The sequence below is a fragment of the Bradyrhizobium sp. 170 genome (assembly GCF_023101085.1).
In the GTDB taxonomy this organism is placed as follows: Bacteria; Pseudomonadota; Alphaproteobacteria; order Rhizobiales; family Xanthobacteraceae; genus Bradyrhizobium.
This window is the reverse complement of record NZ_CP064703.1, coordinates 1588619-2049991: the sequence shown is the minus strand read 5'-3', so window position 1 is coordinate 2049991 and position 461373 is coordinate 1588619. Positions and strand designations below refer to the sequence as shown.

Sequence of the window (461373 nt, the reverse complement as noted above, 5' to 3'; positions counted from 1 at the left end):
AGCGCTTGGCCTGGCCAGTGGCGACCGCCCACTGCCGCGCAAGCTTGATGCAGGATTCGGTTGCTTCCGAGCCGCCGGACACCAAGAAGATGCGGTCCATGCCCTCGGGAAGTTTGCGTGCCAATTTCCGCGCCAGTTCTTCCGCCGGCTCGTTCTCGAAATGCAGCCGGTAAGCGAAGGTGGTCTTGTCCATCTGCCGCTTCATGGCGTCGAGCACGTTGCTGTTGGAATGGCCGATATTGGCGACCATCGGTCCGCTTGACCCATCGATGAAGCGGCGGCCATCCCTGGTCCAAAAATAGATGCCTTTGGCACGGTCGACGAGTGGCCGGCGCTGGCTGGAGAGATAGAACAAATGCGATGGCGGCCGCGCTTCGGCGTCGGGTGAAGGCTGCACATCCAGTTGCGGCATGTCATGGCTTTCCGAGATAACGTGCCGTCCCAGGGATGTGGATAGTTCTCTTGGCGCCAATGCGCTCGGCGTCGGGTGGCATCGAGCCGATATCGCCGCGGGGCCGGCGCCAATTGTAGCTGTGACGCCATCTCGGCAGTTCAGCCGCCCTCTCATTTGCGGTGTTGTAAGTGCGAGCACAGGCCCATTCGCGTAGGCTGGTTTGGATGAAGCGCTCTGCCCTGCCATTCGTCTTCGGGTTATAGGACTTGGTGCAAATGTGCGTGAGACCGAGGCGCTTGGAGGCTTTGCGGAAACCAAAGGATTTGTAACAAGACCCGTTGTCGATCATCACGCGCCCGACCGTGACGCCGCGAGCGCGCAGCTGCTCTGCCCGTTCGATCACCCGTGATGCGATGGCCAATACGGTTGATTTTTCCAAGCTTCTTGATGTCGATGTGGACCCGGGATGTTCGCGCTCATAGCACCGCACCGGCTCGGCCATTTTCAGGTCGCGCAGCCGATTCAATCCCAGCCTTCGCAAGATACGGCTGACGGTCGCCGGCGAGATGCCAACCTCGGTTGCGATCTGCTTGCGCGTGTGGCGCTGCCGGCGCAACACCTCGACTTCGGCGCAAGTGGCAGACGGGGTTTGGCTCAGCAATGAAAGGGGTCGTGAGGAGCGATCAGGCAACCCACCGACAGCTTCCGCGCGAAAACGTTTGACCCACATGATAATGCCTTATGTTGTTGACTTGCAGTTCACTCTTGGTAACGACGAGCGTCCCTTGGATGATTTTCATGACTTGCCTCTAGGAATTGCTGCACCTCGCTCCTGTTCGATGATCTAACTTTTAACCGACACGGCGGGCTACTTACGAATGGTACAGCATCAACAATGGACGGAAACCTACCTACTCTCGGCGGTCCTCAATGTTTCAACGATCAACCCTGCTCCTTCGAGTCCTGTTATCCTGAGGGGCATTACGGCACCTTGACACTAAAGGACGCGGACCGATGTCGCTCCTGGCTGTGCGCCGGTGCATCGGCTCGAACTGGCGAGGCGTGCTCGAAAGGATCTGGATGATCTCGTCAGGACGCAGAGCGACGGCGGAGATCGCGGCGAACTCCGGGGTGTCGACATGGTTGGCAATATCAGCAGCAGGCAGATCCACATGAGCGGGCTCATCGACCCTGCCGGCCACGATCGCGGCGACGTTCCAACATGGGGAGACTGGTGGCAGCGGATCGACGCCATCGCTCAAGCTCGGTAAGCGGCATCGCGGCGGCGGCCCATCGACGACATCCTTTATGGCGACCAGGACTCATGCGGCAGCCTGTCCGGCGCACTCGCGGGCCGCCTCCCAGTTCCGGGCGAGCAGCTTGTGCAGCTGGTGCTCTCGGTTCGCGGACACGATACGTTCCAGTACGTTAGTATCCGCAGGTCACCATCAATCATGCAACGCGCCTGACCTACTTTGATTTGCGGACTGAATCACTGGACGCCCCATTCATTTCGGGCCGGCGTTGAGATGTCATTGCTGCGCTCCGAAGAGGTTGTGCCCGCCTGCAGCTCCAAGCTTAAAGAGGTGGTGGTGTCGAAGTCGCGCTGCTGCCGACCTTCCTCATGCAGCCAGAGCTGGCGAGCGGCAAACTCGTTCGGAGCCGTTACTCTGCCAATCGAAAGCCACGAGAGATACTATGTAGTGTGGCCGCCCGGGCATCGAGCCCCCTCCCCTTATCCAATTTCGACACTGGCTGCTCGCGGAAAGCGCCGCAGCCAATAAACAATCTAGTTCTATTTTAGAGACCCACGCCCTCGCCATTTCAATGCAATCTTATGAATGCGACCGTGCCGCGCTCGCGCAAAGCACGACTGGAACCTGCTATTGCTCGAAGTACAAATGCGTGCAATCACTGAGGAGCACCATCACTCTGCCGGCGCTCTCGATCACGAGCGGTCGTAAATCGAGCGATCCCCCGTCAACCAACTCTGTCGATCTCGGCGGAATGACGCGACGAAGCGGGCGCTCGAAGGCATCAAAGCACGGCACTGTGGCGGTCGGATTACGAGACATCGAAGCCGCGATACCTGCAGTGCAAAGGAGAGTCGTATCGCGCTCGCATTGCCGGTAACGATATAGTGCATGATCTGCGTGGGCGAGGGACTTCGCCAGCGAGGTACGCCGATCTCACGATGCGTGAACGCTCGCAGCGTGGCCAGAACTGCTGACAAATGTTTCGCAGAACGCCCCCCGACGGTCACGCCGGGGGTCGTAAGCAAGCGTGGATCGGGCGCGTGATCAGAAGTTGCGCTGAGCACGCAGCAGCAATGAGACGGTGCCCTGGTCCTTGATCTCGTAGACGGCGGGCGGCTTGGCTGCAGTCGTAGAGCCTGGGAAATTAACTGAGCCTGCGTAATTCTGGTTAAGCCGCGAATAGTTAACCTCGCCAGAGAAGGTAAGACCAGCAACCGGAGTCCAGCCTGTCCTGGTGCCGATGACCCAGAGGTCGAAGTCCGGGTTACAAGTTGAACCCGCGGTCAAGAGCGCCCCCATAGCGGCGTTGCCGCAGATATAACCCTTGGCTGTGCCGTTGTAGCGGACCGCGCCCCATGCACCGTAGAGCGACGTAGTCCAGTTCGGATCCCAATTATGGTTATAACCAGCGTTCATACCGTATGTCGTGGTCAGCTCCATGCCGGACCCGGCAATGAAGACAGCATCAGACAAACCAGCGAAGCCGATGCTTCCATAAGCGCCGGCCAAGCCAGTGCCACCGAACATCGAGTAGGTGCTATTGGTAAACTCCTGGAAGTTGTATCGGCTTGCGCCCTTGCTATACACGCCCTGGATGTTAATCGAGTCGCCAGCACCAGTCGGAAGGTTCTTGATCGACAACGCCAATAGGCCCGCCCAGCCCCACTTGTCGGCCGGATGGCCGGAGGTTTCGTATTGGCCGTAGTAGCCGGCATGATTGTTGTGTGCCGCCAGCGACGCCTGGAACATGCCCCAGGCCTGATCGGCGCGGAACATGCCGACGAAATCTGGAGCCCTTGTGCCACCGAAGTCGTTGGCACCGTAAAAACCACCAACGATGCCGGCACTTGTGATCGCGCTCACATTCCAGAGGTTGCTCTGGTAATTCTGAACCGGGCTCTGCACCGACAGAGCGAGCGACATGCCGTTGCCGAGGGGTGCCGTATAGGTGAACTGATTGACACCGACGACCGTGCCGCCGCCGCCAGGCAGACCATCGAAGTTGTTCGCCGGATAGTTGACCCAAGGTGTGGAGAATTGCGAAATCGCACGCCCGAACGTGAAGCCGGCCCATTGCATAAATACGGTGTAGACGCCAAGCCCGCCGGCCGCGACGTTGCCATCAGCCTGTGCTCCAGGCGCCCCCGCGGTTGCGTAGGTCGTGGCACCACCGGTGAGACCGGAACCGGCACCGTTGTAGCCGCGGTCCGTCCAGCTGAACACCGTTTCGGCAAAGGTACGCAGCACGCCATATTCGGTGACGGTCCGGGTGTCGACCCTGAGTGCCAATCGGGACCGGGTGTACCAATAGTCGCTCAAGCGATTGTTCGCCGCGTTTGTACCACTGTGATAGGCGGTAAAGTCGAAGGCGTGCCCCGTGAAGTCGGCGCGCAGATATCCACCCAGCTTGATGCAGGTGTCGGTGCCCGGAATGTAATAGAAGCCCGCTCCGTACAGTGAGCAAACTTTCACGTACTCAACCGCCTTCGCTTTGACGGGAAGATCGGCAGCCTGGGCCCCGGCGCCCGCAAACATTGCCGCAGAACAGAAAATAAGACTCTTTGTCAGTTTCATCGATGAACCTCCAAGTTGTGTCGTCCCGTCTTTCAAGGATCCGCCGCTACTGGCCCGCCTGAGGGCGAGTGCTTGACGGAACGACTTCGAGGCGCCCTCGCGCCGTCGATCAAAGCCTATAATTTCCAAAATCAATTTCTGCAATTAATTATTAGACAGAACTTTTCTTTGCCCTTAGAGCGTGGCGATTGAGCAACATACCGGCAAACGCAGGCAATCTCGGTCAGTAAGTCGGAAAAAAGCCTCCGGGGGGCATCCCGGAGGCTCTACTTGGAGATTTTAACATGACCGGTCACGTCAAAACGTTCAACGGTCAGCGCATCAGTATCATACGTCAATTGCATTCGTCAATTGTTTTTGCATGCCCGCTTTGTCAAGGAGCCCTTTCCCGGCTGGCCCAAAACGGATACGTGCTTGCTGCGAGAAGCCGTGTGCCCTAACGACGACAGCGAGATCGAGCGGAAGATCGACATGGCCGAGAAAGAACAACTTGATAGAGCCGTCAGTGACTTCATCTGGAATATTGTCGACATCCACTCCCAACTCGAGGAAATACATAAGAGTTGGGCCCAGATGCTGGGAATAACCGAACCACAGTGGTTAATTCTAATGGCCATCGAGGAGCTCAACCAAGGTCGGGGCGTTTCGGGCATAGCGGTTGCGAATAAACTCCGAATCCATCCCGCCTTCGTTACTAACCAAACTAAGAAACTCGAACAGTTAGAGCTCTTGGCCCGGGTAACATCGACCGATGACGCAAGATTCCTGCAGATGTCGCTAACCGAAAAGGCGCGGGTAGAAATCACGAAACTGTCGAACAGAAGAGAAGCTCTCAGCTCGACAATGTTTAGCGAGGTGGATAAGGAATCTCTTGACTACCTAAACAAGCGACTAGCCTCGATTGCCAAGAATAGCCGACTGGCATCTCAAAAACTGAGCATAGGCATACTGTAGGCCCGAATCCGACAGTGACCCGCCCTGCCCTGCGCCTTCCCTCAAACGGAGTTAGAGTTCGGCTTGAAGTTGAAGCGAGACCGAACTTTGGACCGGCCAGAACTAGAGTTTTACGCCTCTGAACAGTCGGCCGGCGGTTTTGCGGAAAATTGGCGAACTGTTGCCGATTGCGCAATGAGGACATTCTTCGTCGCAGTATCTGCGCCAATTTTCCACCTTTTCTTGGGCGTCCGCAAGGCTGAGGAACCAGTGGGCGTTGAGGCGGCGGCGATCAAAAGGTTCAATCGCCTTTGGAGAGCACGGTCAGCGGCTGCGGCAATCGAATCGGCGTATTCCAAGCGGGCGGCGATGAAGGCGGGACGCTATGCCCACGTCCAACATTCCAAACGTCATCGACAATTGATTCTGCGCGTACGCGGCTGGGCCGCCTTATCCGCGAGACCCGTCGCAAGATCTCAGTCCAGCCAGAGCTTGAGGCTATATTCAAACGGCCGCTTTGGCGCATCGCGCAGAGCCGCTCCCAAGAGCATCGCCTGCGCGAAACAAGCTCTATTCCTTTCACGCGTCCGAGGAGGGCATCGGCAAGGCAAGGCCTCGGCGCCTTATGAGTTTGGCCTCAAGGACTCGATCGTCACCACCAACACCCGCGCGCGGGCGGCCACTTCGTGCTGATGCCGGGGAATCCGTATACGGCGACACGGTTGGCGAAGTCATTTGATGCGACCGAGAAGTTCACCCGCTGCACAATCGAGCGCGCTTGTGTGGATAAGGGCTATCGCGGCCACACAACGGCCAACCCACGACGCGTCTTCATCTCCGGCCAGAAGCGCGGGGTCTTCGGGGTGATCAAACGCGAGCTCCTCCGCTGATCAGTCATCGAACCCGTGGTCGGTCACATGAATACCGATGGCCATCTCGGCATCGTCACTCAAAACGCCGCGGCGGGGATGCTCCCAACGTGGTCCTCTCCGCCTTCCACAACTTCCGCCTCGTCCCGCCCGGTTGAGATGCTGTTGCGCCTAATCCTGATCGCCCTTCGGCCCTGCCCATCGTCCAAACGGAAATCAGATTGGCTTCTTATCGGCGGACTATTCGCCGATTAGACCCCTTGACCGACGATCATAAATGGATTTGATCTAACCAGTCTCGATGTTTCGCTGAACTCCCTTGCCGTACCTGCCTCTGAAAAGCGCTTTCAGATAAAAGATTGATGAAATTGTACTTGGGTATGGGACAGAATCATCCGCTCCAATGTCGACGAGATGCACTGCTGCCTGGCCGATACGGTTACGGAGCTGAAGTGCGACCGAGCTTCTGCGCTAACCATCCGAAGATGCAATCATCGGAGGTCACGAAGTTTTCTATCTCGCCCCCGGGGGTCCGGACCATCCGCGGTATGGCCAATTCCACATCCATGTGCGCCGCCCTGCAATCAGCTTGTAGTTCGATCGCCTCCGAAGCGCTGACGATGCTGCGTCCACCGGCGACCACAAGAACTGGACATCTCAACTGTCGTATCAGGTGCGAGCGACGCGCCGACAATATGTCTTGGTCCACCACATCTGCGGCCTTCGTCATCCACGCCACGGACGCCAGAGTCCGCACCCAATTCCAAAGGCCACCATCGCAAACCGCCGCAGCAAGCCGGCGATCAGACGCTGCGAAATCAGTAGCTAGAATAGCCGACAATCCTTCTCCATAGATGCCGATCCTAGACGCATCAACTTCACGCCGAGCAGATAAAAAATCCAGACAACACGACAAGACTTCCCATCTGACAGGCGAGTGATTTGAGACGTCCTCGTACGAGACAACAAGAATCGACATGCCCCGAGCAAATACGGTGGGCAAGAGCCTTCCGAGCAGCATCGCTCCTGTCTCTTGTTCCCTGCTGATGCAAATGACTGCCGCGCAACGCGAATCGGGATGACCAGCGGGCAAGTAGTGGCCCGAAAATTGGGTCTGATCGCCGCATGCAATTTGTACCCGGGCTACCCTTTGGTCCGGAGCCAGAGCGAACCTCTGAACGGCGGCCTCGATCTTGGCCGAAATGTCTCCATTCTGTCGATCGTCTTCATCAACTAGCCGCCTGGCAACTTCAAAGGCCGTTAGCGCGCAAAGCCAAGCCTCGGCCGCCTCATTGCAAGCTCCTTTTTTTATAATCGAGTCACCAAGAAAGCAGTGAGCATCTCCGTTTTTTATCCACCTTGCCACCCAGTTCTGTGCACCTTTCGGTTCGTAAGTGTCCTTGACGGGTGGATATTCAAGAAACATCGCAGCGCTTCGCCGTGTAGACGCAAGATGCCCCTTCACGTGAGGCCAGGCGGCGCATTCCATCCGATTCCTCCATCGTGCAGATCCCCTGTGCGCTCAGGATGTGCCGGGGAACGCCGTCGCTCGCATGGAGATAACCAGGACTGGCCTCGTCTCCATCTTTTGTCTAAATGTTATGATCTCCCGAGAGCTGAAGTTCCCCAGTTTCCGCCTTGCAGTTCCGAAATCCTGCGCAAGATGGAGAGAATTTGCAGTTTTTCACAATGTTGCTCTCTGGTGCAAGCGCTGAAGCGTCGGCCAGGCGCATGTAAGGGACCGTCCTCGCGAAGAATCAGGTCTCGATCGCGCCGCCTCATTCATCTGCCGCCCAAGTTCCCGTGACTCTGAAGCAGAGCGTCGTCATCTTGGGCGATTGGACGGGCTGCAATCACGATTGTGAGCAGCTTCTACCTCATCGGACAGCCGCAGTTCGTCAGAGGAACCAGGACCAAAAGAGGGTGTATGAGCAGTTCAAGCCGCGTAGCTCCACGTTGCGATGGATTCCAGTCAAGAGCGGTTTCGCCTTGCCATCGGCGCAACATCTCCAATTGTGCCTTTTTGGCTGGCGGGGCGGCGATCGTCGGGTCCATAACGTTACGCAAAATTCCACTTTTCAGCGGGGCGTCTGGATAGTCCACCAAAAGCGACGTGATGACGACCTCGTCGAAGGAGTGGATGAAGGCGAAAACGGCGTCGGCGATAGCGCCGGGCCGGATCACTGGTAGCGTCACCCTATTGGTCCATGATCGTCAGTCAAAACGTGCGGCGCGGCAAATCGGTCAAGCGATCGGGACCGAATACCCCATCTCTTCCGAAGCGCCGGCGCTTCATGCGAACTTCAAACTGGATTAAGCCCCTGGGCCGAGGTCAAAATCCTCAGCTATGATCTCCTGCTTGCGCCCGGCGAAAAGACATCGTCAAACGCGAAGCAGCGAAAGTGAACTATGGACCGGTAAGTGACGGAATTGCCACCAGCGCTTATGTTCGCAATCTGATAAATCCCGCGCGCAGCCTGCCAAGAACATCGTTCCGTAAGGCCCGCGCCGAATTGTTCGATTGCAAAGGACACAATACCGGTCAGGACCTTTGACGATTTCCTATGTGTCTCGGACTGGCGTGAAGTTCCTCTTTGAGGGCCCCAAGCCGCGCGAATATCCGGTGCAATTCGCATCGGACGTCTGAGCAATATTCGGGCTCCTAATGCGACAATCCTGCTTGGGTGTCCGCCCCCCGTTCGAATGGTACGCTTTTTTGGCGCGGACCCAGCATTGCCGTGTTCAGCGGCGAGATTTCGGGGCGGCTACGATTGCCGCAAGCTGCTTTATCCTATTGATCGCAGCATCGGAACGGCTGCTGATCCCGCTCGCGGGTCTAGTAGTGGGGTTCGGGAGCGCACGCCGGCTCCCCCAGTTTCGACCGTAACGACGTGAGATACAGGGCGATCAGCCAGAACATAGGCAGAAGCGACAGCAGCGACGCCACTGCGGCGATCGTCGGGTCCATCTCGTTGCGCATGTTATCCCACATTTTCAGCGGCAACGTCCGGATCGCCCCCCCGACCAGCGACGAGATGACGACCTCGTCGAAGGAGTGGATGAACGCGAATACGGCGCCGGCGATGACGCCGGGCCGGATCAGCGGCAGCCTTACCCTCATGAAAGCTTGCAGCGGCCCAGCCCGCATGCTCTTCGCCGCTTTTTCCAGCCGCTGGTCGAAATTCGCCAAGGTCGTCACGACAATGACGACGACAAAGGTGATGGAGCCGATGCTATGCGCGAGGGCGAGACCGATCTTCGAGCCGAGCAGCCCCAAATTGACTAGGCCAAGATAGGTCGCGATGCCAACCACAATGACTGGAATGGTGATCGGCGTCAGGATCAGCATGGTCAGAAAGCTGCGCAGGCGCGGAAAGGTGCGGCTGAGGCCGTAGGCCGCAAGCGTCCCGACGATGGTCGACAGGATGGCGACTGCGACCCCGAGCTGAATGCTCGTCCAGGCGGCGTCAATCCACCAGGGATTGTCGAAGAAGGAACGGTACCACTGCAGCGAAAGACTCGAGGGCGGGAATTCCAGAACCGTCCCAGCGCCGAATGACATAATGATGATCACGAGGCTCGGAAACAGCAGGTAGAACATGACAAGCACCACGAACACCGTGCCGACGGTGTCCCAGCAGCGGCTCTCATCCCCCGCCTGGTACAGCTTGGACGTCCAGCGCTTCGATCGATAGGGAGTGGCAAGCTCATTGAGATGTCGGGTGAGTCTGCCGACCGAGGGCAGCCGGGTCGACCCGGACTTACTCGCTGTTTTCGCCGTGCCCTGCTTGCCGGAAATATCCAACCCCAACGTTGAAAGCATGACAGCGGCGACGCCCAGGAGGATGAAGGCCGAGGCAGCAATAGACCCCAAGTTGAAGGCGGTCGCGACTTGAGCCGCGATGAAGGTCGACAGCATGGCGTCGCGCAACCCGCCGAGCGCTTGTGGCGTGACGTAGAAGCCGAGGCAGACCACAAAGACCAGCAGCGCGCCGCTGCGGACGCCCGGCAGGGTGAGCGGGAGGAACACGCGCCAAAAAGCGGCAAGGGGCCGCGCACCCATGCTGCGAGCGGCAGCCATCAAAGACTTGTCGATGTCCTGCATGACGCTGATGAGCGGCAACATCATCATCGGCAGCATGATGTGTACCATGCCGATATAAACGGCCACGCGGTTATAGATTAGCTCCAGCGGCCTTGAGATCAGCCCAAGGTCGAGCAATACACTGTTGATCAGGCCGCGGTCGCCCAGAATCACGATCCAAGCGTAGGTGCGCGCCAATCCGCTGGTCAGATAGGGGATCAAAACAAACACGATCAGCGCAGTGCGCAATCGCTTCGAGGCTGCCACGATCAGATAGGCCGTCGGATAGCCGATGATCAGGCAGATCGCCGTGGCCACGACGCTCACCTCGACCGTCTGAAAGAGGACGCGGACATTCGACTGTTCGCCGAAAAACGCCTGATAGTTGGCGAACGAAAAGGCCGGCGCATTAAGACTGGTCAGGAAGAGCTGAATGATCGGCACGCCGAACACGACCAGCAAAACCGCGAAGGCCGGCATGGTCAACACGATGGGCAGTCGCCCGAGCTTCTGAAGCGGTCCCATTCGCCTCACCCCTTTCAGTACCCTAAGTCGCAACGAAGCGTACGTCAGAGCGCAGCCAGTCGAGCCGCACCTCTTCGCCAGGCTGGAAGATCTTCTGCCCCGCGGCAACATGCTCGCGCACGATGATTATGCTGCTCCCGACGCGCACATGGTATTTCCGCAACGGTCCAGCATAGATCATCTCGCCCACCGTTCCGGTGACCGATTGGCGCTGGTCCGCATCAGCGCGCTGCCGCGCCTCGGCAGCGGCAATATAGATGCGCTCCGGCCGGATCATGGCCACGGTGCCAGTAGGCTGCGCTGCAGCGGATTCGACCTTGAAATCGGAATTTTCAAGAAAGTTGGCCTCGCCCAGAAAATTCGCCACGAAGCGAGTCACCGGCCGGTCGTAGATGACCTCCGGCGTGTCGGTCTGCTGGATCCGCCCGGCGCTCATGACGACGATGCGATCCGACAGCGTGAGCGCCTCCTCCTGATTGTGCGTTACGCATATGGTGGTCTTACCGAACTCCTTGTGCAGGCTCTTGAGCTCGACTTGCATCTGCTCACGAAGGTTGCGGTCGAGCGCGCCGAGCGGCTCATCGAGCAGGAGGATTGGCGGATCGGCGATCAGCGCACGGGCAAGCGCCACTCGCTGCTGCTGGCCGCCACTCAGTTGTGACGGCATGCGTTCGCTAAAGTCCTTGAGGTGCACGCGCTCAAGCATGCGGTCGACCCGCGCTGCTCTCTCGGCAGCCTTCACGCCCCGCATTTCGAGCGGAAACTCTAAATTCCGGCGCACCGTAAGGTGCGGAAACAATGCATAGCTTTGGAAGACGATGCCTTGGTCGCGCCGGTAGGAAGGCACAGCGGTGACGGATCTTCCGGCGATCACGATGTCGCCCTTAGTGGGCGGTATGAACCCGGCCAGCAGCATCAGCGTAGTGGTCTTGCCTGAACCGCTTGGACCGAGGATAGTTAGAAACTCGCCGCGACGGACGGTGAGTGATAAATCTTTGACTGCTGGGTTCACATCATACATCTTGGTGACGCCACGAAATTCGACTTCCGCAGAACCTAACACCGTCTCACCCTGGTCAGATGCGGCAGGCGGAGTGGGACTCTCGACATAAACAGTCACCATTCATGCTCCAAAACACTTCTATGCACGACCGACCGAATGCGACGCGCCGGCCGCCCGCGGCGGGCGCTCCCACATGGCTGGTCTCATCAAGATGCCCCACAAAGCTTTCGCGGCCCGCGGTTTAGGACAGACTCCATCTGTTCCAGCGGTGAGCTAGCCGCTGACTGTTAGACAGGCCATCCGACCCAATCTGAGCGTACCGCTTCATATCGATCAGAATGCCGCTCGCCATGTAGTCAGGATGGCTGGCAAGCCTGCGGGCCACGGCGTCCGGGATCAGCTTGTATGCATTGCGGTTGGTGGCGCCGATGGGAAAGAGCCGGGCGAACGTCGCCTGGCGCTCGGCGCGGGTGGCGAATTCGATGAACTTCTGCGCGTTCCGCGCATTCGGGCTGCCCTTCGGGATCACCCAGTAGTCCGAAATCAGCTTGGCCTGGTTCCGATTGATTTCGATCGGCGCGCCCTGGTCCATCGACAGAATCGCACGACCATCATAGGAATTCAGGATGTCGGCTGCTTTCTCCTGCATGATTTGCTGGATTTCGGCTCCGTTATGCCACCATTTACGAACATGCGGCTTGATCTTGTCCAGGCTGCCGAAAATACGGTCGATGTCCATCGGGTAGAGCTTGTCCGCTGGTACACCGTCCGCCAGCAGCGCCTCCTCCCATGGACCTTGAATTCCCAATCGACCGTCCGTGAGTACGCGAACGCCCGGAAACTTCTTGACGTCCCAGAACTCGGCCCAAGTGTTCGGGCGCGGCTTGCCAGCTGGGAACCTGACGGTGTTATACACCATGACAATGGAATAGATATTGGAGCCGACGCCGAAGGGATGCTTCGCGAAATCGATGATGCCGTCCAGCTCATCCTTCTTGTAGATGGAGTAGTCGATCTGCTCGAGATGGCCTTTCTCGGCTGCGGCAAGCGCCGAGCCTTGAGTGATTTGAGCCACGTCGAAGGTAACGGTTTTCGTGGTCACCATCAGCTCAATCTGCGCCGGGTTAGTCTGGTCGGTGATCGGCGTCACCTTGATTCCGGTCTCCGCCTGGAACGGTTTCACTAAAACTTCAATGACGGCATTACCAAAAGCGCCGCCACTGCCCGTACGTATCGTTAACTCGCCTGGGGATTGCACCGAAGCCCGGCTCCCGACGGAAGGCAGCGTTCCGGCCACGATAGCGGCCGACGTTGTCTGCATGAATTGTCTGCGATCCATCCGAAAGCTCTTTACTTTTTCCCTAACGATCGATTTTGCGGGCTTGATCAGCGAACGTCATTTCGAGGAGGCAATCTGAGGTCGGCCGTCCAGACGCGACGTCTTGCTGGCAACGACGATAGCGCCCACTGAACTCGGTGTTTAGCCTGCCCCCGCCGGCGTTGAGATCATGGGCGAGACTCCTAACGACCTATCGGCAATCGCCAGCCGAGCGCCTGCAATCTCAAAACACCCGTTCAAGCGCTTGGGCATCTTTCACGAACGACTGCTTACACTTGCCTGCACGTGAACTGATTAAGGGGCCGCTCGAGACCAAGGTTCTCTCTTAATGTTTGCCCGGAGTATCGGGATCTGAATTTCCCGCGTCGCCGCAATTCGGGGACGACGAGCTCGATAAAATCCTTGAGCCCGTCTGGAAAGGTCGCCGGTAACACATTGAAACCGTCAGCCGCATGTTGATCAAATGCATCCACCATGACGTCAGCAATTTCGTCCGGTGTTCCAACAACCATGAGATGTCCAAGGCTGTCCGACGCCATGCGGATCAGTTGTCTCCAGGTCAATTTGTGGCTTGCCGCGAGGTCCAGGAGCAGGTTCTGACGACTCTTGGTGAAATTCGTCTCCGGCAATGTCTCGGGGACCAGTGAGTCGAGATTCACTGAACGCAGATCGGTGACAGACCCCAGCAACCGATTGGCCGTCCCAATTTGCACGTCGATGTGGGTATAGGACTGAAGCTTCTTAAGCTTCTCAGATGCTTCCTGCTTGGTCCTCCCAACGATCGGGACAATGCCCGGCATGACCAGCACCTGATCGTCCCGCCCAAGCGCGCGCGACTTCTCTTTGACAGTTGCGTAGTATCGTTTGCCGAGCTCCAAAGAAGGTGCGGCGGTGAACACGACTTCGGCCACTTCGGCAGCAAACCTTATTCCGGTATCAGATGCGCCAGCCTGAACCAACACGGGATACCCTTGCGGCGGCCTTGCGATGTTGAGTGGACCTCTAACTGATAAGCAGTCCCCTCGGTGATTGAGCACATGGAGCTTCGTTGTGTCAGCGAAAATGCCAGTTTGCTTGTCGCGAATGAAAGCATCGTCTTCCCACGTATCCCAAAGACCCTTGACAACTTCTACGAATTCTCTCGCCCGGGCATAGCGCGATCCATGATCTGGAAGTTCCTTGTCGCCGAAATTTGCAGCTTCGGACTTAAATCCCGAGGTGACGATGTTCCAGGCCGCACGTCCCCGCGATAGGTGATCAAGTGAGGCGAACATGCGTGCAAGATGATATGGCTGGTGATACGTTGTCGTCGCCGTTCCGACAAGGCCGATGTGTTGTGTCCTCGATGAAAGCGCCGACAATAGCGTGATTGGCTCCAACACTGCGCTACGGCTTACACGGGCAATAGTTGCGTAATCTTCATGTATGACGCTTGGACTATCGGGGACAAATACGAAGTGAAATGCCGCCGCTTCGGCTAGTGCTGCCAGATGAGCGTAATAATCGATATCAGCTCCGCCATTCGCTGGCACGCTCGGATCGAGCCATGCACCCTCGTGATATCCCAGCGACCAGAGCATCACTCCGAGCTTCATTTTACCATTGCGCCGCATGTCGTACCTTCCTTTGAATTATCCTCGCGCACCGCGGTCAGCCGGTGGGGTCGCGTCTTTTTGACCCTCACAGAACACTGTCCCTCAACGCTAGACTTTTCGTAGCCACCAGCGATTTTAACGAGTGCGCGTTCCGACAAAGTCGCTCCGATACACATTCTCTGAAACCAGTGTTAAAGGAGGACTGCGATCAAAGATTGTTAAACATTCACACCTCGCTTTTGGTCGAGGTCTGAGAGAGACTGACGCCGGAAGCCACCGTCTTGCTGCGCTCCAGAGAGCCCTCATGCGCTTAAAAGAGAAAGTACAGGCTGCGTTTGGCGCAGGCCGAAAGCGCGATTTCCGCCAGGTGACCGGCGAGCGCATCGATTGGAGCCATTCGCAGAACACAATGTAGTCGATACTGCATGCCGAACTCTTCCGTGTGAGGTTTGACCGGTCGGACGGTTGTCTCGTGTGTAGGTGACATGTTCTGTTATCTAGATCAATTACTAGTGTTGGTGGTTGACCGTCCTAGGATTGTTGCTCCTTCCGGTGGACCGGCAAAGTCCTCCAACGCCCGCATATCGGTGGCGGCGCCGAGCGCATCCGACACAAGCCTTGCGGTCCGCTCGTTGTCGATCTCAAAGCTCACACGGACATGACATCTGTTGAGGATCGCGTTGATACCCCGTAAACTGTCCGATCTGGTTCAGAGCAACTGCGCAAGCAGAAACGCCTTGATGCCAACACCTGGGCATGAAGGGAAGCTGGGATTGGAATGACGCCAATGTATGCGCCTTCCACAAGACGCGTGCACGTAATCATCGTACATGAACCACCGCCAAGAAAAGCGCGGGTGGAGAGAGACGGGTAAGTAGGAGAGTCTCAGGGCTGGCGCTACTCTGGTGATCAGCAAGTCGCGAGCTATCCATTCAGTCACCCTCCAGATTGCGACCAGGACAATCACTTGCTGCCGAAGCTTCACTCGATTTAGCAGCTAGCCTTGGCCAGCCGGTTACATGCTAGAGCGTTAGCCCATCTGACTGAATCGCTGCGGATTCACAAATCAGCGTTTTGGTGATTCAAGCTACCCGCCGGGACAGGAGGCCGGCGGGTATGGCGAAACCGCTGTCGATGTTCGTGAACGGGTGCTTGCCACCATTGCGGGCGGCGCATCCGGCCGGCAAGCGGCCGAGCGGTTTGGCGTCAGCGCCGCGAGCGTCAGCCGGTGGCGGATGCGCGAGCGAGAGCAAGGGGATGCCCAGCCAAGAGCTCAGGGCGGAGATCGCAAGTCCCACCGGATCGATGCCCATCAGGCGACGATCCTGCCTTGCTCAAGGCAAACCCCGATATCACCATCGAGGAATTGCGCCATAGCCTGAGCAAAGAAGGTCTTTCCTTCGGCTACGGGACGATCCGTCGCTTCTTCGAGCGCCACAACATCACGCGCAAAAAAAGACCGCCCATGCCACAGAGCAGGATCGCCCGGATGTCTTGAAGCGGCGGGAAGCCTGGCGTGAGAGCCAAGGCAAGCTCGATCGGGATCGGCTCGTCTTCATTGATGAGACCTGGGCATCGACCAACATGGCGCGAACTCATGGCCGCTGCCAGCGCGGCGAGCGTCTGCGAGCCGCCGTTCCGCACGGCCACTGGAAAACAACAACCTGCGTGGCCGCTCTAACCACCCGCGGCATCATCGCGCCCTGGGTGCTCGATGGCCCTATCAACCGCGATGCCTTCGAGACCTATGTGGAAAAGGTGCTCGTGCCCGAGCTTCCTAAAGACGCGTTCATCATGGACAACCTCTCCAGCCACAAAGGACCGCGCATACGCGAGATGATCGAAGCTGCCGGCGCAACGCTCCTCTATCTTCCGCCCTACAGCCCCGACTTCAATCCCATCGAGAACGCCTTCGCCAAACTCAAAGCAAATCTCCGGAAGGCCGCCGAACGCACCGTCAATGGTCTCTGGGATGCCATTGGCCGCATCGTCGACACTTACTCGCCCGCAGAATCCACAAACTACTTCGCCGCCGCAGGATATTTGCAACCTGATCGGCTAACGCTCTAGCGCAGTCTTTTAGCTCGCGCGACCACGGGACGAGCTGAAAACCGAAGCCATTTGTCCATCACGGCGAAGCAGTCAGACGCAATTTCAGGTCCACCAGAGAACAAGATGCGGCCGCGCAAACCCAAAGAAGCTATTCAGCAGAACGCGACGCTTTCCGTTGCTTGATTGTCGCGTGACCCCGTGAATGAAACCGCCATCGATCAGGGCAATATCCCCCGCCTTAAGTTGAAAATCGTGAGAAGGAAAGGGCTCGAGGTAAGCTGTCGAATAGGGATAGCCTGTTCTCTCCACACTTTGCGACTTTCGATCGCTAGCTGTAGGCTTATGGCTCCAGATTCGCAGATCGCCACCTTCCTCAGGCATGCTGGTATACACGTTAAGCGCTACAACGGTGTTGTTCGCCACTGCGCGAAGCTCGTAATCATTCCCGGCACATAGAACTTGAGCGACGTCGTCGTGAGGCTCCAAAGCATACATGCCCGTCCCAGACCAACAGAAAGCGCGACAAATATTGGCCTGACCGTGCTCCGACCGGGCCAGCCGCAATTCGATGCCTTGATTGTGAAGCTCGCGCTTCAATGCGTCGAACAACCCGCGGACCGGATCAACCAAATCGCCAAAAAGGCCGTCGACGAACGGTCGCGCATTTTCTGACGCTGCGAAATAAGTGGCTGCATCCTTGCTATAGTGAGATGCTCCGATATATTCTCCAGGAACGCCATCCTTCCGCTCCTTGCGACCGGCATTGCGAATAAAATTCGTGGTGATCTCCTCGGCTACTTCGGTACTGAAGGCTCGCCTGATGTGCAGGGCAGTGACGTCACCTTTCAAGACTGAGATGATCTCCGCAATTCTGATTGCGCCGGTTCGTTCTTCGATCACAAGAGGTGAGACAGCGGGCGCGTGCGATCCTTGATCAGTTACCATTGGCTTGCTCCTCTAGTGCGTGATTGAGAATGGCGGTGCCATGATCAAGTTCGTCATCGGTGATTGTTATCGGTGGAAGAACTTTGATTACATCGCGATTTGGCCCTGAAGATTCGATAAGCAGTCCGTTTTCGAACGCAGAATCATGCACACGGCCCACAAACGTCTGTGAACGGCACTTGAGGCCAGCCATTAGGCCGCGGCCGCGCTTCTGTTCGATGCACGTGGGAAACTTCGCAACGAGGCGATCAAGGTGTCCTTGCAGTTTGAGAGCCGTCCGCTCGACGCCTGCAATAAATTGCCTGTCGGACCACATTTTGCACACGGCCCCTGCAGTAACGAACGCGAGATTGTTGCCTCTGAACGTGCCGCTATGTTCTCCGGGTTTCCATATGTCTATGTCAGGGCGAATCAGAACAATTGAGAACGGATTACCTGAACCGCTTAGGGACTTCGAAAGGCATACGATATCGGGTTCGATTTTCGCGAACTCGAACGAGAAGAAGTCGCCCGTTCGCCCCGAACCTGCCTGAATGTCGTCGACAATAAAAACAACACCGTGCTTACGGCAAATACGCTGAATCTCTGTGAGCCAAGCCGCGGATGCGGTGTTCATGCCGCCTTCTGCCTGGATGGTCTCCAGAATGATTGCGGCTGGCTTTTCTATGCCGCTGCCTGGATCGCACAAAAGATAGTCGATGTAACTCGCAGAATCGAAAGCTCGGTTCTGATAGCCATCGTAGGGGACACGGATCACGTCGTGGCGAGCAACGCCGCCTAGCTCTCTTGTGGATGCCGCGCCCGACACCGCCAGGGAGCCAAGTGACATGCCGTGGAATGCATTTGTGAAGGCCATGACGCTCGAGCGGCCGGTATATTTTCGGGCAAGCGCCAGTGCCGCTTCGTTGGCGTTTGTGCCAGTCGGCCCAGGAAACTGTATCTTATAAGAAAGGCCCCTTGGTTTCAGGATTGAATGGACGAACGCTTCGATGAATTCACGCTTTGCCGCCGTATACATATCGAGCGACAAAAGAATATTCCCACCCTCGAGATATTCAATTGCCTGGGCAATAATATCAGGGTTGTTGTGTCCGTAGTTGAGCGCGCCAGACCCCACAAAGAAGTCAATATAAGCCTTGCCCGTCTCGTCTCGGATTGTTGCCCCGTGGGCCTTCGTAAAGATGGTGGGAAACGAACGCCCATAGCGACGAACGTTAGACTCATGAGCGGCAAAGGTATCAGTATTCATTTTAGGTTCCACGCACGTAAGCACCGCATTCAAAAAGCTCCGCTCACATATCTGAGAAACGCGATCAACGAACCTACCGATGCTGATAGTCCTGTGAGATGTGGCTCCGGAAATCTGGATGGGGCGATAAGTGAAGTTTCTGCCGAACGGCGGGCTAAATTGTTCGGCGAATCAGGACAGACGATGAGCAGAGGAGCCCGCCGGTACCACGCACCGGCATTCAACGCCAAGGTAGCGTTAGCCCCGTGACTCTGGCCCAACTGGCTGAGCATTTCGACGCGCAACCGAACCAGATCACGGAGTGGAATTCCCAGCTTCTGGAAGCAGCGGTCGAGGTACTTGATACTGGCGACGGCAACAGTACGAGCGATCCCATGGTGGACGTGAAAACGTTTCACGTCAAGATCGGGGAGCTGAAGAACGATTCTTCAGAAGGCGCGAGACAACGTATTCGTCGAGCCGCTGTGCCTGATACCTCGACTTTTGCAATGGGTAGCGTCCACACTGGAGCCTTGACCGCAGCCCCCGGATCAAGCTTACGTCAACCCTGCCGTTCCTGGCAGCAGCCTAACTCTGGCAGAAGCTCCACTTATCGACGCGGAATTGCTGTTTCAGACTTCGATGAAGCGGAAGCTCATGTCCGGGTTCCGGCAAAGTCGCGATCGGCTTCTTAACAGCCGGATTGATGTCTTCCGGAATGGCCTGCAACACCTGGCGATTTGGCCGTCCGTTGGAGGTTGGCAAGGACGCGGCTGACACGGGCATAACCGCTTCGATGAGCCGCCAAGGCCGATCTCTACGACATTGCACCAATGGAAAGCTTGTTCCACACCTTGAAGACCGCGCTCGTCCATCATCGCAACTACAAGACTCGCGCCGAGGCCCAGCGCGACATCTTCACCTTCATCGAGGGCTTCTACCACCGAACCCGGCTTCATTCCGCCATCGGATATATCTCCCCGATAGAGACGGAGCTAAAAGCCTGCTTAAACCCGTCCAGTTTTGCGGCAGAAGATCAGATGCGAACAAGAAACCTCCCAAGGATTGAAGTGTTTTGTCATACGTCTGCATCCTACCTTTGCAGGCGCGGCTACGCTGCGACAGCGGATGGAGCTCAATTCGCGCCCGGTCAACTATCAACGCTAGTGATTGATCTAGATAGCAGAAGCACACCCATCATTGATCAGGCAGGCCGCTCAATCGAACGATGAAGCAAGTAACTCTTCTGGCTTGCTTCGAATTCAACAAAACAGCTCGTGGAAAACTAACATGGCTACCATTGGCCAATTCCGCTTTGAGGACGTTTCTGAAAGACGTTCAGCCTCTGCCTTCAGCTCGCTGGACCTTGGGATTGCCACCTTCGATAACATTCGAAAGCGAGCTTTGACAACTTCGAACGCTTTGGTAGGAGCAACTCAACGCAGCTCTAGAGGATGTATGTCGGAGCGACATTATCGGGAGGCACACCCGCCAAGATCTCTGGCAACTGCGAAAAGTCAACTTATGGCGCCAGGGAACACACCACCAGCTGAGCGCGGTGCGTGAGGATGGTCGATCTTAAAACGGAGGCTCGGCGTGCGGCGTGATGATAAAATGAAGCTCGGAGTGTTCCTCCTACAGGCGGGATATCACTAAGGTGCATGGCGCGATCCGAGCGCGCCAGCGAATGGCGGAGCTGATATCGACTATTACGCTCATCTGGCAGCACTAGCCGAAGGGGCGGCATTTCGCTTCGTATTTGTCCCCGATAGCCCAAGCGTCATACATGAAGATTACGCAGCTATTGCTCGTGTAAGCCGCAGCGCAGTGTTGGAGCCAATCACGCTGTTGTCGGCGCTTTCATCGAGGACACAACGAGCTCGTCGTCCCCGAACTGCGGCGACGCGGTAAATTCGGATCACGATACTCCGGGCAAACATTAAGAGAGAACCTCGGTCTCGAGCGGCCACTGAACCGATTCACGTAGGCCGCTGTAAGCGGTCCTCCGTGAAAAACGCCGAATGCAGTCTTCTGCGACGGTGAGTTTTGAGATTGCAAGCTTTGAGGGAGCTGGGGGCTCGCAAGCTTGCAGTTTCATTTTCGAGGATTGATCGTTTTTCCGACATCGCCCCTCCCACACCACCGGACATACGGTTCCGTACCACGGCGGTTCGACCGAGTTATGCTTTGGCGGGCACGTAATGTGTATCCCTCCGGTGGCGGCCGTCTTGTTCGGTTCGACGAGCTGCCTGAGGGTGTGACCTTAAGTCTAGCCTTAAGGTCATGTGGCGAATGCAGGTGAAGGTATTGGGCGTCGAACGTCGGCGTCGCTGGAGTTACGACGAGAAGGTTCGCCTCGTCGAGGAGACCGTGCAGGCCGGGGAGACTGTTTGTGGGGTAGCGCGGCGGCACGGCGTGGCACCGAGCCTGTTGTTCACCTGGCGTCGGCAGGCGCGCCAAGGCCGCTTGGGCGGTGATGCCGTGCCAGCTCTTGTTCCTGTCGAGATCACACCGGCGTCGGCACCGGTATCGATCAGCACGCCGCAACCGGCGTCTTCACCCCCTGCGCAGCGCGCAAGGGCCGGAATCATCGAGATCGAGCTTGGCGGTGGCTGTCGTGTTCGCGTTGACCGGGACGTCGACGGCGAGGCGCTGCAGCGGGTTCTTGAGCTCCTGCGACGACGATGATCCCTATTCCGAGCGGCATCAGGGTCTGGATCGCCACTGGCCACACCGACATGCGTCGTGGCATGCAAAGCCTGGCTCTTACGGTTCAGGAGAGCTTGAAGCGCGATCCCCATGCCGGCGATCTCTACATCTTCCGAGGTCGCCGTGGTGACCTGGTCAAGATTCTTTGGCACGATGGGCTGGGCATGTCGCTCTACGCTAAGCGCCTTGACCGTGGGAAGTTCATCTGGCCCGCGGCGTCGGCCGGCGCGGTATCGATCTCAGCGGCGCAGATGGCCTATATGCTCGAGGGCATCGACTGGCGGAATCCGCAACTGAGTTGGCGACCGCAAAGCGCGGGCTGAGCTAAGAAATCTGCGGTTGCCGCCATTTTGGGGAGTCACATCGCGTCTAATCTGTGATTCACTGCGTCACATGGATGCCGACCGCGACGCTGTTCCGGATGACGTTGCCGCCCTGAAGAAGGCGCTGGCAGTCGAGCGCGCCAAGGGTTTGGAGATCGCGGCTGAACTCGCGGTCGCCCGCGCGAAAGCGTCGGAAGACGAGGCGCTGATTGCACAGCAGAAGCTGCAGATCGCCAAGCTGAAGCATCAGATTTACGGCCAACGGTCAGAGCGTTCGGCGCGGCTGATCGAGCAGTTGGCATTGGCACTCGAAGAGCTGGAAGCCGACGCCACCGAGGACGAGCTTGCGGCGGAACGGGCCGTGGCCAAGACGACGACGGTGCGGGGATTTACACGCAAGCGCGCCGATCGCCAGACTTTCCCCGAGCACCTTCCCCGGGAGCGGGTGGTGATCGATGGGCCTACGGCTTGCGAATGCTGCGGCAGCAGTCGCCTGCGCAAGCTCGGCGAGGACGTGACGCAGACGCTGGAAGTGGTGCCGCGCCAGTGGAAAGTGATCGAGACGGTCCGGGAGAAGTTCTCCTGTCGCGACTGCGAGAAGATCAGCCAAGCGCCGGCACCGTTCCATGCCATTCCCCGGGGATGGGCTGGCCCGAACCTCCTGGCCATGATCATGTTCGAGAAGTTCGGCCAGCATCAGCCGCTAAACCGCCAGGCCGAGCGCTACGCGCTGGAAGGCGTGCCGATCGCACTGTCGACCATGGCAGATGCCGTTGGGGCGGTCTGTGCCTCGCTGGATCCCCTGCTGCGCCTGGTGGAAGCCCATGTGATGGCGGCCGAGCGCCTTCATGCCGATGATACGACCGTGCCGGTACTGGCCAAGGGAAAGACCGATACGGGCCGGTGCTGGATCTACGTCCGGGATGACCGGCCGTTTGGGGGCCCGGACCCGCCAGCGGCGATGTTCTATTACTCACGCGACCGCAAGGGAGAGCATCCCCAGGGGCATCTGGCCCGATATGCCGGCATCCTGCAGGCCGACGCCTATGACGGGTACAACCAGCTCTATCTGCCCGGGCGCCAGCCCGGACCGATCCGGGAGGCTGCCTGCTGGTCGCATGGAAGGCGCCCGTTCTTTGCTATGGCCGACATCGAAGAGAATGCGCGGCGCAAGGGCGCCGGAAAAAAGGAAATCTCGCTCTCTCCGATCGCGATCGAGGTCGTGCGGCGGATCGATGCGCTGTTCGAGATCGAACGCTCCATCAATGGCAGGAGCCCCGAAGGGCGTCTGGAGGTGCGACAGACGCTGAGCCGGCCTCTGGTCGAGGACCTTCAGGTCTACATGCGCGAACAGCTCGCCAAACTGTCTCGCGGTCACGACCTGGCCAAGGCGTTCAACTACATCCTGAAGCGATGGGCGAGCTTCACGCTGTTCCTGGAAGATGGACGCGTGTGCCTCTCCAACAATGCTGCCGAACGGGGCTTGCGAGGCATCGCTCTTGGACGGAAGTCCTGGCTGTTCTGCGGATCTGATCGCGGAGGGCGGCGCGCCGCAGCTATGTACAGCCTCATCGTCACGGCGAAAATGAACGGTATCGACCCGCAGGCGTGGCTTACGGATATCCTCGCCCGGATCGCCGCCCATCCGGCTCATCGGCTGGACGAACTTCTGCCCTGGAATTGGACGCCAGCATCAGCGATCTCCGCTCGAGCGGCATGACCACCCACGTCAACAAGATCCATCACGTCACCACCATCACCAAGGTCGCGACGGACCTCGGCGAAGATGAAGATTGGCTGCGCGACGTCGCCAATGAAATGGAGATCGAGGACGGCGCCATATGGGTCTATGGCGTTGGCGAAGACGGTGTCCAGGCGTTCACCGACTTCGGCATCGAACGCCTCATCGAGCTCATCCAAATTTACAAAGAAAATCCCGAGTTGCTTAAGCGCTGGCCGTCAGAATAATCCAACCGAGCCCGCGGCCTACGCCGGATGCTTACCGTAATGTCGGTGCAGCCGGAGTTGATCGAACGCGTGGAACGGAGGGCGTTTGGATCACCGTGCGTCCCGACATGCGCAAGGAGCCTGTCCATGAACAGGTGGCAGTCGCTGCTTCGATCTTTGACACGCTACGACAGCGCAGTTCTTGCGTGATTGTGCCCGTTCGCCACTGCCGTCCATATCTACGCAATCTTCGGCGAATCCATGCTTCACGTTTGGGAGCGCTAGGGGCTGGCGGAAGCCGAATGATGCGCGCCCATCTGATGAGGTACGGCCGTAAAGACCAACCGCGAAAGACTCACCGCTCGTCCGGCGGCTAATGTCGCGAATCCGCGCCGAGTGCATCTGACGGCCTATGGTGCGTGCGCGTCTCGCCCCGCGTTCGAGACGCTGGATCCCAGGACCTGCGCGCCTCGGGGCGCGCCACCACACTTTTCGCCTCGTTGACTTCAGCCACAGCGTGCGGGTCGGAACCGGCCTGACGAGGTCATGCCCGTTCACCGGCGCGCTAGCTGCAACAAGATCCTGGAGCCATGAGAGTAACGGCAGAAACGGAGACCGCGTCTGGCCAGCACATTTGGTCACCACCACGTGGTTAATTCAACCGGGAGCGAGCAACCGAGCGAGGGTCTTCCTCCGGCCGGACCAAATCATCTCCATTCATTCGCGCCTTGAGGCCCGGACGAGTTTAAAACGCGTTTTGTCGGTAACCATTTTGGCGACGCGCCCCATCACGCCTTGTTTCCTTGCACACGTATACAGGCAATATAGAGATTCCTCGAGCGCACACCTCCTCCATCGCAGGTTCTGCAATGGCGGGGCTTTCTGGGTTTGTCTTCGCGGCGAGTCGTTGGATCGTTTCGCATCCACTGGCACGCACCCCTTGTCATCGGATGTCAAGGCCAGCTTTGAAAGCGCGAGGGGGATCGGAACACGTCGATTGGGGTTGCTGGAAGGTGACGCAGCATAACCTAGGCGTCGCGATAGGATTGTATAGCGAACCTCTACACCGTTCGAAAGGGCGGAGTAGAGCAACCGTCGGACGTTCGGCATGACGTGGCGCTCGGGACGATTGACGTAGTCCGGATATTTGCGCTGCCCACTCTCGGAGATCTCACAATTTTTCAAATCTACAATCAGTAGGGCAGTCCCTTTCGGATTGACGGTCGTCTTGCCTTTTTGTTGATCAGGGTCGTTTTATGATCTCAGATGTAAGCGCATCGATTGCTTGCCGGTGCACCAAGTGCGACCTCCAAACAACCATCCTCTGGACTTTGCGGGTAGAAGTACAGTTGGAGGGTCGAATTGGGGCCCAACTCGGAATCAGCGTCAGCTGGTCGATGCATGAACAATCAGGAATCGTTGCGCCCTATGTCCCAGGCGAATTCGAGCGCGACTTAGGCGTGCCGATCACCCAATGTACGCTCCCGGAACGCGTCTTGTGAGCCGGGAATTATCACGGAGGCGTTCCCTACCTCAGCCAATGTCGCGGAGAGCGCAAAGATCTTTACGGCCCCCTCCTAGCCGACTAATCTCGATGGCTGCTCGCATTGCAACTCCCCTAGCCGCAGGGGCCAAGCCCGGTTGGCAATCGATAATGATGACTTGATCGCGGGCCCTGACATCAAAGTCGGCCCCTGGCTCGCAAAAAAAGCCACCGGGCCTGGTGTGATGCCCAGACGACCGAGACTCCCGCAATTTCTGCTGCGATTGATATGCGGCGATTACAGCCTCAGCGCGCCCTGGCGGCGCGCTCGGATTCCACATCGACACGCTGCGCCGACGCGCTCAGCTCGACGAGCTCCGCTTCCGTGCGCTGACAGCGGATGTCGGCTCCCTTTGACAGGCGGCGCAGCGGCGTCCGCTCGACATCACAGCGCCCGGGGATGCGCACCGCGCAGCGCTCGAAGAAGCTGCAGGTCTCCCCCCGGCCCGGCCGGGCAACGCCAGCCGAGGCTTCTTTCAATACCGTCTCGCTGATGCCGTCGAGCCAGCCCTGGCGCAACTCTGGCACGGAGGAGATGAGGAGATCCGAATAAGGATGCAGGGGGCGCTGGTGCAGCGCGCCGCGGCTGCCGTGCTCCATCATCTGACCCGCGTAGAGGATCATCACCTCGTCGCACACAGCCTTGACCATCGACAGGTCGTGGCTGATGAAAAGGTAGGCAACGCCCAGCGCGCGCTGCAACTCGGCGAGAAGATCGAGGATCGCGGCGCCGACCACCGTGTCGAGCGCGGACGTGACCTCATCGCACAGGATGAGCGAAGGCTCGGCGGCGAGCGCCCGGGCGAGGTTGACGCGCTGCTTCTGGCCGCCAGAGAGCTCGCTCGGATAGCGTTCGGCCATGGTCGCCGGCAGGCGCACCATGTCGAGGAGTTCGGCGACGCGGCGCCGGCGCTGGTCGCCGCCAAGCCCGTGATAGAACTCGAGAGGGCGGCCGAGAATGCGGCCGATCGGACGCGCCGGATTAAGCGCGGTGTCCGCCATCTGGAACACGATCTGGATGCGGCGCAATTGGTCGCGCGTGCGCTCGGCTGCCTTGCGCGGCAAGGGAACGCCATCGAGCAGCACCTCGCCCCGGGCCGCCGGCAGAAGGCCCGCGATCACGCGGGCGAGCGTGCTCTTGCCGCAGCCGGATTCACCGATGACGCCGAGGGTCGTGCCCGGCTTGATGGTGAGGCCGACATCGCGCAGCACGGACAAAGCCGGAATTCCGTCGCGATCGACGGCGCCATAGCCGGCAACGACGCTCTTCACCTGGAGGACCGGAGGCGCGGCCGTCGCCTGCCCCGCTTCGGCAGCTGCCGCCCGCACCTGCGGCTCGGCGGCGGCAAGCAGGCTCTTGGTGTACTCGTTCTTCGGCTCCGAGAGGATGCGGCCGGTCGCGTCAACCTCGCGGATCACGCCGTCGCGCAGCACGACGATGCGATCAGCCATCTGTGCGACCACAGCCAGGTCGTGCGAGACGTAGATCGCCGTCGTGCCGCGCTGCTTGATCGCCTTCTTGAAGACGCGCAGCACCTCGATCTGCGTCGTCACGTCGAGCGCCGTGGTCGGCTCATCGAAGATGACGAGCTTCGGATCGGTGACGAGCGCCATCGCTGCGAGCAGGCGCTGCAGCTGGCCGCCGGAGACCTGATGCGGATAGCGCTCGCCGACCCGTTCGGGGTCGGGAAGGACGAGTTCCCGGAACAGTGCGACCGCTTTCGCCTCGGCCTCCGCCTGCGGCATGACGTGGTGGATCTGCGAGCTCTCGATCACTTGCTTGAGGAGCAAGCGCGCCGGGTTGAACGAGGCGGCGGCGCTCTGCGGCACATAGGCGATGTCGTGGCCGCGGAGCGAGGACAGCTCGCGCGAGCTCATGTCGAGCACGCTCCGCTCGTCGAAGGCGATGCTGCCGCCGGCGATGCGGGCGCCCGAGCGGGCATAACCCATCAGCGACAGGGCGATGGTGGTCTTGCCAGAACCAGATTCGCCAATGAGGGCGACAACCTCGCCCGGTTGCACCTCGAAGCTGACATCCTTGACGATGATGTTCTGCCGACCGCGCTCGTCGCGCGCGGTCACCCGCAGGTTTTCGACTTTGACGAGGGGCGCCATGTCAGTGCTCCCCAGTCGAGGACCAGCGGCCCGGCAGGTTGTCGATCAGCAGGTTGACGCCGATCGTCAGCGTCGCGATCGCGACCGCCGGCATCACCACGGCGAGCGCGCCGTCGGCAAGCCCATTGATGTTCTCGCGCACGAGCGAGCCCCAGTCGGCATTCGGCGGCTGCACGCCGAGACCGAGGAAGGAGAGGCCCGACAGGAGGAGGATGGCGAACACAAAGCGCAGGCCGAAATCGGTCAGCACCGGGCCGGCGATGTTCGGCAGGATCTCCTCGCGGATGAGATAGCCGGTCCCCTCCCCGCGGGCGCGCGCCACCTCGACAAAATCGAGCGCGTTCACGTTGACCGCGAGCGCGCGCCAGATGCGGAAGGTGCCGGGCGTGTAGATCACCGCAACCGTGCCGATCAGCACGGGGATCGAGGAGCCGAGCGCGGCGATCACGACGAGCGCCGACATCTTGCTCGGAATCGAGATAAGCGCGTCGACGAAGCGGCTGAGCGCCATGTCGACCGCGCCGCGCGAGACCGCGGCGAGCATGCCGAGGGTGCCGCCCATGAGGATGGCGAGGAAAGTCGCCGCCGCCGCAACCCCGATCGAATAGCGCGCACCGACAAGGATGCGGCTAAACACGTCGCGGCCGAGATAGTCGCTGCCGAGCGGCAGCGCCCAGCGCATCCGTCCGAACAGATCGTCGTCGACCAGCGCGCCCACGTCGTGCGGGGCGATGTACGGTCCGATGATCGCCATCAACACCCAGAAGGCGACGATGACGACACCGATCATGCCGGCGATGGGCAAGCGGAGGCCGCGGCGCGGCGGGGCCGGCGCTTCGACGGCGGCGATCGTTTGATCAGTGCTCATCGATGTCGAAGCCTCGGGTTGGACAGGATGCCGGCGATATCAGCGAGCATCACGAGGAAGAGATAGGCCGAGCAGAAGATCATCACGCAGGCTTGGAGGAGCGGCATGTCGCGCGTCGACACCGCGTCAACGAGTAGCCGCGCGAGGCCTGGGTAGTTGAAAACGATCTCGACGATGATGGCGCCGCCGAGAAGGTGCGAGAGGCTGAGTGCGACGGCATTGGCGATCGGGCCGATCGTGTTCGGCAAAGCATGCGTCAGAACGACTCGCATCGGCCGCGCGCCCTTCAGCACCGCCATCTCGACATAGGACGAGCGCAAGGTGTCGATCACCGCTGCGCGCGTCATGCGCATCATCCAGGCGATCATGACGCAGCTCAGCGTGAAGACCGGCAGCCCGAACAGACGGAAGAACTGGCCGAGCGACCCAATTTCCGTCGAGTAGGACAGCGCCGGGAACCAGCGCAGGTTCACCGCGAACACGATCACAGCGAGCGTCGCGATCAGGAACTCCGGCATCGCGACGATCGACATGGTAAGAAAACTCGTCACGCGGTCGTAGATGCTGCCGCGCCAGATCGCCGAGGTGATCCCCAGCATCAGCGCGATCGGCACGCACACGACTGCCGTGACTGCGGCGAGCATCAGCGAGTTCGGCAGCCGGCTCGCGATCAGCCCTGCGACCGGCAGGCCATTCACCAGCGAGCGGCCCGGATCGCCCGACAGCAGCCCCCCGAGCCACAGGAAGTAGCGGGTATAGGCAGGCAGATCGAGATGGAGGGCCTGGCGCAGGCCCGCGACCGCCTCAGGCGTCGCGCTTTGTCCGAGCAGAGCCTCGGCGACGTCGCCCGGCAGGATCTCCGTGCCGAGGAACACCACTACCGAGACGAAACCGAGCGTCAGAATCGCGATCGCGATCCTGACGAGCACGAGACGGGCCACGTTCATGACCGTCCTACCCGTGGCGACGCCCTGACGCGCGCCCGCTCCGAGGATGCCGCAACGACGCTCACTGCTCAAGCCAAATGTGTTCAGCGAAGTTGAAGCCCATCAGGTTGCCGGCCGGGATGGACCTTAGTCCCTTCAGCCGGTTGCTGTGCGCATCTAGAACGATCGCGAAGACCGGGAGGCAAACGCCGGACCCCTCATGGATCAGGCGCTGCATCTCCGCATACATCGGACGGCGCTTGGCATCGTCCGTCTCCGCGCGCGCCTCCAGCAGGAGCCGGTCGAAGCGTTCATTGCGCCAGGCGCTCGCGTTGTAGGGCGCGTCCGACTTGAAGAGGTAGCTGAACTGGATATCGGCAGTCGGTTGGGCGTTGGCGGCCCCAAAGCCGATCGGATGCTTCATATAATGGTTCGTCCAATATCCGTCAGCGGGCACGCGCTGCAGCTGGAAGTTCAGGCCGATCTGCTGGCCGGTCTGTTGCAGGAGTTGCGCCATCTCCTCGGAGTTCGAGGCCGCGGGCGAGACGACGATCGGGAAGGTCTGATTGACGAATCCCGAGCGCTGCAGGTAGAAGCGCGCCTTGTCGGGATCGTAGGAGCGCTGCGGCAGACTCGGATCGTAGAATCGGTTTGTGGGGTCGATCGGGTGGTCGTTGGCGATGACTGCGTAGTTGCGATAGACCGCACGGCGGATCTGCTCGCGGTTGAACATGTGCTTGACCGCCAGCACGAAGTCGGGGTTCGAACCGGGCGCTTGGTCGAGGCGGATGACGAGATCGACGTAGGCGCCGCTCTTCGTCTCAAAGAGGGCAAGGTTTGGGTCCGAGGTGATGCGCTGCGCCGAACGCGGGTTAACGGAGCCGACCAAGTGAACGTCGCCCGAGAGCAGAGCGTTTACGCGCGCCGGCTCGTCCGGGATGCCGAAAAGCTCGATCTCGTCAAGATAAGGCTTGCCCGGCTTGAAGTACTCCTCGTTGCGCACGGCAATCGAGCGCACGCCTGGCTTAAATTCAGCGCATTTATAGGGTCCGGTGCCATTCGCGATGCGGAAATCGGTGGCGCCGTCCTTGACGATCTGGAAGTGCGAGACGCCGAAGACGGCTGGCAAGTCGGCATTGGGTTCGGAAAGCCGGATGCGCACCTCGTGCGGCCCGGTCGCGGTGATCTCCTGCATCGGCTGGGCGAGCATGCGCGCGACCGAGCCAACTGCCGGATCCTTGTGGCGCCGCAGAGAGTAAACGACATCAGCAGAGGTCAGCGGGGAGCCGTCGTGGAAGCGCACGTCCCGACGCAGCTTGATGTTCCAAACCGTTGCGCGCTCGCTCGGCGCGATCTCATCGGCGAGAGCGAGCTGTGGCGTCAGGTTCTCATCGAGCACGGTCAACCCGTTATAGAACATGCTGCCGCGCGAATAGTCAGTCTGACCCAAGCCCCTCGGCGGGTCGAGCTTCTCGGCGTTGGAGCTCTGACTGGTCGCAACCTTAATCCTGCCGCCGCGGCGCGGGGTTTGTGCATGCGCGGTCTCAGCGAAGGTCGCAACGGCGCCGGCGGCGGCGACCGACATGCCGGCGGCGATCAGGAGGTTCATCACGTCGCGGCGCGTCGCCCCGCGTTGGAAGGCCTCGCTAAAACGCAAGCGCATAGGTGCCGGCCTTTCGATATTCATTATCTTCCTCCCCCTTTTTCGTCTGTTGCACAATGTTACTGCGTCTATAAGGTGGAATTTCCCTAATTTAGAGCGTCCTACGCCGAAATTCTGCGCCTGATCAGGAAAGCTCGGAATTCCATGCCACGAGGTGTCGAGCCTTGGGTCGACACGGGCGAACCCGTGTGGTCAACGTCCTCCGGGGTGGCATGTGGTTGAGAATTTCGATGACGAACACTTTCAGATGCGAACCAGAGCTATCGTCAGGACCAAAGGCAGCCTCCCACGCCGTTTGATAGATCACCGACAGCGCGATCCCCCGGTTTAGACCTAGCTCGAAGTCACGCAGCTAGCCTTTGGTTGCCGGCTATTGAAATGGACATCCTGTTCCTGCTTGGAGGTGAGGTCGCCCTTCTCGGTCACGCGCAGGACCAGGAACTCGCGGTGCAGGTTGAGCTTGATAGATTGGCAGAGCTGTGCGGGCCTCCACGGAGTAGAAAAACACCCATCGGAGCGTTGAGCCGTCAGTGCCCGTGCGGCTCATCGAGGCCTTGGGCCTTCATCAGAACCAGCTGCGGGACAAAGGCCTGCGCCGTATATTGGCTTCCGCCGACGCCCTTCTAATTTGATCTCTTTTAGCGGCTGGAGTGATCAAGGCGAACACTTGCGAGCGATATAGCGTTTGAGACATAGGACGGCCTCGAGCTTGGAATGGTCCCTAGCCATGCGCTTGGCTGGTAAGCCTTGCTTCGCAGGTCGATCCGAAGCCTCTTGATGGCGATGATATGCTGAGCGCTGTTGGTGGCCCGGTCGCCTGCTCAATTAAGGCGATGACGGCTTGGCTTTCCGGCGAACCTGGGACCGAGCTGACCGCAGAGCGCGGCAAAACAGCCCTGGAGTGCAAGCGTTCATGTCCCCGGCGGTCGGGAGCAGTTGTGCGGCGCCCCCATGAGAGATTGAGTTGCGAGCCATGAGATTAGAGCGAGCTCACGACGATCGCGCCAAATTTAGCATCCAGTGGGCACCCTCATCGTGCAGTTCAAGATAGCGGCACGACATTAGGCTGATCCTGATTCGATAGACGGATTGCACGCTGCGGTAGTCGGTCAGATCAGGCCCCCACGTTGCCCGGGGCCTGACGAGCTGCATATGAAACATCCAGCGCAGAGCCTCCCATAATCCGTCCGGTGCGCAGATGATGGTGTTTTGGAACATCTGCAATGCATCGCCTGCCACCGCTGTCTTGCGGCAGGCCTTGAGGACACGTGGGCTTCGATCATGCCTTCCCGCTTCTGCTGTGACGGTGCGTTTGCCGACAAAGGCAGCATGCGAAGCGTTCTGAGCGTTGAGATCGTCGTCCTTTCCACGCTGCGGCGATCATGCTGACCCGGGATTGTGACCTCAGAACTTCGGCACCAGCGTTCTGAGAGTCCAGGAGCCCAGTCCACAGGTTCCGGTAGACTCGATGCGGATGCGCAGCAAGGTGCAGAAGGGCATCCGCTACCGCTGTGCCAGTTATCGCACCGATGACACCTACGCCATTGCCGCAGCGGGTGACCGATCGGGCTCGCGCATTGGGCATCGCGATGTCGGCCTTGTGCGTACGTACCTTGCAGCGCGAGACTTGAAACGATGGACCAGCGCCTCGCGCGTATCGAGTTAAAGCAAGTCGCACAAGGTCAGCGTATTCGCGCCCGGCCCGCGAGCTTCAGCGCCGCCACGCGGCCGGTCCCGCAACTCGCGGCGGCACGACCAGCATCGTCTCCTCGGTTGCTCAAGAGGAAGGTGGCACGGTCCCGGGTTGAGGGTCGATGGGCAGAAGCTCATGCAGGCCCATCAGGCTTTCGTAGAGCGAAGCGGCTTGCAACAAGGCGGCTTCTCCGCGCGGCTTGCCGACCAGTTGCAGGCCAACCGGCCGGCCGTATCGATCGAACCCGCAGGGCACAGCGATGGCGGGACTGGCCGCCACGGTGATCGCCGACAGGGCCTTCGAGCCGGCCAAGTAGTTCTCAAGCGTCCTGCCCGCGATGGTGGGGGGCGTGCGCAGATTGATGTCGAACGCCCCCGTCGGCATACCTGGCGTCACAAGCAGGTCGTATTCCTGGAAGAACGCGACCATGCGTCGGAACAGCGCCGCGCGTTCGCGCTCGGCCCACGCAAGACGGCTCGCAGTCTGCTTAAGGCCAAGCTCGGTGTTCCAGAGGATCTCGGGCTTGATCTTTTCGCGGTGCTCCCGGATATGCAGCTCGCTGTCGACGACGAATTGTTGGCTGCGCCGCGCCATGAACACCTCGTCCACTGGTCCGAAATTCGGAGATGCTTCCACCACGGTCACGCCCAGCTCCTCGAAGCGTCGCACAGCCTTCGTGCAGATCTTTCGAATGTCGGCATCGAGTTGTTTGCCGCCCAAGTCGGCTGTGAAGGCGATCCGCTTCGGCGCGATGGGATGAGCAACGGCGGCACTGAACGACACGGCTGGCGCGTCGAGCGTCATAGGATCGTGCGGACACATTCCTGCCATCGTGTCGAGAAACAGCGCCAGATCGGCGACGGTCCGCGCCATCGGACCCTGGACCCACTGCGGCGAATAGAGACTGTTGGTGGCTCCACGCGTCACCCTTCCCGGCGAGGGTCTGAGGCCAACGACGGAACAATAGGTGCCGGGACCGCGCAGCGAGCCGCCATGATCAGAGCCGTGTGCCAGCCACACCTCGCCCGTTGCGACCGAGACCGCGCCGCCGCCGGTCGAGCCGCCGCAGGTGAGCGAGGTATTCCAGGGATTGCCGGTGCGGCCAAACACTTCGTTGAACGTGCTGCCGCCAGCACCGAATTCGGGCGTGTTGGATTTCGCGACCACGATGCCGCCCTTGCGCTCGATGCGCTCGACGAGTGGATGAGACCGGGTCGGCACATGATGAGCAAAAAGTGGCGAGCCGTAGGTGGTGCGCACGCCAGCCACATCCATGAGATCCTTGATCGAGACCGGGAGGCCGCCGAGCCAGCCCGGCTCGTCCCTCGCCCGGCAAGCGGCATCGGCCATTATGCGTTTGGCGTGATCGCGCGCACGATCGAAGCAGAGGGTGGGCAAAGCATTGACGGCCGGCTCGACCTCCGCGATGCGCTTCGCCGAGGCCTCGAGCAGATCGAGCGGCGTGATCTCGCGCTTTTTGAGCCGTGTAATTGCCTCGACGGCTGTCAGCCGCCAAAGATCGTCACCCATTTTCGGCCTCCGTCATCTGACTGTGCGCAACGGCGGCCCTTCATCTTGCCTACAAACTGTCACGTCAGCCGCAAGCGGCTTTGCCGCCGTGCAACGGCGGGGCCATACGATACATTCCATGACGGTCACCCGTAAAAGCAAATGCTCGCTCGATGTATCCTCCGATCCAAAGAGGCTTGGCTGTCCGGGGTCGCCGCCTTTGCCTGGTGCAACCTCAAACACGACATGCCATAGGTCCTCGATCGATCCGGCGTGGGCGGGTGTGCAAGCTTGGCTGGAGCTAGCTGTTCGCCACGATGGACCGCACCAAATTTCGGTTTGATCGCAACCTCACCGCAGGAGCCTGCCGCCTTGATGATTGAGCCAACAGTCTCAGACCCAATTACGTCGGGCAACGCGCCAGCTCCGATCGCGGCTGCCGAGCCGCTTGACGCACCTCGCGGCGTGCATTGCGGATTGATAGGATTGCGAGTCACGCTCGACGTGCCGCCACCCAGCTCGACGGCAACCAACTTGCCCAGCATCTCCGCACCGGTGTCACGCGAGGCCTATCCGCAGGCAGAAGCGCCATAGCCTTGTCCGTTTCACGCAATCTCTTCCTTCCTCGGAAGATCGCGCGTCATGACAGGGTCCTTAATGCCCACGGGCACGCCATCGATCGATGATCTTGGCTTATCTGCGCGGTAGCGTCCTGTAGATTCGGCGGTGGCTTGGCGGGCGCATTCGCTATCAACTGGCATGCCTTCGCTACCAGCTTGCGCTCGGCAAGAGCCTTGGGGCAGCCTTCGAGGTAACCTGAAGGAGAATTGCAACCTATCGAGAACTTTTTGCCGCTGATCGCAGAATATTGGCGCTGTAAACGTTCGCGGGTCGAATGAAACTGCGTTATCCGGCATAACGGCCTCACTTCATCGATCACTGCAGACGGCCGCACGTCTAGTTGCAGTCACTTCGCTGTGGCAAGCGGCGGTCGACCATCTGATGGGAGATACCAAGATAAGGTTTGGCGCGGAAAACCGTCGCCAAGCACTTCCACGAACGTTGAAGATAACACGTTCGCCAGCGTCTGCTTGTCGCCAGTAGCCGAGTTTCCCATACTGTTGCCCCACGGGCTGTGCCCTGAAGGATGATGCAACCGAAGGCTGCGCGACAGGAGAGTTCAGGAATCACCGAAAAGCGCCTCAAGCTGAGGCTTGCCCGGCCCGCTTCGGTCCAAGATAGCCACACGCCTTCATACAAAACTCAGATCGTGGTCCTTCATTTCGCGCACAAATTGAACGATCAGGTTGACCGTCGCGGCCGCGTCACGGAGGTCGATCATCTCGTGTGGTGAGAACGAATAGCGCCGCGGTATGCCCACGCTAATCGTGGGAATTCCGCCGTTGCTGACGTGGATAGCGGCGGCTTCTGAGCTGCCTCGATTATTCGAGACCGTGAATTGCAATGGCAGTTTCCTGCTGACCGCCGCGGCTAGCAAATGGCGTTTCATCGCGGGGTGCGCAATGTTACCCCGGACGATCACCTCTCCACTTGACATCGTCAGGTTCACCGAGGGGCCTTTACCCATAATGGGAGAGGCTTCTCTGGTCACGCCGAAATCGGGGTGTCGTTCGATGGAGATCCATCAATGGCGATCGCATAGTCCGGCTTGCTGCGATGAACCACCATAACGGCGCCGCGAAGGCCGACCTGCTCCTGCACGGTAGCAACGGCGTGAACTGTTCCGAAAGGAGTCTCACCTTTGAGTTCAGCCAACGCCTGGATCATGATCGCAAGCCCGGCGCGGTCGTCCATACCCTTGGCACAAACGCGATGTCCTCCGGTGAATTCCTCGAATTCACTGATGAAGCTGACAGGGTCGCCAACGTTAACACCCAGTTCGGCTACTTCGTGCGCGCTCGACGCGCCAACATCGATATAGAGCTCGGCAATGGGGATGATTTGCTTTAGCCCGGCCGCCACGCGGGAGCGCTCGGAAAGAGAGCCGATCAGGCCGAAATGGCCATTGACGTTGACCCTACGGCAACCGAGCAGTGCGTCACTGACGCCGCCTAGGCGCTCAAAGCGCAAAAAGCCGTTCGGCTCGATACCTTTTATGATAAAGCCAATCTCGTCGATGTGGGCGCTGAGCATGAGCAGCGGCGCCGCCTTGCGGCCGCGCTTCACGGCTGTGACGTTGCCGTAACTATCTGTCTCGACCTCGTCGACAAGTGGTTCGAAGCGCTGCTGAACATAACGAACTACCGCCTGTTCGAAACCGGATACGCTGTGCAAGCCCGAAGATCGCGCAGAGTCTGCTTCAGACCTTCCTTGAGGTGCTGGTCGTTAACATTCTCACTCATTTATGTCTCCTCGCTTCTCTCGAAAACCCGCGGTCGCCATGCGGCTCGTCGTCCTTAGAAGGCGCCATTGATCCAGGATTGCGTCCATAAGCCGGCAACTCGCGGACAAGCAGCCCGCCTGCTTCCGGTGCTCGCGCCACGGCGCTTAATAGCCGCGTCGCAGATCCACCAAATCCTTCAACGGCTGCCCTTTCAGTTAGCGCTCAATGTTTTCTGCAATGATTTCAAATGCTCGCTCCATACAGTTTGTGGGGATTCCGGAAGTATGGGGCGTTACAATCACGTTTGGCATATCCCACAGCGGGCTGTCCTGCGGAAGCGGTTCGCGCTCGAACACGTCTAACATCGCGCCCGCGATTGCACCCGTCTGCAAGGCGCTGATCAGTTCGGACTCCGCGACGACGCTGCCCCGGGCGATATTGATCAAAAATGCATCACGCCGCATGCATGCGATCTCGGCCGCGCCGATGAGACCGACCGTCTCCGGCGTGGCCGACACGGCCAGGACCACGAAATCGCAGAGCGGCAGCAAATCTTTCAGCTCAGCGGAGCCGAACAAGCGGTCTACACCTTCAACCGGAACCGAAATGTCCCGCTTCGAGCCCACAACCTTCATCCCCGCGCTCTTCGCGCGCCGAGCAATAGTCGCCCGATCGAGCCTAACCCGACCACGCCAAGCGCTTTGTCGGCCAATGGCGTCACGCCGCGGAAGTTCCATTGCCGCTCAGCCTGCTCGCGCAGAAACTTACGGAAATCCCAATTCAGCATCGTCACGCCGGCCATCACGTAATCCGCTATGAGGCCGCCATGCATGCCGCGAACATGTCGCGGATGGGGAACATGGAATCAACACCGGCGCCAATGGACTGAAACCAACGCAGCTTCTTCGCCCGATCGAACACTTCAACGGGAAATCGGAAGGCAAACAACGCGTCCGCCTCATCTATGTATCGCTCAAGCCGATCAGCGTCCGGAGCCACTATGGCGCGAACTTCCGGACAACGCCCCCCAAAAGTCTTGCAAGAAGTTCGGCCTTGGGGTGATTGATGACAATGGTGAAGGCTGGGCTTTCAGTGGACATGCTTACCTCTATGGTTGTGCTTAGGCCGGCCCTCGTCGATGACAACAAGGCTCGAGACCGAGATTTAGCCGAACATCATATCATACGGAGAAGGAAACGATGCACTTGCCGAACAGGCGCGCCGATAGAAGTATGGACTAGACACCCAATTGGGCACCGAACGCTTAGGTCCGAAATTCTTTAATGTGGCGCCGCTTATGCCGAAATTCCGCGCCTACGCGCTGATTCCGCTGGAATGCACTTAACGTTCGAACAATGAATCACCGAGCATTCCGAAATTGAAATCGCATGCGATTCCATCATGAAATCGCGAGCTCGGAATGCTGGATCGGACGGGTCCCTTGCTTTCGATTTTGGCAAGAAGTGGATCGAATGCCGATGGACGGCTTGCGACGCGCCATGGATACATGACCAGTTCCAACGCGCAGCACTTTCGTGTGCTGAGCATCGCCGACGACGTGACCTGCGAATGCCTGGTAGCGATCCGAGATATGCCAATCTCCGGCCGCCCCGACAGGCCCCCAGCTCCGCTTGTTTTCCATCATGCTGTCATCTAACGTCACACGTTGGCCATTAAGTCGCGGCTCACCTCGCCAACCTAGGGGCATCGAGCTCTTGGGATGGGCACCATCACCCATCAGATGCGTGCTGGTTTTTGTTGGCCACCGCAATTGCGACGACCATAGTCGGCGCCGGTCAAGCAGACCATCGATTTAGCCGCCGCCGAGAATATGCCCGTGCCACGGACACATTCTGCGAGTCCGATGATTGGCAAGGTGTCAGAGACAGGACTCTTTTGGCTCTGTTGTGGCATCTACGTACACCCGGTGGAGTTCTCACCAGACGTTACGGACCTACTCGCTCCTTGCCTTAGGTCGAGCCTCGTCGTGCCAAGCCAAGCGGCGAATTTTTTCATTCTTGACCCGTCTTCGCGCGCGAGTGCCCTGCAAACCGCCCCCCCATTGTCCAGTCCCAGAAACCCCGATATTGGATAGACCATCGCTGCCGCGAAAGGTGCCCATCGGCGCCGCGGTCGGATGATCATTACCGGCGGGCTTTGGCACATCCGCTCAACGAGATATCTTGCGGCCTGAAAATCAAGCATAGCGATCTGGGAATGCAGCAAACTCGCATGTACCCACTGGCCCCTCCCCGACCTCTCACGTTCGAAGAGGGATGTGAGAACACCGAGAGCGGCGTAAAGGCCAGTACTGGAATCGGCCACAGCAATGCCTGCCCTGCGGGGGCCCACTCTCGGGCGTTCCCGTCACGGACATTAGCCCGCCCATTCCTTGAATTATCCTGGACGTTTCGCGTACGGTCCATCCTGTCCGTAACCAGATGTGCTGGCAAGAATGACTCTTGGATTGAGACAGCTCAGCGCCCGATAATCTAAGCCAAGACGCACCTTAACATCCGGCCTCCAGTTCTCCACCACTATCTCGCTCGTCTTCATAAGTTCACACAGTATCTTAAGCCGTCCGCCGTCTTGAGATTAAGAGATAAGCCACGTTTGTTGCGGTTCAGATTCTGGAAGTCGCCGCCGCGCCGCTTCTCAGCAAACATCGTGTCGTTCGGATCAACACCGAGGGGCGGTTCAATACGGATTACGTCCGCCCCAAAATCCGCAAGCATCCGTACACAAGTTGGACCGGCTCGGACACGGGATAGATCGAGCACGCGAAAGCTGGAAAGCGCACCAGGCACATGATTCACAGTTTCTCTCCTCGCGGCCAACGAAAGCGGCTGCACGCTCCTCTCACACCGGGCAGCGATAAAGACGCGCGGGTCCCCCGATCGTGGCTCGCAGATGATACGAGGGTCTAAGAGCCGTTTTCCCTAAATTGCGCGCTCACTTCGCTCATTTGTCGCAGCGGGTCGCGTCCTTGCGAATATTTTACTATAGCGCGACAATCTGGGTGGGGCGCCGTATTGCCGCATGTAGCGATGTTCCCGATAGACCTATTGTTGCCTCATCTATTTTGCTCCCTAGCCAGGGAGCGAAGGAAGCCGGTCGTGCAACTGGTGGGTATTTCGAGCGCGCCGATGTCGCGCTCGGTCCTCGACCGAGCGCTTGCAAAGCCAACAGACCGGTGATCGGGCGTGGTCAAGGCCGCCAGCCGCCGAAGGCGGTGGCGCAACGCGCCAGCCTTGAGCACGGTCGATCACCGGTCTATTTCACACCGCCGTTCCTTCATCCAGCAGCGGCGGGCTTTCCGGTGATGTGACGATCACGTCGCTTTGTGCCGCGTTTTCCCAGAGCTAAACACCAGTGCGCTTGCTTGCTCGCTGCGCCACAATTTGAGACGACGTTGAAGAGTTCGGAGTACTTTGCGCGGGTAGACCCCGGGGTTTTCTGCCTGAAGCTTGGACAGGAGTTCACTGCTGGTCCGCCACGGCTCGGCCTCGAACCATTCGCGCAGCTGTGGCGTAGCCTTGACGAGCGGATCAGGGCGTCGCCGCTCTCGCTTCGGCTTCGCAATTGGCCTGTCCGTCGGGCGTCCCGCTCCGTCTTTCCACGCGATTCGCAAGCTCGACAAGAACTGTTCGATCGGCGGCATCGCAGTTGGATGGCTTGCTGGGGCGACGTCGGTGAGATTGGCCAACTGCTCCTGCACGGCTCGGATATCGCGCAGTAAGGCGACCGGATCCAGGCCGGCATAGATTTCATTGACGCGGGCGCGGACGGCATCAGGTGTTCTTGCTTCGGCAACCAGCCGCTGATGTGGGGTCGCGGGGGCGCTGTACGTTTTGTGGACACGCGCTCCGTCGCGTTCCTTTCGTATCAATTTGAACGATGGCTGGAAAAAGTTCACGAACAAGCGGGCCGAACGGTAAAGCTGAGCCAGCAAAGCGGCCGCTTCGAGTCCCTCGAATCGACGGTAGCCGACCATTCGGCGGACCACCGCGCCGTTCTTCTGCTCGACAAAGGCCTGATCGTTCTTGCGGTAAGGGCGACAGCGCGTGAAGACGATGTCAGCCTGTTCGCAATATTCTTTCAAGGTCTCATTCATGAACACAGAGTCGTTGTCGGTGTCCAGCCCCAGGAGCGCAAACGGTAGCTGTTTACGAAGTTCGGTCAGAACCGTGCTCAACAACCTCTGTTCGCGCACCAGAAGTGGCGCGCATTCAGTCCAACCGGTCGCGATGTCCGTGAGAACGAGCGTCTGGACGAAGCTACCCCGCGCCGAAGGACCGCTGTGAGCAACAAGATCGGCCTCGACGAAACCGGGCGCAGGATCTCCCCAATCCGCTGAAGTAGGAACAGGGATGCTGCGTCGCAGAGCACTTGCTACAGAGCGACGGCGCTGCCGGCCGCTTTGCTCACGAACGCTTCGAAGCGCCCGGTCGATTGTCGCCGCACTCATCGACAACAATTTGGCCCGAACCTCTGGCGTCAGGTCGATATGGCCGTGACGCTCCATCGATTCAATCAAGATCGGCAGCAGGGCCTTCAGACGCTTGCCGCACACCCGGTCTGCGGCCTCCCAAAGCAGTATCAACACATTTCTCTCGGCGTCTTGGTAGATCCGCGCACGATTGCGACGCCCCGCTGTCTGGCCGACAGGGTCGCAGCGCAGCAGCCGCATCGCATGCTTCCGATGCAGGCAGTAATCGCGACGAACTCGTCGAGAATACGGCCCTTTTCGACGCGGCTCGATACCCTGTAGCGCCGCGCCAAAGCAGACTTCAATTCCTTGCGCGTCGCCATACTCAATCGCCTCATCGTTGCCCCTGCGCTCCCTTGCCATTGGGGAGCAATTTACGTGAGGCAACAACTCAGCATTCAGGAACATTTCTGGCGACGCAATGCGCCGTCCCAAGGGATGGTGACGATGTCGCCACTTTGGATTCTTAAGTGCCCGTAGCAGAAGATCGTTGGTCATTACTCAACTAGCAGGTCTCTGCCATTCTATGAGCAAACTAGGGCCGCGTCGATACTACTCAGCCAGTTCGACAGCGGCGATCGGCATTGGCCCGGAAAGGTAGCGCGCACCAAACCCTGATCAAGTAATAGACGATGTCTGGCGCTGTGCGGGATCTTCTGTTGATTGGGCTGGGGACCTCGCGTGATCTCACGACGATCGCGAGCGCAGCTATTCTTCCACAAAGCACGAGACACCGCCGTCGCCGTCTATTGGATTGTGGTGCGGATAGCTTCACTGCGCCTTTGCCGCCACGGCGAGTTGCGACAAAGCTTCGTCCAGCGAGCTCTGCTCCGCCTGGGCATAGAGCGCGAACTCATCGGCAATTTTTGCGCCCAAGGCGTCTTCGAATGCTTCCTGGTTAGCGCGCTCGGCATAGTTCTGCTGCTCGTCCGTACCGAGATTCGATTGGAAAATGCCCGCAGCGCTGACTGGGAGGAAATCCTCATATACGATCGGATCAAACCGCAAATGGCCGCGCGCCAGGAGTTCGTCGATTCCAGGCGAGACCTTGTCCCGTCTGGCAGCGGCCAGACCTTCAACCGTCGGCGAACAGCGGAAATAGGCGAGCCGCTGGTCCCGCAGTTCCGCCCAGCTGTCAGGAAAGGCCCGGAATCCTTCCGCCAATTCGCGTTCGTACTCCCCGGCATGAGCGCCGGTTGCGTCAACGCGAACATCGCTGCGGACCGAAGCCAGCAGTTTGTCGTAGAGCTTGCGGCCCTTTGGGGTAAGCGCAACGCCGCGCTGCTCGATCTCACCGAAGCGGGCCGTGTGAGCGCCCTCGACCTTCCCGCCGTCTCCGCCTCTGAACTCGATGCGCTCCTGAAGCGCCTTGAAGCTGGTCTGTCGAAGCAGGATAGGACACTTACGACGAGGCGGCCCCTCGATGACTGCCTTGGGCGTAATGCCGCGTTGCGGCATCACAGCCTGGACGGCGTCGATGTCGAGGGTGCGCGGCGTCAGGTGATTGATGTGCGGACCGCGGAAACTGACCACGTCGGCGATTAGGCGGTGAGCATTGTGCATCTTGGTGTAAGTCTCAAGCGTCACTGTAGCGTCGCTGTGCCAGCGGAACGTCTCCAGTACTTCGCGCACGAACTCCTCGGCCTGCGTCTGGTCGAGACCGCCTTCGGCCTCGAACGCCCTGACCAGTTCTAGGACACGCGAGGTAAAGATCCGCCGTTCCGATAGGATCCGCGCCACCTCTTTGCGAAGCGTCTCGTCCTCGATGAGTTCGAGGCGAAGAAGTGAAGCGAAAACGCGAAACGGATTGCGGCGCAACGCCTCGTTGGCAACGGGCCGGAAAACCGTGGAATGCACCGGCACGCCAGCGACAGAAAGATCATAGTATCCGACAGGATGCATGCCGAGCACCGCGAAGACGCGGCGGATGTTGAACAGCTCTTCCCGCGTGCCGAGCCGGACGGCCCCGTGGCGTTCGACGCCGAGGCGAGCAATCTCGTCATTCCGACGCAAAGCCTGCTCCAGTTCCGGATCATTCGCAAGTGTCTGTGCATTCACGTGGGCGACGAGTTCGACGAGGCTGCCGTATTGCGGCACCTCGGCGCGATACATCTGTGACATCGCATGCGAAAACAGAGACCGAGTTTCGTCAGGGTGGACTTTCGACGACAAAATTCCGAGGGAGGTTACTTGAGCATGCATAGTCATCGGGAGTTCCTGACATATCGGCGGGACGAAGTGACAATTAACTGCGCAGCAAGAACATCTGAGAACCGCGCAAATGCTCGAGGCTGCACTCAATTTCGATGTTATACGTATCATAATCGCAGCTGCTGGCCAGCACGAGCCTAAGGTGCCGTCAGGCCCGGGCAACGACGCCGCGACAGTCGCCAGTCGGCAGCAAGGCGGTTGCGGCTGGCGAGAGTACCGCGCGTGAACCTCTTCACCGATGTCGCGAGCTACGTGAGCTGTCCGTCCTCGTGGGCATCTTTGAGGAACTTCGGGAAGTCACGGCCGCGGCGTGCAGAAAGGAAGGCGACGAGCTATGGGCTTTTACTGTGGTGCCGCCCTCCTCTTCACCCGCTTGATCGTGCCGGAGAAGGTGCACAGTGTCCGCTCTCCGGCCGTCAGTTGACCTCGTACGAAGATCAACGAGCCGCCGGCGCGGGTGATTTCGCCTGTGCCCACGATCAGATCGCCTTCGCGGCTGGCATCGATAAACTCACCGGCGAAATTGACGGTCACGCCGGGTCCTTGCAGCACTGGCGAGACGATCGCGAACAAGCAATAGTCGGCGAACGTCATCAGGCAGCCGCCATGGACGTCGCGGGAGCCATTGAGGTGCTTTTTCCTGACTCGGAAGGCGCATCGGATGCTGCCGTCTGGCTCCTGCCGATGCCAGAAGGGGCCGGCATGAGTTTCAAAACTATCATGGCTCGAGGTTCGCCAACCCGCGAACTCGCCCTCGGCGCCAACATGCTGGTCGGGGCGGTTAGAAGCCGCCGTTTTCGTGGTGTCGTGCAAGGAACCAAGACTTCAATTGTTAATGCTTCGCTTCAATTGCTAATGCTTCGCTTCGCTTTGCCCTTGCCGCCCAATCAGCCGCGCGGAGGAGGTACGCTCTCTTGTGGGGGGCTTTTGGCGCATTCTCAAGGACCTCCATCTCATTGACGATTGGCGCTCAGACCCAACATGCGCGCAGTGTTCAGGCACTCACCTCAAAGAAAATGGCGTCCGCATCGAAGACGATCTTTCCAGCGGCGCCAACTCGGACAGCTTCCGTGGAAGCATCTGAGCCAAATCAGCAGGGGGTTCGCGGGAAGATGATGTTACTCTCCCATAAACCCTATCCAAATATCGCGCAGCGTTTCGCTAGCTTTTCCGCTTCAGCGCAGAATTTCAGCGTGTATCCTTTCTATGAGCAGCTTCACCGTGCGATGATGGGCGCGGGCCATCTCACGCGTAGCATCGTCAGACTTAAGTGCGGTCCCGATACGCCACGTTGTACCAAATGAAGTACCTGATGCGAGATCGCCTTTGTCAGTTGAACATTGTCGACGCTTCGCAGGTGACGCTTGTCGTCACCTGATCTTTCTATTGAAGTTCAATTCTAGAAATTCAGTTGGCTCGCAAAGTCTGGAGAGCACTCGATCCGCCAACTCATTGTTGCGGATACCGCCGTCCTGCTGCAGCTCCGCTAGGATCCTCAGATCGATGCCATCCATCGGACCTGCCACACCAACACGATCTATACCATTCGGCGAAGAAGTCCTCGAGAAAAGGCCTCTAATGATGCCCTTTAGGCGGAAGGTACTCCCCGTTCGGCCCATTACCATTCAAGCGTGCGGCATCGCGCTGGCCTGTACTTTTGTCATTAGAGCCTTCGTCGCGACTTGCACCATCTCTATGAGCCCAAGCTGAACGATCAATCGATGCGAGCGGAATTTTATCGCGGAGACCAGCTCCTTCCGAAGGACGGGATGCCTAGAGATCCAAAGCGACGGAACCTAGGAACGATCCCGTTACCCAGAGAAAGATGCGGTTCAGTCTGGCGCATACTACCTGATAACCTCCCAATAGAGGTGCGATCGGGTGCCGCCTTGGTGCACGATGCCAGACTCTGTCCAAGCGGGGGGACGCATCACAGACCACTGAAGTTTGTGACACCGTAGCCGATGTGCAAGCTCGCAAACAATCAATACGTATTGAGCTGCCTCCTGCGCGCCTACACAGATTTTCCCAAGCCGTTCAGGAGAGCCGCTCCGGTGCGTATCCCCTTCAGGAAGCAGTCGATTTGAATGTTCTCGTTCGGAGCGTGATTGGCTTGGTCGAAATTCGCGTACGGGGTCACGAAGGAAGGCATCCCGAGAATCTGCGTGAAGACGTAGTCCGGCAGAGTGCCGCTGGCCTTAGGATAAATGAGCGGCTCGAGACCTTGTCCGGTGTGCACTGCCTGCTGAACGATAGCCGAAAACGGCGAATCGATTGGCGTCTTCGACGGCGGCGTGGACTCTAAGCGGACGAGCTCGACGTCCGGCGCGTACTTTTTGACATGAGCCTCTATCTTTGTGAGGACGTCATCAGAATCTTGTCCGTCAACGAGGCGAGCGTCGCACTTAACGAAAGCCTCATGCGGCAGCACCGTTTTCAACCCCGGACCGCCATATCCGCTGTGGAAACCGTTAATGGTCAGCGTTGGATGGAACATGAGCCTATCCGCCACCGTCCGATCTACTGGATTATCCAACCTTGCAAGCCCGAGGGATTGCTTAAGATCCGCAGCATCTAAAGGGAGCTCTGCTGCAATGGCACGCTCAAGATCGCTTGGCGCCAAAACACCATCATGAAAGCCATCTATTGTAATCTCCCCATTTGCATTCTTCATTGTCGCTAACAGGTGCACGAGCGTCCAAATGGGGTTTGGAACGACACCACCGAAAAGGCCAGAGTGAACATCGCGATTTGCAGCACGAGCCCGCAGCTCGAATCCAGCGATGCCACGGACCCCGTATTTAATAACCGGGCGGCCGGACTCGTGCAGGGAACCATCAGCTGTTACGACCAAATCTGCTTTGAGAAGGTCGCGGTTAGCCTGAATGAATCCTGCAAGGCTTGGACTTCCGATCTCCTCCTCCCCTTCGAGTAGAATCAGGACGTTGCATGGCAGGCGGCCGTGTACTGCCAAATACGATTCCACGGCGAGGATCTGAGCGAGGTGCTGGCTCTTGCTGTCTCCGGCTCCGCGCGCATAAATACGTCCCTCCCGAATCGTCGGTTCAAATGGCGGACTAATCCAGGCTTCGAGTGGGTCCGGCGGCATCACGTCATAATGACCGTAGAGCAGGACCGTCGGCACTCCACGTTCTCGCTCCCAACGCGCCGCTACCATCGGGTGCCCGGACGTGGCAATCGCCCGCGCTTCGAAGCCCAGGCGGCTCAGCATGCTCGCGAGAAGTTCAGCGACCTCGCCGATTCCACTCTTGTCGGAGCTGATACTTGGGTGGCGCAGGTAGTCGAGCAAACGGCTGACGAACTGATCTTTGTTCGCATCAATGTGCGCGAACACCTTCGATAATTCCGCACCGACGGCGATCTGGCTAACCTTCGGATTCATGCGAGATAATCCGCGTTTGTTGGAGATCAGATTTAGACCTTGCGTAATGCAATGATGCGCCAGCAGGAGGTTCTTGAGCTTAGCTGGGGCAATCACTTTCGTCTGGCCTGCCTCCACCTATTCGCCGAAGTTCCACTACCCGATCACCTGGGGTTTGTGCGCTTGATTTGCGTAGGAGACATAGCCTTCACTTGCAATTTCCCTTCTTGGACAAACTCTTCTAATCGGAAGAGCGCCACAAGATTGCGCAGCTAATCGCCAAGCGGCGCAGCAATTCAGCGACTTTCAGCCGATCACGCAGTATTCCCTACGATGTCGCGGAAAGCTCTTTGGAACGATCTCGTCACGTCGGACCAACCTGCGGATCGCCAGAGGTCCCTTTTGAGAGACTAGAGCGTTAGCCGATCAGGTTGCAAATATCCTGCGGCGGCGAAGTAGTTTGTGGATCTGCGGGCGAGTAAGTGTCGACGATGCGGCCAATGGCATCCCAGAGACCATTGACGGTGCGTTCGGCGGCCTTCCGGAGATTTGCTTTGAGTTTGGCGAAGGCGTTCTCGATGGGATTGAAGTCGGCACCCAGGGCGCGATGATGCCGCGGGTGGTTAGAGCGGCCACGCAGGTTGTTGTTTTCCAGTGGCCGTGCGGAACGGCGGCTCGCAGACGCTCGCCGCGCTGGCAGCGGCCATGAGTTCGCGCCATGTTGGTCGATGCCCAGGTCTCATCAATGAAGACGAGCCGATCCCGATCGAGCTTGCCTTGGCTCTCACGCCAGGCTTCCCGCCGCTTCAAGACATCCGGGCGATCCTGCTCTGTGGCATGGGCGGTCTTTTTTTGCGCGTGATGTTGTGGCGCTCGAAGAAGCGACGGATCGTCCCGTAGCCGAAGGAAAGACCTTCTTTGCTCAGGCTATGGCGCAATTCCTCGATGGTGATATCGGGGTTTGCCTTGAGCAAGGCAGGATCGTCGCCTGATGGACATCGATCCGGTGGGACTTGCGATCTCCGCCCTGAGCTCTTGGCTGGGCATCCCCTTGCTCTCGCTCGCGCATCCGCCACCGGCTGACGCTCGCGGCGCTGACGCCAAACCGCTCGGCCGCTTGCCGGCCGGATGCGCCGCCCGCAATGGTGGCAAGCACCCGTTCACGAACATCGACAGCGGTTTCGCCATACCCGCCGGCCTCCTGTCCCGGCGGGTAGCTTGAATCACCAAAACGCTGATTTGTGAATCCGCAGCGATTCAGTCAGATGGGCTAACGCTCTAGTGGTCGTCACATCGTGGACCGGCAGCCTGTCGTCCGTGCAACTGCGGGTGACGCCAACGGCAATCCCGTGCATTCGAAGAGGAATGCGCCGAGGTCGTCATGCACGGACTGGAGCCGCTCCAAGCAGGCCACACATCCGTCTCGATGTCAGATGCGTCGGTGCGGGCGGCGGACCAGCTTTTCGTGGCGCCACATGATACCGCTTGCCACGCGCCGACGACGACAGCGCGATCGACCGAATTTGTGATGCCCAGCATCGCATCGTCCACGCGCGTCGAGTCCGCTACAGGACCACGTGCTTCACGGAGCGTCGTAATGCAATAGTGACGGCAGAGGAGCAGGCTCAATGTCGCAGCCGGAGCATCGACTGCCGCTGCGCTGGCGTGCTGGTACTGACGACATATCCGCAGGACGAGTGAGTGCGACACCGCCGCGGTCGATGAGTCGCTTGGCGGCTTGGATGTGCATCGGCTGGACTGCCGGACCGCCGCGCCAGACCCTTTCCACCCAAGCCTCCGACAATCTGGTAGATGACACGAAATCAAGCGCGGAGGGGATCGAGCATCCACTCAGAAACAAGCTTCGCAGGTGGCGTCTCGCGAGGAAACCGCGCTCGGGTCCTCAGCACGGCGAGCGCGCCTGGCATTTTGATGTCTTATGCGATGGACCCCAGTGTTAACTTGCACAGCGCCGGAGGATCGTAGACCGGCAGGCCGGTGCGGTGGCGGATCTTGGAGGAGACCACAGGAAAGAGCCCGCATTCGAACAGGATCGCCGCGATCTCCGGATGCGCGCCACGCGCTCGGGCGACGCAGCCCGTGACATCGTCTTCGACGGCGGTGATATCGACCGGCGGCGGCGGAACCATCCGCTCGTCGTGCCAAACCTTGCCGCCCTCGATCCCGCCGACGACGAGCCGGGCGCGCTCGGCCGGGTCATCGACGCACAATAGGTCTTCGCCGAGGGCCGTTGAGTCGTAGGTGATGACGGCGACCTTTGCAGGAGCGGGAAATTGGCGCAGCAAGGCTGGCAACAGCAGCAAGCTGGAAGTCGCTACGGGCACCTTGACCGCCGCGGCGATCGCCTGCTGGTATCGAATGGCGAAGCCGCAGGTCGAGTGGATCGCGATGGCTCCGCGATCGACTAGGCGCCGGGCCGCTGCGACATATGCCTGCTCGAGAGCGGGATCGCCGCGAACCACGCGTTCCACCTGGGCGCCTTCGACGGTTTCCCAAATGACCGGGAAAGTGAAGACAGCCGGGTCCAGAACCGTTCCGGGAAGCACCGGCGGCGGGGCGCCAGTCGGCTGCCCGCGTTCAAGTGCAAGGAGTCCGAAGGACCGGGAGGTTTCTGATGTCATCTGCACTGATTCCTGTCAGATCTCGAAGGTTTTCGTGGCGCCCGGGTGAGAGCTTCCGCACCGGCATCTGTCACGCGAATCGCTTGGCTGATGACGTAGCTGAATCTTCGTCGATCCAGTTGCCCAGCATCAGATGGAAAGTCATGTTCGGCTTTAGCTCCGTTATATCGCCATCCGGAGGCCCGCACTCGGCTCCGCCCGATCGATGGCCATGAATTAGCTTCAGTGCGAATCCGTCTCAAAGTCCATACTTTTAACGTGCGACAGAAGGCGTTGGTAACGTCGCTGCATGTGCGTCCGGGCCGGACCGTGTACAGAGCGCCCTTGAGACTCGCAACCTCTAACTTCATGTAGGCGGCGCAGGCGGTCGGAGGGCGCCAATTGAGAACGTACGCATAATCCAGCAGCGTAGCCATGACGGTGGCCGCCGAATTCGAGGTTGATCGACGAACCATCGCGAAAGACGTCCTCGCTCCATTGAGGTGTACCCGTCCGCAGCGACGAACACATCAAGATCGTCGGAATTTGGCCGGCCTCATCTGCCTTAGGCGCTCCACGCTTGCCTGCTATTACGGCGTTTCGGTCGGGATCCTCCAGGCCAAGGGCGAGATGCAGTTGCTGCGCACGTTGGGCTTCTGCACGTCCCGCGATGCACTTAGACAGAGCGGCGATTCCCAAGTTGGCCGCCGAGTAGTTCGCCTCGGCCGAAGCTACCAACCAGCTGCTAAGTCGAAGTACTATGGATGTAGCAGCCGCTTTCCCTGAAGCGCGTCGCGGCGGCGCGGCTTACGTAGAAGCTGCCGTACAGTCGCACCTTACGTTCGCTACGGATTGCGCGGGCCGACGGAGGTGAACCGGGGGACTTGGCGGCGGCGCGGTATCACTTTCGAGCGAAGCTGCACCTTATGTGTGAACTTCGGCCGCTGCGCGCGAGACGCTGCCATGGCGTGCGGCCGACTCGAACGCCATGAGGTTGATATGATGGGCAGGAGAGAATGGTGCAACATTAGGTTGCGGCGGGCGCATGACTTGGCTTCACCAGGTAGTCCTTGTAAGGACCGCGATGCATGACGGCCACGGCGCACACCCGGAAGTTAGTTGCTCGTGGACGTCCGAGCTGCGAATCAAGCGGAAATCACGTGCCGTTGCGCCTGCGCCCAGGGCATAGGAAACGATCAGCTCGTCGATAAAGGCCGTGGTGAGGTCCTCGCCGCGCCCGTCCACGAGAACGATCTCACCGGCCTCGGCCAGATCCAGCACCTTGTCGATCGACAAGTCGCCGGTCACTCTTCACCTGATCATGAGCTGCGGATCCACGCGCCGTTATGCATCGTTCGCAGGCACGGACGGATGTCGGTAAATGCCGCGATATAGCGCTCCCCACTTCGCGCCGCCGCTTTCTTGACCTGAGAGATATGTTAATCAACGTTCAGTGAGGAAGTAGGAATTCGGAACTCAGCTGATCGAGCGCAGTGACGCCCAACATGGCCATGTTGCGCGACACCTCTAGCTCCAGCAGTTCGATGCACCTGAGCACGCCGGCCTCGCCCGCGATGGCCGCGGCGAAGCTGAATGGCCGCCCGACGAATACGAACTTCGCACCGAGGGCCAGCGCCTTCAGCACGTCGCTACCGCGGCGAATGCCGCTATCGAGCATCACCGGCACGCTCGGACAGGCTTCCACGACGCGCGGCAGCACGCGCATGGGCGTCGCCGCGCCGTCGAGCTGCCGGCCGCCGTGGTTGGAGACAATCACGCCATCGGCGCCCGCGCTCACTGCCGTCTTCGCGTCGCAGGCGTCGAGCACGCCCTTGATGACGAGGTGGCCTGGCCACAGGCGCCTGATCATATCGAAATGCTTCCAATTCAGGTGCGCGCGGTCGGAGAAGTCGCGCAGTACGTTGGGTGACAGGATGGGCGCACCGCGGGTCGCGTAGTTGTTCTCGAAATGCGGCATTCCGTGTCGCGTCAGGGTGCGCATGAAAGTGCCGAACAGCCAGCGGGGATGCGAGACGCCCTGCCACGCAAGCCTAGCGGATGGCCGCAACGGGGTCGAGAAGCCCGCGCGCACGTTGTTCTCGCGGTTGGCGGCGATCGCCGTGTCGACGGTCACCACCAAGGTTCGATAGCTGGCCGCCTCCACCCGCTCTAGCAGCGCCACGATCTGTTCCTCTTTGCCCGGCAGATAGGCTTGGAACCACGCGTCGGGATTGACCTTCGTGATTTCCTCCAAGGGGATCAGCGATGAGCCGCTCATCACGAAAGGCACGTTTTCACGCGCAGCGGCCTGCGCCAGCACAATGTCGCCACGAAACGCGGACAGCGCCTGCAGACCCATGGGCGCGATACCAAAAGGCACCTTGTAGCGGTGGCCGAACAGGCCGACTGATGTGCTGCGCTGGCTGACGTTCACCAGCACGCGCGGCACGAACGACCACTGCTGGAATACCGCGCGGTTCTCGCGGAACGATTGGTTAGTTTCCACGGCGCCGGAGACGTACGCGAAGACCTGCGCGGGCAGATGCTTGCACGCCGCCGTTTCGAAATCGTCCAGGCAAAGGATGTTTGCGTGCCGGGCGGCGAGCCGCGGCGCCTCGCACGCGGGCTTACAAATTGATGAAGGTGTGATTCCTAAGACGAGCTTGGCCTTCTCGAACGCACTGAGGGATTTTGTGCCTGTCACGCTCGTGATCTCCTTTTCAGGCCAACTGCGCGGACACTGTTTGTCAAAGCGCGACAGCGTTTTCAGCAAATCAGCATCCAATTCGTCCGTTTTTCTGCATTCAGCTCGGCTGGCGTGCTGGAGGGCAGCGAGCCGTCGCTGCCAGCATACAGTTATGCGGTCCCCGGCCTCGCTCCCGGCCCCACGCGCGGCCCTGCCCCTCAGTTATCTCACAGTCGCTCTCGACCAACCCGATGCAGTCCGGATAAACACAATCATCAGAAGACTTGTTGAATCGCGCGCAGGCAGTAGAAGACTCCGCATAGGAGAAGACGCGGAGCGACTCGTACCTAGCCCGAGGACATGGCAATCAATGGGTCGGGTCCGTCGCACTCGTCCTCGATCCCGATCGGGCACGAAGGGACCCCCACGCCGCGGCCGAGCTGCAGCAGGCGCTCGGCTTCGATCCGGCCGACTACCTTCAAAGCCACGCTGGAACGTATCTCGGCCACGCGCCCGAGATGCACGCATCGTGGTGCCCGCCGCCGCTTGTGGCAACGAACCGGCGGCACCGCTCGGTAAGAGAGTGCGTTGGGATGGGAGTCGTTGGTGCGCCCAGCGCAACGCCGTGCGCAGGTCGTTTGACTTCTCAGCCAGTGCGAGCCAAGTAGAAGCTCAGCAATCGTTTCGTGACTGGGTCACCGGCAGCGGCGGGGCTGCTGCCTTGCGGCGGAAACGCTCGGGTGCACTTGCATGAGTCGTTCACCGCCAGCCTATCCATTGCGAGACTAGGCTGGCGGTAAGCGAGGCGCGCCAGCTTACCGGCCCGTAAACTTGGGCTTGCGCTTTTCCATGAACGCACGCCGGCCCTCGCGATAGTCTTCGCTCGCGAAGCAGCGCTCCACTACGTCGCGGCACAATTGCTTGTCGCGCTCCGATTCATCCTTCAGCGCCTGCGCCACCAAGGTCTTGATCGATGCCACCGTCAGCGGAGCGTTGCTCGCGATCGTCGCTGCATAGGCGCGTACGTATGACTCGAGCCCTTCGACGGCCACGACGCAGTTCACCAATCCCATAGCGGCCGCTTCGTCGGCGCTGAACTGCCGCGCCGTGTAGAAGATTTCGCGCGCGAAGGAAGGGCCCACCACGTCAACCAACCTGCGTACGCCTTCGAAGGCGTAGCCCAGTCCCAGCTTCGCCGCAGGCACCGCAAAGCTTGATCCCTCCGCCGCAATGCGCAGGTCGCAGGACAGCGCCACTGACACGCCACCGCCCACACAATAGCCACGAATCATCGCGATCGTCGGCTTATTCACGTTCGCGAGCGCGTCGGTCGCGCGACGCGCCACCTCGTTATAGGCGGTCACCGTCTCCTGGCTCGAACGGTTCTCCTCGAATTCGGAGATGTCGGCGCCCGATATGAAGGCCTTCTCGCCCGCGCCCTTGAGAGCGATCAAGCGCACCTCGTCGTCCGCAGCGAACGCAATGATGGCGTCGTATAGACCCTTCCACATAGAGAGTGACACCGCGTTATAGCGCGCCGGATTGTTGAATGTGATCCAGCCGATCGCGCCTTCTTTGCGCGCTGTCATCTTGTCGGTTGCGAGCTTCATGCGGTCACCACGCTTTCTTTAACGACGCTCTCCTTCACCACGCCACGCTCGAATAGCGCGGCGATGTCGGAGCCGAGATAGCCCACCTGCTGCAGCACCTCGCGCGTGTGCTGGCCATGCAGCGGCGCTGGCTTGCGGATTTTTGTGAGCTCTCCGTTGGACTTGAGCGGCAGCCCGAGCGTCTTCATCGGACCGATTCTCGGGTGATCGATGTCGTAGACCATCTGTCGGTGCAGAACTTGCGGGTTGGCCAGTGCCTGGTCGTACGTGTACACGGGCCCGCCCGGCACTCCGGCGGCATCGAGCTTCGTTACCCAGTATGCTGTCGGCTGCGCGGTGAAGATCGATTCGACCAGCTTCTGTAAAGCCTCCACATTCTTCACGCGTAGCGGGTTGCGCGCGAAGCGCTCGTCCTCCAGCCATTGTGGCTGCTCGACCACCTGCTCGCAAAAGATTTTCCAGAGCTTGTCGCCGCTCGCGCCGACGGTCACGTAGCCGTCCTTTGAGCGGAACGCCTGGTACGGCGCAGAGCGGCGATGTCGAGTGCCGGTGGCGTTGGGCATCTCGCCGCCGCCGAAATACGCGCCGAATTCCCAGATGCTCCACGCCAAGCCCGCTTCGAGCAGCGAGGTTTCGAGGTATTGCCCGGTGCAGTAACGCAGCTTCGAGATGAACGCACCGAGGATGCCATAGAGAGCCGTCACACCGCAGGCTATGTCGTTCATCGCGATGCCCACCTTAGCCGGCCGCCCGCCAGGGAAGCCGGTCATCATCATGATTCCGGACATACCCTGCGCGATGATATCAAATCCGCCTTTTTTGCTCCACGGGCCGGTCTGCCCGAAGCCCGACATCGATGCATAGATGATGTCGGGCTTGACTTTACACAAGCTCTCGTAATCGATGCCGAGCCTCTTCACGACGCCAGGGCGAAAATTTTCGATCACGATATCGCTTTGCGCCGCGATACGCATGACGACGTCCCTGCCTTCGGGCGCCTTCATGTCGACGGCGATGCTCTTCTTGTTGCGATTGAGCACCGCGAAGCAGTACGATTCGTTGTTGATCTGCGGTTCAAACGTGCGCGTGCTGTCGCCTTCTGGACTTTCCACCTTGATGACCTCGGCGCCGAGATCACCCAAGACCATCGTGCAATAGGGGCCGGCCATCACATTGGTGAGGTCGAGGACGCGCACACCCTCCATTGGCAAAGGCATTCCGTTTTCCTTCTTCTGTCCACAAGTGTGATGTGCGAGCGTCCAGCGCCGCATAAATCCTAAGCCCGACTCGAAAGCCCTGACGGGCGGGCGCTAACCTACGATAGATCCATTCGCTCATAGCCTCGGGTCAAAGCTGGAAAAGCTTCCGTGGCGCTTGCGTCAAGACTTCTACACCGGTGTCCGTAACGCAAATCGATTCGCTAATGACGTAGCCGAAATCCTCGTCGAGCCAGTTACCCAGCATCAGATGGAAAGTCATGTTCGGCTTCAACTCTGTCATGTCTCCATCTGCGAGGCTCGCCGTTGGCTCCATCCAATCGATGCCAATGGCGTAGCCACAGCGCGACTCCTTCTTGAAGCCGTGCTTTTCAAGCGTACGATAGAACGCGTTGGCAACATCGCTGCAGGTACGTCCGGGCCGGACCGCGTTCAGCGCGGCATCCATAGCGGAAACTTCTGCTTCATGGAGACGATGCAGACGATCCGAAGGCACGCCAATTGAGAACGTGCGCATGATTGGGGCAACGTAGTTGTGGCGGTGACCGCTAAGTTCGATGTTGATCTGTGAACCTTCCCGGAAGACATCCTCGCTCCACAGAATGTGAGGCGTACCCGTGCGTGGGGACGAGCACATCAAGAATGGTTTCAGATTCGTTCCCGCCGGTCCGCCGTTGGGGCCGCGTATCTGCGCGGCCGTGATCTCGGCTACGGCATCAGCTTCGCGCACGCCAGGGCGGATGACTTCTGCCGCACGCGCGATTGCCGCATCCGCGATGGAGGCAGCCTCCCTCATTACTGCTATCTCGAGATCGGACTTGATCCCCCGGATCCAGTCTATAGTTTTGGTACAATCGATGATCTTAGCTTCCGGCAGTCGCCTTCTGAACTTCTCTGCCGCGGGCGCCGGCAAGTTGCCCAGCTCGAGTCCTAAGCCACGGCTGGCAACACCGAGATCATAGATGGCATCAATCACCGCGTCGAACCCGTTCTTGTCAGGTTTGCCGATGAGGCTTTCGGGGTATCCAATCACCTTGCCGCGATCAAGGAACGTCTGGTGAATGCAGCCCGGCGCGTCCATGCCACGGACGACCAATGTTGGCTCCTCTTCATGAAGTGAAACCACGAGCCCGTGCAAGGAATGCATTCGGGTCACATTACCCGTAAGATATGTGATATTTGCCCAACTCGTCACGACAAACGCATCGACTTCGCGGCGCGCCATCTCTGATTTAACTGTAGCGAGCCTGCGCAGGTATTCTGCCCTCGGGAAAGCCTGCGGACCTTTCATGATTGCCATGTCTTACCTCCTTAACAGTTCATTTCACTGCACCAGGCGAAAGTCCGATTCGCTTGGAAATTTGGTGACTCTCGCATGCCGGCCCGCATCTCCCAGTTCTGCCCACGCGAAGGAGAACATGCGAATCCTTGTGCTCTGGGCGTCGACGACAGGGGGCTCGGCGGCGGGGATTATTCGATCGCTGCTGGGAACGACGACACGCTCCGCCGAAGAAGGGAGCCCCCACTTTGTCTGCAAAGAGCAAATCGAACCCAATCGGCTGTGACCTCTCTGTGCGGTCGCAAGCAATAGTGGTGGACCACGGCTTTCGACCATCCAATTCAACTTCAAAACGGAATGCGACGGCGGCAAAGCTCATCGCTTCTTCCAAGCGGCCTTCCGTGACACCCACCGACGCCCTCAGGCGACGGAGGCCAATAGCACTCGGCAGACGCTCGTGATGTCGTAGATGGGAAGCCCTGTGATCCGGCGGATCGCCGGCGCGACAAACGGAAACGCACCGCACTCGAACACGATCGCGGCAATTTCCGGATGCGCGGCACGCAGTCGCGTGGCACAGGTGGCGAGATCTGCCTCGATCGCGGCAACATCGAACGACGCTGGCGGACGCTTCTGCTCGTCATGCCAGAACTTTCCGCCTTCGATGCCGCCAACCACGATTCGCGCTCGGTCGACCGGATCATTGATCCCGAGCAGGTCGTCGCTTAAGCAAGTCGAGTCATAGGTTAAAACGGCGATCTTAGCCAGCGGCGGCAGCTGGCGGAGCAATGTCGGGAGCAGTAGCAGGCTCGACATCGCCACGGGCACATTCACCGACGCGGCCACCGCTGCCTGATACCGGACAGAGAAGCCGCAAGTCGAGCTTATCGCGACGGCACCTCTATCAACCAGTCGCTGGGCAGCTGCGACGTAGGCCGGCTCGAGTGCCGGATCGCCTCGGATGATGTTCGACACCCAAGCCCCCGAGACGGTTTCCGAGAGTACAGGGAAGTCAAAGGTGGCCGGATTTCGAATGGAGCCTGGCATGGGCTGGGGCTGCGCGCCTGGCGCAAGTCCGCGTTCGAGGCACAGAATTCCGAGAGCCCGTGGGGTCTGCAGTGTCATTCGCGATTCCGGCTCACCAATAGGCTAAAAGTATTTGTAGCCAGGTGCGCCGACGAATTCCATTGATGTGGCCCCGCTCCGTACTGCAATTCTGCATTATGAGAACGATTACGCGCATTTCATGTCATTCGGCTCGCAATATTGCCCACCTAAGCAGGGGGGCTGTGTCCAAAATTGATCTCCATACATTGGGCTGTTGGGCTGCCTGCTTTGGAATGAAGCAGATGATTGGGGATGCCGATCGGGGAGACGATTGCCCGGATACGCCGCGAGCACTTCATCAGGTGGAAGCCGCCTGTGCCGAAGCGCTCGATCACGGCGTGCATTAAGCAGATGTTGTTCGCAACGTCCCGGCCCGCCAGCGAGATCCCGCGCCACCAGCCACCCCGGCTGCGCTGATCTTGCGCCATGCGCCGGTCGCATGGCGACCGCCGTCAAGCGTCAGCACGAACCCCAGCCCATTGTCGGCGACCTACTCAACGCCGAGATCAACGAGAAGCAGGCTCGTTCGATCGATTACCAGCTCCCAAAGCTGCCGCTTGCCAAGGAGGAGTTCCAGTTCTGACCGCACTCCGATCAACCAGACGCTCTTCTACGATCTCACCGGCGGCGGCTTCATCGCCCAGGAACACAACTCGTGCTGGTCGGCACCGGCACCGGCAAGGCCCATCCGGCCATAGCCACCGCGAGAATCTGCATTCGATCGGTGACCTTAGCCGCTTCTGCAACGTGGCCGAACCTCGTCAACGGCCTCGAGATCGAGACCCGCAACGGACGGCAGGGCTGGCTTGCAGAGCATCTGCCCCCCGGATGGACTTCATCGTCCTGGACGAACTCGGATGCCGCGCGACAATCAGGGTGACAAGGGAGCGTCAATCAGGATGAGAGAGCTTCGCCGGGCTCGTGACGCAGGGAGGGCGTAGCCCGACCGGAGTTACGAGCCGGGCGTCGGCGCGATCCACAGGGGACCGCGCCGACTGGTGATCGCGGCCGGCTGGTTGTGCAAGTGGTTCTTCCGCCAAGAGGAATCACTCGCTTGCCAGGCCGACACATAACCAATCACCAGATGAGGCTCTACATGAAGTACCGTCAGACAGATACCCCGCCAGTGGCCGCCGCCAAGGCGTCGTTCAGTACCTCGACCGCGTATCGCTTCGAGAAGGATCGAAGGCTCCCGTCGCAGAGGAAGGGAGCCCGCGACCGCCGCCGGCCGGATCCCTTGGCCGACGTGTTCGAGACTGAGGTCGTGCCGATGCTCAAGGCAGCCCCTGGCGTGCGGCCGATTGCGATCTTCGAGGAGTTGTTACGACGCCATCCTGAACTCGGAGCCGGCATCCGTCGCACCCTGGAGCGTCGCATCCGCTCCTGGCGGGCAATCCACGGCAAGGAGCAGGAAGTCATCTTCCGTCAGACCCACGAAGTGGGTCAGGTCGGCCTGTCCGACTTCACCGACATGGGCGAACTGGGCGTCACCATCGCGGGCGTGCCGCTTGGTCATCGTCTCTATCACTTCCGGCTGGCCTATTCCGGGTTTGAGCACGCCCATGTTGTGCTCCGCGGCGAGAGCTTCGTCGCCCTGGCGGAAGGACTGCAGAACGCTCTGTGGTCGCTCGGCGGCGCGCCGCGGGACCATCGCACCGACAGTCTGTCGGCCGCCTTCTGTAATCTCGACCGGAATGCTCAGGACGATCTGACGCGGCGATACGAGGAGCTGTGCGCCCATTACGGCATGCGGCCGACCCGCAACAATCGCGGCATCGCCCATGAGAACGGGTCGATCGAGAGCTCGCATGGCCATCTCAAGCGGACGATCGCCGACGCGCTGCTGCTGCGCGGCACCGCCGACTTCGACGATCTTGCCACCTATCGCGGCTTCATTGACGAGATCGTCAGCCGCCGCAATGCGCGCAACGCCAAGCGGATCGATCACGAGCGCACCGCCCTGCAGGCGTTGCCGGATTTGCGCACCTCGGACTACGAGGAAGTGATCGTCCGCGTGACGTCGACCGGCGGCTTCACCTTGCGCAAGGTGTTCTACACCGTGCCGTCGCGGTTGATCGGCCATCAGCTGCGGGTTCGCCTCTATGACGATCGCCTCGACGTGTTCGTCGGTAGTACGCATCTCCTCACCCTGTCGCGCGGCCGGCCGCATCCGAGCGGCAAGCATGATCAGATCGTCGATTACCGGCACGTGATCCATTCGCTGCGGCGCAAGCCGATGGCGCTGCTCAATCTGGTTTATCGTGATCAGCTGTTCCCGCGCGATGCGTACCGCCGAACCTTCGACTTCTTGCGCGAACGGTTGCCGGACAAGAAAGCTTGCCGGCTGATGGTCGATCTGCTGGCCCTTGCGCATGAGCGCGGCTGCGAGGCCGAACTCGCCGATCAGCTCACGGCCGATCTTGACGCCGGCCGACTGCCCGATCTCAACCGGCTGCGCGCTCGCTTCGCCCCTGATCTTGCTCACGTGCCGAACGTCGTCGTGCATCTGGCACCGCTCACCACCTATGAATGCCTCATCGGTGCCACCGCCGAGATCGGAGGTGCAGCATGAGCACGGCCAACACCGTCGATACAGCGCGCCTCAATCTGTTGCTCAACGAGCTGCGGCTACCCGCCATCAAGGTGCTGTGGCCGCAATTTGCCGAGCAGTCCGACAAGGAAGGATGGCCGGCCGCCCGCTTCCTCGCCAGCGTCGCCGAGCACGAGATAGCCGAACGCGGCCGCCGTCGCATCGAGCGCCACCTGGTCGAGGCGCGGCTGCCCGCCGGAAAGACCTTCGACAACTTCGACTTCGAGGCCGTACCGATGGTCTCCAAGGCGCAGGTGACCGCGCTCGCCGCCGGCGATGGATGGCTGGGCAAGGGCGCCAATCTGCTCCTGTTCGGCCCGCCCGGCGGCGGCAAGAGCCACTTGGCGGCAGCGATCGGCTTGGCCCTCATCGAGAACGGATGGCGCGTCCTCTTCACCCGGACCACCGATCTCGTGCAGAAGCTCCAGGTGGCGCGGCGCGAGCTCAACCTCGAGGCGGCCGTCAATCGTCTCGATCGCTTCGATCTCATGATCCTCGATGACCTCGCTTATGTCACCAAGGACCAGGCCGAGACCAGCGTCTTGTTCGAGCTCATCAGCGCACGCTACGAGCGGCGCTCGATGCTGATCACCGCCAATCAGCCATTCGGCGAATGGAACAAGGTCTTCCCCGACCCCGCGATGACCCTCGCCGCCATCGATCGCCTCGTTCACCACGCCACCATCGTCGAGATGAATGTCGAGAGCTATCGCAGGCGGACCGCCCTCGAACGAAAACGCGGTCCCGGTCGCCCGACATCGCACGCGACACCCAAAACCGTCGCTGATTGACGCTCCGCGACAGTCAGAGTTCAACAAAACTCTTGCGCGCGACAATCATCGCGGCGATCATCACCTCGCCGCGACACCGACTCGCCATCCTGATTGTCGCCAGCTTCCCACCCAGATTGTCGCGCTATACTCGGATATCCGCCCCCTGCCCCCTCCGGCGGCCAGCTCCTGTTCGATCTCGTCAGCCGGCCATACGAGCGCCCCGTCATCGTCGTCACCCAATCGCCTTCAGTAATGGCCCAGCGTGTTCAGCGGCGCCAAGATGACCACTGCGCTGCTCCACCGGTTGACCCCGAACTGCGACATCGTCGAGACCGGTGACAGCTGCCGGTTCAAAAACCGCGACGACGATCAAGCAACCCGCGCCCGTCTCGTCTGCGTAATCCCGGGCAGCTCCGACGAGCCGAGCGCAATAGCAAGCCGGGCGGCGCGAAGAGTCAAATAGACGCGATGTGGGTCACATTTGCAGGCCGATTGACACCACGTGAGTGCTTAGGTTCAGTTGGATGCAGCTTCGCTGAATAGGCGAAAGTAGGTGTTGTCGATGCTGGCGCCAAAGTTGTCGAGGGAGCAGAGCATCCTCAGGTTTCCTACGTGGACTCGCTGCCCCTCAAGGCGTGACCGAGAAGCTGGCGCGGCCACCGTGGCAAAGCGTTAGCCAGCTCCTTTATGTGGCGATGATCGTGGACGTCCTGATACTGAGCTCGAGTTCGGCCGCAGACATTCCGCCGCATTCTACAACGCACTTGAAGACCCTCATAAGACGCCAGTCCATGTGGCTCGGCTGACCGAGCACCGCTCTGTCACGCCAGTCTTCAGGTTCATAGAATTACAACCAAAGAGCGATTGATTGTCATTTTGCGGAGGCTTGCATCAACAATCGGCCATTTATCTCTGGGAGCGCGTTAGCGTATGCCTCGAAGCCGAGGCTTCTATGCAAAGCGCGCGCCTCCTTTCCAGCCCCGCCGACATAGGCCGCCGATCTGGCGCACGTGTGACGTTCAATTTGGTCAAATACTGAAGGAGCACCGCAACGAGCTCGCACAAGGCAATTAAGTTCAATCGGCCGTGCGCTGCCCGTAGGAACTCAAAAACTCCTTCCGCAACGCCTCAGAATGGGCTCCTCGAGCGGGAACAGGTTTAAATGCCAAATCATTTTCCTCATCAAAGATCGGGGCCGGCGCGATCACGTGAACATCGCCTGCGGGCGTGGATACCGGTACCCGGCGCAGATGAGGGTGCTGTGATAGATCCTCTATCTGGTTGAGCCTTCCATACGCAAGCCCGGCCGCCTCCAACTCACGCATTGCTTCATCGCTCGAGAGCTGCGCAAACCGATCAATGACGATTTCATCCAAATTGACCCTATTGCTTATTCGCGCCATGTTATCGCCGAAACCGGGACGGCGGATGAGTTCCGACCGCTTGAGGAATTTGGTGCAGAAGTTCACCCATTCCCGGTCATTTTGAACGGAGAAGATGATGTCTTTGCCGTCCGCACAACGGTATGCTCCATAAGGAGCCAGCGAGGGATGGTTCAGGCCCACTCGCGCGGTGTGGTAGCCGCTGTAATCGAACTGAAGCACCGGAACGTTCATCCAGTCCGCAACGGCATCAAAAAGCGATACTTGAATATACGTTCCTTCGCCGGTGCGCTCACGCAAGAGCAGCGCCTGCAAGATGGCGTTAAGGGCAGTCATACCAGCTGAGATGTCACACACAGACACGCCGACCCGCGCCGGGCCATGCGCCGTCCCGGTGATGGCGCAAAGACCGGTCTCGGCTTGCACGATCAAATCATACGCTTTCAAATGCGACAGGATACCGCCGTCGCCGAACCCGGAGATGTCACAGGTTATCAGGCGCGGGAAGCGCTTACGAAGATCTAAGCAACCGAAGCCGAGCTTGCCGATGCTGCCAGGTTTTAAATTTTGAATGAAGATATCCGCCTGGGCAATCATCGCGTCGAGAACGGCACGGTCTTGCTCGACCGTCAGGTCAAGGCAGATCGATTCTTTCCCGCGATTTAACCAGACGAAGTAAGCACTCTGGCCCCGAACGAACTTGTCGTAATTTCGCGCGAAGTCACCCTCGGGCCGTTCGACTTTGATGACACGTGCACCAGCATCCGCAAGGCGGGAAGAGGCATAGGGCGCAGCCACCGCCTGCTCGACCGCAACGACCGTAATACCTTCAAGGGCCTTTCTCATGCCGACGCTGCATCAACAGTTCGCATAGAGTTTTTGGAACGTCGGTACTTGAGAATGGAGAGCAATCTGCTCTGCTCATTCCCTACAATGGAAATGCCCTCGTCGACGCCCATCCCAGGTTTTGCTAGTATCATGTCGGCCTGCGTAGCGACGGCGATATTGACCGCGGCCCTCGCGGACAAGTCCGTTTCGGTGCAGCTTCCGCCAACATACGCACCGATCCCATTTTCCTTGCAGATCAACACAGCCCTGGCACTGTCGGCGATCGAACCTACATCAGGCATTTTGATCTGAATTAGATGAGCCGCTTTTGCCTTGGCGAAGAGCTGGATATCCTCCAAGGTATTGCATTGCTCGTCTGCTACAATCCGGGCTTCTGTGCCGCGTGCGTCGAGAAACTCGACGATCTTGGCGTACTTTTCTAGTTGAGCTTCCGTTGACCCAAAATCTGCCGGGCATTCAATATGAAGCCGGTAACCCGGGACCTCATCCGCAAGCCGCCCGATGAAATCGGCAATTTTTTCGGGTTGCATGCCGATCTCGAGACCAATCCAACCGTAGACGTCGAAATGCAGGATAGGATGATATCCGGGCTGTCCAATTTCTCTCGTGCGCTTGGCGACCCACCTGACGAAATTACGAAACGTCTCGCCCGAAGGGCCGAACTTTTCGCGAGAGTTGATCAATCCATGCGGAAGAACATCAACAGACTTGAGGACCATCTTGTCGACGTTGAGTTCTCGCGAATCTCCACTCTGAGCGTAGATTGGAATTGGCCGCTCCGGCAATGGCAACGAAAATTCAGAGCAGATCACCTCAGCTGGTGTAGTCCGCGCAACATGCGCAACAGCGCCAAGCAACGCTTGGCTCACGCCATATTCGATTGCCAAGGGTAGGCGCTTGTCCTCGTGGTAAGCGAAGACATGTTTACAAGCATTGAGGAAGTTAGACACGTCGGCAGCGAGCAGCCGCGGTATGACCACAGATCTGGTAAGGGCTTCGATTGCGTCGACCTGAAACACTGGATCGCGGCCGCCGGCGCCTGAATATTGGACGCTCATCATGTCGCCCCAGACGATAACATCGTCCGACAACACAAGGCCGATGCTCAGCGAGCGCGCCGGCATGCGGATGCTAGTAAACCCAGGTGTCAGAGGAGCGCCGACATAGAGGAAACCGTCATGAGCGGCGCCGGTCCTTATTGCAGCTTGATCGTCATAGAAGAAACTACCGTTCCCAGGAGCCAAGATTACATCTTTTACGTTTGGAGAGTTTCTCATTGCGCACTCAATCTACGTTCGTTGCCATCTGCCGCTCTGCATTCGCCTAATCGATAGCCAGAACATTGGCTGAGTTAACGAGCTTTAGGTTTTGGAAACTCCTCACCCCTTCCACTCCGCCTTCGTAGCCGTAACCGCTCTGTTTGATGCCACCGAGGGGGGCATCCGCGGACACGCCCTTGAGATAGTTCACGCTGACAGTACCCGTCGAAAGGCTACGGACCATTCTTTTCTGAATGTCAGGGGAGTCGCTGAAGATATAGGATGCTAGCCCGTATTCAGTCGAATTGGCTACCTCAATGGCATCTTCAACCGTACCGAAGGGCTCAACAGTGAGGACCGGTCCAAAAGGTTCTTCGTGAAGCACCTGTGATTCGGGATGAACGTTGCTGAGAATTGTAGGCGCCCAATAGAAGCCCGGTCGATCGAGACGTTTACCGCCTGTTTCGACCCTTGCTCCGCGATTGATCGCGTCCTTCGTCAGGCGTTCCATTGCCTCAATGCGTCTCGCGTTCGCCATCGGCCCCATGTCCGTCTCTGGGTCGTCAGGCAGACCGACCCTGATCCTTTCTGACGCGTGAACAAGTTTTGCCAGGAAGTCCTCATAAATCGATTGCGCGACTAGAATGCGGCTGGGAGCGTTGCAGCTCTGACCCGCGCACTCAAACTTGTATTCGGATATTGCGGAAACCGCCTTCGGAACGTCTGTATCTTCAAAGACTACGACAGGGCAGTGGCCGCCGAGCTCCAGAACACATCGCTGCAGATTGGTTGCTGCAATCTTCGCCAGCTGCTTGCCAACCGGCGTTGAGCCGGTGAAGGACAGAACTCGGACGACAGGCGAACCGAGCAGGTGTTCGGAAATCGTTGGCGGATGGCCGAAAACCAGACCCACTACGCCGGCTGGAATCCCTGCTTCCTCCAAGGCCTCCATTATGTAGACGCCAGCGCTTGCAGTCTCTTCCGCCGCTTTAAGGATTACCGGGCAGCCCGCTGCGATAGGAGCGGCAAGTTTCCGAGCGTTGAGAACGGCTGGGTAGTTCCAGGGTGTAAATGCAGCAACCACACCAATCGCTTCCGGTACGATCATCCTTTTCTGATCGATCGAAAATCGAGCCGACAATTCCTGCGCGTGAATACCATTCCATTCAAGGGTTTCGACCGCACGCGCATACTCGCCTTTCGCTTCGGCTACAGTCTTCCCTTGCTCTCTGGAAAGTGCTGATGCCGCAGGTTCGATCTTTCCTTTCAGTATTTGTGCGGCGCGCACGAGAAGCGCTCCGCGTTCATGGGCCGGTGTGTTGGACCAGCGCAGCAGACTGTCTTCTGCAGACTTCAAAGCATCATCTAGATCGGACGCGGAAGCAACGGCGACATGCCCAAATTTCTGCCCAGTGGCAGGATTGATGAGCGCTAGATCGGTGCCGTTACCGCCTGAGCGCCACGTTCCATTGATAAAAAGATTGTAGTTTCCGCTATCGGACATAGTCCGTCGCCGCCCTGCTGTTGACCACTGTTTACGAACGCCCACGATTATCCTGCCGCTTGTCCATGTCTGAGGGTCACTGTCCCGGTACTTGGCTCAACCATCAGCGTCAGCCTCGGCCGGATCGTGGTACCCGCGACACCGATGTCATCCCGCGATGTCAAACCAAAGAGACAGCGCCATCGCAACGAATGGAGATCGTTGGCAGTAGGCTCCGGGAGATCGCAGCCGAAGGCCTACGGCCGCCATTCGCTAGATCTTTTCACCGCTACGGACGAGCTCGTCCATGACGGAGCGAATGGCTTTTTCGGTGATAGAGATGATCTCATCGATTTCAGGCTTGGTGGTCACGAGCGGCGGAGCGAAACCGAGAATGTCGCCATGGGGCATGGGGCGCGCGATTAGGCCGCGGTCGCGGGCTGCCTTGGAAACGCGAGCACCAACTTTGAGGGATGGATCGAAACGCTTCTTGCTATCGCGGTCGCTGACGAACTCGATAGCGCCCATCAACCCGACCCCGCGCACTTCACCAACGATCGGCAGCTGCGCGAACTTCGTCTTGAGCTGAGCTTGGAAATAGGCACCCACTTCGCGGGCGTTGCCAGGAAGGTTCTCTTTCTCGACGATGTCGAGAACGGCATTTGCCGTAGCGGCGCCGATTGGGTGACCCGAATAAGTGTAGCCGTGCGAAAATGGGCCAACCCTGTCAGAACTGTCTTCCAAGACTTTGCAGACCTTTTCGCCGATGATCGCGGCGGAAAGGGGGAAATAACCGGAGGTCAGGCCCTTGGCGACCGTGATCAGGTCGGGTTCGATTCCGTAGTGCTGAGAACCGAACATTGACCCAGTGCGGCCGAAGCCGGTGATAACCTCGTCGGCGATCAGCAGAACGTCGTGCTTCTTGAGCACAGCCTGGATTGCCTTCCAGTATCCTTCCGGAGGCGGCGTGATACCGCCCGTGCCGAGCACCGGTTCGGCGATGAAGGCGCCCACATTGTCCGGTCCGATGCGCTCGATGAGTTGGTCGAGTTCAATCGCACGACGTGCAGAGAATTCGTGCTCGGTTTCTTCAGGGTTGGCGCCCCAATAGTGATGCGGAACACCGGTCCGCATAACGTGGTGCAGCGGAAGATCCATGTAGTCGTGGTAAAAGCTCATACCCGTCATCGAACCGGAAACGACGCTGCAGCCGTGATAGCCGCGTTCGCGCGAGATGATCTTCTTCTTGTTCGGCTCACCTCGAAGGTTGTTATAGTACCAGACGAGCTTTGCCTGCGTCTCGTTGGCATCCGAGCCGGACATGCCGTAGAAGACTTTGCTCATCTTTCCTGGCGCCATCCTGACGAGACGATCGGAGAGGGTCGCGAGCTCGTCCGTCGTGTGCGCTGCGTAGCAGTGATAGTAGGCGAGACGATAAGCCTGCCGCGAGATTGCTTCAGCCACTTCGGTACGCCCATAACCAACATTGACGCAGTACATACCGGCGAAACCGTCAATCAGCTGATTACCGTGAGCGTCCTGAATTCGGATACCCTTACCGGTTTCGATGATCGTTGGCTCCCCGAGCTTGCCGGTCGCAAAATCCTTGAGATGCGTGAAAGGATGCAGAACGGAGCTTCTGTCCTTTTTGCTAATTTCTTCGATATTTGTGGTCACGGCACTCCCTCTCAATCGCAACGTGGACATGTTTGGCTTCTGGATTCGGAGAAACCGCGCTTCGAGCCTTCATTCAGCGACGCTGTAATGTCTTCATTCGCTGAAAGCGATAGCGCCGGTAAACTGGGCATTGACCGCCACCACGCCGCATTCAAGCCGGCCCGCGAGTCGCATGGTGCGATTGGGCTTGCACGTATAGACATAGGCACCGCGCCTCCGTTCCAAATTGTTGCAGCGCGCTGGGACTTCCTTCTCATCGTCATGCGGCAAGAATCCTGCAACCCGCCAAAGGCCTCTTCCTTGGCGATCAGCAGGCCGTCGGCCTCATCTGCGAGCACCGCAGCTTTCATGAAGTTTCTTTCTAGCGTGCTTGCCGTTTGCTGTGATCCTGCCATCGGCTGCCGAATGGTTCGGAGATCATTTGCGAGTCCGAAGCGGCCATTTGTTGAAATGCCTATGCATTGAGGATAATGATGTTGCGAACATATTTGCGTCGTATGTGCTGCGGTTCGGAGGATTTCCTGCACCGGTCTGCCATTTGGCGCTGCGATTCACCTGAAAGCTGGAGCCGATTATGCCCTATGATCGAACAGACGCCCGCATCCTCGAGATCGTGCAAAAGAACAACCGCCTAACTTCCGAGGTGATCGGCGAAATGGCGGGGCTTTCCGCTACCGCATGTCAACGACGACTGAAGAGGCTCCGCACCGAGGGCATCATCGAGGCTGATGTCTCGATCGTTTCGCCAAAGGCGGTAGGAAGATCTATTCAAATGCTCGTGCTGGTGAGCCTAGAGCGGGAGCGTTCAGATATAATCGACAGGTTCAAGAAGGCCATCAAGTCGTCAGCTGACGTCGTCAATGGATTCTACGTCACTGGCGACGCTGACTTTGTCCTGTACATTACCGCGCATAGCATGGAGGATTATGAGCAGTTCACGCGACGGTTCTTCTATGAGAACCCAAACATTAAGGGCTTCAAGACGATGGTCATAGTAGATCGCGTGAAGGTGAGCTTTGCTATTCCGATTGAAGCTCCGCCGGAGGATTAAACAAACTCTGGCGTCGGCCTGATTCGATCCGTAGGTTCGTGACTGTGCACTTTTTCTTAGCCAACACTCATAGAAAAAGCCCCTCACCGTCCCTTCTCTATCCTATGCTGCACGCACTTGAGCTGAGGATTCTTTTCAGATCGATGTTCAGAAGAGATCAAGGCCACCAATATCGCGTCTCATTCGGTTGCATCATCCATCCACTGATGACTCTACTCAAAGCATAGGAACTCGGCAGTTTGAGAGCGATCATTTAGCGACCTCGCCTTGAACGGCCGTGACGTCATGCCATGTCCACGCGTTATGCCAGCGGCAGTAATTTCGAAGTCAATACCGCGTTGCGCGCGCGAAGAGGCGATTGCGGATCAACAGGGATGCGTCAGGCCGTCGGCGGGCCTCGTGAAGTCCTTGAATTCAAAATATGCAAGTTAGACGAGGGTGAAAAAGCGCTTAGTCAGGCGCTAGCGGCCAAGTTTTCCGGACCGTCCTCGATTTGGTCCAGAATCATGCCTTTGAAGGCGAGGCAGGAGCCGAGATGATCGACGATTTGGTCAAGCCACGGACATTCACCGCCGATGGGATCACCGCTCCACTGCGCCACACCACTTTCCGGCGCATCTGGCTGGCGAGCCTGCTCTCCAATCTTGGCGCCTTAATTCGGGGCGTTGGCGCGGCTTGGGCTATGATGCAGATGACACAGTCGGCTGACAAGGTCGCGATGGTTCAGACCGCGCTGATGCTGCCGGTTATGCTGGTCTCGATTCCGGCCGGTGCCATTGCCGACATGTATGACCGGCGCATCGTGGCGCTGGTCTCACTTGGTATCGTGCTCGCCGGCGCGACAGCACTGGCGATGTTCACCTGGCTTGGCATAGTCACGCCAAACTGGTTGTTGGCTTTGTGCTTCGTAGTCGGCATCGGCGCGGCGCTAATGGATCCGGCCTGGCAATCCTCGGTCGGTGAGCAGGTGCCATTGGAAACGCTTCCCGCGGCCGTGACGCTGAACAGCATCAGCTACAATATCGCGCGTAGCGCGGGCCCGGCGATCGGCGGCATTGTCGTTGCGACCGCCGGCGCAGTGGCTGCGTTCGCGCTCAACGCGCTGCTTTATCTGCCGCTATTGCTTGCGCTGTTTCTGTGGAAACGCATTTCCGAACCCTCGCGTTTGCCGCCTGAGAAGCTCAACCGTGCCATCGTTTCGGGCCTGCGCTATATCGCCCATTCACCCTCGATCAAGATTGTTCTAACTCGTTCCATGGTCACCGGTGTGATCGGCGGCGCGATCATTGCCCTAATGCCGCTAGTTGCGCGCGATCTCCTGCATGGCGATGCCCAGACCTATGGTATCCTGCTCAGCGCCTTTGGTCTCGGCGCGGTCATCGGTGCGCTGAATGTCACTGAAGTCCGCAAGCACATGAATGGTGAGGCCGCGATCCGCGCCTGCGCGCTTTCCATGGCCGGGGCGATTGCCGCAGTGGCATTGAGTGGCGAGCCAGTATTGACGGCCGCCGCGCTTGTTCTCGCGGGGGCCGTGTGGATGATGGCGTGGGCGCTGTTCAACATTGGCGTGCAGCTGTCTGCGCCGCGCTGGGTAGCGGGGCGCTCGCTGGCAGCCTATCAAGCGGCGAGCTCAGGCGGGATTGCAATCGGTAGCTGGGCCTGGGGCCATCTGACCGATGCCGCCGGGGTCGAAACTGCGCTCTTGGTCTCTGCCGCTCTGATGTTGGTCTCGCCGCTTTTGGGGCTCTGGCTGCCTATTCCGCGCATCGGTGCGCGGGGCGAAGAGGCCGAGGTGCTTGCGGATCCCGAGGTACGGCTGGCGCTGACCGGACGCAGCGGGCCGTTGGTGGTCGAGATCGAATACCGAGTTGCGCTGGAAAATGCGCGGGCCTTCCACAATGTGATGCAGGACGTACAGCTGTTCCGTCAACGCAACGGCGCCTATGGCTGGTCGATTGCGCGCGACATCGCCGATCCCGAATTGTGGACCGAGCGCTATCACTGCCCAACATGGCTCGATTACTTGCGCCAGCGCAACCGCTCGACGCGGTCGGAGCGCGCGATTGAACAGCAGGCGATTGCTTTCCACCTCGGCCCTGGGCCCGTGCGTGTCCGCCGGATGCTGGAGCGCCCATTCGGATCGGTGCGCTGGAAGGAAGACGTGCCCGACCACGCCGCGAATGAAGTTCTGCCCCACCATTACAAGCACGGCGGCAGCCAATAGTCGCGCTCTAGCAATCGAGAAATCCGCGTTCCTGATTGAAGCGAAGGGTGTGCATGCGGCTCGGCCAGTTGATGCCTTCCCCAGAGCCTGAAGACGACGCCCGCAGAAGCAAGTTACGAAAGGATTCGCTGCAACATGGAGCCTCCGCTGCCAATGAGTCGGCCAATGTACCCGCCACCGAACGCAGCACATCTCAGCCGGTGGTCTAGCTTTCATATCGCCAAGACGCAACTGTGCGTCGTCCGGACAACTGCTCGACTTCATCCTCGGGCTCCAAGTGCTTCAGATTGCAGTAACGTGTAAATTCCTCCAAAAAAAATGGCCACTCCGAAGGAGTGGCCAAGTCAGGGAGGAAAACGTCCCTGTGGGGGACCTCTGGGATCAGCCCGCAGCTTGTTAGATCGGTGAAATTGGCAGGCCGAGACTCTCGGCTACAGCCTTATAGGTTAGGCGGCCCCGATAGACATTGAGGCCTGCGCGCAGATGCGGATTTTCGAGCACCGCGGAAAAACCCTTGTTGGCGAGAGCCAGACCAAAGGGCAGCGTGGCGTTATTCAGTGCCTGACTTGAAGTCAGCGGGACAGCTCCGGCATATTAGCTACGCAGTAATGAATGACGCCGTCCACCTCGTAAGTTGGATCAGCATGAGTGGTTGGACGCGACGTCTCGAAGCAGCCCCCTGATCGATAGCAACATCCACGATCACGTAGCCTTTGCGCATCGAGCTAAACATTCTACGGCTGACTAGCTTCGGCGTGCTCGCTCCGGGCATAAGCACAGCACCGATTACGACGTCTGCCGCAGACACCTCCTCCTCGACGCTGTGAATCGTCGAGAATCGAGTAAATGTAGCGAATTCCACGACTTGAACTTGCGACGTTGAACGATCACGGACGCGTCTGACAAGGGCCCTTTGCAACGGCGTGCTTGATATCCTGATCGTCACTGGATTGCTGCCCCTATTGGACAGCAAAACCATATTGTTGTGGAGTGAGCGTGTTCTCGTTGTGTTACCCAATGAACATCCGCTCACTGCGCGCGCCCCCCGTTTACTGGACGTGCCTGCGCGGCGAGACGGTGCTGCTAAGCCTTACGATCCCGGGCGGGAGTTTGAAGACCTTCTGGTTTCGAAGCTCGTCTCACCTGAAGATCGTCCCAAGATCGTGTAGCGCGACACTCTGGATGCGAGAACCTTCCGCATTGCGTCGCCCGAAATATTCCCGGCGGAATTGTTGCCTCACGTAAATTGCTCCCCAATCGCAGATGAGCGCAGGGGCAATGATGAGGCGATTGAGCATGGCGACGCGCAAGGAACTGATCGGGAGCGGCTGGCCGCCCTCAACTCGACGCTTAAATCAACTTCGATTGATTCCGGGGGCACTTTGCTAGCCCCGGCACTGTTTTGCTGGAAATCACGGACACGACTAGGCATAAGCGTCTGAAATTAGTTTGTAACACCCACATGCCGTTTGCTCGAGGCCCTTGCGTCCATCGATCTGCAAGACGCCGCGCATCTTGCGAATCAAGCCTTGTTTTTCGAATCGGGTCAAGGTCTCGGTTACCCCAGCGCGGCGCAGCCCCAAGGCAGACGAAAGGCAGTCATGGGTGACTGGAAGCACCTGAGCGCCAAGAGCATCACTGGCCAAACAAAGCCAGCTCGCGAGCCGCTTTTCGCGATCGTGCCGAACCCCGCATAATCCGGTGTGAGCGCAATGCAAGGTCAGCGCTTGAACGTACTGAAAGAGCTGTTTTCGGATTTCAGGATACTCGGTCATCACCCGACACAAATCTTCGACACGGATCCTGTGCGCACTTCCAGGAAAGAGCACAACAGATTGATGCGTTGAAAGATGCGCTCCCACAAGGAGCGAAGCGCCGACCGCTCCCCGATGTCCTATCACCGCCGTTTCGAGGAAGCTGCCCGACGCGACAATTCTTAGCGAGACGAGGCCCGACTCGATAAAATAGACATGATCAGGATGCCTTTTCGGCTCTTGCAGCACCATGCGTTCTTTCAGGACGATCGGCTCAAGGAATTCCCCTATTGCCGCGAGGTCTTGACGAGAAATTCTCCTCAGGATTACGTTCTTGACAAAGGACCACGTATTAGGACGCACCGTGCTAGGCCGGTTGAAGCATCTGCTATGCGCCGGACGCTCGCTTGAGAGCTGTATCTCCGGAGCTATCAATCGGGCGCATGGTCGGTCGTGGTGTGCTCCGTCTCCTGGCATGCGGATTTTGTTCCGGGTCAACACCGCTGACGAAATATTGATTACCGACTGTAACGCCGTTTCAATCTTGATTAATGCAATGAACCTCGCACCGACGCTCAAATGCCGCTTTCGAGTGACCCCTTTTGACGGATTCCGACTGGCCGAGCCAGCGGTTGCATGTACCGACCCTTGCTTGGAGCATCAGCGCCACCAACTTGCCTTTGCCCAGTCAAAGCGCGACAATCTCATTTGCGCCTTCTGCTTGACATACATGGTCACTATGGGGCTGGGACTGGCTCGTCGCCTGCCTAGGCCAACCTGAGGTTCTTGGATTCCTCAGAAAACGGGCCAAGCTTGCCGACAGGTCGCCAGTCCCGAATCTCCAAACTCCATCGGCTTGCGGAGGCGACTTCCATAGGCATGGATATCTGAAGCAGCGCGTCGGTGAGCGCCGGTATAGCCGGAATCACGAGATCTCGGAACTCTTTGGAGCGAGAGCGCCGGGAGTTCACGCGTGCGAACGAAGGATACGAACAACCCGCAAGCTGTCAAATCTCGCCTGAGAGGCGTCCTCCGAATGTGCCTTATCTTGGATTCCGATCCACCGATTGACCCGCATCAGTGGAGAGCTTCCTAAGAAAGATGGCAGAAAAGGGGAAACACAAACCTACCCTTTCAGAAATCAGAGACAGACACATCGAGATGGTCCGATAGTTGCTCTTCATCAATTACGAACTTCCCAGCCGCAAACTCGTCATGAGGAGCGACTTTGGATCGGGTTGGCGTACTCCACATGAGAGTTACGCAACCGAAGCGTGCCTTCCAGTTAGCGCATCGGCAGCATCCCTGATGCCACCATAGATTTCATCAAGATCGGCCGCCGTGACACAATACGGCGGCATAACGTAGATCGTATTGCCGAGCGGCCGCAACAGTAGATTTCGGTCCTTGAAAAACGCCTGAAGCTTCGGACCGATGCTCGCGAGATAGCCCGCTCCCTTTGCTGTCAAATCGAGTGCCGTAATCGTGCCTGTCCGACGGACGTTTTCGAAACGTGGGTCGGCGCGGAATGGCTCAATTGTCTGTTCTTGCATTGTGGCAACCGACGCCACATGCTGGCGACATTCCTGATCTTGCCAGAGATCCAGGTTGGCCTTTGCGGCGGCGCAGGCCACTGGATTTGCAGTATATGAACTCGAATGAAAGAACGTACGCGTACGATCTTTGGAATAATGCGCGTCGAAAATATCCGCGCGGCAGAGTGTCACCGCAAGGGGAAGCGCCCCTCCCGTGAGACCTTTCGAGTAGCAGGCAATATCGGGCGTGACATTGGCCTGCTCGCAAGCGAATAGTGTTCCGGTGCGGCCCCAGCCCGTCATGACCTCGTCGGCAATGAACAGGACGTCCGAGGCCTCGCAGATCCGCTTCATCTCTCTTAGCACCCAGGCTGGGTACATCAGCATCCCGCCCGCCCCCAATATCAGAGGCTCCACAATAAAGGCGGCTGGCATTTCGTTTCGACATGCAGATTCGAGCGCATCGAGCGTTGCCTGTTCATGCCCTCTAGCGGGAAACGGGATTGAGGTAACGTCGAACAGCAGAGGCCCGTACGCCGCGTTGAACACACCTCTAGCACCGACCGACATCGCCCCGACCGTATCGCCGTGGTAGGAATGTTGCATCACGACAATTCGTATTCGCTGTTTGCCGATATTGTGCCAATAGCCGAGTGCCATTTTTAAGGCGACTTCCACACTGGCTGAGCCGCTGTCGGAGAAAAAGACATAGTCGAGGCCGCGGGGAGCGAGTTTCAAAAGTTGTGCAGCAAGCTCCTCAGCCGGTTCGTGGGTATGGCCGGCAAAGATAATCTGGTTAAGCTTTTCTGCCTGTTTCTGAATCGCGCTCACGATGTGTGGATGGCAATGTCCATGCGTCACGACCCACCAGGATGAGATTGCATCGATGATACGGCGACCATCGGCTGTGTGGAGATAAGCACCATCACCTCGCACAACCCTTGTTATCTCGTCTTGAAGCGCGTGTTGCGTGAACGGATGCCAGATCGGCGACTTTTTCTTTGGCATCATGGCTGGAAATCGTCAGCACGGAACGAGGCGTTGAACGCGGCCTGCAGCGCGTCTGCCGTGAGAGGAGAAAGCCAGGGCAATCGCCCCAACCAACGCACCCGCCCGATCTCGCAAATTGCGCTCTCATTCTCCGAGTTTCTTTCGCCAATGAAGGCAATCCCAAGAATGCCGATCTGGCGCTTTCGCAGAGCCTCTATCGACAGCAGCGAGTGATTGATCGTACCCAGCGCTGTGCTTGCGCAAAGCACGACTGGAAGCTGCCATCGCTCGAAGATGTCAGCATAAAGTGTGGCGCCCCTCAGCGGCACCATTACCCCGCCGGCGCCCTCGATCACTAGCGGTCGCTCCCCGGCGTCCGGAATATCGAGCGCATCTACGTCTATGCGAACTCCTTCAATTTCGGCGGAATGATGCGGCGAAGCGGGCGTTCGAAGGCGGTAGCGCTCCGGCACGATGCGATCGGGTGAGAGACTGCCCAGCCTTGCGGCGACCTGGGTGTCGGTCTCTCCGTCGAGACCCGCCTGAATCGGCTTCCAATAGTTCGCGCCGAGGAGATCGGCGAGCCCCGCGGAAAACACCGTTTTTCCGATTCCGGTATCCGTACCGGTCACCACGATCCGCTGGCTCATCGCGGCCAGCCCCCCGTCTCCTCAACGAGCGCATCGAGCATTGCACGCACGTCATCCTCCCCAACGTTGAGTGTCAGTGAAATCCGCAAACGGGCCGTGCCCGCCGGCACAGTTGGCGGCCGGATTCCGCGGATATCGAAGCCGCGAGCCTGCAGTGCAGAGGCGAGCCGCATCGCACGTGAATTGTCGCCGACGATATAAGGCACGATCTGCGAGTCCGAAGGACTTCGCCTAACGCGTTCACTGATCTGCTGATGCGTGAACGCGACCAGCTTGGCCAGACGCTGCTGGCGCTCAGGCTCCTCCTGCAGGATTAAGAGAGCCTCCCGCACGGCGACGGCCATCAACGGTGACGGCGCGGTGGCGAAGATAAACGGACGGCAGCGATTGACCATGAAGTCGCGCAGTGCACTGGAAGCAGTGACAAGTGCGCCGGCAGCACCCAGCGCCTTGCCGCAGGTATGAACGACTAAGAGATTTTCGCGCCCCTCATAGGGTGCGGTGAGCCCCCGTCCCTGCTCGCCGTAGACGCCTGTGGCATGGGCTTCGTCCACGATCAGGAACGCGTCGTACCGATCCGCAATCGCGACCAGGTCTTCAAGCGGTGCGAAGTCGCCATCCATGCTGTAGAGACTTTCGACCACGATCCAGACGCGGCCGGTTCGGCCTTTCGCGCGCCAGTCGCGAATTGTGCTTTCGACCGACTGGGGGTCGTTATGGGTGCTTATCCGAAAATCGGCCCTGCCAGCTCGTGCGCCTTCATGAATACTCGCGTGCACCAGGGAATCGAGAACAAGCAAATCGCCCCGCTGCGGCAGCGTTGTTAGGAGAGCAAAATTTGCGACATAACCGCCGCCAAAGAACAGCGCCGTCTCCGCTCCAAAGAACCTGGCAGCTTCTGCTTCGAGGCTCTCGTGCTCCTCACAATTGCCGCGCAGAAGCCGCGAGCCGCCGGCTCCGATCGGCGTGCCGGCCTCGAGCGCGGCGCAGACAGCCATTTTCATACGTGGAGCGCTCGCCAGCGCGAGATAATCGTTCGATGCGAAATCGACGCCTGCGCGCGGTTTGAGGCTGCGCAGCCGGTTGTCCTCTTTCAGAGCATCCAAATGTGCGACGTAATCGGCAACTTTGACCGAATGGATTGAGTTCATTCTTCACTTCCAGCGTAGGCATCGATCGCGCCAGAGTTCTGATGTCGTCAAGCACAAAGGCTCCAACATCACCTGATACTTTCAACTTGGTAGCATGCGGTTTTCTGGGTCAACCAGCACAACACGGGGTCTAAAGAGCTTGGCTTCCGCCTCATCAAAGGAGGCATATGCAACGATAGCAATTTTGTCTCCGGGCATGGCAAGTCGCGCAGCTGCACCATTCAAGTCTATGGTGCCCGACCGCGGGGGCGCTGCGGTGACATAGGTGGCGAAGCGCACTCCGGTTTCGGTGTTGTAGATTTCGACGCGTTCGTTGATCAGGAAACCTGCCGCGTCGAGCAGCGCGCGATCAATTGATATCGAGCCCTCAGAGTGCAGATCGGCTTCGGTCACCGAGGCACGATCGATCTTTCCTTTCATCAACGTAATCTGCATTTGTCCCCTACACTGGAGTTTGCGTACAGCGTGCTCGCTGCCTGTTTCACTTGAGGCAAGGTGCGGACGTGATGCCGAGCCGACCCAGCAAATTCGCGTCGCGGTCGGCTTTCGGGTTTTTGGTGGTCAACAGCACATCGCCGATGAAGATCGAATTCGCGCCGGCCAAGAAGCACAGAGCCTGCAGTGCATCGCTCATGTACTGCCGTCCGGCAGACAACCGCACGACGCTCTTCGGCATCATGATCCGGGCGGTCGCGACCAGTCGCGCCACCGCGATCGGATCGGGACGCTCCGCGGTGTCGTTGACTGGCACGCCCTTGACCTGGTTCCACAGGTTGATCGGCACGCTTTCGGGAGGCTTTCGAAGATTGGCGAGCAGCACCAGCATGGCGAGCCGGTCCTCGAGGCGCTCGTCCATGCCGATAATGCCGCCACTGCACACCTTGATGCCGGCCTCGCGCACATGTGCAAGTGTGTCGATGCGGTCCTGCAGGGTGCGCGTGGTGATGATCTTGCCGTAGAACTCGGGCGAGGATTCGACATTGTGATTGTAGAAGTCGAGCCCGGCTTCAAAGAGCCGTGTGGCCTGCTTGCGCGTCAACATGCCGAGCGTGACGCAAGTCTCCATCCCGAGGCCTTTGACAGCGCTGATCATGTCGCAGATCTGATCGAGATCACGGTCCTTTGGACTGCGCCAGGCCGCGGCCATGCAGAAGCGCCTCGCGCCTGCGTCCTTCGCGCGCTTTGCGGCGGCGACCACATCGGCGCAATCCATCAGGCGGGTGGCTTTCAGCCCGGTGTCGTAATGGGCGCTCTGCGAGCAGTAGGCGCAGTCTTCCGGACAGCCGCCGGTCTTGATGCTGAGCAGGCTCGCGGCCTCAAGGTGGTTTGGATCGAAGTTGTCCCGATGAACGTTCTGCGCCTGAAATATCAGGTCGGCAAACGGCCGGCCATAGAGCGCTTCGACCTCGGCGCGCTCCCAGCCACTGCGGAGCGGCGCTCTGTCGCCGCCGTCGTTCCGCTCCACTCCTATAGCAGCAGCCATTGCACTTGCCTTCTTACCCGCGTCAATCATAGATACCAGCGCCGATTATCGATAGTCGAGCGATCGATGCCAGTAAATTGCCTTAGGAACCGCTGGGAGATGATTATCGCCGCCCAAAGCCAGCCTTTCCGAAAAAGATGTAAAGCTAATCGATGCGCAAAGACCGCAAAAACTGCTCAAACCCGGCGAAATCCTGCAACATCGGGCGAATCAAGGTTCGATGTCGAATCATCTCGGGCCGGTCGCCGAACGGGGCACAATATATCCGCTCAGTTGTGATAGATAATCTATGATCACAGACGAGAACACCACAATTGCCCAGCACATTGCGGGCTCAATTGGTGAGCGCATCATTAGCGGCGCTCTGCCGCCTGACGCCCCGCTCCGGCAGGATCATGTCGCGCGAGAGTTCAATTCCAGCCATGTCCCCGTGCGCGAGGCGTTTCGCCAACTGGAGGCTCAACATCTCGTTGTCGCTGTGCCCCGTCGTGGCGTGAGGGTCGCTCCACTCGATACCAATTCCGTGAAGGAGATCGCCGAGATGCGTGGAGCTCTCGAGGTGGTCGCCCTGCGCAATGCGGCTCCAAAGCTCACCTCTAGCCATTTGGCACGGATCAAGCTCGCCCTGGTTGAAGGAGAGAATGCCCAGACCATTCAGGATTTTGAGATGGCCAACCGCGCCTTTCACCACGCGCTGGCGGCGCCGTGTGCGATGCCGCGCCTGCTCGCCAGTCTCGACGGACTACAGCTTGCAAACTCTCGATTGGTGTTCGCGATGGCGGTTGGCGACCGCGATCCAATCAGGATCACCGCCTGATTCTGCAGGCATTGCGAGCGCGCAACGTCGACCAAGCCTGTAACCTGCTCGCGCGCCACATTCAATCGATTGAGCGCCTTGCCCTTCCTGCGTCCTGACCGGCAATTCTGGCGAGTTCCGTTGCAGACCACGGTCCTGGCAAGACTGCGGCAGCAGCGACCATCTTGCCGGGCGAGCGCGGGATGTGGTGCTAGCGTTGCAGCCGGTTCAATCCCACGATAGTTATGCGACCTACTCATTACTCCTCAGGCTATCCATGATACGTCACATCGTCCTGTTCACAGCTAAGGATAAGGCCCACATCGATAAAATGATCGAAGGCCTCTCGGTTCTCACCAAAATCCCGCATGCCCGCCGGCTCGAGGTTGCCCGCAACCGCAAGACCGACCAGCTCGGCAACGACATTGACGTTGTGGTTTATGGTGAGTTCGACAACGAGGCGGATCTCGCAGCTTTCAAAGCGCATGATCTATACCAGGAATCGATCAGTCGGGTACGACCACTCCGGGAACTGCGGTTCGCGGCCGACTACAACGCATCAACAGATGTGCGTATTGCTTAAATAGCAGCGATAATCAATTTTGGTCCGCGCACCGTACCATCGACGGGGGTTAACCTGATAACCGATCTCAAGAGTTTGCTGATCATGGACGAGCGTCGCTCTCGTTTAGGTGAGAATCACAATCGGAGCACGCCTCACAGCACTCTAGCCCTCAGTGACTGACAACCCCATGCACGTCCGAGAATTGCAGTGGATTGAGCCTGTCACAGCGATGCGAATTCTCGCGCATCGAGCGCACCTTACGTTTCTCGATAGCGCGGCAAGACACGAGTTGGTTGGACGCTACTCATATCTGAGCTGCGACCCATTTAGCACCTATATGGTCGCGGACGGACAGGCGAGTTGCAATGGAGAGGCTCTCGAGGGCGATCCATGGGAAGTTCTTCGCACCCTGCTTGCCATGTATCCGCAAGAGCATCGCCTCGATCTCCCGCCGTTCCAGGGAGGCGTGGCCGGCTTTCTTGCTTACGATCTGAACAGGACACTGGAGCAATTGCCGGCGCCCGTAATTCCTGGTCTGGGTTTGCCCCAATCCGTTTTACACTTCTATGATGTGGTAATCAGCTACGATCACAGTGACCACAGGTGCCGGATCGTTTCTACCGGATGGCCGGAACAAGATGCCGTACGTCGGAGCGAGCGTGCACGCGGTCGAGCCGATGAGTTTGCAGCTCTCCTTGCTAACCCAAAGTCGCCGCGGAATGATTCCCTGGGCACACCCGGCGTACGGCATTCGAACTTCAGCCGTGACGGCTACATTACGGCGGTACAGCGCGTCATCGACTTGATTCTGGCCGGAGACGTCTTCCAGGCCAACATTGCGCAGCGCTTCTGTGCCCGGTTGTCACCCTCATTCGATCCGCTTGCCTTCTACTGCCAGCTGCGCTCATTGAACCCGGCGCCCTTTGCGGCCCTCTTGCGCTACGGCAAGCTCACCATCGCATCGAGTTCCCCCGAACGGTTCCTAAAGCTTGACGGACAAGAGGTCGAGACGCGCCCCATCAAGGGCACGATCGCGCGTTCCGCCGATTTCGAGGAAGACCGGCGTCGCGCTGAAGTCCTAGTTGCGTCCGAAAAGGACCGTGCCGAGAACATTATGATCGTCGACCTCCTGCGTAACGATTTGTCGCGCGTATGCACTCCGCATTCGGTCGAGGTTCCAGTGCTGTGCGACCTCCAATCCTATGCCTCAGTGCATCACCTCGTGTCGATCGTAAGGGGGGAGCTCGCAGGAGACCAAGACGCAGTCACCCTACTGCGAGCCTGCTTTCCCGGCGGCTCTGTTACGGGGGCGCCAAAGGTGCGATCAATGGAGATTATTGCCGAAATCGAGCGTGTGGCGCGAGATGTTTATTGCGGGGCGATCGGTTTCATCGGCTTCAACGGTCATATGGATACGAATATTGCGATCCGCACTGTAACGATCGACGATGGCTTGGCCGTGTTTCATGCAGGTGGCGGGATAACGGCGATGTCTGATCCAGAGGCCGAATACGAGGAGACGCTCGCCAAGGCGCAGCGAATCTTCCACGCATTGCGTGCTGAAACAGCTGGCGCATCTTGATACTTATCGTCGACAACTACGATTCATTCGTCTTCAACATTGCCCGTTATCTCCGGAAACTTGGCGCAGCAACGGTGGTGATCCGGAATGACGCGCTGACCGTCAGCAATCTTGTTGGCCTCAAGCCGCGCGCAGTGATTATCTCGCCTGGCCCCTGCACTCCACTCGAGGCCGGAATATCTACGGCCATCGTCCGCGAACTTTCAGGTCGCTTGCCCATTCTCGGCATCTGCCTCGGGCATCAGTGTATTGGGAGCGTGTTCGGCGGACGCGTAGTGCGTGCACGTCGGCCCATGCACGGGCGGTCTTCGCATATTGCCCATGACGGCCAGGGGCTATTCACTGGACTCTCATCGCCACTTTGCGTGGGCCGCTACCATTCTCTTGTTGTTGAGCTCGATGAGACATGCGCCCCGCATCTCAAGGTGACAGCGCGTTCCGAGGAGGGCGAGATCATGGCCCTCGCGCATCGGTATCAACCAACTTATGGCGTACAGTTTCATCCCGAATCCATACTTACCCCACAAGGGGACCTACTGCTTTCAAACTTCTTGCGAATAGCAGAACCTTCGTTAACCTGAGGATCGAACAGCATGGCCAACGTCCGACGTCGGAAGAGGCGTGCTGCGCAACGTGAGAGTGAGCTGGCTCCCTCCTGAGCAAACGAATTCCATCCAAGATGCCAGCAGAAGCTGCGGTAGCCGCACTCAATTAACAGAACTCCGCTGCGAAAGAGCATGACTTTATTCGATGAGGTTGATGCACTCTCATGGTTGGGATCATCTCATTTGCGTTATGCCGCTTCGGAATTGGATCTGAAGACCTTCGGACAGATCACGTTGCGCAAGACGAGGCCGAGAAAAACGAGGGGTAGGCTTAGGCTACCCTCACGCAGAGCTCCGCGCCAACTTTGATTGGCAACGTTAAACGCAGAAAGCCGTTTGCTGGATCCCTGACAAACTCGAGAAAATCGGGCTCAGCGTTCTCGTTCATCACATAGCCCCCAATCCGCACTTGCGGTGCGACAATCTCTATAACTTGTCGGGCCAAAGAGGGACCCTCATTCACAAACCAGCCATCCATCAGAACAAAATCTACGGGTCCACCGAGATCACGCAGAGTTCTCCGGGCGTCCCCTTCCCTAATCTCGGCGTAATCCGAAAGACCTACATGGCGCAGATTGCGACGCGCTGCTGCTGCCTTCGCGGAGACGAGTTCCGATCCAATCACGATCCCACCGCCATTGTCACGCATTGCGGCGGCGAGATAGAGCGTTGACATCCCGGTAGACGTCGCAAATTCCGCAACGCGCTTTGTGCCCAGCCACCGACAGAGCAGATATATCAGTTCGCCTTGCTCCGGCGCAATGCCGAGACCGTACTCCACGTAATCGAAGGGATTGCGGCTCGCTTTGGGATTGTTACGTGGTCCACCGTCAAGGGGATACTGCTCCGATAGCAGGCGTGCAGTTACCGCATGAAAATTCTCATCCTGAATGAAACTAGGGGCAACGGCATTCATGCTTGATTTCTCCGTTCGAGTGGATTGCATCTCAGTTCAAGGTACAAGACGACCACAGATCGCTACTCCTCGGTCATTTGGCGGTCCGCGCTGTCCGCTCTGGCACTCATGTGATACTTAGAGTTTCGTGGGAGCTCCCGTGCTACAGACCCTAAAAACCAATGATGCGAGTACCGCCCCCTTAGATCTCGACAGCTCACGGCCTGCTCGATCGCATCGGATCCAGTGGAGTGGCAAAGATATATGAGCATGTCGCATCTCATGTCGTGCGGCTCATCGGCAGGGCCTTCAACTGTTCATTCCACAGCTGAAGTGAACTATATTGCAGCCCAGCGGTTTCGAAGCTGTTTCATATTCAACCTTACGATGCTTCTTGCCAGAGGCCTTATAGCACAACTACCAGCAGCAATGGTTCATTTCAAATTTGTGTCGTGCAAGTGGAGTTCAAGCATCTGTGAAGTCGATCCAGCCCATGAGGACGAGAAGATAAACTCTTCGACTTGGCCCATTTTCAGAAGGATTTGTGCAGAAGAATACGAGGAACGATTTTCTCATCTTGAGAGACTCCGTGTCACATCACGTTGCGTCAAACTGGCGCGTATCTGGCCTCCTCTGCCGGCCGCCGCTCTTGCAATGATGGAGCTGCTAAGTCGCACACGAAGAGCTTGGTGAACTGGTAAGATGTCACTGAGGAAGGTAGCTTACGCAAATGGAACGCCTAAACGCCCCGCTTCAGACAGCAACGACAGTCCAAATTTCTGCTTGATCTTCCTCAATCCGGAACCAGCGGGGCGTGCTCCCGCGCAACGGCTTTTCCTCCCTGTGCGTCAAGACAGCGGCGCCAGGACCCCGAGAAGGAGTGGCTGCATAGAACAGCGGAAGCCATCAGCGATCCGCGCGCGAGTACAAGGACGGAGACTCCCGAGCCGATGTGTGTGAGGCGATACCAGTCGTGCGGACAATGGTGCTCGGGCTCTAAGACCAACGACCGACCCGCGTGATCGCAACAAGACGAACTTCGCTATAGCGATACCGAGGTCACGCTGTTCGATTGCAGAAGTGAACCGAGAAGATCAGGGAGCTCGCGTCGGGTGTCGCTCAATACCATTCCGTAGGCGCGTTGGAGAAGATGCCGCTGTCCCAGTAAACTCACCGTCGACACGAACCAGCTGAAACGCTGGTTAGGGCTCCCAAAGCGATGTTGCGCCTGATGTCGACCTTCGAAACAATGCGTCTGGCTGGAGCTCATGTGCGAGGGCCCACCGTGAGGTGAAGGCCTTCCATTATTGATCAGATCGAAGTTCGCGAGCGATGCAGCCCGGGTACTTCCGCCGGTACGCCGATAAGAAAGCTTCGTCGCGCAGAAGCACCGTCCGACGTATCTTTCGCCTTGTGCGGCAACTAGGGACCTCGCGCCATATCACGCTGCTCCGATGTCCATCTGCATCGGTTGCATCTTGGCTTCAATCTAGATCTTTTTGCGACTGCGCGGGATCAATATCATGAGGTGGTTGCTAGCCTTCTGTACATGGCAAATCCACGGCATCACCTCGAGCGAATCGCATTCCACCTTTCGAGCATTCTGGACAATCAGCGTCCTTTCGCGGTTCGACTAAGTGCAGCTTCCCGGTCAGGGCATTGATGTGCTGGTAATGCAAGGAGCGATCAGCGCGTAGACTGAGATAATCCATCAGAAAATCATTCACGGCGTGCCCCGCGGAGACCGCGTTGAGAGTGATAACGCTGGGGTTCGGCTCCTCAACGCCATAAGCCTGCGCCTTTCGCTCCGCATCAGTCTTGGCCTCTTTGGCCAAGAGATTAGGATCGATCAGCTGATTGCACCAAAGGCAACCCGCACCTGGACGAATGGGCCGAATGGCACTGAACGCATCGATCACCCGCCCCTGCTCATCAGCGCGGATTTTCGAGCCCAGCTGAACGGCTGGAATAAGATATTGATGAACCATCGCGTTCACTACTAAGCGTGCCCGCATTGAGTCCGCCGCAAGAAAGATGTAATCGCAGCCTTTGAGCCGGTCCGCCACTGAAGCTTTAGCCACATCCGCATTGAAGTGCTCGATGTGCGCGGATGGATTGGCCTGCTGGATGAGGCGCCGTGCCAACTGAACTTTGGGCGTGCGATTTTCAACGTCGGACTGCGATGCTCCGATAAGTCGTGCAAGATTGGACGCCTCAACCGCGTCGTCATCAACGAGCGTGAAGTGGCCGACACCCAATCGGGCCAGATACTCCACAACCAGACTACCGATCCCGCCTAGCCCGATCACCGCAACATGGGCGCGCGATAAGGTTTGCTGGCCCACTCGACCGAACATACGAATCTGGCGGTCATATTGGTCGTCCATCGAGCTCAGATTTCTCGATAGTTGAGGGGCAAGACGCTCAATCTTCATGCCAATTACGCTCGCCTGATCGAGTTCGCAACGGCTGCCATCTGGCATCCAGAGATCTGCCTGCATGGCCCGCCGCCCCAATACCAGAGCACCAACCGGCATGCCTTTGGCGATTTGCAACAGAGCGGGATAGCCGCGCTCATGAGACCGGATATCGATATCGCTGAATCCGACTTGCCGATCGCTACCGTGATTGTGAACGGCCAAATAGACGAGCCGCTCGTCGCGAGCGCGTGTAACCAGCCGATGAATGAATTGCGGCGTTAGGGCGCGGTGACCAATTTTGCCTGCTACATAGTCGATTCCGTCCTTAGCCAGATGCACTTCCCGAACAGTGAGGAGTGGAATCGTGCCTAGTTCGGACAGCCCCGCGAGTAAGATGGCTCCGTGCTCATCACAATCCTCCTGATAGAGATGATGCCAGAGTAACTCGTAGTCCGAACGGGCAATGCGGAGCCTGCACTTGGACATCACGACGATCTTTCCAAAAAATCCAGAACCTTGAGAACCTTGGCACAAACTTTTTGCTTACCGTTCTGGGCCGTGCTGTTGCGGCGGGAAATTTGCAGAGCCGGCCTTCCTTCAAACGCATGTCCTGCAGTGACCGGCGGCGTAAAGCCCTGACCGTCGGCGCGCCGGACCTCCCCACCGATGAACATGGGATAGATATCGGCATAGGGATATTGCGCGGTGATGTGGAAGCCCACCCAGGTCTTGTTCGGAACGAACCGGTCGCTAAGCGCGACCGGTTCGACCGTAAGATAGACGCCGCCCTGCCCATCGTCCCGCGTGTTGACGGAGGCAGAGGGGAATTGCTTCTTCAAATCTTCGATGGCGGCAGAAACTTCCACTTTCATGGCAATTTCTGCCTAGGAGTTGTCGTCTGGCGCGATCGCCGTGAACCGAAGATGTTCGCGCAGATGAACGACGTCATTGTCGCCGACGATACGGCTGGTGCCATTAGGCAGCTCTTCCTGCAGCACGAAATTGGGCTGGATCGCTACACCTTGAGCAATGGCGGCGGCTTTGATCTCTGTGCCGGTGGCGGAGTGGCCTTTGAGGTTCACCGGCTGTTCGTTGACAGTGATGATGACGATGTGTTCAGGCTTGTGCGCCACGAACACCATTTGATCGCGAAGCTCTACCGGCTCATGATCTTCGATGTGACGATGGGTACCATCGGGGAGGACTTCGTCCAGCAGGTAGTCCTTGCCGATCTCAACGTCCTGCTCGATCGCAGCGATCTTGATCTGCTCGCCAGTTTCACGCGGGCCCAGCAGCTTTAGCGGGCGCTCATTCACTTTCACAGTGACCAAGTGGTCGTGTCGGAGGCCTTCCGCCTCAAGGATATCCGTGCGTTCGGTAGTCATACGCTTTCCCCTTGCGATTCCGAAGTCAAATTGCTATCAAGCAATAGATAGAGGACCCGAAATAGAAAGTCAATTGCTAAATGGCAATTTCTGAGAACGCAAGAAACGCTAACGATACCAAAGGCTTTGACGGAGATGCCTTCTACCGGGCGCTGGAAACAACGGTTCAAACTCGCGACGTCACCTGGAAAGAGGTGTCAGAAGCAACCGGCGTTAGCGCTTCGACCCTGACGCGCATGGCGCAGGGCCGGCGTCCAGACGCGGCCAGTTTGGCCGCGCTTTCTGCCTGGGCCGGACTTAATCCGTCGGATTTTGTCAACGCGCCCTATCGCGCCAGCCAGCCAGAGCCCATGGTGCAAATTTCTAGCCTTTTGCGGGCTGATCCGGCCTTGGACGCTGAGGCCGCAGAAGCGGTGGAAGCAATCGTACGCGCGGCTTATGAGCGCCTGAAGAAGCCCCTCAAGTAAGCCGCTGCACCTCTCAGCATTTTAGCTGCCATTGACGGCTTTCAGCCGCCTGCAAACGCCTCTCCTCCACGGCTTTGACGATGTCGGGGATCACGTGCTCGTTCATCTCACTGAGGAACTCCTGCAAAAGCTTGGCATCGACCGGCGCAAGCCCTTGAAGCATTTCAGGTCTTTCATTTGTCTTGTCTTGTGCATCGTCAGCCATCGGTGATCTCCCTGAAGTCTTGAATGCGCTTCGGCGCGTGTCGATAGCGCTATTTCGTCTGAGTTGGTCGCAAATTGCAATCGATCCGCGAGAATCCTCCATGACCGGCATTGGCAAGTTTCAGGCCACCCATGCCGGAAGCGATTTGGCCCACCTGCTTCCGATCGAAAATCAAGGCATCGGTGCGGCTGTGGAACAGCCAGAGGGGCATCTGCTCGCGTAAGCTGGCCGTGGCGTCGATCACCGCACGCGCCTCAACCCTTCCGTTAGCCCACTGTTCCTCCGTCGAAAACTCGACCACCCAGATAAACTGGGCGTACGGCAGTGTCATGATGTACTGCAGGAGTTTCGGATCAAATTCGGATGCATGCTCTCGCGCAAAACGGCGATAAGACGAGCCGGTGGTGATGAAGTAGCGGATAATGGTCTCGTCCTTGGGCGGGAGCCCGATCGCGCGACCAAGCGTGAACAAGGCAGGAGCCAACCGATCAACGGCATCAGCTGGATAATAGACCTTTTCAGGAAGCGCTACGATAAAGGCGTCAATCGCCTCCGCCGCATAGGCACTTCCGCTCGACTTCGGAATGGACAAGTACGGCAGGTGATTGTCGTCGACAACAGCAAGCGTTTCGACTTCGTCCCAAGCATGCCGGAGACCGCAGTGACCTTTCACCGGTTGACGCCATTCATAGCCCACGAGCGCAACCGCATGGCGCCGCGAATGCATCGCGGCGAACAGAGGGAAGCCCGATTCTATATAGGCAATCAGTTGCCTATAGAACGGATGGTCCTGAGTACCTGTCGTGGTGTTGCGCGCGATATGGATAGGGAAAGTGTTCGCTTCTTGAAACACGCGTTCGGCATGAGCGATCTGCAAGCCCTTAGACGGCACCAAACCACCCGGATTGAACTCGTGCGCCATCATCGTGATCTCATGGACCAAATATTCTCGATGAACGTTGTAGCGCTCGCTATAGTGACGCAAGATGGACCAACAAGCAGCATGTGCGCAAACCGAAATATCGACATGCTGATCCATGGAAGGAAAGCCGCGTATTGCCAGCTTATAGCCGAGCAGATGCACTTTATGATCAGCAGTAATGATGAAACGTCCAGCGCCCTTGCGGATGTCCGGAGAGAGCACAGTCCTGCCGATGGTAGCAATGCCAGTCGGCCGCAATACCATGTAGCCGAAGTAATGATACTTGAGCTTCTCGCGATCGGGACAAATTAGCGCAGCATTGGCGTCATCTAACTTCACAGTCTGGTCAAAAAAATGCAGCCGGACGCAGTCGCTGCGATAATACTGCCCCTTCTTCGAATAGAAACTATAGTACGTGCTGCGATAGTCCTTATCGATGTAGTTGTACTCGATTAGGACGCCCTTCACCGCATCCGAGATCCCCTGGCTCAAAATCTTTGCGATCCGGTCCGGGTTGTACTCGGAGGTGATGTGATTGGACAGCTGCGCGAGATCCGCGCTCGTCGCCAAAGAAATCCACTTATACATTAAAATTTACCGTGGTCAGAAGCGATGCGCATATGCATCGTAAAAGTTGCCATTAGAAATCCTTGATCAAAAAATAGGCGATTCCCTCCTACCGCCGGCTAGACGGAGGTGTAAGCCACCGGCTGACCTTGGTCAAATCTGGAGGATGAGGCGTGCTAGACCGGCTGACTGGTGAAGGTCACTTGAAACCTAATAACCGCAGACCAACCGCGCTGCGCCGCACAACATGATGAAACGTGACACCCCTACCCGATGGGGAATTTTTCAGACAATCTGAACCAGCTCGGGCGAATACTGCAAGGGCGCTGATCGATGGTTATCTCACTGCGGGGCACCTAGGATCTTACCATCTGTCCGAGCGCACGTCGCTGGAAATGCCAGTGGACATAGCCGGACGTGCCATGGTCCGGGTGCGCCCACGCGACGCTGCCAACACAGACAAGCGGAAACGGACAACAGATTCCTTTTCCTAGGTTTTCGCTCATCAATGCTCGCGTTCAACATGAACCGAATGGATTGGCACATGCTCGTGGCTGGCGCCGAGTTCGTGAAGCCTGTGATGCAGGCGATGATGTGCAAGCTCCAGAGTAGCCCGCAGCCGCGCGTGCCGCGCTTCATCGGCCCGGGGGGCCAGCGTATCAACGTAGGCGATCGATCCCTCGATCTGCGCGAGGACCGACATCGCGTCTGCGATCGCAAAGATGGGTTTTTCCCCGACTCCGACATACACTGCACTGGTGTGGGCCGCGATGTCGGCCTCGCGCCCGGCGACACTGCCTCGAACACGGATCGCGACCCAGCAAGACTCGGTGACGCGTAGGGGGAAATGGCCGTTGCATGACAGGTGACTGCATCGCACTTCGTCGACTGCGGTGCCATTGCGAATCAACTCGACTCGCGTTGGCCGGACGCTGACCGATTCTATCCGCCAGTTGACGGCGACGGTTCCGCCTGAAACAGGAAGCGCGATCTTGCTCCCTGGACGGCGTCCTTCCACCGTCATATCCACGAGCGGCCCGACTGTGATGAACGTATCGCCGTTGCGCACGGCATCCATCCAGTTGCGGTACGTAAAATCGCGCGCGCCCAGCACGGGGTCGTTGAACTTCGGATCGTTGGACGCGAGTTGCACTCGCATGTCCTTCCAGTTCGCGCCGAGTTCTTCGGCGACGATCTGCGCCATCGTGGATGTAATATGCTGGCCCATGTCGGCCTTGCCGCAGGTGACGGTGACGAGGCCGTCGGGCGCGATCGAGTACCAGACCGAAGGTTCGAAGTTGAATGGCGCCGCGAGCGCCTGATCAATGCCGGGGACCGCCGCATAGCCGAGCACGACACCGGTGGCTGCCGAGCCGACCAGGAACGAGCGGCGGCTGAGATCGGCCGGCGCGCTATCGGTGACTTTGATGTGCTTATTCATGTGGCCCTCCGCTCGGTGCCGGCGTTGGAGGCGGTACGCATTCGGACGCGGCGCGCATGATCGCCTTCTGAATGCGCGAATAGGTCATGCAGCGACACAGATTGCCGTCCATATGCGCGACTACTTCATCCTTGGTCGGATTCGAATTCTTGGAAAGCAGCGCGGCCGCCTGCATGATCTGGCCGGACTGGCAGTAGCCGCATTGCGGCACCTGCTCGGCGATCCAGGCCTTCTGCAAGGGATGATCGCCCTTGGCGGAAAGCCCCTCGATGGTGGTGATCTTTTTCCGGACGGCGTCGCTGACCATGGTCTGGCAGGAACGGACGGCTTCGCCATTGACGTGAACCGTGCAGGCGCCGCAGAGACCTGCGCCGCAGCCGAACTTCGTACCGGTCATCTGTAATTGCTCGCGGATGACCCAGAGCAGCGGCGTATCGTGTGCCGCATCCACGGAGAGATCTCTGCCGTTGATGTTTAACTTTGCCATTTGCCAAAAACCTCCTTACGGGGCGAATTCGAGGCGATTGAACTTGACTAGATTCCGGTGAAAACGAGTGGCAGCATCGCAAAGCTGCTCCAACTCGCAAAGTTACGGCAGCCGCCCGCAGCTGACCTGCACCGGGCCGATCAGGCAACAGGCGAAATACCTCAAACGAAGCCTACACTCCGGGATACCGACTGCGGCTGGCACAGGCGTACATGTTGATTTCCATGCCGACCGGCAGTTCTACGATCTTCGGCGCGTTCCACCTCATCTCTTTTTTCCTGGAGAGGCTGAGCTTGGCCTGCGCATCGAGCACACGCCCTCTTGCATCCTCGGCAACTCTCCAAGCCGATGACGCAAGTTGAAGAAGTGGAAACCACAATGTACCGGCTCGGCAGAGGAGCCCTATTGCATCTCCCGGGTAATCCGAACATACGTCCGATCAACGAAGTCCCTCACGTCTCGGCCGGCTCGCCTGAACAAGTTGCGCTCGACGGTGAGCAACCGGTCGGGCAGTGACTTTCTGCATGTCTCGCGGATGAAAACATTCACGTTATCGCGGTTGATCTCCTTTAGAGTAGAGAACCGGTGAGCCGAATAGTTCTGATGATGATGAAGCCAATTGCGCGGCTCCTTGTCGACATTGAGCAGCCGTTCCTGAGTGACCTCATCCGCGGCACAGACCTGCGCTGCAGCCATCATGCCTCCCGCGGCGATTGCAACCGCAAGCAGCCGCGCTCGCGTCGATATTCTTACGCGATCTGACAATCGCTCCATGAGTAGTGCCCTCCTTTGGTATGGTTATGGTTGATCGAATGTCCGGCAAGCGTCCGTGCGTTCGGCTGAGAAGCCTTATCCAGCGGGCTCACCGGTCCACTGTCTGAGATCAGGGCGTTCGTGAAACCTGCACCTCCGTTTCTTTTGTTCCGGCTTTCTGGAAAACGACGGCGCATGTGAACGTCTCGCCGTCGATAAGTTTCTGCCGCGTCTGGAGCAGCATAACATGGTATCCATCCCGCCTGAGCTCGAGCGTCTCGTTCTCCGGAATCGGAATGGACCTGATCGCACGCATGGCGGGAGCGCCCTCGCCGCGATCGACAGTGTGCTTTTCCGAAAAATTTGCGAATGGACAGCGGACGCGCAAAATGGCGTCAGCTTCGGCTGCGTCGTTTTTGATTGTCATCAAAAGCGGCAGATCGATACCGATCTGATCGGATGCGGAAACCCGAGCATTCGTCACCTTCAGCCCGTCGCCTGCCGCGGCGAACCCGGGCGTCAGCGTCAGCCCAAGTCCGAAAATCAGAAGTCGGATCGCAAAGAGCCGCAATCCGCCACCACCGCAGACAATCCGCTTGCCGCGAGCGATGTCGGTGCGGCCGCTAAGTTCGTAGCGATCGGCGTCCATGAAAAACGGAATCGTCAGCAGGCCGACATTATACAAGTTGGCAAAGAGCTGCTGTGGAATGACCAGCAGCGGTGCGCCGGTCGGCGCGACGGCACGCGCTCTCGCAATTCCAATGCAGATCGCAACCGGCGCACGGAGCCCAAGAAGGACGCAGCCAACACGAAGACCCCACACGATCGCGCCCCCCAACTGTTAGATGTGGTTCGATATCCCGACGCGCCGACGGGTGTCTCCACCGTACCAGGCGAGAGGCGCGACACGACCATCCGCACCAGCGCATGCAAAGTGCACCGCCGACCGGAACGGCAAGATTCGGGTAGACCATCGAGATCGGCAGTGACCACGCAGTCTCCGTCCCAATTAGCGAGAGCATTTCGCCGCCGTAGAGGACGAAGACGATGCCCAGTCCGATCATCGCGAGGTCGGTAATGTCCCGCACCGCGCCATGTGTGATCATGGGCAGACGGTCCGCCGGTGCCTTGACCTCAGGATGGACCCGAAGTTCACGCCAAATGTTTCATGCTGCCGCTCCCCCTCCGTGCTTTTTTGATACACGACGATAGACTTCGATTGAGCGAAAGTATTGGCGAACAGAGCGCAACGCGTTAGGACGCATTTCCGAATTTCTTGTACTTTCTTACGTGACATCGGCATCTGGATAGCTGCGCCGATCCATTCGCCGCCTTCGGCGGTGACAAGTGCGGTGCCCTTCTGCGAGCCCCCAGCGCGCGGTTGCCGAAAAGTCCAAGCATTCGCACAAAGTGTCCTAACCCCGGCACGGGGTCGCTTCTACCATTTGGACGAGTAAGCCCACACGTCCACGGCAGCCGAAGCTTACTTCCAGGTTCGCAGAGGTCGAGACGATCAGAAGCGGCAGCTCGAAAGATCAATCCCAACATCATGGCTAAGCGACCTAACATGAACTGTTATGCCATCGGCGATATCGCCGACGTCGCGAAGACCGTGACCGAATATGACGTATATGCATGCGCAGACATTGTCGGCGACTTCTGCGGCCTGCACCTCGATGAGGAGTACGTCAAGAATACGCGCTTCAAAAAACGGATCGCGCAGGGAGCGCTCTCGGTCGGCCTTCTCTCCACCGTGATGGGATATATGGTAGCAAAGGCTCCGGAAGCGCAGTGCCCTACCGATATGGCGTCACCTTCGATGCCACGGTCTATTTCGGGGACACCATCACCGCAAAGCTGGTGGTGCGTGAGAAGGACGAGGAGCGCAACACCTGCATCTTTACTCCGAGGTCACGAACCAGAGAGCGGCACTATCGTGGCCTCGGGCAATAACTACCTAAAGGTCCTTTGATGCAAACAGCTGACGATGACAGCCTAGTGCTGATGGAGCAGCTTGGCGCAGTGCGCGTGCTCACCATCAATCGCGCCGACAAGATGAACGCGTTCACGCCGGCGTTGATGCACGAGCTGGACCACATGCTTGACGATGCTGCGCGGGATAACGCGACCCGCGTCGTCATAATCACGGGGGCCGGACAAAAGGCCTTTGTGGCTGGCAACGACATCGACGGCCTTATCGAGATGAATGGCGTGGAGGCCTATCGCGACATGCAAAGGGGTCAGCGCGTCCTGTTCAGGCTATATGAATTCGCAAAGCCGACTATCGCCATGGTGAATGGCTATGCATTGGGCGGCGGCTTCGAGCTCGCGCTGGCGTGCGACTTCATCGTCGCGTCCGATACGGCGCGATTTGGCTTTCCGGAGATTACACTCAATACCATCCCGGGTTGGGGCGGAACGCAGCTCGCGGTCAGAAAGATGGGGTTGGCGCGCGCCAAGCAAATGGTGTTGACCGGGCGCCACTATACGACCGCGGAATGCCGGGAGTTTGGTTTCATTCATGTTTTCGCTTCCGCGCCAGAGCTGAAGTCGGCGGCGCTGGCCTTTGCCGAACAGCTCGCAACACACGATTCGTTCGCCATGGAAATGGCCAAGCGCACTGTCAACCGCGCCGCCGAAATCCCGCTGAATGCGGGACTGGATCTGGAGGCCGCGAACTACGCCGTCAACTTCGACACCACTGCCGCCCGCGAGGGTTTGCGCGCCTTTGCCGCGCGCCGCAAGCCCAAAAAAGCGCTCACCGACAGTTCGACTTCCGAGAAATCCAAGTGATCCCATGAGCATGCCCCATTTTCTGAACGATCAGCACATGATGATCCCCAATTCCGTTCGGCGTTTCGCGAAACGCCAGGTCGCATCCTACTCCCAGCAGTTGTGGGAAGAAGAAGCATTTTTGTACGAAATAAGGCTTGCAGGCTCGGCCTTGCCGGCCTGCCCTACTGTGCGGCGCGGGCCATCGTCCATGAACGATAGGGAATCCTGATTTTATCTCCGCAACGATACGATTGTTCGCTTTGTAAGTTGCGCGATTTTGGCAGCGGGCGTCTTCGCCTGCGAGTGCGCTCGCAGTTCCTTACGTCTGCCTGCGTGTATTCACGACGGATCACCGGCGGACGTACGCAACCGTGACCCGTCATTACCCTGCTTCGAATGGACTCCTTTTTAGCGTCCGACAATTTTGAGGCCTTCATCGTCTCCCGCTTCTCCCAGCCGAGGGGATTCGGCAGCGCAACACTCACCAAAAACGCTCCAGTTTGCCGACCTCATCTCACGGAGGTGATGGCCCTACCGTTTCTTGGAGGAGAATGCGGGGCTCAGGACAGTTAGAAGCTACTCGAGGCTGGTATCCATGGAACGGGCCTCCTCTATGAGGCTAGCAAGAAGGAGCCTATGCTAAGCGATAGCCACTTTGCCAACGTAAGGACATTGTCAGCCTTGCTGGATCGGACAAGAAGCGAGCTATCGCATGGGCGGCCGTGGCGCTTGCCCGGAAATGCCGATTAGATCGTCATGCACATAGCGGGCGAGGTCTTGCCCAAAGTAAGCACATACAGGTTCTACCAGACCCAACAACACGGGTCCGTTCGTCGTCATTTCAAGCATCTTAGGGGATAACTAAGGAAATAAGGAGATCGGTTTCTCTGGCGTGCAGAACTTACCGACCGGTCGTCTGATCGATGAACTTTTGCCCGCCAGAACCTCGACACGACCGAAATGAGCTATGCGCAGGGGAGCGATATGATCGTCGAGGCCACCGAGCTCGAAGCGTTGACTACCCTCTACGTCTTCAGTCCAGAAGAAGGCTGGGGCAGATATCCTCGTGTGTCATATGGCCTGACTACGGGGCGCTGCGATGTGGTGCTCGCTCGGCCAAGTCCCTGGATCACTGCGACGATCTTATCAACTGGTGTATCGAGGCGGCGGCGAGAGACTCGCGACGATATCATCATCCCTTATCAGGCTGGTCCAAATGCCAACCCGGAAGATGCTCGCTTCATTCTCGGTGCCAGCCCCGGCGGCCATGGAATCTACGGAACAAGCAGCTTGGATCGGGTGCCTACCGAGGAAGCAATTGAGTCCCAAGCGGTCGCCTTGAAGACGATCTGCTGCCAAACAGCCTGACTGCAGAATGGAGAGGAACACTATGTCGGTTTTCAGAAGCGGAGAACGGTCGTCGGATTGGTGCGAACTCACGGGTTTCGAGTTTGTCGAACTCACTGGGCAGCTTCGCCCGATAGGGGTCAATGCCAAAAAACAGCGTCTACTCGTCACACGCGGATCTTGCCGGTTGACGAGCCGAGAGGGCGCGCAAGTGCTCTGTGAAGGTCAGTTCTGTGACGTCGATGAGGCCAACGGTCCTTTTGCTGCGGATGCCGGCGATCTCACGGCGCAAGTCCTCATCTTTTCCGGTAGATGGGGCACTGAGTTGGGCGGATGCGGCATTTTCAAGTTTAGTCCGAGCACTCCAGCTTGGGCAAAGGGAGACCCAGTTAGCTATCCCAAGTCGACCAATTTCGACTCTCACTATCACGACTGTGACGAATACTGGGTCATCATGGAGGGGGCTGGCACCGTCCTGGTCGGATCGCGCAGCTTCGAAGTCGAGGCGGGTGATTGCGTCGCCATTGGCATGGGCCACCATCACGATCTCCCTCAGGTTCGGGCCGACATAACGGCCGCCTATTTCGAGACAACACTCGAAGGCAAGAAGCGATTTGGGCACCTCTGGGAGCACAAGCACGGTCCGGCTGACATTCGCGCGGAGCGGGTGTGACTCGGTTCAAGTCCCACCCCATTTGAAGGAAAGATTCATGACCTATAAGGTCCTGCATATTGGAGCCGGCGGCTTTGGAGAGCGCTGGTGCGATACGTTCCTGCCGCCATACGTGACAGACGGGACGATCGAGGTGGTCGGCCTGGTGGACATCGACACCGAAGCCATGGAAAAGGGCCGGAGGCACCTCAGTTTGAAGACGGAGCAGTGCTTCACCTCGGCACAAGAAGGCTTCCGGGCGGTAAAAGCCGATTTCTGTACTATCGTGATCCCGCCCGCTCTGCACGAGTCCATCGTCGATCTAGCCCTTGCTCGAGGAATGCATATTCTGTCAGAGAAACCGATTGCCGACACAATGGAAGCTTCTGTCCGGATCGCTGACAAAGTGAAAGCTGCTGGTCGCAAGATGGGAGTAACCATGAGCCACCGGTTCGATCAGGATAAATCGACACTGAGAGAACTCATCAGTGCGGACGCTCTCGGCCGGGTCAATACGGTATCGTGTCGGTTCGCTGGCGACTACCGCGTTCATGATTCGTGGAGACGTTTTCGCCACGAAATGGCTCATCCCATGCTAATCGAGGGCGCAGTGCATCACCTCGATATCATGGCCGATCTGGCGGGGGCACCCTGCACGTCAATTTTTGCCCGTTGTTGGAAGCCGGAATGGGCGGAATACAACGGCGACACAGACGTCATAGTGTTGATGGACTTCGCCAACGGCGCGCATGGAGTATACGAAGGGTCCTCAGCACAATCGACGGGACTCAACGACTGGACGTGCGAATATTTTCGAGTCGAAACGGCATCCGGGACGGCTATCCTCGATCATCGCGAGGTTGAGGTGTTCCATCGAGACCCGAAGCGGATGTATCAAAAGAGCCAGCAAGGGAAAGGGCAGCATGTGTCGCCGCTCGCTGGGAAGAAGTGGCACAATTCACTGTTGATTGAGCAATTCTGCCATTGGCTTGACGGCGGCCCGGCGATGGCTACCAACGTCGAGGACAACCTACAGTCTGTGGCGATGGTGTTCTCCGCCATTGAAAGTGCACAGCTCGGCCAGCCTGTCAAAGTACAGGAATTTCTGCAATCCTTTCGAGAGGGGCTCCAATCGCACCACAGTGAGGTGTTGGGCTTATCTCACAATGGCTGATTTTTCATTCAGGGCAACGAGCCCTCCTGCAATGTTCGCTCCCATGCAAGGTGTCGCAACCTTAGCTAGCCACCACTACTTTCGTGATCGCTGTTATTCGGCACGAGGTTGGCCGTCCAAGCTGCTTTGCAGGGCGTTGCCGCTCGGGAGTAGGAATGGCAACTCTCGCCTATGTTCGAACAGCGGGTGCCTTGAGTGCGATCAGCGTCATCTACCGAATTAGAAAAGCTGACGCCGTACTTATCGTCACCCCCCATACCGCGAGACCTGAGGGACCTTTGCCAATGTGATCCAATCCGTTCGCACCGAAAGCAGCTGTGAGTATCTCGGCCTTCCGTAAAAGAAACACGAGACACGAAAATATCTCACCTGAAACGCGAACTCCCCTCCACGAAGCATCTTACGACCACAGAATCACGCATCGAATTTGCAACGAATCCCTCTCGCAAACCCTCATTTTCCGGCAAAATCGTTCAGTCAATCGCCGTCGTTCTCGATTCCACATCAGTGCGTTGGACATTCTTCACGGACGACTTCCTCAGCAGTCCGCTCATGCACTTGTCGAGGCCGGAGCGAACGTCTCGTTCTTTTCATGAACGTTGCAGCACGAGCGGCTCAGGGCGATTCAGCTTTGAGGTTCGCGCTTAGTTTATTACTCCAGAAAACCCAGTTCCAAGCTATACGCAGACCCAGGTTACGAACTTGGTGTTGGAATATCCTATCCCTCGATCGCCTCCGGCCTCCGGCGCCATAGCCGGAATCCCTGATTTCGCCGAATGGCACCTCAGTAAGTGCAACGGGTGATCCATGCCCTTTCGATGTTCTCCCGTTCGCAGCCGCGTTGTCGATCGGGGTATAAGGCAGGTGAGTCCATTAGGAAGACGATTGGCCTCGGAGACAACCTCGTCACACCTTCTGAAGCGCGCAATCAGCGCCACAGAGCCACGTGGTAGGACGCTTTTCCGATTTCTTCTGCCTTCTCGCGGACAACAGCATCTCTGTATGCGCCGGCCTCGGTTCGCTGCAGCGCACAATTCATTCCGCAGTAAGCAGTGCTCTGTTGTGAACGCACAGCGGACGGTTGCCGAAAAGTACAAGCATTCGCACGAACTGTCCTAACGCGGGCACTGAACGGCTTCTACCATTTGGATTACCAGATATCTGACTATGCCGTCGCCGCAAAGCTGGTGTTGCTGAGAAGGACGAGGAGCGCAACGCCTGCATTTTATTACGAGGTCACGAACCAGAGAGCGGCACGATCGCGGCGTCGGGCAGCAACTACCTGAAGGTCCTTTGATGCAAACAGCTGACGGCGACAACCTGGTGGTGGCGGAGCAGCTTGGCGCCGTGCGCGTGCTCACCATCAATCGTTCCGACAAGATGAACGCGTTCACGCCGGCGTTGATGCACGAGCTGGACCACATGCCTGACGATGCTGCGTGGGATAGCGCGACCCGCGTCGTCATGATCACAGGAGCGGGTCAAAAGGCCTTTGTGGCTGGCAGCGACATCGACGGCCTTATCGAGATGAATAGCGTCGAAGCCTATCGCGACATGCAAAGCGGTCAGCGCGTCCTGTTCAGGCTCGATCAACGGAACTGCCAAGTGCCCGCCGACCATCTTCTGGAGCAAGCTTCGGCAGCCATCCATGACCAACCTGTTCTCGACGGAAGGAGCGATGGAGGCGGCGCATCAGGCGCTCCAGATCCATGGCATCTACGACATCAAGAGCGCGTTTGCGATCGTGCGTGGCTTTGGGGATGCCAAGGTGCTGAAAATCGTGGAAAGCGCATGCGAAATGGAGCGCACGATCATCTGGCGCGAACTACTCGCGCAATGAAAGCAAAGCGTGTGCGCTGACGTTTGAGAACAACTGCTGAGTCCAGCCTGAGGTTTCCATGCTCAAGGGCATTAAGGTTTTGAGTTTCACGCACTTTCTGCAGGGGCCTGCGGCCGTGCAGATGCTGGCTGACGCCGGGGCGGACGTAATCAAGATCGAGCCTCCTGGAGGCGCATTTGAGCGCGGCTGGTCCGGCTTCGATGCCTTCAAGGAAGGCGTGAGCATTTTCTTTCTGCTCGGCAATCGCAATCAGCGGAGCCTCTCGCTAGATCTTCGCAATGAAAAGGCGAAGGACATCGTGATGCACATGGTGCGCGAAGCCGACGTGCTGGTTGAAAACTACCGCCCGGGTGTCCTGGAGCGGCTTGGCTTCGGCTATGAAGACATGAAGGCCGTCAACCCCCGCCTCGTATATTGCTCCTGCTCGGGCTATGGATCGTCCGGCCCCTACTTGAAACGGCCGGGCCAAGACATGTTGCTGCAGGCGATGAGCGGCATGACCATGCTCTCGGGCGGGGCCGACGCGCCGCCTACCCCGGTTGGCTCCGCAATTGTCGATCAGCACGCCGCCGTGCTTGCAGCGTTCGGCGTCGTTTCGGCGCTGCTTTCGCGTCAGCGCACCGGACGCGGTGCCCTGGTGGAGAGCAACCTTCTCAATGCAGCCCTCGATATGCAGATTGAGCCGTTTACCTATTACCTCAACAAGGGCCGGCTCTGGGCGCGCACGGACCCGCCACTGGGCAGCCGCTTCCACCCCGCTCCGTACGGGATCTATCGCACGGCGGACGGCTGGATCGCGATTTCGCTAACGCCTATATCGCAGATGGCCGCGGCGCTCGACTATCCGAAGCTGGCAGCTTTCAACGACCCTAAGGATCCGATGCGTCGGCGCGACGAGATCCATCACATCGTCTATGAGCGCGTGCAGACCCGCAAGACGGCGGAGTGGATGGAGATCTTCGATGCCCACAACATCTGGTACGCGCCGGTGAATGACTATGAAGAGGTCGAAAGCGATCCGCAGGTCGCACATAACAAGATGATCATGACGATCGAGCACCCTCAAGCCGGCGAGGTGCGGCTCTTGGCGCATCCGGTCCGCTACGATGGCGAGGCGCCACCGCTACGGCGATTGCCGCCGCGGCAAGGCGAACATACCAGGGAAATCTTGGCCGAGCTTGGCTATGCAGCGGACGAAATCGACGCATTGTCTGACGGCGGAATAGCCATCACCAATAAGGCCGCCTCGTGATCATCGCAACCAAGCCGGAATCCTGGCGACTACCAAGCTTCAGCAAGTTCGAGATTGGCCGAACGCATGCGGTGACCCGCACGTTCACCGAAACGGAAGTGGACACATTCGGCTATCTCTCCGGAGATCTCAACCCACTGCACATGGATGACGAGTTCGCCTCGCGTTCCCCGTTCGGCAGGCGGGTTGTGCACGGCCTGCTCACCGCCGCCGTGGTGTCGCGGACGTATACCCAACTGACGGGACCCGGGTTCGCCTATGTCGGACAAGAACTGCGGTTCCTGAAGCCGGTTTTCATCGGCGACAAGATCACGGCCAAGGTCACTATCGTCGGCAAGAAGGAAACCAAGCGGATTCTGATCCTGGATACGATGGTCCGCAAACAGACGGGCGAGGCAGTCCTCAGCGGACTTTCGGCTTACAAGTATCTGCGTTTCCGATAGGGCCTTCGTTCCTGCAGCAGAAATTCGCCAGACGGCGGATCCTTAAAGAAGACGGGGCTGGCATATTACCGCGACCGATGCTATAAAATGACTGAAATCGTTTTCAGAATTCAACGATCACCGACCATGGCGTCCTCAGAGCCGATGGATGACGTAGAAGGATCAGTTCCGGCGAGACTGGGCCAACGACCGGCGGCAGTCCGCTCCTTCTTTTCACGAGGCCAGCCAGCGCACCGGCAACCGTGTTGTTCACTGCCGGTCGTGAAGATTGAGCACTACGATTACGGCTCCGAGATCAAGTCGCTCAACATCCATTTTGCACCGCTGGAGAAGATGAAATCGACGCTGCCCTACCCGCATCGGCACGACTTCTATCATATCGTCTGGGTGACCCGCGGCACCGGCTGCCACATCATCGACTCCGTCAAATATGAAGTGCGGCCGAACAGCCTGTTCTTCATGGCCCCAGGGCAGATCCACGATTTCACGCTCTCGGAAGACGCGATCGGGCACACCATCAGCTTCAGCCCGGAATTCTTCGCTTTCAGAGTCCACAACCGGCATTCGCTCACCGAAATTCCGATCTACAGTTTCGAAAATCTCAACAATGCGCTTTATCTGGACGAGATGCAGGCCGAGAGCCTCCGCCAGATCACGGACGCCATGATCGAAGAATACACGGCGGAGAAGACCGGACATGAGGATGTGATCTGGTCCTATTTGCGGATCTTCCTTATGAAGACGTCGCGTATAGCCGTACCTTCCGCCATCGTCGACTTGTCGTCCCGAAGTCTGCTCCTGTCACGCCGCTTCAAGAGCGCGCTGGAGAAGAATTTCGGCACCATCAACGAGACGGCGGAATATGCCAGGCTTTTGAAGGTAACCGAGCGCGCGCTCAACGAAGCCACTCGCCAAGCCCTTGGCTCAACTGCGGCCCAGCTCATTCGCGAGCGGATCATGTTAGAGGCCAAGCGGCTGCTGCTGCACTCCGATATCAGCGTGGCCGAGATCGCCGATCGTCTCGGCTTTGAGGACCCCGCCTATTTCAGCCGCTGTTTCAAGAAGCACACCAGCCGATCGCCGATCGAATTCCGCCAAAGCCTCGCCACGCTAAATCTCTGATCCGATCGCCGAAACCAAAATGGCTGCCCTCCAACCCGTCGGGCGGTCGCCACGAAGATCTCACCTAACCTATGTTTTCTCGGAAAGAAGCATGCCGGACACCGCCAACAATTCGATCGAGCTCACTGCCGCGCAGCGGCGACTGTTCACCGAGGTCCTGGACGTCATGGCCCGCAAAGTGGCCGAAGACGAGCCGACATTGGGCGTCGAATTTCCGCATGTCACGGCACCGGACGGCTCCTGGATCAAGCTGCCGGCTTCGCTGTCTGCTGGCTATAACGGCGAAGCTTGGAGCCACGGCAATTGGCTGTGCGGCTTCTGGGTGGGCCTGTTGTTGACCTGTTATCTGCATACCAATGAGACGAAATACCTGATCTGGGCGCGCGAACGCATGCGGCTAGTGGCACAGCGCGCGGACGACCCCAACACCCATGATATCGGCTTCATATTTGACAGCAGCGCTATTCCCGCGCACGTGATCACTGGCGATCGCTGGTATGCGGAAATCGCTATGAGGGCGGCCGACAAGCTGCGGGCACGGATTATCACCACGCGAAGCGGCGCGTATCTCGCCTCCTGGGGTCCGCTGGACGACCCCCGCGGGCAATGCAGTTCAGCGATCGACACCATGGCTAATCTCTCGCTGCTGTATTGGGCAACCAATTATAGCGGCGATCGCAGCTATCGTCTGGCCGCCGAAGCGCATGCCGACATGACGGCAAAGGCTTTCATTCGCCCCGATCACTCCACCTATCATGCGGTGGAGTACGACGTGGTGAGCGGCGCGCGGAAGCGCGGCTATACGTTCCAGGGAGCAGGCAGTGAATCCGCCTGGACCCGCGGTCAGAGCTGGGCCATCTACGGCTATGTCAACTCCGCGCGAGAGACCGGGCAGCGCCGATATCTGGACCTCGCAGAACAGCTTGCAAATTACCATATGAAGCGGCTCGCTGGACGTCAGGTCCCGCCGTGGGACTTCGATGCGGCGGAGGCCGACGCCGACATTAAGGACACGGCAGCAGCGGCCGTGATTTCATCCGCGTTGCTCGAACTGGGGCGGCTGCATCCCGATGACACCGCAGCTTCAGCGTGGACCGACCAGGGATTGGCGATGCTGGAAGCGCTGTGCCGGAATGAGTTCGCGCGAGAGGGGTCGCATCGCGGCTTGTTGAAGAATTCCTGCTACTCGAAGCCGCACAATGAGGGTGTGCGCAGCGCGACCATGTTCGGCGACTTCTTCTTCACCGAGGCGCTGTGCCGCGTCATGCTGCCCGGTCAATTCCGACCTCTGATGGCGGTGCCGACACTCGCGTGAGGTGAACTGGCGTTGCCGACCTGATCTGCCCGGCACGCGCGACTTCCGGGAATCTCGGTCGATGTCGCCTGAACGTCGGGCTTTCGCCACGTCAGGGGATCGTGTGCCGCATTCCAACGTTTCTCGTGAATGATTGTCTCTGTCGAATGCCGGGTCCGCTCGTAAGCTGCGTTCAATAAGCTGCTTGATCCGCTTTCGCGCAGAGCGTGATATTTTCGTGTGCGAATTCTTCTTCGCTCAACGAATTCCGCGGCACCGCCGGACATGAGCCATCTTCCGTCTAATGGCGAAAGAAGAAGCGTTTACACATGTTAGCGACCAGGTGCACCGGCGTGCCGCAAATCGCGCATATATGCCGTGGCTGCCCCTTCTTCATTGCCTCCCGCATGGCGACGCGCGCTTGAACCAATTCGCTGTAGCTGTGTACCGCGCGTCGGGAAGTTGTCGATGCGCGCCTGGCCCGGTCGGCCGATGCGGCCCCACTCCCCGAATGAGTGACCAGCAGCCGAACAGGTCCGGCTGTACGTCGAGCTTATAATAGCGACGCATCTTCTTGCCGGCGTCGATGCGGACCAGAATGATTGCGGCATGGTCTCAGGCTTTCTTTCGTCGCTATAGCGAAACCGCGCCTGTCCGGGCTAGGAGCATCGGTCCGCCGAGGCGCCACGCCCTTGATGCAGCCCCTTTGGCCGACAGGACCTCTCACCGGTTGTGTGAGCAATGCGCTTCGCCCCGATTCCCCTCGCCTTCACTTAACTTATTGATTTAACTAACGAAAAATGACATTGACACGCTTCTACCACTTCCATACATTTTGGGAGCGAATAGCTTGCGGGCGTTTTGGGAACGGCTTATATTGTCATGCGTGTCATTGCGAAAGGAACGCTGCGCGACTTCTGGTGCCGATACCCCGAGGCGGAGGAGCCGCTGCTTGCTTGGTATCGCGAAGCCGAAGCAGCCGATTGGGATCAACCGTCGGCCGTTAAAACTCAGTACCGGAATAGCAGCATTCTGAAGAACAGCAGAGTCGTCTTCAACATCAAAGGGAACGAATTCCGGTTAGTCGTTAGCATCAATTATCCCTATCGGGTCATCTATATCCGCTTTGTGGGGACACATGCGGAGTACGACGGGATTGATGCGGAGGAGGTGTGAGATGAATGTGAAGCCGATTAGAACCAAGGCTGACTATGAAGCGGCTTTAGATCGCATTTCCGAGCTGATGGAAGCGCGCGCCGGTACGCCCGAAGGCACCGAATTGGATGTGCTCGCTGATCTTGTTGAGCTGTACGAATCCAAGAATATTCCTATGGGCTTTCCGAGCCCCGTCGCTGCTATTGAATTTCGTATGGAGCAGTCGGGACTTTCGGCGCGGGACTTAGTGCCGTTTATCGGCAGTCGCGCGAAAGTCTCTGAAGTGCTTTCCGGGAAGCGCCAAATTACTATGACGATGGCGCGCGCTCTTCACGAGCATCTAGGTATTCCGAGCGATGTCCTGCTCAAGGGAAGATCTGTTGGAAACATTGAAGATTCTGAGATCGATTGGGCCAAATTTCCCGTCGCCGAAATGATGAAGCTCAAATGGCTCCCGAAGCGCCCGAAGGTAACTCATTATGCTGAGGAAATAATGCGCGACCTCATGCATCGAGCCGGGCGAACAAGTCTAGTTGTCGAAGCCATGTACAGAAAGAATGATCATGCACGCGCAAATGCAAAGTCCGATCCGTTTGCTCTGAATGCATGGTGCTTGCAGCTACTAGCGTTAGCCTCAGAGAAAAAGCTACCCAAGGAATATAGGCCGGGAACAGTTACTCCGGATTTCCTTAGGATGGTTGCGAAATTGAGCTGGTCTGAGAATGGGCCACTTTTGGCAAAGGAGTTTCTTGAAAAGAACGGCATTCATCTGATCATCTTAGAGCATCTTTCCAAGACGCACCTGGATGGAGCCGCTCTAAAGTTGGCGGATGGCACGCCCGTTGTTGGACTAACGCTGCGTTATGATCGGATTGATAATTTCTGGTTCTGCTTACTTCATGAGCTGGCCCACGTCGGTAGACACCTTGAGAATGCAGCAGACGTTGGCTTTGTTGATGATCTCACTTTGCGTGATAGTGCTGGAGCGAATCGCGATTCTAGAGAAGATGAAGCAGACCAATGGGCCGAAGAAGCATGCATCCCCAGATCCATTTGGGAGAATACTGATGTGCGGTTTCACCCCACTCCAACCGGCGTGATCAATCTCGCTAACGCACTTCAGATTCATCCGGCTATTGTCGCTGGGAAAGTTAGACATCAGTTTCGGAATTATCGGTTGCTATCTCATTTTGTGGGTACAGGGGAGGTGCGAAAGCACTTCAAGAGTTACGAAATGTCTCACTAGAACACGAAAGCGAGAATGAGCATCGTACGTACTACCCCAGAACCCCGTTACCAAACTGCTAACCAAGGGCGCTCCATGCCCGACGGACCATAAAGGCTGTCAAGCAACGCTAGTCGCTTGCTGTGGCGAATTAGTCCGTACGCATCCGGCCAGCACCCCAGGCGGGCGCGATGGTCATCCGCGAAGCGCTCAGGCAGCAACGGCGGGCTTTGACCGTTGGTTCGCCTTCCAATTCCACGGAAGCAATTCGTCGACTTTGTTGGCTGGGTGGTCTGGAAGCCTGGCCAGCACGTCAGCGAGCCAGGCTTGCGGATCGACGTCGTTCATCTTGCAAGTTTCGATCAAGGTATAGACAGCGGCAGCCCGATGGCCGCCCGCGTCCGAACCGGCAAAGGTCCAGTTTCTTCTTCCAACCGCCACACCCCGCAACGCTCGTTCGGCGGCGTTGTTCGTAAGACAGACGCGGCCGTCGTCGAGGAAGCGCGTGAACGCTGCCCAGCGGTTGAGCAGGTAGTTGATCGCCTTTGCGGTATCGTTCTTGGTGGAGAGCAACGCTCGCTGCTGGCGCATCCAGATTTCAAGCTCGGCAATGAGTGGCCGTGATCGTTCGCGGCGCACGGCAAGCCGCTGCTCCGGCGTTTTGCCGTTGATGGTGCGCTCGATCTCGAAGAGGATATCGATGCGCCGCACAGCCTCGCTGGCGATCGGCGCTTCTCCCTGTTTCACCAAGTCGACAAACTTCCTCCGGCCGTGGCTCCAGCAGGCTGCTTCAAGGATCGGCGCCGGCTTCCTTTGAGCCTTGTAGAGCTGGTTGTACCCATCAAAGGCATCGGCCTGCATCAGGCCCACATAGCCGGCAAGATGGCCTTGTGGATGTTCCCCGGCACGACTGCGCGAGTAATGGAACGCTGCCGCCGGTGGGTCTTTGCCGCCAAACGGCCGGTCATCGCGAACGTAGGTCCAGATCCGGCCGATGACAGTCTTCAGTTTCGCCAGTACGGGCACCGTCGTGTCATCGGCGTGGATGCGTTCCGCGCTCATGACGTGAGTTCGGATCGCCTCAATAATGGGGTCGAGCGCCACCACGCAGGCGCCGACCCGATCCGCTAGCGTCGAGACATCGATCTCGATCCCTTCCCGAGCATAGGTCTTGCTCTGGCGGTTCAACGGCTGATGCAGCAGGAACTTGTTGACCAGCACCATCGCCAGCAAACTCGGCCCGGCAAAGCCGCGCGGGATCGGATGTGAGGGCGCCGGCGCCTCGGTGATCGCCTCGCAATCCCGGCAGGAGAACTTCTCGCGGACGTGCTCGATGATCTTCCAGCGCCGCGGCTCGCATTCAAGGGTCTTCGACACCACCTCGCCAAGCTTGTGCAGCCGCTCGCTGCCACACTTGCCACACGCGCAAGGTGCGGGTTCGACGATACGTTCGACAGGCAGATTGTCCGGCAGGGGACGTCGAGGCAGCCGCGGATTTTGCGCACGCTTCTGTTTGGCGGCTTCTGGTGCTGCGATCTCGGCCCTGGTTTCCTGCTCAGCCTGGGTTTCTTCAAGATCCTCGATGGCCAGCTCGAGCTGCTCGACCAGCAGCTTGCCGCGTTCAGAAGATTGCCCGAACTGTTCGCGCCGTGCTTTGGCCAGCATCAGCTTCAGCCGCTCGATTTCCAGGCGGCCCACGGTCACTTCGCTCTTTGCCAGCATCAGCAATTCGCGCTGCGCAAGGATCATTGCGTGCGCAGCAGCAAGGTCGGCGGGAAGCGGATCGGAGGGCGTCGTCACGACGACAATCCAACATATTCGCCACTAAAAATCCCGCTAGATTTCCGTCGTGAGTCAAAAAGCCACAGCTTATCCGGAAGCCTGCGGACGCCAGGTTGCCTGCGGCATTCGCCAGTCAATTCCGGACAGGAGATAGGATAGTTGTGCAACACTGATCGTGACAACGCCGTCCGCCACCGATGGCCACAAAAATCGGCCGCGCTCCAGTCTTTTCGTGAACAGACACGCGCCCTGGCCGTCATGCCAAATGATTTTGATCAGGTCGCCGCGACGACCCCTAAAAACGTAGAGATCACCAGCGTGCGGATCACGCTTCAAGCTCTCCTGAACCAGACGCGCCAGGCTCGGGAATCCGCGGCGCATATCGGTATGGCCGGTCGCAAGCCACACCCGCACATTGCCTGGTATGGCGATCATCGGCGCTCAAGCACGTCGAGGACCCGCGCCAGCGCCTCGGGGTCAACCTGTGCATCCACCCGGATGCGTCGCCGGTTGCCAAGATCGATCTCGATCAATCCGTTCCGGGCGGCCGGCACGGGCTGCAACCGCCGGTCATCCTTGGATAGCGGCTTCGCTTCTTCCGCGCTCGGCTCCACCGCCAAGGCAATCTGCACCGGCGCAAAACACGTCCCGACCTTCTCGACCGTCCGGGCCTGGCGGCGCCAGGTGAACACGACGCTGGCCGCGACACCGTTGCGGCGCGCAACATCTGTCACCTTGGCGCCCGGTACCAGCGTTTCCTCGACGATCCGCGCCTTGTCATCCTGCGACCAGCGCCGCCGCCTCTCCAACCCGCCTAAAACCTCGACCCGCATCGCCTGATGACCTTAAAGCTAGACTTAAGGTCACACGCTTCGCGAAATACTACGCGTCAGGCAAGACGGCGCTCGTCGGATGCGTACATTAGTCCCCATGGATTGATGTTGAAACAAAATGGGAACAGTGAGGTGGGAGTGTCAACTCCGTCACTGCGCTGGGAGCATTATTCGCCAACGGGCTATGGGCGGCGCGGGCTTGCGGACGGCTCCTGTAAAGTGCTCTCTAGGGAGCAACGGCGCCACCCAAGAACACAAAAGCAGATCGCCGAACCTAAAAGTACAACCAAATCAATGTCCAATAGGATCGCAGCGTCAGTTCAATCCTGTCCGCCTCGGCTGACGAGGCCAGCCGTCGTTCCACAATTCACGCTTGTCGTAACACCACACGGCCTAAGCTCGGCCGCCGAGTGGGTTCTCCAGCGGGACCTCAAACCGCTGGCCGCCCTACGCCTCGCTGGTCACCAGCACGCGATAGAAGCCATTGGTAAAGTGAAGCCGGTTTTGACTCTGTCCAAAACGACCATACTTTCAAAGCGCTTTATGTCTGGGTTTTCGTGTACTAGACACCGAGTGAAGTGTTCGTACTCTTCCATATTATTTGCTGTTACGAGGAGAACGAAGTCGGTCTGTCCGGTAACGTAGAATCCGCTCATCACCTCAGGCATTTTGCGGATTGCCCGCTTAAAGCGATCGATTATGTCGCTCCGATCACGCTCAAACGAAATGTGAACCAGCAGTGTCACGTTTCGTCCGACTGCTTTTGGGGAGACGATTGAAACGTCTCCTTCTATGATGCGCTCCGATCGTAGGCGTTTCAGTCGACGCTGAACTCCGGATGCAGACAAACCGACCTTCGCGCCGAGTTCTTCACTGCTCAAACGATTGTTCCGCTGCACGAGGTCAAGAAGACGAGCATCGATTTTGTCGAGTTGCATGGCTGTGACCATGTTTAAGAGATCGAAATTCGGGAAACCTGATGAGCAGTTCGCGATCGGATGAGGCAGTAGAGTAAACGTTGGAAGCGCCTATGCGCGCTTGGTGCGGAATCAGATTACAGATATCTTCGCGCAGCCAAGTTTTTCATCAATGCGGTCAAGCCGAAAGTCCAGTGCTCGCATTCGTCGCTCGGACGCATCCGGTTGACGAGTGTTCCAAGCTCTGACGATTTGATGGTGACGATATCGTCGCGCTTGTGGGTAAAGCCTTGGCCAGCAATATCGCGGTCCTTTACCGGCGCGAACATCGTACCAAGAAACAACACGAAACCGTCAGGGCACTGATGCGCGGGCTCGAGGGTCTGCGCAACTAGATCCTCAGGGTCTCTGCTGATCTTGCACATCGATGAATGCGCCTCGAGAATGAACCCATCGTTGCCGGTGACGGTCATTGCAATGTCCATCTTGCGGATATCGTCGAGCGAAAAGGCCCGGTCGAACACCCGCAGCAGCAGTCCAATGGCGCAGGATGCATTGTTGTCCTTGGCCTTCGACAGCAACAGTACCGAACGCCCCTCGAAATCGCGCAAGTTGACGTCATTGCCAAGTGCAGCGCCGACAATCTTGCCGCGGCTGGAGACCGCGAGCACGACCTCCGGTTCCGGGTTATTCCAGGTCGATTTGGGATGAAGCCCCGCGTCCATTCCCGTTCCGACGGAGGACAGCACCGGCGCCTTCGTGAAAACCTCAGCGTCACGCCCGATTCCGACCTCGAGATACTGGCTCCAGGCCTGCTGTTCGATCAGTACCTCCTTCAATCGCATCGCCTGTGGTGAGCTAGGCTTGAGTTTGGAAAGATCATCGCCGACCAGGCGGGCCACCTCAGCGCGAATTTTCGCGGCCGCCGAGGGGTTCCCGAGCGCCCGCTCCTCGATCATCCGCTCCAGCATTGAGACTGCGAAAGTCACGCCTGCGGCCTTCAACACCTGGAGATCGATCGGCGGCAGAAGCCAAGGCTTGCCTAAGTCGCGGCTATCCGGAGGCGTGTTCCTTAGGATGCTATCAAGATCCGAGATCCGGGTGACGGGCACCTCGCGAATCGCGCGAACCGGATCAGCCTCCTCGGCCAGCATGCTCATGGTCGGAAACCGCGCGGTTAAGTCGTAGACGCCGTTCTCCCGAACAGCCACCACCGCAGGCCCGCCCGCAGAAGGCAGCCAGACCCGGCCGACCAGTGTCCCGGCGGTGCCGTCATCTGGCAGAACTGATGCGGCGTTCAGCGATATCATGTGCAATCCTCAGGATTTCATCGGTATCTTCGACCTTCGCGTCGGAACTGCAAGCCGCGTCCCGTCGTCAGCGTCCCCAGTGCAACGCCAGAGGATTTGCTTCCTGCGCAAGCTCGATCAGCCCGGCCCTTGTATCCGGATGAATCTGCTCGAGCGGATGGCGCACCGCCTCGCATTTGATGACCTTGCCTTCCGCCATCACACTCTTGGCGGCACGCAAACCGCATTGCCGGTTCTCGAAGTTGATCAAAGGCAGGACGCGGGCGTACGCGGCCGCGGCGTCTGCGCGACGTCTCGCCTTCTGATTATCGATAACATCGCGCAACAGATCCGGAAGCAGCGCGCTCGACATGGTGCCGGTGGCGCCGGCATCGAGATCGGCCATCATGGTAATCGCCTCCTCCCCGTCAAATGGGCCAATGATGGACTCGCCACCGGCCTCGATCAGCGAGCGGAGTTTTGCCGCGGCAAAAGGTACTTCGATCTTGAAATAGCTGACGAGCGGCACCGCACGCGCTAAACGCGCCAGAAACGGCACCGTCAGCGTCACGCCGCTTAGCGGCGCATCCTGAACCATGATTGGAATCTTCGCAGCCTCGGCAACACGATCGAAATGCTGCAACATGCCCGCTTCATCCGCCCGCAGGCCCATGCCATGGTAGGGCGGCATCAGCATCAACAGGCTCGCACCACGCTCGGTCGCATAGCGCGCCCGCTCCTCCGCGATCCGGGTGCTGAAATGGCTGCATGTCACCATCACCGGCTTGCGGCCGGCGACATGCGACAGGCAGAGATCGACCAGCGTGTCGCGCTCCTTGTCCGACAACAGGAACTGCTCGGAATAATTAGCCAGAATGCAGATGCCATCGACACCCTGATCGATCATGCAGTCAAGCACACGCTTCTGCCCTTCGAGGTCGAGGTCACCGTTTTCCGTGAACGGGGTGGGAGCGACCGGGAACAGGCCACTGTAGACCGGAGAATCTGCTCTTGTCATGACATGCTTCCCACGTATCGGGAGAGGTGAGTTCGGTCGAATGTCTAGATCTTTTCCGCCTCGATCAAACCATCCAGAACGTTCAGCGACTCCAGCAGATAATAGGAGCCGAAGATCGTCTCAGCATTGGCCGCGGAGTCCCGCGCGCGGGCGTCGCGCCGCTTGTTGAAGCAGGCGCCGACCAGCATGCCCTGCGGACGGTTCTCCCCTGCGGCGACAGGCGTAAGATAGCCGTCGATCAGAGCCCTAGCTGTGCGCTCGCCTGCGTCTTGATATTTCGCGCGGAGATCGGCGGACGGCGCAAGCCGCCCCAGCTTGAGCAGCGCCGAGCAAGCGATTGCAGTAGCCGCCGTATCGGTCTCCGTACTGGGGATCGCAGGATCGTCGAAATCCCAGAACGCCACGAGGTTGGGAGGTACATGCGACAACCACCAGTCGGCGCCCGCGATCAACTGGTCCATCCAACGCTTTTCCTGAGGAAGATGGGCAAGCGCGACTGCGGCATAGACGAGGCCCCAGGCCTGCGCCCTTCCCCAAACGCTGCTGTCGCTAAAGCCCTTGTGAGTAAACTGTCGGACGATCTCGCCGTTCGCCGGATTGAGCTCGCTCGACTGCACAATCGAGCCATCGGGCCGCATGTGAATATCCAGCACCCGCGTCGTATGTCGCGCAGCGACGTCGGCGAATGACGCTTCCCCTGTCTTGTCCGCTGCCCAGAACAGGAGCGGAACCGCCTGCAAGGAATCGATACTGCTGAAGGAATTGCCGACGTCCTCCGACTCCTCCGCGTCGCTGCCGAGCGGAATGAGGTCCAGCCTCGGGTCATACTGGCTCTTCAGCGATTTGGCAGCATCCAGCGCCAATGCCGCGGCATCCTTGTCCGCGCACAGGAGGTCGCCAAGTGCAACGCCGTAATAGAAACCAAAGCCCTTGAACGCAGTTTGCAGGTGCGCCCGCGGTTTGAGCCGGCCGCTCCACAGCGCGGCAGCATCCTGATATCTGTAGCTTCCTGTTCGCCGCGCAAACCACCACAACATGCCCGGCCACGCGCCGCCGGTCCAGTCGCCGTCGACAGTCGTCGTCCATTTTCCCGTCGCGGCCTCGGCCCAATGCGGGAACTCCGATTGTAGGCTCTCGAGCGTCTGATCGACTCGGCAGCGCATTCGTTCGATCGCCTCTCCCCATCGGGGCCCTGCTGTGCTCACTATTTCCTCCAGTTTTTTTCCGACCGCCTCTTCCCTCTACATACATCTGCGATCGCCTTCTCCAGGGGACCGCCTAGGACGCAGGCCTGTTCGTCGCGTTGCGCGTCCATTTGAGGTGATGCTTGCCTACGGCGACGAGTTCGCCACGCTGATTGGTGACGTCCACATTGGCGAGCGTGCGGCGGCGCTCCTCGTCGATTTTGCTGATGGTATAGGTCACTGTCACCGTGTCGTTGATGTAGACGGGTTTTAGAAACCGCACGCCATCGTAGCCAAGCGACACGGGCGTCGAATCGACACCCTTCCTCAGGCTTTCCTCAATCATTCGGGTCGAGGCCGTGGATATGAATCCGACCATCAACGCGCCATGGGCAATGCGCTTGCCATAAATCGAATGGCTCATGAATTCGTCGTCTACGTGATTTTGCGAAAGATCTCCGGTCAGACCTGCAAAGAGATAGATATCGGACTCTCCGACTGTCTTTGAGAATCGAACGCTATCACCAACCTTCGTCTGCATCTCAGTCATTGTTCTTGCCCTTCCGCTATTAGCTATCTCAACGTGCATGGTGCGCACGTTATCGCCTTTCCGTTTTCATGATCGAAGAACTGCAGCGCCTTGCCATCCACCCACATCTGCACCCTGGCATGAGGGCTTACCTCGGTCTCCGGCGAAATGCGCGACACCATGATCGTGCTGTCCGCAACGTTGAGAGCGATCACCAGTTCCGAGCCGAGTTGCTCGGTGACGGTGACGACCCCGCTGAAAGATGAACCCGTATTGCCGGAAGGCATGCCTAGATGGATCTGCTCGGGCCGGATACCCAGAGTCACCGTTTTGGCGCTATGCTTGCGTAGGACTGCCGCCTGTTCATCCGGCAGCTCGACTTTGAAATCCTTCGCCTGCGCCGACACGACGCCGTGTTCTTCGACAAGCTCGACTTCCATAAAATTCATGGCAGGCGCCCCGATGAAGCTCGCGACGAACCGGTTGGCCGGCCGATTGTAGATCTCCAGCGGCGTGCCGATCTGCTGAATCCAACCGTCCTTCATGACTACGACCCGGTCACCAAGCGTCATCGCCTCGACCTGATCATGGGTGACATAGACGGAAGTGGTAGGCACGCGCTCGCGCAGCGCCTTGATCTCGATCCGCATCTGCGCACGCAGCTTGGCATCCAGGTTCGAGAGCGGCTCGTCGAATAGGAAGACTTGTGGCCGCCTTACGATACACCGTCCGAGAGCCACACGCTGCTGCTGCCCGCCGGAAAGTTGAAACGGCTTGCGAGCGAGGAGAGGCTCCAGACCAAGCATTTGCGTTGCGCGGGTGACCTCGCTCCTGATTTCCATCTCAGGGACTTTCCTGTTTCGCAACCCGAATGCCAAGTTGTCGAACACCGTCATGTGCTGATAAAGCGCATAGTTCTGAAACACCATCGCGATGTCCCGATCTTTTGGCGGCACGTCATTGACGACTTTGTTGCCGATTCGGAGAGTCCCCGCGCTGATGCTCTCAAGACCCGCAATCATGCGAAGCGTCGTCGACTTGCCACATCCGGATGGACCGACGAGCACCACGAATTCACCATCTGCGATATTGAGGTTGACCTCGTGAACAACCTGAAAGGTGCCGTACTTCTTTACGACATCATGTAGAACGATCTGTGCCATAACCTTCCTCTGAGTCGCGCCGGCTACATGCGTAGCCCGCGAATGACGTATTTCTGACCGAAGATGGTCACCAGCAGCGCCGGCAGCATCGCAAGCACGGCCGTCGCGCTCATCAAATTCCATTCCGTTCCGGTCTCGGTGACGAATTGCGCCATAGTTGACGTAATTAGGGGCGTGCGTTTGCCAGAGAGGATCAGGGCGAACAAAAACTCATTCCACGTCGAGAGCCAGCAAAGGATCGCCAGCGCGGCTATCCCAGGCATAGCGGCGGGAAGCGCGACTCGACAGAACGCACCCCATCGCGTGCAGCCGTCGATCAGGGCCGCATACTCCATCGACGGGTTGACGCCGTCGAAAAAGCCCTTCATCAGCCATGAGAAGAAGCAGACGTGCACCGCGATGTGCGGCAGTAACAGACCGAGATAGCTGTCGTAAATCCCAAGGCGGGTATTGACCAGATAAAGCGGCAGCACCCAGGAAATGTAGGGAACGGTACGGAAGACGTAGATGGTCGCAAACCAGCTGCGCTGGATCCAGCCGCCGAAGCGCGACAGCATATAACCGCTTCCGACCGTGATGCCGAGCGAGAGGATGGTCGCCAATGTTGAAAGCACGAAGCTGTTCCACATCGCTTCCAGCACCTGGGACTGATGCAGCACCTCGACGAAGTTGTTGAGCGTGAAATTGGTGCCGCGCCAGATGTAGAATGCGCCAGACGCGGGACGGACCGACGTCACGCCCAAGATCATAATGGGACCGACGAACAGAACGAATATAGCAACGATGCTGATCGCAAAGATAGCACGCCGCAGACCATCAAGAGCGAGCGCAATCATCGCGATACTTCCACGCTTCGGTTGACGAGCTTATAGAGGACGCCGCCAACAAATAGCATGATGATCGCGCCGACCCCGGCGGCGGCCGCGCCACGTCCGATGTCCAGATCAACGAAAGCCAGAACATAGGTGTAGACGCTGAATACTTCCGTTGATCGAGCAGGCCCGCCGCCGGTCAGGATCCAGACCTGGTCGAAAGTGCGAAACGCGTCAATTGCGCGGATCAGGACACAAACGATGATCACCGGACGCAGCATTGGCATCGTGATGCGCCTGAAGATACACCATGGCGTTGCGGCATCGATCCGCGCGGCCTCGAACGGTTCGGGCGGCAGGCCCTGCAATGCGGCTAGCAGGATGATGGTGAACCACGGTGTCCAGATCCAGATGTCAGTCATGATGACGAGCGCAAAGCTCGGCCAGCGGTCGGATAGCCAGCCGATATCGGCAAGACCGAGATACGAGAGGAAGTTAGTAATTACGCCGAACTGATCATTGAAAGACCACCTTATCATAGTCGCGGTGATAACAGGCGCGATCGTCAGCGGCAGCAAGATGATGGTCCGCACAACTGCCCTGCCAAAGAACGGACGGTTGAGCAATGATGCCAGAGCGAGGCCGAATGCAAGCGACAGGCCAACCGATGCGGTCATCAGGAGAAACGTATTGGGCAGAACGATCTTCAAGAAGACAGGGTCGGTGAAGACGGCGACGTACTGCTTCAGTCCGACCCAGGTCCTTTGCGGGTTGACAAGCGACCAGTCGCGGAAGCTCGCATTCATTCCGATCAAGATCGGAATGATCTCGAAGCAAGCGAGAACGATCGCAGCCGGCGCAATGAGAAAGAGCATGAAGCGCTCTTTCTCATCGAGTCCTAATTTCGTGGAACGAACAATCATCAGTCGTTAGCCACAGCGCCGGCACGAATGGCATCGGAACTAGCCTTAAGGGTAGCAGCAATGTCCTCACGCTTGCCCTTCATTGCGCGGATCAGCGTGTCCGAATAGACCTTGTGCACGGTCGCCCAGTTGCGGAAATAGTAGGCAGCATGGACATGATCAGGCTTGAAAAGGATCATGCGGAGCCTGCGCCAGGTCAGGTCGTTCTTTTCGAGCGTGGGCCAGACGTCGGTGTTTGGCGGCGGGGCCCCGGTCTGCTTCCACTGCTCGATCTGACCGTCGGAATCGCCAAGCATCGCGCCAAGCAGCTTTTTGGCCGCAGTCTTGCGATCACTTGGAAGGGTTTTTGGGATTGACCAGCCCCAGACGTCGATCCAGGTGCGGACGCCGTCGCTCATCGGGCCGACCGGAAACGGCGCAATGCCGACCTTTCCTGCGACCGATGACCTCTCGGGGTTATTGAAGGTGCCGAGGAACGTGGTGTCGGCCACCGTAAATGCGGCATCACCAGCCTGGAAGATCGCATTCGCCTCATCGCGCGAATAGGTCGTCATGCCAAGCGGGCTTATTTTCTTGCTATTGAGAGCATCCCACCAAAACTCCGCAGTCTGCACCTGGCACGGAGAGTAAATCATCGGCTTCCAACCGTCGGCTGCAAGCTTCTTGTTGTCGCGCTCATACGCGGGTGCATAGATGTCGCAATTGTTGTTCCAGAGCGTCCACCAAAAGCTGAAGAAGGTGTTGGTGTAACTCATGCCGCCGACATAACCCCACTTCACCTTCTTTTCGGACTGCAGGGTCTGACTGATCTTGACGAGATCGTCCCATGTCTTGGGCAGTTCCGCCTCGGGAATGAGGTCGGTGCGATAGAACAGAATGCCGGCCGTGGTCGTCATCGACACCGCCGTCGTCTTTCCGTCGGCAGTATGGAATGGCTCAAGCTGCCCCACCTCGACCTTGCGGGCATTCGGAACGTCATCAAGCCGTTCAAGATAGTGGGCGAGATCCTGTCCCCAGTCATCATTGTTCCAGATGATGTCGCATTGGTCGTTCGTCCCGGAGGTCAGCATCTGGGTGATCTTCGGCAAATAGACGGTGTAGGACGTTACCGTCTTAGTCAGCTTGACGCCTTGCTTGATTGCCCATTTCTGCAGGATCGCGACGTTTGCGACTTGCACCGGATGATTGATGTAACAGATGCTCAGCGCTGTTTCCGCTTGCGCCGCCGTCGAAGAGCAAACGGCACCGAAGGCGCCACCGATAAGAAGCGCGCGCGCGAGCTTATTTTCCATTCCCATGGTTTCCTCCTCTTAGAAAAAGCGTGCTTCTGGAGAAGCTTGTTCTTGTTCAGTTGAGAGACTCAGAGCCGACGGCGCCCTTGCCGTAGAACTGACGTCGATGAGCGGCGAAAGTATTGGCGAACAGAGCGCAACGCGTTAGGACGCCTTTCCGAATTTCTTGTACTTTCTTGCGTTACATCGGCATCTGGATAGTGCGATCCATTCGCTGCGACGCACAAATTGCTTTGCGGTGACAAGTGCGCGCGCTTCTGCGAGCGCCCTGCGCGCGATCGCCGAAAAGTCCAAATATTCGCACTGTGTGCTAACGCTGGCAGCGCGTCCTTCCACCATTTGGAAGAGTATGCCCACACGTCCGCGGCAGCAAAGCCTGCTTCAAGGGGTTAGCGGATGTCCGGCAGCTTGAAAGATCAAATCCAACATCATGGCCAAGCGACCTGACATGACTGCGATCGGCGATACCGACCAACGTCGCAAAGACCGTGACAGAATATGATGTATATGCATTCGCCCGGCATCGTGGCGATTTGTATGGCGTCCACCTCAACGAGGAATATGCCAAGTACCACGCGTTTCAAAAAAGCGGATCGTGCAGGAAACACTGTCGGTCGGCTTTCTGTCCGCCGTTATGGAACACATGTCAGCAAAGGCACGCCCCTGCTCATCATCAATCGTCCCGACAAGCTGAACGCGTTCACGCCGGCGCTGATGCGCGAGCTGGACGATGCCCGGCATGATATTGACGGTAATCTCCGGAAAGCCGAACCGCGCCGTCTCGGAGGCGACGATGAAGTCCTAACTTTAAGCAAGGCCGAGCAGACGATTGCGGTGCCCACCGTATCGGTCTGCGTATTGGGATCGCCAGATCCTGGAGGTCCCAGAACGCCACCATGCCAGCCGGCACATGCGACAGCTACCAGCCGGCGCCCACGATCAACTGCTGCATCCAGCGCGTTTCCTGCTGACGATGGACGAGCGCGACGTCGGCATAGAGGAGACCCAAGGGCTGCGCGCCCTCAAACGCTGCCTTCGCTAAAGCCCTTTTGAGTAAAGAGATGTCAGAGAGCCGACGGCGCCTCTGTCGTAGAGATCCTTCAATTGCCGAGCGTCGTAGCCGAGCTCCTTTAGGATTTCTTCTGTCTGCGCCCCGAGCTTCTGCGGCGGCAAACGTACTTCCGGCACCTCGCCGTCGTAACACACGGGATGGCTGACGAGGGTAATCGGCGCCCCCGTCGCCCCTTTCACGACCTGGAAGCTTTTATTGTGAACGACCTGCGGGTCGACGACGACGTCGCAATAGTCATTGATGCGGGCGTGCCAGATTCCGCCAGCCTCAAGCAGCGCAAGGCACTCCGATGTCGTGCGTTCGGCGATGTTGGCCGCAATAGCTGCCGATGCCTGGTCGCGCCGCCGATAAGCTTCCGTGTCGGGAACGCGCTGATCGGCGGGAAGCGAAAGCACATCCGCCAGCACGTCGAGCGATCCGAGCGAAATCGCGATGTGTCCGTCACGGGTGGCATAGATGCCGTAAGGTGCGTCATAATACCATCCTGCGATCGGCCCCGGCTGGCGGACATCGTCCGGTCTCTGCCCGTTGAGATAGCACGTGAAGGACTCCATCTGCAGGTCGAGGGCTGCTGACAGCAGGCTGACATCGACCCGACACCCCTGCCCAGTGCGCGCTTTCCTCACCAATGCGGCCAGGATGCCAGCCGCAAAGAGAACGGCGCCGTGATGATCAACTGCCGAAACACCCACAGCGCGCGGGCCGTGTTCGCGGCTTCCGGTGATGGTAGCAAGGCCCGCCAACGCTTGAACCAAGAGGTCCTGGCCAGGTCGATTGACGTACGGCCCGTCCGCGCCATATCCGGACGCAGCGGCATAGATGATATCGGGCTTGATGTTCCTGGCGTCCTCATAGCCAAGCCCAAGCTTGTTGAGCACGCCAGGCCGGAAATTCTCGGTGATGACGTCCGATGTTGCGATCAGCTTTTTCGCAACGGCAACCGCGTCCGGCTTCTTGAGATCGAGCGTCAGACTACGCTTGTTGCGATTGCCGGTCAGAAGCAGCATGGATTGGCCATCTACCTGCTTGTCCGCCCCGCCCCATTTCCGCTGGAAGGCGCCGTCCGGCGGCTCCACAGCGATCACGTCCGCGCCGAGATCGGCGAGAAATTGCACGCCCATCGGGCCCATCAGGAAGTGGTTGAAGCTGAGGACCCGAACGCCCTTGAGAAGATCGACCATACGTTCTTGCTTGGCTCTCTCTGACGATCTCGCGGAGATGTCGCTGAACTCCCGCCTCTCTGAAATCGTTTTCATGATTTCTAGTCACCCCGACCAGCGGAGTCAAGGGCGTTAAGCGCCGCACGGTCGGAGCATGGCCGCCGGCGCGCTCTGCTTGCTGTGGCTTGGGCGCGCGCATACTGTTCAATGAAAAAGCACCGATCTCGTGCACACTGCGCTTGAGATAGCAACGCTTCAGGTGGTTTAACTCGAACGGATGTTAACAGCCCGTTATGGGACAATCCGAGCAGATCAGATGGACAAGAAATCGATCGCTGATCCCAAAGGCCGGTCGCAGCCAAGGGTGAAGATCGAGGACGTCGCGAGAAAGGCGAACGTGTCGCCGGCGACGGTGTCGCGGGTTCTAAATCATCCAGAAATTGTCAGGCCCGAACTGCGCGATAAAGTGATGCGATACATCACCGATCTATCCTATACGCCGGACAGCGCGGCCCGGGCGCTGAAATCGGGACGCATGCGGACGATCGGCGCGATTGTTCCGACGCTAGGCCTTGGCATCTTTGCCGAAGGCGTGGAGGCCCTGCAGAACCGACTAAGCGAAAGCGGCTACACGTTATTCATCGCCAATTCGCAGTATGATCAACGCCGCGAGTTGCAGGAGATGCAGAGCCTCATCGAGCGCGGCATAGACGGCATTGTGCTAGTGGGAGGCTCGCACGGTCGGGAGTTACGAGCTCTGGTAGAGCAAACTGGCGTGCCCGTCATTACGACTTATGTCTCCAAGGCGGGCGGCGGCATTCCTGCCATTGGCATCGACAACGAACGCGCCACTCGCGAGATGACCGAATTTCTTCTCGGCCTGGGACACGTTCGTTTCGGTGCAATTGCCAACATTCGGCCGTCAAATGACCGTTCGCGCGCGCGACTCGATGGCATCCAGCGCGCTCTCGCTGAAGTCGATATCCGACTCCAGCCGACTCAAGTCATCAAGGCCGACCACTCGCTCGCGCAAGGACGAAGCGCGCTTCGCCAACTGCTCACTGACCATCCCGACACGACCGCCGTGATCTGCACCACCGACACGCTGGCCATCGGCGCCATTACGGAAGCCCGCAAGATGGGTTTGAGCGTGCCGCGGGCGCTTTCGATTACCGGTTTCGACGACGTGGAACTGTCGGCACAGATGGATCCGCCGCTTACGACGATCAGTATTCCCGCCGCTGAAATAGGCCGCGGCGCAGCCGACTATCTCATCAATGCGATCGCGGGAAGGCCCGTCCCCAAGAGCGTCCTGTTGCCCTATCGCCTGGTGATGCGGTCGTCCACCGCGTCACCACGGACCGCCGACCGCCTGCCAAGGCGGCCGCGATGAAGGGCCGCAGCCCCGGCTGGCATGCAGGACGGCTGTTCGCGAATGCTATTTCAGTGTAAATGGCGCTTATCCGTAATTTGCAAAGGTGCTGCGTTGAACGCCAAGCCTGACCTCATTCTTTGGACGTCTCCCTTGCCGCATGTGGTGCTCTTGACATTGAATAGGGCATCCAAACGAAACGCGCTGAGCAATGATCTGATCGCGGAACTCGCGGCCGCCCTTTGCAAGGCCACGCTGGATGATGACGTCCGCTGCGTCGTTCTTCGTGGCAGCGATGCGTTCTTTTCCGCCGGTGCCGATATCAAGGAAATGCGGCAACGAGGGTTCGAAGCCGTCGACAATTCCGCGCGACGTTCTGCCTGGCGGGATATCGCTAATTTCCCCAAGCCACTTATTGCCGCGGTTGAGGGGATTTGCTTTGGCGGTGGTCACGAGCTCGCGCTGCTGGCCGACATCGTGATCGCCGGTGAAGGCGCCGCCTTCGGGCAGCCGGAGATCAATATCGGGATATTGCCGGGAGACGGAGCAACCCAGCGATTGACCCGCGTGGCCGGCAAATCACTCGCGATGCTCATGATCCTGACCGGACAATCCATCTCTGCGCGCGCAGCCCATCAAGCTGGGCTTGTTGCCGAGGTCACGGCAGACGGCAAGGCGCAGAGCCGCGCTCTCGAAGTTGCCGAAATTATTGCGCACAAGCCGCCGCGTTCCATAGAACTGGCTAAAGCGGCTGTACTCGCCGCCTACCAAACCACGCTTGATGCCGGTCTAGAATTTGAACGACAAGCCATCAGGCACGCATTCACGACGTCCGACCAGCAAGAGGGAATGAACGCCTTTTTTGAGAAGAGGTCGCCTAGCTATCGGGGAAATTAGAATCGGTCAACTGGAGGGACGACAGAAGATCATCAGAGCCCTGCGCCGGCAAAGCTCAATCTATCGCGACCGGATTACCTGGCTTGCCACAGCGGGAAAAACATTCGATTTCCGCAGCCGAAAACGTGCTCCGGAGGATTTCCATCAACTCGTCGACCATCGGCGGAGTGTCGTTGTACTCCTCGAGCCGGCGAATGACCGCGGAGGATATCCCCACTTCGCCCGGCCAGCTGCTTGACCGACCATTTCAGAATGCCGCCGGGCGCCCGCAGTTGCGTCCCAGTGAGCCTCGATGAGCCATTGTGGCGGCCAGAAAGTTTGTCGTGGTGCACATCCATCCAAAGCTGAGCAATTCCCGAACGCTACCGCCCCGATTCCTGAGCGGCACGGCCGTGCACCGGTACCAGCGGAAAGCGCCGTCTGGCTGTCGCAGCCAATATTCGAGGCTGTTAGCCTGCCCCTTCTCGACTGAGACCGCACACTCTATGAGAGCTACATCGCGGTCCTGTTCATTGGAGCAGATCCATCCACTCTCTGACAATAGACTGATGTTCTTCGGGTAGGAACGCGGGTTTCACAGACAGACGGTTATGAACGTGGTGCCAGGGGGTCGGCTTGCGACATCGGCGGGATCGATGGCGAGCGCCTCAACGGCATCGATCATCTGCACCTGGCCTGCCCTCTCCTTTCGATCCCACCGTCTCGAAACCGGAGCGCACGTTGCGCCTACTGGGGAGAGTAGGCCGATCCTGCAGCCGTCATCGACCAAGCCACCGGGCTTTCGCGACGGTCAGGTGCATGTTCTTCTTGCGGTTGGTCGCGCTATCCGCACTTACGCGCACCGCATATGGTGCACCGGGAGCCAATGATCTTGTAACAATTACCGGCGACACTGCATGCGGGCGATCTGGATGACTCTAGCGCCGCGCCGACTGCGGACGTTCAATTCGCGACGCCTATTTGCGTAAAACGCGTCGCGCCTCAGCCAACATGTCGTAGATCCAACAGCTCGGATCGCGGCCGTTTGATCAAAACTCCCGTATTTCCGGAGCCGTCGCGATCTGCCGGCGTGAGCCGTGCCACCTAAGACGCTGGCACGCTCCTTGCTGAAAGGGGAGCAGAACGACGTGCTTCGCACCGCGCCGGCGGAATACATCGCCTTAGTGTCGGATTCGGGCGCGGAGTCTTGGTTGAACACGACACACGCAGTTTGTCGAATGACGACGATAACAATCGTCATCTTTTCTTTGAAGGATAATAGCATGTCCGGCGTTGCTGGTGTTTTTCTGTTGCCTTCAAGTCATTCACAGGAGACCGTTTATGATCGGCTCCAGCACATGCTTCCGAAACTTGCACTTCGTGGACAGGCGGGGTTCGGTCTTGCCGTCTTCATGCATGAAAAACGTGTTCAGTATACAAAGTCGTCTCAGCCGGCACGCGAATTAACAACAAATGACTATAATGAACAGTATGCGAATTTCAGGCCCCGCGTAGCGATTGCACACATTCGTAGTCCGTCTAACAGGGAGCGCGACGAGAGCGACGTTCAGCCTGTTCACAACCATAAAGACGGTTTCCGCCATTTGACGATTTCCCTAGACGGGGCCTTGGTCAACGCTGATGAACTTAGAGAGGAATTGCTCGTCCAAGGGCACAGCTTTGACGGCAAAACTGATGCCGAACTCTTGCTCAAGCTGATTGAGCGTACCTGTCAAAGTGATTATTGGCAGCATGGTCTGCCGGTGAATCACGAAAACCTCTTTCGGGAGATAGATGACCGTGTCGATGGCGCCGTCAGCGCACTCTTGTTGGATGGTGAAGGAAATCTCATTGCTTTCCGCAACCGATATGGTTTGCGACCTTTGGAATTCATGCAAACCGACGACGGCTTTCTGCTTTTTGCTTCGGAAAACTGTGCCTTTTCCGGACTACAAGGCAAGGCAGACGAAATTTTACCAGGCCACATCAAGTATGTGAACGGAAAAACGGGAGTATGCCTTGATCGATCTGTGGGCGATGCTCGACATAAAACCAAGCTGTGCGCCTACGAGACGCTTTACCTAGGAAGCCCCAACACGTCGAAACGCCAATCTCATCTCGAAACCCGTTACAATATCGGAGTGGCTCTTGGTAAACTTATTGCGCCGAGACTGGCAGTAGAAGTGGGGTCCGCCCCTTTTATCGTTTCTTCCATGCCGCGAACCGGAGGGCCGTATGCTGATGGTCTGTTTGCATCACTCGCCGAAGACGGTGCCATCGTCCGACGTCACGAAGTCGTCGCAACACAGTTTTCTCAGCGGACGCTTGTAGGTATCATTAGCGAGCGAAGATCTCTTATTGACCAGAAATACCGTGTCGCAGAGGAGGACGTTGCTGACAGCACCATAATCATGGTCGATGAAGCCCTCATTCGCGGCGATACGAGTCGGGCTGTCACGAATATGCTCCTTTCCGCCGGGGCAAAGGCTGTGCATTGGGTAATCGGTTCACCACCTATAGTGGCGCCAAATTACTACGGCATGGGTATCGACACGATGGATGAGTTGGTGTTCTGGCAAATATGGAAAGCTCTGCCATCCGAACAGCGGAAGCAAAGCCTGCGTTTTCATAACATCGAACCGCAAATGCTCAGGATCATCGAAAGCACAATTGCCGTATCCATCGATGCTGCGACTATCACTTATCTACCCTTCCAAGTTCTCGTATCCTTGCTTCCGCAGGGGCATGATGGAATCGATTTGTCGCCGTTTACGTTCGAGATGCCAACCCCAGCGGGGCAAAAACGCGCGAACAAGAATTTGAACAAGTTAATCGCCGATCTTCCCTTCCCGGAATCAGCCGTTGCCTGAGGTCATCATGAAACCTACTCTAGTATTTGATTGGAATGGCACGCTGCTCGACGACGCCGATGCGTTGCTGAAAACGATCAATCTCATTCTAGGGCGCTTCGGTCGCCCTGATATCGATATGCCAACTTTTCGGCAACAGTGCGAGCTCCCGCTTTCTGTTCTTTACCGCAGTGTCGGAATGTCGGAAGGTGAAGCCGCAATCGTGGATAGCGATGGCAGCGCTATTTTTCACGACACCTACGAACCGCTGGCGCGCAAGGCCGATCTGCGCAAAGGCGCGCGCTGCATTTTAGAAGCGGCACGTCGACAGGCGGTCTCAACGATCGTTCTCAGCAGCTATATAGTCGATCCTCTTCGTTCCCAAATCCGCAGGCTTGGAATCGACGATTGCGTCAACGAGGTTCTAGCCTTCGAAAGCCGCGCCACTCAATTCAAAAGCATGAGCAAAGGCGAACGGCTTCGCCTGTATATGCAAGCAAATAATCTGAAGCCAGAGTCAACCTTCATCATCGGCGATATGCCGGTTGAAACGGAAATTGCACGCGACCTCGGGCTTATCAGCATATCCATTACCGGCGGATTTGTTTCCGAGTCGCGTTTGCAGGCTGCGCAGCCGGATTACATCATTCATGACCATCATGAGCTGCTGCCAATTTTGCAAAGGCACGGCTTTTTTCGGAACGCATAGGACCATGACTGAAACTCCGCTGACAACCGCCCTCCTACGGCGGCGGGACAAAGGATCGGCCTTCGGCGCAGGACGCATGGGAACTGACAATGGATCGACGTGGAAGCCTGTGAACGGGCTTTCGTTGCTGAATTGGCGCGCATGTAGATGCTGTCGTTTTGTCATCGCCTTCAAGCCGCGGGTTGAGGCAGCAGTCTGCCTCGGGCAACACGGATCGTTCGCCCGTTTGCCCGACGAAGCTTGGTCCTTGACCGCACAACATCCTATCCTGCTTCAATGCACTCCTGACCGAACAGATCCAAAAGTACGGTTTAAACGTTCTAGATGCCCCGTAACGTGAAGCCCGGAGCATGCAGAACAGGGCTTTCTAAACGCCCTTGTTGGATAGATTTCCGTGTGGCCGCCGGTGTTCTCGTTGCGTCAGAGATTTGTTGACCTCAAGCCGCTCGCAGTGGTGATTTCTCCTGGCCCCTGCACCCCAAGTGAGGCCAGGATATCTACGGCGATGTCCGCGAACCTTCAGGTGCCTCCCCATTCTTGGCATCTGCCTCGGACACCAGTGTATTGGGATCGTTTTCGGTAGACGGGTGGCGCCGGTGCGGCTTGCCGCACGCGCCCAAGCCCTCTTTTGTGACGGCTGCTTCTGACAGAACAGGCGAATCACCTGGGCCATGCGTGCTAAGACGACAGCGCAGCCGAACTCCCGGGCCCCTGCAGGTTTTCAAACGGCCTTCAAATGCCCTTCAAAGCTCCTTTAAAAGCATCCACGATCGAAAAGCCGCGCGTGGTTGACGACCGGCAGAAAACCGGCGACAAAAAGAAATCCCTCCGCATAGCCGTTCTCTAAGTTCTAAATGGAGAATTGCGCGATGCGTGAGCCAAGGCTCGAAGTCAGTCTGTGGGGATTCAGGATTAATGCGGTCGGCGCGCTGGCGGTTTGTGCGGCAGTGTTGATCTTTTTTTGCGGCTCTGGCGGCATGGCGGTTCTAGCTCGTACATGATGCAGAGCACGTAAAGCACCAAAGGTGTTGCATGCCGAAGATCGAGAGCGGGAAGCCGCTGCATTGCATCGAGCTTGTTACCGGTGAAAACCTCACGGGAACGGTGCTGGTCTCGGATGAAGAGATTCGCGCCCGGATCTATAGCTACGCGGACTTCTTTCACATCAAGGGGGAGCAGCCGGTCTTTTTGCAAACCGAGACGAATGAAATCGTCTCGCTGCATTCCAACGTCACGACGATCGCAGGAACGAGTTCGCGCAACATCGCGCCGCAACGGGAGACGCACCGGCAAGAAATTCTTTCAAACGTTGCTGTCGTTGGCCACGATCCGTGGAGAGCCGAGGACAGAGTCAAGAGGGTCTCCTTCCACGTGAAGCATACGAATGGACTGATGCGCCATGACCGTAAAGTCAAAGCGATCGGCCGCAACCGGTTCCCAACGGAAGAGCACCTCATCATCTTCAACGATACTGCCCAGGGCTTGACGGTTCGAGCTTGGTATAGCGCGACCTATGGCGGGGAGTTTGAGGGGCCGAAAGAGCTCTGGCCAACCTTCGAAATCGAATTCGAAGAGCCGCCAAGCCTACGGGACTACATCGAGCACGTCTCGGATTACGTGAATTTCCTGTCGTTTTGCTTCGGTGTGCAGCTTAAGCCATCGGCAATCCGGATCGACCGCCTTTCCTTCGCGCAGATGATGGAAGCCGCCGAACAGCACGAATATCCCGGCGAGCATGAAGTGCACTATATCTGGCCCGAGGCTGAGGTCGACAATCGCGATCTCTGGGTCGGCGGCTCGCCGGTACGATGCTGGGACGACAAGGAGCTGGCCTCTTTCCGGGAATGCCTTGTTGCCTGGATGAACCGGGCGGCGGCATGGCGGCGACCCAACGCACTCATGATGGCAAGCTTCGGCTTGAAGAATGTGGTCTCTTCGGAACGGCTGCTCAACGCTTGCCGCTGGCTTGAGGACATCCCTATCGCGAAAGCGCAACCCATGCTCTCCGGTTCCGATATCGATGCAATCTTGGCCGTGGCGGCGGCGAAAGCGCAAGAGCTCGGCCATGACGTTGCCATTGGCGAGCGGATTGCGGGCGCTATCCGCTGGATCAGGGCGGAAACTGCCGAGCAGCAGTTCAAGCGGCTCGTTGGCATGGTCGAAGCACGCTTCGGCAAAGGCGTTCTGCCCGACGAGGCAGTCTACCACCTCAAGCGCGCGATCAGCTTTCGCGGCAAGAGCGCCCATGGCCACTTCAATCCGGAGAGCGACGCCCAATTCCGCGGCTTCTCGAAATCGACGCGGGCGATGGAGGCGCTTTGCTACCTTCTGACCGCTCTCGAGCTACCTATCCCTGAAGAAGGAATACCGCGAGCTGGGTCCAATCCCGTGCTCCGGGATTATCGGCTTGCCTGCGACTAGAAGCAGGCGGGACCCCGCGGAGAGAGAAACGCGATGTATGCAAAGAACCTTGCTCGTATCCTCGGCTTACTGAACCAGAATAGCGACGTATCATATAGCTCGCCGCAGGAAATGGATCAGCGATTTGAGTCAATCCGTCGATACGGCCGACTTCCTCGCGGAAGGGAGCGGCGCGAGGAGAAGCTATCCGGCCATCAGATAGCAGCTGCCATCTTCGGGCTCGTGACGACGCATCCCGGCTGGGCCGGGCATGTGGCGACGGTGCTTGAAGGGTTGCGCCCGGTTGGGGGCGCCGACGCGTCCTTCTTCATGGCGGAGACGATCAGCGACGTTGTCACCGTCCTTCTGGCAAACAAGATAGCCCGGGCGAGTTTCGTTCGCATGAAGCTGACCATCGCCGAAACGGGCGTGAATAGCCATGGCGGGGCCGAGGTTGTCTATATGCGCGATGGAGAAAAGCGGCGAGCCTACTTCGTACCGAAGGGATCCGTTGCGCTGCTCGCGAAGTGAAGCGAAATCGGTTTCGATCCTGACTGCGGCCGGATGAACGCGCCCGCGATGCGCGAGATGTCGTTTACCCAGGAATTCTTTCGGCGGCTGGCGCGGGAATGTGAGCTTGCCGAGCGCTTTCCGGCACCACCCGAAGGCGATGGCTCGGAGTACGATGCCGAAGAGGCCCAGCAGGAACGCTACCGGAAGCTCGGCGTACGCAATGGCTCGCGCTTTCTCCATGTCGGCGTGGATAACCAGGTCACGTGGCCGAAGGAGGAAAAGCTCATCACCTTCGATCAATACCAGCTTGTGCTTATGCCCAAGACCAAGGACCACGTGCAATCGGTTCACATCGATCTGACGGCCAACCGCGTTGACGAGTCGACCGCCATGACGGTCATCAACCGCTTTCTTAGCGTGATGGCATGGTGCGACGACAATTTCGCGATCGCGGAATATGGATGGTCGGGAAATCCTGTGCCGGTTCCGTTGTCAAAGCGCGATCTCGCCTTCACAATGGCGCATGACTACATTTTTGACCGGAAGATACCGAATTCCGAGGAGGTCCGGCGCGCGCTTGCGCTTTACCGAGAAGCGCGCAATGCACAGCAAAACGGATTCATCAGCTATGCCGTGCTGAACTATTACAAGATCATCGAGATCCGGCATCCCGGCAAAGAGGCCGCGCGGACATGGTTTCGCACTCATTTTGAGGCGTTGCAGATTGAGCCCAAGGAAGACGACGACATCAACCGCTTCCTGGCCTTATGCGGTAACGACCCGCCGCACAAATACATCCACGATTCATGCCGCATCGCGGTAGCTCATGCAGGTAAGCACTCGAAATCCGATCCCGACGACGCCCACGAGGTCGTTCGTCTGCACACGGCGGCCCGTGTCATGCACAAATTGGCGCGTCGCTTCATCGAGCAGGAGTTTGCCGTTTCGGACGTGATGTACTCCGGCGATTGAGCCAGGAGTAAGACTTGCTTTGCAGACCGCATTAGCCGGCTCTTGACGCGAAGCGCCGCCGGCACGCGCAAGGGATCGGGGTTAGGCCTTCACGACTGATCTGGATCGGCTATGTTCGGCGGTACGTTCGTTCTGCCAGCACGTGACATGAAATCGGAAAGTGAGATTAAGGCCTATTTGCAGACGCCCGCGGGCAGGCTCGCGCGATATCGCATGCGGCGGCGCAAGCAGGTCCTGCTCATAGTCGAAGGCGTGGAGCCTCGGTCGAAGAAGATGTCCGAGGCCGAGAGGGCGGCGTTCCAGTTCCAGGTTGCGGAGCAGCTTGAGGAGACGAAGCGAACGGCGCTTCGCGGCCCGATTAGCGCTGCGGATTCGGCTTGCGACCACGCACAAGACGCCACACAGGTGCATTCCATCGTCAAGAACCTGCTTGATCTTCTTGGCCGACAGGGATCGGCAGACGAGGATTGGCAGAAGAAACGCTTCTATAAGGATGACTCGCAAATTCAGGCGCTCTCGGTGTCATGCGTTCACGGTGAGACCCGGCCATCCATCACCATTGCAGCGCGCCGGCTTTCGACCATGATCGATGATATCGAGCTTGCGGCTCACGCGACCCGCGGCCTGGACGAGAAGGACTCAGATCACCCGCATCATGAGGAGCGGGATCAGGAATGCATCACGAGTTTCAGGCAACTGATCGATCGGGAAGCTGGCCTAGGCGCGTCAGAGGCGAGATCGTGGCCAACCCTGACCGAATTGTCGGAGGCAATCTCCGGGACGGAGCGATGATCCAGGCGCGCCAGAACTTTCGCGTCAGCGTGACACGCGCGAAGATCCGTACGACGATCCTCACACCAAAAGATGATATATGCGTATTGCTGACGCGTCCGGACTGCCAGCCGGTGCGGCTGACGGAGCAAGCTTTACAGGTGGATATGGCAACTCATGACGGCCGAGGGCTGTTCAACAAATTGGCTTTCCGGCTTGCAGAGAGCAACTGGGAAGGAATGAGCATTTTGGTAGTTCGGGGCACGTTACGAAGAGGCGGTCGGAAGATCCACAGAGACAGCCAAGGCCATAATCCGTGGCGCTGTGCCGTGAGGGTAACGTGGTCGTCCGTGAAGAAGGCGTAAGCCACTGATCTGGAATCTCGATTTGAACTAAGGGACGTTTCCAGATTGCAAGGTTTTGATGCTTTGGGCGTCGGAACCTTGCGATTTCGTTTTCGGGATTCCCTCGAAGCGGGAAGCATGATTCCTTGTCTGCATCGGGGGGGGGACGATGCGGCCGAAGAAGCATCAGACGACTGGATCGAACGATCTGTTCCGGGCTCGGCTCGACCAGATCATCAATCTGAAGCACGAACTGGTTTTGCTAGCCGGCAAGATCGACTGGGACTGGATCGACGGCGAGATTGCGCCGCTCTACAGCGAGCACGGCCGGCCGGGGATCGCGACCCGCTTCATGATCGGGCTTCTGCTGCTCAAGCACATTTACGGGCTATCCGACGAGGGGGTGTGCGAGCGCTGGGTCCACGACCCGTATTTCCAGTACTTCACCGGCGAGTAACGTAATGTAGTGGCACCGCGCGTAGAAGCGTAGCCACTCCGGAAGCATTCGCGATCGCAATCGAGTAATCGCGGATAGCAGAGTCAGACTGTGCTGTCAGCTCTTATCAATGAGCTCGGACCTGATCAGCCGAAAAATCTCAGCCTGGTACAGCGCGTCGCGCAGCGCATCATGCGTCCCGGCCAAAGCTGGTTTGAGCTTTTCAGCAATCCTGCTCGAACGCGTATCACTCCAGCGGCAGCCCGTCGCACCCATGTAGAGCGCCTTGATATCGAGCGCCGTGAAGCCGAATGGATTGCTGCCCGTAAACCGATGGAAATAGTAGTTCACGAAGGACCAGTCGAACGGCGCGTTAAAACCGACGAATACGAGGGTTTCATTCCGACGCGCCAAGGTCAAGAGCCAGTGCGAAAAGGTTCGCATGGCATTGGAGGGCATAAGTCCTGTTCGCGCGAGCTCGTCTAGAGAGAGCCCGCTCACCTCCAAAGCCTTGGGATCGAAGTTCGCGTTGATCGGCTTCAGCTCGCACGCGAATGTCTTCTCTGGCTCGTAGATGGAGCAGGCACCGATAGACAATAGACTGAATTCGCCGGGGATCGGACCGGCGGTTTCCACGTCGACCGAGACGAAAACTTCGCGCTTGTCGCTCATGAGATCAACGGCTCCGCTGGAACGAGTGAGGGGCGGTTGCGGATCGCCTGCCAGTGCTCTCGGAACGCGCGCCGCCTGTCGTCCACAGTGCCGGACGTTTTCCAATGAAGCCCAGAAAATGTCGTAATGTCGAAAGGCAAGCTCGCGCCTTCAAGCACCATTACCATCGTCGGCAGGCCGCGGCCCAGAGCGTATCCAAGCTCAAGAAAGCAGTTTGGCCGCGCGCCTGTGATGTCAGCTAGCACCACGCTGCTGCGATGGAGCTTCGCGAATATCTCTTGGTCAATTCGGGAATACTCATAAGCTTGGCGGCCGTCGATAACGACGAGGTGATACCCAAGCTCACCTTCGACCACGGGCTGAACCACCGTATCGAAGAAATTCTGGACGTCAGCATAGTCGGGCAGATCAGGGTTCAGTAGTCGGACGGCGAAGGCTTTGGGCCTCTCAAGTGACTCAAGCAGCTCGACCAGTACAGAAACGCGATCCGCGATCGACTGCCGCTGCGGGAAGCGAATTCTGTTGACCCAGTCATGCGCATCACCGTCGTCGGCAATCTGAAACAGGCGGCGGGTCTGGCTGCTAGCCAGCCCGAAATTATAGAGGCATCGCGCACCGGTTGTTTCGGGACAGAGGGCAAGATTGAGCGGAATAATCGGCTTGCCGGCATCATGATAGAGGTTTGCAAGATAGAGCACGCCCTCGGTGCCTCCCAGTGCAATGAGGATATCGCCAAATCGAGCCTGAGCCTCCATCCGCTTGCTGTTCATGTTCCAGTGCGCCGCGCTCTCGATTTTGATTAGCTGTGAGGCGCGCAGCTCGTCCCAGAGACCTACATAGTCCTCCGGAATCTGATCTTCAGTCTTTTGATGTTGCACCGCGACCGCGAGGGGACCCGGCACGTTCGCCGGTCGCAGCGCCAAACTGTCCTTGATTGTCTTCCAGATCAGCCAATCGAAGCAGATCGGTAAAGCGTCGACCTTGCGCAGCGGCTCAGCATCCACAGGGACCACGAAGTTGGCGCCACGCTTGATCAGCTCTTTTGCCAGCCCAGCGATCAGCTCCCTCGCCCCGTGGACCTCGCTTGCTGGCGCGACTGTTGTATCATCCACAACGCTCCCAGAAATGTGAATGCGCCGGCCGTAGAGAGGGGACCGCGGCATTACCTATCCTCCATCACCGGCGAGGAATGAAGCGCCGCGGCGACTGACTTTAAATGCTCGAACCGGAGCGGCTGCTGCGGATAGGCTTTCGCTAAGGCGGCGGGGTAAAGACGCGTGCGAATATCCGAATATGTCCAAGCCGGATTGCTGCCGCGGGCACCAGTGACCGCCACAAGATCGGAGATCTGCGTCTCCGGAAGGTTCAGACCGGCGAGATCCATCTGAAAGAGCTGGCGGCGTTCTTCGTCCGAGGGCCGCTTGAACTCCTCAATGATTGCTGCGCGCCGACGCAATGCGGCATCGAGCACCGAGAGCCGATTGGTGCAGAGGATGACGACGATGCGGCCGCCATACTGCCGAAGATCGTCGACGCCCTGGATCAGAGTGTTCACCGCCACCTTATCCTCGTGATGGCTGTGTTCCTGCGCGCGGGACGCGCCAAGGCTGTCTCCCTCGTCGATGATCAGGATGGCACGCCGGCTCTTGCCAGCCGACTGGATCACCTTGCGAAAGGCTTCAGCAATCAGCGTTCCCATCTCGCCGACCATGCCGCTGCCGCGCACGCGGTTCGACAGCTTGAAAAGGATCGAGTCTTCGCTCCTCGCCTCGGCGACGAGCTTGTTGGCGATGCATTCGGCCATCGCCGTCTTGCCGGTCCCAACGTCGCCATGAAAGATCACGAGCGGGTACTGCTCGGCGACAAGTTCGCAGATCGCGAGCTTGCCGCCATGGTGCTTTCGGTTCCATTCGCCGAGACCACCGACATTCAGCAGCAACCGAAGCTGGTCATGGATACGGGCATAACGCGCAGCAAATCGTAGCAACGTCTTTTCCCGCTTGGCGAGCGCCTCGCTAGGCAGTGGGGTTTCGCTATCGAAGATGCTCGGCTGACTCACTTCACCCAATCCTTTCTCTGCATGCCATAGGCGTTGCTGACGTAGTTGCGGCCGCCTGAAGACGTCAAGTTGGCGTGACTGGTATCCTCGTATGACGTAACCCAGCCGATTTTCAGCTTTCCTTTCACCGCCTCGCGCGCCGCGCTCGTGTACGCTTCGGTGTAGCTGAGGATGACACGCAGATATGCACCCGCGACCTTCGGCCAGCGCACCCCGCCAGGGCGGCTCGTGGTGAGCGAACCCGCTTCCGTGTCGACCTCAAACCTGACGGCTTTGAGCTCGAGGCCATTACTGAGAAGCGTGACGTCAACCCACGAGGGGTAGCCTGCTTTTGCGAGAACCTCGATGTCATGAGCATACAGCGCCGCCTCTGCAGCAGTCCAGGCGCCAGTGCTGTCGGCGATCATGATGAGATCGGCTTTCACGCGCCGAACTACATTCTCGATGTCGACGACCGTGTAGGTGGCAGTGGCAGTGGCGGTTCTGGTCTGGCTCATTTCAGTCCTCCGTCTTGAAGCGAGGGCCGAAGATCTCCTTCCAGACCTCATTGTCATTTTCGGCCGATGCAAAATTCGCGGTCTCCCACGCCGCCTCCGCCGCTGCGACGATCTCCTTGCGCTCGGCTTCCGAAATCCGGCCTGTCACGTTGTTCAGGCTGTAAACAGGGTCGAGGATGACAACGGGATCGGTGAAGGTCCCGAACGGCGCCGTATTCTCGGGGAAGCTAATCTGCTCTTTCAGACCCGATTGGGCGATGTAGAGAAGGAAATTCCGGAAGCGCTGCTCGATGCTCCCGAAATTACCCTGCCTCGCCAGCAGATGGGCCATGATGAGCTCGATCGCGAAGGATTTGAGCGGCTTGATATCGGCATGGTTGCGCCACTTCTTCGCCAAGCGCACCAGCGTGCGGAAATCGCTGTCCCGGTTCTTGCGATCCCGGACGAACTTGATCTGACAGGGAGCGCAGGTCTGGATTTTCGACCCGTCATGGATATCAAACTGCCAGCCATAGCCTGGCCGGTTCTCGTCCTGTATCACCGGGACAATGTCGACGCTCAGCCCCGTGCCGACAAAGGTCACGGTCGCAGCCTTGCGCTGGATCTCGAAATCTTCGACCGATTTGTTGGGATACTGCTTGATCAGCAGGTCGTAGATGGTGTTGTTCAGACTATCGAGCGTCTCCTTATCGGCATCACGCCCGGAAATATAGAATACCACGTCGACATCAACCGGATCGACGCTCGTCTTTCGTAAGATGGTATATTTGGCGAAGGAGCCAGCCTTTACTACCTTTGTGATCTTGATCTCGGTCTTGTCGCGGACGGTCTTGCACAGTTCGGCGATCAGGCGATCCACCTGTTCATGATATTCCGTCCGCTTGTCGTCAGGGAGGCGCAGGACATTGCTGTCGTAGTAGCGCAGTTCCGTGTTGCTCAACGCCATCATCACCCCTTCTTTCTCGTTCGGCGTCTACCCAGCGCCAACCCCGAATGGGTGGAAGCCGCGGTAGCCGGTCTCCTTGGCGGTTTACAAAACCGGGAGGCGAGCGCTCCGACCGACGGCGCTATCTCCACCAGCCCCACGCTTTCGTGTCGCCGGACAGCTGACTGGATGTTCTCTGGGAGAGCTGCCCGACTTGATCTGCGAGAGGACAATCAAACTGCGTTGAGGGGAATCGTAGCCTCCGAAAAAAGGGGCCACTCCGAAGGAGTGGCCCAAGTAAGGGAGGAAACGCCCTTGAGGGCCTCTGGGATCAGGCCGCAGCCTGTTCGATCGGTGAAAATGGCAAGCCGAGACTCTCGGCCACCGCCTTGTAAGTCAGCCGCCCCCGATAGACATTGAGGCCTGCCCGCAGATGTGGATTTTCGAGGACGGCTGCAAATCCCTTGTTAGCGAGAGCCAAACCAAAAGGCAGAGTTGCGTTATTCAGTGCTTGGCTAGAGGTCAGCGGGACAGCTCCCGGCATATTGGCCACACAGTAGTGAATGACGCCGTCCACCTCGAAAATTGGATCAGCGTGCGTCGTCGGACGCGATGTCTCGAAGCATCCGCCCTGATCAATAGCTACATCCACGATGACGGAGCCTTTGCGCATCGAGCTCAACATGCTCCGGCTGACAAGTTTCGGTGCACTCGCGCCGGGAACCAGTACGGCGCCGATCACAACGTCCGCTGCAAATACTTCCTCCTCAACAGCTTCTATCGTTGAGAACCTAGTACGAACGCGCCCTTCGAATAGTTCATCCAGTTCACGAAGCCGGGGAAGCGAACGGTCAAGGATTGTGACCTCGGCACCCAAGCCTGCCGCCATTCGTGCCGCGTGCATGCCGACAACGCCACCTCCGATGACGACAATACGAGCCGGCTGGACACCCGGCACGCCGCCAATCAACAGCCCGCGCCCGCCCCCATACCGCTTCAGGGCGCTACCTGCCGCCTCGATCGCAAGCCTGCCCGCAACCTCGCTCATCGGCGCAAGGAGCGGAAGACCGCCATGCGCGTCAGTCACAGTTTCGTAGGCGATTGCTGTACAGCCAGACTTCATGAGGCCCTTGGCCTGCTCGGGGTCCGGGGCCAAATGAAGATAAGTGAAGAGGATCTGATTTTCTCGCAGCTGAGTCCACTCGGACGGCTGTGGCTCCTTGACCTTTACGATCATCTCGCTCGACGCGAACACCTCGCGAGCAGATTCCAGAATGGTTGCGCCAGCCTTGCGATAATTGTCATCCGTAGCGCCTATACCAGCACCGGCATTGGTCTCGAGCAGCACGCTGTGGCCTGCGGCCACATATTCGCGGACCGCTCCAGGGGTCAGGCCCACGCGGTATTCGTGCGTCTTGATTTCCTTGGGAACGCCGACCTTCAATTGCAATCTCCTAACTTGGATCACCGATATATAATCGAAAGAGCGGTGCAGACCTGAGACGCGGGCGGCCAAGTGGCGCCGAAATTCAGCGATTCTTAGCAACGTCGCGCAGTATTCCACCGAGTGACGTTCCATCGCCGAACTCAGCACCAGCGCGCGGATCGATTCGAATGCAATTATCCGTCATCACAATCGCGCGTCGGCAGAGGCATTGGAGACGAAAGGATATGACACCTAATATCTGGGCGATGCTTAACCTGAACCGGTTCGGCCTCAACACTACCGTGCTGGTTGAATTAACGTCCGACAGTCAAAGAAACGAGGCTCTGAATTTGTTCGAAACCGGCATCGTCAAATGCCCATCAGCGAGTCGCTGCTTTTGATGTCGGCGATGACGATCTTCTCATAGTTCCGGCTCGCGATATCGAGGTGGTTTCGGGAGAATGGGCGCCTATAGCAAGCTGCAGATGGATTTAGAGGCAGCGGCGAGCCGGACTAAGAGTGCGGCCCATGGCGTCAGGCGCTCTTTTGATTTCAGGTTAGAATGCTCGCCTCCTGGGCCTTTGGGTAGGGCGAACGCAAGGGGCGTCGCGCTCCCGCTTCCCATGGGAGAGCCATGCGCTCACGGCGTAAACTGTGCCGAACATAGCGAAAGAGATGGACAGCAGAATAACAATTAGCATAGGCGGCACACTTAGTTTCGTTGGGCAACACGAGTCTTGTCGGATTTCCTGTCGGACACCACAAGCCCCTGTTCGCTACCTTGATGAGGCTCTCTACACCCTGACGTTACGTAAGGTTCAAGCCGGCTCAAACAGATTCATGCGAAGCGCCTGCAGAATCTGACATTTTTCATATCGGCAGATTGCTTGCTTATTCACGCAGCATCATCGATTCGCCCATCACGTAGGGATGGACTCCGCGCGACCGCGGCCGACGTTGGGTCTACTCCGCACATCTCTCTGCCGCCAATCGGCAGGAGGAGCGATATGAAACCGCACGCTCGGACAGCTGCGGTCGCGTTGGTCATATCTCGATTGTCATATCGTCGGATTCTATGAGCTCGAAAAGATGGGCGTATTGCGAGATCGACTTGTTCCGCGGCGAGCTAGCGGATACGACTATGTCAGCCACCGCTACGTTGCTGCGGGTTATTAATGTCCAGTGAAAAGACGAACTTAACACTCGCACCGAATGGCTTGAGAGTACAGGTGCTTTGACCACTCCAAGTGGTCCGACTTCTTAATGAAAGTAACTCGAGGTGAACCGCACATTTTCGCATACAGCGTTTGATTGTGGATTGCAGGTGACGTGCCGCCTTCCTACGTGAGTGGCTGAGTATGGACGTTTGAACGCATTGGCATTCGATGAAAATCTATCAAGCATTCGCCCTGATAGGCTGTTCCATCAACTGGCGAGTAGTCCTGCGGATCAAAGCGATTCCGGCCTTCACGTGGTTATTCGTGCAGCTGGCCCAGATCTCGAGCGGCCCTCCACCGGCACAAGCCGGCGTCCCGCCAAGCGGAGCTCCCGTCAATCCGGCCACGCCTGGTGACCTGGATGCGGATTACAAGTCAGTTAACGCTCGCTCACTCCCGGCCGGGCATTGTCGCGTCAAGGATTCGGAGCTCAGCAACGTTCGGCTTGGCTCAAACTACGCAGACGTTGTTTACCTGTTCGGCTGCGCAGGCACCATTACTTCTCGTGAGACCGTCCAAGGAATACAGTTTCACGTGCTTGCTTGGAATGATGGGCAGATCTTAGCCCTATTCGTTAATGGAAAGCTCTCGATCACATCGCCGTCCGCCCTTCGGTAGATCCGGAGCAATGCACCGATCCCGCCCGGCGTACGGGAGGACGAGCCCGTGGGCACCAGTCCGCTCAATGCGAGGAGCGCGAACCGTTTTCCCATTAAAGTGCAGATCGCAGATATGCGTAACGTTGCCAGACGCGGGTTGTCTGATCGCATCCTGCTCAGCAGAGGTTAGAGGGCTTAAGATCATGGAGCTTCAGCTCGGCCAAATCTCTCAACCTCGCCTGTTTATTGAGGAGCCACGTGGCCATGCCAACAATGCCGATCACGGTGGTTGTGATAGCAGCTGACTGGCAAACATATTCGTAGCGGTTCGCTCCTCTTCGCTTCCGGTTCAGGCGACGATGACAAAAGTTCCCCATCATACCATCCAGCAGTTCAGCAGAGCAGCCAAACAGCTCCCGAAACCCTAGTAAGGACATTGACCCTTTTTGGCGAAAAGTTGGGCTGAACATCTTTTTAGCTTCACCAGCCGCAACGGGGGAGCGGGATTGGCGTGCGCGGCCAGATGGATCGAACCAAAGACGGTCCTTGTTAGGCCCATCGCAGCTGCCCAATCGTCACCGAAACTTGAATAGCCGCCGTAGCCGCCGTGTGGCTGACTCCAGCTGGCGGGGCTCGCCGGTGACCCGAGAGGGCCACATTCGATGCGACCGTCAGCGGTAGTCTCGGCACGGCCTTGGTGTTCGACTCGTAGCGGCGTGGCAACAGCTTTCAGCAGGAGCGACTAACTGCACTGACGGGCTCTCGTGAGGCCGCCCTTGATGTAGGCAGGTCGGATGTCGGCCAAATAACGGCTATGGGACAGCTTGTCCTTAACGCGCACCGAATGTCACCTCACGACACAAAGGTCAATTGGGTGGTCCCGGCGTTGTGGCTGATGGCGCGGCGCCTGGCTGTACCGCCGGTGGCGGCTGCGTCGTGGCCGATGGCGCGGTGGTTGGCTGGGCTGCGGCCTGCGGGGAGCGGCCGACAATGACGGTGAGCAGGCCCTGGCCCCACAGCCGCCGCGCGACCTTCCTGGCATCCTCCAGCGTCACCGCGTCGACGAGGGCATTGCGCTTCTCGATATAGTCGATCGGCAGCTTGTCGAGCTGATACTGCAGCAGCGCCTGTGCGAGATTTGACGACGTATCGAGCGCGAGCATCTGCGAGCCCTTCAGATACGACTTGGCCTCGTCGAACTCCTGCTGGGTCGGGCCTTCCTCGGCCATCCGGCGGACCTGCTTCTCGATCTCTTCCACCGTCTCGCCGGCGCGATCGGCGCGGGTGCCGGTATTGCCGACGAACAGGGCGGCATGATCCATCCACAAGAGCGTCTCATAGACGGAATAAGCAAGCCCGCGCTTCTCGCGGACTTCGCGGTAGAGCCGCGATGACAGATCGCCGCCGCCAAGAATCTGGTTGACGACGTAGGCCGCCATGAAATCCGGCTCGCTGCGGCGGACGCCGGGACCGCCGAAGGTCACGACCGTCTGCGGCACGTCGAGCGGAATGCAGACGCGCTGCGGCGGCTTTGCCGCGAGCACGTCGGGCACCTCTGTCAACTGCGCCTTGGCCGGCAGGCTGCCAAAGGTCTTGTCAAGCAGCTTGCCGAGGGTCTCGGGATCGACGTCACCGACCACCGCAATCTTGAGCGTGTCCTTCGCGATCACGCGGCGGACATAGTCCTTGAGATCGGCGATCTCGATTCTCGGCACGCTGTCCAGCGTGCCCTGGGATTGCCGTCCGTAAGGATGGCCGTTGAAGGCGACTTCGAGGAACTTGCGATTGGCGAGCGAACTCGGGTTGGTGGACTCACGCCGCAAGCTCGAGAGCACCTGCGCGCGGATGCGTACGACGTCGGGCGCATCGAAACGCGGCGAGGTCAGCGCCATCCGCAGGAGGTCAAAGGCCTCATCCTTGTTGTCCTTGAGCATGCGCAAGGAACCGCGGAATTGGTCGCGGGTCGAGGTAAAGCTCAGCTCGATGGCGCGGCGATCGAGCCGCTCGTGATAGGTCTTCGAGTCGAGGTCGCCGGAGCCTTCGTCGAGCAGGCTGGCCGTCAAGTGGCCAACGCCGGGCTTGTCGGTGGGGTCCTGGGTCGCTCCGCCGCCGAAGGCATATTTCATCGCGATCAGCGGGACGGTGGCGTCCTGCACGAACCAGGCTTCGATGCCGCCGGGCGAGACCAGGCGCTGGATCTTGGTGGCGGCCTGCGAAGGTGCCGAGGCGAGCATCGCGATTGCAAGCGAAGCTCCGCCGATGAGGGCCGCACGCCGTGTGAAGGAATAGGTCATGAGCGCTTCTCCTCGCGTTTGGGCGCGGCATCCTTGATCAGATAGCCGGTCACTGAGCGTTTCTTGTCGAGCCATTTCTGTGCGGCGTCACGGACCTGCTCGGCGGTAACGGCACGAATCCGGTCCGGCCAGCTCCGGATATCGTCGATGGAAAGTCCCGTGGTAAGCGCGCCGCCATACCAGCGCGCCAGCGTGGCCTGGTTGTCCTGGGCGTAGATCGCTTCCGCAATCAACTGGGTCTTGACCCGCTCGAGATCCTCGGCGCGCGCGGGATTTTGCGCGAGGTCGGCGATCACCTTGTCGATGGCATCCTCGATCTGCGTGAACTCGACGCCGGGCTTCGGCGTGGCGGAGATCATGAACTGCGAGGGATCGAGCGAGGTGCCCTGGTAGCTTGCGCCGGCGCTGATCGCGAGCTGACGGTCGATTACCAGCGCGCGATAGAGATAGGAGTTGGAGCCGCCGCCCATCAGTTGCGCGAGCACGTCAAGCGCAGGACTCTCGCCCGCGGCCGCGGTGTGAGCCGACGGCACCAGATAGTAGCGGCGCAAAGCCGGCTGCTCGACGCGCGGATCGGACAGGGTCACGGTGCGCGGCGCCGCCGGCGTCGGCTCCTGTGGCCGCAGGCGTTTTGCAGGGATCGAGGGCTGCGCGGGGATGTCGCCAAAGTTCTTCTCCACCATCGGGCGGATTTCCTTGGGATCGACGTCGCCCGCGATGATCAGGATCGCATTGTTGGGCGCGTAGAAGCGCTTGTAGAACGCGAGCCCATCTTCGCGGTCGAGCTTTTCGATCTCCTGCCGCCAGCCGATAATGGGGCGGCCGTAGGGGTGGTTGAGGTAAAGCGCCGCCATCATCTGCTCGGTGAGCCGCGCATCGGGATTGTTGGCGACGCGCATGTTGAACTCTTCGAGCACGACGTCGCGCTCGGACAGCACGTTCTCATCTTGGAGAATGAGACCGGTCATCCGGTCAGCCTCGAGTTCCATCATCTTCGTCAGCTGTTCGCGCGGCACACGCTGGAAATAGCTGGTGTAGTCCATCGAGGTGAAGGCGTTCTGGTTGCCGCCGACGCGCAGAACGGTCTGGGAGAATTCGCCGGGCGGATGCTTGGCGGTGCCCTTGAACATCAGGTGTTCGAGGAAATGCGCAAGCCCCGATTTGCCGGGCGTCTCGTCGGCGGAGCCCACCTTGTACCAGATCATCTGCGTCACGACGGGTGTGCGGTGATCCGGGATCACCACCACCTGCATCCCGTTCTGAAGCGTGAAGCTTGCCGGTCGTTCCGAGGTGAGCGTGGTCTGGGCAAGGACGATCCTGTTTTCAGGAACGTACCGCAGGCTAGCATTGCTGCTATTATCCATGTTGTATTCGTTCGCCAGCGCGGTGCGCGTCATCAAGACCATTGCAACAGTGGCCGTGCTTAGCACCTTGGTCGTCACGGAACTCCAATTCTTCATGGCATCACCTTTGGTCGCATAGAGATCCTCATTCTGCAGCGGACGATCCCGACAAAGCAGGGGAGCCGCATGCCGTGGCAAGCAGGGGAGCAAAAGCCGGGCCAATCGCCTGATGCTCCCGCGCATGGACCGCTGCGCGGGCAACTGAACGCAAAACGAAGCGTGGCGCGTGCTTTCTCTTCCTAAAGCCAACCCGCACTCGTCTGGTATCCGCCAACATGTTGCGAACACGACGTTGCACACGAAACGCACGACAACTCGCCGCCTCGCGCTGGCCTAAATCCTGCGACGCCACATACCGCATGGAGATTTGATCTCGCGCCAGAGGCACTGCTCCGCCGCTTCGCGGCCGCGCCGGCATCCGCCAGGAAACATCCAAAGCTCGTCGCCGCGCCACCGCACCAGCAGTACCCGGCCACCCTTCGAGCCTGCCACCAGCATGTCCAAGCGATCATCCCTTCGACCGTTCAATATGCCGATAAAGCGTTTGGCAACCGAGACTATTTCCTAAATAGGCCTCCCGGTTTCAAGGGCCGGAGCGGCCAAATCCCGAGGACGGCGTCATCTGGGTCTGTGGCGCCGGCGAACACGGCGTCATGGCATTCACCGACTTCGGAAACGAAAACCTGATCGAGCTCGTCCGGATGCACAAAGAACATCCGACTTGGCTCAAGCGCTGGCCGACTAATCCAATCGGCCTGTGGCCTACGCCGGATGCGTACTCAGCAGAAGTGAACGACACAATTATTCCTCGCGGAACCCACTGATCCGCAGAGTGAGACGAACACATGCTTTGCAACGGCGCCATCTGATTCCAAATTGCACGAAATCTTAGTGGGCTTGAAGGCCGAATCGGTCATCTCAGCTTCACCAAACGTCCTTATTAGTTTTGTCGGTGCATCGAGAGTGCTCTCAACAAACTGAAGGACTTCAGGTGCGCTAAAGCGTTATGGCAATCTACTTGCAACGCGTGGCATCTGTTTGGCGGGAGCGCTTGTATGCTGGATCTGATAAGGCTTGGTCTTTGCCAAAATGCGGGCCGGCCGGTCGACATCCCCACTTTCGACCGGGCGGGTTGTGTATCCCCCTATGAGGATGTCACTCTGGAGTTCTTAATCATGGACCACACTTCATCCGCGCGGCACCAAGCCTCTGAGGACGACCTCGTGAGCGCCGCATTTGAGAAGTCATGGCGCTTTGTCGAGACGGATCCATTGCTTGTGCATAATGCTAAGGAATTGCTGCGCGATCGATTACGAGCTAATCTGGAACTCTCACTGAGAAATGGCGAGCAGGACATACTGCATATTGCAAACAGCGCGATTTGGACGCTTCGCACTGAACTAGGACGACCGTGGGACCAATAGTATGGCAGCCCCGCCTCGGCTAAACTAAGGGAGAATCCCTGTCACGCGCACGCTAAGTGCGATCGCGACTCGTTTTGCATCAGATAAATTCGGTATCTAAAGGTTCCGACCTATGGATCAGCGCGCTGTTCCAATGAAACCGCCGGGTCGCACAAGCACGGTGACCCAGGAGCCCAACGAAAGCGTGCGCCAACTGCTCGTCTCTTATGACATTATTCAGAGCCCGAATGAGCGAGCGGCCCGCACGCTTCTTGGGCTTCGCATCGTATCCGCTTGTGTACATCTCGACAGCCTAGTTTCGGCTTGCGATATTCTCACTCCTGAGCTGGGGATCCCAGTCCAAAAGCCGACTCCAAGTTTGCAGACCGGTTGACAGAAGAACATCAGAGGGACCTTGACTTCGTCTCATACGGACAGCAGCAACGAAATCTCAGTGCTCGCGAAGGTCCTGCCCGGCGTTAACACCTCCATATCCACGACGTGCATCGATGCACGTCGATCTTCATAAATGTACCGCACGCGCCAGAGCGGCCCCAACTCCGGTGTGACGCTGAAATCGCCAGAGTCAAGCGCCCTTGCGATCATTCGGACAGCGTCACTGTTGCTTATTGGCAAGGAGAACGCCGCATCAATAAGTACCGCCAAGCTCACGCCGTCTGCGAGCAACGTACGTGCAATGTTGTCGCCGTGAACACGCCGCAAAGTTGAGACGATTGCCGCTACGGCAGCTGGATCATTCAAAGGCACTCTGGGCTAGTCCTCTTTGAGCCACGCACATGCTCCTGGTCCAGCGCCAGATGAAAGATAACTGAAGCGGATCTGGTTCTCTCGCACCTTCGCCTCCTCCGGCTTTGCGATGGTTGTAGTCCTTTGCGACCAAACCCCGGCGTCGGCGTCGGTCTCGCTTATCACCCAGCCACCACATATTCGCAGCTGGCTAGAGGCGTAAGGTCAACGCGGTACGCGTGCCCCCTTACTTCCTTGGTAACATTGCCCCTCATTCGCAACTCTCCTTACGAAGACGACCTTCTATAGTCGGAAGAGCAGCGCAAACTTGCGAAGCTAGCTGCGAAATAGCGCAGAGATCCGGCGATTATTGACCTATGACGCATTACTCCGGACAGACGGACTTCCTCGCCGAGCTCAGCGCGGATCAGCCAGACCAGACACTCGAATTAACGGCACGAACGCGTGATCGCGCGTCGCGCGTTAGTCGTGTTCGCGCCGTCTTTCGACATCAATGGCGGTGCCATGCGGCAGAGGGCACCCGCACACTGACTGGGAGCGCAGAATCGGCGAACGAGATGCCATATACCGATCCAGCGATGAACGTGAGGGATTCGGCACGACCCGAACCTGAGCTCGCAAATGATTCAAACGCGCCTCCTTCAACGGATGGTCGGAAGCCTACCGGGGTCTTTTAATCCTCCAGCAAGCGGGGATTTGGGCGGCGGTCTTGCCGATGGTGGAATCCTCCAACTCAACCGTAATGGTGTGCTCAATGAGTCTAGCTCAGTGTTGTTGACGTCTCAAAAGCAACGGCCGTGCCAACGGCGTTCAAATGCAGCACCGCACCAGCGGCCATGCTTTTCCTGCGCGCGACCTGTTACGGACTGACTGTTGCACGTCACCATTTCGTTCCTGTATGTCGCTCTTTGCGACGACATCTGCGGCAGCGCAAGATGCGCAAATCAAGGTAACGTGGTCGCCGCCTTGCATGAGGTCTCGTGGTGGCTTTGATGTTTGTTTCGGCCGACTTGGTGCTGAATGGTCGGCCTCTGCTTCGCATCGCTGCGGACCTGGACGATCTCAATCGCCACATTTCTGGGGATGATCATTATTAAACGATGGCGCAACCAGGCGCTGCGCAAAGCGACTCAAGCCATTGCTGCAGAATGCATAAACCGGAGACTGAAGTCCGTTAACAACCGTCTCCAGCCGGGAAGAGCCGTCCTTATGATCTTGCGCGCAGATTGCGGGTACCCATGGTCGGTCTCCGCTGTCTCAGCAAGATTAACACGGCATGCGTCAGCGGCTTCTCGCTGACGTCACTTCACGGCGAGCCGCGGAAATGGAGCGGCCGTTCACAAGAACGACTGCATGGTTGGAAGAACACTAGCGCATCGTCGAATTCTGTTCAGCTACCAGAATCGAGAAGCCCCTGCTCCACGTCGAGTAGCTTCCGCGCGATTCCTTCTTCAAGAAACGCTCATTGTCGTGTTAGAGACAAGCCAATCGCCTATGGCGTTGAGCGAATGATTTCGCTATTTGTCGGCGCCTCACTGCGTGCGGCAAGTTTGGGTTTAGCGGAGCCGATCATGGCACAAATCCCTCAGGAGGCGTCCAGAACCGCCTTCTCAAGAATTGTCAATTTTCTCTACGTATCGGTCGCGGACATCGCTTTCTTTATCGCAATTCTGTTTGCTGTCGGTTTCGTTCTCCTCGCGCCGATTGACAAGGTTCCCTACACATGCGCGGAAGCGCTTGCCGAAGACAGCGCTGATAGCTCTGTTTGCCAATCAACACAGCGTCATGGCTCGCAAGCGCTTCAAAGATTGTTGGAGACAGTATCTGCTGAAGTGCATTGAACGAGAAACTTATGCGCTGCTAGCGAGTCTCAGTCGCGCTCGTGCCTGAGCTTCCGCTGCCGCGGCATCGAGCCGCTCGCTCGGCGCGCAGCATCGCCTTCAGGGTGGTCACATCGCTGGCCACGCGCTTTAACCGTGATCTCGGAATGGGAGGCGCTGATCGGGAACGCCATCAAGCCTCTTATGCTGATAAACCTATACCGCAACCCCGACTGACTATACGAGGGTGTTCACCTCAGGGTAGACGCGGCAGACGAGCCGATTGTCAACGAATTTGCGAGGAGCTTCGCGGTCGGAGCCGGTCATCGGCCACTTTAAGTCCGAGCGTCGACTGGGTCGCAACTACTTTTGTGCCGGGAGGGCAACGTCACCAAGGCCATCCACGACCACAAGTTCCGACGTCTTAGGTAGCTCAGCCTGTTGTTGTGACAAATCCCGGCCAGCTTCTTCGCCAGACAACACCTAATCAATCTGATTCAAAATCAGGTATTTCACGGGACGACCACTTGCGAGTGGCCGCCAGAGAAGTGGGGGGAATGGACCAGAAAGCACAATTCCGATTACCATCCCTTTTTTCATTTTTTTCTCCTCCGGCGCCTGCGCTTTGGCACTTCAGGAGACTTGTTTTGCGGAGCCGAACAGAAATTCCCGTAACAAACCTTTTCACCCTTGTAGTTGGCCAGGGCCTGAAGCAACCGCGGCGCGAAGCGCTGTTTCACTTCTTCGTGGATAGGCTCCGGATGGTCCAACGACTTCAGCGCAAGCTCGATCAACTCGATCGCGCGATCCTTGTTGCCGCTCTCGTAATAATATTGAGCGATCGCTCCATAGGACTTGAACTTATCGCCCTCGCCGCGTTGCGGAGGATTCAGCGTCAGCATGTGTTCGGCCAGCTCCTTGCCCATCGCAAAGCGCTCGGCAGGCGGAACGTAGGAGTTGTCCTTCACCGGATCGAAGAGTTCGCCCATAACTCCGGCCATCCACACCTCCGATCTTTGGCCGATCGCGTCTCGAATCAATCGGCGCATGGCCGGCAAGCCCGTCCGCATGTCGTGCATCTTGTGAAGTAAAAGATCTACATGAATCAGGCGGAAGCTGATGTCGTCCGGTATCACGGCGACGGCCTCTTCGGCTGCCGAAAGCGCCGTCACCCAATCCTCGGCCTTTATCGCGGGCGTAAGTTTGGCAAGTATCGACTTACGCAACGCTAGTGTTTCGCGCAGGCGCTGAGCTTCGCCGATTCGCTTCGTATCGGCGGCTTTGGCTTCATCGCTGGTGCGCCAGATGCCATTGAGAACCTTCGGCAAGACGTTATCGAGTTGCGTCGGATGACCGATAAAGGCGATGTGGCCGTCACGGTCGACGACGAACGAGGTAGGAATCCCGAGTGAAGAACTGGGCTCCATCCAAAGCTTGTTCATTTCTCCTGAATAGTCGAGCGCGATTGAATAGCCCAGCTTCGGGAATTTTTCGGTCAACCACGCGTCCAACTTGGTTCGAGCCTCGTCCAGCGTTGGCCCTTCTTCGTTAGCTGCGACTCCGACGACCTCAAGTCCCCTGTCTCTGTATTCCTCTTGGAGTCGCACCAAATGGGGCATCGCCTTCACACATGGCTCGCACCAAGTTGCCCAAAATTCGATGATGTAGACCTTTTCTCGTTGCAAGCTCCTCAGGGGCTGGCCACGCAACCAGCTCTGCACCTTTATGGGAGGAGCCTCGGATTCCATGCGCAGTACCATTTTGCTCTCCAAGGTTATTGCCAGAAGCTGCGCGGCTTTATGCGCGAGCTTGTCTCTGTAGGAAACGGGGGCGCGCGGGTTCAAGGAAGGAGAACATCGCCTATCTTGCGCGTCTGCGTGCCTTCAGCCCTCACTTCGTGTTGAGGCATCTCAATAGCAACGCTCATGCCAGCGCCGTCAGCGCACTTAAGCGCCTGACTACGGTTTCAAAGCCTCCACGGCGGCGCAAGCCGCGGTGTTTTGGACCCGACGTGCTTTTGCGCCGTTGTCAGAAATTGAACACGGGTTGTTCGGTTGGCAACGCCAGAGCAGCGTGGTTAGCATTGTGGATCCTCGAGCTAACCTATCACGTCAACCAGAATTAGATGAGAGCGACGATGCAGATCACGAGTCGAGCGATAGAGCCGCGGAGCAGTGACGCGCGTTCTGAAGACGATCATGAAATCATTCGCAGGCATGCAGCTTGTGCTGTATGAAAGCCGAGATCCATGAGTTGTCGAATCGAACGGGCCTATGACAAACCAGCCAAGGTCTTTAACCCGCACGCGCTTGGTGACATTGGCGATTAGTCCCGACACTGCCTTCACCATTCTGAAGCAATCTTCAAGCTTGGACGAGAGGCGATCGGCATCACGTCTGCCCCTCCATCTTGTAATGCCAGTCCGTGTGCGGTTGACGACGTCGATGTCCGACATCCGACGACGGGTGTCGCCATTCCAGAAGGCAAGCTGACGTCTATGCGTGCTTCACTCTTCTCAAGCAAGGCACGCATCAAATTCTGCGAGCGGCACGCCGATTGCTAGGATCGAGCAGCGAAGAGCCGCTGTGACCAGAAAGCAGTGGCACCGTTTCCGTCCCTAGGAGCTGTCCGGTGACACTTGCCCGATTAATCCTGATCAATGCAACTCTGATTCTGCTTATGCTCGGAAATGCGGAGGCGGCGAACACCAATGTGGCGCTCGCCGCGATTCGCGAGCCCGCGAAGGAGACTGCAGCTTCGTTCGAGCAGAAGACCTGGGACGAGGCCGTGGTTGGGGCGAGTGGACAGTTGTACAGCCAGATCACCCAAGGCGCCTCATTTCAGATGTTCCTCTCGGCCAACGGCGCCAGTGGTTCGCGTTGTCTGGTGCCGAAGAAGCTTTATATCCCCATCCCGCAGGGCCCCATGTTGGTCAAGATTTGCGCCGACAGCAACGTGATACGCGCCTTCGTCAATTTTCTCGAAACACCGGAAACCCACTCCGTCGTCGCGCGCGATGGCTACGGGTTCGACGACCGGAGTAGACGTGCATGGGGCGCTTTTCGACAGAAATCTGGCAATCGCTCGGGCTCACGATCGAGCTCGCGAGCCTGACGGCCCTGATCCTGCTAATCGTTGGTATGCCGCTCGCGTGGTGGCTAGCACGGTCAAAGAGCTTTTGGGCTGAGGCGGTGGCCGCGCTCATCGCGCTGCCGCTGGTGCTACCGCCAACGGTAATCGGTTTTTATCTGTTGGTCTTGCTCGGCCCGAGCGGCCCTGGCGGCCTTCTCGCCTCTCTCTGGGGCGGACGCACGTTCGCTTTCACTTTTGCGGGACTCGTGGTAGGAACGGTGTTGTGGGCGCTGCCTTTCGTGGTCCAGCCCATCCGCAACTCCTTCGTTACCATCGGCAACCGTCCGCTGGAAGTTGCGGCCACTTTGCGCGCCTCTCCATTGTATGCGTTCTTTACCGTCGCCCTGCCCCTGGCGCGACCGGGTTTTCTCACAGCCGCGGTGCTTGGTTTTTCGCATACAATCGGCGCATTCGGCCTCGTACTGATTATCGGCGGCAACATTCCTGGACGCACCAAGGTGGTGTCGGCCCTTCTCTTCGACTATGTCCAAGCGTCGCGCTGGCGCGAAGCAAATCAGCTTGCCGGCGGCATGGTGATGTTCGCCTTTGCGGTAATCATCCTTTTAACGTTGATCGAGAAATGCTGCGGAACGAGGCGCACGTGAGAACAGCCACACCAGGCCGGATCGAAATCGCCTTCAAGAGGCAGTTGGGTAGCTTTCCACTCGACGCGCAGTTCAGCGTACCGGCTAAAGGTGTGGCAGCGATTTTCGGACCGCCAGGCTGCGGCAAAACCACGATCGCGCGCTGCATCGCCGGTCTCGAGCATTTGCCCGACGCTTTCTGTGGCATCGATGGTGAGTTGTGGCAGGATGAGACCATGTTCCGCCCACCGCATTTGCGCCCCATCGGTTATGTGTTCCAGGAGGAAACCCTTTTTCCCCATTTGACGGTCCAGAGAAACCTGCTCTACGGCAAGCCCAAAGGCGAACCGATGCTGATCGTCTTTGAGAAGGTACTCGCATTTCTGGGTATCGCGCCGCTGCTCGACCGCTCGCCAGCGCACCTCGCCGGCGGCGAGCGGCAGCGCGTTGTAATCGGCCGGGCGCTGTTATCCCAGCCAAAGTTGCTTGTAATGGACGAGCCGCTTGCCGCTCTTGACCGCTGCGCCAAGAGAGAGATTCTGTCGTTGCTCGAGTGCCTGCAGAAACAGTTCGCGCTGCCGATGATCTATATCAGCCATGACATGGCCGATATTGAACGCCTTGCCGATCATCTCGTTATCACCGATCATGGCACGGTGACTGCGGCTGGGCCGTTACATGTCTTGCAGACCGATCCTGCGCTGCCGCTTGCGGCAAGCCGCGAGGCTGCTGTCAGCCTTGATGCCGTGACCGCCGGCTATGACAGACGCTATGGCCTACTCATCCTCTCCGTCAAAGGTGCGCGCTTGCTGGTGCCGGCGGCGCCCCTTCCACCCGGCGTGCACCAGCGGCTGCGCATCGCAGCCAGCGACGTCAGCCTTGCACGCGAAGCGCCGCTCGCAAACTCCATCCTCAATGTCTTTCCGGCGCGGATAAAGGCCTGTTTGCCGCTCTGCCCGGGTGAGCTCACGCTGCTGCTTGGGCTCGGCAGCGGAGGCTCTGGCGCGGAGATTTTGGCGCGCATTACGCGTTTCTCCTTTGATACGCTAGGGCTCGAGAATGGAATGGACGTATTTGCCCAGATCGAGGGCGTCTCACTGCTCACGGTGTCTGGACCTCCGCTGCCGGCTATAACGGCTTCCACGCCAGCGGAAGATGCTGGACAGGAAAGCGCCGCGGCCTGATACCAGCGGAAAGAGGACCAAGGCCATCTTCACTAACTTCTCCTAGATTGATCCCAACCGCGTCATGACAATCCTCTACCGGCCCAGGACAGGAAGTCGATATGCTGCTCGCCGACTTAACCCAGGATCTCGCGCGGCAACGCGCGCGCGTCGGCAGCATCGTCCAGCGAAACTTCAGGACGCAATGAGCACGAAGACCATGGTCCCGCTCGAAATGACGGGCACGAGATTTCGATCTGCCAGCCACCCGGCACCGGTGCCATTTGGTGTAAGCTCTAGGCTAACGAGCCTGGCAGCGCCACAGTTATCCCTTCCTGCGCGATGAACGAAGGATGTCGATCTGCTCGTGTTCAATAAATTCTCCAAGCAGGAGGCGTCCCGGCAAGATCTGCGCGACGAACTTGCCGATGCGATCATATCTGGCGTGCCGCTCCTCACCGGCGTTCCCGAAAAATGCCTTGCCGCCTCCGGACTTTCACCGGAGATTTCGGCACGACACCTTGCGAGCACCAAGTCGTGGGGGAATGATGGCGCGACATCACAGGGCGCCTGCCGCGCGTCCGGGCGCATTCCAGTTCGGCTAGAGCTACTTACCGATCATCATATCCGACGACTTGATCACGGCCGACATGGCATCGCCAACCTTGAGCCCGTCATCGTCCACGGCCTGATGACCATCGATGAAAACCGCCCGGTACCCGCCCACTCTTTTGAGCGTTCGTGGTGCCCTCAAGCACGGCGATCACGAGGCTTGTCAGGACATTGCGTGCGCTGAGCCTTCATCTTGTCCAGTCCCGACATTGCTTCGCCGTCGTAACTTAACCGTGGCTGGGCAACTCTTTCAACGGCTGCAACCTGCCGCCTGCACACGCCATGAGGAAGCAGTGAAGCATTCAGCCGAAACGATGGCGTTCAAATGCCTGCATGCCCAAGCATCCGATTGTCGCATTCCGGCAACCGAGGATTTTGAGGACGAATGGCATATAGTTTGCTTCGCTGTTGCCGGAATGTCGCTCTCCGCGCAAAAGCAACCTTGTGAGGACAATATGCTTGGAATAGGAAGTAAGTTGCCGTCGTTCGAAATCACAGGCGTGAAGCCCGGCTTTCACCTGCAGTACGAGGAGGGGCAGAGCGCATTCGAGACGTTGACTGAAGATAGCTTCTCCGGAAAATGGAAAATCATCTTCTTTTACCCAAAAGATTTCACCTTCGTCTGCCCGACCGAGATCGCCGAGTTCGCGCGCCTGTCCAGCGATTTCGCCGATCGTGATGCAGTCGTGCTGGGTGGCTCGACCGACAACGAGTTCTGCAAGCTCGCCTGGCGGCGCGAGCACAAGGATCTGCATCATCTGCCGATCTGGCAATTTGCCGACACCAATGGCGCGCTGGTCGATGGCCTGGGTGTGCGATCACCTGAGGGCGTCGCCTATCGCTATACATTCATCGTCGATCCCGACAACACCATCCAGCACGTTTATGCGACCAACCTGAATGTCGGCCGCAGCCCGAAGGACACGCTGCGAGTATTGGACGCGCTGCAGACCGACGAGCTGTGCCCCTGCAACCGCGAGATCGGCGGCGAAACTCTGAAAGTAGCCTGAGGTATCATGTCTATCGAGCAATTAAAGGACCAGATTCCAGATTTCGCCAAGGACGTCAGACTCAATCTGGCGTCGATGGTGGCTGATGAGACGCTGTCACCGCAGAGCAAATACGGGCTATTGCTGGCGACCGCCATCGCGACCCGCGCCCCGGTAGTGATCGCCGCAATGGAATCCGCGGCGGCTGCCGTGATGACGCCGGCGGCGGTTGCGGCTGCGAAATCCGCAGCTTGCGTGATGGCGATGAACAACGTCTATTACCGTTTCGTTCACCTCGCTTCCAATCCGGAATACAAGAGCATGCCGGCGCGGTTGCGCATGAACGTGATCGCCAATCCTGGGGTTGACAAGGCCGATTTCGAGCTGTGGTCGCTGGCGGTTTCCGCCATCAATGGCTGCGGTGCCTGCGTGGATGCCCATGAAAAGGCGCTGCAGGAAGCCGGCGTCGGTTCCGCCGCGATCCAGACTGCGGTGCGCCTTGCCGCGATCGTGCAATCGGTTGCGGTTGCGATCGAGGCGGCCGGGCACGGCGTGGTCCAGGCGGAGGAGTGATGCATCCGCCCTTTTGCTGTGGGAGAGGGTCAGGGTTAGAGCGATATCTACGAACCTGAGTTCGCGGAGGTGCCCGAGCTTTGCTCTGATTTCGGCCTCTCCGCGCAAGCGGATCGAGGCGACCTGCCAGGCGTTCCGCTGATTGCAAGGAAGACTAACGCCGCGCTGAGTCTGGCCCGACAAGGACCGTGACGCGAACACTCTGATCGTCAAGCTGATGCGTACCAATGTGGCACGCGTTTGCACTCGGCACTCGGTCGTGTTCCAGCGATCACGAATTCTATGCCTCAGCGCACAAACGTCGATCTCAGAACTTGCAGGAGATTGAGAGCCGCCACCCTACCCTTTCCGGGGCGGCTGCATTACGGCACCAAAAGTGCTGCCGTTCGAAATTATCGCCGAGATCGAGCGTGTGACGCGAGAGGTCTATTGCGGGCCGATCGGTTTCAACGGGCACATCGACACGAAGATTGCGATCCGCACCGCAACGATGGACGATGACCTGCCGAGTTCATGAGGCGGGATAAGGGCGGTGTCGAAACCAGAGACCGAATACGGGAAACGCTCGCCAAAGGCACAACAATCTTTGACGCATTTCGTGCTGTAATACCTAGTGCATCTGCGTCATCGAAAGCTACCACCACTTTTTCGTCTTCAACATTGTTCGATTTTTCCGTAAGCTTGGTAGAGCAACGCAAGTTACCCAAACGACATGGTCAGAGACCGGATGCGATCAACCTAAGTTGGCCAGATCGGGGCTCAGCAGCAGAATAGGACCAGTCCAACAAAAGCGAGATTGACAAACAAGCCGATCAAGGCCCACGCGCGAATGGCCACGGGCGAGAGTCCCTCATCATCGCGCGAAGTCGAAATCCATAGTGACTGCATCTACGTCACCCTCCAAGAGCCCTCGCGGTACTACAATCGCATTCACAAACAGCATCTCTCGTCGTTGTATGGGATGCCGCGACCACATTTCGGCTTCCATGCGCCGCATCGTCACCGGCGATCTCGGCGCGGACAGGGCCGATTCGAGTTATGGGTCGCTGGCAGTAAGTGCCATCAACGGCAGCGGCGCCTGCATGGACGCCCATGAGAAGACGTTGCGGGAAGCCGGCGTTGGTTCCGCCGGCGGATACCGGACCGATGATGATCATGCCGGATCAACTTGCCGAACTCTAGCCGCCCCTCAGAAGACGTTCGCAATCTCGCGCTCTTGTGCTCAATGCCTTGGCCAACCGTCCGATGACGGCATTGTCTAATCCTTCCTCTAGCGCTCGCGCGCGAATGTCAGTCACGAGGTCGGGAATCTGCTCAGCCATTGAGATCAGACTGGCAATAAGTTCGTCCGTATCAATGCGCGTTTCGCGGGCAAACTTTTGCCACTGGCGCAAGCCGATTAAGTCCAGCTTGTATTCACCTCCAACTTTCATTGCGAGCTTGATCTTGCGCATGTCCACATCGTCGTAGGGAAGAATGCTGGCGACATCGTAGAGCGGCGCAAGACGTACATGGGGACCGCCCGCCAGAAGCAACGAGTAGTTCTTGGCGTGCGCATCAGGCCCCCCGATGAGCCAATTAAAGCCGAGGGCGCTAACGAAGGTCTGAACGTCGGCCGCGCGGTCGGTCGAGTTGGTACGCAGGATGTCGATCACATTGGCTGGCGTCGGTCCACCTTCGTTCTGATATTTCTTCGTCGGCGGGATGCCCATTGCTTGGCAGACATCTTCCTGGTGGATTCGGATGATGTCGTTTCCGCTGAGTTGCCGATCATAGCGCTCGACCACAATGGCAACTTCGTTTTCAAACCGCATCACTTTGGTGTCTGCGACCGGGAGGCCCAGATTGCGCGCGAGCAATAGGCAAACGTGCTCATTTTCGGCGTGTCCGTCGAAATGGCCTGTCGGCGGTTTCAGGATATGCGTGGTCGGAACGCGCCCAGACGGAATACCCCATTGGCCCTTTTTCAAAAGAAGAGCCGTTTTCGGCTGGGCGCCCGCGAGACTGAATTGGCCGGTGTCCCGCGGCAAACGCCAGGCAGCGTGATCCTCTCGCAAGGCCTGGAGCCGTTTGGCGATTTCCGGCGGGCCGAGCCATTCGATCTTGTCGTTTTCGCCTGTTCTCAAGGCTTCCAACCGATCGGGCGTGACGAACTGGATCGCACCGGCGCAATCCACCCCTACGTGAGAGATGAGGGCAAAGGCGTTGCGGGCGGAGACCTGGAATTTCTTGGCCCAACGATCAAGCACACGCTCATTGTCGGGCAGAAGTCCCCACAGGAAGGCCTGAACGGACGCGGGACCATGTTGCTCGGCGGCAAGCGGCATCGAGAGTGATAGGGGATAAGCTCCCTGCGTGCCGCGCCAGTTGCTATCATAGATAAAGGTCAGCCGGCCGCGCGCATCGCTGCGCACGCGGCCAACTTCCTTGCCATCCAAGAGCACGACAAGTTCGTTCGTCATGCTTTGCCCTTTTTGGCTTTGGCGACGATGGCGTTGATATCGACGGCGGATGGTGCCGAGACGCGACTAGTACTAGTACTGGACTCGCTGCTTGCATCCAAAAGGATGCCAAGAGCGTCAAGGGCGCGGAGCACGAGAGCCAATTCGGCGCGCGGGTGACCATGCTCGATATCGATCACCCATTGACGGCTGACGCCAATGCGTTTGGCCAGTGTCGACTGATCGAGCTTGAGACGCTTGCGTCTGTCGCGAATAACGGCGCCTAGGTCGGCAGGTGTGCGTATGAGCATGGGCGATCCAAATGTCAGCGTTCGCCTACAATAGCAGATGTCACCGTTCGCTTACAATAAGAAAAGTTACCGTTCGGCGACATCTGCGAATGTCGTCGATCGCCGACATTATTGTAAAATGACCATCTTTTCAATAAGATAGGTGCGACTTCGCACGGCTTCACGGAAGAAAAGCTCGCGAGCCTAAGCTGGATCAGGCCGCCTCATTCGGCGGTTTCCCCGTTTGGTGATGTCCGTGAGAAGTATCCGCCGAATTACAGCGATGAGTTCGCGGAGAGTCCCCCTCACCCAGAGTTCGAGCTTTGCTCCAATCTCAGTCTCGCAAGCGGTGCGAGGCGAAACTGTATCCGCCGCGAGATCGTCTCAATCCATGGCGAGCACACGCCGCCTGTCGTACAGCCTTCACCCAAACTTGAATAACACCCCATATCCCCCACGCGGGTAACTCCATTCGATGTCACCGGTGGGCTCTCCGATAACGCGGCAGGTGCCGCACTCGATGCACCCGTCGACGGTGACCTCGACCTGGCCCTTGTCGTTGAGCTCATAGCAGCGCGCGGGGCAAGCTTTCAAAAGCGCAAGTAGCTGCGGCGATGGCTCGGTGTGCGAGCGTACCTTGATGTGGGGACGACCAACGTCGACAAGATATCGGTTGTAGAACAACTTATCCTCAACGCGAACGGAGGGCTCGACAGTCATGTTTCAGCTCCTTGGGTTCGGCATCGAATTTGGCTGATCAGCGCCAGGCGCGAGCGAGGCGGAATGCATCGCCGAACAAACCTATCCAGGACCGCGCATTAACGAAGGATTTCAACGTCACCTTCTCTTTCTCAGTCTTTGGCGTGCCGTCGACGCGCACAAAGTTCTGCATCGCCCTAGAGACGAGCTGCGGATAGGTGAGAAAAAAGTTTTGCGAATTGGTGTGCATCAGCGTCGGCATATCCTTGTATTTCTTCAGATCCTTGATCACGAAGGAGTCGTCCAGCATCCTCTTGTAGAGCGCGAGATTCTCAGCGCTCATGGGAGCCCGGCGCGACCGCACCTGCGAGATTGCTTCGGCCGCGATGCGGCCCGAGGTCATCGCGAGGTTAGAGCCCTCGCGATGAATGGCATTGTTGAGCTGCGCCGCATCGCCCACCACCACCCAGCCCTCACCATAAAGCTGCGGGATCGCCTTGTAGCCGCCCTCAGGGATCAGATGCGCGGAATATTCCTTCACCTCGGAACCCTTGATCAGCCGCCCCACGGACGGATGCCGCTTGAAGCGATCGAGCAGTCCATAGGGCGTCTCGCCCGTGCGCTGGAAGTCGGCGACGAGACAGCCGATGCCGAGCGAGATGCACTCCTTGTTAGCATAGATGAAGCCCATCCCAGTCATGCCGCGGGAAATGGTGCCGGCCGCCTCGATCACGACGCCCTCGTCGCCTTCAAGATTGAACCGTTCCTCGATGGTCTCGCGCGGCAAGAAGTGCATTTCCTTCACCGCGAGTGCCACCTTATCAGGCTTGGGACGCTCGCGCAGACCCGCACGCGTGCCGAGCAGGCCGTTGACGCCCTCGGCCAGCACCACGACATCCGCATGGACTTCGCCGTCGCCGCGATCCGTGCGCACCCCGACGACCTTGCCATTGGCATCCTGCGCGAGCTCGGTCACCGTGGTCTCGCACAGCACCGTCGCGCCGGCCTCGCGTACCTTCGAGGAGAACCATTTGTCAAACTGCGCGCGGATGATGGTGTAGCGGTTCGGCCGCTGCTCATTGAACTCGTCGGAGCAGTAGTGCAGGCCGACATGGGAGCGATCGTCCATCATCCAAAACCGCTGCTCGACCAGATGGCGCTCGAGCGGCGCGTCCTCGCGAAAGTCCGGGATTAGCTTTTCCAGCATGTCGGCATAGAGGATCGCGCCCTGCACGTTCTTCGATCCCGAATATTCGCCGCGCTCGAGCTGCAGCACCTTCATGCCCCGCTTGGCCATGGCCAGCGCCGCGGCATTGCCCGCCATGCCCGCGCCGACCACGATGGCGTCGAAACGTTCTTCGATCATGAGCCTCTCCTTCTCACTAGTGGCGCTAGCTCGCAATGCGGTCGCGCGAATGCGGCGACAGCCGTGCACGAAATGCGGCCGTGAGCGCCGGCAGCAGATGAATCGCATCGGTCACGATGCCGATATGGGCGAAGTCGAAAATCGGAGCGTTCTTGTCAGTGTTGATGGCGACAATCAGGTCCGCGCCCTCGACGCCGACGCGGTGCTGGATCGCACCGGAAATGCCGGCAGCGATGTAGAGCTTTGGCCGTATGGTCTTGCCGGTTTGTCCGATCTGCCGGTCGGAGGCGACCCAGCCCTTCTGTACCAGTGGTCGCGAGCAGCCAAATTCGGCTCCAATCATGGCGGCGAGCTGCCGCACCAACTGAAGATTCTCGAGCGATCCCAGGCCCAAGCCGCCGGCGACAACGACATCGGCATAAGCGAGGTTGGATTTTGCGGAATCCCGATCCGGGATGAACGATAGGACCTTGGTGACGATTTCGTCTTCGACGAGGGCAAGCGGATGAATGATGATACGGGCGGCATCGCGTGCGACGCGCTCGGGCATCGGCATGACGCGTGGGCGAACGGTTGCCATTTGCGGCCGGTAATTCAAGGTGTAGATCGTGCAAAGTAGCGTGCCACCAAAGGTCGGACGCGTGGCCGCAAGCGAACCATCCGCGTCGACGTCGAGTCCGGTGCAGTCGGCGGTGAGACCCGTCAGTAGCGTTGTCGCGACCGAGCCCGCGAGATCGCGACCGAGCGTGGTGGCGCCCAACAGCAGGATCTCGGGCTTATAGGTGTTGACGAGATCGGTCAGCGCCTTGGTGTACGACTCGTTGCGATACTCCGATAGCACATTGTCGGCCACGAGATATACAAGATCAGCGCCGTAGCAGAAGGATTCGAGGGCGGCGCTGCGCGTCGCCTCGCCCTCCGGGCCGATTACAACCGCGGCGAGATCGACTTTCAGCTTGTCGGCGAGCTTGCGGCCCGTACCTAAGAGTTCCCAGGAGACGGGATGCACCTGACCGCGCTCCTGCTCGATGAAGACCCAGATATGCTTGTAGGCCTTGAAGTGCTCCGGCAATTCTTTCTTCGCTGCTGCGCGGCCGCCGGCGGCAGGCGTGGGACCTTTGATGACGCTACTCATGGCTCAAACTCCTCACAATCAGCGCACCAGCGCCGCAAGATAGGCTTCGGATTTCGGTTTGCGCTCGAAGATGCGTTCGGTCAGCGGCTCCGCCGGCTGCTTGGCAGCTTCCACCAGCACCGCCTTGGCGGCGCGCGGCTAGGCGCAAAGACCCACTTGACGATGGTCGGTGAGCCGCGCAGGCACCGCATTTCGAGACGTCCTCGAAGCCGGCTTGCTGCGCGCTCGATTTCACCACCGGCGCCCGTGCCGCGCACGGGGGTCGACCATCGAGGCCGCCGCAAATCTGGTTCGTCAATTCCAGCCTAGTGATCAGGCAGGGCAGGTTTGTGTGCACCCCCTGCACGCCGTCGGCGCGCGGCTCCGCGTCGACGGGGCGGGAGGTGAGCTCGAGCCCGGCGATTTTGGCGACATAGGTGAGCTGCAACAGACCGAGCCGCCTAGCCATGTCAGGCCCTACCTGAGCGGTGTGGCCGTCGATGGTCTGCTTGCCGGTGAAGATGATATCGGGCGTGCTAAACCAATCACCGATTTTCCGGATCGCGGTCGCGAACGCGTAAGTCGTGGCCAGCGTGTCGGCGCCGGCAAAGAAGTGGTCGGTCAGCAGCACTGGACGATCGGCACCGAAAGTGCGCCTTGCGCAGGGAGTTCTCAGTCGATGGCGGCCCCATTGTGAGCATGATGATCTCGTCGCCAAATCGGTCACGCTATTCGAGCGCGGCTTCCATCGCGAACAGGTCGTAGGGGTTGATGATGGTCGGCCCTCTTGGCGCATGGGGGTGTTGGTCACGGGGTGCACGCGGACCTCCGCAGAGTCCGGGATCTCCTTGACCCAAACGATACTGCTCCAGAGGTACCGTGGACGCGCGAGTTACCCATTGGCGGCCATCTCCCGCTCAATCCCGGCCTCAATGGCGTTAAAGGCAATTTCTAACGGCATTATCGCGAACGTGACCCACAAGATCATCCCGGCGCGAGTAGCGAGCATTAACAACAACATCATTGGTCTTGCTCCGAATCTCATCTCGGACAGCCGATAATTCGGTCAACTCGGCGTCAATGGCGGACTTAGTCGGAGAACAGCAAGTGTTGTACCAGTTGCGGCGCCATCGAAAACTTGGTGTGAAACCAATGCGTTGCGAGAAGTTGATAAACTGACTGTCGAAATCGCCTGCAGTTCAAGTCCGACATAGTCGGGAATGCGACAACGCCACTTCGCGCGTTGCTGCATGGAGTTGATCTCCATTAAGAGCAAGACGGGTTAACGCGCCGATCCGACATGGTTAGTTGCTAACCGTCACTGAAGTGATGCGCGGGGTTACTTCAGCGCACTCAATGGCACGAAGGCCGCCGGCTTCTTGGGCTCCGCGACCGCATCCTGCAACACCTTGAACACCCGCTGTTCGATCGGTGATGACGCTACGAAATCGGCATAGGCCTGCTCCAGTACCGCCTTGCACCGCGCCGTCACCTCTGCCTCCGCGGCACCGGCGAATTGTTCCTTGGCGAGATATTGCCCCATGCGCCTTAAGATATGCAGGCGCGCGACGTTGACGATTTTGGGGTCGTAGTCGACGCCGAGAAGGGCAAAAAAATCCTCCGCCGAGCAGGCCTTGTTGAGTTGATAGAGGATGCCGGCAGCCGATTGTGTGTCGCTCATCGAATATCTCCCTGGGTTAGGTCGCCGACCCCTGCTCGGGACCCGGAATAGGCTGGTCGCCTCGCGGCAGCCCCGCCTCGCGCAGGCGACGCTGCGTATGGCCAATCGCGCCTCCAGAAACTCGAAATGGGTCGAACAGGACGGCGATCGCGTCGCCGGAAACAGCATCAGATGACGGTCGAGGTCGAAATCGCCGATAAAGCAGCGATGGCTCCGCTGCGACCGCACGCGCGTGCCGGGATGCCGACCACGGTGACGTCGGACGGCTCTCGATGATAAGTGAATTGTCGCTCGGATGCGCGCGCCGCATCCGACCGTGATCGGACCCATGGTCTTTTTTGCTGGCGTCGACCATCACGCAGTCCTCTAGGGTAGGCTGGCGCTTACACCGCGACCAAGACACGCCACCAAGGCTGATGCGGTAATAGAGCATTAAATTCCTAGCCACTTCGGCACTCGCCGATCACGACACAGCCGTCACGTCGATGAAGAAGAGGTCGACGGTCGCGCCAGGATGGATGTCGGTATGAGCCAGGAAGCGGCCGAACCGGAACAACGGCCGCTCCGGAATTCGCCAGCCGGCTGTCCAGAGAGGGCTCGTGGTGCAACAGCAGATCACGGTAAGGATGAGCGCGATAGGTCAGCAACTTCGCGAGCTGATTGTGCGCCGAGCGACCGCGCAGAGACACATAACCAATGTCACCGCGAATCAGCGCGCGCAGCGAGCGCTTTCGCCCTGGAGAGATAGCTGCAACTGGATCGGTGGTAACGATGCTGGACATGGCCCTCACGCGCAGTCGGTCAACGATCGTTCGCAGACGTCGCGCCAGATCGCCACCACGGTCTCGCGCGGCACCGGCCCCTTGTGCTCGACGGCATGTTGGCGCACCCGCGACAAGATCCGCCTCGCCTCCTCTGCGTTGACGGCGAGCTGCAACTCCTTAAACAGCGAGGTGATTGCCGAAAGCCCGGAATGCTTGCCGATCACGATGCGGTTGGAGCGGCCGAGCAATTGCGGGTCGAGCGACTGATAGGTGCGTTGATCCTTCAACAAGCCATCGACATGAATGCCGGATTCATGAGTGAACACATGCCCACCCACGATCGCCTTGTTCAGAGGAGTCGCACATGTAGCCGCGGCTGCGACGACTGCGGCTACCTTCTCGAGCTCCGGCAGCACGATGCCGGTTTCGCGCCCGTAGAGCCGTTTGAGCGCGACCGTGACTTCCTCCAGCGGCGCATTTCCCGCCCGCTCGCCCAGTCCGATTACAGTCACCGAGGCGTGGCTCGCGCCGCCCTTGATGGCGGCAAGCGTATTTGCGGTCGCGAGCCCAAGATCGTCATGGCCGTGAAATTCGAGGTCGAGATCGGTTGTCGCGCGCAGACGCCCGATCAGTGCGAAGGCGGAGTCGAGATCGAGCACGCTGAGCGTATCGGCAATGCGGAAGCGCCGCGCGCCGGCGGCCTTTGCAGTTGCGATCAGCGTGATGAGGAAGTTGACGTCGGCGCGGGAGGAGTCCTCGCCACCGACAGCGACCTCAAGCTCCTGCTCGCGGGCATAACCGACCACCCGCTTCACCTGCTCCAGTGCCAGCTCGCGGTCACCGCCAAGCTTGGCGGCAATCTGCACGTCAGAGGCCGGGATCGACACATTGACCATGGACAGCTTGGCCTCGATCGCTGCGTCGATATCGGCTTCACGCATCCGGCACCTACCAATGGTAGTGAGCGGCAGGTCGGCTTCGACAATGGCGCGGATGGCGGCGATCTCCACTGCTCATGGCGGGTGTCCCCGCCTCGATCTCAGTGACTCCGGCCCGTGCCAGCGCCTGCGCGATCGCTACCTTTTCGGCCGTGGTAAAGGCGACGCCCGGGGCCTGCTCGCCATCGCGCAGCGTCGTGTCGGTGAGCACGATCGGCTTGGTCCGAGCCGTGTCGGACCATGGAGATTTCGCAGCGGCGGCGGCGGTCATGGGGGCTCCTTGTTGCTCTTGCCAAAGAAGGTTTCAGCAACCCGCATGCCAAGTCAGCATTCGACTTAATTCACTGAGAAAGCGCCAATTTTCACGGCAGCCCGGCTGTTGCAAACGCGACAGCGTCGCAAAACCGACGGGCCGGCTTACCTTCGGCGCGATACTTCGATCAACTCGGCTTGCGGCGCAGATGAATGATCAGATCGACGCGGGAAACTTCGTGGCCCGGCGGCGCCTCAGGCGCGTTTGCAAATAGGAGATCGGCTTCGGGAATGTTGAGCAGGATATGCTCTCCCTGCAGATAATAATGCGGATGCGGCGTGGTGTCGGTGTCGAAAAACCATCGTACCCCGTCGGGACCAATCCGGCGCAACAAACCCGCTTCCGTGAACTGGTTCAATGTGTTGTAGGCGGTAGACTGCGAGACCGGAAAGCCGGCGCCGCGCGCCTCGGCAAACAGCATCTCTGCGGTAACATGCCGGTTGCCCCCTGGTAAACAACAACTCGCTTATGATCACGCGCTGGCGCGTCGTCCGTAGCCCGACCTTGAGCAACAGATCCTTGCAGCCGGCCTCGGGGCCTAGCCCGCTAAAATCGGCCTCAGCCGCGTCCACCTGTACGTCGTCGAATCCCCCAGGACCGGCGCGGTTTTCGACAGGAAGGCTCGCCAACAGACGATCCGTTCGGCGCGCCTCAGCTAGGGCATCCGCCGGCAACAGAGCGTCTCGCCGCCGCTCTGCCATCCGGCTCTCGCCGCTCTCATCGCCAAAGCAGAGGTTGAAGTCGTTACATTGCGTGCACACCGTCGTCGTGCACATCACGAGGCCATCGTCCTTGCATAGGGTTCGATAGAAGAAGCGCTTCCAGCGCATATTGTTGATATTGCGCGCGGCGAGCGGCGCGAAATGACGGCTTAACAGGCGGGAGAGTTCGTCACGATCGCGCAATCCGAGATCTTCCCATAAGTGATTTGGCTCGAGGGCGCGACGCGCGATCATTGCAGTCAGCCAGCGGCCGGTCTCCCCCTTGGTCGACCGTTGCGCGAGCAGGAGATCACGCAACGTTGCGACCTCATCGTTCTCATCGCGTTTGAAATCCAACAGCTGCTGCTCGGCATTGATCCGAATCGACGGAAAGTGCTGCTCCAGCAATGCCGCCAGCTCTTCGCTGGACAGGCCGGCCTTGTCGGAAATCCACCCGCGCTCCATCGCGGCGGCGGCCAGAATGGACGCCAGCACGTGGCGATCGAAATCGGTGTCGCTATTGATGTCGGCCTTTGCGGGATGGCAGCCTGTGAGCAGCTGATAGGTCGCAATTGCGGTATGTGGCTCGCCACTCTCGTCAGGCACTCTGGTGAAACTCATCGGAACGATTGTACTTCGAACATCGCTTTACGAATCCACTACGGTCAAGCATGCTTCGGCGAATCCGGTGCTGGCGCCAAATCTTCGCCAGAACGCCGGCCTCCCAGAGCCAAGATCGAGGAGGCCGGCATTCATTCGCGCGCTCTCTTTACGAGGCGGCGAGTTCGGCGGCGGTCTTGCCGACGATGGACTCGTTGACCGGCTTCATGATGCCGTGCTCCATCAACATGTCCTCGAGCTCGTCCATGGAGATCGGGGTCGGGATGATGCCCTTGCCCCCATTGTTGTGTATCCTAGTCGCGAGATTGCGATAGTGATCGGCCTGCTGGGAGTCCGACGCATATTCCAGCACGGTCATGCGGCGCAGTTCCGCGTGCTGCACGACGTTGTCGCGCGGCACGAAATAGATCAGCTGGGTGCCGAGCTTCTTGGCCAGCGCCTCCGCCAGCTCAAGCTCCTTGTCGGTCTGCCGCTCGTTGCAGATCAGGCCGCCGAGCCGCACGCCGCCGGAGTTGGCATATTTCAGGATGCCTTTGGAGATGTTGTTGGCGGCATACATTGCCATCATCTCACCGGACATCACAATGTAGATCTCCTGCGCCTTGTTCTCGCGGATGGGCATCGCAAAGCCGCCGCAGACGACGTCGCCGAGCACGTCGTAGGAGACGTAGTCGATGTCCTCATAGGCGCCATTCTCTTCCAGGAAGTTGATCGAGGTGATGACGCCGCGGCCGGCGCACCCCACACCCGGCTCCGGGCCACCCGACTCCACACAGCGGATGTCCTTGTAGCCGACCCTCATCACGTCCTCGATTTCGAGGTCCTCGACGCTGCCGGCGTTCGCCGCCAGGCTCAGAATAGTGTCCTGGGCCTTGGCGTGCAGGATCAGACGGGTCGAGTCTGCCTTGGGATCGCAGCCGACGATCAGGATCTTGTGGCCCATCTCGGCCAGCGCCGCCAGCGTGTTCTGTGAGGTGGTCGACTTGCCTATGCCACCCTTGCCGTAGAATGCGATTTGTCTCAGTGAAGCCATGTTGCTCTCCATCAACCGATTGCCAAAGATTGCGCGATTTGCGCGCGAGCTTGTTTCTTCTTAGAAACAGGGCACACGGGTTCAGGGAAGGAGAGCATCGCTAGTCTTTGCGCGTCGGCGTGCACTCAGCCCTCAGTCAGTGTTGCGGCAACCTACTAGCAACCGCCATGCCAGCGCTGTTCTTGCTGTTTAAGCTTCTGATTTCGCTTTCAAAAACATAGCCCAGCTTCAGGCGACAGCTGTTTTGAAGGTGACAGCAGCTCTGCCGTTGTCAGTAAGCGAACAACGATTACAGCGCTCCAACCGGCAGGAGACTCGCGCCGTAGGCCATTTCGGTATGCCCGTGTGCGGAAGGAAACTTGCTAACCGACTTAAGCCGCAGGCCGCGGGCCACAAGGTGATTGCCAAGGATCTCGTGGAGGAGCCGTGGTGCGTGAGGCGCTGCGCCGCTTCTTCGGCGAGCCAAGGCATCCTCCAGCGTCTCGACGCTGAAGACTGCTTCCATGGTGATCGACAGCCGCCACGACAGAACACGACGTGTTGCCCAGTCCAGCACCACGGCGAGATAGACGAAGCCACTCGCCATCGGGATGTAGGTGATGTCCATCGCCCAGACTTGGTTCGGTCGCGTGATCTCAATGCCGCGCAGCAGGTATGGATCTTGTGGCCGGGCTCGGGTCTGGTGGTGCGCGGACGGCGATAGAGCGCCTCTATCCCATCCGCCGCATCGGTGTCTTCACATGCCGGCGGCCGATCTTGCACCCCTCGGCAGCCAGCAGGCGTCTCAGCATTTGCGAACCGGCGAAGGGAAACTCCAGATGCAGCCGGTCGAGACGCCGCATGATCGCGAAATCGGCGTCCGGCACCGGCCGCGGCAGGTAATAAAAGCTGCCGCGGGCTGATCTGCAAAACTCCCACCTGCCTGGTGATCGACAGATCATGCTCGCGGTCGATCATCGCTTTGCGCTCAGCAATCTCACCTTGGTGAGCGCTCCTTCTAAAAAAAAACTATGCGCGGCGCTGCGCTCCCCCTGTGGCATAGAAACGGGCCGGCGCTAGATTGCCGACCGGAAGGGAGCGGCCGATACGATTTTGGTGGCACGTGACCCCGTTAAAAAAAAACCTGGTCCATGGGTTGTTGCGCACTTGAGAGTGGTGACGCCATCCGGCGATCCCGTTTAGGAATCTGACCAATAGCGCAGCCCAGCCCTTCCGCCGCCGTCAGCAGGAGGATTGGAGATGAACCCCAAAAGATCGAAGTCGAGGAACGGTGGTAAGATGCCGATGGTGCACCCGAACGCGGCTGCCATCGACGTCGGAGCGACTATGCATATGGCTGCCGTGAGGGCAGATCGCGCACCGGAGCCAGTCCGCAGCTTCGGTACCTTCACGGCCGATCTGCATCGGCTGGTCGACTGGTTTACTGAATGCGGCGTCAAGACCGTCGTCATGGAATCAACCAGCGTCTACTGGATTCCGATTTTCGAGCTTCTCGATGCCCGGGGATTTACCGTGTTTCTTGTCAACGCGCGCGATGCCAAACACGTGCCGGGGCGCAAGACCGATGTCAGCGATGCGCAATGGCTGCAGCGGCTCCATTCATTCGGGTTGCTGCGGGCCAGCTTTCGGCCCAAAGGGCAGATTGCCGAGCTGCGAGCCTACGTGCGTCAGCGCGAGCGTCTGCTGGAGTACGCGGCCTCACACATCAAGCATATGCAGAAGGCCTTGACGGAGATGAATCTTCAGCTGCACCACGTCGTCGCCGACATCACCGGCGCGACCGGCCTGCGTATCATACGCGCGATCCTTGCCGGCGAGCGCGATCCTGAGGCGCTGGCGTGCTTGCGCCATTACAGTTGCCACTCCAGCGCCGAGACGATCGCGAAGGCGCTCACCGGAAGCTACCGCGCCGAGCATCTGTTTGCGCTCGAGCAGGCACTTGCGCTTTACGACGCCTACCACGAGAAGGCATCTGCCTGCGACGCCCGGATCGAAGCCGTGTTGAAGGAACTCAGCATCCATCGCGGTCATGGCCATGGATCAGCGCCGCGGGCCTCGCGGCGTCGGAATCGAACCGATCAGGCGAACGCTCTAGCTTTCGACGTCCGCGAGGCGCTGTTCGCGTTGCTCGGAAAGGACATCACCACGATCGACGGCCTCGGTCCTTACCTCTCGCTGAAGCTGATCGCTGAATGCGGCGACGACCTCTCCTCGTGGCCAAGTGCAAAGCATTTTACCTCCTGGCTGGGACTGGCGCCGAGCAACAAGGTCTCCGGCGGCAAAATGCTCTCGTCCCGAACGCGCCGATCCGGCGGCCGGGCGGCGGCACTTCTACGCCTTGCTGCCGTGACCGTGGGTCGTACAGACACCGCGCTCGGCGCCTTTTATAGACGGCTCTCAGCGCGTATCGGCAAGGCCAAGGCCGTGACCGCCACGGCCCGCAAGATCGCAGTTCTGTTCTACAATGCTGTGCGATACGGAATGGACTATGTCGATCCCGGGGCCTCGTCCTACGAGACACGTTACCGGACGCGAGTGGTCAACAATTTGCATCGGCGTGCCAAGGCATTCGGCTTTGTTCTCCAGACCTTGGAGCCGAAAGTAGGTGCTGCCGTTTCTTAGGAATCATTCTCCAGCGTCAGCTCCCCGGTCTTGGCATGCAGCGACTTCACATCGGTCGCAGGCGTGGCCGGCACAGCGCTCCTACGTCCAAAAACTCCGGAAGCGCCACCCTCCAGCTGCGCCTTCCACGCCGTAATCTGATTGGGGTGCACTCGAACTGCTCGGCAAGCTGGGCTATCGTCTGCCGCCCTTGACGGCGGCAAGCGCCACCTTCGTCTTGAAGGCCGGTGAGTGGTTCCGGCGCGCGCTCGTCTGCTCATCGTCGCTCCTGATTCGCAGGCACTAGCGTGCCCGCTGCCAGGCAGAAACTCCACTCATCGACCTGTTCAAATTTGCGGACCCGGCTCTGTTGGTTGTGTCTGGGGTAGTCGAGCGCCGGATTAGGCCATTCGATTCGGATGTGGTTGGTCCGGGCCAAGAACCCGCAATCGAGATCGTGTAGGCCGCTTAACGAACAAGCCTCCTGTGAGCCTGCAAACGAGGGGTGTCTTACTTTTCTGAGGATTAGGCCCTTCACCGTTGTGGACCTCGACCACAATGCGTCCCTCTGACCCTCGGTACGTCAAGTCCTTAACTGCTTGACCGACCGAGCGCTTCCTTCCATGCGATGGTAGTGCTTGGCAGTTCCTCGCCAGCGTCGTCTCTAAGGATGCCACTGGCATCGTGGAAATCGAAATAAAACCTTACATCAGCCGATCCACTTCAGAGCGGCCAGACAATGAACGTATTTGGAGGTCCGTCTGTCAATTGGCCGACCAAGAACACGAACTAAGATGCCGAAAAACCCGACACGAATGCCGGGCTGATCGCAAATATACTTCGAGGATCGATAATGCGGATAGCAGACCAGCATCTGCTCGCGCCGTCTTCGCACCTATGAGGGCGAGATCATAAATCCACTGTGTACCGGTGGGCCAGAGGAAGCGGCAATCGGTGATCCACTAGAAACCACGACTCAAAGTCAGCGCGGCCACAATGAGATTGGAACAGGATCGATGCGTGTGACAAGTAAGCTTAGCCAAAATGATAAGATTACCCGACAGCAGCATCGTCTTCCGAATCGAACGGGAAGGCGGAGCGAACCCTTAAGTAGCCTCGCGTTACTGGATTCTCGCTCGCCAATAACTGTGATTTACGGATCAAGTGACGGCTCTGAGGGCAAGCCCGCTCGCCAGCAGTTGGAAACGCAGGACGAGGAGCCCCGCGTAGATGGCTGTCCCGATTGACAAGCCAATCCAGATACCAATCGCGCCAAGCCCGATCTTCAGACCAAGCACGTAGCCAAGTGAGAAGCCGATCAGCCAATAAGCAATACCGACGAACAGAAGCGGCACCCGAGTGTCCTTCAGTCCCCGCAGACCACCCGCCGCAATGCTCTGCGCGGCATCAGTGACAAAAAAGCTCGCGGCGACCATAAGGAGCTTTGTAGTCAGTCCGATCGTCGCGTCGGCATCTCCGGCCGATTTGTCCAGAAATACCTCGGCGATCTCAAAACGCGCGGCGATCACCGCAACCGTCAGCAATGCAGCGATTACGATACCGAGCAGCATCGCGACCAGGCCTGCCCGCTTGATGCCGGGACCGTCGTTGCGGCCGACTGCATGGCCAACGCGCACGGCCGCCGCCATGCTGATGCCGAAAGAGATCATGGATATAATCACGGTGATCTGAAGCGCGATTTGATGAGCAGCGAGTGCGCTTGTGCTGATCAGGCCTGCCAGGAGCGCGGCAGCCGACAAAACTCCGTACTGCATCAGGGAGGCGATTGAAATCGGAGTTCCGATCACGATCAGCTGTCGAAAGAAGGGCCAATCGAATTGCCAGAGATCTGCAAGCACGTGGTAGTCACGGAACGGGCGACGCATTGTGGCGAACCACAAACCGGCCAGGAACATCGCACAGTTCACCAGCGTGCTCGCAAGCGCCGCCCCGAACAGCTCAAGTCGCGGCAGCCCGAGCTTCCCATAGACCAGCAGATACACGAGAAGGGCGTTGAGGGGGATGGCCGCCACCGTGATCCACAAGATCGGCTCCGGCCGGTTGACCGCGCCCATGAAGTTACGGATGACCTGAAGCCATAGCGCCGGCACCACGCCCAAGGCCAGTCCGAACAGATATTGCTGGGCGAGTCGCGCCGCGTCTGGGGCCTGACCGAAAGCGAGCAGTATTTGCTCTCCGCGAAACGCAAACGCTATGATCGGGAACGATAGCATCAGCGCCGCCCACAGCCCCGTGCGCACCGCGCGCCGTACCATAGCAAGCTTCGCGGCCCCATACGCCTGCGCCGCCAAAGGTGCGATCGGCGCCAGCAGGCCCGCGCCGAAGGTGAAGCTGACGAGATAGAGCGTGATGGCCAGCGCGGCCGCGGCGAGCGCCTCAGGCCCGATGTGCCCGATAAAGGCAAGATCTGTCGTCATCATCGCGACCTGCGCAAGCTGGGTCAACACCATCGGCCACGCGAGCTTCGCAGTTTCGCTGAGCTCGATAGTGAGGTGATGGCCAGCCGCCCGTCTCGTCATTCCGTGCCGCAAAGCTGATACCGGTTTTGTTTCGGCTATTTTGTCCATGGAAATCATGCTGTTCGGTTTGCCTCGGCCGCAAACGACGTTTTGTTCCACCGAGAAGACGCTCTTCCCCGCCCTGAATTCGCGATAGCCTGCCGATGCGGACTCACGCGCACCCCTTGGGCAGCTCCGCGTCACAGACAAGGCGCGCCATCGGCTTGGATTGCCGTTGACCTTGGGGTCTGGCGGCCTGCTCGCCCGCTGATGAGGCCTTGATCAGTGCCTCCGCCAGCGCATCGACTTTTTGGCGCGTGTTGGCGCAAAGAAGACGCGGCAGGTAGCTGGCCCGCCGAAACGGTCGGTCATCGGCATCGCGCGATCGGTGCCGGCGCGAACCGCGATCGCGTCGTGGTCGATCACAGTGGCGAAATCGTGCGCGAGCGCGCACTGAGACGGATAGTGGCGCTGGGGCAGCCGAATTCGTACGCGACGCATACGTGAACTGAGAGGCGACAATCTTATGAGCCATCAACTGCGATTCCTTCAGCATCCGATGCTGGGTGACATCTCCTTTTCAAGGCTTGTGCCAGCTGCGAGAGCTTGATTTGTAAAGGCTATTTGCTCAATCGGACGTGTCCTGGGCCCGACGGCATGTCGCAAATCCCACAGTCGGCGTCAGAGACGCGCCCAAAGCGCGCAGAAATTCGGCATTTTGCACCGCAAGAATCCCAACAGACGGACGTCGACAAGATCGATATGACATCCTCCCCGAGCTCACCAACGCAGAATCAGCTAAACTGAACTTTCGCATCGAATGGCATTGAAATAGGTACTGCCATCCGGCTCCTGCAGCGCGCTCGACCGTGCTGAGAACATTATGATTGTCGACCTCCTGCGTAACGATCTCTCACGCGTTTGCGCTCCGCATTCGGTCGAGGTTCCAGCGTTGTGCCACCTCGTATCCTATGCCTCAGTGCACCACCTCGTCTCGATCGTTGCGAGTGACCTTGCAGGAGACAAGTCATCGTTACCTTACTTCGAGGATGATTTCCCGGCGGCTCCAGTACGGGTTTGCCAAAGGTGCGATGAAAATTATTATGGAAATCGACAATGTGTGCCACTGACTAAGAACTCAAAAGACCACAGATGAGCACGTCAGCAATTTCGAAAGAGATCTCCGCGACCTTGTCATCGCGGCCGACGACGAAGCTTTGGATGAGGGAGCGGCTCCCAATCAGCGCGGCCTGCGGAGTCACCTCCAAGGTGATGAAGAACCTCGGCTACGATGGATATGTCCTATTCGGTAGCGGCGCTCATCCGATGGTCGCCGAAATCCTTTCCGTCCACTCCTCCAAGTATCGCCAGAAGGATCTAGGGATGGGCGGGGTGCACGGCGGCATCTTTATGTTCCGTGATGTATTCGCCCGTATCTACATTCCGTTTGCGTACGGAACGGTGAAGCTTGATCCGTTCACCCTGACCGACTTAACGAAAAACCAGCTCGCGTGGTTGGCTATCAGACCCGCTGACTATCAGAGCTTTTTGGATCAGTTTTCGGACACCATGGATTTTGCTGGGACACCTCGCAGCTATAAACGTCCACCCGACACAGCACTTGAGCTCTTCTGGCTTGCGGCCGTCCAACTCCAGGCTGCCGCCGCTACCTTGAGCGCCGCCTTCGACTTTAGAGGCGCAATCCAATCAGCCTTAATCGGAGCCGAACGTTCAATTAAAGGCGGTCTCTTGGCTGACGGTGCCACGGAAAAGGAATATAGGCGACGCGGACACGACCTCGGAGCGGCGGCGAGCCAATTCAAGGAGCAGCATAGCGCGTTCGATAGCGACCGCGTCTCGCAAATGATTGCGACCCTTCCCCGCTACGTTGAGAATCGTATTCCGCCGACCAGCCTGGACGAGTTGAAACCGGCCACATTGTGATGGGCTGTCAGTACATTGCCGGCGAAGTAATGCTACAGGTCACCGGATACACGATTCGTAGTGCATGGCCGGAGCAATTGCCCCGCGCGTACTCTCCGCGGGCTTGATGAATCCGTCCATCCCGTCAATTCCCATGTAGGGAAATGCAGTAGTTGTTTGTGCGACAACTATTCGCGTGCGACGTCTCGCCGCCTGGCGGCTGACCGTAAAACAGCAGCGATTTGTCCAGGAATTTCTCCTGGATTTGAATGCCACTCAGGCGGCGATATTTGGGAAGGCACATATCCCTCTGCGCTCGGCAAGGTGCAGCGAACAACAACTAGCTGCAGGCATTGTTGGGAAAAGACGTCGATGACCCTATGCCGCGGGATGTTTTTCAGCAGCTGAGCAACGAACAGCATCCCCACCTTTCTGAGTACAACATGCTGGTCGAGGGAAAGACCGCACTGAAGGGCACATTTCAAGACGAGACGAAGAGCCATTCAACTCCCCACCAAACTCCCAAGCAGTCTCTCCTCCATTTTCCAACACTTAATGAAGATCCGGAGGGTTACCTGAGGGAGCTGCGCAACCGTTCACTTTCGTTTGTAAAAGCGGCATTTTCCAGAAAGGCTAAAATAACGCAGTGTGAAAGCCGATTGATAGGAGCAGATATGGAATGGATGGTGTCCTGGGCCTCGTCAGATGATAGGTATGGTCGCTGTAGAATTGCTCCACGAAAGGCGCTTTTCTGGTCTTGGTCAGACAGCGAATGTCATTTTTGCGAATTGAGCCTTCTGGGCAATGCGCCGCCATATCGGCAGCGGCTGGAATCAGCAGCTTTGCATTTCCACTGTTGTCGCCCTGGCATCTTCTTTGTCCGACTTTCGCCGGGATCGTTCTGATTATCGCGGCGCGATCGACGATGGCGGGTGTACGAATGGGCGATTGCTTCCCGCTTCTATTTTCGCGAGAAATTCGTCGGCCAGTAACTTTCGAGGTTTGCAACACAATCCGCCCGGGACCGGACACGTTCAGCGCAGTCGCGACGCGTCCGCTACTTGCCACTAACAGTACCGCTAGGTCGACCTGGAGCCCGTTCGCCTTCAAGAACCGAATTAGGAAGATGTTCAAAGTAATCGGGATAGACAATCTTGGGATCACGCCGTGCGAAGGCTTCACGAGATTCGACCTCAAACGCCGGCAGCAATTTCGCCATAGACGTGAAAATGATCAGACGACATACCGACGTGAGCGCTTGCTGGTACCGGCCCTAGGTCAGGTAGGCCCGCTCGTCATCATCACTGCCGGCTACGCCGTATTCCAGACCGCCAACAACACAGTCGTCATGGCCGATATCCGCGCCAAAGAAAGAGGTGTGATTTCAGGGATGCTTTACCTGTCCCGGCGTCGGCGGCATCACGCTGGTCGACGACGAGGAGCTGGACGAAACGAATCGCAACCGCTTCGTCGGCGCAAGACATGACGATCCTGTGCCTGGCAGTCCGATAATCGAACTGGCCGCGCGTCTCATGCGCGAGATCGATCCCACCATTCGCGTCACGCCGGTGAGGGCAAGCCTGATTAGCAAGGAAGCGTTCGCTGCCGTGAGTCAGGCCGATTGGGTGTTTGGCTGCTTTGATGAGGATGGCCCGCGATCAATCCTGAACGAGCTCTGCGCGGCCTTTGCAAAGGACTATGTCGATATCGCATCAGACGTGCCGGAAGCAGGCGTATACGGCGGGCGCATCTGCGTCGCTTGGCAGGGCGGCGGGTGCTGCACTGCCTCGACGTGCTCGATCCTCGCGATGTCGAGGCATATCTGAGCACGGACACCGAGAAGGCGGGCCGCGCCGCGATCTATGGCGTGCCGATAGATGCGCTGCGCGAGACCGGGCCTTCAGTGTCCCCCATCAATGGCGTCGTCGCCGCGCTCGCCGCAACCGAGTTCATGGTCGCAGTCACCGGTATGAGAGAGCCGCAGCGCCTTATCAACTACTACGGCCACGTACCCAAACTCACTACGGCGAAGCCGAAGCCGGACTGCTATTATTGCACCGCCATTCGCGGCAAGCCGGAAGATGCCGATGCCGGCGTTTCCTGCGCATGCCGCAGCTTCGTGAGCAGCGGCTGAAGAAGCTGCGGTAGTGCAGCTCTGTGGGCCTCGCCCACGCGGGCGCAAGATGATGATATTCAGCGCGACTTATGCGGAGAATAGCGCCATATTCGCCGCATCATATGCGGAGAATGCCAAAGCGGCCAATTATCCGGCCAATATCAGGTCCATAAAAAGGTCTGGAACGCGGCGTAAGTTGCTGCTATCGTTGTAAAAATGAGCGGCATAAAACAGGGCAAAGAACCGGCCAAATCAGCGGTCCCAGATCGGGGCGAGAGCACCGGCCTGATGGAACCAATGCTGGTATCGGAGAGTTCCAGCCGCCGGACCCAGCTCGCAGACTTGACGGTAGAGCTGGCGGCAAAGTCAGCCGCTTTCAAGCACAGCCTGCCGAACGGCGTCATCACCTCGCTGGCCAAGTTGGTGCGCTCGATGAATTGCTACTACAGCAACCTGATCGAGGGCCACGATACGCATCCGGTCGACATCGAACGCGCCCTCAACAACGACTATAGCGCCGACCCCAAGAAACGCGACCTGCAGAAGGAAGCTATCGCCCATATCGCTGTGCAGGAGTGGATCGATGAAGGAGGCCTGAACGGGCGCGCCACAACGCAGGAAGGCATCATCGAAGTTCACCGCCGCTTCTGCGAGCTGCTTCCCGAAGAACTGCTCTGGGTTGAAAATCCAGACACCAAGGAACGCATCCAGGTCATCGCCGGCAAACTGCGCGACCGCGACGTGGCGGTAGGCCGCCATGTGCCGGTCAGTCCTGGCGCGCTCCCACGCTTCCTGACGCGCTGCGAAGAAGCCTACGCAAAGCTCGGCAAGACCGACGCGATCATTGCCTCGGCCTGCGCTCACCACCGCCTGCTCTGGATTCACCCGTTCCTTGACGGCAATGGCCGTGTCGCCCGGCTCATGTCCTATGCCATGCAGCGGGAAACGCTCGATACCGGCGGCATATGGTCGATTGCGCGCGGCCTTGCCCGCAACGAGGCGGCCTACAAGCAACACCTTACTGCGTGCGACATGCAGCGCCGCAATGATCTCGACGGACGCGGCACGCTGAGTGAAGAAGCGTTGGCGGAATTCGCGATCTTCTTCCTGCAGACCTGCATCGATCAGGTAGCCTTCATGCAAGGCCTCGTACAGCCTGATCAGCTGCGCAACCGCATCCTGATCTGGGCCGAAGAAAAAACGCGCGCCAACCTCCTGCCCCAAAAATCCGGTGCGGTGCTGGAAGCGCTTTTATTCCGGGGTGAGTTGCCACGCGGCGATGTCACAACGCTGCTGCAAACAAGCGAGCGCAGTGCCCGCAGGGTCACATCGGCCTTGCTTGATGCCGAAGTGCTGACCTCCGAAAGCCCGCGCGCGCCGCTCTATCTTGCCTTCCCTGCTCGCCTCGCGTCCCGCTGGATGCCGGGGCTATTTCCGGGATAAGCGTTAAGTTAAAGCGACATGACGAAGGATTTTTTTGCATAGATACGTAGAGAACGGAAAAAGATACTTGCCAAACATGATGGCGCAATCTGCTTTTTGCGGAAAATTGGCGACCGAAATTGAGCAGCTCTCTTTGCTGGAGAAGATTGCTCATGACTTTGCAACGGCAGAGCCCGACGAGCGCGACTACGCCATAGCAAGCGCATACTCGTTGCTCATCGGCGAAAAGAAACGGCAGCAACTCTCAGCTTATTTCACACCTCCTGTTCTGTCGCAGGCTGTGATGGAAGCCAGCGCACACATACTGGGTCGATTTGACCATCCAATAGTATTGGACCCAGCCTGCGGCGGTGGGTCGTTTATCACACCTATCGTACGCCATCTGGTTAGTAAGAGTATTGAGCGTGGTTGTTCGGTGGAAAACGCCTGCAAAGCGCACTCAAGAGCGTGCATGGAATTGAGATCGATGCAGGTCTCGCGACGTTGTCGCACGCATTGCTTCGCAAAATGCTGGCTCGCGAATACGGGTTCAAGATTAGAGGGCGGCTAGGCGTAGTGCATTGTGGGACGCGCTGAATGAAATCCCCAATAATCGTTTTATCTGTAGCGCAGCTTGATGCGGTTGCCTCACAACATCTCTCCTATCTCGTGACCGAGTTCGGCAAGGCGCACACGGCAAACGGCTTTGGCAACAAGTTCAAGGACTAGTGCCGTCAGGCCGATCTGCCCCACTGCTCGGCACATGATCTGCGCAAGGCGGCGCCTGCCGTCTTGCCGAACGCGGCGCAACCGCGCACGAGATCATGGCGATCACTGGCCACCAGAGTCTTGAAAAGGTCGAGCGCTACACACGCGCCGCGCAGCGCCGCAGGCTCGCCGACTCCGGAATGGAAAAGCTCAGAAAGTGAACATCATTATCCCCCCAACGGCGAGTGGGACAATTTCCGGCGAATTCTTCAGGAAAATCAGATCAGATTTTGAAGGATGGCGCTCGCTAGGAACTTATAACCTCATAGATTCACGGCGTACTCACGCGAATGTTTGGGTTTCTCCGGGACCGGGCACCTAGCGAAAACTTCCAGGCGGCCGATTTCACCTTCCAATCGCTGTCTTCGCTTCTGGCCATCGACAAGCCGAATTCGTCGGGCGCATCTGCGATCGCGCCCTGAGCAGCGAGTCGAATCCGCAGCGGAAGATCGGCGTCGCGAGCCATGTCCAGGAGTGAAAGCGCGTCCTCGCGGGCGACGCTGATATGCCGAAGAAAATCCGCTAGGCCGTCGACACGTCTGCGTGAACGTGCACGTCTGGCGGCCTTCACCACTACCTAGGGGGCGATGGCCTGGAGAGCATCTTCGATATCGCAAGCTCATGAATGGACTGAGCTCGCCAGCGAGCAGTTGATCGACGACTCCGCGCGTACCCTCGCGCTCGCCTTGCGTCATCTGGAAATCGCGCCGAATCGGCTACTGGTTTAGAAGTGAGTCTAAAGTCCGGCCTCCGGCAATAAGCGAGAATCGAACCTCCTTGGCTGCGTTTCCCGCGGGCACGCAATTTTTCCCGTGGATTGCGGAGGCATTTGCTTGAGTTGTGACAACCGCGGGTCCACAAGCGGGTCGTCTCGATTTTGCCGACTGGTGTGAGTGCAGCGACGGGCAAAGTTGGTCACCTACAAGTTGGTCCCCTAATCGGGGCAAAGTGGGTCCCCTACTCGGCGCCTCCGGCGCCGAGGTGTTCAGACAGAGACAAAAACAGAGAAGGATCAGGTGTCATGGGTAAACCGCCCCATCCAACCCACCCGGAGCACCCGCAGCATCCGGACGTGCCTCCGGGCCCTCCCAGCGAAACACCAGGCAAGGGCCCGCCGCGCCCCACCACGCCGCCTGATCATCGTCCTGTGGGCTAATAGTTGGCCAAGCACAAAGAACCCCGCGCAGACCACGATTGGTGGACGCTCTGGCCGACGGTTCTCAACGACGAACTAGCGGCCTTCGCACGTCTGGGGATTACTCCCCGCACGATCCATAAACGGAATGGGGTGCTGATTCTCGAAGCGGACTGGCCGGTGCAAGGCCTGTCCGCTTCGATGTTGTTGCGGATCGGATATTCCCCGCTCCACCCCTTTTTCCGCCCAGCGGTGGCCGCTCCAAACGCGAATTTCGACCGTCATCAAAATCCGTTGACGCGCGAGTTGTGCCTGCTCACGCAGGAAGCGGGTCAATGGAATTCGAACCAGCTTGTGGCCGATTTCATTCAGGAGCGGCTGGACCAGCTTCTGCGCACCCTTGCAGCAAGAAATGAAGGGCGTTGGGATGATGCGGCCAAGCTCGAGGAGCAGGTTGCCGACCCGCTAATGCCTTACTTCACAGGCCTCGCCGAAGATGACTCGGTTATCCTCTTTGACGGACAGGCCACGCTGCCGGCTGCGCGGCACGGTCTAATGGAGGTCGTCTACACTGGTCGCGAAACCTGGAGGAACCCCGCTGCGTTCGAAGGTGTGGTGCGACAGCTGAAGGACAGCCAGGGCGCGTCTATTGGCAAACGGTTCGGATTTCCGAACGAACCGAAAGACGCGCAGGTGATTACTGGACGGTGGGTCAAGTTCACGCCGTCACCGATCACGGACGCCGGAGAATTGCTGCGCTTGGCCGAGGAAGAGCTTGGACGCCACGCGGTGCTGCAGCCCGGCAGCGTGCAAAAACTCAACGAAACGAAGCAAGGCCCGTTCTCGATCACGGGCATCGCGTTTCCAGACGAAGCCGAATACGGCTCGCAGAAAAACGGCGCGGGGTGGTTGTTTCTGGTGACAAGGCGCGGTCCCACGGGAGACGCGGAAACTAGGTTGATTCTCGGGGAGCGGGCCGGGAAGAACGATGTGTTTTCGCGGCTCCCCGTCGCGAGATCTCTTCTCACGAAGAAGGTGCTCGTCGTCGGTTGCGGTGCCATCGGCGGTTTCGCTGGCCTCGAACTGGCCCGCGCTGGGGTCGGGGAAATTGAGATCCTCGACTTCGACACCGTTCAGCCCGGCAACAGCCTGCGCTGGCCTCTAGGCCGTTCCGCTTGGGGAAGCGCGAAATCAATCGCTCTCGCCAACTTCATCGCCGCAAACTATCCGTGGACAAAGGCCATTGCCGTCGGCACCAAAATCGGAGCGGCTGAAACCGATCCGGACCGCCTCCCCGGCGACCAGAAAGGCCATGTTCTGGCGCCGATATTCGATCTACTGCGTGCCGCCCATGTCGTAGTCGACGCCTCGGCCTCACCGGAGGTCCACCTTGCGCTGTCGCACTACTGCCGGCGGTTCCGTGTACCGTATGTGATGGGCTACGCCACACTCGGCCTGGCGGGCGGTATCGTTGCCCGCCACGTTCCCGATTCCGAAGGTTGCTTTGTGTGTCTCCAAGAACACTTGAAGGACAACCAGGAAATACCAAGGCCCCGCGTCGATGATGCAGGTATCGTAATCCCAGTCGGATGCAATGCACCGACGTTCACCGGGGGCGGCTTCGACCTGCAGGAGATCTCGCTGGAAATTGTGCGCACCGCAGTCGGGCTGCTCTCGGATGGGACCTACGATCCTGGCGGTTGGGAGGTAGCCGTACTGACGCTGAAGGGCGATGGAGGCGTGCGAATGCTGCCTCACTGGGAAGGCTACCAGTGCCCGGCACATCCGAGATGCTGCGGAGCCACTCTGTGATCGTCTGGCTCTCTTCACATGTTTTGCAGTCGATGTGCAGATACGCGCGAGATCTGTCCCCACTTGAGAACGGCGGGATCCTTCTGGGGTGGCGGTCAGGCGAGGACCGCATCGTTGCGGATATGCGCGGCCCCGGGCCGCACGCGCTCCATGGCAGGCATTGCTTTGTTCCGGATCACGGCTGGCAAGTAGCGGAAATCAACCGTGCGTTCCATGCGAGCCGCGGCGATCTCGATTATCTCGGTGATTGGCACTCGCATCCGGACGGCGTCGCCGAAATGAGCGATCTCGATTCGGCAACGCTCCTTCGGATAGCCCGACGGGTGAGTGCACCGCTGATGCTCATCGTGGCCGGGAACGAAACGGAGTGGACCCCGCAATGCTGGAAGGGACAGGTCGTCCGTCCGTTAATTCGGCAACGATTGATTGCGACGCCGCAGGAGCTCAAAATTTTTGATCCTCCCTCCGTATAGCCGCGGTCGTGACCACGACTGCCGTCCCTGGATCTGCCTCCTACCGTTTCAGCTCATAGATGCCGTCCAGCCAGCCTTGGAGCAATTCCTCGACCACCGCCGACACGCTCGTCTTTTCCCGGATCACCCTGACTTTAGCGTCTTCGATCGTCTTCTCGGCTACGAGGACCTGCAACGGAGCCTTGCCCTCGGGTGCGCGAGGTCCGCTCCTGACGCGCAAATACCAGAGCAATGGCGGTCCCGGCATAGTGAAGCTCCTCGACCTGCTCAAAGGCAGCGACACGCCCGGCGAAGATCAGGCCATGCTGCTGAAAGCCCAAATTTTCTTCTGGCTGATTGGTGCAACCGATGGCCACGCAAAGAACTTCAGCATCTTCCTGGCGCCCGGCGGACGCTATCACTTGACGCCGCTCTACGACGTACTCACCGCGCAGCCCAGTCTCGACACCGGCCAAATTCAGCGCAAGCAGATGGAACTCGCAATGTCGGTCGGAACAAACAACCACTACCGGATTGCCGAAGTGCAAGGCAGGCATTTCGTGCAGACGGGGGAAGCGGCAGGCGTACCGAAAAAGCTGGTACAGGAGTCAATCGAAGCTGTCGCCGCTACCGCTGAAGCTGCCCTCGTCAAAATAGAAAACGAATTGCCAATGGGTTTTCCCGAGGCCATTCACACGTCAGTCCAAACTGCCGCTATGCAGCGCCTGCGTTCATTGAAATTCCAGTAGCGGCAGATCAAGGATGCTGGAGGCCCGGCAGCATCAGTCGCAAGGCTGGCCGCTAATCGCTCGACGAGTCAAAGACATTCGCGAACCGGGCTCTCCTGTTATCGACCGTGTTCCCCTTTTTTGCCGTGCGCTCGTTCTCCAGCGTGATAGCCTGGCGCAGCCGCTGATGCGCAACACGTCCTTCCGCTATCCGTTCAGGGCGACCGGGGGGTGTGCAATGATCCACCGGCCTCGTTGCCTTGATCGGGCGGTCCTTCGTCATTGCGTGGAGGTGGCACGCGCGCAGAGCTAAGGGCGATGCGGTGCACCCAAAAAGTCTGCCTCGCCGTGGCAACCTCGCAGAGTAAAGTCAGGCACCGCACTTGCAGGTGCCAAAAGCGCGTTGTGCCGATCATGAATCGTCCTACCACGGATTACGCTTCTTTCGCGCGGGAAGTGTTGTGTTCAAAGTCAAAGTCGGGAAACCTTGTAACAAGCGCGGTCTTCAAAAACTTGATGTGCCCGATCGTCACTCCTAGCTCGTTCAATCGCCGCTGCCCTTCTGCGATCTCAGTGCCGAGCAAATTCTGATAATGATTGTCCTGCGGGTCGCGCGTTAGGTACTCATCGGAATCATTGCCCAACGTTACTGCGGCGCGGGCTAAGGCATCATCGATACGTGATTTCAGGCCAGCTTGCTCAGCCTTTGCCCCCTCCAGCGCATCCCCTATCGACCGAAAAATGCGTGTAGCGCGAGCGCGATCAGTTTTGCAGTCTCGGCCTGCCGACCGCACCTTGAAGTAGTGATTAGCACGCACATTTAAGGATGATTGAAACATCTTCAAGTATGATTGAAACATCTTCGCACTTCTCCAGGGTGGTTAGCGGGATCGATAACGCCGATCTCTCACTTCGGATCCCCGGAGCGGCCATTTGGCTGTGAGTGATTTTTGTCAGAATTGGGCGCGATGCAGCGGCGACAAAAGATTACCCTGGGGGAAATGCGTCATTAGTGCGTCAGTCCGGCCTCACTGGGTCCTAGTCTATTACGGTGACTACGGTGGTGCCTCAGCTCGAATTTGTCGCCCCTTCCGGGCCTCAGCGTCTTCGGCCATTTGCAGCCAGTCACCCGCAACCTTTGTCTTTTGGGTGGGCCGCCTTCTTGGAATGCTGGCGACAATTTGCTGGGGTCGTTTAGACACTCGCTGGATCGGTGGAATGGCCCTGCACTTCAGCCGCATTGCTCCCGTGACAGAGGAGCTAGAGATTTGGAGCGCGTGCGAGCGCGACTTCTCATTCGTCATCAGCAATGAGAGTAGGAGCGGTCCTGGCCTCCACGGACAGCCGGGCTTTGTAGCTTCTTGGCGCCTCATCAACCTCAACAGGCCGGCCAGCAGGGTGGGCGGATCACCCTTTAAGACGTTCGCCGAAGCCGAGCAGGCCTGTGAGGCCATGCTGGTGCACCTGACCAACTAGATAGAGACAAGGCCAGCTGAGATTCGCGACCACCTCGGACCAGAGCCTGTTGGCTCTTCCGCGTGGACCACCCTCACAATCAGCTGATCTCTGCTGTGGGTCTTGGTTGTATGAAAACGCCCTGATTACCCGCGATTTCAGCTGTCAATCGGCGTCCAAAATTGCATTTCGATCCCAATCGATGGCTTTCACGTCGCGCGCGGTTTCATCTTTCATCACGAAGCCAAGGCTCGCCTCCAAGATAGGGCCATGATCATCGCGAACTTCAACTGCCATGCGGTGCTGCGGCCCGCCTCTGACCCATTCGCGGGCCATCTCCGAGAGCGCAGTGGTCGCCTCTTGCCGCGCAGACTCGATGTTCGGCAGCTCCACACCTTCATCATCGTGGATGAATTGGCTGCCGTCGCGGATATCAAAATAGTACCTCTTCATCGAGCACGCTGTCGAACAGTTCTTGCAGCTCCAGGTCGATCTTGTTGCCGCCCTTGAGGTGCTGCTGCATGGCCCACCGCCTCAAATCGAAATAGCCAGCGGCGGTCTCGTTCCCGGCGTGCCCTGAAGTGGTCCAGGCGCTTCTTGAAGCACAGCGCCGCCCGCCATGAGTAGTACCTGATCGGGCCAAACTTTCCGCCACATGCGGCGCAGCTTATCGCTGCTGGGCGACACTCAAACCGTTTGCGGCAATCGTACATCTTCATCTTCTTTGGGCCCACCCTGGGAGTGGAACTCCGGAGTCGCTGACTCACTGTGCGTACACAGGTGAACTTCGGCTCCAGGATCGTAGTGATCCGCCAATCTTACCGCAGGTAAGGGCGGCGGGCGCAGAGTTAGACTCTCATGTGCAGCATCCCGAGCAACGTCGCGCTCGCATCCGACAGAAAGCTGTTGAGAAAGCTGTTGCTGCGTGCGCTCGCTTGAGCCTTCATCCGGCCGACCGGACCCGGGCTCTCGACCGGGTACCGCGCACAAATAAAAACTTACCTCGTCATAAAAGAAGAAAACTAGCCAACTTCTGCTTGGTACCGCATATATCGGGCGAATTTTCTTACTTCGAGCTGAAATTCTTCGAAGAAATCGAGATTGGCTCGGCCTCGGGGCAAGCCGACGTGCAACCAGTGAGTCGAGCTGAGGCCAGCCGGTCTGAGTGAGGGACAAGAACAAATTCGCCGACGAGAACCGAACTTCAGGAGATGAAGATGACCCGCCTGCTTTTCGCCATTGCATAGGCTAGCCTAATTTTAGTGTTGGCGGCTTCGAGCTCGCCTGCGACCGCACGGCAGTATCGCCATAGCGACGTCTCCCCGAGCGGACCGTATGATCGCTACTGCTTGCAGAGACGGATCTGGGGCTACCCAGGCAATTGCCAATTCGCTACCCGCGGACAGTGCGTGGCAAGTGCTTCAGGTACTGACGCCTATTGCGGCATCAACCCGGCCTACGCCTTCGCGCGGCGACCGCGCCTGTCGCGATGAATGGTCTCCGTACTAGCATTACAGTTGCCTTCTTGATTTGAAGTGGGCGCGTTGAGCGGCAGCCTGGTGAGCTCTGCGCCAGAAAGACCATGCGATGATGTGTGCGGGTTGAATCCGCTTTCGAGCAAGTCTGATAGCAATGCGGCGGATTTCCTGGATTGACCAACGGATCAGTGGTGGGGTGGTTATGCTTTGGCTTTTGCCGGGGGGCGCCGTTTCGTTTTTTTGGGCGGTGGCGGATTAGCGCGATGTCGGATCGCGGCCATCATGGCGAAGGCGAGCATCACCAAGGACACATGACGGTGCCAGCCATGCCAGGATCTGCTCTCGTTGTGATCGAGCCCGAACTCGTTTTTCGCGGTCTCGAAGCTGTCCTCGATCGCCCATCGATGGCCTTCGACCGCGACCAGCGTTTCAATGGCTGTTCCCGCTGGGCACCAGGTGGTGAAGAAGGCGAGGTCATCATCGGCGATGCGACGACGGATCAGTAGACCGCGTGTCCACAAACCGTCATTTGCACCGTTGAACTGCTCGGCCTCGAGATCGGCCAATTCGAGATAACACCAATCGTGCAGCCGCGGTCCTTTGGTTCCGGCTCCCGCCGACAGGCGCTTCCAGTCGGATGAGCGCCGCGTCCGGGCGAGGTCCGCAGCCGTACCGGCGACCGGCGGTCGCTTGCCCCAGGATCGAAACACATGAGCGCTGCTGACCCCGAGCACGTAGCCTTTGCCTGCCCGACGTAGTTGCTGTTCGATGTTGCCAACACCGTAGACGGTATCACCGGCAACCCACTTGAATGGTACAGACGCGGCTATCGCGCGTGCGATCATTCGCGTCGCAAGCTTTGGTTTGGTCGCAAAGCCGACATCGGCAGGCACATATGCGGCTTCCAGCCGATCTGGATCGTCGGTCCATTCCTTCGGAAGATACAACGCGCGATCGATGAACGCGTGGCCATGACGCGAAACATAGGTGGCGAAGACGCCGATCTGGCAGTTCGTGATCTTTCCTGCCGAACCGGTGTATTGCCGTGCCACGCCGCATGACGCTTTGCCCTGTTTGAGAAAGCCGGTCTCGTCGATCACCAGCACCGCATCGTCATCCGCCAAATGCTCGATGACATAGTCGCGCACGATGTCGCGCAGGGCATCAGCGTCCCAATCCCCACGACCAAGAATTGCCTGCTGTCGCCATGGGCCAGGATCGCCAGCCGCCTCCGCACGCATCCAGCCGGTCTTGCGCTGCTCATCTCCGAGCAGACCTTCCAGGAACATGCCTGCATTCGTCGCAACACGCTCTTGCGTGAACAGCGGACGTATCCGTTTCTTGATCTCTCGAAGCGACGCCGCCCACAACGCAAGCGTCTCCTCAACCGACGCGGCCCGCGTCCACGACATCCGAATCATGGCTGCCCATGGATTCAGAAGCCCGCAAAAATAGCAACTGTAATGCTAGGGTCTGTTGAGATTCAGGATTCACAGATTGGAATGTCCGTGATTCAAGCTCCGAAAGGAGCTTGGCATGCACCGATTCGTTTTGACGGACGCCCAGTGGGCGAAGATGGAGTCGCTTTGTTTGGGCAAGGCCACGAACCCCGGCCGCACAGGGGGTGACAACCGTTTGTTTCTCGAAGCTGTGCTTTGGATCGCGCGCACGGGCAGCCCATGGAGGGATCTGCCGCCGAGGTTCGGCAACTGGAATACGGGTGTTCAAGCGCTATCGTGATTGGGTGAAGGCCGGCGTTTTCAAGCGGATTTTCGATGCTGTATCGGATGATCCAGACATGGAGTTTGCGATGGTCGACGCGACAATCGTCAAAGTTCATCGTCAAGCGCAGGGAGCAAAAGAGGGACCAAAAATCAGGCCATCGGCAAATCGAAGGGCGGCTGGACCACCAAAATCCTCGCGCTGACCGACGCGCTTGGGAACTTGGTGCGGTTCATCCTGCTCCCTGGCCATCGCTTTGACACAGTCGGCGTCGCGCCTCTGATCAAAGACATCGAATTCGGCGGCTTGATCGCCGACAAGGCTTTTGATTCCAACTGGATCATCGAAGACCTGAACGCACGCAAGGCCAAGATTGTCATCTCGCAGCATCAAAGGCGCGCCCAGCCTCTCAACATCGACAAGGACATTTACAAATGGCGCCACCTGATCGAGAATTTCTTCGGCAAGCTGAAGGAATTCAAACGCATAGCGATGCGATGCGACAAGACAGACGGCAGCTTCGAAGCGATGATCTACCTCGCTACCGCCGTCATCCATTCCAGGTGAATCTCAACAGACCCTAGCATTACAGTTGCCTTCTTGATTTGAAGTGGGCGCGTTGAGCGGCAGCCTGGTGAGCTCTGCGCCAGAAAGACCATGCGATGATGTGTGCGGGTTGAATCCGCTTTCGAGCAAGTCTGATAGCAATGCGGCGGATTTCCTGGATTGACCAACGGATCAGTGGTGGGGTGGTTATGCTTTGGCTTTTGCCGGGGGGCGCCGTTTCGTTTTTTTGGGCGGTGGCGGATTAGCGCGATGTCGGATCGCGGCCATCATGGCGAAGGCGAGCATCACCAAGGACACATGACGGTGCCAGCCATGCCAGGATCTGCTCTCGTTGTGATCGAGCCCGAACTCGTTTTTCGCGGTCTCGAAGCTGTCCTCGATCGCCCATCGATGGCCTTCGACCGCGACCAGCGTTTCAATGGCTGTTCCCGCTGGGCACCAGGTGGTGAAGAAGGCGAGGTCATCATCGGCGATGCGACGACGGATCAGTAGACCGCGTGTCCACAAACCGTCATTTGCACCGTTGAACTGCTCGGCCTCGAGATCGGCCAATTCGAGATAACACCAATCGTGCAGCCGCGGTCCTTTGGTTCCGGCTCCCGCCGACAGGCGCTTCCAGTCGGATGAGCGCCGCGTCCGGGCGAGGTCCGCAGCCGTACCGGCGACCGGCGGTCGCTTGCCCCAGGATCGAAACACATGAGCGCTGCTGACCCCGAGCACGTAGCCTTTGCCTGCCCGACGTAGTTGCTGTTCGATGTTGCCAACACCGTAGACGGTATCACCGGCAACCCACTTGAATGGTACAGACGCGGCTATCGCGCGTGCGATCATTCGCGTCGCAAGCTTTGGTTTGGTCGCAAAGCCGACATCGGCAGGCACATATGCGGCTTCCAGCCGATCTGGATCGTCGGTCCATTCCTTCGGAAGATACAACGCGCGATCGATGAACGCGTGGCCATGACGCGAAACATAGGTGGCGAAGACGCCGATCTGGCAGTTCGTGATCTTTCCTGCCGAACCGGTGTATTGCCGTGCCACGCCGCATGACGCTTTGCCCTGTTTGAGAAAGCCGGTCTCGTCGATCACCAGCACCGCATCGTCATCCGCCAAATGCTCGATGACATAGTCGCGCACGATGTCGCGCAGGGCATCAGCGTCCCAATCCCCACGACCAAGAATTGCCTGCTGTCGCCATGGGCCAGGATCGCCAGCCGCCTCCGCACGCATCCAGCCGGTCTTGCGCTGCTCATCTCCGAGCAGACCTTCCAGGAACATGCCTGCATTCGTCGCAACACGCTCTTGCGTGAACAGCGGACGTATCCGTTTCTTGATCTCTCGAAGCGACGCCGCCCACAACGCAAGCGTCTCCTCAACCGACGCGGCCCGCGTCCACGACATCCGAATCATGGCTGCCCATGGATTCAGAAGCCCGCAAAAATAGCAACTGTAATGCTAGGCTGCGGGATCTGGCGCAGACCAGATGGGAGATGTGCGCGCATTGAGAGCCCGCCGGTCGGACCGGCGGGCTTGAACTCATCCGACCCTTAGATTTTCCGCAGACGTTTTGCCCCGGGTGCTCATTTCTTCGTAGCTCACCTTGGCGCCCTCATTAAGGTTGCTCAGGCCCGCTTTTTCAACGGCCGAGATGTGCACGAAGACATCCTTGCCGCCGTTGTCAGGTTGAATAAACCCATATCCCTTAGTCGCGTTGAACCACTTTACCGTACCTGTCGCCACTATCCGTTCTCCCGTGAAGTAAGAGCCGCATCCTACAGCGGTAACGCAATCCCCGGCAAGGCAAACCCGCCGGCGCGAACCGGCGGGCTTGTCTCCTTCAACCCAGGCCCGCCTGATGGTAGTCTTGCGGACCGACTGCTCGGTGAGGTCGTCATAGTCGCCGATGCCGGACTCCGCATAGTCTTGCTCAGCGTCGGGCCGGCCACCCGCAGCCCATTGCTTCGCGTTGTCGTGCTGGTCGAGGCTGCCACTCGTCGTCGGCTCTGTCATAAAAGCGATTCCTATCGCTGAGTTCGGCTCCGCGCGGTCTCCAACATTGCCGTTGTGGGAATCGGCCGCTTGAACGATCCGGATGATCCGGCACACAATTCGAGGAATCGATCGAAGGGTCCGCGCGAGATGCACGGACAATCCTGGTGAAATAAAAGATTGCGACCTGACAGTTCTTCTTAGCGGAGCGCATGATCATGAGATAATGCCCGTTAATCCGGATGAATCATGATGTCCATGGTATCGTCACTATCCTCGAACGGATCGGGAAACGGATTTTCCTCTACCAGCTTCACACCGCACAGGCAGACGTCGCCGCCGATCACGGCCAGCGCGACCGGCTCAAGGGCTTTCCCATTGCAGGGGCCATCGATGCAAAACCCGCTGCCGATCTCGAAGGTCGCCCCGTGCCGGCCACATCTGAGAAAGGAGCGGTCCGGCGAGAACAACTTGCCGGAGCCGATGTGAGCCAGACGCCGTCATGCGGGCAGCGGTTGACATAACCGAGATAGTCGTTGCCGAAGGTCCGCACCACGACAATCGGAAACGGCCGGCTCTCGCCGCTGTCATCGATCCGCGACAGGCTGAAACCCTTAGCGTCACCCCGCTCAATGGCCTCGGCGGGACAGACGGCGAAGACCACGATCTCTTGGCTGGCCATATCGCGGATAGTTTCTTTGGTCATGCTATCGTCGCGAATGTATGGATTGCGACCCGGGTCAGCCGAGACACGCCGTGATCATTAGATAGCGGCCGATAGGCATCGCCTGCGCTTTCGCTGACAAAATCATGCCGATGGTACGGCAACAGCTCTGCCGGGCTCCGGCCGGAAGCTCGACCACTCCCGTTCGAAGAACAATGATTTGTTAGGGATCCTTGTGCCTTCCCACCCGCTAAGGTCAAGCTTGAAAAAACCCGAGCCGAAGCCCCAAGAGCTCAATGATCATGTTTCCTGATCCGAGCACCTTGCAGGGCCGGCGTGCCGAAACTTAGAGCCAACGTCCACGATCGTTGAGCTTTCTCATTCTCTTTGCGCGGGTTCCCTTGCGGCCTTGCTGGACCAAGAATGGCAGGAGTCCGAATTTGGCCTGTCCTTGCATGACTGTTGAAGGGCAATCTCGGGGCCCAGCGCCGCCGCCAAGAGTGACGTGGCCTCAATGGCCTCGATCATTTTGCCATACGGCAAGATTCTGACTTTCGACATTCGCTCCTCCTTTTGCGCGTAATGAGGGCGCCGGGGCTCTAATAGATGGCTGCGCCCGCGCCGATATTGATGGACGCGTCCTTCATCGTCTCCACAATGAACTCGATCTGGTTGTCGGTGAGATGGGTGTGAAACGGCAGCGCCACGGCACGATCGGCGATCTTTTCCGTGACCAGTAAATCGCCATATCGATAGCCAATCTCAAAATAGTGACGCTGCAAATGCATCGGATGGCAATAGGCAGCGGCCTCGACATGCCCAATGCGCAGATCATCGACAATGGCGTCACGGCTGGAGCGCGTGAAGCGCGTTCCAAGATGGACGAGATAGAGGAACCAGTTCACCTCGGTCACATCGGGACCGATATAGGGCGGCTTGATGCCCTCGAATGATTGGATATGTGCATTGTAGAGCTGCTCGATGAGCCGGCGCCGCTCCAGGATTTCATCGAGGCGCTTCAGCTGCGCAAGGCCCAACGCGGCTGTAAGATCGCTCATGCCGGCCTGGTAAGGCGCTGCGCTACTGACGACGACGGAGGAGCGGTTATCCAGCCGATGCGCGCGATGGCGAAGCAAGCCAACGGCAATGTCGATATCGTCGGTCACCACCATGCCGCCCTCGCCGCAGGTCAGGGCCAGAGGCTGGGCAAAGTCGAACACGGCGATATCGCCAAAGCGGCCGACGAGTTCGCCCTTGTATCTCGATCCGATCGCCTCGGTGGAATCCTCCAGTAGCATCAGCTGATGGCGCTGCGCGATCGCGCGCAGCTCCGACCATGGCGCCGGATGGCCATTGGGATTGCCGGCAACAATCGCCCGTGTGTTGGCCGTGATCCGCTCTTCGACCTTCGCCGGAACCAATGCTCCCGACCAATAGTCGACGTCGGCAAATACGGTGCGCGCGCCCGTGAGACTGATAGCATGCACCGTCTCGCGAAACGAATACGGTGAGGCGATCACATCCTGCCCCGGCCCGATGCCGAGGGCCTTTAGCGCAAGCAGAAGCCCGATGGTGCCGCTCGGGACGGCAACGGCGTATTTCCGGCCGAGATAGGCGGCAAAGGCTTTCTCGAAGGTCTCAGTCACCGGCCCGTTCGAGACCCGCGGCGAACACAGCAGCGTTTCCACGGCAGAGAGCTCGGCGAAGGTGACATCCGGATCGGACATCCGAATGAAAGATACGTCCGCGTTGACCACGTTCGCATCGTGATCCTTTGCGAGAGCAACGCTAGTCATCATCAAGTACTCCTTGCCGCCAGCACGATGCCAGTCGCGCGCGCTGGATCGGCGGTGATCTGCACACAATGAGCGGAGCCATCGATCAGATGCAGGTCGAATCGTGGAAAACTGCGGAACGGCGGCTCCGTCATGTCGGACGCGTCACAGCGCGTGCAGGCGAGCTGTGGAAAGCGGCGCCGCACCTCGGCGAACGCGCTTGCATCGGCATCAGCTGCCGCAAGCAGCCGTTCGATTTCGATAAGTTCGTCGGTGCCGAGCGCCATCGCGACTCCTATATGATTAGTTCCAAAAGCAACGTTATTGCCAGAACACCCGCTCCGGATCTGTGTTCAATTCGTCGATCGCTGCGGTCAGCCGCTGGTAGATGCTGTAAAACTCCCAAAGCCCCCGCGCGTGATCTTTACGAAACAGCTTCCATGTCGCGCTCCTCGAGTCATGATGGATCAGCGCTACTTCAATCAAGCCGCCATCTTTGTCGATATTGCCCGAGCAGCAGGGACTCTCGATGAGATAGCCACTCCGTACCGGTTTCACATTCGGCGAGACATAACGATAGCGTTTGCGCGAGCTCAAGCCACGCTCGATCCGCTTGCGATCGAGCTCGTTCGGATGAGCGATAAGTCCGTTCACTACCTTTCTCATCACCGCGGCGTTCATCGCGAAAGCCCCCTCAAAGCATTGTGATCTCTTCTTCAAGACAACCGACGACCAGCCGCTCACCAAACTCGACAACATAAATCGGCAAGTTCGCTTCGGTTTGCATGCCGACCTTCACGATCTCGCCGATGCCGCCGGCGCCCACCAAGAGCCCGTTAGCCGGCGCATCGGGAAAGGAGCCATCGTTAACAAGGTCGACAGCGGCTTTAACTCGCTGGCCCCATTGATATTTCGGGAGGCGCGGCTCGATCATGACGCGATCTCTTCCGGCAACGGCAGGTCGTCGGGTTCGTCGCGCGCTTCCACCAGATCGAGCTCCTTGCGCTTCATGCCGACGCGGTGGCCGCTTTCAAGAAACTCGACGCCATAGATATAGAATTGCTGCAGGAAAGTCCCGATGGAGACGACGTAACCCACCTCGCCTTTCTTGGCCAGGATATCGCCGATCTCCTTGCCGGCATAGGTGCCGTCGTTGCGAATGGTGCGCTTGGCCCGTACCTTTTCGCCAAGGTTGAAGAACGGTGGCCCAGTTAGCTCGACTACATCACTGTCGCGGACGATGTTGCTCATTATCACCTCCTTGCGGACTTGCAGGCCAGACGGCCACGCGCGACCTCCTGCACCATACTGTCCTCATTTTCGGTGAGACGTGCCAACTCAAAAGCCGCAATGCGGGTCACCACTTCCCGGCGGACACGCCAATCGGGATCGCACCGCAGAGCGGCAGGAACTTCGGCGACAGTCGCTGCGCGGCGAGCCACGATCTGGCGGACGCAATAGTTCTGGTCCGACAGCATCGGCACCAATTCCTCACCATCGAGCAGAGTCGCGACCAGTATCTTTACCTCGCGATGCGAATCGTTGCGCAGCGTCAGGATGTTGCTCTTGAGCAGTCGCCACGCTGCATTCGCGCGCACGGTTTCTTCGGCGTCATTTGGCAGCGGTAGCAATAGAAAGAGATTGACGTGCTTGGCCGCGATGGCCCGCACCTCGAAATGCGGATGCGCAGTGTAGGCATTGGCGAGCGCGGGACTCCAGTTGAAAAAACGGTCGTTGTGCTGGGCATAATGGTCGTTGACACAGGCATGCATCAGCCGGCAGCCGCCCGTTTTCTTCAGCGACAGATGAGTGCAGGCGCTGCAATTGACCTCATGGCCCTGGCAGTCGCGGGCCTCGTCGATGTCATCCGTCATCGTTGCCCTATCCGCTTCAGCACGTCCAGAAGGAGCCTGACACCGATCTTGTCGGTCGGGTCGAGTTCGAGCAGCTTTTTCGTGGCCACGCGCCCTTCGTCCAGATTGCCGAGGCGCATCTGCAAGTAGGCATAGCCCGTTCAGCGAAAACAGATAGAAGCGCGGCAGGATGCTTTCGTAGCTGCCGAACGCGGCATCGGCCGCTTTGACCTGCCTCCAATCGTACGCGAGTCCGTTTTCAAGCGCGGCCTGGGTGATGCAACGCCTGGCGATCTCCAACGCCTCCGACAATCGGCCCTTGTAGAAATAGAAACGGTAGAGGCCGATCAGGACGGCGGCGTGGCCCCGTGCCAGCGCCTGCGCTTGGTGCAGGTGCTTTTCTGCGATCGCGTCCAGGTGATAGGAGAGCCCGGCCTGCCACGGCAGGCCTTTGCCGAGAAGCGTGTGCGCGATCAGTGACCTCGCGCTCCCGGAAAGCGGATTGCCTGCTACGTCCAGGTCCATCGGCAGCTTTCCTCTTCGAGTGGGCGGCCTTTGTGGCCTTGCTCGAGCAGCACACCTGCTTCGGGGAAGATCAGGCCGGTCTGCGCAGCGGTATCGGTTAAGACGATGGTCACACCGCCGACCAGCGGCCTGCCCTCGGCATAGAGAGAGTTTAGGTCGTTGCGTTCGCCGACTTGCTCACCGGACCCCGATGCCCGCGCAACACCGATATCGACCGACAATCCCGAGCAACTGCCGGCCGTAACGGCGAGCCGGAAGCCGGTTTCAGCGGCGCAATGGGCGCGCACCTCAAAACTCATGAATTTTTCCGCAGCCGGCGTCAGCGTGGAATTCACGATCCCTTACTCCCTTATGCCCGCGCGTGATAGCGCGGCAATGAGGGATCGAGCACACAGGTATTGTCGACCGGACAGACCGCCACGCATTGCGGCTCGTCGAAATGGCCGATGCATTCGGTGCATTTCTTAGGATCAATCACGAACGTCCCGCCCTTCTCCGAGATTGCAACATTCGGGCATTCGAGTTCGCAAGCCGAGCAGCCCGTGCATTGTGAGGCGATGATCTTGAACGGCATCGATATGTCCTTACGCCGCCGAAATCAGCGCGCCCTGCCGAATCGCCGCGTTGCCGCGTTCGACATGCTGGATCTCACCGCTTTGCACCTTGTCGAGATAACGCTTGAACCAGGCGATCGCTGATTTCTCGATGAACTCGTGCGCGTATTGATCAAGCGGCTCGATGCCGGCCTTGATCAGCTCGCTCTTCGGGCACCCGCCGATCTTGGCCACGAACACCGCATGGCAGTCATCGATGGCGCGGATGATGGTCACAAGGCTGCCCTCCTCAGCATAACCGCCCTGGCAGTAGGGATCGGCGCGACGGTGGCCGACGAATTTGGCGCCCGATGTCGAGAGTTCGTACACCTGGAACTCCTTGGCATGTCCAAAATGCTCGTTGATCAGGCCCGAGCCCTTGGTTGCTACCGCGACCAGGAGATTGATATCACTCGTCTCGCCCGCGAGGTCGGCCAGTTTCTGCTGTGTGGCCGCGACCTTGGCCACGCGCTCCTCCTCAACTTTGGCCTGATAGGCTTTACGCGTCTCGAGGTCGTACTTGACATCCACCGCCATGATCTTCTCCGTGGTGAACTCCGCGCCGCGATCCTCGCCGAGCAGGCCGACAGCATCGGCGCGACACTGCCGGCAATGCCGCATCATGTTCATCTCGCCTTCACAAGCGTCCTGCAGCGCCTTCAATTCCTGCGCCGCCGGGCCGCGCTGACCGTTGAGACCGAACACGGTGCCGTGCTGGGGCGCGGAGATCAGCGGCATGATGTTGTGCAGGAACGCGCCGCGCGACTTGACGGCCTTGTTAACGTCGACCAGGTGCTGGTCGTTGATGCCCGGGATCATGACCGAATTGATCTTGCACAAAATCTCGCGCTCCGCGAGCATCTCAAGGCCTTGCAGCTGTCGATTGATCAGAATCTTTGCGGCTTTGACGCCGGTGTAGCGCCTGTGGCCATAGAAAATCCACGGATAGATCTTGGCACCTATTTCGGGATCGACCATGTTGATGGTGATGGTGACGTGGTCGACGTTCAAGCGGGCGATGGTGTCGACGTGATCGGGCAAGGCCAGCCCGTTGGTCGACAGGCACAGCTTGATGTCCGGCGCGGCTTTGGCTACCAGCTCGAACGTCTTGAATGTTTTTTCCGGATTGGCCAGGGGATCGCCGGGGCCGGCGATGCCAAGCACGGTCATCTGCGGAATAGTGGAAGCAACGGCGAGCACTTTCTTCGCCGCCTGCTCAGGGGTGAGCTTCTCACTTACCACACCCGGGCGCGATTCATTGGCGCAGTCATATTTGCGATTGCAGTAATTGCACTGGATATTGCACGCCGGCGCGACCGCGACATGCATGCGGGCGTAATGGTGATGCGCCTCTTCGCTGTAGCAGGGATGGTTCTTCACCTTTTCCCAGATCGCGGGTGGCAGATCGCCTTGGCGGGCCTGCGATCCGCAGCTCGCCTTGTCCCTGCCGCCAAAGGTGCCGCAGCCCTTATGCCGGGTGTGGGCTTGCTTGATCTCGCCGAGACCAGCGGCGCCGCCAAAAGAGCTTGCCTCATTACATTCCGACACATCCATTTGCCATTCTCTCTGCAGGCGGAAACTTCAATTGAGAGTTAGCAACTCGCGTGCCATTAACGGCGCCTCGGAAATTTCTGTCCGATGTCAGGATGTTAGCGATGCCCTCTCGCACGCGACAGATCTTTCGCGGTTGTTGCAAACGTGACAGAAGGCGCAGTGTCGACACTGGAATCCGATCAGGCGCATATCAACGCGTCAAACGACGCTCGCGTTTTACGCTATCCAAGCTCCGCTGAAGGCAAGATCCCATCAGGCAGAGATCAAGATCTCGACCGCGCGCGGAAGCGCAATCGCGAGCGGCGTCAGGGACTGCTCGGCCAGGAAGCGCAGCTCGTTGCGCGAGAGCGCGTCCGGCTCCACAATTGCGTAATGGCTATTGGCTGAGCGTTTGCTGATCTGCCGCGCATAGGTGCGCAACAGCTGGTCGTTGAACTGACAGCCGATGAAGAGGAAGCTTCGCCCGGTCCTCCGCTCCTTGACGATTTCGGGAATCGGCGTCTGGATGTCGATCTCGGTCAGCACCTCGACATAATCTGCGTCGGAGACCAGGAAGTTCTCGGCGGGCAGCGCGCCGCCGTGCGGTTTGTAGAGGACTGTCGTCCAATTGCCAGCCGCAGCGCGATCGATCTCGTTGCCTTCTGCATCATAGAAGCGATACCAGCGGTTTTCGCCGATGCTTGCGCGGGTGATGCCCTGCACCTCGCCCCATCCCTCGTGCTTGCAAAGCGCAGCACGCATTGCGCCGTCATACCAAGCGTCGACGACGACAGGCAGGGATAGTGAGGCGAGATGATGATGCAGCGGCGTCGGATCGACCGGCGCGGCGAAGGCCTGCGCCATCAATGCCGTCACGGTGGAGCGATGCTTATTGCTCTCGATGTGCTGCGCCGACGCCCAGGGATTGCCCTTGACCCGGCGCGGCAGCGCGACCTTGCTGGCGAAAAAGGCGGCTAGCGCCTCCGGCGTCATCGGGACATCCGGCTTGGACAACTCGGCGACGTCAGGTCCGAGATAGGGAACAATGCTGCCGGCACGCAGCCTAGCTGCGACGTCAGTGAGAATCGCCTCAGCATCGGCCGCGTTTACAAAATCGATTTGTCGGATCGCCTTCATCGCTCGTCCCCGTTCTCGCCACGCTTCCTGGCATTGATGGTAATCGGCAGCGGCGTGTCGCTCGCCATGTCGGGCAGATCGAGCACCCAGCCATTGGCTATTCTGATCCAACCGCCCCACAGCGTCTCGTGCTCGGAGTCCACGATCGGCTCTTCAAGATCCTTTTTCGGCACGTAAATCGATAGGCCCGCCTCCGGAGAGCGGCGGATCATGATTTTCATGAGATCAACTCCGTGAATGGGCCGGATCGCTGATGGGATTGGCGTGCTCCCGTGACATGGCGCGCAGGTGAGCTACGATGTCGGACAGAGTGCGGATGACCAGATCTATTTCTTCGACAGTGGTTTCACGCGACAGCGAAAAGCGCACCGCGCCACGTAGGCTCCTCGCCGGCAGGTTCATGGCGCTCAGCACATGAGATGGCTCCATCGAGCCGGAGCTGCACGCTGATCCGAGCGAAGCGGCAATGCCGGCGCGATTGAGATGGTGGACGATCGCTTCGCCTTCGAGATGCTCGAAGGCGATATTAGCCGTGTTCGGCAGCCGGCAGCTGACATCGCCGAGGACCATGCAGTGGCCGTTCTGTAACATCGCTTGTTCCAGGCGATCGCGCAACGCACCAACGCGAACGCGTTCCGGCTCGAGGCGCTCTGCCGCAAGTTTTGCAGCTTTTCCAAGACCGACGATGCCGGGAACGTTCTCGGTTCCGCCGCGGCGCCGTCGCTCCTGTGCTCCGCCCCAAATCAGCGGCCTGAATTTTGTGCCTTTGCGCAAATAGAGCGCGCCAACTCCCTTGGGTCCGTGCAGCTTGTGCGCGGACATCGACAGCATGTCGATATCACTAACCTTTAGGTCAATCGGCACCCTGCCTATGGCCTGCACCGCATCGGTGTGAAACAGCGCGCCGGACGCGCGCGCCATCCTGGCCAGATCTTCAACCGGGAAAATGTTTCCGGTTTCGTTGTTGGCCCACATGACAGACGCTACCGCCGTGCGTGGTCCAAGCGCCCAGCGAAAAGCCTCGACATCAAGCCTGCCGCGCGAATCGACCGGGATCAGATGGGTCTTGACACCCCTTGTCGCCAACTCTTTGACTAGCGCCAGGATCGCCTGGTGCTCGACGGAGGTGGTGACGATCTCGTCCCGCCCCTCCTGGGTCACAAGCGCGGAGAGAATGGCGGCGTTGTTGGATTCGGTGCCGCCGGATGTGAAGACGATCTCATGATCGTAGGCAACCCCTAACAAGGCCTTCAGGCTGCGGCGCGCCTGCTTCACGGCGCCCGCGACCTTGTTCCCGAAGGCATGAGCGGAGGAGGCATTGCCAAACTGCTCGGTGAAGAACGGCAACATGGCTTCGACAACGCAGGGATCCGTCCGCGTTGTCGCATTGTTGTCGAGATAAACCGACACAAACGCCTCGTTCAATGCCGCGCTTTGGCGGCGCCGGCGACCGGGATCAGGCGAACGAATTCGCCGAGCCTTTCGACCAGTCGCGTCTGAATACCTTCCAGCGTAAAGCTTGAAAGCTTGCAGAACACGCAGGCACCGGTCAGCTTGACCATAATTTTGTTGCCGTCGATCTCGACAAGCTGACAGTCGCCGCCGTCGCGCTGCAGATTGGGACGGATCTCCTCGATCACAGCGCGAATGATTTGCGCCCGATCGGTCTCAGTCACCGGCGGTTGCTTCAGTTGTTTGGACTCGACCAGCATGCTTCTAGTTCTCTTGTCATCAGCCGAAGGATTTGCCACAGGAGCAGCTCGACCTTGCGTTCGGATTGTCGAACCTGAAACCCGAACCCTCCAGCGCCACCACGAAATCGATGGTCGTGCCGGCGAGGTGCTCATGGCTTTTATTGTCGACGAACAACTTGACCCCATCGTGCTCGATCACGGTGTCGTCGGGCTTCGGCTCGTCGGCCAGGCCCATCATGTATTTGAATCCGGCGCAGCCGCCGGCCTCGACCGTAATGCGCAGGCCGCTCGCCGGCTGCGGCGACGTTGAAATCGCGCCCTTGACCGCATTCACTGCGCTATTCGTCAGATTAATCATGGATCACCCTTGATTTGCCTTGGTCAGTTGCCTGCGAATTGGCAAGTCGCATGCCAGCGAGCACGCAGTTGAAAATGCTCGCCTTTTCGAATCGCGCCTGTTGGCCTTGCGACGCTTGTCCGGTTCCTGACAATGGTCTTCCTAGGATCGCGGCGCGCTTGCCTGTTTTCTTTATGGATTCGGCCGATAAAGCGTGGCGTACGCGGCGGCAAACAACTTGCATTGCGTGTCGCGCCGGCCGAGGTGTCCGGCGATTGTCTTAGATCGAGGAATGATTTTTCATGACAGCAATTGAGAACACCGCGCTCGGCCGGTTGGCGAAGGAGGGGCGCCTGCTCAATGCCGTATTCAAGGGCGCGACCATCAGGCCGGGCCGGTTCGGCTTTCGCGGCGATATCGCGCTGAGATTCCAGGCCCAGGTCGCGGACGAGAAACGGCCGCCCGACTATTCGATCGAGCAGGTGCTGACGGTCGCCGAGGAAGGCGAAAGCACCATTCCGGTGCTGGCCGGCTACCTGCACTCCTTCGCCTATCTCGCTGATGTCGCCAAGGTTCTTGACGGCGCGCTAAGCCCTGACGGCAGCTACTTCATTTTCTGCAACAACATAGACCTGTTGGCGAAATACCGAACCAAGCTCGGCGATATCACCTTCCACGTGCTGCCCTGCGATCAATCCACCGTCTGGAAGGAAATGATGTACCTGGTCGGCGTCGACAAGAACGATATCAAGAGGCTCGATGCGGGTGGCAGGCTCGATTATCTAATCGACGCGGCCAAGCATGTCGATGCGTCCTTTGACGATGTCTCTTACGAATACGGGCTGAAGAGGATGGAGCCTGTGAAAAACCGCAACGAGAACCGGCCGGTCTGAGCGCTGGCTTCAGCTCTTGCCGGAGGGGTCCTCGTCCTCGAGGAGCCGCACGCCGGTGACGCAGATGTCGCCTTCCAACACCGTCAACGTGATGGCCGTAAGTCCGCTACCCTTGCACGGGCCATCAACGCAGCGGCCGGTGCCGAGCTCGAAGGCCGAGCCGTGCTTGCCGCACATCAGTCGGATGCCGCTGGGATCGAGGAACTGGTTGCGATCCCAGTCGAGATTGACGCCTTTGTGCGGGCATCTGTTGAGATAGCCAAACACCTGCTTACCCCAGCGCACGACAATAATGGGCCACGGCCTGTGGCTGCCGTCTTCGTCTAGTATTACGAGGTGGAAGCCCATGGCGCGCCGACTTGGAATGTCGTTGAAGCCGCAGATCGCATAGGCGGAATTCGGCGGCATCCGTTGCTCGTTCATGACAAGACCCCTGTCATTGATCACCCTGCGATCAGCCCTGCAAAAATCGCGCAAGTGGCGGATCTCCTCACCTTTTGGGGAACCCGATGCGCGACGTCGACCTCATTTCGATGAGCGAGATATTTGATCTGAGGCCGCGTCGACCGCAGCTCCTTCATGTTGCTGTCCAGGACTGACCATTTTGTCGCATCTTGCAGGCGCGACAGAGGCCGCTTCGATGCCTACTACACGGCCTTGCGCCGGCAGCTTCCGGCGTTGCGTGCTAACCAGGCATTGGCGCGGCTCTGGAATCAGGGCGGCTAGCCAGTATGCGGACCAATATTTGGATCACCCGATGGCGACGCTGATCAAGACCACACTGGACGGACACAAGCTCGAGGTTATTGGGCTTGCCATCTGTCTCGACGACAAGCTCGAAGCAATTGAATTGATCGTGATGCTAGCGCACCCGAATCGGCGCGCCATCCTGGCCGCTGTCCCGCAGGCCACCGATATGTCCGGCGGCGTGCTGTTGACGCGAGAGGGGCGGACATCGCGTTCGCCTCCTTAAGCAAGCCGAAGCGACGACGCTGGCCAATCCCGGCGCCAGCAACGAACGTTTCCGCATCGCCGCGATGTGGAAGGCGCGCGCGCGAACAGAGGATCGAGTGATCCTCCCTCCCCCTCCGCGGAGGGTCGGGCGAGGGGCTCATCCGCGAGCGCAGCGCATGGAGAGTCCCCTCGCCCGATGCTTGGTGTCGACCTCGCTCCGCTCCATAGGAGAAGTAAACAGAGGCGTCGCTAAGCCGCTTCCGCCGAGGCGGGCGCGTGAGTCTGGCAGTCGGTCGGACAGACCCGGGCGCAGGCGCCGCAGCCGATGCAGGCGCCCTGATCATTCATCACCATAATCTTCTTCTCGATCTCATCATCGTCATCATCGAGATCGACAAGCTCGCCCTCCTCGTTGATCCCCTTCAACGTCATGACGTTCCGACCGCAGACCTTGAAGCAGCGGCCACAGCCGATGCAGTGGTTGGGATCGATCGAGATCAGGTAATCCGGCGTCCAGTTGCGACCATCGCGCGTTGCAAATGACATGCTGGGATCCCCCTTACGTCTTTCCCAGTGCCTTCAGATCCTCGCGCTTTCGCTCGAGTTCGGCAAAGGCATCGTGCGCCTTCTGAGCCACCGCCATGATCGACGTCCAGTTGGCGGGCAATTCCTCCGAAAGGTCGTGCAGATCCATCTTGGCCTGTGTGGCCTTGGTCGACAGCTTTTTTATTTCTACTTTCAGCGTCTCAAGATCGCTCATGAGCTGCCCCTCAATAGTTCGTCACGTCGGGATATTTCTGGATCATCTTGATGCCGCTTCTGACATATTTGCCACCCTCGGCAGCCAGCTTTGAGAGACTGTCGAAGCCGAATCGATGCACATCGCGCAGCTGCTTGCTTAATACGATCAGCCGGCCGCCGATCAGCACCATGCGGCCAAAGCCTTCATGGTGCATCTTCAGCATCGGCTGGATCATCACACCCGTCGCCTTCTCGATCGAGAGGGCAACTGCATTGAAGAACAGCTCCAGCCGCCAGACCGTATCCGGATCGGGATCGCCGACGATAGGCAACGCGCGCCGCTTCTCCCTGTCGAGTATGTAGGGCTCGAGCAGATCGAGATCGCTCTTGTCTTCCCAGGCGCCATGCATGTCCTGAGCGCGCCAGATCTTGACCAGCTCTTTGACGAACGGCGCATCGAGAGCGACGCTCGTGGCTTGCAGTATTCCTACTGTCTCAATCATATCACCCTCACTTTTCGAAATCGAACGTGCGCTCCTGTCCCCTTGCCAGTGCCTTGCGCAGCCAGGGAGGTGGCGTACCCTTCAGCACGCGTTGTAGCTTTTCGAGCAGGTCAAGTATGCTCTCGGGCTTGTTCACCTTGATGGGATGTATACCGTTCGCCACCACTCGCGCGGCGGCAGATCCGCCGATGGCAACGACATAGAGGATGGCGCAATCCTTGATCGCCTCGAGCTTGGGCGCAAGCTTGTCCTCGTTGCCGTCTTCCTTGACATCGCCGTCGAACTGGAAGGCTTTCAGAAACACGTGCCCGTCTGGCCAGACATCATAGATGGCAATGTTCTTGGCCCAGCCGAAATGCGCATCAACGCGCCTCAAGTCCTGGGTAGCAAATGCGACCTTCATGCAATCGACCTCTCTGTCGCGTCAATAAAGCTGTGGCGGCCGGACCTGCAGGCTGGCGTTGGTGATCGCCAGGTATCGGGCGTCGGCTGGTGATTTTCCTCGCGGTCGGCGATAATGAGATTGGCGATATCGAAGATCAGATCGCGCGTGCCGCGGTAACCGACGGATAGCTGGTGTCCCGCGCCGATCCGATCGAACATTGGAAATCCCGCGCGATAGAACGGAATGTTTAGCCGTGCGGCGGCTTGGCGACCATGCGAATGGGTGATCAAAAGATCGCATGCGCGCGCCTTCGCGAGTTCCTCCAGATCTTCGAGATCGCCGATCAGCACCTCGTTCGTCTTAACGCGCTCGAGCACTGGCGATTGCGTCGTAGTCACGGCCGCAGTGACCTGCGCGCCCATCTCGTGCAGCATGCTGGAGACATCGAACAACAAATCGGGCTCCGCGCCGATCGCGAGCCTCCGGCCAGCGATGTGGAAATGCGCATCGAGCATGGCATCGGCGAGCTGGCCTCGCTGCCGCCGGTATTTTGATGGTATCGGGCGTTCGCTGATCTCGCTCAGGAACGCGATGAATTGATCGTTGGGGATAAGTCCGCAAAGCCGCTCGAACAGGCGGAACGGCACCCCCGCCTTGGCCTGCATGTTTTCCGCTGCCCGCCGCATCTGCGCACCGATGGCAATGGTCCAGCCGGCCCGGCCCATGCTCACGACTTCGTCGACCCCGATGCCGCCGATGGTCGTCGGTGTGAACTCGTCGGGGATATGACCGTCCAGCGATCCCGCCAGATCAGGCAGGAAGGATGGCTTGAGGCCGAAATCCTCCAAAATGGTCCTGAGTTCGTCGAGATCACCCGGCGTTAGGTGACATCCGGGCAGGACATTCACTTGCGCGGGATCGCGCTCAGTCTCGACCGCCGGCGCCTCCACCAGCACCTCGACCATGCGAGCCACTGTCTTCTCCCAACCGTCTTGGAACGCGTCCTTGAAATCGGGCGTCGAGACATAGACCAGAGGAAACTTGGCGAGCTGCGGATGCCTGTCGCGAATCAGCTTGATGTAGGCGTTGACATCATCGCCATTCGTTTCGGTCACCCCGGTCGAGCAGATCCCGATGATCTCCGGCTTGGTCCGGTTGTAGATGTTGAGTATAGACTGCTCGACATTTTCATAGCCGCCGAGCACGGTCGTCACCTCGCTCATCGCAGTGGTCTGCAGCGGCACCGCCTCCTTGAAATGCCGCACGAACAGTGTGAGCCCGAAGGATGTGCAGCCCTGCGAACCGTGCAGAATCGGCATCGCCCCACGCAGCCCTAAGAAGGCAAATGCGCCGCCGATCGGCTGGCTCACCTTCAGCGGGTTGACCGCACAGGCCTTCTTCGGCGCGGTGACGATGGCCATGACGACATCCTACTCCGCGGCCTGCAGCAAGGCAGGCGGCGAGGAGACCGGCATGGCCGCCAAGATGTCTTCGATCCGCCTCTTGCAGCAGCCACCGACCGCGTCGGTGTGCTGTCTGACTGCCTCGACGCTGGTGAGGCCACGCGAGCGGATCGCATCCTCGATTGTACCGAAATCGACTGCCTTGCAAAGGCAGATCTTGTTCGCGCGGCGGGTCGTCTCGGCAAGTGCGTGATCGAGAGCGATTTCGGCGGCGTGCGGGTCCGTCGGCGCAATGGCCTTGAGGTGCCGAATATTGCCTTTATCGTCCCACGGCGCCGTGCGGCGCAACTGCTCCCACATCGGGTTGAACAGTGCTTTGTCGATCTCCTCGACCAGCTTCACCATCCCGAGGTAGCCCATGTAGGCGTGGTAGCGCTCCTGGTTGATGTCGAGCCAGGGCATCGCCGCCTTGAGCGCGACGAATTGCGACTTGCCGCCCGAGAGCATGATGTCCGCTTTCGCGTCCTTCAGCATCCTATATATTTCGCGCGGCATCATGTCCTCGATCATGTGGGCGTGCTCGCCCATCAGCTCCTTGATCCGCTCCTTGTCCTCCTTGGTGGATTTCTTGACGCTGGTGCCGATCAGGTCGAGTCCGGCCTCCTGCAGGGCCGCCACCACGGACCAGGATTTGACGCCGCCGGTGATCAGCAACGCCCTCTTGCCCGCAAAGCGAGGCTTATAGGGTTCGATCGCGGCCCAGGCCCGCGCCTCCTCGCGCGCGATCACCGCCTCGGTGCGCTCGATCAGATCTTCCGGCGCCCCGCGCTCGACTAAAAGTCGCGCAATCTCGCGCAGTGAATCGCTAGAGTCCTGGATGCCGTAGAACGAGCCTTCGAAGAACGGAATGCCGTAACGCTTCTCCATCTTGCGCGCGACATTGATCATCGCCTTCGAACATACCATCATGGCGGCGCGCGCCCGGTGCGACGAGGCGACTTCGCGATATTTGCCATCGCCCGAGATGCAGGAGAGGATGCGGATACCGAGCTCGTCGAACAGCGGCTTGATCTGCCAAAGCTCGCCCGACAGGTTGTATTCACCGATCAGGTTGATGTCGTAGGGCGTGGTGTGGTCTGGCTCTTCGGTGCCGATGACGTGCTCAAGCAAGGCCTCCCCGGCAAGCTTGCAGCCGAGGCTTTTTGGACCTACGAAGCCGGGCGAATTGACCGGAATCACCGGCTTGCCGAATTTCCGAGAAGCAGCCTTGCAGACCGCGTTGATATCGTCGCCGATCATGGCCGGAACGCAGGTCTGATAGACAAAGATCGCCGCCGGATTGTACTTTTCTAAGATCTCCCTGATTGCGTTGTAAAGTCGCTTCTCACCGCCAAACACGATGTCGGTTTCGCTCATGTCGGTCGTCAAGCCCGTGCGCCAGATGCTGGGACCAGATGAAGCTGCACCGCGGTTGTCCCAGGAATTACCCTCACAGGCGATCGGCCCGTGCACCAGATGGGCGACGTCGGTAAACGGTTGCAGCGCGATCTTTGCACCGTCGAAGGCGCAGCCGCCCGCGGCGCTTCCCGGCTGCAGCTGCTTGGTGCAGCCCTTCTTGCGCTCGGCCTCCGACTTGTTGGCGTTCTTGGCGCAGCCCGGCTCCTTAAAGATATTCTGAATGGTGGCTGAAAGCGAACCCATCTCTCTCCCCTTAACTGAGGTTTTCGTGCGCAGCCCTTCGGTCGCCGGGCCCATCGCCGGGCGAGGCTTTCGTCCGCCGGCGATGGCGCATGTCGTCGTCATTAACGAATGATATCGAAGCTGTAGTCAGTCTTGCCGGCAATGTTGGTGTTCTTGTCGATTTCCTCGAAGATCTTATCGAGAATCTTCACCAGCACGTTCATGCCGCCCTGATAGCCCCACACTGGATAGCGGTGATGGTGATGCCGATCAAAAATCGGGAAGCCGATTCGGATCAGCGGAGTGCCAGTGTCGCGCTCCAGATACTTGCCATAAGTGTTACCGATCAGGAAATCGACGGGCTCGGTGAACAGCAACGAGCGCATGTGCCAGAGGTCTCGCCCCCGATAGGCGTGGCAGTTCTGCCCAAACGACGAGCCCGCAAACAGCGCCCGGATTTTCTCCTCCCAGGCCTTGTTGCCGTTGGTGGCGAGCACATGGATCGGTTCGGCGCCAAGTTCTAGCAGGAAGGCAGCTAGCCCATAGCAGAGATCTGGATCGCCATAGATCGCGAATTTCTTGCCATGGATATGCGCGTTGGAGTCAGCCATCGCGTCGACCAGGCGGCCGCGCTCTCGCGTCAGTTCCTCTGGGATATCTTTGCCGCTGATGCGCGACAACGCCATCAGGAACTCATCCGTTGCGGACACGCCCACCGGATAGTTGAAAGCCACGACCTCATGGCCATGATCGGAAATGAACGGGAGCGTCTTTTCCGTGCACCACTGCTGCATTGAGATTGTCGCCTTGGCGTGAACCGCGTTCGCGGCGTCTTCCAGCGTAGTGCCGCCGTCATACATCCGGAATTCGCCGTCAGTCGGCGTATCGAACACATCGGAGTTGTCCGCGAGGATGGTGTACTGGATGCCCATCAGTTCGAAGATGCGCTTGATCTCGCGGAGATTACCGACGGTGTACCCGTCAAAGCCGCCGATGAAGTTGATCTTCTCGTTGGGGGCGCGCTCGAGTTTCGGCGCTGTTCCAGCCTTGCCGTCCCAGAAATGCTCCAGTATGCCCTTAAGCGCATTGTCGTAACCGGTGACGTGGCTACCCACAAAGGCTGGCGTGTGCGCGAAAGGCACATCGAACTCCGCCGGAACCGAGCCTTTCTCCTTGGACGTTTTGATAAAGGCGTTGAGGTCGTCACCGATGACCTCAGCCATGCAGGTGGTGGAGACCGCGATCATCCGGGGCTTGTACATGTTGTAGCTGTTGGCGAGCCCATCGATCATGTTGTTCAAACCGCCGAATACCGCAGCATCTTCCGTCATCGACGAGGAGACACAGGAGCTCGGCTCCTTGAAGTGCCGCGACAGATGGCTGCGATAGTAGGCCACGCAGCCCTGCGAGCCGTGTACGAACGGCAGCGTGCCTTCGAAGCCAACGGAGGCGAACACCGCGCCGAGCGGCTGGCAGGCCTTGGCAGGGTTCACCGTCAGCGCTTCCCGCGCAAAGTTTTTTTCACGATATTCGGACGTCTTAGTCCATTCGCGGATGCGTTCGACCTCTGCGGGATCGCGGGGGTTTTCGAACATCTTTTTCTTGTTGGCCAGCATCTGCTGGTATTCCGGACCGCGGAACAGCTCGAAGTGATCGAGCACGTGTTCTGCATTCTGCGCCATGGTGTCCCTTTCGAATAATCGTGATCAATGTTGGCTTCGGCCTCACGCCGAGAGTCTGACAGGCAGGTTATTCCGCAGCCAGAAGCTTCGGCTTGGCGACGTCCTTCCAGGGCGCCTTGGTCTTCCTCCAGATCGGTGAGTTGATGGCTATGTCCATGTCACGCGCGAAGATCGCAAACCCGTCATAGCCGTGATACGGACCCGAATAGTCCCAGGAGTGCATCTGCCGGAACGGCACACCCATCTTCTGGAACACATATTTTTCCTTGATGCCGGAGCCGACAAGGTCGGGCTGCATCTTCTCGACGAAATGCTCGAACTCGTATCCGGTGACGTCGTCATAGATCAGCGTTCCGTCTTTCACATAATGCTGGGCGGTGCGCTGATAGTCGTCATTGTGCCCGAATTCGTAGCCGGTGCCGACGACCTCCATTCCGAGGTCCTCATAAGCGCCGATCACATGACGCGGACGAAGACCACCCACGAACAGCATCACGGTCTTGCCTTCCAGGCGCGGGCGATATTTTGCGATCACTGCGTCCACCAGTGGCTGATATTTCGCAATCACCCGCTCGGCGCCCTCTTTGATTTTGTCATCGAAATAGTCGGCGATCTTGCGCAGCGACTCCGCGATCTTTGAGGGCCCGAAGAAGTTATATTCGCACCACGGAATTCCGAACTTCTCCTCCATGTGGCGCGAGATGTAGTTCATCGACCGATAGCAGTGCAGCACATTGAGCTTCGCCTTCGGCGTTGCCTCGAGCTCGGCCAGCGACCCGTCGCCGGACCACTGCGCGATCACGCGCAGGCCCATTTCTTCAAGTAGGATGCGGGAAGACCAGGCGTCACCGCCGATGTTATAGTCGCCGATGATCGCGACGTCGTAGGGCGTCGACTCAAACTTTGACTTGCTCTCGGGCGCGACCTTGTCGAACACCCAATCCCGCACAGCGTCGTTCGCGATGTGATGCCCGAGCGACTGCGACACACCGCGAAAACCCTCGCAGCGAACCGGCACGATGGTCTTACCGCCATACTCCTTCGACTTCACCCTGGACACCGCCTCGATATCATCGCCGATCAGGCCGATCGGGCATTCCGACTGGATGGTGATGCCGTTGTTGAGCGGGAACAGCTCCTGGAGCTCGTCGATGATCTTGGCGAGCTTCTTGTCGCCGCCGAACACGATATCCTTTTCCTGGAAATCGGAAGTGAACTGCAACGTCACGAAAGTATCGATGCCCGTCGTGCCGACGTAATAGTTGCGCCGCGATCCCCACGAGTACTGGCCACAGCCAACCGGACCGTGGCTGATGTGGATCATGTCCTTGATCGGCCCCCAGACCACGCCCTTCGAACCTGCGTAAGCGCAGCCGCGGATCGTCATCACGCCCGGGATGGATTTGAGGTTGGACTTGACGCCACAATCGGACTTGCCGTCCTCGAGCACGTTGAGGTGCTTGGCGCGCCTTTTCGCGGTCTTCTCGGGATAGACCTTGAGCACTTCCTCGATAATCTTTTTATTGCGGGCCTTGATTTCTGCGACACTCCTCGTCGTGACGAGACTCATGCTGATATCCTTCAAAGGTTTCCTGTTTCGAGACGGCTCGGCCAAGAGTTTTGCAACGAGCATGCCAGGAGCATGCCAGCAGGGCCTGAACGCAAAACTCATCGCGTTTAGAAGTAGATAGTGCGTTCGCACGGCGAGCTCGACTGTTGTTGCAAACCCGACATCGAAGGGACCTAGAGACGTTCTGGTTTGTTCCTGTTTCAAACAAAACAACGGTGGCTAGGTGGCTTTGCACCTCCGAAGCCGCCGAGGGGTGCGGTACGCGGCGGGCCTGCTGGCGCAAGCCGCATGTAACCGGGCGAATTTAATGCAGGGCTGCGCCATCCAGGTCCGGCCCGCCACCATCATTCATCGCGAGAAGGCCGATCGGTGCTCACCCTCATCGGCGACGGTGCACATTGTGCGTGCCTCGTCGCCATCCTGATCCTAATGCTATCTGGCCAGCCAGCCCACCGCGATGGTCACAGCCGACCCCCCAAGCTGCTGCTCGAGGAGCTCAGCTTGCGCCACGCCGGCCTTCTGCAATTCCTTATGCAAGGTGGTGACAACGGAGACCGAATCGAACACGGCGTCGACGGGCGATCTTGCGCTGCCCTGACGGCTCTTCCGGGCCGGTGCGACCACTTCTGGGATCGCCACCTCACGCACGGGGCTGCCGAGCTTCTCGTAGGTCTTGAGATTTCCTGATCAATTTCATCGATCGAAGACTCTTCGGCAGCCGCGTCGGACTCAATAAACGTCTCGAACCGTATCGATACTGGTCGACGTCGATCCGCTGGACTGGTCGGGACCGTCTCTTGTACATGCAACCCAGAGCTCGAGGGAGCATAGTCCCGGTTGCCGATGAGGGCTACTGTGTGCCGGCTCTGCCGCATTCCCTCCCATTATTCTACCCGCCGCTCCGGGCCGGCGACCACGCCAATCAAGCAACCGGATCAGAAAGTCCGAAGTCTCGATCTTGTCCCGCGTCGCAAGGCCCACTCACCGGCCGCGCCTCTATGCAGGCACGCAGGTATCGGATATCGGACAGACGGCAGCGCATTGCGGTGTGTCGAAATGCTCATCGCATTCCGTGCACTTCTTCGGATCGATCATGTACGTGTCGTTCTTGAGCGTGATTGCAGCATTGGGACATTCGAACTCACATGCGCCACAGACGCTGCACTGGGAGACCATAATCTTGTAAGCCATCACTACGATTCCTTGAGGAGGCGAGCCGGACGTCTTCCTCCCTTTCAAGGCGCGTGCCAAAACTTCGGAACTTGATTTATCTCGGACTTTTTCCTTTGCGTTGTCGTGGGCGCGGCGACATGTCGTAACTCCGACAGTCCGCAGCTCAGCGTGAAGCGCCTCCGCTTTTCGGAAGAGTAGGCCATCGGATTTTTGAGGAGCAGAGCTGGGCGTTTCGGTCGCCAATCGGTGCCGAAAGCGCAGCAAGAACCCGCTCTCTACAACCAGCCAGACCAAGCGCTGATGAAGAGGTCTGACGAGTGGTCATAACGTGCTTCTCTGAGAACACATGGATTCCAATTTGAGGTTGGACTCAGGCTGGGGAGAGACCTTCTCCCTTCAGGCTTCATACTCGGCACACGAAAAAAGGGCCGCTTGAATGAACAAGCGGCCCAAGTCTAGGGAGGAAACGCCCAAAGAGGGCAGCGATAGCGCACGGCGCTACCGCTACGCACCAATATGCATTGGCAGTGCACAATGCAAGAGGTTGACGTGCGGATCGACGTCGGAGCACGTCTCTTACCCAGCTTTGTTCACAACCATTCGAACAATTTACAGAGCAAATTCGGGCCGGGAGCCCGCATTGACCAAGCACTTGGTGTTGCTGTTGGGCAAACCAATTTCGTTAATCGCGAAACGGCGCGAGTGAGCGCTGATTGAAAAACTACAAAACTTATGCGTATCCACCGTCACCTTACCAGTGGCATCTCTCAAGAGATAAATTGCGCGCTTGACTGAAAAAGCAGAAGTCCGGCCGACCGATGAGAGTGAACAGCGCTCTTGTAAGCCGAGAGTTAAGCATATTTTATTCGGGATCTTAGAGGGGTTTGAATCGTACGTAACGTCAGGCTGTACGACCTTCCTAGCAAAATCGGCGCCCCCGATGGCGCCACAGTGTGTTTGGGAAGAAGCAAGCGCCCGCAACCTGAGATGTCCCGATGCCCCCATTCCTCATTCTGCTTTCAGTCTACTTTGCTTGCGTCGCGGTGTGTTGCGCCGCGCTCGTAGGGCGTTCTAATAGGCGGCGTGAGCGCTGTCGTCCGCACGCGCCTTACGTTCAGACAAGTTCCTGTTCCGAAGAACGCCCCATTCAATTACCAGCGGCGGGCATTCTATGAACCTTGGGAATAGAGTTGGTGTTTCCATGAGGAGAGTTACCAGCGGGGCCCTCTAGGGCCCCTCTATGCTTTGAACTACCGAATTGGCGCCGTGTTCGATATCCGTAACCACAACGACGATACGGCGCTCAGCCAATGCCGGGCGGTAGCTGCTCTGCGCTGTCCGATCTTCCTTGTCTGGCGCACAACGATTAGCATCAGTTGCGGCATGCTGTTTGCCTTTTCGTCCCGTGGCCCGCGAACCACGGCCGGATGGCATCAACGCTCTGTTTGCTCCGAACCAGTTCGATCGCCGCAGTCTTGGGCCCTCACCTGGTCGAGCGATTTCGCGATTTGGGCGAGATTGCTACACCTTGTTGCCACTCGTTCGGCGTTCGTCCGTCGCGGGCAACGCAAATACTAGAATCAGAAGCGACTTGCGAAGAAACGTCAGCGCAGCCGTTGAGCTTGCCCTGACTTCTATCGATTCCCGTGAATTCGTTTGATTGCAGGGTAAACCGATTCAAGTCCGTTACCAGGGCGGTCTCGAGATCGGTTGGATCGATCTGCTTCTTGAGGTTGGCCGTAAGCTTCTCTCGATCGAGTTCACCTTCCCACCAGGCGACGACCACGCAGGCGACGCCATTTCCGCAGAGATTAGTGAGCGCGCGGCATTCGCTCATAAACTTGTCGATGCCGAGCACGATCGCCATGCCCGGCACCAGCCGCGGATCGACTACGGCGAGCGTCGCCGCCAGCGTAACGAAGCCCGCGCCGGTGATGCCGGAGGCGCCCTTTGAGGTCAGCATGGCAACGAACAGGATGGTCAGTTGCTGGCCAAAGGAAATATTGACGCCGAGCGCCTGCGCAATGAACAGCGTCGCCAGCGTCATGTAGATGTTGGTGCCGTCGAGGTTGAACGAATATCCCGTCGGCACGACGAGCCCGACCACCGATTTGGAGCAACCGAGACGCTCAAGCTTCTCCATCAGGGACGGCAGCGCGCTTTCCGAGGAGGAGGTCCCGAGCACGATCAGCAGTTCATCCTTGATATAGGCCAGGAACTTGAAGATCGAGAAGCCGGCTATCCGTGCGATAATGCCGAGCACGACGAACACGAACAGCGCTGCCGTGACATAGAACGTCGCGATCAGCCCGATCAGGTTGAGGATCGCACCGGAGCCGAATTTTCCGATGGTGTAGGCCATGGCGCCGAACGCGCCGATCGGCGCCGCGTGCATCACAATCGAGATCACGCCGAACACGCCATGCGCGGCGTCGTCGATGAAAGAGCGGATGGTTTGACCGCGCTCGCCAAGGCCCATTAGCGCGAAGCCGAACAGGATTGAGAACAACAGCACCTGCAGGATCTCGCCCTGCGCGAACGCGCCGACCACGGTGTCGGGAATGATATGCAGGATGAAGTCGACGGTCTTCTGCGCCTCCGCCTGCTTCGCGTAGTTGGCCACTGCTTGTGCGTTCGCCGCGGCGCTGCCAAATCCTGCGCCGGGCCGCACCAGATTGCCGACGATGAGGCCGATCACCAGAGTGAAAGTGGATACAATCTCGAAATAAACCAGCGCCTTAATGCCGATGCGTCCGACCTTTTTGGCGTCCTGGATGTGCGCTATGCCCGAAACCACCGTGCAGAAGATGATCGGCGCAATCACCATCTTGATCAGCTTGATGAAGCCATCGCCGAGCGCCTTGATCCAGTCATTGGTAGCTAGATTTGGCCAGAGCCAGCCAACGAGGGCACCGAGCATGATCGCGATCAGCACCTGAACGTAGAGGATGCGGTACCACGGTTTAGATGCGGCGGGCGCAGTCGGCGCCTTCTCCATCGCAATCGTTGCCGCCATGACGTTTACTCCCTCTTGTTTTTTTCATGCATTGCCGCTTAGGCGTTGCGCAGCCTATGCGGTGATATGGACCTTCCAAATCTCGCGCTATTGCGCCTTTCACGGCGATGGGTCGATGCAAACAACCCTTCAGTCCATATTACCTTTCACGCCGCAGCGAAGCCGTCGACCGAACCCATTCACCATCGACGCGACCGCGGTGTAGTTTTGATCAGGATTGCATGCTACAACCTGACGCTACGTGAGGTTCAAGGCATTTCAATAGTCCGCTTAACGATATTCTATTCTTGCCCGTCCTCGGCTCTGCGCCATCATACCGATCGCGCCACAATTCGAACTTAGGTTGATCGGCATGAAGATGCCACGACGTCAATTTCTTGACGGGAATTTTGCGCGGCATTGATCTGCTACCCTGATTGATCTCGGCTGGTGGGATTATGGAAACAGCCGTCCGCAAAGAGGGCTGGAGGATAGCGCCTGGATACGATCCAGTCGTTCGTCTGCCTCGGCCTGCTCCCGGAAATTGGGCTCGGCTGCTCGGCCAAACCGGCAAGCTCCGGATCGACTTCCGAATGAGATCTTTGTTCCGGCGAACTATTTCCGAAGCGCCAAATGAGTAACGCAAGCGGCGTGGATGCGGCGGCATTGAGCTCGGCGTCGCTCAACTGGTCCACCAGACCGAGCACGTGATGCCAGACATACCAGTCGACAAAAAGGAAACGACCCCGCTATGTCTGAGCTTGATCGACCCTAACCACGGCGCCCAGCATCGCCGCGGTCGCGGCAAACACTGAACGCGTACAAACCCCGTTGTCCCAAGCCGGCCTAGTCTCTATTCAGGATCACCGGGTGGACCCAATGTGCGACGCTCCCCACGAATACTCCACTCTCACTCTGCTGCTGGCGGTCTGCGTGTCCTCCGCGGTCCGGCACCTCCACATGTCCGCGACCGCCGTCGGCGTGACGCTCGGGATGTATGGTCTCGCGGCTACGCGGGTGATGCAGCGGCTCGCCTTCGGCATCGTGATCGACTCGAGCCAGTGACGGGATTCATCTCTCCAGCCGTGATGGCGCTGACCACCATCGTGCCGACGCCGCTCCTCGCGGGGGCCTCAGCTTCTTCCTGCTCAGCGCGGGCGGGATCCGATGGGTGATCTCGCGACGACGCTGCGGCAATCGGTGACGCCGCCTGCTCGGCCGCATCTTCGCGATCACTGATGAGCTATGGCGGCCGCCAGCTCGGCTCCGCGTTAGGAGCCATCGACGGCAGGCTGATGGGACGGAGACTTGCCTCTATCTGGCGGGCCGCGATCTTCGCCGCGCAGGCGCTGCTCATCCTACTGTCGCCCGCGGTCTCGCTGGCGCGGCAGCCGACATGGTGGGCGCGCCTGCCTGTTGTTGGTGGGCTCGCCCGCCAAACCTCATCGTTATTACGAGCCAACGGTCGCAATGACGGGCTGAGTGCGACGCATTATAGGAAACAGCTCACTACGGCCGCATGAACATAAAATCGGTGGCGGGGTCGCAATTGTCGGCCACAAAGCGCAGCTCCGACTGAACGTCAGCAACGGGCCGGCTCTCGAGATATTTTGTGACCAGCAGACCGAGCAGCGCTCGACAAACGCTGTCAGTCGCGTGGCCGGCGCCTGTACCATCCGCAATAGCGGCAGAGAAATGGCGTGCTGCGATTTCAGTTGCTGACATTCCGTGGCTCCAAATGACCAGATCACCCATTATAATCAGAAAAACCTGCAGCGCCATTGATCTTGGTCAACATGGATGGCGCCGTTCGTCCGTCGTGGTACTGAAGGCGGTCTGCTGCTGGCCATTTGCGCCCTACACGCGACGGCCACCGTCACATCTTTGGAGATATTTGAATGCAGGGAGAGACCTTCCTTTGGCTGGTCCGGCATGTGGTTGTCGACTGCCCTGGAGGCACGATTCACCCTTCCGATGCTCCGGCCGATCTTGGTGATCGGACGCATTTGGAAGCCGTGCGTAGGTGCTTGCCGCAGAACGCCCTCAGCTATGCTAGTCCGTCTCAACGAACTCTCGATACAGCGCGTGCCCTCCGGTTTGATCCGATCTCGGTGCCTGAGTTCATGGAGCAGAGTTTCGGAGATTGGACCGGCCGACGTCACGACGATCTCGCCGCTTGCGGAGGAGAAAGCTACACGCAGTTCTGGAAGGATGCCGCTCGCTCAAGGCCACCCGGCGGCGAAAGCTTCGAAGATCAAATTGCCAGGGTTCGGCACGGGCTTCGCAAGGTAGCTCCCGGTCTGGCAACGCTCGTCGTTCATTCTGGCACCATTCGCGCTGCACTCTGCACCGCGCTCGACATCGCACCGCAAGCAGCCTTGCGCTTCGTTATCCATCCGCTGTCCATTACGCGAATTGATCGGCTGCGGGACGATTGGCGGGTTGTGTCGGTAAATCAGAATGTCACCTTATGAGCGGTTCGGAACCTTGGCCTGCGCGAAGGTCGTCATGCCGTTGTGCAGGGCGCATGCAAGCCGCAGGATCGGCAATGCGAGCGCGGCGCCCGATCCCTCGCCGAGCCGAAGATCCAGATTGAATAGTGGCTGAACATCTGGTGCGGCCTGGAGAGGTAATCCCTGGCGATGCAAAGCTTGTGATCCTGCCGGGCTCGAAGTCGACACGCGGGGATCTCGCATTCCTGCGCGCCCAAGGCTGGGACATCGATCTTCTTGCGCATCATCGTCGCGGCGGCCATGTGCTCGGCGTCTGCGGCGGTTACCAGATGCTCGGACGCCGTGTGACGGATCCGGAGGGAATCGATGGACCGGCCGGAGAAACTCCAGGCCTCGGACTCATCGACGTAACGACGGTGATGACGCCAAGCAAGACTCTAACCCGCGTCAAGGCGGTCCACGCGGCGACGAACCGGCCGATCGAGGCTTACGAGATTCACATCGGGCATACCGACGGGCCGGATCGTGCACGGCCCTTTGCCTTGCTTGGCGGAGCGCCGGAAGGCGCGGTATCCAGCGACGGCCGCGTGTACGGCAGCTATCTGCACGGCCTGTTCGCTTCCGACAGTTTTCGCAAGGCATTTCTGGCGCAACTGAACATTCCGGCCGCCGATCAGCAGTACCGCGCCAGGGTGGATAGCGCGCTCGATTCGCTTGCCGATTACATCGATACCCATCTTGATGTCGAAGGCCTACTTTCGCTTGCCCGCTGAGGAACGGCGATCAAAGCGAGACTGTGGCAGCAAACCGCGCCCATTCCGTCTCGTTACCCGGCAAGCCAAGCCGCAGCCATCCCGGCCTTTGCCCAAATATTCGCGACCATATCTGGCGGCGCGCGAGCTTCTGCTGCGCCGCTCGTGCGTCACCAGTTTCATACAGCCGGAACAGCGGCGTGCCGCCGGCCAATGTCCAGCCCTGCGATTGCACTTGAGCATCCAGGCGGAGGCAATCGCGCGCCAGACGCGTCGAGGTCGCGTTTGCCCAATCGCGATCCAGCAAGGCTCGCCGTCCGATCACAATCGCTGCACCCGAAATGGGCCACGGGCCGACCATGGCCCCCAACGCAGCGACATCGGCCTCACTGCCGAGCGCAAAACCGAGGCGCAGTCCCGCAAGCCCGTAGAATTTTCCAAACGAGCGCAGGACTAACAGCCCCGGGCGTCCCGCCTCAGGGGCCAACGACAAGCCGGAAACGGCATCAGTGAAGCTCTCGTCGACGACGAGTCGACCGACGCGCGGCAAGAGCGCCAGCAGTTCGCTTGGATCAAAGCATCGGCCGTCTGGATTGTTGGGATTGACAATCACGGCGATATCCGCTCCTAGCAGCCCCTCGAGATCAAAGACCTCGACCACGTCCCAGGCTGCAGCGGAAAGAACCCCCGCATATTCGTTATAAGTCGGCGCAAGAATCCGTGCCTGACCGCGCGATGAAAGACTTGGCAACAACTGGATGGCCGCTTGTACACCACCAAGCGCCACGATTGGTGCCTTGGTGACGTAGGCCTCTCGCGCGGCCTGATGGAGGGATTCGATATCGGATCGCGAAGGCAGCGCGCTCCAGGACCTGGGCTCCACCTCACCCACCGGATAGGGCCGCCGATTGATTCCGGTTGAGAGGTCGATCCAGTCCTGCGTGCGCCCGCCGAAGCGGTGCAAGGCAAGATCGAGATTTCCTCCATGCTCGAGCATTGACTTCTCCGTCATGCGAAAGCCAAAATCGCAAGCGCACCGGCCAATAGAACCATGGCGCGGACATAGAGCATCAGCCCTTGCCGGATGTCTGCGGCGAGCGGATCGTGTGCGCCCTCGTTGAGCCAGGATTCGTCGGCGATGCTTCCGTGATAGACTCGCGGCCCACTGAGCCGCACGCCCAGCGCGCCGGCCATCGCTGCTTCCGGCCAGCCGGCATTGATCGAGCGGTGACGGTTCGCATCACGCGCCATGCAAGACAACGAGTTCGAAGGGCGCGCCGCCAGCAGCACAAACAGCAAGCCGGTAAGACGCGCTGGTATGAAATTTGCGAGATCGTCGATGCGCGCGGCAGCCCAACCGAAATCTTCGTGGCGCATCGTGCGATGGCCGATCATGGAATCGAGTGTATTGATCGCCTTGTAACCGACGATGCCTGGCAGCCCGAACAACGCCCCCCAGAACACGGGCGCCACAATGCCGTCGGAAGCGTTCTCGGCGAGGCTCTCGATGGCAGCGCGCGCAATGCCCGATTCATCGAGAGCTGCGGGATCGCGTCCGACGATCTGCGCGACCGCCGAGCGTGCGGCTGCGATATCACCGTATTGCAAGGTGTGAGCAACAGCGGCCACATGATCATAGAGAGAACGCAGCGCAACCAAGGGCCATGCGAGAATTCCCAGGAACACAACGCGGCTCCAATCAAAGACAAGCGCAAGTTGGATTGCCCATCCAATGCCGGCCGAAACTCCAATCACGAAAGTCGCTACGGCTGCGCCAGCAATGCGCCGGACTCCAGAAGGGTCGATGGTCCTGTTAAGGCTAATATCGAGGATGTTGATCAGCCTGCCGAGCCAGGTGACGGGATGACCGACGCGCGCGAACAGTCCATTGGGCCAGCCCAACAAGGCGTCCACCATCATTGCCATCGCCATCGCTCCCGCAAAGCCCATTCGTCGTCTCCCGTCTGGGTCCTGATGCACAAGAATTCTGGATCAAGGCAAGCCCATTTCGCCTGATTCGTCTTTGTGTTTGTCAGAGATTGGTGATTAGTGCTGGCCTTAAACGGAGGACGTCATGGCTATCATACTCATCACGGGCGGCGCCCGATCCGGTAAAAGCCGACGCGCAGAAGTCCGCGTCTGCGCCTTTTCGGGGCAACCCTTCTATATTGCCACGGCAGAGGCGCTCGACAAAGAAATGGGCGAGCGAATAGCAAGGCATAGGGCGCGGCGAGGAAAGGAATGGACCGAGCGCGAGGTTCCGCTCGATCTCGTGCAGGCGCTGGTCGAAACAGATGGCCGCGGTGCAAGGCTGGTCGATTGTCTCACGCTCTGGCTGTCGAACCTGCTCCACGCGGAGCGGAACTGGTTGCAAGAGGCTTCGCTGCTCGCTGACGTGCTCGCCCGGCAACGCAGCCCGGTCATCATGGTTACGAACGAGGTTGGGCTCGGCATCGTACCAGACAATGCGTTGGCGCGCGCATTCCGGGACGCGGCAGGTATCCTGAACCAGACGATTGCCTCCGTTGCGGACGAAGTCGAACTCGTGGTCGCAGGATTGCCGATGAAGCTAAAGTAGCTCCGCTAGTTTCTGGGTACAGGGCTGAAGACACATGTATCATTTCAAGCTTCTCAGGGGCATCGTCACTGACCTGAGAAATGCCATCTCGTTCTCCACGATCCTGCCTTTCGGGCCGGCGAAGCCGGTTAGCGATGGCGATGTTGCCCGCGCGGGCTGGGCGTTGCCGATGGCCGGACTGCTGGTGGGTATTACAGGAGCTGCGGTCTATTGGATCGCGCGCGAGGTCGGTTTGACATCTGGGCCCGCCGCCATGCTGGCGCTGGCGGCCACGGTCCTTTTAACCGGCGCAATGCACGAGGACGGTTTTGCCGATACCGCCGACGGCTTCGGCGGCGGCCGGACGCGCGAGAGAAAGCTCGAGATCATGCGGGATAGCCGGATCGGCACTTACGGCGCGTGCGCGCTGATTGGATCCCTTACCTTGCGATGGAGCGCGCTGGAAGCGATCGGCTAAAATCGATTGCGGCTGCGCTTTCGGTTGCACATGCGGCGGCACGCGCCGGCTTGCCCGCTTTCATGTGGCTGATCCCGCCGGCGCGATCGGACGGGCTTTCGGCCGGAGCCGGACGACCGCCGGGGCGAAGTGCGGCCCTTGCATTTGCTCTTGGGGCTCTTTGCCTGATCTTCGGTTTCGGGCCGAGCAAGGCGATGATCGGAGTGATTTTGCTGTCACTGGTCGGGCTGATGCTGGCGTGGCTTGCCACAAGACAGGTCGGAGGACAGACAGGTGATATACTAGGTGCGTTTGAGCAGATTGGCGAGATCGCGATTTTGCTGATGGCGGCCGCCCTGCCCCACACGAAACTGCGACCCTGATGGTCTCATTCGACGAAACTTTTCGCCGGCAACTGCACGAGCTCTTTGTGTGGCGCCGCGATGTGCGGCGCTTTCGTCACGATCCTCTGCCGAGCGGTGCCATGGAGTGGCTCATTGAGATCGCCTGCCTTTCTCCTTCGGTCGGCCTGAGTCAGCCTTGGCGCTTCATCATCATCGAAGACAAGGCGAGGCGCAGCGCTGTAGTCGAGGACTTCAAGACCTGCAACGCCGATGCGCTGCATTCTTATTCAAGCGAACGCGGCGCGCAGTACACTACCCTGAAGCTCGCCGGCCTCGAAGAGGCGCCGGGTCATCTGGCCGTTTTCGCGGACAAGGCAAGCGATCTCGGTCATGGCCTCGGGCGTGCAACGATGCCGGAAACTATCGAATATTCCGTTGCCGCAGCCATCTGCTGCATGTGGCTCGCTGCACGCGCAGAAGGCATCGGACTAGGCTGGGTGTCGATCCTGAATCCGGATCGCATCTACGAGATTCTTGAAGTGCCGGAGTCCTGGAAATTCATTGGCTATCTCTGCGTGGGCTATCCCCAGCTGGAGTTTGATCGACCCGAACTTGAACGCGCCAACTGGGAACATCGCCGAACGTCGAAGGAGTTTACGATTAGACGCTAACCCATCGCGGGCGCAATTACCGCGGCTTTGTGCTCCGAGGATTCGGACGTCTCCTTTGAGAGAGCCTCCACGCAGAAATGGACCAATGACTTGTCGCGCGACGCGAACTTTTACGCGACTTTCCTAACCACTGGACGACAACGAGATCCATGAATGCCGCTATGACCGTGAGAGCGACCATCATGGCCTCTACGGCGACCATCGTATGCCGCTCTATGACGGGCTCAAAATACTGTCTGACTTTATTCAAGTCAGTCGGAGCGTACATTACAGAGAACCCACCATAGACACCAGCAGCTTTGTTCTTATAGCGAGGTTCATCAAGCAAAAGAATGCCCGCGTTGGGGCGTGCTCCAGTTTAAGCCGCTGGGATTTTCTGTTATCTGCGCAGATTGGCCGTCTGGACTGAGTGAGCGCTGGATTGAAACCTTATTATAGAAGCGAGCATCAAAATTGTACTTCAGGTTGAGAGCTGGCGTCGGCGCCGGATTGTTGCTCATGTCTGCTTGGTAAAGGATGTTCGACGAGGGTCCAAAAACGTTTACTCCTGCGTTCCCTCCGACCACTGTGCCTGCGAACTCATTTTGATTTCTGAGGTAACCCATTTTGAGTTCGAGTTTCCTGCCGAAAAACGTCTGATAGTAGGCAATTGTGTTGATTCCTACTCTATCTGGCCCGCCGGGCTTCCATGTCCAGTATTGCTGCTCGGCTCCTACGATGATCTGACCATCGGGAATTCCAAAGCGGCTTGAACCCGGGCAAGGATGTGAAATCCTTGATGATCATCACGTCTTCGCGGACGCGTGCGCCCCGGCAAGCCTTCGAGGAACGAAGCCGGTCTTCCAGGCGTCGCCGACCAAGAGAGCATTTCAGCCCGCGGCACCCCTGCGTCGCAAGTGCAAGTCCCAGGGATTCCTTTTGCACGGCAAGATTTTCTCTTTCTTTCCATGTCAGACCCGGGATGGCCCGGGCGCGGTTCTCCGAAAACCGCGCCAGCCTTGCGGCCAGGTTGGGATCGCGCGCCGTCAATGCGTCCACCGCGGCCGCGAATGTCTTCGGCGGCAGCAATCCGCCGATGCCGAGGATGCGACGAAGGGGGCCCTGAGTCTTGCGGGAACCAGGCCGACAAGTTCTTCAATGGAAGGGGCCGTTCCAATCTCTGCAACTCGGTCATGTTGAGCCGGGCCAACCCGGTCCCCGCCGACATGCCCTTTCGGCCGTCGGCGATGTGCGTGATCGCGCCGTCGCGAAGCACGCCAGCACGACCAACGTGTTGCTACCGCAGGAAAAGCTCGGCACGGGTTCGGCGACGTACCGCGTGGCCTCGTGCCGGTTTTCTTCGGCGTAGCTCAGAATAATGTCACGCCGGCCCTCCGGAACATGGAGGACGTAAGCGGTTGCGGCAGGCATGAGAGTGGTCCTTCAGCCGGAAATTCGACCGGTGGCGCAATCCGCAAAGGTAAGTTCCATAGGACGCGGTTGTAAGGGGAGCCCGCCACAATTGGCTGGGCTGCAGCCCAGATCCGCATTTGGCTCTGCGTTTAAGGAGCAGAAATAAGAACACTTGCCCCAAGGCGAGACGCTGGCTATGCGGCCGGGCAACATTTCAAGTGCGTTCCCCAATGCCAGAAAGGCAAAAATAGCCGAATTTCTTTGCATTCAGACCGGGATCCTGAATCTTTATTGAAGTTTTTAGAAATAACCTTGAATATGGATAGGCATAGAGCTTTCTTACCCAAGGTTTTCCATGAATCGCGACCATCTCAGCCATGCCATCCGGGAGCGACTGAAACGGCTACCGTCGCCGTTCGACTCCCATTACGGGGTCGTTCCACTGCCACCGCCCGAGGAGGGGATTGCGGTGGGTCCGGTCCTCGCACGGCTTAAGCCGGCAGACGCGGCCCTTGTCAGAATTGAGACACTCGCGGCGGAACTCAAGGACCCCTATCTCATCAGCCGCATATTGCCCCGGCGCGAGGCTGTAAGCAGTTCGTCGATCGAAGGGACGAACAGCACACTCGACGAACTGCTGTCAGTTGAGGAAAGCGAAGATTCCCCGCAGGGCGAAGCCGCCGCGCAAGTGCGCGACTACGCACTCGCACTCGATAATTTTCTACCCCGCGCGCGCAAAGAAAAGCTGAAATTGTTCACGACCGCTCTGACTCAGGATCTGCATCGTGCCGTTATGCGTGGCGATGCTGACTATAAGGACAAGCCCGGAGATTTCCGAGAGCGGGTGGTGTGGATCGGCGGCAGAGGCGACATCGCGTATTCGACCTATAATCCAACGCCACCTGCCGATATCGCGGCCTGCCTCGAAGACACCGTGAAATACATGCGCTGCGAGGGGATGCAGGCGATGTACCAGAGCTTCATCGTGCGCATGTCAGTGGCGCATGCGCATTTCGAGGCGGTCCATCCATTCCGCGACGGCAACGGCCGCGTTGGACGTCTGCTGTTACCGCTGATGATGGCGGCAGAGGGAATGATGCCGCTTTATCTCTCGCCCTACATCGAGGCCCACAAGACGGCTTATTACGACTCCCTCAAGGCAGCGCAGCAACGGCTGGAATGGCACGAAGCGGTGGGGTTCATGGCAGATGCAGTGGTCGGCACGACCGATGAGCTACTCAAGACGCGCGAGGCCTTGGCCACACTTGGCGCTATGTGGCGCGAACGTCGGAAATTCCGGCAGGGCTCTGCCAGCCTTCGCGCACTCGATGTATTACCCCATTATCCAGTTCTAACCGTGAAGCGCCTGGCTAAGCTTCTCGACATCACTGTGCAGGCAGCTTCCCAAGCAGTGGAGCAGCTTGTCGAGCGCAAGATTCTCGTGGAGCGGACTGGCTATGCCCGCAACCGCGTATTCACTGCGCCTGATGCGCTGTCGATTATCAACCGCCCGTTCGGCGAAGACCCGATTCTTCCCGGCCCACCTTCATGACGATTCTCAGTCCATGGTCTGATGGTTCGTTCATACCAGACAGTGTAGCACAAACCTTCGCATGGTATTGTCCACATACCATTGCTGAGCCAGGGCGAATATGAGCGATTTCTCGAATTTCCGCGCCGTCTATAACGAGCTGACCGACGCTGTAACAAGCGCAAAATATCAATTCTTCAAAGACCATTTGGAGAATTTCCACCGTAACATCGACGACACGCCAAGAGCGCACCGCGTCGTTTCCGACCTGGAGAAGCGCGTCGATTTTCCGACATGGTACGCGGAGTGCAAGGAGACGATTGGATCGATGGTCGGGAGCGGGACGCTCGCATGGCCGAAGGACAAGACCGACAGACTGGCCATGCACGTCGCCCTGCTCCGGGCGCTCGGCAATGCGAGCTGGATATGTATGACTTCTGTGCCGCCTTCCTGTACACGGCTAACGATTACAATACTATGTCTATGATATATCCCGGCAACTCTTCCTGCCGACGACGCGCGAGTTGATACGCTACATTGAACGGCATTTCGATGCTGCCGACATTCCAGCATCCGACCGCATCGTCACTATCAATCACAACAGCAAGGAATATACCGATGCCGACGGGGCGATGGCGGAACTTGAAACAGCCATCCGCGAAGCCAACGACTTTGACGATCCGGCAGAGAGGGAGCAGCGCGAGGCGGAAATCTCCGCCGCGCGGCGCCTCATAAGATCGGCTCGGGTTCGCGTCGATCTGCTCGTGGATCTGATTAAACCAACTGTCGTGCAGTATGCGACAAAAGTGAAGGACGGTATCGTCGCCAACGCAGCCAACGCGACCGTCACCGCATTGGGCGTGTTGCTCGGGTACGCGTTCAAGGCGCTACTCGGCCTGTAGCGTTATAATCAACAGCTCGCCGTTCGCCACAGACCAAAAAGTGCCTGACGGCAACATCAACCCGCACGGTCATCGTTGAATCTGCTTCGTCAACGTCGCAGTAAATCAGGTCTCCAGTAGTCGGCTTGGCGCGTTAAGAGGCCCTTTAAGCCGCCTCCGTTTGAAGCAGTTTTGACGGAAGCTGAGAATGGGGATCGCTTCTCCAAACAGCAGCAGAGCTGACCGACCCTCAATCGCCTCGGAATTCTCATGTTTGTCTTTTCCAGGAGGGCAATTCAACAGCGCCTTCATGACCTACGAAGTGCTCGACCATGATCAGTGCGACAAAACTGCCGCTCGCCTTAACAAGCCAGGTAGCGACCGACTGGCAGCGATGTGGGAGATAATTTTCCTCTATGCTTTTGGCAAAATAGGAAAGCTCACGTCTGAGCAGGCGCTCGCAACCGGCAAGAAGCCCGATATCAGCTTTAGCTTTCTGGGTGAAGCTGCAGTGGGGTTGATCGCCGACATCACTGCTGTTTCGGATGACGGCCTCGATAAGGATAATCCGATACAACAACTCTCCGCGGAGATTGCGCGCGAGGCCAAGAAGGCCGGACTACCCCCGGGAGGCATCGAGGCGGCAGATTTATCTAAGCCCTTCCATTGCGAGCCGCAGCGACTTCGGGATGCGCTGCGCCTTTCCGGCTGAAATAAACGCCACGCGTACACGCGCCGTGACTATGAGATCGTCTCCGCGCCTGCATTCCTGCAGCAAGGCAATCGACGCTCCCTCACCTCTTGCGGGACTGTCACGACATCAAGCAGGTCATCCAAGACCGCCGGTTTTAGAAAATCGATCGTCATGGAGCGGACAACGAAGGCAAAGCCGGGCGCATCGTTCTTGGCTTCTTTGAGTAGCGCTTGCTGAGTGGTTCCGAGCAGGCGCAAGTAGTTCGTTCTACCGCGTTCCATGAAGCGCAAAAAATTTGCGTGATAAACAATCTGACCGGAGTCAGTATCTTCGAAATAGACGCGGACCTGCATATGATGGCCGCCGTCGCGAAGTTCGCCATCAAGAGAAGCTGTCACAATGCGGTTCCCTTACTGCCCTTCTGGGACGAATTGTCTTGCACAGACGCGCGTTTCCGCAGCAAGTGCCAATGGGCTTGGTGCGTGCAGGTGGAGGCTCCCGGCGCAAGGCCGCTCGGAGACCGGTTGCTGTTGCGAGAAGCCGGAACCCCCTATCCAGATTTCGGGCAAGTCCCGCATGCACGGATGGTTTGCAGAGCTCTTATCGCTGCTCAGCAATCCCTGAGGACCGAAGTCGCCCCACCGGCAAGTGCCTTGATCTCCGCGTAATCTGCGCTTCGCAGGCCAAAGTTGGGATTGCCCGGCAGTGCGGATTGTTCAGCAAGCAGTCCTGTTCCGCGGAATCCTACCATTCATAGCAGTTGTTAAACTCCGGCCGGTCAGCCATCGCGGCTGGATATTCCAGGTGAGATGGTCATGGAGATCGATGAAACCGGGCAGAATGATCCACGGCACTTTGACTGGAGAGTCGGCCGCGCCGACGCGCTGCGGCCGGGCCTCGTCGCTCGGTACGACGCGCACCGCGCCTGGGAAGTCCGCGCCGAGCGCCGCCACGAGATCGAAGCCGCTCCGTGGCCACCCCGCCGCAAGAAAGCGACGAGTTCATTTGCATATCCGTCACGTGCCGGGACGCTGCCTTTATCAGCCGAGCGATTCGGTCGTAAGGTCGCCGTTGGAGCAGATGTTCGAGTTCGGCATGAGAGGCCGCCATCGTCATTCAACATTCCGCGTTGTCGTGTTCAGCCGTGTCCGGCTGAAGACGTTAATGTCTGGGGCCAGACACTGAGGCGCGAGTATTCCGTCGGTGGACGCGAAGCACATGGTTCTGCCCTCTTCAAGCGAGGCTCGCAAATGTCTTTTGTGGCACGTGGATTGCTGGGACACCGTAAAGGATCCGCACGACCATGACGGTCTCGCATTCGCCGGCCCAGGAGTTCAAATGAAACTTGCTCGATTGATCCAAATCAATGCCATGGACGCTGCGCTGTTGAGTGCGGTCCCGCCTAAGGCTTTGCCGCGTCCCTCGCGGTTGCCGCTGTCGTTCTTCGCGTTGGATAACTCTCAAGACCACCAGACGCGACTAGCATTCAGCGCGCTTAGTCCCGAGCAAATCCAAACCAGTGTGACACGTTTGGGCGGCTGTGTGGCGAATGCATGCAGCGGCATGCGAATGTCGGCGTCGGATCGGAAGGAAACCAAATCAAGCTTGGTCTCGGGCAATGGCCGCCTCCTTTCGAAAGAGGGGAGCGGACCGAAGTTGTTCAATGGCACGCTGGAGCAGATCGAGCTCGGCGCCCGACTCGGCGCTGGTCACACTCGGAGGTGGAGCACCACGAGCAGTATTCGCACTCCTCGGCGCCTGAAGCCTTCCTCGGTGCCGTTTCGCAACGCCGAAGGACATTCGGCCTCGGCCACGGCATCTGTCTTCCTCGCGGAACCATAATCATCCCGCGCGTGTCGCCGAGCGGATGGCGACACTCGTTCTGATCTACGGTGGTTACCTCGAGTGGGAGCCGACAAATCCGCGCCTTTGATCGAAATGCACGACTTCGGTATCGAGCCCGAGCTGAAGAGCGCGATGTGACACGAGGAACGGAGCTGCCATCGCGGCTTGCCTTCACACGAAAGCTAGAGGAGTTTAGAAAAATGCGCGCGCCGACCTATTCCGAGGCCTTGGAATTCGCGATCGACCGCTCGTACGACATCAACCTTGACATGTTGAGGTCACGGAATTTGCACCTTGATACGCACAACGATTATCTTGTCGGCACATATCCGCCTCTCAAGGCAATGGGCGACCTGAACGCCGAAAAGTTGTTGCTCCAGGTTACATCGTCAATTGATCTCTATTTTCACATCCCCTTCTGTGATCAGTATTGCACCTTTTGCCACTTCGCCAAGGAAATCAATCCATCTTCCGGGCGAGTGGAGCGCTATCTGGCGGCTTTAGATAAAGAGATGAGTTGGTCGGACGCGGCGCTGGCTGGCAGAGCTGTTGAGACTGCTTTTTTTGGAGGCGGCACTCCCTCGTTCTTGACCAACCGTCAACTCGAAACGCTATTTGGTATGATTAGCCGGCGCTTTGATTTGTCTAAGTCGGAGGTGAGTTTCGAATTGCATCCCTCTCTTGCAAAGGAAGTGGACGCTGCAGATCGCATATCCACACTGCTTAGAGCCGGCGTAAACCGCTTCGTATTGGGCGTTCAGAGTCTAGATCCTAGCATTTTACGCATATTGAACCGCGGGCACCACGTGGACGAAGTAGTACAACTCGTAAAGTTACTGAATGAGATGGGCGTTGAGAATCTGTCGCTTGACCTCATGTATGGGTTGCCGCAGCAAACGCTCCGGAGCTGGTACGACTCACTTATCGGCTTACTGGATATGGGAATAGAGAAGTTCAATGTATTCCCATTGATGTTTAAATCCACAGACCCCGTAGCCCGCCATTTGGCTCGGGGACGATATCAATTTGCCGGGGCTAAGGAGCGCATTATCATGCATTTTATGGCCGAGCACATCCTCACGAAACTCGGCTATCGCCATGGGCCGATTTTCTATTGGAGTAAGCAGCCGCAGCCACACTCGGTTCAACAGAGCCGCAAATACGATTCCTGGAACGACAATAATCTGGTCCCGTTTGGGGTTGCCGGATTTGGTTACATGAGCCAGTGCCAGTTCTATAACGAGGCAGATTTGGATCGCTACCTGTATAGGGTTGAGGCGGGCGAGAAGCCAGTGTGGAAGGGTGTTGTCCTGTCGCAAGATGATCTCATGCGCAGAACGGTAATGTTTGCCCTGCGAAGCAGCGGGGTGTTGCTCTCCCGCTTCGAGCGGGAGTTTGGGGTGTCCATCGAGAAATGCTTTGGCCGCGAGCTTGAACTCTTGAATGAGGCAGGACTCATCTGCATTTCAAACGATGGCCTGCTTTCGTTAACCGCCGCCGGCACCATCAATTCGGGCGCCGTATCGCTGCTATTTTTCTCGAACAGTATACTTGAGCGGGTCGCGTACAACGACAGTAGGATAGTAGACAAACGAACTGATCTGCTCGAAAAACATGATTACTCACCGGCCGGACGATACGGGTCAAGTGCCGAAATGCAAGTTGCTTTTCGATGAAGTCGCGGGCGCCGCAAGGGTCGCCCTGCCAGGCGGAGGACATATTTTCGCATCTGACCGATAGCATTGATCGCCGGCAGCGAGAACGCCCGCTTGGGCCGGTCAGCAATTTTGTCGCCGATCAACTGCCGCACTGCATTGCGGAGATCAAATGCAGTGAACGACCAGATGAAGCGGTTAAGGCTCTTGGGCGTAGCATCAACGCGATGATTGCGGAGACGGACTATGATGCGCAGCTGCTCAGTCTGCCGCAGCCGGACTTCGAGATCGCTAAGACAGACATCCAATATCTCGTAAATTGTGCTTATCAGATGTCTGCGTTTGCCGGCCTTCATCCCGTGGACGCCGAGCTGACGGTGGGAGAGGCACTGAGCCGCCTTGCGCGCTCAAGTTGTCAACGGCAGCCTGGCATTGAGGTCCTCTCCTATGAAGATATGATCCTTACGAATCCATTGCAGAACGATCCACGCGTATACTGCCTCGGCGCGGCCGGGGTCGAGGAGCGAGATTTTTGCTTGGGCCATCAGATCATCGAGAGCGAATTGCAGTCAGCAATGGACGCTCTGCTTAAGTTGCGTGATGTGGCCGACGTGGATGCGGGGCAATGTCTCGCGCTATGCCTGGAGCGCCTTGAGTCAGCAAACTATGTTCTGACGCGCTTTTATGAACATATGTCGCCGGACTTATTTGGCCAATTTCGTGTGTTTTACGGAAAGAATCCTTACAAGAATACGCTTGGTCCAAGCGGCCGCTTCTCGGCCCGTATCGTGGCGGTCTCGGTGCTACTGGTCGGTGAAGAACTCTTCCACCAGAAACCGCAATTTTATAGGGATCTGTATCGGCTGTCCGAATATTATCCGCAGAGATGCATTCACGAGGTATTCCGCTGGCTGTCGTCAGGCAAAGGGAGTGCACCGCTCAAGCCGAGTTGGCTAAAGGGGAAAGCGGACTTTCCCAGGGTTGCGACCATTTCGCCAGTCATGGAGCATCACGGCGGCGAAATCGGAACGCTGCGCACGTCCTGTGTTTGTGCACTAGATCGGTTTACCCGGATGCACCGTAGTACGGCCTTAAAATATACGGTTGAGCCGGGTCGTCCAGTTGTCGGAGTTGAGGTATCGGAAAGTGTTGAGGCTGTCCTTTCTCAGCGGCTGTTGACAGAGGCGCGCCGGTAAGCTGACGGTGGTCTCTGCGTGGCGAAAAGCAGACAACGATGCCAGAGGCGCAGGCGTCCGACACCGGTCGAGAGGTGATAGTCGATGTCTCAAGACGAACTGATCCTTCGTCGGTTCGAGTCTGGGGATAGCGATGATGTATGGCATCTGCACAGAAGCGCATCGCAGGATGTTGGTGTGTGTGGCCCGGAAGGGGCCTGGGAGGATGATTTACGCAATATCGGGGAAGTATACATCGCCTCGGGCGGAGACTTCGTAGTTGCGCATATTGGTCCCCGACTCGCTGCCATGGGTGGGCTGAACCCTTTTGATGATGATGTCGCAGAACTTAAACGTATGCGGGTCGACCCCGTCTTTCAGCGACGAGGGTTTGGAAGGAGGGTTCTTCGTGAATTGGAGTCGCGAGCTCTTGCTCTCGGTTTCAAATGGATAATGCTCGACACAACAACGATCCAAGTAGGGGCCCAAAGACTTTATGAGAGCTCTGGCTATGTTCGCCGCAGGGAAGGGATGTTGCACGGATATGCAGTGATCTTTTACGAGAAGCGGCTCATTGGCCAGGATGACCCCGCATGAGCAAATGAGGTTGTGAGACCGGATAATCCAGTGAAGCTCTACGGACGCGCAACGAGCACAAATTCAATCACTGCCCCTGACTAGCCCAAACGCCCAAACTCGCTCCTTGGGAATGATGTCGAATGCGCTCAGATAAAACCGTAACATCCGCGAGGACTTTCTCGTTGAGTCCCGCGAGATCTGCGATCGGAATGAATCGTGTCACTGTAGCTGACAAGGACGTGAAGGTTTTGCGACCGATAGGCGTCGAACGCACGCACAAACTCACGCCTGGCCGAACCAGCGTTGAATTCAAAACGAGAGCTGACACGGTGCGCCAGCGGCGGATAGGCGAAGACGCTCTGGAGCGTCGTGGGCTCGCGACGTGAGCGGATGGCGCGAAGCGTCGAAAGTCAGCGGAAGTCGGGGCCGCCTGTTCAGACGGACGGTCGCAACCTGCATAGCGTGGGACAGACTTAAAGCGTCCCCCGTGAAGATGCGATAGCCCAGCCGCTTGAAATGCCTGGACACCGGTGCATGTGCCGGCGAACGGATCGTAGAGCGAGTGGCCCCGGCGCCATGCGCGCGGCAAAACTCTCCAGCCAGGGCAGCGTCGCGGTCTTCGAGACGATATAGCGCATCAGGTCTACCGCCTTGTCCGAACCGCGTCGTCGACCTCGAATGCCTCAACTGCACGCGGCAACAAACGCAACAGATTTCATGCATATGCGCCATCACGACAGCCGACCGCTCCGACCGAGAGTCGTCCCAATCCAATCATGAGACGCGCTGCATCAGTCTCTGTGATAGGCCTATCGTTCATCGCTCGCCAAACCAGCGTCCGCTCCAGCTTCAGCTCACTGGCAAGCTGCGCAGCACTCCAGCCGAAGTTCTGCGATAACTCGCGCAAGCCCCTGGCTGTGTCCCGATCTGGCTTGCCAGCCGGCAACCGCGTTTGCCCAGGACGATGCCGAGGCCGCTAAAATGCAGTGGCGCAAGGTCTCCGACCAGCTCCGTCCCAAGCTGCCCAAGCTTGCCGGCTTCCTCGACGAGGCCGAGACCGACGTGCTCGCCTACATGACGTTCCCACCGCAGCACCGGACCAAGCTGCACTCGACGGATGAGATGAACAAGCGATTTCTTCAAGACCGAGACGACGATTGCGGACCGCTGTAAGTTCATTCTTTTGTTCGGTCGCGCTGCGGGTCATTCTTCCGTCCCGGCCACCGATCACTCAGCCGCCGCGCGCAGGGGCGGTCAAGGCTGGCCGCGTTTGCGGCCACCGCAAGGCTTGGCCTTGACCGGCCCGAGCACGGCGGCATGCTGGTGTGGAACGGGATTGCATTCCTGGCTGGCACTTGCCGTCAGCGGCGATTATGGTTGTCGGGCGCGGGCGACCTCGTGGCGAAGCGCATCGGCTGCAAGCGTCACCGGACTGCCTATTTTGTCCTGCCGAGCTGAGGCGCCCGCGCCCCGGATTTTGGCCGCCGCGGTTTCCATTGTGACACGAACCGTTCGTAGCTTTGCTCTGCCTGGGCGGCAATCAACATCTCGCGGTCGCGCAGCGACTTGATGTTGTAGGCATAGGCTGGTCCACGCCGGTTGCCTTTCTGTTGCGGATGTCCGGCTTGAAGTTGCATCGCGCGGGTCTTGTTGGCGACCAGTGCTGGGCGCGCCCACAGGTAATCTTCGCCCCTCGTCAACAAATGCCAGCAGAGCACAGTGAGCTTGCGAGCCACGGCCACCGCGGCGATCTGATGGCCGCGCCGGGCGCGGATGCGCACGAAAAACGCATGCAGTGGACCGGGCGCCTTGGCCGCGGCCCAGGCCGCCTCGACCAGCATGGCGCGCGCGTGAGAACGGCCGATCTTGCTGATGCGACCGTGATGGGCGACTCCCAGTCCCGACTGCCGCACCCGCGGGTTCAGCCCGAAATAGCTCACCAGCTTCTGCGGGCTGCTGAACCGGCTGATGTCGCCGATCGCCGCCACGATCCCGGCGGCGACTGCCAGATTCACGCCGGTGATCGTCATCAATCTGTTGACCGGGGGATCGTCGATGGCGTCCTGTGCGATCTCGCGGTCGAGCAGGGCCAAGTCTTCGGCCAGCCGGTCAAGCTCACGAACGTGCCGATCGATCGCTGCGCGCTCATCGTCCGGCAACTGTTGAGCGGCCAGCCACGCCCGGCCGCGGGCGTTGAAAAGATAGGCGTGCGGGCACTTTGGGATCAGGTGCGCATGCAGGATCGAATGCACTTCATTCTTGAGCCGCGTGCGATGCCGCACGACCTGGTAGCGCCGCGCCACCAGCCTGCGCTTGCGTTCGGTCGCCGCATCAGGCGTCCAGATCTGCGGCAGGTAGCCCGCTGCCTGCAGGCTGGCGAGTGTACCGGCGTCGATCTTGTCAGTCTTGACGTGCGCCTGAGCGATCGCCTTCACCTGCAACGGATTGGCGATAATCACCCGCGCCACGAATGGCGCCAGCACCCGCGACACCGCCATGCTATTTCCGGTCGCCTCGATCACCACGTCATCGGTCGACCGCAGACTCTTGCCCATTCCTTCAAGCGCGGTCCGGGTCATGTCGACCCGACCGGCATGTCGAAGGATGCCGTCTTCCCAGATTACCACCTCGCCGAAGGTTCGGTGAACATCAATACCAATCACGCGTCGCATCTGCGCGTCCTCCCTTCTGTTGGTTATAGCGGGAGCGGCGGGCGACACGACAACTACGGATTCGCGCTCACGGCGCAACCGGGCGAGTCGCAGAGGCGGCCAGCTACTAACACGAGCTCTCGGCTCATCGTGTGTATCGGCCTGCCCGCACTTCGTGCTCCCGGTGCCTCTGTCCCGATGGTCGCACCATACGCCACGATGTAGAACACCGCAGCGGAACGTTAGCACCGAGAAATCTCATACCGGTTACCAATCCGATCGAGCGGCTCAACGGTGAGATCAAGCGGCGCACCGAGGTGATCGGCATCTTCCCCAATGAGGACGCCATCGTCCGCCTCATCGGCGCGATCCTGCTCGAGCAGAACGACGAATGGGCCGTCCAGCGCGCCCGCTACATGACACTGGAAACTATCGCTCCGTTGAGCGATGATCCAATCGTCAGCCTCCCGGCTATCGCCAGCTGACCAGTCCGGCTCTTGCCGGCGAACGCGGTGTCCCACCGCCAGTTACACCACGCTTAGGGACACGATCCGGTTCGACTAATGGCCGGACACACGTCCGCCTTGCGAGGAGCGATTCATCTGCAGGGTTTGCAATAAGCGCGGCACCATTCTAAGGGAGCGAAGTGACCCAACCATGCCCATGAGAAAGCGTACGGACTAAGAACTGCAACTCATCTCCACATCGTGTACGCGTCTGTAGCGCATCACTGCGCGCTCAGTAGCTAACCTGGTTCTGGCCCAGGCTGTGTGAAAAGGCTCTGTTTCCTGTGATTCGCGCGGTAAGATTCTCGGCGATTTTGCGGGGCATCCGATGAAGCGCTTTGTTGAAGGATTGGATCGCGGGCAGAGCACACTGTTTCCGGCATCGCTCGACGACTATGTGACCGAGGATAACCCGGTGCGGGCGGTCGACGTGTTTGTCGACGGTCTCGATCTCGACAAGCTCGGATTTGTCGGTGTCCAGCCACTCGACAAGGGGCGACCCGGCTATCACCCCGGCATGATGCTCAAGCTCTACATCTACGGCTACCTCAATCGCGTGCCGTCGAGCCGACGCCTGGAGCGGGAATGCCAGCGCAATATCGAGATGATCTGGCTGACGGGGCAGTTGGTGCCAGACTTCAAGACCATCGCAGATTTCCGCAAGGACAATGGCAAGGCCATTCGTGAGGTCTGCCGCGAGTTCGTCGCGCTGTGCCGCAAGCTTGATCTGCTTGTTGCAGCGAGCGTCGCCATCGATGGATCGAAGTTCAAGGCCGTCAATGCGCTGGACAACTTCACTGAGGCGAAGATGAAGCGGCGCCTTGAGCGGATAGACGAGAGCATCGCCCGCTATCTCTCGCAGCTCGAGACTGCCGCGCGACAATCAGGGTGACAAGGGAGCGTCAATCAGGATGAGAGAGCTTCGCCGGGCTCGTGACGCAGGGAGGGCGTAGCCCGACCGGAGTTACGAGCCCGGCGTCGGCGCGATCCACAGGGGACCGCGCCGACTGGTGATCGCGGCCGGCTGGTTGTGCAAGTGGTTCTTCCGCCAAGAGGAATCACTCGCTTGCCAGGCCGACACATAACCAATCACCAGATGAGGCTCTACATGAAGTACCGTCAGACAGATACCCCGCCAGTGGCCGCCGCCAAGGCGTCGTTCAGTACCTCGACCGCGTATCGCTTCGAGAAGGATAGAAGGCTCCCGTCGCGGAGGAAGGGAGCCCGCGACCGCCGCCGGCCGGATCCCTTGGCCGACGTGTTCGAGACTGAGGTCGTGCCGATGCTCAAGGCAGCCCCTGGCGTGCGGCCGATTGCGATCTTCGAGGAGTTGTTACGACGCCATCCTGAACTCGGAGCCGGCATCCGTCGCACCCTGGAGCGTCGCATCCGCTCCTGGCGGGCAATCCACGGCAAGGAGCAGGAAGTCATCTTCCGTCAGACCCACGAAGTGGGTCAGGTCGGCCTGTCCGACTTCACCGACATGGGCGAACTGGGCGTCACCATCGCGGGCGTGCCGCTTGGTCATCGTCTCTATCACTTCCGGCTGGCCTATTCCGGGTTTGAGCACGCCCATGTTGTGCTCCGCGGCGAGAGCTTCGTCGCCCTGGCGGAAGGACTGCAGAACGCTCTGTGGTCGCTCGGCGGCGCGCCGCGGGACCATCGCACCGACAGTCTGTCGGCCGCCTTCTGTAATCTCGACCGGAATGCTCAGGACGATCTGACGCGGCGATACGAGGAGCTGTGCGCCCATTACGGCATGCGGCCGACCCGCAACAATCGCGGCATCGCCCATGAGAACGGGTCGATCGAGAGCTCGCATGGCCATCTCAAGCGGACGATCGCCGACGCGCTGCTGCTGCGCGGCACCGCCGACTTCGACGATCTTGCCACCTATCGCGGCTTCATTGACGAGATCGTCAGCCGCCGCAATGCGCGCAACGCCAAGCGGATCGATCACGAGCGCACCGCCCTGCAGGCGTTGCCGGATTTGCGCACCTCGGACTACGAGGAAGTGATCGTCCGCGTGACGTCGACCGGCGGCTTCACCTTGCGCAAGGTGTTCTACACCGTGCCGTCGCGGTTGATCGGCCATCAGCTGCGGGTTCGCCTCTATGACGATCGCCTCGACGTGTTCGTCGGTAGTACGCATCTCCTCACCCTGTCGCGCGGCCGGCCGCATCCGAGCGGCAAGCATGATCAGATCGTCGATTACCGGCACGTGATCCATTCGCTGCGGCGCAAGCCGATGGCGCTGCTCAATCTGGTTTATCGTGATCAGCTGTTCCCGCGCGATGCGTACCGCCGAACCTTCGACTTCTTGCGCGAACGGTTGCCGGACAAGAAAGCTTGCCGGCTGATGGTCGATCTGCTGGCCCTTGCGCATGAGCGCGGCTGCGAGGCCGAACTCGCCGATCAGCTCACGGCCGATCTTGACGCCGGCCGACTGCCCGATCTCAACCGGCTGCGCGCTCGCTTCGCCCCTGATCTTGCTCACGTGCCGAACGTCGTCGTGCATCTGGCACCGCTCACCACCTATGAATGCCTCATCGGTGCCACCGCCGAGATCGGAGGTGCAGCATGAGCACGGCCAACACCGTCGATACAGCGCGCCTCAATCTGTTGCTCAACGAGCTGCGGCTACCCGCCATCAAGGTGCTGTGGCCGCAATTTGCCGAGCAGTCCGACAAGGAAGGATGGCCGGCCGCCCGCTTCCTCGCCAGCGTCGCCGAGCACGAGATAGCCGAACGCGGCCGCCGTCGCATCGAGCGCCACCTGGTCGAGGCGCGGCTGCCCGCCGGAAAGACCTTCGACAACTTCGACTTCGAGGCCGTACCGATGGTCTCCAAGGCGCAGGTGACCGCGCTCGCCGCCGGCGATGGATGGCTGGGCAAGGGCGCCAATCTGCTCCTGTTCGGCCCGCCCGGCGGCGGCAAGAGCCACTTGGCGGCAGCGATCGGCTTGGCCCTCATCGAGAACGGATGGCGCGTCCTCTTCACCCGGACCACCGATCTCGTGCAGAAGCTCCAGGTGGCGCGGCGCGAGCTCAACCTCGAGGCGGCCGTCAATCGTCTCGATCGCTTCGATCTCATGATCCTCGATGACCTCGCTTATGTCACCAAGGACCAGGCCGAGACCAGCGTCTTGTTCGAGCTCATCAGCGCACGCTACGAGCGGCGCTCGATGCTGATCACCGCCAATCAGCCATTCGGCGAATGGAACAAGGTCTTCCCCGACCCCGCGATGACCCTCGCCGCCATCGATCGCCTCGTTCACCACGCCACCATCGTCGAGATGAATGTCGAGAGCTATCGCAGGCGGACCGCCCTCGAACGAAAACGCGGTCCCGGTCGCCCGACATCGCACGCGACACCCAAAACCGTCGCTGATTGACGCTCCGCGACAATCAGAGTTCAACAAAACTCTTGCGCGCGACAATCATCGCGGCGATCATCACCTCGCCGCGACACCGACTCGCCATCCTGATTGTCGCCAGCTTCCCATCCAGATTGTCGCGCTATACGAGACCGCCGATCGGCACGGCGATGCAGTGCCAGAGGCGAAGGTTGAGCGGTTGAAGGGTAAGATCGAGAAGCTCAAGGAGGAGACGGTCCGGCTCAATGCGATCAATGCGGAGATGATGAAGAGCGAGGACAAGCAGATCTCGCTGACCGATCCTGACGCGCGCTCGATGGCGACAAGTGGCAAGGACACCGGCATCGTTGGCTACAACGTTCAGATTGCAGTTGATACGCAGCATCATCTCATCGTGGCTCACGAAGTGACCAACGTGGGCACCGATCGCCACCAACTCGTCAACATGGCCGGACAGGCTCGCGCCGAGATGGCTGTCGAGACGCTCGAAGACGTGGCAGACCGCGGCTATTACGATGGAGAGGAGATCAAGGCCTGCGAGGAAGCCGCCATCACGGTGACGCTGCCGAAGCCGATGACTTCGGGCGCCAAAGCTGCTGGCCGCTTCGGCAAACAGGACTTCGTCTATGTTGCTGCCGACGATGTCTATCGCTGTCCCGCCGGCGAGCGGCTAACTTATCACTATATGAACATAGAGGACGGAAAGACACTGCGCCGCTATTGGACAAGCACCTGCAAAACCTGCGCGCTAAAAGCTCAGTGCACGACAGGCCCCGAGCGCCGCATCTCGCGCTGGGAGCACGAAGCTGTTCTGGAGAGAGTTCAAAATCGGCTCGACCAAAACCCCGATGCAATGGGTGGCCGCCGTCAGACAGTGGAGCATCCGTTCGGCACGATGAAGTGTTGGATGGGAGCAACACACTTTCTCACGAAAAGGCTGCCAAAGGTGGCCACCGAGATGGCGCTCAACGTCCTCGCCTACAACATGAAGCGCGTGATGATGATCGTGGGCGTGGGCGGATTGCTGGAGGCGATGCGGGCGTGAGGCCGGCCTTCTGAGCGATCAAATCAACGCCTACATGAAGCTCCTGGTTGCCACTGAGATGACGGGAGGTCGATTCCACCGAATTAGAAGCTCGGCGGCCGCGAAATGCCCCGGAGCGCCCCAAGTTGCGCGATTTTCACACAGCCTGGGCCATTAATTGAGCTTTCCATCGGGTGCCGACTTCGAGACTCTTCCAAGCGATATCGCTACTAAGGCCGATCTCGTGGTTTCTCATCTGTCGCAGACCTTATCGAGCACCGCCCGCACCCGCGGCGTTGTCTCGGCTTCGAACGTCGGGCGAGTCCCGAGAAAGAATGGATGTCAAATCGACTAGGCTTGCAGAATTCGAAAGGTTAAGGCCACCGCACAAACCTGTCCATCGGCTGCGAGATACCAGATGCCGGTGTTTCCAAGTCCCTTAAGCATCAACGCCTGCTCGGCGAACATCCGCTTTGCGCAATCGGGTTGAAAACTCGAGCTTGCGAACAGCCGAAAGCGCGGATTCACTCAAGTATAGAAGCCTGGGATGAAGCAATGATTGGGCGAACAGCAAGCGCATCAAGCGACCCATCGTAGGCATGAAGGCAGATCTCTGGAAGAGCGCGGACTACCAATCGCCGGGCCTGAAGCACTTCCGGAGAAGCGCACCGCTTTGGGACCAGCAAAAAGTAGCCGATCATCGGCGCCAGGCAGATATCAGCTAGCCAACTCATTGCCGTCTGCTCGATCAGAGACAAGCCACGATCGAAGCTTCTCTTGCGCGCGAGGTGCCGCTCTGTCACGTTTCAAACGCATTCACCGTGTGTTCGCCGTCACGATGGGCGCCAAGAGCACGACGAGGCACATGAGCCCGGCTAGGACCCCAAATGCGGCCGGCAGTCCCACGTACTTGGCCAGTAACCCTATACCAGCCGGTCCAATGAGAATTCCGGCATAACCAACCGTCATGATCGCGGCAATCGCCGGACCAACGGGCATCGCCTCCTGCGTGCCGGCGCGCCGGAACAGAATCGGGGCGACATTCGATAGGCCAAGACCAATGAGCAGCAAGCCGGCCATGGCGATGACGGCTACCGGTGCGGCCAGCAGAGCTCCGAAACCGGCCAAGGCCAGTAGACTTCCGAACATAAGTGTCGCGCGGTCCCCCGCGCGTTCGACGACGGCGTCGCCAGCAAGGCGTCCCACCGTCATGGCTATGGAGAACAGTACATACGCTAAGCCGCCCTGCGTCTTTGGAGCAAGACCAGCGCCGACGACCAACAAGGCAGCCCAATCGAGCATCGCGCCTTCGATAAGGAAGGCGATCGCCGCAATCGCGGCTAGAAGGAGCACGATGGAACGCGGCAGAACGAACGACGGTCCCTGGTCCGCCTGCGCCGTTGGTACCAATCGCGGCCACGCCAGCATGATCGCGATCACTATCAATCCCGAGCAGACCACAGTCGAAACAAATGCGTCAATCTGCAGCGAGAGAAAAGCGGTCATGGCTGCAGACCCCACAAGTCCCCCGATGCTGAATTGAGCGTGGAAGCTGGACATCAGCGGGCACTCCGCCGTGCGCTCCACCTCGATCGCATGAATGTTCGCGGCCACGCTAATCGAGCCTATCGAGGCGCCTAAGGCGAATAGCGCGACGCCGAGCGACAACTTGCTGGCTGTCGTGAGGCACGGCAGGACGATCGCGAGACTAAGCCCACCCACAAGAATGATCAGCCTGACGCCGTAGCGGGCGCTCAAAACACTGGTCAGAAGCATCGCGATGATGGATCCAGCACCCAGGCAGAGCAGTAGTAGGCCAAGCACGCCATCATCCACCGCCAGCCGGTCTTTCGCAAATGGTACGAGCGGGGCCCAGGCCCCGAAGCCGACCCCGGGAACGAAGAATGCAAGACGCGTTGCTAACCGAGAGGATGGTTGACCAGCAGACGCCATGACAGGGACCTTATTGATAGACGACCCGCGGGCGCTGTACCAGCGACGGACTCCCGAGCGACAGAGAGTGCGCAGGTTCGGCGGTCGAGAGGACATCGTTTGTTGGCGCAATCGCCATGCCGGACGGTTCAGCGCGTGATATCGGATCGCGTCGATCGTCACTCTTCTAGTTCGATCCGCGACGACATCTTTGATTGCAAATACGATGCCACCGCGAAAACGCACGTGACGTCTCGATCCGAACTCGATACGATCGGCAACTGTGCCGGCTAGGCATGGAGCGTTGGGGGCTCTCAACAAGCTTGTTACTTGCTGATTGATGAGTGCGGTCGCGCACTGAAGGAGCACGAAGCACCCGAGTGCGCCTCGAGACCGCGCATTGCGATTCCGTGGCGCCCTTCAGCGCGCCAACGCGGCCTCGCCTTCCGTAGTCATATCCGCGACAAATCAATATGGCTCAGTCGCAAAGCTGACAACGAGATGAAATTCCATCTTGCCGATCGCAATCGGTCTCAATGCGAGGCGATGGGCTTGCAACCCGGTTACTCTGGGCTTGCGTAGCCTGCCAAAGCTTGTGGCAACCGACATCGCGGTGTAGACGCCGACATAAACACTTTGATCATGGAAGCCACGCAGAGGCTTATGTGCCTGCTAGACTCATGGTCTTGGTCAGCGCCCCCGCCACGGCTCGCGATTGACGACTTCTTCATCGAATTGGCTGTGCACATGGACCGGCATTGATGCTTCTCCTTGTGAGGGATGCGCGGCTCGTTGCCCCAACGTCCATCGAGAAACTGCCCCGCCGAGATCGCGATCCGCTCCTGCGTAAACAGCGGACGAATCCGTTGCTTGGCCTGCCGCAACAAAGAAGCCCAGAGCGTCGCGTATCTTCGACCGACGCTCCACCAATCATCAAATCCCGAATCATGGTCGCCCATAGATTCAGAACCACCCGAAAATTGCAACTGTAGTGCTAGACACGGTCGCCAAATGCATCGAACTCCGTCCGGATCGCTTGTCGGACTTCGGTTACGCGCATATTCCCTCCTTCAAGAAGCATCAGTGCAAGATCGGCGAATACGCCCTGCCCCAGAAGTCGTGCGTCATCTTCAGTCGGAATTGCGGAAGCCCTGGTCGACGCGGGCTACGTGCGCATTAGTTCGACCACTTCGCCCTACCCGGCGACAATCTTGCCGCGGCGAAGCGCGAGGGGCGGGCTGCGTCGGAACTTCCAGGGTTACACCGACGACGCCGGCGAAACGGATAAAAAGAACACAGTTTATCAATTTTTGGTTCTGAATTGCGCTACAGATTTGGCAACGCCAGCAGTACGTTATCGATCAGCCGGGTCGAACCGACGTAGGCTGCGGCACAGAGCGCCGCCGGAAGCCGCAGCGGACTCTCGGCACGCTTGAGCGTATCACCATCGACAAGTTCAAGGTATTGCAGCCGATCAACTGTCTCAAGATGCCGCTCGGCGATCGCAATCAGCTTATCCACCTCGCGCACTCCTGAGCGGAACTCATCCGCCGCGGCGAACAGCCCACGACTGATGGCAACGGCTCGCCGACGTTCTTCCTCGCTGAGATATCGATTGCGACTGCTCATCGCGAGCCCGTCCGGTTCCCGAACGGTTGGCACGGTGACGATCTCGATGGGAAGATTGAGATCAGTTGCCATGCGACGAACGACCGCGCATTGCTGAAAATCCTTTTGCCCGAAAAACACGACGTCCGGATGCACCATGTTGAACAGCTTGCATACGACGGTTGCGACGCCGCGAAAATGCCCACGCCTGAAAGCCCCGCATAGTGGCTTCGCCAATTCGCCCGGTTCGACGAAGGTCTCGAATTGAGCCGGATAGACTTCCTGTGCACCCGGCGCGAAGACAATCGCAACACCGGCATCGCGGCACAATTTTTCATCGCGCAGGAAATCGCGAGGATAGCTGCTGAGATCCTCGTTTGGTCCGAACTGAGTCGGATTGACAAAGATGCTAACGACGGTGACGTCGCATTGCGCTCGGCTCGTCTTGACCAGGGCCAGATGGCCATCGTGCAAATAGCCCATTGTCGGCACGAGCCCGACGCGTTTGCCCGCGCTGCAAGCCTTCGCGAGCTCACGACGAAGCTCAGCGACCGTGGTAATCGTCTGCATCGTAGCACCTTACATCAGGTTGGGTTTGGAGGAGCCCAGTTTGCGATGATGTTACCCAGGCTTTCAGGAAGCCGATAGGACTCTTGCGGCGCCGGGAACGCTCCACTGCGGACATCGGTAGCCCAGCGCGACAGCGCCTCCTGCAACAGCTGAAAACCATCAGCATAGGCGCGAACGAATTTGGGCCGATGACCTTCGGTCAGCCCCAGCACGTCATGGAATACGAGCACTTGGCCCGAGCACCCGGGACCCGCGCCGATTCCAATAGTTGGTATCGACAGCGATTCGGTCGCTCGCTGGGCTAGCTCGGCCGGAATGCCTTCAAGCACCAACGCGAAGCATCCGGCCTCCTGCAAACGGTGAGCGTCATCAAGCAGCCGCAAAGCGTCATCGGCTTTCCGGCCCTGCACCTTGAATCCGCCCATGATATTGACGCTCTGCGGGGTGAGGCCGAGATGGCCCATGACGGGAATTTCGCAATCGACCAGGGCACGCACCATCTCCACGCGCTTGGCTCCGCCCTCGAGTTTCACTGCATCTGCGCCTCGCTGCAGGAACCCTCCGGCGTTGCGTATCGTCTCCTCCGGACTAAGGTGAAAGCTAAGAAACGGCATATCGGCCACGAGCAGGGCACGGGGCCTTGTGCGCGCAACAGCTTCGAGATGATGATTCATCATCGCCATGCTGACTGGCAACGTGTTGTCGAATCCGAGGCAGACATTGCCAACACTGTCGCCGACAAGAATGATGTCGACGATGGGGTCAGCGATGCCTGCCGTAACCGCATCGTAGGCGGTGGTCATGGCGACACGCCGCCGCTCCTGCTTCCACCGCTGCAGGATTGGAATCGTGATCCGCTCAACTGACACTTCCGAAGCGTGGCTCATTTTCGATCCGTTCCGTCAGATGGCCTCAGGTCGATTTCGCAGCTCGAAGCGATACTGATTTGATCTCACCTGGTCGCCTACGATTTTGAAGCCACGGCCCTCCGCACCGAATAAGCTAGGCGAACGGTAATCCGATTCTTGCGACCGAAGCCGTTGAGTATTGCGCGCATCCCCGGGGGACCACCCTTTTTCTATGGCGGACGAGTGAAAACTGTCAACCATGAAAGGGAAACATACGTCTCCAAAGTAGCAGGCGCGTGCATAAAAAATCCAATGGTCGCCCGACCATCAAGCAAGAAACTCCCCAGATTCAAATTGTCATTTGGAAGCGCCTTGCGTCACGCTGGGCCTCAGGGCGCGCCGATCCGATCATTCTGACGCAATTTGCGTGCGGCGTTGTCTTAACCGCATCTCCTGCATGTCGGACTGGCTGGCTCTGCCCCGGAGGCAATACTCTACCCGAGCGAGTTCGTTTCCGAGCCTCATCAAGTTCAACTGCAGCCAGAGGATTTGTTGCCGCTCACACCTGCTGCGCTGAATTAACGCTCCGGCATACTTCCCCATACGGAGCTGATAGAAATTGCGTACCATGCCCTGCTCCAATCCCTTCTCCAGGATACTTGGCATTTTCCAGCTCCCGAAACAGGCCTCGCGCTCACCCTCTGTTGTAGCGGCATATCGCGATCGATTGGTTCGATGAACCCCTGCCTGTCGGCCGAAAATTGCGTTTGGGCGTAATTCCGCGATGAAATCCTTCAAACGAGCTCGGAGTGACCGCCCCCGCCTTCGTCAAATGCAAGCATGGGAGTGCTTTCCAGCGCAGCAGACCGTGAAAGCTATGCAGACGCGCGTCTGCCGCCGCTAATTCGATGGCGTGTGGATAACCCGGGCGTACAGACTTGTCAGGCGAGCCGCTTAGAGGCGTCGCTGACCTGAGGCACCGGTGCGCTTGCCGTCCGCTTGCTGCTCAATTCGCAGCAGCCATGGCAGCCCAAGCGTCAGGCCATCGAAGAGTCGACGGTTTGACACGGCCAGCCAAGTCATGCGATGCAAAAAGGGCTAAGCGGGGTTAAGGCGCAGTAGTGCGGTCGCAACCTAACGGCGGCCGCCATTGCGGGGTCAGCAGCTTCTGCTGCACACGTTCAAAGACCACTACTATTCGTCGAAGACACGATTTTTCGTAACAACACTCCGCATTCCCCTTGTGCGTCTTTTCGTGGCGTCTTGTACTGGTTGTCAGCGCGATCGTTCTACCCGCCGCGCTAATGCGTAGGTCAGGTCGATACCGCAATAGGCGTCCGTGCCCGATGCAGTGGCCATGCACTGACAAAATGACGAGAACTGGCAGTTGCCAGGATGCCCCAGATACGGTCTTTGCAGACAATGAGCGTCCTGCCAAGCGGGTCGTAGGACGTACACTCGAAGGCGAGACAAAGCCAACTAGCATGGGAAGTGCTAGCAGCGACAAACAGCAGATTGCGCATGACTTGCCTCCGCTAGGCTTTGCTTAAGGATAGACCATCGAATTATATCTATTGATGTTGATCAAGCAAATGGCAGCCGCGCTTCCCTGGGCGATCGCATCCACCGATGTACTAGCGCGTTGGGCTCTCACGCGCACGCAAGCAACGCGGTTCAAGTGAAGGCAGTCTAAGAGTGCTCGATCAGAACCGCGGCACCTGGGGCGGCCATTTTGCCAAAACTTCGGCGAAGGCGGAGCAGCATTTCAGCGACTTTCCGGAAGGGAGCGCAGCCTTCCGGTGCGATGCAGCTGCGCGCTGAAAGCGCCTCCAGGCAAGCATGTGCACCAGGTACTACCTTTCTTCGTTGCTTCGCGACGAGCAGCGCCGAAACGATAAGCTCCTCCCAGGCGCCATGTATGGCTGAGACTATCGCCACGTTCCGCGATGAAAGAGTTTCACGATCGATCTCTCTGCGGTGATCAGCCGAAGAGCGGATTCAACCTTGAAGTCACGTGTCGATGTCAACGCTTCGGGGGCTGGCGGCGGCCTTCCCCTTCTGTTTTATGACCCAGCCTGTATTCAACGAAAGAGCGCATTTTGCTGCAGTTCTTATGCGGCGATCCTGCAAGTGAGACCGTTTCATGCACGAGATCCGCGCGAAGCTAATGACCGTCGACGGAAGCATCTACTGAAAGTTGTCCTAGCGACTGATGATCAGGCGGTTCCTTACTTCGATGCAGAAATTCGTCTCAGAGATTGTCTACCTTGCGTAATAGCGGACGAAGAATCGAGCTAAACACCCGCCAGCGCGATCGTGCAGGGAGCCTGCCGTGCAGTGGCATCTGAGCGGCTGCCCGAGCCTTGCAGACTTTGCGATGAGGCTTCTGTCGCTTTGGGCGAAGTCAAACCGCAATGACCGACGGTCATCTATGGTTCGACACATCGTATTCTTCACCGCAAAAGATAAGGCGCATGTCGACAAAATAGTCGACGGCCTTTCCGTTCTCGCCAAAATCCCGCACGCACGCCGGCTTGAGGTCGCTCGTAACCGCAAGAGTGACCGGCTTGGCAACGAAATTGACGTGATCGTCTACGGTGAATTCGACGACGAAGTCGAACTCGAAGCCTATAAAGCGCACGAGCTTTATCAGGAGTCGATCCGGCAGGTCAGACCGCTCCGAGAGCTACGTCTCGCGGCCGATTACAGCATGTCAACAGATGCGGAGCCATTTGGCAGGCCCTACCCGCGGGCGCAATTAACCTGGCAGGCGCGTAGGGGTTTTTGGGTGCCCGTGAGGCTCGCCTTCGCCGGGCGGGATTACAATCAGCCATGTATCGCTGAGCGACAGACTAATGCATGTATTGGAACTGCAGTGGATTGAGCCCGTCACAGCCATGCGACGCCTCTCGCATCGGAGGCACCTCACGTTCCTGGATAGCGCATCGAGACACGCGGTGCTCGGGCAGTACTCGTATGTGACGTGCGATCCCTTCAGCACTTATATAATCGCGGACGGGAGAGGTATTTGCAACGGAGAGTCCATTGTGGGCGATCCGTGGGCGGCACTTCGCGCTCTGCTAGCCAACTATCCGCAAATGCATCGCGCCGATCTCCCGGCATTCCAGGGCGGCGCCGCCGGCTTTTTTGGGTACGAGCTGAACAGGACGCTGGAGCGATTGCCGGTGCCGACCATCGGGGGGCATCGCTTGCCTCAGGCCCTCCTACATCTTTACGACGTCGTGATAAGCTTCGATCACCGCCATGACAGATGCTGGGTCCTTTCTACCGGGTGGCCGGAGCAGGATCCGGTTCGCCGGCGTGAGAGAGCTCGCCGAAGAGCCGAAGAATTTGTTGGGCTGGTTACAGTCTCAGCCCCCCTCCTGATTTTACACCAGGCCAGGCCGGCTCATGGCATTCAAACTTCAGTCGCCAGGGATACATCGCGGCGGTACAACGCGTGATTGATCTCATTCTGTCGGGTGACGCCTTCCAGGTCAACATTGCGCAGCGCTTCAGCGCTCGCCTGGCGAACTCGTTCGATCCGATAGCCTTCTATTGTCAGCTGCGGAAAATGAATCCGGCTCCCTTTGCCGCCCTTCTTCGGTATGGCAAGCTCACCATTGCATCGAGCTCGCCCGAGCGTTTCCTAAAGCTTGACGGGCGACAGGTCGAAACGCGACCTATCAAAGGGACGGTGGCGCGTTCTGCCGATTGCGAGGAAGACCGGCGTCGCGCTGAGACGCTGGTAGATTCGGAGAAAGACCGCGCCGAGAACACCATGATCGTCGACCTCCTGCGCAATGATCTCTCGCGCGTTTGCACGCCTGAATCAGTCCACGTCCCGTCCTTATGCAATCTCGAGTCCTATGCCTCGGTGCACCATCTCGTGTCCGTCGTTACGGGTGAGCTAGCACACGGAGAGGATGCCGTGGGCCTACTTAGGGCCTGCTTTCCCGGCGGCTCAGTTACCGGAGCTCCCAAGGTACGCTCGATGGAAATTATCCTGGATATCGAGCGTGTGGCGCGAGAGGTGTATTGCGGGGCCATAGGCTACATAGGATTCAATGGACATATGGATGTAAATATTGCCATTCGCACCGTAACGATCGACGACGGCCAGGCCGTCTTCCATGCAGGCGCCGGGATAACGGCAATGTCCGATCCGGCCGCCGAATATGAGGAGAGCCTTGCAAAAGCAGAGCGCATTTTTCGCGCATTCATTGCTGAAGACTCCGGTGCATCTTGATTGTCATTATCGACAACTACGACTCTTTCGTCTTCAACATTGCGCGATATTTTCGGAAGCTTGGTGCAGCAACACGTGTCGTCCGGAACGACGCGATGGATGTGAGCGAACTTGCTGACCTCAGGCCCCGCGCGGTTGTCATCTCCCCCGGTCCGTGCACTCCAATTGAGGCTGGAATATCGACAGCCGTCGTTCGTGAACTTTCGGGTCAGGTGCCAATTCTCGGCATTTGTCTCGGACACCAGTGCATTGGGACCGTGTTCGGCGCACGCGTAACGCGCGCACGTCATCCTATGCACGGTCGACCCTCGTATGTCACACATGAAGGCGGCGGGCTGTTCAAAGAACTACCGTCTCCACTTTGCGTGGGGCGCTACCATTCGCTTATCGTCGAATTGGATCCGTCATCTGCCCGTCACCTGACGGTGACAGCACTCTCGGATGATGGGGAACTCATGGCCCTCGCCCATCGCGATCAACCAACATATGGCGTGCAGTTCCATCCGGAGTCGATACTCACCCCACAAGGGGACGTACTGTTCGCAAACTTCCTACGGCTTGCAGAGCTTTCTTAAGGCGGCCGTAGAGGACTGGTGCAGCCATAGCGTGGCGCTTCCGGTCGATCGCTGGCCCGACGACATGCGGCTGTCGGACATCGAGCCGCGGTTCGTTTGAGGCGTCTGTGGCCGGCTCGGCGCCGAGGTTCGGAAATTTCCATTTGAATGTCGAAGGGTCCATCGGCGGCATGGGCCATCGGTAGCCTTAAAGACGGCCCCCGCTGGGGGCTTTTGGGGTCGTGGAGGCCGGGGCCGCTGGAGGCGCTTGAACCTTAGAAGGCCAAGCGAGCGCGAGCTTACTCACAGCTCAAAGATCGTGTCCCGGGGCGTGGTGTAGCTCGGTAGAGCAAAGCCGCCCGTACGCGCGCCCCCAAATAGCGCCGTAGCGGGCGGGCGGCTTTGCGGTGGTCACCGGCGATTCTCCGGTAGGATCGGGTTGCGAGACGCCAACGCAACCGAGGAACCACCGATGACCGACGAGATGATGAACCTGCGAACGCTCGTGGAGAAGACCCCCGATGCGGATTTGTTGCGCGAGATGATCGGCTTTGCGGCCCAGCGCCTGATGGAGCTGGAAGTCGAAAGCCAGACCGGGGGTGCGACACGAACCGTTGCAAACCGGTGGATCGGAAGCCCTGCACGGTTCGTTCCCGTTTCGCAGCGGCACATGCGAATGCTCAACGCGATCGTCAGCCCCTTGTGCCAGCGATGCTCGACTTGCGGCATCTGGGTCTTTGCCGCGCCCGCAATTTGTCGGTGGTCATGCGCCTGGGCCCGCAGCCCCGCTTCTTCAGCAACCGGGTCGGCAGGCGCTTGGCAGCCTTGGCCTTGCGGGCAGTTGGACGATCTCGTCGAGCACATAGGATGTGCTCGAGGTACCCGAGCGCGAGGTTGGTTGGCATAACCTGCTGCGGATAAGCCGGAGCTCGCTCAAACCACCACCTATCAGGGCAGCGAATTAGACCTTTTCCGCTTTGGGAATCTCAAGTGAGTCAGCCAACAAGCTCGTTGGTATTGGAGGCTGGCTGAGTGGCGGCCGCCTCGCCGCGAAGATAGGCGTGCAGCGCCTTCACGCAGGGATCCGCATTCTTTTTGTCTTGTTTGCGGGGCGGCACGAACGTGATATCGGCTTGTGCATAAAGCGGCGTGCGCTCGCGCATCAGTCGGCTGATTGTCTGATCCCGGTCGGGGCCTTGCAGCAGCGGGCGGTTGATACCTTTCCTAAGACGATGTTGGATCACGTCGAAGTCGGTGTTGAGCCAGATCGAGACGGCTTTCTCCCCGACGAGACGCCGGGTCGACTCATGCATGATCGAGCCGCCACCAGTCGCGATCACCGCGGGCCCTTCATTGAGCACACGCGCGATCACCCTCGCTTCGAGCTCCCTGAACCACTCCTCGCCATGGGTATCGAAAATCTGCGGTATCTTTTTACCGGCCTCTTTTTGGATCTTTTGGTCGGTATCGATGAAGGGCAACCGCAGTCGCTCGGCGATGGCCGGGCCAATGGTGGATTTTCCGGCGCTCGGCATGCCGACAAGCACGATCGGCCGCACGCCGAGGGCGGCGATAATCTCGCTTGCCTCCGTTGACCTGGCGATCTCGGGCATTCTTGATTGTTCGAAAGCTCGCAATCCAAATGCCGCAGCGGCGCCGCCCTTACGATCTCCTTCGGCTCCCCAGTGGTGTATGCCCAGGGCGCCGTCGGGGATCGCAATCTGTGTGCAGACCTCTCTCGTCCGCTGCACCAGTTTCTCGGCCTTAGCTTGCTCCAAAGCATCCTCGCTTGATTGCCGCCGCAGCCTGCCGAGAATTTTATAGGTGTCGTGATTGGCAAGCTTGGCTTGATAGCTGCCTGGCGTGTGGAACTCCACTTCGAAGCGATAAGCTTCCGCCGTGGTGAGCACTGTCTTGATGCCGACGAAAGTCGGACTGCGCATTCTGAACCAGTTGGTTGTCTGGCGTTCGGTGTAGTCCCGCTCCTCAAAGGCCAGCATGGCTTTCTTGAAGGCACGTGTAAAATCCTTGTCAGGAATTTCTAAGACGTGGCGTACGGCGTTGCTGAAGAGCTGTGGGGCGCTGCCGGGCGGGATGCTCATGCCGGTGAGCTGATCTGTCATGGAGCAATGCGATTTCAAGCGGCGCTCCAGATGGGGCATCTTCACCTCAATGCCGGCTTCCGCAAGGATTCCGGCAATCTCGCGTGCCGCTGCGGTGATTTTCCTCTCTTCGGCTATAGCTCGGTCAGCCTCATTTTGGGCGCGTTCTGAGGCCTCCTCGCGGGTCAGCGTGATCATGTCAGCATCGTCGGCGGCGGGCCGGAGGCCGGAGGGTTTGCGCAAAATGCCCTGCTCCGCAGCGAGTTTGATCGAGGTCTCCATGATTGAAGCCGCCAGAGTGGGGTTGTCCCTCAGATCCTCCAAGGTCGCATCGACATCAAACCTTCCGTGGGCGAGGGTCGCCGCCACGCCCTTGACGTAGGGCACGGACTTCAAGCCCGGCGTCTCGTAGAGGAGCCGCTGAAGGTGACTGCTCTTCTGGAAAAAGAGGTTGGCGCCAGTATCGGATTTATAGGCATCAGTGCCGACCTTGATGCCGAGGCTCAGCAAGTTGTTTGCGCTTTTTACGAGGTCGTCCGCATTGTAACCATCCGGGCGGGGATCGATGCGGGGAGGATAGTGGTCGAGTAAAAGCTGGATGCGGTCTCGTGGCTGAGGCGTTGCCGGATAGGTCTCCGCCAGATCCGGGAAAAGATTGCAGAGCCTTGCGCTGAGGCTCGGGTTTGCGGCGTTCGAGCTTTCGATTGTTTCGGGCAGGGGTTGCTCATTCGGCTTCACTGCCCATGCCGCTAGGTCGTCGACGAGCAACTCGGCCATTTCGCGAGCAACCAGATGTTTGGCGACCTCAATCTCGCTCCTCGCTCTCGCAAACGTGTTCTGGATATCCTGGCTACTCACCTCTTCCTGGCCCAGCAGCTGACGGATCTCTCGCCTGAGCTCGTGGTGAACGCCCTCATAGGTGCCAAAGACAGCACGCTCGGCAAACCAGCGTTGTGCTTCATGGGATTGAGCCAGAAAGTTTCGCTGCAGGCAGCTATAGGTTTCCAGGACATCCTGCGTGGCGGCGAGGATCTGGCGGGCGCGACCGAACTGGTAATTGTCGCCCTCAAGCGCCGGGGTATGCGACTTTGGCGGCTTCAGCGACGGAAGTCCGAGAGCTTGCTCCTTGCGATCGAACTGGCGCACATGCTCATAAAGCTGCGGCCGGTCGCCGACGATGACGACGGTGTCCCCGTCGAAGTCCCCGTCAAGTTTTTTCTGTTCACCGATCGGGACGGCAACCAACGAGCCCGGAGCGAACACCTCGGTAGCCTGCAGGATGCCGACGCACTCGAGCGGCGTGTCCACCTTGGCGCGGTCCTTGCTCGAGGTCCAGCTCGAATGGCATTTGACGTCCTCGGCAGACATCACCAGCCCACGGTCGGCGTAGCCGGCCGGCCACATCTTATCCGGCACAACCATCAGAATGCCTTTGGCAAAAAAAGTCGGATCGTCGCCCGCCAGTTCCTTCCCCGACTTCTGGGCGACATTGAAGCTGTATTGGATGGCTGTGCAGTTTTCGAGGAACACAGCGGTCGGGTCCCCCTTAACGGCCGACTTGACTCGCTCGGCGGCAAACGGGCGCAGATTGGGCTTGTCGTAGGGCGAGCGCCCGATCAGCACGCCGCTCGCCCCCATCAACGTCTCGCTCTTGAGCGTCGGCACATGGAGACAGTCATCGCTGGACGGTACGGCAACCGCGCCGGGACCGTCGATGTGTCCGGCCGTCACGGTGCGAAACAACTCTTCAGACGTCAACTCTCGCCCTTGTCTGCTCTCGAGCCAGGTTTTGGCCTTCTCCCGCGCCTCATCGGTCACCGGCTCGCTTCGGGGATAGTGTTGCAGCGCCGATGCGGGAACGGACATTCTTCTTCCCTCACCAAAGGCAGGCACCCGATCAGGACCTTCCTGTCGGCGGGCGCGATTTACAGCTGGCATACGGTTGGCCAGCGAGGCCTTGATGAAACCGCAACCATCATGCGGCCGCAAGGCGATCGGGCCTTCTGGCCCAGCCAGCTTGAAGGGATGCTCCTCGCCGGCAGGACGGTCCGGCAGCAGCGACAGTTTGAAGGCGCCCTCCAGCGCGTAGTCCCGAGGACCTAGGTCCTTGATTGCCGGCGGCGCGGCAAAACCCCTGCGCTGAGTGTAATAGTATGCCTCTTTGAAAGGGGCCCAGGCACGCGACAGCTGCTCGAACGCTGTGCCCGGCGCCGTTTCGGCATACGGAATCGCCAGCAGCTTTCCCCCGGAAGACTCTGCCCTCGCCCCACCTGGAAGGCGGGCGGCGATCTGCGACACGGGCTTTTTGGGCGGCTTTAACTTGCTTCCGCCGAACAGGTCCATGCGGTATGGCACACCCTCGACGGTGACCGTACGCGCCAGCATGAACGCGCTCGGCTTTCCTGGCAGCTGGACCGCGACGACGGGCAAAACCCCCGAGGTCAGGCGATGAAAAATCGAATAGCGTGTCTCGGGCTCCGTGGCCACTGGCCGGCCCTGCATGTCCACCACTGACAACTGCATAAGTCCCGCGTCGCCCTGCGGAGGTCTGGGCTCGTGGGCCATGGTTCGCAACACTTGATGGACGTCGAACACGGACGCTGGATGTTGGGCCTGGACCGTCGCCGCATTCTGCGCCAAGAACGTGTCCAGCGCATCGACCGGACTCTCCGCCGCGATCTCCGCCATCAGGTTCCAGCTCATGTTGGAAAGATCGCCTTCGACGAGGCCGCCCGTTTTGTCCAAAATCTCCTTAGTCTTGCGCTGCAGCTCTTCCTGCCTCACCCGCAAATCGGACTTCTTGCCTTCGACATAGGGCCGGCGGAACAATGCCGCCAAAACCGCACGGGCCTTGAGCGTTTGATAGATCGACAAGGCGGGGCCACGGCTCGAGTACGGCCCTCGGGCTCGCTCGGCATCGCTTGCTTTGAGATGCCCCTCGATCTTGTGCTCGACGATCGGTTGAATGTCGTTCAGCAAGTTTAAAGCCCGCCTCCGGTGCCAGCGCAGGTGCGGGCTGCGCGCCAGCGGCAGCAGAGCGATGCAGAGAGTACCCATGATTTCGAGGTCGTTCTCAGCGGCAAAACCAGGGGCACGATGCAGTTCCGTCAGCCGGTCTAACCCCGTGCGTGCGAGCAAACCGAGATCGTCAAACAATTGAGCCTTAGCCAGCGCTTTGAAAATCATGGCGATGTTCAGAACCTGGGCCTGCTCCAGGCGATCACTGGCATAGTGAAGGTAGTGGGCCAGATCGTGCAGCCGATTCTTCAGCAGAGCGGTCTCTATGATCTCTCCAGTGCCCTCTCCCCTCGTGACACCTCGCCCCAGAGCATTGGCTATCATGCTGAGCTGAGTTGTGGTGAACGCTCCGAATCGGAGGTCTCCCGAGCCGAGTTTGCCCGCTATGTCGATTATCGCCCCATGGCACACCGCCTCTTCCGGCCACTTGCTAAAGCCGTTCACCAGGATCGCCAGTTCCCGCGGAGTAAACTCAAAGAGCCGGTTGTCACGGCGAGAGACCTCGTTGGCAATCGCGACTGTGGCTTGGCGAGTGTCCTGCTCTTGCAGCCACTTGCTGAAACCGTTCACCAGGTTCGCTAGACCCTGCGGAGTGAAATCAGACAGCCGGTCGGCGCGAAGGACCTCATCGGCGATTACAACGGTGGCGTGACGTGAGTTCTCCTCTTGTGGGCACTTGCTAAAGCCGTTCACCAGATTCGCTAGGTGCTGAGAGGTAAAATCGGAGAGCCGGTCGGCGCGGCGAAGCACCTCACCGGCGATCACAGCGATGGCGTGACGTGAGTTCTCCTCTTGTGGCCACTTGCTGAAACCGTTCACCAGGTTCGCCAGACCCTGCGGATCAAACCCAGAAAGCCGGTCGGCGCGGCGACGGACCTCATCGGCGATCGCCAGCATGGCGTCGCCACAGCCCGTCTCGTCAGGCCACTTGCTGAAACCGTTCACCAGGTTCGCCAGACCCTGCGGATCAAACCCAGAAAGTCGGTCGGCGCGGCGACAGACCTCACCGGCGATCGCCAGCGTGGCGTCGCCACAGCCCGTCTCGTCAGGCCACTTGCTGAAACCGTTCACCAGGTTCGCCAGACCCTGCGGATCAAACCCAGACAGCCGGTCGGCGCGGCGACGGACCTCGTCGGCTATTTCAACTATAGCGCTGCGGCAGTCTGTTCTTTCCGGCCACCTGCTGAAGCCGTTCACCAAGCTCGACAAGTGCTGGGGAGTAAAACTGGAGAGCCGGTCCGCTCGGCCAGCGCGGCGACGAACCTCGTCGGCGATTGCAAGTATAGCGTCGTTGCACTTCGCCCCCTCGGGCCACCTGCTGAAGCCGTTCACGAGGTTCGACAAGTGCTGGGGAGTAAAATTGGAGAGCCGGTCGCCGCGGTGATGGACCTCGTCGGCGATTTGAACTATAGCGTCTCGGCAGTCCTGCGGCCACTTGCTGAAGCCGTTTACCAAGTTCGCCAACGCCTGTGGATCAAAATCAGAGAGCCCGACATCGCGGCGGCCCGCGCGGTAACGCACCTCGACGGCGATTTGAACTATAGCGTCTCGGCAGTCCTGCGGCCACTTGCTGAAGCCGTTCACCAGGTTCGCCAACGCCTGTGGATCAAAATCAGCGAGGCAGACATCGCGGCGACCCGCGCGGCGACGGACCTCGACGGCGATTGCCCTCATCGCACCGCGACACTCCGCCTCTTCCGGCCACTTGCTTAAACCGTTCACCACGGTAGCCAGGTTCTGCGGACCAAAGTCAGAGAGCCAGACATCGCGGCGGCCCGCGCGGTGACGGACCTCGCTGGCGATTGCCCTTATAGCACCGCGACACTCCGCCTCTTCCGGCCACTTGCTCAAACCGTTCATCACGATGGCCAGGCTCTGCGGACCAAAATCAGAGAGCCCGGGAGCGCGGCGGCGAATCTCAGCGGCAACTGCTATTGTGGCCTCACGAGAGTTCTCCTGTTCCGGCCACTTGCTGAAGCCGTTGACCAGCAGGGCGAGACTTTGAGCGTTGAGCTCCGAAAGCGCTCCGCGTTGCTCACGAAAAAACCTGGCGATTCGGATCATTCCATTGCGACATTCCGCCACCCGGGGATATCGACTGAACGACAATACGAATAGGGAAAGCGTTTTGCTTTCGACGTCGTTTAGCGCATTGCCGAGGCTCGACACCTGAGCTGCCATGGCCCTGCAAGCTTCCACGCCTGCCTGACCTCCAGCCTCCCGGCTCATCGTGTTGCATGAGGTGGCGTACCCCCATGTATTCCGGGCGCGGATATCTTGTTCCCATCTTGGGACAAATTCGCGTTTGAACTCGGAAGCGGCCTTTTGCAGGAATGTTGCGTGGTCCGCTCGACCCTGCAGCTTCCTGTCATACTCCACCACAGCGCATGAGAATTTAGTGATGTCGCCAGCGAAAGAAATGTCATGTAAAGCGTTATTAAGTAGGTTTTCCGAGTATCCACGCTTGAAGCTCTGTTCGGCTACATGGACGAAACGCCGCCTTCCCGGTCCTGCACCCGGGTCGGACTCCGTTTGCCTATGGGGTGGCACCGTGTCTGGTTGCGAGCTTCTGGATCCTTGATTGCCGAGCCAGGGTTTGTCATCAGAACCTAAAGAGGTTTCTTCTCGACCTGGCGCTCCACCCTCCGGCACTGGGGGAAAACCGCACCGTCGCGCAGTGGCTTCACGTGGCGCAGCGCCCAGGATCCGATGTGCGCCAACGGAGGGTCCCGAAGATCTGTCGCCAAGGGCATCATCAGCACCGCGCGCAATGCGAGCGAAGGACGTCCTTCTATCTTGAGGCCCAGAGTGCATCCGCTCCAGGACGGAATCGAACGATTGGCTGCCTTCCCCAGGGGCAAGACTTGATTCCGAGTTCGCCGCCTTCGCCAGTCCCTGCGCCTCGGACAACATCATCTTGAGCCGGACTGTTTTCTCGTGCACTTCGTGCACATGCGCAAGCGTGAGCAGGCCGCGTCGACGAGGCTCTTCCAGCGCGTCCAGACAGGCCTGCATCTCGGCGGCCTGCGTCTGCAGGCGCTCGACCACGATGCCCACTACGTGATCGGCGTCCTCGGGCTTCATCTGGCGCGCTTGCGAGACGGTCCTTTGCTGACCAGCCAGATCGAACTGCAAAAGTTCGTCCAACCGCTTGACCAGTGGCGCCAACGCCTCCGTCGACGCCGGGGCCTGCCAGACCGCCGAGTGTGCCGCCGCCGACGACGCACTTGCATGCGCCTCCTTGGCGCTCACAAGCTTCTTCGTACCTAGATCCGAGCGCACGAGAACCTTGTCCGCTGGCGCCGTGTCGCTCTCGCCCGCGGCGACTTGCGGCTCGGGCCGCCCGGCCGAACTCGCCGCGTCAGCAGCCGGCTTGCGGTTGCCTTTCCCCTCCCTGCGCGCTGCGGTGCCTTTGGCCACCGCTGCCTTGCCGGCAGTGTCGGCCGGTATCGTAGCGCCAGCGTCGGCCGGCGGTGCAATGATGGCTGACGTTTTCAGCTGCAGTGCCAGGAAGTGCATGACCTCGTGCGCAGTGATCCGTGCGTCGTCCACGATCTGGCCCAACAGTTCCAATGGGAGGCTGGCACCTGTTCGGTTATCGCTTAGCTTGGCAAGGATGTCGTCGTGCAACGCCAACGCAAATTCCGAAAGCCGTTCCATGACTCCTTCCAGAACGGTGCAGTGCTCTGCGTCGAGTGCCGCTCCGTCCTTGTACAGAACGGCTTCCTCCGTCGAGAGGAATGCCGGAAAAACATGCTCGACAAAGGTTCCGAGCAGACGCACCCCCCCGTTCTCACCCATGAGGGCGTCCCTCACGGCTGGTTCAAACGTGCTCGCCTGAGACTCAATCATAAGTTGCGCGAGCGCAATCCGCGATTGCAGACGCATGTACCTCGCATGAAGTACCAAGCCGGTATTCAGGCGTAGTGCGGCCTCTTCGGGCTTCCGCATCTCGGGCGTCGTGCTTGGCAAGTTGGCGGTGGCCTCGCAGACGGACACCATCCGTTCCGAGCGCAACAGCTTCTTTCCCCACCACTCCATGCAAGCCACATGCTCCTTCGCCACACTGGAAGCCACTCGGCTCAGCTGGTCGGGGGTAGCGTTGGATTCGAAAATCCGCTGGAACAGGGCTGCCGAATTCTTTCTGCGCTCTTGCAAGGCGGGGATAGTCGATGAGGCCAGTGCGTTGCATTGGTGGGCCGCATCGAGCACGGCATAGCGGTATCGACGGGCCTCAGCGTCGGACAGAATGCTCCGCGCCACGGCCGGGCGCAGGCTCGCGTAGTAGTCCAGAACTGCTGAGCCTGCTTTGACGAACCGATCGGTCAGCTCTTGCGCCTCCTCCGAGTTCTGGGCGTGCATGGCCGCATTACGGCAAGCGTCAAGTTCCTCAACCAGGCGATCCATGTGTCGCTTTGTTGCGTTGATTTCTTCCTCTGATGAGGAAATGGAGACCGCCACACCCGAAGTTGGCGGCTGGCTGGCGACCGGCGTCGTGTCTCCACCCTCCGACACTGAGGGAAAGCCGCGCCGCCGCGCAGTGACTGCACGTGGCGCAGCGGCTGCACGTGGCGCAGCGCCTAGGATTCGATCTGGGCCAACGGAGGGACCGGAAGACCTGTCGCCAAGGGCATCGTCGGCACCGCGCGCCATGCTAGCGGAGGGCGTCCCTCTATCTTGAGGCCCAGAGCGCATCCGCTCCACGACGGAATCGAACGATTGACTGCCTTCCCCAGGGACTAGACTTGAGTGCGAGCGTGAACTGCTCGATCCGGCTCCAGCATCCCCAATGCGCGATCTGCCAGATCGGCCAATGCCCGTCATATTCCATCTCTGATAAAGGCGAGAATCGCTGCTTATGATGTTGCGGGCTGATGTCGCTCAGCCATGGTGTATCAAGGCTTTGGCCCATAAGTGCAATCGCCCAGATGGCGCAGGGCATGAGGTCTGAGGAACCTGCGGCATGTTTTCGTCAACCGTCATGGTCAGCCCGGACCCAAGACGGCGTGGCCTACATCCTGGCCAAAGTACACGCCAGCAGCCCAAGATCGGCCGAGACTGGCACGCGATCGCATCACGCCGCACTCGCTATCCTCAGTTTTTCAGAGACAGAGTGGAGGTTTGATTGCGCGCTGCCATTCACCGGGACCGTTCTTCGTCCACCTACGCGAAGATGAATTGCCGGTAGAACCACTCCGGCTAAATGCATCCGGGCAAACATGTTCGCGAATCTTTGGCTTCCTACATCCGTTTGCCCGGTGGCTCCCGACTGATTCGCTTCATCAGCTTCGCCACTGTAGTGGACATCGAACGAGGCACCAATTCGACCATACATGATGATTCGCACTCCTGCGTTTGCATTGGGTTCAGGCTGATGAGGCGCGGCAGGCCTAGATAGACCGCCTGGCTGACGATTGGCTGACGAAGGCGTTCTCCCGGACCGATAAAGAAAATCCGAGACCTGGCTCAAGCGTTAATGAATCGGGCTGCGGCCTACACCGGCCGGCGAAGGCCGCAGGTCAGGCCGCCTGGGCCTGCGATCGGGCGCTGTCACCTTATCTGAGGAGCGTCTTGAGCTGGCTGGGACGAAGAGATTACGGAAGGTTGAGAATCGCCGGACATGCCGGCCTCGTTGCCACCGAGTTCTCCTATCGCAAGGACGAGGAGATCTATGGCGAGGACGAGCCCGCCGAATATGTCTATCAGGTCGTCTCCGGCGCGGTGCGCAGCTACAAGCTGCTCTCCGACGGCCGCCGTCAGATCGGCGCGTTCCATCTTCCCGGTGACGTGTTCGGCCTCGAACCCGGCCAGACGCATCGCCTTGCGGCCGAAGCGATTATCGCCACCAGCGTACGCCTCGTGGAGCGAGCCAGCCTCGAAAGGTCCGCCAGCACCGACGTACAGGTCGCGCGCAAGCTCTGGGTCATGACGGCGGGCGAGCTGCGTCACGCCGAAGATCACATGTTGCTGCTGGGGCGCAAGACGGCGATGGAGCGTGTTGCAACCTTCCTGCTCGAAATGGATCGCCGCCTCGCCGTCGCCGGCATGATGGCACTGCCGATGTGTCGGCGCGATATCGGCGACTATCTCGGCCTCACGCTCGAGACCGTGTCGCGCGCGCTCTCGCAGCTTCACGCAAAGCGCATACTCGGCTTCTCCGGCGCCCGCCAGATCGTACTGCGCAACCGCCAGCGCCTGCACAATCTCGATGCCTGATCGCTTTCACCCGGCCGCGTTTCTCCTCTCCGACTTGGCCCGCCGAACGCATTTCGGCGGCCCTTTCTTGCCGCAATCAAGCCGCGGGCTGCGTTTCCGGCCAAGAGGATCAGAGTTGCCAAAACGTGTGCCAACTGCTGCGGCGGAGTTGAAGCCCAAAACGACCAAACCGGTTCGACCTCTCCCATCAGGTTGTGGCCTAGCAGCCGGCCTGACGTTACGGTGCGCGCAGGCGAATGCGGCGCTGGATGTTGACGTCCTCTAGATCATCCTGATTTTCGCGGTACTGGGCCTGCTGGCAGCTCTCGCACCAGTGACGCTGGTCTGGATCTCAGTCCGGGTCCTTCAATGCCGAATCCTGAAGACAACTTTGTCGAGCCCGCCGCAATCTCCCCTATGAGGCCGACTGGACGAGAGATGGGACCCTCGGCTTGGACCGACTTTCCGCCGCAAGACGCTACGGGCGTCCGATCAAGTAGCCTTGCATCTCATCAGAGCCCTCCTGGACAAGGAGCGACATTTGGACCTTCGTTTCGATCCCTTCAGCAAGCACCGGCACGCCAAGACCCTGAGCGAGCCGATGACAGCGCGAATGATGGCCAACGATCGCTCGTTCTGTCCAAGCGAGCCAACGAATGCCCGATAGATCTTGATCCAGTCGAGAGGGAAGGCCTCGATGGTAGGACAACGAGGAATACCCGGTCCCGAAGTCGTCCAGCGCGATCAGGATGCCGAGGCTCTTGAGCGATTGCATCGTCTTCTTCGCGCGCAAGACATCCTCGATCAGCACGCCTTCGGTGATCTCGAGCTCGAGGCCGGCCAGCGACAGCCCGCTTTCGCCCAGCGCCTTTCGGACTTGCGCATCGAGGTTCTCCCTGCGGAATTGCGCGGCCGAGACGTTGACGGCGATCCTCAAGAGTCGGTTCCACGACGCGGCCTCACGGCAAGCCTCCATCAGCACCCCGTCGTCAATCTGGGCAATCGAACAGCCTCAGAGCGCTGCTCACGCCGCTTAAGCGCGATCAGCCTACCGCCAAAAAGGCCTTGCCGGGGCCGTCTGATCGGGCATGTCGAGGGGATATCGCATGACAGAACTGTCGGGTGGGACGCGCTTTTTGAAGCCAAGCGACCGGGGCGGAAAGTTCCGGCAGGCGGTCGCCCATGGAAACAAAGCCATTACGGATCGGTCCGCCACTTGGGGCTTCGCGGAGAGAGCCGATCCGCTCACCATCCCTCCAAAGGTGAACGCGAGCGAGCGTTTCGCCCAGAACAAGGCGAGAGGGCCGCTCGGCGGAGCACAACCAGGACACAGAAAGCGAGGCCGTTGGAGGTGGTACCAGGGGGTAGCGCGATGAATATCGCAACCGCCCGGCCAAGGTCTTCGGCGGGATAGCGACGCTGTGGCCCTGCCGGCAATCGTCAAAACACCCAGAAGCCCGCAAGGCAACCCCGGTGAACTTACCGAGACAACTGGTCTTCACGAGGTCCTAACTGGTTCTGCACGATATGACCAGTGTTGAATGTCGCTCGCAACCGAGACTAACCTGGAATCTGCACCGGCAGTGCGGAATAACCGTGCACAAAATTGGATTGAACTCGCTCCGGTTCGCCGACCACCTTTACCTCCAGAGATCGCTTCAGCATCTCCTGCCACAGGATTTTCAGCTGCAGCTCTGCAAGATGCCTACCCACGCAACGATGAATCCCAAAGCCAAAAGAGAGATGTTGCCGTACATGTTCTCGATCGATGATGAAGCTGTTGGGGCTAGCAATAACCTCGTCGTCTCGGTTGCCAGAGATGTACCACATCACAACTTTATCGCCTCGCCTGATTTGCTTGTGCCCTATCGTGAAATCGTCCACAGCGGTCCGGCGCATATGCGCGATAGGCGTTTGGTATCGTATAATCTCGGATACCGCCCCGGGCACTAGCGAAGCATCATCGCGGAGTTTTCGCAGTTCGGACGGATTTTGACTCATGAACAATACGCCACCGGTAATTGAGTTGCGCGTAGTATCGTTACCTCCAACAATCAGCAGAATGAGGTTGCCCAGGAACTCACATGGCTCCATGTTTCGGGTCGCCGGTGAATGCGCCATCATAGAGATTAGGTCAGCGCGCGGCTCGGATTTTGCCCGTTCGCTCCAAAGACGTGTGAAATAGTCCAAGCACTCGGACAGCACCGCCTTTCGCTTTTCCCAGCCGTCGATCTGGTGGCCCATTTGTGGACTCAAGGCGGCTACGTCCGACCAGTAGGTCAGCAGCCGTCGATCTTGAAATGGAAAGTCGAACAGCGTGGCCAGCATTTGGGTCGTCAACTCGATCGAGACTCTATCGACCCAGTTGAAGGTATCATTGCGTGGCAAACCGTCCAAGATCTTCTGAACCCGCGAGCGGATCAAGCCTTCAAGCTTCGCCAGGTTCTCCGATGCCGCGATCGGACTGACAGTCTTACGCTGCTGAGCATGGACAGGAGGACTCATCTTAATAAAACTGGGAGTCCAATACTTCTGCGGCGGGTCCACAATTGTGACGCTTCGCTCTGACGAGAATATTGTGTGATTTGAATCCACGGCTACGATGTCGCGGTATTTTGTTATCGACCAATATGGACCGTACGGGCTGTCTTCACAATAATGGACGGGATCTTCCCTTCGCAGCCGCTCGAAACAAGGCCAAACGGTATCATCTTCAAAGCGCTTGGGCTCGCTTACATCAAGGCGGCTCAGCGGGATGTCAGCCTCCTCGCAAGCGTTCTCTGCCGATAAGTCTGTCATGATTGTCTCGCGGACATTGGCGCGCAATTTTTGAAAGCTCGGCTCATGCGCTATTTGCACTCGCATGGAAGCTCAGTCGAAACACAACGAGCTGGGCCCTACAGTACAATGTGTGACGCATGTCCATGGCTGGGCTTCGCGAGAGCTCGCACAATCGTCAGAACTCTGAAATTATCTTACGGCCGAAGTTACTTGGGAATTTGGTTCGGCCCCGGTCGATGAAGAATAGTGGAAAGGCGAGCGAAGCTCCCCTATCAAGATTGGGGAGGCGCGCGAACTCGCTTTTGTGGTAGTCAACATCAGGACGCAAGCACTCGCCGCGATGGCACCCAGCGGCACGCCCGGTTGCCACTCGACTACTTATATTGCGCGCGCAGATGGGACCCTAATCACGGTAGGGACTAAGAAGAGAGCGCGGTGTGCCAAGGAGACTCGTTTTTCCTTCACTCGCGATGCGGGCTTTCGTAGAATGAATGAACAGGAGACCAAACGGCGGTGCGCGAGCCGGACGAAGAGTAAACTAACCTGACGTCACAACTGGCACTAAAGTATCTTCCATGCGCTGGAATAGAAGAGAATTGGCACAGCTGGAAAAGCTCTGGGCCGCGGGACAGAGTGCCGCGCAGATCGCGCGTCATCTCGAGTGCAGTCGCAACGCAGTTTGCGGCAGGCTAGCTCGGTTAGGCCTGACTCGAGGTCACAAACCACCAACAGCAAAACCCAAGATTAGACCCGCCCCTAAGCGAGGGCCGACGGTGATGGCGGCCGGTCGCGACTGCATTGGAAAGAAGCTGTCGCAAAAGGCGCTAGATAGCTCAGGAAATGAGCAAGCGGCACCTTTACGCGATGCTAGCTGAGGCAGTCAGGAATACCGCGTAGAACTATCAGGCGCGCCGCGATCTCCCGGGCTATGCGCCGTACTTGGTCCATCCGGACGATTTGCTTGTTGGTTTGCGCGCTTTGTGGCTATCCAACGAACAGTGCCCTCGAGTAGAATGTTCGCGGCGGAGGGCTCGATCGTAGGTCAAGTCATCCAATCTCAAGAGGCTGGATGCACTGAATTAGAAGAAGAATGCGTTCTGGTTCTTGAGCCTCGTTTTCGGCTATGCGTTTTCGGGGAAGCGCCCGGCGTCCTGGTTTGCGCCGGTATTTGGAAGTTTCTGCACACGCCGTGCCGACGAAGTACACGAGCTCGGGTGAAGCCGCTTGACCGTGAGCCTGTCCCGATGGAACCTCCGAAGGTACCGCCCCGGCGTCGGTGACAAGTGAGCCGGTCCCGATTGTCTGAACAGAATCTCCGCATCGATAAGTGGAGCCTCTGCCGGGGTTAGGCTGCCGTGCGGAGCGGCAGCGAGGTGAAGTAGGCTTGATCCGGTGTGCTGCCGTCAAGGCTCGAATGTGGACGGCGGCCATTGTACAACAAGGTTTGAGAACGCCCACAGGACCGTTCTTCGCGAGGTTCTTTATCGGCATCATCCTTGGTTTGGTCGCCGAGTTTGCGTTCATGGGGCCGTCGACAAGGCCGGTGATATCGTTTTTCGCTGCACGCTGGACGGGTCGCAAGCAGATCGTTGGCTTGAAGTACCGGCATGGATGTTCGACCGGACGGCATGCCCTGACGCCGAGCTTTTGACAGCTCAGCCGTTTGTTAGCATCGATGCACTCGCCGCGCTTTCTGCACTTATCGATCTGGCGTTGAAGGATCGAACGCCATCAGCTGCCCTGCTTTCTGGTGCATCCAGAGGCTCTCACGACCAGAACCGGGGAGCGACTCATGTCACGCCAGACGGCAATGCCAGGGAGCGGATACCGACACACTCAACAGCCGCGGTCGCCGCAGCAGATGGATCTGTTCGGGAGCGTCCCGTTGAACGGCGCGATCGGCGCGCCGGCATGGCCGGAGCTGCCGGCGGAAGCACGGGCGGCCCTGACGAGTCTGATGACGCAGTTGATCCTCGACCACGCTGCGGCGATGACAACGCCGCGCGCGAAGGAGGTCGGTCATGATCTCTGACAGAGTCAGGCCTCATCATCTCGCGCGCAAGGCGATTCTTTACGTGCGTCAATCCTCAGCGCATCAAGTGTTGCACAGTCGCGAGAGCAGCGCGCTGCAATACGCCATGCGGGACCGGCTGACGGCGCTCGGGTGGTCAGAGATCGAAGTGATCGATGATGATCTCGGTCGTTCGGCCGCCGGTGGGGTACAACGCGCCGGCTTCGAGCGGATGGTAGCGGAGGTTTGCCTTGGTAAGGTTGGTGCGGTTTGCGCCCGCGAGGTCTCGCGCTTCGCTCGCAACAGCCGGGATTGGCAGCAACTCATCGAGATGTGCCGTGTGGTCGATACCGTTCTGGTCGATCAGGAGACTATCTATGCGCCGAGGCACGGTAACGATCGCCTCTTGCTCGGGCTCAAGGGCAGCCTCAACGAGTATGAATTGGATCTGTTGCGCCAGCGCTCGCTCTCGGCCCGCTACGAAAAGGCGCGCCGCGGCGAGTTGGTTGTAGCGGCGCCCGTCGGCTTCATGAAGGCCGGCGACCGTTATGAGAAAGACCCGGATCGGCGTGTCCAGGAAGCGATCAAGCTGGTGTTCGACAAGGTCGAAGAACTGGGCAGCGCGCGACAGGCGCTCTGCTGGCTCCACGAGTACAATCTCGATCTGCCGGTGAAGCAGAACAACGGCGACACGGCCTGGCGGCGACCGAGCTACTCTGCCATCCACCGGATCATTGAGAACCCGGTCTACGGCGGCGCCTATGCCTGTGGTAAGACGGTGGTTGCGGCGGGATACAGCGCCGAGGGCGTGAGCGTGAAGGTCCGCCGCAAGGCGCGCAACGAATGGCTAGCGCTGAAGCCCAACACCCACGACGGGTACGTGAGCTGGGAGAGGTTCGAGGCGATCCGCACCATGGTCAGCAGCAATGTTCCCACTGGTCGGCATCACGGCGCGCCCAAGCATGGAGACGCGCTGCTGGCCGGTCTGATCCGGTGCAAGCGCTGCGGCCGCAAGCTCATACTCCGCTACTCCGGCATGAAGCACCATATCCCGCGCTACAGCTGCAACCGCGCCTGGATGGACAATGGCGGCCCTCACTGCATCGCCTTCGGCGGATTGCGCGTTGATGATGCAACCGAGGACGCACTGCTTGGCGTCGTCGGTCCGGGCGCTATCGCCGCTGCAACCGCTGCGCCAAGGGAGCCATGGAACGGCGGGATCAGGTGCGCGAGGCTCTCAGTCGCGACCTCGAAGCGGCGCGCTATGCCGCCGACCGGGCCTTCCGCCAATACGATGCCGCTGACCCCGCGAACCGGCTGGTGGCGGGCGAGCTTGAAGCGCGCTGGAACAGGGCGCTCGCTCACGTGGCGGAGGTCGAGGGCAAGATCGCCATGCATGATGCGGCGACGCCCGCGCCGATTGCCGATCCAGCTTCGCTCGGCGTTCTGGCCTCAAACCTCAAAACGGTCTGGGATGCGCCGACGACGGATGCTCGCCTCAAGAAGCGCGTTGTGCGCACCCTCATCCATGAGGTCGTCGCCGATATAGACGATGCCGCGTCCGAGATCGTCCTCATCGTCCACTGGGTCGGCGGCGTTCACAGCGAGATACGCCTGCCCAAGCGCCGGCGTGGACAGCGCAACAGCACCTCTGCCGATATCATCCATGCCGTCCGTCAGCTGGTGCTGATCGCCAGCGACGATCTGATTGCCGGCCTCCTCAACCGCAACGGCCTCAAGACGGGCAACGGCAATCGCTGGACCCGCGAGCGCGTCACCTCAATGCGCTCGAACTACCACATCCCGGTGTTCAAGCCCGCCGAGGACGGGATCGAGCCCTGGCTCAACCTCGGCAACGCGGCAAAGCTTCTAAAGATTGCGCCCAAGACGCTCCGGCTAGCCGCCGAAGCCGGCGAGATCGAAGCCATCCATCCGCTATCGGACGGCCCGTGGATCTTCGCCCGCGCCTCGCTGATAACAAGTGCCGCTCAATCTATCGCCGAACGAGCGCGACAGAACCCAAGATACCCCACGGGATCGCATCCCGATCAGCAAACTCTCTTCTCTTCAACAACATAGACAGATGGGTGTTCTGATGCGCGGTTGTAGAAGTCGAGGTATCGGCCGATCGAGGCACGAGCTTCGCTGACGTTCTCGTAGGCCCGCAGATAAACCTCCTCGTACTTGACGCTGCGCCACAGCCGCTCGACGAACACGTTGTCCCGCCAGGCGCCCCGGCCGTCCATACTGATGGCGATGCCGTTGTCGGTGAGCACGCCGGTGAACGCCGCGCCGGTGAACTGCGAGCCTTGGTCGGTGTTGAAGATCTCCGGCTTGCCGTGACGGGCCAGGGCATCTTCCAGTGTCGCGACGCAGAATGCAGCCTCCATGGTGATCGACAGCCGCCACGACAGAACCCGGCGGGTCGCCCAGTCCAGCACCACGGCGAGATAGACGAAGCCTCGCGCCATCGGGATGTAGGTGATGTCCATCGCCCAGACCTGGTTCGGACGCGTGATCTCCATACCGCGCAGCAGATACGGATAGATCTTGTGGCCGGGCTCGGGTTGGGTGGTGCGCGGACGGCGGTAGAGCGCCTCTATCCCCATCCGCCGCATTAGCGTTTTGACATGCCGGCGGCCGATCTTGCACCCCTCGGCAGCCAGCAGGTCTCTCAGCATTTGCGAACCGGCGAAGGGAAACTCCAGATGCAGCCGATCGAGACGCCGCATCAGCGCGAGGTCTTTGGGCGGCACTGGACGCGGCAGATAGTAGACGCTGCCGCGGCTGATGTTCAGAGCTTCCGCCTGCTTGCTGATCGGCAGATCGTGTTCACGGTCGATCATCGCTTTGCGCTCAGCAATCCCGCCTTGGTGAGCGCTCCTTCTAAAAAACAACTATGCGCGGCGCTGCGCTCCCCCTGTGGCATAGAAACGGGCCGGCGCTAGATTGCCGACCGGAAGGGAGCGGCCGATACGATTTTGGTGGCACGTGACCCCGTTAAAAAACCTGGTCCATGGGTTGTTGCGCACTTGAGAGTGGTGACGCCATCCGGCGATCCCGTTTAGGAATCTGACCAATAGCGCAGCCCAGCCCTTCCGCGGCCGTCAGCAGGAGGATTGGAGATGAACCCCAAAAGATCGAAGTCGAGGAACGGTGGTAAGATGCCGATGGTGCACCCGAACGCGACTGCCATCGACGTCGGAGCGACTATGCATATGGCTGCCGTGAGGGCAGATCGCGCACCGGAGCCAGTCCGCAGCTTCGGTACCTTCACGGCCGATCTGCATCGGCTGGTCGACTGGTTTACTGAATGCGGCGTCAAGACCGTCGTCATGGAATCAACCAGCGTCTACTGGATTCCGATTTTCGAGCTTCTCGATGCCCGGGGATTTACCGTGTTTCTTGTCAACGCGCGCGATGCCAAACACGTGCCGGGGCGCAAGACCGATGTCAGCGATGCGCAATGGCTGCAGCGGCTCCATTCATTCGGGTTGCTGCGGGCCAGCTTTCGGCCCAAAGGGCAGATTGCCGAGCTGCGAGCCTACGTGCGTCAGCGCGAGCGTCTGCTGGAGTACGCGGCCTCACACATCAAGCATATGCAGAAGGCCTTGACGGAGATGAATCTTCAGCTGCACCACGTCGTCGCCGACATCACCGGCGCGACCGGCCTGCGTATCATACGCGCGATCCTTGCCGGCGAGCGCGATCCTGAGGCGCTGGCGTGCTTGCGCCATTACAGTTGCCACTCCAGCGCCGAGACGATCGCGAAGGCGCTCACCGGAAGCTACCGCGCCGAGCATCTGTTTGCGCTCGAGCAGGCACTTGCGCTTTACGACGCCTACCACGAGAAGGCATCTGCCTGCGACGCCCGGATCGAAGCCGTGTTGAAGGAACTCAGCATCCATCGCGGTCATGGCCATGGATCAGCGCCGCGGGCCTCGCGGCGTCGGAATCGAACCGATCAGGCGAACGCTCTAGCTTTCGACGTCCGCGAGGCGCTGTTCGCGTTGCTCGGAAAGGACATCACCACGATCGACGGCCTCGGTCCTTACCTCTCGCTGAAGCTGATCGCTGAATGCGGCGACGACCTCTCCTCGTGGCCAAGTGCAAAGCATTTTACCTCCTGGCTGGGACTGGCGCCGAGCAACAAGGTCTCCGGCGGCAAAATGCTCTCGTCCCGAACGCGCCGATCCGGCGGCCGGGCGGCGGCACTTCTGCGCCTTGCTGCCGTGACCGTGGGTCGTACAGACACCGCGCTCGGCGCCTTTTATAGACGGCTCTCAGCGCGCATCGGCAAGGCCAAGGCCGTGACCGCCACGGCCCGCAAGATCGCAGTTCTGTTCTACAATGCTGTGCGATACGGAATGGACTATGTCGATCCCGGGGCCTCGTCCTACGAGACGCGTTACCGGACGCGAGTGGTCAACAATTTGCATCGGCGTGCCAAGGCATTCGGCTTTGTTCTCCAGCCCTTGGAGCCGAAAGTAGGTGCTGCCGTTTCTTAGGAATCGTTCTCCAGCGTCAACTCGCCGATCTTGGCGTGCAGCGACTTCACGTCGACGGTGGGTTCGGCGATCCGACTCCCGCCGCCCGGACCGAAAACATCGGCAGCGCTGCCTTCGAGCTGGGCCTTCCACGATGTGATCTGATTGGGGTGAACGTCGAACTGCTCCGCTAGTTGCGCCAGCGTGCGGTCACCCTTGACGGCGGCAAGCGCCACCTTCGCCTTGAAAGCCGGAGTGTGGTTCCGCCGTGCTCGTCTGCTCATCGTCTCTCCTGATTCGCGGGTCAATCTTGCCCGCCGTCAGGCAGAAACTCCACTTATCGCACTGTTCAGATTTGCGGGACCAGCTCAAAGCTCAGCCTTGGAGCAACTTCACGGGCCGCCGAGCTCTCGAGATCTTGTCTGACGTCGGTTAAAAAATAGACTCCTGCAGTGCCCAGACACACGAAGACGACCACCACCCACCAAAGGTGCATTGACGATCTGTGCAAAACCGGTGGCAAGTCTGAAACGGCTGTTCAATTGCATCGATCACTTCTCGCTCGCCTACGCGGCTCATTGCTTTTTCCATACCAACTCGAGAACACACTCACGCCAACAGCCGTTGCGCCGCGCGACACCAACGACCCTCGCATTGGTGAAGTTCGACTACGTACCGGGATGTCCCCGAGCCGGCGCAGGATCCCTCGGTGAATGGGGAATACGCCAGGCAGAAGTCAACTACCAACCTTGTCAGTTGATGGAGACTGCGGGTACGTATCAATCTTGGTCTATGAACCTCGCACGAGTCAGGTCGTGGAGCAGTTCGAGCTCTAGCAGCGTCAACGGGCCTGGTCGATGTCTCGTTGGCGAAGGTCGGAGATTGGCGAACCGGAGTTGGATCTGGGGCCCCGTCGTGGCCGTGTTGATTCGAGTATCTCGCTGCAGCAATTGTTCTCTGTCTTCGAGAGGAACGGCTTGCTAGCCCACACCGTGTTTCGTCAGCAGATCGGCCGTCACGCAAGCTCCCAATTCTCCAGCGACATTCCGGAGTACTGTCGGCAAAAAGGAATGCAAAAGACTTCGCTTGCGACCACAAATTTCGTAAACATAGGATAACAATCGTTGCAGACCTCGGTCCTGGAAAAATATTGCGATGCCCGCCTTCCTTGGTACACCATCTATCCAACTGTAGCCCAGTTCTCCACGGTGGTCGGCGCCGAAGCCTCTGAGAAATGGCTGCAGCGCCTGCCGGTTAATGAGTCCGTATCGCTCTATTTCCACGTTCCGTTCTGTCGATCGATTTGCTGGTATTGCGGCTTCGCTCGAAGCATCACTCGCCGGGATTCACCCATCCTAGAATTTTTGGCGGTTCTTCGCAGGGAGATCGAGTTGGTCGCGGCGCAGGTGCCGCAACGGCTGCCTGTGAGCGACGTGCACTTCGGCGGTGGAACGCCGACCCTCATCGAGCCCGCGCAGTTCGGAGCACTGATGGAACTTCTGCGCCGCAGCTTTGCGGTTTCGAAAACGGCCGCCATCGCTGTTGAGATCGACCCGCGCACGTTCACGCTAGCCACATCCGAAGCGTTAGCGGCTGCCGGCGTGAACCGCGCGAGCTTGGGCGTCCAGAGCTTCGATCCAATTGTTCAAAAGGCCATTAACCGGGTTCAGAGTGAGGCACAAATAGAGCGCGCTGTCGAAACGCTGCGGCAGCATGGAATAATCCGCATCAACTTCGACCTCATCTACGGTCTGCCAAATCAGACGGTGCAGTCCTGCGTTCAGACCGCGACTACGGCGGTGGCCATGCGACCAGACCGGCTTGCGGTATTCGGCTACGCGCACGTTCCTTCCTTTAAGAAGAATCAGCGCCTGATCGACGAGGCAGCGCTGCCAGACACTCCTGCCCGTGCGGAACAGGCGGCGGCGATGGCCAATACACTGATTGCTGCGGGCTACCGCCAAATCGGACTCGACCATTTCGCCTTGCCGGACGATGAGCTCGCGCTGGCGCGGAAAACCGGTCGCCTGCGGCGGAACTCACTGGGTTACTCGGCCGACACCTGCCATAAAGTCATCGGCTTCGGCCCGTCGGCCATCGGCCGCCTTGGCGACGGTTACGTCCAGAACGAAGTTGCAGCGGGTTCTTACAGCGACCAAATCAATGCCGGCCGTCTGGCGACGTCAAAGGGCTACTGTCTCAGCCTCGAAGACCGCGTCCGGGCCGCAATCATCGAGCGGCTGATGTGCGATTTCGAGGTCGACGTTGCGGCAATTTGCATTACTCATGGATTTGACCCGGTCCCTTTCCTCGGTTCACCCGAACGCTTGGCAATGCTCGCCGAGGATGGGATCGTGGAGGTGGAAAAGGGATTCATCCGCGTGAGGCAGGAGCATCGTTTTCTAACTCGCGCTGTGGCGTCCGCATTCGATGCATATCTTGGCACGCCGCTCTGTTAAGACCAGCCAAGGAGCGGTGATCGTATGAATGCATTATCTTCCGTTACGCGCCAGAAGCCCGGGTAACGAGTTTCGCTCACCTGGTGCACTCACGTACAGCGCCAAATTCGTAAAGGACGCCGTGCGCAGCTGCGCGACGAGAGCCGCCCCGGCCCTAGCCGCGAAGACGGCTGGGCGAGTTGCTGCCGGGAATTGGACGCCCCCAACTGCAACGCAGTCCGCTCAAGCGGCGTGACCGACAAAGTTCATCACATCACCACCATTGCCCGTATGGCCGCGGACTTCGACCAGGATGACGACTGGCTGCGGGACGTCGCCAACAAAATGGCGATCGAGGACGGCTTCATCTGGGTCTACCGCGTCGGAGAAGATGAGATCTAGGCGTTCAGCGACTTCGGTATCGAAAACCTGATCGAGCTCGTCCGGATGTACGAAGATATTCGAGCTGACTCAAGCGCTGGCGGCCCGGGATACCGCAATCAGCCCGCGGTCTACGCTGGATACGAACTCCCAGCAAAGCGGAGCGCTTCGTGGTGATGCACGACGGATCCTATTGATGTGCATGGTCGCCGCTCGAGCGGGATCGCCACGGACCGCCGCGTGCAATCCAGAGCAGCAACTCGTCGACGCGATGAGCGCTAGACCAAAGAGCACAAAAGGACCAGCGCCGGCGCGACACGGCGCCAACGGTAATCCAGCACGAAAGTTAGAACCGGATCCCGCGGGATCACGGCCTCGAAACAATCATTTCCCGTAAGAGCCTCGCGCAACCGGAACCGAAGCGACCTTCCAGAATGGCGCCCCTCGATGCTGCCATACCGGAGTTCGTCCCTGACGCCGGGACGGTCTCGCGCCGAGCGGCACGATACCTGCGATTCGCGCAGCGAGGCCGACGTCCCGCGCCCGGTCAACCTACCAAACCTAGCAATTGATGGAGATGACGGACACATGCCAGTCAGTGCCGGTGAAACTCGCTCGGGCCACATCAAGGACGAAGTCGCGATGCGATATAGATCCGGTAAATCCAATCGAGCTGATGGATGTTCTGTCTCGTCCCGCAGCTATCAAAACGCCTCCAATCGCGCTCTCCATCTTCCCATGAGAGCCAATCAAGGCCTCATGCCGGCCTCAGCGAGCTTACGGACGTCAAACAATGTTAGCCCCTTCTGCCCGCCTGTGCTTCATCCCATGGACCGAGCTGCGGGCGGCGTTTCTAGGGTCTGGCGTGTTGTTATGCGAGCTCAGCTACTGGCCTACTGGCGCGGCTCTGTGTTGAAGAACATCCTCGTGGCAGCGGATTTGTCGCGAGAATCCCTGGGCTCCGTGCGCTGGCCGCCAATCTGTTGCTAGCGAACGCTCACATCGAGCAGGCCACTCTCCGTGTCGACACGGTGCAGCAGATGCTTGCATTCGATTAGCGATGGAGCGGCTGGGTTGCGTCGCGCTGGGTACCCGCCACGTTGGCCAGCAGTGGTGATAGCGCGGAAGGCTGAGCGGGTCTCGTTGGCATAGAGATGCCGCCTGGCCTCAAGCGTCACCTAGACCGCCTTGAGCCCAAAGGATCGAGAACCGCTCTAGGCCGTCAGGTGGAAGTGCACCTTATTCAAATCACGGACGTGGAAATCACGATGCATTGTTGCGGAATAGCGCCAGTATCCATGCGGGCATACTCGGCTGGCGTAGTTGCTTTCATCTCTCGACCAAGTGCGAAGCCAAGAGGGCGTATTCTCCTTTCCCTGATAGCTAGTCTTGCCGGCAGTTCGGCGGCGGCACAACCTGGCGATGTCTCTGGCCCTAGAAGTCAGAGCCCCGATGAGCTAGCCAAGGCAAGAAGCCAAACAATTTCGAATCCGGCCATAACCTTCCGAAGCGGCCGGCCCAAAGGAGCAGCGCGCCTTGCTGGGAACTCGCTGCCAAAAGCAGCTAGGTCTACCACAAAGCGCGATAGTGCGGAGGACATCGCCAAGAGCAGGGGTCAAAAGCAGATTGACCCATTCGCAAAATTCGAGAATCTCCGCGAAAAAGGTGCGGCGTTCACTGGGCCTGGTCCTGCGGACACGATAGATCAGGATACAGCTTCTGTCAGATCCGAGCTTTCGGATCTCGGGATTGGATTCGCTGGCTGGACCCTAAACACGTTTGTCAACAATCAACTCGGTAATGCCGCCAGAAGCACCATCGCCAATCAACAATATGTCGGCCAGAATCCGACATTTAGTACGGTCAACTCTATGATCGTGACCTATGACCTCGCTCGGTTTGGAATTCCCGACGGTCAGATCGTCGTGGGAGCCGAGCATCAATATTGGACATGGAAGAGCGCCGGGCCAGACCGACTGGGAATCAATGCAGTTTCTTACTATCAAACGTTCTTCGACAGGAAGATCGAACTCAAAGTGGGTTACCTCAGAAACCAACATGAGTTTGCGGGTGCCGGAGAAAAAGTTTTTGGACCCTCGTCGAAGATGCTGTTCCAAGCGGGCATGAGCAACAATTGGGCGCCAACGCCGGCTCTTAATCTGAAATACAATTTTGACGATCGCTTATATAACAAGCTCTCAATCCAGCGCTCGCTCAGTCCAGCCGGTCAATATACGCATGTAAGTGAAAATCCCACTGGCTTGAACTGGAGCACGCGCGACGCGGGCATTCTTTTACTTGATGAAGTTTGCTATAAGAACAAGCCTACTCCCGGGGTACCCGAGACTTGGCTGCGGGCTGGCGCGGGCTTTAACAACAGCAGCTACACGGACCTACAGCATCCGACGCAACCGACAGCCAAGGCGAACAGCGTCTACTATGTAGCTGCGGACAGGCAATTCTGGCAGTCTGCCGTCCACGGCTCGGCATCTCGCGGAATCTATGGCGGGTTCTCTGCGATGTACGCTCCGCCTGACCTAAATAGGGCTAGTCAGTACTACGAGCTTCGCCTGTATGCGAAGGGCCTGTTTGACAGCCGGCCCACTGATCAGATGAGTCTTGTTGTCAACAACACCATCTGGAGCCATTTCGCGGTGGACGCTGCACTGGGGAAAGAGCAGCTGGCGCACCGGGACAGCACAGCAATTTCGGGACTGTATACGGCGCATCTGGCGCCCGGGATATATACAACCGTAGGACTGACGTACATCAATCACCCGACAAGCATTACCTACACGCCGCAAACAGGACACGCCCTGAATATATTGGTATCTACGTCGGTATTCTTCTAGGCTCTCAGGACTGCGCGTGAATTCACCGTCATGTAGTCGATATGACAATCGCCCTTTTCAACGGCTTGGGCCACGCATCACGGCGATTTTGGTATCCGCTGTGCTCCTGACGCGAAGCCGGATACCGCGTAAATTGAGCCGTGATATCCAACGTAGCATGCTGTTGGGAATGGTAGGTTGGAGCCTTTGCTGCTTCGGTCTACGAGCGATAGGCCGACGTCGTACTTGCGCAAGAGCTATACCCTCCGGCCGCGGAATGATCTCCGATGCTCATTTGTTTAATCGAGTGCTAAGCTTGCGGCAGCGACATTGCTTTTGGATGGTTGCCCGTGCTGCTCGTCAGACTCGCGTCCGAGCTCGTACTCTGCCATGACAAGCCGAAATCGTGCCCTCGGAGCTTAGTTCACCGCGAAGAGGTGTGGTAAGCGGAACCGCGACACAGATGCCAAAGCTAGCCAACTACGGCAATCGCTATATCTGTCCGACGGTCGTGGCGCTGGCCGAAAGGCGATGCGCAAGGTCGGCGGAAACGTGCCCCCCCTTCCGCGGCAAATCGACCGGACGCGGCCGGATGACTTGCGCCACTCGAATGCTGACTCATTTTCGCCGGGTCGAGATGAGCTTTAGCATCTTGCTTCAGCAAGGAGGTCGCCTCCCGAGTCTGCGGCGCGTTAGCCCTCCCATCCAATTGCGCGTGGCGTTCTGCTGGGTTCACTTCTCTTCTCAAACATCTATTCGCGCGAAGATAAGAGCAGTGCATTATCGGTGAATCTGCCGAGCCTTGCTAGGCAACCTTCGTGGACGGGTGCTTCGTCGTCTTGAGGCGCGTTACACTGCATCGACCGTCGACGCTGACGGGCGCGTCACCATCGATTGTGGCACGATGAACGACGCGATGCTGGTCACCGTAATCGTTGACAGCATAATGCTGCGTTGCGCGGTTATCCCAGATCGCGACATCGCCTTCTTTCCAGCTCCAGCGTACGGTGTTTTCGGGTGCCGTGATATGAGACTGGAATAGATCAAACAGCTTCTGACCGTCGCGTTTTGGGATATCAATAAACCTTTGCACCAGATCGCCGAGCACCAGCGCGCGCTCGCTGGTCTCGGGATGTACACGGACCACCGGGTGCTCCGTCTCATAGATCGTTTTCGTAAAGACCTCATCAAAATGCTTCTGGTCGATTTCGCGAACACGGCAGGTCCCGGCGTAGTCAAAGGCGTTGCTGTGAACGGTCCAGAGTTCGTCGGCAAGCCGTTGGAGCGGCCGCGGCAGATCCAGATAGGCGGCCACAGCGTTCGACCAAATCGTATCGCCACCGGACGATGGGACCACAATGGCTCGCAGCACCGCAAGTCTAGGATACGCCGCGAGAAAGGTTCCATCGGCGTGCCATACATCAGCCCGGCTACCTCCGCGCGCGGAATCAAGCTCGATGATCGAGGTCGTTCCATTGATCGTACCGAGTGTCGGATGCGGCACCAGCCTTCCCAAACAGGCAGCAAAACGCTCCTGCTCCGCGTCATCAAGATGCCCCTGATCGCGGAAGAAGATCACCTTGTGTTCGAGCAGCAACCTGTTGATCCCAGCGATGGTTTGGCTCGGTAAATCACCCGAGAGCTTGATATTTCTAATTTCAACACCGATGCGCGCTGCGCGCTTGACGACGTCGGTCAGTGGAATGACACTCTCGGTCGAAGCCGTTTGTTTCATTGCGAATTTTTCCAAGTTTTGCGGATTCTTCAAGCGGACAAGGGCGCGTGTCACTCGGTTTCGAAGGCGAGCCTCGCGCTACGGGTACTCTCGAGCAAGCACCATGCCAGTCGGAAAGCCGAGCTGTGAACGTCCGTCAGGTACCGGATCGGATTTGAGTCGAACAGTTTGCCAGGAACTCGATGCCACCTCCCATCCTCTTTCCAACGCCACCCGGGGTCGGCGGCGAAAGGCATAGGGCGCATAATCGACAGGAAATGTACCGCTCGGCACCCGAAGAGAAAGGCCATACGGTCCTCGTGCAACGTCGAGTAGCCAGCTGTGCGTGCTGTTCTCGTCCAGTATGCGCCCTCCGCTTAACAGTTTGCGGCAATCGGCCAGTCTCGAGCCGCCTCTGCAAACGGGCCATCACCGGCTCTCAAGGTGTTCGGGACCTGCCCTGGCCGTGATCACTGCCGAAACATCATCGACTGGAAATGGAAGAGGAATAGATGACCTTGGAAGAGCTCCAAACGATTGAACACGGCATTATCCAGGCGAAAGCCATTGATCCGCGGCACTGGGATCGCGATGTTCTCGATGCACCGACGTCCGAGCACGGTGAGGCAGATGTTCTGCACGGTCCCGCTGGGTTTGCCCAAGAAGCCAAAGATATGTCCACTACCAGTCTTTATAGGTGTTTCAATGTTGTCAAAGTAGTTGCCCTCGATCAGTGCTTGCACAGATGGTCCAGCATCCACTGCATGGAAGAATCCGCCGCTCTGTTGCGCATGCGTGTTGTGGAAGTAATTGTTAAGGAGATGAATAATAGCCTGCGCACCGTCAATGTGCGGCGCCCGCCCTGAGATCTCATGGAAATAGTTATTTGCGATGGTGATCGTCTGCAGGACACCAAGAAACAGGAGATTCCAATAGTGCTCCCCGTTACAATAGAAGGAATAGGTATCGCTGCCATCGAAGTCGTTCCAGGAAATCGTAATATTCGTCGTAGGGCCAGAGCCGCCGGCAATCATCTGCCGCCCGCTATTATGAAATCGGTTGTGACCGATCCAAACCAGGTCGGCTCGTGCAATTGCAATAGCATCGCCGGCAAATATCACGCCTTGATTGATATCACTGATGGTCAGGTTGCGAATAACGACGTTGCTGACCCCATTTAGGCGCAGCCCCTTCCCTTTGATTGTAGCGCTCGGGCCAACGCCGATCACCGTCTTGTTTGAGCCAATCTCCGGGCGCGGCCCTGTCGAAGCCGACCAATGTCTTCTCCTTGCCATCGCAATGCGCATCGTTGCCATCCATAAGGAGAAGGGACTCACGGTTGTAAGGTGCCGAACAAGCACGGCCGTATTGGCAACCCTGCCCCTCGCCTTTGCCCTTTCGTACCGGTAAAGTCTATGGTTCCGGCTACCTGGATCTCGCGCGGACTATTGTCATTGCAGTGCCGAAGCTGTACGAACGACACAACTCATACTTCAGAGCTTTGGTTGATCTGACCTGAACTACCTCGCCTCCACGGCCGCCCGTCGCTGCAGAGCTAAAGCCCTTGAGGGCTTCCGATCGCACATTGTTCGATCCGAGCACGGAAGAGACGCCGACGACGACAGCAAGTCCACCGAGCACGCGCAACGACCGCTTGATGTGCTTCATCGTTTCCTTCATAGGCATGTGCTCTCTCTTACCCAGAAAATCCGCACGAGGACTTGAACTCTCGAACTCAAATGCTGAACTGAAATAGGCCATCAGCATGCGGCGTTAACGCCATCAGATCGTCCTCAATAAGGCAGGATCGGAATATCGGAACCATGCTACGCAACAGCCGAAGTGTGCAGCCGCAGGCTCCGCATCAGCTGTGATGGATCTGGGTAGCCATTGAGCCAATCACGGCCGATGAAAGCAGCGCTCGATGCTTCGAGACCCCGTCAGAGGAATACTGTAGGGTGCAACACGTCTGGCCTGGGCGGATTGGCCGTCCCTCCTGACGTTTTGCTGGACCGGCGGGAGGGCGCTCGAGCTCTTCGGCATTTTCGACCAGCACCAGAACGCGTGGTGCATGATAATTCGCATCCCGCGGGAAACAGATACGCGGCGCGGCTGGGATCCTCGTCTTCCTGGATTGCACGTCGGATGTCAGGCCCCTTCTTCTGCGATATAGATGGGCGAGATTGGGCCCGTATGTCGCGTGCCAGACACATCACACGGACGGACGCCTCCTATCGACTTCATGACCGGCAATCATCACGCCGCCGGAATGGCTACGATTTCCTTGTTTTTGATATGTCCGTCCAGTGCCGGGGCGGATCTAGCACAGCCAGTCACCGCCAACCTGCGACTCGCGGCGCGGCGAGCTGATGCGGCAAGGGCTCAGCCACAATTCTGGTCGTCCCACTCATAGCCCTAAGGTGAAGCTGCTCATGTGCTGCAGTCATCGCCACGAAGAGCGGAATTCGTCTGCAAGCGGCGCGTGGAAGGCAACGGCTGGCCAGCGTGCAAACGCACCCTCCGATCTGCACCTTCGACGCATCATAGGTTTACCGCCCCCAGGGGCCTACCGCGCGCGGAGGAATGAAACTACCCACCAAAACTGATTGTTTTTGTGATCCAGCATGAGGCGTACCCCAGTCCGAATCATGAGTCGCCCGGCTTTCCGTCGGGCTGCCGGGGAGCTCCGCCGATGTACACGCCGCCCTCCTTCCAAGTTGTCGATATCACCGACGTTCATCGGACGATGCGCGAGGCACGCTCGGCGACACTGATCACCGCTACTCACGAAGGGCTTGTTGGAACGATGCTGCCCGTAGTACTCGACGAGAGCGAAGGCTCCATGGGCACGATTTACGCCCACGTGGCGCGTGCGAATCCGCAGTGGAAGCTGACACCGACTGGCGAGGCGATGGCCATTTTCGCTGGGGCGGAGGCCTATGTCAGGCCCTCCTGGTACGTGACCAAGCACGAGAGAGGCGAGGCCGTACCGACGTGGAACTATGTCGCTGTGCATGCCTACGGGCCGGTCGAATTCTTCGATGATGCCGATCGGCTGCGAAAGGTGGTCACGCGACTGACCGATGTGCATGAGCGCTCGGGCAAAGACCGCTGGGCGGTGTCTGACGCCCCTGCCGATTTCATCAAAACGGAGCTTAAGGGGATTGTCGGTCTGCGATTGCAAATTACACGGCTCAATGGCACGCGGAAGATGAGCCAGAACCGCAACGCGGCGGATCGCGCCGGTGTCATCGAGGGGCTATCGAAGAGCGACCGTGACGAAGACCGTCGTGTGGCTCACCTCATTGCGAAAGGATGACGAACCCGAACGACGTATTGTGAACGACGCGGTATCACCGGATTTTCTCCATATCCTCGACTGCTCTCCTTCTGGACAGCGATGCGCCGGCGGCGGTCGGTTCCTGCTCGCGTCAGGTGCTTTTACAGAGCACAGAAAACCATACACGACGCCTCGCCTGTGCGTCACCTATTGCGAGCGGCAGCAGCGGCGCGAGGCCCCGAGGCCAGTCCGGAGAAGAAGAGCGGTACACCGGTTGCAATCCGGGGGCTGCTTCGGGGCGCATTACAGGAATGCTCTGCATTGAGATCGGATTCAAGGGGGCTGCGCCGGCTCCACTGTTGTCAAAGCAAACCAGTTTAGCATGGAATCTTGCGACTGGCGCTAACTGATCCGCCACACTGAAACTCTGCGCAGCCACAAGCGAAGGTTGCATGCAATTAAAGTAAATCTCCGCATTGATATCGCCCTTCCGACTCAAACAAAGATGCTTTGGAAGGCGATTGCCGTCATTCTCTCGAACACTGCGTATGCGCAGCCGGCATGCTGAACTGAAAGACGGCCCCGCGAGGATCATTGGCGCCCGCCCACATCCGGCCCCCGTGCGCCTCAATAATAGAATGGCAAATGGCCAGCCCCATGCCCATGCCTTCGGACTTGGTGGTGTAAAACGCCTCGAACACGCGGTCAGCACTGTTTGGATCGAGTCCTGGACCCGTATCCCGAAAAGTAACCAATACGTTATTCGAGCCATCTGTCCGCGCACTGATCAGTAACTCGCGGTCACCTTCGTTGATCTCGCTCATGGCCTCGATGGCGTTCGTGATCAAATTGAGAAGCACCTGCCGGACCTGGACGCGATCTGCCCAGACAAGCGGCAACGCCTCAGGCCGTCGCGTTTGCACCCATACATCATTTTTTGCAAGTTCCGCGCGAACTAGGGCCAGCACCTCTAAGATCAATTCGTCAATTGCGAGAAGCTCCGTTTGCATAGGAGCCTTATTCATAAGAGCGCGGATCCGACGGATCACGTTCCCTGCGCGCATACTGTCACGGATAATCAAACCGAAGGTCTGCCGAACTTCTTCCAGATTTGGCGGTTGAGCACCGAGCCAATTTAGCCCCGCCCCCGCATTACTGCTGATGGCGGCAATCGGCTGGTTGACCTCATGGGCGATTGAGGCGGCCAGCTGTCCCATTGTCGTGAGCCGATTGGCGTGTGCCAGCCCCATCAGAGTCTCGCGATACCGTCGTTCGCTTTCACGGGCTTCCGCTTCCGCTCTCTTTCGCTCTGTCAGGTCGAGGACGAAGCCAACACCTTGGTCGTCTCGCGCATCGAATACGGCGAGGCCAATTAACACCGGCACGCGGCTGCCATCCTTGCGGACATACTCTTTCTCGAACTGCTGAACAGCTCCGGTCCGTTTTGCTTCTGTTCCAGCATCCAGTGTGCGCTCGCGCCATTCTGGCGGTGTCAGGTCGAGACCGTTCACTCGCCCCGCGACGAGATCCTCTCGGTCGTATCCAACCATCGTGAGGAAGGTTTGATTTGCCTCGATGATCTCGCCTCCTTCGCGAATGATAAATATTCCGATGATGTTAGCGTCGAATAAGCGCCGGATTTTCGACTCCCGTTGCTGAACTTCGCTGTACAACCGGCTGTTTTCCAGCGCTGTTGCAGCTTGCGAGGCAAGCATTTTCAGCACCGAGTTGCGGGCAGCCGAGAATATGCGCGCGGCGAGATTATTCTCCAGATAAAGTACGCCGATCAGCTTGCCCTGTGTGATCAGTGGCAGGCAAAGAATAGAACGCGCTTTGCGCTCGCGGATATACGGATCTTCCGCAAATGAAGGCTCGGCGGCAGCATCATCGAGAATGACGTTTTCGCGGACACGTAGGACGAAATGCAGCACGGACTCGGGAAGCGCCCTCGGAGTTACGGGCTGTTCATTCACCTTTACAAGCAGCGCATCCGCTACCGTTGTGGCTTCCGCCTCGATCCGTGGCTCGCCTCCATGCAGCAGAATTAACAAACCTCGTTCGGCGCCGGCCTGCTCAATGGCAGTCCGCATAAGCGTGTCGATTAGTTTTTGAAGAACAATCTCGCCGGAAATCGCCTGGGACACTTTTGTCACCGTCGCGAGGTCAAGATGCTCAACCGGAGCTCCGATCCTCATTCCATTCACGGCAGGAGTGGTCTCCTCATGGCTGAGATGGGGATTCAGCTCGTCGAGCTGACGCACTTTGCCATCTGCTCCCCAACGAAGGTAGCCGCGCCGCGCGTCCTGCAGGTAAACCCGGGAGATTCTGTCAAAACCGCGCGCAGCATAAAAGCGCGCTGCAAGTTCGCAAGCGATTCCCTCGTGGTGGGCGAAACCGTTACGTGCTGCGGTCTGGATTGAGTGTTCATACAGTCGCATTGCGTCTGCATCCCGGTATTCCCGCCTTGCAATTTCAGCGCCGACCAAGGCAACCCGATTCTCAAAATTTTCGGGGCAATTCGTCGCCCATATCTGCAGCTGTCTGTAATGGGCATCAATGATATCCCGATGTTGCTGTTGTTCGCTTTCGCCTGGCTTGTCGCAATAACATGAGTGAGACAGCGCACCATAGAAGTGAAACTCCGCGATCAAGGACTCTGTCGGCATGGTCCATAATTTGGGCACCGCCTTGGAGCGAGCATCAACAGCCGCAGCATAATCGCCGGCTAGAAATCGCGCCTGAAGTTTGCGGATCCAGTAGACGGTTTCGCTAGGTGACAGCTCCGGACTCCGAGCCAACGATCGCTCGACGTCTAGCTCGTCAAATTGTTGGTCATCGAAGCAACCGAATGAGCGCGTGAGGCCGCGCATGCTTCTAATGATTGCGAGCTGAGCGGCTACGGCATCAGCAGCAAACTGAACCTTTCTATTCCGAATCGTAGCAAGGCTTTTCTCTATCTCGTTCTGCACCTCTTTCAGGGGATCTCCGGCCATCATCATATTTGAGGTTAGATGAAGCAAGCTGTACGCTTCATAGATGACATCGCCGCTGCTGACCGCAGCTGCGAGCGCTCGCCGGATCAAAACTCGGCCACCTCTTAGGGGCTTCGTCCACGGGATCACGTTGCATCCGAAGGCCAAATAGACGGGAGCCCGAAAACGGGAGAACTCACCGCGATCAACCAGGTCGCAAGCAAGACGACCAAATTTATCAGCTGCTTGGTAGTCACCGAAGCGCCCGGCCAAGATTCGGCCTAGCCATGCGTAATGGGCGCAAGAAGCATCAGTGTTGCCGTATTCGAGGCTGATGATGACAGCTCTGCAGATGACCAAAGCGGATAAATTGGCGTCCGTGAAACCTGCGGGCGGAAGAATCCGCGTCAAGACGGCAAGCGTGGCAAGCGAGGTCTGATCTGTCATTCCAGGCAAACTAGCAAGATCCTCGATTGCGTCGGGCAGCTGTGACCACATCCGCCGATATTCGGCTAATGTTTCCTGGTCCGTCGGATGCTGCGACCACTCGATCCCGACATCGTGAAGATATTCGAGGCCTGTGAGAACTGCCCGCCCGTGCTGACCGAGCGTCAAGTAAAGATCGACCCGCAAACATGCGACCGTTGCTCGTTGGGGCGCGTTCAAGGCGCGCTTCGACAGTGCGGACAGGAGGCTCTCTGCAATCTCCAGCTGGCCTACCAAGAATTCGCATTCGGCCCTGCTTGTCTCCAGTGCGAACGCGAGTTCGTGGCGCCTTCGCCAAGAGTGCTCCGTGAGCAGCGCAGCACCGACGGTGAAATATGTGAGTGCCGAGGCGTAGGCCGCCGACGCCCTGGCCCGCTGCCCTGCGACCAAATTCAGCTCTGCGAGCTGCTCACGCTCCTGACCGGAGGCAATTAGCGCGACACCTCGATTGAGTTGACTGACGACGTCGAAGATAGCCTCTCCGCGTTTGTGCGCAGGGATGTGTGCGGCGAGCATCCGACCGATCCGCAGATGGGCAGGAGCGCGCGAGGATTCCGGCACCAGAAAGTAGGCCGCCTCTTGAACGCGATCGTGGAGGAAGCGGTAGGCTGTTCCGTGGCGCGCGATCATTTCCTGCCGGATCGCCGGCCACAGGGTCGCATGCACCTGCTCCTGCGAAATTTCGAGCACGATCGCAAGCTCCGCCGTCCCGGCGATGTTGCCGAAACAGGCCAGCTGCTGCAGCGCGTCCTGCGTTTCCTCGGGCAGGCGGATGAGCTTGCCGAGCATTAGATCCACGACGTTCTCGGTGTATGCTTTTGCGTGAATGCGCTCGAGATCCCATCGCCAGCGCGCCGGCTCGTGATCGAACGTCAACAGCTGCTCTTCGGCCAGTTCAGAAAGGAATTGAATGGCGAAGAACGGATTACCCATCGTCTTCTGATGCACCAACTTTGCAAGCGGGGCAGCGCGTTTTGGTCCGCAGCGAAGGGTATCCGCGACCAACTGCGCGACATCGTCTGCAGTGAGCGGCGAGAGCGTGATCTCCTCGAAATTTACGTCGGCTCTCCTGATGGAGTCGAGCTTGCGTTTGAGTGGATGGCCTGCATCAAGTTCGTTGCTGCGGTAAGCTCCAATGAGCAGCAGGTGCAGATCCGACTGGGTCAGGAGATCCTCGATCAAGTCGAGCGTTGCGGCATCATGCCACTGCAAATCGTCGAGGAAGAGCACCAATGGATGGGTTCGCCGGGCGAACACACCAATAAAGCGGCGAAGCACCAGCTGGAAACGGATTTGCGCTTGCCGGGCTGGAAGCTCAGCAACCGCGGGCTGCTCGCCAATGATCACGCTCAGATCGGGGATCAATTCGACCATCAGTCGTCCATTCGCGCCGAGCGCCTCCCGGAGCGCTTGCCGCCAGGTGGCGAGTTCGCCCTCACTTTTGCTGAGAAGAGGACGGACAAGACTCTGAAACGTCTGCACTAGCGTCGCATAGGGAACGTCCCGCTTCAGTTGGTCGAATTTGCCTGACACCAACTGCCCGCGCGAGGGCACCAGTACTTTGTGTAGCTCCTGGACAAGCGAAGACTTACCGACACCGGAGTAACCGGCGACGAGCACCAACCTCGGCGCGCCGCTCCTCACCGCGCGATCGAAAGAGGCAAGCAAAGTCTCGATCTGAAGGGCTCTGCCATAGAGCTTCTCGGGGATGAGCAACCGATCAGGTGTGTCCTCTGTGCCGAGCTCAAACGGGTCGATGCGACCGTGGTTGGCCCATGCTGCGAGACAGTGTTGCAGATCGTGCTCAAGGCCAGCGGCAGTCTGGTAGCGTTCCTCGGCGGTTTTCGCGAGGAGTTTCATCACAATCTGAGAGATTGGCTCCGGGAGTTTTTGCGATTTCTCGACGGGCGGTATTGCTTTTCTTGCAATATGACAATGAATCCACTCCAAGGGATCAGAGCCCGTGAACGGCAGCGCGCCGGTCAGCATCTGGTAGAATGTCACGCCAAGTGAATAGAGATCACTGCGACAATCGACCGAGCGATTCATTCGTCCGGTCTGTTCGGGCGCCATGTAGGGCAGCGAGCCGGCGATGAACTCGGCAGGCTCAGGCGGCACGCGCTCGCGGGAAAGACGGGAGGCCAGACCAAACCCAGTGAGTCGCACCTGTTCGTCAGGACAATTGACCAGAATGTGAGCGGGTTTCAGGTCCTTGTGGACCAAGCCGTGCCGGTGAAGCTTGCCCACGGCCCTCGCGATACCAACAGCGAGGCGCAGGAAGCGCTTGGGCTCCATGCGGATCCCGAGTAAATTTAGCAGTGGCTCGCCGCATGGATCCTCCAGGACCAGCATAGTCCGACCAGCTTCCCGGACGAGTTCCAACGGCCGCACCGCCCATGCCTCGTCTAGCTCCTCCCTCAGCTCACACTCATGGGCGAGGCGGTCGAGCGTCGCTGGGTGTTCCGCGATGGGCCGCACGACAAGCACGACAGCCCTGCTGCCGTGGATTTGCCGGCGCCACGCACGGCAGAACGCGCGATCACCGTCCTCCCACAGGGGCTGGATGTCACTGTCGACATTTGAGCCGAACAGAGTTCGGCTGAGGGGGTCCCGCGGCATTTGCCCGCCCGGTCAATAAGGACTGAGCCAAACCTGACACATATGGGGCGAGCTTGTGAAGGGACTTCGCAAAACGGCGCGAGTACCGATCCAGGCCGCCAAAGAGTGGACCGCGGCACGCCAAGATGCGACTTACACACCCAATACGTCACAGCCCGATCGATCCAGCCCACTCCTGCGCGCCGGCCGGGCCTGCACAGCATCGGCGGCGGCGCTCCCGACTAGCTCAGTGTGTGGACGAAGGAATTGTATTTGATAGAGCGGCTCGTGGCCAGTTACCCGACCACCAGCGGCCCACTGCCCGACGTGCAGCAGGGCCCAGATTGCTGCTACCGCTCAAGCAGACAATGACATGTGAAAGCTGATCGGTTTGCCCATGATCGGCACAACGCGCGAGGCCATTGGAACGCCGGCTTCTGACGACTGCATCGGCCTGAGCGTCCGGGGCGCGATGCGCAATGCCATCCCATGAGCCAATTGCGAGATCTCCTGGCGCGAACTGAAGCCCCGAGGGCCACAACTTGCTTCGCACAACGTCGTCCGAGTATGTCTTTCGAGCAAGCGACCATACCATCGACGCGCTCAGTCTTCAGCACCAAACTAACATGGCATGTTGGGCCGAGAAAAGTGTCTAGTTTCGAAGCCGTCCCGGCGCGCACTGTCAGGGCCTTAGCGTGCGCCCGGTCCGTCCCGGCGTTATCTGTGAAATGTTGATCATGCTGTCCCCGTGAAGCAAGCAGCGCGGCGACACTGATGTCGCCGTACCGAGCTAAGGAAGCACAGAGCCTGTGTATCCGACACGATATTGAAGGAGCTCGCCCTACACAATTTTGCAGTTGAGCTCGAACGAAACGAATCCAATGATGCGGCGGCGCGTTTGGATATTGACCGATCAATAACCACAACGCGTGATCGAGCGACTTGAGCCAAAGAACTGAAGCAGCTTCTTGGTAAGGATGAGCTCCTCGAAATCGGATGTACTAAGGCTCGGAGCGAGCGGTCCATTGCAGCAAATCGAACAGCTGGACCTTTCCGCCGCTTCGATGGCTACCCCCGCGGACATAAGCGCGGCCAATATTGCTTTTTCGAGCTGAAACCGCACTGGCGCAGTATTAGCTCAGCCTGTTCCCTTTGAGGCCTGCACCAAGCTGTCGATCTCCGGGCAGGCCCTACATCTGAGGTCGATGCCGGCCGAGGAATACCGAACGGCGGGGCACGATGCCTCTTCACGCTGACCGGCGGAAATGTCGCTTCCCTGGTTGACTATGGTGCGAACCGCTCTGAATGCGATCAGACGATCAGTGAGCTCGGCGATCGCCTTGCTGATATCTGGCATGTCGAACGACCCTTTCTCACAGAAGCCGGTCCCGAGAATTCGCCCACCGTTAACAGCACGGCCGCCAAAGAAGCTTGCTCCACAATCAGCCATGAAGGCGTGCTTCTAAGGCCCGAGGAGAAGCAAGATGCTCGGTCGAGTCGCTGAACATAAACGCCGCAAGGGCGCTCAGGCTAGAAATCCCGCTGACACGCGCGGTGCTGTTTTCGAGATCGACGTTCACTCCTGGCTCCATTGTTGGAAGGCGCCATGCAGTCATCGACTCTGAACCACAGCATCAAGGACAGATCTGCGAGCCACTGTGAGCGAAACCGCGCCTAGAACTATTCTCTTCATTCCTGCTCCCATTGATGGAGCAACTGACCCGCGACAAAGGCACCCCTGATGCTCACCGAGCGCCCGTACAGGCCCTCGCTGATCGGAATGCCGCTCGCTGCGGTTCGCAGGAGAGCCATTGCCGGCCATGCGAAGCCGATAGATCCGAGAGAGTTCTCGCTGCTTGAACCGCTGTTCAAGCAAGGCGTAAGCTACCCCAAACTGGTGAAGAGAATTGCAATTAAAATGAAGAACAGCGGAACGCCTTCTTTGCCAATTTTGCCAATTCGATAGATCTACACCGGCATCGTACAACCTGACGCTACGAACGATTCAAGCCCTTCCTGGCCGGTGCGAAGTAGCAGGGAGTCACTACCTACTCTGCCTTGCTGAGCGAGCCTCAGTTTTGCCGCGCTGGTTGTTCATTGGAGGCAGCGTCACCACGGATGTACTAGCGATGTGGGGCGAACCCGACGCACTTTCTGCTCAACGGAGTGCGTCGGGCCGTCTATAACGACCCCACCTGGACCGTAGGCCCTTAGCGGATCGATGAGCTACTGGCAGGTCTGACAACAGCTTCAGGTTGACCGCTCGGGGCGCGTTTTGTCGTTCCTATGTAGGTCAAAGAGCGAACCTTCAAGGTGCCGGCACGGACCTATGATGTCCGCCAATTCTGGTAGGAGAATGATTCTTTCGCTGGATCAGCGGTTGTTTGGCTGATGCAGGAGAGCAAATGCAACTGCCTTTTGGCGAACTGGTCCGCACCTGGACACCGAATGGAGTGTGTCCTGCCTCTCCATTCAGATTACGCCGCCTCATCTTGGGGTGCGAGCCTCGTGAAGGAAGCAACGACACGAACGCACGTGAGCGCCCCTGCAGCAGCTCGAGTTCGAGCATCTTTCCTACAAACTTGACGGAAAGGACTTGAATCGCACCTTGCGTCAGGTTGTACGAAGTCGGTGCAAGGTGCTTTCCCCACCCTCGCAAAGAGCAACTCAAAGGCGCTCTGAGGACGGAAAAGAAGAGTTCATGTGCTGATGCCGCTGCTACTCGTTCTGATATCTATTTTCCTTAGTACGGGTGCGATAGTCTACGCCGCTTGCCGATCTCAACGCCGGCGGGATCGGCGCATGCACAGGCACAATCGCGCCAATTCGCTCAGCTCGCGGCCCCGCGTTCAACTACCAAGGCGACGGGCATTCTGATCCTTCAGCCGCATAATGGGTCGTCCGCTGCAGCCTCACTCGCGAAGGCCGGGCGACACGCGACGCCATGCTAAAGCGAGCGCCTCAAGTTCTGGATTCGGTGCTTCTCGATCGGCTGCTGATCGATTTGATCGATGCCGCGGGGCCGATCCAACGCGACGGCGGACAGACGCGAAAGGCAGTTCTCGACCAGTCGGACGGTTTTTGCTAGACTTTCCAGTAATGCGTCACGCTGGCGCGAATGGCTGACCCGTCACATACCTGGAAAATCTCAAACTTTGCACTGCGCAAAGTACTCGAAAGGCTACGCGATCAATCAAAGGTCGTAGTGAGGCGATGATTCTACTGTAAATCGTACAAGTGAGGCTCTTATCGTGACCAAGCGCTCTGAACCGCGGAAGGAAGCCGCAAATGTCGTAGGGCCGGAGGTGAGGCCGAGCGTCTTCCTCGTGGACGATGACCTCTCAATGCGCGAATCGCTGGTCAACCTATTTCGTTCGATCGGTCTAGATGTCGTTGCTTACGGATCGGCCCGGGAAATGCTCCAGAGCGAGCTCCCTGATGTTCCTAGCTGCCTTGTGCTTGACATCAGGCTGCCGGGATTGAGCGGCCTTGAGCTCCAGAGTGAGTTAGCCAAACTGAAGATTCACATTCCTGTTATTTTCATCACCGCTCATGGCGATATTCCGATGACCGTCAAAGCCATGAAGAGTGGAGCAATCGATTTTCTCAGCAAGCCGTTTCGCGATCAGGAACTACTCGATGGCGTAGTCGCAGCTATCGAACAGGATCGGAAGAGACGAGGTGTAGATAAGGTGGTCGGGAGGCTGCAGTCCTTGTTTGAGGCCCTAAGTCCACGAGAGCAGGATGTATTGAAACTGGTCGCCGCCGGCCTATTGAACAAACAGGTAGCCGCGGAACTCGGGCTCGCCGAGATTACAGTCAAAATCTATCGCGGTCACGTGATGAAGAAGATGGGAGCTCGATCGCTAGCCGATTTGATCAGGATGACTGAGAGGCTGGGAATTGGGACCGGCCGTTTCAGGGTATAAACCTAGGTATGATTTTACAATTTCGTCGTACACGCGCATCCTTCTGCTGGCCGTCATGCTTCGGCCAGCGCCTTCGCCCAACTAAGAACGGGTCGTCTTGTCTAGGTATTCAACTGTTTGCGTTGTCGACGACGATCCTTCGATTCGTGCCGCACTGAACAACCTTTTGAAATCGCAGGGCCACATCGTTCGTACGTTTGCATCGGCTAAGGAATTCTTGCGGTCGTCTCAATTGAATGATACGTCCTGTGTCATTGCAGACGTGCAGATACCCATGATGAGCGGCTTTGAACTTTTGGAACAGATGCGGGCCCAGGGCCACGCTGCGCCATTCATCCTGATGACTGCCTTCGCAGATGACCGCACGCGAGCCCGCGCGTTGAGCGCCGGCGTAATCGGCTTTTTTGCCAAACCCTTTGCCGGTCTGGAGTTGATCGCCTGCGTCGATGAAGCGCTTCGCGAGCATCGTGGTGGAACGAACGCGTGAAAGATGGGGAAGCAGTCTGGACCAAGCCGCACCCGCGCGGCGCTTACGATGTCAATCAATGCGCGATTGCTCGTGCTTACCGCGTGCCAGTGGCGATCCTCGCCTTTGGATCTTGCCGCATTCCTGTCGTTGTTGTTGCACTTTCGGCATCTGATTGAAGCACTTGCAACGTCGCGCTCCTGACAAGGCGCCCCTGGTATGATCGCGCAATCAGACGAGGCGAGGCCCTCCTCGCTTTAACGAAGGAGCGCCCTACCTTCAGTGCCACGATCCTTGCTGAGCTTAGCGCGAAAGTGCCACGGCAGCGGCTTGCCGGCAGGACCTCGTTAGGACAAAGAATTCACCTGAAACTTGTGCGACCGCTCCAGATTGGTCGGGCACCGAAGTTTTTGGGAGGAAAGACGCGGCGATCGCGGCCAAAATCACGCAGTCGGTCGAGACGATCGCTGCGGAATTCACAAAAGCCACAAAGACCGCATTATGGCGATGTTGGGCTTTCTAAGGATCGAGTGGTGTACGCCAAACTCGCCAACTTGCGTTCGCTCCCAGCAACCCTTCGGCGGGCCGAAGCGCCCGAAACCTACGCATCCGTTGCAAGGCAACACAAATGCCACTGGTCGAAGCGATCTCAAGCCACGCCTTTGCTGCCGAACGCATCCACGCCGACCACTCTCCGCGCCGGTCCCGGCCAAACGCAAGGCCCAAAGCGGTGGCTCTGGACGCGCGATAAGCCCGCGCGCCGGGCCAGATCCGCGGCGGCCGTGTCCCTTCTACTCGCCGTGAGCGTGAGCATCCAAGTCCGGCTGGCGGGCTCCGCCGTCGCCGGGAGCGCATCGGCCCCTCTGGTCGCGATGAACTTTCGGCCCACATACTTCCCCGTTTCCAAGCTAACCGCGCAGTATGCGCAAATTCTTCGATCGCGCGCGGCTAAGCAAACCTGCCCGCGAAAGACGACTTGGCCGGGGGCCGTCGCTGGATGGGGACGAAACTACTAGACATAGTAGCTTTGTTCCGCCTGGTTCTCAGGTAAGCCGTTGGAGCTGATTTTCAGACGCGCTACGCATAGCCCAAAGGACGCCGAGAGGCGCCGGAACCGCGCGCTCATGGTCTGCCAATCCTGTACGATGTTGGCCGCGCGCTTGTTCGTCGGGCAGATTTTCTTGTCGAGGAGACGAGATGCGTCGGGCTGAGTGGGAGACTGAGCGCGACAGTCTTCCTCCCAGAACCGCGTCTGCAAGTAGTATGCCGTGCCCGTACTGCTACACCAATATCTCAAATTAGATATCTGCTCTGCCACAAAGTTCCGCGAGGCATTCAGAGACGCTCGGCCAGCTCCATCTTCAAGGCCTAACAAGCTGAGCTTATTCCCGTTCCAAAAACTCCCGCCATCACCTTTCGTTTGGATCAAAAATGAGGCAGAAGAAGCGGACAACGGGCCGCCGGCTCATCAACAACAGATATCTAGATGTTTGATACATTGGTACGCGTGACTGGAACGATCGCCCCGAGCTCGCGCACGACAGAGGCAAACGATCGAGATCGAAGCTTAGATTTCGCGAAAGGTGCGCTCATTGTTTTGGTGATCGTTGGGCACCTGATTCAGTATGTCATCTACCGAGACGACGGGTTTTGGTATTCGCCGTACTACAAATCGATCTATATGTTTCACATGCCACTCTTTATGGCGATAAGCGGATATCTTTCTTCTCGATCGCTGCTGCAAAAGTCGTTCACTCGAGCCGCCAGCGACCGTGCGAAGCAGCTCTTGCTGCCGATGCTGTTTTGGTGGACGTTCATGGAGACAGCTAAGCTGGCGGCATTGTGGCGCGCGACCAGCCTAACGAGCGGACTTTTGGAATTTGTAGACGATTTCGCTGGCACATACTGGTTCATCTGGGCGACGTTTGTTTCCTATCTTCTCATCAAGATTTCTACCAAGCTCAACCACCAATCGTGGGTCATATCTGGCTTAGCCATACTGGTCGCACTCGCGCCTCTGACATTGTCCATATCACCCCTGATCAGATTCACTTACCCGTTCTTCTGCTTCGGCTTCTTGCTTGCTCAATCGAGAGAACGATGGACGAGTACATCGCGACATCACAAGCCGCTCCTGATTTTATTTCTCTCGATAGTGACTTGCGTATGCTTTCTAGCTTGGGACAAGGACACCTATGTCTACAATAATCTTGGGGTAATTCACGATTTTCGGTCGGCTAAAAACGTGCTTCTGATGTTTGTTGGCTCTGCAGCTGCCTCAGCAATCGCTATCGAACTCCTGCTGCAATGCTGGAGCGTTGGCCGTTCAAATCGAATGGCCCGCTTTATCGCTGTGGAGTTGGGCCAGACCACGCTGCTGCTCTACCTGGTCCAGGGTACCGTGTTCCGTCTCATGGATTTCGTACAGTTCGGAGAACTTTGGGATCTCACGACCCGGTTGATCATCGCGGGAATGCTCGGGGCCGCGATTATTGCGATCGCGCTAACGGTGCGCTCGATTGTTCGCGGCGTTCCATATCTGTCGCAGCTCGTCCTTGGAATGCCGCCACGCTCAGGTCTTCCGCAAGCCAAACCTGCAATGAACTAGCTGTATGCATTTGATTGTTTGAGTCGGCAGGGTATTGCGATAGCATCGACTTGTGACGCCGCGGGAATAGCGTTCGAACCCAGATCCGGCGGCGACGGCGTGCCGCCGGTCGAGCCGGTGATCGGCATAAGAGTAACCCCATAGAAGCGTGTATTGCTCAGGGTTTGCATGGCACCGGCGAACTCAGCCCATTGCGTCTATCCAAATAAGATCGACTGTCGTAAGATTAGCTTCGCTGCACCAGTCGTCTAGCCGCCGGGTTTCGACCCAGATCTGGCGATCGAACCTAATCCAATCACACTCGGCGAGATGTTTCTTCGAGTGCCGTACTGAACCCGAGACGTCCCAGTCGTTCGAATCTCCGTCTCGGCCCGCAGCTGCCCGAAGTAAAAGGCCCTCGGCAACGAACAAGCCGTTCTTGTTCGATGAGATGGCGATGCGATTGCTCATCGCGAGCCTGTTGTGCTCAGAGATTCAGTCGCTCGCGCGGCGAGCTCGGCCGGGATGCCTTCGAGGACAAGAGCAAAGCATCCGGCCTGCTGTAGCTGGTGCGCATCGTGAGCAGACGTAGGGCATCGTCCGCGTTCCGACCTTGTACCTTGAAGCCGCCCATCGCGTTGACGCTTTGTGGCGTGAGACCAAGATGACCCATCACGGAAATTTCGCAATTCACCAAGGCTCGGATCATCTCGACACGCTTACCCCCTCCCTCAAGCTTGACGGCGTCTGCGCCACGCTGCAGGACGCCTCCAGCGTTGCGATCGTGTCGTCGGGACTGAGATGAAAGCTGAGAAACGGCATGTCAGCTACAAGCAGGGGGCCAGGCCTTGTTCGCGCGACCACGTCCAGGTAGTGATTCATCTTCGCCATGCTGACCGGTAAAGTGGTCATCAAACCCAAGGCATACGTTGCCGACGCTATCGACGACAAGAATGACGTCGACGACAGGATCGGCGATACGTGCCGTTACCGCATCATAAGCCGTGGTCATGACGATGACGCGCCTTTCCTCCTTGCATCGTTGCAGAACTGGAATCGTGACGCGTTCAACCGACAGCTGCGAAATGTGGCTCATGTCGATCTGATCCGGCCCCGCATGTCTCTGGAAATGGCCTTCCCCTTGGAAGAGCGAAAGGTATCTGTCAATAGGGAGGCCGAAAAGGCGCGTCACTGAGAAGTCGGAAGCACAAAGTTTCCAATGATTGGGCGGTCAGCAAATAAGAGCTTTCAAGATGTCCTCTGCGCGGTGGTTCTGGGACTGACCATCCAAACATTCTGCGCGTCAAAACGGCGGCCTGGAGACGACGCACGCGAGCGGCGACGGTGGATGTGCTTATGAGGCTGCGATCTACGTGTCAAAGCCGCTGTCAGCCCCTTAAGGCGGCATGTCCATTACCTCTCGCTGCTGACAAGGATGGGCTTATGGCGCTTAAAGCCGCGGCTTCGGCGGACTGCAGGCTCCGCAAACGACCGGGACCCAGGCGAGGGAAATAGGAAAGATGCACCAGCGCTCGCACGGCTGCCGCAAACTCCGGGTTGCGGATGACGTGTCCAGCATCTTCGCGTTCGTAGACGCATGATAAGACCTGCCGTCCAGGCAATCTCTTTTAATCGAAATAACGGCGGAACTTCCGCAACAGGCCATCACCAATGGACGCATAACTTCATGACTTTGTACCAAATTCGCCCAGGCATCCACACATGAACACGCAACCAATCGCGGTGACGCGATCGGACTGAAACCGAACGCGCGATGACACTGTGGACCGGCCCGGCGAAGCCCGCGATCTCGCCCGGCCGGCAACACCCACATTGCAGATGCGAGGTCACAATCGTCCACTTCCTAGGTCTATGGCAAGGCTCTCTCAAGTCGTTCGGGAAGCCGACGACAGCTCAGGATCCTTGATCTTGCGCTGCCGCGCGCGTCTTCAGGCCAGCGCATCGGCAGCGTCACAGATGCCTGCCTATATTTCGTCCAGGTCACCTGCTGTTACACAATATGGCGGCATCACATAAATCGTATTACCTAGTGGGCGCAGCAAGAGATTACGGTCTTTAAAGAAGGCGTGAAGCCTCGGGCCGATGCCTGCGAGATAGCGGGTATCTCTCGTCTTCAGATCGAGTGCTGTGATGGTGCCGCTACGGCGAACGTTTGCAAAGCGCGGATCGGCGCGGAATGCTTCAATTGCCTGCTCTTGCATGGTTGCGACCGCAGCGATGCGCCGGTGACATTCCTGGTCTTTCCACAGATCCAGGTTAGCCTTGGCGGCGGCACAGGCCACCGGATTTGCCGTAACGAACTCGAGTGAAAGAATGTGCGCGTACGGTCTTTTGAATAATGGGCATCGAAAATCTCTGCCCGGCAGAGTGTCACCGCGAGCGGCAGCGCCCCTCCCATGAGACCCTTCGAATAGCACGCTATATCTGGCACAACATTGGCCTGCTCACAGGCGAAGATTGTTCCGGTGCGGCCCCAGCCCGTCATGACCTCATCGCCAATGAACAGGACGTCCGACGCCTCGCAGATCCGCTTCATCTCTCTTAGCACCCAAGCTGAGTACATCAGCATTCCGCCTGCCCCTAACACCAGAGGCTCGACAATAAAGGCTGCGGGATTTTCGTTCCGACATGCTGACTCAAGCGCATCAAGCGTCGCCCGCTCACGACCGCTCGCAGGGAACGGGATTGAGGTCACGTCGAACAGGAGAGGTCCGTACGCCACGTTGAAGACACCGCGGGCACCAACTGACATCGCACCGAACGTGTCCCCGTGATAGGAGTGCTGCATGACAACGATGCGTGTTCGCTGTTCGCCTATATTGTGCCAATAGCCTTTGCGCGCGATCATGAGTATAAACGTCATGGCACGCTCAGCCTGTTGGCTGGGATCGATCTACTCACCGGGAAGGTCCACGCGCTCGTGAGGGACCGCCACCGCAGCCGCGAGTTCATCGAATTCCTCAAGCTGCTCGATGCCGCCTATCCGGCCGGCACCGCGATCAAGTTGATCCTCGACAATCATTCCGCGCACATATCGAGAGAAACCAGAACCTGGCTCGACACACAGCGACCCGGGCGCTTCGAGCTTACGTTCACGCCCAAACACGGCTCTTGGCTCAACCTCATCGAGGGCTTCTTCTCCAAGTTCGCCCGGTCTGTCTTGCGCCACATCCGCGTAAGCTCAAAACACGAGCTCAAGGAGCGCATCATGGCCGGCATCGATGACGTCAATCGGTATCCGGTTGTCCACACCTGGTCCTACAAACTCGCCGAGGCTACCTGATATGATTCGAACCACGAAAACGCTGACCTAGCCTACGCGTACGGTATTTTCGCCCCGTAGGAGCCTCTCCTGATACAAATGTATTTGGCCGCGCGCCGTGTATAACGGATCGACGGATCTGCTCACCTGGCCGATTCCTCGATGGTGTGGTTATGCGCGTCACATTCCGCACAATAAACGGTGGCCCGGACGAGCCGACTCTGCGAGCGTTGCCTCTCGCCGCCTTCAGAAGCGCAGCGGGTTGGGCTCTGGGGCGCAGAGTAGCGGCCCGCGCGCCCTTGGCGGGCCTGTGGCCACCTAGGCTCGCTCGCCGCTGCGCTCGTCGCCCCTGGCTGTGGTGAGCAACTCCGCTGGACTCTCGATCACGTCGCCGCCGCCCGACTTGGCATCGACGCGGCGAGATCCGCTAAGACGTCGCACTCATCTGCGCAAACAGAATTGCCGCTTCAGACGGCCCGAGCCCGACGATGCCCACGAAGGCTGCCGGAGGCATCGGAATGACCTGACGGGTCGGCCTCCAGAGATGCAGGCAGTAGCGACTATTGTTCACATACTGCGAATGAGGAGGATGCAGCTGCATCACGCATTCCTCTTCATCCCAAAACATATCTTTGGCGAGGCACATCTCCTCCCAGTTTGGAGATCGCCGTGGCGTCGACACAGAGACATGCTCCCATCCGGGACGGACGAAGCCGACGATCTTGAGTTGGCAGCCACAAGGCCCCTGCACGAAGAAGAGACCGGAAGGACCAGACCCCGGTGCGGTGGCGAATCGGCCATCGCGGACGCGCCCCGCTTCGAGTCTTTCTACACTTTGCTTCCTCATGCGTCCTCCTTCTTCTTTTGGCCGATAGAGTTGCATCCGGCACCACTCGTGTTGTCCGACTCGTACATCGAACGGCTGGTACCCTGGCATGGGCAGCCCCAACTACTGCTGATCATCTGCACCGAACTTACTTGGATGAAGAACATCGGTTCTGTCCGCATCGTTCACCGGGGAGTTCTCTTGGGTTTGTCTTTCGACATCTGATCTCTCTTCAATTTTCTCGTCATTCGCGCCTTCGTTGCGAACTTGGCCTCATGCAGACAATCTGCGCAGACATCTACGATGGCTTGTCTTAGCAAGCCGTGCCAGCAGGAGCTTCTGCTCGCCTCTTCGCCTAAACAAGTCCGCAACGTATGGCGTTGAGCTAACCGTGCTTGGTGCAAGATGCCGGAATTCGACTGAAACGCCTCACAGCCAAAATGGCGGCGGAAGCCAATTCGCGTGGCATGATCCGGCGAACCGGCTACTTTGTCACCTAAACAAACGTCGCTGGCTTCAGCACATGATGCAAAGCGACGCCAATGCCTCGCCAGTTCATCGAGCGAGAGGCTTTTAATTCGACGATCTGACGGTGGGCTTTCATCTCATTCCTTCTCATGTCTAGCGGTTAGCCGGCTTGCCGCCTGAGACACCGTCAATGCGTCATCTATGTGGCCGGCCACAGTGACTCAGAATGGATTCATGGTCAGAGGCTCGGACGCGCGGACCGCACTCGTTCAGCAGCCTCGCTCATTGGGCTTACCGCATGACGCAGTTTCGCAGTTCAGCCCTAGCGGGCTGTGAGCTCCAACGGAGAGACACCCGCGCCGCGGTCACAACGCGTTGACGATCGGTGCAGCCGTCCGCTCCGGTGGCGATCAGAACTGCCCGTCAACCTCATTTCTTTGCCGCCCCTCCGCGAGGCGAGCCAGTTTATCATATTCCTCAGCGACCTTGAGGAGCCTGCATCTGGATGTGTCGTCCTCGAGCGACTCCGCTTTTCTTCGCGTCGCTTCAGCACGGCCTCGCCAATGTTTGGCGTCTGATAACAGCTTTTTTTGCTTCATGCGGAAGACGATGCAATTTTTAGATCAAGAAAATGCGACACATGCCCTACGTAAGATCCCGTAGGCTGGCTTTCGCAAAAGCACCTCATTTGCCCCGTTATCTGCCGACCGCTCTGTTAATGTCTGAGATGCGACAAGCCGCTCGCAGCAAGCGCGGCGAGGCGCGCGAAATGCGCGACTCTCGACATTAGGGCTTGAATCGTACGTAGCGTCAGATTGTAGAGTCTTCTTACAGCTGGCGAGCGTGCTTGGCCGTACAACAGCTTCCGGGCGACACAATTTTGAGTGTGTCATTTGGCGCCCAGATTGCAGAACGCCCGCGTAGTCCCGGGACGCCGGAGTGAGGCCGCCTCGGCGAATCATTGCAGCGTGTTGCGATGAAGCCAGGCTGCAGGAGAACCGGATGCTAAGATCGGAGCAGCATCGTCGCGTGGCGATTGCCCGATTTGACAGATTGCTCACGCAGAGGTCGCCGTCCGGAGATCGGGGCCTCGCAGCTCAGAGTAGAATGGAAGTTGGAGGCCATACTCATCTTACGTAGCCGTGATGCGGCCGCGGCGAACCTGCAATAGCTTGCTCACGCCGAAACAGGTAGCTGTAGGCATACACGGTTGCGAGCATTCTCGCCAGAGATGCGTCAACTGGTCGCTCATGCCGGAGCCCCCTTCGGGTGCCTGGATTGCCTCCGTCGCCGCCTCCATCATGTTTTTCGTATCCAAAGACGGGCAACACGGCCTCCGGAGTAGCAATGACTTCTGCAGCTTTGGCTACCAAGCAGTCGTTCAACTGATGGCCATGGAGCGCGCGAGGTCAGACCACAAGGAAATCTCGATCTATGCTCTGTCCGAAATGTCACACAGATAACTGGTGCGAGATTGCAATGCGCGATCCCTGGAGCGGCCGACCAGTGATCAACTGCAATACTTGCGGTGAGTATGCCGACTACGATTGCCTCCAGCGCAAAACAGCGCACGCGATCATCGCAGCTACCTTGGCCTGTAACGTGAGCATAGAGGACGAGCGCGATCCGCGGGCGGTTGCTGACAGGATTTTGGATGCGCTGGAGAATGCCGGCCTAACAATCGCTCGCGCCTCAAGATGAATGGGAGCAACGCCGATCGGCGCCGCTACGAGGCCCCGCCCGCCCATCAGAGAGCATGGCCAGCTGCGCCGCTCGTTCCAACAGCCATTTGATTGCCTGCAAAACCGCCGTCTTTCCCCCGGCCGATCTGGAGTTGCAGTCGCCATAGCAACTCTTTGATACCAACAACGATTGTAGCAAACGCGCCAATCTGGACCCAAGCCGCGATGCTCTCAACGGGACCAGGGCTGAGTACCGCTTAGGCGCGGGCTTCCAACGTATGACGCCCGGCAGATCTTCCCACAAGTATCGAACCCGCGATGATCAACCCGGCGTGGCCTGCACCTGACGGCGCCTTTCGAGGTCCATAGTTCAAAGTTATCTAGAACGGCGAAGTCACTGTTGGGTGCCTTGACGGGAGTTTGGCTCATTGACCAGATTAACGCGCTGCCGATTGATCTCGTTTCCTATTCTGCTCAGCCGCCGCGGCACCGACAACTCCCGGGAAGCAGCCCCATTGTGATGGTGACAGCGGGAGAGCTCGGCTGGATAGACAAAGCCAATTCGCACAGACTCGAGAGAGCATTCCAGCCATGGACGATTGATTCAGGCGCCGAGGCAGCTCCTAGCCACACATTTCAAGTAAACTTGATTGATTCGCTTGGTCACTCGTGGCCAGCGACGAACAGCCTCACAGCTGGGCGTAGCTATGCCAGCACACTCGAGCGGACCCGAGCTGCGCGTTCCGCAGACGACGAATACCGAAAGCCAACTGCCTTGGTGAAGCGCCTCCCGCCCTCCTCGCCTTGCGGCTGGCTCCTGGCGAACGAATACGAGTTCGACATATTCACGCGATAAGCCTGCAGGGGGGATTGAACCGTACGTAGCGTCAGATTGTAGAGTGCCCAGCTAGGGAGAACCACTGTTCGGTCGCTTCAGAATTCCTGTGCTAAAGCGGAGCAGGACGATCGCTTGCGATGAGAGGTCTTCTGCCAAAGCGGCTGAGGATCGCGCTCACTGCGAAGAACGCTGTTTCTGTCCTGTGCACGCAGATCGCCGAGCCGTATGAAGACAAGATCGCCCGCATGTAAGAAGGACCAATCCAGCCTTGGAGGCTTCGAAATACGTTTGCGGGCACTGAGTGCCCAACCAGCCGCCGCGAGATTGATGCGGTATCCCGGAGCGGTCATGTGAGAGGACCCGATGGATCCAACAAGGTCTTGCTCGTCGATCACTGTGAGGGCCAATGCCGGGCCATTGTTGGCTTTAAGAATGGCGATCCTGGAACCGCCAGATGCTTTTCGTTACTGAATTCGTCGTCCGGGGCACATGACGACACTGATCGTCGCGATAATCCCCTTGAGGTCCCATATAGCACTGGCCTCATTCATGCAGCGTTTTTCTGTGAACTCAAACAGCACAGTGTCAATATGCGCGCCTTCACTTTTGCTTGCCAGATCACCAAACTTGATTGTCCGAAATGGATCGATGATGATAAGTACTGCGCGACAGAGAACGAATTTCAATGCTTTGTTTGCCCGGCTTGCTCGCGGTTGCACTGGATGAACAGCAAGACTGGAAAGCTCTTTGAGGGAAACTCGCTGGCTCAACGCGCGAGTTGACCACGCAGGGACTGCGGAACGCTTCTCGGCCAAATGGGTCTGCTTACCTCCCATCCGCGCCGCAATTTCATTGGTCGCACCACGCAATAGAGAAACGCCTGACGAAGGCCGAACGAAATCTTCCGGACTACAAACTTTCGTATAGTCCTTCAAAACCCTTTCGATGTGGAAGGTTTACCTCCGTACAGTTGAGCGATCGATGCAATGCCTATACAGAGTCCAGAACTCGGCAGTTCGAGAGCGTGACGCTTCCGCACTCGAAGAGGCCAGACGCGATTGACGTCGTCGATCGGGGACCGACATTAGCCTGCGCAGAGCAACGATTTGTCAAACCAAGAGAGCAAACGGCGGGTCGCTCTAATCACCGGCGTGACTGGACAGGACGGCGCCTATCTCGCCGAACATCTGCTGTCGCTCGGCTATGTCGTGCACGGCATCAAGCGGCGCTCGTCCTCGTTCAACACTGCGCGGGTCGACCATCTCTACCAGGACCCGCATCTCGGGGACGTGCCGTTCCTGATGCACTACGGCGACATGACGGACTCGACCAATCTGATCCGCCTGGTGCAGCAGATCCGGCCGACCGAGATCTACAATCTCGCCGCCCAGAGCCATGTCGCCGTCAGTTTCGAGAGCCCCGAATACACCGCCAATGCCGATGGGATCGGCGTACTGCGGCTGCTCGAGGCGATCCGCATCCTCGGCATGGAGAAGGAGACCCGGTTCTACCAGGCCTCGACCTCCGAGCTCTACGGCCTCGTTCAGGAGATCCCGCAGAAGGAGACCACGCCGTTCTATCCGCGCTCGCCTTATGGCGTGGCGAAGCTCTACGGCTACTGGATCACGGTGAACTACCGCGAAGCCTACGGCATGTTCGCCAGTAACGGCATCCTGTTCAACCATGAGAGCCCGATCCGCGGCGAGACCTTCGTCACCCGCAAGATCACGCGCGGCGTTGCGCGTATCGAGGTCGGCCTCGAACAGACGCTCTATCTCGGCAACCTCTCGGCCAGGCGCGACTGGGGCCATGCCAGGGACTATGTCGAGGGCATGCACATGATCCTCCAGGCCGACAAGCCCGACGACTTCGTGCTGGCGACCGGCGAGATGCGCTCGGTGCGCGAGATGGTCGAGCTGTCCTTTGCGCAGGTTGGCCGCCGCATCGAATGGCGCGGCGCCGGCGTCGACGAGATCGGCATCGATGCCAAGAGCGGCAAGACGGTGGTGAAGATCGACCCGACCTATTTCCGTCCGACTGAGGTCGATCTCCTCGTCGGCGACGCCAGCAAGGCGCATCAGGAGCTCGGCTGGAAGCCGAAGCGAACCTTTGCCCAGCTCGTCGAGGAGATGATGGCAAGCGATCTGGCGGAAGCAAAACGGGAGGCGGCCCATGGCAAGCGCACCGTTTGAGCTGAAGGGCAAAAGCGTATACGTCGCAGGTCATCGCGGCATGGTCGGCAGCGCGATTGCGCGCCGGCTCGCGCGGGAGGACGTGCAGCTCGTCACGGTCGACCGGCGCGAGGTCGATCTCTGCAACCAGGCCGCCGTGTTCGACTGGTTCGCGAAAATGCGGCCGCAGGTGATCTTCCTCGCCGCCGCAAAAGTCGGCGGCATCGTCGCCAACGACACGCTGCGCGCCGAGTTCATCTACGACAACATCGCGATTGCCGCGAACGTGATCCAGGCCGCGCATCAAAATGGCGCCGAAAAGCTGATGTTTTTGGGCTCGTCCTGCATCTATCCGAAGCTGGCCCCACAGCCGCTGCGCGAGGATTCGGTGCTATCAGGCCCGCTCGAGCCGACCAACGAGCCCTATGCGATCGCCAAGATCGCCGGCATCAAGATGGCGGAAGCTTATCGCAGCCAGTACGGTAGCGACTTCATCAGCGTGATGCCGACCAATCTCTATGGCCGCGGCGACAATTATCATCCCCAATTGAGCCATGTCGTTGCCGCGCTGATCCGCCGCTTCCACGAGGCGAAGGTCGCGGGCGCAAAGAGTGTCGCCGTGTGGGGCACCGGCACGCCGCGGCGCGAGTTCCTCTATGTCGACGACATGGCGGATGCCTGCGTGCACCTGATGAAGACCTATTCGGGACCGGAGCTGATCAATATCGGCACCGGCGACGACATCACCATCGCCGAGTTCGCGCGGGTCGTGGCAGAGGTCGTCGGTTACGGCGGCGAGATCACTTTCGACACCTCGCGCCCCGACGGCACGCCGCGCAAGCTGCTCGACGTCAGCCGTCTCGCAAGCCTCGGCTGGCGCGCGAGGACATGGCTTGTAGATGGAATGCGGCAGACCTACCAGGCCTTCTTGGCGGTATCGGGTACATCGGACAAAATGAGAGACTCATGCAGCTGCTAACTGCTGACGGCGCTCATTGTGCGATTGCCAGAAAGTTGCTTTAGGATCTTCTGGCGAATTCGACAGGGCTCCACGTGTTGCTTGGAGCTCGCGCACCTCCGGGTGCCGCGTGCCCGATGGAGGGCAGGCACGGCTAGACTGGCCCATAACTATAGCGAGCGAATTGGTCAGGCGCGCCTTGCGGGACGCTCTGTTTTGAACTTGAGGTAAACTGATTAGCATGTGCGGAATTGTCGGCATCTTGGGGCGCGGTCCGGTCGCGGATCGTCTCATCGATTCACTGAAGCGACTGGAATATCGCGGCTACGACTCAGCGGGCATCGGAACGCTCAAAGGAAACCAAATCGAGCTTCGACGCGCCGAGGGCAAGCTGAGGAATCTTGAGACACGCGTTCGCTGCCATCCGCTCTCAGGCCATGTCGGGATTGGGCACACGCGCTGGGCTACTCATGGCAAGCCGACGGAGCACAATGCTCATCCGCATGCAACGGACAATGTTGCAGTCGTCCATAACGGCATAATCGAGAATTTCCGCGAGCTGCGCGCGGAGCTAAAACAGCATGGCGCCTGTTTCGCCTCTGAAACAGACACCGAGGTGGTGACGCATCTCATCGACTTTTATCTGAAAAATGGCTGCTCGCCGCAGGAGGCAGTAAAAGCGTCGCTGCCGCGGCTAGTCGGCGCGTTTGCGCTTGCAATCCTGTTCAAGGGTCAACACGACCTCATGATCGGTGCGCGCAAGGGCTCACCACTCGCGATCGGGCATGGCGAAGGCGAAATGTATCTCGGATCGGATGCTATCGCGCTCGCGCCCCTTACCGGCTTGATCACCTACCTTGAGGACGGCGATTGGGCTGTGCTCAACCGCAACTTCAGCGTGGTCTACGACGCACAAGGCACAGTTGTCCGCCGGGAGGTGGTGAATTCTGGCGCGTCGTCGGTTCTCGTCGACAAAGCAAACTACCGCCACTTCATGGCGAAGGAAATCCACGAACAGCCAGAGGTGATCGGGCAGACGCTGGCGCATTACGTCGATATCGCCACCGAGAGCGTGGCACTGCCGCAGGAGCTTCCGTTCGACTTCAACGAGATCGGACATATCTCGATCACGGCTTGCGGTACGGCAGGCTACGCCGGCCATATCGGCAAATACTGGTTCGAGCGGCTGGCTCGTATTCCGGTCGAGCTCGATGTCGCCTCCGAATTTCGGTATCGTGAGGCGCCGATGCGCAAGGGAGATCTTGCTATCTTCATCTCGCAGTCCGGCGAGACGGCCGATACGCTGGCCGCGCTCCGCTATGCCAAATCGCAAGGCCTGCATACCTTCTCGATCGTGAACGTACTGAGTTCGACCATTGCGCGCGAAAGCGGGACAGTGTTGCAGACACTCGCCGGTCCTGAAATCGGCGTTGCCTCGACCAAGGCGTTCACATGCCAGCTGGTCGTCCTGGCGGCGCTTGCGGTCGCTGCTGGCAAGGCGCGCGGTGAATTGCCGGAGAGCGACGAGGTCGATCTCGTGCGAGCGCTGATCGAAATTCCCCGGCTAGTTACAGCGGCGCTTGCCAGCGAGCCGCAGATCGAGAAGCTCGCACGCGACATCGCCAAATCGCGTGACGTGCTATATCTTGGTCGCGGCACGTCGTTTCCACTGGCCCTGGAGGGGGCACTGAAGCTGAAGGAGATCTCCTATATTCACGCCGAGGGCTATGCGGCCGGAGAGCTCAAGCACGGCCCGATCGCCTTGATCGACGAGAGCGTTCCCGTAATCGTCATTGCTCCCTGCGACCGGGTGTTCGAAAAGACCATCTCGAACATGCAGGAGGTCGCTGCACGCGGCGGCAAGATTATTTTGATAACGGACGCTCGGGGAGCCGCAGAGGTATCCATGGATTCACTCGCGACGATTGTGCTGCCGGAGATGGGTACGACATTTACGTCGATTGTCTATGCGATTCCGGTGCAGCTTCTGGCCTACCACACGGCCATCCTGATGGGCACGGACGTCGACCAACCCCGAAATCTCGCGAAATCGGTAACCGTCGAATAAGGCAAGGTGACGCGACCTGGAATTGTCGTGGTCAGATTCCGAATGCGCACAAGCCTCGGTCAGATCGAATTACGATGTGCCGCCCGGCTCCTGGCGCGATGCCACCGCATGGTTTGTGCCGGTTCATAGCCCTTGCTTACGGAGGCTGAGACTCATGTGCAAAATCTACGGCCAATCAGGTTGCGAGGCTAGCGTGGCGTTGCCTCCGGCAAGCAAGCAGTCGCGTATGGCTCATCACCGCATTCCGATTGCTTGGACCTGGTCATAATTCGTGACAAACATCCAGGTTTTTCATACGGCGTGGAAGCCAGATGAACCTGTTCGATTGATCCAAACGAATGCCCGTTATCGCTGAGGAGGCCCGCTATGTTCCTCCCCCTCAGCGCGGGTTTTGGACCGCATTAGGACCGCAGCGCCCCTCGAAGTACGACGCGCGTCTCGCTTCGAAGGACAACGTGGCACTTGCCGAGCATGGCGATCCGCGCTATCGGACGGGCTCGATCGCCAGCACGCTCACCAAGTCTTTTCCGTCAAATCTCAGGTTACTTGAGCAATATCGAGGCCAAATCGCTGGACATGGGGTGAGATGCTAACGCAGCTCGGCCCCAATCGCAGGCTCGCGAGCTGCTCTAGCACGACATCTCACGGAGCTCTTCCCTGCCGCTCGTATGCCATGCATCTCGTCCTTCCTTTTTATTGCATGTCAGTGCGCTCGATGAGAATTCGGCCACGCCACAGACAACAACCTTGTCACCGAGAATTGCCGGAAGTTTCAGTAGCTTGAGAGTCACTCCTGCGGCGCGAGCGGAATAACGCCCGAAAAACTATGCGAGTTTGCGGCAATTGCCGAAAATATGCCGGAAACGTCAGGCGCTTACGGGTTGGTCGATAGTGCCCTGATGGCAGATTCGCGGCCATGAAACTGCACTCGGCTGGCGTGAGATTTTCTCCGGAACCGGCCATTTCAAACCGAGAGGAAACTCGCCATGTCACCAGCGTCCATCGCGCACGCGTCAAATGCCAAATCGCGCATTGGCGCCATCTTACGCGCGACGAGCGGCAACTTCCTCGAGCAGTTCGACTTCTTCTTGTTCGGGTTCTACGCCAGTGCCATCGGAAACGCGTTCTTTCCATCAGGAAGCGAAACCGCTTCACTGCTTAACACCTTCGGTGTGTTCTGGCTGGGGGCCTTGATGCGACCTGTTGGCGCGATTGTGCTTGGAGCCTATATTGACCAGATTGGCCGTCGGCAAGGCCTGATCATCACGCTTTCGATCATGGCTATTGGCACCGTCATCATCGCCTTTTGTCCCGGCTATGCAACGATCGGCATTGCCGCACCCGCGATCGTGCTGTTCGGACGGCTGTTGCAGGGCTTTTCTGCCGGCGTTGAGGTTGGCGGCGTTTCCGTCTACCTCTCCGAGATTGCCACTCCGGGCAACCGCGGTTTTTACACATCGTTTCAGTCCTCGAGCCAGCAGGTTGCGATCTTTGTCGCGGCTCTTATCGGATATTGTTTGAGCGAAGCACTTCCGGCCGAAATGGTTGCCGCCTGGGGCTGGCGGATCCCATTCTTCCTTGGCTGCTTGATCGTTCCGCTTATCTTCTTCCTGCGCCGGACGCTGGAGGAAACTCCGGAGTTTCTGGTCATGAAGACCCACCCAACGGCCCGCGAAGTCTTTGCCTCCACAGTTGCGAACTGGCGGATTATCATTCTCGGCATGATGATCGCGATGCTGACGACCACGACCTTCTATTTCGTCACGGTGTACACGCCTACGTTCGGCAAGCACGTGTTGCAGCTGTCCTCGCAGAACACGCTCTTGGTGACGCTTTTGGTCGCCGTGACGAACTTCATCTGGAACCCAATTGGCGGCGCGATTTCTGACAGAATCGGTCGGAAGCCGGTCTTGCTGACCATTGCCGGCCTTGCCTTGGTGACTGTATATCCGGCGTTGTCTTGGCTTGTGACCGACCCAAGCTTTGGCAAGATGCTGGTAGTGGAGATGATGTTCTCGTTCTACTTTGGCACCTATAGCGGCGCCATGTTGGGCGCTTTGGTCGAAATCGTGCCGAAGCACGTTCGCACAACCTGCTTTTCTTTGGCCTTCGCACTCGCCGCAGCTCTCTTTGGCACCTTTACGCCGCTCGCATCGACTTGGCTGATCGATCGGACCGACGACAAGGCTTCGCCGGGTTTCTGGTTGATGTTTGCGGCTTTGCTCGGCATTATCGCCGCACTCACCATTTATCCAGGAAACACCAAGAGAGTTGCGAAGCTGTCGCGACCTGAGCGGCCTAACCGGGCCGTAAGCGCGCAATTTACCACGCATTAGCAGCGCGCCCACGGGGACCTTCACGTCCAAGACTGAACTGAACGGGGTGCGTGGCGGTCCTTGCGGTGATCTCACGGTGTTCCGCGTGCCACTCTGCGGGTCACGGTTCTTCCTATGCGATATCGAGCAGTATCGGGACAAGCCGTCGCTGATGTCGACCGGGAATGGCTGAGCACTATCGCCACGCTCGATTCGTTCTGTGGTCGAGCGGCGCGATGATAATGCTCGCACTTTGCGGTTACGTGAAACACGGCAGATCTCGCTCGAGGGAGATACATCCCGCGAGCTCCACGTACGCTGCCAAGCACACTTTGGTATGTTGATCCGAAACCGGCCTCTCGGCGCTCAGATAGGCAAGTTGAATGCTCACCCTCCGAGAGCGGTCGAAAAGCTTGAATCGTGCCTGGTGCACCGAGCGACGGGCCAATGCATGACCACGGACCCAGGCGATCGCTGGCTCCGCTCGATCAGCCGCGACTTCACGCACCGCTCGTTTGCGCGGATGAGGTACCGCGCGCAAGCTGTGCGAGCTCCGTCTCGAGCGTAGGGTTGCGCTTGAACATGGCGTGGATCAACGCTTGCGCCGGCTGCTCGGCCGCTTCCACCCACGTCGCCTTCTCCGCTCGTGCGGAGGGCGCGAAGACACGCTTGACGACGGTCGGCGACCCCCTCAGACCGCATTTGGCCATGTCATCCACGCCGGCAGTTTGAGCGCTCCATTTTACGATTGAGGCACGGGCCGCACGCAAGGCATCGATCATTGCACCGCGGCGAATTTGATTGCTTGCCTCTAACATGCTGACGAGACAAGGAAGCTTGGAACGCAGCACCTGGACTCCTCCTTCGCAGCGCCGTTCCGCATCGATCGTGCGTACTTTGAAGTCCAACGCTTGATTGTGTAAACATAAGTAAGCTGCTGGACCCCGAGCCTCTTTGCAATGCCAGGTCCCACCTGCGCCGTATCGCCGTCGATAGTCTGCTTGCCAGTGAATATGACGTCTGGTGGGCCATATTCCTTCCCGATATTGCGAATCGCGCACGCCAGCGCGTAACTCGTCGCCAGCGTATCGGAGCCCGCGAAACTACGATCAGTGAGCAGGACAGCACGATCGGCACCAAATGTCAGCGCCTTTCGGAGAGATTCTTCGGCCGACGGCGGCCCCATTGTCAGAACATTGATTTCGCCGCCGAACTTGTCTCGTAGCTCGAGCGCAGCTTCCAGTGCGAAGAGATCATATGGGTTGATGATTGTCGGCACGCCCTGACGCATGATCGTATTCGTGACAGGATGCACGCGGATTTGTGCGGAGTCGGGGACCTGTTTGATGCAGACGATGCTGTGCATATGCTTCTCCTAAGATGTTGAGCAGGCTCCCCACGAATAGCAACTGTCATACCACCCCAGGCATTTCGCCGGTGAGGGACGAATGCGATGGCTGGCGACTGACGGTGAGACCGTTGTCGGGACTGCGACGGGCTGCGCAAAGCGGACGTGATCTCTCTCTGATCTGAGTCGCGGCAGAAACGGCGCGGCCGCGATCTTGCGCTAGTTCGACACCTAATCATTTCTCATAGGGCGAATACATTGCAAGCAGACGATGACCAGCACCCGGCTGACGCGAAGAGGGCTTACGCTTCCCGGCATTGCCACCCCCAAGCAGAGCACATCGGTTTAGTATCCGCTTCATGGACCAGAGTGCGCACGCTCTCCTACCGCGCCCGGGCGAGCGAGAGAGACGCGAGCCCGACTTTTTATTCAGAAGCGCTTGATCTCGAGACCGTGCCTTCTCAAGGCATAGCCAATCTGGCGCGGCGTCAGTCCAAGCAGGCGCGCCGCCTTGGCCTGGACCCACCCGGACCTTTCCATCGCCGCGATTACGCCCTCGCGATTTGTGACCTTGGCGGCACCTATGATAGGTCGGCCGGGCGGCTCTAGCGGCGTCAGTTCGCTACCGACCGGCTGAACGTGTGCCACAGCTTGTGTTGGCGGCATGCTCAGCCTCGCGGGGAATGAGATTATCGGGCTCGGCTGTCGCGCCACTTGCTCCGGCCCGCACTTCCATAGCGTGGCCGATAGGCATTGCCCGTGGCAGCAGGCAAAATCGTCTCTTACGATCGACGATCCATGCGCCAGGGTCGCGGTCCGCTGCACACAGTTCTCCAGCTCGCGGACATTACCGGGAAATCCACAATTCATGAGGACGTCAATCGCACTTGAATCGAAGACCAAAGCACGGCCGTTCTCATTGTTGAAGTTCTTCAAAAATCGAGCGGCGAGAAGCGGAATATCAGTGCGTCTTTCGCGCAGCGGCGGCAGTAGCAGAGGAACCACGCTGATGCGATAATAGAGATCGGCACGAAACTCCTTCCTTGCCACCGCCTCTTCAAGATTCTTATTCGTGGCTGCAATCACGCGGACGTCGACTTTGATCGTCTGATTGCCGCCGACCCGCTCGAACTCCTGCTCCTGAAGCACGCGCAGGAGCTTCGCCTGGAACGACGCCGAGATCTCTCCAATCTCGTCCAGAAACAACGTTCCCTTGTCGGCGAGCTCGAAGCGACCCTTGCGCGCGTTGAATGCGCCCGTAAACGCCCCTTCTCGTGACCGAACAATTCGGATTCCAGCACCGTCTCGGTGAGGGCTGCGCAATTCAGCTTGATAAAGGGGCGTTTGGCGCGCGCTGAATGCTCGTGAATAGCCTTCGCGACCAGCTCTTTGCCCGTACCCGATTCGCCGCGCACCAGAACGGTGCTATTCGATTTTGCGATCAGCTCGATCTTCTCAAGCAACGCGCGCAGCGCCGGGCTGTCGCCGATAATTCCCTCGATTTGGACCTTCTTACGCTCCCGCCCATGAGGCTTGAGCTCGGACAGCTGCTTCTGCGGCCGGAAGTCCTCGTCCATAAGCCGCCCGCGATCGCGCGCAAAAACGCAATGCAGCTTCGCCGTCTGGCCCAGAAGGCTTGCGACCATCGTCAGCAGGCGGAGGTCGTCCTCGAGCTGCGCATGCGTCCCGTTGTCGGCGATGCGGTCGATGCTCAGCGTACCCACAACTTTCTCGTCAATGTCTATGGGAACGCCGATGAACGCAACACGCGTATGACCGGCGGCATCTAGCATCTCGACGTCCGAAGAACTGAAGATCGAATGCAGCGCTACGTTCTCGACGATGAGCGGCCGCCCCGTCGCCACAATTTGATCAGTTGCTCCTTGCAAGCGCACCCCGCAACGCGCGTCGCGCCCTTCGCTCCGACCGTCGTCTACGATGATCTCGGCCACCCCGTCATGATCGAACAGACATAGGATGCCGCTCCGCATCTGCACGAGCGATGGCAGACGCTCGATGACGCTCGCCAGCTTGGCTTCGAGCCGGCATAGGCCGGTGAGCGTGTGCGCTATTTCAAAGATCGTGCTTAGCGATTTCTCTTGCGACCGCAGAATACAAGCGGAAGGGTCCGCGTCGGAGGTTGAGTTTGGTTTTTCGCGCAGGGAAACGCTGTCCAGCATAATGACTTCTTCGTTCCTTTCTTGATCCTCCCCATCACCTCGATCGGACTTGTTGGACTCGTGTTGCATGCCTGCCTCGATCTGACATCCAGTTCTCAGGGCGGGGCGAGAGATGACGCCTCTTCATGGCACGTCGGCAGCACTTACGGTGACTAGATTTGCCGCTTTATTCTTTCCAACTCGCTGCGCGGATTCGCCCCGGCCAACATGGCTTCCATCGATGAAGCTCAGATTAGCCGGGTTCGCCACGGACGGATTCACTCACAAGTGTTGCCCGCCATTGATCGGCACTTCGGCGCCAGTGACATAACTTGCCGCATCTGAATATAGGAAGAAAATGACGTTGGCGACCTCTTCGGGTGTACCCATCCGGCGAACTGGGATCTTGGGCACAAGATGCGCTTCCGTGTCAGGCGACAAAATGTCCGTCTTGATTTCGCCGGGCGCGATCGCATTGACGCGAATGCCATGTGAGGCGTAATCGTGCGCCATTTCGCGCGTGAGACAAGCGCAGCTGAAGCCGCTTTTAGCTCACCGAACAGATCTTGAGCGAGCAGGATCGGCGCCACCGCCGGCCGCGCGGTTCATCACACCTCCGTCCGAAAGGACTCTGCGAGCGGCGCATGAACAAGGCCGTCGTCTAGAAAACGAGCTGACCGCAAAAGGATTCCCAGCAAAGGCGATCCATCTACCGGACGCGCTTCCTTGCTGCTGGGACATTCTGACGTGACTGTTTGTTACGTCAGATTTCCTCGGCGACCCGGACCGCCATTGCCGTGCTTTTCACCGTCTGGCCAGCGATGGCGGATTTGGCCGGATGATGACAGGACCATAACCTTTCCGCGCGACTCGACTTACACATGAGGGCCCGAAGCATTGCGGGGCAAGGCCGCCGGCGCCCGCCGGCATTGGCCTACGCCTCGCAGGCGTTCGCCCTCCCACCCGCACCGCATCCGTGGTCGTGCGCCGGTCAGCCGTCGCTTGCGGACGGAAGTCGCCATCCACCGTTCCTGCGAGACGTTGCGAAACGCGATGGTGTCGAAGCCAGCAGTATCAGGCTGATGATCTAGCCCGCCATTGCTCAGGCTCAGATTCTGGCGCTTCATGAAGCCGCGAAATGCTCGTATGGGTTATCGATCATGGTCAAGTGCTCCGGATTTCTCTGGTCGAATTCAATAATCCGTGGCACGAGCAGACGGGCATAGCGCGTGAAGGCGCTGGTGGGGGGAAAGCGGATCACAGTAGCGCATCGCGCAAGAAGATACATGTCGATGAGAGCGGAAGCTCCACCTTCAATTCCCATTTCCGCACTATGCAACGGCCCTGCCCGATCGGCCTGGAAACGTTTTGGTACGGCGAAGACATCGGGAAACAGACCCGATACGCGATCGAGCACCTGTGCACTGTCCGTGCACAGGAAGACCTTTACAGGCTTTGGATATGGCAAAGCCTTGGCTTTACGGATTGCCATGCAGACCTGACGAAGGGCGAGCTCCGAATCGGCCCAGTACGGCGCATGCTCCATGATATCTTCGCCATTGCCGTGCCGAACATGAACGCCAATGATGCTATGGCCGCCAAAGTGTTCCTCATACAAGGCGTCGATCCGCGCTTGAATCTCAGACCTGAGCTTGATGTTCCGAAAGATCAGTCGTTCGGCTTCCTCGCCACAACGCCACATCAGGCAAGCGTCACAGACAATGGTGTTGGCTTCGTTATCTTCTCTTGCCTGGAATAGCTCGGTCAGTTCGTCACGTTCACGGAAGATCTGCTCATCCGGACGATTGATGCAGTCGATCGATGGCCTATTCCACCACCGCGGGAAGAACGGTCCGGGAAACGAGAGCTGGTTGACCCGGTCATCGCAAATCACCGGCACTCCAGCGATGTCCTCAAGCGGCTCGAAGAACACCGGAAAGGCATTGCTGAACGGTTGGTCGATGTAGCAGGAACCGCGCCAGTCAACGACGAGCGTCCGCCCGGTCCGCTGCGCGTACGACCAGGCTGACGCCAGCGACCAGAGGCAATCACCAAAGCCGGTACGCCTCCGAGAAATAACAAAGCGTTCCTTCGTCAAGTTATCAAACCCTTCTCGTTGCGCAAGATCAGTTTTGTGTGGCGCACCTACTCATCTGCGATTCCGATCCACGCCAATGGACGGCTGGTCACCTGGACGCAAGGCGATCAACCCGCAAGCCCTCCTCCACGGCACCGCGATTGGCAGGTCATGCAAGAGGCGTCCAAGGAGCGCTCTTCCGCATTGCTCACCTTTTACGACCGCGCAGTCTGTGACGGATGCAGCCGAATACGGCGCAGATCCCAGAGCCCGCGCAGTTCGTTCACGAGAGCTTCTCGCCTAGTCCTGTCAGAGGTGACCCTGGCGAGAAGATCGGCAAGAACAGCTTCCTTCTCAATTTGCATCAGCATGTCGAACAGGTCATGCGAGACGCGCACGCTGTCCTGGCTGGAGTGACCCATGCGGATCTCGCAGACTGTCTCCTGGCGTTCTCGGCCCGCATGAGCGCGAACCCGGTAAAGAGATACATGGGGCGGCAGTGATACAGCGAGTGCAGTCCAGCTTTCGAGCGTTGTTGCCCGCTTCTTGACGAGGAATGACCCGACCACAAGGCCATCCAGCTCGGTCGACAAAAACGCCGTAATCGCATCGGCAACGGAATCTACGATCGGTTCGGCATTGTTGTTGAAGGACGTATTAAGCAGAATCGGGACGCCTGTCCGGCTCTTGAAGGCATTGATGAGTTCCCAATAGGCGGCATTGCTCGTGCGGGAAACCGTTTGCAGCCGAGCCGTACCATCGATATGCGTGATCGCGCCCAGCAAAGCACGCTTGGATTCGCGCACGCGAACGACGAAATTCATGAAGGGATATTCTGCGCAACCATCCGGCAACTCAAAGAACGCGCCCGCATCCTCCTCCAGAACCGATGGCGCAAATGGTCGATAACTCTCGCGCTTCTTGACCATCGCGTTGATCCGGTCCTTGTTCGCCGCGGGCCTCGGGTCCGCAAGAATACTGCGGTTACCGAGCGCACGAGGGCCGAACTCCGATCGGCCCCGTACCCACCCGATCACGGCGCCATCAGCGATCCACTCGGCTGCTCTGGTCGCCACGTCAGCGGTTCGTTCAATCTCCAGGTGTCCGGCCCATCCCTTCAGTTCCTGTTCAATGCTGTCGTCGCTGCCGACATCTGGCCCCCAATAAACCGCCTGTAGCCGCTCGCGGGGCGCAGGCTGCCCGGCCTCGTTCGACACCATCAGTGCCGCGCCCAATGCGCATCCGGCGTCATGCGCAGCCGGCTGCACGAAGATGTCTTCGAACAGGCCTGAATACAGGAGTTTTCCGTTCAGCGTGCAGTTGTGGGCCACCCCGCCAGCCAGGCACAACCGTTTCATTCCGGTCGACTCACGGTAATGCCGCAGAATGTGAAACACGATCCGCTCCAGCGCCTCCTGCAACGATGCGCTCACATCTCGATGCTGTTGCGTGAACGGCATTCCCTTTCGCCGGACCTCGATGTTGCGCAGCAATGCCGGGCCGATACGTTCGAGGTGAACGCGGTAGCCACCGTTTGCGGAGAGCTCATAGAATTGGGAAAAGAGCTCGCGATAGCGTGCGGGATCTCCGTAAGGAGCCAGTCCCATAACCTTATACTCGTCGAACAGGCCGTAGCCGAGATATCGAATCGTCTCCAGATAGAACAGTCCGAGAGAGTTATTCTCTGGAAACGTCATAAGTTCGATCATTTCGGTGCCCGACCCGACCGCCAAGAGACCCGACAGGAAGTCGCCACAACCGTCGATCGCGAGGACCAGGCTTTCTTCAAAACCCGACATCGCCAGAGCGCTCACGGCGTGGGCCTGATGGTGGCCTACGAATGACACCCGCGAAGGATCAACTTGGGTACCGAACTCCGTGGCTAGAAGGTGCCGTAACAGCAGATTCGCATCTAGCGGAATTGAGATTTCCGGTTGTGAGATGAACAACCGTTCGAGCATTGCATTGCAATAGGCTTCAGTAGCGTAGAACGCAATACGATCGACGTCGCGAAGCTCCACGCCCGCGGCTGCAAGACAGTATTCAATCGCACTGCTCGGGAGCTTGTTTGAATGTTTGATCCGGTTGAGGCGCTCCTCTTCCACGGCAGCGATCACGCGCCCGTCCTTGACAAGTACCGCGGCGCCGTCGTGCAGAAACGTGTTCGGTAGTCCAAGGGGGTTTTCATAGACTCTGTCGAGGCCGCCACTCAATCCTAGACACAGCATCTTGTTCTCCGTTAATCCTGAGAGGCCTGTTGGCCTATTTCGTATCGCTTGCTTTGGGAGTAGGCCGCACGTCGCCGCGGGGCCGATCAGGCATCGCTAGCGTGACGAGACTCACATAAGCGTCGCACGCGATCGGAAGTTCGTTACGCCCGATATCTCATCTCGCACACGCGATGCTTCGCTTTAGGTCTTGTTCCTCTCACCGCATCAGGCGCTGCCGAAGCAGCACGGCCGAGACGAGGAAGGGAAATGCTGCGTAGATGCAAAGTGCGCCCACATGCAATCCGACGCTGTCGACCGGCCGACCGAGCATTGCTGGACGAATGAGATCGACCGAATGAGTCAGCGGCAATAAGGCCGCGATGCGTTGAAATGAACCGGGCAACTGGCTCATTGGGAAGATCGCCCCGCTCAAATACATCATGGGCGTGAGAATGAGCGACTGGTAGAAGATGAAATAGTCGTGGCTTGGTGCAAGTGCTGAAACGACCATTGCGAGGCTCGCGAAAGTAACGCCAGTGAGGGCGATGGCTGGTAACGCATAGGGGATGGATGACCACTCTGCGTAACCCAGCGCGACGGCGACAATCGTGATCGCCGTCCCGGCGAGCAAGGCCTTACTCGCTGCCCATGCCACTTCACCGAGAACAATGTCGCCGAGCGTAAGGGGCGTACAGAGCATTGCCTCCCACGTGCAATTTGTCTGCATGCGAGCGTAAGCCGCATAGATCGTTTCGAAGGTTGCGGAGACCATCGCGCTTGTGGCGACCATGCCAGCCGCCAGAAACGAGATGTATGAGGTCCCCTCAACACCACCTATGATCATTCCAAGGCCAAAACCGAGACCGAACAGAGAGCTCATCGGCTCGGCCAGATTCCCAAGAATCGATGCCAGAGCGACTTTCCGCCAGACCAGAAAATTGCGGCGCCATACCGCGATCCAGTTCCATGGATTAGCAGGGAGCGCCGGCGCAAAACGTTGCCACATCGTTCAGTCCTTTATCTCTCGCCCGGTTAGCCGCAAGAAGACATCCTCCAGATTTGGAGGACGCTGCAGAAAGCGGAGATCCGTGCGGTTGGCAAGCCGGAGGCGCACCTGCTCTGGATCCGTGACATAGCAGAAGAGCGTCTCCCCGCTCACCTCAGCGCGCTGCACTTGGGGTCTGACCAGCGGCAGCAGTTCATGCGGATTACCACCGTAAATCTCGATCACTTGGCAGCCGATCTGCTGCTCGATCAGCGCGTGAGGCTGACCTTCGGCGATCTTACGGCCGTGCTCGAGCACACACAGGCGGTCGCACAATCGCTCCGCCTCTTCCATGAAGTGGGTGGTGAGAAGGATCGTTTTGCCGCGCGCTAATAGCGAGCGCAAGCGTTCCCAGATCAGGTGACGGCCGTGCGGATCAAGGCCGGTCGTCGGCTCATCAAGCACTAAGAGCTGCGGGTCGCTAATGAGGGCCCGTGCCAACGTCAGGCGTCGCTTCATGCCGCCGGACAGTTCGGCGACGCGGGCATCCGCCTTGTTCTCCAGGCGCGCGAATTCGAGCAGTGACGGCGTGACCGCTTTCACCTCAGCCGCGCTCATGGCGAAGTAGCGCCCGAAAACGAGCAAGTTTTCGCGCACCGTGAGCTGAAGATCAAGGTTATCGAACTGTGGGACAACCCCGATCCCCCGCCGCGCCAAGCGCGCCCGTGCCGGCACTGGCTCGCCGAGCACGCATATCTTACCTGCGTCGGGCGATGCTACACCCAGGATCAAACGCGCAAGCGTGCTTTTGCCCGCGCCGTTTGGTCCCAGCAGACCGAAGCACTCTCCCGGCGAGACGGTAAACGAAAGAGCGTCCACGACGACCCTGTCATCGTAGAACTTGCTCACCTGGAAAAGGTCGACTGCCGCGGTTGACATTTGCTTACGCCATCGCGACGGACGTTGTTCGCGCCGCTTCCTCGCTCGCGCGCTTTCTTGTGTAAAGCAGGCCGTTACACCATACGTGATCGACGCGTCCCCACTGGCACGCGGCGGCAGCATCCGGGAAAAAGCCGCGTCCATGCAGATTGGCGCTGGTATTGCAAAGCAGCGGAATGGCTGTGAGTTTCTCGTATTCGACGAGAAGCTCGGCCACTTTATGCTGAGAGGTTCTGGAAACGGTCTGTAGACGAGCAGATCCATCGAGATGCACGACGGCGGGAATTTTGTCCCGCCATTCCGGTCGCGTCTGGTGATCGAACAGCATGTACGGATCGGGTATTCCAGGGCTAAAAATCTCCGCCGCACGATCCTCCAGGCATATCGGCGCTACCGGCCTGAAATGCTCACGAAGTTTGATGTCGTTGAGATGATCTTTCATTCCTTCCCAGCTCGCAGCCGCGAGAATGCTTCTGCCACCCAAGGCTCGTGGTCCGAGCTCGGCACGCCCGGCAAGGAAGACCACGGGCTTGTCGCAAGCGAGGATTGCCGCAAGTTCGCCCATAGTGCAGGGCGCGCCCTCCCATTCGGGCGGCACTTCGCTGGGACGAACGGCCGGTCCACTGTAGACCGACCATTCCAGAGCTCTAAAGCCTTGCTGTGCCGCCAGTGCAGAGCAAGCAGTACCAATGGCTGAGCCGCTGTCGTTCGGAAAGGGCGGCACCCACACGACATCGAACAGGCCGGTCGCACGAAATGCACTATTCCACTTAATATTCAGGCCACAGCCGCCGGCTATGCAGAGGTTACGCGCCCCCGCAAGATCCGAATGCCGCTCCACAACATCAGCAATGGTGCGAACCAGCAGACGCTCTAGAAAGACGTGAAATGACGCAAGGACGTCTTCGGCTTGCTTTTCCTTCAATCGCATTGCGCACGCATCGAAGAAGTCGTGCAAAGCTTCAAGTGGCGATTGTGAGCTGTTGACCTCTTCAAGCTCAGGACAAGCGCCCTCAGCATCCGTGGCAAAGTGCGCCTCATAAAGTTCATGAAACGTCTTAATACTGTCCTCGTCGGGCGATCCCAGCGCGATATAGGCCATCAGCTTGCCGGCAATACCGAGATCCCAGCTGGTCCGGTCTGCCCGCCTGTAAGGTCCAAAGTGATGTCCTGCCGTCGCATAGGCGTGACCTATCATCGGAAACAGGCACTCGATGAACCGGATGCCGTGGGGCTCGACATAGTAGAGGCGTGGAAACATGCAGCCGTCCCACACCAAGCAGAAAGCAGATTGTGCGGATTTGGCAAACGAGCTGGCGCAGTATGCGGATGCTACGTGCCCGGTGACATGGGGATAGCTTTGATAGGGATATAGCTTCCCATCAAGCATGAGGCCGATGCGATCGCGGGGCGTCAGGGGGCTATCGCCTTGCCGTTCGACATACGGCGCGCCCTTGAGCTTGATGGTCGTCGTCCCACTAAGGACTTCAAACTGCGACTCGAACTCTCCATCCCAGCCATCAATGACGAACTGATCAACATCGCTCGGATCCAGCCCGTGCTCCGCCAAGGCGCCAACAACGGCATCCAAATTGTCAATGGTTTGATAACGCGGATTGTTGTTCAGCTTCTCCTGTTCGACACAAAACACCACCCGGCCGTCCTCGATCAGAGCGACTGCCCCGTCATGCGTCAACTTGATACCGCAGATACGCATAGTGGCTCCTTTCAAGCTCGACCGTTAGGACGGATCGAAGATCGCTCCGGATTGCGAAAACGGACCAACAAGCAGTCTTCGTCAGCCGACTGCCCCTGGCACTGCACGCGTTCGACCTCAATGAGCGCTTCAGTCAAAATCGTGATGACTGTCTCGGCGCCAGCGACATGCCCCCATCGCCTGCAGGTGGCATCACGTGCAGATCCGAAGACCAGATGCCCACGTGGAGCAAGCATGTTCACCATCTTGTCGATTGCGGTACGCATCCGTGTCATGTCTTCGAGGTAGTAGAGAACTTCGGCGACCACGATCAGATCGAACAGCTCTTCGGTCGAGAACTGCAGAATATCGGTCGCCGCCCAGCTGATATGCGACCACCTCTTGGTCCGCTGGACCGCTCGACCGATCGCTCGCGGCATAACATCGATGACCGTGAGCCGTTTGCAGTGAGGAGCAAGCTTCTCTGTGAATGCACCGGCAGCGCACCCGACCTCGAGGCCGGTTGAGACGGCGCCGTTCGACAGCGATAGCCGTAGCAATTGGGTGTGACGCTCACGTTCGAACGGATTGTCGTCAAGCCGCCACGGGTCATCGTTAGTCAGCTCCCGTTGCAACGATTGATATGTCTTGTCCACGCTCACCACTAAATCCCCCTACAAAGCTGTCAGTCAGTCTCGGCCGCAATGCCATCAGACGCGATCAGCTGCCAGGGAGCGCGCGAAAGACCTGCCCGCGAATTGAGCCAGGCGTTTCCGATGCCGGGTTAAGGCTTGGTCCAGTTGTTGCGTCTTCGATCGAGGCCTTCGATTCATCGACGTCTGATGATTTCGCTACTTTGCGCGAGAGCCAGTCGCTGTTGCTCAAGGTACAGAGCGCGTAGGCTTTCATCGGGAGCAGGAGGAAGATGTTGATCGGGGTGTGCAGCGAGAAGCCGAGAAATCGAAACTCGCCCGCACGAAGGGCCGCTACGCTGCATCGAATCATGGTCATCGCGACGATGGTCAGACCGGTCCACCAGGGCACGGTGCCGGTGAGCGCGAGCTGAGCGAGCGCGGCAATCGATGAGATGGCGAGCAGCAGCGGCCCGAGGTTCTGTCCGAGCACGTCGAGCGTAAGGTACCGGTCCAGGCCGGGCAACAGGTGCAAACCCAGCAGCGTGTCGCGGTAAGTGCTCCGCGCCCAGCGGAGCTGTTGCCGCAGATACGGCAAGAGCCTGTCCGGGACCACCGTGGCGGCGATGGCGTCCGGAACGTACTCGGTTCGAAACCCTGCCTTGAGCATGAGGATCGTCAGATGACGGTCCTCACCGAAGTCGCTCGGCTTTCCCCGGAAGAACTGCGTCTCGTACTGGTCCAGCAGCAACAGCAGCGCGGAACGGCGGTACATGGCACACGGCCCGCAGCAGCACATGACGGCACCAAAGCGCGTCTGCGCCGCGCGCTCTTCGTTGCAAGCCAGCCAGTACTCCATGTCGATCAATCGGGTCAGCCAGCTGTCGTTCCGGTTGCTGGCCGTCAATTGCCCCATGGCCGCGCCGACGGCTGGATCCTGCATCTTGCGTACGAGCTTGCTGACCACGTCGCTGGCGATTTCCGTGTCGGAATCGACGTTGAGCACGAGATCGCCGAACGACCGGCGTATCGCTGCGATCTGCGCCTTGCGCTTTCCAACGTTGCTTGGCAGCAGAATGACGTTGAACCTCGGGTCATATGCGTAGCTCCCATGGACCGGAGCCACTGCACCGACATTTGCAGAGCCGTCATCGACCACATAGACCTGCAATCGCCCTGGGTAGTCCTGGCTTGCGAGAGACTTCAGGCAGGCCGCCAGCGTGCGCGGGTCCTCGTTGAAGCAGGGCACGATGACATCCACGCTGGGCAGAGCACCGTTGTCGATCGGGTCGTACGGCGGCAGTGAGGCGTCGGTTTGCAGCGCATAAAGCGCCTGCGCACTCTTATGGACGCTGGAGAGCAACGCGTAGGAGGCAGCAGCAACGGTGCTGATGGTGGCAAGCAGGCTCATGGGGATTGATCTATTCAGTGAGTTTGAGGAAGCGACCGGATTGCAAATCCACGGTCACGCAGTGCTGGAATGAGCTGGGCGAGCGCCGTCACAGTCTGGTCGCGCCGACCAGAGTGAGGGCGGCGTTCCAACTCGTCGGGAGGGCACCCGTCGTGCAGGAGCACGATTGCCCCCGGCCGGACCGAGGCCATCACCGCGGCAACAATCGCCTCGGCGCCAGGACGAGACCAGTCTTGCGGGTCGACTGACCAGTGCAGGGCTGCCAGTTCGGCCTTCGCCGACGCGGCAAGGGCCTCCTTGGTCCAAGTCCCATACGGCGCACGCATGTGCCGCACAGAGGCTCGGGGGCAGGCCATTCCGATGACCTTGTTCGTCGTGAGGATCTCGTATTCCACCTCATCCGGCATGCATTTGGATAAATCCGGGTGCGTCATTGTGTGGTTTGCGATTTCGTGCCCTTCTGCAATGATGCGCTGGATCAGCTCCGGCTGACCCGCTGCATATGCACCGATCACGCAGAAGGTCGCGGAGGCGCGATGCTGCGCCAGCACATCCAGGATAGCCGGCGTGCAATGCGGGTTGGGACCATCATCAAATGTCAGATAGACGCAGTGCTCTCCGCCGGCGTCGGCGTAGTCGCTCCGCGCTTCAGCCTCGTCGTCTGCGGACGTCACAGTTCTGGCCCGTTCCGTTCAATCATCTCACCGGCCGGCCATTCGCTCATTGGCCTCGCAATCGGCAGAACAAGGACGACCACGTCCTCCACGCGCGTCGGAGGCACAGTGAGATAGATATCCGGACGAGTGGACCGGACACGGAGCCCTGGCAGAACAGTCGCCAATCCCTGTCGCCCGAGCAGCCTGGTAATATGTTTCTGAAGGGCAGATCGGACCGTGCCAAAGCCGAACGGCACCCCAAGATCTTGCAATACGGGATACATCACGCGGATGGAGTGACTGATGCCGAGCCCCTCGAGATCTGGGCGTACCCCGTACAATCCGAGTTCAGCCACAAGCAGATCGACCTCACCAACTTTTATGAAGCGGCGCAGTGCGCCGATGTGAATCGCGACGCCACGATCATCGTAGCCGATTGCCCGAATCTCAGGCCTTGCGCCGGCCCAGCTTCGATGACCTTCAAAGGGCTTTGCATTGAATGCCCCGGTTGGACCATAGGTCTTCCGGAAGAAGTCGGACAAGTCAATATGGTCAGCAAGTTGAAGCTCATTTTCCCAGCACAGCCTCCAACGAACTGGAGGGCGCGCCGAAACACCTCGTGTGGATCCGGGCGCGATCATTTTCATAGAGAGTAATTCCTATTCATTATCTGGCTCCTGACGCAGGCCAGCAGTTCGCTACGCTCGAAAGGCTTGCTCAAGAACTGGAGTCCAGCTTGCAGGACTCGCCTCATATCGTCTTCGGAGTTGTCTGTGAGAAGAACGGTGGGAATCGCGCCTCCGGATGCAGCCAGATGATGGAAAAGCTCAAAGCCACTCATCCCGCTCGACTGCGTATCCGCGATCAAGCACGACGTGATCAAACGGCGGCCCGATTTTAAGAACTCGTCTGCGCTCTCGAAGGGTTCGGGTACGTAACCCGCGGAAAACACCATATCCGTCAGAGCTTCACGCACTGACCGATCTGCATTCACAATGGATACGACGTCGATCGTGTGCGCAACTCGCATCAGATTCGCCCAGGACGCCTTCGCTTGCATGTTCCGCACGATTTCCCCGCAGCAAGGACGCAATCGGATGCCACCAAAACACATTTGGCACCCGCAACCGGAGGGGTCCAACTGGACGGAGATCTACGGCCAGGTTGAGCGTTCGCTCAATTCTACGGCGGTATACGGCCGATATAGAATGGGTTGGCGAAGCCATACGAAGGTTTTCTCGTCCTATACGCCCACCCACATTTGCGGATTCCCACCGTGCTAGGTCGCCGAGATATGACCTGCGCAACACGCGCGAAACTGCGACCGCACGGTCCAGATGTCTTGATCGATCCCTGGCGCTGGGCTGAGACGCGCAACGATTTGTAACCATTCTGATAGATCTGACATCTCGCTAAACTATCCTTTGCTACCCTCATTCGGTACAAATGGTAAAATCGATTGTATCGATAGAACACATTCATAACATGGATCACTCAGGATTATGCGTTTCAAGGGCCTCGATCTGAATCTCCTCGTCGCGTTCGACGCCCTGGTGACGCAAGGCAATCTCACTGCGGCGGCAAGAAGCATCAACCTCAGTCAACCTGCCATGAGTGCTGCCGTCGCGCGGCTTCGCACTTACTTTCGCGATGAGCTATTCACGATGAGGGGCCGGAAGCTTGTCCCAACGCCGCGGGCTGAAGCGCTCGCAGTCCCGATTCGCGAGGCTCTCGCTCACATTCAGCTCTCCATCATTTCTCCGGACGGCTTCAATCCGTCTCAATCGAATCGGCGATTCAGGATCATCCTGTCCGACTTCATGACTGTCGTGTTTCTTCGACGAATCGTGGACCGCGTCGCGCGGGAAGCTCCAACAATCAATTTCGAGTTGCTGCCGCCCGTAGAGGAACCCGATGAACTTCTCCGGCGCTGCGAAGTCGATTTTCTCATGTATCCGGAGATGTTCATGTCGAGTGCGCATCCCAAGGCGGCACTGTTCGAGGACACTTTCGTTTGCGTGGGCTGCCCCATGAACAAGCAGCTGGCGCCGCGACTTACGTTCGAGAAGTACATGTCCATCGGGCACGTGGAAGCCCAGTTCGGGCGCTCCCTGAGGCCCTCCTTCCACGAATGGCTCTTGCTCGAGCATGGTTTCAAGATACGCACCGAGGTCGCCGTGCAGGGTTTTGGTATGATTCCGCCTATGTTATTGGGCACCAACCGTATAGCGAGCATGCCCTCAAGACTGGTCAGCCATTTCGCAAACACGATGCCCCTGCGGGTCATCGAACCTCCGCTGCGACTTCTCACATTCACCGAGGCCGTCCAATGGCCGGCCATTCATAATACTGATCCTGCAAGCATTTGGATGCGCAACATATTCTTGCAAGAGGCATCCATGATGGTCTCTCCGTCCGAGACCAACCAATGTCACGGCCCGTTCTAGGATTGTTCGGCCGTTTGCGACCTACTCTCCGTTAACCAGATCTACGCCAGGCTCGAAGCTCCGGTCCTCGCTGGTGTTCGGATTGGCGCGCTTGGGCGTAGTTTGATCGGGTCGGCGGCGCTATTGATCTCGCGCTGGCGTGACGATCTTGCGCGTCATACAGCTCGTTCGGCGGCGCTCCGCAACGACTTTCCGCTGATCCGACGGGCTGCATCGCACTGTTCTACATGAGCTGAGCTCAGAGCTCGCGAAATGATCGGCCAGTCAGTTGAACGATATCCGGCCTCGGCACTAAAATCCCTTGAATCGTACACCGCGTCAGGTTGTAGACCAAGACCTGCGATCGAGGCTGCAAACGTGGTCACTGGTAGCGCAGCCGCACCGCTCTTCGCCTGCCGGTGGGCATTCTCCTTGCCGTCTACTGTCCCGGCGATCGCAGTAATGCCGAAGCACGCCAGTAGCTAGACGTCTCTTGGCGGGCCGCCCCCACAGGGTCGATGCCGGCTCGTTCGCGTCGAACCAACTTGTTCTGCCGAACGCCAACGCTGTCCACAGTCGCGCCCGGAAAGCCCAACGCGAGCTGACGTAACTCGGGAGAGCGGAACCTGGAAGTGAGAGGTATTGCGCAAGGCTGGCATGGAGGTTGGGACACCTCATCTCAGCGGCGTTTGTCTTACTCTTATTGTACTTGATCCCGCATGACGGAGCGCAATGGCAAACTCGCTGGCCGCAGGATCAACCTGGATCCACCCGCCATGAGCTCGCGGCATTGTCCCGCTGCGCGCGTGCTTCGGTGATGAGTATTTATGATGAGAGGACGGCAACTGTGCCAATGTCCCGCGCGCGGAAGGGCTCGCCGCTCCCATTCGCCAAGCCCTGCTCCACCTCCAGCTTTTGATCATTTCGGGCAACATGGTCAATCCAGTCATATCGGATCGTGGGTGCAGGGTCATCCTTTCGGATCTCGCGACAGTCGTCTTATTTTCGAAAGTATTGTGGCGCGTGGCGCGCGATGTCGCCGCCGTCAGTCCCGAGTTGCAGCCCCTTACCGCTGACCCCGAAGAGCTACTTCGGTGCGGTAACATGATTTGCCTATCTTACCCAAAGCATCTATGTCCAGCGCTCGCACACCAAAGCGATACTGTTCGAGGATGAAAGTGAGTGAGCTTCCGGACGAGCAAGCCATTACCCGCAACAGCTGGACTGTGCTGCGCAACACTGATCCGGCTCACGTCCACGTGAAGCCAACTCCGACCCGACTCATGGTGCCTGCGTTCTTGGCGATTTGCTCGATCAGACGTTCAACTCTTACTCGTCTAATCAAATCGAGGTTGCGCCTAGCACCTGGCGGAATTCTGCATAAGGCGTAGGTTAGATCACGCGATCGGGAGAACCGGCGGTCCTTTCGAGATCGCCCAGCGATTGGTATACAGGCAGCCTGCTTTTCCTAACAGTTTCGTCTCGTCAGCAGGCAGGCCGCGGGACAGGTGGCAGGACCACTTCTCCGGCATCGTCAAGTCAAGAACCGTGTATTCAAGCCCTCGGTCTCAGAGGACGAGTACGGTACCCCTTGCACTAATGCGACCGCCTGCCGGCCGCCGCGGCGCGCAAATAGTCCAGGTCCTAACGGCACTTCGAGTGCGCCGCGAGACGGCTAGTCTCGTCCACGTTTCAGCTGCGACCGAAAGTCTTCTCCGTTGCCCGCGGCGGGCGGGGCAATGCCGCCCAGAGAAGCGCAGCACTCTGACCAAACCACAGGTATCGGCCATCACGAATGTCGTTTTCCTGCAACGATCACGGCGTGGGCCACTCCGCGGATCTGCATACTATGCCTGGCTCCACGCACACTGCTGCTGCAGGCCACCTCAAGTGGGAGGGAGCAGCTTGCGGCGCGGCAATCAGGATGGAAGTGCGTCCCATCCAGATTGTCGCGCTATAGTAGCCGAAGGGATTTGAATCGTACGTAGCGTCACGTTGTAGGAACCAGGCATCCGCCGCCTCGCGCCGACCAACTAGTCAACGACCGATGGCGGGAGTGTGACGTAACACATCAAAGCAATCCTCCGGTTTAGACATCGAGATGACGACACCGCTTCTTTTTCTCACTATGATCTTCTTCGGCGGCTTTGGATTAGGATACGCTATGCGCAGCTGGCGTTCCCGCAAGCGACGTGAGCACGCCCGGCTCTATGGCGCTTACTTTCATTCCGGCACTTCTGCTCCGCCGCCGCTCCGAGTTCCCGCACGCCGTGGTTCCTAACGCTGCATTCGGCCTTGCTCGAGCAAGGAAATTGCCGATCTGCCACACGAGGGCGAACGCCCACCGTCGTCAGTTCGCGAGCACAGAATCGCAAGGCAGCGTGGAGACCACGCGCGTGCTCGCGTGGAGTCAGTCCCAACAGCGCGGTGTAACGTGTGACTGATCGCCGATTTGACCCGAGACACTGACGGTGAAGACTGCGAGTTGGCCGTTCACGGACGATCGGGTCGACGGCGGTGGATTCACAACCGGCCCCGGACCTTGCAACGTACATTTGTGTGACCTTAGCATGCGCGGAAGCCATTGCCGGACCGAATTCCAATCAGCGCTGGTGCGCATCGCGGAGAAGATATGTCTGGCACGCGAGCTAACGCTTGAACTAAATGCGACGGCGAGCACGATTGCGGCAGCACCGACAAGGAGCACCTTTCACTCTCCTCCGGCATCTACACCGCTTCGATGCCCGTGGCCATCTGCACTGGGCGAGAAGAGAGATCCAGAGCCATCGCACGACTTCGAATTTCGTCTCGCGCAGGATCAGCGCCGCATTGACCGTGAATGCTTCCTGGCCGAGTTCGATTCGCTGAACTCGCCTACCCCTTGCGGTGCGCTTCATCCGCTGAGATCAGCAGCCCGCTTTTCGTCCACGCCTACGCAATCTACGTTCGCACGCGAAGGAGCATTGCGAGGCAGTTGAAGATGATCCGCAACGCCGCAACCTGACGCAGGGTTCGGTTCAAGCATTCCTTTCGGCGCAAATGTTGCGATGCAGTTACAGCAATTCGCGCGGATGTTGTTAAGACGCGCAAGGCTCGGGGCACTCAAGACATGAGAGTAGAAATGAAGAACTTGTTGCTTGTGACTGTAAGCATTGTGGCGCTAGGCGCGGTGGCGCCCGCATTCGGCGCGGATCTGGCTGCGCAGCCGGTCCAGCCCCTCTATGCCAAAGCTCCGCAACGTGTCGCGGCTGCGATCTACGACTGGAGCGGCTACTACGTCGGTATGAACGGCGGCTTGGGCTCAAGCTCGAATTGCTGGGACTTTAATGGCGGCACGCCTGAGGGCTGCCATGATGCGACCGGCGGTACTGTGGGTGGCCAGATCGGCTATCGAAGGCAGATGGGCCAGATCGTGCTTGGTGTTGAAGGCCAGGGGAACTGGGCTGATTTGACTGGCTCGAATGACAGCGTCGCGTTTGCGGATATCAACCAGACCAAGATTGATGCGTTTGGCGTGGTAACGGGGCAGATCGGTTACGCCGTGGACGACGTACTATTTTACGCCAAAGGTGGTGCCGCAGTGACGAGCAATACCTATCAGATTAGCTCGACCCTCACGGGCGCGCAGCTTGGGAAGAGCGACCACATTCTTTGGGGTGGTGCATTGGGAGCTGGGATTGAGTACGGTTTCGCGCCGAGCTGGTCGGTCAGCCTCGAGTACGACCACCTATTCATGCAGCCCGCACCTGTGCACTTCGCCGCGCCCGCAGGCGGAACCGATCGCATCCGCCAGGATTTCGATCTTGTGACTGCACGGCTCAACTATAAGTTCGGCGGCCCGTTTCTTCTGAAATATTGATCCGCAGTACGAACGGCGGATCGAAAGCCCCGGCCCATGGCCGGGGCTTGTTTTTGCGAGGGCGGGCTTGCTGCATCAGGCAATACTGTTATCCCAGGCGACTGGGTCGTCGCAATCCAAACCGAAAAACCGCTCCCATATTGGACGAGTGGCGCTTGCGCTGAAGATCACTGTCATCGCACGCGCGTCAGCAATGCGGCGAATGGTTTCCCGTCATGGCCAGTCAACGTCGGATTTAGGCAATCGTGCGAACCTCTCCCGCATCGAAAACACGACCAACCCTCGGCGGGATGCGCATCTATGCTCCCGAAGATCGAGATGACAGGCTTCTCAGCTATTCGCGGCAACAGCATCTTTTGCACCTTGGGCTGAACGTGTCCTCGCTGCTATTGTCATATTGTCACGCTGGTCAGATCGCTCGCTCGTGACTTCGGCATAGGTCAATACGCGGCAGCGGCGCCAAAACGTCAGATAAGACCGAGGCGAATCGCCTTGGCAACGCAATGGTACGGCTGTTCGTCTCTAGCTTTCGCATTGCGTTCTTCAGGTGAAAGTTCACCGTATTCTCGCTGACTCTCAGGATGACTCCGATTTCCCAGGATGATTTCCCCTCTTCCACCCAGCGGAGGCAATCCTTTTCTCGTTCGGATAGGGCCACTTGCATATGGCATCTGCCCTCCGATGACGGCGCGATCTCTGCAAATGCATGATGAAACTGCCAAGCCAATGCGTTGAGACGACTGAGGCGATACTCAGGGTCGGCATCGTCGAACCTGGATGCAAAGGATGCGACAGATAGCTGTCCAAATGGTCCGAACAGTGGTACGGTTACGCCATGCTTCAGACCGGCCTCTTTGGCCTCGTTCAAACACACGCAGTTCGCCGGGCTGCAATTGATATTTGTGAGCGAGTTGATCCCATAGAAACGGCGCCGACTGCATCGTCGTACGCCGAACCACGGGATCGATGGCATTGTATCGGCGTTCAGCATAGCGCTCGCACCACGCGGAAGGAAAGTTCACTGTCACCGCGGCTGGCAGATACTCTGGTCGGCGGGTCGGCTCCGCGTCCGTCAGCGCCCCGTAAGCGACTTGACTGAAGCCCTGTTCGCTCGAACAGCTCACAAGCAGATCGAACAACACCTCGGGAGATCGACTCTGTTTTGCACATTCGATGAAGCAAAATAGGTCCATTTGGTGCCTCCCCCCACCGACTTAGGCAAACCGGTGCTGCGTCTTTCGAGTGGATCGATTTGGGCAGGAGCCCTGCGCCACTTCAGCCTCCTCTTGCTTGCGAAGTGCTCGACCGAAACGCGACAAGCATACTTCTCGTCATGAGCTGCAATCGAGTTGCCTCAGATCGGATAGTTGCTCGACAGAGAACAGTGTGCATGCGCTTCTTCGGGAGGAGGCGGACCTGAAGCGTCCAGCAAATGTCGTACCAGCTGAGGCGCTAGGAGCAGTGCCGCAAAAGCACGAGTGCTGGAGAACTGGGGACGCAACGTTCACTGCTAGAATTCGGACATTCGTCGCAAGAGAGACAACCTTGTTGGCGCTGCTAGCTGAAGAAAATATCTTGCATCGGCAAGTACGCGAACGATCGTTTACGCGTTGGTCAGCCTCCCGCCTCTGCCCCCGGGGCCAGCCGAGCTAGCGTAGACCCAGCGCCCGCGTCAAAGGGTACAGAGGCAATGACGCAGAAATGGCATGCATCCGCTGCGATACCCGTTTGCCATGGCGGTCGCGCCGTACCGAACGGAACGCCGGAGATCCCGGTTGCGCGATCGCGTATTGCCAAGCGCTCGTGTTCAAAAGCACCCGGACATGTTTGGGCGAGCGAATCATCCGAATACGGCAAGGGCACCTGCGGCTTAAATGACCTCCAACTGACCGCACATGATGGGCGTTGTGCTCACGCACATTGACAGACAGAAGCCGTGCGCATAGTCGTCCTGCACGGGGCTGGTGCTCCACCTCGGAGATGCACGGCCATAAATCCGCTTTACAAACAGTAGATCATCGGTCCGTGTCAGCCAACATGCCCAGCAATCGCGGCGCCTACTGATCTCTGCTCGGGTTCCAGGTGCCGCGTTTCGGGCGGAGACGACATATTACAGTTCGGGCGTGATCTCGCGACGATAGTGGCTCGTTGTGCGGTAGGCATAGCGCCCCCAAGCGTCGCTTTTCATCGGTCTCCTCCGCGCCATCAATACTGCCCTTGAAATCACCCGTCTCTGCTCTCATCCTGGTAAGCATCGTCGCTCACGGAGTGTTCGCAGGCGGCTTGCAGCGCCTGATGCATGTCCGCAATGAGATCACTCGGCCCCTCGATGCCGGCGTGAATACGAATCAACGGTCCATCAAATGAAACTATTGCTTCCGTTCGTTGAGGATCATCGACAGGCAGCACAAGGCTTTCGTACCCACCCCACGACAATCCGATTCCGAAAAGGCGCAGTTTCTGGAAGAAAACCGAAAGCTGGGCCTTGGACATAGGCTTCAGAACGACGCCGAACAGGCCGCTTGCACCCAAGAAATCCCGCTTCCAAATATTGTAGCCCGGGTGGCTTGGGAGCGCAGGGTGTAGAACCCGGCCCACTGCCGGGTGGTCTTCCAGGCTTTGAGCCAGCTTGAGGCCATTTTCGTAATGCTGCCTCATGCGAACGGCTAGTGTGCGCAGTCCACGAAGAGCTAAATAGATGTCATCTGGCCCAGCAATCTCCCCGAAATGATGAGCGCTTGGCTGCAGGAGCGGCCACGCTTCCTTGTTAGCGGTAGCAATGCCCAGAAGGGCGTCGGAATGACCAACGATATATTTGGTCGCGGCATGGATCGAGATGTCGACGTCATGGAGAAAGGGTTTGAAATAGAGCGGCGTCGCCCAAGTATTGTCCATGAGCACGAGCGCCCCCGATTGATGTGCGATCGCGCACAGCGCGGGCAGATCCTGTACCTCAAACGTCATGGACCCCGGGGACTCGAGGTACACAGCTCGCGTTTTTGTCCCAATCTTCGCGAGTAGATCCGAAGGCTGTGTGGGATGGAAGTACTCCACCTTGACCTCAAATCTAGTTAGAACCTGGTTCGCGAACATCCTCACCGGTTCATAGACGTTATCGCAGATCAAAACATGATCCCCGGCCTTCAGGATCCCTAGAAGCGCGTGGGAGCACGCAGAAAGCCCCGAAGGGAACAAGATCGAACGATACCCGCCCTCCAATTCACAAATGGCGGCCTCGAGAGCGCGAGACAGCGGTGAGCCGAATCGTCCGTAGTTCGTCACTGGATTCTGCTTGCGCCTATCCCACTCTTCGAGGTTTTCCGAAACGATCGTGGAACCTCGATAGACAGGAACATTGACCATCCCGGCGTGTTCAGCCGGCGCGCGACCGAGATGAGACAATTGCGTGTTGGGCTCTGGCAAGCGTTTATCCCAAGCGATGCGATCCATACCTCTCCTATCTGGGATCCCGTCGCTCAAATGCGCGGCGAATGCCCACTACTATCAATCTGCAACTCGTCTCCGGCGCGACGACTCGAGAACTCTGCATCGACGGCCTCTTTCGTCATCATATCCCAACCTTAGAGCAGCTCTCCTCCCAGATCGAAAGCGCGGTCGACCGCACAGTGAGACCGTGCCGGACCGCGCCCCTGAAAGTCGGTGGTCTTCTTCATGCAGATCTACAGTGGGTCCATCACTACAGCAAAGCCTGGGCCAGACGCGCGGGCTGCGCGCTGCAGGCGGATTAACCGGACTGGTCGGATGCCTCGGCACCAGGCGGATTTCTTGTCGGACAAAAGACGCTGCATGTCGGCTCCTCGCCAAATCGGTTAAATCGGGACGATCTTGAGTGGGTCGACAATTGCACTTCTTATGAACTCGCGCGTTGGCGTTGTTTTTGCAGCTTCCCAATGAAGGCCTAGTAGCTCTGCACAGTGATTATGACTCTTTGGAAGCGGCGGGATAGGCGCGGGCCATTTTGGCGCGCGCCTTATCTGTTGTGAACATCCATTTGATGCGTGAGCGGGCGGCATTTCGCTTCCGTTCCCAGGCAGCGATTTCGCGGCGCAGCCGCTTGGGATCATCGATCCTGCGATCCAGGCACTGGCCCGCAGGACGCCGATTTCGATTTCAACCATGTTGAGCCAGCTTGCGTGCTTGGGGGTGTAGTGGAACTCGAGCCGTCGCAAAATCTGCCTGGCTTCGGCGGGCGGGAACGCCTGATACAGGGCGCCGGCCGAGTGGGTCGATAAATTATCCTGAACGACCCGGATGTTCTCGGCATCGGGGTAATGGATGTTGACGAGATCGCGCATGCATTGAGCATAGTCTTCTGCGGCTCGCCGCTCAGTGACTTTGACCTTGCGCCAGGGACGATGCACGTCGAGGAGGACGAAGAGATTGATCGTGCCATTGCGACGATACTCGTAATCGTAACGTTCGAGCTGGCCCGGCCTTGCCGGGATGGGCTGACGGACCTCTCCGATGAGTTGCACCGGGCTTTCGTCGAAGCACACCACCGGCCGCTTGGGGTCGGAAGCCTCGGCGTAGAGGTCGAGGACATCCTCCATACGGGCAACGTATTCGCCATCGACCTGCGGAATGCACCACATGTCTTTGCGCCAGGGTTTGAGGCCATTTTCGGCCAAACGCCGCCGAACCGTCTCGTGCGACAGGCTCTTGTGTTCGCTGAGCTTGACCATCGCACCTGCCAGCAGCTCGAGCGTCCAGCGGGCACGGCCTTCTGGGGGGCTGGCGCAGGCCGTCGCCACCAGCAAGGCTTCTTCCTTGCCCGTGAGTTTGCGGTCCGCCCCGGGACGCGGCTCCTCGCTCAGCGCCCGTTCCAGATTGCCTTCCACGAAGCGTCGCTTGGTCCGGTACACGGTCGAGCCGCCCACGCCGACGCTCCTGGCGATCTCCTCGTCGCTGGCCCCGGCGTCGGCGGCCAGCAAAATCTGTGCTCGTTTGAGCTTGCGCGACGCATGTTTACCGCCGCCGAGCAGCGCTTTGAGTTCGATGCGCTCGACTTGGCTGAGTTCGACCCGATAGCGTACGTTCATGCCTGCCTCCTTGAATGAGGCACGCACGAACAACTGAATCGGATGGCCGGTGTGAGTCCTTCGGCAAAAACCTTCACGCCCAAACAGGGGCATTTATCCACCTCTATACGCGGCTGCACCGCAGGCCTCCGGCGGAAACCGACATGCAGGAATATTTCCGTGTCAGCCCGCCCTCGGTTCACCAGATGGTGCTGACGCTGGAACGAGCCGGCCTCATCACAAGGCAGCCAAGGACGCCGCAGCATCGAGGTCCTCGTTGATCCGAAACACCTGCCAGAGCTAATCTGACCGCCCGACGCAATCTATCAAATTCACTGTGCAGAGCCACTAGGTGACAAGACAAGCGTCCGCGAGCTGCGCTTCCGCGTCCGTCCGATTTGCACGCTACAGCACTCTGGACTTGGCGGCGGCATAAGGGGACTCTTTGTTTGGTATCGTAGTCCATTTAGATCGATGCATCTCGGGCAATTGGGGTACGCGCAGATGGCGCCGAAACGGGTCAGCAGGAACCTCGTCAGCGGCCACAACGGCAGGCCTTCTGGCGAGCCCGCATCGACAGCGTCGCGCCATGGATATGCGCATCTCACTCAGCGGGGTTTTGATCCGATTGGGGGGGGAGATCATCGAAGCGCATGCAGGGACCCATGGTTGACAATGATAACAACAACCGGCGCCGGCTCGTCGAGTTCAAGGACGGTTGCCGCTATGGCAAATTCGGAAAGACTAAGGCTTATGAGCTGATCGCCCACGAGAGGACCAGGGCCTACAAGATGGGGGCAAGACCATGATCGATCTCGACAGCGTGGATGAATATCGCGCTTCGCTGCCGAGGGTCGAAACAAGAGCAAGCTAGGCCGCCGATCTGCGCAGCGAGACGGCGGACGCACCTTCGCGCAGGCTGACAAGACGATCAGACAAGGCTGCACAAACACACGCATTCGGCATAATAGGCCGCACCGTTATAGCTACCTGGGATCTTGTTTTTGTCACCCTTGCCAAACTGGTCCGGCGTCGCGAGGGACTTTCTCCACGTCGTGGCGAGTTGAGCTTCCACATCGTTGGTAAACACGCCCTTCTCGTTGAGCAAGGTTGACGCGGTCGAGCGGAAGCCGAGCGCGCAGTGGTCGCTGCTGGCGCCAGCATCGCCGCAGCCCTCTCAGTATGTTGTTGGACATTAGTAGACCGTCGGCCATCGGCATTGGACGTCCAGTAGATCGCGGACAGCGCCGCGCGATCAGCGGTTCGGCGCCGGTCTTGTGCGAAGCGCAACCCTGTCGACCCCACGAAGCCAATACGAGGTAGTTGTCTCACTCGGCATGGTGGGCTCAATGGATCGGGTCGCCAATACCGGCCCTTGACCTCGCGATAGCATGTTAGGTCGGGCCGCCAGGAACTCGAGTCAAAGCAGGGTTCGATTCCAGTTAGGGCGATTGGTGAGACCGGAACGGGATGGGCCATGCCGTTGCCGGCATTTATTTTTGCCGGCGAATACCGCGCGTCATCTTGCTGGTATTTCTGTTGGTACCGACAAAAGCAGACGACGAAATGTATTGCAAATTCAGGTTACGCACTCGAAATCGATGGGCGACTCACGACTGAATTTGCGATCAATAGGACTCGGCGACGACTTCCCAGAACTGGAGTCCATCGAATGAAAACACCCTCATCGCCGCACTTCACGCCCGTGGATCTGAAGCCATATTTCAATGCCAGGCGCCGGGAGCTGGACGAGCGGCTCGGCAAGCGCGCGGGCGACACCGGCTGGATCGACTCATTGCGGGGGCCGCAGACGCATCGCGGCATCCCGTTTCTGAGGTAACCCTGTAGACCACGCCACCAGCACCCGGCCACAGGGGCTCCGTCGGGCGAACCATGGCGGCATGGGCGGTGTACAGCATAGCCCATACCTGCACACGTCCATATGCTGCCGTCGATGTAGCCTTTGAGTATGTGTGTGCGTTCTGCGCACCTTACCGGTGGGAGGGTCGAGCGTGGATGATGCGGTGACCAAATCATCCGGACGCACATGGATTCGAGCAGCCGCCGCACGTAAGCGTTGGCGACCGCCTCCACCTGAGAGTCGCCCAGCTGGGCCAAGGCTCAGTAGAGCAGGCTTGTCGCCTAGAGCGAGTCGCTGCTGCTCTCGGCAGCCCCAACCGCACTGGCCTCTTCGACCTTGCCGCCGGGAGTGCAACTTCCCGTGCGGCTTCATCTCTGAGGAGGATGCTTCCGAGTGCGGCACGGTGATAGAAGCCGAAGCCCTAGAACGCTGCCCAGTGTAGGGAGCGCGGCAGCATCCGGCGCAGCGCGGCATGCGCGTCGGCGATTGGGAACCGCTCTGGATCAGCGATAGCTGCGAACGCCCATTCTCCGTCCCCAATGCGCGCCCAGTGCGGCCGCCCTGAGTTGTAGCGCCTCGGGTCTGCGGAATATGCGCCAGCATACTCGCGCGCTCGGATAGATATTCGCTTCTCGACAAGGTTTGGCTCCAACAAAATTCCTCTGCTCGCCTTGGCGCGGCGCGCGGAGTAGGCAGACAGACGGGGTTCAGTTGCCGATGTAGACGCGGCCGCGCTTCTTGGCGATGCGATAGACCACTACGCTCAGCAGCGCTATCAATGATCCGTAGACGGGGAATATCCAGGTCATGTGCTCGCGTTGCAGCCACACCATAATATCCCGCGGCAAAGGGAAGGAACACGCAAGAGATGATCCGCCAGCTCCAGCGCCGGTTGACCGGCTTCTCGCCTGATATCTGCCCAGCGGCATCGCTGCGCGTGTTTCTCGGAGCGCGGCCACTGGCTTTAGCAAAAGGCGTTTGGCACCTGTCGAAAGTTGATATTGCTGCCGCCCTCCTCGGCGACAGCACACGCTTCTGAGTTTTCACCTACGACGGCCACACAGTGGGGTTCTTCTTCAACTGGCGCTCGTGGAACGGGGCGTGACGCTCCGCCGCCCATTTCAGACCCGGATCGGCTGGAATTTCCCGAGCGACCAATTGTCTCCGGCAGCAAGGGCAGGCCAAACCGTACGCGACGATCGACCTGCTCGGCAAAAGCCTTGAAGCGCTCGAGCCCGAGCACGCACGCCTCGTCCTGCTTGGATGGCGGCATCGGCGGCGTAATCGTGAGGTGGTATCGCGCATGGAGAGCCACTATTTCCGCGATCATCGCGATGTCGGTCCGCAGACTGAGCACCTGCTCATTCGTTCGCTCGATGGCCTCGTAAACGGCTTCATTCCGACTTGAGCTCGGTTCTTCCCGGCGCTCGCCGCTAATCTGCATACTCCAGCTTCCTTCTCTCTGCGTCTGCACACCGCCCGCGCTTGCACGCGCGTGGTCTGGATGTTCGGTCGAAACGGATGAATCGCCCTGCGATGACGCACGACAAAAGGGCCGAGACCGCATGCCGCTTCAACCGCGGGGACATTCTGGTCGTAGTCTGGCGTACCGAAAGAAAGAAACGGCGGACTCCTAAAGACCAGCGCCAGACGTCTCGTAGCCTCTTGTCCCTCTAGACAGTCAGGTCGCCGACAGACGAGCGATTTCGCGGACGGTGCGTGCACCCTTACTTGAAATCGACAAAGTTACCGATCCTGAAAAGAGGCGCAGGCGCAATCTAGATGGCGCCCTCGCGCCGCGACGTCGCGAACGACCCCTGCGGACGCACCGGCGTTATTCCTGTGGGGGTGATGCGCCTCATAAGAAGCGCACCAGCTCATGCGCGCGCGACCGAATACACCTGCGCCTCACCGATTTCCGGCATGCATCACCAGCGTGCGATAGGATTAACAACCGTTCGCGTGCCGCGCGTCGAGCCCGGCTCACGGCCCTTGAAACGTATCTGCTGGCCCCGGTGCGACCACTCACTTGTCGAGAGGCCTCAGGGGAACTGTCGGCCGCACTGGCAGGCGGCTGGATCGCGCAGCGGGTCCCCCTTGCTATGGCTGCAGACGTAGCGCTCGTTGTGCCCGTCCTCGCGATCCAGGAGATTCATCGGTCCCCCCGCACTCCGGGCATCGCTTCCGGATCCGATGGAGGACTGCCATGTGAATTGCCCCTGCCGACGGCGAGCTTACTTGCGCCAGATCGGCTGCTACAGGCTCGTCCCAGAACATTCCGCGAAAGGCCCACCCTGCTCGCCCGCCTTGACGTCGGAGCCGTCGATGTACTTAAGTGCAATCCTGGTAGCGTTGAGTGGGGGCACATCATGGATGTCGAGTTCGACAGGACCTTTGCACAGCGGGCCCGCGATCTGGCCGATAAGGCCGACCCGTTCACGCGAAAGCGGCTTCTGGTGCTGGCCGAGAAATACGATGCCAAGCTCGGCAAGCCTTCGCCGGCCAGCCGCAATGTTCAACGCACGCTGCCGCTGCCCCGCACCGTGCCAGCCGTGAGCGCCATCTCCGATGCTGGCGAGGCTTGACGAAGAGCGCCGGCAGCGAGGTCGACTGCGACGCCTGCAGCGGCAGCAAGCATCACACCTCCAACGCGCTGGATTTTCTAGGTACGATTCACGAACTACACCGGGAAAGGATGCGCACTCAAACCGGAGTGAGCATGCCGGATGTCACCCGTCGACCGCCCTCACCGCACTTCGGAAGCACTGCGGTCGCCGAGCAGCTTGCCGGTGGAGGCATTCACGAAATGGACCGAGGAGCATGCCGGACAAACGACCGGCAGATGAGTGTCGGGACCGATCTGCTCCAGTCCTGTCAGCAGGTGCTGCACGTTCATGCCCGTGCGCGGGCACCTGAAAAGTACTGATTGCTCCATCCGGCCAGCATAGGCCTGGATACTGCGCCCTGAAACTGCGGTTGTTTACTGAGAGCGTGCGGGCGCCTCCCGGAGCACCGTGCGGCGGCAGTTATGAATCTTCATCGCGTCTGGAGGCTGGGCCGAGGACAGTTTTGCGTATTCTTTGGCCCAGTGCTCAAGCCGCGCGGCTGGGTCCGGATCGTTGAGCGCAAGCGTGGGCACCTTCTCGGCGAGTAATCTGGTTTTATCGTCCTCCGTGGAATTCCTAACCCGAATCGGAGCTCGTGTTGCGCAGGATGCTGGATGCCCTTGCATGGAGATCACCGTAGCTTGAGTGCGCGTTCACCTTCAGTCGCCAGCTTCCCCGGCGAGGATCGCCTGGACCTGATCTCCCCGCCGTTGGGCGCCACTCGGAAAGACCTGCCGTGACGAGCCGTCTCGAGCTGACGATGTGGCCTCCCGATATGAGCGTATCCTCATCGAGGCAACATCCAGATCTCGAGGCGGGGCGCTGCAAGGATGGGCGATGCGGCGGTCAGCGCAACAGTTCGAACACCTGAAGCGAACTTGCCGCTGCAGTGACGCGGTGCGCTGTAGGTTGAAGGCCATTGGCGAGGCTCCGCAGCTGGGCATTTCTCCAATAGAGAATCGGTCCGGATCATGCGAGCGGCCCGCATGGCCCTGCTGCAAACTAGCTCTTTCTCTTTGCGCATGTGAATCTCGGACGATTACCTGTATCTCCGGCCGTTCGGGTCGAAGCCGGGATGCGCCAGTCTCCGGCCCGGGCGGGGAGGACCATTAACTCTCAAGCGGACCCGCAGCACGGTCCTCGCGGTGAAGGCCGGTAGTCGCCACGCTCCTGGGAGGAACAATCCGTTCATGGACGTGCGAAGAAGGTGTCCGGTCGATCAGGAGGCTGATCAGTTCAGGGCGACTGTAGTGACCGCTTGCATCCATCACTCTCTTGCGCCCGTCGATTTCGATGAAGTCGAGATCGGCAATAACCTCTCCTTCACCTTCCTTCAGGGGTTCGCCTATCAATTGACCATCGGGGGCAACGATAGCCGTGAAGCAACCGCCCGAAATCGGAGCGATAGCAGCGCCCGTGTCGTTGGCAATTTGGGCTTGTTGGTCGGCGTTGAGCCATGCGGTTGCGCTGACGACGAAGCAGGCCGATTCAAGGGCATGCTGTCGGGTGCTCACTTCCGTTTGCTGGGAGAAAAGGGGGCCGAAGATCGAGCCGGGGTACATCGCGGAGTGGATCTGCTCGCCATCGGCAATCAAGGCGTATCTGGCCAGCGGGAGATAATGTTCCCAGCACGCAAGCTGGCCGATACGGCCAACGGCGCTGTCTACGGCGCGAAGGCCGGCACCGTCGCCTTGGCCCCAGACCATCCGCTCATGATAGGTAGGGGTGATCTTGCGGCGACGCTGGATCAGCGTGCCGTCCGCATCGAACAGGAGCTGAGTGTTGTAGATCGATCCTCCATCCCGCTCGTTGGCGCCGACGGAAACGACCATTTGGGCGTCCTTGGCTGCATCGCCGATCGCATGCGTCTCCGCAGAGGGAACCATAAGGGATTGCTCAAGCAGCCTTTGATGCTCCTTGGCAAGCGTGAAGGGCGGCTGCACGAACGAGAAATACGGGTAGTAGGGAATGATGGTCTCGGGAAACGTGGCGAAACGCACCCCCTTCTTGCCTAATTCGCGAATCTTTTTGGTGATCTTCTCGACTGTCCCCTCTCGGCTGTACAATACGGGGCTGATCTGTACGGCGGCTGCCTTGACGATGTTTCTCATTCTCTTCTTCTGCTCATTGTGAGTGTCGAGCGTTGCACTGGAACTGGTGTAGAGGACGACGGATGACTCTCACCGAGGGCTCTTCGAGCACATCGGCAGGGCCTGTTGGACTCAGGGCCGTGTGCGTCCGCCGTCTCTCAGGCGTTGCCTGATTGCAATCTGACGTAAACGGATAACGTCGCATCAGTTTGCTGAAGGGCAGTGCACGTTCTCGCATTTTTCGACAGGATGTTCGCACAGTAAGACCGTACAACGTGGATTGCTAACACAGAGGACCTGCGATGCAACTCGCAAAAACTGGTAGGGCAACCATTGAGAAGACCTTCCAGAACTCTGGAGAGGCTTCCGCTTGCTCAAGCAAGCAGCGTTACTCCATTGAGCGGCAGCTCGGATGGAGGCCGGACCTCGTCTCAACTCGCTTCAGATTTCAGCATTCATGTCATGCGGCCTGCTACCCCTCAGATATCTGCCGTCGGTCCCGATCTAACGAGCTCGCTCCGTTCGATTTGGCCCTATCGTTGTTTGCGGCCGAAATGTACTCGGCGCGAGCACCCTCGCAAATTTCCCTTGTAGTCCTGCATCGTCCGCCCGCTCCGGCGGTTGTTGAATTACTCTGGAATTGCGGCGTTCGAATCGAAGCTCACCTCTTTCAGAACGCTTGATCCGCTGGAAAGCCTTCGGCCAAGCGCTTCAACGAATCGATCATAACGTTCGGCGCCTTTGGCGCGAGCGGCTGGACTGGATTGTTCTGGTAATGCCGGCACCGATGTTAACCAGAAGCGAATGAACAGGGCGAGCGTCTCGAGCGTGATGCTGTCATTGCGTTCGAGACGCTCGAGCAGCCGTGCGATCCGATCCAGCCGCTTGGCAATAGCCGCCTCGCGTCGGTCGGAATCGTCAGGCGAAAGAAATGACGCGATCGCGGCCTCTGCGACCAGCGACTTGGGCTGGCCACGACGCTCCGCGAAGACATCAAGGGTTCTGAATGTCTGCGGATCAAGATAGACACTGAGCTGAATCTTTTTCACCGATTTGTCCCACTCAGAGGTCCATGCCATCGTCAGGGTCGAGGCTGGTCGCGCGCGCTAATCCCTGCATTGCGCGGCTTAGCGCTTGTGCCTGGACCGCATCTGCGTCGGGCTCATCGGGACCAGCATCGAACTCATATTCCGCGAGCGGTGCCTTGATTTCGATCTCCTCGTGCTGCGGCAATTCTGGCTCGCGCCGCAGCCCCCCATTCGGATCGCCACGCTTTCGCTGCCTAGGCGCAAGCAGTTCGATCGAGGGCGCAGGGGTTGGGTGCCCCGACCAGTCCTCATCCGGGCGCGAGGACAAGAGAATTGTTCCTGTTCTAGCGGGCTTGAAGATTCGCTTCTGAAGTGCGGGTCCTCATAGTAACGAACCTTGGTGGCACGCAGCGGGTGAAGGCCCGACACCATCACAATCGCCTCTTTCGATGAGAGCTGCATGATTTCGCCAGGCGTCAGTAGCGGACGGGACGTCTCTTGGCGGCTCACCATCAGCTGGCTCTCGAAAAAATCGAGGCGGCCAAGGGCTGCAAACTCGTCGAGCATCAGGAGGAGCTTTTGACGGCGCCGGTCGGGATCCAGGCTCTCGTTCAGGCGCCGCCCGATCTGGTTGAGGATGAGCCGCATCAGGGGTTTTGTGCGGACGACGTCGGATGGCGGCACGACGAGATAGAGTGAAACGGGCTGTGGTCTGTCAAGGAAGTAACCGACCTCAACGCTTCGGCCGGCATCTCTACAGAAAGTTTCTGGCGAAGCTCGCCTCCGACTACCGCAAGCCGAACGGCCAGTACGTCATCACGCCGGAAATGGGCCCGGCGTTCGTCGAAAATTTGCCGGTTGGCAAGTTTCACGGCATCGGGCCGGCGACCAGCGCCAAGATGAACTCCCTCGGTCTCCACACCGGCCTCGACATGCGTAACCGGTCGCTCGAGTTTATGCAGACCAATTTCGGCAAGGCCGGAAGCTATTACTATTGGATATCGAGGGGTGTCGACAACCGCGAGGTCAGAGCCGATCGTGTGCGGAAAGGTGCGCCGGTCGTCCCGACTGATCGGCCGCGACGCTTAGCGCCTCGCGGCGGTCGGCGACCGGAAGGTGGAGAAAGGCGTCAGCCATGCGCAGCCTTTCCCACACTGCGCGCCAGCCAGGTCGGAAGCTGCGGCGCTGCCGCGACCAGTTCGCTGAAGGTGGACGGCGGGAGCTTCCGCTTCAGCATTTTCAATGCGGCTTCTGCCTTCTCCGGCCCGAGCCAGGCCAGCGCCCGCACTGCCTCGCCAGCCGGCTTATGAGCCAGAGCGAGTTGCCAGCGCGGAGCATGACGAAGTTCAACAACCTGCTTGCCGAGATTCATCGTTCGGCTGCGGCCGGAGGTCAGATAGACCGACCGAACCGGCACCTGGGTCGTCAGGCCAAGGGTGTTGGCCGCCGCCGCCCCGCTCGGGACGATGACTTCGCCGCGCTGGTTGGCGAGCGCCTCGACCGCCTGCTGGACTGATGGAGCCCTCGTACCGAACCGGCTCGTGATGGGACGGAGATAAATGCCCCGACCGGCCCGGATCAGGTGGCCCCGCTCGGTCAGCCGCGACAAGACCTGATCCACCGCGGCGCGATTACCGAGGTGAAGCAAGCCCTTAGCCGCCAAGGGCGTGCCTTCCGGCAGTCCTTCGGCATGCGCAAGAATCTGTTCGGTTAACCGTTGCATGGCCATTCTCCTGTCAGAAATATACGCGGTTTTCTGACAGTTTTCAAGCCCGAGGTATCCCCTCGGACGCGTCCGTTGCTGCTAGATCAGGGGCGCGCCCTTATCGAGCAGACCGTCGAGGAAGTCCTCCCGCGAGCCGATCGGTCCCGCGAGCGTCGCAAGGATCAGCGCCTCGACGACCTCTCGGGCCAATGACCGCGCCATCACCCGCTCTTTCGTTGAAATGGCCGTCATGGCGCGCCCGTGCAGGAATGCGCTCCGCATGTTGAAGAGTTGCTCATATTGGTCGGCGGAGCGTCGATCGCCCAGCAGGCCGGCCACCCGTCCCCGCATTCTATTTGTGGCGCGCATCCCTTTGTGGCGGTCAGGCGCGATGCGAAAGTTCTTCTGATAGTCCGCGCGCAAGCCGAGCGCTGCTTCGATCGTCGTGATGTGCGCAAGGAATTCGTCCACGCCCTCGGCCAGGAACGCGCGGACGAGGAAGTGGGCGATCGGCGTCTCGAACAAAACCGATCCCTTCGCCTGCTCGACGGTCGCCCACCGGCTCTGGTCCCACACTGTCAGTTCGGTCTTCGCCTCCTCCTCCAAGTGCAGCTCGACCGGACGCTCTTCCTCGTATTTCCCGCCATAGCCATCATCGTAGACCCGGTCCTCCCAACTCAGCGTGTCGGGGGACAGCGGCGAACGGGGACGAACGAAGATGTCACTGTCGATCGTGTAGACCCATGGCACACGGAAGCCGCGCCAATCGACTTCCTGCATGGTCGACCAGCTCTCCCAGGGGGCCAGCAGGAGGAAGAACAGCGCTTCCTCGAAGGCAGTCGGGAACCGCCCCTTATGCGGTTCGATCCGCCCCAGGTCCTGGCTCAGGTCCATGAACAGGACCGGGACCGCGCGCTCCTCCGGCTCCTGCTCGAGCACCACGGTCTCCTCGACGATCAGCCAGTGGAATTCGGAAAAGCGCTCGGCATCGAAGTCCTGACGCGGATAAAGCCGCCTCAGCCGGAGCGAATCGGCTACGCCGCGCAGCTTGTCCGCGCTCATCCGGCACACCCTGGCCGGACCGAATGCGAGCGGCGGCAGTTCGGCGGCAAGATCGAGCGGAGCAAGGTGAATGCGCCTGGCATGGGTGGCGCGCAGCGCTGCGTCCAGTCCCTTCGCCGCTTCCTTGATCGTGCGGTTCATGCGCTCGACCTGGCCATTGGTCCAGGGATGCTTGATCTTGGTCAGCCGATGTTCGATGCCATTCTCTTGGCAGCGCATATCGAACATATGTGTCACGTATCGTGCCGTCGGGCCATCCGCGTAGCGCGGCGGGAAAGTGAACTGGATCCCATTGTCGGTGAGAACCGTGTGGGTCTTGTAGGGAACAGCCGCGATCAGAGCTTCGAGGAAGGCCGAGGCGGAGGTCCTTCCCGTCTTCCTGACCAGTTGCACGAAGGCGAACTTGCTGGTGCGATCGATGGCGACGTAGAGGTAGAGCTTGCCTTCAGCGGTCTGGAGCTCAGCAATGTCGATGTGGAAGTAGCCGATCGGGTAAGCCTTGAACTTTTTCTTCGGAGGCTTGCTGCCTTCGACCTCCGGCAATCGGCTGATGCCGTGGCGCTGGAGACAGCGATGCAGGGATGATCGCGTCAGATGCGGGATGGTCGGCTGGAGCGCATAGAGGCAATCGTCGAGCGGCAATAGCGTATGCCGCCGGAAAGCGACGATGATCGCCTCCTCCTCGATGGAAAGCACTGTCGACTTGGCATCCCTGGGGCCTGTCGGGATATCGGCGACAGTCTCGCGCTCCTTCCACTTCGCGACAGTCTTCTGGTTGATCCCGTAGCGCTTGGCGAGCGCCCTCAGGCTCTCTTGACTATTTTGTATTGCTCGACGGACTGCCTCCGTCGTGGTGGCGCAGCCGTGTAAAACTTGTCCCATAGCGCATCCTTCGAATCGTGCGATAAGAATGCACCATCAAAGCCTGGGACTAAACACCTAGTCGTCCTGCCGATCTCACCAGAGAATATGATTGCTTTGCACTGCCCGACAATTGTGAAGCGCTATGAGTTCGCTCAACAGGCGGGTCTCGAGGCAGATCAGAAGGAGCGAGTGTTCCGATACCGAGACGGCCTCAGGTCTGGCAATCCGATCGATATTGATGAAGAGGCGGTCCTATTCCTCAATCATCAGCAAACGGTTCATAGTGCGCGGTACCTCTACGCGGCCAACGACACGTTTGATCGCGCGCGCGAAGCGTTGGAAGAGCAACCTCACCTTCGGTCCGTCACGGCACACCTGACGTTAGGCGACATGGGACGGCCGTCTAAACGACATTCAGGGATGCAATCGGGAACACACCTCGTAGTACACGGTCCTGCTGATCACAGGATACTCACAATCGAGGAAATCGATCCTTCCGGAGAAGGGATCACCGCTCGGAACGGCCAGATCGCATTATTAGCCCAAATGGCATCGGATCAGGGCATGCTCCGTGCCGAACTCTATGTCGATGGACGCCCCATTCGCACCTTGGGCGCTGCCATGATCGAGCCTTTCGGAAACACGGCCGATGGCTGGTTTCGCGTAGTTCACCGTGATGCCAGTTTGAGAGAGTTAGGCAAGCGTCTCGATCGCAACCGCCTGTTGCCTTCCTTTTCTGGCCAGCAGGCCGCCGACATTGAACGTCGAGCAGTTGGCAGCAAAGATCGCAAACCTTACGCAGCGAGGCGCATCTCTTCTTCTACCGTGGCGCTTTCGCCGGCGGCCTGGAGTAGGAATCGCGATCGAGAGAGTAGGCGGTCTGTTTAAACTCGATCCCATCGAGCAGCCCTTGGATATATCCGTAGTGGATTGAGATCACTCCTCCTCGGAAACTTCTCTCAATTTCAGAGTTCACGTCGCGCCGCCTCCGATCGAGCCCGGGCTAGCGAGTTTTCATCAGGTTGAAGAGGTGCGCAAACAGGACTCGAACCTTATTGCGAATTGCCGTCGCCGTCTCTTCGGTAGCTAGTGGTCGTTGGCTTGAGGAGATCGAACGATAAGTTATTGATTTCGTTCGCACAGTTGGGTGGGCTCGAACCGCCGACCTCCTGTTCCACAGTTTGTGGTGCTAGGTCTCATTAGCGCTTTCGATCCGTCCGATTTGTACGCTACGGCGCGCAGGAGTTAGCGGCGACATCAGGGAGCCTTTGTTTGGTGCCGTAGGCGATGTAGCTAAACGCAAGCTGAGCAATTGGGCTATGCGCAGATGGCGTGGAAACAAGTCAGCAGTAAAAGCTGCACCTTCCTGGCAAGCCAGCTCAGGCACCAGGGAAATACCCATCTCGCTCAGCGTTGCTTGATCCGATTATGGCGGAGATCATCGAAACTCGTGCAGGAACCATGTTTGACAATGATAGCAACAAGCGGCGCCGGCTCGTCGAGTTCAAGGAGGGTTGCCGCTATGGCAAATTTGGAAAGACCAAGGCTTATGAACTGATCGCCCACGAGAGGATCAGGGCGTACAAGATGGGCGGCAAGACGCTGATCGACCTCGACAGTGTGGATGAATATCACGCTTCGCTGCCAAGAGTCGAAACGAGAGCGAGCTAGTCCGCCTATCTCCGCAGTGAGACGGCGGGCGCACTGCCGCAAGGCTGTCGAGGCGATCCGACCAATGCTACATTAAATGCACGCACTCGGCCCAATAGGCCGCAAGGTTATAGATGCCGCGAGGCTTGTCCTTGTCGCCCTAGCGCCTCACCACCTCGTCGCGCCGCTGGCGCTTATTTCTCCGTGTCGTGAGCGAGTTGGACTTCCATTACAGCGCTGTCGAACACGCCTTCCTCGTTGAGCAGGGTCGACGCGGTCGAGCGGAAGCCGTGCGCGCAGTGGTCGCCGCCGGGGCCAGTATCGCTGCCCAAGAGCTGCAGCGGCTTGTTTAGTGTGTTGCCGGACTTTTGGCACGAGGTTCAGCATATCGCGGATCAGCGTCGCGCGATCAGCGCTTTTCGACGTCAGTCTCGTGCCAAGCGCCACCGAGTTGACCGCCGAAGTCGTCTATTATGAGGTAAGTGTCTCGCTCGACATCGTCGGGGCTAATGGATGGGTACGTATGACAAGACCCGCCCTTGACCTCCCGATATTGGGTTAGGTCGATCCCGCAGCAATTTCGATCCGAGCCGGGTTCGATTCCAGTTGGGACGATTGTGGAGACCGGAGCGGCATGGGGCGTCCCCTGCTGCAAGGAGCCTGCTGTTTTATTTTGCCAGCTATACGGCGCATCAGCTTGTTGGTATTTCTGTTGGTATCGGCAACAATCGAAGACAAAAATTTCTACAAATTCAAATGGTTATGGCACTAGGCGGTATCGGCCAGGGGCAGATCGCGGCAATGAAAGCGCAAGAGAATTCCAGCAGCTGGTTCGCGACTAGTGCGATCGGAATCGAACCGCCGGCGCCCGCGGGAATTGAATTGCAATGCCTGGCGGCGAGCGCCCACCGTCCGAACCGCGAATTGCCATCCGCACCAGAAATGACCTCACTGAAACGCAACAAACGCGATCGAACGCGGACGAAACCGCAGCAAAATCAGCGAAGCTGATCGGTAGTCTGCCGCTCATAACGGTCTGGTTGCAGATTCGATTCCTACTCGCTCCACCAGGAATGAGAACCCATACCCAATAGCGCAAGCCAAAAAAGCGCCGCCACAGTGATCGCCGTCGTGGCGATAGCGTGTTGTCTAGTGGATCATCCGAGCACCATTAATACAGAAAGCCCCTCCTCCCATGCGATTTAGGTTCTGGGCCGCTATTGCTGAACAATGCCGCGAAGATGCGCCGTGCAACAGGCTGGAAAGAGAAGCCCGAGGGACTCTGCTTTTCCTGGAATTTGTGAATAGCCTATGGTCAGGCTCGATGATGAGATTGTCATCGCAATCGTGATATTACCGCGGCCTGAGGCCAAACACATACCAGGCAGGTGTCGATGATGAATGGAAGAGTGGTTCCCGGCTCGTGAAAACTCTCGATCGCAAAACTCGACGGGTGGCTCGCGACATCCGGAGCTCACAATCTGTGTTAGCTTGCTGAAGAGAGGACTTCCCGGCCGTATCGGCACCTCATCGGCAGATAGGCCCAGTCCGTTGTGGTGCTTTCTGGTGGGCAACTTTGTGCCGATGCCGCCACCGGCCTGCTTTGCCGTGCTGGCCTGGATATAGATCTCAAGGCCATTTTAGCAGCAAGAAGTCAGCACGTGGCGTCGCTGCGATCGATCGCCCAGCCTCACGCGACGTCCTCTTTGCGCGTCATAGATTCCGACTCGCAGCATGGGAAATCGCTTCTTCAGCTCGCGCGCGCCGGTTTTGACCCCGCCTCTCGTCGCAAATTCAGTCGTGAGTCGCCCATCGATTTCGAGTGCGTAACCTGAAACCGGCAATTCACGGACGATAGCAACCATCTTTTTCCTTTAGCGACAGTAAGAAGACGATGTGGACTGCGTAGCCCGGGTCGCGCAAATCGCGCCAGCTCACTCCTATGTTGGGTAGCGTTTTCAACTGATGAAACTCGCAATTTGCTGCATGAAGGTGAAGGGACTTTGCATTCTCGACTGGGGCCAAGGGCACTCACAATCGGAACTTCGCGGGTCGATGCCGACCACGTTGATCATGATGACGTGGCGCTCGGGGCGGCGGCTACACCGTCACATTTCATAAGAAAGCTGCCATTCAACTCATTTTCGAGAGAGCTTGAATCGTACGTAGCGTCATATTGTACGCTATCGATCGCGTAGAGTTGCGCTTCGGTTGGGCATTTGGGACGACATTTATCGCGGACGTGTCGAGTTATGGACAGTACCGCCAATGGCATGAGTGATGCTTGTTGGAATAAACGAGACGTTAGACCAATCCCATCGACGCATGTGCATTCGGCAGCCGTCCAATCCTGCTGGACTAGGGCGCTAAGGGGAGAGAGCCGTGGCGCTTTCTTCATCTGTCGCGACCGCGCTTGCGACCGTGCCGTGTCGCGCTGATGGGCGACGAATCGAGAATGATGCATGAGCGAACCGGCATGAGATGCAAATCGACGGTCCCCTCAAGGTGTCTTTGTTCAAACGCGGAGCGCGGAAGTGGACAATATAGAATCGATGACTCTACAGGAGCTGCGTTCCGCAATCAGTGGCGGCAGGATCTTGGAGATAACTACGACAACGGACTGTGTCGTCGGATGTTCTTATTGCCCGCAGGACAAGTTTGCCGAACGGCAAAGAGCGATATCCGACGTGAAGCATCTTTCTCTCCAAGATTTCAAGCGATGTCTGGCGCGCGTACCAGCAGCTGTCGAGATCAGCTTTTCCGGGTATTCGGAGCCTTGGCTCAATCCGGCTTGCACCGAAATGGTTGAGCATGCCTATGCGTGTGGCCATGGAATCCGAATTTTCACAACCCTGGTAGGAATGAACGGGCGGGATCTAAGACGCTTGCGTGCGCTGCAGTTCCGCGTTTTCCTGGTGCATGTTTTTGATGACGGCACGCACATGGATAGTGGTCTCGTCAGGCGCAACTATGTCGATTTGATGCGCCAACTTGTCGATGCCGACATTTCATCGTTGCTCTTCATAGTCATGGGCGAGGTGCATCCCGAACTTGTCGGCATAATTCCTGACGAAGCGCTGGTTCGCTCGCGTCCGCCGCGCAGCAGGGCTGGCAACGGCGAGAAGATGGTTGGAGCGCGGCAGCCAATCGTTGGAGCACTGACATGCCCTGACGAACGGCAATATCGTAATGTTCTTCTCCCAAATGGCGACGTTACTTTCTGCTGCATGGATTTTGAGCGACGACACGTTTTGGGCAACCTCCTCCGCGACAGGTACAAGGATCTCTTTGAAGGGGCAGCTTTTTGCAACATTGCCGATCGCATGAACGGAACGGAGGGCTTTCTGCTTTGTCGATCGTGTGAATTCGCCGAACCAATAACGTCGGAATGCTGATCTTGAGAAGTTGACCCATGCTCGAAGCGAATCGCGAGCCCTGGCAAGGACGGCCTTCCAGCTCATCACCACATCAGTCGCGGCGACGACCCTGCCATGAACGGAGGGTCGCCATGGCCTGGAGCATTTTGTTAGTCGCCGGCCTGCTGGAGGTCGCCTGGGCAATCGGCCTCAAATACACCGAGGGCTTTACCAAGCTCGCTCCGTCCGTGCTCACGCTCGCGGCCATGGCCGGCAGCGTGATCCTGCTCGGCCTTGCTCTAAAGACGCTGCCCATTGGAACTGCTTATGCGGTCTGGACCGGCATCGGTGCGGTCGGCACCGCAGCGCTCGGCATCATCTTCTTCGGAGAACCGGCCGCCGCGTTTCGCCTTGCCAGCATCGGACTGATCGTCGCCGGCATTGTCGGGCTGAAGCTCGTGTCCTAACGAAAACATCGAAAGCATTGACCCCCACCAGGTCAGCGCCGCAACGATCGCCGAGGCCGGCACGTGATTCTCCAGGCATAGTCGATCGAGCTGGCCACGTTCCAGCGCACCGCCGAGGGGCGCGGCGCCGACAATGGCGAGGAAAGTCGCCAAGAACAAGATGCCGATGCAATGCCTCTGGGCCGAGACCGTCTGGCCGCCCTCAGTGTCGTGACGCGAAAGCCCTAGTGCGGACGATACGTCAGTCGCCCATCAGGGTCCCACCGCCATCGCGTCTGGCACAATAGCACCACCCAGAACGGCACGACCAATTCGCTGCCGAGATCGCCGTGCGAATAGAACAGCAATGAAAGCCAGCTATGCGGCTGATCTCCGGACGACGGCCAAGAAAGATCGCTTGCCGGAGTTATACGATGCCTGATCTCCGGAGCAGCAGGGGAGAAGATGCAGATTGGCAGATCGTGTTCGTTTGCTCCGAACTGCTTCCGACCGTCCCGCGTCGGCACCATCAGGGACTGCCGACCAGTTCAACTCTTAGATCGCAGTCAGGTGAGCTTGCGATCTCTGACTGAGCTCAGCTCCGCGCCTCGAATTACCGGTGCAACTTCATTGTGTGGTTGCAAAGAAATCGATCACCTAATCTCTTTCGCAGGAGCGTTCACTGAAATCATCGAACTGGCGGTGCCGGCGCACGGCATTCGATTCGTGTTCGACCTCAGACCCGCGGCTTGTTTGAACAACGACCGCTATTGTCCCGTAGACGACATCGCGATCGAAAAACGCCGGGAGCTTGCATCGTGCCCGTCAGCACAGAGTCTGCACACCACGAGGGCACGGGAGCGACGCTGCGAGTTCAGTGGCTCACGCTTCGTTCTTGAAGGCGCGCACTTCGTGTTCGGGAGGTGATATGCGATCTGACGTTCTTGTTCGGGCTGCCGCAGCAGTTGCGCTCGTCGCATGCGGTGTTGCTCATTCAGCGGATCTCCAGCCAGTCATCAGCGAGCCATGCTGTTTCCAACCGAACGAACAGCTGCGTTGTCTTCTGTGGCATTGTTGTGATAGGCGCCTGCAAGGCAGGTCCACACGTCTTTGTCACCGAAACCGCACGTGTGGTGTTAGGCTTCTTACCCGCCCGGTCAAATGCTGGCCTATGTCGGAGCAGCCGTGGCTTGAAAAGGCAATCGCGGCCATATCGCCAACAGCAGCGAAGTCCGGGAAGGGACCTATGCGGCGTTCCCGCGGCAAAGCGCGCAATTCGACTACCGTCGTTTCGATGGGCCCCTCGGATCCGGCGTTGAGCAAGCGCTCACATCTGCTTGGTCCATCAGATTTGAGTGCGAGCGTATGAGTTTGGCGGGACAGCATCTGGCGACCTCTGGGAATCAAGCTGCGAGCTCTGGGCATATCAAAACCTGAAAGTTAGAGCCGAATGGAGTGGAGGTAGGCTGCATCCCAAGCCACATTCGTGTTGCCTACCTTGCCCAGTGGTGCCTTGAACGCCACTGGCCTTCTTTCTTCCGCTCAACCTGTACCCGGCGGAATCTGATTGTTGTTCCGTGCCACGCCTTTGTCTTGTTTAGGCTCCGGAGAGCCCGCCATTCTTCTGAGGTAAATGCGGCTCTCTCTCGAACTCAAAAGGCGCCGCCTTGGCATGACCGCGAGTCCATGGTTGCGAAGAATTACGCCGAGAACGATGGCGTTCCTGCGGAGCTTGCAATTTTCTGTCTTGCGACTTTCGCGCTTACGAGAGGTTGAGACCATCTTACTCCTTTGAGCATGGTTGGGCGGCAGTGGTAAGCTTGCTCACTCCCGGTCGACGCCAGCTCGCTCGTGACTGTCACCTTGTGCGGAACCGACTGTAGTATATATTCTGGTGTGGGGAATACGAGTCAAGGGTGTGCATTCGCGTCGTCAGAACAGCTGGCTGGTCGACCACCTAACCGAATGCACGCTCGATATAGCCAAGGTACGGCAAAGCTGCCCGCCCACAAGCCCAGTCCGGCACGATCGGCCGAGCGTTGCGCAGCGTGGTATCGTCTCCTGGAGTATTGCGCCCAATCGAGCACGAGACCGTTACGCACCAACCATTCTCCGAGATCGATGCCATCAGCTGAACAGGTCGCTATCGTCCGTCCACACTCATCCTTCAGGACTGACAGACAACTGACTTCGCGCTCTGCAATGAAGCTTTCAAGATCGCTCGCGGCCCTGAGGCCACATCGATATGGATTAACGTTGATATCTCGGCACATTTGAGTCTTGTCCGGCGCGTCGATGCCCCAGAGCCGAACGCGTGTCCCGTGAATTTCTAGGGTGTCGCTGCTGATGACCTTTGCCGGCCCCGTCAATTCGCCGGCAAACACGATGCTGCACAGTGCAAGCATGGTCAACACCACGATCAATCCATACATGGCAATCTTCTTTGTCGAACTGCGAACATTCCGGCCGAGTGCAGCAGAGCTTGGGAAACCGCCGAACGGCGCTCCATCGCGGCTGTGCTTAGGAGGGTGCTAATGTTGCATGGGTAAGCTCGTTCGACGGATGACTCCCCGTGTAGCAGCAGCGCAAGACGCCCCTCGTGTCCAACCTCGCCCCCGATGCTCTGCGACCAGGCTGGTGCGCTGACCGCATCCCACCATTCCTCCACGTCGTTGAGGCAGTTCGCCTTGGCCGCATCACGCACCAGCAGGTCGAACTCGGGAGTGCGCGTCCGCTCACTAGCGACCGGGCCGGCGCAGACGGCCGGCCGCAAGCCGGCGAGATATGATTTCCTGGTCGCCTTGTGCGGAATGAGCATAAGCTCGGCCCCCTCGCTGCCACGGATAGCAGCGAGCGCGCGTCGTCCGGGATCGCTGCAGCCGGCTGCTATCGGGGAAAGCGTACGCATCGCTTGAGCAAAACGGGCGACATGACGGCCATCGTTGCTATCAACAGCAACATGCCTTCTAGGAGCGGTGGGCGACAGATCCCCTCGCACTCACGCCGCCCAATTTGTTTCGCGAGCGCCAGCACGGCCAGATCAGCCACCGGCTCGACCAAGGCCACGACTGCATAGGAAACTGCGAACGATGCGACGTTAGCGAGGTTGGCGGCGCCGAAGCCCGCGCCATAGAGCGCCCAAAACGCGACCCAGACAACGATAGAAGATTGATACGCAGTCGAGAGCGCAAGCGCCTTACTGTACTGCAGATCGCGATAGGCGGCCTTTGATGGATGAGCCGCTTGGCGAGCGCCTGGATCGCAAACAGCGGCACTAGAAGCGTCGTGACATTCATACCATATTGCGGCAGGTCGGTCGGAACGAAGAGGACGCCTTGCAGCAAGAGGCCGAGCGCAAGACCAAAGGCAGCCGGCGCCGCGCCGAACAACAGGAACAGCGTCGAGCCCAGGACGAAGTGCACTTCGGAGACCCCAACCGCAAAGTGCGGCAGGATTTCGAAGAACGTGAACACAAGGCGCATCGCGGCGATGGCTTGCATAGTAAATGACAGAGCGCCCGGCTCGCGTATGGTCTCGACCACAAGCTCGGCGACGACGCAGCCCGTCGCAATGCCTGTCGCGTAGCTCAACACGAGCTTGGCGCCTGTTACTATTCCCGGTTCGATATGCACGCTCAAGTCCTTTCTGCCGTTGTACTCGGGCCTTGGCTCAAGAATTTGCCGGGACGGTCGTGTGGCTGACGGTTGGAAACGGCACTTCACCTTCGCCACCCTCGGTCCACTGGTCACGTCCTGTTTTCGCCAGATCGGACCGGGTGTGCACTCACCCTTCGCTCGGTCTTTGCGACATTTCATAGCAACAGCTATGCCAGCGCCGCTGCCGCGGTTAAGGCTCTAATTGCGCTTTGAAAAGTTCCGCGGCGCGCAAGATTCGCCGTGTTCTGTAGCCGACATGCTCTGGAGGAAATTGAACACACATCGCTGCCAGTCTTTGGTCAGCCTGTGCCGTTTCAAACGATCATTTTCGCTCGTCCGTTGAAGCGGAAATCCTGACGCCGCTGGCGCGAAGACACCGGTTCGGCATCAATCTTGCTCGACCTTGTTCGAGGACGGCGCCTACGGCGCAGCCAAATGTTTGGCGGCCCGGGTGTCGAATTCCTCCAAGAGCTTGCTGGGTCGTTCGATTGACCTTGCGGCCAAGCATGCACGAACATGGAAATGGCGACGCACCCATCCAAACTTGGAGCCGGCATTTTCTGGATCGCACCATCATCTCTCAGCGACGCGCCCGGCAAATTCCGCTGCACCATCTGCGACGAAGTTCTGGACGTGTTTGACGGTCCCGGGGGAACGCTATCGTGTCGCAGTCAAACCGGATGCTAAAGTGAACATGGATCAACTTACGCCCGGCAAGCCTGCCGTCTCCGAACAGACGGCGGCCGCCTCGATGCTGAGCATTCGCGCAGTCATGCTGGGCGATCGCATCGACCCGTCGGCTCTCGAAATCGGAACGCTGGTGTCATCGACGCCGGTCGCTTTCCGCATTCATGCGGGCCTTGTCGTGATCTTCCGCTATGGCGTTGTAGTGCTCATCGGGTTGTCGCCCTCGGAAGAAACCGCTCTGATCGAAACCCTGATATCGCGGGTCATCGGTGAACTCAGCTCCTATGAGGAGGAGAGCGCGCAGGCGCAGCTCTGCAACGACCAGAGCGCCGAGGTCATCCTGCCGGGCGGGCGGATTTGTCTCAGAGAATTTAGCGACGATCGGCTGCTGCTGATCGCTGATACGCTAGCCAAGAGCACGGCGCTGGAGCGAGATGAGCGCCGTGTCGCCGCGGTGTTCGACGTGATCGAACCCTTTGCATGCGAACTAGCCGAGCGCGGCCGGACGCCGCGGGGCCGCAAGGGCATTCTCCAACTGATCGGCAATGCGCTCCTGGTCCAGCAGCGCGTCGCGGGCCGCGTCGCCATTGCCGAAAAGCCCGACGCACTCTGGGAGAAGCCGGAACTCGAGCGGCTCTATTCGCGTCTGAAAGACGAATACGAACTGAAGGAGCGTCTTGAGATGCTTGAGCGCAAGCTGTCGGCCATCTCCGGAACGGCTAACGCACTGACGGACATCATCGACACACGGCGCTCGCTGCGTCTTGAGTGGGTTATAGTCGTGCTGATCGTGATGGAAGTTGCGATCGGATGCTTTCAGATTATTACAGCAGCTCACTGAGTGCGGCTGGCCCCAGCGCGTGAGGCGCCTTCGTGGGGTTTGAGCGGGCCTACTGACCGACCTGGCCGGCATTGACGTGGGACGCGCCGTTCGGCCGCACTCAGCTGCGGATTTCGGCTATGTCTTCGCCGTGCTCGTGGACGCGAGGTTCGGCGAAATCCTGGTGCGGCTCGCGAACACAGCGAATAGCCGAGGCGAGTTCGTTTCCCCGGCGATCGAGCAAGGATAGGGGGTGTATGGCAGACGCGCGGCGGAGCGTTCATGTCGACGATCCAGCGCCACCCAAGAAGGCGCCTTTGCCCAATTGCAGCGGGCCGCCACTCAGCTTGTCTGCAATTCTCGACTAGGTCGCGGAATACTTGCCAGGCCTTCCCCGCCGTCCGCCAGGGCGCAGCCAGCGACTACCGAAACAAGGACGGTCGATTTCACCAGGGCGCCTCACTGAGTTGAGCGACCGCCTTTCGCCGCTTTGCCACATCGCCGCGGCTCGGTCGATGTGTCCTGCCGTGATTTCCCTTGCTTGGCTGTTAGCGAACGGTTCCATGATCCGCCAGCGCGCGAACGCGCGCTGCAACTGAACATGAAAGCTCAGAACTGCGGATCTCGTCCTCGCTAACGCGAAGGTCGCCGAGCTTGACGCGGCCGGGGACTGCGACCGGGCGTGCATAGCGGCTCCGCGTCAGCGATAAACGCTAAACGGATGACAAAGGAACTAAGCCGCAAATTTCGACGCGGTTTTGACCTCGCAAGCAGGCGCCGAGATTTTCTGACGTCCCCATTCGCTGTGGACATTCCATCTGCAGGAGTGTCCCTCAAAGTGCCCCGGACACTCACGCGCCCTCGGCAGCTCCGCTCAAATCCGCTTCCGAACCGATCCCGGCATGGCGATCCTTCGCCGGCTCGTTCAGGAGCCCGGCGAGCCTGAGGCCTTCAAGGACTCCTTCGAGCCGCTGTTCGCGAATGATTGCGGCCAGCAGCGAAACGGCCTCCTCCCGATCGACGGTGAAGCAGACGTCAGGCGCTCGCTCAACCAACAGGTCCAGCAAGGTCGGAAGGTCAGCAACGTGGTGGCGTAAGGTCGAGACCACATCATTCGCGAGATAGGTCGCCAAATCAGCATTCGGCGGCGGATCAAAGTCCAAGTCGACCTCGGCGCGCTTCTCGATCGCATGTCGTATCAACTCGCCCTGCCGTCTTGCATTCATCGAGAGCATGAACACCGCATCCGCGAGGTTCTCGCGCGGCAAGCTTCTCAGTTCGGCTATGCGGGCCTGGATGTCGCCGACCGAACTCTCACGGCGTGCCTCTGCTCGCCGCGCGTTAGCGGCTGCCCTGCTCTTTTGTAATCGAACCATTGTCATGCTCTCTGGCCGACCATATATCCCGGCGATACAGGCGAATGAAAGTGCAAACTTGTGTGCTGCATGCGCGCAGCCCGCCTGACGAACGCGCAACCGGCGGTCGCGCGAAGGAGTCACAAATCGCTAATCTCGTGATCCGCTCGTGCTTGTCTGTCTATAAGGCGCTCGATGGCACGTTCGTCGGGTCGGCGGTGGCGAAGCGAAGTCCTGCTTACAGGGTTCCGTTTGTAGGTGATAGGCAGCGTCGCGAGGCAGTGGCGGCAGGCGGATCGCCGCGAACTCCAAAGGACGAAACCGGCCAGATATTGGGGAAGAGAACCAGCATCGGTCGACAGATCCGAGATGGACGACCTAATCCCGCCAATGCGTTGCGCCCTGTTTCGGATCCGCTCGCTTTGGCTATCTTCGGGCATATTATAGCGGAACCTGGCAAGGGCCCGGCCCGGTAGATGGAAAGGTTGGGACTCGATTGAATCAGGTGAAATGTCAATTTCGCGCGTGATCTCGTTGTATCGCGAGAACGCCGCAGCCTGCCAATCAGCCCCTACCCCGAAGCTTTAACCAAATTTGAATAGCACACCGTAACCGCCACGTGGGTAGCTCCACTCGATATCACCACTTTCTTCGCAGATCACCCGGCAGGTGCCGCACTCGATACACCCGTCGACTGTCACCTCAACATGACCTTTATCGCTGAGCTCGTAGCACCGTGCAGGGCAGGCCTTCAGCATCGATAAGAGCCGCGAGGATGGTGTGGTGTGCGGCCGCACCTTGATATGGGCGCGGCCGGAATCAACGAGATAGCGGTTGTAGAATAGTTTGTCCTCGACACGTCGGGATGGCTCGCTCGGCATTGTTTCTGGCTCCGTCGTTCGTCGTTGTCTTTGGTTTGTGATCACCGCCAGGCCCGGGCAATGCGCAGGGCATCGCTGAACAGTCCACTCCACGACCGCGCCTTGATGAACGAGCTCAGCATCAGCTTGTCTTTCTCGAGCTTTGGTGTGCCGTCGACGCGCATAATCCTGCATTGCCTTGGAGAAGAGCTGCGGATATGTGAGAAAGAAGTTCTGCGAGTGGGTATGCATCAGTGCCGGCATATCCTTGTACTTCTTCAGGTCCTTGATCACGAAGGAATCATTCAGCAGTTTTTTGTAAAGCGAAAGATTGTTGGCCGTCATCGGATCATTTCGCGATTTGATAAGGCAGATCGCTTCGGCGGCGATACGGCCCGACGTCATCGCCAGATTGGACCCCTCGCGATGAATGGCGTTGTTGAGCTGGGCGGCGTCTCCGACAACGACCCAACCCTCACCACAAAGCTGCAGGATCGCCTTGTATCCACCTTCGGGGATCAAATGCGCGGAAATATTCCTTTACTTCCGAACCCTCGATCAACGGCGGGACGGACGGGTGACGCTTGAAGCTCTCGAGCAGGCCGTAAGGCGTCTCGCCGGTACGCTGGAAGTCGGCAACAAGACAGCCGATACCGAGCGAGATGCATTCCTTGTTGGAATAGATGAAGCCCATACCGGTCATGCCGCGGGAGATGGTTCCGGCGGCTTCGATGACGAGCCCCTCGTCGCCTTTGAGATTGAAGCGAGCATCGATTGTCTCGCGCGACAGGAAATGCATCTCCTTGACCGCGAGTGCGACCTTGTCCGGTTTCGGCCGCCCTCTTAAGCCCGCACCCGTCCCGAGCACTCCGTTCACCCCCTCGGCCAGCACGACGACATCTGCATGGATTTCACCCCCATCTCGGTCTGTGCGCACCCCGACGACCCTCCCATGGGAATCCTGGAGGAGCTCGGTCACCGTGGTCTCGCACAGCACCGTGGCGCCGGCCTCGCGGACCTTCTGCGAGGACCATTTATCGAACTGGGCGCGGATGATGGTGTAGCGGTTCAGCTTCTCCTCGTTGAAATCATCGGAGCGATAGTGAATCCCCGTGCGCGAACGCTCGTCCACGATCCAGAAGCGTTGCTCGACGAGATGCCGCTCAAGCGGTGCATCTTCTCGGAAATCCGGGATCAGCTTCTCCAGCATATCGGCACGAGGATGGCGCCTTGCACGTTCTTCGACCCCGAATACTCGCCGCGCTCCAGCTGCAGCACTTTTAGGCCCCGCTCGGCCATGGTAAGCGCTGCCGCATTCCCGCCCATGCCAGCACCGACGACGATCGCGTCGAATCTTTCCTCGATCACAACAAGCTCCCCTAGCCAGCGATGCGGTCGTTCGAGTGCGGCGACAGCTGCGCGCGGAATGCGGAGGTCAATGCGGGCAACAGTCGAATGGCGTCGGTGACGATGCCGATGTGGGCGAAGTCGAAGATCGGAGCGTTCTTGTCGGTGTTGATGGCAACGATGAGGTCGCCCCCCTCCACGCCAACGCGATGCTGGATCGCGCCGGAAATACCGGCCGCGATATAGAGCTTTGGCCGAATGGTTTTCCCGGTCTGGCCGATTTGTCGGTCCGAGGTGACCCAGCCCTTCTGGACCAGCGGCCGCGAGCAGCCATATTCGGCGCCAAGCACGTCCGCGAGCTGCTGTACCAGTTGGAAGTTCTCAGGCGATCCCAGACCGAGCCCTCCGGCGACGACCACGTCGGCATAGGCAAGGTTGGACTTTGTAGAATCGCGGTCCAGCAGGAACGACAGCACTTTTGTGACGATATCTTCTTCTACAAGCCCGAGCGGATGCGAGATGACGCGCCAGACGGCGCCGGTCACGCGCTCGGGCATCGGCATCACGCGCGGACGGACGGTTGCCATCTGTGGACGATAGTTCAGTGTGTAGATCGTGCACAATAGTGAGCCGCCAAACGTCGGCCGGGTCGCTGCAAGCGAGCCGTCGGCATCGACATCGAGCTCGGTGCAGTCGGCAGTTAGGCCGGTGAGCAGTGTGGTGGCCACTGAGCCGGCGAGATCGCGGCCCAGTGTAGTTGCCCCTAGGAGTAGGATTTCCGGCTTGTACGTATTGACCAGCTCTGACAGGGCCTTGGTGTAGGATTCATTGCGATAATCGGCCAACAGATCATCCGCGACGATATAGGCGAGGTCGGCGCCGTAGCAGAAGGATTCGGCGACCGCCTGCTGCGTTGTCTCCCCGACCGGGCCGATGACAACCGCGGCGAGGTCAACGTTGAGCTTGTCGGCGAGCCGGCGGCCGGCACCCATCAGCTCCCAGGAGACGGGGTGCACTATCCCGCGTTCCTGCTCGATGAAGACCCAGACGTGCTTATACGCCTTGAATCGTTCGGGCAGCTCCCTCTTGGTCGCCGCGCGACCACCACCCGCGGCCGGAGCTGCGCTTTTGGGTGCGGTGCTCATCATCTGTACTCCCATCCGTGTTCAGTAGCGGCTCGCCAGCGAAGCGTGCTCCGCCTACAGCTTTGAATTCGCGCGTGAAGATTGCTTCAGTTAAAAGTTCGGCCGCGTGCCCGCCGCCATTTTTTCAACACCGCCTGGCAGCAGCGCGGGGCCGAGACACCCATTGCTGGACCTTTGTCGACGAGCCGGAAGCACGAGCTTCGGGTTCTTTCCGGGTTTGGCATTCTGGGGGCACCATTTGGCAATGGAACTAGTGAGGCACCCAACCGCGCCGGTCACGCGAGCCGATCGATTGGTCCCCCCTCATCTTCGAGATGCAACCGAGTTGGAACAGATCGAGGACCTGCCAGAGGCTCGGCCGGTGCCATTGTCGGCCGCGAGCTTGCCGGTGAAAACGCGATCCATTACTCTGAATGCCCTCGCAATCTTGCCGATTGCAGCGACACGCGCGCAACTCTCTTGGCGAGGGCACGAGGGCCGGCGGTGAAGCCGCCCGTCAACGGCGCCGCGCGGCCGGCGCTGGAGAGCAAGGGCTCCCCCCGGGAAACCTCGGCCATAGATCGGCCAACGGGAGTGATTTCGTCGACGAATCTTTGGCGCGGATCAAGCGCAGCTTTCAGCTCAGCCAGGCCGGAATATGCAACCATCGCTTTGGCGTCGCGACGCATCATGGTGCCGACAGGCAGCGCGCGCGAACTGCGCGGCGTCAAAAACAAACTCGATGCGGACCAAGATGTGCATTCGCTTCTCCAGACTAGCTGACCATGTGTCAGCAATTGTCGTACCAATTGCGCAGACGATGAAAATTGACCGCCAATACCGAATCTTACTGAAGGAAATCGGATTGGCAGCCTCTCACGAGGATCGGAACATTCGATAACCGTGCTGGATCCGCGTCCGGAATGCGACAGAAGACAGTCATCCGAATCTTGGTGCGCTTTCCTCGCCAAATATGCGCACCCCGCTGCCGGCGTACCATTGCAGGAGATAGGCGCACCATGGGCACCAGCTTGAAACGACGGAAATATCAGGGCTGAGCCGTGATTGGCCCTTAAGGAGCCGAGTGTCCAAGCTGCGGACCGCGAGGCCGTAACTGCAACTTCCGTTTGAATTCGACGCCCTGGGTCGTTGGCAGGTTCTCCGAACCTTCACGCTCCAGAGCACGAGATATAAACTCAATTCACTCCAAGGAACCGAGCTGCACCAATGCTGGATGCTTGTTCGGTTGTGGTGCGGCCGCATCCTTCAGGACCTTGAACACGCGCTGTTCGATCGGGGAGGACGTGACGAAGTCGGCATAGGCGCGCTCAAGCGTGGCCTTGCAACGCGAGGCGAGTCAGGATCGGATGCACAGGTAAACTCCTCGCCCGCGAGATATTGACCCATGCGACGCAGGATATGAAGCCGCGCCACGTCGATGATTTTCGCATCGTACTCGACGCCGAGCAGTGCAAAAAACTCCTCTGCCGCGGAGGCCTTGTTCAATTGCGAAAGGATCCCATCCGTCGTCATTCTCAACCTCCATCTAGATCCGCCCAGAAACCGTCCTGGCTCGAATGTTCCAACCTGATCGCGCGACGCGCATGGCTGACCGCCCGATCGCCCTCGGTTGACCGATCTCTCGTGAATGTCGCGCCAGATCGCCACCACCGTTTCCTGGGAAACCGGGCCTTTGTGCTCGATGGCATGCTTGCGAACGCGCGCGAGAATGGTTTCGGTTTGCTCGGCGCTGACCGAAAGCTGCAACTCGGACAAGAGCGAAGTGATAGCGGCAAGCCCTGAATGCTTGCCGGTCACAATGCGGTGGGAGCGGCCGAGCAACCCCGGGTCCAGCGCTTGGTAGGTGGGCCGGTCTTTTAAGAGCCCATCGACGTGGATGCCGGATTCATGGGTCAAGACATGCTCGCCGACCATCGCCTTGTTGAGCGGAATGGTGGGGCACGCTGCGGCTGCAGCGGCGGCCGCGACTTTTCCAGTTCGGATAGCAGCACGCCGGTATCACGGCCGTAGAGCTGCCTGAGTGCGACGGCAACTTCCTCCAGCGACGCATTGCCGGCTCGCTCGCCAAGTCCAATGACCGTCACAGAGGCGTGCGTCGCACCGGCCTTGATCGCCGCCAGCGTATTAGCCGTCGCCAGCCCAAGATCGTCATCGCCGTGGAATTCGAACTCGAGATCGGTGCTGGCGCGCAGTGCGGCCATGAGCGCGAAGGACGCGTCAGGATTGAGCACGCTCAGCGTATCTGCGACACGAAAGCGCCGCGCGCCGGCCGCCTTGGCGGTTGCGATCAGGTCGATCAGGAAGTTGACATCGGCACGCGAGGAGTCTTCGCCACCCACCGCGACATCCAGTCCCCTGTCGCGAGCATAGGCCACGACGCGCTTCACCCGCTCCAGCGCGGCCAAACGGCCGCCACCGAGTTTCGCCGCAATCTGCACGTCGGACGATGGAATCGATAGCTTGACCATCGAAACACCGGCCTCGATCGCCGCATCGACGTCCGCGGGTTTCATCCGGCACCAGCCGATGATCGTGGCCGCAAGGCCCGCTTCGGCGACCGCTCGGATCGCGGCAATCTCTTCCTGACCCATCGCCGGCGTGCCGGCCTCGATCTCCTTGACTCCGGCCGCGGCCAGCGCACGCGCGATCGAGACGTTTTCCGGTGTCGTGGAGGCCACGCCGGGTGTCTGTTCGCCGTCGCGCAACGTGGTGTCATTAAGGACTATGGACCTCGACCGATCTTTGTCGGGCCCGATGATTGCGGCAGCGAACGCCATCAGCGGCTCCGTATGTTTATTCCAGAAGCTGTTCAGCAACTGCTGTGCCAACCCGCTCGAATTCCCAAGAACCTGTGAATGACGTCGAATTTCAGATTAGCCGGGTGTGTCGCAAATCCGACAGGGTGGAAACGGCGGAGCGCCAGGTTCGGTGCGCTTGCGACCGAGCTGAAGGCAGGAAGCCGGGCTTGGAAGCTTGCTAGCCGGGCAACGGTTCGGACCTCACCTCAAGCTGCAGCACTTCGGGGAAGGCGCGTGCATTCAGGCATGCTTATCGAAGAAGAATTTTGAGCCATCGGGTTCGGTCCAACCCCAGGGTCGGCGTTCGTAAACAAGTTCAGCGGGCGCGATCGAGAGGCCAGATGTTGGCGTCGATCGCGCGTCAACATAGAACATCTCGGCGGTAAATGTGACGGTCGCCTCCGCCAATTATCAAGCCGCGATCATCAGGCGCCGCCGCATCCGCCTTAGGCCGGCTGCGCGCAGTTGTTTACCCCGGTGTCTTTTCAAATCCTCATTCTCCTCATGTGACAGCTGGCCGAAAGCTCGTCCGATACACCGGGACTCGCGCCGAGGAGGGGGCATCCATTATGAGCTCAGTCTTGCGAACTTGGGATGGCTTGGACGGAGTCATCGACACGACGCAGATGATCCCGCCGGCGTCCGGCCATCCGGCTCTCCCCGCTCTCCTCGCCGAAGCAAAGATCAAAATCATTGCATTCCGTGCAGACCGGCGTGGTACACATCACCAGACCGTCATCTTCGCATAGCGTGCGATAGAAGAAGCGCTTCCAGCGCATGTTCTTGGTGTTGCGAGCCGCCAGCGGCCCGAAATGGCGCATTAGGAGGCGGGACAATTCGTCCCGCTTCCGCAGACCGAGATCTTCCCACAAGTGATTAGGCTCCATGGCGCGCCGCGCGATCATCGTCGCGAGCCAGCCGCCGACCTCGCCATGGGTGGAACGTTGCGTAAGCAGGAGGTCGCGCACCATAATCGTCTCGTCAGGAGCCGGTAACGCGGGCTGTTCGCGCCAGGTACAACTCCTGACCGGGGTGGATGGGAAGTATTGCACCAAGAGCGCATCGAGCTCCTGGTTAGTCAAGCCAGCCCGTTCGGGAAGTTGGCCGCCATCCATAGCGGATGCGGCGAGAACGCAAGCGAGCACATGGCGATCGAAATCGTCATCGTCGCTGATGTCGACTTCTGTTGGATGGCGCCCGGTCAGAAGCCCGTAGAGCTCACTTGCATCGCGCTGCTCGGCGATGTGAGCTGCTGATACAGGAGATGACATCGTATCGGCCAATTTGCTTTGTGTGCCAATCATGAAGGTCCCCCAGCTTCTGAGCTGGACGACGTCGGCCTTCCCCGGTCGAGAAGGCCGACAACATGAACTATGCCGAAACAGCGGCGAGCTCGGCGGCAGTCTTGCCGACCAGGCTCTCGTCGACGGGCTTGATGATGCCGTGCTCCATGAGCATATCCTCGAGCTCGTCCATGCTGATTGGCGTCGGGATGGCGCCTTGTCCAGCATTATTGTGGATCTTGGTCGCGAGATTGCGATAGTGATCCGCCTGCTTGGACTCTGGCGCGTATTCCAGCACAGTCATGCGGCGCAGCTCCGCGTGCTGCACGACATTGTCGCGCGGCACGAAGTAGATCAGCCGGCTGCCGAGCTTCTTGGCAAGAGCATCTGCAAGCTCCAGCTCCTTGTCGGTCTGCCGCTCGTTGCAGATCAGGCCGCCGAGGCGCACGCCGCCGGAATTCGCATACTTCAGAATACCCTTGGAGATGTTGTTGGCGGCATACATCGCCATCATCTCGCCGGACATCACGATGTAGATTTCCTGTGCCTTATTCTCGCGGATAGGCATAGCGAAACCGCCGCAGACGACGTCGCCGAGCACGTCGTAAGAGACGTAGTCGATGTCCTCATAGGCGCCATTCTCCTCCAGAAAGTTGATCGAAGTGATCACGCCTCTTCCGGCGCACCCGACCCCCGGCTCTGGACCGCCGGACTCGACGCATCGAATGTCCTTGTAGCCGAGCTTGATGACGTCCTCGATTTCGAGGTCCTCAACGCTGCCGGCATTTGCCGCCAGACTCAGAATGGTGTCCTGCGCTTTGGCGTGCAGGATGAGGCGAGTCGAGTCCGCTTTGGGATCGCAGCCGACGATGAGAATCCTTTGGCCCAGCTCAGCAAGAGCCGCCAGCGTATTTTGCGACGTTGTCGATTTACCGATGCCACCCTTGCCATAAAACGCGATTTGTCTCAGCGAAGACATGTTGCTCTCCATCAACCGATTGCCAATTTTTCGCGCCGAACGCGCGAGGCTGTTTCTCTCTCAGAAACGTGGGCACACGGGTTTCGGGAAGGAGGCCATCGCTCGCCATCGGCGTCGGCGTGCCCTCAGCCCTTACTCGTTGTTGCTGCATCCAGTTAGCAACTGGCGTGCCATTCGTTCGCACGCGCGTTAAGCATCTGACTAGGCTCGACTAATAGCGCAGCGTCCGAGACCGGATGCTGTGGCGGACCCGACAGCGGCAAGGGTTCTGAGAGAAACCCGACAAAGCCCGGCGCGTGGATTCCACTACGAGTGTCGGGCGAAAGAGCGCGGAACGGGGAATGCCGGGCCGTAAGCCCGAGACAATTGAGGAGACCACACGGTGCAGATGGGGTTCGAGGACACCGCCATCATCAAAGGCGAATGTTCCACGACCGGCATGATGGGTACTTGCCGTCAGATCGGGTGGCATATCGCTTGCTTTGCCAGTCGCGGAACGCTGTTTCCGTGTGACGCGATGTTGTGAGGACAATATGCCTGGAATTGGAAGTAAGTTGCCGCCCTTCGACATCACAGGCGTGAAGCCCGGCTTTCACCTGCAAGAGGAGAACGGGCAGAGCGCCTTCGAGACGCTGACTGAGAGGAGTTTCCCCGGAAAATGGAAAGTCATCTTCTTTTACCCGAAGGATTTCACATTCGTCTGCCCGACCGAAATCGCTGAGTTTGCTCGCCTGTCCAAGCATTTCGCCGATCGCGATGCAATCGTGCTTGGTGGCTCGACCGATAACGAGTTCTGCAAGCTCGCCTGGCGGCGTGAGCACAAGGATCTGCACCGTCTATCGATCTGGCAGTTTGCCGACACCAAGGGCGCACTGGTCGATGGCCTTGGAGTGCGATCGCGTGATGGCATCGCGCATCGCTACACCTTCATCGTCGATCCTGAGAACACGATCCAGCATGTCTATGCGACAAGCCTCAATGTCGGCCGCAGCCCGACGGACACGTTACGCGTTCTGGATGCGATACAGACTGATGAGCTCTGCCCTTGCAACCGCGAAATCGGCGGCGACACGCTTAAAATTGCCTGAGGCAACATATCGAAAGTGCAGCAAGGAGCAGCTCCCGCATTCGAAGGACGTCAGATTCAATCGTTTGTCGGATACCAGATGAGACGATCTTACCGCAAATGCGGCCTGCTGCTAGCGAGTGCGGCCCGCAATTCAATTCTCATTGCCGCCATGGAGTCTGCCGCGGCCGCCGCGCTGTCCGCGCGCGGCAGTCGCGACGGCGAAATCGACGGCCTCGATGATGACGATGAACAATGTTCAGTACCGCTTTGCTCACCTCACAACAAATCCCGCATACAAGAGGATGCCGGCGCGGCTCCGCATGAACATACAAAATACTTGTACGCTTCTGCGCCTGCTGGACGCACATCTCCTGCCGGAGTACCTTTATATTGTCGCCGTAGGCCGGACCGCGGCTATTCCCTTCCGCCTTGCCGGCCGGCAGCATCATCAGAGCGATCTGCGTCAGCCGCAGGCCGCTAATGCTGTAGGCCGACGATGCCGGCGCCCACGGACTCGGAAAAAATGGTGCCAAGCTCCCTCTTCGGGGCAACTAGATTCCAGTCGCCGCGCCTCGAGAAGGGTGGAGGCAGAGGGAGATGGCTCAGCGCCGAATGACGTCTACCGGCCGAGATGATGATCCGCCGGCACGCTCGCGGACCGTATTTCCGGGCTCGGTAAATCTATATTCACCGATATAAGCCGCACTTGAGACGAACGAGTCGGGTTTATTAGCCCCTGATTGAAACCATGACACTCGACGAGGTTTAGGCCAAGTGAGCCGGTCTATCGGGAAATCGGTCAGCTCGTTCATCGCGCGAGCTGTGCCTCGGGCGCAGGGACCTGAAACGATCAGGTGGCCCGGCGGTCGTAAGCCGCCTGGCCGTCTCGATCATCACGCCGGTCGATTTCCGAACATTGACGCGTATCTCAGCGCTGGTGACCCAAGCCAATCCCCAAGGTACGTGCTTTCTGTCTTAGAGAGCCCTCGGATCGCTTCATAAGCTTTGAAACCCTAGCTACAGGGGTGCGGGCCTTTGAGTGCGCTTTGAGCAGCTTGACGTCATCCTTACTATACTCTTTGCGCTTGGTGCTTTTTGCCACGTGTTCTCCGATTTCGCTTTGCACATCTGCCTGTAGCGTCTTGTTTTTGGCGAAGACGCAACTGCTTCCCATTACCATATCAATGGTCATCGACAACTATTCAAGCGGATTTTTCTCTTCGAGATAAGAACTGGAACTACACGCGAATTTGTCCTCTGTCCTCTGGATCTTTATCCGTGTGACAAACCCGATTTTCGACGCGCACGTCAGCCCCTTCAACATGGAAGCAAGCCATAGAGTCGTCCTGCATCTGAGACCCGAGGCCAGGATGCCGATATCGCGGCGGCGCCCGATGTTCTGGCGCTCGCGCCGCCCATTCCCAACAAATCCAACCGCGTCGTCATCCATCGCTTCAACAAACGCGCCTACAAAGGCCGAAATGTCATCGAGCGCTGCTTTTGCAGGCTCAAAGACTTCCGCCGTATCGCCACCCGATACGACAAGCTCGCCCGGAATTTCTTGGCCGCTGTTCATCTCGCCGCTCTCGTCGCATATTGGCTCAATTGAATCTGGACCCTAGAAGTTGCTCCAGGTCGCGGATCGCGCGGCCGACCCGCCCATGCCACAGACGCCACTTCACGGCTCTGATGTCCCTGTCGATGGTTGGAAGCGCTTCAAAGGGGCCTGATCGGGATCGTACGATGTGATCGGCGATCTGCTGAATGGGCTGGATCTTCATGGCAATATGAAACCAGTCGATGATGTGGGTCGTTGGTTTCGGCATGGCGCGGGGCAGCCGCTTTAGGATTTCGGCCCCGTCCGAGATCACCGTCACATCCCCAAAGCCGCGATATCCGACTTCCTGGAGAGAGTGAAGAGCACGATCGCGGATTGCCTGCTGGTCGGTGCTGCCGGTGACGAAATAGCGACCGCCCCTTTCTCCCCGTCCCCCGCGGCCGCATCTGGCCACGACGAGCTCGAAATTTCGCGCCGAATGTTGATCAGCGCTACGAACGTGCGCCGTATCAATGCTGATGACGAACTCTTTGCGCCGATCTCCGGGAAGCTGCATCTCAAGCTGGCATCGGTCATCCGTTTGGGACCTCGCGCGCCAAGTTTCCTGCATGACCTGGTTGTCGAGCCGCTTGCCGATCCTGATGGTACGCTTGCGCACGGTCGCATGCGTCTCAGTCGGTTCAGTGGGCAGGAAATCGGCCAGCACCTTCGCCGCCTGGCGGTAGGGCAGCATGCTTCCTAGCCGCGCCGTCAGTTCCATCAGCTCCCGCTCGATCGGGACAAATTTCCTTCAGCGGCGCGAAGGCACCGACCATCCCTGGATGGCATTCCCGGCACAGCATCCATCGGGGATTGCGAACCTCAACGGTGCCGAAGACGGTTCGGATCCGGCGTGTCGTGTAGTCCTTGACCGGTCGGAACGTATGGCAATCCGGGCAAACCCGGCGAAGAAGGGCATACGTCTCCGCCTCATGATTCACGACCGCGTTCTGCAGCGCTGCCATGATCTTCTTGCTATCGCCGATCGACAAGCCGATGTCGCCGTCGAACAGGCTCTCCCAGCTCTTGTCTATGCGGACCTCCTTCCGGCATGTGTCGCCAAATTCGTTCCGGCCCTCGATCGTAACCGTCCATTCCACCGCCATCGCTTTGTCTCAAACGATGCTGATGGACTGCTCGAGCCTAACAACCCGTGTTTGACCCAGAGAAGTTACCGGTCTCCTCACGACCGACCGCGCATGACTCGGGGTCAATGTGGATCGCTACTCCTTCATTGCAATGGACTTGCACCATCTACTCCTTGCCGGTCTCCCGGCGCACCTTGTTCCGACCCCTTCAGGGGCTCAGCTCGTTCGGCGCGGCCGATCACCCCGATCAAAGCATCGACATAGGCGTCGAATGCGGCTTCACTCTCGGCTGTCCAGTCGGTCATGGCGGGGCGCTTCCCTGATCACGAAGCAGCACCCTAACAAATCCGCGACCAGCGCGAATCCCCCCGCATCCGCGACTTTCTGATTCAGTAAGACTAGGCGCCCGCCGCCGCCGGCATCAACCGGCGGGCAGATGCGCCGAGGGCAACAAGCGCGCCTGACGCAACGCCGCTAGATCAGCCGAGCCGGTGCAGAAGCAGGCGACGGCCAACTGGCGGATGACGATCTCGAAATGCGCGACAACCGCCTCGGTGGACACCGTAGCCGCGCGCAGCACGCCGGCCGCCTGCCCCGGCGATGTCCGCGCCCAGGCGGATGGCCTTGGCCACGTCGACGCCGTCGCGGATCCCGCTCGACGCGATCAGCTTCACCGTTGGCAGCGCCCGACGTACCGCCTGCACGCTGGCCGGGGTCGGAATCCCCCAATCGGCGAACGCCATCGCCACTGCACGGTCGGCGGCATCGCGGGCGCGCTCGCCCTCCACCGCGGCCCGACTGGTGCCGCCGGCGCCGGCGACATCGATCACCGCCACGCCCGCCTCGACGAGCGCACAGGCCACCGAGGCGGACAGGCCCGACCCCACTTCCTTGGCCACGATCGGCACGCCCACGCTACGCGCTGCGCGAGCGATCTGCGCCAGGACGCCGCGCCAGTCGCGGTCGCCCTCCGGCTGTACCGCTTCCTGCAGCGGATTGAGATGGACGATGAGTCCATCGGCCTCCAGCGCATCCACCGCCCGGCGCGCCAGGTCCAGGCCGTCGGCCTCGCGCAGTTGCGCGGCGCCGATATTGGCCAGCAAGGGAATGTCTGGGGCCAGGCGGCGCAGCGCGCGCGTCAGCCCCTGGGAGTTGCGGGATTGCAGGCTCACGCGCTGCGAACCGACGCACATGGCGATCCCCAAGGCTTGCGCTGCCTCGCTCAGATGCCGGTTGATGGCCTCGGCGCGTGGCATGCCGCCGGTCATGGAGCTGATCAGCAGCGGCGCGCGCATGGTCTTGCCCAGCAGCGAGGCGCGCAGGTCGATCTGCGTCAGGTCCAACTCGGGCAATGCGCAGTGTTCGAAACGGATGGACTCCCAGCCGGCGGCGACCGTGGCCGGCGCCGTTCGCCGATCCAGCACGATGTCCAGATGGTCGTCCTTGCGCCGGCTCAGGGCGGTGTCGCTCATGCTCGCTCCATCCGTCGCATCGGGCGACGGCGTTGCGTCGGATCGGACCGACGGCAGCGCGCGCACGCCGCCGCCTCCCGCGCGTTCAGGCCGGCGCACGCTGGCCTCCCCCCGCAGCGTCGCTGCGGTAGCGGCTGGTCGAGGTCTGGTAGTACTGCGCGCGGATGGCCGCCATGGCCTCGATCAACGGTCCCCACGGCGCGGGAAAGCGTTCTTCCGCCATCACCCGGTGCAGCATGCGCGTATGGCCGGCCAGCTCGTCGTTGAGGAACTCCACCACAGGCATAGCCGGATAGCGCTGCAGCAGCAGGATCGCCGCGTTGTCGGCCTCGCCGGCCGACCTGTCCTTGTCGCGTCCATGCAGATCGTTCTGCAGGCGCCCTATCGCGGAGATGAGCCGCAGGACCTGGCGAAACGCCGGACGCGCGCGCAAGGTCGCCATGTCCAGCCCCCACAGCAACGACAGGCAACAGAACACGTTCGTGTAGGCGATCGAATCGATGCCGTTGTGCAGGTACTCGGCGTAGGACCAGCGTTCCGCCCCTGCCGCCTGCGCGTGCCCGGCGCGCAGCGCCGCGCAGTAGCACCGGGTATCGTCGAGAAGCTGAGCATAGTCGCGACGATCGTAGGCGAGCGCGGCCAGCGAAGCGCGCAGCACAGCGCAGCCCTCGAATCCGGGGAGCGCGCACGGCACGCCCTGCCCCAGCGCCTGCTCCACCGCGGCGAGCTGCTCCGGCGCGATCAGGCCAAGGTCGTTGCAATCGTCGAGCCAGAACAGCAGCGCCAGTTCGCGATAGAACGCCACGATCAGCGTTTCGTCCTGCGGATCGCGGCCGTTGCGGACGCTGGTGTCGCGCAGGCTCGGGTGGATGCGCTGCAGGATGTACTGGCCGCCCCTGACCGCTTCCATGGCATGCTCGTCGGCGAACCCGGTCAGGGAACGCCCCCACTCCAGCACCTGCTGCAGCGCGCGTTCGGTCTGGATCATGGTGCTCCTGCTCCCTCGGCCAGGACGCGCCGCCCCCAATGAAGCGCCAGCCACAACCCGGCGAGTTCGGCCACGCGCACGACCCGGGTGGGGCAATACAGTTCCTTGCCGATCCACAGCGGCGTCTGCGGCAATGCACGCGCCGCATGGCGGGCGAGCATCCACTCCAGCGCACGCGCCACCGCCTGCGCGATGCGCCGGCGCCCTGTCGGCTCTTCGCTCCCGTCCATCACGTACAACGCGAACAGCGCATAGGCGGTTTCCTCGAATGTGGACGCGCGACCGGCGCCCCAGCCGCCGTCGTCGCGCTGCGCCTGCAGCAGCGCCGCCAGCGCGCGCTCGTCGCGCCACTGGGGCTTGCCTTGCGCCAGCGCAGCAACCGCATGCGCGGTGGGATACAGCCACGAAACGTGCCATTTTTCGTTGTCCCATAGACCGTGCGGGTTGCGATTGGCCTCGACGTAGGCGCTGGTGCCGGCGGCGGGCTTTCCCAACAGTCGCAACGCATGCAGGGCATGGATGTTGGTCGACACCGAGGCATTGCGCTCGCCGGGGAAGGTGACGAACAGCTCGCCGATTTCGAAATGGCGCAACGCATCGACCGCCGGGTCGCGGCCTGCAAGGCGCAGGACGCACAACGCAACGGCGGTGTCGTCCGCATCGGCCGCGAAGTGCAAGGCCGGGCCCAGACCGCGCACGCCCAGGCGGGCGTCGAGCTGCGCGACGATCACGCGCACCGCCTCGGCGAGCGCGGGATGCGCGAACAGCCCGGCCAGATGCAGGGTGTACAGCGACCAGCATGGCTCGAACACATTGATCGGCCAGACGTTGGGAACGACACCTTCGATGCCGCTGCGCGTCGCCCGCGATGCCGCCTGCAGATACGCGTCGGCGCGCCCGACCTGCGGCGTGCTCCCCTGTGTCACGGCGTGCGCACGACACGCGGCGGTGGCCGCCGGACTGATGCCGATGCTGCCGTCGTCATCCGGGCATGCGGTGGTCGGCGACGTCCCCCAGGCTTCCCAGGAGTGCAGCAACGGATGGCCGCTCGGCAACGTCGCCACCGCCCCCAGCTTGACCAGGCACGCTTGCCGCAACGGCAACAGCGCCGGGTGGCGCGGAAACGCCACGCCGCCCAGCAAGGATGCGGCCTCGCCGCACAACTGCGGCAGGATCAGCTCCGCGCCGATCGGCGCGTCTTCCGGCACCGCATGCGCGTAGGGATCGGGCTGGCGCTCGAGGAACCGGGTTGCAGCCTGGACTGCGTCGGCAGCGCCGGGAAGAGGATCGGCACGCTGCAATGCCAGCAACGCCGCCCACGTGGGCGCATGGCGGAACAGCGGGAAGTCGGCGCTTCCCCATCCGCCATCGGCCTGTTGCTGCGCGATGAGCCACGCGTATGCGTCCTGCCGACCGGTGACGTTGCCGTGGAACTGCAGAGCTCGCGCCGTGTCGTAGACGGACGGACCGACGCTGCCGCCGTCGCTCATCTCGCTCAGCAGGTGGCGCAATTCGGAAAGGATCTGTTCGGACAGCGCGTTCACGCGGGATGTTCCTTCTGCAGACGGTTGACGAGAACCAGGATCGGGCAGACGCCGCGCACGTCGCCGCAGGCCCGTCGCGGCCCGGCGCATGGGCAGCGCCGGACGGCCGCCCTGCTCCGGCGCGGCGACGCGCCCCGATGCTGGCGCCGGTCCGCCGCATAGGCTTGCGCGCAGCGCGCCGCGTGCGCCGCGGCCGTGCTGGGCAACCGCTGCGATCGGCGCCGCGGACTCGGACACAGTGCAGCATGCACTGCTGCCGCCGGCCGATCGCAGCGGCACAGGGGCGACTCCATGCGGACGGGCGCGCTCATGCGCATGGCGCGTGCTTGAACAGATACGCGTTGGCCCGCTGCAGCATCTGCGCCAACCGTTCCGCACGTGGCCCCAGCGGGGCGATGGCCTCCCCGGCGTCGCGCAACAAATCCAGCGCGAACTGGCGCGCTGCCTGCAGCCCCATGATCGACGCGCAGGTCGGCTTCTGCGCCGCCGCGTCCTTGCCGGGGGTCTTGCCCAGCGTCGCGGTATCCGCTGTCGCGTCGATAATGTCGTCGACCACCTGCAACGCCAGGCCGAAACAGGCGGTGTAGCGATCGAGCGCACAGTACAGCGCAGCGTGCGCGGCATCCTCCGCGATGGCGCATAGCGCGCCCATGCGAACGGACGCGCGCACTAGCGCTCCGCTCTTCATCCGGTGCATCGCCACGATCCTGTCCAGCTCGACGTGCTTTCCGACCAGCGACAGATCCATGGCCTGCCCGCCTGCGGCACCCTCGGCGGACACCGCCTGCGCCAGTTCGCGCACGAGCGCGATACGGTTGTCGCCCGGCACATCCAGGCTCGCCAGGGTCAGGAAGGCGTGCGCCTGCAGCGCATCGCCGACCAGGATCGCAGTGGCTTCGCCGAACTTGACGTGCACGGTCGGAAGGCCGCGGCGAAGCACGTCGTCGTCCATCGCGGGCAGGTCGTCGTGGACCAGGGTACAGGCGTGCATCATCTCGATGGCGGCGCCGACGTTGTCGAGCATGTGCGCCGGCGTGTCGGCCAGTGCGCCGGCAGCCAGACAGAGCAAGGCGCGGGTGCGCTTCCCGCCATGCAAGGTGGCGTAGCGCATCGCCGCCATCAGCTCGGTCTCACCGTCGTCTTCGGCGCAGAGAAGACGCGCCAGCGCCTGTTCGACCCGCTTTGCGCCGTCCTGCATCCAGATCTCCGGCAGCAGCCTGCCGGATGCGCCGCGCGCCTGCGCGCCCAATCCGCCGAGCGCGGAAACGCCAGTTCGGTCGTCGTGTAGCGTGGAACCGGTCTGCATGTTGTTCATGTCCTTGTATCTGACACGGCCACGGCGAGCGCCGAGCCGCCGCGGTGTTGCCGGCGTCGCACCGAGCGCGCGCGCCGAGTGCAGCAATGCCGCGCGTCACCGGCGCCGCTGCCTCGCCACACGGGGCACGCGAGCCAGCTCATGAGAATCCGATGCGGATTGTCATGGACGGATGTGCGGTCGGGTAATAGCGTCGGCCTTTTTCGATGCCGCTCAGCAACCGCGGCCGCACCCCGGCCTTGTGCATGGTCAGCGCCAAGGCGATGCAGAACTGCACCAGTTCCAGCCATACCAAGTGGTAGCCGATGCAGACGTGTGGTCCGGTACCGAACTGCAGCATGTCCACCGGCCGGATCGGCTCCGTGCGTTGCAGCCACCGCGCCAGGCGGAACTGATCAGGCGCCTCGTGCAGCAGCGCCGAGGTCGAGAAATGCAGCAGCGGAATGCACAGATGGGTGCCCGCGGGAATGCGCCGTTGGCCGAGTTGCAATTCCTGCAGCGCGCGACGCGGCAGGAGCGTGGTCGCCGGATGCACGCGCAGCGTCTCGCGGAACAGCGCCTCGGCGACTGGACACTGCGCAAGGTCCGCGTGCCGGGTCGGCACCGCGCCCACGCGTTGCGCCTCCTCGACCAGGGCGTCCCACAGCACAGGCTGCCGCGCCAGCTCGATCACCATCCAGGCCATCGTCGAGGCAGTGGTGTCGTGACCGGCAAGCAGCAGCAAGCGGATATTGGCGACCAGGACGTCATCGGAGAGCGCATCGTCGCTGCGATTGAAGGCGCTCACCATGTCGTTGATCAACCCGGTGCGCGCGGCATGCGCGCGCGCGTCGCGGACGAACTGGCGCAACTGCGCGTCGATCCAGTCGCGGGCGGCGCGGCCGCGCCGCAAGGGCAGTCCGGGCAGGTCGACCGGGGGCGCGACGATCAACTGCAGCAGTTGCCGGTACTTGCGATGCCATCCCGGCAGGTCCTGCGCGGGGATTCCCAGGAGGCTGAAGATGAGCTTGAGCATCAGGTCGCCGGTTTCGCGCAGGATGGTTACCTCGCCGCGGTCGCGCCACGCCTGCACCCGCGCCCGGATGACGGGCACGAACAGGTCGCCGATGCCGGCCTGGGTCAGCCCCTTGGGCAGGAACGCCTCCTTGATCGCATCGCGCGCCTGCCGGTGCGCGCCGCCGTCCCGGGCAACCAACGTTCCGCCAAGCAATTCGGGCGCGATCTCTTCGATCAGCGCCGAGGACACGTCCTTGTGCCGGAGCAGTGCGAACGCATCCGGATCCACGCAGGTCATCAGGTGTCCGGCAGGGCCGAAATCCAGCCAGAAGTGGCTGCCCAGCGTCCGTTCCGCGCGCCGCAGCAGGCGCGGCAGGTCGCAGACGATGGCGGGAAGATGCCCGACCAGGGGGAAAGCGCCGGGCACGACCGGGATGTCGTACCGCAGCCGGTGCCGACGGTCCAGCGGGTTGAGCAGCATGTCCATCAGCAGCGCGGCGCCGCGGCCGCTTCGGCAGTGTCGCCGGCAGGCCGCGCGGCGCGGCTGTTGCCACCGTCGGCGTACGTCGGCACATGCGCCAGCATGCCGCCGTCGATGCACACGACCTGGCCGGTGATGAACGCAGCATCGTCGGAGAGCAGGAACGCCACCAGCGCGGCCACGTCCTCGGGGCGGCCGACGCGCGGCAGGAGCTGGTGCCGGCGCAGATGCCGTTGCATGCACTCGTCCAGCTTGGCGAGGAGACGCTCGGTCATGACGAGACCCGGCGCAACCGCGTTGCAGCGGATCTGCGCATGACCGTACTGGGTGGCGAGCGAGGCCGACAGCATGTTCATCGCCGCCTTCGACGCGGCGTAGGACGTCTGCGCGGTGTCACCGCTGAGCCCCTGGCACGACGACATGTTGACGATCGCGCCACCGCCGCGGACGATCATCCGTGGGATGGCCTGCCGGCAGCAGAGCAGCGTGCCGCGCAGATTGGTCGCCATGGTCTGATCCCAGACCGCCAGGTCCAGGTCGAGGAGCGCGCGGTCGCGCGGGGTCAGATGCATGGCGCTCGCGTTGTTCACCAGCAGGTCGACCCCACCGAAGTGCCGCTCCGCCGTCTCGAACAGCGCTGCCACCGCCTGCGCATCGGCGATGTCCATGGCCAGGGCCAGCGCGTGGCCCGCTTCGGCCGCGATCTGCGCGGTGCAGGCGATGGCCGCCGAGCCATCAATGTCGGCCACCACCACTCTGCCGCCCTCGCGTGCGATGGCGACGGCGCATGCCTTGCCGATGCCGGCGCCGGCGCCGGTCACCACGGCCACCTTGCCTTCAAACCGTGCCATCGTGTCCTCCTGGATTGCGTTGCTCGGCCTCCGCCGGAGAAGGCGCAGGGTCGGCGCTGGCGCGCTCGTCATCGCCAGCGTCGCTTTCGATGACCCGAATGGCGGCGACTGGACACTGGCTTGCCGCGAGCCGCACGGCGGCGTGCAGCGCCTGCGGGACCGTCGCCACGCACACTTCGGCCACGCCGTCCGGTTCGCGCTGGCGAAAGGTGCCCGGCAGCGTCAGCACGCACTGCCCGGTGGTTCCGCACAGATCCTGGTCGACCACGACGCGCATCTCAGCCCCCCTGCGCATGCAGCCGCACCGGCAGCGCGCGGAACGTCCTAAGGAACGCGGAGGGCTCCCGGGTCGGCGGCTCGGCCAATGCCAGCGTGGGGAAGCGCACCTGGATCCGCGGCAGGCTCTCGGCCAACTGCACCCGGGCCAGTTGCGCACCGAGGCAGAAGTGGATGCCGTGGCCGAAGCTCAGCATGATCTTCCCGTCGGTCGACATGCCAGGACTGGTGCCGTAGAACCGCGCGGGATCGAAGCGGTCGGGATGGGCGAAGGCGTCCGGGTCGCGATTGCCGGCCGCGATCAGCACGCGCACGTCCGCGTTCTTCGGGATCACCACGCCGCCCAGTTCGATGTCGCGCTGGGCGATACGCGGAATGGAGCTGAACATGGCGGGCGCGTCGCAGCGCAGGACTTCTTCGACGAATGCCTCCACCCCCACGGCGTCTCCCTGCAGCCAGTGCCGCTGTTCGGGATACGCCAGCATCGCCACGACCGCATGGTCAATGGTCGCAGCAGTGGTTGCGAAGCCGCCCAGCAGCATGCCCCACAGCATGCTGATCAACTCCGCATCCGACAGCGTGTCGGCATCGTCGTCGTGTGCGCCGACCAGCATCGACACGATGTCGTGGCGGGGATCGGTGCGCTTGCGCTGAATGAGGTCGCCGAAGTAGGCCTGCACCCTGGCGCTGGCCGCGTCCGCCGCGGCGAGCTGGGGATCGTTGGCGTGCGGGCCCAGGCCTTCCAGAATGGCGCCGATGCCGGCGGCGAGCCCGAACATGTCGTCCTGGGGCATGCCGAACAGTTCGGCGAAAACCAGCATGGGCAAGGCCAGCGCGAATTCCCGATGCAGGTCCACCGGATCCCCGCGCTCCAGCGCGGGCGCCATGCCGTCCAGGCGCGCTGCGACGATGCGCGCGATGCTCGGCCGCAGGTTGTCGATCTGGCGCATGGTGAAATCGCGCGAGATCAGCCGGCGCAGACGCGTATGCGTCGGTGGTTCCTTCATCGCTAGCGTGGACGCCAGCAGATTGAGTGACAGGCTGGTCGCCGCACGCGGGAAATAGCGCGCCAGTTCGCCCGGCGCCGGTCCCCGAAACGCATCGCCCGTGGCCTTGAGCGCCCAGTAGATGTCGGCGTGGCGGCTCAACAGAAAGAGGCCCGACGCCGCGCGATGCACCGGATCGTGCTCGCGCAACCACCGCATGAACGGATACGGGTCGTGGATGCACGCTGGCGACGCCAGTTCGGCGAAGGCGTCCCGGCATGCTGCCGTGGTTTCTTGCACGTCCATCTGGTTACCTGTTGGCTGGCTGATCTGACCGGCGCGCGCCAGGCGCGCCGGCAAACTGCGGAGAACATCGCGATTCCCGGCGGCGTCCGAGCATCACCAGAGCACTGGGAACTCCTCGAACCCGCCAGTGATGATCTCCTTGCGCAACTTCAGTTCTTCGGGCGCCACGGCCAGGCGCAGCGCGGGAAAGCGCTGGAAGATCGAACCGAACACCACCTTGAGTTCCAGCCTGGCCAGCGCCACGCCGATGCAGTAGTGCGGCCCGTAGGAGAACGCCAGGTGCGGATTTTCGTCGCGTCCGATGTCGAAGATTTCCGGGTCGTCGAAATGGCGCGGATCGAACGACGTCGCCGGCAGGCCGACCAGCACCTTGCTCTCCGCGGGAATATGCACTCCCGCGATGGTCACGTCGGTCCTCGGATAGCGCATGATGCCGTCCCAGCCCGCGCCCGGCGAGTACATGCGCAGGATTTCCTCCACCGCCTTGTCCGCCAGGGATGGATCGCCGACCAGGCGTTCGCGCTGTTGCGGATGGCGGAACATGGCCAGCAGGCCGAATTCGATCTGCGCGACGGTGCTCTCGTGCCCCGCCACCAGCATGCCCGCCGCCAGGCCGATCGCCTCTTCCTCGGTCGCCTTGCCCTGGTCGACCGCCGCGAGCAGATCCGTCAGCAGGTTGTCGCCCGGATCCTGGCGCTTGTCCCGCATCTTGCCGCGAATGTAGGCGCGCAGTTCTTCCCAGGCCAGGCGCGACGCGCTGCGCGGGCCGCTTTCATGCTGGTGCGTCATCACCTCGTCGGACAGCCCGGCGAAAAAGGCGTGATCCTCGTAGAGCACGCCCAGCAGCGCGCTGATGACCATGGCCGGAAGCGGAAAGGAGAGGTGGCGCCGCAGGTCGGCGGGCTGGGGCTGGGCCGCCAGCGTCTCGAACAACTGCGCGGCGATCGCCTCGACCTGCTGCGCGAGCAGCTTCATCCTGCGGTTGCTGAAGGCCGCCGCCACGATCGTGCGTAACCGGGCATGCTCGCCCCCCTCGTGCGAGACCAGCCACCCCGGCGAACCGAGAATCACCGAATCCGGGGTGAATGCCGTCGGCGGCATTCCCGCGGGCCGGAACGCCGCGTCGGACAGCGCCGCCTTGGCCTCGTCGTAGCCTGTCACCCACCAGCCTTCGTGCCCGGACGGGAAGCGCACGCGGTGGATCGGACCGTTGGCGCGTAGCGCCAACATCTCGGGCGAGGGCTCGATGTGATCGACGCGCCACATCGGCAGCGTCGGCAAGGGTTGTTCGGACATCGTGGCACTTCACTCTCTAAGCGATGGAAGGGCGGAAGGTGACCGGCAGGCGCTGCGGGCAGCGAATGACGTAAGACGGCATGTAGACGACGTCCTCCGCGGCGTAGCCCGACTCGATTATCAAGATCGGCCAACGTGTAACTGTCTAGGCATACCGCGCGGCGAGATGCAGAACTTTATCCTGCGCCTTGTTCAGGATAAGGCGAGTGTGGTGGGCCTTTGAGTCGCAGCCGGCCATCAAGATTTCCTGCGCAAGGGTCGACAAGGGCGGCGAGCCTGTTTGGTAGGGGGCGGTTTCGCCGAGGCCCCTTCCCATAGAATGCTATCTGATGCGGATTTGACATTTTGCTTTTCTTTCTTCGTTCCATCGATCGCGGTGTCATCCACGAAATGAGGATGCAGTTGCTACAGCCGCTTTTGCCGCTAGGTTCTTTGCTCATCATCCCAGCAATCCGCGTGCCACGTCGAATACCGTGCTCGCCCGCATAGCGAGACTGAAACACGCATGCGCGCCAACATGTCCGCTGGAATGGTCGCAACATTTTGTCAGGTTCGCGACATCGATGCGTATCCATCTGTGACCTGCATAGAGAGGTCGAAGCCCCACATTTAAATCAACATCGAACTCTGATTAAGATGAGCAAGCACTACGATCTCGCATCGAGGTTCACAATTACGACCATCTACAAATAACCCAGGCAAAAGTGCTGGGGATCGACAAGAGTGACTTGGGTGGTACTGACCTGCCCCGGGTACGTTCCGGGGACCTGATCTTCGCTCGAAAAACTGGACAGGAGTTAATCCATGTGCCTCGCCACTCTCAAGCGTCCGGTCAAGCCGGTGAAGACCGCGTAGCGGTCACTCAGGCAGCTTTTTCGGCTCGCTTGTTTCGGTCACGCCAATTCCACGGAAGCAGTTCGTCGAGCTTTTGGGCTGGATGTGCGGCGATGCGCGCCAGGACGTCGGCGAGCCAGGCTTGAGGGTCTACGTCCTTCATCTTCGAGGTTTATGCCGACTGCCGAACTATGCCGAACGAGCTTGTTTTCCCCGAGATTCACTGTGAGCGGCGTGTAATTGGCTCGGCATAGTTTGTCTTGTGCCTCCGCTTTCAAATGCGGAGGCCAGCATATGATTGCAGAAGAGTATTTGCGCGGCAGCCACTATTTCGGCGCCTGAAGAGTGGACCCCACGGACGGCTCGTCGAACTCTACGCGGCGCTTCTCGTGAAGACGAACTCGCTGGCCACGGCACATGGCGATGCCTGAACTTGGTCTGCGGTCTCTTCAGCTGGATTAAAAGATCTGGCGTCTACGAGCACCACATGCGACCCGCTTCCAGCCGAGTGACCGCCGCTCACCTTCCTTGAGGCGCTGTAAGACGCCAGACTATGCCGAATGGAACCGGAACCACGACCGCTCGACTACCCGCAATTACGCGCAGACAACGGGCTCTTCCCAAAACCCTTCGGCATAGTTCGGCAGTCGGCATAAACAGCTTTGGACGAACCCGCTCCGCGGGAGGGTATCCTTGTTGAGCACGGCGTATCCCCTTGAAGTCAGCCCGTGTCTCTGACCCCCGGCACCACCCGCACAGCGACGCAATCCACCCCAAACCGGAAGCGCTTGCCCCTGGCAAGATGGTGTTGCTGCCCGCGCGCAGCGTCCCTCTTGTCAAGGAGATCGCTATGACCTCGCTTCGGTTACGCATGATGGAAGACATGCAGGTCCGCAACCTGTCGCGACACACGCAGGATTCATATTTGCTGCAGGTTTCGCAGTTCGCCGGCATTTCGCTAAATCGCCGGCTTTGCTCGGCCTGGAGGATATCCACGCCTACCAGGTCTATTTGACGAACGAGAAGAAACTGGCGCCACGTTCGGTGCACGTGACCGTCAGAGCGCTTCGTTTTCTCTACCGCGTCACGCTCGGCCTCGATTGGGATTTCGACCGGATCATTCCGTGCCCAAAGGCGCCAAAGACACTGGCCGTCATTCTCAGCCCTGAGGAGGTGCGGCACTTCCTTGGCTGCATCGAGAGCTTCAAACACCACGCGATCCTGACGACATGCTATGCCGCCGGCCTGCGTATTTCCGAGGCGACCCGCCTGAAGCCTGAGGCTATCGACCGCCAGCGCATGGTGCTGCAGCAGGGCAAGGGACAGAAAGACCGCTACGTCATGCTGTCGGCCAGGTTGCTGGAGGTGCTGACGGCCTATTGGCGCGCCGTGCGACCCACCGGAGCATGGATGTTTCCCGGCGCCGTTGCTGGAGAACCGATATCGACAAGCGCCGTGGATGCCACCTGCCGCCAGGCACATCGGGTGTCGAAACTCACCAAGCCGGTGACGCCGCATTCGCTGCGGCACGCATTTGCGGTGCACCTGCTCGAAGCCGGAACCGATCTCCGCACCATCCAGCTCCTGCTCGGCCATCGCAGCCTGTCTACGACCGCTCAATATCTGCGGATCGCTACCAACAAGATCTGCGCAGCGACGAGCCCGCTTGAACTGCTGCCGCGTCCGATCCCCAAGGCTTCCTCGCCGCCAGCGCTCGAACATTTTTGACGGCCAGCCTCATGGGCCGCTCGGGTCCGGAGGTGGCGGTTATATTCCGTCGCTACGGTGCTGCCTGGCGAGAGCAGCACTGGGCCTCGCTATCGACCGAACGACGCGCAGCGATGATTGCCATCGAGCGCTGCCGAACGTCGGCGCTCGGCGGCCATGTCGAACAGTGCGACCGCTGTGGCGAACGACGGATATACAACAGCTGCCGTTCCCGCAGTTGCCCCAAGTGCCAGTGGCTCGCCCGAGCGGAATGGATCGAGGCTCGGCGGGAAAAGCTTCTCGATACGCAGTATTTCCATGTCGTCTTCACCGTTCCCGACAAGGTCGCCGCGATTGCCTTCCAGAATGCCAGCACGGTCTACAAGATCCTGTTCCACGCAGCCGCCCGAGACGTTGCGCACCATCGCTGCCGATCGGAGACATCTCGGCGCGGAGATCGGATTTTTCGCGGTGCTTCACACCTGGGGTCAGAATCTCAGCCATCACCCCCATCTCCACTGCGTCGTGCCCGGCGGCGGGCTATCGCCGTACGGGAGCCGTTGGATCGCGTGCTGTCCCGGCTTCTTCCTAACAGTCGCCGTGCTCTCCCGACTGTTCCGGCGATTGTTTCTCGAAGGCCTGCAAAAGGCATTCGATGGCGCGAGTTGCGATTCTTTTCGTCATTGGAACGGCTGCACGATCCCGTCGCATTCCGGCGCTATCTGGATCCCGCCCGCCAGCTCAACTGGGTGGTCTATGCCAAGCCACCCTTCGCGGGCGCTGAGCGGGTTCTGGAATATGTCGGACGCTACACACACCGGGTGGCAATCGCCAACAACCGGATCGTCGATATCGAGGATGGCAAGGTACGCTTCCGGTGGAAGGACTATCGCAACGCGAACCGGCAAAAGGTAATGACGCTCGACGCCGGGGAGTTCATCCGGCGTTTCCTCGTCCATGTCTTGCCCGAGAGATTTCAGCGCATCCGTTATTATGGTTTCATGGGCAACCGCTACCGCAAGCAAAAGCTCGCCCGCTGCCGCGAACTGCTCGGAATGCAGCAGTCCGATACGCCGCTAAAACCGAAGGAAGGGCGCGATTATCGTGACAAGGTTGAGGAGCTGACCGGCGTTTCCCTGCGGGAATGTCCCTTTTGCCGTCAAGGGCAGATGGTGTGCATCGAGCTGCTCGCGCCCGTCGCATCCAAGGCCCACCTTTTCTGGACACTTCATGACGGTCGGGATTTGCCAATCATTGATCATCGTTCTTTCTATCTGCCAAGGTAGACAGCAGGAATCCTATTGTCGCGCTTCCGACATCAAGCCCTCCAAGCGCAGGCGTCGCCGGTCTTTCCGATCGGGAGAACATATCTCGATTAGAATGTTTCGCCATCAAGACCGCATCCAGCATGTTCCCGAAGCTCAGCGACGGCCCTGTGCGCTGGGATGCAGCATCCAATTTCCATAGCGGCACCGGCGCGCTAGGCGGCTTCGTCCAACACGTTTTTAGATTACCGGCGCAATCACAGCGGCGCACTTTGAAGCTTCGGTACCGCGCCGCCAATCTAAAAACGCTCTTATGCCGCGCGCGGCATAAGGCGGTGACGATCAGGCTGTACATCGTCGCGGCACGGTCGGAGCGGCAGAACAGCCACGACTTCCGACCCAGGGCGATGCCGCATAGGGCTCGTTCGGCGTTGTTCGACAGGCAGATGCGGCCGTCGTCGAGGAAGCGGGTGAACGCACTCCAGCGCTTGAGCATATAGTCCATCGCCTTGGCGACATCGTTGCGCCGCGAGAGCCTGGCGCGTTGATCACGCATTCAGGTTTCCAAACCGGCGAACCAGGGGCGCGCTGAGCTCCTGGCGGCCGGCCCGGCGCTGTTCGGGCGTATCGCCGTTAATGCCTCGCTCGATCTCGAACAAGGCGTCGATCCGGCGGACTGCTTCCAGAGCCAGAGGCGACATCACCGCGGGCTTTTTGCCCTGCATTTTGCGGCGCGCATTCTCCGCCAGATCAGCCATCACGAAGAACAGCCGTCTGGCATGGACCCAGCATGCGGCTTCCAGGATCGGACCCGCGTTGCGGCCCGGGTTGCAGAGCTTGCCATAGCCGCCATAGGCGTGGGCCTGGAAGATGCCGCTGTAGCCGGCCAGACGGGCCTGGGGATGCTCGCCGGCACGATCGCGTGAGTAATAAAACACTGTCCCCGGTTCGGCCTGCCTGCCAAAACGCTTATCGTCGCGCACATAGACCCAGATTCGGCCGGTTGAGCTCTTGCCTTTGGTCAGGACCGGCACGCGCAAGGATCACCCCGTATCGAGATGGCGCTCAAACTTGCTCGCTTCCCGTTCGTTCGCGATCTGTCGGGCTTCGACTTCTCGGTCCAGCCCTCGCTGGATCCCAAGCAGATACGCGAGCTTGCGAGCGCCCGCTGGATCGCTAATGGCGAGAACGTGTTACTGCTTGGGCCGCCCGAGTCAGATTCATACTGCCCATCTCGCTACGCCCTTAGAGTTGAAGCTCTTTTTGACCCGGATCGCCAGACGATGGCCGCCGGAACCGGCGCGCATGCGCCGCGCGCTTGACATCGGGATGTTCCAGATCAACCGCTTTGATCATCCACGGTGCGCCTTTGCACAGCTGCTGCGCAGGCAAGCTCTGTTCTTCGATCAGACGGCGAACCGTCGAAGGACTGACTTTCAACGCAGTTGCAGCTTCGTCCAAAGTGACATCTCCACGCTCGGCGCGCTCGCCCTCTCGGTAGGCCGCGATGGCGTGTTGGTTGCGCAGGCTGCGAACGCGGACACGGGTCCAACTGTTGCCCCGCCCCGTCGACTTACTGGCGCGGTTGAGAACCGCGGCGATGGTGCTGTCGGGCATCCGACGCGCGGGCCGAGCCATAATGAATGGCGCGGGCGAGCAGCTCCTTGCCGGTGCCGGCCCCCCGGTGATCAGCACGGAGATATCGTAGTCGGCGGCGCGTCTGCCGAGCTCGATCACGTCATGCATCGGACTATGGGGCGAATGCACGACACGGTTGAAGTCGTAAAGCTGCTTTGCGGCGCCGCGCTTGACCGACACGACCTTCTTGACGTGCCCGGGCGTCGCCTTGACGTCGACCCCCGCCGTTTCCGTTTCCTTCTGAAGCCGGTAGAGCTGAACTGCTTTCTTCACGATGTCGACCAACCGGTCCGGCTGCCATGGCTTCGTGATGTATTGATAGATGCCGACCTCGTTGAGGCCGGCGATGATGTCTTCGCAGTCAGAATAGCCGGAGATGATCATCCGCACCGGATCCGGCCATATGTCGCGGACCCGCTTCAGGAAGCTGACGCCCGATTCGTGCGGCATCCGCTGGTCGCAGAGAATGGCGTGGACGATATCGCCTTCCAGGAGCTTCTCCGCATCGGCCGCATTGCCGGCGCACAATACCTCGAATCCTGGTCGAGGACGCGCCGCAGAGCCTCCTGCGAGCGAATCTCGTCGTCGACGACGAGAATGGTTCCTTGGACGTTTCCTGGCACGTTTCCTGCAAGTTTCCTGGCATGCTCATGATCGCACCGCCATGCAGGTAGGTCGTGCGCGCTCACGCCGCGACCGGTAATTAGCGATGGTCAGCGGCGTACGCGACTTCGGGACCTTGTGAATGAAATTGTAACGTGCCACGTGGTAGCTCGGATCGAAGCCGTAGAAGTTGAGCCGCATGCGGCGCAGCTCCTCGTTGCGGTACGCGTCGAGTGGCTTCTCGGCTTCGTCGGCGGCGCGGCGCCTTTGCTTGTCGACAAGGCGCGCGGCATAGTCGGGATCCGATGCAAGCGCGGCGGCGAGCTTCACGAGATCGTCCGTTGCCGCGCCCCTGGCCGTCAGCACGCGATCGACGATGCCGAGGCGTCCGGCCTCAGCCACGCCCATCGGCAGCCGGCATTGAGTGATCATGGCCGCATTCGCGGCACCCGCGCGCCGCGGCAGAAGATAGGTCCAGTATTCCGAACCGTAGAGATTGCCCATGTCCTTGTAATGCGGATTGAGCACGATCCGATCGCTGGCCCAGACCTCGTCGGCGGCGAGGCTGAGGAACACGCCGCCTGCGCCGGCATTGCCGCGAACGACGGAAACCACCAGCCGATCGGTGGTCTCGATGATGGCCCGCGCGAGATCGTCGATCGCGTTGATGTTGCGCCAGGACTCATCCGCCGCGCTGTCGGCGGCCTCGATCTCGCCAAGATGAATGCCGTTCGACCAATAATCACGGCCGCCGGTCAGCAGCAGCACCTTGGTTGCGCGCGCAAGCGCGGTTCGATAGGCGCTGAGCAGTGCATTGCAGTCGTCGGAGCTCATGGCGCCGTTGTAGAAGTTGAATTGCAACTCGCCAACCTCGCAATGCTCGCGATATTCGATCGGACCGTAGCCGCATCCTGGCCTGTGCGGCAGATGCGCGGCTTCCGACGCGAAGATCTTCGTCGCCGGAAGCTTCAAGCTCTTCGGCCCGACACTCCGGACGTGGCCGATCCAGACCGCGCCGTCGACGGTCGCCCGGGCCAGCGCACCGTCGCACTGCGCCACCACGGTGCCGGGTACGCCGGAAATGCCATGGGCCTCATGCGCATCGAACAGCCGGACGTCCTGCCAGAACAGACTGTCGGTCAGGCCGGGCACGCCGTCGGCGCTGTCGATCTTGCGAAGCACCTCGACGGTTGTGTCGTGGTGCCAGTCGATCGCGCGATCCGCTTGCCGGCAGGGCCCCCGCACGCGAATGCGCGGATCGTCGCTCGCCATTGACGCGGGCGCCTCGTGCCCGGCCTCGATCGCGGCAATGGCCTCGAGCACCGCCTCCACCGCGCAGGAGGTGACCTCGTTGCGGTAGATGCTGGACTTCGCGGCACGCCGCATCGGGAACGTGCGATGGACCCAGATCGGACCGGCGTCGAACTCGCCATCCGCCTGCAGCACCGTGACACCCCACTCCGCGACGCCCTCGAGAATGGCCCAGTCGAGAGCCGCAGGACCGCGGTCACCGGGCGGGCCGGGGTGCACGACGAGGCAACGCACGTCACGCCAGACATCGTCGGGGATCGCCCGTTTCAAGAACGGCGCGATAACGAGGTCGGGCCGATACAGCGCAACACTTTCGCGGGTCACGTCGGGATGGATATCGAGCTCGACCGAGATCTCATGGCTACGCTCGCAGAGTTCGACATGCAGCCGCTGCGTCAGGTTGTTGAAGGAATGCGACAAAAGCAGAATGCGCATCCTGAGCCTCAACAGATCCGGGGTAATTGTTCGCCCGACAGCCAGTCGACGATCCGTCCGCCGCCAAAGCTCGTCGCCATCTGCACGAAATGGTGGTCGTCCGCCACGGCCTCGCCGATCTCGGCGGCATCACGGCCGAGCGGATGCATCCACATCGCCGCAAGCACGGCTGCTGCAACCTCGGGCGCCACGATCGCTGCCAGCTTGCCTTCGTTGGCGACGTAGAGCGGATCGAGCCCGAGCAGTTCGCAGGCCGCAGCAACACCGGGCTTCACCGGGATCGCCGCCTCCTGAAGTCGGAAGCCGAGGCCGGACTGCTGGGCGATCTCGTTCAGCGTCGCGGCGAGCCCACCGCGGGTGGGATCGCGCATCAAACGGATGCCCTTGCCGCCGGCCGCCAGCATGCTCGCCACGAAATCATGCAACGACGCGGAATCCGAGACGATCTCGGTCTCAAAAGCGAGGTTCTGGCGTTTGGACATGATGGCGACGCCATGGTCACCGAGCGTTCCAGAGATCAGGACACGATCGCCGACGCGGGCATTCCCGGCAGAGAGGTCGAGCCCGGCAGGCACGACACCGACCCCGGCTGTCGAGATGAACAGGCCGTCGGCCTTGCCGCGCTCGACGACCTTCGTGTCACCGGTGATGATGTAGACGCCCGCGGCTCGCGCGGCCTCGCCCATGGAATCCGCAATCATCTTCAGGTCGGAGAAACGAAAACCTTCCTCGATGATGAAGCTCGCCGAGAGATAGAGGGGCCGCGCGCCGGCCATGGCGATGTCGTTGACCGTGCCATGCACGGCGAGCGAGCCGATATTGCCGCCCGGAAAGAACAGCGGCGAGACCACATAGCCGTCGGTCGTCATCACCATGCGCCCGGCGCCGACATCGAACGCAGACTGGTCGTTGCCGCACGCCAGCCATTCATTGCCGAAGGCCTCGTGGAACAGGCCCGAGATCAGTTGCGACATCGCGCGGCCACCGGATCCGTGGGACAGGTCGACGCAGCCGTTCCTTATGTCGAGCTTGCGCTGATGGGCTTTCATGACGCCCGCCGTTGCTGATGATCGCGGAAGCGGCCGTAAGTCCAGTGTGCCGCACATGCACCCTCGGACGAGACCATGCAGGACCCCATCGGCGTCTCCGGCGTGCACACCGTGCCGAACAGCTTGCAGTCAACCGGCTTCTTCACGCCGCGCAGGATGGCGCCGCATTCACAGGCCGGATTGTCGGCAACGCGAAGCTCGTTCATGTCGAAGCGGACCTCGGCGTCGTATTTGGCGTAGGCCCGCTTCAGCTTGAGCCCGCTATAAGGCACTAGGCCGAGACCGCGCCACTCGAACTGGTCGCGCAGCTCGAAGATGTCGGAGACCTCCTCCTTGGCGCGCAGATTGCCGTCACGGGTCACTGCGCGGCTATACTGGTTCTCCACCTCATGTCGGTGCTCGTTGACCTGCCGCACCAGCATCAGGATCGCCTGCATCATGTCGAGCGGCTCGAAGCCCGCGATCACCACCGGCTTGCCGAATTCTTCGGCAAAGAACTCGTAAGGCTCGGTGCCGATGATGGTCGAGACATGGGCCGGCCCGACGAAGCCGTCGATCTCGACGCGGCCGATATTGCGGATATCGGGGCTTTCCAGGATGTTCTGCATCGCCGGCGGCGTCAGCACATGATTGCAGAACACGCTGAAGTTCTTGAGCTGCTTCTTCTCGGCGAGCCGGATCATCACGGCGGTCGGCGGCGTCGTGGTCTCGAAGCCGATGGCGAAGAACACGACCGCGCGGCCGGGAATTTCTTCCGCAACACGGATTGCATCAATCGTGGAATAAACCATACGGACGTCGGCGCCGCGCGCCTTCGCCTTCAGCAGCGAGGCACTCTGCGAGCCCGGCACCCGCATCAGGTCGCCGTAGACGCAAAGGATCACGTCCGGCCGCTCGGCGAGCCGGATCGCCATGTCGATGCGTCCCGCTGGCAAGACGCAGACAGGGCAGCCGGGGCCGTGGATCATCCGCACGTTCTTCGGCAGCATGTCCTCCAGCCCGTAGCGGGAGATTGCATGCGTGTGGCCGCCGCAAAATTCCATGAAACGATAGGATTTTTCCGGATCGGCCTCCGAGCGAATCGCCTTCGCCAATCCCAGTGCGATCTCCTTGTCGCGAAACTCGTCGGCATATTTCATTGCGCGGCCTCCCGGCTTTCGGCGCCGATTTCACGCAACAGCTCCAGCGTCCGCTGCGCCTCCTCGGGATCGATCTTGGTCAGGGCGTAGCCCACATGGATGATCACGTAGTCGCCGACGGCGAGGTTTTCGATCAGCGCCACCGAGATCTCCTTGCTGACGCCATCGATCGAGACGACGGCCATGTCGTCGGGCAGGAGCTTTGTGACCTCAGCAGGTATCGCGAGACACATCAGGCGTTTCCTTCCGGGCCTTGCTGTTCGAGGAGTTGGAGCGCGGCGACCCAGGCCTGCCCGAGGCTGAGGCCGCCGTCATTGGACGGCACCTGGCGAGGCAGCAACGGCGAGAGCCCGCTGGCGATGCAGCCGCGCCCGATCTCGTCTGCGAGGATCGCGTTGAGGAAGCAGCCACCGCTCAGGATGACGGTCGTGACGCTGGTCTCCAGTGCCGCGCGCGCGATCCAGTCGATGCAGGCGGCGGCGAAGGTGCCATGGAAGAGCTCGGCCCCATCGACCGGATCGACCGCAAGGCGCTCGAGCAAGGGGAAAAGAGACAGCACGCCATTCTCGATCGTCCAGCCGTCCTCCGCGAGGCGCGGTGTGCGGACACGCGCTTCCAGCTTCATTGCGGCTTCGCCCTCGTAACTCTGCACCGGACAGAGACCAAGCAGCCCCGCCGCCGCGTCAAACAGCCGGCCGGCGCTGGTCGTCGTCGCCACGCCGGGCTGGTCGAGCATAGCGCAGAGACGCGCAGCCTGCGGCTGCATCGCAAAGCGCTTCGCAATCGCGTCGCCGCGCCGCAAGGCGTGCAGCACGCTCGCGGCCATGCGCCACGGCTCGCGCGTCGCGCGATCGCCACCCGGCATCTTCATCGGCGCCAGATGTCCGAGCCGCCGGAAGCGTGCACCATCGCACGAGAGCAACTCGCCGCCCCAATTGCCACCGTCGCTGCCATAGCCGAAGCCGTCGAGCACCAGCGCCAACGCTGGCCCTGCGACGCCATGTTCCGCCATCACGGATGCCGCATGGGCATGGTGATGCTGGACCGCGATCAGCCGCCTCCCGCTGGCTTCGGCGAAACGGGTCGAGGCCATGTTCGGATGCAGGTCGTGGGCGATGACGACCGGCTCGATGTCCAGCGTCGAGAGCAGGTGATCCACCGTCTCCTCGAAAAAGCGAATGCCTTCCGCGGTGTCGAGATCGCCGATGTGCTGGGAGACGAAGGCTTCGTTGCCGCGGATGACGGTGACCGTCGACTTCAGCGCGCCGCCGACCGCAAGCACCGACGGGACGGACTTCGCGAGCCTAATCGGCTCGGGAATATAGCCGCGGGCGCGGCGGATGAACTGCGCCCGGCCCGCGACCACCGACACGACAGAGTCGTCCGCGCGGGTGACGATGTCGCGGTCATGCGTGACGATCAGGTCGGCGATGCCGGCAAGCCGCCGTTTGGCTTCGGCATTGACGATCACCAGCGGCTCGCCGCCAGGATTGGCGCTGGTTGCCACGATCGCCCAACTTGCGCCGTCCGCTCGCGGATGCGCCGAATTGAGCGCCTTCAGCACCAGATGATGCAGCGGCGCGACGGGCAGCATGACGCCGATCCGCGACAGCTCCGGCGCAATCGCGGGCGGGAGCATATCGCGGGATCTCATCAGCACGATGGGCCGCGGCGAGGATTCCAGCAGCGCGAGCCCGACCGCATCGATTTCAGCGATCTCGCCGACCACATCCGTCGAGCCGACCATCACGGCGAACGGCTTCTGATTGCGATGCTTCCGGTGCCGCAGACGCCACACGGCCGCATCTTCACGGGCATTGCACAGCAATTGATATCCGCCGAGCCCCTTGATCGCGACGATCCTTCCGTCGGCGATCGCAGTGGCGATCTGCTTGGTACCATGACTGATCCTTGGCCCACATCGCGGGCAGGCAATTGCTTCGGCGTGGAAGCGACGGCTCGCCGGATCGGCATAGTCTGCTGCGCAGGCCGTGCACATCGCGAAGCGCCTCATCGCGGTGGTACGGCGGTCATAGGGCAGCCGCTCGGCGATGGTGTAGCGCGGGCCGCAATGGGTGCAGTTGACGAAAGGATAGAGATGGAAGCGGCTCGCCGGATCAAACAGCTCGCTCAGACACTGCGGACAGGTCGCGGCATCGGCGGCGATCCGGGTCGAGACCTTGCCCTGCTCACTGGCGCGGATGTGGAACTCGTCGCTTTCGGTGATGCCGACCGGTTGCACGGAAATCTCGTCTATCCGAGCCAGTGGCGGTTTTTCCAGCGGCAGCGCATCGACAAAATCGGCGGCGCGGTCGCCCTCGACCTCGATCACCACGCCATCGGGATCATTGGCAACGAAGCCGCCGAGCCGATAGCGCGCGGCGAGGCCGTAGACGTAGGGACGAAAGCCCACGCCCTGCACGGCGCCGCGCACATGCAGGCGCAGCCGTCTTCGGTCTCGCGCCATGGCCTCGCCTCTCATGCTCATCCCGACACGGCCATCTCGGTCGGCTTCATCTGTGCAACCCGCTTGCGAATCCAGGCATAGAATGCCGCAAAACCCTCACCGGTGCACGCCGACACCGTCAAAACCTCAATCTTCGGACTGACCCGGCGCGCATATTCGATCGTCCTTGCAAGATCGAAGTCGAGTACGGGCGCAAGATCGATCTTGTTGATCAGCATCAGAGAGGAGGCTGCGAACATGTCCGGATATTTCAGCGGCTTGTCCTCGCCTTCCGTGGTCGAGAACACCACGATCTTGCAGGCCTCGCCGAGATCGAACGCCGCGGGACAGACGAGATTACCGACGTTCTCGATGAAGAGGATGCCGCCGTTAAGCCAGGACAAGCGGTCATAGGCTTCGCCGACCATGGCGGCATCGAGATGGCAGCCCTTGCCGGTATTGACCTGGATCGCCGGCACGCCGGTCGAGCGGATCCGTTCGGCATCGTTGGAGGTCTGTTGATCGCCTTCGATCACGCCAATCGGAAAGCTGTCCTTCAGCTCGGACACGGCGCGAACCAGAAGCGAGGTTTTTCCGGCGCCGGGGCTCGAGACCAGGTTGAAGACGAGCACGTCGTCGGTGCGGAAGCGCGCGCGGTTGTCGGCGGCAAGCCGATTATTCTTGCCGAGAATGTCGCGCTCGACCTGGATGATGCGGTCGCTGCTCATGCCGGCGATCTGCTGGCCTGCCGGGTTGGCGCTGCAATCGACCAGCCCGCCATCGCCGGGCGCGTGATCATGATGATGGTGATGGTCGTGGCTGTGCCCATGATGATGCGAATGATCGTGCCCATGGGAATGATCATGGGAATGATCATGGGTGTGTTCGATGGACGCTTTGGCATCGCTGCAACCGCATACCGTGCACATCAGTCGACCTCCAGCTCCCTCACGCGCATCTCTTCGCCGCCGGTCACCTGCAATTGATAGCTGCCGCAGGACGGACACGGCTCATAGCGCTGCTTGATCTCGACGCCTTTGGAGCAGGCCATGCACCAGGCCGCTCCCGGCGTCTCGACGATCTCGAGCCTTGCTCCTTGCGCAATGGTGCGCGCGGCGACGGCCTCGAAGCAGAACTTCATCGCCTCAGGCGCAACATGGCTGAGCGCACCGATCTCCAGGCACACGACGTTCACCCTAGCGAAGGCGTGCTTGCGCGACTCCTCCTGGATAATCTCGATGATTCCCTCGCACAGCGCCATCTCATGCATGGCCGATCTCGCGGAAGCTGAGGCTGAAGCCGACGCACGGATCGAACGAGCCGACGAGCGTGCGGACCGCATCCAGCCCCTGCCGGCCCCCGGCGAGAACGGAGCCCTGGAGGCTGCGAACCAACGGCCCGCGGGCATGGAAATTCCACTCCGTCGGCGCCAAGAATTCGAAGCGGACGATGCGGTCTTCATCGTCGAGCTCGACGGCATGATAGAGCCGGCCCCGCGCGCATTCGACGGCACCCGCGCCTCTGCCGGTCCCCACCCGGTAGCTCTGGAGGACACCGTCCTCGACTGTCCCATCGTCCGCCTCGAGGAAGGCGCAGAGCCGCGCCACTTCCGCGATTCGCGCCTTCAGACGCTCGGCGGGTCCCGCGCCCGGCGGCAGGATCGGCTCACGCCCAACCCGCCGCGCCCAGACGCCGGTCTCCGGAATCCGGCCATGGAGATCAGGCGCATCGGAGAATATCGCGCCATCGGCAAGCAGCCGCATGACGATTTCGAGATCGTCGGCTGCCGACAGGAATGACTGTTCGACCACCGGCGGCAGCAAGGCATCGCCATCGAAATTCGCAAGATGTACCGCCAGCGCGCTGCCGGCCCCGGGGGTTTGCTCCTCGCTCGCGATCCCGAGCGCGGCGAGCGATGCCCTGATCTTCGCCACCGCCTCGCGGCGCGAGACCGCCTCCCCGCGCTCGGGGATGCTGCCACCCAGAACGGCCGTGGCCTCCATCATGGCACGAACGGCTGCGGCGCCGGCGCCGTCAAGCGTGAGACGGCCAACGAACAGGCCGCGTAACAATTCGGTCAGGCGTTCGGCGACGACAGCGACGACGCGACCGTGCTCGATCTCGAGACTGGCATCCTCGCCCCGCGCCGCCTCGACCGCGGACAGGAAAGCTACCTGATGCGCCATCGAGCACAGGGAGAACAGACGCGGCAGCACCGACGGCAGTGACGAGGCCGGCTTTCCCGCGAACAAGCGCGTCAACGGCGGCCGGCTGCGCGGCCGGATCGCGACGTCGGCGATCGTGCCGCCGGCGAGCCACACCGTGATGTCGATCTCGTTGCGGAAGGCCAGGCTCATCCGCACCGCTCCGTTAGAACACCGCGCAGGAAGTTACGCCGATCGATCGGGCTTGTTGCGGGCTCGCGACGACGGACCGCCTCCTCGCTGTCGGCCGGCAGCATCAGCTCGGCGAGGGTCGCTTCGGCCGTCGCCCGCGCGGCGACCATGTCCGCGAACTGGAACATCGGCGAGAACAGCGAGCAGCTCGCGATCAGGCCCATTTGTCCGACCTCGCTGAGGGTGAATTCGATATCGCCCGCAGGGAAGCGGATTCGCAGGCTCGAGCCCGACGTATCCCGCGCGATCGCGCTCGCCGGCATCACCACGTTCATGAACCAGGGCGTGACCATGATGCCGATGGTCGTGCCGTTGAACCAGCGGAAACCGACCGCTTCGACGCCGAGCGCGTCGTTGTAGATCGGCAGATCGCGCATCGCGCGCTCGCCGATCTCCCGATGGCTTCCTGCCAAGAGCTCGCCCCACGCTTCGGCGTCGGCGTCGCTGGCAGGAATTTGCGCATCAGCCGTCATGACTCGATCGCCGTGAACTTGGATTTTGGAGAGTCGCAGTTCGGGCAGCGCCAGTCTTCCGGCAACGCCGCGAACGAAGTGCCGGGCGCGATCTGTGCCACCCCGTCGCCATCGGTGGGATCATAGACCGTCCAGCAGATGCTGCATTCCAGCCGCGTGACATCGGCGACGTCCTGGCGCACGCCAAAATTCTCGAACCCGCTCATTTGAAATAGGCCTCGATGATCTCCTGAAGCCGCTCAGCCGAGTCGTCGAAGTCCTCGTCAGCCGCAATCGCCACCGTCGGCACGCCGCCGACCTCCAGCGTATCGAGGATGATGGTGTCCATGGCGTTGAAGAACTGCACCGACCAGACATTGCGGATGCCCGTGGAGAGCACCCGGCAGGTACCATAGCCGCGAGAAACCAGTTGGATCGGCCCGTTCTTGATCGTGTCCTGGAGAAAGCTCATGTCGACCGGGCTCATCGGCAGCAGCGTGAAATTGATGATCTGCGAGCGGATGCCCGGCCGCCATGCGAGCGCCCGCTCGCGGATTTCCGCAAGCACCGGCAGCACGTTCATGGCACCTTCGGGGGCCTGCCCGATCTCGAAATCCGCAGCCGTGAGATCGGCAGCGGCGCGCTTCACGATCTCCGGGATCGGCCCGACCTCAAGATATTCGTGATTGGCGTCGCTCTCGAGCCGCACGCGCCAGATCCCGGCCAGCACAGATTCCTGGATCTGCGCGAACGATCCATCGGGCAGCGCAACGACGGCGGCCACTTCGCCCTCGCCCATCACGTCGACAATCAGCTTGCGCTCGAGATCGTTGAGATTGCCAAGCCGGAACAGTTGCGTTGGCATGCCGGCCTTCTGGCTCGCGATCGCTGCGGCCACCTTCGACAACAGCTCGATGGCGTTCGGGCAGATCCTGGCGAGTTCCGCGCTGTCGAGCGTGGCAAGCTTGGCCAAGGCACCGGCCGCGGTCAGGCTGCCGCTCGTCGCGTTCAGGCTCTCATCGCCGATCGGAAACACTTTGATCGGCTGCTCCGCGCCCTCGGGCGCAGTCCAGAAACCCGCTTTCATAGTTCGACACCTTGGCGGTGCTGGGGAACGATGGTTGTCATGACAACGGCGCTCGTGCCGCGCGGACGGTCGATCAGCTTGGTGATGCGGTCGACATAGATCGACCAGTCCTGGATCTTCGCGATCAGCCCGAGTGTCTCGCCCTTGGCGACGAAGATCAGCGTCGGCTGCACGCGCACGCCAAAACGCTGGCCGAGTTCGCTCTCGGCACCGCGGGCGATCACCGCGGCACGCAACCGACCCTTGAATGCCTCGATCAGCTCCGGCAGCACGACCGCGACGTCGATCGCCTCCGGAAAACGCGCGGGGTCTCCCGCCGACAGCAACACGGCGATGGCGTCGGCCTCGTCGGTCGTATTCAGAAAACGATCGACCGTCGCAGCATCCACCTCCGGCAAGCCACGCCGGGCCAGATCCTGCCTTCCCTGCTGGAATTTCATCAGACCTCCCCTGACAAGCTTATGATTCTGCTGGGAATAGGGATCAGCAAGGTACGTGCCAAGGACGGTTATCACCTTCCTGATTTATCCAGTTGATTTGAATCATATATTTCCACGACAGGAGATGCATCAATCCCAAGACGGAAAGCTAATTTCCATATCGGATGAAAATGAACTTAGCAGATAGAAATTTATCCTCCAGCGAGGACGCGGGCTCTCGCGGAGCGGGCTGCCGCCCTAATCAAGCCGGAGATGCTCGGGCAGTTGCGGCTCGCGGTCAATGAGGTCGGCGAAGAAGCGATCGCAATCCTCGCCATTGATCGCTGCGCCCAGACCGTCGATCGCGGCGCCGATCAGGCGCGCCTCGGCCTCATGCAGAAGCCGAACCGCGGTGTCGATAAAGACCAGCACCCTGGCACCGGCCGGCGGGTTCGAGAGCAGCAGCATCGAAACGCGCCGCTGCTCGCCTCGGAACTCGCACAGCGCCGATATCCCGTCAGTCTCAACGATCGTCATCGGCAAGCCGAGGCACATGGCGGATCTCCGACGGTGCAGCCGGTCAGGCCGGCCGCCCCCTCACCTCGTAATGCTGATGATCGATGTCGTTGGCGAGCAGCCGCTCCGATTCTGTCAACGGCGCGGTGCGCGGCATCACCTCGGCGCCCCATTCGGCCAGGATCTCGCAACCAAGCTCGAGCGCCGGCGCGATCTGATCGCGCACCGGCTTCGTCAGCGGCCCACCCCAATCCTCGAGGTCGAGCGGCTGGCAGCCGATCAATACGAGATGTCGCGGACAACGGCCAAGCAGGTCGGCCGCGCTGATGACCTCCTGGAAGCCGGTCTGGTGCAAGCTCATCTTCTTGGCGCCGGTGAAACGCGGCACCTCGTCGTCGCGAACGAGCTTCAACTGCCCGGGCTCGAGCCCATAGTCGATCGCGTCGAACACGATCAAACGATCCGCATCCTCCAGGTAGTTCACGAGGTAGAGCCCCTGCGTGCCGCCGTCGAGAATGGTGACGTTGTCGGGCACGGCGTAGCGGCGGTGGAATTCCTCCACCGCGCGCACGCCAAAGCCTTCGTCGGCCCACAGGATGTTGCCGATGCCGAGCACCAGGATGCGGTTTGCTTGCGAAGATGTCGGCATCGGTATCATTCCAGTTTCTCAGTCGCGGAATGCCGCTCGCCGGAGATCATCGAGGAGATGATGCTCTGGCGCGACATGATGTCCTCACGGACCGCGGCGTAGATGTGCACCATCACGAACGCGACCAGCGCCCACATGCCGAGATGATGCCAGGTGTGAACGTCCTGGCTGTTCGGCCAGATCGCGAACACCCAGCCGAACAGCTTGTGCTGCCAACTGTCGATGCCCGCACCTTCCGAATAGAGCGCAAAGCCGGTAACAATCATGAACGCCACGAACAGCGTGAAGCCCGTGAACATCGCGGTCCGCGCCAGCGGGTTGTGGCCGACATACATCTTCGGCTCGTGCTCCAGGAACGCATACCAGCGGATTTCATGCAGCACTTCCTTCCAGAAGTGCTTGCGATGCACCGGCAGATAGAAAATCTGCCGGGAATGCTGATTTCCGACGAAGGCCCACAGAATGCGGGCAAGGAAGAACACCGCCAGCACCTGCCCCGCCGCGAAATGGGCAAAGCGGATATAGCCCATCACGAAGTTCGCCGAGGCCTCGCCCTGGACCGACGGCAATGGCGTTCCGATCAGATAACCGGTCACCATCAGCACGATGATCGAGAACGCGTTCACCCAATGGCAGATCCGCACCGGCGCTTCGTAGACATAGACGGCGGGACGGCCGACCCCGTGTTCGCCGGCCGCATCGGCCGCTATCGCGGAGAGGTCCGGCTCGGCTTCCGCCGGACGTGCAGCTACATCCATCATGGCGTTTCCCCCTGCTTCACCTGATCTTGACGCTGGCCATTTCCTGGCCGTCCGGACTCATGACATGCGTGGAGCAGGCCAGGCACGGATCGAAGGAATGGATCGTGCGCAGGATCTCCAAAGGCTGCTCGGGATTGACCATCGGGGTGTTCATCAGCGAGGCCTCGAATGCACCGATGTTCCCTTGCCGATCGCGCGGTGAGCCGTTCCAGGTGGTCGGCACCACGCACTGGTAGTTGTCGATCTTGGTTTCCTTGATCTTGATCCAGTGCGCGAGCGCGCCGCGCGGCGCCTCGGTGAAGCCAAACCCCTTGGCCTCCTTCGGCCAGCTCTCCGGCTTCCACTTGTCGACGTTCGCGGTCGAGCTGTCGCCGGCCTTGATGTTGGCGACGAGCTTGTCCTGGAAGTAGCGCATTTGTCGTCCGGCCCAGACCGACTCCAGCGCGCGCGCCGTCGTGCGACCGAGCGTCGAGAATAGCGCCGACAGCGGAAGGTTCATATCCTTCAGGAACTTGTCGACAGGATCCTTGAACTCGGCCTTGTTCTGCGCATAGCCCACCACCCAACGCGCCAGCGGGCCGACCTCCATGGCGTGACCCCGCCAGCGCGGCGCCTTGATCCATGAATATTTTCCGCCCTCATCGAGCTGCTCGATCGCGGTCTTGGTGCCTTTCGCATTGGGCCCCAGCACGTAGTTCGGCTCGGTCACGCCGTCCCAGGGATGCAGTCCCTTGGTTTCGTCGGGATATTTGTACCAGGAGTGAACCACGAACTCCTGGATCTCATCGGGGTTGGCATGATCGACGGGAAGCACCTCCGAGAGATTGCCGTTTATGATGGCGCCCCGCGGCAGCTTCAGGCTCTTGGAGGAGTAGTCGTTGGCGTGTTCCGGCACGTCGCCATAAGAGAGTACGCTCTTGCCGGAAAGACCGCCGCCGTAGAGCCAGTCCTTGTAGAACGAACCGATCGCCGCCACGTCGGGCAGGTAGACCTGCTCGTTGAACTCGATCAGGCGATCGATGATCGACGAGATCAGGTTCAGGCGCTCGATGTTGATGGCACCGACCGCGCCCGTGCCGTCGACGTTGATCGGACAGGGCACGCCGCCCACGAGCCAGTTCGGATGCGGATTCTTGCCGCCGAAGATGGTGTGGATCTTGACGATCTCCTTCTGGAAATCGAGCGCCTCCAGATAGTGCGCGACCGCCATCAGATTGGCCTCAGGCGGCAGCTTGTAGGCCTTGCTGCCCCAATAGCCGTTTTTGAAGGGCCCCAACTGCCCCGACTCGAAGAACTTCTTGAGACGGGTTTGCAGGTCCTTGAAGTAACCTGGCGACGACAGCGGCCAGCTCGAGATCGACTGCGCGAGCGTCGAGGTTGCCCGCGGGTCGGCCGAAAGCGCGGAGACCAAATCGACCCAATCCAGCGCGTGCAGGTGATAGAAGTGAACGACGTGGTCGTGCACCTGCAAGGCAAGCTGCATCAGATTGCGGATCGAATTGGCGTTCTCCGGAATGGTGATCCCGAGCGCGTTCTCGACCGCGCGCACCGACGTCAGCGCGTGCGTGCCGGTGCAGACGCCGCAGATCCGTTCCGTGAACGCCCAGGCGTCGCGGGGATCGCGGTTCTTCAGGATCACCTCGATCCCGCGCCACATCGTGCCGGTGGAGACTGCGTTTCGGATGACGTTGTCGGCGTCGACATTGACCTCGACCCGCATGTGACCTTCGATACGGGTCACCGGATCGACGACGATGCGCTTGCCGGAATTGTCGAGATTGAAGCCGTTGGGAGCCTGGATACCCATGATTTTCTTACCCTTGGATCTCTTTGGCGCTTAGCTGGTGTGGTGCGCGTCTTCGCGCTTGCCGGCGAGCCGCTTCACCGCGGTCACCGCTGCATGCGCGGCGACTGCCGCACCGACGGCTCCGGCCGCCACCATGCCGATCTGGTCGGCGTTCTTCTCGATGCCGAACTGCTTGATGTTGGTGAGACGGTCGTAGAACGAACCCTTGTCCCAGAATCCGTCTTCCGAGCAGCCGATGCAGCCATGACCCGACTGGATCGGGAAGGAGACGCCGCCATTCCAGCGCACGGTTGAGCAGGCGTTGTAGGTGGTCGGGCCCTTGCAGCCCATCTTGTAGAGACAATAGCCCTTGCGCGCCGCCTCGTCGTCCCACTCCTCGACGAATTGGCCGGCGTCGAAATGCGGCCGCCGGTAGCACTTGTCGTGGATGCGCTGCGAGTAAAACATCTTCGGCCGGCCCTGACGGTCGAGCTCGGGCAATTTGCCGAAAGTGATGATGAAGGTGACGACGCCGGTCATCACTTCGGCGATCGGGGGGCATCCCGGCACTTTGATGATCGGCTTGTTGGCGATGACCTTGTCGATGGGCGTCGCCTGCGTCGGATTGGGCTTGGCCGCCTGCACGCAGCCCCACGAGGCGCAAGCGCCCCAGGCGATGATCGCCATCGCATCCTCCGCCATCATCTTCAGCTTCTCGACGAACGGCTTGCCGCCGTCGATGCAGAACATGCCGCCTTCGTTCAGCGGCGGATTGCCTTCCACCGCGAGAATGTATTGCCCTTTGTGCTTGGCGCGGGTCTCTTCGAGGATCGCCTCCGCCTGGTGGCCTGCGGCCGCCATGATGGTGTCGTCATAGTCGAGCGAGATCATCGAGAGCACGGCATCCTTCACCAGCGGGTGCGCGGAACGAATGAAGCTCTCGGAACAGCAGGTGCATTCGAGGCCGTGCATCCAGATCACCGGCACGCGGGGCTTGGTCTCGAGCGCGTTCGCGATGCGGCTCGCCGCCAGCGGCCCGAGGCCGAGACTCGTCGCAGTCAGGCTGCAAAATTTGTGAAAGCTCCGACGCGTGATACCTTGACGCCTGATCACGCTGTAAAACGTTTCCGTCGCCGCGCCCATGAATCCTCCCGCCTCGGCTTGGACTTGTCTATGACGCCAAGGAAAGCAAGAAGCAGGCCAAGCACTGGGAGCGTAAGGAAAGTAGAGTGATACCAAATTGTTGCAGATTTGAATTGCTCGAATTGCGGTGCGCGCATGCCCCGACCGAGAAAAGCGGAAACAATTCGATTTCAGGCGACAACGAAGTTTCCCCCCCCCCCCCGCGCGACAGACCACTCAATGCGCGGTGCACACCATCCAGGGATCGAACGAGCGCACGACGTGCTGGATGGCGACCGAGCGTGCGCCGGCGTCGCGGACGTCGGTGCCGATCAGCGCCTGCTCCAGCGGGCCGCCGACATCCGCCGGTTGGAAGGCCAGACTAAGCGGCCATTTCCCGGCGAAGATACCCATGGGTTCGAGCAGCCGCGCCCGCGCCGGCAAGACATCGCGTGCCGCAGTGCCGCGCGTCGCTGCGAAACGGTCCCGTGCCTCTCTCATGCCAGGCGTGCGCGGCACGGCCTCGCGAGCGAAGTCCGGCATGAAGAAGATGTAGAAGTGCGTGAGATGATCTGCGGCATTCTCCGCCGCATGCGCGAGATTGGTGGCGAGAATCCCGTTCGGCGCGACCTCGGCCGCCATCGCATCGCGAAGAGCGGCTGCCGCGGCGACCGACTGCGAGACCGAGCAGATGCCGCAGATCCGCGGCGCCAGCGCCAGCGCCTCGAGGGGCGGACGCCCCACCAGGATCTGCTCGAAGCCGCGATACAGCGGCGCCGTCACCTCCGCGCGCATGACCCGCCCACTCTCGACATCGAGGCCAACTTCGAGATCGTCCTCGACGCGTTGAGCGGACCGATCGTGATGCGCGTCATGGCGTGCGCTTGGCCGTCGGACGGCCGGGCGGCACGACCACGCGGTCCGCGGTCGCATTCAGCCGCACCCGCCGCAGCGTCGCCGACTTCGACAGGGCCGCGAGCGCCACGAACCAGGTCTTGGGCATGTCGGTCGGAAGTCCGACGGGAATGCCGGCAAGCTTTGCGGATGTCTCTCTTCACAGTGAAACGCGAAGCGACTTGCTCCCGCGCGACCTCCCTCGGCGCGACAGATCATCTTCAAGGGAGCCACGTGACCGGGCTGGCTTATCGGCCCGATATGTGCAGTTTTCGCCTCGCTGGCGAGCACGCCTGAATTCCAACAGCGCAAAGCGACGGCGACTCCGAACAGACACGTGGACAAACGTTGGAATGGCTCATCGACCACCTGGATGAATTCCAAGCAGCGGTGGCCGCCGGCGCGATTCGTTTCCGGTTCGCACGCCACGCCCGTGCTGCCGTCCGCAAGCCCTGCCCCGACGCCTCAGTGATCGAACAGAGCGCGGCGGCTATGCTCTACACACGAGAGGCGGCGAGCCGTTTTCGAGCGGACGCTAACGAATAAACAGGCAAAGGGGCGGCACCTTAAGCTCATAAGAAGTTGGAACGCGGCCTTGGGCCTCAGCGGGATCGGCCTAGATCTTGTGATCTGCGGCAGCCGCTTCATCGGCAAGGTCCTCGCGAACCGACGCATCTATGTCGCCACCGGGCAGTGTCTAGCGCACCCTCAACGCGCCCTTGGCCGGCACATATCGCCGGCGGCTTGGCCCAGAGTATAGTATGCACAGACGTGGCTTGCCCCATCAGTAGAGACCGTTCGGGCCTCGGCTGATCCGAACTCCTCTTCAATCGCGGGACACACCAACTGCACGTCCGGCTCGAAGACGAAGCCGCGTAGCACAGGCGTCACTTCAGCTTGATCTGGACGTCACCACGGCAGAATGCCTTCGGCAATGCCGAAGCCGCACGACTTTCCGGTCGCGTCAATGTCGAGATCGCCCAGCAATGATCAGAACAAAATTTAGCTGTCTGTGAAGCTCCACTGTCACATTCAACGGGTCCTAGTCATTGTATTCGTTTTGGGCACAGCTGAGCCACTGACTGCCACCTCAAAACGAAACATCGTTATCAAACGTTTTGATGGACCATCAGGAGGCTGGGACATGCTGGGCCCTCATCGTTAGATTCTAAGTTTTCAGGATTTTGCGCCATGTCATATCCACCCCCTCAAACCAAGCTGCATGCTGTGCTGAGAGGTGCTCTGGAGGATGCTGTCCGGATGGTGCCTGAAGCAAAGCGGACGTCTTCATTGAAGGCTTGCCTCGCCGAGAAGGTTCTAACTCTGGCCGCGCGGGGTGAGAGCAATCCAACGATCCTAACTCGTCTCGCCGTGCTGACAGTGCAGAAATCCTGTCATGGCTGTTACGGATGTGAAAGGTGGTAGTCGCACGGAGGAGCCCGCGAAGCGCGAATTGATTAATTTGAACTGGAAGGTCGGGCTTTCTGGCGTCACAGTAGCACGGTTGGCGATAGCTTTTCGCTGACGTGATGGAGATTCGTTCACTATGTCATGGCGTCCGCGTGACCACCCACGCCGAGGCCAAACTTATCGCATATAAAATAGGACAGAACTTCCTTCGATCTGTAAACCGCCGCCACTGCCTCGCTTCGGGAATGTCGTTTTCGCGACACACAAGCGTGCATTGAAACACGACCGCGTCGGAATCGAACACAACACACATTTGCCGAATACCGGAATGCACATGCAGGGAGGACCAGACTTTGATGACGGAAACGATTGCCTTGATCACGCAGGCGAATACTACCAAGAACCTAAGTACTGTTCGCTCGAAACGTCGGCTGGTTCTGCGACGTGATATCCGCGAAGATCCGCAGCATCCCGCACAATGGCGCTCGCGTCGGTGTAAATGGGCTGCGTCGCAGAGATGGACCCGCGAGGGCCATCGCCGCAATCCTTCAGTCGAGCTCCGCTGGGATCGCTCCAACCGCGCGCGTATTGTCATTACCACTAAAACTGTGATGCCGTGCGACATCCGCGTCGAAGGACTAGCCTTGCATCTCACGTCGCGTCAGGTTGTAGAAACTTACGAGAGACGGCGCTTCACCGCGGATGCCATACCCACGGTGCGCCTAAATGCCAGGACTGGAGGTAGTGAACTGCAATCACAGCAAGAGCGAAGACAAAGTGGCGGGCTGGAAAGCCCTCGCTCTCGGCTCCAGACGATGATCCATATTGGTGATTGGAACAGATCGAAAGCGCGCGGGCGCTGAGATTTATCAAGCGGCAGAATTACAAGACCTTGCAGACGTTTGGCGGAGCGGCATTCGAGCGGGAGCGGGACGCGCTGGCCTCGATTTACGATCGATCAGACAGTATATATTAGCCGCCGTGGCGGCTATCTCTACAATTTCTGGAAGGACGCCAACAATCCACGCGGCCTCTGGCGACGAACCACTCTGGACGAATTTCGAACGCCGCGTTGTGGGAAGTTCTGCTCGACATCGACCAGCTCGCTATCAGCGAGGGTGAAGACTGGCTTCTGAATGCGACGGCCTCGCTGCCCGGGGCTCATGGACGCACGATGCTGAGCCTCTCGCGGCGCGGCAGCGATGCTGTCACCTTGCGTGAGTTCGACATCGACGCGAAAGCGTTTGCTCGCGATAGCTTCGTGTTGCGGAAGCCAAGCGCGACACTGAATGGATTGATCCCGATACGCTGGTGCTGTCGAGCTCTTATGGGCGGGATATGGCGGCGACATCTGGCTATGCGCGCACGGTGCGGCTGTGGCGGCGCGGCACGGGGGCAGATCAAGCTCCGGTGATCTTTGACATTGCAGCCGATCATGGCAGCGCCCACTGCAATGTCGATCATACCGTTGCGACGGCGCGGATGTGGTTCGTCGATCAGGTCAGCGCGCGTCCGGGGAGCTTTGCTCTACCGAGCTACACCACCATCGGGGACACGACCTTGCGCCATATCGCGGACAACGTGATTTGGTCACGCGAGATCGGGATATACCCCGCGCTGTCGCGATTGCTTGTATTGCGGTTGTGGCTCACCAAGCGTCCCACGTTGTTGAGGTTAACGCATTTGTCTTCGCATATAGGTCACAGGTTCAGGCAGACGTTGACGAGCACCTCAATGCGAGCGCTTTCGCATCGACACGCAAGACCGATCCGCTGCATTCATCTTCTTTTCTGCTTCAGCGCGTCGTGCAAAGCTCCTGGTCAGGAGTCCGGCCAATCGCGCACTCAATGCGTTCGCGCATAGCTGGATCGATATCTTTGGCACCGAGCAACTTTGGCGCCGGCGTCTCCTGCATTTGAAGAGCTGGTTTATCCCAGCTAGCGCAACTGCAGAGCCCCAGAGTGGCGAAGAGAGCCGAGCACGAAAGCAGACAAAATGAACCCAAGCGCCACCGCGCTGCCTTCCGACGTGAATTCATGCGGTCCTTCTTAGATTGACTGTTGCGACTGTGAATCGGCTGCAAGGCGCGTGTTGCGGAGTTCCTCGGACGGGGCGTTGTCGTCCTTTGCAGCTGCGAGTGTAATGGATCCAACAGGCTGGATTGTGAAGTCCGAGGCAAGGTCCTGATAGGATAGAACAGCAAGATCGATCCCATTACGGGTGAGAAAGCCGCGGACAAAGCGTCGTATATCCATCGAAGCAAGGATAACGGGCTTGATCTGCCCCCGAACTACGTTCGAATGTATCTGACGCATTTTTGAGAGCAGCGCCTCGCTTTGCTCGTCGCTCAAAACCAGGTAGGGTCCTTTGGCAGTCTCTCGAACCGCGCTGCGCACGATATCCTCGGTTTGACGTTCGATGATAAAGACGGGCACGACGCGGTGTGCGTTGGCATACCGGTGGCAGATTTGCCGTCTCAGACCGGAGCGAACATGTTCCGTGAGCAAGACGACGTTTTGTTCACGTCCGCTCCATTCGGCCAATGCTTCCAAGACCAGTCGTGTGTTCCGGATCGGAATACCCTCCTCCAGGAGGCGCCGCAAGACGTCGGCTACTTTAGGGATCGGCGTCGTACGCAACACCTCCTTGACCAGATCGGAATATTCCGTCTCCATGCGGGCCAGCAACTGGCGCGTCTCCTGGATACCCACCAAGCACTGTGCATAGCGGGTCAACGCCGAATGGACGCGCAAGGCCAGGATTTCAATGGGACGGTGGTGCCCGATGCCGGCTGCTTTGAGAGCCGGTGCATTGCTCTGTTCAATCCAGATTTGATCCGTCTCCCGGTCATGCCGAAACGGGATGCCACTCAATTCAATGTTGGCCGGATCGTCGTGGAGTGCGAGCTGGGTTGGATCAATTAACTCCTGCTCGACGGGCACGCCCTCGACATCCACCCTGTACTGCAAGTCTGGCAAGCGCTCGTCGACCTCGATGGGGATGCGCGGAATTGTGATGCCGAGATCAGACGAGATCAGTCCCGAAACGCGTGCAATGTGCTGTTGCAATTCTTCTTTGTCGATCGCCCGTGTCAGACTTGACGCAAGGAACAACGCGATGGGAAGCGCCTCCGCAGGCACGATTTCCTTGTTAGACTGTGTGGGAGCCGGGCGAGAGACATCAGCGCTTTTCTTGCCGCTTTGGGTCCCACCGTCGGCAAAGCTCGCTGCCGCAAAGACTGCAGCCAAGACGAGAAAGACAGGGAGCGGAAAACCCGGAATAGCCCCCATTACAATGAGGACGCAGGCAGACAGCCGCAATGCGTGCGAGTTTGCTGTGAGCTGGTTAACGATGTCGGTCCCAAGATTGAGCCTTACGACCCCATTTACACGAGTGATGATTGTCGCAGCTGTAATCGAGAGCAGCAGCGAGGGAATTTGTGAGATTAACGCATCACCTATGGTCAGCAGGGTATATTGATGCAGCGCCGCCTGGAAAGACATGCCCTTGGAGAGCAGGCCGATGGTGATCCCGCCCAGCATGTTGACGCAGATAACCACCAATCCTGCGATGGCGTCGCCCTTCACGAATTTCATGGCGCCATCCATAGCCCCGTAAAGCTGGCTTTCTTTCTCCAATGTAGCGCGCCGGCTGCGGGCTTCGTTCTGATCGATATGGCCATTGCGCAATTCCGCATCGATTCCCATCTGCTTGCCTGGCAGAGCATCGAGCGTGAACCGCGCCGCCACCTCCGCCACGCGTTCAGCCCCCTTGGCAACGACGATGAACTGCACCATGGTCACGACTAAAAATATGACAATGCCGACGACGATATTCCCCGATATGACGAAATCACCGAACGTGCGAATGATGCTGCCCGCATCCCCCTCAGCCAAGATCAGCCGCGTCGTTGATACGGTGAGCGCCAGACGGAATACCGTGGAAATCAGAATGACGCCTGGCAAGGACGAGAAATCAAGTGGAGTGCTAATATAGAGAGCGACCATCAGCAGCAATATGGCGAAGCCCAGATTGAAGCCGACGAGCGTATCGATCGCCACTATCGGGATCGGCATGATCATCATGCCGACCGTCAGAAGCAGCATCAACGCGACCATCAAATCGGAGCTGGCCGACGCGCGCGCAATGATCTTACGCAGGACGCTGGTCATGGGGACCTTCCGATCGTTGATTGATCAGGCCAGTGCCGTCACGCAACGAGACATAGCGTTGGAATGCGGCGAGCGCCTCGTCTATGAGGCCGGCCCGCCGCAGGGCGTGGCTACGCAACAGCATCAAAGAGATACGCGCCGAGGGTTCGTCATCAAGTGTGCTCAGTCTATCTATGACCTGCAACGCCTCACCTCCGAGACCTTCCAAGATGAGGGCATAGGCGAGAATCCGTAATAGATCGACATCTCGCGAGTCCTTGCCGACGATGAGTCGCAAGAGAGCAACGCATTCTGCGCTCTGCCCACATGCAAGGTGAAGATAGGAAAGTGTACAGAGCAAATCGCGCTCCTGCCCTGAACGCAGTGAGACGTTATCGGATTCGGAAACGTTGGTCGTCCGTTGCGCTCTATCGGAGTTGAACATTGTTAGGCTTCGATCAAGCTATTCCGATTCTGGCGGAGCAGCGCTAGCCAGTGCAGTCCCTGCCGTAGGACCACGATACCGTCCCCAGCTATTGGATCCGCAGGCGCTGCCGCCAGCTTATGGACGAGACCTTCCAGAACAATGCTATACCGCTCTGCCCGCAGCATGTCTGGATGACGAAGGCTTGGCATGACGAAGGAGAGTAGATCGTGCGCGATATCGCGCCCGTAGAGCGATGCCACCCCAGCGCGTTGCTCGAGCTCATAAATGCGAGTGCGCATCTCGTTGAGACTGACACGCCCGACTGCATCAATATCTTTGGCCCCCGATGCGGCTTCGATCGCTACATCCAGCGGCATATAACGCGTGTTCAGCTCGCCCCAGATCGACGCCAGCTCCTTCTCGCCGTTTGCACGAGCACCGTCCGCCTCACCTTTATTGGGTTGGATGGTCGGCCCTATCGCTGGTTGATGATGGTGCTCGCTGAGTCTCTGCAAAGCAGCGCCAGGCCCGACATCGTAGCGGGACACCTTTGACATGACGATCTCCTTATCCTTCCTTCGGGCCCGGAAAGCCTAATACGGAACGGCAACAACGCGGCCATTGCGGCTTAGCAACACACGCCCATCCTCGATTCGAGTGACCGCCCATCCGTCGGTCAAGAGAGCGCCGACGAAATACTTCTGCCCACCGACAAGCAGATAGGGCTGGGGTCCGCGCGAAACAGCTTCGATCGCGATTGAGGATGGCTGCTTTTCCTCCTTGACGATCACTCCGTTCACAAGTGTCACCGCGCCGTATGTACGACCATCGAACCATTGCTGGAGCTCCTGCCATTTCGCAGCGGTTGCAGGCGTGACTTTTCCCTCAGCGCTAACAAAACCCGGCCCCGAACCAACCCTGATATCGAGCAGGCCCGCCTTATCAATTTCCTGTTTCAGCACTTCGGCCGCAGCCTGAGCTCGCCGATCGTCAGGCCGGTTCATACCCAGCTTGGGTACAAGCTCTGCGGCAGGCGGAGCAATGCCGGTCGGTGCACTTCCGCTGGCTTTGAAGAAAATCGTCGAGAGACTGCCTACGCCAAGAAAGCTGAGGAGCACGAGGGCGAGAGCTGAGATCCAAACGCGCGAGAGGCTGATCGACCGAGCCTCAATCGCATTCTGCATCGACCAGCGAATAGACATGGCGCCCGCACGAATGACGGCGGGAAGAAAAAGAACAACACGCTCACCTGCGGCGATATCCCCTTCGCCCTCTGGGGTGCTTACGGTCGCAAGAGCCTCAAGCTCGATTGAATTGCCAACGAGGGTGATACGTAGGTGATGCGGCTCAAGCCCTTGTTCGACGAAAACCATATCCGCGTCGAGGCCGCTACCGATAAGACTCGTTCCGACAGCCGCCTTCCCGCTTAGCCCAGCATAAGGTCCCGACAGTACCTCGAAATGTAAGGAGGCGGCCTCATTCACGGACAATTCTCCGAACTATGAGGAGCACGGCAGGGCGATTGGTCGCACGACTCATTCCTAGGCCGCACCACTCACATCACCCCGACGACGGGAACGGCGGGGCGAGATTCGCCCCGCCTTTCACCGTTATCCGTTGACGCGCTCGCTGGCCGCCTTCCTCTCACTCGAGAGCTCGGTCGTCAGTGCACGCAACTTTATGTCCTGCACCATGGCCTGCTGGTTAACCGCCTTCAATTCGTCGATCAGTTTCTCGAAAGTACCCGTCCCACCAACGTTATCGGTCGCCGAGTTACCGACGCCGGGACCCGCGGACTTGGTATCAGTCTTGCTAGCAGTCTTGCCATCAGTCTTGCTATCATGGGAGTCGTGGACACCACCAGTAGAAGGGCTAGTAGAGCTTGTTTTGGTCATATCGCTTCACCTTCCGTTTTTTTGCTGCCATCAATGGCAACACTCCACTGACGTCGAAGAACCGGCGTCAGGTATCCTCTTCTGTTTCAGCTATAGCTTCGCGAAGATTTGACATGTTTCGCTCCATCGCCTGCATCGCGACGTTGGCAAGAACCGAACCGAACGCCGATTCGAACTTCTGACGATCAGCTACCGACTGCGAGCTGCCAGTGTCAGAATTGGTATGGATCACGCCTTCGATTGCCCCGGCCATCTGGTGCCTCTCACTTCAGTTCCGCCAAAACGGTGGTATCACCACCGAGCGATTCACATTGCTCACGCTACTGGGACTAGCTGTCGAGAAGCTGACGAGAATGAGAACAACCTCACTATCGTCAAGTGAACCCAGCTGAGAGCGCGCATTCGCAGGTACATGCCGCGACTGCCACCGCGCGAATTTCTCGGCCCCACTTTCAATCTCTACATAATGCCGACGAGCGCCAGATCGCGGCGCCGGCCCAACGCACCTCATCACATTGCTCGATCAGCAATGGTGTGATGGCAAGTCAGAGGCAAAACCGCGCGCAGTTGGAAATGCTACCGCGGGAATCGGTGGTGATGTTGTTTCGTGGCCCCACAGCGATCGTCACTCGGGACTGACGACCGCAGGCACCTGCTTTGCGAAAGCGTCAGAGCAGCGTCGTGCCTGCACATGCTCTGAGCCGGAGATGAGTTTCATGAGCACGATGACGCCTCTCCGGGATGTTAAGACGACCGACATTGGCTCGTCCTGCTCCGTCTAAAAGTCGTCAGCTTCTCGAAAGCTCGCCCCCTTAACGTGAAAGCCTCGATCTTACGATGTCGATGCCAAGTATTTACCGCAATGGAATGGAAATGAACCTAATGCAGCTCAACAGCGTTTCGCTGCCCGCCAGTGCAGATCCAGCTCTGTTCGGGCTTGTTCCGGGGGCTTCGTCGGCCTTGGGATCATCCGCGCAGACCCCCGGCCAGATTCGGGAAGGCGAACCTTCGATGTTCGAGGCGATGGTGTCCATCTGCTCGCGGGAAGAGAAATCCGACGTTCCCTCCACGCCACCGGATCTGCTGCAATCAGAGCGACAGATCCCGCAGGATTCGCTGGACCAGTTGTCAGCGCACTCGAAGGCGGCGATCGAGGCGGTGATGAAGGATCCGGTTTTTTCTTCCTCAGTCGATTCCTCCTCGGTCGATTCCTCTTCGGTCGATTCCTCTTCGGTCGACACCCCTGGTGCAGACGCATCGTCGACGGCTGCTCCATCGCCTGACGTACCGAGCACTCCAATGCCAAGCTCTAGGATCACGTGGAACGGCGGCACGCTCACCAATGCCGAGTTGCAGATCGTGGCAGTGCTGAACCGGCACAAGGACCAATGCCCACTCAGCTGGGACTCGCTGGCAGCCAAGGCCAGCGATCCATCGACGCCCCCGGATCTGAAGGAGGCGATCGAAGGATTGCGACGCGATCCAGAGCTCTTCTATGCGATTGGCTCCCAAGGGGACGGCCGCTGCGGCGGCAAGATCAAGGCCAAGGATCTGTCAGAGTTTTCCGCCAGCCATTCGCAGGTTGCTACATTCCAGGAGCAGCAAGCGCAAAGCTACGAGCAGAACTATATTCCATCCGACGGCACCTCGAATGGACAAGCATCGGTCATGACGTTGAATGATGCATTGCGCGAGCTTTACAAGTATTCTGACTACCTGCCCAAGAATTTGAGCCTGGACGATTTCAAGCGGATCGTCGACGGCAAAGCCGACATCGGTAAGTGTCCGCCTCAGCTGATCGCGGCGGCTCAACACTTCCTCGAGCACCCGGACGCCTGGAAGCAGTTGTGCGGTGGTGCGACTGATAAAATCCACAAGGAAGACTTCTTGCAAGTCGCCTCCTCGTCGATGAATTCCACGCAAAGCGAGCTGAACACGCTCGACACGATCAACAAGAATCAGAACGCCTTCTTCGGGGACGGTGACCTGACACGACACAAGTTGGCGAGTATGGTCGAGGACAAGACTCTCGACCCGAAGATACGAGAAGCGGCATCGCAACTGCTCTCGGACCCGATCTTGTTCCGTTTGCTAAACAATTCGATTACGGGCTACAAGACCCATCAGGAGTTCTTCGATTTAGGCGGCGGGCATACGGTCGACTCCGGTAATATCAGCAACAACGACTTCAGGCACTTCTATAGCAACATGTCACCTGCGAACCATACCGTTCAGCAGATCAAGACCGATGTCCCCAAGACCGCCGCTGAACAAAATGCAGTCACAGACATGTTGATGGGGGTATCCGACCAACCCGATGTCGCGTCTCCGAAGAAGAATGGCGGGGTCCTCATGCATGCGGTCGATGACGTAGCCAAGGTGGGCTCGAAGGTGCTCGACTGGGAGGCCACGGCAGTAGGCCTGCTCGGCGTCATTCCGGGACTGGGCGAGTTGGCCGATGGCATATCGATGGTGCTCGAGCTCGAGTCGCAAGCATTGAGCCTTCTGCATACGGGCATTAGCGGAGGTGATATGAAACAGGCTCTGAAAGAGGTTGGCCTTAATCTTGCGGGGCAGGCCATTAGCTTTGTTGCTGGGCCCGAGGTCAAATTCGCGCTGCGCGAGGGCCTCGCAAAGGAGATGCTCGAACAGACCGTGCAGTTCGGCCTCGATACGGCGATCTCGAAAGTGCAGTCCTATGCCGAGGACCATTTGGACGACCTGAAGGCACGCCTTACCGAGCCCATGCAGGCCGCAGGCGTTCCGAGTCAGGTCGCTACGCCGCCGTCGTCTCAGAAGGTGGCCTGAAAGGCCAGTTGCGGGTAAGGTGCGATTCGTATCTACCTTTTCAGGGACGGACGCTTGCAACTTCTGCGCCGCTCGACAGTACGGCCTCGAGAAAGTCGGTATGTGCCACGTCATCAGGGCGAAGCCGCCGCTCGGCGAGCGGCGGAAGAACGCGCGCTGCACTCGAGGCGCACCCCACGCGCGATGAAAGTCGCCTGTAAAAGCCGCCGAGCGCGGTGTCTGTACGGCCCACGGTTACGGCAGCAAGGCGCAGAATTGCCGCCGCCCTACCGCCGGATCCGCGCGTTCGGGACGAGAGCATTCTGCCGCCGGAGACCTTGTCGTTCGGCGCCAGTCCCAGCCAGGAGGTAAAATGCTTTGCACTTCGCCACGAGGAGAGGTCGTCGCCCCATTCAGCGATCAGCTTCAGCGAGAGGTAAGGACCGAGGCCGTCGAGCGTGGTGATGTCCTTTCCGAGCAACGGAACAGCGCCACGCGGACGTTCGTAAGCTAGAGCGTTCGCCTGATCGGTTCGATTCCGACGCGCCTTCAACACGGCTTCGATCCGGGGCGTCGCAGACAGATGCTTTCTCGTGGTAGGCGTCCTAAAGCGCAAGTGCCTGCTCGAGCGCAAACAGACGCTCGGCGCGATAGCTTCCGGTGAGCGCGTTCACGATCGTCTCCGCGCTAGCGTGGCAACTGTAATGGCGCAAGCACGCCAGCGCCTCAGGATCGCGCGGATGAGGCGCAGCCGGTGGCGCCGGTGATGTCGGCGAGACCTGGTGGAGTTGAAGATTATCTCCGTCAAGGCCTTGTGCATATGCTTGATGTGGGAGGCCGCGTACCCAATCAGACGCTCGCGCTGGCGCACGTAGGCTCGCAGCTCCGCAATCTGTCCTTTGGGCCGAAAGCTGGCTCGCGACAGCCCAAACGAATGGAGCCGCTGCAGCCACTGCGCATCGGTGATATCGGGCTGCCTCGAGCATCGGCACCACTTCTGACTCAAAACACATCGGCCAACCGGTCCGGCCGGCGAGGGCCGCGCCACCCTTCTTCTGCGATGGTAGGCGGGGTTGTTCTGGGTCCGATACGCGGTTGACGGACTAAACGACGCCTTGGCGGCGGCCACTGGCGGGCTGACGGTACTTCGTGTAGAGCCTTCTGTCGTTGCCGCCCGTGATGCAAGAAGTTTCTGACCCGTTCGGCGTGTGGACGATGCGCTCTTCTGTCAGGCCTTCCTTTACGGCGTCCTCAGAAGCCGCTGGCCGGTATGGTGATCCGCGGATCAAGTCCAATTCTCATCTCCGAGCACCTCGGCTCTTCAGCTCTAACTGGTTTTCCTGATCCAGATCTGTTCGATCGTTCCGCCCATTAGGGTCGTCCCCTTCTCACACCCTTCACCAACGTCAGGCTATTTCGTGCTGCATTCATCATGATGCCGTCACCTCCTGCGCTGGGTTCCGATAATCCACCTTCCGGGTGGCCATGGCCCAAATCGTCCGAGCCATCTTGGTCGCGAAGGCGATCGCCACGAGCAGTGCGCGGCTTCCGCGAGAGCGCTTCGGCGAGCACAAGAGCTGCGTTTGCGCTCAGGTAATCTACCACTTCGCCGGCGGCCAGACCGTCGTCCGCCACTGATCCAGCAGAGCTGGCTCGAGACCGGAAGACGAGCCGCGGGCGTGGTAGTCGATGGCTCAGCTCCGGCTGCCTGTCTTCTCGACTCGGCTTCGGAAGGCGGAGCTTCCATGAGTTCGAGCACGGCGCGCCCCTTCCTACGCCAACCGCCGATCAGGCGCTCGTCGAACGGCAGTGCCACGTAGCAGGTGACGTCATCCGGAGTCACTCTCGCGATCGCGTTGCGCGCCACGCGCCCACCCGAATATCCGGTCGACACTGCGTGCAGTTCGCTGCCTCGGACTGGGAGTGCCACCAGGTCGAGCAAGCCATCCAGCGCACGAGACGCTCGGGTGGTGGAAGTCGCTTTCCTCGCGGCGCGCTCGACGCCTCGGCGGGTCCGAGTGTCCCGCATCGTGTTCCCCTTGCGACGCGCCGCTTGCACCAGTCCAGCACCTCCTCGCCTCGTTCTGGGTGGATAACGTGGAAGCCTGCATCGCGCAACGCCTCGACGATACGCGGTCGAGCTGCCCAAAGGCGTGGCGGGATTTTCCCTTTATGCGCTGGCGTCAGCTTACGGACAGCTAAGCTGTCTATCAAGCGGGTAAGGTCTAACGACCCGAAACAATGCAAGATGTATGATCCAGGTACAGTCGTCATGTACGGTCGAGTTAACAATTGGCCCGATATTCCGGCCGAAGAACGATATCATCGGGCAGCCAACGCTGAGGAAGCGGGTGCCGAAAGCCAGGGCTTCGCCGATGCGTTCGCTAGAACGCGATTGCAGGAGTCTGCTGGCAGCTCATCTTCGCAACCGAGTTATTCCCTCGTTCGGAAACCTCCTGTGGTCGAGATCGACAGAGCTACGTTCAGGACAGAAGTGAGGACCTTTCATGGCGACGCAATCAACCGCATCGCCAACAATCCACACGAGTACTCGGAATTTGTATCCGCAAGAGCTAAGCGCACAGCAGAGGTCGCTAAGGAATACGGTATCAGAAGAGATTCAGAAGACGCCCGATATTACAGCTACCAATTAGGAAATGTGAGCGTCGGCCTCCAAAGAACGGAGGCCGGATTCAACATGACTGAGTTCGAAAGCGATAAGTGGCGAGAACAGTTCCCTGGACGAAGTGAAGTCACCTCAATTGTGGATTTTCAGGTTGCTCATCCGCTTGTCGCAAACGCCGGCGATATTCTGCTCGAACATCAACTTCGGCAAGACGGCGAACGACCATTGGTGAACTGGCGTCCTGCTAATGCAGAAGCGAAGGCCCGCGCAGAGACAATGGGCTTCGTTGAAGTGGATGAGGACGACATGGTACTTGACCCCACTCAGTCCGCCCAGTGGACAAAAAACAGCCTTGGTGAATGGCAGCGCGCGACTAAATCTCAGCTTTATCTCTCCAAGGTCGACAGTGATACTGAGGTTGCAGCAGATTCCGAAGAGGATGGTGACTTTATGTAATGTGAGATCCGCAGGCATTCATGTTTGGGCAGGCGGTGGAGCAAGGAGCGCAGGCAACCGACAGCTGCGGCAAAGGTCAAGCCTCAGCCGACCGAAACCGACAATTCGACTGGATCCGCGAGGTGCTTTGTAACAACGGCACCAATGTTCACCATCAGGCCGTTCCGAGGTGGTTTCGCCGTTCGATCCTGACGGAGCTCATCAGGATGCACAAGGAAGACCCCGAACTCCTCAAGGGTGGAATCGGTGAGCACCTGTCCGCGGCCTAGCTCGGATGGATACGTTGGTGGTGACGATCGAGGCCGAGGCCTTGATGCCGAACTCGTAAGGCGCTGCCGCCTTGCCTTTGCGATGTACTCGACCTCGGGCGCATGGAAGGAATAGAGTTTCCTGCGCTGCCGCTGCTGTTGCGATCCGCGCATCAACGTCAGTACGGCGTCGTTCTTTCTTCCTGCTCATTTTCTGAACCTCCGTTTGAGAGGCCGCCGCGGCCCGTCACGGGTTCCGAAGCCGGGGAATTCAGGGGGCCGGCGCATCCTTAGGCCGAAACGAAATGAAGGGCGGCCAAGCCGCGCTGCGCCGGCCACCGGCCCCGCAGACCAACAGCGGGATGGGGGCACTTGGCGATCGTTTTGGGCCTCGTATATTGAACCCGCAGGCTGCGTCGGCCTTGCTCCGCCCTCGACCACGCTTCGCACCATCGCCTCTCGACCTTTGGGCATCAAAGGCGCATTCTTGAGGACGTTCATCTGGTCTCTCCTTGGAATACTGAAGCTTCGCAACCTCAGCCTCCTCGGTTCAGACCAGATGGACAACCTCCTGAGGAACCAAAGCTAGCGGAGCGCTTCGGCAAGCGCGTCCTGTCGCTCGATGACGACATTGTTCGATTTCCGGCGGGGTAAAGCGGCGCGCGGCCATGCTCGAATGTGATCGACTCGATGCTCGCCGCGACCGCGAGAGGCCGGTCCTCTGAGGGATGGCCCCTGAACGGCGAATCGAAAAATCGGGCGAGGCCGAAGCCTGGCCCGGTGCGGCTCAACGGAACGCCTCTATCTGCAGCTCGGCCGGCATGCGATCCACGGTCTGGCCCGGATTTCGACCGGACGCCTCGAAATCAATGGTCGTGCTGAAGCCTTCGCCGTGTTGGGTCTGGGGCCAGCACCGGGAAAGCCGCGCAGGCCAGGCTCATCGACTTCGCCGGGGTCTCGGATCAGGGGAAAGGTGCGGGATGGGTCACCAGGAAGCCTGAGAGATCCCGTTGGTGTCCACATGGAAAGCCCGCGCGGAGCACCGGCTTTAACAACGCTCCAGGCCCGATGTCCGGTTTATGGCGCGTCAATCAACGTGAGACAAGGCGGCCGAGTTAGGAGATAATTCACGCTGGCCGCCGGCTTGGCAAGCGCTGATTGACGCTGCGCGACAATCAAGCGGTATGCCGTATGCCTCATGGAGGAATGTTCCCGAAGACGCGATCGTTGCCTCATTTATTTTGCTCCCGAGAAGACGGACGGTCGGTACCTCGGAGGCCGGTCGTGGAGCTGGCCGGGGTTGCGCAACGACCGGCCTCCCCGTAGCGACCGTGGGCGCTGTCACCGCGCAACCGGTGCCTCGTCGAACCGCTCTGCATGATCTGCCGATCCAAACAGCAGCGCGCTTGCCTGCTCGTTGCGCCAGGATTTGAGGCGGCGCTGAAGCGTTCGCAGCAACTTATCCGGATACACGCCCGGATATTCCGCCTGTAGCCTTGTCAGGAGCTCGGCGCCCTTTCGTCACGGCTCGGCCTTGAACCACTCCTGCAGCTGTGGGGTCGCCTGAACGAGCGGATCAGGGGGACGACGACCTCGCTTCGCTTTGAGGATCGGACGGTCCGTCCGTCGAGATGCGCCCTCTTTCCAAGCCGTTCGCAAGCTGGCGAGGAACAAGTCGATCGGCGGGGCCGCAGTAATCGAATCGCCCGCCGACTTCGCGTCGGCAAGGTCGGCCAGACGTTGCTGGGCAGACCGAATGTCACGCAGCAACGCGACCGGGTCCAAGCTGACGCAGATTTCCTGCAGTCGGGCCCGAACCGCATCGGGGGTATCTGGATCGGCTGCCAGCCGCTGATGCGGCGTCGTCGGCGCACTATGCGCCATCGCGCTGTTTTCCGATCAGCTTGAACGACGGCTGCAAGAAGTTCACGAACAGGCGCACTGAGCGATAGAGTTCTGCGAGCAACGCAGCCGCCTCGAGCACTTCAAACCGCCGATAACCAACGATCCGTCGGACCACGGCTCCGTTCTTCTGTTCGACAAACGCCTGGTCGTTCTTGCGGTAGGGTCGGCAACGCGTGAATTCGATGTTCGTCTGCTCACATGCCCTGCAGCGAGAGCGGCAGCTGTCGGCGAACTTCTGTCATCACGGTGCTCAGGAGCGTTTGCTCGCGCACCAGCAACGGCGCACGCTTCGTCCAACAGGGTCGCAATATCCGTGAGCACCAGCGTCTGTATAAAACTGGCGCGCGCCGAGGGCCCACTGTGAGCGACCAGATCGGCTTCGACTAAGCCCGGCGCCGGATCCTTCCAGCCGGCGGACGTCCGTACCGGGATTCCGTCGTAATGCGCTCGCCACCGGGCGGCGCCGCTGGCGTCCACCTTCCTCTCGGATCTTGCCCAGCGCCCCATCGATCGTCGACGCGCTCCCCGCCAGCAGCTTCGCACGGATTTCAGGCGCCAGGCCCATGTGACCGTTCCGTTCCATCGACTCGATCAGGAGCGGCAGCAGCGCTTTCAGCCTCTTGCCGCAGATCCGGCCAAAGCACTACCAGCGCATTTCGTTCAGCTTCCTCGTAAATCCGGCGACGGGTGCGCCGAACCGAGGATTGCCTCATCTCGCCTCGGAGCAGGCGCATCGCATGCTTTCGATGCAAGCCTGTCACAACCACAAACTCGTCCAGAATTCGCGTCTTCTCAGCGCGGCTCGCCTCTCTGTAGCGCTGCCCCACAGCGGCCGTCAGCTCTCTCCGAATATGCTCAGTTGCCTTATTATCGCGCCCGCGGTCCCATCCCACTGGGGAGCAAATTACGTGAGGCAGGCACAGCACAGCATTCAGGAACATTTCAACTGACTTCTTGCCATCCTCGTATGGCTTCCGACCGGGACGATCGCCCATGATGCCCTGCACGCTTGAGGCCGATCCGTGTGCCACATCCAGGCGCACCGCTCTCGAGCGCTTCCTAAGCGACGGTCGCATCAAGCTCGATTCCAACATCGTCGAGCGCGCAATCCGGCCACCAACGACGAACGAGTCATTATGCGGCCTTTCTTCAAGTATCTGTAAACATTGGAATTTGATTTTCCAATTCAAGGTGACACGGGCCACCTTTACGCCCCATCGCTTGAACAACGCGCTCGCTTTGAAGGTCGACGGCTCGGATCTGGTAGGGGGCGCCTCGGACGACTTGCTCTGCTGGCAGAACACCGGCCTTGATCAGCTTGCGGATTCGATGCCTCGTGACGCCGCACTGCTGCGCGGCCTCTCGCAGCGTCAGCCAAACGCCATCCTTCTCAGCCGAAAGATACGCGTGGATACCTCTCACGCGCCGGATCGATCCGAGACGGTGCGCGGTCCAGGTCTTGTCCTGGCCGGTGGGCAATCTCATGCGGTTGAGGGTGGCGGCGATGTTCTCATCGGACCAACGGCCCGCCATGCTGCGGATGACGGCCAGGGCATCGTCAGGGGTTTTACAGTCGTGACCGCCCGACTGTGGCTTGTGGAGCCGGAGTTCGGAATGTTGGCCGCCCTTCCAGTGGATGACGAGAATAATCTCGCGCGCCTCATCATCGACGTCGGCGGTGATCTCGTTCACCAGCGTTCGCAGCAGCTGCTGGCGAGTGCGCATCGTGACGCCGGGCGCCTTCCACGCGGCGTCGAGGTCCTCAGCCAGGCCCGCAAAATCCGGGGTTGGCGTCGCGGCGATGGCCTCCGCCATTGCGGCCAACCTCGTCTCGCAGTCCTGAACGCGGCGTAGGGTCGCCTCCCAATTCTTCTCCAGGGTCGCTGCGATGAGGCGGTTAGCAGGGTCGCAGGCGGCGTAGCGGCGTTCGGCGAGCGAAGCGTCGTACCGGGCCTGTGCAGCTCGAGCTCGATAATCCGCCGCTGTTCCGCTTGACGTTCCATAAGCTTCCGTTCCGCCGCGATGGACGCCTCGATCGCCATCGGTTCAACAGCGCGAATGAGCTCTCGAACAACGGCTTTATCGACGCGAAGTCCTCCGAACATCATACACCGGCGCTGACCCAGCATAATGCTGCCGCGGTCGCAGCGATAGACAGGCTGGGAGGTGTGGCGGGACGCATGCGACGTGTAGTTCACCGTCTTTCAATTACCCACAAATTCTCCTCCGACCATGGCGCCCAGCGCGATGTCGGTGAGGCGTGACAGCCCGCGCCACATAACGGTATTGCCGGGCGGCGGATCGCTGGCGCGGGCGAGATAACCGCCGAGCCGGGCGATCTTGATGAGATAGTGCGAGAGCGTTTTCTGTCTTGCTTTTGGTTTGTCGTTGACGAGGCGATCGAGCACGCCGATTTCAGTCGCAGTCAACGCGAGGGTTGGTGGCGCGTTTGGGGCGGAACGGTTGAGCATCGTCATCCAGAAGACCCGCCAACTCAGGATGCAAAAGAGCGAGATCAGGTTGGTCAGACGCTGGGCGGTCCTCAGCTTCGACTCCTCAGCCTTGCAGCCCGATTTGAGGATCTTGTGGAACACCTCGATCTTCCATCTCAAACCATACCATTCGAGCTTCTCAATGGCGTCGGTGCGGGAACCAACAGGCAGGTCGGTGATCAGCTTCCAATCGATCTTCTTTCTGTTTTTCGGCGTCCCGCGCTCTTCGGCATGGATCACCGTCAGGGTCAGAGCGGGATAGCGCTTCTGCTTTCCGATCGGCGGCAGGACGCGAATCTTGCGATACCTGATCTCAAGAACGGCCTGGTCGGGATCGCCGTTGCTGTCTCTGACTTCGATGCGCTGGAGCCCTTTGACGGCGACCTGGTCCATTTCGTCGGCGATCGTGTGATCCCCGTCTCCAGCCAAGCGGTCGACGCAGGTCCTGATCAGGAAATGAGTTCCGATCTCCTGTGCTGCGCAGAAAAGCTCGTAAATGTCACTCTCGCGATCACCAATATGGATGCATCGTCCCGGATGATCCAACAGCTGCGTAGACTGCTTGAGATTTTCCAACCACCGGACGCTTTCCTTTTTCTCGATGGGAATCCGGGTCGGATTGATCTTCTTTTTAAGCGCTGCCGTCCCCTTGAATTTCTTCCGGGTCCAGAACTTAACGGCCGCCAACCCCAGCGGCACCCCTTCGATTGTAACCGCGAGGCTCGAATGCATCAGGATGCCGCAAACTGTGTGCGATCTGAGGCGACCCGCCTTATCCCGTCCACTGTTTATGCTCTTGGTGATGCCGATCGCTTCTGACTTCTCGCGTTGATAGCTGAACTCGGTTGTATCGTGCAGCACAAGAACGAGACCTTCAGTGGCGGCGGCACGATCACGTGTCGATTGGAAATGGCCGGCCAGAATGTCCGCTTCGCTGACCCGGTCATTAGAGAAGAAGCGGTAGGCTGCCTTGGTATTCGTCCAATCCTGGCAGACGAGCGGAATGCTTTGTCCCATGGCGCTTCCAATCTGCGTGAGCAGTTTGCGGAATCTGTCGCCGAGCCGCGCGTCCCTAAACTCGCATCCACTACTCTCTCGATCAATCCAACATTCACCTTCCGAGGACCGCAAACAGCCTTTTGCCGATCGATCCCTTAATGTCAGCCCCATAGAGCACCCCCTCGCGAATCAGGTGCTCAGAAAGGAATCACAAGTGATTCTTTCGATTCAAGATTTCGCCGATCAGCGGATCAGCCCGAGTGGTCAAAGTTATGGGTAATTGAAAGGTTCACCGTAAGCCGACGGCCGCAACGGCCACAGACGATAAGCCCGACGAGAAGGGCTCGGCCGCCACGACCGGACTTGGCGCCGTCTCGGCAGCGATAGGCGTTGGCGGCGAGTTGCTTCTGGTTGGGCTCAAACTCCGTCCAGTCAATGTACCCCTCGTGGTGTCCTCTCAGGAGAATCTCGCAGTCCTCCAGCCGGCGATAGTGGCCATAGGTCTTGCGGGCGCCGCCATCGACGATCTCGGCGCGATGCTCGCTCTTACCGTAGGCGTACGCGCCTGCGTAGAACGGGTTCTTCAAGATCGAGATGACGTTGCGATAGCGGATCGGCACCCACTCAAAGGACGTCATCTTCTTGCCGTCCGACGGACGCGGAAAATGGATGCCCTCGGCCTTAAGTGAGAGGTGCGCCTGCCGAGCGCTTCCGAGCTGGCGAAATCGGCTGAAGATCAGCTGTGTCGCTTCCTGGACCCTGGCGTCTGGATCGAGACCCAAGCCGATCTCCCGATGCCAGATGTAGCCGATGGGCACTGAAATCCGTCGTTCGCCCCGCCGGGGCCTTCGAACGGGCGGCGTCGAGCATGCGCGCGCGCAGGACGCCGAGTTCGAACTCGCTGATGCTGCCCTTCATGCCGAGAAGAAGTCGGTCATTGGGCCGACAGGGATTATAGACGCCGTCGAGATCGATGACCCGGGCCTCTACGAGCCCGCAGAGCTCGAGCAGGTGGTGCCAATCCCGACCGTTCCTGGCCAGGCGAGAGGGTCGAAACCGAAGACGGCTCCCACGTCGCCGGCGCACAGCCATGCGACAAGCTTCTCAAACCCCGGCCTGGCCACTGCGCCGCTCGCCGAGCGGCCAGGGTCGTCATCGATGACCTCGACATCCCGAAATCCACGTCGTCGGGCCTCATCGACAAGCTCGTACTGGCGCCGCTGGCTCTCGAGGTTGACCTGCACTTGGACCTGGGTGGACTGGCGGATGTAGACGACGGCCTTTCTCTTCAGGAGCGCCGGGGGAAGGATCTCACCGTCCATCATCGGCCCCTCCTCGACTCCGGCCGCTTCCATCAGCAGGCAAGAGCACGGCGCTTCGCTCCGGAACGCTGAGCCCGTTCATCTGCACAGCCTCCAGCGCTATGGTCAGTTGGCGTGGTAACCTCACCTCGGTGACCGGCAGTAATGCGTTCTTCATTGCTTGCCTCCGCGATGACATCTTGGTCATCGGAGGACCCTCGCCTGAGTCTATGTTCCAACAAAAGCCGGCCGAGATCACACAGAGCGGGGACAGCGACTTGGGGCTCACCGACGGTCAGCGCCGCGCACGCGGCGGGATCCAGCATCCACGCCGCGACGACTATGCCGGCGCCATGCTCCCTCAACGAGGACGACATCAGCCCCACCGCGCTTCTCCGAATAGAATAGCCTGACGGGATGACCATAGAGAGCGTGCCACCGGTAGTAGATGGTCACCTCCTGGTCGACACGGGTAGAATATCCTTGCGATGACCATCACGAGAAAAAACGCGCTCTTCGCGGGCAGCCATGGTGGCCGGACCTGGGCCACCATCGCCACGCTGCTGCAGATCAACGAAGATGAACGACGTCGACCCGCACTGTCGGCTCACGCAGACTCTCGAACGGATCGCGCGGCGCTGACCGATCTCTCAGATCGACGCTCTCATGCCCTGGAACTTCCAAGCCTGAACGGCCAAAACTTCGCGCTTACGCCGCTGCCAACACGTCTTTGGTATTCATCGGCGGCGGCGCCTCGCTCAATTAAGGTGCTTGAAAGCGGGGGTAGATCACCAAGCTGCGAGGATTTGCCGCATCGTGAAACGGGTATGAAAGCCAATCAGGCTCGACGCGACAGCGATGGGGGCTTGAAGTCTACGTAGCGTCAGGTTGTACAGTCTGAATCATACATGCGACCTTCTCTGAAGCTTCATGATCCCTCGGAGAGGCTCGGTTGGTTGTAGCGAATGTGAGGACGTTGAACTGAAGAACTGATGAGGAAGCAGAGCTGCAGTGCAAGTATCGAAACCCGGACGCCTTCCAACAGCAATGGGGCGGCCCAATTTCGATCGCGATGGGCCTGATGCCATCTTGCCCTGAAGGAGGGCGGCAACACCGTGGGTTTTTGGATCGTGCGAGTATTTGGGTTTCGTTTTTCCTGGATTGTTTTGAGGTTTGGCTAGCGGTCACCTGTTGCCCGAGAGCCGGGGCGCTCTTCTGCAGCAGCCAAGGCTGGGCAGGGTGAGTAATGCACGAGCTCGGAGCGGCGCTAACGGTCCCTTTTTGTTCAATTTGGCCAATCTTGACGATCCGGCTTTTTGAATCCGGAGTCTCTGTGGTCAGCGCACCGGAGTGTGGCTGCGGGGCAGCTATGAAGAGTCATCTGATCTAGGGAGAGTCGTGTGGAACCCGTCTATAACAATCCGGACGATTGGATGCGCTGGTACGCCGAGCTGCAGCGGCAACAGACCGACGTTGACCCTGCGGATCAAGCTGGCTTCGAGCAGCAATTGGGCGAGCTGCAACTCCGCTCTCCTGAGGAGAGTTCCGAGGTTAGTTCCCCCGACACTCCAGCCGCACGGTCGCATGAAAACATCCAGCGTACGGACGTTGGTGGTTCGATGCGAATGCGGCCAAGGTCCAACCTGCGGGACAATTCGTTCAGCAGCACGCGTCACAGTGTCGATGTTCCGCACGCTGATCTTGGCTCGGCTGCAAATAATTACCGGTCTGACTTGCGGGACAGGCCATTCAGCAGCATGCGTTACGCAGCGCCCTCGAAGGAACAACCTACGGCGCGGACGAAGGACAACAAGCCGCGTGGACTGTTCTCTCGGGTCAAATCAGGGTTAAGCAAAGTCTTTGGAGGAAACCACCGTGAGAAGTGGTCCGGCGGCCCAGCGTCTGATGACGTCTACTCGGAGCTTCGCATCGACTTTGCAAAGCGCAGTCGCCCGTCCGAAGCAGACCTGGAGCTGATTGAAGAGTTCAAGACGGCATTGGGCAGCGCGAACCGTAAGACGAAGACGATCGAGAATTATGTGATGGCTCTTCGAATGTTCAGCGAATTCCTCCAACCCAAAGGCGTCACTCTGAACGACCTGCTTGGCAATGCTGATCTGCTGACAGCCTATAAAGATGAATTTAAGAAGGTGGCGAGCGCCAATAGCAGGAACTATGTGGGTGGAGCCTTGGATACACTCCAGAATTTCCAGGCTGGAAATCCCATATCCGCTCCAGCTGGGGTGGGTACGCGAGAGCAGCCGATGCATCCCCAAGACGAGCGGATGATCCGCCAGTTCGTGGAAAACGTCAAAGACTACAGAGTTGCTCCCGATGGTACTAGAGGCCGCGGGACTGGTAAGGTCCCGCTTGCTACGATCAAGGGCAATGTGCAGGCGCTCAACGCGTTTGCTCGTTGGCTCCGAGCGCAGAACAAGGAGCCCCTGGCTCCTCGGGCATTTAACGAGCCAATGTCGCTCGCCGACGACATCGAGCAGTACTTCGTAGCTGGCGGCGATGATCGTGACCGCCTCAGCGCGGCATTGTCTCATCTCCGCAGGATCGGCGCTGACGGGCTCCAAGCTGTCGGTGCCGGGCCCCGCCTGATGGGGCGCGAAACATTGTCGGCTCATCCGGGGGACGTCTCCATCATCAATGACTTTTTGACGGACGCTCTATCCAAGCTTGGCTCCGACGCGACTCGCAAGGAGAAAGGCGGCGCTTCGGCGATGGTTTCCAGGCTACGCTCCTTTAGTGATTGGCTTCAAAGAGAGGGCAGGCCGAGCATCATGGACCGTATCAACGGCAATGCTGAGCAGCAGTCGTCATTGAGCGCAGATTATGCGGCGTTCAGCATAGCCACAAAGCGGACAGCCCCACTCGATCTCCTTCGACAATACCTGGGTCTGGAGCCCCAACAAGGACTTCGTGCTTATGACGATGACGCCAGCCTGATCGAGAGGCTGGCCAAGGAAGAGCTGAGAAACCTCGACCCAGCTTCCGAACCGAGAAGAAAAACAATTCGTAATACTGCTTCGGCCCAACGCAAGTTCAGTGATTGGCTCCGCACACAGGGTAGGGAGAGCATCGCGAGCCGAATCAACGGCAATAGTGAGCAGCGACGCTCGCTGGACGCAGACCACCGGGCTTTCACGGAAGCCAAAGGAAAACTTGGCCTGAGTCTCAAGAAACTCAGGCAGTATCTGCAACTCGTTGAGGCAAACCGAGCGCTGGGTGTGACCGTCCCTCAGCAGAGGGCTAGCTCGAACTCAACCTCAACCTGGGTGCGAGATTTGCCGACTCCGCCGTCCGAAAGTGAGTGGCCGCCGCTGCTAGGTCCGTTTGGGCAGGCCGGCTTGCAGGAACCGACTAGGTCGAGCTCCACCTGGTCTCCGCGCGTGCCGTTCGACTTTGATCCAAGTCAGTGGCCGGCGCCGCAAGGCCCGGTTGGACCGGCCGGTTGGCAGGACCTGGCCGGTTCGAGCTTAACCTGGTCTCCACGAGTGCCGTCCGACTTCGAGTGGCCAACTCCGGAGGGCGTGCCAGCTCGGTCCTCAGACATCTACCGCGATCTAACTTCTTTCGCTGATCTGCCGTCCACACCCCAGGAAATGCGTGACGATGCGCAGTCAAGGCCCGTGCTCAGCCCCGCCGGCAGACCGCCGTTCTTCATCGATCCATCAGGCAAGCCGCAAGAGCTCGAGGATATCGGATATCTCGTCGGCGAGGATTGGCGGCATGGCTCACAGGCGGTGCCGGAGTTCCTGCTCGATGTACTGGACAATAAAATGCTGTTGCCGAGTTCGCAAATGGCTCCCCAGCCGGTCTCTATCAACGGTGAGACCTACTCCATCGCATTGGGGCCGCGAGGACGCCGCGACGCCCAACTGATCCATCACCCTGGCCCATCCTCAGTTCCTGATGCCCGGATCGGCGCTTCAAGGGCGAGTGTCTCTGCCGGCGACCGCAGCGGACGGGTGCTCGGAGCCGACGAATGGCTGGGTGATGCGCATATCCAGCGGGACTACGAGCTGCTGTCGCAGGAGTTGCAGCAAAACAATCCAAACCTCGCCGCCCGGACCCGGTTCGTCGATCCTCTCATCGCCTTTCAGGTGGGCCATGGTACGGACGGCGACGCCCTGAACGCATTCCATCGCATTGTCAACGATCGGAATGGCAACGATACGGCCGACTTCCTGTTCCTGCCGGTGAGTGATGCGAGTGCTACGGACCTCCGTCGCCGCGGCTCCCATTGGTCGTTGCTGCTGGTAGATCGCCGCGATCGCGACAGGCCGGTTGCCTATCATTACGACTCCTTCAAGCCATACAATGCCGGACCTGCAGCAATGCTCGCATCGCGGGTGGGAGCCCATTTGCAAGATGCCAACATACGCAGGCAGAGCAACGGCCATGATTGCGGAGTCTTTGTGGTCGACGGTACCCGGGCGCTGGTCAGACGGCTCGCGGGAAGACGACGGGCAGACCTGAGCCTCCTCTACCTCGTCGTCGATCGGCAGGCACTGCAAAACCGGCTAAGTGGGTGATGTCGGCTTCAACTGAATAGCGCGTGCAGCTGGTTGAGTATCCATCCGAGATAAGCTGCGGACAGTGGATTGCGCGTTCGCGGGATCGTGAGCACGGATTTCAGCGCATCGTGAGCAACGATTTCAGAGGATCGTGAGCAGCGATTTCAGGCATCGTGAGCAACGTTTGGCGGTGCCGGACGCTTCGACCGAAAACTCAACCGGGCTACGGATTCCTCATTCAACCAATGAGGAAGCCTGATGCCTACCGAGAGATTGTCGATGCGCCGGATCAGAGAAGTTCTACGTTTGAGGCACCAGGGCCTGACCGAGCGCGTCATCGCGCGGACGTTGGGAGTGAGCAATGGGGTCGTACACGGTTATGTGCGTCGCGCCCGCCTTGCGGGCCGATCTGGCCGCTGCCGGAGGGCCTGGACGACGAGAGCCTTGAACTGCTGCTGTTTCCAGCGGGCGAAAGTCTGCTGTCCGGCGCTCAGGTGACGGAGGTAGCGCGCAAGCACGGAGCGACGCGCTGGCAAATTTACGATTGGCGACGACGCTTCCGACATCCGCTGGCTTCTACGCGGTGTGGACTTCGACAACGACAGCACGTTCATGAACGAGGTCGTCGCGCCGCGGTGCGCCAGCCGAAGCTCGGGGGGACGCGCTCGCGTGCCTACAAGAAGAACGGTCAGGCGTTCGTCGAGCAGAAGAATGGTGCCGTTGTGCGTCGCTTGATGGGCTGCGGCCGTTCGATGGCCTCGACACGGCGCACGTGATGGGCCGCCTCTATTCGGCGGCAACTCTACGTCAATTTCTTTCAGCCGTCGTTCAAGCTCAAAGAGAAGCGCCGAGAAGGGGCCAAGGTGATCAAGCGTTATCATGCTCCTTTGACACCCTATGGCAGGGAAGATCAGCATGCGCGCAAAGCGCGAGATCACATCAGCGCTGGCCGAGCGTTATCGGGCGAGCGGGCGGCTCGAGAAGGGCCGGATCCTGGACGAGCTATGCGCCGTTGCGGGATGGCATCGCAAGCACGCGATCCGAGCACTGTCAGTGGACGGGGCATCGGGATCGGCCGTGCCGCGGCGGCGGGGCCGGACCTACGGAGCTTCCATTCGCATTGCACTGATTGTGCTATGGGACGCCTCTGACCGGCTCTGCAGTAAGCGGCTCGTCGCGATGATCCCGTTCTTGCTCCCGGCACTTGAACGGCACGGCAGATTGAAGCTTTCTGCCGATGAGCGGTCGAAGGTTTTGAGGGTGAGCGCGGCGACGATCGACCGCCTGCTGAGCGACGTAAAAATCGCAGCAGCCGGAGGACGCCGTCGGCGGGCGGGCTTTTCCAGTGCCGTACGGCGGCAGGTCCCGGTGCGCACATTCAATGACTGGGGATCACCTCCGCCGGGGTACTGCGAAGCGGATCTGGTTGCGCACGGCGGCATGTCCGTATCCGGCGCCTTCATTCAGACGCTAACAATGGTGGATATCGCAACGGGGTGGACCGAATGCTTTCCGCTCGTCGTGCGTGAAGCAGCTCTTGTGGTCGAGGCTCTCGAGCGCGCGCAGAACCTATTTCCCTGGCCCGTTCCCGGGCTCGATTTTGACAACGACAGCGCCTTCATGAACGACACGGTCGTGTCGTGCCGCTCTCACGATGTTGAAGTCAGTCGTTCCAGGGCCTACAAGAAGAACGATCAGGCATTCGTTGAACAAAAGAACGGAGCTATCGTTCGCCGCCTGGTGGGCTACGGGCGGTTTGAAGGCCTTGATGCCGCTCGCTCGTTAGCTCGCCTGTTTGCGGCGGCACGGCTGCACATCAATTTCTTCCAGCCATCGTTTAAGCCGAAGGAGAAGCACCGCGAAGGTGCCAAGGTGATCAAACGCTATCTTCCTCCCGCTACGCCGTACGAAAGAGCATTGGTCCACCCGAGTCTCAATGATGCATTTAAACGTAGGCTGCGGGAGATTTACCGCATGCTTGATCCGGTGGCATTGCTGGCACAGATGCGGGACGCTCAAAATGAGCTGGGCAAGCGCGTTGATCAGCGGGCTGGAAAGCCAGCGATGACTATCGCGCCGGTGCAAAGCGACTTGGCGGCCTTTGCCCGAGAGCTCGGCGATGGTTGGAAAGAGGGTGAGCAGCGGGGCATTCATCGGCGCCGTCATGTGCGGCGCAAGCCTGTGCCACGTCGGCCATCGATGCTCGACCCCTACATCCCCATCATCGAGGAATGGCTCGCCGCGGCTCCGCACTTGTCCGCGGTCGATCTTCTCTCCCGGCTCGAAGCGCATGCGCCCGGTCGGTTCAGCGGCCATCAGCGGCGTACGGTGCAGCGATTGGTGAAGAATTGGCGATCAAAGGCCGCTCGACAACTCATCAGCAGCACAGAAATCACACTATCGGTTCAACCTACGTGTCTTAGTATCTAATCCCGACAGGTTCTTTCGCCGAATCACCGCAAGCCGCTCGCTCGCTACGGCGCTCTGGAGGGCGCGCTTCGCGAGCGGCTTGCTCGGACTCGCGGCAGCTGATTCGGGAGACAGTAGGGTGCGTTTCGGTAACATTGTCATCTGAGGCAATATGAGGGGGCAGTTTTCCATGGCGCGCGACAACTGACAGAAACCGCTGAGTCTGACGGGACGATTTAAGCCGCTTTATGATCCGCTCGCGTCGCCGGGTCGGCGGGTGAGAATTCTCAGCGCGGTGGTTGAGAGCTTTGTGGTGGCGATGGTCCGTCGGTGTGAAAGCCCATCTTCGCCCTTGCAGCGCCGTACGAACGGGGTTTGTACGTGATCATGACGCGCGGCGGCGTGCCGCCGAATTTCAAGGGCTTCTTGACAAGCCGCTGCGCAGCGCGCGAGTCTCTTCGGCGCTGGAGACCTCGAGAACGAGGCCATTCTGGTCGACAGCGCGCCAGAGCCAATGTTGTTCGGCCGCGTCGAGATAGCGATTTCGTTCAGATGCCATTTGTCGCCGCGCGCGGAGCGCGCTGGCGGATCCAAAAGGAGAACGCCTTTGCCGAATTTGGTTCCCCACTGGCGCACGGTTTAATAGGTCAGGACGATGCCGCGCGCCGCCAGCATTTCCTCGACCATGCGCAAGCTTAAGGAAACGGGAAAATACATCCAAACGGCATAGCAGAGTTCCGGTGGGAAACCATGACGGCGAGAAAGAACCCCGGGCGGTTGGCATGCCGCTCGTCTGCCCGCTCGGCCGCTCCAATTCGTTAACTTGACCGTGGCTTCCGCACCCTCAACCCTCGGCTGCTCCGTCCTGTCAACGCCATGCAGCTGAAACACTACACTCTTCACGTATCCGAACCGATGCGAACAATTGTTCTCACGGGCGTCTCCTTGCTTTGAGGTCAGCGACGCCCCCTCATCTTGCCCCCAGAGTAGCGGAAAGGGCCACTCCCCCCAGCACGAGAGCCCGGTGCGGCTGGCCCGGACGCGTTTGGCCCTTTAAACCGGATTCTGGCGCTCCAGGCCGGAAGCCCTATCTTTGTGGGGCGCTACGCACGGCGCCACCGACACTTACCGAAGCGGTCGGCGACGGGGTCTCGAACACAAACGCGCAAAACTGCTTCATTCACGATCTGAAGCATAGCTGGTCCTAGGCTAATCGGACCCGGCCATCGCAAGCGCGGCGACAAGCGCCGCGATGCTGTTTTTCAAGCCAAAGGAAGTTGTGGTCTCGACGCTCCCGATCGAATTTCAGTCGGACCCGTTGTCGATCTGTTCGAGGAGCCCGCGCCGGCTTCGAGTTCATCGAGGATTTCCTCTCGGTGATAACGGTCTGCTTGATGGTGTCACCACAGCGACGCTCTGGCGTGAGACACTCAGGTAACTACATCCTGAGGCGCGCGAACTGCATCGACGCATGCTCCGCCTCGCGAAGGGAGTAGCATGGGACGATGCTCAACAACGACTTACAGAACGCAGGCGTGAGCTTGCCGCGGTGGATCACGACGTTCTCGTGCCCCGTGGCGGCTCGAGCGCTCTGCCATTGCCGATTGTAGCCGCGCTGTTCATTGGACTTCACGTGGCAAGCGGCGAAGTCGGCGCCGCCCAGCGTGGCCAACTGCCAGGCATGTACCGGCAGCTTGGTATGGATGTGCACCCACATCGGATTTGGCATCCTACCACTGCGCAGCGCCTTGGGCTGCAGCTTGATCTCGAACAGCGTCGCTGGCTCGCTCTTCAAGGCGCGGGGTGGATACACAGACGCAAGTTCTTCGGCCGCCTGCAACTGTTCAAGGTACTTCTGCGACGGAAACGCGTATGTCTTCATGCAATCGATCGTGATCGCCGCCTTTCGTGCGTTCAATGAGTTTGCCTGTCCCTGAACCTGGGATAACATCGCCTTAAGCTGGACTATTTTTCCGTGCACTTCAGGCACTTGCGCATGCGTGAGTAGGCCATGGCGGAGGGGCTCCTCCAGCGCGGCTACACAGCCCTTAATCTCGACTTCTTGCGTCTGCAGGCGCTTAAGGACGAGATCCACGACGTGGTCGGCGTCCTCAGGCTTCATCTGGCGCGCTTGCGAGATGGCGCTTTGCTGAGCCGGCAGATCGAACTGCAGCAGCTCGTCCAATCGCTTGAGTAATCCCGTCAGTGCGTTCCTGGAGGGCGGAGCCTGCCACATCGCCAGGTGCCCGGTCGCCGATGATGACGCCCTCGCGCGTGCCTCCTCCGCACTCGCGAGTTTCTTCGTACCCATATCCGAGAGTACGATAACCTTGGCAGTAGAGGCTGTGGCAGCGTCGGGCCTAGCGAGCTGCGGCTCGCGCAGCCCGGCCGTTGAACTCCCCTCGCCTGCGGCCGGTGCGCGCTTGCCTTTCCCCTTCCTGCGCGCCGCGTGGCTCTCAGCCGCTAAGTCGGTCTTTTCCGATATCGCAGTCTGGGCAGGCCGCTCCACTTGCCTCTTTGGCTGCACTGCCAAAAGTCGCGTGACTTGATGCGCGGTGACCCATGCACCTTCCACGATCTGGTCCAACTGTTCCAATGGAAGGTCGGCATCCGTTCCAGCATCCCTTAGCCTGGCAACGATGCGTTCCACCCCTGAGGCCAATTCCGAATGCCGTTCCATGACTCCTTCCAGAACGGTGCAGTGCTCTGCGTCGAGGGGCTCTCCGTCCTGGTTCAGAACGGCTTTGTACGTCGAGAGGAATGCCGGAAAAGCATCCTGGATATAGGTCCCGAGCAGACGCACCCGCCCGTTCTCATCCATGAGGGCGTCCCTCACGGCTGGTTCAAACGTGCTCGCCTGAGACTCAATCAGAAGCTTCGCGAGCGCGATCCGCGATTCCAGATACAAGCACCCATCATAAAGTGCCGAGCCGGTATGCAGGCGTAGTGCGGCTTCGTTGGCCTTCCGCATCTCGGGCGTCGTGCTTGGCAAGTTGGCAGTGGCCTCGCAGGCGGACTGCATCCGTTCCGAGCGCAACAGCTTCTTTCCCCACCACTCGATGACAGGCACATGGTCCTTCACCATACTGGAAGCCACTCGGCTCAGCTGGTCGGGGGTAGCGTTGGATTCGAAAATCCGCTGGAACAGGTCTGCCGATTTCTTTCTGCGCTCTTCCAAGGCGAGGATAATCGCCGAGCCCACAATCTTGCCTTGATTCCCCGCATCGAGCACGGCATAGCAGTATTGACGGGCCTCAGCGTCGGACAGAATGCTCCGCGCCACGGCCGGGCGCACGCTCGCGTAGTACTCCAGAACTGCCGAGCCTGCTTTGACGAATCGATCGATCAGCTCTTGCGCCTCCTCCGAGTTCTGGGCGTGCATGGCCGCATTACGGCAAGCGTCAAGTTCCTCAACCAGGCGATCCATGTGTCGCCTTGTTGCGTTGATTTCTTCCTCTGACGAGGAAATGGGGACTGCCACACCGGAAGTTGGCGGCTGGCTGGCGACCGGCGCCGTGTCTCCACCCTCCGACACTGAGGGAAAGCCGCGCCGCCGCGCAGTGACTGCACGTGGCGCAGCGGCTGCACGTGCCGCAGCGCCTAGGATTCGATCTGGGCCAACGGAGGGACCGGAAGACCTGTCGCCAAGGGCATCGTCGGCACCGCGCGCCGTGCTAGCGGAGGGCGTCCCTCTATCTTGGGGCCCAGAGCGCATCCGCTCCACGACGGAATCGAACGATTGACTGCCTTCCCCAGGGGCTAGACTTGAGTGCGAGCGTGAACTGCTCGATCCGGCTCCAGCATCTCCAGTGCGCGATCTTCCAGATCGGCCAATGCCCGTCATATTCCATCTCCAATCAAGTCGAGAATGCGCAGCCTGTCTGGATAGACAGGCTGGCTGACGAGTAGCTGACGAAGGGCGTTTTTCCGGTTGCACAGGAAACCCACATCGCCGTGGATCGTGGTCGAGTAGCTCGGCCATTTGCTTTGCCCTCACAGATCCGGGCAGACGGCTTTGGCGAGTAGGCCGGCGGAATCTCACCGCCGGCCTCTCAAGGATCCCAGCGTGAGACTCTCGCGTCACTAGGCTCCCATCAGGCGAACGAGCCGCGTATGCCGATCTTCCATTGCGCGAACAACCCGGGACGTTCGCGAGATAGTCGTTCGAGAACGCGGCCGGTCTTGGCCTTGCGACCCCATAAAGCGTTTGAACTTCCGCACCATCCAAGCCTCGATTGTCTGATTGACGTATCGAAGGATTGACCCAGAGGCGCCGGCCTGAATCGACCGTAATACACAATCCCCCCGCAGGAGGGGATTGAGCTGCCGAGCGATGTCAGCCATTGACACATGGGTCCGTTTTCGGAGGTTCAAATCCCGGATTGCCGCCCGCATAAACTTCAGCGCCGAAGCGCTGAGCCGAGGCAGAAAACTGCAAAACACCGAGGCGTTTTGTGAGTTCTTTGCCCGTCGCGGCCCGAAGCAGTAGCCGAGGAAGTCAAACTTGACGTTCGAAACCGGGCATATGTCACGCGCGAGGAGCACGATCCGGCGCGAGCGCTTCCTTCAAGTTCACTTCTGAACCGGCCCCTGCAATAGCGAAATACCAGTCCGCCCCAGCCCGCTCTCATCATTCCGAATCGTCTTGTCCCCCAGCCAATCTTCGAACAGCGCGCTCCAGGTAATACGAGGGATCATCGTCACACGAATCCGTCTCGCAGCTCTCTTGACTATCGCTATCCTCGACTTTGGAAAGATACTTTGTAGGCCTGACTACTCGGTGCCACTGGTCGTTCTCGTTCTTCGTCCACACTTTGGGATGCTGTTGAGGATCAAGCACCCAGTTATTGCGACCCACGTGAACAAAATCCATTTCCGCTAGACGGGGTTCCATACCTCCTACGCCAGGACGTGATAAGACCAACGGATGATCGCCGTCCATTCGCAGTTCATGCTCCAGCAGGATATCGCCCGCGTTCTCGGCGAGCGGATAAGTAACGCGTAGATCTACCACGGACGTGATATCGTTACGCCCGAACTGTTGGCGAAAATGGTCTCCCCCTGATCCTGACCGAGCCTCCGGCTCCTAAAAGCCCTATAGTTTCGTCACCCAACCTGATATCTGAAAAATCGCGCGTGCTTACCCGGATCATCGTAAGTACTGGAATAGCCTCCACCCACCGACAGTTGCAGCCCGCTCGGCTTTCTCCGAACAAAATCCGAGTACTCCTGCGGGTTACTGGCGATGTGCATGATTTCACTGGACAAGAATCTCTTCACTTTGCGCATGAAAGATTCTCAGTCGACGATCTTGATAATGGGCGGATTGGAACGCAGGAAGTATGGCGTCGCGCCCGCCGACAACGACCCACCTCGCTCCAGGCCGGCAACCGCTTCCGCAAAACGGAGCCACCGATTCTGCCATACATCAGATCGCTCCCGATCGGCAAGATGCACGCGATTGAGCTCGTGCCGCGACAAGCTTTGCCGAGGAGGATACACAACCTAGCTGACCACAACCTGACCAAAGCATCTGTCCGCACTCCGATGCGACTGCCAAGCACTCTGCGGAAGACTTATTGGCCGTCAAGCTCTCTAGGATCGGGGCGCTTCGGCTCAGACGGAACAACTTGCTGACGCGCGGTCATGCACCATGCGAATTCCGGAGCAAGTCGCCCACCGATTCCGAGATGATGCACCATTCTGATCAGACGTAGAATGTCGATCACAACAACATTTTTTCCCACGTCCGGATGGAGCAGAACCGACATTGCTGGGCGAGTGACCATAACCTGGGTTTTGCTAGTCCAGAAGAGTCGGCGCCCAATGTGAGCCTTGCAGGACGACGCCGCCATGCAAATCACCAAAATTATCGCTCGCCCCACCAGAGCTGCCAGCGACAGATTGCGTTCGGTCATCAGAGCATCAGGTGCGACTAGGAGACTGAGACACAGACCTCAGACGTGTTGTCACTATCCAGGATGCGAATGCAATCCATCCAAAGAATTGATTTCACACTTCATGTGCTGCCGGGTAGGGAAAGCGTCGTGCATCACGCAACATGGTAGGTTTACTGTCGGAAAAGCTGCGATGAGTACTTGATCATGGACGCCGCGATCGGATTGTAGGCACGGTTTTGCCGGGTGCAGCCAACTTCATGTCACCCCCGTCTTTGGATTGTGCGGCCGTTGAGCAGTTCATTCCACAGCGTCTCGGTGATTTTATAAAAGTTAGAAAAAGGAAGGCGCGGCAGGACGGCCTCGTTATGGCGTTCTCCAGCTGAGCGTAGCCGCGCTTGGCCATCACTGTCGCTCCGGTGATCGGAGCACGAAGGAGGCTCACCTTCCAGGCCGAATGAGGAGTTCGTTGCTCAAGCACGGAACGTCTGCCGGCGTGTGAGGCTTTGCAAATTGAGGGCCGCGATGCAAATCGCCTATCATCGCTGCTCCTCCATCAAACCCGCGGCCGTGCGGCTGCGCTCGCCATCGGGAGCATCGATCGTGATGAGGAGATTTAGATCCAGACCATGGAACGGCATTGTCACTGATCCGCCATGTGAATGCATCGATCCAAACCATGGATTTCACCAATCAATGTGTTCTCGGCAATCATCTCGACCTCAGGATGTCGGCGACAACTACCGGGATTGTTCCGGCGCTGAGCGGGGTGGTGCCCGCCTATCGATGCATTTGATTGATTGCCGCCCATGTCCCGGTGGCAAGAGCACCTTCGACGTCACCAAGATGCATGCGCGCCACGTAAGACAGTGAACAACGCCAGTCGAGCTTACCATGGAATCCCGATCCAGTATGCGAGTCGCCAGCACCGCTGCTCTTCGTCTATTCCGGATTCCAACGCTTACGCGGAGGCCGGACTGTTCAATTCCGCGCATGCTCGAACCTGACGTGGTGGGTGTCTTGGCGTGACTTGATAGGAGGTCGTGGAATGCGAACGCTACTCGTTGATCATGAGACGGACCCAGCGCGCGTTGTACAAGATGCGCTCTCCGATTGCGGTTTTGCCGTTGACGTAGCGTGCACCCTGGACGAGGCGGCCGCCGCTTTTTGTTGCGCCAGCTATGACATTCTCTTGCTCGAGTTGGTTCTACCGGATGGAGACGGCTTGGATTGGCTGAAGCAGTTGAGACGTGACGGACATTCGATGCCTGCCGTGATGATGAGTAACTTCAACGAGCTCGGTAGGCGGATAGCGCTATTTAATGGCGGTGCGGACGACTTCCTGCCCAAGCCCGTATCTACTGATGAACTCATCGCACGGATGCGCGCTACTCTGCGCCGATCAACGCAAATGACGGCCCCCATCGTTACCTTTGGCAATCTACGATTCGATTCGATCGGTCGGCAAGCGTCGGTCAATGGTCGACCGCTGAAGATTGCCCGCCGCGAGGTGTGCATTCTCGAACATCTGCTCAGCCGCGCCGGCCGCACCGTGGCTCGCGCGTCATTGCAGGATAGCCTCTATGCATTTGACGACGAGGTCTCCACCAATGCGCTTGAGGTCGGAATCTATCGTTTGCGCGGTCATTTGAGTCAGTCCGATGCGACGCTACGGATCAAAACCGCGCGCGGGATCGGCTACGTCCTTGAATTGAAATGCGCGGCATCGACCGCGTAGTCAATCGAACTTGAAAGAAAAGACCATCTTGAGCATCATTCTTGACAAGCATGCCGGCGTCACTCGAGGATCGATCGCCGCCAACGGCCTTTCGTCCACCTTTCTTCCTTGTCTTTCGCAGCTTTTGTGCGTGGTCGTCCTGCTATTCCCGGCTGCTGCCGTAGCTCAGATCAAGCGGGATGATGGAGGTGGGCCGCAGCGTATGGCTGCCGACGGCATTAGCGGAACGCTGACCCTTTCCTCTTCGCTGGGTAAGACGATTCATCTGCCAGCGCCAGCTGCGAGCATCTTTATCGCAGATCCTACGGTCGCGGACTATCAGGCACCTTCGAACAAGACCATCTTCGTTTTCGGCAAAAAATCTGGGCGGACCAGCTTGTTCGCACTGAACGAGGGCGGGGAGGCTCTCGCTGAACTGCGTGTTGTCGTCACACAGCCGATCGAGGATCTGCGCGCCACGCTGAAAGCCCAGGTCGGCGACTATCCCATCCAGGTAAGCTACACCCCGCGCGGGGCCATCCTTAGCGGTACGGCGCCCAATGCGGAGATCGTCGACATAGCGATGAAAGTGACCGAGCAGTTTCTTGGGTCTGGTGCGCTCGTCGTCAACAAGATTCAGGTGGCTGGGTCATTGCAGGTGAATCTGAGCGTGCGGGTGGCGGAGGTCTCCCGGAGCGCCATGAAGGAGCTCGGCGTCAACCTCTCCGCTTCCGGTCAAGCTGGCCCTTTCACTCTCGGCTTGGTCAGTGGCAGTGGTGGTGGATACGGCGCGGCGCAGGGCGGCGGTACGGCGAAGATGGGAGTCAACACTGGCCATGTGAACGTCAGCGCTATGCTCGATGCACTGGCTCACGAGCGGCTCGCTTCCGTACTTGCTGAACCGAACCTCACCGCAATGTCAGGCGAATCCGCCAGCTTCCTCGCCGGCGGCGAATTTCCCATTCCGGTGTTGCAGGACAATCGGCAGGTCTCTGTCGAGTTCCGTCACTTCGGCATCAGCCTGGAGTTTGTGCCGACCGTTCTCAGTAACAATCAGATCAATATCCGCGTGAAGCCTGAAGTCAGCGAACTATCGTCACAAGGTGCTGTCAACATCAACGGCATCTCCGTGCCGGCTCTCTCCACCCGGCGTGCGAACACGGTCGTCGAGCTCGCCAGCGGCCAGAGCTTTGCAATTGGTGGGCTTATCCGGCGCAACTTCAGCACAGAGATCACGACTTTCCCCTGGCTCGGCGACGTTCCGATTCTTGGTGCGCTATTTCGCTCATCGTCATTTCAACAGGAGGAGACGGAACTCGTGATCATCGTCACGCCTTACGTCGTGCGGCCAAGATCGAACTCGAAGCAATTGAGTGCGCCCACCGACCGCATCGCTCCGCCCTCAGACCTCGCGCGCAGTCTGACGAACACATTGGCAACCCGCTCGCCTGTTCGCAGTGCTCCCCCGATAAGCGTACCAGGCGCGACAAGGGGCACCGGCCACATCATCGAATGAGGATCGACCAATGAGATTACGATTCGTGCGCCCCCTCATCGGTCTGACGGCCAGTCTAGGTGGCTGCGCTAGCACCGCGCCGACTTACCTCGAGCCGACCGCGCAAGCGATCCTGGTTGAACAGGAGAAGAACGTCTTACTGTTACAGACCCTTGGAGGGCCCGAACGGCAGCGTCTGCGTTATTTCATAGCGAGTACCAGTCGCGGTCGGTATGACGCGCTCCATCTTGATATCGTCGGCTCACGTCGGCTCGGGGCGCAGATAGCAGCTGAGGCCCGCGCAGTGGGCGTCGACGCTCTCAACATCCGCCTGTACGGTCCATTCATCGATAGGCGTGATGGCTCTGCCGCCCGAATCGAGGCGATTACGTACGAGGCGCGCCCTCCCGTTTGTCCGTCGATTGCGATCGTCGGCCCTTCAGTGAACGACAATTCTTTCGATCCGACGCTTGGCTGCTCGATCCGCAACAACTTGGCCGGCATGGTCAACGATCCGCGCGACTTGATTGACAATCAGGCCGTTGTGCCGAGTGATGGCAATCGTGCGGCCATTCCCGTTGCCACATACAAAGCCTTCGCGACCGGCAATAACAGCAACTTGGGTATAGCTAACAACAAGCCGCCATCAGATCCCACGTCTGTCGGCACCCAGACCGTGCAGCCGTCTCGATAGCGAGAACATCAGTCATTCGATGCGACCTCATTCACAACACGAACTAGACTTGGCCGGCCGCAAAGAGTGCTTTTGCGACAGCCTCGAAATGCTGGACAGGAATGGAATTGCCAAGGCTAGTGTTGCGGATTAGCTCACGGACCAGGACGTGATCATCGACGATACTGAGACGAAGGCGCCTCGCTTCATCAAGGAGCCGTGAAGCCGCCTCCCCATCGCCGCGGCAAACCAGGACCGGGACGCCCGTTTCGCCACGGATGTAGCGTACCCCGACCAGCAGCTCGCGCCCAGTCAAGATCAATGTCGCGCGACGCACGCCGAGTGGAGACTCGCTCGCCTGCTCCCGCCGAAGGCGTCGGTGTTCGCGTTTCACCTCCGGACTGCCTTGCTGCTCCTTGTCCTCGCGCTTCATATCGCTCTTAGTCATGCGCATGCCGCGCAAAAACAACCAGCGCTGGACGAGGAGATCGACCAATCCGCCGATCAGAAATGCACCACTTGCAATCCCGATCAACAGTTTCACTTGAATGAACACGAACTCGAAGCAGCCCGTGCCGCAAACCGGCAGATAGACCAGTGTCTTCCACGCGCCGACAACGACGAGGAGAAAGATCGCGCCGAGGCAGAAGACCTTGAACAAGGTCTTGCCAAGCTCGATGAGGGAACGCAAAGAGGCGATGCGCTTCAGTCCGTTGATGGGATCAATGTTCTCGAATTTCGGCGTCATCGGCTCCGAGGAGAACACTAATCCACCATTGGCCAGGACCGTCGTCAGAATTGCGCAGGTGACCATACTCCCAAGAAGCGGGCCAACAATTCTCAGTGCAACTTCGGGCAAGACGCCGAGCGCAAGATCGACCGCAATATTGAACGGCTTATCAAGCAGCTTGTCAGTCAGCATGAGCGCTTCACGACATTTGTCGTAGATGGAACTCGCTTCTAACCAGAGATAGCCGAGACCGGCGCAAGCGCTGAGGGCTCTGACTAGATCCGTGCTATGCGGAACCACGCCTTTCTTGCGCGAATCGCTTAGCTTCTTTTCAGTGGGGGCGAGCGTTTTCTCTTCGCTCGTGTCGCTCACTTCAGTTTCCTTTCAAGCCTCTCCAGCTCTCGGCTCGACTGCATGATTTCCGATTGCATGTATTCGATGAGATAGATCGTATAAGTGACCATGACGATCGCAAAGCCTATATTCTTGATCGTCAAAGATAGGTCCCGCGGGTTGAATTGCGGCGCAAAGCGACCGAGCAGGAGCGCGGATATGTCGGCCAGCAAGAGGAACGCTACCACAGGTCCAGAGACCAGGACGGCGGTACGTATGATGCTGTCGAGCACGCCCCACAACTCCAGTGTCCCTTGCATGCTCAGCGTGGGTCCAAGCTGATAAGCCGGCCAAACCAGATAGCTGCCGTAAAGCCCGCTGATCATGGTTTGCAGCCCCCCCGTTACGACGAAGATCGTGATCGCGGTGGTACCGATAAGCAGTCCCGTCGCCGAAGCCTGACTGCGTGTCGCGGGATCGGCGGGAGTGACTACGCTGCTGATGCCCCGTTGCGCGTCGATGAACTCGCCGACGGCCTGAAGACTCCAGAGGGGAATACTGAGCAGGGCGCCGATCAGCAGGCCGACACACGTCTCCTTAAGACCGAGTAGCGGGATCTTGAGCAGACGGGTGTCCGGATCTAGCTCCTTCAGGCCATCGGCGATGTGCGCCAAGTATGGTAGTTCGAGTGCAACGGCCAGGCAACCGCGGATCAGGCCGCCGATCTGCGGACGCGTAAATACCGGAAGCACCAGCATAATGCCCACGGGGCGGGCCGCACCAAGGCCGGCAGCAACGACGAGTTCGATGGTTGCCTGGATCAGACTTTGCGTGTTGGTGGTTGACAGATCATACATGACGGGCGGCTGCTAGTAGCCCGTCGTGAGCGCGGGAAAATCAGTGAAGATCTGCTTAGCTTGTTCGATGAGCGGGGCGCTCAGCACCGGAGCAAACAAACCTATAATCCCAACAATGACCAAAAGCTTCACAGTCAGTGGCAATGTCTGATCCTGGATCTGCGTTGCCGCCTGGATGATGCCGATGACGGTTTCGGCGACCGCCGCTGCAATGAGCGGCGGCAGAACCCAGGTCATGAAAAGCACCAGTGATCGGCTCATATAAGGGAGAATAGTGGCCTCATCCATGCTCACCCTCCAGGTGTTGTATAGCTCAGCACTAGCCCGTGCATAAGCCGCGACCAGCCGTCAATCGCCACGAATAGGAACAGCTTGAAAGGAACTGAGATCACTGTCGGAGACACCATTGACATGCCCATGGCCATCAGAATGGTCGTTACGATCAGATCGATAGTGATAAACGGAAGGTATAGCAAAAACCCGATTTCGAAGGCACGCTTGAGTTCTGAGATTAGAAAAGATGGGACTAGAATGACAAAATCATCGGCTGTGGCTCTGCCGCGCATCTCTTCCGGCCAGACACGTTCGGTCGAGGACAGGAAGAAGCCTCGCTGTTCTTCATTGGTGAAGTTCTTGAGATAGGCTCGCAGCGGCTCCTGCCCCTCTTTCGCAGCGGCTACCCAATCCTCGAGCGTTTGATAGCGGAGCTGCAGATCGGCGACTCGATTGTAGCTCTGCTCAAAGACGGGGGCGCTCGTGAAAGCGGTGAGCATCAATGCCGCGCCGTATAGAACGATGTTCGGTGGAATCGACTGGGTCCCAAGCGCATTGCGAACGAGGAAGAGAACGACAGATACCTTTACGAACGCCGTGGTCGTGACGACAGCGAAGACCAACAAGCCGAGCGCGGCCGTGACCGCAAGAAGCGGCAGTATTGCTGGTTCAATGTTAGTCATTGCCCGCTAACCCGCCACGCAGTCTAACGCCGAGCTCGTCCCCAATACGTACTATGTCGCCACTCCCGATACGTACGCCGTTTGCAAGGATATCGACCGGGCCATCGACCGGCCGGCCAAGTTCGAATACATATCCTTCGCTGATGCTTCTCAAGGCTCCCAGCGTGATGGGCCAGCGGCCGCATTCAAAGACAAGCGAAATCTCAATATCGTCGAGATCGGCTTCCGAAGGCGGCTGCTGTGAACCGGGTAGTGTCGTCATATGCGCATACTCCAGAGGGCGCGGCCGCAAGCGAAACGGTCCGTGCAGGATCAGGCGGTTGCCAGTGACATCTGCCGCGGTCCATAACCGGCCCGCAGTGAGGATGATCTGACCGCGGGCGAATGGCATTACATCCGGCAACAAAGCGTCGCCCTTACGCGTTTTGCGAAGAAGCGAGGCTGACGCCCGGAGGGAACCGATCTCTCCTGCAACTGTAACGGGTAACTGTGCGGAGACCTCACACAACTGTCGCGGCAATTGGCCGAGCAGCTCGCCTAAGGCGCGGAACGCCGGCGGTATCGGTCCATCAAGAGGCGAGAAAAGAAATAGGCGACCTTTGCCACTGACCGGACCGTAGATGATGTCGAGTTCGATATAAGGCCCGTTCTTCTCGGCCTTTCCAACATGAAGGAGTCGCAGTTGCTGCTCTGTCTCAGTCTCCAGGCGCGCGAGCAACGGTTCAAGTGCAAGTTCGAGAACCAGCGAACAACTTGGCTCGGAAAGTAAAGCTAGGCCACTCTGTACTGTCGAGATCAAGGCCTCGGCAAGCGCATGCGGCATCGACAACACGAGCGCATCATCGCCGAGGCCCCAAACGCAATCGAGCATCGACAGAGCCGGAGGCTCCTCCTGCCACACAACTCGTTCCAGTCGCACCGATAGCGGCTTGTCACAAAGATTACTTCGCAAAGAGGCGGAGGGCCGCACGTTTCTGTTAAGCCACGAGACGAGACTCTGCGTTAGACTCTGGCCCGGCTCGTACCTCACGTATGCGTCCGCGCGGGTTGCAGGAGGCGGCTGTACAGGGCAGCGCATTTGCTTCCCAACTGGACTAGCGGTCATCAAATTGAACCGCCCGCCACCGGCGTGGGCAAACCCCTCCCATGGCGAAGCAAGACTTCATCATCAGCCTCTAGCTCGGCTGTCACTTCCGAATGGGTATCGGCCGCACGCCGGACGTCGGTCTCGATTTGTCGCCATTTATGAGTCGCTGCGGAACGCTTCGCCCAGTGCGCACGCCTCTCGGATGCCGCTGTCTCGGCCTGCTTTTGAGCGATACGCGCCTCCTCAAGTGTGCGGCGTTTCGAGGTGATCTCAATCGCGAGCCTCTCAAGGGTGAGCTGGCAATGATCGAGTTCAACGACGGACAAGGTACCGACCGACATCAATTGTTGGTAAACCTCCGCCTGGGCCTGTGTATGATGCTTTTCAGCAATTGCAAGTTCCTGCCATGCGTGCTCCGCGGCCGAGGTCGCGATATGACGCTTGGCTTCCATATTGGACAACTCACTACGAGCACTACGCTCGCGCATATCCTTCACTTGCCGCAAGCTCGAAACGTGTATGCAACTCATGCGGTCAGACGGCACATCCATGTGACGGTTTCCTCAAAAGTGGACGCATCGTTTTCACCTTGGCGTAAAAACTCGCGCAGATCATCGATCGAAGCGACAGCTCGGTCCGTCAGCGGATCGCTGCCTTGCTTGTATTCGCCAACCTTGATCAAAAATTCCGCCTCTGCATGACGGGAGATAAGATCACGGAAGAGGGATGCTGCCTTGCGATGCGGTGCAGATACGACGGCATCCATGACGCGGCTGCGGCTCGACAGTACATCGATGGCGGGAAAATGCGCCCGCGCCGCGAGAGAGCGTGAAAGAACGATATGACCATCGAGAATGCCACGCGTTTCCTCGGCGATTGGATCGCCCGTGCCGTCACCTTCCACAAGCACGGTATAGAAGGCCGTGATTGAGCCACGCTCACTCATACCAGCGCGCTCCAGCAAACCTGGCAACATTGCAAAGACAGAGGGAGGAAAGCCCCGGCGGGTCGGTGGCTCACCGGCAGCAAGCCCGATCTCGCGCATAGCGCGGCTAAATCGCGTCAATGAATCCATCATTAGAACGACGCGCAGCCCTTGTTCGCGAAAATATTCGGCGAGCGCGGTTGCCGTATAAGCACATTGCGCCCGCTCCGTCGCTGAGCGATCGGAGGTCTCAACGACGACGACCGTGCGGCGGAGGGCTGTCTCCCCAAGATGCCGCTCGATGAATTCACGCACTTCGCGTCCACGCTCGCCTATCAGCGCAACCACGATCACGTCAGCGACCGCGCCTTTTACGATCTGCGACAATAACGTCGACTTGCCGCCACCAGGCTCTCCATAAATGCCGATGCGCTGGCCTTCGCCGCATGTCAGAAGACCATCCAAGGCGCGAACACCGAGTGGCAGAGGGCGATCGATGATGCACCTCGTCATTGGATTTGGCGCTTTGCCGCGCAGCGGACGCGTCTCCACGGCTTTGACTGCGCCCTTGCCATCGAGGGGACGGCCGAAGCTGTCGATCACCCGGCCAAGCAAATTGGGGCCGACCGGCACTTCGTGCATTCGGCCAGTGGCAACGACTTCTGCGCGGCCGGACATGCCTTGCAGGTCACCGATCGGCGTCAGCAACACGCCGTCCTGCAAGAGACCGATCACCTCGGCCTCAAGCGACCATCCCGTGCGCGGATCCTTGAGCACACAAACTTCTCCAATACGAGCATCCGGCAAAACTGCATGGATCAACGTGCCGATCGCCCGCGTGATCCGCCCGCGTACGACACGCGTGTCCACATGCCTGGCCGTAGTTCGCAGACGAGCCAGCGCCGCGTGCAGAGTCCCATCTCCATCAGGACAGCTATGGTCTGGTCTCGGCGCCGTCACTATTCGCCTGCCTCATGATCTAACCCAAAGCCCAAACGCAGTGCGCGGAGCTGCGCGTCAAGTCCGAGATGGATATTGCCAAATTCGCTCCACAGCACGCATTCGTTCGCTGACAGCGCCGGATCCGGAATAATTCGGACCGCGGGCCGGTCCTCCCGTCCGTCGCACGCAGCAAATTCGCGCGTAAGCACATCAGCATCCATGGGGGACGCATGAAGGGACAGTTTCGCCCCGCCATATCTGTGCGAAATCGTGTGACGAACCGTCCTCACCAACATCTCGCCGGGATCGAAATCGCCCAATAGATCAGTTACGATGTCCATCACGAGCGCTGACAGTTCCTGCTCCAAAAGGGCCCTTCGTCGTGCCACTTCCGAGGCAGCCTGCGCGACCAGCTGTGCCATTTCCTCGGCGCCGGCCCTCACCCCCTCGGCATGGCCGCGCGCACGCTCCTTCTGATAAGCTCTGCGCGCCCAGCCGCGAACCCGCTTCAGATTGCGCTCGGCTACGGCACGCGCCTCGAGGGCGCTCTGCCAAATCTCGAGATCCCTCGCCGCTATGAGTGGCCCAAGCGGGCGGATGTGCGGAGCGACGGGCGGCACAGTTTCGTCGGCTGTCATCCCGCTGGGGCCTCCCTCGCCAATTGGGCCAACACCGGCGAAAACACTTGGCCCGCGGCATCGCGGTGTTCAGTCGCAGGATTGTCGGCGGCCGTTCCGACAGCTAGGCGTAGAAGCACGCGGCGGCAATCAAGCGTTGACGCTTCATCGAGCCAAGCGCCGAGGCAGGCATGTCCATCGTCTTCAATCCCTAGCGCGAGTTGTTGAGGATCAGCAATTAATCTGGTCGAAACCGCATGCGCTGCATGTCGGATCCCGAAAGCCTGCACCTCGGTACCGACGTGCTCGACCAGAACGGCGACATCGTGCTTTGAAATCAGCCTTGTCAGCGAACGGGCATGCCAAATGCCGCCGGCGAGCAGGGCAGCCCTGCTCGGATCATGCCCGAGGAGAAGGTCTGGCCCGAAGTCACTTCCGTTCAAGCCCATTTCATCTTCAAGCAGCAACGCTTGCAGTCTTATCTGCAGCCTAGGACTCTTCTGCAGTCGCGCCAACGTCGCGGCCGAGAGGTTCGCGTCAAGTCGCGCGGCAAGGCGGGTCGGATGAATCGTGGCAGCAAGCTTACGAATACCTACAGAGGCTAATTTCAGCGGATCATGCCGCTCGGCAGACGGATTCGGTCTCGTCATGTCGGATACCACACTACGCCGCATTAGGCTTAGTCGCTTTGCGAATCATCTCGATAGCAGAGACACCCGAGCGCCCACCAACAGCGCTAACTTTCTGAGATGATTGCCTGCGCTGACGCCCACGAGCGCTCAGCAAGACGCAGGATAGCACGCCGAATACAGACCCGCCGAGCCCCATGCCAACCGCAACCAATGGCGTTGAAATGACTCCAGATGCTTGGGCGAAACCAGCCGCAGCCGCCGGTCGCGGCTCTAGTGCGGGCCGCTCGACTGAGACGAAAACAACAGCCACCTTGTCATAGGATAAGCCCTCGATGCTGTTGGCGACGAGCATTTTAATCTGCGGCAGCAAAATTGAGAGATTTGCCCTCGAGTCATGCCGGATGAAAACCGACGCCGAAGATGGCGTGGTGTCACGTCGCAACAGGTCGTTCTTTGGCAGAACAACGTGGACGCGCGCCGAGAGGACACCATCGATATCACTGATCGTGCGAGATAATTCCTCGCTCAGCGCATAGACGTAACGGGCGCGCTCCTCGATTGGCGAAGCAATCAGACCCGCCGCGCTGAACACTTCGCCGAGACTCTTGAAAGCGTGGCGCGGCAACCCTTCGCCATTCAGCAGGTCGATTGCGGAAGCAATCTGAGTCTGCTCGACCTGGATCGTGATAGTCCCGTCCTTAGCGGCAACGCGGAGCGCATCGACCCCGTTTTTGAGGAGGACCGCAAGCATCTCATTGGCCTCACGCTCCTGAACTTTCGTGTAGAGATCGGCTTTGCAACCAACCAGGGCAAGCAGGAGCGGCAGCAGAGCCAGAAGTTGAACCCGCTTGCGGAATGGGCGCGCCTGACCGCTTTCGCGATAGATTAAACCAATCATTCGCCCCACTCAGCCCGCCGATATCAGCTTGTTCAGAGATGAACCGAGGCTACCGATGCCATTTGAAATGAGTGTTACCTGGATGGCGCTGTCAGAAACATCCTTCAAATTCGCCAACATCGCCTCGAAGTCACCCGCGCCACTGGGGGTGCCCGGCACACCTGCTTCCGCTTTGCCCGGTTGCAGCAAAAGGGGCTCCGACGCCGGCCCGGCCTCCGCACCTTTTGGAACTGCATTGACCGGATACATCGCAGAAAGATTTTGGAGGATGCGATCGCCCAGCGGGCTCGCCTGTGTTGTTGCACGCGATACCTCGGATGTCGGCGGAACGGCCGCCGCTGCCGTTACTGAAGGCGCAAGGTCTTGAACCGAAGCCGCTTGCAAGAGACTCTGCTGAAACTGGACCTGCGCGTCGACCACTGTTGCCGACGAGGCCTTGGACAGGCCTTCTAGATTGTGAGAAATCGGCGCAGCGCCTAACATCATCATGGAAAGACTCGCTCTCATCGAGATGTGATACGACCAGCCGTTCAAGCCGATTAGCGGCTTAATGTCCTAGACAGGCCAGCTGACGACAAGCTGACGAGTTCGCCCGCACATCGCCATCTAAAGATCACGTTTCGCGTTCACGTACCAAACGTACTCCTGTTAGTTTAAAGTCAAAGAGAACCATGAATGCTCATCCGATCCATAATCCCGCACGTTTTGAACGGAGTTCTGTGTGTCGCCGTTTTCGTTTCCGGCGGAATACAGATCGCGCGCGGCGCTCCCCTGTCGCTGCCCTCGACCCCTTACCGGTATACGGTTCTGGATCAGGAGCTTTCTGCCGCGCTGCAGGAATTCGGCAACAACCTCAATATTAAAGTCACCATCAGCGCCGAGGTGAAGGGTCGGATTCGCGGGCACATGCCGGACCTGCCACCGCGCGAGTTCCTTGACCATCTGACTCAGCTCTACAATCTTCAATGGTATTACGATGGGCTCGTGCTTTACGTCTCTACCGCAAAGGAAGCGCAAACTCGTCTGCTTCTCCTAACATCAATCAGCTGCGACGCGCTCAAGGCAACCCTCGATGCGCTCGCCATTTCCGACGAACGCTACATCATGAGATCGGCTCCGGGAAATGGCCTAGTCCTTGCGTCCGGTCCACCACGCTTCATCGCACTCGTGGATCAGACGCTCAATGGTCTTGTGGCGGAGGCGCAGGCGCGACCTCGCTCCGTCGAGATGCCGTCCCGGGAATCTGTGCTGATGTTATATCGCGGCGCCTCCGCGACGGTCGTTCGGGATGGGCGAACTGAAGGCCCGTACTCTTCAGACATGCCGCGCCAGGAGGGTGCCTTGCCTGCGCGAGGGCCGGCCCCAAGATGATACTGAGACGAGCTTGTTTTCGAATTCCTGTTAGCCGCGCTCCTCAATGAGTCCGTTGCGCGGGTTGTGCAGGGAGCCTGGACCGATCGTCCGATCAGACGCCGTACAAGCATGCGAGACGTGCGTCTCGTAAATCGACTCCAGACCCACAAGAATTGCCGTTGCACCACCTTGTGTTCCAGTATGGGGATGGCCGGTCGCCGTCCGTATTGAAGAAAGCGGTATTCTTGTTTCTCGTATTCACGTTCGCGCGGAAAAGGTGGATGCTTTTTCGCAATGGTCTGACCGGTTTGGCATTCCCTTCATTATGTTATCACGAGACAAGGCGAGCGCATCGAGACAGCGCCTTGATGCACTGCATGAACTCGCACACGTTTTACTTCATCGGAAGGTGACACAAGAGTATCTAAACAACCGCACGACTTATAAGATCTTGGAGAAGCATGCTGACCAGTTTGCAAGTTTTATGCTGCTTCCTGAGCGTGACTTCCTAGACGAGCTATACGCCCCAACATTGGATGGCATGCTCAGTCTTAAGGAGAGATGGGGCGTTTCGGTCAGTGCAATGATAATGCGCTGCAAGTCGCTCGACATCTTGGATGATTTGTCGGCCAAGCGCTTATGGATGATTACGCACGGCGCCGATGGCGCAAAGGTGAACCATTTGACGGTAAAATGGAAATAGAATCGCCTCACCTCATTCGGCGCTGCTTCGAAATGTTGTGTGAAGCTAATGTCCAATCCATTACCGACATCAAAAACGCTCTGCCATTCCCTCTGGAGGACTTAGAGGAATTGGCAGACCTTGAACCGCCGGCATCTGCCTCGGACATCAGTGTATTGGGAGCGTTTTCGGCGGACGCGTCGTGCGCGCAGGTCTGCATGGACGGGCCTCGCATATTAGCCATGACGGCCGGGGGCTTTTCACAGGACTCCCGTCCCCACTTTGCGTCGGCCGCTACCATTCTCTTGTCGTCGAGTTCGACGAGGTCTTCTCGCGGGATCTCATGGTGACAGCGCGTTCGGAAGAGGGCGAGGTCATGGCTCTCGCACATCGTTATCAACCAACTTACGGCCTGCCGTTTCACCCCGAATTCATACTTACGCAACGATGGCACGTGCTGCTCACAGACTTCTTACGGCTCGCAGAGACTTCCTGCCGATAAAACTCTCAGATCATTGCGCAGATGCGCATTTAAATTTGCGGAGGCGGACGCGAGCACGAAAAGGGCCTCCGCGAGAAGCGCGCGATCGAAGTCGTCGAGGGTGGTGCTCGCAGGTACAGCTGGTTATGATCGGCGGAAACAGTTGCTGTGCAACGCTCCGGCAGCAGCCGTCACCTGTAGCGGGCAAGATCAACGCATGAACAGCACCTCTTCTTCACCAGTCAATGCGATCGCAGCCGAGCTCGCCGGCCTCGATCCCGCATACGCGCCGACGCCACTCCTGAACCTTCCGGCGCTGGCGGAGCGGCTCGGAGTGGCGCAGGTGCTAGCGAAAGACGAGGGCCGCCGCATGCTCGGCAGCTTCAAGTCGCTTGGTGGCACCTATGCCGGGTTGCGTGCGCTCGCCCGGGCCTCGCGCATGCAGGTGGCCGACCTTCTCGCGGCCCGACCTAAGGGGCAGCCGACCCTGGTCTGCGCCAGTGACGGTAATCACGGGCTCGCGGTAGCTGCCGCCGCGCGCTTTGCCGGGGCGCCCGCCCGCGTGTTCCTGCACGAGGGCGTGCCGAACGCGCGCGCGCGCCGCATCGAGAATCAGAGTGCCGAGATCGTGTGGGTGCCGGGCACCTACGACAATGCAGTTGATGCGGCCGCAGCCGCGGCCTGCCAAGGCGCCGGCATTCTTGTCGCCGACACGACCGACGATCCGAACGACCCCATCGTTTGCGACGTCATGGCGGGATACGGCGTCACGGCGGCGGAAATCCGCGATCAAGTAGACTTCGCCGGCCATGGGCGTCCGACACACGTCTTTATACAAGCTGGTGTCGGCGGACTCGCCGCTGCCATCGCCGAGGGCCTCTCGGGCTGGCTGGCACCTCCGGAATGCATCGTGACGGTCGAGCCGGAAACCGCCGCGTGTCTTGCGCCCGCGCTCGCGGCCGGTCGCCCGATTCGGGTGATAGGCGATCTTCGAACATCCGCGGAGATGCTCTCCTGCGGCCAGGCGAGTGCGCCCGCCGTTGCGGTGCTCAGGCGTCACGGCGCTCGGGCCATTACCGTGCCCGAGGCGGAATTGGTGGATGCTGTTCGCGTACTCTCCGCCCATGATGGCCTCGCCACCACGCCGTCCGGTGCAGCGGGCCTGGCGGGTGCCATGGCTGCTCTCGCAGACCCGAGCCATACAAGCGATCTCGGACTCGACCGGTCGAGCCGCATTCTCGTCCTCCTCACCGAACGCGACTGGGAGGACCAAACGTGAGCAGCGCGATCTTCGCTCTTAGTTCGACTTGCATCCTCTCAGTGACGCCATGTCTGGCAGGCTCGAGGCTTCATGATTGGATCATCGGCGGTCCGTCTCCGGCTCGGGAACCAGCGGTGCGCCCCCGACGGAAACCGGCCCTTCTGGTTTAGGCGGGCGAGTGGCTCTTGTAGTCGGCTTTGAAGCGGCCTGGGCTGCTGGCGGACGAATATCTGCAGGAAGAGGCGCAGCAATGTTCTGCAGAGACTCAATTCTTGAGGTCAGGGCTGCGATTTGATCTAACATCCGTTTCAAATCGGCTTGCTGCGCATCGATGTTGCGGTTAAGCGCTGAAATCTCCTCGCTCACCTCCTGTTGCCCCGACCGAATCTCCGAAAGGGCCGCCTTGTCTTCAGGTGACAACGCCGGCATTGGGACGACTTCACGTGCCGCTGACGCCTCGATCATTCGGTCGATATGGGGCCAGTAAAATGCACCCCCAACGCATAGCCCGATGAAGACGGCGACAAATCCAAAAACCCACGGAAGGCGTCTTGATGACTTCTGCAAGACGGGCGGCAATTCCGAACCGTTCGCTTGATCAATCGCATCCATCATTCTTTCTCTCGATCTATAATGGCTCTCGTTGCCGCGATAGTAGATGACGGTCAAGAGCGTCCATGCGAAAGTACTTGGTCATGCGCAGAAAGATATCGGGAAAGATCATGCCGCTTCAGCGTCCAACACGACTCTCGTTCAACGAATCGATGTTTTACCGCGCCAACAGGCACTCGGCGCATTAACGCTGCACAGGCAATGAAAAAACGCACGATACGATCGCGGCCATAGCTCTAAGTACACTCGCGATGGCGCGGGCTCCTCCGCACTGGCGGCAATCTGCGGGGCGCACTGTCGAAAGATAAACAAGCACGCTCGCAGAAGGCCAGAAGGCGGGCTCAGCTAGCTTTTCAGATCAACTCTGCGCCCGAATGGATGGCTTTAGGCAAAGTTAAGCTAGCCGATTGAGAGATGACGAATCGCGAGCTATAAGAACGGGCGTTATCTGCGCGAGTCTAACAGCGAGCCATTTGACCAGGATCATGAGCCAGGAGCCACGGCTCCCTATGCCGGAATTTACCGGTGCATGGGCTGGCATCGCGAGATCGGCATCGCAGCGGGCCACGTCTTACCGCCACAAGGACATCATACGCACGCGGTGCATTTTTCAAGCTGACCACCCGATAGTTCGCAGACTTACTCGGAAATACAAGGAATATTGATTTTTGACGACTGAGTGGGCTTATCTTTTCGACTTTGCAAGCCTAACAGCCTGCATTGAACGCGGCGGCAATTTCGCGGCGAGCTTAGAGCAAGCGCATCAGGTGTCAGCCGTTTCATAATTGCGATGGAGTTGGCGGGGAATTCTTCGGAATGCGTGGACTTCTGATCGTTTTTGTGGCGCTTACAATAGTGTTGGCAGCACGCGGCCGGCACCAAGATAGCTTCGTGCCGCGGCTGACCGCGTCCCTGCCGCCAGTCAACGTGCCCTAGTCTTATGATCGTGGTCGAGTAGCTCGGCCATTCGGCTTTGCCCTCACAGATCCGGGCGGGCGGCTTTCCCGCACCCGGCTGTTCCCGGGGGTAACCCGCGTCATATCCGCGCCTGTGCCCAAGTGCGAGTGATGCGTGGAACGAGCAGACGGAAGCGTGCCGTCAGGGTGTCGAACTCGGACCAGCCCATGCGCCGACTTTTCTGGCTCCGCCGTCTCAGACAACGCAGCCAGGTCCGACGTACTTCGCGGTAGAAGCCGTTGAGCGCTTCGGCCGCCGGCGTATGTCAGGGTGAGCACGAACACCTGTGCCCTTCGCCGCGCGCGCATTTAGGACAGCCTTTGGTATGTCGGACGGTGCGCTCCAGCTACGAACCGCGCAGCAACTCGCCGGTGGCCGGCAGCTTGCCGACGAGCTTGTCGCGCGCTTTAACGGTTCGCTCACTAATGATCCATAAGAATGAATCAATGGCAGCCTAACCAGTCAAGCGCCGATCCGTTCGACCTTGCAGTTTTCCGCCGACCGGCCGACTCTGAATTCAGACTGCGTCCACCTAATTTGCGCTGGGAAGTAGTCTAGCGCCTTCAAGTGCCTTCGGAGTTTGGGCTCAACCTTTGTTGCGGTGTGCTCGTCTTTGAGGACGGCACACAGGCCGGAGCGGTATTCATCGTGTGGAGTTAAGAGTCGACAGTGGCTCGTCCGCCCGAGCGCTTGCGGAAATCAGCGTGAGACACGAGTCACTTCCAAAAAAGAGATTCTGGCCAATCTGTGAACTCCAATTCGAAGCTACGTAGGCCAGTGAGTTTGGTGGTGAATTTAAGGGTCTTCCCTGAAAGGGCTGCCAATGAGCCAGATGCGAACTTGAATACTGTCGTGCCGGAAGTTGCGACCGCAATGCCTTGCTCGCCTTCCATGCTAGAGAAGCCGGTCACCTCGGAGAGTTGCCCAATTGCAACTCCCTCCAGCGCGCGGTGAAATTCCAGGGACGCTAAGTATGTTCCTTTATCAGCAGCCCACTCGCTGACGGACACTGCTGTAATCCCCGCGTCACTCAAGAGACCATCCGCGATCCGGCAGCCATATTGAACCGTGAGAATGACCCGCTCGTCCCGAACTCCGACCGGCTCTCTATCGGCGGCAGTGATCGTGCACGCGTACCGCCTTGTGTCCGCAACCGCGCCCGTGCTTAGCCCGAGCAACTCGAGAGCGGAACATAATACAAAAGCGATAACGGGTCTTCTCATTCGGCTACACCTAGTCTGGAGTATCGTTCGCCTGCTCTGTACAATCTGACGCTACGGCCGATTCAAGCTTCTTCGATCGCTCTGTCGGATGAAAGCTACTCATGTGACCGCGGTGTCGCAGAAACGGGGCAATCGGTATCCCCCCCAGCGGTGGGCCTGGATGGGCGGCCCGAACGGTTTCATTATCGGCGCTCACGGTGCGCCGCGGGCCAGCACATCGGTGAACCAAGGCTGAGGGCCGACGCATTCAGCTCGGCGGCGGCCATGACGGGCGCGACGGCCCGCGGCGACGGAGCGCTACGTTCCTGACGCAGGCGCATGCGTTCTATGAGCGGACACCATTTTCCGCGCCAATGACCCGCGGCACAGGTCCCGAATTTTGCTTCACAGTGTCCATGTAAAAGGAAACGTGGTCGCTAGGAGCCGTTCAAAGGCAGATTGCCGCTCAAGCAGGCGCTCTTCGAGAACCTTACGCTCGAGATCACTTAGCTCGCTTTGAAGTCTTCTTCGACAGCGCCAAATATCATTCCGCACGTATCTGATCTCATTCAAGCGATCGTCAATCGAAGCCATCACGGACACCATATCTAGCTTGAAACAGCCATGGACACTGCGGACATGATGTAACGATCTCCTCCCAGCATGTCCTCTTGTATCGAAGTCTTTCAACGCAAGAGCACGAAGTGACCGTCGCTACCGCAGAAGTTCAGCGATTTTTGCCATCAGCGCGCAGGATTTCAAAAGCTGCCACTCGCCCGTGAGTGAGTCGAAATCGTTATCTTATTCCAACCAACACGCGGCCCGATCAGGTGTCAGGCCGGCCACTTAAGCTGGTGTCGAATGGGAGTATCTGAGTAATCGGACGGTCGTACCGTCAAACTGTGGGTAACAGATTTGAGATCGGCAATTGCCATGCCAGCGAACCCCAGGTGGGGTTCAAGACAAGCCATGTTCAGGCTTGGGGGCTCGTCTGTTACAAGCGAGTGGGATTTCGGCGGCGGCGCGCGAAGAGCCGGCCCGGATATGAGGTCGGAGAGCCTTCAGTCGGCAGGGCGAGGCGAAATCGTGAGCGATGCGCAGCGCCGGGCGCCTCGGCTCAGTGTCTCGCCGTAGGCCAGCGTAGATCTTATTACCGCCGTCCCACGTGCGGCCGGCAAGCTGGCAATTGGATCTCATCACAAAAGTTTCTGCGATGATGTCTAGCCGGGACTGGCGCTTGTCGCATCTGTGACACTGTATGTATTCATCAAGCCAAGACATCCGACGTTGTTCGGTAGCCCGGACTCGTTCTGTAACTTAATCAGCAGCTTGCATGTCAGATGCAACTGGCATGGGGGTTGCTATTGTCCAGCCGCACCGTGAGCGCTAGCGCGACCAGCGGTGTAAGACAGATACGATCAACTTCGCTGGAGCGTATTGCCCACCCAATCGCTTAATGGAGAACCGATGCGGCCACCGGACAGATTATCCTTTTTCGGCACGCTTGTTGTTGTCAGATCGGCCATCATGCCGAAGGTTGAGGCGCTAGTCTGATCTACCAATAGGAAGGTCGTGATCTAAGCTCAAAGCGAACTCGCGAATCAAATAACGGTCTGACGCCTCGTGGGCGAACGCCGGCAGCGAGCACCTCGAAATCGAACATTTGATGCAGCCTCGCTTGAAAGGATCCGGTGCATGCTGCGCCGGCCCGTTGTGGGAACGGGGTGTGGCATCGCTTTCGACTGTTTCCTTGATTAACAATCAGAACTGATGAGGCGGGTGTATGAACAAATCGATCCGGGAGCTTCGGCTTGTGGCTGAAGCATCTGTTTTGGCGATTGGGTTGCTGATGTCGTCAGGAGCTAGCGCGGACGATGATCTGATGAGAACCGCCAGGCAGATCTTCCATCCGATCCCCTCAGTCATTCCTGCGGTAAAGGACAATCCAGTCACGCATGAAAAGGTCGAGCTTGGCAAGATTCTGTTCTTCGATCCGCGGCTATCGGCAAGCGAGATCATTAGCTGCAATACGTGCCACAACCTCGGCAGCGGCGGAGTCGATGCCGGTCCGACCTCCGTCGGTCACGGCTGGAAGGTCGGCCTACGTCGAGCTCCAACCGTCTACAACGCAGTGTTCAATGCGGCGCAATTCTGGGACGGACGCGCCGCGGACCTCAAGGCGCAAGCAACTGGCCCTGTGCAGGCGAGTGCCGAAATGAATGCGACTCCGGATCGTGTGCTCGACACCTTGAACTCAATGACCAGCTATGTCGTCTTGTTCAAAAACGCTTTCCCGAACGAAGCGAGACCGGTCAGCTTTGAAAACTTTGCGAAGGCAATCGAGGCTTTTGAAGCGACTCTCATTACACCTGCGGCCCCGTTCGATCAGTATTTGGAGGGCAATACACATGCTCTCGATGATCAGCAGAAGTCAGGGTTGGCGCTGTTTATGGAGAAGGGATGCTCCTCTTGCCACAATGGAATCAATGTCGGTGGACAGGCCTACTTCCCGTTCGGCGTGATGAAGACGCCGGATGCAACCCTGCTTCCGGAAGGCGATAAGGGCCGATTCGCGGTCACCAAGGCGGTCGGCGACGAATATGTCTTCCGCGCGGCGCCGTTGCGGAACGTCGCGTTGCGAGCCCCTTACTTCCATTCGGGCCAGGTTTGGAGCCTGAAGCAAGCTGTCGCCCTGATGAGTGAAATCCAGCTCGGCGCCAAGCTTAGTGATGGGGAAGAAAACGACATTGTCGCGTTTCTGAATTCGCTAACCGGGCGCCTACCTAAGATCGAGTATCCGATACTACCCACCCGTACCAACACGACGCCAAAGCCTTCAATAGACAGATAGGATTAACAGCACCAGCTTCATGCCTTGCCGAATAGTAACAGATGCGACGCAAGAACCCGGCGTCCCGCACACGTCCTCAGCGGCTTGTCGGCAACCTTGCGTTTGATCGCGCCGCCCGGATCTGGCCAGAAGCTGTAGCCCAGGAACTTGCGACCGAACACACTGGCCACTGCGCTTTTGGTCTCGTTGACCGTCAAGCGCAGCTTGCCGTAGAGCCGCCGAAGCAGCCCATCACCCGGTCCGCCCGGCGGCTGCGAACGTAGACGTTCGCATCGTCGGCGTAACACACGAAGCAATGGCCCCGATGTTGCAGCGCCTTGTCCACTTCATCGAGCAGGACATTGGCCAGCAGCGGCGATAGCGGCCCGCCTTGCGGCGTCCCCATCGTACGCGTCTGGACCACGCCATCGTCCATGATTCCGCTGTTCAGATACGCCCGGATCAGCCGGATGACTCCGGTGTCCCCGATCCGTTTCTGAAAGCGGTCGATGAGGATGTCGTGATTGACCGGGTCAAAGAACTTTTCCAGGTCCACATCCACCACGATCCGGCGACCCGATTGCACGTATGACTGCGCCGCGAGGACGGCATCATGCGCGCTTCGACCGGGCCGGAAGCCGTAGCTGTGCTCGCGAAGGTCGGATCAAAAATGGGCTGCAGCACCTGCAGCAGCGCCTGCTGGATCCAACGATCCGTCACCGTCCGAATGCCAAGCTCGCGCTCGCCACCGTCAGGCTTGGGGATCGTCACCCGTCGTACCGGACTGGGCCGGTATGTCCCCGACAATAGGTGCTCGCGGATCGCCCGCCACGCCGTACGCAGATGTGCGACGGTCTGGTCAATGTGCAGACCGTCCCCACCAGCTGCGCCTTTGTTGGCCCGCACCCGCTTGATCGCGCAGCCCGCAGCTTCGCTCCACGCCCACACTCGGTCACCCTCGTGCAGTTGCGCTTCGCTTCGCTCGTTGTGATCAACTCGCGACGGGACTTTCACCCATAAGAGTGCGCCCATGCTGGGCGCACCACAAAAAACGCCCGGCCTCCTCGGGAGGCCGGGCGAAAGTCACGCAGGAACAACGCTGTTTTACGCATCGCACCAGCTTTCGTCGGTAGGGAGGACTACCGGCGATCGATTTACGGCGAGGGCATTCGCCGTCAAACAACGAGAAGCGGATATCACTCCGCGCGAAATCTGGAGCCGCTTGCCTTCCGCTCCTGTCGGAAACTTCGCGCCTTGTCCACCACTCGCCCGCTGTCCGGTTGGCAGGGCAGTGCCTTGATTGAGCTGGGATCCTTTGCGCAAGCGGTTTGGCTGCCGTGCCCTGAAACACAAGCGACAGTTTGCCGTCGCGCAGCAGCATTTGGCACCCCCAAACACCAACAACGCTCGATTATCTTCCGGAAGAGCGTGCCAAGGCGCCAATTTCGTATGACATTCCGTAAGGGCGGTAAAATAGATTGTTGTGATGGGACGCATCCACGCGATGGATAAATGAAAAATAGCGCTGTGCTTCGCGTCGAGCGTTAATGACTTCGGAATATGTGACCGGATCGGGCATCGCCGGCACGCTGTCCGCCGTCGGATCGAAAACCGAGCTTGTCGCCGGCTGTATGCGACCGCCTCCGCCGGCGCCGGCCGGCATTCCCAGGCGCTGGGAACTTTGGGAGCTCGCAAGGACATCGTAAGCCCCCAAAGCGCGTGCATCTTATTCACAAACGCGTTGGCGAAACGCTCCGCACCATCATGGCTCAGCCCGCAACTCGCGCGCGGCGGCCACCATATTGATGAGCGCGGGACGCACCTCCTCCCATCTTCGAGTTTTCAGTCCGCAGTCGGGATTGATCCAGAGCTGCCGATCGGAAACTCGCTGCCGCGCCAACACAATCAGCTGCTTGATTTCCGCCGCTGCGGGAATGCGCGGTGAATGAATGTCATAGACGCCGGGCCCGATCTCATTGGGATATTTTGTAGCTCTTGAAGGCCTCGAGCAATTCCATCTTAGAACGCGACGTCTCGATTGAAATGACGTCAGCATCCATTGCTGCGATCGCATCGATGATTTCGTTGAACTCGGAATAACACATGTGGATATGGATCTGAGTTCCGTCGGCGACAGCGGAGGAGCAAACGCGGGAGCTGTCCACTGCCCAATCGAGATAGTTCCTCCACTGCGATTTGCGTAGCGGCAATCCCTCCCGCAACGCAGCCTCGTCGATCTGGATCATGGTCGCTCCAGCCGCCTCAAGGTCGATGACCTCATCTCGGATCGCAAGAGCGATCTGACGGCATGTCTCGCTCCGCGAGATGTCGTCGCGGACAAACGACCAGTTCAGGATCGTCACCGGTCCGGTCAGCATAGCCTTGACGGGTTTCTTGGTCAGAGACTGCGCATAGCGCCACCATTCAACGGTCATCGGCTTCGGCCGGGAAACATCTCCGAACAGGATAGCCGGGCGAACGTACCGCGACCCATAAGACTGAACCCAGCCGTGCTTGGTGAAAGCGAATCCTAACAGCTGCTCGGCAAAGTATTGAACCATGTCATTGCGCTCGAACTCACCGTGTACGAGCACGTCCAGGCCGATATCTTCCTGCCACTGCACGGTACGGGCTGTCTCCGCTTTCAGAAGCTGCTCGTACTGCGCGTCATTCAGCGCTCCCCGCGCATGAGCCGCACGCGCATTCCGAACGTCGACCGTTTGCGGGAAGGATCCGATGGTTGTCGTTGGAAACATGGGCAATGCGACGCGACGCGCTGGACGTCGGCACGCTGGGTGAACGCACTGCGACGGCGACGCATGCTATCGTCGATCACGGCCATTCGTCCGGCGACATTCGCATTGTGGATCTCGGGCGATGTTTCGCGGGTCACGGCTGCGTCCTCCGAAAGCGCAAGTTCATCGGCCACCTCGGCAGCATGGCCGGCCAGCGCTTTGCCCAATATCGAAAGTTCCTTGATCTTCTGAACTGAGAACGCCAGCCACGTCTTCAGATTGGGATCGAGATCGGTCTCTAGCTCAATGTCGATCGGAACATGAAGCAGCGAGCAGGAAGGAGCAATCTGAACACGGTCCCTGCCCAGCTTTTTGACCATAGGGGCAAGTTGGTCGAGCAGCGCCGCAAGATTGGAGCGCCAGACGTTGCGACCATCAACGACGCCTAGCGAGACCACGAGATCTCTGCGGGCTGTGGCGACAATTGCGTCCAACTGGTCGGGTGCCCGAACCAGATCGACATGAAGCCCGGCAACGGGCAAGGCCAAGGCTGTTTCAAGATTGTCGCCGATAGCGCCGAAATAAGTGGCCAGCATGATTTTAAGGGCCGGCACAACCTCTGCGAAATGAGCATAGGCCCGGCGGACAGCCGCCCGCGACGCTTCGTCGACGTCCGTCACTAGGCATGGCTCATCGAGCTGAACCCATTCAGCACCGCGCGAGGCTAGTTCGCGGAGGACATCGACATAGACTGGGAGGAGCCGGTCAAGCAGCGACAGCGGATTGAATGCGGGATCTGCGCTTTTGCCGAGCTTCAGGAAAGTGACTGGGCCAACTAGGACGGGGCGCGTTTGGTAGCCGAGGCTTTTTGCCTCCTCATATTCCTCGATCGGCTTTCGAGAGGAATACTTAAAGATCTGATCCTGGTGAAATTCCGGCACCATGTAGTGGTAGTTGGTATCGAACCACTTCGTCATTTCCTGTGCGGCTACGCCAGGCCCATGCTGAGCGTGACCACCGTCCTGAGCGCCACGCGCCATGGTGACGTAGGTCTTGAGCGACACAGGATCTTCGGTCCAGCCGTAGACGTCGGGAATGGCGCCGACCATTACGCTGGTATCGAGCACATGGTCGTAAAACGAGAAGTCATTCGAAGGAATGACGGTCGCACCGCGGGATTTCTGCCGTGCCCAATTAGCGGCACGAAGTTTACACCCCGCCTCGAGGAGCTCGGCTTCGCTGGAGTTTCCCGCCAAGTAGCTCTCGAGCGCGAATTTGAGTCCGCGTCGTGGGCCGATGCGTGACATCCCCAGTGTGGCAACGGGAAGCGAAAGAATAGACATAGCTCAGACGCCATGATTGGGGCAAAGGCCATGGCGGACGCATGCAGCGAATATCGCGTGAGCGATAGCTGCTTGGCGCACACCGGGACACCCCGCCCGTGGACGATATATTGTCGAGGCAGGTCTCCTGGCTCGCGGGTCGTCGCTGCTGTCCGGCCTTCCCGAAGCCGCATGGCTTCAGTGACTTCGTTGGACAGCGGCTCGCCGCTTACAGTTGCGGGGGCAGCGCCGGTATTGCACCGGCTTCCCTCTTAGCTCCGGATCAAACGAAATCCGGAGACCACGACGGCTGGCATTATGCGCACGAGGATCGATCCGTCAACCTACTGGAGTGTCGCTGCGATATTGCCCAAGCGATTGCGAGCTGTACTAGGTGGGCTACAACGGTCTTACTCCCGGCCTGGTGAAAACGCGTGGATCTGTGGAGGCTCCGCTTGTGAATGCGTCCGCTCAACACCCTGTTCGCGTAGTCGGATGAGCTCCGCGAGCAGAACGAACGCGCCGGGCGCTTCGACATCTGCGTGATCGCGACAAAGCCTGGACTTTTCCGTCAGCAGCTTCTCGAACTCGTCCGTAAGGAAGTTGCGATCATCCTCGGCCGGCATCCGTTTGATCACAGTGCCATGAGGCTCTGAGGAATTGCAAAGGCTGGATTACTCCAGGATCGAACGGATGATCAGGTCGGACTGCCTGTGTTCGGCTGCCCCCGCGACGAGCCGCGAGCTCGATCGCCTCCGTGGCGTTGGTCAAGATGATCTCCTCGGTGCGCCAGGCACTCACGTGCTGAGCGACTTTGGCGCGCGCCTTCGTTGTTTCCGTCGCCGCTTGGGGAGTAGTGCAGCCTGGACCTTGGCCTGCGCGACATCGCAGGAACAGTTCCGGACCTCAGGATGCACGCTGACTTGCGAAACTGGAGTAAGCGGCGAGAGGGCGGGCGGCGGGATCGTGCTATGACTTTACGCTCCATGCACTCGTGCACGGAAGCGGATGCCGAGCTTCTCGTACGTCTTCAGGATCTCCGGACCGATCTCGTCGCGCCAGGAGACCGTCTCTTCGGCTTCGGCCGTGACGTCGCTTTAGATATCCTGCAAATCGATCTTGTGATATTTGACGCCCCGTCCACCTCGCCTTGGCTCGTCAGCCAGCGACGATAAGCCTCGACGCGGCGACTGGAGCATCGAGGCGGCCTCGTCCTTATTCGAGACAAATTTGACGGTGTCCTCTGACAGAGCCCTTCGAGGGCTTCTCGGAGAAGATCAGCGCCTTAAGTCATAACGATGTTGATCGACCTCGATGCGCCCCATGCGGTCGGCGGCCTCCTCAAGCTCGACATCTACTACTTCGTTCGCGAAATCGAGCGGTGAAGCCTTCTGGACGCGGGCTGCTTATGCTGTTTTAGACGGGATACAGGTGTCAGGCACCGGACAGACGACCGCGCATTGCGGCGTGTCGCAATGGCCCGCGCACTCCGTACACTTTTTGGCATCGATAACGTAAATGTCACGCTTGAGGCTGATCGCCGCGTTGGGACACTCGAACTCGCATGCCCCACAAACGGTGCATTGCGAAGCGACGATCTTGTAAGCCATGCCTTCCGACTCCTTAGGCGAGCGATGCCATTGGCGATCCCTTTCAAATGCCGTGCCAAACACAGACGCGCTCAATGATGGGCAATTTGCGAGCCCTCGGGCCCTACTCCGAGAGCCAGTCGCGCTGCGAGCTTCCGTCGGTTTGTCTGGCACGGCAGCGCGGAGCCAAGCGACGCTCGACGATTCCGAAACCGGGGCGCGACTAAAAGCCGCGAGCCGACGCACGTCTACGCCGGATCTCGGCAAAGCTCCGGTCACACGCCCTGACTGGAGGTTTTGTGCAAGCCTTCACGGCTACAACGTTAACTCCGCGGATTGACTCGCTGGAGGCTTGCCAAAACGGGTTTGTGCTACAACAAGCTTCGGCGTCGCTTCGGAGGGAAATGAAGTTCCGCCGGGAGGAGCGATACTGGCTTTGCAAAGTGACCGATTTAATTGCAGTCAGCCGCATGCCTGGTGCCGAGTAGGCATGGCGGCGCGGGCGAGCGCTGGTACGCTTTGCCTGGCTGTGCTCAGCCACTCCTCATGCAACTATTTTGGACGAAGTGGAACAGGGCTGAAAGATGACTGTGCAAATTGCTTCAGCGGCATGGCCTTTCCGAACAGATGGCCCTGCGCAAGGTCGAAGCCGAGTTCGGTCACAGCGATAAGGTCGGCGTGGCTCTCCACACCTGCGGCGACGGTGCGCACACTGTACTCTTTGGCTAGATCGACGATATGGCGGCACACCGTTCGCTTCAGGGGCCCATTTCCGCAACCGGCGACGTACTGCCGGTCCACTTTTAATTTCATGAACGGGAATTTTTCCACCCCCATCAGCTGCGGCCAATTGGCGCCGACATTGTCGATTGCAAGGCCAATGTTGTGAAAGCGAACCTCACGCGCGACCTCGATCAGGAGATCTAGGTTCTCGATCGCTTCCTCGCTCTCGATTTCAATCGTCAAGCCGCCGAAAGCGGGGTGCGACGGCATGCGCTGACAGAGATCGCGTACCGCCTGCGGGTCAATCAGGAATGCTGCCGGGAGATTGATGGAGAGATCGATTGAAGTTTGCTGCTCCAGAAGATACTGCCAATCCTTGATCGCGCGGTCGATCACGAACTGCGACAACTCCCTAAAATGCGGATCGTGAGCCTCCGGGATGAAATAGGCCGGTGGAACAACGCCCCAGGTCGGGTGCCGCATTCGCACAAGCGCCTCGGCGCCGCGGCGGCTGAGGGTACACGCGTCAAACTTCGGCTCATACCAGAGCTCAAGCCAGCCAGCGTGTAAGGCTTCCCCGACATGGACCGCGGGACGGGGCGCCGGCTCTCTGGGCAAGAGCATGGCGACCCGATCGCGCAGCGTCTCGGCTGCAAACGGCGTCCTCAGCGGCGGCAGCATAGCAAGTCCATATTCGCCCCCGACCTGCTGCACTGCCGTCATGATGATCGACTCGCGGGCGCCGAACGCCAGCACTCCGCCTGCAAATCCTTCGCGTACGAGTATCTCGAGCAATCGTCCAGGCTCGATCCGATCGGAGCCAATGCCGAGCAGGATCAGATCAGGGAAGTCCGTGCAGAGTACGTGCGGCAGCTCGTCAGCAGTCCCGCATTCGCTGATAACAAACCCCATATCCTCCAGCACATCCCGTAGAAAGGCGCGCAGATGCCGCTTGCCGACGGCCACGCACGCTCGCGGCCGCACCTTACGCTGGCCGAAGATTGCAGGTTTCCCTCCGACCAGTTCGGCCTGCCCATGCTCCATCGCAACCACTCCCGTTCCGTGACGGTCCCTTAAACGAGGAGCGAAGGTCCAAACAAGCAGTGCTTGCCATTATCTTTCGATTCTTCGAGGTAAGCTTAAGATAGTGCATTAGCGTGCAAAATCTTTCGCGATGTTGTTCAGACGATTTTGTCGGGCGCACGCGTATGATACCTGTCCCGCTTCGCGCAACTTTGCACGAGTGAAGCACGCGAGTTTGGGAATCTCACCTTCAGACGCGCCGAACTGATGCGCCCTATGGCACGGCGATTATCATGCTGCAAGATCTACTGAATCGAATCGCTCGTGAGTGACGATCGGCAATCACTCTTACGAAATGTTTGATCGGCATGGCCGGCCTGCGCGCGAATGTGCGGTCTCGTGGATTTCCTTTCTAATCGAAGGAAGTCCATCATGAGTTCGCAGCAGGTCAAGCCGCAGTCGATTCTGCGAACGGCAACAGCTTGCACTTACCTCACCTCTGTTGCTTATAGCGAGGGCGGACGTCCTATTCCCTATCGAGCTTGATAGTTGCTCTCAGTTGCGTTTTCTGTATCCTTTTGAACATGGATATCCTCAAGAAGGACTGGAGGGACTAACGTGACGGGTGTTCGTGTTGGCGCTGAAGCGCAAGGCCTGCCCCACGGGGGCGCGGCTTTGCGCAAAGGCGTGCCAGGAGATGAGAACGCGATCGCAGAAGCCGTCGGAAAGCTACTTTCTGAATTAGGTGGCCCCGGACCAGAGTTCAGCCTTGAAGGCGCGAAGCAGGCTGCTTTGCGCCTGATTCAGGATCCCGAAGAGGGCTTCATTTTTGTCATCGAAGAACAAGCCACGGGGCGGATTGTAGGGGT

345 protein-coding genes, 78 pseudogenes and 1 riboswitch (2 of these 424 only partly in view) are annotated in these 461373 nt (G+C 59.2%); of the genes and pseudogenes, 159 read left to right on the top strand and 264 right to left on the bottom strand.

Annotated elements, in window-relative coordinates; translation table 11 throughout:
* The 3 genes and pseudogenes from IVB05_RS09745 to IVB05_RS09735 form a co-directional block, all read right to left on the bottom strand.
* On the bottom strand, positions 1–412 hold the start of the coding sequence (locus tag IVB05_RS09745; RefSeq protein WP_247783991.1) for an aspartate aminotransferase family protein. 971 nt of this gene lie to the left of the window's left edge; 412 of the gene's 1383 nt are visible here — the first part of the coding sequence; it begins with the start codon at positions 410–412; its stop codon lies off the left edge, out of view.
* 1 nt (position 413) lies between these two features.
* Positions 414–1121 (bottom strand): annotated as a pseudogene (locus IVB05_RS09740) (integrase core domain-containing protein); the annotation flags it as partial.
* A gap of 1573 nt (positions 1122–2694) precedes the next feature.
* On the bottom strand, positions 2695–4224 hold the full coding sequence (locus IVB05_RS09735; RefSeq protein ID WP_247783990.1) for a porin: 1530 nt from the start codon (positions 4222–4224) through the stop codon (positions 2695–2697).
* A gap of 471 nt (positions 4225–4695) precedes the next feature.
* Here IVB05_RS09735 and IVB05_RS09730 point away from each other — a divergent pair, with 471 nt between their 5' ends.
* Positions 4696–5178 carry a MarR family transcriptional regulator gene (locus tag IVB05_RS09730; protein ID WP_247783989.1) on the top strand — a complete coding sequence of 161 codons (483 nt, stop codon included), beginning with the start codon at positions 4696–4698 and terminating at the stop codon, positions 5176–5178.
* 102 nt (positions 5179–5280) lie between these two features.
* On the opposite strand, the pseudogene IVB05_RS09725 reads toward IVB05_RS09730, so the two are convergent.
* Positions 5281–5439 (bottom strand): annotated as a pseudogene (locus IVB05_RS09725) (integrase core domain-containing protein); the annotation flags it as partial.
* Positions 5440–5511: 72 nt separating this feature from the next.
* On the opposite strand from IVB05_RS09725, the pseudogene IVB05_RS09720 reads away from it, so the two are divergent.
* Positions 5512–6281, top strand: a pseudogene (locus tag IVB05_RS09720) (IS5/IS1182 family transposase); the annotation flags it as partial.
* Positions 6282–6465: 184 nt separating this feature from the next.
* On the opposite strand, the gene IVB05_RS09715 reads toward IVB05_RS09720, so the two are convergent.
* The gene (locus tag IVB05_RS09715) at positions 6466–7452 is read right to left on the bottom strand and encodes an alpha/beta hydrolase (RefSeq protein WP_247783988.1); all 987 of its coding nucleotides are present in this window, start codon (positions 7450–7452) and stop codon (positions 6466–6468) included.
* Between the two features lie 690 nt (positions 7453–8142).
* On the opposite strand from IVB05_RS09715, the gene IVB05_RS09710 reads away from it, so the two are divergent.
* On the top strand, positions 8143–8343 hold the full coding sequence (locus IVB05_RS09710; protein WP_247783987.1) for a hypothetical protein: 201 nt from the start codon (positions 8143–8145) through the stop codon (positions 8341–8343).
* Positions 8344–8862: 519 nt separating this feature from the next.
* On the opposite strand, the gene IVB05_RS09705 is transcribed toward IVB05_RS09710, so the two are convergent.
* The 4 genes from IVB05_RS09705 to IVB05_RS09690 all read right to left on the bottom strand — a co-directional run bounded on the left by IVB05_RS09705 (position 8863) and on the right by IVB05_RS09690 (position 14590).
* Positions 8863–10635, bottom strand: coding sequence for an ABC transporter permease subunit (locus IVB05_RS09705; RefSeq protein ID WP_247783986.1), 1773 nt, complete (start codon positions 10633–10635; stop codon positions 8863–8865).
* Between the two features lie 22 nt (positions 10636–10657).
* Entirely contained in the window at positions 10658–11656 is a 999-nt protein-coding gene (locus IVB05_RS09700) for an ABC transporter ATP-binding protein (RefSeq protein ID WP_247786639.1), read from the bottom strand.
* Between the two features lie 223 nt (positions 11657–11879).
* Positions 11880–12977: an ABC transporter substrate-binding protein gene (locus IVB05_RS09695; RefSeq protein WP_247783985.1), complete on the bottom strand. Its 1098-nt coding sequence runs from the start codon at positions 12975–12977 to the stop codon at positions 11880–11882.
* A 269-nt stretch (positions 12978–13246) separates the two neighbouring features.
* The gene (locus IVB05_RS09690; protein WP_247783984.1) at positions 13247–14590 is read right to left on the bottom strand and encodes an LLM class flavin-dependent oxidoreductase; all 1344 of its coding nucleotides are present in this window, start codon (positions 14588–14590) and stop codon (positions 13247–13249) included.
* Positions 14591–15720: 1130 nt separating this feature from the next.
* Between IVB05_RS09690 and IVB05_RS09685 the strand changes: the two are divergent.
* Positions 15721–16642, top strand: a pseudogene (locus tag IVB05_RS09685) (IS630 family transposase).
* 84 nt (positions 16643–16726) lie between these two features.
* Here the strand turns inward: IVB05_RS09685 and IVB05_RS09680 are convergent.
* Both IVB05_RS09680 and ectB read right to left on the bottom strand, forming a co-directional pair.
* The gene (locus IVB05_RS09680) at positions 16727–17569 is read right to left on the bottom strand and encodes a hypothetical protein (protein ID WP_247783983.1); all 843 of its coding nucleotides are present in this window, start codon (positions 17567–17569) and stop codon (positions 16727–16729) included.
* Positions 17559–18818: a diaminobutyrate--2-oxoglutarate transaminase gene (ectB, locus tag IVB05_RS09675; protein WP_247783982.1), complete on the bottom strand. Its 1260-nt coding sequence runs from the start codon at positions 18816–18818 to the stop codon at positions 17559–17561. Before ectB ends, IVB05_RS09680 begins: the two co-directional genes overlap by 11 nt.
* A gap of 183 nt (positions 18819–19001) precedes the next feature.
* Between ectB and IVB05_RS09670 the strand changes: the two are divergent.
* The 6 genes and pseudogenes from IVB05_RS09670 to IVB05_RS09645 all read left to right on the top strand — a co-directional run.
* Positions 19002–19243 (top strand): annotated as a pseudogene (locus tag IVB05_RS09670) (IS3 family transposase); the annotation flags it as partial.
* A gap of 335 nt (positions 19244–19578) precedes the next feature.
* Positions 19579–19792, top strand: a pseudogene (locus tag IVB05_RS09665) (IS3 family transposase); the annotation flags it as partial.
* A 1288-nt stretch (positions 19793–21080) separates the two neighbouring features.
* Positions 21081–21245, top strand: a pseudogene (locus IVB05_RS09660) (transposase); the annotation flags it as partial.
* Positions 21246–21481: 236 nt separating this feature from the next.
* Entirely contained in the window at positions 21482–21829 is a 348-nt protein-coding gene (gene tnpB, locus IVB05_RS09655; RefSeq protein WP_256473227.1) for an IS66 family insertion sequence element accessory protein TnpB, read from the top strand.
* A 70-nt stretch (positions 21830–21899) separates the two neighbouring features.
* Complete coding sequence (locus IVB05_RS09650) at positions 21900–23549, top strand: IS66 family transposase (protein ID WP_247783981.1); 1650 nt, start codon at positions 21900–21902, stop codon at positions 23547–23549.
* The gene (locus IVB05_RS09645; protein WP_247783980.1) at positions 23546–23797 is read left to right on the top strand and encodes a hypothetical protein; all 252 of its coding nucleotides are present in this window, start codon (positions 23546–23548) and stop codon (positions 23795–23797) included. Before IVB05_RS09650 ends, IVB05_RS09645 begins: the two co-directional genes overlap by 4 nt.
* Positions 23798–25565: 1768 nt before the next feature.
* On the opposite strand, the gene IVB05_RS09640 is transcribed toward IVB05_RS09645, so the two are convergent.
* The 24 genes and pseudogenes from IVB05_RS09640 to IVB05_RS09530 all read right to left on the bottom strand — a co-directional run bounded on the left by IVB05_RS09640 (position 25566) and on the right by IVB05_RS09530 (position 57057).
* Positions 25566–27434, bottom strand: coding sequence for an ABC transporter ATP-binding protein (locus IVB05_RS09640; protein WP_247783979.1), 1869 nt, complete (start codon positions 27432–27434; stop codon positions 25566–25568).
* 1 nt (position 27435) lies between these two features.
* A complete protein-coding gene (locus IVB05_RS09635) occupies positions 27436–28224 on the bottom strand; it encodes an ABC transporter permease (RefSeq protein WP_247786637.1) in 789 nt (262 codons plus the stop codon).
* A gap of 74 nt (positions 28225–28298) precedes the next feature.
* Positions 28299–29249 (bottom strand): ABC transporter permease, encoded by a 951-nt coding sequence (locus IVB05_RS09630; protein ID WP_247783978.1) that lies wholly within the window; start codon positions 29247–29249, stop codon positions 28299–28301.
* Positions 29250–29310: 61 nt separating this feature from the next.
* Positions 29311–30813: an ABC transporter substrate-binding protein gene (locus tag IVB05_RS09625; RefSeq protein ID WP_247783977.1), complete on the bottom strand. Its 1503-nt coding sequence runs from the start codon at positions 30811–30813 to the stop codon at positions 29311–29313.
* Positions 30814–32668: 1855 nt separating this feature from the next.
* Entirely contained in the window at positions 32669–34114 is a 1446-nt protein-coding gene (locus tag IVB05_RS09620) for an amidase family protein (protein ID WP_247783976.1), read from the bottom strand.
* Between the two features lie 1231 nt (positions 34115–35345).
* Positions 35346–35705 (bottom strand): hypothetical protein, encoded by a 360-nt coding sequence (locus tag IVB05_RS43405; RefSeq protein ID WP_253075652.1) that lies wholly within the window; start codon positions 35703–35705, stop codon positions 35346–35348.
* Positions 35702–36388, bottom strand: coding sequence for a hypothetical protein (locus IVB05_RS43400; protein ID WP_253075651.1), 687 nt, complete (start codon positions 36386–36388; stop codon positions 35702–35704). The genes IVB05_RS43405 and IVB05_RS43400 overlap by 4 nt, the downstream gene beginning before the upstream one ends.
* A gap of 264 nt (positions 36389–36652) precedes the next feature.
* A complete protein-coding gene (locus IVB05_RS09610; protein WP_247783975.1) occupies positions 36653–37072 on the bottom strand; it encodes an NAD(P)-dependent oxidoreductase in 420 nt (139 codons plus the stop codon).
* A complete protein-coding gene (locus IVB05_RS09605) occupies positions 37069–37239 on the bottom strand; it encodes a hypothetical protein (RefSeq protein ID WP_247783974.1) in 171 nt (56 codons plus the stop codon). Before IVB05_RS09605 ends, IVB05_RS09610 begins: the two co-directional genes overlap by 4 nt.
* A gap of 1750 nt (positions 37240–38989) precedes the next feature.
* Complete coding sequence (locus IVB05_RS09600; protein WP_247783973.1) at positions 38990–39253, bottom strand: CoA transferase; 264 nt, start codon at positions 39251–39253, stop codon at positions 38990–38992.
* A 515-nt stretch (positions 39254–39768) separates the two neighbouring features.
* Positions 39769–41264: pseudogene (locus tag IVB05_RS09595) on the bottom strand (ISNCY family transposase).
* Positions 41265–41697: 433 nt separating this feature from the next.
* The gene (locus tag IVB05_RS09590; protein WP_247786636.1) at positions 41698–43128 is read right to left on the bottom strand and encodes a VOC family protein; all 1431 of its coding nucleotides are present in this window, start codon (positions 43126–43128) and stop codon (positions 41698–41700) included.
* Between the two features lie 351 nt (positions 43129–43479).
* Positions 43480–43950: a PaaI family thioesterase gene (locus IVB05_RS09585; protein ID WP_247783972.1), complete on the bottom strand. Its 471-nt coding sequence runs from the start codon at positions 43948–43950 to the stop codon at positions 43480–43482.
* 620 nt (positions 43951–44570) lie between these two features.
* Positions 44571–44663: pseudogene (locus IVB05_RS09580) on the bottom strand (winged helix-turn-helix transcriptional regulator); the annotation flags it as partial.
* A gap of 488 nt (positions 44664–45151) precedes the next feature.
* On the bottom strand, positions 45152–46540 hold the full coding sequence (locus tag IVB05_RS09575) for a M20/M25/M40 family metallo-hydrolase (protein WP_247786635.1): 1389 nt from the start codon (positions 46538–46540) through the stop codon (positions 45152–45154).
* Between the two features lie 389 nt (positions 46541–46929).
* Positions 46930–47675, bottom strand: a pseudogene (locus IVB05_RS09570) (IS630 family transposase).
* Positions 47676–48456: 781 nt separating this feature from the next.
* On the bottom strand, positions 48457–49161 hold the full coding sequence (locus tag IVB05_RS09565; protein ID WP_247786634.1) for a hypothetical protein: 705 nt from the start codon (positions 49159–49161) through the stop codon (positions 48457–48459).
* A 1035-nt stretch (positions 49162–50196) separates the two neighbouring features.
* On the bottom strand, positions 50197–50436 hold the full coding sequence (locus IVB05_RS09560; protein WP_247783971.1) for a hypothetical protein: 240 nt from the start codon (positions 50434–50436) through the stop codon (positions 50197–50199).
* Positions 50437–50590: 154 nt separating this feature from the next.
* Positions 50591–51775: an alpha-hydroxy acid oxidase gene (locus IVB05_RS09555; RefSeq protein WP_247786633.1), complete on the bottom strand. Its 1185-nt coding sequence runs from the start codon at positions 51773–51775 to the stop codon at positions 50591–50593.
* Between the two features lie 398 nt (positions 51776–52173).
* Complete coding sequence (locus IVB05_RS09550) at positions 52174–52314, bottom strand: hypothetical protein (RefSeq protein WP_247783970.1); 141 nt, start codon at positions 52312–52314, stop codon at positions 52174–52176.
* A gap of 327 nt (positions 52315–52641) precedes the next feature.
* Entirely contained in the window at positions 52642–53436 is a 795-nt protein-coding gene (locus IVB05_RS09545) for an enoyl-CoA hydratase (RefSeq protein WP_247783969.1), read from the bottom strand.
* On the bottom strand, positions 53433–54653 hold the full coding sequence (locus IVB05_RS09540; RefSeq protein ID WP_247783968.1) for a CoA transferase: 1221 nt from the start codon (positions 54651–54653) through the stop codon (positions 53433–53435). The genes IVB05_RS09545 and IVB05_RS09540 overlap by 4 nt, the downstream gene beginning before the upstream one ends.
* Before the next feature lie 130 nt (positions 54654–54783).
* Positions 54784–55953 carry a Xaa-Pro peptidase family protein gene (locus IVB05_RS09535; RefSeq protein WP_247783967.1) on the bottom strand — a complete coding sequence of 390 codons (1170 nt, stop codon included), beginning with the start codon at positions 55951–55953 and terminating at the stop codon, positions 54784–54786.
* A 399-nt stretch (positions 55954–56352) separates the two neighbouring features.
* Positions 56353–57057: a hypothetical protein gene (locus IVB05_RS09530; RefSeq protein ID WP_247783966.1), complete on the bottom strand. Its 705-nt coding sequence runs from the start codon at positions 57055–57057 to the stop codon at positions 56353–56355.
* A gap of 284 nt (positions 57058–57341) precedes the next feature.
* Here IVB05_RS09530 and IVB05_RS43720 point away from each other — a divergent pair.
* The 5 genes and pseudogenes from IVB05_RS43720 to IVB05_RS09505 form a co-directional block, all read left to right on the top strand.
* Positions 57342–57479, top strand: a pseudogene (locus tag IVB05_RS43720) (IS21 family transposase); the annotation flags it as partial.
* A pseudogene (locus tag IVB05_RS09520) lies at positions 57479–57897 on the top strand (ATP-binding protein); the annotation flags it as partial. The pseudogenes IVB05_RS43720 and IVB05_RS09520, both read left to right, overlap by 1 nt.
* A 160-nt stretch (positions 57898–58057) precedes the next feature.
* On the top strand, positions 58058–59611 hold the full coding sequence (istA, locus tag IVB05_RS09515) for an IS21 family transposase (RefSeq protein ID WP_247783964.1): 1554 nt from the start codon (positions 58058–58060) through the stop codon (positions 59609–59611).
* Positions 59608–60420: an IS21-like element helper ATPase IstB gene (istB, locus tag IVB05_RS09510; protein ID WP_247783850.1), complete on the top strand. Its 813-nt coding sequence runs from the start codon at positions 59608–59610 to the stop codon at positions 60418–60420. The genes istA (IVB05_RS09515) and istB (IVB05_RS09510) overlap by 4 nt, the downstream gene beginning before the upstream one ends.
* A 129-nt stretch (positions 60421–60549) precedes the next feature.
* Positions 60550–60865 (top strand): annotated as a pseudogene (locus tag IVB05_RS09505) (ATP-binding protein); the annotation flags it as partial.
* 613 nt (positions 60866–61478) lie between these two features.
* Here the strand turns inward: IVB05_RS09505 and IVB05_RS09500 are convergent.
* The 4 genes from IVB05_RS09500 to IVB05_RS09485 form a co-directional block, all read right to left on the bottom strand.
* Complete coding sequence (locus IVB05_RS09500) at positions 61479–62630, bottom strand: CaiB/BaiF CoA-transferase family protein (protein WP_247783963.1); 1152 nt, start codon at positions 62628–62630, stop codon at positions 61479–61481.
* A complete protein-coding gene (locus IVB05_RS09495) occupies positions 62627–63910 on the bottom strand; it encodes a methylaspartate ammonia-lyase (protein ID WP_247783962.1) in 1284 nt (427 codons plus the stop codon). The genes IVB05_RS09500 and IVB05_RS09495 overlap by 4 nt, the downstream gene beginning before the upstream one ends.
* A 46-nt stretch (positions 63911–63956) precedes the next feature.
* The gene (locus IVB05_RS09490; RefSeq protein ID WP_247783961.1) at positions 63957–65396 is read right to left on the bottom strand and encodes an aldehyde dehydrogenase family protein; all 1440 of its coding nucleotides are present in this window, start codon (positions 65394–65396) and stop codon (positions 63957–63959) included.
* A 252-nt stretch (positions 65397–65648) separates the two neighbouring features.
* The gene (locus IVB05_RS09485; protein WP_247783960.1) at positions 65649–67052 is read right to left on the bottom strand and encodes an aspartate aminotransferase family protein; all 1404 of its coding nucleotides are present in this window, start codon (positions 67050–67052) and stop codon (positions 65649–65651) included.
* A gap of 574 nt (positions 67053–67626) precedes the next feature.
* Here IVB05_RS09485 and IVB05_RS09480 point away from each other — a divergent pair.
* Together IVB05_RS09480 and IVB05_RS09475 are read left to right on the top strand one after the other, a co-directional pair.
* The gene (locus tag IVB05_RS09480) at positions 67627–68103 is read left to right on the top strand and encodes an Lrp/AsnC family transcriptional regulator (protein ID WP_247783959.1); all 477 of its coding nucleotides are present in this window, start codon (positions 67627–67629) and stop codon (positions 68101–68103) included.
* A gap of 535 nt (positions 68104–68638) precedes the next feature.
* Complete coding sequence (locus IVB05_RS09475) at positions 68639–70327, top strand: MFS transporter (RefSeq protein WP_247783958.1); 1689 nt, start codon at positions 68639–68641, stop codon at positions 70325–70327.
* 396 nt (positions 70328–70723) lie between these two features.
* Here IVB05_RS09475 and IVB05_RS09470 read toward each other — a convergent pair.
* A pseudogene (locus IVB05_RS09470) lies at positions 70724–71171 on the bottom strand (alanine dehydrogenase); the annotation flags it as partial.
* 79 nt (positions 71172–71250) lie between these two features.
* Here IVB05_RS09470 and IVB05_RS43715 point away from each other — a divergent pair.
* A complete protein-coding gene (locus tag IVB05_RS43715) occupies positions 71251–71496 on the top strand; it encodes a hypothetical protein (protein ID WP_346771839.1) in 246 nt (81 codons plus the stop codon).
* A gap of 255 nt (positions 71497–71751) precedes the next feature.
* On the opposite strand, the gene IVB05_RS09465 is transcribed toward IVB05_RS43715, so the two are convergent.
* The 6 genes from IVB05_RS09465 to bioB form a co-directional block, all read right to left on the bottom strand.
* Positions 71752–72333: a Crp/Fnr family transcriptional regulator gene (locus IVB05_RS09465; RefSeq protein ID WP_247783957.1), complete on the bottom strand. Its 582-nt coding sequence runs from the start codon at positions 72331–72333 to the stop codon at positions 71752–71754.
* A gap of 1007 nt (positions 72334–73340) precedes the next feature.
* Positions 73341–74627 (bottom strand): adenosylmethionine--8-amino-7-oxononanoate transaminase, encoded by a 1287-nt coding sequence (locus tag IVB05_RS09460; protein ID WP_247783956.1) that lies wholly within the window; start codon positions 74625–74627, stop codon positions 73341–73343.
* Complete coding sequence (bioD, locus tag IVB05_RS09455) at positions 74624–75256, bottom strand: dethiobiotin synthase (RefSeq protein ID WP_247783955.1); 633 nt, start codon at positions 75254–75256, stop codon at positions 74624–74626. Before bioD ends, IVB05_RS09460 begins: the two co-directional genes overlap by 4 nt.
* On the bottom strand, positions 75253–76407 hold the full coding sequence (locus IVB05_RS09450; protein ID WP_247783954.1) for an 8-amino-7-oxononanoate synthase: 1155 nt from the start codon (positions 76405–76407) through the stop codon (positions 75253–75255). Before IVB05_RS09450 ends, bioD begins: the two co-directional genes overlap by 4 nt.
* Positions 76408–76488: 81 nt before the next feature.
* The gene (gene panD, locus IVB05_RS09445; RefSeq protein WP_247521701.1) at positions 76489–76842 is read right to left on the bottom strand and encodes an aspartate 1-decarboxylase; all 354 of its coding nucleotides are present in this window, start codon (positions 76840–76842) and stop codon (positions 76489–76491) included.
* Between the two features lie 46 nt (positions 76843–76888).
* Positions 76889–77890, bottom strand: coding sequence for a biotin synthase BioB (gene bioB / locus IVB05_RS09440; RefSeq protein WP_247783953.1), 1002 nt, complete (start codon positions 77888–77890; stop codon positions 76889–76891).
* 289 nt (positions 77891–78179) lie between these two features.
* Here bioB and IVB05_RS09435 point away from each other — a divergent pair.
* The 4 genes and pseudogenes from IVB05_RS09435 to IVB05_RS09420 all read left to right on the top strand — a co-directional run bounded on the left by IVB05_RS09435 (position 78180) and on the right by IVB05_RS09420 (position 81414).
* Positions 78180–78805 (top strand): annotated as a pseudogene (locus tag IVB05_RS09435) (GntR family transcriptional regulator).
* Positions 78806–78963: 158 nt separating this feature from the next.
* Complete coding sequence (locus tag IVB05_RS09430) at positions 78964–79269, top strand: Dabb family protein (protein ID WP_247783952.1); 306 nt, start codon at positions 78964–78966, stop codon at positions 79267–79269.
* 169 nt (positions 79270–79438) lie between these two features.
* Positions 79439–80833, top strand: a complete 1395-nt coding sequence (pabB, locus tag IVB05_RS09425) for an aminodeoxychorismate synthase component I (protein WP_247783951.1) — start codon at positions 79439–79441, stop codon at positions 80831–80833.
* Entirely contained in the window at positions 80830–81414 is a 585-nt protein-coding gene (locus tag IVB05_RS09420; RefSeq protein ID WP_247783950.1) for an aminodeoxychorismate/anthranilate synthase component II, read from the top strand. The genes pabB (IVB05_RS09425) and IVB05_RS09420 overlap by 4 nt, the downstream gene beginning before the upstream one ends.
* Before the next feature lie 295 nt (positions 81415–81709).
* On the opposite strand, the gene IVB05_RS09415 is transcribed toward IVB05_RS09420, so the two are convergent.
* The 4 genes from IVB05_RS09415 to IVB05_RS09400 all read right to left on the bottom strand — a co-directional run bounded on the left by IVB05_RS09415 (position 81710) and on the right by IVB05_RS09400 (position 86138).
* Positions 81710–82354 (bottom strand): class I SAM-dependent methyltransferase, encoded by a 645-nt coding sequence (locus tag IVB05_RS09415; protein WP_247783949.1) that lies wholly within the window; start codon positions 82352–82354, stop codon positions 81710–81712.
* A 1514-nt stretch (positions 82355–83868) separates the two neighbouring features.
* On the bottom strand, positions 83869–85239 hold the full coding sequence (locus IVB05_RS09410) for a ThiF family adenylyltransferase (RefSeq protein ID WP_247783948.1): 1371 nt from the start codon (positions 85237–85239) through the stop codon (positions 83869–83871).
* Positions 85239–85625 (bottom strand): hypothetical protein, encoded by a 387-nt coding sequence (locus tag IVB05_RS09405; RefSeq protein ID WP_247783947.1) that lies wholly within the window; start codon positions 85623–85625, stop codon positions 85239–85241. Before IVB05_RS09405 ends, IVB05_RS09410 begins: the two co-directional genes overlap by 1 nt.
* A gap of 12 nt (positions 85626–85637) precedes the next feature.
* Positions 85638–86138: a multiubiquitin domain-containing protein gene (locus IVB05_RS09400; RefSeq protein ID WP_247783946.1), complete on the bottom strand. Its 501-nt coding sequence runs from the start codon at positions 86136–86138 to the stop codon at positions 85638–85640.
* Positions 86139–86218: 80 nt separating this feature from the next.
* Here IVB05_RS09400 and IVB05_RS09395 point away from each other — a divergent pair, with 80 nt between their 5' ends.
* On the top strand, positions 86219–86605 hold the full coding sequence (locus IVB05_RS09395) for a helix-turn-helix domain-containing protein (RefSeq protein ID WP_247783945.1): 387 nt from the start codon (positions 86219–86221) through the stop codon (positions 86603–86605).
* Positions 86606–86618: 13 nt separating this feature from the next.
* Here IVB05_RS09395 and IVB05_RS09390 read toward each other — a convergent pair whose 3' ends face one another.
* The 7 genes and pseudogenes from IVB05_RS09390 to IVB05_RS09360 all read right to left on the bottom strand — a co-directional run bounded on the left by IVB05_RS09390 (position 86619) and on the right by IVB05_RS09360 (position 91629).
* Positions 86619–86810 (bottom strand): hypothetical protein, encoded by a 192-nt coding sequence (locus IVB05_RS09390; RefSeq protein WP_247783944.1) that lies wholly within the window; start codon positions 86808–86810, stop codon positions 86619–86621.
* A 49-nt stretch (positions 86811–86859) separates the two neighbouring features.
* Positions 86860–88320 (bottom strand): hypothetical protein, encoded by a 1461-nt coding sequence (locus tag IVB05_RS09385; protein WP_247783943.1) that lies wholly within the window; start codon positions 88318–88320, stop codon positions 86860–86862.
* A 1078-nt stretch (positions 88321–89398) separates the two neighbouring features.
* Positions 89399–89740 (bottom strand): annotated as a pseudogene (locus IVB05_RS09380) (molybdopterin cofactor-binding domain-containing protein); the annotation flags it as partial.
* Positions 89737–90227, bottom strand: a pseudogene (locus IVB05_RS09375) ((2Fe-2S)-binding protein). The pseudogenes IVB05_RS09380 and IVB05_RS09375, both read right to left, overlap by 4 nt.
* Positions 90228–90399: 172 nt before the next feature.
* Complete coding sequence (pqqA, locus tag IVB05_RS09370) at positions 90400–90495, bottom strand: pyrroloquinoline quinone precursor peptide PqqA (RefSeq protein WP_276578773.1); 96 nt, start codon at positions 90493–90495, stop codon at positions 90400–90402.
* 134 nt (positions 90496–90629) lie between these two features.
* The gene (locus IVB05_RS09365; protein WP_247783940.1) at positions 90630–91001 is read right to left on the bottom strand and encodes a hypothetical protein; all 372 of its coding nucleotides are present in this window, start codon (positions 90999–91001) and stop codon (positions 90630–90632) included.
* A 109-nt stretch (positions 91002–91110) separates the two neighbouring features.
* Positions 91111–91629: a copper chaperone PCu(A)C gene (locus tag IVB05_RS09360; RefSeq protein ID WP_247783939.1), complete on the bottom strand. Its 519-nt coding sequence runs from the start codon at positions 91627–91629 to the stop codon at positions 91111–91113.
* A gap of 1142 nt (positions 91630–92771) precedes the next feature.
* Here IVB05_RS09360 and IVB05_RS09355 point away from each other — a divergent pair.
* From IVB05_RS09355 to IVB05_RS43710, 12 genes and pseudogenes are all read left to right on the top strand, one after another.
* The gene (locus IVB05_RS09355) at positions 92772–92933 is read left to right on the top strand and encodes a hypothetical protein (RefSeq protein ID WP_247783938.1); all 162 of its coding nucleotides are present in this window, start codon (positions 92772–92774) and stop codon (positions 92931–92933) included.
* Positions 92934–92951: 18 nt separating this feature from the next.
* On the top strand, positions 92952–93773 hold the full coding sequence (locus IVB05_RS09350; protein ID WP_247783937.1) for an enoyl-CoA hydratase/isomerase family protein: 822 nt from the start codon (positions 92952–92954) through the stop codon (positions 93771–93773).
* A 930-nt stretch (positions 93774–94703) separates the two neighbouring features.
* Positions 94704–95123: pseudogene (locus IVB05_RS09345) on the top strand (phosphoenolpyruvate hydrolase family protein); the annotation flags it as partial.
* Between the two features lie 22 nt (positions 95124–95145).
* Positions 95146–95775 (top strand): cupin domain-containing protein, encoded by a 630-nt coding sequence (locus tag IVB05_RS09340; RefSeq protein WP_247783935.1) that lies wholly within the window; start codon positions 95146–95148, stop codon positions 95773–95775.
* A gap of 37 nt (positions 95776–95812) precedes the next feature.
* Entirely contained in the window at positions 95813–96928 is a 1116-nt protein-coding gene (locus IVB05_RS09335; protein WP_247783934.1) for a Gfo/Idh/MocA family oxidoreductase, read from the top strand.
* A 1296-nt stretch (positions 96929–98224) separates the two neighbouring features.
* The gene (locus IVB05_RS09330; RefSeq protein WP_247783933.1) at positions 98225–98788 is read left to right on the top strand and encodes an enoyl-CoA hydratase/isomerase family protein; all 564 of its coding nucleotides are present in this window, start codon (positions 98225–98227) and stop codon (positions 98786–98788) included.
* Positions 98789–98826: 38 nt separating this feature from the next.
* On the top strand, positions 98827–100020 hold the full coding sequence (locus IVB05_RS09325) for a CaiB/BaiF CoA-transferase family protein (protein ID WP_247783932.1): 1194 nt from the start codon (positions 98827–98829) through the stop codon (positions 100018–100020).
* On the top strand, positions 100017–100463 hold the full coding sequence (locus IVB05_RS09320; protein ID WP_247783930.1) for a MaoC family dehydratase: 447 nt from the start codon (positions 100017–100019) through the stop codon (positions 100461–100463). Before IVB05_RS09325 ends, IVB05_RS09320 begins: the two co-directional genes overlap by 4 nt.
* A 261-nt stretch (positions 100464–100724) precedes the next feature.
* Positions 100725–101585, top strand: coding sequence for a helix-turn-helix domain-containing protein (locus IVB05_RS09315; RefSeq protein WP_247518036.1), 861 nt, complete (start codon positions 100725–100727; stop codon positions 101583–101585).
* Positions 101586–101676: 91 nt separating this feature from the next.
* Positions 101677–102900 (top strand): glycoside hydrolase family 88 protein, encoded by a 1224-nt coding sequence (locus tag IVB05_RS09310; protein WP_247518035.1) that lies wholly within the window; start codon positions 101677–101679, stop codon positions 102898–102900.
* Between the two features lie 861 nt (positions 102901–103761).
* Positions 103762–104055 (top strand): type II toxin-antitoxin system HigB family toxin, encoded by a 294-nt coding sequence (locus tag IVB05_RS09305; protein ID WP_247783928.1) that lies wholly within the window; start codon positions 103762–103764, stop codon positions 104053–104055.
* A gap of 1 nt (position 104056) precedes the next feature.
* Entirely contained in the window at positions 104057–105280 is a 1224-nt protein-coding gene (locus IVB05_RS43710) for a plasmid stabilization protein (RefSeq protein WP_346771838.1), read from the top strand.
* A gap of 189 nt (positions 105281–105469) precedes the next feature.
* On the opposite strand, the gene IVB05_RS09295 is transcribed toward IVB05_RS43710, so the two are convergent.
* The 13 genes from IVB05_RS09295 to IVB05_RS09235 all read right to left on the bottom strand — a co-directional run bounded on the left by IVB05_RS09295 (position 105470) and on the right by IVB05_RS09235 (position 117742).
* Positions 105470–107008 (bottom strand): IS66 family transposase, encoded by a 1539-nt coding sequence (locus IVB05_RS09295; RefSeq protein ID WP_247786632.1) that lies wholly within the window; start codon positions 107006–107008, stop codon positions 105470–105472.
* A gap of 120 nt (positions 107009–107128) precedes the next feature.
* Positions 107129–107476, bottom strand: a complete 348-nt coding sequence (gene tnpB / locus IVB05_RS09290) for an IS66 family insertion sequence element accessory protein TnpB (RefSeq protein WP_247780700.1) — start codon at positions 107474–107476, stop codon at positions 107129–107131.
* Positions 107473–107874 carry a transposase gene (locus IVB05_RS09285; RefSeq protein WP_247780698.1) on the bottom strand — a complete coding sequence of 134 codons (402 nt, stop codon included), beginning with the start codon at positions 107872–107874 and terminating at the stop codon, positions 107473–107475. Before IVB05_RS09285 ends, tnpB (IVB05_RS09290) begins: the two co-directional genes overlap by 4 nt.
* Positions 107875–108335: 461 nt before the next feature.
* Positions 108336–108812 carry an Lrp/AsnC family transcriptional regulator gene (locus IVB05_RS09280; RefSeq protein ID WP_247783926.1) on the bottom strand — a complete coding sequence of 159 codons (477 nt, stop codon included), beginning with the start codon at positions 108810–108812 and terminating at the stop codon, positions 108336–108338.
* A gap of 116 nt (positions 108813–108928) precedes the next feature.
* Complete coding sequence (locus IVB05_RS09275) at positions 108929–110101, bottom strand: fumarylacetoacetate hydrolase family protein (RefSeq protein ID WP_247783924.1); 1173 nt, start codon at positions 110099–110101, stop codon at positions 108929–108931.
* Between the two features lie 67 nt (positions 110102–110168).
* Positions 110169–111098, bottom strand: coding sequence for a dihydrodipicolinate synthase family protein (locus IVB05_RS09270; RefSeq protein WP_247783922.1), 930 nt, complete (start codon positions 111096–111098; stop codon positions 110169–110171).
* Between the two features lie 44 nt (positions 111099–111142).
* Positions 111143–112261, bottom strand: coding sequence for a glycoside hydrolase family 88 protein (locus IVB05_RS09265; RefSeq protein ID WP_247783920.1), 1119 nt, complete (start codon positions 112259–112261; stop codon positions 111143–111145).
* Positions 112262–112376: 115 nt separating this feature from the next.
* Positions 112377–112832 carry a MaoC family dehydratase gene (locus IVB05_RS09260; protein ID WP_247518031.1) on the bottom strand — a complete coding sequence of 152 codons (456 nt, stop codon included), beginning with the start codon at positions 112830–112832 and terminating at the stop codon, positions 112377–112379.
* Positions 112833–112855: 23 nt separating this feature from the next.
* Positions 112856–113974, bottom strand: coding sequence for a sn-glycerol-3-phosphate ABC transporter ATP-binding protein UgpC (gene ugpC / locus IVB05_RS09255; RefSeq protein ID WP_276578743.1), 1119 nt, complete (start codon positions 113972–113974; stop codon positions 112856–112858).
* A gap of 23 nt (positions 113975–113997) precedes the next feature.
* Positions 113998–114810, bottom strand: coding sequence for a carbohydrate ABC transporter permease (locus IVB05_RS09250; protein WP_247518029.1), 813 nt, complete (start codon positions 114808–114810; stop codon positions 113998–114000).
* Positions 114807–115661 carry a sugar ABC transporter permease gene (locus tag IVB05_RS09245; RefSeq protein ID WP_247518028.1) on the bottom strand — a complete coding sequence of 285 codons (855 nt, stop codon included), beginning with the start codon at positions 115659–115661 and terminating at the stop codon, positions 114807–114809. Before IVB05_RS09245 ends, IVB05_RS09250 begins: the two co-directional genes overlap by 4 nt.
* Before the next feature lie 47 nt (positions 115662–115708).
* On the bottom strand, positions 115709–117007 hold the full coding sequence (locus IVB05_RS09240) for an extracellular solute-binding protein (RefSeq protein ID WP_247783918.1): 1299 nt from the start codon (positions 117005–117007) through the stop codon (positions 115709–115711).
* Between the two features lie 543 nt (positions 117008–117550).
* Positions 117551–117742 carry a hypothetical protein gene (locus IVB05_RS09235; RefSeq protein ID WP_247783916.1) on the bottom strand — a complete coding sequence of 64 codons (192 nt, stop codon included), beginning with the start codon at positions 117740–117742 and terminating at the stop codon, positions 117551–117553.
* 169 nt (positions 117743–117911) lie between these two features.
* On the opposite strand from IVB05_RS09235, the gene IVB05_RS43490 reads away from it, so the two are divergent.
* Positions 117912–118043: a hypothetical protein gene (locus IVB05_RS43490; protein WP_256467417.1), complete on the top strand. Its 132-nt coding sequence runs from the start codon at positions 117912–117914 to the stop codon at positions 118041–118043.
* Here the strand turns inward: IVB05_RS43490 and IVB05_RS09230 are convergent.
* Positions 118040–119254, bottom strand: a complete 1215-nt coding sequence (locus IVB05_RS09230) for a CoA transferase (protein ID WP_247518025.1) — start codon at positions 119252–119254, stop codon at positions 118040–118042. The two genes, IVB05_RS43490 and IVB05_RS09230, sit on opposite strands and share 4 nt — an antisense overlap.
* Before the next feature lie 295 nt (positions 119255–119549).
* Here IVB05_RS09230 and IVB05_RS09225 point away from each other — a divergent pair, with 295 nt between their 5' ends.
* From IVB05_RS09225 to IVB05_RS09175, 11 genes and pseudogenes are all read left to right on the top strand, one after another.
* On the top strand, positions 119550–120626 hold the full coding sequence (locus IVB05_RS09225; protein WP_247518024.1) for a LacI family DNA-binding transcriptional regulator: 1077 nt from the start codon (positions 119550–119552) through the stop codon (positions 120624–120626).
* 93 nt (positions 120627–120719) lie between these two features.
* A complete protein-coding gene (locus IVB05_RS09220; RefSeq protein WP_247518023.1) occupies positions 120720–121502 on the top strand; it encodes an enoyl-CoA hydratase-related protein in 783 nt (260 codons plus the stop codon).
* 1076 nt (positions 121503–122578) lie between these two features.
* Positions 122579–124351 carry a hypothetical protein gene (locus tag IVB05_RS09215; protein WP_247518022.1) on the top strand — a complete coding sequence of 591 codons (1773 nt, stop codon included), beginning with the start codon at positions 122579–122581 and terminating at the stop codon, positions 124349–124351.
* A complete protein-coding gene (locus IVB05_RS09210) occupies positions 124344–125039 on the top strand; it encodes an HAD hydrolase-like protein (RefSeq protein WP_247783915.1) in 696 nt (231 codons plus the stop codon). The genes IVB05_RS09215 and IVB05_RS09210 overlap by 8 nt, the downstream gene beginning before the upstream one ends.
* A gap of 430 nt (positions 125040–125469) precedes the next feature.
* Positions 125470–125629: pseudogene (locus IVB05_RS09205) on the top strand (aminodeoxychorismate/anthranilate synthase component II); the annotation flags it as partial.
* A 442-nt stretch (positions 125630–126071) separates the two neighbouring features.
* Positions 126072–127460: a hypothetical protein gene (locus IVB05_RS09200; protein ID WP_247783914.1), complete on the top strand. Its 1389-nt coding sequence runs from the start codon at positions 126072–126074 to the stop codon at positions 127458–127460.
* 33 nt (positions 127461–127493) lie between these two features.
* The gene (locus tag IVB05_RS09195) at positions 127494–127970 is read left to right on the top strand and encodes a hypothetical protein (protein WP_247783913.1); all 477 of its coding nucleotides are present in this window, start codon (positions 127494–127496) and stop codon (positions 127968–127970) included.
* Positions 127971–128018: 48 nt separating this feature from the next.
* On the top strand, positions 128019–128924 hold the full coding sequence (gene mauJ, locus IVB05_RS09190) for a methylamine utilization protein MauJ (RefSeq protein ID WP_247783912.1): 906 nt from the start codon (positions 128019–128021) through the stop codon (positions 128922–128924).
* Positions 128925–129071: 147 nt separating this feature from the next.
* Positions 129072–129716: a hypothetical protein gene (locus IVB05_RS09185; RefSeq protein WP_247783911.1), complete on the top strand. Its 645-nt coding sequence runs from the start codon at positions 129072–129074 to the stop codon at positions 129714–129716.
* On the top strand, positions 129713–130060 hold the full coding sequence (locus IVB05_RS09180) for a hypothetical protein (RefSeq protein WP_247518017.1): 348 nt from the start codon (positions 129713–129715) through the stop codon (positions 130058–130060). The genes IVB05_RS09185 and IVB05_RS09180 overlap by 4 nt, the downstream gene beginning before the upstream one ends.
* A 148-nt stretch (positions 130061–130208) precedes the next feature.
* Positions 130209–130493 (top strand): annotated as a pseudogene (locus tag IVB05_RS09175) (transposase); the annotation flags it as partial.
* A gap of 99 nt (positions 130494–130592) precedes the next feature.
* On the opposite strand, the gene IVB05_RS09170 reads toward IVB05_RS09175, so the two are convergent.
* From IVB05_RS09170 to IVB05_RS09160, 3 genes are read right to left on the bottom strand one after another with little or no spacing between them, the layout of a single operon-like run.
* Positions 130593–131147, bottom strand: a complete 555-nt coding sequence (locus IVB05_RS09170) for a 3'-5' exonuclease (RefSeq protein ID WP_247518016.1) — start codon at positions 131145–131147, stop codon at positions 130593–130595.
* Complete coding sequence (locus tag IVB05_RS09165) at positions 131144–132310, bottom strand: hypothetical protein (protein ID WP_249805206.1); 1167 nt, start codon at positions 132308–132310, stop codon at positions 131144–131146. The genes IVB05_RS09170 and IVB05_RS09165 overlap by 4 nt, the downstream gene beginning before the upstream one ends.
* A complete protein-coding gene (locus tag IVB05_RS09160) occupies positions 132310–132951 on the bottom strand; it encodes an ATP-binding protein (RefSeq protein ID WP_247783910.1) in 642 nt (213 codons plus the stop codon). The genes IVB05_RS09165 and IVB05_RS09160 overlap by 1 nt, the downstream gene beginning before the upstream one ends.
* 27 nt (positions 132952–132978) lie before the next feature.
* On the opposite strand from IVB05_RS09160, the gene IVB05_RS09155 reads away from it, so the two are divergent.
* Positions 132979–133131, top strand: a complete 153-nt coding sequence (locus IVB05_RS09155; protein WP_247518013.1) for a hypothetical protein — start codon at positions 132979–132981, stop codon at positions 133129–133131.
* A 71-nt stretch (positions 133132–133202) separates the two neighbouring features.
* Here IVB05_RS09155 and IVB05_RS09150 read toward each other — a convergent pair whose 3' ends face one another.
* The 6 genes and pseudogenes from IVB05_RS09150 to IVB05_RS09125 all read right to left on the bottom strand — a co-directional run.
* Positions 133203–133703: a hypothetical protein gene (locus IVB05_RS09150; RefSeq protein ID WP_247783909.1), complete on the bottom strand. Its 501-nt coding sequence runs from the start codon at positions 133701–133703 to the stop codon at positions 133203–133205.
* Position 133704: 1 nt separating this feature from the next.
* On the bottom strand, positions 133705–134649 hold the full coding sequence (locus IVB05_RS09145) for a CBASS oligonucleotide cyclase (RefSeq protein ID WP_247783908.1): 945 nt from the start codon (positions 134647–134649) through the stop codon (positions 133705–133707).
* A 310-nt stretch (positions 134650–134959) separates the two neighbouring features.
* Positions 134960–136072, bottom strand: coding sequence for an alanine dehydrogenase (gene ald / locus IVB05_RS09140; protein WP_247518054.1), 1113 nt, complete (start codon positions 136070–136072; stop codon positions 134960–134962).
* Between the two features lie 2664 nt (positions 136073–138736).
* On the bottom strand, positions 138737–140164 hold the full coding sequence (locus IVB05_RS09135) for a pitrilysin family protein (RefSeq protein ID WP_247518010.1): 1428 nt from the start codon (positions 140162–140164) through the stop codon (positions 138737–138739).
* Entirely contained in the window at positions 140161–141528 is a 1368-nt protein-coding gene (locus IVB05_RS09130; RefSeq protein ID WP_247518053.1) for a pitrilysin family protein, read from the bottom strand. Before IVB05_RS09130 ends, IVB05_RS09135 begins: the two co-directional genes overlap by 4 nt.
* A 405-nt stretch (positions 141529–141933) precedes the next feature.
* Positions 141934–142065, bottom strand: a pseudogene (locus IVB05_RS09125) (NUDIX hydrolase); the annotation flags it as partial.
* A gap of 155 nt (positions 142066–142220) precedes the next feature.
* Between IVB05_RS09125 and IVB05_RS09120 the strand changes: the two are divergent.
* From IVB05_RS09120 to IVB05_RS09110, 3 genes are all read left to right on the top strand, one after another.
* Positions 142221–142391, top strand: coding sequence for a hypothetical protein (locus IVB05_RS09120; protein WP_308200400.1), 171 nt, complete (start codon positions 142221–142223; stop codon positions 142389–142391).
* Positions 142392–142622: 231 nt separating this feature from the next.
* Positions 142623–142991, top strand: coding sequence for a hypothetical protein (locus tag IVB05_RS09115; RefSeq protein ID WP_247518009.1), 369 nt, complete (start codon positions 142623–142625; stop codon positions 142989–142991).
* Positions 142992–145246: 2255 nt separating this feature from the next.
* The gene (locus tag IVB05_RS09110) at positions 145247–145579 is read left to right on the top strand and encodes a hypothetical protein (RefSeq protein ID WP_247518008.1); all 333 of its coding nucleotides are present in this window, start codon (positions 145247–145249) and stop codon (positions 145577–145579) included.
* Between the two features lie 575 nt (positions 145580–146154).
* Here IVB05_RS09110 and IVB05_RS09105 read toward each other — a convergent pair.
* On the bottom strand, positions 146155–147318 hold the full coding sequence (locus IVB05_RS09105; protein ID WP_247783907.1) for a TlpA disulfide reductase family protein: 1164 nt from the start codon (positions 147316–147318) through the stop codon (positions 146155–146157).
* Between the two features lie 871 nt (positions 147319–148189).
* Between IVB05_RS09105 and IVB05_RS09100 the strand changes: the two genes are divergently transcribed.
* From IVB05_RS09100 to IVB05_RS09065, 8 genes and pseudogenes are all read left to right on the top strand, one after another.
* A complete protein-coding gene (locus IVB05_RS09100) occupies positions 148190–148672 on the top strand; it encodes a hypothetical protein (protein WP_247783906.1) in 483 nt (160 codons plus the stop codon).
* Positions 148609–149295, top strand: a complete 687-nt coding sequence (gene modB, locus IVB05_RS09095) for a molybdate ABC transporter permease subunit (RefSeq protein ID WP_247783904.1) — start codon at positions 148609–148611, stop codon at positions 149293–149295. The genes IVB05_RS09100 and modB overlap by 64 nt, the downstream gene beginning before the upstream one ends.
* Positions 149292–150458: a molybdenum ABC transporter ATP-binding protein gene (gene modC, locus IVB05_RS09090; protein WP_247783903.1), complete on the top strand. Its 1167-nt coding sequence runs from the start codon at positions 149292–149294 to the stop codon at positions 150456–150458. Before modB ends, modC begins: the two co-directional genes overlap by 4 nt.
* A 346-nt stretch (positions 150459–150804) precedes the next feature.
* Positions 150805–151233 carry a DUF2478 domain-containing protein gene (locus tag IVB05_RS09085; protein WP_247783902.1) on the top strand — a complete coding sequence of 143 codons (429 nt, stop codon included), beginning with the start codon at positions 150805–150807 and terminating at the stop codon, positions 151231–151233.
* Positions 151234–151504: 271 nt separating this feature from the next.
* Complete coding sequence (locus IVB05_RS09080) at positions 151505–152059, top strand: peroxiredoxin (RefSeq protein WP_247786631.1); 555 nt, start codon at positions 151505–151507, stop codon at positions 152057–152059.
* Positions 152060–152065: 6 nt separating this feature from the next.
* Positions 152066–152611 (top strand): carboxymuconolactone decarboxylase family protein, encoded by a 546-nt coding sequence (locus IVB05_RS09075; protein ID WP_247518003.1) that lies wholly within the window; start codon positions 152066–152068, stop codon positions 152609–152611.
* A 376-nt stretch (positions 152612–152987) separates the two neighbouring features.
* Positions 152988–153128 carry a chorismate-binding protein gene (locus IVB05_RS09070; RefSeq protein WP_247783901.1) on the top strand — a complete coding sequence of 47 codons (141 nt, stop codon included), beginning with the start codon at positions 152988–152990 and terminating at the stop codon, positions 153126–153128.
* A 526-nt stretch (positions 153129–153654) separates the two neighbouring features.
* Positions 153655–153735, top strand: a pseudogene (locus IVB05_RS09065) (carboxymuconolactone decarboxylase family protein); the annotation flags it as partial.
* A 54-nt stretch (positions 153736–153789) separates the two neighbouring features.
* Here the strand turns inward: IVB05_RS09065 and IVB05_RS09060 are convergent.
* From IVB05_RS09060 to IVB05_RS09005, 12 genes and pseudogenes are all read right to left on the bottom strand, one after another.
* On the bottom strand, positions 153790–155073 hold the full coding sequence (locus IVB05_RS09060; protein ID WP_247783900.1) for a type II toxin-antitoxin system HipA family toxin: 1284 nt from the start codon (positions 155071–155073) through the stop codon (positions 153790–153792).
* Entirely contained in the window at positions 155070–155363 is a 294-nt protein-coding gene (locus tag IVB05_RS09055) for a type II toxin-antitoxin system Y4mF family antitoxin (protein WP_247518000.1), read from the bottom strand. The genes IVB05_RS09060 and IVB05_RS09055 overlap by 4 nt, the downstream gene beginning before the upstream one ends.
* A 402-nt stretch (positions 155364–155765) precedes the next feature.
* Positions 155766–156062: a ferredoxin family protein gene (locus IVB05_RS09050; RefSeq protein WP_247783899.1), complete on the bottom strand. Its 297-nt coding sequence runs from the start codon at positions 156060–156062 to the stop codon at positions 155766–155768.
* A 37-nt stretch (positions 156063–156099) separates the two neighbouring features.
* Positions 156100–157407, bottom strand: a complete 1308-nt coding sequence (locus IVB05_RS09045) for an FAD-dependent oxidoreductase (protein WP_247513650.1) — start codon at positions 157405–157407, stop codon at positions 156100–156102.
* Between the two features lie 25 nt (positions 157408–157432).
* Entirely contained in the window at positions 157433–158542 is a 1110-nt protein-coding gene (locus IVB05_RS09040; RefSeq protein WP_247783898.1) for an electron transfer flavoprotein subunit alpha/FixB family protein, read from the bottom strand.
* 18 nt (positions 158543–158560) lie between these two features.
* Positions 158561–159332 (bottom strand): annotated as a pseudogene (locus IVB05_RS09035) (electron transfer flavoprotein subunit beta/FixA family protein).
* 528 nt (positions 159333–159860) lie between these two features.
* Positions 159861–160202, bottom strand: coding sequence for a nitrogenase stabilizing/protective protein NifW (nifW, locus tag IVB05_RS09030; RefSeq protein ID WP_247517997.1), 342 nt, complete (start codon positions 160200–160202; stop codon positions 159861–159863).
* A 787-nt stretch (positions 160203–160989) separates the two neighbouring features.
* Positions 160990–162175, bottom strand: a pseudogene (gene nifV / locus IVB05_RS09025) (homocitrate synthase).
* Between the two features lie 169 nt (positions 162176–162344).
* Positions 162345–162638 carry a hypothetical protein gene (locus IVB05_RS09020; RefSeq protein WP_247783897.1) on the bottom strand — a complete coding sequence of 98 codons (294 nt, stop codon included), beginning with the start codon at positions 162636–162638 and terminating at the stop codon, positions 162345–162347.
* Positions 162639–162897: 259 nt separating this feature from the next.
* Positions 162898–163539: pseudogene (locus tag IVB05_RS09015) on the bottom strand (nitrogen fixation protein NifQ); the annotation flags it as partial.
* A gap of 148 nt (positions 163540–163687) precedes the next feature.
* Entirely contained in the window at positions 163688–164572 is an 885-nt protein-coding gene (nifH, locus tag IVB05_RS09010) for a nitrogenase iron protein (protein ID WP_247783896.1), read from the bottom strand.
* 457 nt (positions 164573–165029) lie between these two features.
* Positions 165030–165577: pseudogene (locus IVB05_RS09005) on the bottom strand (DDE-type integrase/transposase/recombinase); the annotation flags it as partial.
* Positions 165578–165811: 234 nt separating this feature from the next.
* On the opposite strand from IVB05_RS09005, the gene IVB05_RS09000 reads away from it, so the two are divergent.
* Positions 165812–167194: an IS110 family transposase gene (locus IVB05_RS09000; protein ID WP_247783895.1), complete on the top strand. Its 1383-nt coding sequence runs from the start codon at positions 165812–165814 to the stop codon at positions 167192–167194.
* A 2-nt stretch (positions 167195–167196) separates the two neighbouring features.
* Here IVB05_RS09000 and IVB05_RS08995 read toward each other — a convergent pair.
* The 3 genes and pseudogenes from IVB05_RS08995 to IVB05_RS08985 all read right to left on the bottom strand — a co-directional run.
* Positions 167197–167467: pseudogene (locus IVB05_RS08995) on the bottom strand (transposase); the annotation flags it as partial.
* Between the two features lie 866 nt (positions 167468–168333).
* Entirely contained in the window at positions 168334–169761 is a 1428-nt protein-coding gene (locus tag IVB05_RS08990) for an MATE family efflux transporter (protein WP_247783894.1), read from the bottom strand.
* Between the two features lie 205 nt (positions 169762–169966).
* Positions 169967–170148: pseudogene (locus IVB05_RS08985) on the bottom strand (aminotransferase class V-fold PLP-dependent enzyme); the annotation flags it as partial.
* Positions 170149–170557: 409 nt separating this feature from the next.
* Here IVB05_RS08985 and IVB05_RS08980 point away from each other — a divergent pair.
* From IVB05_RS08980 to IVB05_RS08955, 6 genes and pseudogenes are all read left to right on the top strand, one after another.
* A pseudogene (locus IVB05_RS08980) lies at positions 170558–170742 on the top strand (chorismate-binding protein); the annotation flags it as partial.
* Between the two features lie 102 nt (positions 170743–170844).
* A complete protein-coding gene (locus IVB05_RS08975) occupies positions 170845–171636 on the top strand; it encodes a hypothetical protein (RefSeq protein WP_247783893.1) in 792 nt (263 codons plus the stop codon).
* A 335-nt stretch (positions 171637–171971) separates the two neighbouring features.
* Positions 171972–172520 (top strand): hypothetical protein, encoded by a 549-nt coding sequence (locus IVB05_RS08970; RefSeq protein WP_247783892.1) that lies wholly within the window; start codon positions 171972–171974, stop codon positions 172518–172520.
* A 221-nt stretch (positions 172521–172741) separates the two neighbouring features.
* A complete protein-coding gene (locus IVB05_RS08965) occupies positions 172742–173101 on the top strand; it encodes a hypothetical protein (RefSeq protein ID WP_247783891.1) in 360 nt (119 codons plus the stop codon).
* Positions 173034–173441 carry a ThiF family adenylyltransferase gene (locus IVB05_RS08960; protein ID WP_346771875.1) on the top strand — a complete coding sequence of 136 codons (408 nt, stop codon included), beginning with the start codon at positions 173034–173036 and terminating at the stop codon, positions 173439–173441. The genes IVB05_RS08965 and IVB05_RS08960 overlap by 68 nt, the downstream gene beginning before the upstream one ends.
* Complete coding sequence (locus IVB05_RS08955) at positions 173390–173749, top strand: hypothetical protein (protein WP_247783890.1); 360 nt, start codon at positions 173390–173392, stop codon at positions 173747–173749. Before IVB05_RS08960 ends, IVB05_RS08955 begins: the two co-directional genes overlap by 52 nt.
* Positions 173750–173892: 143 nt before the next feature.
* Here the strand turns inward: IVB05_RS08955 and IVB05_RS08950 are convergent, their stop codons facing one another.
* Positions 173893–174150 carry a hypothetical protein gene (locus IVB05_RS08950; protein WP_247783889.1) on the bottom strand — a complete coding sequence of 86 codons (258 nt, stop codon included), beginning with the start codon at positions 174148–174150 and terminating at the stop codon, positions 173893–173895.
* Positions 174151–174154: 4 nt separating this feature from the next.
* Here IVB05_RS08950 and IVB05_RS08945 point away from each other — a divergent pair, with 4 nt between their 5' ends.
* The 5 genes from IVB05_RS08945 (at position 174155) to IVB05_RS08930 (ending at position 179341) form a co-directional block, all read left to right on the top strand.
* Positions 174155–175174 carry a Fic family protein gene (locus IVB05_RS08945; protein ID WP_247786629.1) on the top strand — a complete coding sequence of 340 codons (1020 nt, stop codon included), beginning with the start codon at positions 174155–174157 and terminating at the stop codon, positions 175172–175174.
* Positions 175175–175241: 67 nt separating this feature from the next.
* Positions 175242–175724, top strand: coding sequence for an SAM-dependent methyltransferase (locus IVB05_RS08940; RefSeq protein ID WP_247783888.1), 483 nt, complete (start codon positions 175242–175244; stop codon positions 175722–175724).
* A 26-nt stretch (positions 175725–175750) separates the two neighbouring features.
* Positions 175751–175882, top strand: a complete 132-nt coding sequence (locus IVB05_RS43485; protein ID WP_256473225.1) for a hypothetical protein — start codon at positions 175751–175753, stop codon at positions 175880–175882.
* 1198 nt (positions 175883–177080) lie between these two features.
* A complete protein-coding gene (locus tag IVB05_RS08935) occupies positions 177081–178868 on the top strand; it encodes a ThiF family adenylyltransferase (RefSeq protein WP_247783887.1) in 1788 nt (595 codons plus the stop codon).
* Positions 178865–179341, top strand: a complete 477-nt coding sequence (locus IVB05_RS08930) for a Mov34/MPN/PAD-1 family protein (protein ID WP_247519295.1) — start codon at positions 178865–178867, stop codon at positions 179339–179341. The genes IVB05_RS08935 and IVB05_RS08930 overlap by 4 nt, the downstream gene beginning before the upstream one ends.
* A gap of 40 nt (positions 179342–179381) precedes the next feature.
* On the opposite strand, the gene IVB05_RS08925 is transcribed toward IVB05_RS08930, so the two are convergent.
* Positions 179382–179588, bottom strand: coding sequence for a hypothetical protein (locus IVB05_RS08925; RefSeq protein ID WP_247783886.1), 207 nt, complete (start codon positions 179586–179588; stop codon positions 179382–179384).
* 1 nt (position 179589) lies between these two features.
* On the opposite strand from IVB05_RS08925, the gene IVB05_RS08920 reads away from it, so the two are divergent.
* Positions 179590–180069 carry a HipA domain-containing protein gene (locus IVB05_RS08920; RefSeq protein ID WP_247519297.1) on the top strand — a complete coding sequence of 160 codons (480 nt, stop codon included), beginning with the start codon at positions 179590–179592 and terminating at the stop codon, positions 180067–180069.
* Positions 180070–180482: 413 nt separating this feature from the next.
* On the opposite strand, the gene IVB05_RS08915 is transcribed toward IVB05_RS08920, so the two are convergent.
* Positions 180483–180908, bottom strand: a complete 426-nt coding sequence (locus IVB05_RS08915) for a hypothetical protein (RefSeq protein ID WP_247783885.1) — start codon at positions 180906–180908, stop codon at positions 180483–180485.
* Positions 180909–181668: 760 nt separating this feature from the next.
* The gene (locus IVB05_RS08905) at positions 181669–181956 is read right to left on the bottom strand and encodes a hypothetical protein (RefSeq protein ID WP_247783883.1); all 288 of its coding nucleotides are present in this window, start codon (positions 181954–181956) and stop codon (positions 181669–181671) included.
* 809 nt (positions 181957–182765) lie between these two features.
* Here IVB05_RS08905 and IVB05_RS08900 point away from each other — a divergent pair.
* Positions 182766–182996: a DUF3551 domain-containing protein gene (locus IVB05_RS08900; protein WP_247783882.1), complete on the top strand. Its 231-nt coding sequence runs from the start codon at positions 182766–182768 to the stop codon at positions 182994–182996.
* A 185-nt stretch (positions 182997–183181) separates the two neighbouring features.
* Here IVB05_RS08900 and IVB05_RS08895 read toward each other — a convergent pair whose 3' ends face one another.
* On the bottom strand, positions 183182–184402 hold the full coding sequence (locus tag IVB05_RS08895) for an IS701 family transposase (protein WP_247783881.1): 1221 nt from the start codon (positions 184400–184402) through the stop codon (positions 183182–183184).
* 115 nt (positions 184403–184517) lie between these two features.
* On the opposite strand from IVB05_RS08895, the pseudogene IVB05_RS08890 reads away from it, so the two are divergent.
* Positions 184518–185270: pseudogene (locus IVB05_RS08890) on the top strand (IS5 family transposase).
* A gap of 186 nt (positions 185271–185456) precedes the next feature.
* Here IVB05_RS08890 and IVB05_RS08885 read toward each other — a convergent pair.
* From IVB05_RS08885 to IVB05_RS08800, 18 genes and pseudogenes are all read right to left on the bottom strand, one after another.
* The gene (locus IVB05_RS08885) at positions 185457–186677 is read right to left on the bottom strand and encodes an IS701 family transposase (RefSeq protein WP_247783881.1); all 1221 of its coding nucleotides are present in this window, start codon (positions 186675–186677) and stop codon (positions 185457–185459) included.
* Positions 186678–186803: 126 nt separating this feature from the next.
* Complete coding sequence (locus tag IVB05_RS08880; RefSeq protein WP_247509319.1) at positions 186804–187007, bottom strand: cold-shock protein; 204 nt, start codon at positions 187005–187007, stop codon at positions 186804–186806.
* A 482-nt stretch (positions 187008–187489) separates the two neighbouring features.
* Positions 187490–187938: pseudogene (locus tag IVB05_RS08875) on the bottom strand (Rieske 2Fe-2S domain-containing protein).
* Positions 187939–188519: 581 nt separating this feature from the next.
* On the bottom strand, positions 188520–189716 hold the full coding sequence (locus IVB05_RS08870) for a DegT/DnrJ/EryC1/StrS family aminotransferase (RefSeq protein ID WP_247783880.1): 1197 nt from the start codon (positions 189714–189716) through the stop codon (positions 188520–188522).
* Positions 189717–189718: 2 nt separating this feature from the next.
* Positions 189719–189982, bottom strand: a complete 264-nt coding sequence (locus tag IVB05_RS08865) for a hypothetical protein (protein WP_247519302.1) — start codon at positions 189980–189982, stop codon at positions 189719–189721.
* 34 nt (positions 189983–190016) lie between these two features.
* Entirely contained in the window at positions 190017–190376 is a 360-nt protein-coding gene (locus IVB05_RS08860) for a DUF3024 domain-containing protein (RefSeq protein WP_247519303.1), read from the bottom strand.
* 13 nt (positions 190377–190389) lie between these two features.
* Positions 190390–190629, bottom strand: a complete 240-nt coding sequence (locus tag IVB05_RS08855) for a nitrogen fixation protein NifZ (RefSeq protein ID WP_247519304.1) — start codon at positions 190627–190629, stop codon at positions 190390–190392.
* Positions 190626–190946, bottom strand: coding sequence for a nitrogen fixation protein NifZ (locus IVB05_RS08850; protein WP_247519305.1), 321 nt, complete (start codon positions 190944–190946; stop codon positions 190626–190628). Before IVB05_RS08850 ends, IVB05_RS08855 begins: the two co-directional genes overlap by 4 nt.
* 2 nt (positions 190947–190948) lie before the next feature.
* Entirely contained in the window at positions 190949–191569 is a 621-nt protein-coding gene (locus IVB05_RS08845; protein WP_247783879.1) for a 4Fe4S-binding leucine-rich repeat protein, read from the bottom strand.
* Positions 191566–192073 (bottom strand): annotated as a pseudogene (locus tag IVB05_RS08840) (hypothetical protein). Before IVB05_RS08840 ends, IVB05_RS08845 begins: the two are co-directional and overlap by 4 nt.
* Complete coding sequence (locus IVB05_RS08835; RefSeq protein ID WP_247783878.1) at positions 192058–192408, bottom strand: iron-sulfur cluster assembly accessory protein; 351 nt, start codon at positions 192406–192408, stop codon at positions 192058–192060. Before IVB05_RS08835 ends, IVB05_RS08840 begins: the two are co-directional and overlap by 16 nt.
* A 14-nt stretch (positions 192409–192422) precedes the next feature.
* Positions 192423–192647: a 4Fe-4S binding protein gene (locus tag IVB05_RS08830; RefSeq protein WP_247783877.1), complete on the bottom strand. Its 225-nt coding sequence runs from the start codon at positions 192645–192647 to the stop codon at positions 192423–192425.
* A 10-nt stretch (positions 192648–192657) separates the two neighbouring features.
* Positions 192658–194220: a nitrogenase cofactor biosynthesis protein NifB gene (gene nifB / locus IVB05_RS08825; RefSeq protein WP_247783876.1), complete on the bottom strand. Its 1563-nt coding sequence runs from the start codon at positions 194218–194220 to the stop codon at positions 192658–192660.
* A 252-nt stretch (positions 194221–194472) separates the two neighbouring features.
* Positions 194473–195336 carry an SIR2 family protein gene (locus IVB05_RS08820; RefSeq protein ID WP_247783875.1) on the bottom strand — a complete coding sequence of 288 codons (864 nt, stop codon included), beginning with the start codon at positions 195334–195336 and terminating at the stop codon, positions 194473–194475.
* Entirely contained in the window at positions 195333–195557 is a 225-nt protein-coding gene (gene nifT / locus IVB05_RS08815; RefSeq protein WP_247783874.1) for a putative nitrogen fixation protein NifT, read from the bottom strand. Before nifT ends, IVB05_RS08820 begins: the two co-directional genes overlap by 4 nt.
* 4 nt (positions 195558–195561) lie before the next feature.
* The gene (gene nifS / locus IVB05_RS08810) at positions 195562–196746 is read right to left on the bottom strand and encodes a cysteine desulfurase NifS (RefSeq protein WP_256473224.1); all 1185 of its coding nucleotides are present in this window, start codon (positions 196744–196746) and stop codon (positions 195562–195564) included.
* Between the two features lie 11 nt (positions 196747–196757).
* Positions 196758–197048, bottom strand: a complete 291-nt coding sequence (locus IVB05_RS08805) for a NifU family protein (protein ID WP_247783873.1) — start codon at positions 197046–197048, stop codon at positions 196758–196760.
* 19 nt (positions 197049–197067) lie between these two features.
* Entirely contained in the window at positions 197068–197388 is a 321-nt protein-coding gene (locus IVB05_RS08800; protein ID WP_247509331.1) for an iron-sulfur cluster assembly accessory protein, read from the bottom strand.
* A gap of 281 nt (positions 197389–197669) precedes the next feature.
* Here IVB05_RS08800 and IVB05_RS08795 point away from each other — a divergent pair, with 281 nt between their 5' ends.
* Complete coding sequence (locus IVB05_RS08795; protein ID WP_247783872.1) at positions 197670–198260, top strand: hypothetical protein; 591 nt, start codon at positions 197670–197672, stop codon at positions 198258–198260.
* Between the two features lie 9 nt (positions 198261–198269).
* On the opposite strand, the gene IVB05_RS08790 is transcribed toward IVB05_RS08795, so the two are convergent.
* Entirely contained in the window at positions 198270–198668 is a 399-nt protein-coding gene (locus tag IVB05_RS08790) for a Rieske 2Fe-2S domain-containing protein (protein ID WP_247786627.1), read from the bottom strand.
* Positions 198669–199017: 349 nt separating this feature from the next.
* On the opposite strand from IVB05_RS08790, the gene IVB05_RS08785 reads away from it, so the two are divergent.
* Positions 199018–199233: a hypothetical protein gene (locus IVB05_RS08785; protein WP_247519312.1), complete on the top strand. Its 216-nt coding sequence runs from the start codon at positions 199018–199020 to the stop codon at positions 199231–199233.
* Positions 199234–199463: 230 nt separating this feature from the next.
* Here IVB05_RS08785 and fdxB read toward each other — a convergent pair whose 3' ends face one another.
* The 11 genes and pseudogenes from fdxB to IVB05_RS08730 form a co-directional block, all read right to left on the bottom strand.
* Complete coding sequence (gene fdxB, locus IVB05_RS08780; RefSeq protein WP_247519313.1) at positions 199464–199760, bottom strand: ferredoxin III, nif-specific; 297 nt, start codon at positions 199758–199760, stop codon at positions 199464–199466.
* 13 nt (positions 199761–199773) lie between these two features.
* The gene (locus IVB05_RS08775) at positions 199774–199974 is read right to left on the bottom strand and encodes a CCE_0567 family metalloprotein (RefSeq protein ID WP_247783871.1); all 201 of its coding nucleotides are present in this window, start codon (positions 199972–199974) and stop codon (positions 199774–199776) included.
* Positions 199975–199984: 10 nt separating this feature from the next.
* Positions 199985–200437: a NifX-associated nitrogen fixation protein gene (locus IVB05_RS08770; protein ID WP_247786626.1), complete on the bottom strand. Its 453-nt coding sequence runs from the start codon at positions 200435–200437 to the stop codon at positions 199985–199987.
* A gap of 28 nt (positions 200438–200465) precedes the next feature.
* A complete protein-coding gene (gene nifX, locus IVB05_RS08765) occupies positions 200466–200861 on the bottom strand; it encodes a nitrogen fixation protein NifX (RefSeq protein ID WP_247509337.1) in 396 nt (131 codons plus the stop codon).
* Positions 200858–202264 (bottom strand): nitrogenase iron-molybdenum cofactor biosynthesis protein NifN, encoded by a 1407-nt coding sequence (gene nifN / locus IVB05_RS08760; RefSeq protein WP_247783870.1) that lies wholly within the window; start codon positions 202262–202264, stop codon positions 200858–200860. The genes nifX and nifN overlap by 4 nt, the downstream gene beginning before the upstream one ends.
* A 9-nt stretch (positions 202265–202273) precedes the next feature.
* Positions 202274–203947, bottom strand: coding sequence for a nitrogenase iron-molybdenum cofactor biosynthesis protein NifE (gene nifE / locus IVB05_RS08755; protein ID WP_247783868.1), 1674 nt, complete (start codon positions 203945–203947; stop codon positions 202274–202276).
* Positions 203948–204048: 101 nt separating this feature from the next.
* The gene (gene nifK / locus IVB05_RS08750; protein WP_247783866.1) at positions 204049–205608 is read right to left on the bottom strand and encodes a nitrogenase molybdenum-iron protein subunit beta; all 1560 of its coding nucleotides are present in this window, start codon (positions 205606–205608) and stop codon (positions 204049–204051) included.
* 67 nt (positions 205609–205675) lie between these two features.
* A complete protein-coding gene (gene nifD / locus IVB05_RS08745; protein WP_247783865.1) occupies positions 205676–207178 on the bottom strand; it encodes a nitrogenase molybdenum-iron protein alpha chain in 1503 nt (500 codons plus the stop codon).
* 507 nt (positions 207179–207685) lie between these two features.
* A pseudogene (locus IVB05_RS08740) lies at positions 207686–207885 on the bottom strand (Fe-S cluster assembly protein SufB); the annotation flags it as partial.
* Positions 207886–208174: 289 nt separating this feature from the next.
* On the bottom strand, positions 208175–208369 hold the full coding sequence (locus IVB05_RS08735) for a 4Fe-4S dicluster domain-containing protein (protein ID WP_247783864.1): 195 nt from the start codon (positions 208367–208369) through the stop codon (positions 208175–208177).
* Positions 208370–210032: 1663 nt separating this feature from the next.
* Positions 210033–211367, bottom strand: a pseudogene (locus IVB05_RS08730) (dicarboxylate/amino acid:cation symporter); the annotation flags it as partial.
* A gap of 858 nt (positions 211368–212225) precedes the next feature.
* Here IVB05_RS08730 and IVB05_RS08725 point away from each other — a divergent pair.
* The gene (locus IVB05_RS08725; RefSeq protein WP_247783863.1) at positions 212226–212411 is read left to right on the top strand and encodes a hypothetical protein; all 186 of its coding nucleotides are present in this window, start codon (positions 212226–212228) and stop codon (positions 212409–212411) included.
* A gap of 444 nt (positions 212412–212855) precedes the next feature.
* On the opposite strand, the gene IVB05_RS08720 is transcribed toward IVB05_RS08725, so the two are convergent.
* A complete protein-coding gene (locus IVB05_RS08720; protein ID WP_247509344.1) occupies positions 212856–213128 on the bottom strand; it encodes a hypothetical protein in 273 nt (90 codons plus the stop codon).
* A gap of 116 nt (positions 213129–213244) precedes the next feature.
* On the opposite strand from IVB05_RS08720, the gene IVB05_RS08715 reads away from it, so the two are divergent.
* The gene (locus IVB05_RS08715; protein ID WP_247783862.1) at positions 213245–213820 is read left to right on the top strand and encodes a histidine phosphatase family protein; all 576 of its coding nucleotides are present in this window, start codon (positions 213245–213247) and stop codon (positions 213818–213820) included.
* On the opposite strand, the pseudogene IVB05_RS08710 reads toward IVB05_RS08715, so the two are convergent.
* Positions 213815–213979 (bottom strand): annotated as a pseudogene (locus tag IVB05_RS08710) (nicotinate-nucleotide--dimethylbenzimidazole phosphoribosyltransferase); the annotation flags it as partial. The gene IVB05_RS08715 and the pseudogene IVB05_RS08710 sit on opposite strands and share 6 nt — an antisense overlap.
* Between IVB05_RS08710 and IVB05_RS08705 the strand changes: the two are divergent.
* Positions 213958–214572 (top strand): annotated as a pseudogene (locus tag IVB05_RS08705) (cobyric acid synthase CobQ); the annotation flags it as partial. The pseudogenes IVB05_RS08710 and IVB05_RS08705 overlap by 22 nt on opposite strands.
* A 10-nt stretch (positions 214573–214582) precedes the next feature.
* On the opposite strand, the gene cobD reads toward IVB05_RS08705, so the two are convergent.
* Positions 214583–215548 carry a threonine-phosphate decarboxylase CobD gene (cobD, locus tag IVB05_RS08700; RefSeq protein WP_247783860.1) on the bottom strand — a complete coding sequence of 322 codons (966 nt, stop codon included), beginning with the start codon at positions 215546–215548 and terminating at the stop codon, positions 214583–214585.
* 11 nt (positions 215549–215559) lie between these two features.
* Positions 215560–216501, bottom strand: coding sequence for an adenosylcobinamide-phosphate synthase CbiB (gene cbiB, locus IVB05_RS08695; RefSeq protein WP_247783859.1), 942 nt, complete (start codon positions 216499–216501; stop codon positions 215560–215562).
* A 124-nt stretch (positions 216502–216625) separates the two neighbouring features.
* On the opposite strand from cbiB, the gene cobU reads away from it, so the two are divergent.
* The 8 genes from cobU to IVB05_RS08660 all read left to right on the top strand — a co-directional run bounded on the left by cobU (position 216626) and on the right by IVB05_RS08660 (position 223096).
* Positions 216626–217129 (top strand): bifunctional adenosylcobinamide kinase/adenosylcobinamide-phosphate guanylyltransferase, encoded by a 504-nt coding sequence (gene cobU, locus IVB05_RS08690; protein WP_247783858.1) that lies wholly within the window; start codon positions 216626–216628, stop codon positions 217127–217129.
* Positions 217130–217163: 34 nt separating this feature from the next.
* Complete coding sequence (locus tag IVB05_RS43395) at positions 217164–217586, top strand: adenosylcobinamide-GDP ribazoletransferase (protein WP_253075650.1); 423 nt, start codon at positions 217164–217166, stop codon at positions 217584–217586.
* Positions 217559–217948 (top strand): adenosylcobinamide-GDP ribazoletransferase, encoded by a 390-nt coding sequence (locus IVB05_RS43390; RefSeq protein ID WP_346771837.1) that lies wholly within the window; start codon positions 217559–217561, stop codon positions 217946–217948. The genes IVB05_RS43395 and IVB05_RS43390 overlap by 28 nt, the downstream gene beginning before the upstream one ends.
* On the top strand, positions 217948–218580 hold the full coding sequence (bluB, locus tag IVB05_RS08680; RefSeq protein WP_247783857.1) for a 5,6-dimethylbenzimidazole synthase: 633 nt from the start codon (positions 217948–217950) through the stop codon (positions 218578–218580). Before IVB05_RS43390 ends, bluB begins: the two co-directional genes overlap by 1 nt.
* A gap of 1747 nt (positions 218581–220327) precedes the next feature.
* Positions 220328–221524: a Fic/DOC family N-terminal domain-containing protein gene (locus IVB05_RS08675; RefSeq protein ID WP_247783856.1), complete on the top strand. Its 1197-nt coding sequence runs from the start codon at positions 220328–220330 to the stop codon at positions 221522–221524.
* Between the two features lie 100 nt (positions 221525–221624).
* Positions 221625–221990 (top strand): hypothetical protein, encoded by a 366-nt coding sequence (locus IVB05_RS08670; RefSeq protein ID WP_247509374.1) that lies wholly within the window; start codon positions 221625–221627, stop codon positions 221988–221990.
* Positions 221991–222027: 37 nt separating this feature from the next.
* On the top strand, positions 222028–222405 hold the full coding sequence (locus IVB05_RS08665; RefSeq protein ID WP_247783855.1) for a hypothetical protein: 378 nt from the start codon (positions 222028–222030) through the stop codon (positions 222403–222405).
* A gap of 289 nt (positions 222406–222694) precedes the next feature.
* On the top strand, positions 222695–223096 hold the full coding sequence (locus IVB05_RS08660; RefSeq protein ID WP_247783854.1) for a hypothetical protein: 402 nt from the start codon (positions 222695–222697) through the stop codon (positions 223094–223096).
* Here IVB05_RS08660 and ybgC read toward each other — a convergent pair.
* Positions 223034–223476 (bottom strand): annotated as a pseudogene (gene ybgC / locus IVB05_RS08655) (tol-pal system-associated acyl-CoA thioesterase). The gene IVB05_RS08660 and the pseudogene ybgC overlap by 63 nt on opposite strands.
* A 940-nt stretch (positions 223477–224416) precedes the next feature.
* On the opposite strand from ybgC, the gene IVB05_RS08650 reads away from it, so the two are divergent.
* From IVB05_RS08650 to IVB05_RS08630, 5 genes and pseudogenes are all read left to right on the top strand, one after another.
* The gene (locus IVB05_RS08650; protein ID WP_247783853.1) at positions 224417–224920 is read left to right on the top strand and encodes a hypothetical protein; all 504 of its coding nucleotides are present in this window, start codon (positions 224417–224419) and stop codon (positions 224918–224920) included.
* A 203-nt stretch (positions 224921–225123) separates the two neighbouring features.
* Positions 225124–226599 carry a coproporphyrinogen-III oxidase family protein gene (locus tag IVB05_RS08645; protein WP_247509377.1) on the top strand — a complete coding sequence of 492 codons (1476 nt, stop codon included), beginning with the start codon at positions 225124–225126 and terminating at the stop codon, positions 226597–226599.
* Positions 226596–227774: a hypothetical protein gene (locus IVB05_RS08640; protein WP_247783852.1), complete on the top strand. Its 1179-nt coding sequence runs from the start codon at positions 226596–226598 to the stop codon at positions 227772–227774. The genes IVB05_RS08645 and IVB05_RS08640 overlap by 4 nt, the downstream gene beginning before the upstream one ends.
* Positions 227775–227858: 84 nt before the next feature.
* A complete protein-coding gene (locus IVB05_RS08635) occupies positions 227859–228350 on the top strand; it encodes a GNAT family N-acetyltransferase (RefSeq protein ID WP_247519333.1) in 492 nt (163 codons plus the stop codon).
* A gap of 924 nt (positions 228351–229274) precedes the next feature.
* A pseudogene (locus IVB05_RS08630) lies at positions 229275–229463 on the top strand (transposase); the annotation flags it as partial.
* 305 nt (positions 229464–229768) lie between these two features.
* Here the strand turns inward: IVB05_RS08630 and IVB05_RS08625 are convergent.
* Positions 229769–230986 carry an IS110 family transposase gene (locus IVB05_RS08625; protein WP_247786625.1) on the bottom strand — a complete coding sequence of 406 codons (1218 nt, stop codon included), beginning with the start codon at positions 230984–230986 and terminating at the stop codon, positions 229769–229771.
* 149 nt (positions 230987–231135) lie between these two features.
* Between IVB05_RS08625 and IVB05_RS43480 the strand changes: the two genes are divergently transcribed.
* From IVB05_RS43480 to IVB05_RS08600, 5 genes and pseudogenes are all read left to right on the top strand, one after another.
* Entirely contained in the window at positions 231136–231468 is a 333-nt protein-coding gene (locus IVB05_RS43480) for a transposase (protein ID WP_256473223.1), read from the top strand.
* A gap of 349 nt (positions 231469–231817) precedes the next feature.
* Positions 231818–232372 (top strand): annotated as a pseudogene (locus IVB05_RS08615) (transposase); the annotation flags it as partial.
* A 147-nt stretch (positions 232373–232519) separates the two neighbouring features.
* Positions 232520–234073 (top strand): IS21 family transposase, encoded by a 1554-nt coding sequence (gene istA / locus IVB05_RS08610; RefSeq protein WP_247783851.1) that lies wholly within the window; start codon positions 232520–232522, stop codon positions 234071–234073.
* A complete protein-coding gene (gene istB / locus IVB05_RS08605; RefSeq protein ID WP_247783850.1) occupies positions 234070–234882 on the top strand; it encodes an IS21-like element helper ATPase IstB in 813 nt (270 codons plus the stop codon). Before istA (IVB05_RS08610) ends, istB (IVB05_RS08605) begins: the two co-directional genes overlap by 4 nt.
* 130 nt (positions 234883–235012) lie before the next feature.
* Positions 235013–235909 (top strand): annotated as a pseudogene (locus IVB05_RS08600) (IS1182 family transposase); the annotation flags it as partial.
* Between the two features lie 795 nt (positions 235910–236704).
* On the opposite strand, the gene IVB05_RS08595 reads toward IVB05_RS08600, so the two are convergent.
* The 5 genes and pseudogenes from IVB05_RS08595 to IVB05_RS08575 form a co-directional block, all read right to left on the bottom strand.
* Positions 236705–237841: an MFS transporter gene (locus IVB05_RS08595; protein WP_247519359.1), complete on the bottom strand. Its 1137-nt coding sequence runs from the start codon at positions 237839–237841 to the stop codon at positions 236705–236707.
* Positions 237842–238602: 761 nt separating this feature from the next.
* Positions 238603–238769: pseudogene (locus tag IVB05_RS08590) on the bottom strand (IS701 family transposase); the annotation flags it as partial.
* A gap of 377 nt (positions 238770–239146) precedes the next feature.
* Positions 239147–239998, bottom strand: coding sequence for a pantoate--beta-alanine ligase (gene panC, locus IVB05_RS08585; RefSeq protein WP_247519334.1), 852 nt, complete (start codon positions 239996–239998; stop codon positions 239147–239149).
* Positions 239999–240012: 14 nt separating this feature from the next.
* Positions 240013–240885, bottom strand: a complete 873-nt coding sequence (gene panB / locus IVB05_RS08580) for a 3-methyl-2-oxobutanoate hydroxymethyltransferase (RefSeq protein ID WP_247389316.1) — start codon at positions 240883–240885, stop codon at positions 240013–240015.
* 1236 nt (positions 240886–242121) lie between these two features.
* Entirely contained in the window at positions 242122–242304 is a 183-nt protein-coding gene (locus tag IVB05_RS08575) for a DUF3551 domain-containing protein (protein WP_346771836.1), read from the bottom strand.
* A gap of 973 nt (positions 242305–243277) precedes the next feature.
* Between IVB05_RS08575 and IVB05_RS08570 the strand changes: the two are divergent.
* From IVB05_RS08570 to IVB05_RS08550, 5 genes and pseudogenes are all read left to right on the top strand, one after another.
* Positions 243278–243568: pseudogene (locus IVB05_RS08570) on the top strand (Dabb family protein); the annotation flags it as partial.
* A 133-nt stretch (positions 243569–243701) separates the two neighbouring features.
* Positions 243702–244310: a hypothetical protein gene (locus tag IVB05_RS08565; RefSeq protein ID WP_346771835.1), complete on the top strand. Its 609-nt coding sequence runs from the start codon at positions 243702–243704 to the stop codon at positions 244308–244310.
* Complete coding sequence (gene pabB, locus IVB05_RS08560; RefSeq protein WP_247439015.1) at positions 244307–245095, top strand: aminodeoxychorismate synthase component I; 789 nt, start codon at positions 244307–244309, stop codon at positions 245093–245095. Before IVB05_RS08565 ends, pabB (IVB05_RS08560) begins: the two co-directional genes overlap by 4 nt.
* Complete coding sequence (locus IVB05_RS08555) at positions 245092–245670, top strand: aminodeoxychorismate/anthranilate synthase component II (RefSeq protein ID WP_247439017.1); 579 nt, start codon at positions 245092–245094, stop codon at positions 245668–245670. The genes pabB (IVB05_RS08560) and IVB05_RS08555 overlap by 4 nt, the downstream gene beginning before the upstream one ends.
* A gap of 451 nt (positions 245671–246121) precedes the next feature.
* Positions 246122–246247: pseudogene (locus tag IVB05_RS08550) on the top strand (IS256 family transposase); the annotation flags it as partial.
* A 4-nt stretch (positions 246248–246251) separates the two neighbouring features.
* Here IVB05_RS08550 and IVB05_RS08545 read toward each other — a convergent pair.
* A pseudogene (locus tag IVB05_RS08545) lies at positions 246252–246533 on the bottom strand (DDE-type integrase/transposase/recombinase); the annotation flags it as partial.
* Positions 246534–246644: 111 nt separating this feature from the next.
* Positions 246645–255176, bottom strand: coding sequence for a shikimate kinase (locus tag IVB05_RS08540; RefSeq protein ID WP_247783849.1), 8532 nt, complete (start codon positions 255174–255176; stop codon positions 246645–246647).
* A gap of 1209 nt (positions 255177–256385) precedes the next feature.
* Here IVB05_RS08540 and IVB05_RS08535 point away from each other — a divergent pair.
* Positions 256386–256985: pseudogene (locus IVB05_RS08535) on the top strand (helix-turn-helix domain-containing protein); the annotation flags it as partial.
* A gap of 457 nt (positions 256986–257442) precedes the next feature.
* On the opposite strand, the gene IVB05_RS08530 reads toward IVB05_RS08535, so the two are convergent.
* Positions 257443–257958, bottom strand: coding sequence for an EAL domain-containing protein (locus IVB05_RS08530; protein WP_256473438.1), 516 nt, complete (start codon positions 257956–257958; stop codon positions 257443–257445).
* Positions 257959–258524: 566 nt separating this feature from the next.
* Complete coding sequence (locus tag IVB05_RS08525) at positions 258525–259763, bottom strand: cytochrome P450 (protein ID WP_247783847.1); 1239 nt, start codon at positions 259761–259763, stop codon at positions 258525–258527.
* 557 nt (positions 259764–260320) lie between these two features.
* Here IVB05_RS08525 and IVB05_RS08520 point away from each other — a divergent pair.
* From IVB05_RS08520 to IVB05_RS08505, 4 genes are all read left to right on the top strand, one after another.
* On the top strand, positions 260321–260620 hold the full coding sequence (locus IVB05_RS08520; RefSeq protein ID WP_247783846.1) for a GcrA family cell cycle regulator: 300 nt from the start codon (positions 260321–260323) through the stop codon (positions 260618–260620).
* A 1010-nt stretch (positions 260621–261630) separates the two neighbouring features.
* On the top strand, positions 261631–261777 hold the full coding sequence (locus tag IVB05_RS08515) for a hypothetical protein (protein ID WP_247783845.1): 147 nt from the start codon (positions 261631–261633) through the stop codon (positions 261775–261777).
* Positions 261767–263305 (top strand): recombinase family protein, encoded by a 1539-nt coding sequence (locus IVB05_RS08510; RefSeq protein ID WP_247783844.1) that lies wholly within the window; start codon positions 261767–261769, stop codon positions 263303–263305. Before IVB05_RS08515 ends, IVB05_RS08510 begins: the two co-directional genes overlap by 11 nt.
* Positions 263269–263835, top strand: a complete 567-nt coding sequence (locus IVB05_RS08505; protein ID WP_247783843.1) for a recombinase — start codon at positions 263269–263271, stop codon at positions 263833–263835. Before IVB05_RS08510 ends, IVB05_RS08505 begins: the two co-directional genes overlap by 37 nt.
* Here the strand turns inward: IVB05_RS08505 and IVB05_RS08500 are convergent.
* Positions 263805–264650: pseudogene (locus IVB05_RS08500) on the bottom strand (IS3 family transposase); the annotation flags it as partial. The gene IVB05_RS08505 and the pseudogene IVB05_RS08500 overlap by 31 nt on opposite strands.
* A 231-nt stretch (positions 264651–264881) precedes the next feature.
* Here IVB05_RS08500 and IVB05_RS08495 point away from each other — a divergent pair.
* Entirely contained in the window at positions 264882–266264 is a 1383-nt protein-coding gene (locus tag IVB05_RS08495) for an IS110 family transposase (protein ID WP_247783842.1), read from the top strand.
* 2 nt (positions 266265–266266) lie between these two features.
* On the opposite strand, the pseudogene IVB05_RS08490 reads toward IVB05_RS08495, so the two are convergent.
* Positions 266267–266527 (bottom strand): annotated as a pseudogene (locus IVB05_RS08490) (transposase); the annotation flags it as partial.
* An 840-nt stretch (positions 266528–267367) separates the two neighbouring features.
* On the opposite strand from IVB05_RS08490, the gene hemN reads away from it, so the two are divergent.
* The 3 genes from hemN (at position 267368) to IVB05_RS08475 (ending at position 271914) form a co-directional block, all read left to right on the top strand.
* Positions 267368–268702, top strand: coding sequence for an oxygen-independent coproporphyrinogen III oxidase (hemN, locus tag IVB05_RS08485; RefSeq protein ID WP_247783841.1), 1335 nt, complete (start codon positions 267368–267370; stop codon positions 268700–268702).
* Positions 268703–268933: 231 nt separating this feature from the next.
* On the top strand, positions 268934–269083 hold the full coding sequence (locus IVB05_RS08480; protein ID WP_247519344.1) for a hypothetical protein: 150 nt from the start codon (positions 268934–268936) through the stop codon (positions 269081–269083).
* 1277 nt (positions 269084–270360) lie between these two features.
* Complete coding sequence (locus tag IVB05_RS08475) at positions 270361–271914, top strand: carbohydrate porin (RefSeq protein WP_247519345.1); 1554 nt, start codon at positions 270361–270363, stop codon at positions 271912–271914.
* A gap of 784 nt (positions 271915–272698) precedes the next feature.
* Here IVB05_RS08475 and IVB05_RS08470 read toward each other — a convergent pair.
* From IVB05_RS08470 to IVB05_RS08460, 3 genes are all read right to left on the bottom strand, one after another.
* A complete protein-coding gene (locus IVB05_RS08470) occupies positions 272699–273628 on the bottom strand; it encodes a TauD/TfdA family dioxygenase (protein ID WP_247783840.1) in 930 nt (309 codons plus the stop codon).
* Positions 273629–274077: 449 nt separating this feature from the next.
* Entirely contained in the window at positions 274078–274914 is an 837-nt protein-coding gene (locus IVB05_RS08465) for a right-handed parallel beta-helix repeat-containing protein (RefSeq protein WP_247783839.1), read from the bottom strand.
* Positions 274915–275032: 118 nt separating this feature from the next.
* A complete protein-coding gene (locus IVB05_RS08460) occupies positions 275033–275374 on the bottom strand; it encodes a hypothetical protein (RefSeq protein ID WP_247783838.1) in 342 nt (113 codons plus the stop codon).
* Between the two features lie 925 nt (positions 275375–276299).
* On the opposite strand from IVB05_RS08460, the gene IVB05_RS08455 reads away from it, so the two are divergent.
* Positions 276300–276926, top strand: a complete 627-nt coding sequence (locus tag IVB05_RS08455) for an FMN-binding negative transcriptional regulator (protein WP_247519348.1) — start codon at positions 276300–276302, stop codon at positions 276924–276926.
* Between the two features lie 488 nt (positions 276927–277414).
* Here IVB05_RS08455 and IVB05_RS08450 read toward each other — a convergent pair whose 3' ends face one another.
* The 3 genes from IVB05_RS08450 to IVB05_RS08440 form a co-directional block, all read right to left on the bottom strand.
* Complete coding sequence (locus tag IVB05_RS08450) at positions 277415–282964, bottom strand: AAA family ATPase (protein WP_247783837.1); 5550 nt, start codon at positions 282962–282964, stop codon at positions 277415–277417.
* 1117 nt (positions 282965–284081) lie between these two features.
* Positions 284082–284393 carry a hypothetical protein gene (locus IVB05_RS08445; RefSeq protein WP_247519350.1) on the bottom strand — a complete coding sequence of 104 codons (312 nt, stop codon included), beginning with the start codon at positions 284391–284393 and terminating at the stop codon, positions 284082–284084.
* On the bottom strand, positions 284386–284523 hold the full coding sequence (locus IVB05_RS08440; RefSeq protein ID WP_247519351.1) for a hypothetical protein: 138 nt from the start codon (positions 284521–284523) through the stop codon (positions 284386–284388). The genes IVB05_RS08445 and IVB05_RS08440 overlap by 8 nt, the downstream gene beginning before the upstream one ends.
* A gap of 161 nt (positions 284524–284684) precedes the next feature.
* Here IVB05_RS08440 and IVB05_RS08435 point away from each other — a divergent pair, with 161 nt between their 5' ends.
* The 4 genes from IVB05_RS08435 to nolL all read left to right on the top strand — a co-directional run bounded on the left by IVB05_RS08435 (position 284685) and on the right by nolL (position 289946).
* The gene (locus tag IVB05_RS08435; protein WP_247519352.1) at positions 284685–284909 is read left to right on the top strand and encodes a hypothetical protein; all 225 of its coding nucleotides are present in this window, start codon (positions 284685–284687) and stop codon (positions 284907–284909) included.
* 1285 nt (positions 284910–286194) lie between these two features.
* A complete protein-coding gene (locus tag IVB05_RS08430) occupies positions 286195–286872 on the top strand; it encodes a response regulator transcription factor (protein ID WP_247783836.1) in 678 nt (225 codons plus the stop codon).
* 97 nt (positions 286873–286969) lie between these two features.
* Positions 286970–287359 carry a response regulator gene (locus IVB05_RS08425; RefSeq protein WP_247783835.1) on the top strand — a complete coding sequence of 130 codons (390 nt, stop codon included), beginning with the start codon at positions 286970–286972 and terminating at the stop codon, positions 287357–287359.
* A gap of 1465 nt (positions 287360–288824) precedes the next feature.
* A complete protein-coding gene (gene nolL / locus IVB05_RS08420; RefSeq protein ID WP_247783834.1) occupies positions 288825–289946 on the top strand; it encodes a nodulation factor fucose acetyltransferase NolL in 1122 nt (373 codons plus the stop codon).
* Positions 289947–290410: 464 nt separating this feature from the next.
* On the opposite strand, the pseudogene IVB05_RS08415 reads toward nolL, so the two are convergent.
* Together IVB05_RS08415 and IVB05_RS08410 are read right to left on the bottom strand one after the other, a co-directional pair.
* Positions 290411–291021 (bottom strand): annotated as a pseudogene (locus tag IVB05_RS08415) (3-methyl-2-oxobutanoate hydroxymethyltransferase); the annotation flags it as partial.
* An 889-nt stretch (positions 291022–291910) separates the two neighbouring features.
* Positions 291911–292797, bottom strand: a pseudogene (locus tag IVB05_RS08410) (aminotransferase class III-fold pyridoxal phosphate-dependent enzyme); the annotation flags it as partial.
* Between IVB05_RS08410 and IVB05_RS08405 the strand changes: the two are divergent.
* Positions 292786–293229: pseudogene (locus IVB05_RS08405) on the top strand (IS630 family transposase); the annotation flags it as partial. The pseudogenes IVB05_RS08410 and IVB05_RS08405 overlap by 12 nt on opposite strands.
* 406 nt (positions 293230–293635) lie before the next feature.
* On the opposite strand, the gene IVB05_RS08400 reads toward IVB05_RS08405, so the two are convergent.
* On the bottom strand, positions 293636–294091 hold the full coding sequence (locus IVB05_RS08400; RefSeq protein WP_247783833.1) for a hypothetical protein: 456 nt from the start codon (positions 294089–294091) through the stop codon (positions 293636–293638).
* 1890 nt (positions 294092–295981) lie between these two features.
* Between IVB05_RS08400 and IVB05_RS08395 the strand changes: the two genes are divergently transcribed.
* Positions 295982–296203 (top strand): hypothetical protein, encoded by a 222-nt coding sequence (locus tag IVB05_RS08395; RefSeq protein WP_247783832.1) that lies wholly within the window; start codon positions 295982–295984, stop codon positions 296201–296203.
* A 1283-nt stretch (positions 296204–297486) separates the two neighbouring features.
* On the opposite strand, the gene IVB05_RS08390 is transcribed toward IVB05_RS08395, so the two are convergent.
* Positions 297487–297957 carry a hypothetical protein gene (locus IVB05_RS08390; protein WP_247783831.1) on the bottom strand — a complete coding sequence of 157 codons (471 nt, stop codon included), beginning with the start codon at positions 297955–297957 and terminating at the stop codon, positions 297487–297489.
* 171 nt (positions 297958–298128) lie between these two features.
* Between IVB05_RS08390 and gmd the strand changes: the two genes are divergently transcribed.
* The 4 genes from gmd to IVB05_RS08370 all read left to right on the top strand — a co-directional run bounded on the left by gmd (position 298129) and on the right by IVB05_RS08370 (position 304555).
* Positions 298129–299214: a GDP-mannose 4,6-dehydratase gene (gene gmd, locus IVB05_RS08385; protein WP_247783830.1), complete on the top strand. Its 1086-nt coding sequence runs from the start codon at positions 298129–298131 to the stop codon at positions 299212–299214.
* Positions 299195–300172, top strand: a complete 978-nt coding sequence (locus tag IVB05_RS08380) for a GDP-L-fucose synthase (RefSeq protein WP_276576909.1) — start codon at positions 299195–299197, stop codon at positions 300170–300172. The genes gmd and IVB05_RS08380 overlap by 20 nt, the downstream gene beginning before the upstream one ends.
* 220 nt (positions 300173–300392) lie before the next feature.
* The gene (gene glmS, locus IVB05_RS08375; RefSeq protein WP_247520335.1) at positions 300393–302219 is read left to right on the top strand and encodes a glutamine--fructose-6-phosphate transaminase (isomerizing); all 1827 of its coding nucleotides are present in this window, start codon (positions 300393–300395) and stop codon (positions 302217–302219) included.
* 986 nt (positions 302220–303205) lie between these two features.
* Positions 303206–304555 (top strand): MFS transporter, encoded by a 1350-nt coding sequence (locus tag IVB05_RS08370; RefSeq protein WP_247783829.1) that lies wholly within the window; start codon positions 303206–303208, stop codon positions 304553–304555.
* Between the two features lie 479 nt (positions 304556–305034).
* Here IVB05_RS08370 and IVB05_RS08365 read toward each other — a convergent pair whose 3' ends face one another.
* The 14 genes and pseudogenes from IVB05_RS08365 to IVB05_RS08300 form a co-directional block, all read right to left on the bottom strand.
* Positions 305035–305385 carry a hypothetical protein gene (locus IVB05_RS08365; RefSeq protein WP_247783828.1) on the bottom strand — a complete coding sequence of 117 codons (351 nt, stop codon included), beginning with the start codon at positions 305383–305385 and terminating at the stop codon, positions 305035–305037.
* Positions 305346–305900, bottom strand: coding sequence for an electron transfer flavoprotein subunit beta/FixA family protein (locus IVB05_RS08360; protein WP_247783827.1), 555 nt, complete (start codon positions 305898–305900; stop codon positions 305346–305348). Before IVB05_RS08360 ends, IVB05_RS08365 begins: the two co-directional genes overlap by 40 nt.
* Before the next feature lie 411 nt (positions 305901–306311).
* Positions 306312–308062 (bottom strand): annotated as a pseudogene (gene nifA, locus IVB05_RS08355) (nif-specific transcriptional activator NifA).
* A gap of 261 nt (positions 308063–308323) precedes the next feature.
* Positions 308324–308631: pseudogene (locus IVB05_RS08350) on the bottom strand (SDR family oxidoreductase); the annotation flags it as partial.
* Positions 308632–309164: 533 nt separating this feature from the next.
* Positions 309165–310139 carry a nodulation protein NodZ gene (locus IVB05_RS08345; protein ID WP_247511919.1) on the bottom strand — a complete coding sequence of 325 codons (975 nt, stop codon included), beginning with the start codon at positions 310137–310139 and terminating at the stop codon, positions 309165–309167.
* A 194-nt stretch (positions 310140–310333) separates the two neighbouring features.
* Positions 310334–312346 carry a carbamoyltransferase gene (locus IVB05_RS08340; RefSeq protein ID WP_247783826.1) on the bottom strand — a complete coding sequence of 671 codons (2013 nt, stop codon included), beginning with the start codon at positions 312344–312346 and terminating at the stop codon, positions 310334–310336.
* Positions 312347–312545: 199 nt separating this feature from the next.
* Positions 312546–313334 carry an ABC transporter permease gene (locus IVB05_RS08335; protein WP_247783825.1) on the bottom strand — a complete coding sequence of 263 codons (789 nt, stop codon included), beginning with the start codon at positions 313332–313334 and terminating at the stop codon, positions 312546–312548.
* A gap of 3 nt (positions 313335–313337) precedes the next feature.
* Positions 313338–314252 (bottom strand): nodulation factor ABC transporter ATP-binding protein NodI, encoded by a 915-nt coding sequence (gene nodI / locus IVB05_RS08330; RefSeq protein WP_247783824.1) that lies wholly within the window; start codon positions 314250–314252, stop codon positions 313338–313340.
* 4 nt (positions 314253–314256) lie between these two features.
* Positions 314257–315969 (bottom strand): nodulation protein NodU, encoded by a 1713-nt coding sequence (gene nodU / locus IVB05_RS08325; RefSeq protein WP_247783823.1) that lies wholly within the window; start codon positions 315967–315969, stop codon positions 314257–314259.
* 11 nt (positions 315970–315980) lie between these two features.
* The gene (gene nodS, locus IVB05_RS08320; protein ID WP_247520330.1) at positions 315981–316610 is read right to left on the bottom strand and encodes a nodulation methyltransferase NodS; all 630 of its coding nucleotides are present in this window, start codon (positions 316608–316610) and stop codon (positions 315981–315983) included.
* Positions 316611–316668: 58 nt separating this feature from the next.
* Positions 316669–317991 (bottom strand): chitooligosaccharide synthase NodC, encoded by a 1323-nt coding sequence (gene nodC, locus IVB05_RS08315; RefSeq protein WP_247783822.1) that lies wholly within the window; start codon positions 317989–317991, stop codon positions 316669–316671.
* A 14-nt stretch (positions 317992–318005) separates the two neighbouring features.
* Positions 318006–318665, bottom strand: coding sequence for a chitooligosaccharide deacetylase NodB (nodB, locus tag IVB05_RS08310; RefSeq protein ID WP_247783821.1), 660 nt, complete (start codon positions 318663–318665; stop codon positions 318006–318008).
* Positions 318662–319294 (bottom strand): NodA family N-acyltransferase, encoded by a 633-nt coding sequence (locus IVB05_RS08305; RefSeq protein WP_247783820.1) that lies wholly within the window; start codon positions 319292–319294, stop codon positions 318662–318664. Before IVB05_RS08305 ends, nodB begins: the two co-directional genes overlap by 4 nt.
* Complete coding sequence (locus IVB05_RS08300) at positions 319291–319707, bottom strand: response regulator (RefSeq protein WP_247511911.1); 417 nt, start codon at positions 319705–319707, stop codon at positions 319291–319293. The genes IVB05_RS08305 and IVB05_RS08300 overlap by 4 nt, the downstream gene beginning before the upstream one ends.
* Positions 319708–320149: 442 nt before the next feature.
* Between IVB05_RS08300 and IVB05_RS08295 the strand changes: the two genes are divergently transcribed.
* On the top strand, positions 320150–321094 hold the full coding sequence (locus IVB05_RS08295) for a LysR family transcriptional regulator (RefSeq protein WP_247783819.1): 945 nt from the start codon (positions 320150–320152) through the stop codon (positions 321092–321094).
* A gap of 3100 nt (positions 321095–324194) precedes the next feature.
* Positions 324195–324932, top strand: a complete 738-nt coding sequence (locus IVB05_RS08290) for an outer membrane beta-barrel protein (protein WP_247511908.1) — start codon at positions 324195–324197, stop codon at positions 324930–324932.
* A 409-nt stretch (positions 324933–325341) separates the two neighbouring features.
* On the opposite strand, the gene IVB05_RS43385 is transcribed toward IVB05_RS08290, so the two are convergent.
* The 4 genes from IVB05_RS43385 to IVB05_RS08270 all read right to left on the bottom strand — a co-directional run bounded on the left by IVB05_RS43385 (position 325342) and on the right by IVB05_RS08270 (position 329992).
* On the bottom strand, positions 325342–325800 hold the full coding sequence (locus IVB05_RS43385; RefSeq protein WP_253075348.1) for a LuxR C-terminal-related transcriptional regulator: 459 nt from the start codon (positions 325798–325800) through the stop codon (positions 325342–325344).
* On the bottom strand, positions 325685–326125 hold the full coding sequence (locus IVB05_RS08280; RefSeq protein ID WP_253075648.1) for an autoinducer binding domain-containing protein: 441 nt from the start codon (positions 326123–326125) through the stop codon (positions 325685–325687). Before IVB05_RS08280 ends, IVB05_RS43385 begins: the two co-directional genes overlap by 116 nt.
* A 1030-nt stretch (positions 326126–327155) precedes the next feature.
* Positions 327156–328382 carry a cystathionine beta-lyase gene (gene metC, locus IVB05_RS08275; protein WP_247520324.1) on the bottom strand — a complete coding sequence of 409 codons (1227 nt, stop codon included), beginning with the start codon at positions 328380–328382 and terminating at the stop codon, positions 327156–327158.
* Positions 328383–328871: 489 nt separating this feature from the next.
* A protein-coding gene (locus IVB05_RS08270) for an IS630 family transposase (RefSeq protein WP_247783818.1) occupies positions 328872–329992 on the bottom strand; the annotation gives its coding sequence in 2 pieces (ribosomal slippage) (positions 328872–329041 and positions 329041–329992; 1122 coding nt in all).
* 644 nt (positions 329993–330636) lie between these two features.
* Between IVB05_RS08270 and IVB05_RS08265 the strand changes: the two genes are divergently transcribed.
* The gene (locus IVB05_RS08265; protein ID WP_247783817.1) at positions 330637–330780 is read left to right on the top strand and encodes a hypothetical protein; all 144 of its coding nucleotides are present in this window, start codon (positions 330637–330639) and stop codon (positions 330778–330780) included.
* Between the two features lie 863 nt (positions 330781–331643).
* A complete protein-coding gene (locus tag IVB05_RS08260) occupies positions 331644–331811 on the top strand; it encodes a hypothetical protein (RefSeq protein WP_247518881.1) in 168 nt (55 codons plus the stop codon).
* Positions 331812–332539: 728 nt separating this feature from the next.
* On the opposite strand, the gene IVB05_RS43475 is transcribed toward IVB05_RS08260, so the two are convergent.
* Together IVB05_RS43475 and IVB05_RS08255 are read right to left on the bottom strand one after the other, a co-directional pair.
* Positions 332540–332662, bottom strand: coding sequence for a hypothetical protein (locus tag IVB05_RS43475; protein WP_256467435.1), 123 nt, complete (start codon positions 332660–332662; stop codon positions 332540–332542).
* A gap of 134 nt (positions 332663–332796) precedes the next feature.
* Positions 332797–333276, bottom strand: a complete 480-nt coding sequence (locus tag IVB05_RS08255; protein ID WP_247783816.1) for a hypothetical protein — start codon at positions 333274–333276, stop codon at positions 332797–332799.
* A 925-nt stretch (positions 333277–334201) separates the two neighbouring features.
* Between IVB05_RS08255 and IVB05_RS08250 the strand changes: the two genes are divergently transcribed.
* Complete coding sequence (locus IVB05_RS08250; RefSeq protein WP_247518878.1) at positions 334202–334417, top strand: hypothetical protein; 216 nt, start codon at positions 334202–334204, stop codon at positions 334415–334417.
* Between the two features lie 161 nt (positions 334418–334578).
* Here the strand turns inward: IVB05_RS08250 and IVB05_RS08245 are convergent, their stop codons facing one another.
* The 5 genes and pseudogenes from IVB05_RS08245 to IVB05_RS08225 all read right to left on the bottom strand — a co-directional run.
* The gene (locus IVB05_RS08245; protein ID WP_247518877.1) at positions 334579–334728 is read right to left on the bottom strand and encodes a hypothetical protein; all 150 of its coding nucleotides are present in this window, start codon (positions 334726–334728) and stop codon (positions 334579–334581) included.
* A gap of 819 nt (positions 334729–335547) precedes the next feature.
* Complete coding sequence (locus IVB05_RS08240; protein ID WP_247518876.1) at positions 335548–336549, bottom strand: nitrilase-related carbon-nitrogen hydrolase; 1002 nt, start codon at positions 336547–336549, stop codon at positions 335548–335550.
* A gap of 608 nt (positions 336550–337157) precedes the next feature.
* Positions 337158–337577 carry a CopG family transcriptional regulator gene (locus IVB05_RS08235; RefSeq protein WP_247518875.1) on the bottom strand — a complete coding sequence of 140 codons (420 nt, stop codon included), beginning with the start codon at positions 337575–337577 and terminating at the stop codon, positions 337158–337160.
* A 13-nt stretch (positions 337578–337590) separates the two neighbouring features.
* Positions 337591–337761: a hypothetical protein gene (locus tag IVB05_RS08230; protein WP_247787442.1), complete on the bottom strand. Its 171-nt coding sequence runs from the start codon at positions 337759–337761 to the stop codon at positions 337591–337593.
* Between the two features lie 203 nt (positions 337762–337964).
* Positions 337965–338204: pseudogene (locus IVB05_RS08225) on the bottom strand (type IV secretory system conjugative DNA transfer family protein); the annotation flags it as partial.
* An 84-nt stretch (positions 338205–338288) separates the two neighbouring features.
* On the opposite strand from IVB05_RS08225, the pseudogene IVB05_RS08220 reads away from it, so the two are divergent.
* Positions 338289–338605 (top strand): annotated as a pseudogene (locus IVB05_RS08220) (DNA polymerase IV); the annotation flags it as partial.
* A gap of 80 nt (positions 338606–338685) precedes the next feature.
* On the opposite strand, the gene IVB05_RS08215 reads toward IVB05_RS08220, so the two are convergent.
* Together IVB05_RS08215 and IVB05_RS08210 are read right to left on the bottom strand one after the other, a co-directional pair.
* The gene (locus tag IVB05_RS08215; protein ID WP_247518874.1) at positions 338686–339279 is read right to left on the bottom strand and encodes a DUF6088 family protein; all 594 of its coding nucleotides are present in this window, start codon (positions 339277–339279) and stop codon (positions 338686–338688) included.
* 1161 nt (positions 339280–340440) lie between these two features.
* A pseudogene (locus IVB05_RS08210) lies at positions 340441–341205 on the bottom strand (IS481 family transposase); the annotation flags it as partial.
* A gap of 87 nt (positions 341206–341292) precedes the next feature.
* Here IVB05_RS08210 and IVB05_RS08205 point away from each other — a divergent pair.
* From IVB05_RS08205 to sugE, 5 genes are all read left to right on the top strand, one after another.
* On the top strand, positions 341293–342075 hold the full coding sequence (locus IVB05_RS08205) for a hypothetical protein (protein ID WP_247783815.1): 783 nt from the start codon (positions 341293–341295) through the stop codon (positions 342073–342075).
* Positions 342076–342615: 540 nt separating this feature from the next.
* On the top strand, positions 342616–342858 hold the full coding sequence (locus IVB05_RS08200) for an excisionase family DNA-binding protein (RefSeq protein WP_247783814.1): 243 nt from the start codon (positions 342616–342618) through the stop codon (positions 342856–342858).
* 585 nt (positions 342859–343443) lie between these two features.
* Entirely contained in the window at positions 343444–343848 is a 405-nt protein-coding gene (locus tag IVB05_RS08195) for a hypothetical protein (RefSeq protein WP_247783813.1), read from the top strand.
* A 1523-nt stretch (positions 343849–345371) separates the two neighbouring features.
* Positions 345372–346232, top strand: a complete 861-nt coding sequence (locus tag IVB05_RS08190; protein WP_247783812.1) for an SPASM domain-containing protein — start codon at positions 345372–345374, stop codon at positions 346230–346232.
* A gap of 113 nt (positions 346233–346345) precedes the next feature.
* Positions 346346–346660, top strand: coding sequence for a quaternary ammonium compound efflux SMR transporter SugE (gene sugE, locus IVB05_RS08185; RefSeq protein WP_247511900.1), 315 nt, complete (start codon positions 346346–346348; stop codon positions 346658–346660).
* A 1889-nt stretch (positions 346661–348549) separates the two neighbouring features.
* Here sugE and IVB05_RS08180 read toward each other — a convergent pair.
* Positions 348550–349071 carry a thermonuclease family protein gene (locus IVB05_RS08180; protein ID WP_247783811.1) on the bottom strand — a complete coding sequence of 174 codons (522 nt, stop codon included), beginning with the start codon at positions 349069–349071 and terminating at the stop codon, positions 348550–348552.
* A 454-nt stretch (positions 349072–349525) separates the two neighbouring features.
* Positions 349526–350271 (bottom strand): annotated as a pseudogene (locus IVB05_RS08175) (energy-coupling factor ABC transporter permease).
* A gap of 775 nt (positions 350272–351046) precedes the next feature.
* Here IVB05_RS08175 and IVB05_RS08170 point away from each other — a divergent pair.
* The gene (locus IVB05_RS08170; RefSeq protein ID WP_247786622.1) at positions 351047–351823 is read left to right on the top strand and encodes an RMD1 family protein; all 777 of its coding nucleotides are present in this window, start codon (positions 351047–351049) and stop codon (positions 351821–351823) included.
* 830 nt (positions 351824–352653) lie between these two features.
* Here the strand turns inward: IVB05_RS08170 and IVB05_RS08165 are convergent.
* The 4 genes and pseudogenes from IVB05_RS08165 to IVB05_RS08150 all read right to left on the bottom strand — a co-directional run bounded on the left by IVB05_RS08165 (position 352654) and on the right by IVB05_RS08150 (position 356509).
* A complete protein-coding gene (locus IVB05_RS08165; RefSeq protein WP_247783810.1) occupies positions 352654–353277 on the bottom strand; it encodes a hypothetical protein in 624 nt (207 codons plus the stop codon).
* A 464-nt stretch (positions 353278–353741) separates the two neighbouring features.
* Positions 353742–354038 (bottom strand): ferredoxin family protein, encoded by a 297-nt coding sequence (locus IVB05_RS08160; RefSeq protein ID WP_247279062.1) that lies wholly within the window; start codon positions 354036–354038, stop codon positions 353742–353744.
* Positions 354039–354079: 41 nt separating this feature from the next.
* Positions 354080–355385, bottom strand: a pseudogene (locus IVB05_RS08155) (FAD-binding protein).
* A gap of 11 nt (positions 355386–355396) precedes the next feature.
* Complete coding sequence (locus IVB05_RS08150; RefSeq protein WP_247783809.1) at positions 355397–356509, bottom strand: electron transfer flavoprotein subunit alpha/FixB family protein; 1113 nt, start codon at positions 356507–356509, stop codon at positions 355397–355399.
* Between the two features lie 483 nt (positions 356510–356992).
* Here IVB05_RS08150 and IVB05_RS08145 point away from each other — a divergent pair, with 483 nt between their 5' ends.
* Positions 356993–357271 (top strand): hypothetical protein, encoded by a 279-nt coding sequence (locus IVB05_RS08145; protein WP_247783808.1) that lies wholly within the window; start codon positions 356993–356995, stop codon positions 357269–357271.
* 418 nt (positions 357272–357689) lie between these two features.
* Here the strand turns inward: IVB05_RS08145 and nifW (IVB05_RS08140) are convergent.
* The 4 genes and pseudogenes from nifW (IVB05_RS08140) to nifH (IVB05_RS08125) all read right to left on the bottom strand — a co-directional run bounded on the left by nifW (IVB05_RS08140) (position 357690) and on the right by nifH (IVB05_RS08125) (position 361569).
* Positions 357690–358021 (bottom strand): annotated as a pseudogene (nifW, locus tag IVB05_RS08140) (nitrogenase stabilizing/protective protein NifW).
* Between the two features lie 114 nt (positions 358022–358135).
* Positions 358136–359286 (bottom strand): annotated as a pseudogene (nifV, locus tag IVB05_RS08135) (homocitrate synthase); the annotation flags it as partial.
* A 596-nt stretch (positions 359287–359882) separates the two neighbouring features.
* The gene (locus IVB05_RS08130) at positions 359883–360578 is read right to left on the bottom strand and encodes a nitrogen fixation protein NifQ (protein ID WP_247786621.1); all 696 of its coding nucleotides are present in this window, start codon (positions 360576–360578) and stop codon (positions 359883–359885) included.
* Positions 360579–360678: 100 nt separating this feature from the next.
* Positions 360679–361569 carry a nitrogenase iron protein gene (gene nifH, locus IVB05_RS08125; protein ID WP_026233535.1) on the bottom strand — a complete coding sequence of 297 codons (891 nt, stop codon included), beginning with the start codon at positions 361567–361569 and terminating at the stop codon, positions 360679–360681.
* A 533-nt stretch (positions 361570–362102) separates the two neighbouring features.
* Here nifH (IVB05_RS08125) and IVB05_RS08120 point away from each other — a divergent pair.
* A complete protein-coding gene (locus IVB05_RS08120) occupies positions 362103–362657 on the top strand; it encodes a peroxiredoxin (protein WP_247324253.1) in 555 nt (184 codons plus the stop codon).
* A 909-nt stretch (positions 362658–363566) separates the two neighbouring features.
* Here the strand turns inward: IVB05_RS08120 and IVB05_RS08115 are convergent.
* On the bottom strand, positions 363567–363830 hold the full coding sequence (locus IVB05_RS08115; RefSeq protein WP_247341862.1) for a hypothetical protein: 264 nt from the start codon (positions 363828–363830) through the stop codon (positions 363567–363569).
* A 216-nt stretch (positions 363831–364046) separates the two neighbouring features.
* Here IVB05_RS08115 and IVB05_RS08110 point away from each other — a divergent pair.
* A pseudogene (locus tag IVB05_RS08110) lies at positions 364047–364247 on the top strand (transposase); the annotation flags it as partial.
* On the opposite strand, the gene IVB05_RS08105 reads toward IVB05_RS08110, so the two are convergent.
* The 14 genes and pseudogenes from IVB05_RS08105 to IVB05_RS08040 form a co-directional block, all read right to left on the bottom strand.
* Positions 364240–364956, bottom strand: a complete 717-nt coding sequence (locus IVB05_RS08105) for a hypothetical protein (protein ID WP_247783807.1) — start codon at positions 364954–364956, stop codon at positions 364240–364242. The pseudogene IVB05_RS08110 and the gene IVB05_RS08105 sit on opposite strands and share 8 nt — an antisense overlap.
* Positions 364877–365341: a hypothetical protein gene (locus tag IVB05_RS08100; protein WP_247518867.1), complete on the bottom strand. Its 465-nt coding sequence runs from the start codon at positions 365339–365341 to the stop codon at positions 364877–364879. Before IVB05_RS08100 ends, IVB05_RS08105 begins: the two co-directional genes overlap by 80 nt.
* A gap of 125 nt (positions 365342–365466) precedes the next feature.
* Entirely contained in the window at positions 365467–365628 is a 162-nt protein-coding gene (locus IVB05_RS08095) for a hypothetical protein (RefSeq protein WP_247783806.1), read from the bottom strand.
* Between the two features lie 116 nt (positions 365629–365744).
* Positions 365745–366795, bottom strand: a pseudogene (gene fni, locus IVB05_RS08090) (type 2 isopentenyl-diphosphate Delta-isomerase).
* An 85-nt stretch (positions 366796–366880) separates the two neighbouring features.
* On the bottom strand, positions 366881–367783 hold the full coding sequence (locus tag IVB05_RS08085; RefSeq protein ID WP_247783805.1) for a hypothetical protein: 903 nt from the start codon (positions 367781–367783) through the stop codon (positions 366881–366883).
* Complete coding sequence (locus IVB05_RS08080) at positions 367780–369327, bottom strand: hypothetical protein (RefSeq protein WP_247783804.1); 1548 nt, start codon at positions 369325–369327, stop codon at positions 367780–367782. Before IVB05_RS08080 ends, IVB05_RS08085 begins: the two co-directional genes overlap by 4 nt.
* A gap of 307 nt (positions 369328–369634) precedes the next feature.
* Complete coding sequence (locus IVB05_RS08075; RefSeq protein WP_247786620.1) at positions 369635–370633, bottom strand: polyprenyl synthetase family protein; 999 nt, start codon at positions 370631–370633, stop codon at positions 369635–369637.
* 148 nt (positions 370634–370781) lie between these two features.
* Positions 370782–372125, bottom strand: a complete 1344-nt coding sequence (locus IVB05_RS08070; protein WP_247783803.1) for a cytochrome P450 — start codon at positions 372123–372125, stop codon at positions 370782–370784.
* Positions 372125–372970, bottom strand: a complete 846-nt coding sequence (locus tag IVB05_RS08065; protein WP_247783802.1) for an SDR family oxidoreductase — start codon at positions 372968–372970, stop codon at positions 372125–372127. The genes IVB05_RS08070 and IVB05_RS08065 overlap by 1 nt, the downstream gene beginning before the upstream one ends.
* A complete protein-coding gene (locus tag IVB05_RS08060; RefSeq protein ID WP_247783801.1) occupies positions 372957–373247 on the bottom strand; it encodes a ferredoxin in 291 nt (96 codons plus the stop codon). The genes IVB05_RS08065 and IVB05_RS08060 overlap by 14 nt, the downstream gene beginning before the upstream one ends.
* Before the next feature lies 1 nt (position 373248).
* Positions 373249–374538, bottom strand: coding sequence for a cytochrome P450 (locus IVB05_RS08055; RefSeq protein ID WP_247783800.1), 1290 nt, complete (start codon positions 374536–374538; stop codon positions 373249–373251).
* Between the two features lie 93 nt (positions 374539–374631).
* On the bottom strand, positions 374632–375834 hold the full coding sequence (locus IVB05_RS08050) for a cytochrome P450 (protein WP_247783799.1): 1203 nt from the start codon (positions 375832–375834) through the stop codon (positions 374632–374634).
* Positions 375835–375988: 154 nt separating this feature from the next.
* Positions 375989–376178 (bottom strand): annotated as a pseudogene (gene nifH, locus IVB05_RS08045) (nitrogenase reductase); the annotation flags it as partial.
* Positions 376179–376696: 518 nt separating this feature from the next.
* A pseudogene (locus IVB05_RS08040) lies at positions 376697–376840 on the bottom strand (transposase domain-containing protein); the annotation flags it as partial.
* 678 nt (positions 376841–377518) lie between these two features.
* Between IVB05_RS08040 and IVB05_RS08035 the strand changes: the two are divergent.
* Positions 377519–378396, top strand: a pseudogene (locus IVB05_RS08035) (site-specific integrase).
* A gap of 11 nt (positions 378397–378407) precedes the next feature.
* Positions 378408–379661 (top strand): annotated as a pseudogene (locus IVB05_RS08030) (IS91 family transposase).
* Between the two features lie 310 nt (positions 379662–379971).
* On the opposite strand, the pseudogene IVB05_RS08025 reads toward IVB05_RS08030, so the two are convergent.
* A pseudogene (locus IVB05_RS08025) lies at positions 379972–380674 on the bottom strand (IS66 family transposase); the annotation flags it as partial.
* A 15-nt stretch (positions 380675–380689) separates the two neighbouring features.
* On the opposite strand from IVB05_RS08025, the pseudogene IVB05_RS08020 reads away from it, so the two are divergent.
* Positions 380690–380851 (top strand): annotated as a pseudogene (locus IVB05_RS08020) (ATP-binding protein); the annotation flags it as partial.
* Positions 380852–380885: 34 nt separating this feature from the next.
* On the opposite strand, the gene IVB05_RS08015 reads toward IVB05_RS08020, so the two are convergent.
* The 21 genes and pseudogenes from IVB05_RS08015 to IVB05_RS07915 all read right to left on the bottom strand — a co-directional run.
* Positions 380886–381257 carry a helix-turn-helix domain-containing protein gene (locus IVB05_RS08015; protein ID WP_247783798.1) on the bottom strand — a complete coding sequence of 124 codons (372 nt, stop codon included), beginning with the start codon at positions 381255–381257 and terminating at the stop codon, positions 380886–380888.
* Position 381258: 1 nt separating this feature from the next.
* Positions 381259–381901, bottom strand: a pseudogene (locus IVB05_RS08010) (response regulator); the annotation flags it as partial.
* A 25-nt stretch (positions 381902–381926) separates the two neighbouring features.
* A complete protein-coding gene (locus IVB05_RS08005; RefSeq protein WP_247783797.1) occupies positions 381927–383627 on the bottom strand; it encodes a hydrogenase maturation protein in 1701 nt (566 codons plus the stop codon).
* A gap of 8 nt (positions 383628–383635) precedes the next feature.
* The gene (hypE, locus tag IVB05_RS08000) at positions 383636–384676 is read right to left on the bottom strand and encodes a hydrogenase expression/formation protein HypE (RefSeq protein ID WP_247783796.1); all 1041 of its coding nucleotides are present in this window, start codon (positions 384674–384676) and stop codon (positions 383636–383638) included.
* Entirely contained in the window at positions 384673–385815 is a 1143-nt protein-coding gene (hypD, locus tag IVB05_RS07995; RefSeq protein ID WP_247783795.1) for a hydrogenase formation protein HypD, read from the bottom strand. The genes hypE and hypD overlap by 4 nt, the downstream gene beginning before the upstream one ends.
* Positions 385812–386048 (bottom strand): HypC/HybG/HupF family hydrogenase formation chaperone, encoded by a 237-nt coding sequence (locus tag IVB05_RS07990; RefSeq protein WP_247320217.1) that lies wholly within the window; start codon positions 386046–386048, stop codon positions 385812–385814. Before IVB05_RS07990 ends, hypD begins: the two co-directional genes overlap by 4 nt.
* Positions 386048–388282 carry a carbamoyltransferase HypF gene (gene hypF / locus IVB05_RS07985; RefSeq protein WP_247783794.1) on the bottom strand — a complete coding sequence of 745 codons (2235 nt, stop codon included), beginning with the start codon at positions 388280–388282 and terminating at the stop codon, positions 386048–386050. Before hypF ends, IVB05_RS07990 begins: the two co-directional genes overlap by 1 nt.
* A 17-nt stretch (positions 388283–388299) precedes the next feature.
* Positions 388300–389190 (bottom strand): hydrogenase nickel incorporation protein HypB, encoded by an 891-nt coding sequence (hypB, locus tag IVB05_RS07980; protein ID WP_247783793.1) that lies wholly within the window; start codon positions 389188–389190, stop codon positions 388300–388302.
* Positions 389190–389531: a hydrogenase maturation nickel metallochaperone HypA gene (hypA, locus tag IVB05_RS07975; protein ID WP_247511875.1), complete on the bottom strand. Its 342-nt coding sequence runs from the start codon at positions 389529–389531 to the stop codon at positions 389190–389192. The genes hypB and hypA overlap by 1 nt, the downstream gene beginning before the upstream one ends.
* Positions 389524–390618 carry a nickel-dependent hydrogenase large subunit gene (locus tag IVB05_RS07970; protein WP_247783792.1) on the bottom strand — a complete coding sequence of 365 codons (1095 nt, stop codon included), beginning with the start codon at positions 390616–390618 and terminating at the stop codon, positions 389524–389526. The genes hypA and IVB05_RS07970 overlap by 8 nt, the downstream gene beginning before the upstream one ends.
* Positions 390615–391130, bottom strand: coding sequence for a [NiFe]-hydrogenase assembly chaperone HybE (hybE, locus tag IVB05_RS07965; RefSeq protein WP_247783791.1), 516 nt, complete (start codon positions 391128–391130; stop codon positions 390615–390617). The genes IVB05_RS07970 and hybE overlap by 4 nt, the downstream gene beginning before the upstream one ends.
* Positions 391127–391336, bottom strand: coding sequence for a rubredoxin (locus tag IVB05_RS07960; RefSeq protein ID WP_247783790.1), 210 nt, complete (start codon positions 391334–391336; stop codon positions 391127–391129). The genes hybE and IVB05_RS07960 overlap by 4 nt, the downstream gene beginning before the upstream one ends.
* A complete protein-coding gene (locus IVB05_RS07955; RefSeq protein ID WP_247783789.1) occupies positions 391333–392196 on the bottom strand; it encodes a hydrogenase expression/formation protein in 864 nt (287 codons plus the stop codon). The genes IVB05_RS07960 and IVB05_RS07955 overlap by 4 nt, the downstream gene beginning before the upstream one ends.
* Positions 392193–392636 carry a hydrogenase accessory protein gene (locus IVB05_RS07950; RefSeq protein ID WP_247783788.1) on the bottom strand — a complete coding sequence of 148 codons (444 nt, stop codon included), beginning with the start codon at positions 392634–392636 and terminating at the stop codon, positions 392193–392195. The genes IVB05_RS07955 and IVB05_RS07950 overlap by 4 nt, the downstream gene beginning before the upstream one ends.
* A 237-nt stretch (positions 392637–392873) precedes the next feature.
* On the bottom strand, positions 392874–393170 hold the full coding sequence (locus IVB05_RS07945) for a HypC/HybG/HupF family hydrogenase formation chaperone (RefSeq protein ID WP_247511870.1): 297 nt from the start codon (positions 393168–393170) through the stop codon (positions 392874–392876).
* A 25-nt stretch (positions 393171–393195) separates the two neighbouring features.
* Positions 393196–393780 carry a HyaD/HybD family hydrogenase maturation endopeptidase gene (locus IVB05_RS07940; RefSeq protein WP_247783787.1) on the bottom strand — a complete coding sequence of 195 codons (585 nt, stop codon included), beginning with the start codon at positions 393778–393780 and terminating at the stop codon, positions 393196–393198.
* A gap of 5 nt (positions 393781–393785) precedes the next feature.
* On the bottom strand, positions 393786–394541 hold the full coding sequence (cybH, locus tag IVB05_RS07935) for a Ni/Fe-hydrogenase, b-type cytochrome subunit (RefSeq protein ID WP_247783786.1): 756 nt from the start codon (positions 394539–394541) through the stop codon (positions 393786–393788).
* Positions 394542–394557: 16 nt separating this feature from the next.
* Positions 394558–396348, bottom strand: coding sequence for a nickel-dependent hydrogenase large subunit (locus tag IVB05_RS07930; RefSeq protein ID WP_247783785.1), 1791 nt, complete (start codon positions 396346–396348; stop codon positions 394558–394560).
* 30 nt (positions 396349–396378) lie between these two features.
* The gene (locus IVB05_RS07925; RefSeq protein WP_247511866.1) at positions 396379–397470 is read right to left on the bottom strand and encodes a hydrogenase small subunit; all 1092 of its coding nucleotides are present in this window, start codon (positions 397468–397470) and stop codon (positions 396379–396381) included.
* 345 nt (positions 397471–397815) lie between these two features.
* A pseudogene (locus IVB05_RS07920) lies at positions 397816–398324 on the bottom strand (nickel-dependent hydrogenase large subunit); the annotation flags it as partial.
* Positions 398321–398494, bottom strand: a pseudogene (locus IVB05_RS07915) (HupU protein); the annotation flags it as partial. The pseudogenes IVB05_RS07920 and IVB05_RS07915, both read right to left, overlap by 4 nt.
* 197 nt (positions 398495–398691) lie before the next feature.
* Here IVB05_RS07915 and IVB05_RS07910 point away from each other — a divergent pair.
* Both IVB05_RS07910 and IVB05_RS07905 read left to right on the top strand, forming a co-directional pair.
* Positions 398692–398889, top strand: coding sequence for a hypothetical protein (locus tag IVB05_RS07910; protein ID WP_247783784.1), 198 nt, complete (start codon positions 398692–398694; stop codon positions 398887–398889).
* Positions 398890–400825: 1936 nt separating this feature from the next.
* Positions 400826–401167: a hypothetical protein gene (locus IVB05_RS07905; RefSeq protein ID WP_247783783.1), complete on the top strand. Its 342-nt coding sequence runs from the start codon at positions 400826–400828 to the stop codon at positions 401165–401167.
* Between the two features lie 634 nt (positions 401168–401801).
* Here IVB05_RS07905 and sctV read toward each other — a convergent pair.
* The 6 genes from sctV to IVB05_RS07875 all read right to left on the bottom strand — a co-directional run bounded on the left by sctV (position 401802) and on the right by IVB05_RS07875 (position 406479).
* Positions 401802–403925 (bottom strand): type III secretion system export apparatus subunit SctV, encoded by a 2124-nt coding sequence (gene sctV / locus IVB05_RS07900; RefSeq protein WP_247783782.1) that lies wholly within the window; start codon positions 403923–403925, stop codon positions 401802–401804.
* Positions 403906–404349, bottom strand: a complete 444-nt coding sequence (locus IVB05_RS07895) for a histidine kinase (protein WP_247783781.1) — start codon at positions 404347–404349, stop codon at positions 403906–403908. Before IVB05_RS07895 ends, sctV begins: the two co-directional genes overlap by 20 nt.
* A gap of 2 nt (positions 404350–404351) precedes the next feature.
* Positions 404352–404888, bottom strand: a complete 537-nt coding sequence (locus IVB05_RS07890) for a hypothetical protein (protein WP_247391128.1) — start codon at positions 404886–404888, stop codon at positions 404352–404354.
* Between the two features lie 36 nt (positions 404889–404924).
* Positions 404925–405815, bottom strand: a complete 891-nt coding sequence (locus IVB05_RS07885; protein WP_247783780.1) for an FHA domain-containing protein — start codon at positions 405813–405815, stop codon at positions 404925–404927.
* Between the two features lie 126 nt (positions 405816–405941).
* Positions 405942–406226, bottom strand: a complete 285-nt coding sequence (locus IVB05_RS07880; RefSeq protein WP_247344795.1) for a hypothetical protein — start codon at positions 406224–406226, stop codon at positions 405942–405944.
* 67 nt (positions 406227–406293) lie between these two features.
* On the bottom strand, positions 406294–406479 hold the full coding sequence (locus IVB05_RS07875) for a hypothetical protein (RefSeq protein WP_247290861.1): 186 nt from the start codon (positions 406477–406479) through the stop codon (positions 406294–406296).
* 629 nt (positions 406480–407108) lie between these two features.
* Here IVB05_RS07875 and IVB05_RS07870 point away from each other — a divergent pair.
* A complete protein-coding gene (locus IVB05_RS07870; RefSeq protein ID WP_247783779.1) occupies positions 407109–409034 on the top strand; it encodes an HrpF/NolX family T3SS translocon protein in 1926 nt (641 codons plus the stop codon).
* A gap of 40 nt (positions 409035–409074) precedes the next feature.
* On the opposite strand, the gene IVB05_RS07865 is transcribed toward IVB05_RS07870, so the two are convergent.
* Positions 409075–409494 (bottom strand): transposase, encoded by a 420-nt coding sequence (locus IVB05_RS07865; RefSeq protein WP_026233566.1) that lies wholly within the window; start codon positions 409492–409494, stop codon positions 409075–409077.
* A gap of 1767 nt (positions 409495–411261) precedes the next feature.
* Between IVB05_RS07865 and IVB05_RS07860 the strand changes: the two genes are divergently transcribed.
* The gene (locus IVB05_RS07860; RefSeq protein WP_276578742.1) at positions 411262–412095 is read left to right on the top strand and encodes an effector protein NopP; all 834 of its coding nucleotides are present in this window, start codon (positions 411262–411264) and stop codon (positions 412093–412095) included.
* A gap of 20 nt (positions 412096–412115) precedes the next feature.
* The gene (locus tag IVB05_RS07855; protein ID WP_247787441.1) at positions 412116–412364 is read left to right on the top strand and encodes a hypothetical protein; all 249 of its coding nucleotides are present in this window, start codon (positions 412116–412118) and stop codon (positions 412362–412364) included.
* A gap of 1320 nt (positions 412365–413684) precedes the next feature.
* Here IVB05_RS07855 and IVB05_RS07850 read toward each other — a convergent pair.
* Positions 413685–415099 (bottom strand): annotated as a pseudogene (locus IVB05_RS07850) (ISNCY family transposase).
* A gap of 142 nt (positions 415100–415241) precedes the next feature.
* Here IVB05_RS07850 and IVB05_RS07845 point away from each other — a divergent pair.
* Positions 415242–415367 (top strand): annotated as a pseudogene (locus tag IVB05_RS07845) (transposase); the annotation flags it as partial.
* A 30-nt stretch (positions 415368–415397) separates the two neighbouring features.
* Here the strand turns inward: IVB05_RS07845 and IVB05_RS07840 are convergent.
* The 3 genes and pseudogenes from IVB05_RS07840 to IVB05_RS07830 all read right to left on the bottom strand — a co-directional run.
* Positions 415398–416413 (bottom strand): annotated as a pseudogene (locus tag IVB05_RS07840) (helix-turn-helix domain-containing protein); the annotation flags it as partial.
* Positions 416414–416452: 39 nt separating this feature from the next.
* Entirely contained in the window at positions 416453–417910 is a 1458-nt protein-coding gene (locus IVB05_RS07835; RefSeq protein WP_247783778.1) for an IS4 family transposase, read from the bottom strand.
* A 119-nt stretch (positions 417911–418029) separates the two neighbouring features.
* Positions 418030–419064 (bottom strand): annotated as a pseudogene (locus IVB05_RS07830) (recombinase family protein); the annotation flags it as partial.
* A 464-nt stretch (positions 419065–419528) separates the two neighbouring features.
* Here IVB05_RS07830 and IVB05_RS07825 point away from each other — a divergent pair.
* From IVB05_RS07825 to IVB05_RS07815, 3 genes are all read left to right on the top strand, one after another.
* Positions 419529–419921, top strand: coding sequence for a hypothetical protein (locus IVB05_RS07825; RefSeq protein ID WP_247787440.1), 393 nt, complete (start codon positions 419529–419531; stop codon positions 419919–419921).
* A gap of 552 nt (positions 419922–420473) precedes the next feature.
* Entirely contained in the window at positions 420474–423584 is a 3111-nt protein-coding gene (locus IVB05_RS07820) for a Ulp1 family isopeptidase (protein ID WP_247786618.1), read from the top strand.
* Between the two features lie 897 nt (positions 423585–424481).
* Entirely contained in the window at positions 424482–425996 is a 1515-nt protein-coding gene (locus IVB05_RS07815; protein ID WP_247783777.1) for a transposase, read from the top strand.
* A gap of 181 nt (positions 425997–426177) precedes the next feature.
* On the opposite strand, the pseudogene IVB05_RS07810 reads toward IVB05_RS07815, so the two are convergent.
* The 3 genes and pseudogenes from IVB05_RS07810 to IVB05_RS07800 all read right to left on the bottom strand — a co-directional run.
* Positions 426178–426759, bottom strand: a pseudogene (locus IVB05_RS07810) (IS6 family transposase); the annotation flags it as partial.
* A gap of 654 nt (positions 426760–427413) precedes the next feature.
* Positions 427414–429819, bottom strand: a complete 2406-nt coding sequence (locus IVB05_RS07805; RefSeq protein WP_346771834.1) for a hypothetical protein — start codon at positions 429817–429819, stop codon at positions 427414–427416.
* Between the two features lie 1732 nt (positions 429820–431551).
* On the bottom strand, positions 431552–431893 hold the full coding sequence (locus IVB05_RS07800) for a hypothetical protein (RefSeq protein ID WP_247783775.1): 342 nt from the start codon (positions 431891–431893) through the stop codon (positions 431552–431554).
* 1027 nt (positions 431894–432920) lie between these two features.
* Between IVB05_RS07800 and IVB05_RS07795 the strand changes: the two genes are divergently transcribed.
* The 3 genes from IVB05_RS07795 to IVB05_RS07785 all read left to right on the top strand — a co-directional run bounded on the left by IVB05_RS07795 (position 432921) and on the right by IVB05_RS07785 (position 435778).
* Positions 432921–433610 carry a response regulator transcription factor gene (locus IVB05_RS07795; protein ID WP_247783774.1) on the top strand — a complete coding sequence of 230 codons (690 nt, stop codon included), beginning with the start codon at positions 432921–432923 and terminating at the stop codon, positions 433608–433610.
* 73 nt (positions 433611–433683) lie between these two features.
* A complete protein-coding gene (locus IVB05_RS07790; RefSeq protein ID WP_247786617.1) occupies positions 433684–435105 on the top strand; it encodes a type II and III secretion system protein family protein in 1422 nt (473 codons plus the stop codon).
* Positions 435106–435115: 10 nt separating this feature from the next.
* Positions 435116–435778 carry a CpaD family pilus assembly lipoprotein gene (locus tag IVB05_RS07785; protein WP_247783773.1) on the top strand — a complete coding sequence of 221 codons (663 nt, stop codon included), beginning with the start codon at positions 435116–435118 and terminating at the stop codon, positions 435776–435778.
* Between the two features lie 43 nt (positions 435779–435821).
* On the opposite strand, the gene IVB05_RS07780 is transcribed toward IVB05_RS07785, so the two are convergent.
* The 11 genes from IVB05_RS07780 to IVB05_RS07730 form a co-directional block, all read right to left on the bottom strand.
* Positions 435822–436859 (bottom strand): EscU/YscU/HrcU family type III secretion system export apparatus switch protein, encoded by a 1038-nt coding sequence (locus IVB05_RS07780; protein WP_247783772.1) that lies wholly within the window; start codon positions 436857–436859, stop codon positions 435822–435824.
* Positions 436856–437677, bottom strand: a complete 822-nt coding sequence (gene sctT, locus IVB05_RS07775) for a type III secretion system export apparatus subunit SctT (RefSeq protein ID WP_247520361.1) — start codon at positions 437675–437677, stop codon at positions 436856–436858. The genes IVB05_RS07780 and sctT overlap by 4 nt, the downstream gene beginning before the upstream one ends.
* A gap of 12 nt (positions 437678–437689) precedes the next feature.
* On the bottom strand, positions 437690–437965 hold the full coding sequence (locus IVB05_RS07770; RefSeq protein ID WP_247275802.1) for an EscS/YscS/HrcS family type III secretion system export apparatus protein: 276 nt from the start codon (positions 437963–437965) through the stop codon (positions 437690–437692).
* 2 nt (positions 437966–437967) lie between these two features.
* Positions 437968–438633: a type III secretion system export apparatus subunit SctR gene (gene sctR / locus IVB05_RS07765; protein WP_247302560.1), complete on the bottom strand. Its 666-nt coding sequence runs from the start codon at positions 438631–438633 to the stop codon at positions 437968–437970.
* The gene (gene sctQ, locus IVB05_RS07760; protein ID WP_346771833.1) at positions 438626–439504 is read right to left on the bottom strand and encodes a type III secretion system cytoplasmic ring protein SctQ; all 879 of its coding nucleotides are present in this window, start codon (positions 439502–439504) and stop codon (positions 438626–438628) included. The genes sctR and sctQ overlap by 8 nt, the downstream gene beginning before the upstream one ends.
* Before the next feature lie 233 nt (positions 439505–439737).
* Positions 439738–440271, bottom strand: a complete 534-nt coding sequence (locus tag IVB05_RS07755; RefSeq protein WP_247783770.1) for a hypothetical protein — start codon at positions 440269–440271, stop codon at positions 439738–439740.
* Entirely contained in the window at positions 440247–441557 is a 1311-nt protein-coding gene (gene sctN, locus IVB05_RS07750; RefSeq protein ID WP_247786616.1) for a type III secretion system ATPase SctN, read from the bottom strand. The genes IVB05_RS07755 and sctN overlap by 25 nt, the downstream gene beginning before the upstream one ends.
* A gap of 47 nt (positions 441558–441604) precedes the next feature.
* Positions 441605–442225 (bottom strand): type III secretion system stator protein SctL, encoded by a 621-nt coding sequence (gene sctL / locus IVB05_RS07745; protein WP_247783769.1) that lies wholly within the window; start codon positions 442223–442225, stop codon positions 441605–441607.
* The gene (locus tag IVB05_RS07740) at positions 442222–442854 is read right to left on the bottom strand and encodes a nodulation protein NolU (RefSeq protein ID WP_247512583.1); all 633 of its coding nucleotides are present in this window, start codon (positions 442852–442854) and stop codon (positions 442222–442224) included. The genes sctL and IVB05_RS07740 overlap by 4 nt, the downstream gene beginning before the upstream one ends.
* Before the next feature lie 13 nt (positions 442855–442867).
* Complete coding sequence (sctJ, locus tag IVB05_RS07735; protein ID WP_247520366.1) at positions 442868–443734, bottom strand: type III secretion inner membrane ring lipoprotein SctJ; 867 nt, start codon at positions 443732–443734, stop codon at positions 442868–442870.
* A gap of 9 nt (positions 443735–443743) precedes the next feature.
* Positions 443744–444223, bottom strand: a complete 480-nt coding sequence (locus IVB05_RS07730; RefSeq protein ID WP_247783768.1) for a nodulation protein NolB — start codon at positions 444221–444223, stop codon at positions 443744–443746.
* 186 nt (positions 444224–444409) lie between these two features.
* Between IVB05_RS07730 and IVB05_RS07725 the strand changes: the two genes are divergently transcribed.
* The 4 genes and pseudogenes from IVB05_RS07725 (at position 444410) to IVB05_RS07710 (ending at position 447529) form a co-directional block, all read left to right on the top strand.
* Positions 444410–445105 carry a nodulation protein NolW gene (locus tag IVB05_RS07725; protein WP_247512586.1) on the top strand — a complete coding sequence of 232 codons (696 nt, stop codon included), beginning with the start codon at positions 444410–444412 and terminating at the stop codon, positions 445103–445105.
* Between the two features lie 133 nt (positions 445106–445238).
* Positions 445239–445790, top strand: a complete 552-nt coding sequence (locus tag IVB05_RS07720) for an ImmA/IrrE family metallo-endopeptidase (RefSeq protein ID WP_346771874.1) — start codon at positions 445239–445241, stop codon at positions 445788–445790.
* A gap of 130 nt (positions 445791–445920) precedes the next feature.
* Positions 445921–446271 (top strand): annotated as a pseudogene (locus tag IVB05_RS07715) (aminodeoxychorismate/anthranilate synthase component II); the annotation flags it as partial.
* A 196-nt stretch (positions 446272–446467) separates the two neighbouring features.
* The gene (locus tag IVB05_RS07710) at positions 446468–447529 is read left to right on the top strand and encodes a pyridoxal-phosphate dependent enzyme (RefSeq protein WP_247783766.1); all 1062 of its coding nucleotides are present in this window, start codon (positions 446468–446470) and stop codon (positions 447527–447529) included.
* Positions 447530–447610: 81 nt separating this feature from the next.
* On the opposite strand, the gene IVB05_RS07705 is transcribed toward IVB05_RS07710, so the two are convergent.
* Positions 447611–448126, bottom strand: coding sequence for a hypothetical protein (locus IVB05_RS07705; RefSeq protein WP_247783765.1), 516 nt, complete (start codon positions 448124–448126; stop codon positions 447611–447613).
* A 43-nt stretch (positions 448127–448169) separates the two neighbouring features.
* Here IVB05_RS07705 and IVB05_RS07700 point away from each other — a divergent pair, with 43 nt between their 5' ends.
* Positions 448170–448328: a hypothetical protein gene (locus tag IVB05_RS07700; protein ID WP_247520367.1), complete on the top strand. Its 159-nt coding sequence runs from the start codon at positions 448170–448172 to the stop codon at positions 448326–448328.
* 1468 nt (positions 448329–449796) lie between these two features.
* On the opposite strand, the gene IVB05_RS07695 is transcribed toward IVB05_RS07700, so the two are convergent.
* Positions 449797–450090, bottom strand: a complete 294-nt coding sequence (locus tag IVB05_RS07695; protein WP_247520368.1) for a hypothetical protein — start codon at positions 450088–450090, stop codon at positions 449797–449799.
* Positions 450091–452065: 1975 nt separating this feature from the next.
* Here IVB05_RS07695 and IVB05_RS07690 point away from each other — a divergent pair.
* The gene (locus tag IVB05_RS07690) at positions 452066–453133 is read left to right on the top strand and encodes a cytochrome-c peroxidase (RefSeq protein WP_276578741.1); all 1068 of its coding nucleotides are present in this window, start codon (positions 452066–452068) and stop codon (positions 453131–453133) included.
* A gap of 74 nt (positions 453134–453207) precedes the next feature.
* Here the strand turns inward: IVB05_RS07690 and ltrA are convergent.
* From ltrA to IVB05_RS07660, 5 genes and pseudogenes are all read right to left on the bottom strand, one after another.
* Positions 453208–454024 (bottom strand): annotated as a pseudogene (gene ltrA / locus IVB05_RS43705) (group II intron reverse transcriptase/maturase); the annotation flags it as partial.
* A gap of 850 nt (positions 454025–454874) precedes the next feature.
* Positions 454875–457190 (bottom strand): annotated as a pseudogene (metE, locus tag IVB05_RS07675) (5-methyltetrahydropteroyltriglutamate--homocysteine S-methyltransferase).
* A 99-nt stretch (positions 457191–457289) separates the two neighbouring features.
* Positions 457290–457490, bottom strand: a riboswitch (cobalamin riboswitch).
* 89 nt (positions 457491–457579) lie between these two features.
* Positions 457580–457795 carry a hypothetical protein gene (locus IVB05_RS07670; RefSeq protein WP_247783763.1) on the bottom strand — a complete coding sequence of 72 codons (216 nt, stop codon included), beginning with the start codon at positions 457793–457795 and terminating at the stop codon, positions 457580–457582.
* Positions 457796–458575: 780 nt separating this feature from the next.
* Positions 458576–458779, bottom strand: coding sequence for a 4Fe-4S binding protein (locus tag IVB05_RS07665; protein ID WP_247783762.1), 204 nt, complete (start codon positions 458777–458779; stop codon positions 458576–458578).
* Positions 458780–459310: 531 nt separating this feature from the next.
* Entirely contained in the window at positions 459311–460525 is a 1215-nt protein-coding gene (locus IVB05_RS07660; protein ID WP_247783761.1) for an EAL domain-containing response regulator, read from the bottom strand.
* A 597-nt stretch (positions 460526–461122) separates the two neighbouring features.
* On the opposite strand from IVB05_RS07660, the gene IVB05_RS07655 reads away from it, so the two are divergent.
* Positions 461123–461373, top strand: the 5' portion of a protein-coding gene (locus tag IVB05_RS07655; RefSeq protein WP_247783760.1) for a GNAT family N-acetyltransferase. It continues 193 nt past the right edge of the window; 251 of the gene's 444 nt are visible here — the first part of the coding sequence; it begins with the start codon at positions 461123–461125; its stop codon lies beyond the right edge, outside the window.

Coding starts and splice junctions, on each gene's coding strand:
- sctR (WP_247302560.1), bottom strand. CDS start 438,633: ATGACTAACATTGAACCAGCAATACTGCCGCTTCTTGCGGTCACGGCC.
- IVB05_RS07690 (WP_276578741.1), top strand. CDS start 452,066: ATGAACAAATCGATCCGGGAGCTTCGGCTTGTGGCTGAAGCATCTGTT.
- IVB05_RS07755 (WP_247783770.1), bottom strand. CDS start 440,271: ATGGATGTGCCGTCTGACCGCATGAGTTGCATACACGTTTCGAGCTTG.
- IVB05_RS08005 (WP_247783797.1), bottom strand. CDS start 383,627: ATGCGCATTCTGCTTTTGTCGCATTCCTTCAACAACCTGACGCAGCGG.
- bioD (WP_247783955.1), bottom strand. CDS start 75,256: ATGAGCCAGCGGATCGTGGTGACCGGTACGGATACCGGAATCGGAAAA.
- IVB05_RS08070 (WP_247783803.1), bottom strand. CDS start 372,125: ATGGACATGCTGCTCAACCCGCTGGACCGTCGGCACCGGCTGCGGTAC.
- IVB05_RS09620 (WP_247783976.1), bottom strand. CDS start 34,114: ATGGGTGACGATCTTTGGCGGCTGACAGCCGTCGAGGCAATTACACGG.
- IVB05_RS09235 (WP_247783916.1), bottom strand. CDS start 117,742: ATGCCGGGCATCGTCCAGCTCGCGCATCAGCGCCGGCGTGAACGCGTT.
- IVB05_RS09305 (WP_247783928.1), top strand. CDS start 103,762: ATGCGTGTCATTGCGAAAGGAACGCTGCGCGACTTCTGGTGCCGATAC.
- IVB05_RS08675 (WP_247783856.1), top strand. CDS start 220,328: ATGAATCGCGACCATCTCAGCCATGCCATCCGGGAGCGACTGAAACGG.
- IVB05_RS07800 (WP_247783775.1), bottom strand. CDS start 431,893: ATGACCGAACGCAATCTGTCGCTGGCAGCTCTGGTGGGGCGAGCGATA.
- nifH (WP_247783896.1), bottom strand. CDS start 164,572: ATGGCTTCACTGAGACAAATCGCATTCTACGGCAAGGGTGGCATAGGC.
- IVB05_RS08830 (WP_247783877.1), bottom strand. CDS start 192,647: ATGCCGTTCAAGATCATCGCCTCACAATGCACGGGCTGCTCGGCTTGC.
- IVB05_RS07805 (WP_346771834.1), bottom strand. CDS start 429,819: ATGACGGGCATTGGCCGATCTGGAAGATCGCGCACTGGAGATGCTGGA.
- bioB (WP_247783953.1), bottom strand. CDS start 77,890: ATGGCTGCTGCTATAGGAGTGGAGCGGAACGACGGCGGCGACAGAGCG.
- IVB05_RS09180 (WP_247518017.1), top strand. CDS start 129,713: ATGATCCAGGCGCGCCAGAACTTTCGCGTCAGCGTGACACGCGCGAAG.
- IVB05_RS07730 (WP_247783768.1), bottom strand. CDS start 444,223: ATGATGATGTTAGGCGCTGCGCCGATTTCTCACAATCTAGAAGGCCTG.
- IVB05_RS09295 (WP_247786632.1), bottom strand. CDS start 107,008: ATGATCCTTGCGCAGCGCGAATTGCTGATGCTGGCAAAGAGCGAAGTG.
- IVB05_RS09165 (WP_249805206.1), bottom strand. CDS start 132,310: ATGCCGCGGTCCCCTCTCTACGGCCGGCGCATTCACATTTCTGGGAGC.
- IVB05_RS07895 (WP_247783781.1), bottom strand. CDS start 404,349: ATGTTCAACTCCGATAGAGCGCAACGGACGACCAACGTTTCCGAATCC.
- IVB05_RS09135 (WP_247518010.1), bottom strand. CDS start 140,164: ATGACCTATTCCTTCACACGGCGTGCGGCCCTCATCGGCGGAGCTTCG.
- panB (WP_247389316.1), bottom strand. CDS start 240,885: ATGAGCCACGCTTCGGAAGTGTCAGTTGAGCGGATCACGATTCCAATC.
- IVB05_RS09695 (WP_247783985.1), bottom strand. CDS start 12,977: ATGGATCGCAGACAATTCATGCAGACAACGTCGGCCGCTATCGTGGCC.
- IVB05_RS08475 (WP_247519345.1), top strand. CDS start 270,361: ATGCGGGCATACTCGGCTGGCGTAGTTGCTTTCATCTCTCGACCAAGT.
- IVB05_RS43710 (WP_346771838.1), top strand. CDS start 104,057: ATGAATGTGAAGCCGATTAGAACCAAGGCTGACTATGAAGCGGCTTTA.
- IVB05_RS07860 (WP_276578742.1), top strand. CDS start 411,262: ATGTATGATCCAGGTACAGTCGTCATGTACGGTCGAGTTAACAATTGG.
- IVB05_RS07945 (WP_247511870.1), bottom strand. CDS start 393,170: ATGTGCCTCGGCTTGCCGATGACGATCGTTGAGACTGACGGGATATCG.
- IVB05_RS08215 (WP_247518874.1), bottom strand. CDS start 339,279: ATGCAACGGTTAACCGAACAGATTCTTGCGCATGCCGAAGGACTGCCG.
- nifW (WP_247517997.1), bottom strand. CDS start 160,202: ATGAGCGACACACAATCGGCTGCCGGCATCCTCTATCAACTCAACAAG.
- IVB05_RS09405 (WP_247783947.1), bottom strand. CDS start 85,625: ATGAAAGTGGAAGTTTCTGCCGCCATCGAAGATTTGAAGAAGCAATTC.
- IVB05_RS08260 (WP_247518881.1), top strand. CDS start 331,644: ATGAAAACACCCTCATCGCCGCACTTCACGCCCGTGGATCTGAAGCCA.
- IVB05_RS09385 (WP_247783943.1), bottom strand. CDS start 88,320: ATGTATAAGTGGATTTCTTTGGCGACGAGCGCGGATCTCGCGCAGCTG.
- IVB05_RS08340 (WP_247783826.1), bottom strand. CDS start 312,346: ATGCTGTGTCTAGGATTGAGTGGCGGCCTCGACAGAGTCTATGAAAAC.
- IVB05_RS09230 (WP_247518025.1), bottom strand. CDS start 119,254: ATGGTCGATCTTCTCAAGGGCGTTCGGGTCCTCAGCTTCAACCACTTC.
- IVB05_RS07960 (WP_247783790.1), bottom strand. CDS start 391,336: ATGAGCGGGTTCGAGAATTTTGGCGTGCGCCAGGACGTCGCCGATGTC.
- IVB05_RS09310 (WP_247518035.1), top strand. CDS start 101,677: ATGCCGGACACCGCCAACAATTCGATCGAGCTCACTGCCGCGCAGCGG.
- istB (WP_247783850.1), top strand. CDS start 234,070: ATGAGCACGGCCAACACCGTCGATACAGCGCGCCTCAATCTGTTGCTC.
- IVB05_RS08925 (WP_247783886.1), bottom strand. CDS start 179,588: ATGCCGGGACCGCCATTGCTCTGGTATTTGCGCGTCAGGAGCGGACCT.
- IVB05_RS08150 (WP_247783809.1), bottom strand. CDS start 356,509: ATGAGCACCGCACCCAAAAGCGCAGCTCCGGCCGCGGGTGGTGGTCGC.
- IVB05_RS08160 (WP_247279062.1), bottom strand. CDS start 354,038: ATGCCGAGCGAGCCATCCCGACGTGTCGAGGACAAACTATTCTACAAC.
- IVB05_RS07875 (WP_247290861.1), bottom strand. CDS start 406,479: ATGGCCGGGGCAATCGAAGGCGTGATCCATACCAATTCTGACACTGGC.
- IVB05_RS09245 (WP_247518028.1), bottom strand. CDS start 115,661: ATGCTCTTTCTCATTGCGCCGGCTGCGATCGTTCTCGCTTGCTTCGAG.
- IVB05_RS09645 (WP_247783980.1), top strand. CDS start 23,546: ATGACCACCCACGTCAACAAGATCCATCACGTCACCACCATCACCAAG.
- IVB05_RS09360 (WP_247783939.1), bottom strand. CDS start 91,629: ATGGACGCCGATCGCTACGAACTTAGCGGCCGCACCGACATCGCTCGC.
- IVB05_RS08015 (WP_247783798.1), bottom strand. CDS start 381,257: ATGCCCGACAGCACCATCGCCGCGGTTCTCAACCGCGCCAGTAAGTCG.
- nodC (WP_247783822.1), bottom strand. CDS start 317,991: ATGAGCCTGCTTGCCACCATCAGCACCGTTGCTGCTGCCTCCTACGCG.
- IVB05_RS08115 (WP_247341862.1), bottom strand. CDS start 363,830: ATGACCATTGATATGGTAATGGGAAGCAGTTGCGTCTTCGCCAAAAAC.
- IVB05_RS09690 (WP_247783984.1), bottom strand. CDS start 14,590: ATGCGGCGCAATGGTAAAATGAAGCTCGGAGTGATGCTCTGGTCGCTG.
- IVB05_RS08870 (WP_247783880.1), bottom strand. CDS start 189,716: ATGACTAGCGTTGCTCTCGCAAAGGATCACGATGCGAACGTGGTCAAC.
- IVB05_RS09150 (WP_247783909.1), bottom strand. CDS start 133,703: ATGAGCCAGACCAGAACCGCCACTGCCACTGCCACCTACACGGTCGTC.
- IVB05_RS07855 (WP_247787441.1), top strand. CDS start 412,116: ATGTTTGGGCAGGCGGTGGAGCAAGGAGCGCAGGCAACCGACAGCTGC.
- IVB05_RS43485 (WP_256473225.1), top strand. CDS start 175,751: ATGAAATCCCCAATAATCGTTTTATCTGTAGCGCAGCTTGATGCGGTT.
- nifK (WP_247783866.1), bottom strand. CDS start 205,608: ATGGCGCAGAATGCAGAACACGTGCTCGATCACTTCGAGCTGTTCCGC.
- glmS (WP_247520335.1), top strand. CDS start 300,393: ATGTGCGGAATTGTCGGCATCTTGGGGCGCGGTCCGGTCGCGGATCGT.
- IVB05_RS09365 (WP_247783940.1), bottom strand. CDS start 91,001: ATGGAGCGATTGTCAGATCGCGTAAGAATATCGACGCGAGCGCGGCTG.
- nifN (WP_247783870.1), bottom strand. CDS start 202,264: ATGGCCATCGTCACCGCGCCGAAGAAGGCCTGTGCGGTCAACCCGCTG.
- IVB05_RS09730 (WP_247783989.1), top strand. CDS start 4,696: ATGGCCGAGAAAGAACAACTTGATAGAGCCGTCAGTGACTTCATCTGG.
- IVB05_RS09530 (WP_247783966.1), bottom strand. CDS start 57,057: ATGACACTGCAGACCCCACGGGCTCTCGGAATTCTGTGCCTCGAACGC.
- IVB05_RS09250 (WP_247518029.1), bottom strand. CDS start 114,810: ATGATTGCGCTCGCTCTTGATGGTCTGCGGCGTGCTATCTTTGCGATC.
- IVB05_RS07955 (WP_247783789.1), bottom strand. CDS start 392,196: ATGAAAGCGGGTTTCTGGACTGCGCCCGAGGGCGCGGAGCAGCCGATC.
- IVB05_RS07660 (WP_247783761.1), bottom strand. CDS start 460,525: ATGGAGCATGGGCAGGCCGAACTGGTCGGAGGGAAACCTGCAATCTTC.
- IVB05_RS08050 (WP_247783799.1), bottom strand. CDS start 375,834: ATGTCCGAACAACCCTTGCCGACGCTGCCGATGTGGCGCGTCGATCAC.
- IVB05_RS09270 (WP_247783922.1), bottom strand. CDS start 111,098: ATGACAAGAGCAGATTCTCCGGTCTACAGTGGCCTGTTCCCGGTCGCT.
- IVB05_RS09055 (WP_247518000.1), bottom strand. CDS start 155,363: ATGCTCATACGCACACCTGCCGACCTAGGCGCCGTTATTCGCGACAGA.
- IVB05_RS09650 (WP_247783981.1), top strand. CDS start 21,900: ATGGATGCCGACCGCGACGCTGTTCCGGATGACGTTGCCGCCCTGAAG.
- IVB05_RS08245 (WP_247518877.1), bottom strand. CDS start 334,728: ATGAACGTGCAGCACCTGCTGACAGGACTGGAGCAGATCGGTCCCGAC.
- IVB05_RS08915 (WP_247783885.1), bottom strand. CDS start 180,908: ATGTTTCAATCATACTTGAAGATGTTTCAATCATCCTTAAATGTGCGT.
- IVB05_RS08565 (WP_346771835.1), top strand. CDS start 243,702: ATGCATGTATTGGAACTGCAGTGGATTGAGCCCGTCACAGCCATGCGA.
- IVB05_RS09700 (WP_247786639.1), bottom strand. CDS start 11,656: ATGTATGATGTGAACCCAGCAGTCAAAGATTTATCACTCACCGTCCGT.
- IVB05_RS08435 (WP_247519352.1), top strand. CDS start 284,685: ATGCTCACCGAGCGCCCGTACAGGCCCTCGCTGATCGGAATGCCGCTC.
- IVB05_RS09200 (WP_247783914.1), top strand. CDS start 126,072: ATGCCGAAGATCGAGAGCGGGAAGCCGCTGCATTGCATCGAGCTTGTT.
- nifE (WP_247783868.1), bottom strand. CDS start 203,947: ATGGGTTCGCTTTCAGCCACCATTCAGAATATCTTTAAGGAGCCGGGC.
- IVB05_RS09575 (WP_247786635.1), bottom strand. CDS start 46,540: ATGAATCCGAAGGTTAGCCAGATCGCCGTCGGTGCGGAATTATCGAAG.
- fdxB (WP_247519313.1), bottom strand. CDS start 199,760: ATGTCATTTGCAACGCGCGATGGTCGCAACTGGACGCCGGATTACCTG.
- IVB05_RS09075 (WP_247518003.1), top strand. CDS start 152,066: ATGTCTATCGAGCAATTAAAGGACCAGATTCCAGATTTCGCCAAGGAC.
- IVB05_RS09155 (WP_247518013.1), top strand. CDS start 132,979: ATGAAAGATCACGAGCGGGTACTGCTCGGCGACAAGTTCGCAGATCGC.
- IVB05_RS09410 (WP_247783948.1), bottom strand. CDS start 85,239: ATGTCCAAGTGCAGGCTCCGCATTGCCCGTTCGGACTACGAGTTACTC.
- IVB05_RS08965 (WP_247783891.1), top strand. CDS start 172,742: ATGTTCAAAGTAATCGGGATAGACAATCTTGGGATCACGCCGTGCGAA.
- pabB (WP_247783951.1), top strand. CDS start 79,439: ATGCACGTCCGAGAATTGCAGTGGATTGAGCCTGTCACAGCGATGCGA.
- IVB05_RS08660 (WP_247783854.1), top strand. CDS start 222,695: ATGACCTACGAAGTGCTCGACCATGATCAGTGCGACAAAACTGCCGCT.
- IVB05_RS08895 (WP_247783881.1), bottom strand. CDS start 184,402: ATGATTCGGATGTCGTGGACGCGGGCCGCGTCGGTTGAGGAGACGCTT.
- IVB05_RS08060 (WP_247783801.1), bottom strand. CDS start 373,247: ATGCGCGTCGTGGTCGACCAGGATCTGTGCGGAACCACCGGGCAGTGC.
- IVB05_RS09080 (WP_247786631.1), top strand. CDS start 151,505: ATGCTTGGAATAGGAAGTAAGTTGCCGTCGTTCGAAATCACAGGCGTG.
- IVB05_RS08905 (WP_247783883.1), bottom strand. CDS start 181,956: ATGAAGAGGTACTATTTTGATATCCGCGACGGCAGCCAATTCATCCAC.
- IVB05_RS43490 (WP_256467417.1), top strand. CDS start 117,912: ATGCGACAGCTACCAGCCGGCGCCCACGATCAACTGCTGCATCCAGCG.
- IVB05_RS08850 (WP_247519305.1), bottom strand. CDS start 190,946: ATGAGCAACATCGTCCGCGACAGTGATGTAGTCGAGCTAACTGGGCCA.
- IVB05_RS09020 (WP_247783897.1), bottom strand. CDS start 162,638: ATGCTGTTTGCCGAGGCGCGCGGCGCCGGCTTTCCGGTCTCGCAGTCT.
- IVB05_RS07835 (WP_247783778.1), bottom strand. CDS start 417,910: ATGGGGCTGACATTAAGGGATCGATCGGCAAAAGGCTGTTTGCGGTCC.
- IVB05_RS08205 (WP_247783815.1), top strand. CDS start 341,293: ATGATTGCTTTGCACTGCCCGACAATTGTGAAGCGCTATGAGTTCGCT.
- IVB05_RS07820 (WP_247786618.1), top strand. CDS start 420,474: ATGCGCTGGTACGCCGAGCTGCAGCGGCAACAGACCGACGTTGACCCT.
- cybH (WP_247783786.1), bottom strand. CDS start 394,541: ATGATGGATGTAGCTGCACGTCCGGCGGAAGCCGAGCCGGACCTCTCC.
- IVB05_RS09130 (WP_247518053.1), bottom strand. CDS start 141,528: ATGGATAATAGCAGCAATGCTAGCCTGCGGTACGTTCCTGAAAACAGG.
- IVB05_RS09500 (WP_247783963.1), bottom strand. CDS start 62,630: ATGAGAAAGGCCCTTGAAGGTATTACGGTCGTTGCGGTCGAGCAGGCG.
- IVB05_RS09465 (WP_247783957.1), bottom strand. CDS start 72,333: ATGGTGCTGCAAGAGCCGAAAAGGCATCCTGATCATGTCTATTTTATC.
- IVB05_RS08290 (WP_247511908.1), top strand. CDS start 324,195: ATGAAGAACTTGTTGCTTGTGACTGTAAGCATTGTGGCGCTAGGCGCG.
- IVB05_RS07815 (WP_247783777.1), top strand. CDS start 424,482: ATGCGCGCAAAGCGCGAGATCACATCAGCGCTGGCCGAGCGTTATCGG.
- tnpB (WP_256473227.1), top strand. CDS start 21,482: ATGATCCCTATTCCGAGCGGCATCAGGGTCTGGATCGCCACTGGCCAC.
- IVB05_RS09480 (WP_247783959.1), top strand. CDS start 67,627: ATGCCCTATGATCGAACAGACGCCCGCATCCTCGAGATCGTGCAAAAG.
- IVB05_RS07990 (WP_247320217.1), bottom strand. CDS start 386,048: ATGTGTCTCGCGATACCTGCTGAGGTCACAAAGCTCCTGCCCGACGAC.
- IVB05_RS09475 (WP_247783958.1), top strand. CDS start 68,639: ATGATCGACGATTTGGTCAAGCCACGGACATTCACCGCCGATGGGATC.
- IVB05_RS08240 (WP_247518876.1), bottom strand. CDS start 336,549: ATGAGAAACATCGTCAAGGCAGCCGCCGTACAGATCAGCCCCGTATTG.
- IVB05_RS08470 (WP_247783840.1), bottom strand. CDS start 273,628: ATGAAACAAACGGCTTCGACCGAGAGTGTCATTCCACTGACCGACGTC.
- IVB05_RS07890 (WP_247391128.1), bottom strand. CDS start 404,888: ATGTCAAAGGTGTCCCGCTACGATGTCGGGCCTGGCGCTGCTTTGCAG.
- IVB05_RS08400 (WP_247783833.1), bottom strand. CDS start 294,091: ATGCAACTCTATCGGCCAAAAGAAGAAGGAGGACGCATGAGGAAGCAA.
- IVB05_RS09285 (WP_247780698.1), bottom strand. CDS start 107,874: ATGCGGGTCGAGGTTTTAGGCGGGTTGGAGAGGCGGCGGCGCTGGTCG.
- IVB05_RS08720 (WP_247509344.1), bottom strand. CDS start 213,128: ATGGCGCTGCAGGTTTTTCTGATTATAATGGGTGATCTGGTCATTTGG.
- IVB05_RS08300 (WP_247511911.1), bottom strand. CDS start 319,707: ATGCAAGCGAAGGCGTCCTGGGCGAATCTGATGCGAGTTGCGCACACG.
- IVB05_RS09540 (WP_247783968.1), bottom strand. CDS start 54,653: ATGCCTTTGCCAATGGAGGGTGTGCGCGTCCTCGACCTCACCAATGTG.
- IVB05_RS08735 (WP_247783864.1), bottom strand. CDS start 208,369: ATGGCTTACAAGATTATGGTCTCCCAGTGCAGCGTCTGTGGCGCATGT.
- IVB05_RS09335 (WP_247783934.1), top strand. CDS start 95,813: ATGACCTATAAGGTCCTGCATATTGGAGCCGGCGGCTTTGGAGAGCGC.
- IVB05_RS08885 (WP_247783881.1), bottom strand. CDS start 186,677: ATGATTCGGATGTCGTGGACGCGGGCCGCGTCGGTTGAGGAGACGCTT.
- IVB05_RS08670 (WP_247509374.1), top strand. CDS start 221,625: ATGAGCGATTTCTCGAATTTCCGCGCCGTCTATAACGAGCTGACCGAC.
- IVB05_RS08595 (WP_247519359.1), bottom strand. CDS start 237,841: ATGGCGTCTGCTGGTCAACCATCCTCTCGGTTAGCAACGCGTCTTGCA.
- IVB05_RS07740 (WP_247512583.1), bottom strand. CDS start 442,854: ATGACGAGACCGAATCCGTCTGCCGAGCGGCATGATCCGCTGAAATTA.
- IVB05_RS08120 (WP_247324253.1), top strand. CDS start 362,103: ATGCCTGGAATTGGAAGTAAGTTGCCGCCCTTCGACATCACAGGCGTG.
- IVB05_RS08800 (WP_247509331.1), bottom strand. CDS start 197,388: ATGATTAATCTGACGAATAGCGCAGTGAATGCGGTCAAGGGCGCGATT.
- IVB05_RS08250 (WP_247518878.1), top strand. CDS start 334,202: ATGGATGTCGAGTTCGACAGGACCTTTGCACAGCGGGCCCGCGATCTG.
- IVB05_RS08265 (WP_247783817.1), top strand. CDS start 330,637: ATGGTTGACAATGATAACAACAACCGGCGCCGGCTCGTCGAGTTCAAG.
- cobU (WP_247783858.1), top strand. CDS start 216,626: ATGGCTATCATACTCATCACGGGCGGCGCCCGATCCGGTAAAAGCCGA.
- IVB05_RS08785 (WP_247519312.1), top strand. CDS start 199,018: ATGGCGACGCTGATCAAGACCACACTGGACGGACACAAGCTCGAGGTT.
- IVB05_RS09430 (WP_247783952.1), top strand. CDS start 78,964: ATGATACGTCACATCGTCCTGTTCACAGCTAAGGATAAGGCCCACATC.
- hypE (WP_247783796.1), bottom strand. CDS start 384,676: ATGAAAGCCCATCAGCGCAAGCTCGACATAAGGAACGGCTGCGTCGAC.
- hybE (WP_247783791.1), bottom strand. CDS start 391,130: ATGACGGCTGATGCGCAAATTCCTGCCAGCGACGCCGACGCCGAAGCG.
- IVB05_RS08805 (WP_247783873.1), bottom strand. CDS start 197,048: ATGCTGGTCGAGTCCAAACAACTGAAGCAACCGCCGGTGACTGAGACC.
- IVB05_RS09325 (WP_247783932.1), top strand. CDS start 98,827: ATGCTCAAGGGCATTAAGGTTTTGAGTTTCACGCACTTTCTGCAGGGG.
- IVB05_RS08075 (WP_247786620.1), bottom strand. CDS start 370,633: ATGCAGACCGGTTCCACGCTACACGACGACCGAACTGGCGTTTCCGCG.
- panD (WP_247521701.1), bottom strand. CDS start 76,842: ATGCAGATTACGTTGATGAAAGGAAAGATCGATCGTGCCTCGGTGACC.
- IVB05_RS09115 (WP_247518009.1), top strand. CDS start 142,623: ATGCTGGATCTGATAAGGCTTGGTCTTTGCCAAAATGCGGGCCGGCCG.
- IVB05_RS07880 (WP_247344795.1), bottom strand. CDS start 406,226: ATGACCAAAACAAGCTCTACTAGCCCTTCTACTGGTGGTGTCCACGAC.
- IVB05_RS09280 (WP_247783926.1), bottom strand. CDS start 108,812: ATGCAACTCGACAAAATCGATGCTCGTCTTCTTGACCTCGTGCAGCGG.
- IVB05_RS07725 (WP_247512586.1), top strand. CDS start 444,410: ATGCTCATCCGATCCATAATCCCGCACGTTTTGAACGGAGTTCTGTGT.
- bluB (WP_247783857.1), top strand. CDS start 217,948: ATGGTCTCATTCGACGAAACTTTTCGCCGGCAACTGCACGAGCTCTTT.
- IVB05_RS43395 (WP_253075650.1), top strand. CDS start 217,164: ATGTATCATTTCAAGCTTCTCAGGGGCATCGTCACTGACCTGAGAAAT.
- IVB05_RS09400 (WP_247783946.1), bottom strand. CDS start 86,138: ATGACTACCGAACGCACGGATATCCTTGAGGCGGAAGGCCTCCGACAC.
- IVB05_RS08860 (WP_247519303.1), bottom strand. CDS start 190,376: ATGAACGCCGCGGTGATGAGAAAGGTAGTGAACGGACTTATCGCTCAT.
- IVB05_RS08085 (WP_247783805.1), bottom strand. CDS start 367,783: ATGATCCAGACCGAACGCGCGCTGCAGCAGGTGCTGGAGTGGGGGCGT.
- IVB05_RS07970 (WP_247783792.1), bottom strand. CDS start 390,618: ATGAGCCTGGCCTTCCGCAACGAGATCGACATCACGGTGTGGCTCGCC.
- IVB05_RS09635 (WP_247786637.1), bottom strand. CDS start 28,224: ATGATCGGTGTCGTCATCGTCGCCTTCTGGGTGTTGATGGCGATCATC.
- IVB05_RS09565 (WP_247786634.1), bottom strand. CDS start 49,161: ATGACATCAGAAACCTCCCGGTCCTTCGGACTCCTTGCACTTGAACGC.
- IVB05_RS09735 (WP_247783990.1), bottom strand. CDS start 4,224: ATGAAACTGACAAAGAGTCTTATTTTCTGTTCTGCGGCAATGTTTGCG.
- IVB05_RS08200 (WP_247783814.1), top strand. CDS start 342,616: ATGGCGGAGATCATCGAAACTCGTGCAGGAACCATGTTTGACAATGAT.
- IVB05_RS09185 (WP_247783911.1), top strand. CDS start 129,072: ATGAAATCGGAAAGTGAGATTAAGGCCTATTTGCAGACGCCCGCGGGC.
- IVB05_RS07770 (WP_247275802.1), bottom strand. CDS start 437,965: ATGGATGAGGCCACTATTCTCCCTTATATGAGCCGATCACTGGTGCTT.
- pqqA (WP_276578773.1), bottom strand. CDS start 90,495: ATGAGGTGGAACGCGCCGAAGATCGTAGAACTGCCGGTCGGCATGGAA.
- IVB05_RS09340 (WP_247783935.1), top strand. CDS start 95,146: ATGTCGGTTTTCAGAAGCGGAGAACGGTCGTCGGATTGGTGCGAACTC.
- nodI (WP_247783824.1), bottom strand. CDS start 314,252: ATGTCAACCGCGGCAGTCGACCTTTTCCAGGTGAGCAAGTTCTACGAT.
- IVB05_RS09535 (WP_247783967.1), bottom strand. CDS start 55,953: ATGGCAATCATGAAAGGTCCGCAGGCTTTCCCGAGGGCAGAATACCTG.
- IVB05_RS08495 (WP_247783842.1), top strand. CDS start 264,882: ATGAACCCCAAAAGATCGAAGTCGAGGAACGGTGGTAAGATGCCGATG.
- IVB05_RS08525 (WP_247783847.1), bottom strand. CDS start 259,763: ATGACAGACTTATCGGCAGAGAACGCTTGCGAGGAGGCTGACATCCCG.
- nifD (WP_247783865.1), bottom strand. CDS start 207,178: ATGAGTCTCGTCACGACGAGGAGTGTCGCAGAAATCAAGGCCCGCAAT.
- IVB05_RS09415 (WP_247783949.1), bottom strand. CDS start 82,354: ATGAATGCCGTTGCCCCTAGTTTCATTCAGGATGAGAATTTTCATGCG.
- IVB05_RS08065 (WP_247783802.1), bottom strand. CDS start 372,970: ATGGCACGGTTTGAAGGCAAGGTGGCCGTGGTGACCGGCGCCGGCGCC.
- IVB05_RS08855 (WP_247519304.1), bottom strand. CDS start 190,629: ATGATCGAGCCGCGCCTCCCGAAATATCAATGGGGCCAGCGAGTTAAA.
- IVB05_RS09195 (WP_247783913.1), top strand. CDS start 127,494: ATGTATGCAAAGAACCTTGCTCGTATCCTCGGCTTACTGAACCAGAAT.
- IVB05_RS08650 (WP_247783853.1), top strand. CDS start 224,417: ATGAAACTTGCTCGATTGATCCAAATCAATGCCATGGACGCTGCGCTG.
- IVB05_RS09680 (WP_247783983.1), bottom strand. CDS start 17,569: ATGGTAACTGATCAAGGATCGCACGCGCCCGCTGTCTCACCTCTTGTG.
- IVB05_RS08055 (WP_247783800.1), bottom strand. CDS start 374,538: ATGGACGTGCAAGAAACCACGGCAGCATGCCGGGACGCCTTCGCCGAA.
- IVB05_RS08105 (WP_247783807.1), bottom strand. CDS start 364,956: ATGGAACTGACGGCGCGGCTAGGAAGCATGCTGCCCTACCGCCAGGCG.
- IVB05_RS09710 (WP_247783987.1), top strand. CDS start 8,143: ATGACGACCTCGTCGAAGGAGTGGATGAAGGCGAAAACGGCGTCGGCG.
- IVB05_RS08335 (WP_247783825.1), bottom strand. CDS start 313,334: ATGTGGCAACGTTTTGCGCCGGCGCTCCCTGCTAATCCATGGAACTGG.
- IVB05_RS08095 (WP_247783806.1), bottom strand. CDS start 365,628: ATGACCGACTGGACAGCCGAGAGTGAAGCCGCATTCGACGCCTATGTC.
- tnpB (WP_247780700.1), bottom strand. CDS start 107,476: ATGATCGCCATACCAGGCAATGTGCGGGTGTGGCTTGCGACCGGCCAT.
- IVB05_RS09110 (WP_247518008.1), top strand. CDS start 145,247: ATGATTTCGCTATTTGTCGGCGCCTCACTGCGTGCGGCAAGTTTGGGT.
- IVB05_RS08865 (WP_247519302.1), bottom strand. CDS start 189,982: ATGGCGCTCGGCACCGACGAACTTATCGAAATCGAACGGCTGCTTGCG.
- IVB05_RS09625 (WP_247783977.1), bottom strand. CDS start 30,813: ATGTCGGTCGCCGCCGCCGGCGCCGTTGCGACCTTCGCTGAGACCGCG.
- hypA (WP_247511875.1), bottom strand. CDS start 389,531: ATGCATGAGATGGCGCTGTGCGAGGGAATCATCGAGATTATCCAGGAG.
- IVB05_RS09390 (WP_247783944.1), bottom strand. CDS start 86,810: ATGGCTGACGATGCACAAGACAAGACAAATGAAAGACCTGAAATGCTT.
- IVB05_RS08305 (WP_247783820.1), bottom strand. CDS start 319,294: ATGAAAATGATCGCGCCCGGATCCACACGAGGTGTTTCGGCGCGCCCT.
- IVB05_RS08170 (WP_247786622.1), top strand. CDS start 351,047: ATGCTGAGCATTCGCGCAGTCATGCTGGGCGATCGCATCGACCCGTCG.
- IVB05_RS08130 (WP_247786621.1), bottom strand. CDS start 360,578: ATGTCATCTCCTGTATCAGCAGCTCACATCGCCGAGCAGCGCGATGCA.
- IVB05_RS08795 (WP_247783872.1), top strand. CDS start 197,670: ATGACAGCAATTGAGAACACCGCGCTCGGCCGGTTGGCGAAGGAGGGG.
- IVB05_RS07870 (WP_247783779.1), top strand. CDS start 407,109: ATGCAGCTCAACAGCGTTTCGCTGCCCGCCAGTGCAGATCCAGCTCTG.
- IVB05_RS09240 (WP_247783918.1), bottom strand. CDS start 117,007: ATGGGAATGGAAAATAAGCTCGCGCGCGCGCTTCTTATCGGTGGCGCC.
- sctL (WP_247783769.1), bottom strand. CDS start 442,225: ATGACAGCCGACGAAACTGTGCCGCCCGTCGCTCCGCACATCCGCCCG.
- IVB05_RS09545 (WP_247783969.1), bottom strand. CDS start 53,436: ATGAAGCTCGCAACCGACAAGATGACAGCGCGCAAAGAAGGCGCGATC.
- IVB05_RS08845 (WP_247783879.1), bottom strand. CDS start 191,569: ATGACGGATGACATCGACGAGGCCCGCGACTGCCAGGGCCATGAGGTC.
- IVB05_RS09490 (WP_247783961.1), bottom strand. CDS start 65,396: ATGTCCGATAGCGGAAACTACAATCTTTTTATCAATGGAACGTGGCGC.
- metC (WP_247520324.1), bottom strand. CDS start 328,382: ATGGATCGCATCGCTTGGGATAAACGCTTGCCAGAGCCCAACACGCAA.
- IVB05_RS09265 (WP_247783920.1), bottom strand. CDS start 112,261: ATGCGCTGCCGAGTCGATCAGACGCTCGAGAGCCTACAATCGGAGTTC.
- istB (WP_247783850.1), top strand. CDS start 59,608: ATGAGCACGGCCAACACCGTCGATACAGCGCGCCTCAATCTGTTGCTC.
- sctQ (WP_346771833.1), bottom strand. CDS start 439,504: ATGCTCGATTGCGTTTGGGGCCTCGGCGATGATGCGCTCGTGTTGTCG.
- IVB05_RS08455 (WP_247519348.1), top strand. CDS start 276,300: ATGTACACGCCGCCCTCCTTCCAAGTTGTCGATATCACCGACGTTCAT.
- IVB05_RS09630 (WP_247783978.1), bottom strand. CDS start 29,249: ATGAACGTGGCCCGTCTCGTGCTCGTCAGGATCGCGATCGCGATTCTG.
- IVB05_RS08975 (WP_247783893.1), top strand. CDS start 170,845: ATGAGCACGTCAGCAATTTCGAAAGAGATCTCCGCGACCTTGTCATCG.
- IVB05_RS09610 (WP_247783975.1), bottom strand. CDS start 37,072: ATGAAGGTTGTGGGCTCGAAGCGGGACATTTCGGTTCCGGTTGAAGGT.
- IVB05_RS09105 (WP_247783907.1), bottom strand. CDS start 147,318: ATGGTACTGCGCATGGAATCCGAGGCTCCTCCCATAAAGGTGCAGAGC.
- IVB05_RS08370 (WP_247783829.1), top strand. CDS start 303,206: ATGTCACCAGCGTCCATCGCGCACGCGTCAAATGCCAAATCGCGCATT.
- IVB05_RS09170 (WP_247518016.1), bottom strand. CDS start 131,147: ATGAGCGACAAGCGCGAAGTTTTCGTCTCGGTCGACGTGGAAACCGCC.
- IVB05_RS09050 (WP_247783899.1), bottom strand. CDS start 156,062: ATGACTGTCGAGCCCTCCGTTCGCGTTGAGGATAAGTTGTTCTACAAC.
- IVB05_RS09495 (WP_247783962.1), bottom strand. CDS start 63,910: ATGAGAAACTCTCCAAACGTAAAAGATGTAATCTTGGCTCCTGGGAAC.
- IVB05_RS09120 (WP_308200400.1), top strand. CDS start 142,221: ATGGCATTCACCGACTTCGGAAACGAAAACCTGATCGAGCTCGTCCGG.
- IVB05_RS09000 (WP_247783895.1), top strand. CDS start 165,812: ATGAACCCCAAAAGATCGAAGTCGAGGAACGGTGGTAAGATGCCGATG.
- hypF (WP_247783794.1), bottom strand. CDS start 388,282: ATGGCGCGAGACCGAAGACGGCTGCGCCTGCATGTGCGCGGCGCCGTG.
- IVB05_RS08510 (WP_247783844.1), top strand. CDS start 261,767: ATGATCTCTGACAGAGTCAGGCCTCATCATCTCGCGCGCAAGGCGATT.
- nifH (WP_026233535.1), bottom strand. CDS start 361,569: ATGTCTTCGCTGAGACAAATCGCGTTTTATGGCAAGGGTGGCATCGGT.
- IVB05_RS08520 (WP_247783846.1), top strand. CDS start 260,321: ATGCGCTGGAATAGAAGAGAATTGGCACAGCTGGAAAAGCTCTGGGCC.
- IVB05_RS08725 (WP_247783863.1), top strand. CDS start 212,226: ATGTGCGACGCTCCCCACGAATACTCCACTCTCACTCTGCTGCTGGCG.
- nodU (WP_247783823.1), bottom strand. CDS start 315,969: ATGCGTATCTGCGGTATCAAGTTGACGCATGACGGGGCAGTCGCTCTG.
- IVB05_RS08255 (WP_247783816.1), bottom strand. CDS start 333,276: ATGCAGATTAGCGGCGAGCGCCGGGAAGAACCGAGCTCAAGTCGGAAT.
- IVB05_RS08295 (WP_247783819.1), top strand. CDS start 320,150: ATGCGTTTCAAGGGCCTCGATCTGAATCTCCTCGTCGCGTTCGACGCC.
- IVB05_RS08820 (WP_247783875.1), bottom strand. CDS start 195,336: ATGAAGGCGATCCGACAAATCGATTTTGTAAACGCGGCCGATGCTGAG.
- hypD (WP_247783795.1), bottom strand. CDS start 385,815: ATGAAATATGCCGACGAGTTTCGCGACAAGGAGATCGCACTGGGATTG.
- IVB05_RS09040 (WP_247783898.1), bottom strand. CDS start 158,542: ATGAGTAGCGTCATCAAAGGTCCCACGCCTGCCGCCGGCGGCCGCGCA.
- IVB05_RS08360 (WP_247783827.1), bottom strand. CDS start 305,900: ATGCACAGCATCGTCTGCATCAAACAGGTCCCCGACTCCGCACAAATC.
- IVB05_RS09045 (WP_247513650.1), bottom strand. CDS start 157,407: ATGATCGAAGAACGTTTCGACGCCATCGTGGTCGGCGCGGGCATGGCG.
- IVB05_RS08280 (WP_253075648.1), bottom strand. CDS start 326,125: ATGGACCTATTTTGCTTCATCGAATGTGCAAAACAGAGTCGATCTCCC.
- IVB05_RS09605 (WP_247783974.1), bottom strand. CDS start 37,239: ATGGCCGGCGTGACGATGCTGAATTGGGATTTCCGTAAGTTTCTGCGC.
- ugpC (WP_276578743.1), bottom strand. CDS start 113,974: ATGGCACAGATCGTTCTACATGATGTCGTAAAGAAGTACGGCACCTTT.
- IVB05_RS08715 (WP_247783862.1), top strand. CDS start 213,245: ATGCAGGGAGAGACCTTCCTTTGGCTGGTCCGGCATGTGGTTGTCGAC.
- modB (WP_247783904.1), top strand. CDS start 148,609: ATGGGGCGCTTTTCGACAGAAATCTGGCAATCGCTCGGGCTCACGATC.
- IVB05_RS08465 (WP_247783839.1), bottom strand. CDS start 274,914: ATGCGCATTGCGATGGCAAGGAGAAGACATTGGTCGGCTTCGACAGGG.
- IVB05_RS09450 (WP_247783954.1), bottom strand. CDS start 76,407: ATGAACTCAATCCATTCGGTCAAAGTTGCCGATTACGTCGCACATTTG.
- IVB05_RS08100 (WP_247518867.1), bottom strand. CDS start 365,341: ATGGCGGTGGAATGGACGGTTACGATCGAGGGCCGGAACGAATTTGGC.
- IVB05_RS07665 (WP_247783762.1), bottom strand. CDS start 458,779: ATGGCTTACAAGATCGTCGCTTCGCAATGCACCGTTTGTGGGGCATGC.
- hypB (WP_247783793.1), bottom strand. CDS start 389,190: ATGTGCACGGTATGCGGTTGCAGCGATGCCAAAGCGTCCATCGAACAC.
- IVB05_RS09260 (WP_247518031.1), bottom strand. CDS start 112,832: ATGACTGAGATGCAGACGAAGGTTGGTGATAGCGTTCGATTCTCAAAG.
- IVB05_RS08790 (WP_247786627.1), bottom strand. CDS start 198,668: ATGCCGCCGAATTCCGCCTATGCGATCTGCGGCTTCAACGACATTCCA.
- mauJ (WP_247783912.1), top strand. CDS start 128,019: ATGCGCGAGATGTCGTTTACCCAGGAATTCTTTCGGCGGCTGGCGCGG.
- IVB05_RS07825 (WP_247787440.1), top strand. CDS start 419,529: ATGACCATCACGAGAAAAAACGCGCTCTTCGCGGGCAGCCATGGTGGC.
- IVB05_RS43390 (WP_346771837.1), top strand. CDS start 217,559: ATGGAGCGCGCTGGAAGCGATCGGCTAAAATCGATTGCGGCTGCGCTT.
- nifT (WP_247783874.1), bottom strand. CDS start 195,557: ATGAAAATCATGATCCGCCGCTCTCCGGAGGCGGGCCTATCGATTTAC.
- IVB05_RS09225 (WP_247518024.1), top strand. CDS start 119,550: ATGGACAAGAAATCGATCGCTGATCCCAAAGGCCGGTCGCAGCCAAGG.
- IVB05_RS08450 (WP_247783837.1), bottom strand. CDS start 282,964: ATGCCGCGGGACCCCCTCAGCCGAACTCTGTTCGGCTCAAATGTCGAC.
- sctT (WP_247520361.1), bottom strand. CDS start 437,677: ATGTATGATCTGTCAACCACCAACACGCAAAGTCTGATCCAGGCAACC.
- IVB05_RS09350 (WP_247783937.1), top strand. CDS start 92,952: ATGCAAACAGCTGACGATGACAGCCTAGTGCTGATGGAGCAGCTTGGC.
- IVB05_RS07670 (WP_247783763.1), bottom strand. CDS start 457,795: ATGCCGGCCGAGGATGATCGCAACTTCCTTACGGACGAGTTCGAGAAG.
- sugE (WP_247511900.1), top strand. CDS start 346,346: ATGGCCTGGAGCATTTTGTTAGTCGCCGGCCTGCTGGAGGTCGCCTGG.
- IVB05_RS08380 (WP_276576909.1), top strand. CDS start 299,195: ATGGCAAGCGCACCGTTTGAGCTGAAGGGCAAAAGCGTATACGTCGCA.
- IVB05_RS09590 (WP_247786636.1), bottom strand. CDS start 43,128: ATGCATGCTCAAGTAACCTCCCTCGGAATTTTGTCGTCGAAAGTCCAC.
- IVB05_RS07795 (WP_247783774.1), top strand. CDS start 432,921: ATGCGAACGCTACTCGTTGATCATGAGACGGACCCAGCGCGCGTTGTA.
- panC (WP_247519334.1), bottom strand. CDS start 239,998: ATGCAGACGATTACCACGGTCGCTGAGCTTCGTCGTGAGCTCGCGAAG.
- IVB05_RS07940 (WP_247783787.1), bottom strand. CDS start 393,780: ATGCCGACATCTTCGCAAGCAAACCGCATCCTGGTGCTCGGCATCGGC.
- IVB05_RS08395 (WP_247783832.1), top strand. CDS start 295,982: ATGCGCGATCCCTGGAGCGGCCGACCAGTGATCAACTGCAATACTTGC.
- IVB05_RS07950 (WP_247783788.1), bottom strand. CDS start 392,636: ATGAAATTCCAGCAGGGAAGGCAGGATCTGGCCCGGCGTGGCTTGCCG.
- IVB05_RS09640 (WP_247783979.1), bottom strand. CDS start 27,434: ATGGCGCCCCTCGTCAAAGTCGAAAACCTGCGGGTGACCGCGCGCGAC.
- ectB (WP_247783982.1), bottom strand. CDS start 18,818: ATGAATACTGATACCTTTGCCGCTCATGAGTCTAACGTTCGTCGCTAT.
- IVB05_RS09715 (WP_247783988.1), bottom strand. CDS start 7,452: ATGTTTCTTGAATATCCACCCGTCAAGGACACTTACGAACCGAAAGGT.
- IVB05_RS09060 (WP_247783900.1), bottom strand. CDS start 155,073: ATGACGAACGAACTTGTCGTGCTCTTGGATGGCAAGGAAGTTGGCCGC.
- IVB05_RS08460 (WP_247783838.1), bottom strand. CDS start 275,374: ATGCTGATGGCCTATTTCAGTTCAGCATTTGAGTTCGAGAGTTCAAGT.
- nolL (WP_247783834.1), top strand. CDS start 288,825: ATGTTTGATACATTGGTACGCGTGACTGGAACGATCGCCCCGAGCTCG.
- cbiB (WP_247783859.1), bottom strand. CDS start 216,501: ATGGGCTTTGCGGGAGCGATGGCGATGGCAATGATGGTGGACGCCTTG.
- IVB05_RS09275 (WP_247783924.1), bottom strand. CDS start 110,101: ATGATATCGCTGAACGCCGCATCAGTTCTGCCAGATGACGGCACCGCC.
- IVB05_RS08540 (WP_247783849.1), bottom strand. CDS start 255,176: ATGGATCGCCTGGTTGAGGAACTTGACGCTTGCCGTAATGCGGCCATG.
- IVB05_RS09145 (WP_247783908.1), bottom strand. CDS start 134,649: ATGGCGTTGAGCAACACGGAACTGCGCTACTACGACAGCAATGTCCTG.
- IVB05_RS07785 (WP_247783773.1), top strand. CDS start 435,116: ATGAGATTACGATTCGTGCGCCCCCTCATCGGTCTGACGGCCAGTCTA.
- nifX (WP_247509337.1), bottom strand. CDS start 200,861: ATGAAGGTCGCATTTGCTACCCAGGACTTGAGGCGCGTTGATGCGCAT.
- IVB05_RS08990 (WP_247783894.1), bottom strand. CDS start 169,761: ATGGACAAAATAGCCGAAACAAAACCGGTATCAGCTTTGCGGCACGGA.
- IVB05_RS07700 (WP_247520367.1), top strand. CDS start 448,170: ATGACGGTCAAGAGCGTCCATGCGAAAGTACTTGGTCATGCGCAGAAA.
- IVB05_RS09705 (WP_247783986.1), bottom strand. CDS start 10,635: ATGGGACCGCTTCAGAAGCTCGGGCGACTGCCCATCGTGTTGACCATG.
- IVB05_RS09160 (WP_247783910.1), bottom strand. CDS start 132,951: ATGGCCGAATGCATCGCCAACAAGCTCGTCGCCGAGGCGAGGAGCGAA.
- IVB05_RS08635 (WP_247519333.1), top strand. CDS start 227,859: ATGTCTCAAGACGAACTGATCCTTCGTCGGTTCGAGTCTGGGGATAGC.
- IVB05_RS08445 (WP_247519350.1), bottom strand. CDS start 284,393: ATGGCTGATTGTGGAGCAAGCTTCTTTGGCGGCCGTGCTGTTAACGGT.
- IVB05_RS08180 (WP_247783811.1), bottom strand. CDS start 349,071: ATGTATGGATTGATCGTGGTGTTGACCATGCTTGCACTGTGCAGCATC.
- IVB05_RS09460 (WP_247783956.1), bottom strand. CDS start 74,627: ATGATGCCAAAGAAAAAGTCGCCGATCTGGCATCCGTTCACGCAACAC.
- sctV (WP_247783782.1), bottom strand. CDS start 403,925: ATGACCAGCGTCCTGCGTAAGATCATTGCGCGCGCGTCGGCCAGCTCC.
- IVB05_RS09395 (WP_247783945.1), top strand. CDS start 86,219: ATGGCAATTTCTGAGAACGCAAGAAACGCTAACGATACCAAAGGCTTT.
- IVB05_RS07930 (WP_247783785.1), bottom strand. CDS start 396,348: ATGGGTATCCAGGCTCCCAACGGCTTCAATCTCGACAATTCCGGCAAG.
- IVB05_RS07710 (WP_247783766.1), top strand. CDS start 446,468: ATGAACAGCACCTCTTCTTCACCAGTCAATGCGATCGCAGCCGAGCTC.
- nifB (WP_247783876.1), bottom strand. CDS start 194,220: ATGGATGTGTCGGAATGTAATGAGGCAAGCTCTTTTGGCGGCGCCGCT.
- IVB05_RS07925 (WP_247511866.1), bottom strand. CDS start 397,470: ATGGGCGCGGCGACGGAAACGTTTTACAGCGTGATCAGGCGTCAAGGT.
- IVB05_RS08645 (WP_247509377.1), top strand. CDS start 225,124: ATGCGCGCGCCGACCTATTCCGAGGCCTTGGAATTCGCGATCGACCGC.
- IVB05_RS07705 (WP_247783765.1), bottom strand. CDS start 448,126: ATGATGGATGCGATTGATCAAGCGAACGGTTCGGAATTGCCGCCCGTC.
- IVB05_RS08640 (WP_247783852.1), top strand. CDS start 226,596: ATGAAGTCGCGGGCGCCGCAAGGGTCGCCCTGCCAGGCGGAGGACATA.
- IVB05_RS08775 (WP_247783871.1), bottom strand. CDS start 199,974: ATGAGCGATCTTGAGACGCTGAAAGTAGAAATAAAAAAGCTGTCGACC.
- cobD (WP_247783860.1), bottom strand. CDS start 215,548: ATGCTCGAGCATGGAGGAAATCTCGATCTTGCCTTGCACCGCTTCGGC.
- sctJ (WP_247520366.1), bottom strand. CDS start 443,734: ATGATTGGTTTAATCTATCGCGAAAGCGGTCAGGCGCGCCCATTCCGC.
- IVB05_RS09330 (WP_247783933.1), top strand. CDS start 98,225: ATGCAAACAGCTGACGGCGACAACCTGGTGGTGGCGGAGCAGCTTGGC.